Annotated in this window: 384 protein-coding genes, 4 tRNA genes, 9 pseudogenes and 1 riboswitch; of the genes and pseudogenes, 205 read left to right on the top strand and 192 right to left on the bottom strand. The window is 59.4% G+C overall.

Annotation, left to right across the window (positions count from 1 at the left end):
* Positions 1-553: 553 nt before the first annotated feature.
* Complete coding sequence (locus tag CKW20_RS11535) at positions 554-2,047, bottom strand: CoA-acylating methylmalonate-semialdehyde dehydrogenase (protein ID WP_095053013.1); 1,494 nt, start codon at positions 2,045-2,047, stop codon at positions 554-556.
* 63 nt (positions 2,048-2,110) lie between these two features.
* Positions 2,111-3,460 (bottom strand): aspartate aminotransferase family protein, encoded by a 1,350-nt coding sequence (locus tag CKW20_RS11530; RefSeq protein WP_095053012.1) that lies wholly within the window; start codon positions 3,458-3,460, stop codon positions 2,111-2,113.
* Between the two features lie 139 nt (positions 3,461-3,599).
* Between CKW20_RS11530 and CKW20_RS11525 the strand changes: the two genes are divergently transcribed.
* From CKW20_RS11525 to CKW20_RS11500, 6 genes are all read left to right on the top strand, one after another.
* Positions 3,600-4,520, top strand: a complete 921-nt coding sequence (locus CKW20_RS11525) for a LysR family transcriptional regulator (RefSeq protein WP_008006295.1) — start codon at positions 3,600-3,602, stop codon at positions 4,518-4,520.
* 106 nt (positions 4,521-4,626) lie between these two features.
* Positions 4,627-5,277 (top strand): TetR/AcrR family transcriptional regulator, encoded by a 651-nt coding sequence (locus CKW20_RS11520; protein WP_095053011.1) that lies wholly within the window; start codon positions 4,627-4,629, stop codon positions 5,275-5,277.
* Between the two features lie 7 nt (positions 5,278-5,284).
* Complete coding sequence (locus CKW20_RS11515) at positions 5,285-5,866, top strand: YigZ family protein (protein WP_095053010.1); 582 nt, start codon at positions 5,285-5,287, stop codon at positions 5,864-5,866.
* Positions 5,867-6,470: 604 nt separating this feature from the next.
* Complete coding sequence (locus CKW20_RS11510; RefSeq protein ID WP_095053009.1) at positions 6,471-8,036, top strand: ABC transporter ATP-binding protein; 1,566 nt, start codon at positions 6,471-6,473, stop codon at positions 8,034-8,036.
* A gap of 11 nt (positions 8,037-8,047) precedes the next feature.
* Positions 8,048-9,154 carry an ABC transporter permease gene (locus tag CKW20_RS11505; protein ID WP_095053008.1) on the top strand — a complete coding sequence of 369 codons (1,107 nt, stop codon included), beginning with the start codon at positions 8,048-8,050 and terminating at the stop codon, positions 9,152-9,154.
* On the top strand, positions 9,154-10,080 hold the full coding sequence (locus CKW20_RS11500) for an ABC transporter permease (protein ID WP_095053007.1): 927 nt from the start codon (positions 9,154-9,156) through the stop codon (positions 10,078-10,080). Before CKW20_RS11505 ends, CKW20_RS11500 begins: the two co-directional genes overlap by 1 nt.
* 41 nt (positions 10,081-10,121) lie before the next feature.
* Here CKW20_RS11500 and CKW20_RS11495 read toward each other — a convergent pair whose 3' ends face one another.
* Positions 10,122-10,586 (bottom strand): hypothetical protein, encoded by a 465-nt coding sequence (locus CKW20_RS11495; RefSeq protein WP_095053006.1) that lies wholly within the window; start codon positions 10,584-10,586, stop codon positions 10,122-10,124.
* 82 nt (positions 10,587-10,668) lie between these two features.
* Between CKW20_RS11495 and CKW20_RS11490 the strand changes: the two genes are divergently transcribed.
* The 6 genes from CKW20_RS11490 to CKW20_RS11465 all read left to right on the top strand — a co-directional run bounded on the left by CKW20_RS11490 (position 10,669) and on the right by CKW20_RS11465 (position 16,831).
* Positions 10,669-11,019, top strand: coding sequence for a MerR family transcriptional regulator (locus tag CKW20_RS11490; RefSeq protein WP_095053005.1), 351 nt, complete (start codon positions 10,669-10,671; stop codon positions 11,017-11,019).
* A gap of 25 nt (positions 11,020-11,044) precedes the next feature.
* Complete coding sequence (locus CKW20_RS11485) at positions 11,045-11,731, top strand: SDR family oxidoreductase (RefSeq protein WP_095053004.1); 687 nt, start codon at positions 11,045-11,047, stop codon at positions 11,729-11,731.
* Between the two features lie 250 nt (positions 11,732-11,981).
* Positions 11,982-13,340: an 8-oxoguanine deaminase gene (locus tag CKW20_RS11480; protein ID WP_095053003.1), complete on the top strand. Its 1,359-nt coding sequence runs from the start codon at positions 11,982-11,984 to the stop codon at positions 13,338-13,340.
* A gap of 277 nt (positions 13,341-13,617) precedes the next feature.
* A complete protein-coding gene (locus CKW20_RS11475) occupies positions 13,618-14,700 on the top strand; it encodes a BMP family ABC transporter substrate-binding protein (protein WP_095053002.1) in 1,083 nt (360 codons plus the stop codon).
* Between the two features lie 130 nt (positions 14,701-14,830).
* Positions 14,831-15,799 carry a 2-oxoglutarate and iron-dependent oxygenase domain-containing protein gene (locus CKW20_RS11470; RefSeq protein ID WP_095053001.1) on the top strand — a complete coding sequence of 323 codons (969 nt, stop codon included), beginning with the start codon at positions 14,831-14,833 and terminating at the stop codon, positions 15,797-15,799.
* Positions 15,800-15,877: 78 nt separating this feature from the next.
* A complete protein-coding gene (locus CKW20_RS11465; protein ID WP_007907140.1) occupies positions 15,878-16,831 on the top strand; it encodes an adenosine deaminase in 954 nt (317 codons plus the stop codon).
* A 90-nt stretch (positions 16,832-16,921) separates the two neighbouring features.
* Here CKW20_RS11465 and CKW20_RS11460 read toward each other — a convergent pair whose 3' ends face one another.
* The 3 genes from CKW20_RS11460 to CKW20_RS11450 form a co-directional block, all read right to left on the bottom strand.
* Positions 16,922-18,304 carry an MFS transporter gene (locus CKW20_RS11460; protein WP_095053000.1) on the bottom strand — a complete coding sequence of 461 codons (1,383 nt, stop codon included), beginning with the start codon at positions 18,302-18,304 and terminating at the stop codon, positions 16,922-16,924.
* A 135-nt stretch (positions 18,305-18,439) separates the two neighbouring features.
* On the bottom strand, positions 18,440-19,174 hold the full coding sequence (locus CKW20_RS11455) for a helix-turn-helix transcriptional regulator (protein WP_095052999.1): 735 nt from the start codon (positions 19,172-19,174) through the stop codon (positions 18,440-18,442).
* A gap of 305 nt (positions 19,175-19,479) precedes the next feature.
* A complete protein-coding gene (locus CKW20_RS11450) occupies positions 19,480-20,409 on the bottom strand; it encodes a LysR family transcriptional regulator (protein WP_095052998.1) in 930 nt (309 codons plus the stop codon).
* A gap of 118 nt (positions 20,410-20,527) precedes the next feature.
* Here CKW20_RS11450 and CKW20_RS11445 point away from each other — a divergent pair, with 118 nt between their 5' ends.
* Entirely contained in the window at positions 20,528-21,541 is a 1,014-nt protein-coding gene (locus CKW20_RS11445) for a zinc-binding alcohol dehydrogenase family protein (protein ID WP_095052997.1), read from the top strand.
* A gap of 187 nt (positions 21,542-21,728) precedes the next feature.
* Positions 21,729-21,899, top strand: a complete 171-nt coding sequence (locus tag CKW20_RS29555; RefSeq protein WP_176466883.1) for a hypothetical protein — start codon at positions 21,729-21,731, stop codon at positions 21,897-21,899.
* Positions 21,900-21,907: 8 nt separating this feature from the next.
* Here the strand turns inward: CKW20_RS29555 and CKW20_RS11440 are convergent, their stop codons facing one another.
* Positions 21,908-23,104, bottom strand: coding sequence for a multidrug effflux MFS transporter (locus CKW20_RS11440; protein ID WP_095052996.1), 1,197 nt, complete (start codon positions 23,102-23,104; stop codon positions 21,908-21,910).
* A gap of 108 nt (positions 23,105-23,212) precedes the next feature.
* Positions 23,213-23,410, bottom strand: coding sequence for a heavy-metal-associated domain-containing protein (locus tag CKW20_RS11435; protein ID WP_095052995.1), 198 nt, complete (start codon positions 23,408-23,410; stop codon positions 23,213-23,215).
* Between the two features lie 159 nt (positions 23,411-23,569).
* Between CKW20_RS11435 and CKW20_RS11430 the strand changes: the two genes are divergently transcribed.
* From CKW20_RS11430 to cueR, 3 genes are all read left to right on the top strand, one after another.
* Complete coding sequence (locus CKW20_RS11430; RefSeq protein WP_095052994.1) at positions 23,570-23,953, top strand: hypothetical protein; 384 nt, start codon at positions 23,570-23,572, stop codon at positions 23,951-23,953.
* 230 nt (positions 23,954-24,183) lie between these two features.
* On the top strand, positions 24,184-26,577 hold the full coding sequence (locus tag CKW20_RS11425; RefSeq protein ID WP_095052993.1) for a heavy metal translocating P-type ATPase: 2,394 nt from the start codon (positions 24,184-24,186) through the stop codon (positions 26,575-26,577).
* The gene (cueR, locus tag CKW20_RS11420) at positions 26,574-26,987 is read left to right on the top strand and encodes a Cu(I)-responsive transcriptional regulator (RefSeq protein ID WP_095052992.1); all 414 of its coding nucleotides are present in this window, start codon (positions 26,574-26,576) and stop codon (positions 26,985-26,987) included. Before CKW20_RS11425 ends, cueR begins: the two co-directional genes overlap by 4 nt.
* A gap of 88 nt (positions 26,988-27,075) precedes the next feature.
* Here the strand turns inward: cueR and CKW20_RS11415 are convergent, their stop codons facing one another.
* Complete coding sequence (locus tag CKW20_RS11415) at positions 27,076-27,969, bottom strand: PA4780 family RIO1-like protein kinase (protein ID WP_019651901.1); 894 nt, start codon at positions 27,967-27,969, stop codon at positions 27,076-27,078.
* A 228-nt stretch (positions 27,970-28,197) separates the two neighbouring features.
* On the opposite strand from CKW20_RS11415, the pseudogene CKW20_RS30160 reads away from it, so the two are divergent.
* Positions 28,198-29,460 (top strand): annotated as a pseudogene (locus tag CKW20_RS30160) (cache domain-containing protein); the annotation flags it as partial.
* Positions 29,461-29,550: 90 nt separating this feature from the next.
* A complete protein-coding gene (locus tag CKW20_RS30155) occupies positions 29,551-30,318 on the top strand; it encodes a methyl-accepting chemotaxis protein (RefSeq protein ID WP_371857425.1) in 768 nt (255 codons plus the stop codon).
* Positions 30,319-30,449: 131 nt separating this feature from the next.
* Here the strand turns inward: CKW20_RS30155 and CKW20_RS11400 are convergent, their stop codons facing one another.
* Entirely contained in the window at positions 30,450-31,727 is a 1,278-nt protein-coding gene (locus tag CKW20_RS11400; protein ID WP_095052990.1) for an acetyl-CoA C-acetyltransferase, read from the bottom strand.
* Positions 31,728-32,009: 282 nt separating this feature from the next.
* Between CKW20_RS11400 and CKW20_RS11395 the strand changes: the two genes are divergently transcribed.
* Both CKW20_RS11395 and CKW20_RS11390 read left to right on the top strand, forming a co-directional pair.
* Positions 32,010-33,362, top strand: coding sequence for a 3-oxoacyl-ACP reductase (locus CKW20_RS11395; protein WP_095052989.1), 1,353 nt, complete (start codon positions 32,010-32,012; stop codon positions 33,360-33,362).
* A 2-nt stretch (positions 33,363-33,364) separates the two neighbouring features.
* A complete protein-coding gene (locus CKW20_RS11390; protein WP_095052988.1) occupies positions 33,365-34,219 on the top strand; it encodes a MaoC/PaaZ C-terminal domain-containing protein in 855 nt (284 codons plus the stop codon).
* 157 nt (positions 34,220-34,376) lie between these two features.
* Here the strand turns inward: CKW20_RS11390 and CKW20_RS11385 are convergent, their stop codons facing one another.
* Together CKW20_RS11385 and CKW20_RS11380 are read right to left on the bottom strand one after the other, a co-directional pair.
* Complete coding sequence (locus tag CKW20_RS11385; protein ID WP_095052987.1) at positions 34,377-34,787, bottom strand: response regulator; 411 nt, start codon at positions 34,785-34,787, stop codon at positions 34,377-34,379.
* A gap of 69 nt (positions 34,788-34,856) precedes the next feature.
* The gene (locus CKW20_RS11380; protein WP_095052986.1) at positions 34,857-35,075 is read right to left on the bottom strand and encodes a Flp family type IVb pilin; all 219 of its coding nucleotides are present in this window, start codon (positions 35,073-35,075) and stop codon (positions 34,857-34,859) included.
* Positions 35,076-35,399: 324 nt separating this feature from the next.
* Here CKW20_RS11380 and cpaB point away from each other — a divergent pair, with 324 nt between their 5' ends.
* From cpaB to CKW20_RS11355, 5 genes are all read left to right on the top strand, one after another.
* A complete protein-coding gene (gene cpaB, locus CKW20_RS11375) occupies positions 35,400-36,329 on the top strand; it encodes a Flp pilus assembly protein CpaB (RefSeq protein ID WP_095052985.1) in 930 nt (309 codons plus the stop codon).
* 89 nt (positions 36,330-36,418) lie between these two features.
* Positions 36,419-37,624, top strand: coding sequence for a pilus assembly protein (locus tag CKW20_RS11370; RefSeq protein WP_095052984.1), 1,206 nt, complete (start codon positions 36,419-36,421; stop codon positions 37,622-37,624).
* Positions 37,621-38,901, top strand: coding sequence for a CpaF family protein (locus CKW20_RS11365; RefSeq protein WP_095052983.1), 1,281 nt, complete (start codon positions 37,621-37,623; stop codon positions 38,899-38,901). Before CKW20_RS11370 ends, CKW20_RS11365 begins: the two co-directional genes overlap by 4 nt.
* A gap of 11 nt (positions 38,902-38,912) precedes the next feature.
* Positions 38,913-39,797, top strand: a complete 885-nt coding sequence (locus tag CKW20_RS11360; RefSeq protein ID WP_095052982.1) for a type II secretion system F family protein — start codon at positions 38,913-38,915, stop codon at positions 39,795-39,797.
* Entirely contained in the window at positions 39,794-40,684 is an 891-nt protein-coding gene (locus tag CKW20_RS11355; protein ID WP_095052981.1) for a type II secretion system F family protein, read from the top strand. The genes CKW20_RS11360 and CKW20_RS11355 overlap by 4 nt, the downstream gene beginning before the upstream one ends.
* Before the next feature lie 188 nt (positions 40,685-40,872).
* Here CKW20_RS11355 and CKW20_RS11350 read toward each other — a convergent pair whose 3' ends face one another.
* From CKW20_RS11350 to CKW20_RS11340, 3 genes are all read right to left on the bottom strand, one after another.
* A complete protein-coding gene (locus tag CKW20_RS11350; protein WP_095052980.1) occupies positions 40,873-41,247 on the bottom strand; it encodes a DUF6124 family protein in 375 nt (124 codons plus the stop codon).
* Between the two features lie 531 nt (positions 41,248-41,778).
* Positions 41,779-42,567, bottom strand: coding sequence for a response regulator transcription factor (locus CKW20_RS11345; RefSeq protein ID WP_095052979.1), 789 nt, complete (start codon positions 42,565-42,567; stop codon positions 41,779-41,781).
* Between the two features lie 124 nt (positions 42,568-42,691).
* Positions 42,692-43,162 carry a prepilin peptidase gene (locus CKW20_RS11340; protein WP_095052978.1) on the bottom strand — a complete coding sequence of 157 codons (471 nt, stop codon included), beginning with the start codon at positions 43,160-43,162 and terminating at the stop codon, positions 42,692-42,694.
* Positions 43,163-43,238: 76 nt separating this feature from the next.
* On the opposite strand from CKW20_RS11340, the gene CKW20_RS11335 reads away from it, so the two are divergent.
* A complete protein-coding gene (locus CKW20_RS11335; RefSeq protein WP_030128227.1) occupies positions 43,239-43,679 on the top strand; it encodes a TadE/TadG family type IV pilus assembly protein in 441 nt (146 codons plus the stop codon).
* Complete coding sequence (locus tag CKW20_RS11330; protein WP_095052977.1) at positions 43,676-46,444, top strand: ATP-binding protein; 2,769 nt, start codon at positions 43,676-43,678, stop codon at positions 46,442-46,444. The genes CKW20_RS11335 and CKW20_RS11330 overlap by 4 nt, the downstream gene beginning before the upstream one ends.
* Here the strand turns inward: CKW20_RS11330 and CKW20_RS11325 are convergent.
* From CKW20_RS11325 to CKW20_RS11305, 5 genes are all read right to left on the bottom strand, one after another.
* A complete protein-coding gene (locus tag CKW20_RS11325) occupies positions 46,414-48,396 on the bottom strand; it encodes a pilus assembly protein TadG-related protein (protein WP_095052976.1) in 1,983 nt (660 codons plus the stop codon). The two genes, CKW20_RS11330 and CKW20_RS11325, sit on opposite strands and share 31 nt — an antisense overlap.
* A gap of 277 nt (positions 48,397-48,673) precedes the next feature.
* On the bottom strand, positions 48,674-49,231 hold the full coding sequence (locus tag CKW20_RS11320) for a DUF4136 domain-containing protein (RefSeq protein WP_095052975.1): 558 nt from the start codon (positions 49,229-49,231) through the stop codon (positions 48,674-48,676).
* Positions 49,232-49,284: 53 nt separating this feature from the next.
* On the bottom strand, positions 49,285-49,911 hold the full coding sequence (locus tag CKW20_RS11315; RefSeq protein WP_095052974.1) for a DUF4136 domain-containing protein: 627 nt from the start codon (positions 49,909-49,911) through the stop codon (positions 49,285-49,287).
* Positions 49,912-49,923: 12 nt separating this feature from the next.
* The gene (locus CKW20_RS11310) at positions 49,924-50,673 is read right to left on the bottom strand and encodes a methyltransferase domain-containing protein (RefSeq protein WP_095052973.1); all 750 of its coding nucleotides are present in this window, start codon (positions 50,671-50,673) and stop codon (positions 49,924-49,926) included.
* Positions 50,673-50,975 (bottom strand): MazG-like family protein, encoded by a 303-nt coding sequence (locus CKW20_RS11305; protein WP_095052972.1) that lies wholly within the window; start codon positions 50,973-50,975, stop codon positions 50,673-50,675. Before CKW20_RS11305 ends, CKW20_RS11310 begins: the two co-directional genes overlap by 1 nt.
* A gap of 192 nt (positions 50,976-51,167) precedes the next feature.
* Here CKW20_RS11305 and CKW20_RS11300 point away from each other — a divergent pair, with 192 nt between their 5' ends.
* A complete protein-coding gene (locus CKW20_RS11300; protein WP_095052971.1) occupies positions 51,168-51,461 on the top strand; it encodes a hypothetical protein in 294 nt (97 codons plus the stop codon).
* A gap of 190 nt (positions 51,462-51,651) precedes the next feature.
* Positions 51,652-52,992: an MATE family efflux transporter gene (locus CKW20_RS11295; RefSeq protein ID WP_095052970.1), complete on the top strand. Its 1,341-nt coding sequence runs from the start codon at positions 51,652-51,654 to the stop codon at positions 52,990-52,992.
* Positions 52,993-53,004: 12 nt separating this feature from the next.
* On the opposite strand, the gene CKW20_RS11290 is transcribed toward CKW20_RS11295, so the two are convergent.
* The 10 genes from CKW20_RS11290 to CKW20_RS11245 form a co-directional block, all read right to left on the bottom strand.
* Positions 53,005-53,802 (bottom strand): DUF4123 domain-containing protein, encoded by a 798-nt coding sequence (locus tag CKW20_RS11290; RefSeq protein WP_095052969.1) that lies wholly within the window; start codon positions 53,800-53,802, stop codon positions 53,005-53,007.
* Entirely contained in the window at positions 53,799-55,115 is a 1,317-nt protein-coding gene (locus CKW20_RS11285; RefSeq protein WP_095052968.1) for a contractile injection system protein, VgrG/Pvc8 family, read from the bottom strand. Before CKW20_RS11285 ends, CKW20_RS11290 begins: the two co-directional genes overlap by 4 nt.
* Positions 55,116-55,347: 232 nt before the next feature.
* Positions 55,348-57,261 carry an arginine decarboxylase gene (speA, locus tag CKW20_RS11280; RefSeq protein ID WP_095052967.1) on the bottom strand — a complete coding sequence of 638 codons (1,914 nt, stop codon included), beginning with the start codon at positions 57,259-57,261 and terminating at the stop codon, positions 55,348-55,350.
* Between the two features lie 219 nt (positions 57,262-57,480).
* Entirely contained in the window at positions 57,481-57,852 is a 372-nt protein-coding gene (locus CKW20_RS11275) for a translation initiation factor Sui1 (protein ID WP_095052966.1), read from the bottom strand.
* A 274-nt stretch (positions 57,853-58,126) separates the two neighbouring features.
* Entirely contained in the window at positions 58,127-58,696 is a 570-nt protein-coding gene (locus CKW20_RS11270) for an NUDIX hydrolase (protein WP_095052965.1), read from the bottom strand.
* Between the two features lie 3 nt (positions 58,697-58,699).
* A complete protein-coding gene (locus CKW20_RS11265; RefSeq protein WP_095052964.1) occupies positions 58,700-59,767 on the bottom strand; it encodes a DUF2333 family protein in 1,068 nt (355 codons plus the stop codon).
* A gap of 153 nt (positions 59,768-59,920) precedes the next feature.
* The gene (locus tag CKW20_RS11260) at positions 59,921-60,397 is read right to left on the bottom strand and encodes a hypothetical protein (protein WP_095052963.1); all 477 of its coding nucleotides are present in this window, start codon (positions 60,395-60,397) and stop codon (positions 59,921-59,923) included.
* Positions 60,394-60,900 carry an Hcp family type VI secretion system effector gene (locus CKW20_RS11255; RefSeq protein ID WP_095052962.1) on the bottom strand — a complete coding sequence of 169 codons (507 nt, stop codon included), beginning with the start codon at positions 60,898-60,900 and terminating at the stop codon, positions 60,394-60,396. Before CKW20_RS11255 ends, CKW20_RS11260 begins: the two co-directional genes overlap by 4 nt.
* Positions 60,901-60,914: 14 nt before the next feature.
* On the bottom strand, positions 60,915-61,598 hold the full coding sequence (locus CKW20_RS11250) for a hypothetical protein (RefSeq protein ID WP_095052961.1): 684 nt from the start codon (positions 61,596-61,598) through the stop codon (positions 60,915-60,917).
* A complete protein-coding gene (locus CKW20_RS11245) occupies positions 61,595-62,746 on the bottom strand; it encodes a DUF2515 family protein (protein ID WP_095052960.1) in 1,152 nt (383 codons plus the stop codon). The genes CKW20_RS11250 and CKW20_RS11245 overlap by 4 nt, the downstream gene beginning before the upstream one ends.
* A 324-nt stretch (positions 62,747-63,070) precedes the next feature.
* Between CKW20_RS11245 and gcbA the strand changes: the two genes are divergently transcribed.
* From gcbA to CKW20_RS11175, 14 genes are all read left to right on the top strand, one after another.
* Positions 63,071-64,741 carry a diguanylate cyclase GcbA gene (gene gcbA, locus CKW20_RS11240; protein ID WP_095052959.1) on the top strand — a complete coding sequence of 557 codons (1,671 nt, stop codon included), beginning with the start codon at positions 63,071-63,073 and terminating at the stop codon, positions 64,739-64,741.
* A 48-nt stretch (positions 64,742-64,789) separates the two neighbouring features.
* On the top strand, positions 64,790-66,739 hold the full coding sequence (locus CKW20_RS11235) for a methyl-accepting chemotaxis protein (protein WP_371857417.1): 1,950 nt from the start codon (positions 64,790-64,792) through the stop codon (positions 66,737-66,739).
* A gap of 119 nt (positions 66,740-66,858) precedes the next feature.
* Positions 66,859-68,598 carry a protein-disulfide reductase DsbD gene (locus CKW20_RS11230; RefSeq protein ID WP_095052958.1) on the top strand — a complete coding sequence of 580 codons (1,740 nt, stop codon included), beginning with the start codon at positions 66,859-66,861 and terminating at the stop codon, positions 68,596-68,598.
* Positions 68,599-68,730: 132 nt separating this feature from the next.
* The gene (aroQ, locus tag CKW20_RS11225; protein ID WP_048396184.1) at positions 68,731-69,183 is read left to right on the top strand and encodes a type II 3-dehydroquinate dehydratase; all 453 of its coding nucleotides are present in this window, start codon (positions 68,731-68,733) and stop codon (positions 69,181-69,183) included.
* A 46-nt stretch (positions 69,184-69,229) separates the two neighbouring features.
* The gene (gene accB / locus CKW20_RS11220) at positions 69,230-69,694 is read left to right on the top strand and encodes an acetyl-CoA carboxylase biotin carboxyl carrier protein (protein WP_095052957.1); all 465 of its coding nucleotides are present in this window, start codon (positions 69,230-69,232) and stop codon (positions 69,692-69,694) included.
* Between the two features lie 17 nt (positions 69,695-69,711).
* Entirely contained in the window at positions 69,712-71,070 is a 1,359-nt protein-coding gene (gene accC / locus CKW20_RS11215) for an acetyl-CoA carboxylase biotin carboxylase subunit (protein ID WP_095052956.1), read from the top strand.
* A 323-nt stretch (positions 71,071-71,393) separates the two neighbouring features.
* Positions 71,394-72,272 (top strand): 50S ribosomal protein L11 methyltransferase, encoded by an 879-nt coding sequence (gene prmA / locus CKW20_RS11210; RefSeq protein ID WP_095052955.1) that lies wholly within the window; start codon positions 71,394-71,396, stop codon positions 72,270-72,272.
* Positions 72,273-72,302: 30 nt separating this feature from the next.
* Positions 72,303-73,523, top strand: a complete 1,221-nt coding sequence (locus tag CKW20_RS11205; protein WP_095052954.1) for a DUF3426 domain-containing protein — start codon at positions 72,303-72,305, stop codon at positions 73,521-73,523.
* A gap of 184 nt (positions 73,524-73,707) precedes the next feature.
* Positions 73,708-74,718, top strand: a complete 1,011-nt coding sequence (dusB, locus tag CKW20_RS11200; RefSeq protein ID WP_095052953.1) for a tRNA dihydrouridine synthase DusB — start codon at positions 73,708-73,710, stop codon at positions 74,716-74,718.
* On the top strand, positions 74,715-75,035 hold the full coding sequence (fis, locus tag CKW20_RS11195; protein WP_030128251.1) for a DNA-binding transcriptional regulator Fis: 321 nt from the start codon (positions 74,715-74,717) through the stop codon (positions 75,033-75,035). Before dusB ends, fis begins: the two co-directional genes overlap by 4 nt.
* Positions 75,036-75,116: 81 nt before the next feature.
* Complete coding sequence (gene purH / locus CKW20_RS11190) at positions 75,117-76,724, top strand: bifunctional phosphoribosylaminoimidazolecarboxamide formyltransferase/IMP cyclohydrolase (RefSeq protein WP_095052952.1); 1,608 nt, start codon at positions 75,117-75,119, stop codon at positions 76,722-76,724.
* A 152-nt stretch (positions 76,725-76,876) separates the two neighbouring features.
* A complete protein-coding gene (purD, locus tag CKW20_RS11185) occupies positions 76,877-78,172 on the top strand; it encodes a phosphoribosylamine--glycine ligase (RefSeq protein ID WP_095052951.1) in 1,296 nt (431 codons plus the stop codon).
* A 99-nt stretch (positions 78,173-78,271) separates the two neighbouring features.
* A complete protein-coding gene (locus CKW20_RS11180) occupies positions 78,272-81,049 on the top strand; it encodes a hybrid sensor histidine kinase/response regulator (RefSeq protein WP_095052950.1) in 2,778 nt (925 codons plus the stop codon).
* A 64-nt stretch (positions 81,050-81,113) separates the two neighbouring features.
* Positions 81,114-81,710, top strand: coding sequence for a MarC family protein (locus tag CKW20_RS11175; protein WP_019582263.1), 597 nt, complete (start codon positions 81,114-81,116; stop codon positions 81,708-81,710).
* Positions 81,711-81,784: 74 nt separating this feature from the next.
* On the opposite strand, the gene CKW20_RS11170 is transcribed toward CKW20_RS11175, so the two are convergent.
* Together CKW20_RS11170 and CKW20_RS11165 are read right to left on the bottom strand one after the other, a co-directional pair.
* Positions 81,785-82,435, bottom strand: a complete 651-nt coding sequence (locus CKW20_RS11170) for a hypothetical protein (protein WP_095052949.1) — start codon at positions 82,433-82,435, stop codon at positions 81,785-81,787.
* Positions 82,436-82,476: 41 nt separating this feature from the next.
* Complete coding sequence (locus CKW20_RS11165; RefSeq protein ID WP_256585019.1) at positions 82,477-83,319, bottom strand: hypothetical protein; 843 nt, start codon at positions 83,317-83,319, stop codon at positions 82,477-82,479.
* Positions 83,320-83,560: 241 nt separating this feature from the next.
* Between CKW20_RS11165 and CKW20_RS11160 the strand changes: the two genes are divergently transcribed.
* Positions 83,561-84,211, top strand: coding sequence for a hypothetical protein (locus tag CKW20_RS11160; protein WP_095052947.1), 651 nt, complete (start codon positions 83,561-83,563; stop codon positions 84,209-84,211).
* Between the two features lie 181 nt (positions 84,212-84,392).
* Here the strand turns inward: CKW20_RS11160 and cobJ are convergent, their stop codons facing one another.
* From cobJ to cobG, 4 genes are read right to left on the bottom strand one after another with little or no spacing between them, the layout of a single operon-like run.
* Positions 84,393-86,096, bottom strand: a complete 1,704-nt coding sequence (gene cobJ / locus CKW20_RS11155; RefSeq protein ID WP_095052946.1) for a precorrin-3B C(17)-methyltransferase — start codon at positions 86,094-86,096, stop codon at positions 84,393-84,395.
* A complete protein-coding gene (locus CKW20_RS11150) occupies positions 86,096-86,827 on the bottom strand; it encodes a precorrin-2 C(20)-methyltransferase (protein WP_095052945.1) in 732 nt (243 codons plus the stop codon). Before CKW20_RS11150 ends, cobJ begins: the two co-directional genes overlap by 1 nt.
* Positions 86,827-87,453: a precorrin-8X methylmutase gene (locus CKW20_RS11145; RefSeq protein ID WP_008069015.1), complete on the bottom strand. Its 627-nt coding sequence runs from the start codon at positions 87,451-87,453 to the stop codon at positions 86,827-86,829. The genes CKW20_RS11150 and CKW20_RS11145 overlap by 1 nt, the downstream gene beginning before the upstream one ends.
* Positions 87,446-88,768: a precorrin-3B synthase gene (gene cobG / locus CKW20_RS11140; protein WP_305883067.1), complete on the bottom strand. Its 1,323-nt coding sequence runs from the start codon at positions 88,766-88,768 to the stop codon at positions 87,446-87,448. The genes CKW20_RS11145 and cobG overlap by 8 nt, the downstream gene beginning before the upstream one ends.
* Positions 88,769-88,912: 144 nt before the next feature.
* Between cobG and cbiE the strand changes: the two genes are divergently transcribed.
* The 25 genes and pseudogenes from cbiE (at position 88,913) to ureC (ending at position 112,240) form a co-directional block, all read left to right on the top strand.
* Entirely contained in the window at positions 88,913-90,124 is a 1,212-nt protein-coding gene (gene cbiE, locus CKW20_RS11135) for a precorrin-6y C5,15-methyltransferase (decarboxylating) subunit CbiE (RefSeq protein WP_095052943.1), read from the top strand.
* Positions 90,117-91,214, top strand: coding sequence for a cobalt-precorrin-5B (C(1))-methyltransferase (locus CKW20_RS11130; protein ID WP_095052942.1), 1,098 nt, complete (start codon positions 90,117-90,119; stop codon positions 91,212-91,214). The genes cbiE and CKW20_RS11130 overlap by 8 nt, the downstream gene beginning before the upstream one ends.
* Positions 91,211-91,939 carry a cobalt-precorrin-6A reductase gene (locus CKW20_RS11125; RefSeq protein WP_095052941.1) on the top strand — a complete coding sequence of 243 codons (729 nt, stop codon included), beginning with the start codon at positions 91,211-91,213 and terminating at the stop codon, positions 91,937-91,939. The genes CKW20_RS11130 and CKW20_RS11125 overlap by 4 nt, the downstream gene beginning before the upstream one ends.
* Before the next feature lie 194 nt (positions 91,940-92,133).
* Positions 92,134-92,436 (top strand): type II toxin-antitoxin system RelE/ParE family toxin, encoded by a 303-nt coding sequence (locus tag CKW20_RS11120; RefSeq protein ID WP_095052940.1) that lies wholly within the window; start codon positions 92,134-92,136, stop codon positions 92,434-92,436.
* 3 nt (positions 92,437-92,439) lie between these two features.
* Entirely contained in the window at positions 92,440-92,730 is a 291-nt protein-coding gene (locus CKW20_RS11115) for an addiction module antidote protein (RefSeq protein WP_074873403.1), read from the top strand.
* A 99-nt stretch (positions 92,731-92,829) separates the two neighbouring features.
* Positions 92,830-93,228 carry a DUF2946 domain-containing protein gene (locus tag CKW20_RS11110; RefSeq protein WP_095052939.1) on the top strand — a complete coding sequence of 133 codons (399 nt, stop codon included), beginning with the start codon at positions 92,830-92,832 and terminating at the stop codon, positions 93,226-93,228.
* A gap of 48 nt (positions 93,229-93,276) precedes the next feature.
* On the top strand, positions 93,277-93,756 hold the full coding sequence (locus CKW20_RS11105) for a copper chaperone PCu(A)C (RefSeq protein WP_095052938.1): 480 nt from the start codon (positions 93,277-93,279) through the stop codon (positions 93,754-93,756).
* 21 nt (positions 93,757-93,777) lie between these two features.
* Positions 93,778-94,212: a DUF2946 domain-containing protein gene (locus tag CKW20_RS11100; protein ID WP_095052937.1), complete on the top strand. Its 435-nt coding sequence runs from the start codon at positions 93,778-93,780 to the stop codon at positions 94,210-94,212.
* A 206-nt stretch (positions 94,213-94,418) separates the two neighbouring features.
* Positions 94,419-96,416, top strand: a complete 1,998-nt coding sequence (locus CKW20_RS11095) for a TonB-dependent copper receptor (RefSeq protein WP_371857424.1) — start codon at positions 94,419-94,421, stop codon at positions 96,414-96,416.
* 153 nt (positions 96,417-96,569) lie between these two features.
* Entirely contained in the window at positions 96,570-97,949 is a 1,380-nt protein-coding gene (locus CKW20_RS11090) for a PepSY domain-containing protein (RefSeq protein ID WP_095052935.1), read from the top strand.
* 198 nt (positions 97,950-98,147) lie between these two features.
* Complete coding sequence (locus tag CKW20_RS11085) at positions 98,148-98,936, top strand: ABC transporter ATP-binding protein (RefSeq protein WP_095052934.1); 789 nt, start codon at positions 98,148-98,150, stop codon at positions 98,934-98,936.
* Entirely contained in the window at positions 98,933-99,880 is a 948-nt protein-coding gene (locus CKW20_RS11080; protein ID WP_095052933.1) for an ABC transporter substrate-binding protein, read from the top strand. Before CKW20_RS11085 ends, CKW20_RS11080 begins: the two co-directional genes overlap by 4 nt.
* Entirely contained in the window at positions 99,877-100,887 is a 1,011-nt protein-coding gene (locus CKW20_RS11075; RefSeq protein ID WP_095052932.1) for an iron ABC transporter permease, read from the top strand. Before CKW20_RS11080 ends, CKW20_RS11075 begins: the two co-directional genes overlap by 4 nt.
* Before the next feature lie 586 nt (positions 100,888-101,473).
* Positions 101,474-101,722, top strand: a pseudogene (locus tag CKW20_RS11070) (DUF6124 family protein); the annotation flags it as partial.
* A 356-nt stretch (positions 101,723-102,078) separates the two neighbouring features.
* The gene (urtA, locus tag CKW20_RS11065) at positions 102,079-103,344 is read left to right on the top strand and encodes an urea ABC transporter substrate-binding protein (protein WP_007907378.1); all 1,266 of its coding nucleotides are present in this window, start codon (positions 102,079-102,081) and stop codon (positions 103,342-103,344) included.
* A 140-nt stretch (positions 103,345-103,484) separates the two neighbouring features.
* On the top strand, positions 103,485-104,987 hold the full coding sequence (gene urtB / locus CKW20_RS11060; RefSeq protein WP_095052931.1) for an urea ABC transporter permease subunit UrtB: 1,503 nt from the start codon (positions 103,485-103,487) through the stop codon (positions 104,985-104,987).
* Complete coding sequence (urtC, locus tag CKW20_RS11055) at positions 104,987-106,066, top strand: urea ABC transporter permease subunit UrtC (protein ID WP_095052930.1); 1,080 nt, start codon at positions 104,987-104,989, stop codon at positions 106,064-106,066. The genes urtB and urtC overlap by 1 nt, the downstream gene beginning before the upstream one ends.
* Positions 106,063-106,932 (top strand): urea ABC transporter ATP-binding protein UrtD, encoded by an 870-nt coding sequence (gene urtD, locus CKW20_RS11050; RefSeq protein WP_095052929.1) that lies wholly within the window; start codon positions 106,063-106,065, stop codon positions 106,930-106,932. The genes urtC and urtD overlap by 4 nt, the downstream gene beginning before the upstream one ends.
* A gap of 61 nt (positions 106,933-106,993) precedes the next feature.
* Positions 106,994-107,692, top strand: a complete 699-nt coding sequence (gene urtE, locus CKW20_RS11045; RefSeq protein WP_007907370.1) for an urea ABC transporter ATP-binding subunit UrtE — start codon at positions 106,994-106,996, stop codon at positions 107,690-107,692.
* Between the two features lie 30 nt (positions 107,693-107,722).
* On the top strand, positions 107,723-108,562 hold the full coding sequence (locus tag CKW20_RS11040; protein WP_095052928.1) for an urease accessory protein UreD: 840 nt from the start codon (positions 107,723-107,725) through the stop codon (positions 108,560-108,562).
* Positions 108,563-108,707: 145 nt separating this feature from the next.
* On the top strand, positions 108,708-109,010 hold the full coding sequence (ureA, locus tag CKW20_RS11035; protein ID WP_007937143.1) for an urease subunit gamma: 303 nt from the start codon (positions 108,708-108,710) through the stop codon (positions 109,008-109,010).
* Positions 109,011-109,019: 9 nt separating this feature from the next.
* Entirely contained in the window at positions 109,020-109,565 is a 546-nt protein-coding gene (locus tag CKW20_RS11030) for a GNAT family N-acetyltransferase (RefSeq protein ID WP_095052927.1), read from the top strand.
* A 6-nt stretch (positions 109,566-109,571) separates the two neighbouring features.
* Entirely contained in the window at positions 109,572-110,105 is a 534-nt protein-coding gene (locus CKW20_RS11025; protein WP_050681631.1) for a GNAT family N-acetyltransferase, read from the top strand.
* Positions 110,105-110,413, top strand: coding sequence for an urease subunit beta (locus CKW20_RS11020; protein ID WP_008011171.1), 309 nt, complete (start codon positions 110,105-110,107; stop codon positions 110,411-110,413). Before CKW20_RS11025 ends, CKW20_RS11020 begins: the two co-directional genes overlap by 1 nt.
* Before the next feature lie 126 nt (positions 110,414-110,539).
* Complete coding sequence (ureC, locus tag CKW20_RS11015; protein ID WP_095052926.1) at positions 110,540-112,240, top strand: urease subunit alpha; 1,701 nt, start codon at positions 110,540-110,542, stop codon at positions 112,238-112,240.
* Positions 112,241-112,304: 64 nt separating this feature from the next.
* On the opposite strand, the gene CKW20_RS11010 is transcribed toward ureC, so the two are convergent.
* Positions 112,305-117,374, bottom strand: coding sequence for an NEL-type E3 ubiquitin ligase domain-containing protein (locus CKW20_RS11010; protein ID WP_095052925.1), 5,070 nt, complete (start codon positions 117,372-117,374; stop codon positions 112,305-112,307).
* 248 nt (positions 117,375-117,622) lie between these two features.
* Here CKW20_RS11010 and CKW20_RS11005 point away from each other — a divergent pair, with 248 nt between their 5' ends.
* On the top strand, positions 117,623-118,750 hold the full coding sequence (locus tag CKW20_RS11005) for a sensor histidine kinase KdpD (protein ID WP_095052924.1): 1,128 nt from the start codon (positions 117,623-117,625) through the stop codon (positions 118,748-118,750).
* A 124-nt stretch (positions 118,751-118,874) separates the two neighbouring features.
* A complete protein-coding gene (locus CKW20_RS11000) occupies positions 118,875-119,756 on the top strand; it encodes an RHS repeat-associated core domain-containing protein (protein WP_256585018.1) in 882 nt (293 codons plus the stop codon).
* Positions 119,757-119,846: 90 nt separating this feature from the next.
* Here the strand turns inward: CKW20_RS11000 and CKW20_RS10995 are convergent, their stop codons facing one another.
* Both CKW20_RS10995 and CKW20_RS10990 read right to left on the bottom strand, forming a co-directional pair.
* On the bottom strand, positions 119,847-120,152 hold the full coding sequence (locus tag CKW20_RS10995) for a chaperone modulator CbpM (RefSeq protein WP_095052922.1): 306 nt from the start codon (positions 120,150-120,152) through the stop codon (positions 119,847-119,849).
* Positions 120,153-120,176: 24 nt separating this feature from the next.
* Complete coding sequence (locus CKW20_RS10990) at positions 120,177-121,124, bottom strand: DnaJ C-terminal domain-containing protein (protein WP_095053018.1); 948 nt, start codon at positions 121,122-121,124, stop codon at positions 120,177-120,179.
* Between the two features lie 296 nt (positions 121,125-121,420).
* Between CKW20_RS10990 and CKW20_RS10985 the strand changes: the two genes are divergently transcribed.
* Positions 121,421-122,695, top strand: a complete 1,275-nt coding sequence (locus tag CKW20_RS10985) for an Hsp70 family protein (RefSeq protein ID WP_095052921.1) — start codon at positions 121,421-121,423, stop codon at positions 122,693-122,695.
* A gap of 137 nt (positions 122,696-122,832) precedes the next feature.
* Here CKW20_RS10985 and CKW20_RS10980 read toward each other — a convergent pair whose 3' ends face one another.
* The 5 genes from CKW20_RS10980 to CKW20_RS10960 all read right to left on the bottom strand — a co-directional run bounded on the left by CKW20_RS10980 (position 122,833) and on the right by CKW20_RS10960 (position 126,389).
* Positions 122,833-123,846: an AI-2E family transporter gene (locus CKW20_RS10980; protein WP_063341719.1), complete on the bottom strand. Its 1,014-nt coding sequence runs from the start codon at positions 123,844-123,846 to the stop codon at positions 122,833-122,835.
* 166 nt (positions 123,847-124,012) lie between these two features.
* Complete coding sequence (locus tag CKW20_RS10975) at positions 124,013-124,318, bottom strand: PsiF family protein (RefSeq protein ID WP_095052920.1); 306 nt, start codon at positions 124,316-124,318, stop codon at positions 124,013-124,015.
* Between the two features lie 128 nt (positions 124,319-124,446).
* On the bottom strand, positions 124,447-125,337 hold the full coding sequence (locus CKW20_RS10970; RefSeq protein ID WP_095052919.1) for a triacylglycerol lipase: 891 nt from the start codon (positions 125,335-125,337) through the stop codon (positions 124,447-124,449).
* Positions 125,338-125,444: 107 nt separating this feature from the next.
* Complete coding sequence (locus CKW20_RS10965; RefSeq protein WP_095052918.1) at positions 125,445-125,750, bottom strand: multidrug efflux SMR transporter; 306 nt, start codon at positions 125,748-125,750, stop codon at positions 125,445-125,447.
* On the bottom strand, positions 125,751-126,389 hold the full coding sequence (locus CKW20_RS10960; RefSeq protein ID WP_095052917.1) for an FMN-dependent NADH-azoreductase: 639 nt from the start codon (positions 126,387-126,389) through the stop codon (positions 125,751-125,753).
* Positions 126,390-126,514: 125 nt separating this feature from the next.
* On the opposite strand from CKW20_RS10960, the gene CKW20_RS10955 reads away from it, so the two are divergent.
* The 4 genes from CKW20_RS10955 to CKW20_RS10940 all read left to right on the top strand — a co-directional run bounded on the left by CKW20_RS10955 (position 126,515) and on the right by CKW20_RS10940 (position 129,816).
* Positions 126,515-127,426, top strand: a complete 912-nt coding sequence (locus CKW20_RS10955) for a LysR substrate-binding domain-containing protein (RefSeq protein ID WP_095052916.1) — start codon at positions 126,515-126,517, stop codon at positions 127,424-127,426.
* A 134-nt stretch (positions 127,427-127,560) separates the two neighbouring features.
* Complete coding sequence (locus CKW20_RS10950; protein ID WP_095052915.1) at positions 127,561-128,091, top strand: bacterioferritin; 531 nt, start codon at positions 127,561-127,563, stop codon at positions 128,089-128,091.
* 189 nt (positions 128,092-128,280) lie between these two features.
* Positions 128,281-129,045, top strand: a complete 765-nt coding sequence (locus CKW20_RS10945) for a hypothetical protein (protein ID WP_095052914.1) — start codon at positions 128,281-128,283, stop codon at positions 129,043-129,045.
* An 81-nt stretch (positions 129,046-129,126) separates the two neighbouring features.
* Entirely contained in the window at positions 129,127-129,816 is a 690-nt protein-coding gene (locus CKW20_RS10940) for a hypothetical protein (protein ID WP_095052913.1), read from the top strand.
* A 65-nt stretch (positions 129,817-129,881) separates the two neighbouring features.
* Here the strand turns inward: CKW20_RS10940 and CKW20_RS10935 are convergent, their stop codons facing one another.
* Positions 129,882-131,951, bottom strand: coding sequence for an AsmA family protein (locus CKW20_RS10935; protein WP_095052912.1), 2,070 nt, complete (start codon positions 131,949-131,951; stop codon positions 129,882-129,884).
* Between the two features lie 387 nt (positions 131,952-132,338).
* Here CKW20_RS10935 and CKW20_RS10930 point away from each other — a divergent pair, with 387 nt between their 5' ends.
* The 7 genes from CKW20_RS10930 (at position 132,339) to CKW20_RS10900 (ending at position 137,555) form a co-directional block, all read left to right on the top strand.
* The gene (locus CKW20_RS10930; RefSeq protein WP_095052911.1) at positions 132,339-132,767 is read left to right on the top strand and encodes a hypothetical protein; all 429 of its coding nucleotides are present in this window, start codon (positions 132,339-132,341) and stop codon (positions 132,765-132,767) included.
* Positions 132,768-132,922: 155 nt separating this feature from the next.
* The gene (locus CKW20_RS10925; protein ID WP_008009759.1) at positions 132,923-133,555 is read left to right on the top strand and encodes a TetR family transcriptional regulator; all 633 of its coding nucleotides are present in this window, start codon (positions 132,923-132,925) and stop codon (positions 133,553-133,555) included.
* 270 nt (positions 133,556-133,825) lie between these two features.
* Positions 133,826-134,326, top strand: a complete 501-nt coding sequence (gene ureE / locus CKW20_RS10920) for an urease accessory protein UreE (protein ID WP_095052910.1) — start codon at positions 133,826-133,828, stop codon at positions 134,324-134,326.
* On the top strand, positions 134,323-134,997 hold the full coding sequence (locus CKW20_RS10915) for an urease accessory protein UreF (protein WP_095052909.1): 675 nt from the start codon (positions 134,323-134,325) through the stop codon (positions 134,995-134,997). Before ureE ends, CKW20_RS10915 begins: the two co-directional genes overlap by 4 nt.
* Positions 134,998-135,020: 23 nt before the next feature.
* The gene (ureG, locus tag CKW20_RS10910; RefSeq protein ID WP_095052908.1) at positions 135,021-135,635 is read left to right on the top strand and encodes an urease accessory protein UreG; all 615 of its coding nucleotides are present in this window, start codon (positions 135,021-135,023) and stop codon (positions 135,633-135,635) included.
* 28 nt (positions 135,636-135,663) lie between these two features.
* Complete coding sequence (locus CKW20_RS10905) at positions 135,664-136,236, top strand: HupE/UreJ family protein (RefSeq protein WP_095052907.1); 573 nt, start codon at positions 135,664-135,666, stop codon at positions 136,234-136,236.
* A 191-nt stretch (positions 136,237-136,427) separates the two neighbouring features.
* Positions 136,428-137,555 carry an AGE family epimerase/isomerase gene (locus tag CKW20_RS10900; protein WP_095052906.1) on the top strand — a complete coding sequence of 376 codons (1,128 nt, stop codon included), beginning with the start codon at positions 136,428-136,430 and terminating at the stop codon, positions 137,553-137,555.
* A gap of 120 nt (positions 137,556-137,675) precedes the next feature.
* On the opposite strand, the gene CKW20_RS10895 is transcribed toward CKW20_RS10900, so the two are convergent.
* The 8 genes from CKW20_RS10895 to CKW20_RS10855 all read right to left on the bottom strand — a co-directional run bounded on the left by CKW20_RS10895 (position 137,676) and on the right by CKW20_RS10855 (position 147,615).
* Positions 137,676-138,443 (bottom strand): SDR family oxidoreductase, encoded by a 768-nt coding sequence (locus CKW20_RS10895; protein ID WP_095052905.1) that lies wholly within the window; start codon positions 138,441-138,443, stop codon positions 137,676-137,678.
* Positions 138,444-139,203: 760 nt separating this feature from the next.
* Positions 139,204-139,920 carry an ABC transporter ATP-binding protein gene (locus CKW20_RS10885; protein WP_052965916.1) on the bottom strand — a complete coding sequence of 239 codons (717 nt, stop codon included), beginning with the start codon at positions 139,918-139,920 and terminating at the stop codon, positions 139,204-139,206.
* Positions 139,917-140,792, bottom strand: a complete 876-nt coding sequence (locus tag CKW20_RS10880) for an ABC transporter ATP-binding protein (protein ID WP_095052904.1) — start codon at positions 140,790-140,792, stop codon at positions 139,917-139,919. Before CKW20_RS10880 ends, CKW20_RS10885 begins: the two co-directional genes overlap by 4 nt.
* A complete protein-coding gene (livM, locus tag CKW20_RS10875) occupies positions 140,789-142,072 on the bottom strand; it encodes a high-affinity branched-chain amino acid ABC transporter permease LivM (protein WP_095052903.1) in 1,284 nt (427 codons plus the stop codon). The genes CKW20_RS10880 and livM overlap by 4 nt, the downstream gene beginning before the upstream one ends.
* Before the next feature lie 3 nt (positions 142,073-142,075).
* Positions 142,076-142,990: a branched-chain amino acid ABC transporter permease LivH gene (locus tag CKW20_RS10870; protein WP_095052902.1), complete on the bottom strand. Its 915-nt coding sequence runs from the start codon at positions 142,988-142,990 to the stop codon at positions 142,076-142,078.
* A gap of 232 nt (positions 142,991-143,222) precedes the next feature.
* A complete protein-coding gene (locus CKW20_RS10865; RefSeq protein WP_095052901.1) occupies positions 143,223-144,356 on the bottom strand; it encodes a branched-chain amino acid ABC transporter substrate-binding protein in 1,134 nt (377 codons plus the stop codon).
* A gap of 364 nt (positions 144,357-144,720) precedes the next feature.
* Positions 144,721-146,004, bottom strand: coding sequence for an FAD-binding oxidoreductase (locus tag CKW20_RS10860; RefSeq protein WP_095052900.1), 1,284 nt, complete (start codon positions 146,002-146,004; stop codon positions 144,721-144,723).
* A 120-nt stretch (positions 146,005-146,124) separates the two neighbouring features.
* Positions 146,125-147,615, bottom strand: coding sequence for an aldehyde dehydrogenase family protein (locus CKW20_RS10855; RefSeq protein WP_095052899.1), 1,491 nt, complete (start codon positions 147,613-147,615; stop codon positions 146,125-146,127).
* A 184-nt stretch (positions 147,616-147,799) separates the two neighbouring features.
* On the opposite strand from CKW20_RS10855, the gene CKW20_RS10850 reads away from it, so the two are divergent.
* The 3 genes from CKW20_RS10850 (at position 147,800) to nadE (ending at position 150,994) form a co-directional block, all read left to right on the top strand.
* Positions 147,800-148,708 carry a LysR family transcriptional regulator gene (locus CKW20_RS10850; protein WP_095052898.1) on the top strand — a complete coding sequence of 303 codons (909 nt, stop codon included), beginning with the start codon at positions 147,800-147,802 and terminating at the stop codon, positions 148,706-148,708.
* Positions 148,709-148,935: 227 nt separating this feature from the next.
* Positions 148,936-150,162 (top strand): nicotinate phosphoribosyltransferase, encoded by a 1,227-nt coding sequence (gene pncB / locus CKW20_RS10845; protein ID WP_095052897.1) that lies wholly within the window; start codon positions 148,936-148,938, stop codon positions 150,160-150,162.
* Between the two features lie 4 nt (positions 150,163-150,166).
* Positions 150,167-150,994 (top strand): ammonia-dependent NAD(+) synthetase, encoded by an 828-nt coding sequence (nadE, locus tag CKW20_RS10840; RefSeq protein ID WP_095052896.1) that lies wholly within the window; start codon positions 150,167-150,169, stop codon positions 150,992-150,994.
* Positions 150,995-151,185: 191 nt separating this feature from the next.
* Here nadE and azu read toward each other — a convergent pair whose 3' ends face one another.
* The gene (gene azu / locus CKW20_RS10835) at positions 151,186-151,632 is read right to left on the bottom strand and encodes an azurin (RefSeq protein ID WP_095052895.1); all 447 of its coding nucleotides are present in this window, start codon (positions 151,630-151,632) and stop codon (positions 151,186-151,188) included.
* Between the two features lie 344 nt (positions 151,633-151,976).
* Here azu and CKW20_RS10830 point away from each other — a divergent pair, with 344 nt between their 5' ends.
* Together CKW20_RS10830 and CKW20_RS10825 are read left to right on the top strand one after the other, a co-directional pair.
* Positions 151,977-152,564 carry a TIGR00730 family Rossman fold protein gene (locus CKW20_RS10830; protein ID WP_007902708.1) on the top strand — a complete coding sequence of 196 codons (588 nt, stop codon included), beginning with the start codon at positions 151,977-151,979 and terminating at the stop codon, positions 152,562-152,564.
* A 68-nt stretch (positions 152,565-152,632) separates the two neighbouring features.
* Positions 152,633-152,821, top strand: a complete 189-nt coding sequence (locus CKW20_RS10825; protein ID WP_095052894.1) for a hypothetical protein — start codon at positions 152,633-152,635, stop codon at positions 152,819-152,821.
* A 163-nt stretch (positions 152,822-152,984) separates the two neighbouring features.
* On the opposite strand, the gene CKW20_RS10820 is transcribed toward CKW20_RS10825, so the two are convergent.
* From CKW20_RS10820 to rnr, 11 genes are all read right to left on the bottom strand, one after another.
* Positions 152,985-153,875 carry a transglutaminase family protein gene (locus tag CKW20_RS10820; protein ID WP_095052893.1) on the bottom strand — a complete coding sequence of 297 codons (891 nt, stop codon included), beginning with the start codon at positions 153,873-153,875 and terminating at the stop codon, positions 152,985-152,987.
* Positions 153,875-156,361 carry a circularly permuted type 2 ATP-grasp protein gene (locus CKW20_RS10815; protein ID WP_095052892.1) on the bottom strand — a complete coding sequence of 829 codons (2,487 nt, stop codon included), beginning with the start codon at positions 156,359-156,361 and terminating at the stop codon, positions 153,875-153,877. The genes CKW20_RS10820 and CKW20_RS10815 overlap by 1 nt, the downstream gene beginning before the upstream one ends.
* Positions 156,362-156,449: 88 nt before the next feature.
* Positions 156,450-159,725 carry a DUF2126 domain-containing protein gene (locus CKW20_RS10810; protein WP_095052891.1) on the bottom strand — a complete coding sequence of 1,092 codons (3,276 nt, stop codon included), beginning with the start codon at positions 159,723-159,725 and terminating at the stop codon, positions 156,450-156,452.
* Between the two features lie 307 nt (positions 159,726-160,032).
* On the bottom strand, positions 160,033-162,336 hold the full coding sequence (locus CKW20_RS10805; protein ID WP_030128321.1) for a YgiQ family radical SAM protein: 2,304 nt from the start codon (positions 162,334-162,336) through the stop codon (positions 160,033-160,035).
* Positions 162,337-162,527: 191 nt separating this feature from the next.
* The gene (gene dnaB / locus CKW20_RS10800; RefSeq protein WP_007902695.1) at positions 162,528-163,922 is read right to left on the bottom strand and encodes a replicative DNA helicase; all 1,395 of its coding nucleotides are present in this window, start codon (positions 163,920-163,922) and stop codon (positions 162,528-162,530) included.
* A gap of 122 nt (positions 163,923-164,044) precedes the next feature.
* The gene (rplI, locus tag CKW20_RS10795; RefSeq protein WP_008035347.1) at positions 164,045-164,491 is read right to left on the bottom strand and encodes a 50S ribosomal protein L9; all 447 of its coding nucleotides are present in this window, start codon (positions 164,489-164,491) and stop codon (positions 164,045-164,047) included.
* A gap of 19 nt (positions 164,492-164,510) precedes the next feature.
* Positions 164,511-165,404, bottom strand: a complete 894-nt coding sequence (locus CKW20_RS10790; RefSeq protein WP_008009810.1) for a hypothetical protein — start codon at positions 165,402-165,404, stop codon at positions 164,511-164,513.
* A gap of 36 nt (positions 165,405-165,440) precedes the next feature.
* The gene (rpsR, locus tag CKW20_RS10785) at positions 165,441-165,671 is read right to left on the bottom strand and encodes a 30S ribosomal protein S18 (RefSeq protein WP_002551829.1); all 231 of its coding nucleotides are present in this window, start codon (positions 165,669-165,671) and stop codon (positions 165,441-165,443) included.
* Between the two features lie 28 nt (positions 165,672-165,699).
* Positions 165,700-166,122, bottom strand: coding sequence for a 30S ribosomal protein S6 (gene rpsF, locus CKW20_RS10780; RefSeq protein ID WP_095052890.1), 423 nt, complete (start codon positions 166,120-166,122; stop codon positions 165,700-165,702).
* Between the two features lie 298 nt (positions 166,123-166,420).
* Positions 166,421-167,188 (bottom strand): 23S rRNA (guanosine(2251)-2'-O)-methyltransferase RlmB, encoded by a 768-nt coding sequence (gene rlmB, locus CKW20_RS10775; RefSeq protein WP_018928494.1) that lies wholly within the window; start codon positions 167,186-167,188, stop codon positions 166,421-166,423.
* Complete coding sequence (gene rnr / locus CKW20_RS10770) at positions 167,185-169,815, bottom strand: ribonuclease R (protein WP_095052889.1); 2,631 nt, start codon at positions 169,813-169,815, stop codon at positions 167,185-167,187. The genes rlmB and rnr overlap by 4 nt, the downstream gene beginning before the upstream one ends.
* 226 nt (positions 169,816-170,041) lie before the next feature.
* Here rnr and CKW20_RS10765 point away from each other — a divergent pair.
* Positions 170,042-170,128: transfer RNA gene (locus CKW20_RS10765), tRNA-Leu, on the top strand.
* Positions 170,129-170,293: 165 nt separating this feature from the next.
* Positions 170,294-170,380 (top strand) — tRNA-Leu (locus CKW20_RS10760).
* Positions 170,381-170,600: 220 nt separating this feature from the next.
* Here the strand turns inward: CKW20_RS10760 and CKW20_RS10755 are convergent.
* The 3 genes from CKW20_RS10755 to CKW20_RS10745 form a co-directional block, all read right to left on the bottom strand.
* Positions 170,601-172,535 carry a methyl-accepting chemotaxis protein gene (locus CKW20_RS10755; RefSeq protein WP_095052888.1) on the bottom strand — a complete coding sequence of 645 codons (1,935 nt, stop codon included), beginning with the start codon at positions 172,533-172,535 and terminating at the stop codon, positions 170,601-170,603.
* 138 nt (positions 172,536-172,673) lie between these two features.
* Positions 172,674-173,963, bottom strand: a complete 1,290-nt coding sequence (locus CKW20_RS10750; protein WP_095052887.1) for an adenylosuccinate synthase — start codon at positions 173,961-173,963, stop codon at positions 172,674-172,676.
* Positions 173,964-174,017: 54 nt separating this feature from the next.
* Positions 174,018-175,205 carry an ATP phosphoribosyltransferase regulatory subunit gene (locus CKW20_RS10745; RefSeq protein ID WP_038978713.1) on the bottom strand — a complete coding sequence of 396 codons (1,188 nt, stop codon included), beginning with the start codon at positions 175,203-175,205 and terminating at the stop codon, positions 174,018-174,020.
* 49 nt (positions 175,206-175,254) lie between these two features.
* Between CKW20_RS10745 and CKW20_RS29030 the strand changes: the two genes are divergently transcribed.
* Positions 175,255-175,509 carry a hypothetical protein gene (locus CKW20_RS29030; protein ID WP_141228934.1) on the top strand — a complete coding sequence of 85 codons (255 nt, stop codon included), beginning with the start codon at positions 175,255-175,257 and terminating at the stop codon, positions 175,507-175,509.
* A 7-nt stretch (positions 175,510-175,516) separates the two neighbouring features.
* On the opposite strand, the gene hflC is transcribed toward CKW20_RS29030, so the two are convergent.
* The 9 genes from hflC to CKW20_RS10700 all read right to left on the bottom strand — a co-directional run bounded on the left by hflC (position 175,517) and on the right by CKW20_RS10700 (position 185,592).
* Positions 175,517-176,386 (bottom strand): protease modulator HflC, encoded by an 870-nt coding sequence (gene hflC, locus CKW20_RS10740; RefSeq protein ID WP_095052886.1) that lies wholly within the window; start codon positions 176,384-176,386, stop codon positions 175,517-175,519.
* Positions 176,386-177,558: an FtsH protease activity modulator HflK gene (gene hflK / locus CKW20_RS10735; protein ID WP_038978711.1), complete on the bottom strand. Its 1,173-nt coding sequence runs from the start codon at positions 177,556-177,558 to the stop codon at positions 176,386-176,388. Before hflK ends, hflC begins: the two co-directional genes overlap by 1 nt.
* Positions 177,559-177,654: 96 nt before the next feature.
* Positions 177,655-178,956: a ribosome rescue GTPase HflX gene (gene hflX / locus CKW20_RS10730; protein ID WP_095052885.1), complete on the bottom strand. Its 1,302-nt coding sequence runs from the start codon at positions 178,954-178,956 to the stop codon at positions 177,655-177,657.
* A 12-nt stretch (positions 178,957-178,968) separates the two neighbouring features.
* Complete coding sequence (gene hfq, locus CKW20_RS10725) at positions 178,969-179,229, bottom strand: RNA chaperone Hfq (RefSeq protein WP_007902656.1); 261 nt, start codon at positions 179,227-179,229, stop codon at positions 178,969-178,971.
* A 96-nt stretch (positions 179,230-179,325) separates the two neighbouring features.
* Positions 179,326-180,297, bottom strand: a complete 972-nt coding sequence (gene miaA / locus CKW20_RS10720) for a tRNA (adenosine(37)-N6)-dimethylallyltransferase MiaA (RefSeq protein WP_095052884.1) — start codon at positions 180,295-180,297, stop codon at positions 179,326-179,328.
* The gene (gene mutL / locus CKW20_RS10715; protein ID WP_095052883.1) at positions 180,297-182,207 is read right to left on the bottom strand and encodes a DNA mismatch repair endonuclease MutL; all 1,911 of its coding nucleotides are present in this window, start codon (positions 182,205-182,207) and stop codon (positions 180,297-180,299) included. The genes miaA and mutL overlap by 1 nt, the downstream gene beginning before the upstream one ends.
* Positions 182,204-183,634, bottom strand: coding sequence for an N-acetylmuramoyl-L-alanine amidase (locus tag CKW20_RS10710; RefSeq protein WP_030128335.1), 1,431 nt, complete (start codon positions 183,632-183,634; stop codon positions 182,204-182,206). The genes mutL and CKW20_RS10710 overlap by 4 nt, the downstream gene beginning before the upstream one ends.
* Entirely contained in the window at positions 183,635-184,105 is a 471-nt protein-coding gene (gene tsaE / locus CKW20_RS10705) for a tRNA (adenosine(37)-N6)-threonylcarbamoyltransferase complex ATPase subunit type 1 TsaE (RefSeq protein ID WP_095052882.1), read from the bottom strand.
* Positions 184,093-185,592 carry an NAD(P)H-hydrate dehydratase gene (locus CKW20_RS10700; protein ID WP_095052881.1) on the bottom strand — a complete coding sequence of 500 codons (1,500 nt, stop codon included), beginning with the start codon at positions 185,590-185,592 and terminating at the stop codon, positions 184,093-184,095. Before CKW20_RS10700 ends, tsaE begins: the two co-directional genes overlap by 13 nt.
* A gap of 63 nt (positions 185,593-185,655) precedes the next feature.
* Between CKW20_RS10700 and queG the strand changes: the two genes are divergently transcribed.
* Positions 185,656-186,762, top strand: coding sequence for a tRNA epoxyqueuosine(34) reductase QueG (gene queG / locus CKW20_RS10695; protein WP_095052880.1), 1,107 nt, complete (start codon positions 185,656-185,658; stop codon positions 186,760-186,762).
* A gap of 135 nt (positions 186,763-186,897) precedes the next feature.
* Here the strand turns inward: queG and CKW20_RS10690 are convergent, their stop codons facing one another.
* Positions 186,898-187,509, bottom strand: coding sequence for a trimeric intracellular cation channel family protein (locus CKW20_RS10690; protein WP_030128339.1), 612 nt, complete (start codon positions 187,507-187,509; stop codon positions 186,898-186,900).
* Positions 187,510-187,705: 196 nt separating this feature from the next.
* Positions 187,706-188,248, bottom strand: coding sequence for an oligoribonuclease (gene orn, locus CKW20_RS10685; RefSeq protein ID WP_030130343.1), 543 nt, complete (start codon positions 188,246-188,248; stop codon positions 187,706-187,708).
* A gap of 107 nt (positions 188,249-188,355) precedes the next feature.
* On the opposite strand from orn, the gene rsgA reads away from it, so the two are divergent.
* Positions 188,356-189,387, top strand: a complete 1,032-nt coding sequence (gene rsgA, locus CKW20_RS10680) for a small ribosomal subunit biogenesis GTPase RsgA (protein WP_007902636.1) — start codon at positions 188,356-188,358, stop codon at positions 189,385-189,387.
* Positions 189,388-189,472: 85 nt separating this feature from the next.
* On the opposite strand, the gene motB is transcribed toward rsgA, so the two are convergent.
* Positions 189,473-190,501 carry a flagellar motor protein MotB gene (gene motB / locus CKW20_RS10675; protein ID WP_095052879.1) on the bottom strand — a complete coding sequence of 343 codons (1,029 nt, stop codon included), beginning with the start codon at positions 190,499-190,501 and terminating at the stop codon, positions 189,473-189,475.
* Between the two features lie 2 nt (positions 190,502-190,503).
* On the bottom strand, positions 190,504-191,355 hold the full coding sequence (motA, locus tag CKW20_RS10670) for a flagellar motor stator protein MotA (RefSeq protein WP_095052878.1): 852 nt from the start codon (positions 191,353-191,355) through the stop codon (positions 190,504-190,506).
* A 165-nt stretch (positions 191,356-191,520) separates the two neighbouring features.
* On the opposite strand from motA, the gene CKW20_RS10665 reads away from it, so the two are divergent.
* The 3 genes from CKW20_RS10665 (at position 191,521) to asd (ending at position 194,963) form a co-directional block, all read left to right on the top strand.
* A complete protein-coding gene (locus tag CKW20_RS10665) occupies positions 191,521-193,053 on the top strand; it encodes an HDOD domain-containing protein (RefSeq protein ID WP_095052877.1) in 1,533 nt (510 codons plus the stop codon).
* A 215-nt stretch (positions 193,054-193,268) separates the two neighbouring features.
* Positions 193,269-194,084: a rhodanese-like domain-containing protein gene (locus CKW20_RS29550; protein WP_176466882.1), complete on the top strand. Its 816-nt coding sequence runs from the start codon at positions 193,269-193,271 to the stop codon at positions 194,082-194,084.
* An 18-nt stretch (positions 194,085-194,102) separates the two neighbouring features.
* Positions 194,103-194,963 carry an archaetidylserine decarboxylase gene (gene asd, locus CKW20_RS29545; protein WP_176466881.1) on the top strand — a complete coding sequence of 287 codons (861 nt, stop codon included), beginning with the start codon at positions 194,103-194,105 and terminating at the stop codon, positions 194,961-194,963.
* Positions 194,964-195,020: 57 nt separating this feature from the next.
* Here the strand turns inward: asd and CKW20_RS10655 are convergent, their stop codons facing one another.
* Positions 195,021-195,422 (bottom strand): lectin OAA, encoded by a 402-nt coding sequence (locus CKW20_RS10655; protein ID WP_095053017.1) that lies wholly within the window; start codon positions 195,420-195,422, stop codon positions 195,021-195,023.
* Positions 195,423-195,618: 196 nt separating this feature from the next.
* On the opposite strand from CKW20_RS10655, the gene CKW20_RS10650 reads away from it, so the two are divergent.
* Positions 195,619-197,409 (top strand): molecular chaperone, encoded by a 1,791-nt coding sequence (locus CKW20_RS10650; protein WP_095052876.1) that lies wholly within the window; start codon positions 195,619-195,621, stop codon positions 197,407-197,409.
* A gap of 117 nt (positions 197,410-197,526) precedes the next feature.
* On the opposite strand, the gene serB is transcribed toward CKW20_RS10650, so the two are convergent.
* Positions 197,527-198,741 carry a phosphoserine phosphatase SerB gene (gene serB / locus CKW20_RS10645; protein ID WP_095052875.1) on the bottom strand — a complete coding sequence of 405 codons (1,215 nt, stop codon included), beginning with the start codon at positions 198,739-198,741 and terminating at the stop codon, positions 197,527-197,529.
* A 134-nt stretch (positions 198,742-198,875) separates the two neighbouring features.
* On the opposite strand from serB, the gene CKW20_RS10640 reads away from it, so the two are divergent.
* Entirely contained in the window at positions 198,876-200,411 is a 1,536-nt protein-coding gene (locus CKW20_RS10640; RefSeq protein ID WP_095052874.1) for an AhpA/YtjB family protein, read from the top strand.
* 270 nt (positions 200,412-200,681) lie between these two features.
* Here CKW20_RS10640 and CKW20_RS10635 read toward each other — a convergent pair whose 3' ends face one another.
* The 9 genes from CKW20_RS10635 to CKW20_RS10590 form a co-directional block, all read right to left on the bottom strand.
* On the bottom strand, positions 200,682-201,398 hold the full coding sequence (locus CKW20_RS10635; protein ID WP_095052873.1) for a membrane integrity-associated transporter subunit PqiC: 717 nt from the start codon (positions 201,396-201,398) through the stop codon (positions 200,682-200,684).
* 176 nt (positions 201,399-201,574) lie between these two features.
* Positions 201,575-203,842, bottom strand: coding sequence for a DNA topoisomerase IV subunit A (gene parC, locus CKW20_RS10630; RefSeq protein ID WP_095052872.1), 2,268 nt, complete (start codon positions 203,840-203,842; stop codon positions 201,575-201,577).
* 10 nt (positions 203,843-203,852) lie between these two features.
* Complete coding sequence (locus tag CKW20_RS10625) at positions 203,853-204,374, bottom strand: TIGR02281 family clan AA aspartic protease (RefSeq protein ID WP_095052871.1); 522 nt, start codon at positions 204,372-204,374, stop codon at positions 203,853-203,855.
* On the bottom strand, positions 204,371-205,360 hold the full coding sequence (locus tag CKW20_RS10620) for an esterase-like activity of phytase family protein (protein ID WP_095052870.1): 990 nt from the start codon (positions 205,358-205,360) through the stop codon (positions 204,371-204,373). The genes CKW20_RS10625 and CKW20_RS10620 overlap by 4 nt, the downstream gene beginning before the upstream one ends.
* Positions 205,360-207,264 (bottom strand): DNA topoisomerase IV subunit B, encoded by a 1,905-nt coding sequence (parE, locus tag CKW20_RS10615; RefSeq protein ID WP_007902595.1) that lies wholly within the window; start codon positions 207,262-207,264, stop codon positions 205,360-205,362. The genes CKW20_RS10620 and parE overlap by 1 nt, the downstream gene beginning before the upstream one ends.
* A 69-nt stretch (positions 207,265-207,333) precedes the next feature.
* A complete protein-coding gene (locus CKW20_RS10610) occupies positions 207,334-207,942 on the bottom strand; it encodes a YqiA/YcfP family alpha/beta fold hydrolase (protein WP_095052869.1) in 609 nt (202 codons plus the stop codon).
* 190 nt (positions 207,943-208,132) lie between these two features.
* Positions 208,133-208,948 carry a 3',5'-cyclic-AMP phosphodiesterase gene (cpdA, locus tag CKW20_RS10605; RefSeq protein WP_095052868.1) on the bottom strand — a complete coding sequence of 272 codons (816 nt, stop codon included), beginning with the start codon at positions 208,946-208,948 and terminating at the stop codon, positions 208,133-208,135.
* Between the two features lie 98 nt (positions 208,949-209,046).
* Complete coding sequence (locus tag CKW20_RS10595; RefSeq protein ID WP_008004854.1) at positions 209,047-209,499, bottom strand: DUF1249 domain-containing protein; 453 nt, start codon at positions 209,497-209,499, stop codon at positions 209,047-209,049.
* The gene (locus CKW20_RS10590) at positions 209,490-210,107 is read right to left on the bottom strand and encodes an NUDIX domain-containing protein (protein ID WP_052965984.1); all 618 of its coding nucleotides are present in this window, start codon (positions 210,105-210,107) and stop codon (positions 209,490-209,492) included. Before CKW20_RS10590 ends, CKW20_RS10595 begins: the two co-directional genes overlap by 10 nt.
* A 229-nt stretch (positions 210,108-210,336) precedes the next feature.
* Between CKW20_RS10590 and CKW20_RS10585 the strand changes: the two genes are divergently transcribed.
* A complete protein-coding gene (locus CKW20_RS10585; protein WP_095052866.1) occupies positions 210,337-211,083 on the top strand; it encodes an RsiV family protein in 747 nt (248 codons plus the stop codon).
* On the opposite strand, the pseudogene CKW20_RS10580 reads toward CKW20_RS10585, so the two are convergent.
* Both CKW20_RS10580 and thiC read right to left on the bottom strand, forming a co-directional pair.
* Positions 211,052-211,198: pseudogene (locus tag CKW20_RS10580) on the bottom strand (putative hydroxymethylpyrimidine transporter CytX); the annotation flags it as partial. The gene CKW20_RS10585 and the pseudogene CKW20_RS10580 overlap by 32 nt on opposite strands.
* 163 nt (positions 211,199-211,361) lie before the next feature.
* Entirely contained in the window at positions 211,362-213,251 is a 1,890-nt protein-coding gene (gene thiC / locus CKW20_RS10575) for a phosphomethylpyrimidine synthase ThiC (protein WP_095052865.1), read from the bottom strand.
* 165 nt (positions 213,252-213,416) lie between these two features.
* Positions 213,417-213,522, bottom strand: a riboswitch (TPP riboswitch).
* Between the two features lie 192 nt (positions 213,523-213,714).
* Between thiC and CKW20_RS10570 the strand changes: the two genes are divergently transcribed.
* On the top strand, positions 213,715-215,148 hold the full coding sequence (locus CKW20_RS10570) for a TolC family outer membrane protein (RefSeq protein ID WP_095052864.1): 1,434 nt from the start codon (positions 213,715-213,717) through the stop codon (positions 215,146-215,148).
* An 80-nt stretch (positions 215,149-215,228) separates the two neighbouring features.
* On the opposite strand, the gene waaA is transcribed toward CKW20_RS10570, so the two are convergent.
* Positions 215,229-216,506 carry a lipid IV(A) 3-deoxy-D-manno-octulosonic acid transferase gene (gene waaA / locus CKW20_RS10565; protein WP_095052863.1) on the bottom strand — a complete coding sequence of 426 codons (1,278 nt, stop codon included), beginning with the start codon at positions 216,504-216,506 and terminating at the stop codon, positions 215,229-215,231.
* Positions 216,507-216,528: 22 nt separating this feature from the next.
* Positions 216,529-217,419 carry a LysR family transcriptional regulator gene (locus CKW20_RS10560; RefSeq protein ID WP_095052862.1) on the bottom strand — a complete coding sequence of 297 codons (891 nt, stop codon included), beginning with the start codon at positions 217,417-217,419 and terminating at the stop codon, positions 216,529-216,531.
* Between the two features lie 103 nt (positions 217,420-217,522).
* Between CKW20_RS10560 and CKW20_RS10555 the strand changes: the two genes are divergently transcribed.
* The 4 genes from CKW20_RS10555 (at position 217,523) to CKW20_RS10540 (ending at position 220,975) form a co-directional block, all read left to right on the top strand.
* On the top strand, positions 217,523-217,855 hold the full coding sequence (locus CKW20_RS10555; protein ID WP_008004867.1) for a multidrug efflux SMR transporter: 333 nt from the start codon (positions 217,523-217,525) through the stop codon (positions 217,853-217,855).
* A 137-nt stretch (positions 217,856-217,992) separates the two neighbouring features.
* Complete coding sequence (locus tag CKW20_RS10550; RefSeq protein ID WP_095052861.1) at positions 217,993-219,168, top strand: FAD-binding oxidoreductase; 1,176 nt, start codon at positions 217,993-217,995, stop codon at positions 219,166-219,168.
* The gene (locus CKW20_RS10545; protein WP_095052860.1) at positions 219,165-219,977 is read left to right on the top strand and encodes an aldo/keto reductase; all 813 of its coding nucleotides are present in this window, start codon (positions 219,165-219,167) and stop codon (positions 219,975-219,977) included. The genes CKW20_RS10550 and CKW20_RS10545 overlap by 4 nt, the downstream gene beginning before the upstream one ends.
* A 32-nt stretch (positions 219,978-220,009) precedes the next feature.
* The gene (locus CKW20_RS10540) at positions 220,010-220,975 is read left to right on the top strand and encodes a metal ABC transporter ATPase (protein ID WP_095052859.1); all 966 of its coding nucleotides are present in this window, start codon (positions 220,010-220,012) and stop codon (positions 220,973-220,975) included.
* Positions 220,976-221,092: 117 nt separating this feature from the next.
* Here CKW20_RS10540 and hldE read toward each other — a convergent pair whose 3' ends face one another.
* From hldE to CKW20_RS10510, 6 genes are all read right to left on the bottom strand, one after another.
* A complete protein-coding gene (gene hldE, locus CKW20_RS10535) occupies positions 221,093-222,514 on the bottom strand; it encodes a bifunctional D-glycero-beta-D-manno-heptose-7-phosphate kinase/D-glycero-beta-D-manno-heptose 1-phosphate adenylyltransferase HldE (protein ID WP_030130457.1) in 1,422 nt (473 codons plus the stop codon).
* Between the two features lie 76 nt (positions 222,515-222,590).
* Positions 222,591-224,012, bottom strand: a complete 1,422-nt coding sequence (locus CKW20_RS10530) for a PIG-L deacetylase family protein (RefSeq protein WP_095052858.1) — start codon at positions 224,010-224,012, stop codon at positions 222,591-222,593.
* A 16-nt stretch (positions 224,013-224,028) separates the two neighbouring features.
* Entirely contained in the window at positions 224,029-224,925 is an 897-nt protein-coding gene (locus CKW20_RS10525) for a GNAT family N-acetyltransferase (protein WP_095053016.1), read from the bottom strand.
* Positions 224,925-226,715 (bottom strand): lipid A export permease/ATP-binding protein MsbA, encoded by a 1,791-nt coding sequence (gene msbA / locus CKW20_RS10520; protein ID WP_095052857.1) that lies wholly within the window; start codon positions 226,713-226,715, stop codon positions 224,925-224,927. Before msbA ends, CKW20_RS10525 begins: the two co-directional genes overlap by 1 nt.
* Positions 226,716-226,818: 103 nt before the next feature.
* Complete coding sequence (locus CKW20_RS10515) at positions 226,819-228,030, bottom strand: O-antigen ligase (RefSeq protein WP_176466880.1); 1,212 nt, start codon at positions 228,028-228,030, stop codon at positions 226,819-226,821.
* 5 nt (positions 228,031-228,035) lie between these two features.
* Positions 228,036-229,148: a capsular biosynthesis protein gene (locus tag CKW20_RS10510; RefSeq protein ID WP_095052855.1), complete on the bottom strand. Its 1,113-nt coding sequence runs from the start codon at positions 229,146-229,148 to the stop codon at positions 228,036-228,038.
* A gap of 282 nt (positions 229,149-229,430) precedes the next feature.
* Here CKW20_RS10510 and CKW20_RS10505 point away from each other — a divergent pair, with 282 nt between their 5' ends.
* Complete coding sequence (locus tag CKW20_RS10505) at positions 229,431-230,063, top strand: toluene tolerance protein (RefSeq protein WP_095052854.1); 633 nt, start codon at positions 229,431-229,433, stop codon at positions 230,061-230,063.
* Positions 230,064-230,081: 18 nt separating this feature from the next.
* Here CKW20_RS10505 and CKW20_RS10500 read toward each other — a convergent pair whose 3' ends face one another.
* The 13 genes and pseudogenes from CKW20_RS10500 to glnE form a co-directional block, all read right to left on the bottom strand.
* Positions 230,082-231,368: a capsule biosynthesis protein gene (locus CKW20_RS10500; RefSeq protein WP_256585017.1), complete on the bottom strand. Its 1,287-nt coding sequence runs from the start codon at positions 231,366-231,368 to the stop codon at positions 230,082-230,084.
* Positions 231,365-232,276, bottom strand: coding sequence for a glycosyltransferase family 2 protein (locus CKW20_RS10495; protein WP_176466879.1), 912 nt, complete (start codon positions 232,274-232,276; stop codon positions 231,365-231,367). Before CKW20_RS10495 ends, CKW20_RS10500 begins: the two co-directional genes overlap by 4 nt.
* Positions 232,263-234,017: a carbamoyltransferase gene (locus tag CKW20_RS10490; RefSeq protein WP_030130449.1), complete on the bottom strand. Its 1,755-nt coding sequence runs from the start codon at positions 234,015-234,017 to the stop codon at positions 232,263-232,265. Before CKW20_RS10490 ends, CKW20_RS10495 begins: the two co-directional genes overlap by 14 nt.
* A gap of 227 nt (positions 234,018-234,244) precedes the next feature.
* Positions 234,245-235,128: pseudogene (locus CKW20_RS10485) on the bottom strand (DUF3800 domain-containing protein).
* A gap of 71 nt (positions 235,129-235,199) precedes the next feature.
* Positions 235,200-235,535, bottom strand: a complete 336-nt coding sequence (locus CKW20_RS10480) for a YceK/YidQ family lipoprotein (RefSeq protein ID WP_095053015.1) — start codon at positions 235,533-235,535, stop codon at positions 235,200-235,202.
* Positions 235,536-235,692: 157 nt separating this feature from the next.
* Positions 235,693-237,144, bottom strand: a complete 1,452-nt coding sequence (locus CKW20_RS10475) for a lipopolysaccharide kinase InaA family protein (RefSeq protein WP_095052851.1) — start codon at positions 237,142-237,144, stop codon at positions 235,693-235,695.
* Positions 237,144-237,896, bottom strand: coding sequence for a lipopolysaccharide kinase InaA family protein (locus tag CKW20_RS10470; RefSeq protein WP_095052850.1), 753 nt, complete (start codon positions 237,894-237,896; stop codon positions 237,144-237,146). The genes CKW20_RS10475 and CKW20_RS10470 overlap by 1 nt, the downstream gene beginning before the upstream one ends.
* On the bottom strand, positions 237,893-238,627 hold the full coding sequence (locus CKW20_RS10465; RefSeq protein ID WP_095052849.1) for a lipopolysaccharide kinase InaA family protein: 735 nt from the start codon (positions 238,625-238,627) through the stop codon (positions 237,893-237,895). Before CKW20_RS10465 ends, CKW20_RS10470 begins: the two co-directional genes overlap by 4 nt.
* Complete coding sequence (gene rfaP / locus CKW20_RS10460; RefSeq protein WP_095052848.1) at positions 238,627-239,433, bottom strand: lipopolysaccharide core heptose(I) kinase RfaP; 807 nt, start codon at positions 239,431-239,433, stop codon at positions 238,627-238,629. The genes CKW20_RS10465 and rfaP overlap by 1 nt, the downstream gene beginning before the upstream one ends.
* On the bottom strand, positions 239,433-240,554 hold the full coding sequence (locus CKW20_RS10455; protein WP_095052847.1) for a glycosyltransferase family 4 protein: 1,122 nt from the start codon (positions 240,552-240,554) through the stop codon (positions 239,433-239,435). The genes rfaP and CKW20_RS10455 overlap by 1 nt, the downstream gene beginning before the upstream one ends.
* Positions 240,554-241,615, bottom strand: coding sequence for a lipopolysaccharide heptosyltransferase I (waaC, locus tag CKW20_RS10450; protein WP_095052846.1), 1,062 nt, complete (start codon positions 241,613-241,615; stop codon positions 240,554-240,556). The genes CKW20_RS10455 and waaC overlap by 1 nt, the downstream gene beginning before the upstream one ends.
* Before the next feature lies 1 nt (position 241,616).
* On the bottom strand, positions 241,617-242,651 hold the full coding sequence (gene waaF / locus CKW20_RS10445) for a lipopolysaccharide heptosyltransferase II (protein ID WP_095052845.1): 1,035 nt from the start codon (positions 242,649-242,651) through the stop codon (positions 241,617-241,619).
* 332 nt (positions 242,652-242,983) lie between these two features.
* Positions 242,984-245,923: a bifunctional [glutamate--ammonia ligase]-adenylyl-L-tyrosine phosphorylase/[glutamate--ammonia-ligase] adenylyltransferase gene (gene glnE / locus CKW20_RS10440; protein ID WP_095052844.1), complete on the bottom strand. Its 2,940-nt coding sequence runs from the start codon at positions 245,921-245,923 to the stop codon at positions 242,984-242,986.
* Between the two features lie 383 nt (positions 245,924-246,306).
* Here glnE and aceE point away from each other — a divergent pair, with 383 nt between their 5' ends.
* From aceE to msrA, 5 genes are all read left to right on the top strand, one after another.
* Complete coding sequence (aceE, locus tag CKW20_RS10435; protein ID WP_095052843.1) at positions 246,307-248,952, top strand: pyruvate dehydrogenase (acetyl-transferring), homodimeric type; 2,646 nt, start codon at positions 246,307-246,309, stop codon at positions 248,950-248,952.
* An 11-nt stretch (positions 248,953-248,963) separates the two neighbouring features.
* Entirely contained in the window at positions 248,964-250,919 is a 1,956-nt protein-coding gene (gene aceF / locus CKW20_RS10430; RefSeq protein ID WP_095052842.1) for a dihydrolipoyllysine-residue acetyltransferase, read from the top strand.
* Between the two features lie 329 nt (positions 250,920-251,248).
* Positions 251,249-252,643 (top strand): alkaline phosphatase D family protein, encoded by a 1,395-nt coding sequence (locus tag CKW20_RS10425; RefSeq protein WP_095052841.1) that lies wholly within the window; start codon positions 251,249-251,251, stop codon positions 252,641-252,643.
* 237 nt (positions 252,644-252,880) lie between these two features.
* Positions 252,881-255,574, top strand: a complete 2,694-nt coding sequence (locus CKW20_RS10420) for a bifunctional diguanylate cyclase/phosphodiesterase (RefSeq protein ID WP_095052840.1) — start codon at positions 252,881-252,883, stop codon at positions 255,572-255,574.
* Between the two features lie 126 nt (positions 255,575-255,700).
* Entirely contained in the window at positions 255,701-256,348 is a 648-nt protein-coding gene (msrA, locus tag CKW20_RS10415; RefSeq protein WP_095052839.1) for a peptide-methionine (S)-S-oxide reductase MsrA, read from the top strand.
* 110 nt (positions 256,349-256,458) lie between these two features.
* Here the strand turns inward: msrA and CKW20_RS10410 are convergent, their stop codons facing one another.
* The 8 genes from CKW20_RS10410 to putP form a co-directional block, all read right to left on the bottom strand.
* Positions 256,459-257,298 (bottom strand): 23S rRNA (adenine(2030)-N(6))-methyltransferase RlmJ, encoded by an 840-nt coding sequence (locus CKW20_RS10410; protein WP_008009107.1) that lies wholly within the window; start codon positions 257,296-257,298, stop codon positions 256,459-256,461.
* A 239-nt stretch (positions 257,299-257,537) separates the two neighbouring features.
* Entirely contained in the window at positions 257,538-257,861 is a 324-nt protein-coding gene (locus CKW20_RS10400; protein WP_095052837.1) for a hypothetical protein, read from the bottom strand.
* 368 nt (positions 257,862-258,229) lie between these two features.
* Entirely contained in the window at positions 258,230-258,868 is a 639-nt protein-coding gene (locus tag CKW20_RS10395) for a hypothetical protein (protein ID WP_256585016.1), read from the bottom strand.
* A 53-nt stretch (positions 258,869-258,921) separates the two neighbouring features.
* Positions 258,922-259,338, bottom strand: a complete 417-nt coding sequence (locus CKW20_RS10390) for a hypothetical protein (protein ID WP_095052836.1) — start codon at positions 259,336-259,338, stop codon at positions 258,922-258,924.
* Between the two features lies 1 nt (position 259,339).
* On the bottom strand, positions 259,340-264,133 hold the full coding sequence (locus CKW20_RS10385; protein ID WP_095052835.1) for an RHS repeat-associated core domain-containing protein: 4,794 nt from the start codon (positions 264,131-264,133) through the stop codon (positions 259,340-259,342).
* Positions 264,133-264,870: a DUF4123 domain-containing protein gene (locus CKW20_RS10380; RefSeq protein ID WP_095052834.1), complete on the bottom strand. Its 738-nt coding sequence runs from the start codon at positions 264,868-264,870 to the stop codon at positions 264,133-264,135. Before CKW20_RS10380 ends, CKW20_RS10385 begins: the two co-directional genes overlap by 1 nt.
* Positions 264,860-266,878 (bottom strand): type VI secretion system tip protein VgrG, encoded by a 2,019-nt coding sequence (locus CKW20_RS10375; RefSeq protein ID WP_095052833.1) that lies wholly within the window; start codon positions 266,876-266,878, stop codon positions 264,860-264,862. The genes CKW20_RS10380 and CKW20_RS10375 overlap by 11 nt, the downstream gene beginning before the upstream one ends.
* 281 nt (positions 266,879-267,159) lie before the next feature.
* Positions 267,160-268,644, bottom strand: a complete 1,485-nt coding sequence (gene putP / locus CKW20_RS10370) for a sodium/proline symporter PutP (protein ID WP_095052832.1) — start codon at positions 268,642-268,644, stop codon at positions 267,160-267,162.
* 461 nt (positions 268,645-269,105) lie between these two features.
* Here putP and putA point away from each other — a divergent pair, with 461 nt between their 5' ends.
* Positions 269,106-273,059, top strand: coding sequence for a trifunctional transcriptional regulator/proline dehydrogenase/L-glutamate gamma-semialdehyde dehydrogenase (gene putA, locus CKW20_RS10365; protein WP_095052831.1), 3,954 nt, complete (start codon positions 269,106-269,108; stop codon positions 273,057-273,059).
* Between the two features lie 226 nt (positions 273,060-273,285).
* Positions 273,286-275,088, top strand: a complete 1,803-nt coding sequence (locus CKW20_RS10360; protein WP_095052830.1) for an acyl-CoA dehydrogenase — start codon at positions 273,286-273,288, stop codon at positions 275,086-275,088.
* Positions 275,089-275,157: 69 nt separating this feature from the next.
* Here CKW20_RS10360 and CKW20_RS30150 read toward each other — a convergent pair whose 3' ends face one another.
* The 4 genes and pseudogenes from CKW20_RS30150 to CKW20_RS10345 form a co-directional block, all read right to left on the bottom strand.
* The gene (locus CKW20_RS30150; RefSeq protein ID WP_371857423.1) at positions 275,158-275,889 is read right to left on the bottom strand and encodes a methyl-accepting chemotaxis protein; all 732 of its coding nucleotides are present in this window, start codon (positions 275,887-275,889) and stop codon (positions 275,158-275,160) included.
* Positions 275,890-276,021: 132 nt separating this feature from the next.
* Positions 276,022-277,062: pseudogene (locus CKW20_RS30145) on the bottom strand (cache domain-containing protein); the annotation flags it as partial.
* Between the two features lie 145 nt (positions 277,063-277,207).
* Positions 277,208-277,510, bottom strand: coding sequence for a cell division protein ZapA (locus CKW20_RS10350; protein WP_007936757.1), 303 nt, complete (start codon positions 277,508-277,510; stop codon positions 277,208-277,210).
* The gene (locus tag CKW20_RS10345; protein WP_095052828.1) at positions 277,507-277,737 is read right to left on the bottom strand and encodes a hypothetical protein; all 231 of its coding nucleotides are present in this window, start codon (positions 277,735-277,737) and stop codon (positions 277,507-277,509) included. The genes CKW20_RS10350 and CKW20_RS10345 overlap by 4 nt, the downstream gene beginning before the upstream one ends.
* Positions 277,738-277,946: 209 nt before the next feature.
* Here CKW20_RS10345 and CKW20_RS30140 point away from each other — a divergent pair.
* The 5 genes and pseudogenes from CKW20_RS30140 to selO all read left to right on the top strand — a co-directional run.
* Positions 277,947-278,783: pseudogene (locus CKW20_RS30140) on the top strand (MCP four helix bundle domain-containing protein); the annotation flags it as partial.
* Positions 278,766-279,638, top strand: coding sequence for a methyl-accepting chemotaxis protein (locus CKW20_RS30135; RefSeq protein ID WP_371857422.1), 873 nt, complete (start codon positions 278,766-278,768; stop codon positions 279,636-279,638). The pseudogene CKW20_RS30140 and the gene CKW20_RS30135, both read left to right, overlap by 18 nt.
* Before the next feature lie 271 nt (positions 279,639-279,909).
* Complete coding sequence (locus tag CKW20_RS10335) at positions 279,910-281,652, top strand: potassium/proton antiporter (protein ID WP_095052826.1); 1,743 nt, start codon at positions 279,910-279,912, stop codon at positions 281,650-281,652.
* 34 nt (positions 281,653-281,686) lie between these two features.
* The gene (gene mscK / locus CKW20_RS10330; protein WP_095052825.1) at positions 281,687-285,043 is read left to right on the top strand and encodes a mechanosensitive channel MscK; all 3,357 of its coding nucleotides are present in this window, start codon (positions 281,687-281,689) and stop codon (positions 285,041-285,043) included.
* A gap of 48 nt (positions 285,044-285,091) precedes the next feature.
* Entirely contained in the window at positions 285,092-286,555 is a 1,464-nt protein-coding gene (selO, locus tag CKW20_RS10325; RefSeq protein WP_095052824.1) for a protein adenylyltransferase SelO, read from the top strand.
* A gap of 149 nt (positions 286,556-286,704) precedes the next feature.
* Here selO and CKW20_RS10320 read toward each other — a convergent pair whose 3' ends face one another.
* Positions 286,705-287,106 (bottom strand): type II toxin-antitoxin system HigA family antitoxin, encoded by a 402-nt coding sequence (locus CKW20_RS10320; RefSeq protein ID WP_095052823.1) that lies wholly within the window; start codon positions 287,104-287,106, stop codon positions 286,705-286,707.
* Entirely contained in the window at positions 287,103-287,399 is a 297-nt protein-coding gene (locus CKW20_RS10315) for a type II toxin-antitoxin system HigB family toxin (protein ID WP_095052822.1), read from the bottom strand. The genes CKW20_RS10320 and CKW20_RS10315 overlap by 4 nt, the downstream gene beginning before the upstream one ends.
* Positions 287,400-287,595: 196 nt before the next feature.
* Between CKW20_RS10315 and trxC the strand changes: the two genes are divergently transcribed.
* A complete protein-coding gene (trxC, locus tag CKW20_RS10310) occupies positions 287,596-288,030 on the top strand; it encodes a thioredoxin TrxC (RefSeq protein ID WP_095052821.1) in 435 nt (144 codons plus the stop codon).
* Positions 288,031-288,148: 118 nt separating this feature from the next.
* Here trxC and CKW20_RS10305 read toward each other — a convergent pair whose 3' ends face one another.
* Positions 288,149-288,919, bottom strand: a complete 771-nt coding sequence (locus CKW20_RS10305; RefSeq protein WP_095052820.1) for a ParA family protein — start codon at positions 288,917-288,919, stop codon at positions 288,149-288,151.
* A gap of 362 nt (positions 288,920-289,281) precedes the next feature.
* On the opposite strand from CKW20_RS10305, the gene CKW20_RS10300 reads away from it, so the two are divergent.
* The 23 genes from CKW20_RS10300 (at position 289,282) to CKW20_RS10190 (ending at position 309,432) form a co-directional block, all read left to right on the top strand.
* A complete protein-coding gene (locus CKW20_RS10300) occupies positions 289,282-290,007 on the top strand; it encodes a beta-ketoacyl synthase chain length factor (protein WP_095052819.1) in 726 nt (241 codons plus the stop codon).
* Positions 289,983-290,792 (top strand): 1-acyl-sn-glycerol-3-phosphate acyltransferase, encoded by an 810-nt coding sequence (locus CKW20_RS10295; protein WP_095052818.1) that lies wholly within the window; start codon positions 289,983-289,985, stop codon positions 290,790-290,792. The genes CKW20_RS10300 and CKW20_RS10295 overlap by 25 nt, the downstream gene beginning before the upstream one ends.
* Positions 290,773-291,048 carry a phosphopantetheine-binding protein gene (locus CKW20_RS10290; protein ID WP_095052817.1) on the top strand — a complete coding sequence of 92 codons (276 nt, stop codon included), beginning with the start codon at positions 290,773-290,775 and terminating at the stop codon, positions 291,046-291,048. The genes CKW20_RS10295 and CKW20_RS10290 overlap by 20 nt, the downstream gene beginning before the upstream one ends.
* 9 nt (positions 291,049-291,057) lie before the next feature.
* Positions 291,058-291,312 carry an acyl carrier protein gene (locus CKW20_RS10285; protein ID WP_007903178.1) on the top strand — a complete coding sequence of 85 codons (255 nt, stop codon included), beginning with the start codon at positions 291,058-291,060 and terminating at the stop codon, positions 291,310-291,312.
* Positions 291,309-291,854, top strand: a complete 546-nt coding sequence (locus tag CKW20_RS10280) for a hypothetical protein (RefSeq protein WP_095052816.1) — start codon at positions 291,309-291,311, stop codon at positions 291,852-291,854. The genes CKW20_RS10285 and CKW20_RS10280 overlap by 4 nt, the downstream gene beginning before the upstream one ends.
* Positions 291,851-293,530: an acyl-CoA synthetase family protein gene (locus CKW20_RS10275; RefSeq protein WP_095052815.1), complete on the top strand. Its 1,680-nt coding sequence runs from the start codon at positions 291,851-291,853 to the stop codon at positions 293,528-293,530. Before CKW20_RS10280 ends, CKW20_RS10275 begins: the two co-directional genes overlap by 4 nt.
* Before the next feature lie 164 nt (positions 293,531-293,694).
* Positions 293,695-294,429 carry a glycosyltransferase family 2 protein gene (locus tag CKW20_RS10270; RefSeq protein WP_095052814.1) on the top strand — a complete coding sequence of 245 codons (735 nt, stop codon included), beginning with the start codon at positions 293,695-293,697 and terminating at the stop codon, positions 294,427-294,429.
* On the top strand, positions 294,426-295,373 hold the full coding sequence (locus CKW20_RS10265; protein ID WP_095052813.1) for a glycosyl transferase: 948 nt from the start codon (positions 294,426-294,428) through the stop codon (positions 295,371-295,373). Before CKW20_RS10270 ends, CKW20_RS10265 begins: the two co-directional genes overlap by 4 nt.
* Positions 295,354-296,898: a histidine ammonia-lyase gene (hutH, locus tag CKW20_RS10260; RefSeq protein ID WP_095052812.1), complete on the top strand. Its 1,545-nt coding sequence runs from the start codon at positions 295,354-295,356 to the stop codon at positions 296,896-296,898. Before CKW20_RS10265 ends, hutH (CKW20_RS10260) begins: the two co-directional genes overlap by 20 nt.
* Positions 296,891-297,316, top strand: a complete 426-nt coding sequence (locus CKW20_RS10255) for a thioesterase family protein (protein WP_095052811.1) — start codon at positions 296,891-296,893, stop codon at positions 297,314-297,316. The genes hutH (CKW20_RS10260) and CKW20_RS10255 overlap by 8 nt, the downstream gene beginning before the upstream one ends.
* Positions 297,313-297,915 (top strand): outer membrane lipoprotein carrier protein LolA, encoded by a 603-nt coding sequence (locus CKW20_RS10250; protein ID WP_095052810.1) that lies wholly within the window; start codon positions 297,313-297,315, stop codon positions 297,913-297,915. Before CKW20_RS10255 ends, CKW20_RS10250 begins: the two co-directional genes overlap by 4 nt.
* Entirely contained in the window at positions 297,899-300,238 is a 2,340-nt protein-coding gene (locus tag CKW20_RS10245; protein WP_095052809.1) for an MMPL family transporter, read from the top strand. Before CKW20_RS10250 ends, CKW20_RS10245 begins: the two co-directional genes overlap by 17 nt.
* On the top strand, positions 300,235-301,395 hold the full coding sequence (locus CKW20_RS10240) for a sodium:proton antiporter (RefSeq protein WP_095052808.1): 1,161 nt from the start codon (positions 300,235-300,237) through the stop codon (positions 301,393-301,395). The genes CKW20_RS10245 and CKW20_RS10240 overlap by 4 nt, the downstream gene beginning before the upstream one ends.
* A complete protein-coding gene (locus CKW20_RS10235) occupies positions 301,382-302,629 on the top strand; it encodes an NAD(P)/FAD-dependent oxidoreductase (RefSeq protein ID WP_095052807.1) in 1,248 nt (415 codons plus the stop codon). Before CKW20_RS10240 ends, CKW20_RS10235 begins: the two co-directional genes overlap by 14 nt.
* On the top strand, positions 302,626-303,351 hold the full coding sequence (locus tag CKW20_RS10230; RefSeq protein WP_095052806.1) for a class I SAM-dependent methyltransferase: 726 nt from the start codon (positions 302,626-302,628) through the stop codon (positions 303,349-303,351). The genes CKW20_RS10235 and CKW20_RS10230 overlap by 4 nt, the downstream gene beginning before the upstream one ends.
* Positions 303,351-303,833, top strand: coding sequence for a DUF3261 domain-containing protein (locus CKW20_RS10225; RefSeq protein WP_095052805.1), 483 nt, complete (start codon positions 303,351-303,353; stop codon positions 303,831-303,833). Before CKW20_RS10230 ends, CKW20_RS10225 begins: the two co-directional genes overlap by 1 nt.
* The gene (locus tag CKW20_RS10220) at positions 303,830-305,026 is read left to right on the top strand and encodes a beta-ketoacyl-[acyl-carrier-protein] synthase family protein (protein WP_095052804.1); all 1,197 of its coding nucleotides are present in this window, start codon (positions 303,830-303,832) and stop codon (positions 305,024-305,026) included. The genes CKW20_RS10225 and CKW20_RS10220 overlap by 4 nt, the downstream gene beginning before the upstream one ends.
* The gene (locus CKW20_RS10215; protein WP_095052803.1) at positions 305,023-305,481 is read left to right on the top strand and encodes a hotdog family protein; all 459 of its coding nucleotides are present in this window, start codon (positions 305,023-305,025) and stop codon (positions 305,479-305,481) included. The genes CKW20_RS10220 and CKW20_RS10215 overlap by 4 nt, the downstream gene beginning before the upstream one ends.
* Entirely contained in the window at positions 305,481-306,209 is a 729-nt protein-coding gene (fabG, locus tag CKW20_RS10210; RefSeq protein WP_095052802.1) for a 3-oxoacyl-ACP reductase FabG, read from the top strand. The genes CKW20_RS10215 and fabG overlap by 1 nt, the downstream gene beginning before the upstream one ends.
* Positions 306,209-307,435 carry a beta-ketoacyl-ACP synthase gene (locus tag CKW20_RS10205; RefSeq protein WP_095052801.1) on the top strand — a complete coding sequence of 409 codons (1,227 nt, stop codon included), beginning with the start codon at positions 306,209-306,211 and terminating at the stop codon, positions 307,433-307,435. The genes fabG and CKW20_RS10205 overlap by 1 nt, the downstream gene beginning before the upstream one ends.
* Positions 307,436-307,465: 30 nt before the next feature.
* A complete protein-coding gene (locus tag CKW20_RS10200) occupies positions 307,466-307,912 on the top strand; it encodes an excinuclease (RefSeq protein ID WP_095052800.1) in 447 nt (148 codons plus the stop codon).
* A gap of 452 nt (positions 307,913-308,364) precedes the next feature.
* On the top strand, positions 308,365-308,889 hold the full coding sequence (locus tag CKW20_RS10195; RefSeq protein ID WP_095052799.1) for a DUF4822 domain-containing protein: 525 nt from the start codon (positions 308,365-308,367) through the stop codon (positions 308,887-308,889).
* A gap of 102 nt (positions 308,890-308,991) precedes the next feature.
* Positions 308,992-309,432 (top strand): hypothetical protein, encoded by a 441-nt coding sequence (locus tag CKW20_RS10190; protein ID WP_095052798.1) that lies wholly within the window; start codon positions 308,992-308,994, stop codon positions 309,430-309,432.
* A 135-nt stretch (positions 309,433-309,567) separates the two neighbouring features.
* Here the strand turns inward: CKW20_RS10190 and CKW20_RS10185 are convergent.
* Together CKW20_RS10185 and CKW20_RS10180 are read right to left on the bottom strand one after the other, a co-directional pair.
* A protein-coding gene (locus CKW20_RS10185; RefSeq protein ID WP_371857415.1) for an IS3 family transposase occupies positions 309,568-310,787 on the bottom strand; the annotation gives its coding sequence in 2 pieces (ribosomal slippage) (positions 309,568-310,442 and positions 310,442-310,787; 1,221 coding nt in all).
* Between the two features lie 118 nt (positions 310,788-310,905).
* A complete protein-coding gene (locus tag CKW20_RS10180; RefSeq protein ID WP_095052796.1) occupies positions 310,906-311,808 on the bottom strand; it encodes a LysR family transcriptional regulator in 903 nt (300 codons plus the stop codon).
* Between the two features lie 153 nt (positions 311,809-311,961).
* Between CKW20_RS10180 and CKW20_RS10175 the strand changes: the two genes are divergently transcribed.
* Positions 311,962-313,203 carry an MFS transporter gene (locus CKW20_RS10175; RefSeq protein ID WP_371857421.1) on the top strand — a complete coding sequence of 414 codons (1,242 nt, stop codon included), beginning with the start codon at positions 311,962-311,964 and terminating at the stop codon, positions 313,201-313,203.
* Between the two features lie 62 nt (positions 313,204-313,265).
* Here the strand turns inward: CKW20_RS10175 and hemE are convergent, their stop codons facing one another.
* The 11 genes from hemE to CKW20_RS10115 form a co-directional block, all read right to left on the bottom strand.
* Complete coding sequence (hemE, locus tag CKW20_RS10170) at positions 313,266-314,333, bottom strand: uroporphyrinogen decarboxylase (protein ID WP_052965076.1); 1,068 nt, start codon at positions 314,331-314,333, stop codon at positions 313,266-313,268.
* A gap of 153 nt (positions 314,334-314,486) precedes the next feature.
* Positions 314,487-315,905, bottom strand: a complete 1,419-nt coding sequence (locus CKW20_RS10165; protein ID WP_063341817.1) for an FAD-dependent oxidoreductase — start codon at positions 315,903-315,905, stop codon at positions 314,487-314,489.
* Between the two features lie 33 nt (positions 315,906-315,938).
* Positions 315,939-320,384 (bottom strand): glutamate synthase large subunit, encoded by a 4,446-nt coding sequence (gene gltB / locus CKW20_RS10160; RefSeq protein WP_095052794.1) that lies wholly within the window; start codon positions 320,382-320,384, stop codon positions 315,939-315,941.
* A gap of 349 nt (positions 320,385-320,733) precedes the next feature.
* Positions 320,734-322,344, bottom strand: coding sequence for an SPOR domain-containing protein (locus CKW20_RS10150; protein ID WP_095052793.1), 1,611 nt, complete (start codon positions 322,342-322,344; stop codon positions 320,734-320,736).
* 10 nt (positions 322,345-322,354) lie between these two features.
* Positions 322,355-323,455, bottom strand: a complete 1,101-nt coding sequence (gene aroB, locus CKW20_RS10145) for a 3-dehydroquinate synthase (RefSeq protein ID WP_095052792.1) — start codon at positions 323,453-323,455, stop codon at positions 322,355-322,357.
* Positions 323,456-323,606: 151 nt separating this feature from the next.
* Positions 323,607-324,125 carry a shikimate kinase AroK gene (aroK, locus tag CKW20_RS10140; RefSeq protein ID WP_033864863.1) on the bottom strand — a complete coding sequence of 173 codons (519 nt, stop codon included), beginning with the start codon at positions 324,123-324,125 and terminating at the stop codon, positions 323,607-323,609.
* Between the two features lie 4 nt (positions 324,126-324,129).
* Entirely contained in the window at positions 324,130-326,205 is a 2,076-nt protein-coding gene (gene pilQ / locus CKW20_RS10135; protein ID WP_095052791.1) for a type IV pilus secretin PilQ, read from the bottom strand.
* A 13-nt stretch (positions 326,206-326,218) separates the two neighbouring features.
* Positions 326,219-326,746 (bottom strand): pilus assembly protein PilP, encoded by a 528-nt coding sequence (locus tag CKW20_RS10130; RefSeq protein WP_095052790.1) that lies wholly within the window; start codon positions 326,744-326,746, stop codon positions 326,219-326,221.
* Positions 326,743-327,366, bottom strand: coding sequence for a type 4a pilus biogenesis protein PilO (pilO, locus tag CKW20_RS10125; protein WP_095052789.1), 624 nt, complete (start codon positions 327,364-327,366; stop codon positions 326,743-326,745). Before pilO ends, CKW20_RS10130 begins: the two co-directional genes overlap by 4 nt.
* Positions 327,363-327,929, bottom strand: a complete 567-nt coding sequence (locus CKW20_RS10120) for a PilN domain-containing protein (protein WP_095052788.1) — start codon at positions 327,927-327,929, stop codon at positions 327,363-327,365. Before CKW20_RS10120 ends, pilO begins: the two co-directional genes overlap by 4 nt.
* The gene (locus tag CKW20_RS10115) at positions 327,929-328,993 is read right to left on the bottom strand and encodes a pilus assembly protein PilM (protein ID WP_095052787.1); all 1,065 of its coding nucleotides are present in this window, start codon (positions 328,991-328,993) and stop codon (positions 327,929-327,931) included. The genes CKW20_RS10120 and CKW20_RS10115 overlap by 1 nt, the downstream gene beginning before the upstream one ends.
* 220 nt (positions 328,994-329,213) lie before the next feature.
* Between CKW20_RS10115 and CKW20_RS10110 the strand changes: the two genes are divergently transcribed.
* Complete coding sequence (locus CKW20_RS10110; protein ID WP_371857420.1) at positions 329,214-331,658, top strand: penicillin-binding protein 1A; 2,445 nt, start codon at positions 329,214-329,216, stop codon at positions 331,656-331,658.
* Positions 331,659-331,918: 260 nt separating this feature from the next.
* On the opposite strand, the gene CKW20_RS10105 is transcribed toward CKW20_RS10110, so the two are convergent.
* The 3 genes from CKW20_RS10105 to rpmE form a co-directional block, all read right to left on the bottom strand.
* Positions 331,919-333,187, bottom strand: a complete 1,269-nt coding sequence (locus CKW20_RS10105) for a malic enzyme-like NAD(P)-binding protein (RefSeq protein ID WP_007899225.1) — start codon at positions 333,185-333,187, stop codon at positions 331,919-331,921.
* A gap of 183 nt (positions 333,188-333,370) precedes the next feature.
* Entirely contained in the window at positions 333,371-334,171 is an 801-nt protein-coding gene (locus CKW20_RS10100; RefSeq protein WP_095052785.1) for a thermonuclease family protein, read from the bottom strand.
* A gap of 14 nt (positions 334,172-334,185) precedes the next feature.
* Positions 334,186-334,416 (bottom strand): 50S ribosomal protein L31, encoded by a 231-nt coding sequence (gene rpmE, locus CKW20_RS10095; protein WP_077747612.1) that lies wholly within the window; start codon positions 334,414-334,416, stop codon positions 334,186-334,188.
* A gap of 282 nt (positions 334,417-334,698) precedes the next feature.
* Between rpmE and CKW20_RS10090 the strand changes: the two genes are divergently transcribed.
* The 10 genes from CKW20_RS10090 (at position 334,699) to CKW20_RS10045 (ending at position 347,602) form a co-directional block, all read left to right on the top strand.
* Positions 334,699-336,918, top strand: a complete 2,220-nt coding sequence (locus tag CKW20_RS10090) for a primosomal protein N' (protein ID WP_095052784.1) — start codon at positions 334,699-334,701, stop codon at positions 336,916-336,918.
* A gap of 222 nt (positions 336,919-337,140) precedes the next feature.
* Positions 337,141-338,877: an arginine--tRNA ligase gene (gene argS, locus CKW20_RS10085; protein WP_095052783.1), complete on the top strand. Its 1,737-nt coding sequence runs from the start codon at positions 337,141-337,143 to the stop codon at positions 338,875-338,877.
* 1 nt (position 338,878) lies between these two features.
* Complete coding sequence (locus CKW20_RS10080; RefSeq protein ID WP_030129222.1) at positions 338,879-339,586, top strand: SPOR domain-containing protein; 708 nt, start codon at positions 338,879-338,881, stop codon at positions 339,584-339,586.
* A 245-nt stretch (positions 339,587-339,831) separates the two neighbouring features.
* On the top strand, positions 339,832-340,362 hold the full coding sequence (gene hslV / locus CKW20_RS10075; protein ID WP_007899242.1) for an ATP-dependent protease subunit HslV: 531 nt from the start codon (positions 339,832-339,834) through the stop codon (positions 340,360-340,362).
* Between the two features lie 54 nt (positions 340,363-340,416).
* Positions 340,417-341,757 (top strand): ATP-dependent protease ATPase subunit HslU, encoded by a 1,341-nt coding sequence (gene hslU / locus CKW20_RS10070; RefSeq protein WP_095052782.1) that lies wholly within the window; start codon positions 340,417-340,419, stop codon positions 341,755-341,757.
* Positions 341,758-341,822: 65 nt separating this feature from the next.
* Positions 341,823-342,200 carry a gamma-butyrobetaine hydroxylase-like domain-containing protein gene (locus CKW20_RS10065; protein ID WP_038978600.1) on the top strand — a complete coding sequence of 126 codons (378 nt, stop codon included), beginning with the start codon at positions 341,823-341,825 and terminating at the stop codon, positions 342,198-342,200.
* Positions 342,201-342,456: 256 nt separating this feature from the next.
* Positions 342,457-344,136 (top strand): class II poly(R)-hydroxyalkanoic acid synthase, encoded by a 1,680-nt coding sequence (gene phaC / locus CKW20_RS10060; protein WP_095052781.1) that lies wholly within the window; start codon positions 342,457-342,459, stop codon positions 344,134-344,136.
* A gap of 134 nt (positions 344,137-344,270) precedes the next feature.
* Positions 344,271-345,125 carry a poly(3-hydroxyalkanoate) depolymerase gene (phaZ, locus tag CKW20_RS10055; RefSeq protein WP_030129227.1) on the top strand — a complete coding sequence of 285 codons (855 nt, stop codon included), beginning with the start codon at positions 344,271-344,273 and terminating at the stop codon, positions 345,123-345,125.
* Positions 345,126-345,239: 114 nt separating this feature from the next.
* Positions 345,240-346,922: a class II poly(R)-hydroxyalkanoic acid synthase gene (gene phaC, locus CKW20_RS10050; RefSeq protein ID WP_095052780.1), complete on the top strand. Its 1,683-nt coding sequence runs from the start codon at positions 345,240-345,242 to the stop codon at positions 346,920-346,922.
* A 59-nt stretch (positions 346,923-346,981) separates the two neighbouring features.
* Positions 346,982-347,602: a TetR/AcrR family transcriptional regulator gene (locus CKW20_RS10045; RefSeq protein WP_095052779.1), complete on the top strand. Its 621-nt coding sequence runs from the start codon at positions 346,982-346,984 to the stop codon at positions 347,600-347,602.
* A gap of 182 nt (positions 347,603-347,784) precedes the next feature.
* On the opposite strand, the gene CKW20_RS10040 is transcribed toward CKW20_RS10045, so the two are convergent.
* From CKW20_RS10040 to CKW20_RS10030, 3 genes are all read right to left on the bottom strand, one after another.
* Positions 347,785-348,546: a phasin family protein gene (locus CKW20_RS10040; RefSeq protein ID WP_095052778.1), complete on the bottom strand. Its 762-nt coding sequence runs from the start codon at positions 348,544-348,546 to the stop codon at positions 347,785-347,787.
* Between the two features lie 10 nt (positions 348,547-348,556).
* Positions 348,557-348,979, bottom strand: coding sequence for a phasin family protein (locus tag CKW20_RS10035; protein WP_007899266.1), 423 nt, complete (start codon positions 348,977-348,979; stop codon positions 348,557-348,559).
* 261 nt (positions 348,980-349,240) lie between these two features.
* Positions 349,241-349,516, bottom strand: coding sequence for a polyhydroxyalkanoic acid system family protein (locus CKW20_RS10030; RefSeq protein WP_095052777.1), 276 nt, complete (start codon positions 349,514-349,516; stop codon positions 349,241-349,243).
* A 153-nt stretch (positions 349,517-349,669) separates the two neighbouring features.
* Between CKW20_RS10030 and ubiE the strand changes: the two genes are divergently transcribed.
* From ubiE to CKW20_RS30125, 11 genes and pseudogenes are all read left to right on the top strand, one after another.
* On the top strand, positions 349,670-350,440 hold the full coding sequence (gene ubiE, locus CKW20_RS10025; RefSeq protein ID WP_008005057.1) for a bifunctional demethylmenaquinone methyltransferase/2-methoxy-6-polyprenyl-1,4-benzoquinol methylase UbiE: 771 nt from the start codon (positions 349,670-349,672) through the stop codon (positions 350,438-350,440).
* Positions 350,440-351,063, top strand: coding sequence for an SCP2 domain-containing protein (locus tag CKW20_RS10020; RefSeq protein ID WP_095052776.1), 624 nt, complete (start codon positions 350,440-350,442; stop codon positions 351,061-351,063). Before ubiE ends, CKW20_RS10020 begins: the two co-directional genes overlap by 1 nt.
* Positions 351,060-352,664 carry a ubiquinone biosynthesis regulatory protein kinase UbiB gene (gene ubiB / locus CKW20_RS10015; protein WP_095052775.1) on the top strand — a complete coding sequence of 535 codons (1,605 nt, stop codon included), beginning with the start codon at positions 351,060-351,062 and terminating at the stop codon, positions 352,662-352,664. The genes CKW20_RS10020 and ubiB overlap by 4 nt, the downstream gene beginning before the upstream one ends.
* Before the next feature lie 79 nt (positions 352,665-352,743).
* A complete protein-coding gene (gene hisI, locus CKW20_RS10010; protein WP_095052774.1) occupies positions 352,744-353,145 on the top strand; it encodes a phosphoribosyl-AMP cyclohydrolase in 402 nt (133 codons plus the stop codon).
* Positions 353,138-353,470, top strand: a complete 333-nt coding sequence (locus tag CKW20_RS10005) for a phosphoribosyl-ATP diphosphatase (protein WP_007899279.1) — start codon at positions 353,138-353,140, stop codon at positions 353,468-353,470. The genes hisI and CKW20_RS10005 overlap by 8 nt, the downstream gene beginning before the upstream one ends.
* Positions 353,471-353,493: 23 nt before the next feature.
* A complete protein-coding gene (locus tag CKW20_RS10000; protein WP_038978593.1) occupies positions 353,494-353,772 on the top strand; it encodes a twin-arginine translocase TatA/TatE family subunit in 279 nt (92 codons plus the stop codon).
* Between the two features lie 10 nt (positions 353,773-353,782).
* A complete protein-coding gene (gene tatB / locus CKW20_RS09995) occupies positions 353,783-354,208 on the top strand; it encodes a Sec-independent protein translocase protein TatB (protein WP_095052773.1) in 426 nt (141 codons plus the stop codon).
* Positions 354,205-354,999, top strand: a complete 795-nt coding sequence (gene tatC, locus CKW20_RS09990) for a twin-arginine translocase subunit TatC (RefSeq protein WP_095052772.1) — start codon at positions 354,205-354,207, stop codon at positions 354,997-354,999. Before tatB ends, tatC begins: the two co-directional genes overlap by 4 nt.
* Positions 354,996-355,703, top strand: coding sequence for a 16S rRNA (uracil(1498)-N(3))-methyltransferase (locus tag CKW20_RS09985; RefSeq protein ID WP_095052771.1), 708 nt, complete (start codon positions 354,996-354,998; stop codon positions 355,701-355,703). Before tatC ends, CKW20_RS09985 begins: the two co-directional genes overlap by 4 nt.
* Positions 355,704-355,807: 104 nt before the next feature.
* Positions 355,808-356,869: pseudogene (locus CKW20_RS30130) on the top strand (methyl-accepting chemotaxis protein); the annotation flags it as partial.
* Positions 356,852-357,724: a methyl-accepting chemotaxis protein gene (locus tag CKW20_RS30125; protein WP_371857419.1), complete on the top strand. Its 873-nt coding sequence runs from the start codon at positions 356,852-356,854 to the stop codon at positions 357,722-357,724. The pseudogene CKW20_RS30130 and the gene CKW20_RS30125, both read left to right, overlap by 18 nt.
* A gap of 140 nt (positions 357,725-357,864) precedes the next feature.
* Here the strand turns inward: CKW20_RS30125 and mdoH are convergent, their stop codons facing one another.
* The 6 genes from mdoH to CKW20_RS09950 form a co-directional block, all read right to left on the bottom strand.
* Positions 357,865-360,435, bottom strand: coding sequence for a glucans biosynthesis glucosyltransferase MdoH (mdoH, locus tag CKW20_RS09975; RefSeq protein WP_095052769.1), 2,571 nt, complete (start codon positions 360,433-360,435; stop codon positions 357,865-357,867).
* Complete coding sequence (locus tag CKW20_RS09970) at positions 360,428-362,245, bottom strand: glucan biosynthesis protein G (RefSeq protein ID WP_095052768.1); 1,818 nt, start codon at positions 362,243-362,245, stop codon at positions 360,428-360,430. Before CKW20_RS09970 ends, mdoH begins: the two co-directional genes overlap by 8 nt.
* 321 nt (positions 362,246-362,566) lie before the next feature.
* Positions 362,567-363,004, bottom strand: coding sequence for a D-aminoacyl-tRNA deacylase (gene dtd / locus CKW20_RS09965; RefSeq protein WP_007899295.1), 438 nt, complete (start codon positions 363,002-363,004; stop codon positions 362,567-362,569).
* Positions 363,001-363,972: a prolyl aminopeptidase gene (gene pip, locus CKW20_RS09960; protein WP_095052767.1), complete on the bottom strand. Its 972-nt coding sequence runs from the start codon at positions 363,970-363,972 to the stop codon at positions 363,001-363,003. Before pip ends, dtd begins: the two co-directional genes overlap by 4 nt.
* Positions 363,973-364,086: 114 nt before the next feature.
* Positions 364,087-365,007 carry an alpha/beta hydrolase gene (locus tag CKW20_RS09955; protein ID WP_095052766.1) on the bottom strand — a complete coding sequence of 307 codons (921 nt, stop codon included), beginning with the start codon at positions 365,005-365,007 and terminating at the stop codon, positions 364,087-364,089.
* 207 nt (positions 365,008-365,214) lie between these two features.
* Positions 365,215-366,162, bottom strand: coding sequence for a choline ABC transporter substrate-binding protein (locus CKW20_RS09950; protein ID WP_095052765.1), 948 nt, complete (start codon positions 366,160-366,162; stop codon positions 365,215-365,217).
* A 441-nt stretch (positions 366,163-366,603) separates the two neighbouring features.
* On the opposite strand from CKW20_RS09950, the gene CKW20_RS09945 reads away from it, so the two are divergent.
* Positions 366,604-366,873 carry a hypothetical protein gene (locus tag CKW20_RS09945; RefSeq protein WP_095052764.1) on the top strand — a complete coding sequence of 90 codons (270 nt, stop codon included), beginning with the start codon at positions 366,604-366,606 and terminating at the stop codon, positions 366,871-366,873.
* 164 nt (positions 366,874-367,037) lie between these two features.
* Here the strand turns inward: CKW20_RS09945 and hutG are convergent, their stop codons facing one another.
* The 12 genes from hutG to hutC all read right to left on the bottom strand — a co-directional run bounded on the left by hutG (position 367,038) and on the right by hutC (position 381,677).
* Positions 367,038-367,841: an N-formylglutamate deformylase gene (hutG, locus tag CKW20_RS09940; RefSeq protein ID WP_095052763.1), complete on the bottom strand. Its 804-nt coding sequence runs from the start codon at positions 367,839-367,841 to the stop codon at positions 367,038-367,040.
* 10 nt (positions 367,842-367,851) lie between these two features.
* Positions 367,852-369,057 (bottom strand): imidazolonepropionase, encoded by a 1,206-nt coding sequence (hutI, locus tag CKW20_RS09935; RefSeq protein WP_095052762.1) that lies wholly within the window; start codon positions 369,055-369,057, stop codon positions 367,852-367,854.
* Positions 369,058-369,074: 17 nt separating this feature from the next.
* On the bottom strand, positions 369,075-370,484 hold the full coding sequence (locus CKW20_RS09930; RefSeq protein ID WP_095052761.1) for an amino acid permease: 1,410 nt from the start codon (positions 370,482-370,484) through the stop codon (positions 369,075-369,077).
* Between the two features lie 78 nt (positions 370,485-370,562).
* The gene (gene hutH / locus CKW20_RS09925) at positions 370,563-372,095 is read right to left on the bottom strand and encodes a histidine ammonia-lyase (protein ID WP_095052760.1); all 1,533 of its coding nucleotides are present in this window, start codon (positions 372,093-372,095) and stop codon (positions 370,563-370,565) included.
* A gap of 113 nt (positions 372,096-372,208) precedes the next feature.
* The gene (gene hutH, locus CKW20_RS09920) at positions 372,209-373,732 is read right to left on the bottom strand and encodes a histidine ammonia-lyase (protein ID WP_095052759.1); all 1,524 of its coding nucleotides are present in this window, start codon (positions 373,730-373,732) and stop codon (positions 372,209-372,211) included.
* A gap of 160 nt (positions 373,733-373,892) precedes the next feature.
* Entirely contained in the window at positions 373,893-374,723 is an 831-nt protein-coding gene (locus tag CKW20_RS09915) for a glycine betaine/L-proline ABC transporter ATP-binding protein (RefSeq protein WP_051414811.1), read from the bottom strand.
* Positions 374,720-375,571, bottom strand: a complete 852-nt coding sequence (locus tag CKW20_RS09910; protein ID WP_030129253.1) for a proline/glycine betaine ABC transporter permease — start codon at positions 375,569-375,571, stop codon at positions 374,720-374,722. Before CKW20_RS09910 ends, CKW20_RS09915 begins: the two co-directional genes overlap by 4 nt.
* Positions 375,572-375,641: 70 nt before the next feature.
* A complete protein-coding gene (locus tag CKW20_RS09905) occupies positions 375,642-376,610 on the bottom strand; it encodes an ABC transporter substrate-binding protein (protein ID WP_052966803.1) in 969 nt (322 codons plus the stop codon).
* 68 nt (positions 376,611-376,678) lie between these two features.
* Positions 376,679-378,151 carry a cytosine permease gene (locus CKW20_RS09900; RefSeq protein WP_095052758.1) on the bottom strand — a complete coding sequence of 491 codons (1,473 nt, stop codon included), beginning with the start codon at positions 378,149-378,151 and terminating at the stop codon, positions 376,679-376,681.
* 125 nt (positions 378,152-378,276) lie between these two features.
* Positions 378,277-379,959: a urocanate hydratase gene (gene hutU / locus CKW20_RS09895; RefSeq protein WP_095052757.1), complete on the bottom strand. Its 1,683-nt coding sequence runs from the start codon at positions 379,957-379,959 to the stop codon at positions 378,277-378,279.
* A gap of 469 nt (positions 379,960-380,428) precedes the next feature.
* Complete coding sequence (locus CKW20_RS09890; RefSeq protein WP_095052756.1) at positions 380,429-380,998, bottom strand: HutD family protein; 570 nt, start codon at positions 380,996-380,998, stop codon at positions 380,429-380,431.
* Between the two features lie 10 nt (positions 380,999-381,008).
* Complete coding sequence (hutC, locus tag CKW20_RS09885) at positions 381,009-381,677, bottom strand: histidine utilization repressor (RefSeq protein ID WP_244858324.1); 669 nt, start codon at positions 381,675-381,677, stop codon at positions 381,009-381,011.
* Positions 381,678-381,877: 200 nt separating this feature from the next.
* On the opposite strand from hutC, the gene CKW20_RS09880 reads away from it, so the two are divergent.
* Positions 381,878-383,242, top strand: coding sequence for a formimidoylglutamate deiminase (locus CKW20_RS09880; protein WP_095052754.1), 1,365 nt, complete (start codon positions 381,878-381,880; stop codon positions 383,240-383,242).
* A gap of 54 nt (positions 383,243-383,296) precedes the next feature.
* On the opposite strand, the gene CKW20_RS09875 is transcribed toward CKW20_RS09880, so the two are convergent.
* On the bottom strand, positions 383,297-383,866 hold the full coding sequence (locus tag CKW20_RS09875; RefSeq protein WP_095052753.1) for a lipocalin family protein: 570 nt from the start codon (positions 383,864-383,866) through the stop codon (positions 383,297-383,299).
* A 33-nt stretch (positions 383,867-383,899) separates the two neighbouring features.
* Positions 383,900-384,154 carry a hypothetical protein gene (locus CKW20_RS09870; protein WP_008068804.1) on the bottom strand — a complete coding sequence of 85 codons (255 nt, stop codon included), beginning with the start codon at positions 384,152-384,154 and terminating at the stop codon, positions 383,900-383,902.
* 280 nt (positions 384,155-384,434) lie between these two features.
* On the opposite strand from CKW20_RS09870, the pseudogene CKW20_RS30120 reads away from it, so the two are divergent.
* From CKW20_RS30120 to CKW20_RS09855, 4 genes and pseudogenes are all read left to right on the top strand, one after another.
* Positions 384,435-385,469 (top strand): annotated as a pseudogene (locus CKW20_RS30120) (cache and HAMP domain-containing protein); the annotation flags it as partial.
* Between the two features lie 93 nt (positions 385,470-385,562).
* Positions 385,563-386,327: a methyl-accepting chemotaxis protein gene (locus tag CKW20_RS30115; RefSeq protein WP_370694726.1), complete on the top strand. Its 765-nt coding sequence runs from the start codon at positions 385,563-385,565 to the stop codon at positions 386,325-386,327.
* Between the two features lie 155 nt (positions 386,328-386,482).
* Positions 386,483-386,755: a type II toxin-antitoxin system Phd/YefM family antitoxin gene (locus CKW20_RS09860; RefSeq protein ID WP_030129260.1), complete on the top strand. Its 273-nt coding sequence runs from the start codon at positions 386,483-386,485 to the stop codon at positions 386,753-386,755.
* A complete protein-coding gene (locus tag CKW20_RS09855) occupies positions 386,752-387,084 on the top strand; it encodes a type II toxin-antitoxin system RelE/ParE family toxin (protein ID WP_095052751.1) in 333 nt (110 codons plus the stop codon). The genes CKW20_RS09860 and CKW20_RS09855 overlap by 4 nt, the downstream gene beginning before the upstream one ends.
* Before the next feature lie 7 nt (positions 387,085-387,091).
* Here CKW20_RS09855 and CKW20_RS09850 read toward each other — a convergent pair whose 3' ends face one another.
* The 5 genes from CKW20_RS09850 to CKW20_RS09830 all read right to left on the bottom strand — a co-directional run bounded on the left by CKW20_RS09850 (position 387,092) and on the right by CKW20_RS09830 (position 396,569).
* The gene (locus CKW20_RS09850; RefSeq protein WP_095052750.1) at positions 387,092-387,694 is read right to left on the bottom strand and encodes a DUF924 family protein; all 603 of its coding nucleotides are present in this window, start codon (positions 387,692-387,694) and stop codon (positions 387,092-387,094) included.
* 3 nt (positions 387,695-387,697) lie between these two features.
* Positions 387,698-388,708: a class 1 fructose-bisphosphatase gene (locus tag CKW20_RS09845; RefSeq protein WP_038978569.1), complete on the bottom strand. Its 1,011-nt coding sequence runs from the start codon at positions 388,706-388,708 to the stop codon at positions 387,698-387,700.
* Between the two features lie 240 nt (positions 388,709-388,948).
* Positions 388,949-390,316 carry a DUF3999 domain-containing protein gene (locus CKW20_RS09840; protein ID WP_095052749.1) on the bottom strand — a complete coding sequence of 456 codons (1,368 nt, stop codon included), beginning with the start codon at positions 390,314-390,316 and terminating at the stop codon, positions 388,949-388,951.
* The gene (locus tag CKW20_RS09835; protein ID WP_095052748.1) at positions 390,313-393,900 is read right to left on the bottom strand and encodes a DUF2339 domain-containing protein; all 3,588 of its coding nucleotides are present in this window, start codon (positions 393,898-393,900) and stop codon (positions 390,313-390,315) included. Before CKW20_RS09835 ends, CKW20_RS09840 begins: the two co-directional genes overlap by 4 nt.
* Before the next feature lie 218 nt (positions 393,901-394,118).
* Entirely contained in the window at positions 394,119-396,569 is a 2,451-nt protein-coding gene (locus CKW20_RS09830; RefSeq protein WP_095052747.1) for a glycogen/starch/alpha-glucan phosphorylase, read from the bottom strand.
* Positions 396,570-396,823: 254 nt separating this feature from the next.
* Between CKW20_RS09830 and CKW20_RS09825 the strand changes: the two genes are divergently transcribed.
* On the top strand, positions 396,824-397,261 hold the full coding sequence (locus CKW20_RS09825; RefSeq protein ID WP_030129267.1) for a YkgJ family cysteine cluster protein: 438 nt from the start codon (positions 396,824-396,826) through the stop codon (positions 397,259-397,261).
* Between the two features lie 200 nt (positions 397,262-397,461).
* On the opposite strand, the gene typA is transcribed toward CKW20_RS09825, so the two are convergent.
* Entirely contained in the window at positions 397,462-399,282 is a 1,821-nt protein-coding gene (gene typA / locus CKW20_RS09820) for a translational GTPase TypA (RefSeq protein ID WP_095052746.1), read from the bottom strand.
* A gap of 137 nt (positions 399,283-399,419) precedes the next feature.
* Positions 399,420-400,874, bottom strand: coding sequence for a tRNA uracil 4-sulfurtransferase ThiI (gene thiI, locus CKW20_RS09815; RefSeq protein ID WP_095052745.1), 1,455 nt, complete (start codon positions 400,872-400,874; stop codon positions 399,420-399,422).
* Positions 400,875-401,202: 328 nt separating this feature from the next.
* On the opposite strand from thiI, the gene glnA reads away from it, so the two are divergent.
* The 6 genes from glnA (at position 401,203) to ntrC (ending at position 407,366) form a co-directional block, all read left to right on the top strand.
* On the top strand, positions 401,203-402,609 hold the full coding sequence (glnA, locus tag CKW20_RS09805; protein WP_007907861.1) for a glutamate--ammonia ligase: 1,407 nt from the start codon (positions 401,203-401,205) through the stop codon (positions 402,607-402,609).
* A 133-nt stretch (positions 402,610-402,742) separates the two neighbouring features.
* Positions 402,743-403,291, top strand: coding sequence for a chorismate mutase (locus CKW20_RS09800; protein WP_095052744.1), 549 nt, complete (start codon positions 402,743-402,745; stop codon positions 403,289-403,291).
* A 101-nt stretch (positions 403,292-403,392) separates the two neighbouring features.
* The gene (locus CKW20_RS09795) at positions 403,393-403,908 is read left to right on the top strand and encodes a DUF4124 domain-containing protein (protein ID WP_095052743.1); all 516 of its coding nucleotides are present in this window, start codon (positions 403,393-403,395) and stop codon (positions 403,906-403,908) included.
* On the top strand, positions 403,905-404,507 hold the full coding sequence (locus CKW20_RS09790) for a DUF4124 domain-containing protein (protein ID WP_095052742.1): 603 nt from the start codon (positions 403,905-403,907) through the stop codon (positions 404,505-404,507). The genes CKW20_RS09795 and CKW20_RS09790 overlap by 4 nt, the downstream gene beginning before the upstream one ends.
* A gap of 340 nt (positions 404,508-404,847) precedes the next feature.
* A complete protein-coding gene (gene glnL, locus CKW20_RS09785) occupies positions 404,848-405,933 on the top strand; it encodes a nitrogen regulation protein NR(II) (RefSeq protein ID WP_038978561.1) in 1,086 nt (361 codons plus the stop codon).
* A complete protein-coding gene (gene ntrC / locus CKW20_RS09780; RefSeq protein ID WP_095052741.1) occupies positions 405,930-407,366 on the top strand; it encodes a nitrogen regulation protein NR(I) in 1,437 nt (478 codons plus the stop codon). Before glnL ends, ntrC begins: the two co-directional genes overlap by 4 nt.
* Before the next feature lie 544 nt (positions 407,367-407,910).
* Here ntrC and CKW20_RS09775 read toward each other — a convergent pair.
* The gene (locus CKW20_RS09775) at positions 407,911-408,351 is read right to left on the bottom strand and encodes a hypothetical protein (protein WP_095052740.1); all 441 of its coding nucleotides are present in this window, start codon (positions 408,349-408,351) and stop codon (positions 407,911-407,913) included.
* On the opposite strand from CKW20_RS09775, the gene CKW20_RS09770 reads away from it, so the two are divergent.
* The gene (locus CKW20_RS09770) at positions 408,350-408,805 is read left to right on the top strand and encodes a tRNA (cytidine(34)-2'-O)-methyltransferase (RefSeq protein ID WP_095052739.1); all 456 of its coding nucleotides are present in this window, start codon (positions 408,350-408,352) and stop codon (positions 408,803-408,805) included. The genes CKW20_RS09775 and CKW20_RS09770 overlap by 2 nt on opposite strands.
* Positions 408,806-408,969: 164 nt before the next feature.
* On the opposite strand, the gene secB is transcribed toward CKW20_RS09770, so the two are convergent.
* From secB to CKW20_RS09755, 3 genes are read right to left on the bottom strand one after another with little or no spacing between them, the layout of a single operon-like run.
* A complete protein-coding gene (gene secB, locus CKW20_RS09765) occupies positions 408,970-409,455 on the bottom strand; it encodes a protein-export chaperone SecB (RefSeq protein WP_007897410.1) in 486 nt (161 codons plus the stop codon).
* Positions 409,456-409,503: 48 nt separating this feature from the next.
* Positions 409,504-409,764, bottom strand: coding sequence for a glutaredoxin 3 (gene grxC / locus CKW20_RS09760; RefSeq protein WP_095052738.1), 261 nt, complete (start codon positions 409,762-409,764; stop codon positions 409,504-409,506).
* Position 409,765: 1 nt separating this feature from the next.
* The gene (locus CKW20_RS09755) at positions 409,766-410,179 is read right to left on the bottom strand and encodes a rhodanese-like domain-containing protein (protein WP_030129277.1); all 414 of its coding nucleotides are present in this window, start codon (positions 410,177-410,179) and stop codon (positions 409,766-409,768) included.
* 152 nt (positions 410,180-410,331) lie between these two features.
* Here CKW20_RS09755 and gpmI point away from each other — a divergent pair, with 152 nt between their 5' ends.
* The 5 genes from gpmI to CKW20_RS09730 all read left to right on the top strand — a co-directional run bounded on the left by gpmI (position 410,332) and on the right by CKW20_RS09730 (position 416,851).
* A complete protein-coding gene (gene gpmI / locus CKW20_RS09750; protein WP_095052737.1) occupies positions 410,332-411,861 on the top strand; it encodes a 2,3-bisphosphoglycerate-independent phosphoglycerate mutase in 1,530 nt (509 codons plus the stop codon).
* A 230-nt stretch (positions 411,862-412,091) separates the two neighbouring features.
* The gene (locus CKW20_RS09745) at positions 412,092-413,384 is read left to right on the top strand and encodes a murein hydrolase activator EnvC (RefSeq protein ID WP_095052736.1); all 1,293 of its coding nucleotides are present in this window, start codon (positions 412,092-412,094) and stop codon (positions 413,382-413,384) included.
* 31 nt (positions 413,385-413,415) lie between these two features.
* On the top strand, positions 413,416-414,741 hold the full coding sequence (locus CKW20_RS09740) for a S41 family peptidase (RefSeq protein ID WP_095052735.1): 1,326 nt from the start codon (positions 413,416-413,418) through the stop codon (positions 414,739-414,741).
* A 1-nt stretch (position 414,742) separates the two neighbouring features.
* Positions 414,743-415,531: a divergent polysaccharide deacetylase family protein gene (locus CKW20_RS09735; RefSeq protein ID WP_095052734.1), complete on the top strand. Its 789-nt coding sequence runs from the start codon at positions 414,743-414,745 to the stop codon at positions 415,529-415,531.
* Between the two features lie 93 nt (positions 415,532-415,624).
* Complete coding sequence (locus CKW20_RS09730; protein WP_095052733.1) at positions 415,625-416,851, top strand: serine protease; 1,227 nt, start codon at positions 415,625-415,627, stop codon at positions 416,849-416,851.
* Positions 416,852-416,857: 6 nt separating this feature from the next.
* Here CKW20_RS09730 and CKW20_RS09725 read toward each other — a convergent pair whose 3' ends face one another.
* From CKW20_RS09725 to CKW20_RS09695, 7 genes are all read right to left on the bottom strand, one after another.
* Positions 416,858-417,613 carry an ABC transporter substrate-binding protein gene (locus CKW20_RS09725; protein WP_095052732.1) on the bottom strand — a complete coding sequence of 252 codons (756 nt, stop codon included), beginning with the start codon at positions 417,611-417,613 and terminating at the stop codon, positions 416,858-416,860.
* A 73-nt stretch (positions 417,614-417,686) separates the two neighbouring features.
* Positions 417,687-418,457 carry an imidazole glycerol phosphate synthase subunit HisF gene (gene hisF / locus CKW20_RS09720; protein WP_007897430.1) on the bottom strand — a complete coding sequence of 257 codons (771 nt, stop codon included), beginning with the start codon at positions 418,455-418,457 and terminating at the stop codon, positions 417,687-417,689.
* Positions 418,458-418,466: 9 nt separating this feature from the next.
* Positions 418,467-419,204: a 1-(5-phosphoribosyl)-5-[(5-phosphoribosylamino)methylideneamino]imidazole-4-carboxamide isomerase gene (gene hisA / locus CKW20_RS09715; RefSeq protein WP_019581800.1), complete on the bottom strand. Its 738-nt coding sequence runs from the start codon at positions 419,202-419,204 to the stop codon at positions 418,467-418,469.
* A gap of 42 nt (positions 419,205-419,246) precedes the next feature.
* Positions 419,247-419,504: a DUF2164 domain-containing protein gene (locus CKW20_RS09710; RefSeq protein ID WP_046045558.1), complete on the bottom strand. Its 258-nt coding sequence runs from the start codon at positions 419,502-419,504 to the stop codon at positions 419,247-419,249.
* On the bottom strand, positions 419,505-420,143 hold the full coding sequence (gene hisH / locus CKW20_RS09705; RefSeq protein WP_095052731.1) for an imidazole glycerol phosphate synthase subunit HisH: 639 nt from the start codon (positions 420,141-420,143) through the stop codon (positions 419,505-419,507).
* Entirely contained in the window at positions 420,143-420,736 is a 594-nt protein-coding gene (hisB, locus tag CKW20_RS09700) for an imidazoleglycerol-phosphate dehydratase HisB (protein ID WP_007939452.1), read from the bottom strand. Before hisB ends, hisH begins: the two co-directional genes overlap by 1 nt.
* 270 nt (positions 420,737-421,006) lie before the next feature.
* Positions 421,007-422,668, bottom strand: coding sequence for an OFA family MFS transporter (locus tag CKW20_RS09695; RefSeq protein WP_052962820.1), 1,662 nt, complete (start codon positions 422,666-422,668; stop codon positions 421,007-421,009).
* Positions 422,669-423,009: 341 nt separating this feature from the next.
* Between CKW20_RS09695 and CKW20_RS09690 the strand changes: the two genes are divergently transcribed.
* The 5 genes from CKW20_RS09690 to CKW20_RS09670 all read left to right on the top strand — a co-directional run bounded on the left by CKW20_RS09690 (position 423,010) and on the right by CKW20_RS09670 (position 427,237).
* A complete protein-coding gene (locus tag CKW20_RS09690) occupies positions 423,010-423,414 on the top strand; it encodes an acetyl-CoA sensor PanZ family protein (RefSeq protein WP_095052730.1) in 405 nt (134 codons plus the stop codon).
* Between the two features lie 76 nt (positions 423,415-423,490).
* On the top strand, positions 423,491-425,725 hold the full coding sequence (locus CKW20_RS09685) for an AsmA family protein (RefSeq protein ID WP_095052729.1): 2,235 nt from the start codon (positions 423,491-423,493) through the stop codon (positions 425,723-425,725).
* Entirely contained in the window at positions 425,722-426,789 is a 1,068-nt protein-coding gene (gene mutY / locus CKW20_RS09680; protein WP_095052728.1) for an A/G-specific adenine glycosylase, read from the top strand. The genes CKW20_RS09685 and mutY overlap by 4 nt, the downstream gene beginning before the upstream one ends.
* Positions 426,786-427,058: an oxidative damage protection protein gene (locus CKW20_RS09675; RefSeq protein ID WP_047272894.1), complete on the top strand. Its 273-nt coding sequence runs from the start codon at positions 426,786-426,788 to the stop codon at positions 427,056-427,058. Before mutY ends, CKW20_RS09675 begins: the two co-directional genes overlap by 4 nt.
* Positions 427,059-427,161: 103 nt before the next feature.
* Positions 427,162-427,237, top strand: a tRNA-Phe gene (locus CKW20_RS09670).
* 84 nt (positions 427,238-427,321) lie between these two features.
* Here CKW20_RS09670 and CKW20_RS09665 read toward each other — a convergent pair.
* Complete coding sequence (locus CKW20_RS09665; RefSeq protein ID WP_095052727.1) at positions 427,322-427,771, bottom strand: hypothetical protein; 450 nt, start codon at positions 427,769-427,771, stop codon at positions 427,322-427,324.
* A 262-nt stretch (positions 427,772-428,033) separates the two neighbouring features.
* On the opposite strand from CKW20_RS09665, the gene CKW20_RS09660 reads away from it, so the two are divergent.
* The 4 genes and pseudogenes from CKW20_RS09660 to CKW20_RS09645 all read left to right on the top strand — a co-directional run bounded on the left by CKW20_RS09660 (position 428,034) and on the right by CKW20_RS09645 (position 430,199).
* On the top strand, positions 428,034-429,089 hold the full coding sequence (locus CKW20_RS09660) for a YhcG family protein (RefSeq protein WP_095052726.1): 1,056 nt from the start codon (positions 428,034-428,036) through the stop codon (positions 429,087-429,089).
* 54 nt (positions 429,090-429,143) lie between these two features.
* Positions 429,144-429,287 (top strand): annotated as a pseudogene (locus tag CKW20_RS29825) (alpha/beta hydrolase); the annotation flags it as partial.
* Positions 429,288-429,323: 36 nt separating this feature from the next.
* On the top strand, positions 429,324-429,740 hold the full coding sequence (locus CKW20_RS09650) for a hypothetical protein (protein ID WP_095052725.1): 417 nt from the start codon (positions 429,324-429,326) through the stop codon (positions 429,738-429,740).
* A 6-nt stretch (positions 429,741-429,746) separates the two neighbouring features.
* Positions 429,747-430,199 carry a hypothetical protein gene (locus tag CKW20_RS09645; protein ID WP_095052724.1) on the top strand — a complete coding sequence of 151 codons (453 nt, stop codon included), beginning with the start codon at positions 429,747-429,749 and terminating at the stop codon, positions 430,197-430,199.
* Between the two features lie 69 nt (positions 430,200-430,268).
* Here CKW20_RS09645 and gabP read toward each other — a convergent pair whose 3' ends face one another.
* Positions 430,269-431,663, bottom strand: coding sequence for a GABA permease (gabP, locus tag CKW20_RS09640; RefSeq protein WP_095052723.1), 1,395 nt, complete (start codon positions 431,661-431,663; stop codon positions 430,269-430,271).
* A gap of 141 nt (positions 431,664-431,804) precedes the next feature.
* Between gabP and CKW20_RS29005 the strand changes: the two genes are divergently transcribed.
* From CKW20_RS29005 to CKW20_RS09595, 10 genes are all read left to right on the top strand, one after another.
* Positions 431,805-432,068 (top strand): hypothetical protein, encoded by a 264-nt coding sequence (locus CKW20_RS29005; protein ID WP_141228931.1) that lies wholly within the window; start codon positions 431,805-431,807, stop codon positions 432,066-432,068.
* Positions 432,069-432,226: 158 nt separating this feature from the next.
* On the top strand, positions 432,227-433,000 hold the full coding sequence (locus CKW20_RS09635; protein WP_007897462.1) for an ABC transporter ATP-binding protein: 774 nt from the start codon (positions 432,227-432,229) through the stop codon (positions 432,998-433,000).
* 13 nt (positions 433,001-433,013) lie between these two features.
* On the top strand, positions 433,014-433,760 hold the full coding sequence (locus tag CKW20_RS09630) for an ABC transporter substrate-binding protein (RefSeq protein ID WP_095052722.1): 747 nt from the start codon (positions 433,014-433,016) through the stop codon (positions 433,758-433,760).
* Between the two features lie 78 nt (positions 433,761-433,838).
* Complete coding sequence (locus CKW20_RS09625) at positions 433,839-434,534, top strand: ABC transporter permease (protein ID WP_095052721.1); 696 nt, start codon at positions 433,839-433,841, stop codon at positions 434,532-434,534.
* Complete coding sequence (locus tag CKW20_RS09620) at positions 434,531-435,220, top strand: ABC transporter permease (protein WP_095052720.1); 690 nt, start codon at positions 434,531-434,533, stop codon at positions 435,218-435,220. Before CKW20_RS09625 ends, CKW20_RS09620 begins: the two co-directional genes overlap by 4 nt.
* A complete protein-coding gene (locus CKW20_RS09615) occupies positions 435,201-436,430 on the top strand; it encodes a methyltransferase (protein WP_095052719.1) in 1,230 nt (409 codons plus the stop codon). Before CKW20_RS09620 ends, CKW20_RS09615 begins: the two co-directional genes overlap by 20 nt.
* A 343-nt stretch (positions 436,431-436,773) precedes the next feature.
* Positions 436,774-437,598 (top strand): FkbM family methyltransferase, encoded by an 825-nt coding sequence (locus CKW20_RS09610; RefSeq protein WP_095052718.1) that lies wholly within the window; start codon positions 436,774-436,776, stop codon positions 437,596-437,598.
* Between the two features lie 77 nt (positions 437,599-437,675).
* Positions 437,676-437,751: transfer RNA gene (locus CKW20_RS09605), tRNA-Thr, on the top strand.
* Between the two features lie 115 nt (positions 437,752-437,866).
* Positions 437,867-438,736 (top strand): hypothetical protein, encoded by an 870-nt coding sequence (locus CKW20_RS09600; protein ID WP_095052717.1) that lies wholly within the window; start codon positions 437,867-437,869, stop codon positions 438,734-438,736.
* 527 nt (positions 438,737-439,263) lie between these two features.
* Positions 439,264-439,635, top strand: a complete 372-nt coding sequence (locus tag CKW20_RS09595; protein WP_095052716.1) for a hypothetical protein — start codon at positions 439,264-439,266, stop codon at positions 439,633-439,635.
* Between the two features lie 517 nt (positions 439,636-440,152).
* Here the strand turns inward: CKW20_RS09595 and CKW20_RS09585 are convergent.
* Positions 440,153-440,902, bottom strand: coding sequence for a hydroxypyruvate isomerase family protein (locus CKW20_RS09585; protein ID WP_095052714.1), 750 nt, complete (start codon positions 440,900-440,902; stop codon positions 440,153-440,155).
* Between the two features lie 197 nt (positions 440,903-441,099).
* Here CKW20_RS09585 and CKW20_RS09575 point away from each other — a divergent pair, with 197 nt between their 5' ends.
* Positions 441,100-442,002 carry a GntR family transcriptional regulator gene (locus CKW20_RS09575; protein WP_095052713.1) on the top strand — a complete coding sequence of 301 codons (903 nt, stop codon included), beginning with the start codon at positions 441,100-441,102 and terminating at the stop codon, positions 442,000-442,002.
* A gap of 185 nt (positions 442,003-442,187) precedes the next feature.
* On the opposite strand, the gene CKW20_RS09570 is transcribed toward CKW20_RS09575, so the two are convergent.
* Both CKW20_RS09570 and CKW20_RS09565 read right to left on the bottom strand, forming a co-directional pair.
* The gene (locus CKW20_RS09570; RefSeq protein ID WP_095052712.1) at positions 442,188-442,898 is read right to left on the bottom strand and encodes an SDR family NAD(P)-dependent oxidoreductase; all 711 of its coding nucleotides are present in this window, start codon (positions 442,896-442,898) and stop codon (positions 442,188-442,190) included.
* A gap of 59 nt (positions 442,899-442,957) precedes the next feature.
* Positions 442,958-443,179, bottom strand: coding sequence for a 4-oxalocrotonate tautomerase family protein (locus CKW20_RS09565; RefSeq protein WP_007897514.1), 222 nt, complete (start codon positions 443,177-443,179; stop codon positions 442,958-442,960).
* A gap of 283 nt (positions 443,180-443,462) precedes the next feature.
* Between CKW20_RS09565 and CKW20_RS09560 the strand changes: the two genes are divergently transcribed.
* Positions 443,463-444,620 carry an AAA family ATPase gene (locus tag CKW20_RS09560; protein WP_095052711.1) on the top strand — a complete coding sequence of 386 codons (1,158 nt, stop codon included), beginning with the start codon at positions 443,463-443,465 and terminating at the stop codon, positions 444,618-444,620.
* Positions 444,621-445,029: the final 409 nt, after the last annotated feature.

Raw genomic sequence — 445,029 nt, 5'->3', positions numbered from 1 at the left:
AGTAACTTGTGATGCTGATAATCTTGTTGACTATCAGTCTGACTCCACAAGCACCCACACGAATTGCTTGATTCAGTTGTTAAAGAGCGGTTGGTTAAGATCTTTCGACTCAACCGAGGCGCGCATTCTACAGCAGCCTCTGTTGCTGTCAAGCGGTTATTTTCAGAAGCTCTCAAGGTTTTCCTTAACAACTTCAACCACTTGCGCTTCCGATCTCTCGTTAGCGGGAGGCGAATTCTACAGCGTTACTCGCTGCTGTCAACACCTCTTTTTCTCCGCTTTCGACCGAGATGATCGAACCGTCAATAAGGCGAAAACACACTGCCTTACCAACTCCTTCTGGCTTCGATGAACTGAAGCGTAACCGCTGCCGAAAACTGCGTAACTCATTGTTTACCAAGGAGTTTTCCATTTCGACTGCGCCGGAAGTGGGGCGAATTATAGACTTCCAGAATCTACCGTCAACACCAATTTTCACATTTCTGTCATATAAGTCCAAAAAGCCCGAAAACGTGAAGGCCGACCTCAAGAGGTCGGCCTTCTGCCCTTCTACTTACAAGCTAGGGAATGCGAACTGCGAAGCTTCATGGCTCGCCCGTTGTGGCCAGCGCTGGGTAATCGCCTTGCGACGAGTATAGAAACGCACGCCATCCGGACCATACGCATGCAGATCGCCGAACAGCGAACGCTTCCAGCCACCAAAGCTGTGATAAGCCACTGGCACCGGCAATGGCACGTTAACGCCGACCATGCCCACTTCAATTTCATCGCAGAACAACCGCGCCGCTTCCCCATCACGCGTGAAGATACAGGTGCCGTTGCCATACTCGTGATCGTTGATCAGTTGCATCGCCTCTTCCAGGCTGTTGACCCGGACGACGCACAGCACCGGCCCGAAGATCTCTTCTTTATAGATGCGCATCTCTGGCGTGACGTTATCGAACAGGCAACCGCCCAGGAAGAAACCTTCTTCATGACCGGCCACGCTCAGACCACGACCATCCACCACCAAGGTCGCACCCGCTGAAACGCCGTCTTCTATATAGCCGCTGACTTTGTCGCGAGCCTGACCGGAAACCAGCGGCCCCATATCCAGGCCGCAGGTCGTACCCGCACCGATTTTCAGCGCCTTGATCTGCGGCGTCAGTTTGGCCACCAATGCATCCGCCACCTGATCACCGACGCACACGGCTACCGAGATCGCCATGCAGCGCTCACCGCACGAACCGTACGCCGCGCCCATCAATGCGCTGACCGCGTTATCCAGATCCGCATCCGGCATCAGCACCGCATGGTTCTTCGCCCCGCCCAGCGCCTGGACGCGTTTGCCGCGCTTGGTACCTTCGGCGTAAATGTATTCGGCAATCGGTGTCGAACCGACGAAGCTCAGCGCTTTGACTTCCGGCGCTTCGATCAGAGCATCCACCGCAGCCTTGTCGCCGTGCACCACACTCAGCACACCTTTCGGAAGGCCGGCTTCCAACAACAGCTGCGCAATCAGCAGCGTCGAGCTTGGATCACGCTCGGACGGTTTCAGAATAAAGCAGTTGCCGCAAACGATCGCCAGCGGATACATCCACAGCGGCACCATGGCCGGGAAGTTGAACGGGGTAATACCGGCCACCACGCCCAACGGCTGGAAATCCGACCAGGCATCAATGTTCGGCCCAACGTTACGGCTGTATTCGCCCTTGAGAATTTCCGGTGCAGCACAGGCGAACTCGACATTCTCGATCCCGCGCTTCAATTCACCGGCCGCATCTTCCAGGGTCTTGCCATGTTCTTCGCTGATCAGTTGTGCAATGCGAGCTTCGTTCTGTTCCAGCAGTTGCTTGAAGCGGAACATCACCTGGGCACGCTTGGCCGGCGGAGTGTTACGCCAGGCCGGGAACGCAGCTTTGGCGGAGTCGATGGCTTTTTGAATGGTTTCACGGCTGGCCAATGGCAGCTTGTGGATCGCCTGACCGGTGGACGGGTTGAACACGTCGGCCGTACGACCGTCGTCGGTCACCAGTTCGCCATTGATCAAATGCGGGATAAGGCTCATGCGGGGCTCCTGAAAAGTTGTCCACAGACGCCCGCGAAAGGACGCCTATATAAGAGGGAAAAATCAGTCGATTTTGTTCAGCACTTCGCCGACCGCGTCGAACAGACGATCGAGGTCTTGTGGCTTGCTGTTGAAGGTTGGGCCGAATTGCAGGGTGTCGCCGCCGAAGCGCACGTAGAACCCGGCTTTCCACAAGGCCATGCCGGCTTCGAACGGACGCACGATGGCATCGCCGTCGCGAGGCGTAATCTGGATGGCACCGGCCAACCCGTAGTTACGAATGTCGATGACGTTTTTCGAGCCCTTCAGACCATGCAACGCATTTTCGAAATGCGGCGCCACTTCCGCCACGCTTTGCACCAGGTTTTCCTTCTGCAGCAGGTCGAGTGCTGCCAGGCCCGCAGCGCAAGCCACCGGGTGTGCGGAATAGGTGTAACCATGAGGGAATTCCACCGCGTATTCCGGCGTCGCCTGATTCATGAAGGTCTGGTAGATCTCGGAGCTGGCAATCACCGCGCCCATCGGGATTGCGCCGTTGGTGACTTGCTTGGCAATGCACATTAGGTCAGGAGTCACGCCGAAGCTGTCGGCACCGAACATCGAACCGGTACGGCCGAAACCGGTGATCACTTCGTCGAACACCAGCAGGATGTGGTGCTGATCGCAGATCTCGCGCAGACGCTTGAGGTACCCCTGCGGTGGAACCAGTACACCAGCGGAACCGGCCAAGGGCTCGACAAACACCGCAGCGATGTTTGATGCATCGTGTAGCTCGATCAACTTGAGCAATTCATCCGCCAGCGCGATACCACCCTGCTCCGGCATGCCACGGGAATAAGCATTACTTGCAAGCAATGTATGCGGCAGGTGATCGACGTCCATCATCGCCTGGCCGAACAGTTTGCGGTTGCCGTTCACGCCGCCGAGGCTGGTGCCGGCGATGTTCACGCCGTGATAACCACGAGCACGACCGATCATTTTGGTTTTGGTGGCCTGGCCTTTCAGGCGCCAGTAAGCACGCACCATTTTCACCGCCGTGTCGGCACACTCGGAACCCGAGTCGGTGAAGAACACGTGATTCAGATTGCCCGGCGTCAGGTCGGTGATTTTCTCGGCCAACTGGAACGACAGCGGGTGACCGTACTGGAAGCCCGGCGAGTAATCGAGGGTGCCCAATTGCTTGGCCACCGCTTCCTGGATTTCCTTGCGGGTGTGTCCGGCACCGCAGGTCCACAGACCCGAGAGCGAATCGTAGACTTTGCGGCCCTTGTCGTCTGTCAGCCAACTGCCCTCGGCAGCCACGATCAGTCGCGGGTCGCGCTGGAAATTACGGTTCGCGGTGTAGGGCATCCAGTGAGCATCGAGCTTGAGCTGGCTGGCTAGGGAAGTCGGGGCGTTTTCAGGCACGTTCATGGGCAAAACCTCGCAGGGCAATAAGCGGCGTGGAGATGAAAAGCGTTCTTGCAGCTAAATTGCCACGAGGATAAAGTCGGTGAAATCCAACTTTTCTAACCTTCAGTCAGCCCGCTACTAAACTTTGAGTAAACAAAGCATGAGCAGCCGTCGCCCCGATCCGCTGGCACAAGTCAGTGACTTTGATATTCGCCTGTTGCGGATTTTTCGCAGCGTCGTGGAATGCGGCGGCTTCTCCGCAGCGGAATCTGTGCTGGGCATCGGTCGCTCAGCCATCAGCCAACAGATGAGCGATCTGGAGCAACGCCTCGGCCTGCGTCTGTGCCAACGCGGTCGCGCCGGTTTTTCCCTGACTGAAGAAGGTCGCGAGGTCTACCAATCAGCGCTGCAGCTGTTAAGTGCGCTGGAAAGTTTCCGCACCGAGGTCAACGGCCTCCACCAACACTTGCGCGGCGAGTTGACCATCGGTCTGACCGACAACCTGGTCACCCTGCCCCACATGCGCATTACCCACGCCTTGGCGCAGTTGAAGGAGCGTGGCCCGGACGTGCAGATCCAGATCCGCATGATCGCGCCCAATGAAGTCGAACAAGGCGTGCTCGACGGTCGCTTGCATGTCGGCGTGGTGCCGCAAGCCAGTGCGCTATCGGGACTGGAATATCAGCCGCTCTACAGCGAACGCTCGCTGTTGTATTGCGCGGTCGGCCATCCGCTGTTTTATGTCGACGACAAACAACTGGACGATGAGCGTCTCAACAGCCAGGACGCCATCGCCCCGACTTTCCGTTTGCCCGCCGAGATTCAGGCCCATTACCAGGCGCTCAACTGTACCGCCAGTGCGTCGGATCGCGAAGGTATGGCATTTCTGATTCTGACCGGACGCTACATCGGTTACCTGCCGGATCACTACGCCAGCCTTTGGGTGCAGCAGGGCCGCTTGCGTGCACTGAAACCCAAGGCGCGTTTTTATGACCTGAGTCTGGCATCGGTCACCCGCAAGGGCCGTCGTCCCCATTTGGTGCTGGAGAGTTTTCTGGAGAGTCTGGCGGCGACGCGTTGAACAATAGAACCGGTGCGCAGGTTTTATCGCAACAGGACTTGTCTGAGACCTGCGGGTGCGCTATCAACGCATCTGGTTGCACCCATTTACCTGTTCGGAAGTGCCTATGACCTTTGAAGTCCCAGCCCACGGCGACAAACCCGCCAGCCGCATTCGTCAGAAGAACGAAGAGACCATCATCAAAGCCGCCGAAGACGAGTTCGCCCGTCACGGGTTCAAAGGCACCAGCATGAACACCATCGCGCAGAATGCCGGATTGCCCAAAGCCAATCTGCATTACTACTTCACCAACAAACTCGGTTTGTACGTGGCGGTGCTGAGTAACATCCTTGAATTGTGGGACAGCACCTTCAATACCCTGACCGTCGAGGATGATCCGGCAGAAGCATTGACCCGATACATCCGCGCAAAAATGGAATTCTCCCGGCGCCAGCCACAAGCTTCGCGGGTCTTCGCCATGGAGGTCATCAGCGGCGGCGAATGCCTGAGCGCGCATTTCAACCAGGACTATCGCATCTGGTTTCAGGGCCGGGCCGCAGTGTTTCAGGCGTGGATCGACGCTGGCAAAATGGACCCGGTCGACCCGGTGCACCTGATCTTCCTGCTGTGGGGCAGCACCCAGCATTACGCCGATTTTGCCACGCAGATCTGTCGTGTCACCGGGCGCACCAAGTTGACCAAGCAAGACATGGAAGACGCCGGCAACAACCTGATCCGCATCATTCTCAAAGGCTGCGGCCTGACGCCTGCTATCTAAGACACTTATGCCTTTTACCCTCAGCGGTTTTTGCGAGTACCGCGAAGAGATTCGCAAAAGCCGCTTCATCGCCCTCGCTGCACCGATCACCAGCGCAACTGATGCCCAAGCGTTCATCGAGCAGCACAGTGATTTGAACGCCTCGCACAATTGCTGGGCCTGGAAACTCGGCGATCAATATCGCAGCAACGATGATGGCGAACCCGGCGGCACCGCTGGCCGGCCGATTCTGGCAGCGATCGAAGCGCAGGATTGCGATCAGGTCGCGGTGCTGGTGATCCGCTGGTATGGCGGCATTCAACTGGGCACCGGCGGCCTCGCCCGTGCCTATGGCGGCGGTGCCAACAAATGCCTGCAAGGGGCGCCGAAGGTCGAGCTGATCAGCCGGGTGCCGGTCAGTTGCGCCTGTGCCTTTGGCGAGTTGTCGCTGGTGAAGCTTCGGGTGGCGGAGTCAGGGGGGTTGGTTGTGGAAGAAGTCTTCACGGCCAATGGCGTGGAGCTGCAATTGGCGATCGGCGAGGGGCAGATAGATACCTTGCAGATGCAGCTGGCGGATTTGAGTCGCGGGCGCATTTTGTTGCGGCGTTAGAAGATCAAAAGATCGTCCGAACGCGGCCCGAGCCTTCGGTAGCTCCTACGCACCTGTGGGCGCTGCCAAAGGCTGCGATCTTTTGGGGCGCCCCCATTTATCCTACATTCGATACTTGCCCACATCTGCTGTGTACCCGGCTGTGGATAACCTGAGCACATTCCCCTGTAACCCTTCTGTCATGCGGCTTTGCGAGCTTTGCTCATTTTTCATCCAAATCCCCAACAACAACATTTATTCCATATAAAAACAATCAGTTAGAGCGGTTTATCACCTTTAGAAGAAAGCCCCACAGTACTTATGCCCGTGCGCTCGGCTTGCGCACAGATCCTGTGGAACAACCTGTGGATAACCCGTTCATGGCTGGCGCAGCCCCCTGTCTGACATAGCTTGCAGGCTACTGCTCGTTTTTTGATCAATTCACCGCGCGCAAAACCGGAGCCTGATCAAAAAGCGTGCCCTTAAGTGGTGCCTGATTCGGAATTGGAAATATGACGGGTACCGTCCACAACGCCTATGCCAACAGGGCTTTATCTATTTCCTGACTCAATGGCCAGGAAATTGCTTTGTCCACAGGCATAACTTCTGTCGACCCGAGCCTGTCATGTCCAACCCTGTACCGATCCCCGATCAAACACCCCGTCTGCAATTGCACAGAATCAGCAAACGTTACCCCGGTTGCCTGGCCAACGATGCCATCGACTTGAGCATTGCGCCCGGTGAAATCCACGCCCTGCTCGGCGAAAACGGTGCGGGCAAAAGTACCCTGATGAAGATCATCTACGGCGTCACTCACGCCGACTCAGGAGAAATGATCTGGCAGGGCCAGCGCCTGACCATGCGCAACCCGGCCCAGGCTCGCAGCCTCGGAATCGGCATGGTGTTCCAGCATTTCTCGCTGTTCGAAACCCTGAGCGTGGCGCAGAACATCGCGTTGGCAATGGGCGCGGCGGCGGGTACGCCGAAGCAGCTTGAGCCAAAAATTCGTGAAGTGTCCCAACGCTACGGCATGGCCCTGGAACCGGAACGACTTGTCCACAGCCTGTCCATCGGTGAACGTCAGCGGGTGGAAATCATTCGTTGCCTGATGCAAGACATTCGCTTGCTGATCCTCGATGAGCCGACGTCGGTACTGACTCCGCAAGAAGCCGATGAATTGTTCATTACTTTGCGCCGACTGGCTGCCGAGGGCTGCAGCATTCTGTTTATCAGCCACAAGCTCGGTGAAGTGCGCGCGTTGTGCCACAGCGCCACGGTGTTGCGCGGCGGGCGAGTGGCCGGGCATTGCGTGCCGGCCGAGTGTTCGGACCGGCAACTGGCGCAGTTGATGGTCGGTGAAGCCGCCGAGCTGATCACCGACTATCCAAAGGTCATGGGTGCTGATGCGTTTTTGAACGTGACGCGATTGTCCTGGCACAACCCGGACCCGTTCGGCTGCTCGCTGAAGGACATTGACCTGGAGGTGCGCAGCGGCGAAATCGTGGGGGTCGCCGGAGTGGCTGGCAATGGTCAGGATGAGTTGCTGGCCTTGCTCAGCGGTGAGGAACGGCTACCGAGAAATGACGGCTCGACGATCAGTTTCGGCGGCCAACCGGTCGCGCATCTGTGGCCGGATGCACGACGCAAACTTGGCCTGGCGTTCGTCCCCGCCGAGCGCCTGGGTCATGGCGCGGTCCCGGAGCTGAGCCTGGCAGATAACGCTTTGCTCACCGCATTTCAACAGGGCCTGGTCAGCAACGGGCTGATCCAGCGCGGCAAGGTCGAAGTGCTGGCCCAAGAAATCATTCACCGCTTCGGGGTCAAGACACCCGACACTCAAGCGCCGGCCCGCAGCCTGTCCGGCGGCAACTTACAGAAATTCATCCTCGGCCGGGAAATCCTTCAACAACCGAAACTGTTGGTGGCCGCACACCCGACCTGGGGCGTGGACGTCGGTGCGGCCGCGACCATACACCGGGCGTTGATTGCCTTGCGCGATGCTGGCGCGGCGATTCTGGTGATCTCTGAAGACCTCGACGAATTGTTCCAGATCAGCGACCGCCTCGGCGCCTTATGCGGCGGTCGGCTGTCGCCCTTGCAGGCCACCGTCGACATCCATCTGAGTGACGTCGGCGCCTGGATGGCCGGCCAGTTCGACGCCCCTCAATCACCTGCCCCCGTAACGCTTTAACGGAGTTTCACATGCTGCTTTCTCTCGAACCCCGTGGTCAGCAATCGCGCCTGATGTTGTGGTGCTCGCCTTTGCTGGCGGCCGTGTTGACGCTGGGCTGTGGCTCATTGCTATTTATCGCGCTGGGCCACGATCCGTTGCTGACCTTGCACACTTTGCTGATTGCACCGATCAGCGACATGTATGGCGTCTCCGAACTGTTGGTCAAAGCGCTGCCGATTCTGCTTTGCGCATTGGGCCTGGCGGTGGCGTATCAGGCGCGGATCTGGAACATCGGCGCCGAAGGTCAGTTGCTGCTCGGCGCCCTGGCCGGCAGCGCGTTGGCGGTGAACATCATTGGCTTGCAAAGTCGCTGGGCTCTGGTGTTGATCCTGCTCACCGGCACTTTGGCCGGTGCTGCATGGGCCGGGCTGACGGCGTGGTTGCGCACACGCTTCAACGCCAATGAAATCCTCACCAGCATCATGCTCAATTACATCGCCCTGAACTTGCTGCTGTTCTGCGTCCACGGGCCTTTGAAGGACCCGGCCGGGTTCAACTTTCCAGAGTCGGCGATGTTCGGCGACGCCAGTCGTTTGCCGCTGTTGATGGAGGACGGTCGGGTGCACGCCGGGGTCTATTTCGCCTTGCTCGCGCTGGTGGTGGTGTGGGTGTTGCTGCAGAAAAGCTTTGTCGGCTTCCAGATCAAAGTGCTCGGGCTGGACAAGCGCGCCGCCGGTTTCGTCGGCTTTCGCGAGAAGCGGCTGATCTGGCTGGCGCTGTTGATCAGCGGTGGCCTGGCGGGGCTGGCCGGCGTGTGCGAAGTCACCGGGCCGATCGGTCAACTGGTGCCGCAAGTCTCGCCGGGTTACGGCTATGCGGCGATCACCGTAGCGTTTCTCGGGCGACTGAATCCCATCGGCATTCTGTTTTCCAGCCTGTTGATGGCGCTGCTGTACATCGGCGGCGAGAGCGCGCAGATGAGCATGAACCTGCCGCAAGCGATCACTCAACTTTTCCAAGGGATGATGCTGTTTTTCCTGTTGGCCAGTGACGTGCTGATTCTCTACCGACCGCGTTTGAACCTGCGCTGGGCACGGCGCACCTCAACCACCGCCGTACACGCAGGAGCCTTGTGATGGATATCGATCTGCTGAGCAATATTTTCTATGCCATGGTCCGCTGCGGTACGCCGTTGTTGCTGGTGGCGCTGGGCGAGCTGATTTGCGAGAAGAGTGGCGTCCTCAATCTGGGCCAGGAAGGCATGATGCTGTTTGGGGCGGTGATCGGTTTTATCGTCGCGCTGAATAGCGGCAACCTCTGGCTTGGCGTGTTATTGGCAATGCTCGCCGGGATGCTGTTGTCGTCGCTGTTTGCCCTGGTGGCGCTGGTGTTCAACGCCAATCAGGTGGCGACCGGGTTGGCGTTGACGATCTTCGGCGTGGGCCTGTCGACTTTTGTCGGCGCAGCGTGGGTTGGCAAACCGTTGGCGGGTTTTGAGCCAGTGGCGATTCCGTTGTTGAGTGAAATCCCACTGATCGGGCGGATGCTGTTTGCGCAGGACTTGCTGGTGTATCTATCGTTCGCGCTGTTCACGTTAGTGGCCTGGGTGATTCTGAAAAGTCGCATCGGGTTGATTATTCAGGCGGTCGGCGAAAACCCGGACGCGGCCAGTGCCATGGGCTTGCCGGTGCTTCGCGTGCGTACGCTGGCGGTGCTGTTTGGCGGGGCGATGGCGGGTTTGGCCGGGGCTTATTTATCCCTGGCCTACACGCCGATGTGGGCGGAAAACATGAGCGCCGGTCGTGGCTGGATTGCCCTGGCGCTGGTGGTGTTTGCCAGTTGGCGAGTGTGGCGATTGCTGCTCGGGGCGTATCTGTTCGGTCTCGCCAGCATCCTGCATTTGGTGGCGCAGGGATTGGGGCTGGCGATTCCGTCGAGCCTGCTGGCGATGCTACCGTATGTCGCGACCATTGTGGTGTTGGTGCTGCTGTCCCGGGATGCCGTGCGCACACGGTTGTATGCGCCGGTGTCGTTGGGGCAGCCGTGGCAGGCCGGGCATTAGGATTGGCCATCACAGGGCCTCTTCGCGGGCAAGCCTCGCTCCTACAGGATTTGTGCCTGTCGCGGGATCGGGTGCGGCGCAAAACCTGTAGGAGCGAGGCTTGCCCGCGAAGGCGCCCGAACAGGCATCACCTGAACAACGCCCCACGCCAATTCAAAGACCAAGAAAACAACCAGCAATGAACTCGCGCCGTGGAGCAAGGCATACAGCTGCCAAACCGAAAACAGTAACCTCCCCACCGCGTCATACCGCCCAAACACCTGCTGCGGATCACGAATCCGCAGCACCGCCCACACGCATACAACCGAACCCAACAAATTCGCCATCAGCATGTGCGTCGGCTCGAACGGCGGTAGCTCGCCAGGCAAATTGAAAGTCTGGCTCAGGCTCGACAAGACACCATGCAACGCCGCAAAACTCCACGGTGTCACAAAAGCAGCGGTCACGATCAGGTCGTACCACGCACTGCCCCGCACCACTTGACGATATTGCGTTGAAGTCCACATCCGTCTTGCTCCATCAATTCAGGGAGCAACAAGGCTAAAGCCTGGAGTATGCTCCAGGGTCAAGCCCTCTCGAGACATCAAGATGCGCATCGGTGAATTAGCCCAGGCCAGCGCCGTCAGCCGCGACACGTTGCGCTTTTACGAGCAGCGCGGGTTGATCGCCGCGCAACGCAGCGCCAATGGTTATCGCGACTATCCGGCGGAGATGGTGCAACTGGTGCTGTACATCAAGACCGCTCAGCGACTGGGCTTTACCCTCGGCGAGATCGGCAGCAGCGTCGCCGCGCTGTGGCAGGCGCCCGACCCGGCCAATGCCGTTACCCAGCTGCTACAAGACAAATTGAACCTGATCGAGACTCGTATAGCCGAACTCGATGTCTTGCGTCAGGAACTGCAACATCGGCTCAGCCAGCGTTGTCCTTTAAATCCGTGATTCTCATCCATCAAGGAAGCCATTCATGTCTACGGCAAAAACTGCACTCATCATCGGTGCCTCCCGAGGCTTGGGCCTCGGCCTGGTGAAAACCCTGCTGGCCGACGGTTGGCAAGTCACTGCCACCGTGCGCAACCCGCAGGGCGCCGAAGCGTTGCAAGCATTGGGCAAGGTGCGGATCGAAAAACTCGACATGGACGATCAGCAAGCGGTCATCGCCCTTAGCCAACAACTCAAGGATGAAGTCTTCGACTTGTTGTTCGTGAATGCCGGGGTCAAAGGCCCGGAGGTTCAGACGCCGGGCGGCGCAACTCTGGCCGAGGTGGGTCAGCTGTTCTTCACCAACGCCGTGGCGCCGATCAATCTGGCCCAGCGTTTCGTCGGGCAGATTCGTGAAGACAGCGGCGTGCTGGCCTTCATGAGTTCGGTGCTGGGCAGCGTGACCATGCCCGACGCGCCGGAGCTGGCGCTGTACAAGGCCAGCAAAGCGGCGCTGAACTCCATGACCAACAGCTTCGTCACGCAATTGGGCGAACAGAAACTCACCGTGCTGTCGCTGCATCCAGGTTGGGTGAAGACTGATATGGGCGGTGAAGGTGCGGACATCGATGTGGAAACCAGTACGCGGGGGTTGATCGATCAGGTGAATGCGTATGCCGGCAAGGGCGGGCATCATTTTGTGAACTACAGGGGCGAGACCATTCCCTGGTAATCCCCCATCTGTAGGAACGAGCTTGCTCGCGAAGATGGCGGCACAGTCAACATTGATGTCACCTGACATACCGCTTTCGCGAGCAAGCTCGCTCCTACAGGGGTTTTGCATTGTCTGGTCGGGGGAGGCTTGCCCGCGAAGCTTTTTTGTTCGAAACTCCGCACCTCGCCCCCGCGGCGACCCTGGATCAGCAGACAGGGCAACACTGAGCTGGCAACCCTGAACCCAACTTTCAGAGGAGCCGGCCACCATGCCTGCGACCCGTACCTGGTTACAAAATCCCCTCGCCATTTTCACGGCCAACGCGCTCGATGCCCGTGGCGGTCTGGTGCTGCAAGACGGTTTGATCGTCGAAGTGCTCAGCGCCGGCCAGCAACCCTCCGCGCCTTGTGACCACGTTTTCGATGCGCGCGAACACGTGATCCTGCCAGGGCTGATCAACACCCATCACCACTTCTATCAAACCCTGACCCGTGCCTGGGCACCCGTGGTTAATCAGCCGTTGTTCCCATGGCTGAAAACCCTCTATCCGGTCTGGGCTCGCCTCACCCCTGAAAAACTTGCCCTCGCCACCAAAGTCGCGTTGGCCGAATTGCTGCTGTCCGGTTGCACCACCGCCGCCGACCACCATTACCTGTTTCCGGATGGCCTGGAAAACGCCATCGACGTGCAGGTCGAGAGCGTTCGCGAACTGGGCATGCGTGCCATGCTCACTCGCGGCTCGATGAGCCTCGGTGAAAAAGACGGAGGGCTGCCGCCGCAGCAGACCGTGCAGCAGGGCGAGGTGATTCTCGAGGATAGCCAACGCTTGATTGCCGCATACCACGAGCGCGGCGATGGTGCGCAAATCCAGATCGCCCTGGCACCGTGCTCACCGTTCTCGGTGACCCCGCAAATCATGTCCGCCAGCGCCGAGCTGGCGAACACCCTCGACGTGCGCCTGCACACGCACCTGGCGGAAACCCTCGACGAAGAAGATTTCTGCCTTCAACGTTTCGGCCTGCGCACCGTGGATTATCTGGACAGCGTCGGCTGGCTCGGCCCGCGCACCTGGCTGGCCCACGGCATTCATTTCAACCCCGACGAAATCGCCCGCCTCGGCGCGGCCGGCACGGGTATTTGCCATTGCCCGAGTTCGAACATGCGCCTGGCTTCCGGCATTTGCCCGACGCTGGACCTGACCGCTGCGGGTGCACTGCTGGGTCTGGGCGTAGACGGTTCGGCGTCCAACGATGCGTCGAACATGATCCTCGAAACCCGTCAGGCGCTGTACATCCAGCGGCTGCGTTATGGCGCGGAAAAAATTACGCCGGAATTGGTACTGGGCTGGGCGACCAAGGGCTCGGCGAGTTTGCTCGGGCGCTCCGATATCGGTGAACTGGCGGTAGGCAAGCAAGCGGATCTGGCGCTGTTCAAACTGGATGAGCTGCGCTTCTCCGGCAGCCATGATCCGGTGTCAGCGCTGCTGCTGTGCGGCGCGGATCGGGCGGACCGGGTGATGGTCGGCGGAAAGTGGCGAGTGATCGATGGGCAGGTTGAAGGGCTGGATCTGCACGGGTTGATTGCCGATCACAGTCAGGCGGCACGGCAGTTGATCGCCGGCATCTGACACAACATCAATCCAACGGGGGAGGCGCCCGCACCAGTGGATGGCGTGGATTGGTGAGGGCGCACCGGGATGGTTCTGCGGTGGTCGTCAGGGCCTCTTCGCGGGCAAGCCTCGCTCCTACGGGATTTGTGCCTGTCGCGGGATGGATGCGGCGCAAAACCTGTAGGAGCGAGGCTTGCCCGCGAAGGCCGTTACGCGGTTCCTGTATTTTGTTGTCCTGTTGGTCAGCAATTTGCATTGCTCTCCTCCATCTCACAACAAAATGGAGTTCCCGTTCATGCATAAACGTCCGTTGAAGCAGCTACTTTGCGCTGTCGCCGCAGCCATCGGTCTGAGCGCCAGCCTGACCGCCAGTGCTGCCGACCCGCTGAAAGTCGGCTTCGTCTATATTGGCCCGATCGGAGACCACGGCTGGACGTATCAGCATGAACAGGGACGCAAGGCGCTGGCTGAGAAGTTCGGCGAGCAGATCACCACCAACTATGTGGAGAACGTCCCCGAAGGCGCCGATGCCGAGCGGGTCATCCGCAACATGGCCAAGGACAAGTACGACCTGATCTTCACCACGTCTTTCGGCTACATGAATCCAACCCTGAAAGTCGCCAAGCAATTTCCCAAAGTGACCTTCGAACACGCCACCGGCTACAAGCAGGACAAGAACCTCGGCACTTATCTGGCGCGCACTTACGAGGGCCGCTACGTCGGTGGTTTCCTTGCGGCGAAGATGACCAAGACCAAAAAAATCGGCTACGTCGCTTCCTTCCCGATTCCAGAAGTGATCCGCGACATCAACGCCATCCAACTGGCCCTGAACAAGTACAACCCGGGCACCGAGATCAAAGTGGTGTGGGTCAATTCCTGGTTCGATCCGGGCAAGGAAGCCGACGCCGCCAATGCGCTGATCGACCAGGGCGTGGACGTGGTGTTCCAGCACACCGACAGCCCGGCACCGATCCAGGCGGCCGAACGGCGTGGCGTGTATGCGGTCGGTTATGCATCGGACATGGCGCACTTCGGGCCGAAAGCGGTGCTGACGTCTATCGTCAACGACTGGGGGCCGCATTACATTCAGGCGACCCAAAGCGTGCTCGACCACACGTGGAAATCCCAGGATTACTGGGGTGGTCTGAAGGAAGGCACGGTTGAGCTGCCGATCAGCGACCTGGTGCCAGCTGCGGTGAAAACCGAAGCGCAGCAGATCATTGCTGACATCAAGAGCGGTGCATTGCATCCGTTCACCGGGCCGATCAAAGACCAGGCCGGCGTCGAGAAAATCCCGACGGGCGCGATTGCAACCAATGCACAACTGGCGTCGATGAACTACTACGTCGAAGGCATGAAGGCCGAGATACCGAAGTGACCTCACATCCCCCCTGTAGGAGCTGGCTTGCCAGCGAAGAGGCCATCACCTTCAACATCGGTGTCGGAAATGAAACCGCCTTCGCTGGCAAGCCAGCTCCTACAAAAGCTCATTTCGCAGGATCGCAAATATGAACAGCCTTCCCATCATCGACATCAGCCCGCTCTACAGCGCTGATCAAAACGCCTGGCAATCGATCGCCACACAAATCGACCACGCCTGCCGCGAATGGGGCTTTTTCTATATCAAGGGCCACCCGATCGCCCCGGCGCGTATCGACGCCGTGCTCGAGCATGCCCAACGTTTCTTCGCCTTGCCCACTGCCGAAAAACTCAAGATCGACATCACCCAAACCCGCCACCACCGCGGCTATGGCGCCATCGCCACCGAGCAACTCGACCCGAGCAAACCCAGCGATCTGAAAGAAACCTTCGACATGGGCCTGCACCTGCCAGCCGATCATCCCGAGGTTGTAGCGGAAAAACCTTTGCGCGGTCCCAACCGTCATCCGTCGATGCCCGGTTGGGAATCGCTGATGGAGCAACACTATCTCGACATGCAGGCGCTCGCTCAAACCCTATTGCGGGCCATGACCCTGGCGTTGGGCATCGAGCGCGATTTCTTCGATAGCCGTTTCAAGGAACCGGTCAGCGTGCTGCGGATGATTCATTACCCGCCGCGCCACACCGCCAGCACCGAAGATCAGCAAGGTGCCGGCGCTCATACCGATTACGGCTGCATCACCCTGCTCTACCAGGATGCCGCCGGCGGTCTGCAAGTGCGCAACGTGTGGGGCGAATGGATTGATGCACCGCCCATCGAGGGCACGTTCGTGGTCAATCTCGGCGACATGATGGCGCGTTGGAGCAACGACCGTTACCTGTCGACACCGCATCGGGTAATCAGCCCGCTGGGGGTGGATCGGTACTCGATGCCGTTCTTTGCCGAACCGCATCCCGACACCGCCATTGAATGCCTGCCCGGCTGCCAGGACGAACGGCATCCGGCAAAGTATCCGGCCACCACCTGTGCCGAGTTCCTGCTATCGCGCTTTGCCGATACCTATGCCTATCGACGGGAACAGGACGCCGTGGAATGAACCGGCTGGTCAGGTTTTGCTCATTGTTTCTGCGGGCATCTGTAGAATGCCCTCATTGCACCTGATGAGATTTCAAAAATGTACGACTGGCTGAACGCTCTGCCCAAGGCAGAATTGCACTTGCACCTGGAAGGTTCGCTGGAGCCTGAGCTGCTGTTCGCCCTGGCCGAACGCAACAAGATCGCTCTGCCGTGGAGCGACGTCGAAACCCTGCGCAAGGCTTATGCTTTCAATAACCTCCAAGAGTTTCTCGACCTGTATTACCAGGGCGCCGATGTATTGCGCACGTCTCAGGATTTCTACGACCTGACCTGGGCCTACCTGTTGCGCTGCAAGGCGCAGAACGTGATTCACACCGAACCGTTCTTCGACCCGCAAACCCACACCGACCGTGGCATTCCGTTCGAAGTAGTGCTCAACGGCATCGCCGCCGCACTGAAGGATGGCGAGCAGCAACTGGGCATCACCAGCGGTTTGATCCTCAGTTTCCTGCGCCACCTGAGCGAAGACGAAGCGCAGAAAACCCTCGACCAGGCGCTGCCGTTCCGCGATGCGTTTGTCGCCGTGGGCCTGGACAGTTCGGAGATGGGCCATCCGCCGAGCAAGTTCCAGCGGGTGTTCGATCGTGCACGCAGCGAAGGCTTCCTGACCGTGGCCCACGCCGGTGAAGAAGGCCCGCCCGAGTACATCTGGGAAGCCCTCGACCTGCTGAAAATCCAGCGCATCGACCATGGCGTGCGCGCCATCGAAGACGAGCGCTTGATGCAGCGGATCATCGACGAGCAGATCCCGCTGACCGTGTGCCCGTTGTCGAACACCAAACTCTGCGTGTTCGATCACATGTCCCAGCACAACATCCTCGACATGCTCGAGCGCGGTGTGAAGGTTACGGTGAACTCCGATGACCCGGCCTACTTCGGCGGGTATGTCACCGAGAACTTCCACGCGCTGTACACCGATCTTGGCATGACCCAGGATCAGGCCAAGCGTCTGGCGCAGAACAGCCTGGATGCGCGGTTGGTGAAACCGTAAGACCGCCTTCGCGGGCAAGCCTCGCTCCTGCAAGGCCCATGGAAAACCTGTAGGAGCGAGGCTTGCCCGCGAAGAACGATAACGCGGTGATTAATTGATGATCACCGGCTCACTCAACTCTTCCAACGTCTTGCCCCGGGTCTCCATCCCGAACATCCACACCACCCCCGCCGCAATTGCAAAGCACATCGCCCCCAGCGCAAACACTCCGCCCTGCCCGGTCATCGGGAACACCAACCCGGTCACCAACGGCCCGAGCAACGACCCCACGCGACCGATGGCCGAAGCGAACCCCGAGCCCGTGGCGCGTGCCGACGTCGGGTACAACTCAGGGGTGTAGGTGTAGAGCACCGCCCACATGCCGAACAGAAAAAACTGCATCAGCAGCCCAGACGCGATCAATAGGCTGACGTTGCCGCCGAACACCGCACTCTGGCCATAAAGAAACGCCATGACCCCGCCGCCTAGCAACGTCACGACGCACACCGGCTTACGACCCCAACGCTCCACCAGCCAGGCAGCCATGAGGAAACCGGGAATCCCGCCGAGGGAAATCAGCACCGTGTAATACACCGATTGAGTCACGGCGAAACCCGATTGTTGCAACAGCGCACTGAGCCAGGACGTCAGGCCATAGAAACCCAGCAAGGCGAAGAACCACACGCTCCAGATCATCATCGTGCGCTGGCGATACTGCGGCGACCAGATCTCCCGTAGCGCAGAGAAGAAAGTGCCCGGTTGACTCGCCACCCGGGGCAGACGAATGGGCTCAGGCAAATCCGCACGACCCAGTGAAGCCCGAACCCGAGCTTCGATGCCGCGCAAGACCTTATCCGCCGCGTCATGATGCCCGGCCTGCTCCAGCCAGCGCGGTGACTCGGGGATGAAAAAACGAATCGCCAGGACGAACACCGCCGGCACCGCCAACACCAGAAAAATGTCGCGCCAGCCAATCACCGGCAACAGGAAGTACGACAGCACCCCGGCCGCGACGAAACCGAGCGGCCAAAAACCATCCATTAACGCGATGTAACGCCCACGCCGTTTGGCCGGAATCAACTCCGACAGCATCGACTGGGCAATCGGAAACTCCATGCCCATGCCGATCCCCAACAAGATTCGGAACAGCGTCAGCGTTTCGACGTTCTGCGCCGTGGAACACAGATAGCTGGCGATGCCCCACAACACAATGCTCCACTGGAACACCGGTTTGCGCCCGAAGCGGTCGGCCAGCATGCCGGACAGCGATGCGCCCACGACCATGCCGAAGAAACTCGAACTGGCCAGTAACCCGGCCTGCGCCGTGCTCAGGCCGAACTCGGTTTTGATCGAGCCTAGCAGGAAGGTCATCATCGCCAGGTCCATGGAGTCGAAGAAAAACGCCAAGGCAATGATGATGAAAATGATGCGGTGATAACCGCTGACGGGCAGCCGTTCCAGTCGTTCTGCCGCGCTGAAGCTTCGTGTTTCCATGCCACATTCCCCCAATCCGAAAATCCCCGGATCGAGTGTGCGCGATAGTGGCTGGGGGTTATTGCTGGATGCGACCTGCCCACAGCTCTGAACGACGCCTGAAACAAAGATCCCGGACGTCGCACCTCAAGGGCTCTAAAGCGCCATCTCCAGTTCGGTTTCTTTGGCAAAACGATGGATTTCCCGTTGCCCCGCGGCGGTGATCTGCAACGCTCGCGAATCGTTGGGCAGGCTCAACCAGCCGGATTGCATGAACAGCTGCAACAACGCCGCGCCCAATGAACCGCCCATGTGCGGGCGTCTTTCGCTCCAGTCCGGGCAAGCGCAGGCGACTCTGCTGTTGCGATGAGCCAGCGCCTGGATGAACACACCGCGCGTTGCCAATTGTGTGGCGCCTTTGTGAGTGATCATGACCCGCTGATCGAATTGCTCGATCCAGCCCGCATCCAGCAGACGCTGGTAGAGGTCGGCGGCCAGGGTACCGCCCAGATGGTCGTCGCAGAGCCTGGCCCGCAGCAATGACGAAGGTGCCGCCTGAGGTTTGGCGACAGGGCTCATGCGTTTGAAAACCTCTGGAATGTCCCGAGGCGTGCTGGCCAGGGTCGCGCTGGCCAGGGCCTCTATCGCAGCGCCGACTTCGGGTGCTGCAAGGCGGAAAAACCGTTTGCGCCCACGGGTTTCGACTTTCAACAGACCTCCGGCGGACAAACGCCCTAAATGCGCACTGGCCGAAGACGGCGACAGGCCGGCCAGCAATGCCAGCTCTTCGGTTTGCCGCGCCGAGCCGTCCATCAAGGCCCACATCATTGCGCTGCGCTTTGGGTCAGCCAGCAATGTGGCGATCTGGCTGATGCAAGGTGCATGTTCCATGTATTCACTCCCTGTTGAATCGTTTCGTCTTACTGCTCAGAGACATCTTGACCAGTAATGTGTCATCGGCCAAGACGCGAAAGCCGCCATAAACCGGCCAAAGCCCGGCCATTGCTTCGCGGGTGCAAAGAAGGTCCGGTGATGACCATCGGGTCTGACCGAATCGAACCTGACCTCGCCATTGCGAGGTCGACGGTGCGTACATGAGGCGGGCGCTAGTATAAGCGGGTTAACCGCCGGTTCCTGCCCTCGGGGATCCATTGATGGTGATAGTTCCTGACAGAAATTTCGCTATTTGCCTGCGACTAATGATCGACATCCGATTTCGTCGGAAATTGACTGCTTATGCGAGCGCATCGGCTGGCAAGCATTTCCCGCAAAAGGTTCACCGGCTTACTCAATTGTGCGCGATGGGCGCACAACAAATTCAGCGGTGCGCTCTCGCACAGCAGCTCCGGCATCAGCACCCTCAAACGACCGGCCAGCACATCGGCGGCGACATCGAGCCAGGACTTATACGCAATTCCCGCGCCCGCTATGGCCCACAGACGCACAACGTCGGCGTCGTCACTGAAGCGATCGCCACTGACCGTCAGGCTCACTTCGCGTTTGCCATCGTGGAAACTCCAGTGATCGTGAACCCGGCCGCCGAGCATGAACAACAGGCAATTGTGCTGAGCCAGTTGCTCCAGATGCCGAGGTTCGCCATGCCGTGCCAGGTAACTCGGCGCCGCACAGAGCACGCGACGGTTTTGCGGGGCGATGGGCAACGCCACCAGGCTCGAGTCTTCCGGCTCGCCATAACGCAGGGCAATGTCCACCGGTTGACGGAACAGGTCGGCGATGCGGTCGCCCAGCAGCAACCGTACCGTGAGTTTCGGATGCTCACGCTGAAACTCGTCGAGCCACGGCAACAGCAGGTTGCGACCGAAATCCGAAGGCGCCGACAGCTGCAAAATCCCGCTGACCTGATCCTGCCCGCTGGCCAGCAAGCGGCGACCCTCATCGAGATTGCTCAAGGCGGCCCGGGCGTATTCCAGAAAGCCCTCGCCTTCAGCGGTCAGGCGCAGGCTGCGGGTAGAACGGGCGAGCAAGCGTGCTCCGAGTTGCTGTTCGATGCGCTTCAACGCCGCACTGGCCACCGCCGCCGACATATCCATGCCCCGCGCCGCCGCCGACAGACTGCCCAGGTCCGCGGCCCGAACGAACAACTGCAAGTCATCGAAACGCAACATCGTCAGCCCCGATTATCAAAAAAATATTGAAAGAGACTGCTCTTTTAGCGGGTTTTATCTTGTCGTGAAATAACCAATCATCTGTCCCATCGAAATCATTTCCGCTCAGGAACCCAACATGAAAGCCATTGCCTACTACGCCTCCCTGCCCATCAGCGACGAAAAGTCCCTGCAAGACATCGAACTGCCAGAACCGGTCGCCGGGCCGCGCGACCTGTTGGTGGAGGTCAAAGCCATCTCGGTCAACCCGGTAGATACCAAGGTTCGCCAGAACGTCCAGCCTGAAAATGGCGCGGCAAAGGTGCTGGGCTGGGACGTGGCCGGTGTGGTCAAGGCCGTCGGCAGCGAAGTGACCTTGTTCAAGGCTGGCGATAAAGTGTTCTACGCCGGCTCCATCGCTCGTGCCGGCGGCAATAGCGAGTTGCATGTGGTGGATGAGCGAATTGTCGGTCATATGCCGAAAACCCTCGGTTTCGCCGAAGCTGCCGCCCTGCCGCTGACCGCGATTACAGCGTGGGAATTGCTGTTCGAACGCCTGCAAGTGCGCGAAGGCAAAATCGATGAGAACCAGAGCTTGCTGATCGTCGGTGCCGCTGGCGGTGTGGGTTCGATCCTCACGCAATTGGCCAGCCAGCTCACCGGGCTGAATGTCATCGGCACCGCTTCCCGGCCTCAAACCCAGAGCTGGGTGCGTGACCTGGGCGCTGACCTAGTGATCGACCACAACAAGCCGCTGAGTGAAGAACTCAAACGTGCCGGGATCGAGCAGGTGACCCATGTCGCCAGCCTGACCCAGACCGATCAACACCTGGATCAATTGGTGGAGGCGTTGACGCCGCAAGGCAAACTGGCGCTGATCGATGATCCGAAGTCGCTGGACGTGACCAAACTCAAGCGCAAGAGCCTGTCGCTGCACTGGGAGTTCATGTACACCCGCTCGCTGTTCGAAACTGCAGACATGATTGAGCAGCACAAACTGCTCAACCGCGTTGCCGGGCTGATCGATGCGGGCACGCTGAAAACCACGGTCGGCGAGCACTTCGGGATCATCAACGCGGCCAACCTGCGTCGTGCCCATGAGCTGTTGGAGAGCGGCAAGTCCAAGGGCAAGATTGTGCTTGAAGGGTTCTGAGCTGAAGATCAAAAGATCGCTGCCTTTGTAGGAGCCGGCGATCTTTTGCCGTCAGTCAGAGAATTGACCGTTGTCACAATTGCGATCGTATTCAGGTCTACAATCGAAAACTCTGCGAACATTCTTTTACGTGATGGCTTTTATGAGACGTCTTTTGCGAGACGTCTTTTACGAAAGGAGCTCAGCAATGAAGATCCAGATAAAAGAAGTGGCAACATCCCGCTGGCAGGTCCGCCTGGATCAACACGCTGTGACGTTCCGTAGTGAGGCCGAAGCCCTGGCCTTCACTAAAACGCTTGAAGCGCGCTTGCACGCGCCCCATCAGATTCCCGACCGTCAGCATCGCGCTGCTGGCTGAGACCTTCGTCAGACCTGGGCTTGCGTCAGCGCCCGTGCATTTTGCAAACGTCGGGTGAGCGTCGCCGCGCTCACCACCAGAATCCCGCACAGGCTGATGACCATGGCCATCGGCATGGCGCTGCCATCATGCAAAACACCCACCAATGCTGCGGCCCCGGCGGCGACGCTGAACTGCAGGCAACCAAGCATCGCCGAGGCACTGCCCGCCCGCGCACCTTGCCCGTTCATGGCGCAGGCCGAGGCGTTGGGCACAATGCAACCCAGGCTGGCGATGCAGAGGAAAAGCGGAATCAGCAACGGCCACAACTGCGCGGTATGCAACGCGCTGACCGCCAACAGAGCCAAACCGCCCGCCAGATAGAGCCAGACGGTACGCGCCAGTAAAAAGGCCGGGCCGCGCTTGGCCAGCATCCGGGCATTCACCTGGGCCACCAGAATGAAACCCGCCGCGTTAATACCGAACAGCCAGCCGAAATGCTCGGCCGGCACGCCATAGAGTTTGATGAAAACGAACGGTGAACCGGCGATGTAGGCAAACATCCCGGCGATGGCGACACCGCCGGTCAGGGCATGGCCGAGGAAGAGCGGGTCCGCCAGTAACCGACCGTACTGACGCAACGCGCCCGACAACGGTTGGCGCGGTACATGGGCCGGCAGACTTTCCGGCAGCCCGAGAGCTACGGCCAACCCTGCCAGTGCACTGAAACCGGTCAGCACGAGAAAGATCGATTGCCAGCCAGTCGTGTTGACCAGCAACCCGCCCAGCATCGGCGCAAGAATCGGTGCCAGGCCCATCACCAGCATCAGTTGCGAAAAGACTTTCGCCGAACCCACCGCATCGCATTTATCGCTGACCACCGCCCGCGCGATCACCATGCCTGCGCAACCGCCCAGCGCCTGGACGAAACGTGCACCGATCAGCCACTCCAGACTCGGCACGTAAGCACAGGCCAATGACGCAGCAGTGAACAATCCGACGCCGGTCAGCAAGGGGATCCGTCGCCCAAAGCGATCCGCCACCGGGCCATACGCCAGTTGACCAATGGACAGACCGAGGAAATAGGCCGCCAGGGTCAGTTGAACGTGTTTTTCGTCGGTGCCGAAAGCGAGCGCCATCGCCGGGAATGCCGGCAGATAGAAATCGATCGCCAGCGGACCGAAAGCGCTCAAGGCGCCGAGAATCAGGATTGTGCGGAAGTTCATCAGGCGTCCAGGTTAGGCATGCAGGTTGGCCATGGATCGGCAGGCCAACAGTCTAGCCGGGCGTGGACGCCTTGAACATTCCGTTAGGTCGCTAACTATTAAAAAGTTTTAGACCTGTTTTACGCCGTAGCCCTCTTCGCTGATGGCGGCGATCACCTGATCGGCCGTCAGCGCACTTTCAACCCCGACTTCTTTGGCGGCCAGATCGATACGCACGCTGGCCGCGGGATCCTTGGCTTGCAGCGCCTGAGTGATGGCCTTGACGCAATGACCGCAGGACATGCCTTCAACGTTGAACACTTGCATGGGACGTCTCCTTAATGGGGCCCTTCAATAGGGTTGAGGGCAGTCTCGAGCTTGCCACCATGGCAAGGTCAAGTTCTCAGGCAAGCTGCCGGGCTGGCAATCGGCGCGGTGCTCGGCCAAGCTGCGTCCATCTATGACTCGACATCAGGAGATTCAGCCATGCGCTGGTCAGCTTTCAGCCTGTTTGGCTTCCTCAGCCTATTTGCCGCGACACCTTCGGTTCAAGCCGCCGGGGAGGACTACGGCGTGCTGATCATTTCCCGCGAGCGCCTGGAAGTGTCGACTTCCTGCGAGATCGGTGTGTACATCCAGGATCAGCTATCGGCGCGACTGTTCCAGGAACAGAGCACCTCGTTCAACCTGCCGCCGGGCAATGTGTCCCTGCGCCTCAAACTGCTGCCGAGCCAGGCGCCGGGGTGCAACCCGGGCATGCTCGCGCCAGGTTCGCAGAACATCACGCTCAAGGCCGGGGATGTGTTGAAGTTCCGGATTGCGATGACGCAGGAAGGGATGTACCTCAAGCCTGCCGCTCTCGAATATTGATCACCACCTAACCCGTAGAAGTGAGGCTTGCCCGCGAAGAGGCTATAACAGTCAGCATCGATGTTGAATGTGATGGACCCTTCGCGGGCAAGTCGGATCGCCGCACCGCTCGCTCCTACAAAGTGCAGAGTCGCGTTCTGCATGGACCGCGACGATTTGCAGAGTGGCGCTTGACCTTGCCCGCATGGCAAGGTTGATCCTGTAGGCAATTTCTACAGGGAGCGTGACCGATGTCCGAATCCACCACCTTCGATCTGCCGATTGCCGGCATGACCTGCGCCAGTTGCGCGGGGCGTGTCGAACGTGCCTTGAGCAAAGTCCTCGGCGCCACGGCCGTCAGCGTCAACCTGGCCACCGAACAGGCCCGGGTTCAAGCGCCCAGCGACAGCCTGCCGGCCTTGATGGAAGCGGTGCAGCAGGCCGGTTACAGCGTGCCGCAGCAGAGCCTGGAATTGAGCATCGACGGCATGACCTGCGCGTCCTGTGTCGGCCGTGTCGAACGGGCGCTGACCAAGGTGCCGGGGGTCAAAAGCGTCAGCGTCAACCTGGCCAACGAACGGGCGCACCTCGAACTGCTCGGCCAAATCGATCCGCAAATCTTGATCAGCGCCGTGACCAAGGCCGGTTACTCCGCCAGCGTCTGGGAAGTTGAACACCCGCAAACCGACAATCAACAACAACGACTACACCGCGAACGCTGGGCTTTGCTGGCGGCCATCGCCCTCGCCTTGCCGCTGGTGCTGCCGATGGTGCTGCAACCTTTCGGCGTGCACTGGATGCTCCCGGCATGGGTGCAGTTTGCGCTGGCCACACCGGTGCAGTTCATCTTCGGTGCACGCTTCTATGTCGCTGCGTGGAAAGCCGTGCGCGCCGGTGCCGGCAACATGGATTTGCTGGTAGCCCTGGGCACCAGTGCCGGCTATGGCTTGAGCGTTTACGAGTGGGCCACCGCCGCCGGCCGCCTGCCGCACCTGTATTTCGAAGCCTCGGCGGTGGTGATCGCCTTGGTATTGCTGGGCAAATACCTGGAAAGTCGCGCCAAACGCCAGACCGCTAGCGCCATCCGCGCCCTCGAAGCCTTGCGTCCGGAACGAGCCATTCAGGTGATCGACGGTCGCGAACAGGACGTTGCGATCAGCGCTTTGCGCCTCAACGATCTGGTCATGGTCAAACCCGGCGAACGCTTCCCGGTGGATGGCGAAGTAGTGGAAGGCCAGAGCCACGCCGATGAAGCCTTGATCAGCGGCGAAAGCCTGCCGGTACCAAAACAGCCGGGCGACAAGGTCACCGGCGGCGCCATCAATGGCGAAGGTCGGTTGCTGGTACGGACCTTGGCGCTCGGCGCAGAAACCGTACTGGCGCGGATCATCCGCCTGGTCGAAGACGCGCAGGCGGCGAAAGCGCCGATCCAGAAGCTGGTGGATAAAGTCAGCCAGGTGTTCGTGCCGGCGGTGCTGCTGATCGCGCTGGTGACCCTGGTCGGTTGGTGGCTGTACGGTGCGCCACTGGAAACCGCGTTGATCAACGCCGTCGCAGTGTTGGTGATCGCCTGCCCTTGCGCACTCGGGCTGGCTACACCGACGGCAATCATGGCCGGCACCGGTGTGGCGGCGCACTACGGGATTCTGATCAAGGATGCCGAAGCTTTGGAGCGTGCTCATGAAGTCAGCGCCGTGGTGTTCGACAAGACCGGCACGCTGACTTCAGGTACGCCGCGCATCGCGCATTTGAGTGCCGTAGAGGGTGATGAAGCTGCCTTGCTGCAAATGGCCGGTGCGCTACAACGCGGTAGCGAGCACCCGCTGGCCAAGGCTGTACTGGATGCCTGCGCCGAGCGCGGCGTGACCGTGGCCGATGTCAGCGACAGTCAATCGCTGACCGGGCGCGGCATTGCCGGCAATCTCGATGGCCGGCGATTGGCTTTGGGCAATCGACGTCTGCTGGAAGAAAGCGACTTGAGCGCCGGGTCATTGGCCGACTCCGCAACCGCTTGGGAAACCGAGGGCCGGACCCTGTCCTGGCTGATCGAACAAAGCCCCGAACCTCGGGTACTCGGCCTATTCGCCTTCGGTGACACGCTCAAACCCGGTGCCTTGCAAGCAGTGCAACAGCTGAGCGCACGGAATATCAGCAGCCACTTGCTGACTGGCGATAACCGCGGCAGCGCCAAAGTAGTTGCCGAAACGCTGGGCATCAGTGACGTCCACGCCGAAGTATTGCCGGCGGACAAAGCCGCCACTGTCGCCGCACTGAAAAAAACCGGCGTGGTGGCGATGGTCGGCGACGGCATCAACGACGCGCCAGCACTTGCCGCGGCAGATATCGGCATCGCCATGGGCGGCGGCACCGACGTCGCCATGCACGCCGCCGGGATCACCCTGATGCGCGGCGATCCACGGCTGGTGCCGGCGGCGCTGGAGATCAGCCGCAAGACCTACGCGAAGATTCGCCAAAACCTGTTCTGGGCCTTCGTCTATAACCTGATCGGCCTGCCACTGGCGGCGTTCGGCTTCCTCAACCCGGTGCTGGCCGGTGCGGCCATGGCGCTGTCGAGCGTCAGCGTGGTGAGCAATGCGTTACTGTTGAAAACCTGGAAACCCAAAGACCTGGAGGACAACCGATGAACATTGGCCAAGCGGCCCGCCACAGTGGTTTAAGCGCGAAGATGATTCGTTACTACGAATCCATCGGCCTGCTCAAGGCGGCCCATCGCACTGACAGTGGCTACCGGGTCTATGGCGACGATGATCTGCATACTCTGGCGTTCATCAAGCGCTCCCGGGATCTGGGCTTTTCACTGGAAGAGGTCGGCAAACTGTTGACCCTCTGGCAGGACCGCCAGCGAGCCAGTGCCGATGTGAAGGCGCTGGCCCGTCAGCACATCGACGAGCTGAACCAGAAGATTCGCGAACTCGCGCAACTGCGCGACACCCTGCAAGACCTGGTAGAACATTGCCATGGCGATCACCGCCCGGATTGCCCGATCCTCAAGGAGCTGGCGTCGGGCTGCTGTGCGGAACCGGCTCGGGCCTGACACATTGTGTGTTGGATGTTCCGCCGCTGAACTGACTGAATCCATAACCCACAAAAAACCCGGCCGAAGCCGGGTTTTGGTCAACCGATCACTGCATCCACGGCGGAGGCGGTTCTTCGGTCTTGCTCGGTGGCGCATCATCCGCCGCCCGAACTGCTTGACGACGCTCTTCATCGAGACGGGCCGCCTCGATCTCGCGCATGATCCCGCCGACGTCCGCCAGCTCTTCCGGCTCGTCGAACTCGCCGGTCAACACACTGGCCGGGTGCAAAGTACCAGCTTCGTACAATGCCCACATTTCCTTGGCGTACTTGGTGCGTTTCAACTCCGGTGCAAAGCGACCGAAGTACGACGCCATGTTGCCCACGTCCCGCTCCAGCATGCTGAACGCATGGTTGTTGCCCGCCGCATCCACCGCTTGCGGCAGGTCGATGATGACCGGGCCGGTCGGCGTCAGCAGTACGTTGAACTCGGACAGGTCACCATGCACCAGACCGGTACACAGCATCAGCACGATTTGCGAAATCAGATACGCGTGATATTCGCGCGCCTGGTCCGGCTCCAGCACCACATCGTTCAGACGCGGCGCGGCATCGCCGTACTCGTCGGCCACCAGCTCCATCAGCAGCACGCCTTCGAGGAAGTCATACGGCTTGGGTACGCGCACACCGGCACTGGCCAGACGGAACAGCGCCGCCACTTCGGCGTTTTGCCAGGCGTCTTCGGTTTCCTTGCGGCCAAACTTGGAGCCCTTGGCCATCGCTCGAGCCTGCCGGCTGTTGCGCACCTTACGGCCTTCCTGATACTCGGCCGCCTGACGAAAACTGCGTTTATTCGCCTCCTTGTAGACCTTGGCACAACGCAGCTCGTTGCCGCAGCGCACCACATAAACAGCTGCTTCTTTACCACTCATGAGTGGGCGCAGCACCTCGTCGACCAGACCGTCCTCGATCAGGGGTTCAATGCGTTTTGGAGTCTTCATCAGCTTTTATTGTGGGTCCTTTATTACCAAACACGCGAAAGTCATTCGTTATACGGCAATCCTCTCATTCGCGGGAGGGGTTACCGACCTATGAACGCTCCCATGAACATCAAGAAGCACACAATGTGCCGGATTAATCAGGCACGACTCATCGACCGCTCAAGATCATAGCTGAGCCTGCATCACTTGTTGACGAAGGGCTACAAGGGCATTGCGACAGAATCTGACATGTCGCTCTCTACCTTTCGCCGGATTTTTCCCAGCAGACCTAAATTTCCCTGTCCATCAGCCGAAAGTATTAGAGAGCAAAGGATTTGTCCGACAATCGAAAACATTTACAGCTACCAAATAATCCGCGAGTCATCTGCACTGCGTGGGTCTACAAGAAGAACTGGAGCGCGGATGAACATCAAACAGAAGTTGACCTGGGCGTTTGCAATCATTGCCTGCCTGCCCGTGGTGCTGGTCGCCACCCTCGTGGTGCTGAACTTGCGCAGCGACGCCAAGGAAAATTTTGTCGACGGTAGTGGCCGCGAGATTAGCCAGGTCAGCAATGCCATGCAGGTGTTTTTCGACGGCATCAGCCAGAACGTCGACTACATGGCCAGCCAGCCGTTGGTCAAAGCGGGCGATGCCAGCGTAAAAAGCCGGGTCAGTGCCGATGCCGCGCAACTTCCCGAAAGCGAGATGGACACAAAGCTGCTGGATTTATTCACTGGGCTGGCCGTCAGTCACCCGGCTTATTCCTATGTGTACTACGGCTTGTCCAGCGGTGGTTATGCCGTATGGCCAGCTGATCCGAAGCTGACTGGCTACGACCCACGTGTTCGCCCCTGGTACAAGACGGCCATGGCCGCCCCTGGCAAGACACTGCGCACTTCGGCCTATTACTGGGCCGGTGATGACTCCGTGCAGGTCAGTACGGTGCGCGCCGTGGCCAATCAGTTGGGGGCCCAGGGCGGTGTGGTCGCCATCGATGTGTCCCTCAAGCAGCTCACCGAAATCGTCAAACAGATCAAACTCGGCGAAACCGGTTACCTGATGCTGGTGGAAAATACCGGCACGGTGCTGGTCGATCCGAAGCAACCGGAACACAACTTCAAAGCCCTCAACAGCCTCGGCGAGGGCTATGCGCAACTGGCCAAGGCCGGCAAAGGGCTGGTGGAAGTCGAGCTCAATGGCGAACGCTACATGGCTAACGTCTGGCCGTCGGAGCAACTGGGCTGGTCCTTTATCGGCCTGATCAAGCAGACGGACGTGATGAGCTCGGCCACTCAACTGACCTGGCTGATCGCGATCATCGCGGCGGTACTGGCAGTGTTCTTCGCTATCGTTGGCGCCAGTTTCGCCAGCCTGATCGTGCGGCCGATCCGCAGCGTAGCCAGCGGTCTGGAAGGCATCGCCCAGGGTGAAGGCGACCTGACCAAAAACCTGCACATCCGTGGCAGCGATGAAACCGCGCAACTGGCCAACTGGTTCAACCAGTTTCTGGCGGCGATTCGCAACCTGATTCAAAGCATCGGCGGTGCCGCGAGCAAGATCCTCGCCACCTCCCAGAGCTCGACCAAGGTGTCCAGTGACATGGCCGAGGCCGCCGGACGTCAGCGTGAAGCGGTGGATATGGTGTCCACGGCGTTCCATGAAATGGTCGCCACCGCCAACGAAGTCGCACGCTCCTGCAGCCAGGCCGCCGAATCGGCCGACAGCGGTCAGCGCCAGGCGCGCGAAGGTCAGCAACAGATTGATGCAGCCGTCACCAGCGTTGATCGCTTGAGCCAGGAAATCGAACAATCGGCGCAGTCGATGCAACAGCTTGAACGCGATAGCAACGACATTCAGTCGATCCTCGGGACCATTCGTTCCATCGCCGAACAAACCAACCTGCTGGCGCTGAACGCCGCCATCGAAGCGGCCCGTGCCGGTGAACAGGGTCGTGGTTTTGCGGTGGTAGCGGATGAAGTTCGCGCCCTGGCCAAACGCACTGCCGACTCCACGGCGGAAATCGACGGTCTGTTGGGCAACCTGGCCAAGCGCACCAGCCAGGTGACGCAGCAGATGCATGCGAGCCTGGAAGTGTCCCAGCAATCGGTGACCCGTATCGGCGAAGCGCGCAGCAGCTTCGGGCAGATTCGTGAATCGGTGGATGTGATTCGCGACATGAACACGCAGATTGCCACGGCAGCTGAAGAACAGCATCAAGTGGCGGAAGACATCAATCGCCACATCAGCCAGATTCATGGCGATGCGCAGTTGGTGGCGGAACTGGCGAACTCGGCGCGCCTGGATTCTCAGAGCCTGGCGGGGTTGTCGAATGAGCTGGATGGGTTGGTTCGGCGGTTCAGAACCTGACCGGATACCGGTGGCCGCTACGCGGCCAATCGCGGGCAAGCCCGCTCCTACAGGATTTGCGTTGTCCTTGTGGGAGCGAGCCTGCTCGCGATGGGGGCGTCACTGCCTGAACAAATCAGAACAACCAATAATCAACGCTCGATAATTGCCGTCACGCCCTGACCGCCGGCGGCGCAGATCGAGATCAACCCTCGGCCCTTGCCCGCCGCGTTCAGCAGCTTCGCCAGATTGGCGACGATGCGCGCACCGGTAGCGGCAAACGGGTGCCCGGCGGCCAGTGAGCTGCCCTTGACGTTGAGGCGGCTGCGGTCGATGGAGCCCAACGGTGCGTCGAGGCCGAGACGGTTTTTGCAGAACTCCGGATCCTCCCAAGCCTTCAATGTGCACAATACTTGCGCGGCGAACGCTTCATGGATTTCGTAGTAATCGAAGTCCTGCAAGGTCAGGCCATTACGCGCCAGTAAACGCGGCACGGCATAAGCCGGCGCCATCAGCAGCCCTTCGGCTCCGTTGACGAAATCCACCGCCGCCGCTTCGCCGTCACGCCAATAGGCGAGGATCGGCAAGCCGCGCTCTTTCGCCCATTCCTCACTGCCCAGCAGCACCACCGACGCGCCATCGGTGAGTGGCGTGGAATTGCCCGCGGTCAGGGTGCCCTTGGCGCTTTTCTCGAAGGCCGGTTTCAGTGAGGCGAGTTTTTCCAGGGTCAGATCCGGGCGCAGGTTGTTGTCCCGGGTCAGGCCGAGGAACGGCGTCATCAGATCGTTGTGCCAGCCTTCGGCGTAGGACGCGGCCAGTTTCTGATGGCTTTCCTGGGTCAGTTGATCCTGCTCGTCACGCGGGATGCTCCAGGTCTGGGCCATCAATTCACAGTGTTCGCCCATCGACCGGCCGGTGCGCGGCTCACCGATGCTTGGAAAGTCGGGCATCAAGTGGCGGGGACGCAGTTGCAGGAAGGTTTTCAGTTTGTCGGCGGTACTTCGGGCGCGGTTGGCCTGCAAGAGGATCTTGCGCAGGCTTTCGTTGACACCGATCGGTACGTCCGAGGCGGTGTCGACGCCACCGGCAATGCCACATTCGATTTGCCCCAAGGCGATTTTGTTCGCCACCAACAACGTCGCCTCCAGCCCCGTGCCGCAGGCTTGCTGGATGTCGTAGGCCGGCGTCATTGGCGACAACCGCGAGCCGAGCACGCATTCGCGGGTCAGGCCGTAGTCTCGCAAATACTTGAGCAGCGCCCCTGCTGCCACTTCGCCCATGCGCACACCGTGCAGGTTATAGCGTTCGATCAGGCCTTCCAGCGCTGCGGTGAACATCGCCTGGTTACTGGCAGTGGCGTACGGCCCGTTGGACCGGGCAAAGGGGATACGGTTACCACCGATAATCGCGACGCGGCGCAGCTGAGTCATGAAAAAGCTCTCCTTCCTGATATTCAATTGTGACCACAAGCCCCCTGTAGGAGCGGCGGTGCGGCGATCCGGCTTGCCCGCGAAAGCGGTGTGTCAGTTAACAGCGATGTTAAATGTGCCGGCCCCTTCGCGAGCAAGCTCGCTTCTACAGGTTCTGTGCTCCCTGAAAGTCCGGTTACAAACTAACCTGCAATGATCAAGCGTAGGCCGTATCTCGTGGGTCGAACGACTAATTGCCGTTCATGGTCCACACTTTTAATCCCAGCTGCTGGAGCGTGATCCATGTCTGACCGTTATATCGACTTCGCCAATTCGTCCATCGGCCATCGTGTGGTCGGTGCCCTGGGTCTGCCGTCGCCGGTACGACTGGAACGCTGGCAAGCAGGCCGATTGCGGCCTATCGAGGGCGCGTTGCTGATTGGCGGTGGCCCGCTGACGGAAAAAGTCAGCGCTCTCGCCAACCGCCTGACCGACACGATTTACAGCTACGGCACCGATCCGACCTTGGCCACCGCGTGGATTCCCGGCCACGGCCAGAAACTCAAAGCCGTGGTGTACGACGCCAGTGATCTGGTGCAGGTCGATCAGTTGAAACAGCTGCGCGAGTTTTTCCAGCCGCTGATGAAAAACCTCGATCACCATGCGCACCTGGTGATTCTTGGTCGGGCGCCGGAGACTTTGAGCGACCCGTTCGCGGCCAGCACCCAACGTGCCCTGGAAGGTTTCAGCCGGTCGCTGGCCAAGGAACTGCGCAGCGGCGGTACGTTGCAGCTGATCTATGTCGGTGAAGGTGCCGAAGATCAACTGGAAGGCCCATTGCGGTTTTTCCTCTCGCCCAAAAGCGCGTTCATTTCCGGACAAGTCATACGCTTGAAGGCGTGTGAAGCGCAGGTGATGGACTGGACTCGCCCCTTGTCGGGGCGTAAAGCACTGGTGACGGGCGCGGCTCGCGGCATCGGCGCCTCGATCGCCGAAACCCTGGCCCGCGACGGCGCCGAGGTGATCCTGCTCGACGTACCACCGGCCAAAAACGATCTCGAGGCTCTGGCCGCACGCCTTGGCGGGCGCGGCATCACGCTGGACATCTGCGCCGAAGACGCCGCCACACAACTGATCGAACTTCTGCCCGACGGCATCGACATCGTCGTCCACAACGCAGGCATCACGCGGGACAAAACCCTGGCCAACATGACCCCGGAATTCTGGGACGCAGTGCTGGCGGTCAACCTCAACGCGCCGCAAGTGCTGACCAAGGCTCTGCTCGACAGCAGCACCTTGCGCGACAACGGCCGAGTGATCTTGCTGGCATCCATCAGCGGCATCGCCGGCAATCGCGGGCAAACCAACTATGCCGCGAGCAAGGCCGGGTTGATCGGCCTGGCTCAGGCCTGGGCGCCGCTGTTGAGTGAGCGCGGCATCAGCATCAATGCGGTGGCGCCAGGGTTCATCGAAACCCAAATGACCGCGCACCTGCCCTTCGGCGTGCGCGAAGCCGGGCGACGCTTGAGTTCGTTGGGCCAGGGTGGCCTGCCACAAGACGTCGCCGAAGCCGTGGCCTGGCTGGCACAACCGGGCACCGGAGCGTTTACCGGGCAAGCGTTGCGCATTTGCGGGCAAAGCGTTTTGGGAGCCTGACCATGACCACCGACTGGCACACACTCAATAGCGAACCGGGCCTGCAAACGCTGTATGTGAAGGCGGTAACACGCCGCAAAATCACCGGCAGTGCCTTGCCCGACCTGGGTTATCACTGCTGGGTCAATGTCGATCCGAAACGCCTTGAGGCTTATCGCAAAGTCTGTGGTTTCGCCGACAACGGGCTGCTGCCACCGACGTATCCGCACATCCTGGCGTTTGCCTTGCAGATGCAATTGCTCACGGCCAAAGCGTTTCCGTTCCCGCTGCTGGGGTTGATTCACTTGAGCAATCGCATCCGCATCTTGCGCCCCATGGGCGGCGTACACCGGGTGCGGGTCAGCGTGAAAGTGCAGAACCTGAAACCCCATGCCAAGGGTGCGACGTTCGATTTGGTGACGACACTCGACGATCAGTTGGGGCCGCTATGGGAAGCGGAAAGCCAGATGCTCTGCCGTGGCGTCAAACTGGAAGGAGAGCCCGTCGAGGAAGCGTTTGCATCAACGTTGTTGTTGACCGAAGTGGCCCACTGGAAAGTGCCGGCGGACATTGGCCGGCGGTACGCCAAGGTGTCCGGGGACTACAACCCGATTCACCTGAGTGCGATCAGCGCGAAACTCTTCGGTTTTCCCAAAGCCATCGCCCACGGTCTATGGAACAAGGCACGTACGCTGGCAGCCCTGACCGATCATTTGCCGACGGCAAACGTCGAGATTGCGGTGCAGTTCAGGAAACCGGTGCGCCTTCCCAGTGAAGTGACGCTGATGGCCAGTGTGGCGGGGTCCAGTGGAGACTTTCAGTTGATGGGGGCGGGGGATCTGGAGCACATGGTTGGGCAGTGGCGGCCAGTTGCCTGATTGTTCGGTCTGATCGTTCCCACGCTCTGCGTGGGAATGCAGCCCGGGACGCTCCGCGTCCCAAGAGCCGAACGCAGAGCGTCCGTAGAGGCGTTCCCACGCAGAGCCTGGGAACGATCAAAACCGTAGGGCGATGCCCCGGAACCTACACCGCAGATCAGGAACTAACCACCACCCGAGGCTGCGGAAACAAATTATTCAACGTCTCCAACAACCGCACGTGATAAATCGGCTTGCGGAACAAATCCAGTACCTGCAACCGCAACATATCACTCACATCATCCATATCCGCATGCCCCGACGTCACAATCACCGGCAAATGCTGACGAGCCGTATGCTCACGCAACCGCTTGATCAATGACATGCCACTCTCCTCCGGCATCCGCAAATCAGTAATCACCAGCGCGATATCAGGATGACAAGTCAAATGATGAAGGGCGAGTTTCACCGAGGTTGCCGTAAAACAAGTAAAGCCCTCGCCCTCCAGCAACTCCGCCAGTTCCAGCAACGCATCTTCCTCATCATCGACCAGAAGCAGCTGTTGGCGTGGGAGCGCGGGAGCATTCATGAGTAAACACCTGCAATGGACTAAGCGTTGACGTTAGAACCACCCTGGCAGGTTAGCAAGCGGTCGACATCAAGGAGTAGAAGGAGTAGGCACTAGCGATTCCTTGAGCACGGTAAAAATATCGGTTACCGCACCCGAGATAGGCGTCATGAACACCACCAATGCAACCGCGGCCATGCCCGCAATGATCGCGTATTCGATACCCGAAGCACCCTCGGTATCTTTGGCTAGGTATTTGAACAAAATGATTTCGGTTTTGATCTTCTGGACAACTTTAGTAAAGGACATGATGTGTCTCCTATGACAGCGGATGTTGCACAGCTGCAACATGATTCCCCTATGCCAGCATCAGCATTGTCGGCAAACCCGAGACCAACAACTGTAAGAACCAATTAATGCTTAAGTAGTAACCGGTTCATTGACGTCACAAAACAGTGCTTTTGGCTTCTGTCCGTTACTTTTGTCAGATATTTACCGCCCTGTAATGGCTTTTTGCTTTACCTGCGCTACCGTCAAATAGCGAAATAGTTCTATGTTCATAGCTGCCTGATTGCGAAGTCATCTCATTAGAACTCCTTGGGGGCGTTACGCAGCAGGAAAGGGAGAGCCTTCATGAACAGTCGCGTCACCATGGGCCTGGCCGGGCTGTTTCTGGTAGGCGCCATCATTGCCGGTTATTGGGGGCTGGCGCTGAGTCGCCAACCGGCACCCGAATCCGTCGCGCAACCCGGCACGTCATCAACTTCAATACTCGCGTCGGTGGACGACCCAACCCGCCAGCCGGTGGTTGTGTTGCTGCGAGACATAGCGCCATTCGAGCCAATCACCGCCGCCGACGTGACCCTGGAAAAACTCCGCATCGCCCCGGCCGGCAGCCTGTCCCGTCTCGATCAAGCCATTGGCCGTATGCCTTGGCGCACACTGACTGCCGGCAGTTGGCTCAATGATGAAAGTTTCGAAACCGGCGGGGCGCTGGCGCGAATGATCCGCCCCGATGAGCGCGCCCTGGCCGTGGCGGCGGATGACGTGATCAATGTCGGCGGTCAACTGAGCCCCGGCGACTATGTCGACGTCCTGCTGTTTCTGCGCATGGACACCAACAATCTCCAGCAATCGGCCCAGGTCGTGGTCCCGGCGTTGCGCGTACTCGGTGTCGGCGATCAGTTGGGGTTGATGAACGATGGCCAGCCGGCCAACCCGGCACGCAGCCACGAAGAAAGACTCAAGCAGGAACAACTGCGCGCCAATGCCCGCACCGTTTTGCTCGCCGTTCCCGAACCCCTCTTGAGCCGTCTGATGCTCGCGGCTCAGGTCGGGGTTTTGCGCCTGGCCGTGCGCAGCGCCGAAGAAAAAAGTCTGAGTTATTACTGGGCCGGTAACCGCGCTTCACAGGCGAGCCTGGCCAGTGCCAACCGCGAATTGGTGCAGTTCAGTCAACTGGCCCTGGCCGGCACACCCAAACCCGCCACCGGCGGCGCAGTACCGCGCAAGACGAGCGTGGAAGTCATCCGCGGCAATGAAGTCACCCAACAAACGCCCTGAATCGAGCGAGGACGCTTCTCCATGCGCAGACGTTTCACGCAGTACTTGCTCGACAACGGCTGCTTCGAAAAATGCAGCGGGTTATCGCAATGAGTCAGCCCCAGAACCTGAGTCAGACGTTCCTCGCGATCACGCGCAACAGCACCGACTTCGAGTGGCTGCAAGGTGCGCTGGCCCCTTTGGGCCGAGTGATCAGCGCCGGGGGCGGCAACCTCGATGAACTCTTGACGCTGGTGGACGTGACTTTCGCCAGCCTGGTGTTCGTGGGTCTGGACCGTGAACATGTGGTGGCCCAGAGCGCGTTGATCGAGGGAGCCCTGGAAGCCAAACCGATGCTGGCGATCGTTGCCTTGGGCGACGGCATGGACAACCAGCTCGTGCTCAACGCCATGCGTGCCGGCGCGCGGGATTTCGTCTCTTACGGCTCGCGCTCCAGTGAAGTTGCCGGCTTGGTGCGACGCTTGAGCAAACGCCTGCCGACCGTGGCGCCGAACCTGCAACAGAGTCAACAGGGTGACCTGACCGTGCTTTATGGTGCGCAGAGCAATGCCGATGGAGCGTTGCTCGCCAACCACCTGGCGCACGTGGTGCAAAAGAGCGGTCAGCAGACGCTGTTGCTGGATCTCGGACTGCCGCGTGGCGACAGCCTTGCATTGCTGGGGCTGGAGAGTTCGTTTCATTTCGGCGATGCGTTGCGACACCTGAGGCGCCTCGACGCGACGCTGATCGACAGCGCCTTCACCACCTGTGATGCCGGGCTGCGGATTCTCGCCTACGCCAGCCATGACGAACCGCTGGAACAGACCAGTGCCGCCGAGCTGTACATGCTGCTCAGCGCCTTGCGTCAACATTTCCAGCACATCGTGGTGAACCTTACCGGCCAGTCGGACAGCGAAGCGTTGCGCACCTTCGTCAGCCATTGCGACAAATTGCTGTGGTACACCGATCAGAATGTGCTCGATTGCCGACGCAACCTTGAAGTGCTCGGCCGCTGGCGTGAAAAAGGTCTGAAGCTCGACCACGCCCGGTTGCTGGTAGACCGCTATCTGCGCAATGTCGCGCCAGACTCCGACACCTTGAGCAAAAGCTTCGGCATGGAGGTTATCGCAGTCTTGGCCTACAGCCCGGAAGTGCGGCTCAACGCCAAGAATCAGGGGGTGAGTCTGTTCGAACTGGCCCCGCGCGAAAACCTGACCCAAAGCTTGCGCACCCTCGGCGAACGGCTGGCCAAACGCTCCGAAGACCTGGACAAACCCAAGGCTGGCTGGTTTGACCGATTGAGGGGCGCGCAATGAGTGGGGAAAAACTATTCGGTACGCCCTCCCACGGGCCGGCGGGCAATACCGACCACGAAGGCCTGAAACTGGTGCTGCACCGCTACATCATCGACGCCATCGAAGAGTCCGGGAAAAATCTGCTGGAAGGTTCGCGGCCAATGCTGTCGCAGTTCGTCATCGACAAAGTCGCCGAGTACATCGCACGCCTGCACCTGGCGATTTCCCGGTACGAGATGGAGCGGCTGGCTGAAGAAATCGTCGATGAACTCACCGGTTTCGGTCCGCTGGAGGTGTTGCTGCGTGACTCGACGGTGACCGAAATTCTGGTCAACGGCCCGCACCGGGTGTTCGTCGAACGCGAGGGTGTATTGCACCTGAGCGACCTGCGATTCATCGACGACCATCACGTCGAGCGGGTGATGCAGCGAATTCTCGCACCCCTGGGCCGACGGCTCGACGAGTCTTCACCGATGGTCGATGCACGCCTGCCCGACGGCAGCCGGGTCAACGCGATCATCCCGCCGATCGCCCTTGATGGCCCATGCCTATCGATTCGAAAGTTCCGCAAGGACATGCTCAAAAGCTCCGACCTGATGGCGATGCAAACCATCGATCAGGCGATATTCGAGTTCATTCAGGAGGCTGTGGGCAAGCGCTGCAACATCCTTGTCAGCGGCGGTACCGGCACCGGCAAGACCACACTGTTGAACATTCTCAGCCAGCTGATCGCCCCGCACGAACGCCTGGTCACCATCGAAGACGTCGCCGAATTGCAACTGGGCCATCCTCACGTGGTGCGCCTGGAAACCCGACCGCCGAATGCCGAAGGCCACGGCGAAGTGAAGGCCAGCGATCTGATTCGCAACGCGCTGCGGATGCGCCCGGACCGGATCATCCTCGGCGAAATTCGCGGCGTCGAAGTGGTCGACGTGCTCACCGCGATGAACACCGGGCACGACGGTTCCATGAGCACCGTGCACGCCAACAATGCCCAGGATGCGCTGTTGCGCCTGGAGACTCTGGTGGGACTGACTGGGCGCACCATCGCCGAACGCACCTTGCGGCAGATGATTTGCGCGGCGCTGGACGTGGTGATCCAACTGACGCGCCTGCCCGATGGCCGCCGCTGCGTCAGCGAAGTGGTGGAAGTCGTCGGTATTCGTGACGACGTCTATGTGACCAATACGCTGTTCCGCTTCGACCGACGCACCGGTTTCGGTTTCCTGCGCGAGGCGGTCAACCCCGCCGGCGACAAACTGCGGCGCGAATCGGCGCTCTCTCCCTTATCGCACTGAAGGATCACGGCATGCTCAAACCGGCGCTGCTCATCCTGATTTGCCTGACGTTGCTGGGCCTGTCGATCCGTTTGTTCTACAACGGTCTGCGCCAGACCGGCATCGATCGAACCCTCGGTCGCCTGACGCAGGGGCAACCACAACTGACGGTGAAGAAATCATCCTGGGCAGGCCTGGAGCGGGCCTTTCTACGCGCCGGCCTCGGTCGTCCTACCGAGCGTCTGGGGTTGTGGTTGCTGCTCTGGGCCTTGGGCGTCTTGCTGGGGGCTGTCCTCGCGGGCTGGATCGGTTTGCTGGTATTGCTGCTGATGCCGCCCCTGGCTCTGCGGCTGTACATCAGTTGGTGCTATCAGCGCCGGCTCAAGCGCATGATCGAACAACTGCCGTCGTTGCTCGATCACACGGTGCGCAGCCTGAAGTCCGGACGCACCTTGGCCGATGCAGTGCGGGTCGCCATCGACGCCGCCGAAGACCCACTGAAAAACGCCATGGGCCGGGTTCAGCGCAATGTGAATCTGGGCGTCAGCCTGCCTGACGCTGTTACGGACTTCGCCGAACTGTACGAGAAAGACGAGTTTCGCTTGTTTGCGCTGGGCCTGAAGGTCAATCACCGCTACGGCGGTAATGCCAGTGAGCTGTTTGAGAACCTGATCAAGATGATCCGTGAACGAGACCAGGCTGCGCGCCAACTGCGCGCCATGACGGGCGAAACCCGCATCACAGCGGTGGTGCTGGCCCTGATGCCCGTGGGGCTCGCCGGCTACTTCTTGCTGTCCAATCCGAAATACCTGTTCGCCATGTGGAACAGCAGCTCGGGACAAATGATGCTCGCGACTGCCTTCGGCCTGCAGGTCGTGGGTTGCCTGGCGCTGTGGCGCATGTTGCGTAGCGTATGAAAATAGCCCTGCTGATCAGCGCACTGTTATTTCTCGGGGCCACGCTGTTGCTGCTCAGTGGCCTGCTGGACCAACATCGGCGTGCTCGCCAGGTTGCTCAACGACTGGACGGCAAACCGCTGAGCGACCATCGCGTCCGTCACTGGTTGCAAGTGCTGGGCGATAGCCGCATCGGTCAGCGCTCGGTCAAACTGGACAACGAAACCCAGACGCTGCTCAATCGCCTCGGCTGGCGTAGCGCCCGGCAACGCTCGCTGTTCGCTGCCTGCCAGATCGGCATACCGGTGCTTGCGTTGGCCCTGAGTCTATTGATCCAGAGCGTGTTCTTCTCGCAGGTGAACAACCACTGGATCACCCCGGCTTTCGCCACCGCCCTCGGTTATTTGCTGCCAAAACGCTTGCTGGCCGCCGCTGCATACCATCGGCAAAAACAACTGGCAATCGAGATTTCGACCTTCATTCCACTGCTGCGCATCCTGTTCGAATCCGGCATGGCGGTGGAGCAGTCGCTGCGAGTGTTGAGCATCGAAGGCAAACAATTACTGCCAGCCCTGACCCATGAACTGCGCCTGATACTGACCCGGGTCGATTCCGGCCTGGAGCTTGGCGAAGAACTGAACAAGGCCACCCAATTACTGGCGGTGGACGAGTTCACCGACACCTGCGTGATTCTTCAGCAGTTGATCCACCAGGGCGGCGGCGCCATGAAATCACTGCTGGGGCTCAAGCTACTGCTCGATGACCGGCGCCTGACACGCTTGCAGGAATACATCTCCAAGATGTCCGCGAAAATGTCCGTCGTGATGATGCTGTTTCTCTTCCCGGCATTGCTGATCGTACTGGCCGGCCCCAGCTTCAGCGCCCTGGCCCGGGCCTTTGGTCGTTGAAAGGCACAGCAGCGATCCCGTAGGAGCGAGGCTTGCCCGCGAAGGCGGCCTGATAGCCAACCAATTTCCAGCAGATGTACCCAGCTCAACTGTAGGAGCTGAGCTTGCTCGCGAAAGCGGTGTGTCAGACGACTTGGATGTTGAATGTTAGAAAGCCTTCGCGGGCAAGCCTCGCTCCTACAAGGGGATTAGCTGTGTGGCGCAGGTTTTGGTACGTCGACGTTATCCAGAACCCGATTCACCGCCAGCTCGGCCAGCATGATGACCTGCTGAATCGCCAGGATCGTATGCCGCTGCGGGGCTTCGACATAGGCGGCAATGTCGCTGGTCATGACGCTCGCTGAAGCCAACGACTCGCAGACATGGGCTAGCAGGCTTTCGTTGTCCATGTCCGGGGCGACCAGAAACATCCTGCTTGGCTTGCGGCCTTCGGTTTTGTTTGGGGTGGGATTGAGGTAGTGGTCGAGCGCGCGGTTAGCGGCGTCGTGGAATTTTTTTGAATCAGCAGATTCGTAAGGGGAAACGTTGTCGGCTTCTGGCGGATTAGGGGTTGCTTTGAACATGATTTACACCTCTGGGATGAAATGGAGCCACTTCCAAATTGCCGCGATGCAATTTGGGGTGGCAGCTGTACGCGGGTTCGCGGACCGATCCCCGAGGCAGCTCGGCATACCCGAAGGTATCCCGCGCACAGTCGCCATGACACGAAACGACAGACACCCAAAAGTGTTGTTGTTCGGTGGAGCGATTATGCCTCAAGAATCGAGCCGCGACGCCCGGACGCTGAATTGTCAGCGACGGACAAAGGCTAGAGACGCAGCGTCCGACGGGCAACCTGAAAAACATGTGGGAAGGTTCTGATGTTTTTACCGTTCGATAAACATCATTGTCTGTAAGGCCGCCATCGCGAGCAGGCTCGCTCCCACAGTGGGTTGGCGTATGTCTGGGGGAGATTGATTGGCTGTCAGGGCGCCTTCGCGGGCAAGCCTCGCTCCTACAGTTGAATCGTGTACATCTGCGAGGTATCGGTCGGCTGTCAGGCCGTCTTCGCGGGCAAGCCTCGCGCCTACAGTGGAGCTGCGTACACAAGATATTCAGTGCGCAGAAACTCGCCGCGCAGCGGCATTACCGGGCGACAACGCCAACGCCACCTGCGTGCGATTATGCATATGCGTCAACCGCAACACCTGCGACACATAAAGCTTCACCGTGTTCTCGGTAATCCCCAACTCACAGGCAATCTGATAGTTGGTCTGCCCCTTGCCCACCAACCGCGCCACCTCCAACTGCCGCGGTGACAGCTGATTGAACACCGCCGGCATCTGCACCCGCTCCGCCTCACTGAATGCACCGTCAGCCGAATCAGACAAAGACGCCGAGGACGGCCCCCGACGAACCTTGTCCAGATCCTGATAAAGCTCATCGATCGATTCACACAGGTACTGCAGCTTCTGACTCAAATGCCCCAACTGCAGGTTTTTCTGCCGCTCCTGCAAGACCACTTCCTGACGCTGCAAACCTTCGAGCAACTCAGCCAGATCAATTGGTTTCTGATAGTAGTCAGCGAACCCGGCGCGCAAGGCCTTGATCACATCCTGCTTGTCTGCGCGCCCGGTGAGCATGATCGCCTCGAACGCCCGGTGCTTGCCGGATAACCGTTGCAGTGCCTGGATGAGCTCAATGCCATCCATGTCAGGCATCTGCAAATCACACAGCACCAGGCCGATATCCTCATATTCGTTGAAACGCTCGATCGCCTGCTTGCCGGACTGAGAAGGAACACAGCGATAACCATTGCGCTCGATGAACTCGCAAAGTTCTTCGACAATCAATGGTTCGTCATCGACCACAAGGACTTTTATTGCCGAGATAAGCTTGTTCACGTGTCACTCCATGCCAAGTATGGCTTGACCGTTCCTGTACCCTCTACCCATAGGCTGTACAACAACTGTTTTGAAAGTAGACGCACTTTCCAACGATGTACATAGAACGAGTGGCGCCCGGCAACTAATGCATCCAGACCAGCGTGAGCAACATGCCCACCAATACGAACGGCGCAAAGGGTTGCTTTTTTGACGTTCCTGGTCCCAGGTAACGAAGGCGATCCCTAAGCCCCTGCCCCATATACAGCCAGAGTCTTGGCGCCAGCAGCAGCCAGAATGCACTGGCCAATCCGGCGCCGATGAAGCCGCCGAGCAGGTGCATACCGTCCGTCGCAAGGCCCAGTGTTGCCATCAGTTTCACGTCGCCCGCCCCCAGGCGTCTCAAGGCGTAACCGGGCAAGGTGAAGGCCAGTGCCAACAAAAAAGCCCACCCGCCTTGCACCGCCTCGGCCCCCAACCATGTGGTGCCCGTCCACCACAGATAGCTTAGCGCCAACACACCTGCACCAAGGGTCAGGCCATTGGCGATGTGCCGCTCTCGGACATCCTGTGCTGCGCAAAGCGTCAGCCAGACCAGTAGGAAAAAGCTCTGCATCCGGTTAAAAAACGTCCGTTTTAGTTGAATGATTCTATGCTGATACTACGTCGTGATGGTCAGGGTAGACGCACTCATGAAAACAGGCCTCCCCCGCAAACAAAAAGGTGCCGTGGCGATTGAATTCGCCTTGGTGTTCGTCATCTTCTTCGCCGTGTTTTATGGGCTGGTCAGTTACAGCCTGCCGCTGTTGCTGATGCAATCGTTCAATCAATCGACGGCCGAAGCGGTGCGCCGCAGTGTGGCGCTGGACCCAAGCACCGCCAATTACGACACCGCCGTCAGAAACATAGCGACCACCGAACTGACCCGGCAACTGGCCTGGATTCCTGCCGCGCTGAACTTCAATGTGGCCACTGACGCCAGCGCCACCTACACCGGTGGCGTACTGACGGTCACCATCAACTACCCCACCAGTAAACTGAATCAAGTGCTGCCGTTCCTGGTGCTGCCGGGGATCGGTTCGGTGCCCAATCTGCCGGCGACCCTTACCGCCCGATCGAGCCTGCAATTTTGAGTTCCGGGGATAAGCTCTTCGGGCGTCTGCTCAACCGCCAACCGCCACAGCCCTCGAACAGTGCGGACACTGCGAGCGTGCAACGTGTCGGTTTGCAATTGCATCTGAATAACGAGGGCCGAGTGATTCACCAGACCGGCCCACTGCGGCATTTGCTGGCGCAACAAATGCCCGGCAAACAGGCTCCGCATCTGCTCGATTACCTCATGCCCCATAGCGGCCTGTCGGTCGAAGGCGCGCCTGCCGAGTGGCAGGGGCAGAGCCTGGACCTGGATTTTTTCAGCCTCGGCGAACAACCGCTGCATCTGCGTGGCTGGGTGCAGCCGTTGGGCGAAAACTGGTTGTTGCAGTTGATCGACATCGGCGACTTGTTGCTCGAACGCCGACAAGCGCGCAGCCGTGAACAATGCCAGTTGCTCGCGGCGCAGGTCAGCGAACAGTTGCGCCTGTGCAGCCTGACGCGCCTGCCCGAGGTGTTGGCGGAGCAACTGCAAGGCTTGGCCCAGCGTCTTCAGATCCCGTGCATGGCGATGGCCTTGCTCGACGAACAGGCCGAGGGTTGGCTGATCCACCAGCATTACGCGGCCTTCGATGCACCCCGGTTGTGGGACATCGATCAACGCCTGGGCACCGGACTCGACAGTTTGAATGGCTCCACCCCCCAGAAACTGACCCCCAGTGAACATCCGCGCCTGCAAAGCATCTTCGGCAATGCCGAAGGGTTCGCGGTGCCTTACCACAATGCCCAGGGGGTGGTCGCCTGGTTGCTCTGTGGTTTCTATTCTGTGCAACAGCGTGCCCCCGACCTGAGCGAGCGCGACTGGTTGCAACTCGCCGCCGCCCTGGCCGGGCCGCTGCTTGAGCGCTTGCGCGAGCATCAGCACCATCTGCAACTGGAGCGGCTAGAGTCTCTGCAAGCCTTGCTCGGCACCGGCTGGTGGGAGATCTTCAGCGACCAGGCCGAGGTGCAATTGGCGCCGTCGCTCGCCAATACGCTAAACCTTGCGAGCGCTCGTTTGCCGCTGCACGACTGGCTCGAGCAGATCCACCCCGCCGACCGTGAAGAGCTGACGATTCGCCTGCAAACCTTGCAGGACGAGGGCGCGCCATTGCTGCTGTGCGTGCGCCTGCATCGCCCCGATGTGGCGCAAACGCCGATCTGGTATCGACTGCAAGGCCAGGCCCTGGGCGTAGGCAGAAACCGGCGGCTGGTGGGTTTCATGCTCGACATCAGTGACATCAAGAATCAGCAGCAGAACGCCGCGGCCGCCCATGCCCGGCTGGACAACCTGATCGCCAGTTCACCGGCGGTGATCTACGTGCAGCGCTATGTCGAAGGTGCGCTGCAACCGACATTTTTCAGCGACAGCCTGTTGCCGCTGCTCGGTTGGTCACTCGCCGATTGTGCCGCCGGCACGCTGGTGGAATGGGTACATCCTGAGGACCGCGACGGCTATTTCGAACGCACCCGGCAACTGCTGCGCGAAGGTTCAGTGCGTGCGCGTTATCGGCTGCGCGACAGTCATGGCGATTACCACTGGCTGCTCGATGAGGCCAAATTGCTGCGCGACGATCTCGGGCTGCCGGTGGAAGCCGTGGGGCTGTGGCTGGATGTCACCGAAGCGACCCTGGCCGCCGAGAAAGTAAAACAGAGTGAAGAGCGCTATCGGATCCTGGTGGAAGATTCCCCGGCGATGATCTGCCGCTACCTTCCAGACCTGACGCTGACCTTCGGCAACCGCCCGCTGGCGACCTACCTGGAATGCCAGCCCGAGCAATTGCCGGGGGTGAACCTGGGCACCTGGATGTCGCCCGTACAGCGCGAAGCGTTCCTCCAGCGGCTCAGTCACCTGAGCCCGGAGTTCCCGGTCAGCACCGCGGAAATCAACCTGCAACTGCCGGGCCGGGAACACGCCTGGTGGGTCTGGTCGGATCGCGGGGTGTTCGACGAGCAGGGTCGCTTGCTGGAGATTCAAGCCGTGGGCCGTGACAACACCGAAGTCCGGCGCGCCCAGCAACAGCTCACCCAAAGCGCAAAAATGGCCACCCTCGGCGAAATGGCCACCGGGCTGGCCCATGAAATCAATCAGCCGTTGAACGTGATGCGCATGGCCATCGTCAATGTGCTCAAGCGCTTGAGCAATGGCGATGCGCAAATCGATTACCTGACAGACAAGCTCAACCGCATCGACGCGCAAGTCCAGCGCGCGGCGCGGGTGGTTGATCACATGCGGGTGTTCGGCCGGCGTTCGGAGATCGAGCAGCACCCGTTCAATCCGGCTCAAGCCATCGAGGGCACGCTGTCGCTGCTGTCCGAAGGCATGCGCGGCAAAGGGATCGAGCTGCGGGTCAGCGAGACCGGTTTTGAGGTGCAGGTGCGCGGTTACGTCGATCAATTGGAACAGGTGCTGATCAATCTGATGGTCAATGCGCGGGATGCGCTGCTGAGCAAACGCGAGGCCGACCGGGAGTTCAAACCGTGGATTTCTGTGTATGCCGAACGTGATGAATACTCGGTGCGACTGTGGGTCGAGGACAACGGCGGTGGTATCGATCCGAGGCTGCTGGAGCGGATTTTCGAACCCTTCTTCACCACCAAACCGGTGGGCGTCGGCACCGGCCTCGGGTTGTCGGTGAGTTACGGCATCGTCGCAAACATGGGCGGTCAGTTGAGTGTCAGAAACTCGACCGAGGGCGCGCGGTTTTGTATCGAGTTGCCGATTGTCGCGGGCGATCAGATCACCAGCGTCGCGCGCCCTGAGTGACAGCTAAGATTGGCGCCGACGTCGACCTTGTTCAAATCGATCCCAAGGCTTAACAGCAAGGTGTTGATCAAGCTGTCGAGCAATGGGCTGAGCACGCTGTTGATCGCGCTGATCAGCAAGGTGGTGACGCTGCTCAGGATCGTCCCCAGACCGCTGACGAGACTGCCCGACGGGCCATACATGTCCACGTGAATGTTAAGCGGGGTGTTGAGCAGATTGCTGACAATGCTGCTGGTGGTGAACGAGTAGTAGAACGGTGGCTGGTTGATTTCCGGCAGGCTGGTGGCGGGTGGTGCGGAGTAGACGTGGGAAATGTTGGCGTTCGCCGCCACGCTGGTGTCGGCAACGATATCGATGCCGCCACCGACGCCGGGCACACGCGGATCGCAGGTAATGGGCAACAACAGAAGCCGGCGACAGGTTTTGATCCCGATATCGATGACCTTCAACGGCTGCACCGTGACCGTCGGCGGCGTGGTGTTGCTGCCGAACATGCTGGCCGAGTCGATCCGGCCGATTTTCAGGTTCACCAGCGATGTGCTGGTGCTGGTGGTCAGGGTTTTGTTGGTGTTGCTGAGGCAACTGTAGGCCGTGACGTAACTGCTGGCGCTGGCGACGTCCAGCGCCACGTCGAGCCGTATCGGCCCCGGCAACACGATGATGTCGGGTGTCTGGCAGGGCACGCCCAAGGCACAGGTCAGTGAATTGAGCACCGCCACCAGGTTGAGATTGAGCAACGCGTTTAGGGTGTTGGTCAGCGGTCCTGCGAGATCGGTCACCGCATTGACCAGCGCCACAATGGCGTCGAGCGCCGGCAAGTCGATCGACAGCAAGGTGCGAACCTGCGCGGTTCTCACATAGATCCGGTTGGGTCCCAGCGGATCCAGCGCCGCGTTTTTCGGGTTGCCGATTGCCGAGAGTTGCGGCGGCTCCAGGACCTGCACCCGGGCCGTGATTTGCGCCAGCCCCGCCAGATTGATCGGCAGCGTTGCCACCAGACCGTTTTTCTTGTTGGCCAGTTGCACGATGCCTTCGATCAGGTTGAACACGCTCACGTTAGTCGCCAACGCCGACATGTTGCTGCCGTTCTCGACGTGCAGCATATTGCCCAGCACCACGGTCGTTGAGCCCGCGGCAACCTTGAGTGCTTGCAGCCCGACGATGGTCGCCGTCGCGCCAAGGGTGCCGCCGGGGTCCAGCACATTGACGGCGGTCTGGATCAGCTGGCTGACGGCCACCGAAGTGCCCAATACCTGGTCATACCCGGCGGCGCTGAGACCGAGGTCGACCTTCAGTCGATCGAGGTAACCGAGCAGGCTGATATTGGTGTTCATCAACCCCTGCCAGCCCGCCACAGAGAGATTCAGATTGCCGCCCAGCAACCCGCCGAACAGTGCATTGAGGGTTGCCGACTTACTGGTATCGATAGTCAACACCGTACTGCGGATGGTCAACGAGGCCAGCGGTGGCGGCAACGCTGCGACGGCGGTCGCGGTCAGGTTAAGGGTCGCCCCGGCTGGAGCGCCGTCGAACAGGGCGCCAATGCCACCGGCGAAACTCTGCGGGATCGAATGGCTGGCGAGTACCCGAATGGCTTCGCTGCTGCTCGGATCAGCCGTAAAAACCCGAAGATTGTTGGCGTCCAGAGCCAAGGTGCCACAGGCCACCGTCAGGCTGCGCGTGGGGTCAGGAAGGGTGAAATTGTTGCGGTTTGCGCTGGCGGTGGCATAGGCGGTCGCGGTGGCACCCACGGCGCAATCGCCGTTGCGCGTGGCAGCCTCCAGCGCGGCCATGTCCGCCACTCGTTGCAAGCTGCGTTTTTCCAGATACAGGCGGCCGCTGTCGATCACGACCAGCAGAAACACCAAGGCCATGCCCAGGGTCACCACGGCCATCAAACCGATCGCTCCCCGTTGCCGGGCCGGGCTACGAAACTGCAAGCAGGGAGACATGACGCACTCCTTTGCCGGCGCACTGCCGAGGGCTACCTCCATTGGTGAGAAGCAGTGTAGACAAGGGTTCGCCAGATTGCTGGCAACATGCCATCCAAGACAACAAAAACCCAATGTGGGAATGGACTTATTTTGGGCTTGTATGACGACGAAGATCCTGTAGGAGCGAGGCTTCCCCGCGAAGAAAATACCGCGGTTTTTCAGGCATTACGCGTTATCGTTCTTCGCGGGGAAGCCTCGCTCCTACAGGGGGCTGTGGTGTTGGATCGCTCAGCGTTTAGTGCGGTGGATAGTTAGCCAATATCCGTCCGACCGTCTCGTGGATTTTATTGCTGCGATCCTGCGGGTTCGGTGTGCGGCTGAGCGTCTGCTCGTCGCTGCCGCGCCATACCAGTTTGCCGTCCTTGCCATCGAGCAGGTCGATCTGGATGGTCGCTACCTTATAGCTGACGTTGCGGGTTTCGGTGTACATCGGCCCGCCCCAGTAGCCGTACCATGGGCCACCATAACCGCCGCCATAGTTAGTGCTCACCTGTTGCTGGCGGTCTTCGACGATCAGGTAGGCCTGCACTTTCAGATCCGAACTGGCACCGGCGGCGGCCGGACGCAAGCCACGCTGATCCAGCTGATCGGCAACGGATTGGCGGATACGTTGTTCGGTCAGATCACTCTTGATCCGTGGGTCATTGGGACGGTATTGCACGGCGGGCTCTTTCCAGCTCCAGCTACGGTAGGCAGCAAAGTCGCGGCTGGCATCGAAGTCATGATTGACCTGGTTGGCGGCGCAGGCAGTGAGCAGCGCGGCCATGGCCAGTAAAGCGAGGCGGCGGAACATGATTTTTCTCCGATAGAAGACATGCACCTGCGGGAGGCTTCTTGTACGGGAAGCTAATTAGGAGGATACGCCGACATGGCCTTTTCGACAGCTTCGCGTATGGCATCGGCACGCTCGCTCTGGCTGCCCTGATTGCTGGTTTCGGCACTGGCACTCCACACTGGCTGACCGGTGCCCGCGTCGAACAGATCGACCTGCACCACCACGACTTGTACCTGATAAGTACGGATGACCGGCACGGTGTTGTACATCCCGTAACCGCTGCCGTAGCGGTTGTAACCGCCATAACCACCGCCGTAGTAACCGCCACCGTAACCATAGTCGTCCTGAACCTGACGCAAGCGGGTTTCCAGGCGCAAATCGGCACTGACCAACAGGTCCGCCGGACGGTTGTCGTGCAGCGGGCGCAAGCCGCGTTGATCGAGGGCATTGCTAACCGCTTCGGCCACCTGCGCCGAATCGGCCCAGGCAGTGCCCGGTGGCAGGCGCCCGTTGAGCCAGGTCCAGCTGCGATAGCGCCCGTAATCCCGTGGCGGCGCCGGGTAGGCGCTGCGGTCGAAGGTGGTGGCGGCCTGGGGCGGTGCCGGTGGCAGGGGATTGGATGTCGCGACATAAGGGTTGCTGCCCTGACAGGCCGCCAACCCGAGACAGATCACCAGTAACCCTGAACGACTTTTCATTACGAGCTCCGGTCAGATCGGCCGACAGATCCAGTGCAAATAGCGCCCAAGCCCGGCGAAGCTTGGGTGGCGGCGGTGAGCCAGTTCCATTTCCAGCAAGTCCGGCAGTTCGACGCGGGCCTGGAATTCCACCGGCATGTAGTCGTAAAAAACCCGCACCCCACTCTGGGTTTCGACCTGCCACATGCTCTCAAGTTGCGCCGCCAGTTCCCGTGGATCCAGCGGCTGCTGCGGGGTCAGGCTCTGCTTCTCACCGGCCATGTCATTCTTGCGCATCTTGCGGAAATGACCCTTGAGCAGGTTGCGGTAGATCAACGCATCGCGGTTGTAGAACGCCAGGGACAACCAGCCATCCGGCTTCGTCAACTGATGCAGCACCGGCAAAATCGCATGGGGTTCGGCCAGCCATTCCAGCACGGCGTGGCACAGCACCAGGTCGTAGGGTTCGGTGAGCTGACCGAGCAGATCCTGCCATGGCGCCTGAATGAACGTCGCCGTCTGCCCCGCTTCGGCGAAGCGCTGACGGGCGCCTTCAAGCATCGGTTCGGCGGGCTCGGCGAGGGTCACCTGATGACCGCGCTCGGCCAGCCACAACGACATGTGGCCCAGACCGGCGCCGATGTCCAGTACGCGCAACGGGCGGTCCGGCAGGGCTTCAGCCAGGTCGGCCTGCAGCACCGCGAGACGGATTGCACCTTTGGCGCCACCGTAGATTTTTTCGGCGAAACGAGTCGCCAGCTGATCGAAATGACGGTCGCTCATCAGCTGAACCGCCGTTCGCTGTCCGCGAGTTTGCTGCGCACCACTTCATTCATGTCCAACCCCAACTCGCTGCACAGCAGCAATAGATACAGCACGATGTCGCCGATTTCCTGCCCGGCATGGGCGAGCTTGTCCGCCGGTAACTGGCGCGACTGGTCTTCGCTCAGCCACTGGAAAATCTCCACCAGCTCGGACATTTCCACGCTCGCGGCCATGGCCAGGTTTTTCGGGCTGTGAAATTGCCGCCAGTCATTGCGGTCGCGAATGGCGTGCAGGCGTTCGGTCAGTTCAACAAGGTTCATCGGGCTCTCCTGAAGGCGTATAGCTTCCGGGGGATGGCGGGTGAAGGCAAGTGGAAGCGTTGTGCCTGCGCACTTTGCGCCATACTCCAAAAGATCGCAGCCTTCGGCAGCTCCTACGGGAACTCGACAGCACGATTAATAGCCCAAGGCTCGGATCCGGCAACCACGCCACCACTCCATCAGGACGTACACATGCAGGTAGAAAGCTTTTTCGAATGGCTCGGCCAGATAATCGGTTCGGCTATCCGGTTCATCATCGACGCCCTCAGTGGTCTGTTCAACCTGTTGAGCAACGCCGGCAGCAATTTTGTCGAAGGGTTGGCCCAGGCACTGGGCATGGACACTTCGATCGTCAGCATCATCACGCTGATCATTGGGCTGATACTGTTGTGGGCAGCGATCCGCGCCTTCATGAACGCGTCGATCATCATGGGGATTATCTGGTTGTTGCTGGGGTTGTGGTTGCTGAGCTGGATTATTCATTAAGGTAACCCACCATCAATGTGGGAGCGGGCTTGCTCGCGAAAGCGGTGTGTCAGTCGACTGACATGTTGAATGTAAGAAAGCCTTCGCGAGCAAGCCCGCTCCCACATTAGATCTCTGATGTTTTGTAGATTGCGTTCGCTTAGCTGAACACAATCTGCCGCTACAATGCAGGCGCCCCCAAGGAGCCTGCATGTCCAACCTGATTGCCGACTGGCGCGACCGTCCGACCCATCGTCGAGTCTGGGCGCTCGCCGCCCCGATGATTCTCTCGAACATTTCCGTACCGCTGGTAGCGCTGGTCGACAGTACCGTCGTCGGCCATCTGCCCCATGCTCATCAACTCGGCGCTGTCGCGGTGGGCGCCAGTCTGTACACCTTTCTCGCCTGGGCCATGAGTTTTCTGCGCATGGGTTCCACCGGGTTCGCCGCCCAGGCTGCCGGGCGCGGGGATGGCGCAGCGTTGCGGCAGATTTTGCTCCAGGGTTTATTGTTGGCCATGGGCCTGGCCCTGCTGTTGGGGGCGCTGGGCGTGCCGTTGAGCGGGGTCGCGTTGCACTTCATGCAACCGTCGGCGGAGCTGGATCAGCTCACCCGCGAGTTCTTCCACACGCGGCTGTTCGGGTTGCCGGCGGCGCTGGCCAGCTACGCACTGGTGGGCTGGTTCCTCGGCACTCAGAATGCTCGGGCGCCGCTGGCGATTCTGCTGAGCACCAACTTGATCAACATCGCGCTGAACCTCTGGTTCGTGCTCGGTCTGGAGTGGGGCGTGGTCGGCGCGGCCCGGGCCTCGGTGATCGCCGAGTGGACCGGCGCGCTGGTCGGCCTGTTCATGACCCGCAAGGCTCTGCGCGCTTATCCCGGCCATATCGCCTGGGCCGCGCTGGCGTTGTGGCAGAGCTGGCGCCCATTGCTGGCGGTCAATCGCGACATTTTCATCCGCAGCCTGGCGTTGCAGTCGGTATTTTTCCTGATCACCGTGCAGGGCGCGCGGCTGGGCGATGCCACCGTCGCCGCCAATGCATTGCTGCTTAACGGTCTGCTGCTGACCGCCCACGCTCTGGACGGTCTGGCTCATGCCGTAGAAGCCCTGTGCGGACACGCCATCGGTGCTCGCGACCGAGAGGCCCTGCGCCACTCATTGGTGGTGGCGTGCGGTTGGTCATTGCTGGCGAGTGTGGGATTTGCCTTGCTGTTTCTGTTCGCCGGGCACCTGTTCATCGAGATGCAGACCGACATCCAGAGCGTGCGCGACACCGCCTTCCTTTACCTGCCTTACCTCGCGGTACTGCCGCTGATTGCCGTCTGGAGTTACCTGCTCGACGGTCTGTTCATCGGCGCCACCCGCGCCTGGGAAATGCGCAACGGCATGCTACTGACGGTGATCCTGCTGCTGCCCTTCGCCTGGGCGCTGCAAGGCTTGGGCAACCATGGACTGTGGATAACCTTCCTGTTGTTCATGTTGATGCGCAGTCTGATCCTTGGCGCGTTCGCCTGGTACTTGCGCAAGCACGACAGCTGGCTCAACGGATGACGAGGGTCAGCTTCAGGCTTGATCGTTCTGCCATAGATTACGCAGGCTATCGAGACGCTCCTGCTGGGTGGCTCCCGACAACGGCTGCCCGGCCACTGCGTCGGGATGCTGCAAGCGCAACCATAACCAGCCATCGAGCACCGGACGTTCGCTGAAACCCAGCGCCAGCCCTTCCTGCAGGTAAGCCCACAAGGTGTAGTAGTCGGTGCCGGTGGATCGGCTCCAGTGCCAGGCGTGTTGTTCCAGCAGGCAGGTTTGCAAGGTATCTCGCTGACGCGGGGTAAGGTTTTCTTCGATGGCCAGTGGCCGGACGGCAAGCTGCGGGTTCAACAACTGCTGCCAGCCTTGACAGCCAATGGCCCGGTCGGCCCAGGTGCCGCCGAACCAGCGCAACTGCTCGATCGGACCTAGCCAGCGACTCAGCTCCTGCGCATCGCAGGCATCGAAAAAATAACTCGCCGTGTGTGGATTGTAGTAACTCAACAAAGCCCGGTGATGCAGACCCAAGGTGACCACGAGCATGCGTCGCAAATGCTCCAGCAGCTGCGATGGCGATGCTTCACTGACCAGCAGTAACCCGCTCCAGGCATGGGGTGCACTTTGGCACAGTTCGGCCAGTGCCGGGCACTCGCGAAGGTCGACCAGCACCGGCCCGAGTTCACGCAACGGGTGAAATTCGGTGCCTTCGAACAGGCGGAACCATCGAGCATGAGCAAACTGTTGCCGTAAACTCGCACCGGCCTGAGGCATGCCTGGCACATCGAGCAACAGCCATTGCGGGGCCGAGTCGGTCGCCTGAGCGGCGATCATGCCGCACCACTCTGGCCAAGCTGCATCGCCGCCCGGCAGGTACAAAAGGACTGCGCGCAATGACTGAAACTGCCGCCGCCGGGCAGCAGGCACAGGAGCACCAAGGGTTCGCTGGCTTGCAGCAAGCCCTGCAAGCCCTCGATCGCCGGGCTAACATCGGTCGTCAAAGAGGGTTGCAGGTCGGGCATGACTGGCTCTGCGCTCGACGCTGCGCCGGGAAGAAATCCGCTGATCACGGGTTGGTCCGGGTCGCCTTCGATAAAGCTCACCAGCACCTGCGCGCCTTCACTCAACGGCAAGGTGCCCGCGCCGTCCAGCTCGGGAGCCAACGGCAACCAGCAGTGGCTGGGCGCTGCGCCCTCACCCTGATAAAGCCAGTCAAACTGCACCGCTACCGGTCTGGACAGATCCGGTTGAGACTCATCGACCTCGACCACCCACGCCCGCTGCAGGCTGTGCATCCTGGGTTTCACGACCGAATCAGCCGCCACGAAAGGCATTTCCTGCACAACGGCGCGCAGTTGGTTGCTATAAGGAAGCCCCGGTTCCTGCCCTCCCAGATGTTCGACACGGGTCAGTAGCCAGAGACGATTCCAGTCCACGCTCGGATGGCCGGACAGCGGCATCAGTTGACCACTGCGCAATGTCGCCAGATTCGTCTGGCCTTCGGCGATCTGCCCGCAACCGTGAAGCTTGAACTGATGCACTCCTGGCCGCTCGCCCTCCCCCTCGAAGTTGCCTTCTTCGCCACAGCGAAACTGCCCATCACCGAACACCAGACAGTGTCCGCGTGCGCAGTGTTCGAAGGAGTAATGAAGCCGCGCCTGGGCGCACAGACGCTGGAGAAATTGCAGGTCCGATTCCCGGTACTGCGTGCAGAAATCACGGGGCGGGTAATCGCCACTCAGGTCGAAGCGCTGATCCTGGCCGGTAATGCCGTGCTCCTTGAGCACCTGAGCGAGAATCTCCGGCACCGAACGATGGCTGAAGATTCGTTGATTGAAGCGCTGGGCCAGACATGCCAGCCTGGGACCCAGACGGACACGACAGAGCCTGGGCTCACCGCCATGGCCGAGCTGAACGAGGCCAAGCAACTGCCCGTGAATACCCTGCCCCTCAGGCCCGAAGTGCAAAAAGGCCGAGCGGTACAGCAGGCTTGCGAGGTCCAGCGTCGGGTCACTGTTCAGCAGATCCACGTCGAACATAAAAGGCTCGCTGATGGCTTCGCTACCGGTAAAGGCCAAGACCTCAAAGGGGTCGGGAAGACCCGCTATATCCAGACGAAATGATGGCTCGTTGGCTGGATCGAACATCGGCGATTCTCTACAGGAGGGGCGGCCGGGGATTCTCGCTGAGAGACATGGCCGAGTAGAGTGCCGAAGTACAACTTAGGAAATGACCTACGCGAAAAGAAGACCACATCGCTGGATAGCCCGGTCTGTGGGTCATTTCGCTTGAAAAGAGAGAAGTGTCGCACCAGGTCATCTGAAATTTCCCCAACGTATGGAGAATTTTCAGACAACCCGATGAGAACGGAACCTTACCTCAAGAAGACAGGTAAGACGAACGGGTCAGGCCCAGACGTAAGGCATCGAGGAACTGGGTGCGCTCGGCGGCGCTGATGCGGGCGCTGGCGCACTTGTCGCGGTAGTGGGTCATCAGCTCTTCCGGCGACAAGTGTACGTAACGCAGCATGTCTTCGATGGTGTCGTGGGTTTCGATACCGGCGTGGTACACGCTACCGTCGGCGTTCTGGTAGATGTTCACCGAGTCGGTGTCACCGAACAGGTTGTGCATGTCGCCGAGAATTTCCTGGTAGGCACCAACGAGGAAAATCCCCAGCAGATAGTCTTCACCTTCGTTCAAACCGTGTACCGGCAGGCTGGTTTCGATGCTCTGCTCATCGACGTATTGCTTGATCTTGCCGTCGGAGTCGCAGGTCAGGTCTTGCAGCACCGCACGGCGCAGCGGCTCTTCGTCGAGACGGTGCAGCGGCAGGATCGGCAGGACCTGGCCGATGGCCCAGGTGTCCGGCAGGCTCTGGAATACCGAGAAATTGCAGATGTACTTGTCGGCCAGCTTGTCGTTGAGTTCGTCGAGCACCTGACGGTGGGAACGCTGACGGGCCTTCAACGAGTTATGCAGGCGGCGGCAAACGGCGAAGTAGCATTGCTCGGCCAGGGCTTTTTGCGCCAGGGTCAGCTTGCCATCGGCGTATTGAGTGGCCACGTCGCTCATGTAGTGCGTGGCGCGCCAGTAGGTCTCGGTGACCATTTCGATGTCGGTCGGGCCGAGCAGGTCAACCAGCCACTGCACGGTTTCCGGCAGCTCTTCCTTGTTATCGATCTTCGGCACGTCGTCGTTGTGTTTCTCGACGTCGGTCACCTGCACCACCAGCATGGCGTGGTGAGCGGTCAGGGAGCGGCCACTTTCAGAGAAGATGTTCGGGTGCGGCAGGCTCTGCGCGTCGCAGAACTCCTTGAGCATCCCGACCACGACACCGGCGTAATCGTCCATGTCGTAGTTGATCGAACTGGCATTACGCGAGTGAGTGCCATCGTAGTCGACACCCAGACCGCCGCCGACGTCGATGTGATCCACCGGCAGACCAAGGTTGCGCAGCTCGCCGTAGTAACGGATCGCTTCCTTGAAGCCGTGCTGGTAGTCCGCCAGGTTGGCAATCTGCGAGCCCATGTGGAAGTGCAGCAGGCGAATGCCCTGATCCAGGCCGGCAGCGCGGAAACGCTCGACCACCGACAGCAGTTGCGCCGCCGACAGGCCGAACTTGGATTTTTCGCCACCGGTGTCTGCCCACTTGCTCGACGCCAGGGACGACAGGCGCACGCGCAGGCCGACCTGCGGCTTGACCTTGAGCGACGCCGCTTCTTCGATCACCAGGCCGACTTCGGATTCTTTCTCGATCACGATGAATACGTTGTGACCGAGCTTCTGGCCCATCAGCGCCAGACGGATGAACTCGCGGTCCTTGTAACCGTTGCAGACGATGGTGCCGCCCTTCGGCGCCAGCGCCAGCACCGCCAGCAGTTCCGGCTTGGAGCCGGCTTCCAGACCGATCGATACGTTCTGGGTGGCAATGATGTTTTCGATCACCGCTTCCTGCTGGTTAACCTTGATCGGGTACAGCGCGGTGTACTTGCTCTGGTATTCCAGGCGTTCGATGTTGGCGTCGAACGCGCCGGTCAGTTGACGCACGCGGTCTTGCAGGATGTCGGGGAAACGCACCAGCAACGGCAAGGACAAACCGCTTTTGCGCAGTTGGTCGACTTGCTCGAACAGGTCGATAGATGAACTGGTCGGGCCGTTCGGACGAACTTCGACGCGACCGGCGTCATTGATCGCGAAATACCCGGCCCCCCAATGGCGAATCCCGTAAACACTGCGGCTGTCCGCAACTGTCCATTGGCTGCCATCGTCTTTGCGTGTGCGTCGTACGGACATCGAAGTCCCCTATAAAGAAGTCATAGAGCGTCGCCTGGGTTCAGGCCGGCGCAGTCTAAAGAATGAAAATGACGATTCGTCAACGAGGGGGTAGACCTCGCTGACCGCAGTGAGTTTAGAAACCGGTCATGAACAGGCTCTGTGAAAACCATGGAGACGACGCCAGCCCGCAATGAAGTCGGGACTGGATCAAGCCGCGGGTGGTTTTCACAGAGGCTGCTAGCCGCCGGACTTCTTCGCCTTGAAACCGTGTTTGATCAGCTCGGCCAAGAGTAGCTCGACATGATCGCCCTGGATTTCGATGATTCCGTCTTTCAACGCCCCACCGGTTCCGCAACGTTTTTTCAACGTGGTGGCCAGTTCCTTGAGCGCGTCTTCGGCCAACGGCACGCCGGTGATGGTGGTCACCGTTTTGCCGCCACGGCCCTTGCTTTCGCGACGCACGCGAGCGATGCCGTCGCCGGCCGGAATAACGGTTTGTTTGCAGATGCAGGCATCCACCGGTTGACTGCAATCCGGGCAATGACGACCTGCGTCGGTGGAAAATACCAGGCCACCAAGGGCGGCGAAGGATGCGGCTTTTTTGGCCACCGGCAATCCTCTTGGGAGGACAAAGACTGGTCGTGGCAGATGCCATCGACCGCGAAGCCCCACTCAGGCAGGGGCAGCGCTACTGAAACGGAAAACCCGGTGTAGGAGCTGACGAGTGCAACGAGGCTGCGATCTTTTGATTTTGACTCAAAAGCTAAAGTCAAAAGATCGCAGCCTACGGCAGCTCCTACAACAAGCATTACCGGTTCAGCTTGAAAAGGTCGCGCAGTGTAACGGCAAAAAGGCCGATTGCTAAGAGCCAATCGGCGCCAATTTATAGCTCTTTTGCGACGTTATTCCCTTGGGCACGAAGATAGCGCTGCAAGGCGGCCAGAGAGTCCGGGCAATAAGGCTTCTGCGTGATTTCCAGCAGGACCTGATCGATCGGGATGAAGCGCGCTTCAAGCACTTCTTCCGGCTGCAGGATCAACGGGCCGTCCCACACCGCCGAAAACGCCGAACACCAGAGTCGGTTGCCGGTGTCCTCGAAGAAAAAGTGATCATGGGCAGTCAGTTCCACACCGCTCACGCCCAGCTCTTCTTCCAGCTCACGGGCCGCCGATTCGGCGTAAGTTTCGGTGGCCAGCACCATGCCGCCGGCCGCCACGTCCCAGTAACCGGGGTAAATCGCTTTGCTCAGGGTACGCCGGTGCACGCACAGCTCACCGGCAGAATTGAACAGCATGATGTAGGTGCCGCGCCCGATCAGCTCGCGTTCGCGCAGGTCGGAGCGGACCAGAGCGCCGAGCAGGTTGTCCTGTTCGTCGACCCAGGCGATCTGTTCGGCATCGGAGGCCGCGCGGTGGGCGGCCTCACGCATGCTATCGATGGAACTATCAACCATGACTCAACCCTGATTGAGCAATTGACGCAAATCGATCACCGCAGCGTTGGCCCGGGAGATGTAATTGGCCATGACCAGCGAGTGGTTAGCCAGCACACCGAAGCCGCTGCCGTTGAGGATCATCGGGCTCCAGACCGGCTCTTGCGAAGCCTCCAGCTCACGAATGATCTGACGCACGCTGACCGTGGCGTTTTTCTTCGCCAGCACATCGGCGAAGTCGACTTCGATGGCGCGCAGCAAGTGGGACAAGGCCCAGGCCTGACCGCGGGCTTCGTAGAACACGTTATCGATCTGCAGCCACGGAGTTTCGACGACTTCTTCGTCAACCTGCGGCACCTGACCGAGCGCCGGGACTTCGGTTTTCAATGCGGTGTTGAGCTTGACCCGGCCGACACTGGCCGACAGCCGTTGCGACAGCGAACCCAAACGGGTTCCCACATCACCCAGCCAGTTGTTCAGGTTGTCGGCGCGGGCATAGAACAGTGCACTTTTCTGGTCAGGACCCGACAGACGAGCCTGATAGCGACTCAGGGAATTGATGCCTTCCTGATACTCGGACTCACTGGATGGCAGCACCCAGCTTTTGTTGTCGAAGTTGAAACGCGGCTCGGCCTTGGCCAGGTCGGCGTCTTCGGCGGATTGTGACTGGGAACGGGCGAAGTCTTTACGCAGCGCACGGCTCAGGTCGCGGACCTGGACCAGCACGCCATATTCCCAGCTCGACATGTTGTCCATCCATAGGCCTGGCGGGAAACGGTCGTTGGAAATATAGCCGCCCGGTTTGGTCAGCAAAGTACCGGCGACGGTCTTGAGGGTTTCCACCGTGGTGTACCCGACCACCATCTGCTTGCCTTCTTTCTCGGCCGCTACTTGGGCATTCTGCTGAACCGGGAACAGCGCCGGTTCCTGGCTCCAGTACCAGCCCAACCCGATCGCTACCAGCAGGTAAAGAACGATTAGCGTAGCCAGCGCCCGGCTGAACAATAGGCCGCCAAGATAACTGCGGGTGGCCGATTTTGGTTCAGCGGCACGCTCAGGCGCGCTGCCTGTGCGGTTCTTCCAGTCCAGCATGGCGATATCCTTTCAATCACTTGAGTTCATCGGTTCGACCACAACCATACAACAACGTGCCTTTGACCGGCACCTGCCGTTGGGCTTATCCCGAAAATTACCGCACGAATCTGCGGCAACCGTTGCCAATGAACTCAAGCATCCATGCCCGCGCTATACGCCAATGACCTTCATTGAAATCTCCCTCACCTGCGCCGAAGCAAAAAGATGGGCGATGCCCTCACCGTCGGTTCGGCGCTGGGCAGCCTGCCCGTCCACAGTCGCGATATACGGCTGCCGCGTCAGCGGCTCGCCCGTTACGCTGTCAACCAGACGGAAGATTCTTGGCCGTCGCGAGGGCTGAACCGGCGGATTTTTCATCAACTCGATGACCGCCTGATCGAATGTGCGCGCTGGCACCACCCAGTCGCCAAAGTCGGCCTCAGCCCGGATCAGCCACCACTCGCCACGCTCGACCTGCTCCAGCACCTCGCTGTCGATATTGATCAGCAGGCCGGCACGCAACTCGTCCAGGCCTTCGATGGGTTGCCGATCGAGCAACGCCTGGCGCACGTAATCCAGTGCTTGCTCACTGGAACAAGCATGTTGGCGCTCCCACGCGGATAGATGAAACTCCTTGACGAGCCTCATCCCTGCTCCTCGGCGCTCCATTCGTCAGAGCCCATGGTTCGGCTGACCTCATGCCGCCAATAGATCCGCCGGTAACTGAAGTGGACCTTCTCCAGCTGAGTGAGGTAAGCAGTGGCGGGATCCTGGCAATGCGGCATGAGCACTTCGGCGCCGATGATCACCGCGTCTTCCAGCTCCATCGTGTAGAAATGCTCCTGAGTGCCATGGGCCGAGGTGCGATACCACTCGACACGGCACTTGCTGAGCAATTCCCCGGAACACAAAGCGATGTTGATCAGCGGCGAAGCCTTGTCGATTGTCTTGGTGATGATCAAGGGCTTGTGCATCCGGCGTCCCGCTCCCGACCCTCTGGGCACGAAAATGCCATGGCTCAGGGCCTGGATCATAATCTGGTCCTCGCGCCCCAATTGGTAGACGTTGCCCACCGATGCCTCGGTGAAGGCCCCGGCGCTGATCAAGCCTTGTCGTTTGCCGTGGAGGGTCATGAAGGCGGGGGTTGGCATGGTGGGGCTCCTTTTTAGTTGGGTTGCGGGGCGGGGAAGTGACTGGGTTCGTCGTACATGTCTTCGATTTCGTCGAAGGGCGTCCAGGGTTTGGCAACTGAGAGGTCAATGAGGTAACGCTCTTCGGTGGGTTTTCTAGAATCCTTGAAGCGGCCGAGTACCAGCACGGCCTGATACTTATCGCCGGCCAGCCAATAAGATCGCCCGGCCAGAATTCCCTGCCGAAGCCACGCCCGCCATTCGGGGGTATCGGCAATCGTGGGATTGTTTCGCAGCAACCTTGGTACCCAACCTTTTTCGCGCCACTGGCCTTGCAGGTCGAGAACAACTTTAAGAGCGTCGTCTATCAGGAGCGGCTCGACCTGTGGGGACATGCGGAGGCTGTAAATGACATTGTCGTTATAACCGACCGTAAAAAAACGCGCCGCAGGCGTGGTGAACCCGAACTGCGGATCGACGAATCGCAACCTTGCATCGGCCTTGGGAATGCCGTAGGTGATGTGCCCGCGTATTGGCGATGTAACAGTGACAGAAGAGTTTCTGCTCAGGTCTTCATACGTCCCTCCCAGCTCAACAACGACTTCAGGCTCGTCCCACAGAGGCTGCGTCAGCTGATGTTTAGCGGCCAGCGCCAGGACCGCCAGAACCAGCAGCCATGCGCCACAATGCCTACCGAACAGCCATGGCCGCAGCTTCATGAGCTTGCACCACGCGATGCTATCTCGCTGATCGACTGCTCCAGGGCACTACGCTGGTGGTCGTTGAGCAGTTGATCAAAGCGTCTCGCGGCCTGGAGCACGAAGGCCATTCGTTGCTTGAGGTCCGACAAATCCGCCAGCGGGTTATTGCCAAAACCGATGGTGCGCCCGTCCTCCACGCGCTGGCATTGGCTGGTGAGCGTCAACTCGATCGCCTGGGCCACACCGGAAGGAAAGCCTGTGACGTAGGCAGCATGATTGCCACGCAGCAACGCCACCAGTTGGCGGTCTTCATAGATGACCGACTGCAGGATGTTTTTCTGCTCATGCCACGCCAGATACTCCACGCTACCGGCTATATCCCCAGCGTCTATAGCTTCGAACGCTAGCAAAATCTCGGGCTGATTCAGCCCAAACTGTAGCTTCTCTCGCTCCACCGGCCACAGCACAGGATATGCCGGATGATCAAAAATTCCTCCTCGAGCGTCCAGGCACTGCTTCAACTCCTCCAACCCACGCTTCGCATAAAACTCATGCAACGGAAAGACATCCAGAAACAACGTGGTATTGCCCAGCGCCATCATGTCGTGCACATGCCGGAACTGCTGTTGAACTAGCGACAAGTCCTCCCCTTGTGAACGGAAATCCACAGAGGGCACCGGATTACGCGAGTCGGCTTCTTTATAGTCATGCAATTCATCTGCCTGCTTGGACATTCTGTCCCGAGTCAATAACCCTGACTCACGCCGGCTTTCCCGCAAACGCTGCAGCGCCTCTCGCTCCTCGCGAATGAGTTCAATACTGTCCGTCGCATGGAGTAATCCACAACCGACCTGCTTTGAGGCAAACGCCGCCAGCCCAGCCCACTGAAACCTTGAGTCATGCAGCCACAATCGGGCGTACGCAGCATTGATCACGCGGTTGCGCTCTACCGGGTCGCCAATCAATACACCATCAGGTGCGACGATTTCTTCCGCCTCTCGCTGGTAGCGACGCCACAGGCATGAGCACGTAAGAATCGGCACGTCGGTAACGAGGGTCTTGCTGCCATAAAGCCGCACCTCATTGCATTCACAGTCAGCAACGGGCGTGCTGTTGTAGTTCAGGCGCTGCTCATCGCAGGGTTGTTCTTTGAAACACTGGGTCATGATTTGTGGGTGGCATCTAAGGGAATCCCTGAACCCTACCAGCCGAAAACCCGTCCGAATCAAGTCCGCAAAAAATCAGAAATCCCTGACAGACAAAACTCGCTGGTCGTAAGGACGTTACGTAAAACCCAAGAGGAAAAATCCTGAAGGACCCAATGCACGGGCATATTCAGATTTCAGACAAGTCCATTCAGACCATCTGGTCAGAATCTGAATGAAGTCGCTTTGCAGATTATTGACATACGACACTCATGCGATCGAAAAGAGGTGCTAGCATAGAGCCACCAGTCGATCTCAGCATGCACCCTAACTAGTAGTCAGGATATGACCGAGCCAGAAGACCCCAGCCGTGAGCGCCTCAAGCACCACTTTGCCCAGCGGGTAATTCATCAGGCACGTCAGATTCTTGAGATATGGCAACGCCTGCAACGTAACGAATGGTCAACCACCGACCTGTCGGAGCTGAGTGAGGCCAATCTGCGCCTGCTGCGCTTTGCCGAACGTTTCGAACAACCGGAACACACCCAACTGGCGCGCCACATCGGCCAATCGCTGGAAGCGGTCGATGCCAATCGCGGACGCCTGAGCAGCGGACTGATCACCGACCTCAATCGCCTGATGCAGCGTCTGTCCCGCACCGGCCTGCGTCATGGTGATCAGCTCGAGCAAACCTTTCTGCCGCCGCTGCGCAAGCCGATCTACGTGATGCTACAGGATCACGACCGGGCCGAGCGGCTGGCCAAACAACTTGAATTCTTCGGGCTCAGCGCTCAATCCCTCGACAGTGTCGCCGCGTTCCACGCCGCGATGGTCGAGCGCTTGCCGGCGGCGATTGTCATGGACGTCGACTTCAGTGGCGCCGGTATCGGCCTGAAACTGGCGGCCGAAGCCCAGGAAGGCCTCGATCAGCCCTTGCCGCTATTGTTTTTCAGCCTGCATGAAACCGATACCCCGACGCGCCTCGCCGCTGTGCGCGCTGGTGGCCAGGAATTTCTCACCGGCACTCTCGAAGCTTCAAGCCTGTTGGAAAAGATCGAAGTCCTGACCTGCGTCGCCCAGTACGAACCTTATAAAGTGCTAATCATCGACGACTCCCGCGCTCAGGCCTTGCACACTGAACGCCTGCTCAACAGCGCCGGGATCATCACGCGGACCTTGATCGAACCGATCCAGGCCATGGCCGAACTGGCGGACTTCCAGCCGGACCTGATCATCCTCGACATGTACATGCCGGCCTGCACCGGTACTGAACTGGCCAAGGTGATCCGGCATAACGACCGCTATGTCAGCGTGCCGATCATTTATCTGTCAGCCGAAGACGACCTGGACAAGCAGCTCGACGCCATGAGCGAGGGCGGCGACGACTTCCTGACCAAGCCGATCAAGCCGCGACACCTCATCACTACCGTGCGCAACCGCGCGGCACGGGCACGCAATCTGAAGGCGCGGATGGTGCGTGACAGCCTGACCGGTTTGTACAACCACACCCACATTCTGCAATTGCTCGAAGACTGTTCATTCCGCGCCCGTCGTGAAAACAAGCCGCTGAGCTTTGCGATGCTCGATATCGATCACTTCAAACGGGTCAACGACAGCCATGGCCATCCCATGGGCGACCGGGTGATCAAGAGCCTGGCGCTGTTCCTCAAGCAACGGTTGCGCAAGACCGACTTCATTGGCCGCTACGGCGGTGAAGAGTTCGCTATCGTCATGCCGGACACTGATATCGAATCAGCCTACAAGGTGCTCGATGAAATCCGTCAGCGCTTTGCCGAAATTCACTACCCGGCCCAGCCGCAGGACCTCTGGTGCACTTTCAGCGCCGGCGTCGTCGAATTGCGCGAAGACTCTGACAGCCTGCTGATGGCCAGCCAGGCTGACGAAGCGCTGTACCGTGCGAAGAACGCCGGACGTAACCGCGTACACGCCGCGCGGGAGTCAAAGCAAAGTGCCACTTTTTCATCGGAATCGACCCATTCGGTCATAACTCTGTAACAGGAACGCAATAACTTCAGGCACTTACCATTCTGCCGTTGGTAGACCATGATGCGCCTGAAGCTGTTGACCAATCTCAATACCCTCCTTTTGGTCGCCGTGTGCGTGGCCCTTGGCGCCACGCTCTGGTGGTCGCAAAAAGCTCTGGAGCGCCCCTATCTATTGATGGAGCGTTATCTGGGACTGTCTCAGCAATTTCAAAATGAAGTGGCACGCAATGTCGAGGATTACCTGGCCAGCGGCGATGCCCTGCGCCTGAGCAGCGCCAGCCAGGCCATCGACGCCTTGCAAAAGGAACTGGGTGAGTTGCCACCGGCATTGGCCGACACCTTGCGCCCGAGCCTGACGAATCTGAATGAATTCAGCAAAACCGACCTGTTGGCTGCCGGCAAACTCGCCGGTGACCCGCAAGCGCTATTGCTGCAAGCCGAACGCGAACTCGGCGCCAGCCTCGATCAGCTCAGCCAATACGCCAGCGGTAATGCGGTGTACCTGACCCCCTTGCTCACTGCGTCCCAACACTTGGGCAAACTGTCTCTGGCTCGGGGAAAACTGGTCAGCAGTGGTCGTAGCGAACTGGCCGCCGATGTCGAGCGCGAAGTCAGCAATATCCGCACACAGGCCGAACAACTGAACGCCTTGCCGCTACTCGGCGTGACCAGCAGCAGTGAATCGAACACCGATGACTTCGCCGCAATGATGGGGCTGGAGAACACCGAGAAAACCGTCGCCGAAGATGCCGGTGTCGGCCTCAAGCGTGAACTCAACAGCCTGCTCACCCGCTACCCTTCGGAACTGGCGCGCACTCGCGAACAGATCCAGAAACGCGCCGACCTCAGCGCCGCGACGCACCTGAAAATCACCGCCGTGCAGCAGGCGATTGCCGGACTGGAACCGGTGGTGCGCGCCCAGCACGGGCAAATCCAGAGCGAAGTGCGGCTGATGCAGGGGGTGATGATCGGGCTGATCCTGTTGATCGCATTGCTCATCGATACCTTGCAGCGACGCCTGGCCCGAACCCTGACCAACCTCGCCCCGGCGTTGTCGACTTGGGCCGAAGGTGACTTCAGTCGCGACATTCAACTGGGCGCGACCAACCGCGAACTGCATGACATTCAAGCCTCGCTCAATCGCTTGCGCGCCTATCTGGTCGACCTGGTAGGCACCATTCGCCTCAACGCCGAACAAGTCGCCGGCAGCAGCCGGACGCTGGCCGAGTTGAGCAATGACCTGCACAGCGGCGCCGAGCATCAGGCCGGCGACACTGCGTTGATCCGCGACTCTCTTGGCGAACTCGAAGCGACGATTCAACAAGTCGCCGGTGACGCCAGCCAGGCCGCCGACGCCAGCCGCCATGCCGGACTGGCGGTTGAGCACGGTCAGAAAGTGATCGGCCTGAGCCTCACCGGGCTGCATGCGCTGGTGGGTGAAGTGCAAGGCAACGCACAGATGATCGAACATCTGGCCGAAGAGTCGGCGACCATCGGCGGTGTGCTGACGGTGATTCGCTCGATTGCCGACCAGACCAACCTGCTGGCCCTGAATGCCGCCATCGAAGCGGCCCGCGCCGGAGAAATGGGCCGAGGGTTTGCGGTAGTGGCCGAAGAGGTTCGCTCACTGGCGCAACGCACTGCCGGAGCGACAGCAGAGATTCAGACGTTGATTGCCGGCCTGCAAACCGCCGCCCGGCAATCGGTCGAAGGCATGCGTGCTCAGGTCGAACATGCCGAAGCCACGGCCAATCAGGCCCAGGCTGCCGATGGCGCGCTGGATAAAATCGTTGGGGCGATCCAAACCATCTCCGACACCGCCGTGCGCATCGCCGATGTCACTGCCCAGCAGAGCGGCGCTGTCAGCGAAATTCGCGATCACAGTGAGCGGATTCATCGATTGGGTGGGGATAACTTGCTGCGCATCGGCGAGGGGCGGGAGCAAGGGGAGAATTTGTTGGTGTTGGGTGGACGGTTGCATACAGCCGTTCAGGCTTTCCGCGTCTGATAATCCGCCATCGCGGGCAAGCCCGCGATGGCGTCAGAACAACCACCGCAAGATGCCCCACCCTGCACACCCCGCCACTGTCCGCTATCATGCCCACACTTTCGATACGCGAGATTGTCATGCGCCGTTTGCTCTGCCTGCTGTTTTTAGTGCTCGCCCTGCCGGCCTCTGCCGCCGGGTTGCTGGACAGTCGGCCCAGTTCCAGCCTGGGTTCGATCAACAACAGCGCGGACTTCCTGCCGGTGCGCGAAGCCTTTCAGTTGAGCCTGGTAGAAAGCACGCCGCAATCGATCAAGCTGCGTTTCGTCGCTACCGAGGGTTACTACCTCTATCGTCATCGCTTCCAGTTTCGCGCCGAACCGGCTGACATTAGCCTCGGTACAGCGCAACTGCCCAAGGGCGAACAGAAGCACGATGAGTACTTCGGCGACGTCGAGGTGTACCACGGGATTCTCGATGTAGAACTGCCGCGCACCGACTCGCGCGCCTTTACGCTGGCCGTGACCTATCAAGGCTGCGCCGACAAAGGCCTGTGCTATCCACCCGAGACCGAGCGCCTGAGTATTGATGGCAGCGGCGCCGCGACCACCGCCTGGAGCTGGCGCGAACTGGCGCTGTTTTTCCTCGCAGGTGTTGGCCTGACCTTCACCCCCTGCGTGCTGCCGATGCTGCCGATCCTCTCCGGGGTGGTCCTGCGTGGGCAGGTCGGTGGTTTACGCGGCTTCAATCTGTCGCTGGCTTATGTGCTACCGATGGCCCTCTGTTTCGCCCTGCTCGGTGCCTTGATGGGAATGTTTGGCGCGCAGCTGAATCTTCAGGCGCGCTTGCAGTCGGCCTGGGTGCTGGTGCCGTTCGCGATGTTTTTCGCGGTGTTTGCCCTGGCCATGTTTGGCGTATTCGAACTGAAACTTCCCCACGTCATCAGCAGCCGCCTGGACCGAATTGCCGGGCGTACCGAAGGCGGCTCACTGTGGGGCGCGGCGGTGCTGGGCGTGGTGTCGAGCCTGCTGGTTTCGCCATGTGTCTCGGCACCACTGGCTGGCGCGCTGCTGTACATCAGCGCTAGCGGCGATGCTCTGGGCGGCGGATTGAAATTGTTCATGCTTGGCCTGGGCATGGGTGCGCCGCTGTTACTGGTGGCGACCGGCGGCGCGGCCTGGCTGCCGAAAAGCGGTCCGTGGCTGATCTACGTGAAAAACGCGATTGGTGTGCTGCTACTGGGGCTGGCGATCGCTTTGCTCAGCCGGGTATTGCCAGGCCAGATCACGTTGCTGTTGATCGGCTTGCTCGCCGGTGGCGTCGGGTTGTTTATGGGCGCGCTGGAATTCGTCTATAAACCGCCGAGACAACGTCTGGGGCAATTGCTCGGGATGCTCCTGTTGTTTTATGCCCTGGCCTGTTGGTACGGCGCATTCAGCGGCCAGACCGATCCGCTCAACCCCATTGGCCAACCGCGTATCGTCGTGGACAACGGTCAACCGCAAATCGTCGGCAACTGGCAAACCATCACCACCCCAGCCGAACTGGACCGCGTACTCGCCGAAGCCAAATCCTCCGGCACGCCACTGCTGCTCGACTGGTACGCCGACTGGTGCATCAGTTGCAAAGTCATCGAACACGAAGTCCTCAACGATGCCAAGGTCGTCGAACGCCTCAAAGGCTATCGACTGATCCGTTTCGACATCACCGCCAGCAACGCCGAACAACGCGCCCTGCTCGACCGCTACAAGCTATTCGGCCCTCCGGCGCTGATGTTTTTCGGCAAGGATGGCGTCGAACGTACCGATGCGCGGGTGATCGGCGAGATCAGTGCGAAAAACTTCGCCGAACGCGTTGCACAAGTAAATGACCGGATTTAATCACCCGGTCACATATTTCGCGCAAACATCGGCCATCGTGCTGGCTATTGCATAGAACTGGACAGTCACAAAGGCTTTGCGGCATAGTCGCGGGGTTCTGACAATTGCACACAGATCACAAAGGAGCAGCAGATGGCGACCCTATTGGTTTTACACGGCCCCAACCTGAACCTGCTCGGCACCCGGGAACCGGGCGTCTACGGTGCAACCACTCTGGCGCAGATCAACCAGGACCTGGAACAGCGGGCACGCAATGCCGGCCACCATTTGCTCTACCTGCAAAGCAACGCCGAATACGAATTGATCGACCGCATCCACGCCGCTCGCGACGAAGGTGTGGACTTCATTCTGATCAATCCAGCAGCTTTTACGCATACAAGTGTCGCATTACGTGACGCGCTGCTGGCAGTGAGCATCCCATTCATCGAAGTGCATTTGTCCAACGTGCATAAACGCGAACCTTTCCGCCATCACTCTTACTTCTCCGACGTTGCGGTGGGAGTGATCTGCGGCCTTGGCGCCAGCGGTTATCGACTGGCTCTGGAGGCTGCACTAGAGCAGCTTGAAAGACAGGCAACGGCTTGAACAACCAGCTACACGCCCCTGACCGACCCTTGGGAGTTGATGATTCATGGATATCCGTAAAGTTAAGAAACTGATCGAATTGCTGGAAGAATCCGGTATCGACGAGCTCGAGATCAAAGAAGGCGAAGAGTCCGTACGCATCAGCCGTCACAGCAAGACGCCGGCTCAGCAGTACTACGCTCCGGCTCCGATGCATGCTCCGGCGCCTGCGCCTGTTGCTGCAGCTCCGGTTGCCGCTGCTGCAGCCCCTGCAGCTCCGGCTGCGCCAACGCTGAACGGCAACGTTTCCCGTTCGCCGATGGTCGGCACTTTCTATCGCAAGTCTTCACCGTCCTCGCCGTCCTTCGTTGAAGTCGGCCAGACCGTGAAGAAAGGCGACACCCTGTGCATCGTCGAAGCCATGAAGATGATGAACCACATCGAAGCCGATTTCAGCGGTGTGATCGAATCCATCCTCGTCGAAGACGGCCAGCCGGTTGAGTACGACCAACCGCTGTTCACCATCGTTTGAATCGTGGAGAGCCTTTGATGACTGCGAAGTTGGAAAAAGTTCTGATCGCCAACCGCGGTGAGATCGCCCTGCGGATTCTGCGCGCTTGCAAAGAGATGGGCATCAAGACTGTCGCCGTTTACTCCAAGGCCGACAAAGAGCTGATGCACCTGGGCCTGGCAGATGAATCCGTCTGCATCGGTCCGGCCTCGGCCGCGCACTCTTACCTGCACATTCCGGCCATCATCGCCGCCGCCGAAGTGACCGGCGCGACCGCCATTCACCCAGGCTACGGTTTCCTTGCGGAAAACGCCGATTTCGCCGAACAGGTGGAAAAATCCGGGTTTGCCTTCATTGGCCCGAAAGCCGAGACCATTCGCCTGATGGGCGACAAGGTATCGGCCAAGCACGCCATGATCGCCGCAGGCGTTCCAACCGTTCCGGGTTCCGACGGCCCACTGCCTGAAGACGAAGAAACCGCGCTGCGTATCGGTCGCGAAGTTGGTTATCCGGTGATCATCAAAGCCGCTGGCGGTGGTGGTGGTCGCGGCATGCGCGTCGTGCACAAGGAAGAAGACCTGATTTCCTCGGCGAAACTGACCCGCTCCGAAGCGGGCGCAGCGTTCGGCAACCCGATGGTCTATCTGGAAAAATTCCTGACCAACCCACGTCACGTGGAAGTTCAGGTACTTTCCGACGGCCAGGGCCACGCGATCCATCTGGGCGACCGCGATTGCTCGCTGCAACGTCGTCACCAGAAGGTTCTCGAAGAAGCGCCGGCACCGGGCATCGACGAGAACGCGCGCGAGGAAGTCCTCGCACGCTGCGTCAGGGCTTGCATCGACATCGGCTACCGTGGCGCCGGCACCTTCGAGTTCCTGTACGAGAACGGCCACTTCTACTTCATCGAGATGAACACTCGTGTCCAGGTAGAGCACCCGGTTTCGGAAATGGTCACCGGCATCGACATCGTCAAGGAGATGCTCAGCATCGCCGCTGGCAACAAACTGTCGTACACCCAGAATGACGTGGTCATCCGCGGTCACGCGCTGGAATGCCGGATCAACGCCGAAGACCCGAAAACGTTCATGCCGAGCCCAGGCACCGTCAAGCATTTCCACGCGCCAGGCGGCAACGGCGTTCGCGTCGATTCGCACCTGTACAGTGGTTATGCCGTTCCGCCGAACTACGATTCGTTGATCGGCAAGCTGATCACCTACGGCGCAACCCGTGACGAAGCCATGGCGCGCATGCGCAATGCGCTGGACGAAATCGTAGTCGACGGGATCAAGACCAACATCCCGCTGCACCGCGATCTGGTCCGTGATGAAGGCTTCTGCAAAGGCGGTGTGAACATTCACTACCTCGAGCACAAGCTGGCTGGCGAAAAGCACTAAAGCTTTAGCCTGATCAACAAGGCCGCCTTCGGGCGGCTTTGTTGTATCTGGAGATTGAATGCTTCACCCTTGTGGCGAGGGAGCTTGCTCCCGCTCGGTTGCGCAGCAACCGCAAGACCATTCAACAGGGTTGTGCCAGACAGATCCGTATCTGCCATTTTGGGACCGCTTCGCGCTCCAGCGGGAGCAAGCTCCCTCGCCACAGATATTGGATGACTCCCGATGCGCGGCTACACGGTCGTCTTCTGCCTCGCGCTCGCGTAAACTTGCGCGCTTCTCGCAGCCCGCTAGGCTGCAATCTATATTTTTCAAAGGTGCCCGCCATGCCTTGGCTGCAAGTCCGTCTCGCCATCAGCCCAGAACAAGCCGAAACCTACGAAGACGCTTTTCTTGAAGTGGGCGCCGTGTCGGTGACCTTCATGGACGCCGAAGATCAGCCGATTTTCGAGCCGGAACTCAATACCACCCCGCTGTGGTCGCACACGCACCTGCTGGCCTTGTTCGAAGGCGGCACCGAAGCTGCCAGCGTACTGGCCCACCTCGAGTTGCTGACCGGCAGCCCGCTGCCCGAGCATCACAGCGAAGTCATCGAAGACCAGGACTGGGAACGCAGCTGGATGGACGGTTTCCAGCCGATGCGTTTCGGTCAGCGCCTGTGGATCGTCCCGAGCTGGCACGCCGCGCCTGAGCCTGACGCAGTGAACTTGCTGCTGGACCCGGGCCTGGCGTTTGGCACCGGCACTCACCCGACCACCGCGCTGTGCCTGGAATGGCTCGACGGTCAAGACCTGAAAGATTGCCACGTGCTCGACTTCGGCTGCGGCTCGGGGATTCTGGCGATTGCCGCCCTGTTGCTGGGCGCCAAGGAAGCCGTCGGCACCGACATCGACGTGCAGGCGCTGGAAGCTTCTCGCGACAATGCCGGGCGCAATAACATTGCTGACGAACGCTTCCCGCTGTATCTGCCGCAAGACCTGCCACAGGTTCAGGCCGACGTGCTGGTGGCCAACATTCTTGCCGGCCCGCTGGTTTCGCTGGCGCCGCAACTGTCCAGCCTGGTCAAGCCGGGCGGTCGTTTGGCGCTGTCGGGCATCCTCGCCGAACAAGGTGAAGAGGTCGCCGCCGCCTACGCCCAGGACTTCGATCTGGACCCGATTGCCAATCGCGACGGCTGGGTACGCATTACTGGCCGTCGGCGCTAGAATGAGCGCCTGCATAAACCGGATGGCCGCATGACCGATAGCTTCGTCACCCAGTGCCCGCATTGCCAAACCAGCTTCCGCGTCAGCCATGCTCAGTTGAGCGCGGCCCGTGGAGTGGTTCGTTGCGGCTCGTGCTTGCAGGTGTTCAACGCCGCCAAGCAGTTACTCGAGCAGCGGGCCGGCAAGGAGACGGTCAAACCGGTTGCACCGGCGCCCGTCGAACCGACCGTGCAGCGAGCCATCAGCCAAAAGCAATGGACCGCTGCAGAAATGGATCTGGACAGCCTGGATCTGGACGAAGAGCTCGCCCGGCTTGAACAGCGGGAAATCCAGCCAACAATGGAATTCACTCGGCCCCGCGAAGACAGCCTTAGCGCCCGCCGCGATACCACCGAGCACGACGAAGCCCCTTGGTCCGACAGCCTCTTCAGTGAATCGGCCGCCGATCGCGCACAAACCGTCGACGCGCCTGTACCAGAACCGACGATCGAACCGAGCAAACACTCGCGCACCGAGCCTTCGCTATCCCTGGAGCCCGTGGAGCCGGACGACGAACCGCAGATACAACAGCTGCGCCTGCACGACCCGCTCGACGCCCCGATTCCATTCGCAGGCCTGTCGGCGACTCCCGATGAGATCGACGATGACCTGCCCTCTGTCGAGCCTTTGCGCAAGCGCCGCGAACGCAACGAACCCTCCATGCGCGCGCAAGCGCTGGAGGACCTGAGCGATGACCCGTTGCAACTGGATTGGCAAAAACGTCGCTCCCCTTGGGGCCGGCGCTTTTTCTGGCTGCTGCTGATCCTGCTCGGCGCCGCCGGTCTCGCCGGTCAATACGTCGCCTACCACTTCGACGAACTGGCACGCCAGGACCAGTACCGTCCGTGGTTTCAGCAACTGTGCCCGCACATCGGCTGCACCGTGCCGTCCAAAGTCGACATCGCGAAAGTCAAAAGCAGCAACCTGGTGGTCCGCAGCCACCCGGACTTCAACGGTGCCCTGGTGGTCGATGCCATCATCTACAACCGTGCGCCCTTCTCCCAGCCCTTCCCGCTGCTGGAGTTGCGCTTTGCCGACCTCAACGGCCACCTGATCGCCAGCCGTCGCTTCAAGCCTGGCGAGTACCTCAACGGCGACCTCGAAGGCCTGGCGGAAATGCCACCACAAACGCCGATCCACATCGCGCTGGACATTCTCGATCCAGGCTCCAAAGCGGTGAACTACAGCCTGAGCTTTCATTCCCCCGAGTGAAACGCTCAAGCGTTACGGGCTTGACGGCAGTTTTCTGACTTTGACGGTTCAACCAAACCGCTGGCGATAACAGAATAACTGTTCAGATTTTGTTCAATTCAGCCTTTATCCAGTCATCGAGAGCGGGTATCATGCCAACCCTTTTTCGAACTCTCATGATCCGGCCCCACAACAGGGAAGTCCTATGTCGGCGGTACGCATCGGTCCATATACATTGCACAACGGCTTGATTCTCGCCCCCATGGCGGGCGTCACCGATCAGCCCTTTCGTCAGCTGTGCAAGCGACTGGGCGCGGGCCTTGTAGTCTCGGAAATGGTCACCAGCGACATGAGCTTGTGGAACACCCGCAAATCGCGGATGCGCATGATCCACGAAGGTGATCCCGAGCCCCGCTCGGTGCAGATCGCCGGTGGGGATGCGCAGATGCTGGCGGATGCAGCCCGGGCCAACGTTGAACTGGGCGCACAGATTATTGACATCAACATGGGCTGTCCGGCGAAGAAGGTCTGCAACAAGGCCGCCGGTTCCGCCCTGTTGAAGGATGAAGCATTGGTGACCGAGATCCTGCAGGCCGTGGTGGCCGCAGTCGATGTGCCGGTCACCCTGAAGATCCGCACCGGCTGGGACCGGGCGAACAAGAACGGTCTGACCGTGGCGAAGATCGCCGAACAGGCTGGCATTACGGCATTGGCGGTACATGGCCGCACCCGTGCCGATTTGTACACAGGAGTTGCCGAATACGACACCATTGCCGCGATCAAGCAGGCGGTGTCGATTCCGGTCTTCGCCAATGGCGATATCGATTCGCCCGAGAAAGCCCGGTACGTGCTCGACGCGACCGGTGCCGATGGCCTGTTGGTGGGTCGGGCTGCCCAGGGGCAGCCATGGATTTTTCGTGAGATCGATCATTATCTGCGTACCGGTGAAAAGCTCCCGGCACCGGAACTGATCGAGGTGGAACGTATTCTGCTTGAGCATCTGGCCGCGCTGCATGCCTTCTATGGCGACGTCATGGGCGTGCGCATAGCTCGCAAGCATGTGGGCTGGTATCTCGCAACCTTGCCGGGCGCCAGGGAGTTCCGCGCCCACTTCAATCGTTTGGAAGATACGGAAGCACAATGCGCCTACGTTCGGGCCTTCTTCGCCGAACGCTACAAGAGCCTGACAGGGGACGGAGAAGGGGTGGCTGCATGACGATGATGACCGAGACTTTAGTGAGTGGAACAACACCCGTGAGCGACAACGTGAATTTGAAACAGCACCTCAATACGCCGAGCGAAGAAGGTCAGACCCTTCGCGGGAATGTCGAGAAGGCGCTGCACAATTATTTCGCCCACCTTGAGGGCGCTGCCGTCACGGATGTGTACAACCTGGTGCTCTCCGAAGTCGAGGCTCCCCTGCTCGAATGCGTGATGAACTACGTCAAGGGCAACCAGACCAAGGCCAGTGAGCTGCTCGGGCTGAACCGGGGCACCCTGCGCAAGAAACTCAAGCAGTACGATTTGCTGTAAGCATTCAATCAAACCAGAAAGGCGCCCGCGTGAAACCGGTCGCCTTTTTTGCTGACTCCTTAGCTTTTGATGGACATTGAAATGACCGACCAGACTACCCGCCTGCCGATCCGTCGCGCCTTGATCAGCGTTTCCGACAAGACCGGGATCCTTGAATTCGCCAAAGAGCTCGAAGCCCTGGGCGTCGAAATCCTCTCCACCGGCGGGACGTTCAAGCTGCTGCGCGACAACGGTGTTGCCGCAGTGGAAGTCGCGGACTACACCGGTTTCGCAGAAATGATGGACGGTCGGGTGAAAACCCTGCACCCGAAAATCCACGGCGGGATCCTCGGTCGTCGCGGTATCGACGACGCCATCATGAACGAGCACGGCATCAAGCCGATCGATCTGGTTGCGGTCAACCTGTACCCGTTCGAAGCCACCATCAACAAGCCTGGCTGCGACCTGCCGACTGCCATCGAGAACATCGACATCGGCGGCCCGACCATGGTCCGTTCGGCAGCCAAGAACCACAAAGACGTGGCCATCGTGGTGAATGCCAGCGATTACGCCAACGTCCTGGAAAGCCTCAAGGCCGGCGGCCTGACCTACGCTCAGCGTTTCGACCTGATGCTCAAGGCCTTCGAACACACCGCCGCCTATGACGGCATGATCGCCAACTACATGGGCACCGTGAACCAGGCGGCTGAAACCCTCAGCACCGAAGGTCGCAGCGAATTCCCGCGCACCTTCAACAGCCAGTTCATCAAGGCTCAGGAAATGCGCTACGGCGAGAACCCGCACCAGAGCGCGGCGTTCTACGTGGAGGCCAAGCCTGCCGAAGTCGGCATCGCCACCGCGACCCAACTGCAAGGCAAAGAGCTGTCATTCAACAACGTGGCCGACACCGACGCCGCGCTGGAATGCGTGAAGAGCTTCGTCAAGCCGGCCTGCGTGATCGTCAAGCACGCCAACCCGTGCGGCGTGGCCGTGAGCCCGGACGCTGAAGGCGGCATCCGTCAGGCCTACGAACTGGCTTACGCCACCGACACCGAGTCAGCGTTCGGCGGCATCATCGCCTTCAACCGCGAACTGGATGCTGAAACCGCCAAAGCCATCGTCGAGCGTCAGTTCGTCGAAGTGATCATCGCCCCAAGCGTCAGCGAAGAAGCTCGCGCCATCGTTGCAGCCAAAGCCAACGTGCGCCTGCTGGCCTGTGGCGAGTGGTCGGCTGATCGCGTTCCGGCCTGGGACTACAAACGCGTTAACGGCGGTTTGCTGGTGCAAAGCCGTGACATTGGCATGATCGGCAGCGAAGACCTGAAAGTCGTGACCAAGCGCGCGCCGAGCGAGCAGGAAATCAACGACCTGATCTTCGCCTGGAAAGTCGCCAAGTACGTGAAGTCCAACGCTATCGTCTACGCCAAGAACCGTCAGACCATCGGTGTCGGCGCTGGCCAGATGAGTCGCGTGAACTCCGCGCGTATCGCCGCGATCAAGGCTGAACACGCAGGCTTGCAGGTGCAGGGCGCGGTCATGGCATCGGACGCGTTCTTCCCGTTCCGTGACGGCATCGATAACGCGGCCAAGGTCGGTATCACTGCGGTGATCCAGCCAGGTGGCTCGATGCGTGATAACGAAGTGATTGCTGCTGCCGACGAGGCAGGCATCGCCATGGTGTTCACCGGCATGCGCCACTTCCGTCACTGATTTCTTTGTTTGATCGTACCCACGCTCTGCGTGGGCACGCAGCCCGGGACGCTCCGCGTCCCTCGGACGCGGAGCGTCCGTAGAGGCATTCCCACGCAGAGCATGGGAACGATCAGTCCCCACAGAATTAGCGTCATCCGAGGTTTTTTGAAATGAATGTTTTGATCATTGGCAGCGGTGGCCGTGAACACGCCCTGGCCTGGAAAGTGGCTCAGGATCCGCGCGTGCAGAAGGTTTTCGTTGCCCCGGGCAACGCCGGCACCGCCATTGAAGCCAAGTGCGAGAACGTCGCCATCGACGTGCTGGCCCTCGAGCAGCTTGCAGATTTCGCGGAGAAAAACGTTTCCCTGACCATCGTCGGCCCGGAAGTACCGCTGGTCGCCGGTGTTGTCGATCTGTTCCGCTCCCGTGGCCTGGATTGCTTCGGCCCGACTGCGGGTGCTGCGCAACTGGAAGGTTCGAAAGCCTTCACCAAAGACTTCCTGGCGCGCCACAAGATCCCGACCGCCGATTATCAGAACTTCACCGAGATCGAGCCGGCCCTGGCTTATCTGCGTGAAAAAGGCGCACCGATCGTGATCAAGGCCGATGGCCTGGCCGCCGGTAAAGGCGTGATCGTTGCCATGACCCTGGCCGAAGCCGAAGACGCCGTGCGCGACATGCTCGCAGGCAATGCTTTCGGTGATGCCGGTTCGCGCGTAGTGATCGAAGAGTTCCTGGACGGCGAAGAAGCCAGCTTCATCGTCATGGTCGACGGCAAGAACGTGTTGCCGATGGCCACCAGCCAGGATCATAAACGCGTCGGCGACGGCGACACCGGTCCGAACACTGGCGGCATGGGCGCCTACTCCCCGGCCCCGGTCGTCACGGCCGAAGTCCATCAGCGGGTCATGGACCTGGTGATCTGGCCGACCGTGCGAGGCATGGCCGAGGAAGGGAACATTTATACCGGTTTCCTCTATGCCGGCCTGATGATCGACAAGGCTGGTAACCCAAAAGTTATCGAGTTCAACTGCCGTTTCGGCGATCCTGAGACCCAACCGGTGATGCTGCGTTTGCAGTCGAGCCTGGTGCTGCTGGTCGAAGCGGCCCTGGCGCAAGCGCTGGACAAGGTCGAAGCGCAATGGGATCCACGTCCGAGTGTCGGCATTGTATTGGCCGCTGGCGGATACCCGGGTGATTACGCCAAAGGCGTTGCCATCAACGGCCTGGATGCAGCCGCCACACTGGAAGGCAAAGTCTTCCATGCCGGCACTGCACTCAAGGACGGTCAGGTAGTAACCGCCGGTGGTCGGGTGCTGTGTGCCACCGCCATGGGCACCAGCGTTGATGCAGCCCAGCAGCAGGCTTACAAACTGGCGGCTAAAATCGACTGGGAAGGCTGCTTCTATCGCAAGGACATTGGCTACCGCGCCATTGCCCGCGAGCGTGGCGAAAATCAGGAATAAGCCATCCATTCGGCCAGGCAAGGGCTTGCGGCCCTTGCCTGACTATTCCGGCGCCGCGCATAGTTATACTCTGGCATCAACCTACGAAGGGATTTCGCCGTGCGCTGGCTCAGGATTGCCATAGGCTTCACCGTCACTCTGCTGACCTTGCTCTGCATGCTCCCGGCCCAGGCCGCGCAAGGCAGTGGCTGGGCGGTATTGCTTGACGAACAGGGCGATCTGCAGCTGAGCGACATCCGCTCCAGCCGCTACACCAATCAATTCAGCCCTATCGAACTCGACCGCCTCACCGCTGCCGCGCCCGAGGGTGCACTCTGGCTGCGTTTCAGACTCGCACCAGGCAAACACGAGCAGTTGCTGCGAGTGTTCGCACCGGACCTGTCACACCTCAACCTGTATGTGCTCGACGGCGATCAGTTGATCGATCAATCGAATACCGGTACCGGGCAGCCCCAGTCCGAACGCCCCTTGCCCAGCAGCGACTTCATGTTGCCGCTGCCACAAAGCGACAAAACCCTCGACGTCTATTTGCGGTTGGTCTCCGAACACCAGCTACGGCCTTACATCACCTTGCAATCGGCGGTCATGACCGCCGCCACCCAGAACCAGACGCTGATCTACGGCCTGCTTTTTGGCTGCCTCGGGATGCTGATCCTGCATAACCTCACCCGTTATACCTACACCCGCTCGCGCAGCAGCCTCTGGCTGGCGGCGTGCGAAGGGTTGTTGCTGCTCAGTCTGGTGTTGCTGCTGAATATGGCCGGAGCATGGTTGCCGAACTCGCCCGTCGTGCAAACACCCGGTGCCTATCTCGCCTTGCTGATGACCGCGCCTTGCGGCCTGATGTTCGCTTACCGTTTCTTCGCCCCGCTCGGCCCCCACCCGCTGAACAAGCTGCTGCTGGGGGACATCCTGTTCATCATGGTCTGTGGCCTGCTGTTGCTGTTCGTCAACACACTGCCGCTGAACCTGATCACGTATGGGCTGGTTGCCCTGGCCGGCCTGAGCATGTTGTTCGTCAGCGCCCATCACTGGCAAAAAGGTTATCGCCCGGCGCGCCTGTTCGTGGCAGGCATGGTGGTCTTCAACCTCGGCACATTGATTATTTTGCCGGCGCTGCAGGGGCTGACCCTTGTCGCTCCGCAAGGCCTGATCATCATTCTGCTGGTGTTTATCTGTATCAGTGGCCTGTTGATGAGTATTGCCCTGGGCGAGCGACAGCGCAGCATCACCGAAGACCGTTTCAGCATCAGTCGTGACCTGGCCGCCAGCAACGCCGAGATCAACGCCAAGGCCGAATTTCTGGCGAAGATCAGCCACGAAATCCGCACCCCGATGAATGGCGTGCTGGGCATGACCGAACTGCTGCTGGGCACACCGCTGTCGGTCAAGCAACGCGACTATGTGCAGACCATCCATAGCGCTGGCAACGAACTGCTGACACTGATCAACGAAATTCTCGACATCTCCAAACTCGAGTCCGGGCAGATCGAACTGGACGACGTGCAATTCGACCTCAACGCCCTGATCGAAGACTGCCTGAGCATCTTCCGCGCCAAGGCCGAACAGCAGAACGTCGAGCTGATCAGCTTTATCCAGCCGCAGGTACCCCGCGTCATCAGCGGAGATCCGACGCGCCTGCGCCAGACCCTGCTGAGCCTGCTGGAAAACGCCCTGAAGAAAACCGATGAAGGCGAGATCCTGATCGTCGTCGCTCTGGATGAACGCAGCGCCAAACCGCGGCTACGCATCGCCGTACAGGACAGTGGCCAGCCAATGGAGGCGGAAGAACGCGACGCGCTGATGCATGCCGAACTGCACAGCAAGCACTTCCTCTCGGCCACCAGCCTGGGGGGCAATCTTGGGCTGGTCATCGCCCGTCAGCTGATCCGTTTGATGCAAGGCGAGTTCGGCATCAAGAGCGGCGCCAACCAGGGCAGCACATTGTGGCTGACCCTGCCATTGGACCCGGACCGTCTGGAACATCCGACCTCGGACCTGGACGGTCCGCTGCAAGGCGCACGCGTACTGGTCGTGGACGACAATGACACCTGTCGCAAAGTGCTGGTGCAGCAGTGCAGCGCCTGGGGCCTGAATGTCAGCGCCGTGCCGTCCGGCAAGGAGGCCTTGGCACTGCTGCGCACCAAAGCCCACTTGCGCGATTACTTCGACGTGGTCCTGCTGGACCAGAACATGCCCGGCATGACCGGCATGCAACTGGCCGCCAAGATCAAGGAAGACCCGAGCCTGAACCATGACATTCTGCTGATCATGCTCACCGGCATCAGCAACGCTCCGAGCAAGATCATCGCGCGCAACTGCGGGATCAAACGCATTCTTGCCAAACCGGTGGCCGGCTACACACTCAAGACCACGCTGGCGGACGAGCTGAACCAGCGCAACAAAGGCTTGCCTGTCTCACAACACCTGCCCACCGGTCCGACCCTACCGGTCAAGGTGCCCAGCGATTTCCGTATCCTGGTGGCCGAAGACAACAGCATCTCGACCAAGGTCATACGCGGCATGCTGGGCAAGCTCAACTTGCAACCGGACACCGCCAGCAATGGCGAAGAAGCCCTGATGGCGATGAAGGCCCAGCGCTACGATCTGGTGCTGATGGACTGTGAAATGCCGATACTCGACGGTTTCTCCGCCACCCAGCAACTGCGTGCCTGGGAAGTCGGCAACCAGCGGATTCGCACCCCCGTGGTGGCGTTGACCGCACATATCCTTGCCGAGCACAAAGAGCGCGCGCGTCAGGCCGGCATGGACGGGCACATGGCCAAGCCGGTCGAGCTGTCGCAGTTGCGCGACCTGGTCGAGCATTGGGTTGCCCAGCGTGATCAGCAGAACCGGGCAGCGGTTCAGACCTCCTGAGCCGACAACCCCCACAGCGCCTGATAGACTCCCCTTCGACTTCCCTCGCCAGTGAGCTTGTACCATGCTCCACGTGTTGTTCAGCGTTTACCTGAAGATGCTGGTGCTCTACAGCCCGTTCTTCGTGTTGTCCTGCTTCATCAGTCTGACCCGCGGTTATTCGCGCAAGGAACAACGTCGCCTGGCCTGGAAAGTGGCGATTGCCACACTGGTTTCCAGCGTCTTGCTGTACCTGTTCGGGCGGGTGATCTTTGACGTGTTCGGCATTACCGTCGATGCATTCCGTATCGGTGCCGGCAGTGTGCTGTTCATCTCGGCGCTGGGCATGGCCCAGGGCAAGTCAGTGGTGCAGACCGACAATGTGCAGCAAGACGTGACCATCGTCCCGCTGACCATTCCGCTGACAGTCGGCCCCGGTACTATCGGCGCCTTGCTGGTGATGGGCGTGAGCCAGCCGCACTGGGACGACAAACTTACGGCCATTCTCAGTATAGCGCTGGCGAGTTTCACAGTCGGGGTGGTGTTATATCTGTCAAACCGTATCGAGCGGATTCTGGGTGATCAGGGATTGCAGATTGTCAGTCGGTTGATGGGGCTGTTCGTGTGCGCGTTGGCCGCGCAGATTATTTTCACCGGGGTCAAAGGGTATCTGGTGCCCTGAGTCACCTGCTTGCCTGCTCCAAACGATCCAGGGGAGGTAAAAGACGACCCCATATGAGGTCGTCATCCTTACAGCTAATCAATGCGCCCGGAGTGGGATTGCCGTTGCGAACCCAGCCACTGCACAATGTTCTCTGCATTCTCCTCATAACTCTTGATGTTCAATCGAGCATTAATAAAACCAGTTTTCATATGCCCTTGCACTCGGGCCGGATCGAAAACATGATCAATGAGGTTCGGCCCCACATCCTCAACGGTCTTGAAAAGCACCGTAGCTATTGTAAGAAGCCCTTCTTCGTCAACGATGCCTAATTGCATCTTGATATGAGCTTGCTCTTTCATCACCGCATGATCACGGAAAATTCCGGCAAGTGGTGTACTTTCCGGCAACGCAGAAAGCTTCTTGGAAGCGATATCCAGGCAATCATTCTGCGCACCTGAAAGGTGCTTTCCAAAAATGCACAGCAATCTATTTATGAGGTTGAATCGCACGCTGTCAGCAGGTAATGACATTTCTTGCTGTTCGTGCAAACTCCAGCCACAAGATCCCAAAGACTCCTTGAAGACATCCTGCCATTCCACAGTCGCCGGGCTTTCGCAAAAATCTTCGTCTGCGCAAAGCTGGGAAAATAGAATCGAATCCTGCACGCTCTGCTTTAAAGGCTCCGACAATGATCGGGACAGCAACAAAATACTGCACGTGCTTATATAAATTGAATATCCCATTCAACTCTCCAACAAGAAACCAGCACTTTCCGCTTCAAAATTTATGCAGTCCTACGACGGCTAAACCTTTGCTTAAGCACTTCCTTCCGATGCGCACCCAGATACTCTTCAATGTCACTTCTGTATTCCTCGTATCGAGCAGGATTAAAAGTGATGAACGACTTCCCTCGAAAAATTTCCAGCGCCGAAGACTGCCAGTTTACAAAGAGAACGCCGCCGTTGTGCGAAGACCCTGTTTGCTTTACTGATGCAGACGAGGCCACTAGAATACCGTTCTCCAATTCTTCGCATGGAATGACCGACAGTCGCGCACCTTCAGGTATTTTTACCTCGCCATTGAAAAGATTTAAGGTTTTCGCATCATCCTTCAAACCACCCACTGTGGTATCAATTACTGCGCCGAGCACTGAGGCAGCCGGCAAACTGGCCTTCACACCGTCCAGTATTCCTTTAACGATATCTTTAATTACATAGTCCATGTCGACGCGCAGAGAACTACTGGAGTACTGAGTGTAACCATCATCGGCGATGAAACATCCAAGATCCCTTAAACATCCAACAAACTCGCTATACCATGGCTGAGTATTCTTGCCGTTGGGAACCTTGTAATTAGCCTCCATAATGGCCATTGTCATCACGTTCTCTATAATCGCCATATTGTTGAGTGACATACCCTTGCCATAACCCACCAGCGCATCGCCCAGCATCACCGCATCCAGTTCCTTTGTCGGGTTGTCATCTAGCTGCACGGCAAGCGTACGTGGACGTAGCTCAGCGGGCGCCAGCGCCTTACGCTTGCTAACACGGGCCTTTACCAACTCAACGCTTTGCGCAACGCTTACTAAACTTTCAAAAGTGCTCATACTTAATCCTTTTTTATCCAATTGACCGCTCCTGCGGACTAACACCAACCTAATTCATCACAACCTCATGCAACAACCCCAACCGGTTACTGAATGTGTGCGCGCAAAACAACCTCTAATATACTCAACTAACAATCGGACACACACCCCAAGAACAAACGACTTTTAAACTTCCGGAAAGCCTTGTATTCATGCAACCCAAACAACGCGACCCCGTACAAACACAAAGCAAACCCGACTTAACGCTGACGAGACTTTATATATGAACGAGCTACTCTCCGGACTGGTAACCGGCCCGACCTTGACTTCCTACGTCGAAACAATGTCCTTGCGCGACCACGATGACTTGGCAGACATCCAAAATATTGCAACCAAGTATGCCGACGAGTCGAAATACCGTTATGCCGACTCAGATGACTGGTTTACGGACTACCTACAAGCAATGGACAACTTTGGCTGGATCACGAATGGATATTTTAACGAACTTACACTTAACGACGTAACCATGTCTTTAGCAGACTACGTTGTATGGATGATCAAGGATCCCGTAGAAAAAAACGCCATGATCGATACGTTCGACTCCTTGAAGCTCAACAACCCAGCACTCCTATCACTGGGTGAAGAGTCCGGGGAAGGTCAAAGCTTACAAGTTATCCCCGCCAAATATGATTCACGAGGCAACCTTTCTATAATGATCATTCAAGTGCAGTTGTTTTCCGAAACAAAAAATGGCAATTTTTTATTCTGGAACTGGGAAAATCGATCAGCAAAAATCGTTCGCCGGACTGCACATCTCGTATTAGATCGAGAAAAACTCGAACATTGGAGACCGCGGCTCAACGAGCTGATCAATAAGTTCCGTATGTCGCGATTTGCCTTGAGGAAAAGGAACTCAGTCATTGAGTCCCTTTGAAATTCCAGCGTCAACACTCATGCGACAGGTTTCTCGCCATACCGTCGCGGCGTAAGCCCCCACTTGCCGCCTTCGGCAGTTGAAACAGATGACGCTTCAATCGTCGAAAAAATCGAAGTTAAAGGGCAGGCAGCCAAAGGGTGACTTTAATGACAAGCGGCCCCGACAGGGCCGCTGTGGCTCAGGAGGCAGGCTTGGTGCCATACCAGCGCGGTGTGTAGACCCATTCACCACCTTCGGCGCGGGGGAACACGCAGGTGGTGGACGAGCCGATCAGCACCATGGTGCGCATGTCCACTTGCTCCGGTGTGAGCGCACCGAGTGTGGTGACCCGCAGCGTCTGGCCGGGCCGACCGATATCACGGCCCAGAACCACCGGGGTTTCAGGCGTACGGTGCTGTGCGACGATTTCCAGAGCTCGGCCCAACTGCCACGGCCGAGAACGGGATATCGGGTTATAGAAAGCCAGCGCCAGATCGGCTTCGGCGGCCAGGTCCAGGCGCTTCTCAATGATCGACCACGGCTTGAGGTTGTCCGACAGTGACATCACGCAGAAGTCATGCCCCAAGGGAGCACCGGCCTGAGCGGCCGTCGCCAGCGAAGCAGAAACACCCGGCAGAATCTCCAGATCAACGCTGTGCCAGGCCGGGTCACTCGACTCGTGCAACGCTTCGAGCACCGCGGCGGCCATGGCGAACACGCCGGGGTCACCGGATGAGACCACAATCACCGAACGCCCTTGGGCCGCCAATTCGAAGGCGTGACGGGCACGCTGCATCTCCTCGCGGTTGTCGGTGCAATGCAGCACTTGATCCGGCCGAAACGGGCCGGCCATGCGTACATAAGTTTCGTAACCGAGCACATCGGTGGCTCTGGCCAGTTCGGCCTTCACCGCAGGCACCATCAATTCAGCAGCACCCGGACCCAGACCGATCACGGCCAGTCGACCACGAGGGCGGCCGATCTGTGCGATGTCAAACGGTTGTTCAGCGATTGCCAGCGCCAGGTTCGCATCGATCGGGATAATCGTGGCGCCGGGAACGGCCCCGCGAGCCAACTCGCTGACATCGCTGGCAGCCGATGCAAAACGTAGCGGCACACCCAACTCAAGCGCCGCTTCGCGCAACGTCGGGTTGGCCATCTCCGTGACCGGCGCCAGCAGGCACGCCAGCGATTGCCCGGCGACCTGAGCCTGACTCAGCGCCGCGCGAATCGCCTGGGGCAAATCCACCACACTGGCGCCGACCGCCAGCAAGACACTGCGCGGGTAGATCAACAGTTCATTGGCGACCGGCGTCCGTTCGGAGCTGCCGACATGGATCGACAAATGAGCCTGAGGATCTTGCGGCAATTGTGCTTGCGTCAACCACGGCGCAGCGCCTTCGATGCGCACGTGTTCGCCGGCCAGCAAGTCCGAGACGAAGCGCTTGCCCAGCTCCAGATCGCCCAAGGCATAGCCGCTGGGTGGATTGAGCAGGCAGGTGCCGAAACGCAACTCACCGCTGGTGGTGATCGCCGCCGCGACGTCGAGGCCAGCGGCAATCTCCCGTGCCATGACATTCACTCCGCCGAGACCGCCGAGCAGCGGCACCACGGCGCTGCCGTCTTCGGCCACGGCCAGCACCGGTGGCTCGGCACCTTTTTCCAGCAGCAATGGCGCGAGGGTTCGGATCACAATCCCGGCGGCGCACAGCGCGATGATCGGCGTGTCCTGTTGATACAGTTCGCGCAGGGTCGCGCCGAACTCGTGATAAACACGGTCCGCGCCTTCGACCCGTTCGGCCAATCCATGGATCAGTGCGCCCGGGTACACCTGCTGAATCTTGCGGGCGGTCGCGAGGCTGCCATTGCCGAGAATGACAATCGCCGGAGCGGAATGGGCCATCAGCCTTGCCACCTTTCACCGGGAACGATGATCAGCGAGAAATACGGCGAGGACATCGGCTCGACCTGATCCAGCGGCACGATTTTCTGATTGGCCATGGTCGCGCGCTCGACATACAGCGCACGCTCCGCCAGACCGAGTTCTTCGAGCACCAGACGGACCTTGGGAAAGTTGCGCCCCAGTTTCATGATCACCGCCGCATCGGCATCAGCCAGTCGCCGCTTGAGGTCTTCGTGCGGCAGCACGCCCGACAACACCGACAGGCTCTGATTGCGATACACCAGCGGCGCTCCGAGTACCGACGCACCGCCGAGCATCGAGCAGACGCCCGGCACGACTTCGGCTTCATAGCGTTCGGCCAGACGATCGTGCAGGTACATGTAAGAGCCGTAGAAGAACGGATCGCCTTCGCAGATCACCGCCACGTCACGGCCAGCGTCCAGATGCGCGGCGAGTTGTTCGCCAGCGGCATCGTAGAAATCGCTGATCACTTGTTCGTATGACAACGGCGCCGGCAGTGCTTCGGTGGTCACCGGGTAAACCAGCGGCAGCAGGGTTTGTGCGTCCTGCAGATGCGCTTCGATGATGCCGAAGGCGTTGCCCTTCTTGCCCTTGGCCACGAAGTACGCCACCACCGGCGATTCGCGCAACAGGCGCAAGGCTTTGACGGTAATCAGTTCTGGATCACCGGGGCCGACGCCCAGGCCAATCAAACGTCCAGGTTGCTGCATCATTCGATCTCCGTGGCGAGGGCGTTGACGGCGGCGGCGGCCATGGCACTACCGCCCAACCGGCCTTGCATGATGACGAAAGGCACGCCACGGCTGTCCGCCGCGAGCATCGCCTTGGATTCGGCGGCGCCGACGAAACCCACCGGAAAGCCGAGGATCAGCGCCGGTTTCGGCGCGCCGGCGTCGAGCATTTCCAGCAAATAAAACAGCGCGGTCGGCGCATTGCCGATCACCACCACACTGCCTTCCAGGTGCGGGCGCCACAGCTCCAGCGCGGCGGCGGAACGGGTGTTGCCCAACTCGCGGGCAAGCTCCGGGACGCTGTCATCGCGCAGTGTGCAGATCACTTGGTTATTGGCCGGCAAACGCGCGCGGGTCACGCCTTCGCTGACCATCCGCGCGTCGCACAGAATCGGCGCACCAGCCGCCAGCGCATCGCGCCCGGCCTTGCCGGCGCCTTCGGAAAATTGCAGCCCGTCGATGGCCTCGACCATGCCGCAGGCGTGGATCACCCGCACCGCGAGTTTCTCCAGATCGGCCGGAATGCGCGCGAGGTTGGCCTCGGCACGAATGATCGCGAAGGAGTTGCGATAGATCTCCTGACCGTCGCGGATGTAATCAAGCATCAAGGGGGCTCCGTGAGCGGGCGTCGAGCAAGGTCGCGACCGCTTCAATAGTAAGATTGCGTGCGTGCAGCGCGCCGAAACCCGGCTGCGCTGCGTCGCGAAAATAGAGGTCGTAGTGACCGGGTGAGACTGCCAGCAAAGTCACTGGCGTGATGTGCGCCGCCGCGCAGGAACGCGCGCAGCCAGACAGATGCACATTCAGGATTTGGCCGTGACGTTGCAGCAACGCCGCCAGTTGTAGCGCATCGCCCTTTGTGTCGGACTGGCCTTTGCCGCAACCCGCCGAACCGGTGCAGGCGATCAGATGCGCCAAGGCGTCGTCTGCTGAACAGCGCAGGCGCAAATTTTCCAGGCTGTGGATAACTTCAGCGGCATCGCGTTCGTGGATAGCGGGCAACAGCAGGCTTTGCCAAGGTGTGAAACGCAGGCTGCCGTCACCTCGTTCGCGGGCCAGTTGTGCCGCGCCCCGAAGCATGGCGGGATCGAGTCGGCCCAGAGGCGGTGTCGCGCCGACATAGACACGGCCGGATTCACGCTGAGGATGAGCGCCAATGTGCAGAACACGAGAGTGCAGAACGCTCGAGTTCGTATCACGCGACCCGCTCACGATGGACAGTAGCGGCACACGTTCGGCCACTTGAGCGACAAACCCGGCAACCGGGTATTCGGCCAGCAGATGACGCATGCGCGTCTGGTCGGGACGTGCCAGATCGAGGAATAACTCAAGCACCGCGATCACCAACGAATGCCCGTCCTCCAGTCGCACCGCACCCGACGGAGTCTGAGTCGGGCAACCCGCCAGACCGAAGGCCAGCACACACTCGCCCTCTTGCTCAACGGCGCTCAACCACAGGTCGTGAGGATGTTCGAGCATCGCCAGGATTTCGCCGCCATCGAGTTGCACGGCAAATTTGGCGCTCAACTGGTGAAAACGCTCATGGCTTTGCAGGGTGGTGAGGATCTGTTCGGCCAGCGGGCGCGTATCGAGCAACATCTGCCGGTCGATCCCGGCGCTCGGGCTGAGCATCAGATTGCGCACATCGTCGCCCGCCGCGGTACGCGGGCCCAATCCTGCGGCGAGCAGGCTGTCGATCAAGGCCGTCTGCTCACTGCCAATCCCGCGAATCTGCAGATTGGCGCGGTTGGTTGCTTCGATCACGCCCCCGGCAAACCGCTCGGCCGCACTGGCCACCGCTTCAGCCTGGGCGGCGCTGATTGAGCCACCGTTCAATTTGATCCGACAGATGCCGCCATCCAGCGCCGGGACAATACGCAGCAACCCCGGGCAGGCCGAGGGGCGTAAGGCGGTGGACATCGGGCGTTCGTTCAAAGGGGCGACCGGCTGTGTGGGAAAGGCGCTTCGCGGGCGAAGGCGCGGTATTATGCCTGCTTTGTCCGACGGCATGAAAAGCCTGCCCGTCGGAACAGTCCGTTTGAGGACTTTTTTTGAGGACGGCAGATGTCACCCTGGCTGACAGTAGTAGGTATCGGTGAAGACGGCTTCAAGGGCCTGGGCAAGAATGCCCGTCGCGCCCTGCTGGGCGCCTCGCGGATCTTCGGCGGCCAGCGGCAACTGGATTTGTTGCCCGTGTGCATTCGCGGCGAGCGGCAATTGTGGCCAAGTCCGTTTTCCCTTGAACCATTGCTGGCACTGCGTGGCGAGCCGGTTTGTGTGCTGGCCAGCGGCGACCCTATGTTCTTTGGTGTCGGTGCCAGCCTTGCGCGGCAAGTGCCCGCCGAGCAGATGCTAATTCTGCCGGCGCCCTCTTCTTGCTCCCTCGCGGCAGCGCGAATGGTCTGGCCGTTGCAGGACGTGGTGACGCTTTCAGTAGTCGCCCGCCCCCTCGCCGCGCTCAACGCTCATTTGGTCAGTGGTGTGCGCTTGCTGGTGTTGAGCAACGACGGCCAGAGCCCGTCGGCCATCGCAGCGTTGCTGCGTGAGCGCGGTTTCGGGCCGAGTCGCCTCACCGTGCTGGAACATCTGGGCGGCGAAGCCGAACGACGTATCGAGGGTGTCGCCAATGACTGGAGCGAGCCGCTGATCGCCGACCTGAACCTGATCGCCATCGAATGCATCGCTGAACCGAACACGCCGCGCCTGTCACGCCTCGCCGGGTTGCCAGACTCTGCCTTCAAGCACGACGGCCAACTGACCAAGCGCGATGTGCGCGCCATCACCCTTGCACGCCTCGCCCCGGTTCCCGGCGAACTGCTGTGGGACGTCGGCGCCGGCAGCGGTTCGATCGGCATTGAATGGATGCGCGCTCACCCGAGCTGCCGGGCGCTGGCCATCGAAGCGGATGAAGGACGGCAGTTATTGATTGAACACAACCGCGATGCCTTGGGCGTCCCCGGTCTGCAATTGATTCGCGGCAGCGCGCCGCAAGCCTTGGATGGGCTAGAACGTCCGGACGCAATTTTCATCGGTGGCGGCGTCACCCGCGAAGGCGTGCTCGATACATGCTGGGCGCAACTCAAACCCGGCGGCAGACTGATCGCCAACGCCGTCACACTGCAAAGCGAAGTGACCCTGATGGCCTGGCGCGAACGGCATGGCGGTGAACTGACCCGAATTCATGTCGCTCAGGCGCAACCGCTGGGCGAGTTCGACACCTGGCGTCAGGCGCTGCCGATTACCTTGCTGGACGTGACGAAACCCCTCGATGCGTGACGAAACCGCCGAACAACCCGCACCGCTGCGCAGCGGCCTGACCACTGGCAGCTGCGCCACCGCCACCAGCCTCGCGGCGGCACGCCTGCTGCTCAGTGGCGTGGAAGCAGACGCCGTCGAGATCATTCTGCCCAAAGGCAAACGAGTGCAGATGCGCCTGGAATTCTGTCGGTTGATGAACGACGGCGCCGAAGCCGGAACGATCAAGGACGCCGGCGACGACCCGGACGTGACCCACGGCGCCCTGCTCTTTTCCCAGGTGCGCCTGCACAGCGAGCCGGGCATTCGCTTCAGCGCCGGCCGTGGCGTGGGCACCGTCACCCGACCCGGGCTGGTGCTGAACGTCGGCGAGCCGGCAATCAACCCGGTGCCGCGCAAAATGATCAGCGAGCACCTGACGCTGCTGGCCGAGGAGCTGGATTACCCGGGCGGCTTCGAGGTCACGGTGAACGTCGAGGACGGCGAAGCCCTGGCGCTGAAAACCATGAACCCGCGACTGGGGATTCTCGGCGGCTTGTCGATCCTCGGCACCAGCGGCATCGTCCGGCCATTCTCCTGCGCGGCCTACATCGCCTCGATCCATCAAGGCATCGACGTCGCCAAAACCAACGGTTACCTGCACATCGCCGCGTGCACCGGCAACGCCAGCGAAGACACCATGCGCCGAGTCTACGACTTGCCGGAAATCGCCCTGATCGAAATGGGCGACTTCGTCGGCGCGGTGCTCAAACATTTGCGCAAAGTGCCTGTGGATAAACTCAGCCTGTGCGGCGGCTTTGGCAAGATCAGCAAACTGGCGGCCGGGCACATGGATTTGCACAGTCGGCATTCAAGCATCGACCTGCCGCAATTGGCCGAATGGGCCGCGGCGGTCGGCGCCGATGAGGCGTTGCAACAGGCGATCCGCGAAGCCAATACCAGTCAGCAGGCGTTGGCGATGGCCAGCGCTGCCGGGATCGCTCTCGGCGACGCGGTGTGTCAGCACGCTCTGGACTTTGCCCGCAGTGTGGTGCCGGCGCAGGTTCAGGTCGAAGTGTTCGCCATCGATCGCCAGGGCGGGATTGTCGGTCATGCAGGAGTTTTTCAATGAAGCGCGTGTTGTTGCTCGGCGGCGTCACTGAAGCATTGGCCATCGCCCGAACCCTGGGACCGGAACACATCTACAGCCTGGCCGGTGTCGGTCGCGTACCGACGGATCTGAACTGCCAGATTCGGGTTGGCGGCTATGGCGGCGCTGAAGGTCTGGCGCAATTCATCCGGGAGGAAGGCATTGACCTGCTGCTGGATGCGACCCATCCCTACGCAGCGCAAATCAGCCAGAACGCCGCTACCGCCGCGAAGTTGAGCGGCATTGCGTGCTGGGCGTTGCGGCGTCCGGCCTGGCAACCACAAGCCGGAGATGACTGGCGAGAAGTCAGCGACTGGGCCGAACTGATCGAAGCCCTCAAACCCTTCCGGCGACCGCTGTTCACCCTCGGCCGCGAACCGCTGCAGCACCTGCACGAAATCCCGCCGGAGCAATTCTGGACGTTGCGTGCGCTGGACGTTTATCCCGGGAATGAGCGTTGCGAAGTGATCGGCGCGCGTGGGCCGTTTCTGATCGAGGGTGAACGCGAGTTGTTCGAGCGTCGGCAGATTGACGTGCTGATCAGCAAGAACAGCGGCAGCACCGCCACCGAACCGAAACTGGAAGTGGCACGGGAGCGTGGAGTGCCGGTGCTGGTGTTGAAGCGGCCGGTGTTGCCGGGGGTTGAGCGGGAGTTTGGGGCGGTGGATGAAGTCCTGCTAGCTTTGTCAGCGTCAGACATTTCCTGAACCTGCCCGACCTTGCGACTTTGCCGACAACTTTCCAGGAGAGGGCCGACTGTTCCCGGCAAGCGCTTCAACTCTATATTCGATTCCCCTGATCCTAGCTAGCAACACCACCCATGCCACCCATGGGTAAGGCCCCCCATTGGGCCGAGAAAAGTGTGGCTTGCCAAGTTGTATCCCAAGGAATACGATCCGACATGATCGACTTCGAACGATCTCGTGCGTTTGCCGATTGGCTCGACTCACTGAGAGACATCATCGGTAAAGCTCGCATTATCGCCAGGCTCCGAGCTGCCGAACACGGTAATTTCGGTGATTGCGAACCCGTAGGCGAGGCTGTTTATGAAATGCGTGTTCATTACGGCCCCGGCTACAGGATGTATTTCACTCGTCGAGGGGCAGTGGTCTATCTGCTGCTGGTGGGCGGTGACAAGTCGACTCAAAAGCGAGATATCAAACGCGCTCTTCAAATGGCGCAAAACATCGGTAATGAGGAGTAAGTCATGGCCGAACAATTCACCCGATTCGACGCCGCCGAATTTCTCAAAACACCAGAAGAAATGGCGGCTTACCTGGACGCCTGCTTTGAAGAAGATGCAGGTGACGGAGTTCTCATACGTGCCGCACTCAACGACATAGCTCGTGCAAAAGGCATGACACAGATTGCCCGTGATGCCGGGCTGGGTCGCGAGAGTCTCTACAAAGCATTGGGCAGCACTGGCAACCCGGAATTCGCGACTATCATGAAAGTGATGAAAGCATTAGGCCTGCGGCTGCATGCCAGCGCTCTCTGATTGCACTGCGACACCACACCGCACGCGGCCTTTTTACTTATCGCCCCTGATCAGGCTAAATAGCCGCGCCTGATTGCCCATTCAACCGGATCTGCCCTCATGTCCCGACAACGGCTCGCATTTGCCTGGATCGCCTGCTTTGCAGTGCTGTTCAACATGCTCGCCATGCCGATGTCCGGAGCGATGGCGCAGACGGCGAAATCGCCTGCAGAGCAATTGTTGTGGGGCAGTTTCTGCTCTTCCAACGGCACCAAGCTGGTGGCGATTTCCCTGGGCGACATTGGGCAGAAAGCTCCGCAGAGCGACGATCATTCCAACATGCAGCATTGCTGGTGTTGCTCGGGTTCTGCGCCGTTAGTGGCGTTGCCGGGGCATGCTCCGCAATTGTATTTCGCGCGTTTCGAGGCCAATCGAAGCCTGCCGTCTGCCACCCTCGACACACCGACACCGCGCCAGCAATGGCCGAGTCTCAACCCCCGCGCGTCCCCTCTGGTTTGATTCCTTCTCGCAATTGACCTGCGTTTTGAATCGTTCTGGAGAACTGCCATGTTGAACAAACTCATCGTTCTGGCTGTATTGCTGCTGCCTGCCTGTTTTGCCAATGCCCACGAATACAACGCTGGCGAGCTTGAGATCGCCCATCCGTGGTCGCAAGAGTTACCGCCCAACGCGCCGACCGTCGCGGCGTATTTCGTGATTCACAACAGCGGCAAAACCGCCGACCGACTGCTGAGCGTCGACTCGCCAATTTCAGGAAAGGCCGAGTTGCACGAGCACGTGAAGCAAAACGATTTGATGAAAATGCAGCAAGTGCCCAGCGTCGAGATTCCGGCGGGCGGCGAAGCCACGTTTGCACCGATGGCGTATCACGTGATGCTGCTGGAGCTCAAAGACCGCAGCCTGTTGAGTGACGGCAAGCGCTTCCCGCTGACAATGCATTTCGAGAAGGCCGGCGATGTGACGGTCGACGTCGCGGTGCAGAAAAAGGCGCCGGACGGCATGCAAGAGCACATGCACGCCCATTAATCGCCCACGTTGAAAACGCCCATGCGTAGGCCGTCCGTGTCCCGCCGTCAGTCATTGAGCCTGACGCGCGGCAGCTGGATCAGCCTGTTCGCCATGCTGATGATTTTTATCGGTCCGCTGATTTCTCAGTCGATGCCGATGGATTCGCGCGCGGCTATGTCTGCGAGCATGTCGATGAACATGGGCACGGACATGTCGACGATGGGGCACGCCGACCACGGCGCGCAACCCGTCGCCGAGCACTGCCCACCCAAAGCCGACCATCACGCACTCTGGGAAAAATGCGGCTATTGCAGCCTGCTGTTCAATTGCCCGGCGCTCACTGGCGGTCAGTCCTTCGTCGCCTTCGACAGCCCACAGACAACCACTTTCAGCACTCCCGCTACCCGCCTGGGCCACGCCCGGCAAACCTTCTTCCCCGGTGCCCGCACCCGCGCTCCGCCCATCGTCGCGTAAACACCCCCACCTCCGATCTCACACGGTTTAGAAGACAGCCGCAGGCTGCCGGCCGTGTCGTTTACGACTGTTCGATGGAAATTGTCATGTCCAGGTTTTCTGCTGACACACGTTTGGGCGCTGCCCAGGCTTCTTTTGCCCTGAACGAACCCCGCGTTCGTTTCAGGCACGCCACCGCCGTTCTTTGCGGCTTGCTGCTGACACCGATGGTGCTGGCCGATGAACACGCCGACCACACCGAAGAACTGAGCCCGACGGTGATCACCGCCATTGCGCCGAGCTCGCCACTGACCATCGTCACCAACCCCAAGGACCCGCGCCAACCGGTGCCGGCCAGCGACGGTGGCGATTATCTGAAGACCATCCCCGGTTTCGCGCTGGTGCGCAACGGCGGCACCAACGGCGATCCGGTGCTGCGCGGCATGTTCGGCTCGCGACTGAATATCCTCACCAACGGCAGCATGATGCTCGGCGCCTGCCCCGGCCGCATGGACGCACCGACCTCGTACATTTCACCGGAAACCTACGACAAACTCACCGTCATCAAAGGCCCGCAAACCGTGCTTTGGGGCCCCGGCGCATCGGCCGGCACCGTCCTGTTCGACCGGGAACCGGAAAGCTTCGGCGAACTCGGCACCCGGGTGGACGCCAGCGTACTGGCTGGTTCCAACGGCCGTTTCGACAAAGTGGTGGACGCCGCTGCTGGTGGGCCACGGGGTTACGTGCGAGTGATCGGCAACACCGCGCATTCCGACGACTACAAGGACGGCAACAACGACACCGTGCCCTCGCGCTATGACAAGTGGAACGGCGACGTCGCTGTCGGCTGGACCCCGAGCGCCGACACGCTGCTGGAACTGACCGCCGGCAAGGGTGACGGCGAAGCCCGTTACGCCGGGCGTAGCATGGACGGTTCGCAGTTCTTGCGCGAAAGCCTTGGCCTGCGTTTCGAGCAGTCGAACATCGGTGAGGTGCTGGATAAGGTCGAAGCGCAGGTCTACTACAACTACGCCGACCACGTGATGGACAACTACACCCTGCGCACACCGTCAGGCACCGGCATGATGGCCGGCCCCATGGCCTCCAACGTCGATCGCCGAACCCTCGGCGCACGAATCAAAGCCACCTGGCGCTGGGCCGATGTGCAGTTGATCAGTGGCCTGGATGCACAGACCAACGAACACCGCCAACGCAGCGCCATGGGCGTCGATGCTTACAAGGATGTGCCACGTAACAAGGACGCCGACTTCCATAACTATGGCGTGTTCAGCGAACTGACCTGGTACGTCGCCGACCGTGATCGGTTGATCACCGGTGCACGCCTGGACCGTGCGTCGGCCAAGGATTATCGGCAAACCCTCGGCTCCGGGATGATGGCCCGCCCGAACCCGACGGCCGACGACACCCGCGCCGACACCTTGCCCAGCGGTTTCGTCCGTTACGAGCATGACCTGGCCGACAGCCCGACCACGCTGTATGCGGGCCTCGGTCACGCCCAGCGTTTCCCGGATTACTGGGAGCTGTTCTCGCCCAAGTCCGGCCCCGCCGGTTCGGTGAATGCCTTCGACTCGATCAAGCCGGAGAAAACCACCCAGCTCGACTTTGGCCTGCAATACAAGACTGAAGACCTCGAAGCCTGGGCCTCGGGTTACGTCGGACAGGTGCGTGACTACATCCTGTTCAACTACACGCCGGGGATGATGGGCATGACCTCGCAAGCCGAGAACATCGACGCGCGAATCATGGGCGGCGAACTCGGTGCGGCCTACAAGCTGACGGCAAACTGGAAAGCCGACGCGACCCTGGCCTACGCCTGGGGCAAGAACAGCAGCGACGACAGCGCGCTGCCGCAGATGCCACCGCTGGATGCGCGTTTCGGCCTGACCTACAGCGAAGACAACTGGAGTGCCGGCGCCTTGTGGCGGGTGGTTGCGGCGCAAAACCGCATCGACCAGAACAAGGGCAACGTGGTCGGCAAAGACTTCGATACGAGCTCGGGCTTTGGCGTGTTCTCACTCAACGGCGCGTATCGGATCAACAAGAACTGGAAGGTCAGCAGCGGCGTCGACAATTTGTTCGGCAAGGCTTACGCCGAACACTTGAACCTGGCGGGCAACGCCGGTTTCGGCTTCCCGGCCAATGATCCGCAAGCCATCAACGAACCGGGGCGCACGCTCTGGACCAAGGTGGATATGAGCTTTTAAGAGCTTCGCGGGCAAGCCTCGCTCCTACAGGTTTTGTGTCGTACGCAATATTTGTGATCGACATAAATCCCGTAGGAGCGAGGCTTGCCCGCGAACGACTGCGCAGCAGTCACCAGACAACAACAAAAGACCCAAGCCTAGCGGAGCACACAAATGAAACACCCCAAACCGAATTTCTACAACCTGGCCTGGCGCTGGCATTTCTATGCCGGCCTGTTCGTCGCGCCATTCATGGTGATGCTGGCCCTGACCGGCATCATCTACCTGTTCAAACCGCAACTCGATCCATTGATGTACGGCAGCCTGCTGAACGTCCCTGCTGGTCATCACAAAGTTTCCGCCGATGACCTGCTCAAGCGGGTAAAAGAGGCGTACCCCCAAGGCCAGATCAAACAGTACCTGCCGCCGGCCAATGCCGAACGCAGTGCGCAATTTGTCGTCATCAATGAAGGTCATGAACTGAACGTGTTCATCGATCCGTATCACGGCGACATCCTTGGCGAGCAAGACGCGAAGAAGAATCTGCAAGCGATTTCGCGCTCGATTCACGGCGAGTTGATGATCGGCACCGTCGGTGATCGACTGGTGGAACTGGCCGCTGGTTGGGGCGTCGTGCTGGTGGTCTCAGGGGTATTTTTATGGTGGCCGCGCAGCCAGTCCGCCGGGATTCTCTGGCCACGCTTGAACAGTCGTGGCCGAGTGCTCTGGCGTGACCTGCACGCGGTGACCGGGTTCTGGGGCGCGGCATTGCTGCTGGTGATGCTGCTCAGCGGCATGACCTGGACCGGGTTCTGGGGCAAGCAATACGCCGACCTCTGGAACCGCTTCCCGGTAGCCATGTGGAACGACGTGCCGAAGTCCGACGTCGAGGCCCGCAGCCTCAACAGCGCCACGCGCCAGACCGTGCCGTGGGCCATGGAAAACACGCCGATGCCGATGTCCGGCGACCACGCCGAACACATGGCTCACGCCAGCACGCAAGCGGGTCCGGCAGCGCCAACCATCAGCCTGCAAGACGTGCAAAACATCGCCGTGCAGCGCAAGGTCGAGCCCGGCTACAGCATCACCGTCCCCACCACAGCCACCGGCGTGTTCACCATCGCCGTGTTCGCCGACGACCCGCGCAACGACGCCACCTTGCATGTCGACCAGTACACCGGCGACGTCCTCGCCGACGTGCGCTGGCAGCATTACAGCAACGTCGCCCGGGCCACGGAAGTCGGCGTGATGCTGCACGAAGGCAAGATGTTCGGCCCGTTCAATCAGATCATCGTACTGCTGATCTGCCTGATGATTTTGCTCAGCGCCGTCAGCGGCGTAGTGATCTGGTGGAAGCGCCGGCCACAGGGCAAGTTCGGTGTACCGCCGTTGCGTCACGACCTGCCGAAATGGAAAACCGCGATGGTCATCATGTTCGGGCTGGCGGTGATGTTTCCGTTGGTGGGGGCTTCGCTGGTGGTGGTGTGGGTATTGGATCGGGTGCTGCTGTCGCGCTTGAGCCGGCAAACTGAATCCACTTCAGCTTCATCATGAAGCAGGTGAGATGCGTGTTTTAGAGGGATCTATAGACTTCTGGCGATTATCTCTGAAGCATAGGGCCTCTTCGCGGGCAAGCCTCGCTCCTACAAGGTTTATGTCGATCACGAATATTGCGTACGACACAAACCCTGTAGGAGCGAGGCTTGCCCGCGAAGGCGTCATCAGCAACACCAAAAACCCCAAGAGAACTGCATGACCTCGCTGAACCTCACGAACCTCGCCTGGACACCCCTGGGCCACGGCCATTGCCATCACCAGTTCCAGCTGCGTGACGCATCCTTGCACGTGGCCGCCGGTGAGTTCGTCGGTTTGATCGGTCCCAACGGCAGCGGCAAAACCAGCCTGTTGCGTTGCGCCTATCGTTTCAGCAAACCGGAAAGCGGTGAGGTCAAACTCGACCACCACAACGTCTGGAAGCAATCCTCACGCTGGTGCGCGCAACGCATCGCGGTGGTGTTGCAGGAGTTCCCCGACGCCTTCGGCCTGACCGTCGAGGAAGTGGTCGCCATGGGACGCACGCCGCACAAAGGCCTGTTTGATGGCGACACCCTTGAAGACCGAAAACTCGCGACCCACGCCCTCGAATCGGTCGGCCTCAAGGGGTTCGAAGACCACGCCTTCGCCACCCTTTCCGGCGGTGAAAAGCAGCGCGTAATCCTCGCCCGCGCCTTGGCTCAGCAGCCACAATTGCTGATCCTCGACGAGCCGACCAATCACCTCGACCCGCGCTATCAGCTGGAGCTGTTGCAACTGGTCAAGCGTCTGCAGATCGGCACACTGGCGAGTATCCACGACCTCAATCTGGCGGCAGCTTTCTGCGATCGGCTGTACGTGATCAATCACGGGCGCATCGTGGCCAGCGGCCCACCCAAAGAAGTCCTGACCACACAACTGCTGCACAACGTGTTCGGCGTCGACGCCCTGATCGATGACCACCCCTTGCACGGCTACCCACGAATCACCTGGATAACCCAACCATGACTTTGCGTTCCCTGCTTTGCCTCGCGCTGTTGCTGGGCAGTGCCCAAGCATTGGCCGAGGCCACCCATTACCCGCTGACAGTCCAGAGCTGCAACCGCGAAGTGACTTTCAAGCAAGCACCGAAACACGCGGTCAGCCACGACATCAACATGACCCAGATGATGCTCGCCCTCGGCCTCAAACCAAGGATGGCGGGGTATAGCGGCGTGACGGGCTGGAAGTCGGTGACGCCCGAGATGCAGGCCATCCTAGACGGCTTGCCGGAGCTGGCGGCCAAGTACCCGTCGGTGGAAACCCTGCTCAACGCCAACGTCGATTTCTTCTTCGCCGGTTGGGATTACGGTATGCGCGTTGGCGGTGATCTCACGCCGCAAACCCTGCAACCGCTGGGCATCAACGTCTACGAACTCACCGAGTCCTGCGCCTTCGTCATGAAGCGCCCGCCCGCCAGTCTGGAAGACACTTACAACGACCTGCGCAACCTCGGGAAAATCTTCGACGTGCAGGACCGCGCCAACACCGTGATCGCCGAGATGCAGGCGCAAGTCGCCGACATCCGCAAGGCTCTGCCGACGGACAAACCTCGGGTGTTTCTCTACGACAGCGGTGAGGACCGGGCCATGACTTCCGGTCGTCTCGGCATGCCTCAGGCGCTGATCGACGCTGCCGGTGGGCGCAACATTCTCGACGACGTCGAGGCGAGCTGGACGCGGGTAAATTGGGAGAACGTGGTTGAGCGTAATCCGCAGGTGATCGTGATCGTCGATTACGGCGAAGTCACCGCTGAGCAGAAGGAGCAATTCCTGCTGAACAACCAGGCCCTGCAGTCGGTGGACGCGATCAAGAACCAGCGCTTCATCGTCATTCCTTATGTGCAGGCCACGCCCGGGATCGACAACGTGCTGGCGGTCGAAACCCTGGCCAAGGGTTTCCACGGCGAATGATCGATCGTCGCTATGCCTTGTTGCTGATCACCCTCGGCGCGCTGTTGCTGATGTCGTTTGTGGTGTCGCTGGGCTTCGGTCCGGCGCGGGTGCCAGTGGAGGTGGTGTGGCGAATATTGCTTTACAAGATTTTTGGGTTCGGTGTTCCGGACTGGACTGCCGGCCAGGAACACATCGTCTGGCTGATCCGCGTGCCGCGCATGTTGCTCGGCGCGCTGGTAGGCGCCGGTCTGGCGTTGATTGGCGCGGTGCTGCAAGCGGTGACGCGCAATCCGTTGGCTGATCCGCACCTGTTGGGCGTGACCTCCGGCGCGACCCTCGGCGCGGTGATTGTGGTGCTGCATGTCGGTGAGATTGTCGGGTTGCTGACCTTGCCAATTGCGGCATTTATTGGCGCGTTGTTGAGCATGTTGATCGTGCTGATGATCGCCAATCGTCATGGGCGACTGGACAGTGATCGGCTGCTGTTGTGCGGCGTGGCGGTGTCGTTCGTGATGATGGCGATCGCCAATTTGCTGCTGTTTCTTGGCGATCACCGCGCCAGTTCTGCGGTGATGTTCTGGATGCTCGGCGGGCTCGGGTTGGCGCGTTGGGAATTGCTCACGGTGCCTGCGGCCAGTGTGTTACTCGGGTTGGTGTTGTTGCTGGGGATGGCTCGGCCGTTGAATGCGTTGATGGCGGGTGAGCAGACTGCCGTGACTCTCGGGCTGAATGCTCGCACCGTGCGGCTGCGGGTGTTTTTGATTGCATCATTGATGACAGGGGTGTTGGTGTCGATCAGCGGGTCTATCGGTTTTGTCGGTTTGATGGTGCCGCACATTGCGCGGCGGTTGGTCGGGGCTGAACACCGGCGACTGCTGCCGGTGTGCGTCTTGTTGGGCAGCCTGTTTCTCGTCTGGGTCGACGTGGCCGCACGCACCCTGATCGCCCCGGAAGACTTACCCATCGGCGTCGCCACTGCGGCGATTGGCGGATTGTTCTTCATCGGCCTGATGCGCCGCCGCTGACCTCTTTTCTCCGGATGCACACAGGCCCCTGTAGGACTGTGGACTGTAGGAGCTGTCGAGTGAAACGAGGCTGCGATCTTTTGATCTTAAAAAATCAAGATCAAAAGATCGCAGCCTCGTTTCACTCGACAGCTCCTACGGTAATCCGTGTCAGACGGAATTCGGTGTCAGACGCGGGATTGATCGTTCCCACGCTCCCGCGTGGGAATGCCGCCCGGGACGCTCCGCGTTGCGCTTTTGAATGTTTAACGGATGTGTCAAAACACGGAACTTTCCCACGCCTTTTTCAGGTTGTTCGTCGGACGCGAGCCCTCTAGTCTTGGGCTGTCGCTGAACACTCAGCGATCGGGTGTGAGAACCCGGTAACAGAGATGTATGAATCTACCGCCAGTATCACCATAATTGCCGCCAGCTATTCGCTGCCTGCAATGCTCTATGGCGGCTGTGTGCGGGCGGACTTCGGTCCGGCCGGTTCTCTGTTCCCGGTTTTCTCACCCTGCACATAGCTGCCACCACTTTCCGTGTGAGAAACGGCAAGTGAGGGCCCCTGCATGGACAGAGAACTTAAATGAAGAAATCAGTACCCGATCCCCCGCCGCAATACACCGAAAAAACCCGCCGCCCCAGCACCATGTTCATCGTCGCCCCGGGTGCCGACACCGAAAGCCTCCTGGCCCACGCCTACGAATCGTTGGCCTCAGCGAGTGTTCTGGCCAGCGATTTCGCCAACAACCTGATCGGCCCGCAGCGCCACACGGCATTGGCGATCCAACAGGTCATCATGCTGGCAGAGCTGGCGGTGAATCGGGCGCTGGATACCGTCGATCCGGCGTAGACACACCGCAAACAATGTGGGAGCGGGCTTGCTCGCGAAGGCGGCGGCACATCCACCATCACGGTGACTGACCCACCGCTTTCGCGGGCAAGCCTCGCTCCTACAGGTGCTTTGTGTCGTACACCGAATATGTGAACGACGATGAACCCGAGACAATATCTGCGCCCCAATGTGGCGCACCTCTTCGCACCAACACGCCAATCGCGTTCCCTCATGGTGCGCTGCCCACACCGCGCAACCGCTCTAATACGACATTTCCTTGCCCTTCCCCGACCGGGCACAGCCCTTGCTAAAGACCCTTCAGTCGTCCGCATCTGCCAACCATAAAAAACTTTAACGTTCATGGAGATCGCACAATGAAGCGTCGCAGTTTGATCAAGGCTTTCACACTATCGGCAAGCATTGCCGCGATGGGCATGGCCTGGACGGTCCAGGCCGCCGAGACTATCAAGGTCGGTATTCTGCATTCGTTGTCCGGCACCATGGCGATCTCCGAAACCTCGCTCAAAGACATGGCGTTGATGACCATCGACGAAATCAATGCCAAGGGTGGCGTGAACGGCAAGATGCTGGAGCCGGTGGTGGTTGACCCAGCGTCGAACTGGCCGTTGTTCGCCGAAAAGGGCCGGCAGTTGCTGACTCAGGACAAGGTGGCGGTGGTGTTCGGTTGCTGGACGTCGGTGTCGCGTAAATCGGTGCTGCCGGTGTTCGAAGAACTCAACGGCCTCCTGTTCTACCCTGTGCAATACGAAGGCGAAGAGATGTCGCCGAACGTGTTCTACACCGGCGCGGCGCCTAACCAGCAGGCGATTCCGGCGGTGGAATACCTGATGAGCGAAGAAGGCGGCAGCGCCAAGCGCTACTTCCTGCTGGGCACCGACTACGTTTACCCGCGCACCACCAACAAGATTCTGCGTTCGTTCCTGCATTCCAAAGGTGTGGCCGACAAGGACATCGAAGAGGTCTACACCCCGTTCGGCCACAGCGACTATCAAACCATCGTGGCCAACATCAAAAAATTCTCCGCCGGTGGCAAGACTGCGGTCATCTCCACGGTCAACGGCGACTCCAACGTGCCGTTCTATAAAGAGCTGGCTAACCAGGGCCTGAAAGCCACCGACGTTCCGGTCGTGGCGTTCTCCGTGGGTGAAGAAGAACTGCGTGGCATCGACACCAAACCGCTGGTGGGCAACCTCGCGGCGTGGAACTACTTCGAGTCGGTCGAGAACCCGCAGAACAAGAAATTCGTCGCCGACTGGAAAGCCTACGCCAAGAAACACAACCTGCCGGGCGCCGACAAAGCGGTGACCAACGACCCGATGGAAGCCACCTACGTCGGCATCCACATGTGGGCGCAAGCAGCCGAGAAAGCCAAGTCCACCGATGTCAACAAAGTCCGCGAAGCCCTGGCTGGCCAGACTTTTGCCGCGCCGTCCGGCTACACCTTGACCATGGACAAGACCAACCACCACCTGCACAAACCAGTGATGATCGGCGAGATCCAGGCCGACGGTCAGTTCAACGTGGTGTGGCAGACCGAAGGGCCGATCCGCGCCCAGCCGTGGAGCCCGTTCATTCAGGGTAACGACAAGAAGCCGGACTATGCGGTGAAGAGCAACTGATTCACCCCGCTTAGCCTGATCGTTCCCACGCTCCGCGTGGGAATGCCTCAACGGACGCTCTGCGTCCGCTTTGGGACGCGGAGCGTCCCGGGCTGCATTCCCACGCGGAGCGTGGGAACGATCAATACAGGACACTCGCTATGCCCACCGCCCTTTACCGCTTGATCCTCGCCATCGCGCTGCTGTTACCGATGGCCTCCCACGCCGGCGACGCCGAAGACTTCGTCGCCGCCAATCCCGTGCAACAAGCAAAACTTCTCGAAGCCTGGGCCGCGCAGCCCGATCCGGTCCGTATAGAACTGATCAACGCCCTGCAACAAGGCGAGTTGACCATCGATGGCCAACCGAAAACCCTGCGCCTGAACAACCGTCTCCGAGGTCTGATCGACACCGCTTTGGCCAGCCACCAATTGCTCGCCGCCGACGCCAAAATCCGTCTGGCAGCTGCGCAGCAATTGCAGAAAAGCGCCAAACCCGCGCAGCTGAAATTCCTCGACCAGCAATTGGCTGGCGAAAAAGACGAAACCGTTCACGCCGCCCTGAGCCTGGCGCTGGCCAATCTGCAACTGGTCGATACCGACCCGGCCGTGCGCCTTGCAGCCGTGCGTTTGCTCGGTGAAACCGGCGACCCATTGGCCCGCACTCGCCTCGAAGGTTTGCTTGAACCCGGCGTCGAAGCCGATGCCACTGTGCGCACCGCCGCCGAAACCAGTCTGGCTCAGGTCAAACGCAAACTGCTGATCGGCGAGATGCTCGGCCAAGCCTTCAGCGGCATGTCCCTCGGTTCGATTCTGTTACTGGCGGCCCTCGGATTGGCGATCACCTTCGGCCTGCTCGGCGTGATCAACATGGCCCACGGCGAGATGCTGATGCTCGGCGCTTACTCGACGTACGTGGTGCAGTTGATGTTCCAGCGCTTCGCCCCGCAAGCTATTGAGTTCTATCCGTTGATCGCCTTACCTGTAGCGTTTTTTGTCACCGCCGGGATCGGCATGGCGCTGGAGCGCACGGTGATTCGTCACCTCTACGGTCGCCCATTGGAAACCCTGCTCGCCACCTGGGGCATCAGCCTGATGCTGATTCAATTGGTGCGGCTGGTGTTCGGCGCGCAGAACGTTGAAGTGGCCAACCCGACGTGGTTGTCGGGCGGGATTCAGGTGCTGCCGAACCTGGTGCTGCCGTACAACCGAATCGTGATCATCGCGTTCGCCTTGTTTGTGGTGGTGCTGACCTGGCTGCTGCTGAACAAGACTCGCCTCGGTTTGAACGTGCGCGCCGTCACCCAGAATCGCAACATGGCCGCCTGCTGCGGCGTACCGACCGGGCGCGTCGACATGCTCGCCTTCGGCCTCGGCTCCGGCATTGCAGGCCTCGGCGGAGTAGCCCTCAGCCAGATCGGCAACGTTGGCCCGGACCTCGGTCAGAGCTACATCATTGATTCGTTCCTGGTGGTGGTGCTCGGCGGTGTCGGTCAGCTAGCCGGTAGCGTGCTGGCCGCCTTCGGTCTGGGCATCGCCAACAAAATTCTCGAACCGCAGATCGGTGCGGTGCTGGGCAAAATCCTGATCCTCGCGCTGATCATTCTGTTCATCCAGAAACGTCCGCAAGGCCTCTTCGCACTGAAAGGACGGGTGATCGACTGATGAACCAGCCTCTACTCGTTAGCGCAACACAAAAAGCCGGCCCCAAAGTCACGATTGCCGTTGGCGCGGTGATCCTCGTTCTGCTGCTGGCATTACCGCTACTGTCGCTGTTGCCGGCGGACAGCACGTTTCACGTCTCGGCTTATACGCTGACGCTGATGGGCAAAATCCTTTGCTACGCCATCGTCGCCCTGGCCCTTGATCTGGTCTGGGGGTATGCCGGCTTGCTGTCACTGGGTCACGGTCTGTTCTTCGCCCTGGGCGGTTATGCGATGGGCATGTACTTGATGCGCCAGGCTTCAGGCGACGGCTTGCCGGCGTTCATGACCTTTCTGTCGTGGACCGAGCTGCCGTGGTACTGGACCGGCACCAGCAGCTTCCTCTGGGCCATGTGCCTGGTGGTATTGGCGCCGGGGCTGCTCGCACTGGTGTTCGGTTTTTTCGCCTTCCGTTCGCGGATCAAGGGCGTGTATTTCTCGATCATGACCCAGGCCCTGACCTTCGCCGGGATGCTGCTGTTTTTCCGCAACGAAACCGGGTTTGGTGGCAACAACGGCTTCACCAACTTCCGCACCATTCTCGGGTTTGGCATCACTGAACCGGGGACTCGCGTGGTGTTGTTTTTCGCCACAGTGCTGTTGCTGGTGGCGAGCCTGTTCATCGGTTGGCGGCTGGCGCAAAGCAAGTTCGGTCGAGTGCTGACCGCGTTGCGCGATGCGGAAAACCGTCTGATGTTCTGTGGCTACGACCCGCGCGGTTTCAAGTTGTTTGTCTGGGTATTGAGCGCGGTGTTGTGTGGCCTGGCTGGGGCGCTGTATGTGCCGCAAGTCGGAATCATCAACCCGAGTGAAATGTCGCCGACCAACTCCATCGAAGCCGCCGTTTGGGTGGCGCTGGGTGGTCGCGGCACGCTGATCGGTCCACTGCTCGGCGCGGGCGTGGTCAATGGGATGAAGAGCTGGTTCACCGTGGCGTTTCCGGAGTACTGGCTGTTTTTCCTCGGCGCATTGTTCATCGTCGTGACCTTGTATCTGCCCAAAGGCGTGATAGGGCTGCTGAAGAAAAAGGGTGAATCATGAGAATCACAGCAACGGCGGAATTCATGCTCGAACCGGCCTTTTTTCCAGTAGAGCCCAACAAGGATGCCGGCAGCAGCCGCGACGCCATCGGCCTCGGCCAGCGCGCCGGCCCCGGCCTGAACACGCGCCACGGCACCATCCTGACCCTGGAAGACATCAGCGTCAGCTTCGATGGCTTCAAGGCGCTGAACGATCTGAACCTGTACATCGGCGTCGGCGAATTGCGCTGCATCATTGGTCCCAACGGCGCGGGCAAGACCACGCTGATGGACGTGATTACCGGCAAGACCCGCCCGAGTCACGGCAAGGCCTGGTTCGGTGAAACCCTCGATCTGACGCAGATGAGTGAAGTGCAGATTGCTCAGGCCGGTATCGGTCGCAAGTTCCAGAAGCCGACGGTGTTCGAAGCCTTGAGCGTGTTCGAAAACCTGGAGCTGGCGCAGAAAACCGACAAGTCGGTATGGGCCAGCCTGCGGGCTCGTCTCAGTGGCGAGCAGAAAGATCGCATCAGCGAAGTGCTGGACACCATTCGCCTGACCGCCTCGGTCAATCGCCCGGCGGGGTTGTTGTCCCACGGTCAGAAGCAGTTTCTGGAAATCGGCATGCTGCTGATGCAAGACCCGCAACTGCTGCTGCTCGATGAACCAGTGGCGGGCATGACCGATGCCGAAACCGAATTCACCGCCGAGCTGTTCAAAAGCCTGGCCGGTAAGCACTCGCTGATGGTGGTGGAACACGACATGGGCTTCGTCGGCTCGATCGCCGACCACGTCACCGTGTTGCATCAGGGCAGCGTGCTGGCCGAAGGGTCGCTGGAACAGGTGCAGGACAATGAGCGGGTGATCGAGGTGTACCTCGGCCGCTGAATCCTATGTGCATGATCGTTCCCACGCTCTGCGTGGGAACGATCATTGGAGAGATTTTAAGATGCTGCAAGTCGACAAGCTGCACCAGTACTACGGCGGTAGCCACATCCTGCGAGGCCTGACGTTTGAGGTGAAGGTCGGCGAAGTCACCTGCCTTCTCGGGCGCAATGGCGTGGGCAAGACCACCCTGCTCAAATGCCTGATGGGGCTGCTGCCGGCCAAGGAAGGCGCGGTGAACTGGGAGGGCAAACCGATCACCACGTTCAAGCCGCACCAACGGGTGCATGCCGGCATCGCTTACGTGCCTCAGGGCCGGGAAATCTTCGGCCGCCTGACCGTGGAAGAAAATCTGCTGATGGGCCTGTCGCGGTTTCCCGGTTCTGAAGCGAAGGAAGTCCCGGCGTTCATCTACGAGCTGTTCCCGGTGCTGCTGCAAATGAAGCAACGGCGTGGCGGTGACTTGTCCGGGGGTCAGCAACAGCAGTTGGCGATTGGCAGAGCACTGGCCAGCCGTCCACGGTTGCTGATTCTCGACGAACCCACCGAAGGCATTCAGCCGTCGGTGATCAAGGAAATCGGCGCGGTGATCAAGCAGCTTGCGGCGCGTGGCGACATGGCGATTTTGCTGGTGGAGCAGTTCTACGATTTCGCCGCCGAACTGGCCGATCAGTACCTGGTGATGTCCCGGGGCGAGATCGTGCAGCAGGGTCGCGGCGAAAATATGGAAGCCGAAGGTGTCCGTGGACTGGTTACGATCTAACCTGCAGCCTCCTGACGATAATTAGAGATTATGAATTTACCTGCCCCCATCACGCTGTTCACCCCCAGCTGGCATGCCGAACTGGAACTGGGCTACGCCCGCTTCGGCGACAGCACACGCCCGGTGCAGCGCCGCCACAAAGGCCCGCTGCGAGTGCAGAAGCATTTGTATGCCGAAGGCCCCGAGGTGTGTCAGCACATCATCGTCCACCCGCCGGGCGGGATTGCCGGGGGTGATCGGCTGGACATCTCGGCCAGCGTCGGCACGGATGCCTGGGCGCAAATCACCAGCCCCGGCGCCGCCAAGTGGTATCGCGCGGCCGGGCCGGCTTATCAGAAACTCGACCTGCGCGTGGCCGCCGGTGCTACGTTGGAGTGGTTGCCGCAAGAGACGATTATCTTCAGCGACGCTCAGGCGGAACTCAGCACCAGCATCGACCTTGAGGGCGGTGCGCGGCTGTTCTACTGGGACGTGGTGGCGCTGGGTCGCCCGGCCAGCGGCGAGCGCTTCGATCTCGGGCATTTTCAGGCGCACCTGGATATCCGCCGCGACGGCCAGTTGCTCTGGCACGAGCGCCAGCGCATTGTCGGGGATGATGGTTTGCTGGATTCGCCGATAGGGCTGGATGGCCAACCGGTGTTTGCGACGTTGCTGGTGACGGGTGAAATTGATAGCGAATTGCTGGAGAAATGCCGCTCGCTGCCCAATGACGTGCGCGGAGATCTGACGCAATTGCCGGGGCTTTTAGTCGCCCGATGCCTGGCCAGTGAAGCGCTGTTGGCACGTGGTTGGCTGATCGATTTGTGGCGATTGCTCAGGCCGGCATTACTTGGCCGAGAAGCCACCCCGCCACGAATATGGAGCACCTGAACACAATCCACCCTGTAGGAGCGAGGCTTGCCCGCGAAGAACGATAACGCGGCCTTCCCGTTGAACCGAGGCGCTCCCTTCGCGGGCAAGCCTCGCTCCTACAAGTTGAGTGAACTTTTTAACTGCCGACTATGGATTCCAAACGATGGACCTGACCCCACGCGAAAAAGACAAGCTGCTGATCTTCACCGCCGGCCTCGTGGCCGAGCGGCGTTTGGCTCGCGGCGTGAAGCTCAATTACCCGGAGGCCATGGCCTATATTTCCGCGGCGCTGCTCGAAGGCGCGCGTGACGGCCAGACCGTGGCCGAGCTGATGCATTACGGCACCACCCTGCTCAGCCGCGAACAAGTGATGGAAGGCATCCCGGAAATGATCCCGGAGATCCAGGTCGAGGCGACGTTTCCCGACGGCACAAAACTGGTCACCGTTCACCAACCGATCGCCTGAGGCCGCGCCATGACTTACCACATCCGCGATGCACTGCTCGCCGATCTGCCGGCGATCCGCGATATCTACAACGACGCGGTGCTCAATACCACGGCAATCTGGAACGAACAGACCGTGGACCTGGACAACCGCCAGGCCTGGTTCAGCGCCCGGCAGGCCCAGGGTTATCCGGTGCTGGTGATCGGCGACGGCGACGGCGACGGCGACAACAGCGTACTCGGCTACGCTTCATTCGGTGACTGGCGCCCGTTCGACGGGTACCGCCACACGGTCGAGCACTCGGTGTACGTGCGCAACGACCAACGCGGCAATGGCCTCGGGCCGCAACTGATGGAAGCGCTGATCGAACGCGCCAAAGGCTGTAACAAACACGTGATGGTCGCCGCCATCGAAAGCGGTAACGGCGCCTCGATCCGGCTGCACGACCGGGCCGGTTTCGTCGTCACCGGCCAAATGCCGCAGGTGGGTACCAAGTTCGGCCGCTGGCTGGACCTGACCTTCATGCAACTGATTCTTGACCCCGGCGTCATGCCGCCCGGTTCCCACAAGGAGTGATACCCCATGAACGCCGCCCAACTGCGCCGCGTCAATGTTGAAAGCTTTGCGCACTATCGTCAGGGTTTGATTGATTTGCTGCTCGACGCCGTCGGCTATGGCGCCAGCGTCGGGTTCATGGCGGATCTGGATGCCACTCAGGCCCGAGCCTATTTCGATGAAGTCCAGGAGAACCTGAACAAAGGCAACGTGCTGCTGTGGGTGGTGGTCAAGGACGAACAGGTGCAGGCCAGCGTGCAATTGACGTTGTGCCAGAAAGCCAATGGGCTGAACCGCGCCGAAGTGCAGAAACTGCTGGTGCGTGAACACGCCCGTCGTCGCGGCCTGGGCCAACAGATGATGCATGCCGTTGAGCTCGCTGCCCGCCAGCACAAACGCGGCATGCTCTACCTCGACACCGAAGCCGGCTCCCCCGCCGAAGACTTCTACAAGGCGATGGGCTACACCCGCGCCGGCGAAATCCCCGACTACGCCTGCGACCCCAACGGTCGCTACAAACCGACTGCCCTTTACTACAAGATTCTCCAAGGAGCCCATTGATGATTCCCGGTGAATACCAGATCCAGCCCGGCGACATCGAACTCAACGTCGGCCGCCGCACCCTCAGCCTGAAGGTGGCCAACAGCGGCGACCGGCCGATCCAGGTCGGCTCGCATTATCACTTCTTCGAAACCAACGACGCCCTGACCTTCGACCGCGCCGCCAGCCGCGGCATGCGCCTGAACATCCCCGCCGGCACCGCCGTGCGCTTCGAACCGGGGCAGAGCCGCGAGGTTGAGCTGGTGGACCTGGCCGGGCATCGCCGGGTGTTCGGCTTTGCCGGACGGATCATGGGCGACCTCGACTGACTGATCGTTCCCACGCTCTGCGTGGGAATGCATCCCGTGACGCTCCGCGTCACATAACGGCGGACGCAGAGCGTCCATGGCGGCATTCCCACGCAGAGCGTGGGAACGATCAATGAAGGAACTGCAATGAAGATTTCCCGTCAAGCCTACGCCGACATGTTCGGCCCCACCGTCGGTGACAAGGTCCGCCTGGCCGACACCGAGCTGTGGATCGAAGTGGAACAGGACTTCACCACCTACGGCGAAGAAGTGAAATTCGGCGGCGGCAAAGTCATCCGCGATGGCCAGGGCCAGAGCCAGTTACTGGCCGCGGAAGTGGTCGACACGCTGATCACCAACGCGCTGATCATCGACCACTGGGGCATCGTCAAGGCGGACGTCGGCCTCAAGGACGGGCGCATCGCCGCGATCGGCAAGGCCGGCAACCCGGACATCCAGCCCAACGTGACCATCGCCGTCGGCGCCAGCACTGAAGTGATCGCCGGTGAGGGCATGATCCTCACCGCCGGCGGCATCGACACCCATATCCACTTCATCTGCCCGCAACAGATCGAAGAAGCGCTGATGAGCGGCGTCACCACCATGATCGGCGGCGGCACCGGGCCGGCTACCGGCACCAATGCCACCACCTGCACCTCCGGGCCATGGCATCTGGCGCGCATGCTCCAGGCCGCCGATGCCTTCCCGATGAACATCGGCTTCACCGGCAAGGGCAACGCCAGCCTGCCGGAGCCGTTGATCGAACAGGTCAAGGCCGGCGCCATCGGCCTCAAGTTGCATGAGGACTGGGGCACCACGCCAGCGAGCATCGACAACTGCCTGAACGTCGCCGACCAGTACGACGTGCAGGTGGCGATCCATACCGACACCCTCAACGAGTCGGGCTTCGTCGAAACCACCCTCGCCGCCTTCAAGGGCCGCACCATCCACACCTACCACACCGAAGGTGCCGGTGGCGGCCACGCCCCGGACATCATCAAGGCCTGTGGTTTTGCCAACGTGCTGCCGAGTTCCACCAATCCGACCCGGCCGTTCACCCGCAACACCATCGACGAACACCTCGACATGCTGATGGTCTGCCACCACCTGGACCCGAGCATTGCCGAAGACGTGGCCTTCGCTGAAAGCCGTATCCGCCGCGAGACGATTGCCGCCGAAGACATCCTCCACGACCTCGGCGCGTTCTCGATGATCAGCTCCGACAGTCAGGCCATGGGCCGCGTCGGCGAAGTCATCACGCGCACCTGGCAGACCGCCGACAAAATGAAAAAGCAGCGTGGCCCGCTGCCCGCTGACGGCGAAGGCAACGACAACTTCCGCGCCAAACGCTACATTGCCAAATACACCATCAATCCGGCGATCACCCACGGCATCAGCCATGAAGTGGGCTCGGTCGAAGTGGGTAAATGGGCCGATCTGGTGCTCTGGCGCCCGGCGTTTTTCGGTGTCAAACCGACGTTGATTCTCAAGGGCGGCGCCATTGCGGCCAGCCTGATGGGCGACGCCAATGCTTCGATCCCGACGCCGCAACCGGTGCACTACCGCCCGATGTTCGCCAGTTACGGCGGCTCGCTGCACGCCACCAGTCTGACGTTTATCAGCCAGGCGGCGCAGGAGGAGGGACTTCCCGAAGCGTTGGGCCTGAAGAAAAAAATCGCCGTCGTCAAAGGCTGTCGCGAGGTGCAGAAAACCGACCTGATCCACAACGATTACCTGCCGAACATCGACGTCGATCCGCAGACTTATCAGGTCAAGGCCGACGGCGTGTTGCTGTGGTGCGAGCCGGCGGACGTGTTGCCGATGGCCCAGCGCTACTTTCTGTTCTGAACGAAAAAAGCCCCGAACGTCAAACGTCCGGGGCTCGATCAACATCAGCCGTCCCGTTTCGGACTCAGGTATTCACCTTGTCCAGTTTTACCCGGTCCAGCGCCTGGTGAGTCAGGGTTTTTTCGAGGTCTTTGATGGCCGTGAACACCGCTTCGTCATCGGCGTCCTGAAATCGTAGCTTGAGGGCATCGAATTCCTGACGATGGGTATTTTCCAGATAGGTCATCCAGATCGGTTGCTCAAGGATCCGCTCGGTGAGCAACTCGCCTTCTTCCAACGCCAGTACACGCTGCCTGGCTGCTTCGATCATGTCCTTGCTCACGCCTGAAAGGGCACGGAACTGCATGCCCCGGGCTTGCCATGGCAAGTCCAGGCGTTCGGCGAGATCGGTCATGTAGGCGAGGTGGACTTCGACTTCGTCGATCGTTCCAGCCGGTGTGTCCGGGCGATAGAACTGCTCCCCGGCGCGCAGCCGCTCGGCGACTCGCTCCCGGGCGATCCGCCCCAGCTCATCCAGACGCGACTTGCCCCTGGCCAGCTCCAGCAGCTCGGCTTCCACCAACCCCGGATTCGCCAGGGCATAGGCCTCATGCACCAACACCTCGATGCCCATGGCATTGAACAGTTGAGTGCCGCCATCGACACAGTTGGTCGTGCTGGTCGCCTCGGCAAATATCTTCTCGCGCAATTCGGTGTTCTCGGCCATGGCTTCCATCATCCGCCAGACCTTGGCGGTGAGCGCAGCGCGATAACTCCGGTCCTCAGCCTTGAAGTCGAAGGATTCGGTCAGTCGCCTGATCTCATTGAAAAAGGGCACGGAACCGTGTTCGTCCTCGACACAATCCCAGGCCTGCGTTTTTTCATACCAGGCTTCGTCGGTCAGCCCTTCGCCCCATTCGGAACTGTCGAGCACACCACGCGCCGGATAGGGTCGGTCGGGATCAAGCCCGAGGGATTCGATGTACCTCTTCATGCGTTCAAGATTCTGCGGCGAGATCCACTCCGGTGACTGAGTGAAAAAGGTTCGCGCCAGCAATTCCGCTCGAAAGGAGCCCGGCGCCACTTGCGGTATTTCGGTGAGCACATTGAATTCAAGGTTCAGGTAAATACTGCGCGGACGCGGCTGACCAAAAAAACCGGTCGGCCAGGTATTCAGGTGGGTACGGTCAAGGGTCAATGCCTGCAACCTGGGCATGCGACTGATATCTGGCGGCAGCCGCAAAGGGTTGTTGCTCAAGCGCAGCAGGTGCAAGCGCGTCAAATCCCTGAGGCGTGCCACGCCCGTCTCAGTCAAACGGATGTGATTGTCGTTGAGCATCAGAGTGGTGAGCATCCGCAGGTTGCCAATCTCTGCTGGAAACTCGGTCAGGTAATTTCCGGCCATGTTCAACTGGCGCAGTTGCCGGAAGGGCCGCAGGAAACCCAGATGTTCACTGCGCATTCGGACATCGGCCAGACTGAGTTCGGTAACGTGATCAAAATTGGCCGTTAGTTCAGGCATTGTCTGTAAGAACCCGTCCATGGCAAGCCCGTCAAAATTCAGAGCCTGCGGTCGCACAATCCCGGGAGCGTCGACCCCCTTGGGGCCGGTGCGCTGCCAGCAGTGGCGGATTTTTTTATAGATGGCGTTTCTGACGTTCCACTCCGTCACACCTTCCGGGGTCAAACGCCAAGCATGAGTGGGTTCGTTGACCCAGCGGCGCAAGGCATCGTTGAGCTGGTCGAATTCGGCTTCCAGTCCAAGCAATCGTTGCCCGGCGGCGTCACCAAACCCATCCAGCATCGCCTGGACCTCGACATCACCGAATGCGGGATACAGCGACTGGAGGCGAACCCGCAGCAAATCCTCGTCCGTCAGGCGCTGACGATAGCCATGCATCCCTCCGCGCAGCTTCATCATCTGCGGATCGTAGGCAGGCTTGCGCACGGGGTTTTCCAGCAAGATCGGGGACAGTTGGTCGTGCGACAACGGCACCTTCTGGATCGCTTGTCGAAGTTGTGCGCCCTGATGGGTTTCGTAGCCCAGCGCTTTTCGCTCGGCATCCGGCAAGGCATGCAATAGCGCCGAGTACAGATCGTCCGCGCCATGCAGGTGCAGGCCCTCGGCGTCATAGGTTTCGTAGCGTCCATCCTCGCGCAGCACCACCACTTTGCGGATTGAGGCGTCTTCTGGCCCCACGCTGTCCAGCAAGGAGCCGGAAGACGAAAACTGACGCATCTCGATGCGCATATCCTTTGGCCATTGCGGCCAGCTTTCCAGGGTGTGCAGCACCAGTCGGTCGCTGTCGAGACTGTTCAGTTCGTCGAGATAAAGCCCCTCGTAAGCGCGACTCAGCCGGATGCCATGCGCCGACTGAGTCGCCAGCTCACGCAGACGCAATGGGAGTCTACCCTCGGACAGCTTCGCCAACTCTGCGGCACTGGCATCGTCCAGCAATGCGCGTGCGACACTGGTCGACAGAGCCGGGAGGTCGCGCTGAAGCAGGTTGATGCGCGAATCACTGGAAGCTTCCCGTGACGTGTACAACGAATCGAACACGGACTTTTTCCTGTCCTGTGCCTGACTGGCGATACGTCTTTGCAGTTCTGCAACACGCGCCGGCCTGTCTCTGGGCGTTTCACTCCCAAGGAAATCCTGCAGCTGCGATTCGCTGAGGGCTTCGACTATCCGTGTCGGCAGCCTGCCCCCGCGGATGTCTGCCCGTGTCAGATGAAGGGTTTCGTCAGCCGTGGTCTCTGCATTGCCGAAACTGATGGTCGGGCGGCCTACGGCTACATCAGCTTCCAGCACCAGGGCTTTGGAATCCGGCCAGCCGCGCAACCCGGTCACGAACCCCGTCACGTCCTCCGCCAGCTCCCCAGGAACCCGTCCGGCGAGGATTTGCGCGCTCAGCTTGTCGGCGTCAGCATAGGCCTTGAAGCGCTTCAGGGTATCCATGAGCAAGGGCGCCGGCGCTTCATTTTCCACATGCATGCGGCGCAGCACGCCTTCTTCGACACCGCTGACAAGGCGGGCTTGCTCCAGCACCTCGTCGCTGAGCCCGTCCACTGTCGGGCCGAGGCGCCGCAATAGCTTGCCAGTGTCCCATTCCATGGGTGCTTCGAACTCGGTGTGCCAGGCGCCGGCACCGTTGTGTTCGATGCGCAACTGATAGGCGTCCGGGCGCTGGGGATGTTGCAGGTGAGACTGTCCGGTGAGTGGATCCTCCCCAAGCACATAATGTTTGCCCTCGAGCGGCAGCACCTTGCGCCCCGCGTGTTCGATCACGCCGAAGTGATCGGGCGCTGCGGTTTCAGGTAACGTCAGGCGGTGCGCGTAAGGCGCAGGATCGGGCTTGATCAAGCGTGTTTTCCCGCTGGACAGTTCGACCGGTTCAAGGCTGTCGATAAGCGCTGACGGTTTGACCGGTGCTGGGCCTTTTGGCAACACGCCGCCAATGGACATCAGGGCCAGTTGCGCACCGTTGATCAGCACACTGTTGATGTGCGCCGCGCCCTCTTCGACGTCACCCTTGCCCCAATCCTCAATGCCCTCGACCAACTCCGACAGTAATTGTGCGGCCATCAGGCCCAACATGGCCGAATTCAACCCCGGCACCAGCATCGCGCCAAAAATAAACACATTCCAGGCAATGTTCAGATAGCCGCTCAGTCGCCTCCAGCGTGCGCTGGCGTCTTCATCATCGGTCGGCACCGCGATCAATCGGGCATCGGCAATGGCTTTGTCGCGTCGCTCAAGAAACAGGCGATCCCACAGATTGTCACTGATCAGGTGAGTGATGGGCTCCGCATCCGGATTCTCGACCGGCGTTTCACGCCACCAAGGGCCCATGTCGAGCGGTTCGCGCTGCTGCCAGGTGATGGTCTTGAGTCGTTCGTTGACCCGATTGAAAAAAATCGCCTTATCTTTTTGTGCGACAAAATGGCTGAAAAACGCCTGATAGTCGTTATCGCGCAACTGACCGATGAGCGCCTTCATGAAATCGGTGAACGAGTCGTACTCCTTGAGCGGATGATCCGGGTCATCCGGCACATAGGCGATCAAGTTTCCGACCAGTCGATTCTGGGTGTAGATTTCGTCCTTGCGCAGCATCTCTTCGGCCACACCCTTCGGGCCGTTGGCGAAAAAGGCCTTGAGCAAGCGAAAGGTCTCAAAGCCGCGAGGGACCGAGGACGTTACCCGTGCGGAGAAATCAAGCCATTGCTTGAGCGCATCGGGGGTCAGGCCATCGATGGAGTTCTTTATTGCTGTTGGTTCGGCCACGGCGCTGAACAACACAATGCCAGTCATCCGACAGCCCATCAGCGACAAGTGATGACTTTGCAACGGGCGGTCGTACCATTGGATATCGGTCTTGCCGTCGATCACCTCGCCGAGCTTTTCAAAACCGTACACACCGATATCGCCCTTGAGGTACGCCGTCATCGATGCCAGTTTGAGCGCCGCCTTGTCACTGGCGATCGAGCGTTCCTTGAGCAAGCGGCGGGCATTGGCGTCTACGGGGGCGAGCACTGACTTGATGTGGGTCTGATATTGCTTGCCGATGTCGAGCCGACGGCACAGCGCAGCAATTTTTTGCGGGGTGATGACTTTGATCTCGTGCAGGGTGCCACGAACGTCCTTGCGCAAGATGGCGGATCCGCTGCGAAACGCGTTATCGCGGGTTTCATCCTCCTCGAAGTTATGCAGGGCCGCTTCGAGCAGTGTGGAATGACGGATGGTACTGGCCTGGGTATCGATCACACCCAGGATATTGCTCGGTACATACAGGCGCAGTTGTAATTCGTTCGGATCGCCATGTTCATTGAAATTGGAGTACAGGAGGGTTTTGAGCAACGGTTCGGCAAAGGCCTTGATGTCGTGCTGCAAATCGCTGAGCAGTTCATCCAGTTGCCCTTGCAGGCGCCAACGCTCGTCGCTGAGCTCTTTTAGATAGTCACGATCCTGCGGCCGGGCCTTGAGATACCACTCAGGGAACGCCGGCTGCACCTCCAGCGCAGACAGGAGCCTGGCCCGTGGTGCCTCGGTGATCGCCTTGGGGATCAACGGCTTTATTCGCGGGTAGTGGACCCCTTTGTCGTCCCTTTTTGCCGGACTTGATGCGTTTGGATTGCTTCCTTGCAATTCAGGCATGTCTTGAACACCTTCAAACCAATGATTGGAGCCCTATGGTCATGCGCTGGCCCGGTGAACAAAAGCGCAAAAAGTTGTTGATTTGCGACGCAAAAAAGACTCCACGCAGTGAAAATCCAGAAGCTGAAAGTAACTATCTACCGCACCACACAATCCAGAATCTGCGTGCGTCATGAAGTGGTGTTCCATCCCAAAGGAGCTACTATGCCTAACGCTGTTTTGCATTTATCGCGCAGGAAAAACGGGTAATGGGTCTTTCGGATTTTATCGTGGCAAACGTTGGCCACGTGGTCGACGAGTGGGAGTCTTTCGCCCGAACCATTGCTCCGGAACCGGTTGCCATGGATAGAACGCTACTGCGCGACCATGCCAGGGCGATTCTGCTGGCCGCCGCCCGCGACATGACACTGCCCCAGACCGGCCGGGAGCAGGCCGCCAAGGCCAAGGGCGATGGTCCGGACAACAACCCGGCGCTGGATCAGGCCAGCGCCAGCCATGGTGAATTGCGCCACAATACCGGCTTCGATCTGGTGCAGATGACCGCCGAATTCCGCCATTTGCGTGCCTGTGTGATTCGTTTGTGGGTCAACAGCCTGACGACACCGGATCTGGCCCAGTTGCAGGAAATGATCCGTTTTAACGAAGCCATCGACGAAGCGCTGGCCGAATCCACGGCGGCCTATGCCGAACAGGTCAATCGCTCGCGGGACATCTTTCTCGCGATCCTCGGCCATGACCTGCGAGCACCGCTGCAAGCGGTGAGCATGTCCACCGAAATGCTGATGCGCAAAGCCACCCTTGAGGGTGACGCATTGACCTGTGCGCTCCACATCAAGCGTGGCACCCGCCACATGGCGGTAATGATTGGCGATTTGCTGGAGCTGGTCCGCAGTCGCCTGGGCAAGAGCCTGCCGATCGAACCAACGCCCATGGACCTGGCCGATGCGGCGCGTGAAGCGATTGCCCACGCCTGCGCCGCTCATCCGCTATGCGATCCGACATTGAGCGTCGAAGGCGATACCCAAGGTATGTGGGATGGCCGAAGGCTCGATCAGATGCTGCAGAACCTGATCGGCAATGCATTGCAACACGGCTCGAACAACAGCGCGGTCGAACTGACTCTCAAGGGCGAAGCTGACAGTGTTCGGCTCACGGTGCACAACGACGGTGCGCCGATTCCAGCCGAGGCGATCGGCACGATCTTCGATCCACTGGTACGCAGTGCCGACGAAGAGCTTGGCGGGCCGACCACCAGCCTTGGCCTGGGACTGTTCATCGTCAAGGAAGTGGTCAAGGCCCATCAAGGGACGATCGAAGTCAGTTCCAATGAGACGGATGGCACGTTGTTTACTGTGGTCCTTCCGCGTAAAGCCTGACGTCGCCGCCCTGCAGGAACGCCGCCTCCCTATCAGATGTGCTAGTACCCAGCGCCGAATACTGCGTGTAAAAGATGAATGGCCTGTTGAACGTCAGCCTGCGACGACCACGGAGGGCCACCTCATGACCCGCTTAAATATTGATGACTGCGACACCTTGCGCCAACAACGCGTCGTCTTGTTAGCTACCGACCATCAACATTCGGTAGTCGCCGAACTCGTTGCAGTACAAGCACATCCCATTGCTTATTCCGCCTATGGGTGTCAGTCCTCACAACAGGAGATTGCGACGCATCTGGGGTTTAACGGAGAACTACGCGAAACACCCGTTGGCTGGTATCTGCTGGGTAATGGGTACCGCGCTTACAACCCAATGTTGATGCGCTTTCATAGCCCGGACAGTTCAAGTCCATTTGGGGGAGGTGGGTTGAATGCGTATGCGTACTGCGAAGGAGAGCCGATAAATCATTCGGATCCGACGGGGCATGTCAGGCTCCCCAAATTTCTTACAGGATTGTCGGGCAGGTCTATAACCGGCGCACCCAGTACGTCTGACCTGAGACCCCTCATCCCTTCTACCGCCTCAGTTCCCGGCTCCAAGCCCATATCTGCGCGCGCCATCGAAACTCATAAGAGTGGAACGCCAAAGACTTTCATCAAAACAACTCGCGACTTTATCGATTACGGACCTCATAGAGACACGCCGCCACCAATTCCCTCCAAAAAACCAATACCCCCCCGTTTTAATGACACAGGTGGTCAGGTAGGCATCCTCAGCCCCAAACAGACCTTGGGTCAGAAAGCTCGGTACCGAGAGGTCTGGACAAGTGAACCGTTTCAATTTCCGCTCGATCCGGCTCCTGTTCCACCGACAAGAACGCTACCAGGTGGCGCCACACGTCACTACTTTGTCAGATACGATGCTCAGGGCAATCCCAGTCAGAGCAGTGTTGAAAAAATCACTGTGTCCGCACGAAGGGAGGCAATCAGAAATGCAGAGCCATAGGCGCTGTAGATCGGACGGATGGCAGTCGAACATCTACCCTCGCGAAGCACCGCTCCCAGTGGTGGGCGCGCTGATAGGGTGAGCAGGAACCTACTCCACCACCAGTCGCCCCAACCGCTGCTTGAGCATGCGGTTCTCGGCCCGCAGTTGCTGGACCTCTTCCAGCAGGTCCAGCGCCAGGGCGACGCCTTCCCATTCCAGCTCCAGATCGCGCCGCAGCTTGGCGGCGCGCTTGGCCAGTACCAGTTCATAATCGGTGAAGCGCCAATCCTTGGGCAGTGCTCCCTGAGGTTCGAGGATGCCGTGTTCGACGATCTCGATCACGTGCACGTCCGACAATTCGGTCGCCTCGCAGAATTCTGCCAGGTCCAGTAGAACGATCACGGGGTCGCTCATGATTGGCTACTCCTTATCTCGGAATCAAAAATTCTCTCGCGGATCGAAAGCGGCTTTTTTCGCCAGCTCCTCCCACAATTCTTTGACGTCATGGTCGAGTTTTTTCGGCATCACTGCCTTGAGCTGCACGAACAGGTAGCCACGGTGACCGGCCTTGTGCAGCAGGCCGTGGCCCTTGGCGCGCATGCGTTGGCCATTCTGGCTGCCGGCCGGAACCTTGAGGTTGATCTTGCCGGTCAGGGTCGGCACCGCGACTTCGGTCCCCAGCGCCAGCTCCCACGGGGCCAGCGGCAAGGTGATGATCAGGTTCTCGCCTTCGACGTCGAATTTGGGGTGCGGCGCAAAACGAATGGTCAGGTACAGGTCGCCATTGGCCCCGCCACCGATGCCCGGCGCTCCCTGACCCTTGAGGCGGATGCGCTCGCCGTCGGTCACGCCGGCGGGGATTTTCACGTTCAGGCTTTTGCTGGTGTTGCTGACATGTTGGCCGGCAGCATTGTAGTGCGGCACCTGGAAGCTGACCTTTTTCGATTCGGTCGAGAGGGTTTCTTCCAGAAAAACCGGTAATTCCATTTCCACGTCTTGCCCTCGACGCCCGGCGCTTCGGCCCGACCGCCCACCACCATCGAAACCCGGACCACGGTTGCCGAAAATCGAACTGAAGAAGTCCGAGAAATCGCCCGTGTCCTGACCACCGCCACCGAAACCACCGCGGCTCTGCCAACCCGGCGGGCCCTGAAAGGGCTGACCGTGGTGGCCGTATTTGCGCAAGTCGTCGTATTCGGCGCGCTTGTCGGCGCTTTTCAGCGCTTCATAGGCTTCCGAAGCGTCCTTGAATTTGGCCTCGGCGTCCTTTTCCTTGCTGACATCGGGGTGGTATTTGCGCGCCAGCTTTCGATAGGCGGCCTTGATCGCCTTATCGTCCGCGGTCGGCTCCACACCGAGAATCTTGTAATAGTCTTTGAAGTCCATCGAGGGAATCACCATCCATTATCGAAATCGCGCCGCTCGGCCCAGCATGCTCTTGTTTACAGCATCTGGATTGACCGATCTCAAAGTTGTGACCGGGCAGCGCATCAGAAGTTTATCGGCAGCAGGGCGCGGTTCTTGCAGTCGCCCCAGGGTACCAAAGCCTGTGCAGGGAAGTTTGGGGGTGATTGACCATCTTTCAAGCGCTAACCTCTGCGATTTAACGGATAGTCGGCCTTCGAATCTTCGCCGCGCTGACATACACTGCGCGGCCGTTTTTTAACCGGAACTTGAAAGACATGAAAAACGCATCTCCAGCCCGTGCCTGTGGTATCGACTTCGGCACGTCCAACTCCACCGTCGGCTGGCTGCGCCCCGGCATGGAAACGCTGATCGCGCTGGAGGACGACAAGATCACCCTGCCCTCGGTGGTCTTCTTCAATATGGAAGAACGCCGCCCGGTGTACGGCCGGCTGGCGCTGCACGAATACCTGGAAGGCTACGAAGGCAGGCTGATGCGCTCGCTCAAGAGCCTGCTGGGTTCCAAACTGATCAAGCACGACACCAGCGTTCTTGGTACGGCGATGCCGTTCAAGGACCTGCTCGGGCTGTTCATCAGCCAGCTCAAGAGCCGTGCCGAAGCTGCCGCCGGTCGAGAATTCGAAGAAGTGGTGCTGGGCCGTCCGGTGTTCTTTGTCGACGATGATCCGATGGCCGACAAGGAAGCAGAAGATACTTTGGCGGATGTGGCCCGCAAGATCGGTTTCAAGGAAGTCTCGTTCCAGTTCGAACCGATTGCCGCAGCGTTCGACTACGAGTCGACCATCGAAACGGAAGAGCTTGTCCTGATTGTGGACATCGGCGGTGGTACGTCTGACTTCTCTCTGGTGCGCCTGTCGCCTGAGCGCCGCAACCATGACAACCGTCACGACGACATCCTCGCCACCGGCGGCGTGCACATCGGCGGGACCGATTTCGACAAACAGCTTAGCCTGCAAGGCCTGATGCCGCTGTTCGGTTACGGCAGCCGGATGAAAAGTGGCGCCTACATGCCCACCAGCCATCACATGAACCTGGCGACCTGGCACACCATCAACTCGGTGTACTCACAGAAGTCGAGCCTGGCCTTGGGCAGCATGCGTTACGACATCGAAGACACCGGCGGCATCGATCGCCTGTTCAAGCTGATCGAGCAGCGCGCCGGGCACTGGTTGGCCATGGAAGTGGAAGAAACCAAGATTCAGCTGACCCACACCGACAGCCGCCATGTGCCGCTGGATCGTATCGAGCCGGGGTTGAGCGTGGAACTGAGCCGGGCACTGTTCGAGTCGGCCATCGACAACTTGCTGGAGCGGGTGCGCAATAGCGTGACCCAGTTGCTGAACGACGCCAACGTGCGGGTCGATCAGGTGAACACAGTATTCTTCACCGGTGGTTCGAGCGGGATTCCGGCGCTGCGCAACAGCGTCTCGGCCATGTTGCCGAATGCGCGGCACGTGGAAGGGAACATCTTCGGCAGCATCGGTAGCGGGCTGGCGATCGAGGCGGCGAAGCGTTACGGCACGATGGATTGACCTGAAACCCTGTAATGATCGTTCCCACGCTCTGCGTGGGAATGCCGCCATGGACGCTCTGCGTCCACTGTTGAGGCTGTGACGCGGAGCGTCACTGGATGCATTCCCACGCATAGCGTGGGAACGATCGGGCGGGGTTACACCATCCCCACCTGCTTCAACTCACTCTTCAGATACGCGTAATAAATCGGCCCCGCCACCACCCCCGGCAGGCCGAACGCGGCTTCGAACACCAGCATTGCCAGCAGCAACTCCCACGACTTGGCACTGATCTGCCCGCCGACGATGCGCGCGTTGAGGAAGTATTCGAGCTTGTGGATAACAATCAGGTAACCCAGCGCCGCCACCGCCACCCAGATCGACAGTGATAAACCGACGATGGTGATCAAGGTGTTCGAGATCAGGTTGCCGATCACCGGCAACAAGCCGAGCAGGAAGGTCAGCACGATCAGGGTTTTGGTCAGCGGCAGCTTGATCCCGAACATCGGCAGGACCACCGCGAGGAAAATCCCGGTGAAGAAGGTGTTGAGCAGGGAAATCTTGATCTGGGCAAAAACGATGTTGCGAAATGCCTGGACCAACAGGTGCAAACGATCGAACAGCGCCGCGGCCAAGGGCTTGCGTTTGGTCACGTCCGGCGCTCGCTGCAAGGCGATGATCGCTCCCAGCACCATGCCGATCAGCAGCGTCACGAACATGTGCGCCGCGTCCTTGCCCACCAGTTGCAAGTCACTGAGGTGCTTGCTCATCCACTGGCCGATGGCCACGCGAAACTCGGCGGCACTGGCCGGCAAATAAGCGTCGATGAACGGCGGCAACTGCCCGCGTGCGCGATCGACCACAACCATGAATTTATCGAGGGAAGCGCCGGGGTTTTCCGCCTCGTGCAGCAGAAAGCTGATCGCACCGGCAAAGATTAGAGCCAGCACGCTGACCACCAATGTCCCCAGCAACGCCACCGCCAGCCAGCGCGCACGGCGGCCTTCGATCAGCCGCTGCAATTGCGGCGTGAGCATGTTGACCAGTTCAAACACCAACAACCCGGCCAGCAGGCTGGGCAGCAATCGCAGAGGGAGCACCAGCAGCAAACCACCAAAAATGATGACCCAGCTGATAAGCAACAAGACCTGACGCTGAGAAAACGCTGACATACAGCCTCAAAACGAACGACGTAAAAGGATTGGCAGTCTGCCAGCGTTCTGGCGCCGAAGCGAGCAAACACGAACCTGTGGGAGCGAGCCTGCTCGCGATAGCGTCACCGCGGTCCTCCGTGATACTGAGTCGCCTGCATCGCGAGCAGGCTCGCTCCCGCAATGCTTATTTTTTCTTCAGGCATTCGCTCATGAAGGTTTTGCGCGCATCACCCGTGAGGGCCTGGGTGGTGGCGGTGGCGTTGCAGGTTTTCATCTTTTCTTGTTGAGGGGTCATGGGCTTGGCGGCATCGGCGGCCGGCGCGGCTTTGAGGCAGGTGCTCATGAAGGCTTTGCGCTCGTCGCCCTTGAGGCTTTTTGCGGTAGCGTCGGCATTGCAGGTGGTCATCTTGTTCTGTTGGGCAGTGGCGGCGAAACCTTGGGAGCAGAGCAGCAAACCGACCATCAACAACGGGGCACGCAACATCTTCATGGAGTGTTCTCCTTGTTGCCGCCCCGATGGGTGCGGCCTCGCTCTGGAGTGTAGATAAAGCCTGTTACACCTTCATCTGCTATTAAGGTGGCTGCTCGCGATGAACGATAACGCGGTCCAACTGCCGTTCAAACACCGGCCGCCTTCAACCGCGCTGCATGCTCGACAAACAACCGCACCGGCTCTGCGCCCTTGCCCACCAACCCCAGTGACTGGTTGACGATATCGAAGTGATCCATCGGGTATTCATCGCCGATCACCGTCCCCAAATGCGAGCTGTAACGCCCGACCATCCCGTCGCAATGCCCCGCTTCGCGCACGAACGTCCTGGCAAACAACCGGCAACTGCGATTGGTCCCGTCGAACAGGTTGCAGCCGCGATCGGTCTTGCCCGGCTGCAAGGTTCCGGACCATGAGTAATAGCGCACGCCATTGACCACTTCCGGGCCGTGGCCGCCCCAGGTGTCAGGCAGGCCCTGTGGATAACGCTGATTGAACAGCGCCACGCCCGCCGTGGTCAGGGATTGGTGCGAAGCCGGGATATCCACCGGCAGCCTCGGCCCGCGATAGCCGGTTTCCAGCAGGCACATCAGCGCGCTGATCAGCCACAGTAAAAAGCTCAGTAGCCGGCCCTTGGCGCTGTCAGCGGGATAATGAGTATGCAGATAGTCCGCCAGCTCCGAGCCGTGATTGGGCCCGGCCACCGAAGTCACTGAAGCCACCCGGTCCGGGCGTTTTGCCGCAGCGTAACGGGCAGTCAGCGAGCCTTGGCTGTGGCCGATCAAGTTGACCTTCTCGGCCCCGGTGTTGCGCAAAATTTCCTCGATCCGCGCCAGCAATTGCTCGCCGCGTACCTCGGTGGAATTGAGCGGCGAGACCTGCACCGCAATCACGGTCGCCCCATCCCGGCGCAACGTCGAAATGATTCCGTACCAATAGGGATAGAGCAGCAGACGGATAAACCCGAGCATTCCCGGGACCAGCACCAACGGATAACGCGTGGCAGAGCCTTGCGACATGGATGAACAATCCTTGTGATCGGTGAGATGAAGCAAGTTTGGATGCAAGGCGTCAGCCAAGCATCGCCACCCAAAATGACAACTCAACGACCAGTCTATGACATCGCTTATTTCAACCCCACCACGCCCGCCACAATCAGCCCGACCGATACCAGCTTGAGCGCGGTCAGGCTTTCACCGAGCAGCGCAAAGCCGAGAAACACCGTACCCAGTGAACCGATAGCCGTCCAGATCGGATAGGCGATGCTCACCGGCAATTCGCGCAGGGCCAGGGTCAGGAAGTAGATCCCGCCCACGGCCGCCACCCCTGTAATCACTGACGGCCAGAGCCGGGTGAAGCCTTCGGCGTACTTCATGCCCATGGCGAAGGTGACCTCGAACCCGGCGGCGATCAGCAAGAACAGCCAGGCCATCTAGAACTCCCTGGCCAGCGCCAGTAAACGCTGCTCGGCCTCGGCCACGGAAACCTGGAAGGTGCGCTCGGCGGATTCTTCGCCTTCGGCGGCGACCACCGTGACGTCGGTGATGCCGATGAACCCCAGCGCCGTGCGCAGCAATGGATCGGCATGGTTCATTGCTTCCAGTTCGCCACCGGGGCCGAAGCCGAACCCGCCGCGACTGGTGACGATCAACGCCTTCTTGCCCCGCAATAGCGGTTCGTACTGCGCGATGCCGTTGTCCAGTGAGTGGTTGAATGTCAGCCCGAGACGCACAATCTGGTCAATCCAGGCCTTGAGACCGCTGGGCACGCTGAAGTTGTACATCGGGGTAGAGATCACTAACAGATCGTGGCCGAGCAACTCCCCCACCAACTCATCGCTGAGGGCCAGATCGGCCTGCATTGACAGCGATCGTGCTTCAGGCTCCGGATGAAAAGCGGCGGCCACAAAGGCTTCGTTGACCGCTGGAATCGACGTCCGACCGACTTCACGTCGGGTCAGTGCCGACTGCGGGTTGCGGACCTGCCAGGCGGAAAGAAACACCTCGGCCAAACGCCGCGAATGTGAACGTTCACCGCGGGGACTGGCATGTATGGCAAGAATTTTACTCATCTCTATCTCCTGAAGACTAAACTCAAACTGCGTGTGACTTGCAGCTTGAAGCTTGTAGCTGCTGTTCCTCAAATGAACAAAAATCAGTCTGGATGAATCCATTTCATCCGTGGAGTTTAAGAAAAATGTTTGCCTCGTTGCCGCTGACCGCCCTGCGCGCCTTCGAATCCGCCTCGCGCCTGTTGAGTTTCAAGGCCGCCGCCGAAGAGCTCTCTGTGACGCCGACGGCGGTCTCGCACCAGATCCGCTCCCTGGAAAACTGGCTCGGCGTGCCGTTGTTCGAACGACTGCCACGGCAGGTGCGCCTTACCGAGTGCGGCGAACGGCTGTTCCGCAGCCTGCACGGTGCCCTGCTGGAAGTGGCGCAGAGCGTCGATACCTTGCGCCCGCAACGCAGTGGCACGAGCTTGACGATTTCCACCACCGCCGCCTTCGCCGCCCTCTGGCTGGTGCCGCGGCTGGGACGGTTTTACGCCCGCCATCCAAACATCAGCCTGCGCCTGGATACCCACTGCGAAGTCATCGATTTGCATCAGGACGCCAGCGTCGATCTGGTGGTGCGTTACAGCCTCGACGATTACCCGAACCTGTATGGTTTGTGCCTGTTCGATGAATCCTTTGGGGTCTATGGCTCGCCTGAACAAGTGGCCTTGGCGCCCAATCGGGTACCGACGCTGATCAGCTTGCGTTGGCACAACTCCAAGCTGTACGCCCATGGCTGGGAGGCCTGGTGCGCGCAGGCCAGCGAAACCTGGCTCGCCGGGCAACCGGCGGTGCGCGAATACGACGAAGAGCATTACGCCCTGCAAGCCGCCATCGCCGGGCAAGGCCTGGTGCTGGCGAGCAATATTCTGGTGTCGGAAAGTGTGGCCAGCGGCTTGCTGCTGCCTTATCGGGGGGACATTCAGGTCGACGGGGCCGGATACAGCGCGCTGTGCGTACCGGGCCGTGAACGGCATCCGCCGGTGCGGGCGTTTTTTGCGTGGTTGCAAGAGGAGGCGCTGCTGTCCGGGCATGCCCTGGTACCAGTCAGTTAGGGCTTGATCGCCTCAAGCCATGTCGGCGATTGGCAAATTACATAAAACTTTTCAGCGCGCTCATCACTCACAACCTGGTAGCGATCACTTCTACAGAGAGTGACGCAAACCGGATCAGCCTCCAGGAGACCGAGATGAGTGACATGCATTTGTCTGATGTAACCACCCTTCGCGAACGGGCTCGCCACAACGTCGAGAACGGCGCCGTGACCGAGGGCTACGGCGCCGACCGCGAAGAAGTGCTGCGCCTGCTCAACGAATCGCTGGCTACCGAGCTAGTCTGCGTATTGCGCTACAAGCGTCACTACTTCATGGCCAACGGCCTGAAAGCCCAGGTCGCCGCCGCCGAGTTCCTCCAACACGCGACCGAAGAAGCCCAACACGCCGACCGACTGGCCGAGCGCATTGTGCAATTGGGCGGCGAGCCAGAGTTCAACCCTGACCTGCTGTCGAAGATGTCCCACGCCCAATACGTGGCCGGTAATACGCTCAAAGAGATGGTCTTCGAAGACCTGGTTGCCGAACGCATCGCCATCGACAGCTACCGCGAGATCATCCAGTACATCGGTGAAAAAGACTCGACCACCCGGCGCATCTTCGAAGACATCCTGGCCCAGGAAGAAGAGCATGCCGATGATATGGCTGACCTTCTGAAAGACCTGTAACAATACCTGGCCTTATTGCACTAACACTGCAACAAGGCCACCTTCCATTACCAACCAACAATAAACACCACTTCAACAAAAGTTCAAAATGCGCACTTAGTTACAATCACTCGCTAGACGCCACACGTCAGTTCTTTATATTTAGCCCTCAGACAGAAAGTCTGATCCAACCAATAAAGGACTGTAGTTATGCATATCGAAGAACGCCTTGAGTTCGTGGACTCTTTACCCGCCCTTCCAGCAGTAATAAAACCCCGAGCGTTTTCTCTGAACACCCCCGACACTCCAATTGACCCAAACAAAGAAAGCGGCACTGTCGGCCCGGAAATGATGAACATTTACATGCCGGGCGTTTCGGAGCAAAACCGGGAAGATGTCGACAATTGCAAGTTACTGGTACAGAACGCCGCCAGCCAACTGTACGACCCGATCAAAGAGCTTCACCAATGGTACACCTACTATGTCAACAGCCTGGCAAAACTCGGATGGGTAACTCAAGCCTTTCAGGTCAAAAACCAGACGATAAGGAACAGCGGGCTGACAATGGATGTATTGGCCGTTCATGTGCTGCAAGGGTTGGTGGGCGCCAACGCTCCAAAACTTGCAGCGTTGGCTGTCAAGGCTGTAGAAGGTGTCAAAAGCGATCAAGGCCTGATTAATATCTACAACCGCAAGTCTAACGTCGGATCCGATGCCAAGTTTGATATGTCCCCGGTATGGCAGACACCGCAGGGCTCACCGATGATGGTCCTCAACTGCAATACGTTGAATGTCAGTGAGAGTACTCGAGGTATTCTTTTCTGGAAATCGACATCTCAATCGACAACTATCAGAACGGCAGCACAGACTTCCTACTTGAATCTGGCTGTCTATGACCGAGTTCGTTATTCGGTTCTGGATAAGCTCGGCCAGGCGGCCGAAGATTACCTTGACGGCATTCCAGGCTTCCAGTAATCCAAAAATCCTTTAACTACTAAGGGTTCGTGATACCTCACGAGCCCTTTAAAAACAAAATCAAAACACGTGAGAACACTGATGCTTTACAGCACACCGGATACTTATATCGTTGATGGAACCATCACCATTTTTCTCGGCTCGCACTCGGAAACTTTCAAACAGGACATCCTGTACTCCAGCTTGCTGGGGCACTTGACCTCGAATTCCCACAGCATTGCTTCCAACACTTGGATGAGTACATACAAGAAAACCTTGGGCACTCTATTCTGGGTGACTAAAAGCACAGCAACACAACTAATTAAAAAACAATCAGCGAGCATTCTAAAATTCGCCGAGCCTACGTTATCCGCTCATCTATCGACTGCGGAACTCAAAGAACTGACCGTCGCCCTTGGCATTATAAAAAACTTTCCAAAAAACTCCGACGCTATCGCCGCCCTATTGAACAGAATTCAACTCGACAATGACAGTCAGCCATCCATCACCACGGTATGCCCCTTACTGACTGTCATCAGTGCAAACAAGACAGTGATTTCATTTCGCCTGGTGTTCGATACGAGCCACCCGGTTGACCTTGCCATTCTTGACGAAGAACTCTCTCAAAAAGTAGTGCTCAATGGGCCTCAGACCACCCAATGGTTAACGTATCTGGCAGAAGACAAATACGCTTCCATGCGCAATAAAATAATCGAAAAGCTGGGAAGCAAAATCCAAACCAATCTGTATCACCTTACGCCTCCCGAAGATGCAGACATTCGGAATGTATGACCTTTGATGGCACATTATCGGGCCTTTGCCGGCCGATAGCGTGCTCACTAAAAAGGTTGCATCCGTCAATCTTTGACCGTCCTTGGCGCCTTGCCCGCCTTCATCTGCTCCAGCAGCGGCGCACACTGATTCGGCTCCCCACCGCTGGGCGCTATCAGCGCCAGCAAGCCCGCCGCTGGCGCGGCAATCACCCCCAGCGCAACCATCCCGGCCCCCCGCATCATCAGCGGCACCGGTTTGACCCCCGCATCCGGCTTGATGAACTTGCCCCGCACATACAGCGGCGAACGCAGTGAAATCAAGCGCCAGCCCTTGGATTCCGGGGAGATGGTCAGGTCCAGTTGCTCAGTCGCCATGTTTGCCGTGCCGTCGACGTAGACGATCGCGGTCTCGGTATCGAAGACGAACAGCCGCGTGGTCGCCAGGCCGGCCTTGATGTCGAAGTCGGCCGCCGCGCAGTTGATCTTCACCTCCCTGTCGCCAAAAATCTTGCCGACCACGTAGTTGCCGACGTTGAGCCCCGCCAGCTCCATCAACTCACGACTGATAGCGCCGTCATTGATCAGCATCTTCAAATTGCCGTCGGCAGTGCCCAGCAGTTTGGCCACCGAGTTGCCTCGGCCGGTCAGTTCGGCGTCGCCATTAAGCTCACCGAAACTGGTTTTCATCCGCTCCAAGGTGGGGAACAGCTGCTTGAGTTTGAACTTGCGCGCCGTCAGTTTGGCCTGGCCTTCCAAAGGCTCGGTGCGCCCGTTCAGACGAATCTGCGCATCCAGATTGCCGCCCGCCACGCCGAAACGCAGGGGCTCGAGGCTGAGCACGCCATCGGTCAGCACCACATGGGTGTAGAGATCGTTGAACGGCAGTTTTGCGCTGTGGACGATGCGTTTACCGGTGAATTCCACATCAGCGTCCATGTCGCGCCAGCGTTCAGTCCTGAACTCCTCGACCGGTAGCAGCTTGTCCGTCGGCTGCTTGCTTTCACCGCCACGGGCCTTTTGCTTGGCATTGGAGTCGGCGCCGATCAGCGGAGCCAGGTCGGTAAACAACAGTTGATTGGACTCCAGCGCCCCGCTGAGCTTGGGCCTCGGCTGGCTCGCTACGTAGGTCAGGTTGCCATGGATGTCACTCTCGCCGATCGTGCCGTTGAAGTTCTCATAGCGGTACACCGCTCCACCCGGTTCCTGCAACTTGGCGATCAAGTGCCCGTCGGTGGCATACGGCGGGGTATCCGGCAGGGTCACGCCGATCAGCGGATAGAGATTGCCCAGGCTGGCACCGGCCAGTTTCAGGCGCAAATCCAGAGCGCCGAGATTCAACGGATCGGTGAGCGTACCGGCCAGCTCGACGCTGGTGTCGGCGATCTTCATTTGCGCCTGAAGCGGGAACGGCCTGGTGGCGTCCTGTAATGCCAGCAGGCCACCCACCTTGCCTTGGCCGGCGAGATTCTGGCCGTGGTATTGGCCTTTGACCTTCAACGCAAACGAGTAATCCTGTGGCGAACCACCCTTTTCAACTGCGGTTTTCGCCGCTTTGTCGCCGACGATGTCGCTGAATGGAATCGGCTTGCCCAACGGATCGATGAGCAGATCAAGCTGAGTCTTCAGCTTCTGGTCGTCGAGCGTGACATGGCCCTTGTCGAAGCCGATGGCACCGATGTCCAGCACCCAGTTCGAAGGCTCGGCGTCCGGGTCTTTGGGGTCGAACTTGAACGTCCAGTTGGCACGGCCGTCGGCCAGGCGCTGCAGCTCGGCATTGGGTTCGCTCAAGTCGATACGCGGGATCACCACCCGCTGCGCCAGTAGAGCCAACGGCGAAATACGCAGTTCGACGCGTTTAAGGGTGGCCATCTTCGGTTGCTTCGACCAGTCCGGGTTACCCAGGCTGAGATCCTCAGCCACCACATGCGGCCACGGCACCCAGGCCCGCCAGCCACCCTCTTCGGGCTCGCGCTGCCAGATCACAGCAAGGTTGCCATTGATGGCGAACGGACGGTGCAGTTCTTCGGATACTTTGGCGTTCAGGGGCGGTTTGATCCGGTTCCAATCGAAGAACGCGATGATCAGCACCAGGACGGCCAGCAGGACAACGAGGCTGGCGAAGGTCCAGGCAAGAATTTTACGAGTGCGCATCATTGCACAGGACTCCTGAATACGACTGAGCGCCCTGACCGCGACGCACTGATGAAACGTTAGGCCAGAACCGGCCTGCCATGAAATCTAGGACTGGGAAATGGCATGCAGGTTTAACCGAATAGCCGTTTAACACTCAAATAATCGGTCGTGGCCACACTGCTCCCTCATCCGGCGTTACTGGCTCCGCACTTTCGTGCGGCATGAGTGGGGCGAAAATACCCACCTCAGTGCAAAAACGGTCGCTGGAAATGCCCGTTCTAGAGCGTCTCGGCGAAACAATCAATTCCGTTGATTATTACCATTGCGTTTATGAACTTTTATATCGACTTCTCGAGAGTAGCATTGCCCTCGTACCCACTTTATCGCCCTCCCAAGGAGCAACCCATCATGAAACGCGAATTACTGCTTAGCCTGACCCTCTCGATGTTAGCCAGCACCGCTTTTGCTTTGCCGGCCGCTGATCAGGCCACTCCACAAGTCAAAGACAGCCACTCGGTGTTCAGCCAGACCGTTGCCGCTGATGGTTCCGACCGCACTCCACAAGGTCAGACCCTCGCCGAAGGGGGCAATGATCGCCTGAAAGAAAAAGGCCTGATCACTCAAGATGGCTCGGATCGCACGCCACAAGGTCAAACTCTTGCCGCTGACGGTTCCGCCCGTACTCCACAGGGCCAAACCCTGGCCGCTGACGGTACCGATCGCACTCCACAAGGCCAGACCCTGGCTGCCGACGGTTCCGATCGCACTCCACAAGGCCAAACCCTGGCTGAAGGTGGTGGTGACCGTGTGATCGAACGCAACAGCGCGGTGAGCTAAGCCTATGGCGGCCCCGAAAAAAAGCCCAATCCCCGTATTGGGCTTTTGACTTTATAGAAGCCAATTTCCCCGCATGATCCTCGATACTCGTTCGACGTCAGCGAAGCCGATTTGTTAGAGTGCGCCGCTGTCCCTGTCCAGAAAACACCCTTGCGATGCTGCCCCGCGCCGAACAGAAACAACAGACCCGCAACGCCCTGATGGACGCTGCCCGCCACCTGATGGAAAGCGGCCGAGGATTCGGCAGCCTGAGCCTGCGCGAAGTGACCAGAACCGCTGGGATCGTACCCACCGGTTTCTACCGGCATTTCGCCGACATGGATGAACTGGGCCTGGTACTGGTCAGCGAAGTCGGTCAGACCTTCCGTGAAACCATCCGGCTGGTGCGCCATAACGAGTTCGTCATGGGCGGCATCATTGACGCCTCGGTGCGGATCTTTCTCGATGTGGTCACCGCCAATCGCTCGCAATTCCTGTTTCTTGCCCGCGAGCAGTATGGCGGTTCGCTGCCGGTGCGCCAGGCCATTGGCCGCTTGCGCGAAGACATCAGCTCGGACCTGGCGGCGGACTTGTCACTGATGCCGAAACTGCAACACCTGGATATCGCAGGGTTGAGCGTCATGGCTGATCTGATCGTCAAAAGCGTGTTCGCAACATTACCGGACATCATCGATCCGCCGGCTGAAGCGTTGCCGGAGCATCTGACGCCACAGGCGAAAATCACGCAACAGTTGCGCTTCATCTTCATAGGCCTAAAACACTGGCAAGGCCTCGGCAGCACCGAATAACGCCCTTTGTAGGAACGAGCTTGCTCGCGAAGGCGGCGACATCTTCGACATTCATTTGACAGACAAACCGCTTTCGCGAGCAAGCTCGCGCCTACAATGATGCACACAGCATCATCTTGGTGCGCACCGCAAAGTAGCGCACCAACTTCATCCAAAATATTCACGCCAAAGCAACCCGCCCTACGCTCCGACAGGCATTTCCTACACCTCCCCTGATTGGCAAGCCCCTTGCTCTATCCTTGAGCATTGCCCATTGCTGGAAGCCTTCCGATGCTGGTGATTCATCGCAGAATCGACCCTCAACCCGTCTGGGCCGCCGAGTTGCACCTGACTTTCGAAGCCCGGAGCAAAAGCCGCTTGCGCTGTTTCAGTGCCGAGGGTGAAGACGTCGGGTTGTTTTTGGAGCGCGGTCAGCCGCCGCTGTATGACGGCGAATGCCTGCAAGCCGAAGACGGGCGCATCGTTCGTATCTGCGCTCGCCCGGAACAATTGCTGCACGTCACCTGCGCCAACGCCTTCGAACTGACCCGCGCCGCCTATCACCTGGGCAACCGCCATGTAGCTCTGCAGGTCGGCGATGGCTGGCTGCGCCTGCTCGACGATTACGTGCTCAAGGCCATGCTCGAACAGCTTGATGCCAAGGTCGAGAACATCGAAGCGCCGTTCCAGCCGGAACACGGTGCTTACGGCGGCGGCCATCACCATTCACGGCACGGTGATGAAGATTTCAACTACCCGCCGAAACTGCACCAGTTCGGCGTGCGCTTATGAACCCAGCCTGGGCGCTGCTGCGTCTGGCCAGTCCACAGCTGCCGATTGGCGGCTACAGCTATTCCCAGGGTTTGGAGATGGCGGTGGATAACGGCCGCGTGAACGATTCCGATAGCGCCCGGCGCTGGATCAGCGATCAGTTGCTGCTCAATCTCGCCCGTTTCGAAGCACCGCTGCTGCTCGCCCATTGCATCGCCGCGGCCGAAGAAAACTGGGCCGAACTGCTGCAACGCTGCGAAGAGCATCGCGCCAGCCGCGAAACCCGCGAGCTGCATCAGGAAAGTCGGCAGATGGGTTATTCGCTGAAGCAACTGCTCAACGGTTTACCCGAACTGGATGCGCCAGCCCGAGCCTTTCTCGACCAATGCCCTGAACCACACCTGGCCCTTGGCTGGGCGCTGGCGGCACGCGCCTGGCAGATAAGCCCGCAAGATGCGCTGGCCGCCTGGCTCTGGAGCTGGCTGGAAAACCAATTGGCAGTGCTGATGAAAACCCTGCCTCTGGGCCAGCAAGCCGCCCAACGCCTGACCAGCGAGCTGTTGCCATTGCTGCAACAGGCGCAGCAAGCCGCCACCCGAATCAATCCCGAACATTCCGGCAGCGCCGCATTCGGCCTGTCCCTGGCGTGCATGGCCCATGAGCGCCAGTACAGCCGCCTGTTCCGTTCCTAGGGCCTTTTACTTTGGAGAATCACATGAACGCACAACCTCTGCGCGTCGGCATCGGCGGCCCGGTCGGCTCCGGCAAAACCGCCCTGACCCTGGCCCTGTGCCTGGCCCTGCGTGACCGCTATAACCTCGCCGTCGTGACCAACGACATCTATACCCGCGAAGATGCTGACTTTTTGGTGCGTAACGAAGCCCTGGCACCCGAGCGGATCATCGGCGTGGAAACCGGCGGCTGCCCGCACACGGCGATCCGCGAAGACGCCTCGATCAATCTGGAAGCCGTGGATCAACTGAACCGGCGTTTCCCGGGGCTGGACCTGATTCTGGTGGAGTCCGGTGGCGACAATCTCTCGGCGACCTTCAGCCCGGAACTGTCGGACCTGACTATCTACGTGATCGACGTTTCGGCCGGCGACAAACTGCCGCGCAAAGGCGGGCCGGGGATCTGCAAATCCGATTTGCTGGTGATCAACAAAATCGATCTGGCGCCGCTGGTAGGCGCCTCTCTGGAGATGATGGACCGCGACACCCAGCGCATGCGCAACGGCAAACCATTCGTCTTCAGCAATCAGAAAACCGGTCAGGGCCTGGAAGCCATCATCGCCTTCATCGAGCGCCAGGGCTTGCTGACGGCGGCCTGATCACACTTATCAACAAGGAAGCTTATCCATGACACTGAAACGCATTCTGGGCGCCATGGCCCTGCTGTTGACCCCGACCATCGCCTTCGCGCATCCGGGTCATGGCGACAATGGCTTGATGGCCGGCATCAGCCACCCGATCGGTGGCCTCGATCACTTGCTGGCGATGATTGCCGTGGGGTTATGGGCTGCGCAGCAGAAAGGTGCCGCACGCTGGGCGCTGCCATGCACATTCGTCGGCACTATGCTGATCGGCGGGCTGCTGGGTCTTGAAGGATTGAACCTGCCAGCGCTGGAAAGCGGGATTGCGGCATCGGTATTGGCGTTGGGCCTGGCGGTAGCTTTGGCGGTGCGTCCGCCGTTGAGTCTGGCAGTGGCTGCGACCGCGTTGTTTGCGCTGTTTCATGGCGTGGCGCATGGTCTGGAATTGCCCGAGATGTCGAGCCCTTGGGCGTATGCGGCGGGGTTTGTGGTGGCGACGGCTGCGTTGCATGGGTTGGGTTATGCGGTGGTTCGAGTGTTGCCTCAGGCGGCTGCGCCATTGGTTCGGCTGGCGGGTGCGGCTTCGGCGGCGACTGGGATCTGGTTGCTGGCGAGTTGATTCTCTAGTGTCTGAACGAGCCTCTTCGCGGGCAAGCCTCGCTCCTACAGGAGTTGTGTTGGATCGCGCTGTGCGGACAACGAATAACCTGTAGGAGCGAGGCTTGCCCGCGAAGGCGGCCTGACAGACACCGCGTCTCTCAGGCCTGCTAACATGTCGCGCAATTAACCCTGCCGTGACGACGCCAGCCAATGCCGCCTGTTTCCCGCTCTGCTTCCCAGCCTGAATTGACCGCCCTGTTCGCTTCGGTGCAACAACACTTCCAGGACGTAATCGTGCCGCTCTGGCAAGGCCCCGGCTGGAACGCCGACATGGCATTGCCTTACGAAGCGCTGGACGCCGAGCATCAGCCGCTGCCACCGCAGCGCTACCGGGCCATGGCTTGCGCGCGCCAGCTGTACCTGTTTTCCAGCCTGATCGGCCAAGTGCCTCTGGCCGAAGAACGTGCGGGGGCGCTGTTCCGTTCCTTGCAACGGCATTTTCACGATGCCGAGCATGGCGGCTGGTTCTACAGCATCGACCCGCAAGGTGCGCCGCTGGATCAACGCAAAGACCTCTACACCCACGCCTTCATCCTGTTCGCCTGCGCCCATTACTGGGACAAGGTTCGCGAACCGCTGGTGGAGTCGGTGCTCAACGCCACGCTGGAAGTATTGGCCCAGCGCTTCGCCACAGGCGACGGCCTGTATGACGCCAGCCTGGACCGTGATTGGTCTTCGCTCGACTCCGGGCCGCTGCAGAATCCATTGATGCATTTGGCCGAAGCCTTCCTCGCCATCCTTTCGGTGCGCGAGGACGTCGCTGTGCAGAGCGCGCTTATCGAGTTATGCACAGCCATGCAGAAGCGCTTCATCGACCCGCAACACGCGGTATTGATGGAAAAGCCGCTGGGCACTGTGGATAACTGGTTCGAGCCAGGCCATCAGTTCGAATGGTATTTCCTGCTGGAATCCTCACCGTTGCTGCGCGGCTCGCAACTGCATGCTTCGCTGGACCGTGCCTTTACGTTTACCGAGCAACTGGGCGTGGATCAGCAGACCGGGGCTGTGCGCGCAATGCTGGAACTGGACGACCATCTTCGTGATGCGACCCAACGCATCTGGGCCCAGGCCGAATACTTGCGAGCCCTGACTTTGCGCCCGAGTAGCGAAGCGTCCGTGCAGCGCCAATTACAGGCATTGCAACAGCGCTTTTTGCATGCGGGCGGCTGGTTTGAATGTCGCGATGAGCATGGCGAAGTGAGTCGCAAGGACATGCCTTCGACCACGCCTTATCACTTGGCGACCTGTTATCGCGGGTTGGTCGAGTATTTGCGCTGACTGGGCGATTGCTTTCGCGGGCAAGCCTCGCTCCTACAGGTTTTATGTTGAATCGCGATTCTGCGAACGACACATGACTTGTAGGAGCGAGGCTTGCCCGCGAATAGCCGTTACGCGGTCTTACGCCTTGGCATTACGCTCAATGGCAAACCCGCTCCAGGTCTGGCTCACCGGCATCAGCTCGAGGCTGTTGATGTTGATGTGGGCCGGTGCGTTGAGTACCCAGAAAATGGTCTCGGCGATGTCTTGCGGCTGGATCGGCTCGGCGCCTGCGTAGGTGGCGTTGTAACGTTCCTGGTCACCGGCGAAACGCACCAGCGAGAATTCGCTCTCGCACAGGCCCGGCTCGATGTTGCTGACCCGCACGCCCGTACCTTGCAGGTCGCAACGCAGGTTCAGAGAGAACTGTTTGACGAACGCCTTGCTCGCGCCATACACGTGGCTGCCCGGGTACGGGTAGTTGCCGGCGATGGAGCCGAGGTTGACGATGCTGGCGCCACGACCGTGGGCGATCAAACGCGGTAACAACAGGCGAGTGCTGTACATCAGGCCTTTGATGTTGGTATCGACCATGGTGTCCCAATCATCAAGATCGCACTTGGGGGCCGGGTCCACGCCCAAGGCCAGGCCGGCGTTGTTGATCAGCCCGCGCAGCTTGGCGAAGGACGGCGGCAGGTTGGCAATCGCCTCCTCCATGGCCTTGCGATCCCGTACGTCGAGCACCAGCCCATGGACCTCGGTCTGCTTCGACAATTCGGCGCACAGGGCATTGAGGCGTTCTTCACGACGACCTGTCAGCACCAGTTTCCAGCCGGCTTCGGCAAAACGACGGGCACAGGCTTCACCAAAACCGGAAGTTGCGCCGGTAATAAACAGGGTGTTGGACATCGTGTTCTCCTTGCTTCGGCTGATGACAGCCCTTGGAATAGAAAATCAGTTGCCAGCATGCCCGGCCTTGTCCACAGCGGCAACCATCGCAAAAAGCGTACAAAAAACGATCAACACCAGCAACGCCATATGCGCTGTGGCTTGCAGCCATGTACACGCACCTTATCCACAGGCCGGTCCACAGTTTCCGGGGGCAAGTGCAAAAGCTGCAAGCCGCTATCCACAAGGCTTTGCGGGCAGATTAGAAAGTTTTTTGCTTGACCCTTGGGTATCTGCTGTGTAGCCCCGGGCAATTTGCACGACCGGGCGGTTAAACCGACGATGGCGCCAAGCCAGTAACTACGGCCCTCAGCCGACTCTTTCCAGAGTTTAATCACAGACTTATCCACAGGCTTGTCCACCTCCATCTATACCGGGTTCACCCCGAACAAAAAGGTTGACAACGCCGGCTTGAGGTCCAGGAAAAACGCCTGATCAAAAAACAACCTCCCCTCTGCAAGCCACGGATTCAAAGGCTTGTAGCCAGCTACTCCCACGTTATTCACAGCCAGCTCCACAGCAAACGGGGACAAGTCAAAACCGTGACAAAACAGCAGTTTGCAGCGGCTTTATGTCGCGCTTTGAGAGGTCATGAATATTGTTTTCCACAATTTCCAAAAAGCACACGCCGCCCGCTCCCACACGGAATTGTTGGCGTTTTAGAGATGCAAAAAAGCCCCGGCGATTGCTCGTCGGGGCTTTGTTGTTTGCAGTGGATAACTCAGTGGCCGCCGAGGTAGGCGTTACGCACCTCATCGTTCACCAGTAGCTCCTTGCCGGTGCCGCTGAGGCGGATCTCGCCGTTGACCATCACGTACGCCCGGTCCGACAGCTTGAGGGCGTGGTTGGCGTTCTGCTCCACCAGGAAGATGGTCATGCCGGTGCTGGCCAATTCCCGCAGGGTCGCGAAGATCTGTTTCACCACAATCGGCGCCAGCCCCAGGCTCGGCTCATCGAGCAGTAAGAGCTTTGGCCGGCTCATGAGCGCCCGGGCGATGGCGAGCATTTGTTGCTCGCCGCCAGACATGGTCATGGCGCGTTGGGTACGCCGCTCTTCGAGCCGTGGAAACAACTCGAACATGCGTTGCATGTCTTCCTTGGCGTACTTGTCACCGATTGGAATCGTACCCATCAACAGGTTTTCCTCGACGGTCATGTCAGGGAACACCCGCCGGCCTTCCGGCGATTGAGCGATACCGTTGGATGCGATGTAGTGGGACGATTTGTGAGTGATATCCACACCCTGATAGATGATTTGCCCGTCAGCGGCCCGCGGCTGGCCGAAGATCGACATCAGCAGGGTCGATTTGCCGGCACCGTTGGAGCCGATCAGGCTGACGGTTTCACCTTCATTGATGTGCAACGAGACTTTCTTCAGGGCCTGAATCGGCCCATAGAATACGTCCAGATTCTTGAGTTCGAGGATGGGTGCACTCATACCACTTCCTCTTCTTCGGCGCCCAGGTAGGCGGCAATCACTTTCGGATCGTGTCGAATCGCTTCAGGCCCGCCCTCGGCGATGACAACGCCGTGGTCCAGCACCACGATGTGGTCGGAAATACTCATTACCATGCCCATGTCGTGTTCGATCAGCACCACGGTCAGATCATGCTCGTCGCGCAGCAGCCGGATCATCGCGCTCAGCGCTTCGGTTTCCTGAGGGTTGAGGCCGGCGGCCGGCTCGTCGAGGCAGATGATCTGCGGCCGGGTACACATGGCCCGAGCGATTTCCAGACGGCGTTGTTGACCGTAGGACAGCTCACCGGCCAGGCGGTTGGCGCAATCCACCAGATCGACCACTTCCAGCCAATAAAACGCGTGGTCCAGCGCATCGCTTTCGGCCTTACGGTACCCCTTGGTGTTGAGGATGCCCGAAAGCAGATTGCGGTTGACCCACATGTGTTGGGCCACCAGCAGGTTTTCCAGCACCGACATTTCCCTGAACAGGCGAATGTTCTGGAAAGTCCGCGCCAGACCGGCACGGTTGATCAGGTGCGTGCCGCCGAACATCTTGTAGTGGAGCCGGCCGAGGAAACTTTTCGGCGAAATGAAATCGATGGCCTTAAACGGTTCCCCGAGCATTTTGATTACGTCGGTTTTCACGCCACGGGCGTTGAGTTCAATGTGCCCGCCGGACGCTTTATAAAACCCGGTCAGACAGTTGAACACTGTGGTCTTGCCTGCGCCGTTGGGGCCAATCAACGCGAAGATCGAGTTGCGTTTGACTTGCAGGCTGACGTTATTCAGGGCCTTGATGCCGCCGAAGTGCATCATCAGATTTTCGACCGAGAGAACGATTTCTTCGCTCATGGCGCCACTCCTTTACGTGGGGTCACACCGGTACGGCTGATCCGGATCAGGCCGCGCGGTCGCCAAATCATCATCAACACCATCAGGATGCCGAACAGCAGCACGCGATATTCAGCGAAGCCGCGCAGCAGTTCCGGGGCGACGGTCAGCACGAACGCCGCAATCACCACGCCGATGGTCGAGCCCATGCCGCCGAGTACCACGATGGCGAGGATCAGTGCCGATTCAAAGAAGGTGAACGAGGTCGGGTTGACGAAACCCTGATAGGTGGCGAAGAACACACCGGCCAGACCCGCCGTCGATGCACCAATGGTGAATGCCGACAGCTTGACCAGTACGTGATTCAGGCCCATGGAACGGCAGGCGATTTCGTCTTCACGCAAGGCTTCCCACGCGCGACCGACCGGCATGCGGGTCAAGCGATGCTTGATGTACAGCACGGCCAGAACCACCAGGAACAACACCGCGTAGATGAAGTAGTACTTCACGTCCGGGTTATAGGCGATGCCGAAGAACTCATGGAACGGGACGCCCCCCTCCTTCGCTCTTTTGCCGAACTCGAGGCCGAAGAAGGTCGGCAATGGAGCCGCCATACCGTTCGGGCCGCCGGTCAGGGACAGCCAGTTATTGAGGATCAACCGGATGATTTCACCAAAACCCAGGGTCACGATCGCCAGGTAGTCCCCGTGCAGACGCAGCACCGGGAAACCCAGGATGCAACCGGCCAACCCGGCCGTGATTGCCGCCAGTGGCAGCACCGTCCAGAAACCCAGCCCCAGGTATTGATAACCGAGCGCCAGCCCGTAGGCACCAATGGCGTAGAACGCCACGTAACCCAGGTCGAGCAGGCCGGCCAGGCCGACCACGATGTTCAGCCCCAGCCCCAACAGTACATAGATCAGCCCCAGGATGACCACGCCCAGCAGGTAAGAGTTGGAGAAAAACGGGAACACCACGGCGATGACAATCATCAGCGGGATGATCCAGCGCAAGCGGGATTTGTAATCGGGCGGCAATACATGAACCCCGGAACCGGTACTTTCAAAGCCCTCCAGAATGCTCAGGCCCTTGGGGGTTTGCAGGAACAGGCTCAAGGCAAAGCGGCCGGCCATGACAATGGCGACAATCCATGCCACCCGGGTCGCTTCCAGGTTGAAGCCGTAGCCGTCGAGGACTACGCCGACAATCGGGCCGAACACAATCAGGGCCACCAGGCCGGCAAGAATCGCGTCAACCAGGCTTCTTTTGAGATCAATGGTTTTTTTAGTGGTTGAAGACATCGCTTACACCTTCGACACAAGAGGACGGCCGAGCAGGCCTTGGGGCCGAAAGACCAGAACGAGAACGAGCAGCGAGAAGCTGAAGACGTCTTTGTAGTCCGAGTTGACCAATCCGGAGAACAGCGACTCGGAGATCCCGAGAATGATCCCGCCGAGCATCGCCCCGGGCAGCGAACCAATCCCACCGAGCACCGCGGCGGTGAACGCCTTGATGCCAATGATGAAGCCCGCATAGAAATCAAATGTGCCGTAGTTCATGGTGATCAGCACACCGGCCAGGGCCGCCATTGCGGCACCGATGATGAAGACGTAGGAAATGACCCGATCGGTGTTGATCCCCAGGATCGAAGCCATCTTGCGGTCTTGCTGGGTGGCGCGGCACATACGGCCGAGCTTGGTGTACTTGATGACGTAAGTCAGCAGGGCCATTCCGACAAACGCTGCGATCAGAATGAAGATCTTGGTGTAGGTAAGCTGGACGAAGCCGGTCCCGACTTCAACTCGCCATGCACCGGTCAGCAGTGTCGGTACGCCCTGTTGACGGGCGCCTTGGGAAATCTGTGCATAGTTTTGCAGGATCAGCGAAATACCGATGGCGCTGATCAGCGGTGCCAATCGGGTGGAGTTGCGCAGCGGTTTGTAGGCGACGCGCTCGATGACCCAGCCGTACACCGCCGTAATGATGATGGTGAAGACCAGTGTGCCAAGCATCAGCAGGGGGAAGGATTCAATACCGAAGTATGCCAGCAGAGCCAGACTGATTGCCGCGAGATAAGCGGAAATCATGTAAACCTCGCCGTGGGCGAAGTTGATCATGCCGATGATGCCATAGACCATTGTGTAGCCGATGGCGATCAGGCCATAGACCGACCCGAGGGTCAGGCCGTTGACCAGTTGCTGCAGGAAAATACCATCCATAACGCAATCTCACGCAATGAGAACCTGCACGCCTGTGGGTGTGCGGTTCTTCTAGGGAAAATACAGATTTACGTCGGAGCAATGTCAGGCGCGATCAGCCCAGATACCACCGTCCCCTGTGGAAGCGGGCTTGCCAGCGATAGCGGTTGAACATTCAACATTCATGTCGCCAGATAAACCGCTTTCGCGAGCAAGCTCGCTCCTACAGGGGATCAGGCGATCGCGTCAGCCCTTACTTCTGTTTTTCCAGCTGGTGGTATTTGCCGTCCTTGTCCCACTGGTAAACCACGTAGTCGGAGACTTTCAGATCGCCCTTGGCGTCCCAGGATTTCTCGCCCATCACGGTTTTGACCGAATTTTTCTTCAGCCACTCGGCAGCTTTTTCGCCATTGTTGGATTTGGCGCCATTGAAGCCTGCCGCCAGGGTCTGGACCGAAGCATAGGCGTACAGGGTGTAGCCTTCAGGTTCCGTGCCTTTCTTGCGGAACTCGTCCACTACGGTCTTGCTGTCTGGCAGCATGCGGGGGTCGGCACCAAAGGTCATCAGCACACCGTCGACGAATTGCGGACCACCAGCGGTGGTGACCAGTTCGTCGGTTACGATGCCATCGTCGGACATGAACTTGACGTCTTTGAGACCTTGCTCACGCAACTGACGAACCAGAGGACCGGCCTCCGGGTGCAGACCACCGAAGTAAACGACGTCGGCACCCGCGCCGCGGATTTTGGTGACGATGGTGCTGAAATCTTTTTCGCCACGGGTCAGGCCTTCATACAACACCGGTTTCACGCCGCGTTTTTCCAGCTGGGCCTTGGTGGCATCCGCCAGGCCTTGGCCGTAGGTGTCTTTGTCGTGCAGGACCACCACTTTCTTGCCCTTGAGCACGTCGACGATGTAGTCGCCGGCCACGATGCCTTGCTGGTCGTCACGCCCGCACATACGGAACATTGCACTCAGGCCGCGCTCGGTAACGGCCGGGTTGGTAGACCCCGGGGTGATCGCGATGATGCCCGCTTCGTCATAGATCTCGGAGGCCGGGATGGTCGACGAGGAACAGAAGTGGCCGACTACGCCAGCGACTTTCTGGTTGGTCAGGTCCTTGGCGACCGTCACAGCCTGCTTCGGTTCGCAGGCGTCATCGCCTTTGACCAGTACGATTTTTTCCCCGTTTACACCACCAGCGGCGTTGACCGCATCAGCGGCTGCCTGCGCACCTTTCATGTACTGCTCGCCAAATGCGGCGTTGGCGCCGGTCATCGGACCCGCCACACCGATTTTCACATCAGCCTGTGCAAACGCAGATACACCCAACGCAGCTGCCACTGCGAGGGCCAGAAAGCCTTTCTTGTAAAACGTCTGGGACATGAGGTGGTGCTCCAAGGTTTTTTTTAGTTGGCACTGCGACTTCTCTGAATGCTCAGAGCAAGGGCCGTGCCATCGGTTTTTTATTCTGAAAAAAGTCGCTGCCTTGTTGTTATTTCGACTGTTTCGGGCCCATTTTCATTGGGCGTGCAACCGTCTAAACCGCGGGAGGTGAAACCATTTATTTTTTAAGGCGCAACCCGCACGCGCCATCATTGCAACCGCTGCGCCAAACGATGTGCAACCAGCCTGTAACAGCCCGCGTCACCGAACTGCACACTGCTGGTGCGGGCACTGCTACAACCCGCACCATTACAGGCTAGCCGCTTCGCTGAAAAGCGCCGCTTCCAGCAACATTTTTCAACAATCAGATCACGATCCGCAGGCACTGGCCCGCGTGATACAGCGAGAATCCAGCCTCATACAGACAGCTTCGCAGCCCCACACCCGCCAATGGCTGCATGGGCGCGAAGGGAATCGGCAGGGCTTGAGGATTTCCGTTACACAAATAATCGGCAAAGGCTTTGCCGACCACTGTACCGGTGGTCACGCCTCGACCGTTGTAACCGGTAACCGCCACCAGACCCGGCGCCGGCTCGAACAGGCGCATCAAATGATCGGGTGTGAAGGCAATGCAACCGGTCCAGGTGCACTCCCACTCCACCGGCTTCAGGTACGGAAAGTAATGCTGCTGAACCCGGTCGGCCCAGGCTTTCAGGAACCAGGTCGGTTTCTGGTTGCCATTACCCAGACTGCCGAGCAACAAGCGCCCTTCGGCATCGCGACGAATGCTGCTTAGCACCTGCCGGGTGTCCCAGGAACCCTGGCCACCGGGCAGAATCTGCTGCGCGGCGTCTTCGGTCAGCGGCACCGAAGCCACTTGATAGTAATAACCGGGGAAAAAGTTGCGACGCAGCTCCGTCCAGTCGCCTTCGGTATAAGCATTGGAGGCGATGACCACCTGCTCGGCCAACACCGAACCCTGGGCGGTCTGCACCGACCAGCGCTGGCCCTGACGCTCGAGTCGGGTCACCGGGGAATGATCGAACAGCTGACCGCCGAGGCTGATGGCCGCGTTGGCCAGCCCCGTGGTATAGGCCATCGGGTTGATCGTGCCAGCACGCCGATCGAGCAACGCGGCGGCAATCTTTTTGGTGCCCGTGGCTTGTTCGCAGGCTTGACCGGTCAACAACTCGACCGGTGCCCCACGACGCTTCCACTGTTCTTCACGACTGCGCAGATCCGCCTCGCCACGCGCGTTGTGCGCCATGTGCAGCGTGCCTTCGCGGCGTAATTGGCAATCGATGTTGTATTTGTCGACCAGGCTGAACACCAGCGACGGCGCCGCACCCAGCATGCGATTGAGCTGACTGCCGACTGCCTCGCCAAACCCGGCTTCGATTTCATCCGGTGGAATCCACATCCCGGCGTTGACCAGCCCGACGTTACGCCCCGAACCGCCATGCCCGGCGCGATGCGCTTCCAGCACGCAGACACTTTTGCCTTGTTCCAGCAGATGCACCGCCGCCGACAGACCGGTGAAACCGGCACCGATGACGCAGACATCCACTGTCACCTCGCCCTTGAGCGCCGTATTGTCAGGCCTTTGCGGCGTCAATTTTTCCCACAGACACTCTTCGCGTAACGGCATTGCCAGACTCCAATCCGAAACCTAACAAACAAAAAAGCTTCGCTGGCAAGCCAGCTCCTACACGGGTCATGTGCCGCAACACAAATCCTGTAGGAGCTGGCTTGCCAGCGATGGGGTCCATCAGTCGAACGTAATGCCCTGAGCCAACGGCAACTCCAGCGAATAGTTCACGGTGTTGGTCTGACGGCGCATGTACCCACGCCATGCATCCGAACCGGATTCACGACCACCGCCCGTCTCTTTCTCGCCGCCAAACGCGCCACCAATTTCCGCGCCGCTCGGGCCGATGTTGACGTTGGCGATGCCGCAGTCGCTGCCCACGGCCGACATGAACCGCTCGGCTTCACGCACGTCGGTGGTAAAGATGCACGATGACAGTCCTTGTGGCACGGCGTTATTCAGGCGCAGCGCTTCTTCGAAATCGTTGTAACCGATCACGTACAGAATCGGCGCGAAGGTTTCGTCGCGCACCACATCGCTCTGCTCCGGCATTTCGACGATGGCTGGCGAGACGTAGTACGCATTGGGGAATTTGTCTTCCAGCTGACGCTTGCCGCCGAACACCCGGCCGCCTTCGCTCAAGGCCTGCTCCAGCGCGTCCTGCATGTTGTCGAAGCTGTGCTTGTCGATCAGCGGCCCAACCAGATTGCCTTCCAGCGGATGGCCGATGCGTACCTTGGAGTACGCGGCTTTCAGGCGAGTGACGATTTCTTCCTTCACCGACTCATGGGCGATCAGGCGACGCAAAGTGGTGCAACGCTGACCGGCGGTGCCGACGGCGCTGAACAGAATCGCCCGTACGGCCATGTCCAGATCGGCGCTTGGGCCGAGGATCATCGCGTTGTTGCCGCCCAGCTCCAGAATGCTGCGAGCGAAACGCGCGGCGATTTTCGGCGCCACTTCGCGGCCCATGCGGGTGCTGCCGGTGGCGCTGACCAGCGCGACACGCGGGTCATCGACCAGGGCTTCGCCGGCATCGCGACCACCGATGATCACTTGACTCAGGTGCGGCGGGGCGTCGCTGAAATTCTTCAGGACGCGGTCGAACAGCGCCTGGCAGGCCAACGCGGTCAGCGGAGTTTTCTCCGACGGTTTCCAGATCACCGGGTTACCGCAGACCAGCGCCAGCGTCGCGTTCCAGGCCCAAACGGCGACCGGGAAGTTGAACGCACTGATCACGCCAACGATACCCAGCGGGTGCCAGGTTTCGCGCATGTGGTGGCCCGGACGCTCGGAGGCAATCGTCAAACCGTACAACTGACGGGACAGACCGACGGCGAAGTCGCAGATGTCGATCATTTCCTGAACTTCACCCAAACCTTCCTGAGTGATCTTGCCGGCTTCCCAGGAAACCAGCTCACCGAGATCGGCCTTGTACTCGCGCAAAATGTCGCCCAATTGGCGCACCAACTCGCCACGGCGCGGTGCCGGCACCTTGCGCCACAGTTCGAATGCATGATCTGCGCGACTGATGTGCTGCTCGACTTCAGCGGCGCCTTCCCAGTTCACGGCAGCGATACGGCTACCATCGATCGGCGAATGTACCGGCACTTTGCCGTTCTGGTACAGGGCCGGGTTCACACCAAGACGATCAAGCAATGCGGCAACCATGGGTCACTCCTCAAGCAAAAAACAGAAAACGTACAGCCGGATTGATTCGGCTGATCAGACCTGTAGTTTTAGCGCCCCCGAGGTTCTCCAACAAACGACGATTAAGCGAGATATCATTCCGTTTATTCATGCTGCGAATCTGCCGGTAAAAAAGAGCATAGAGAAACAAGAAGAAGGACCACCCATGCTGAATAAACGCTACTTGCCGTCGATCACCGCGTTGCAGTGCTTCGAAGCCGTGACCCGGCATTTGAGCTTCACCCGTGCCGCTGAAGAGCTGAACCTGACGCAGAGCGCCGTGAGCAAACAGGTCGCGCAACTCGAAGAATTGCTGCAACACCTGTTGTTCCGCCGGGTGCGCCGACGCCTGCAAATGACCCCGGCAGGTGATTTGTACCTGGTAGAAGTGCGAAAAATCCTCACCCAAGTCGAAATGTCGACCCATTACCTGCGCTCCTACGGCGGAGACACCGAAGTCTTGCGAGTCTCGACACCGCCGACCTTCGGCGCACGCTGGCTGGTGCCACGCTTGAAAGGCTGGCGCCTGCGTCATCCGTCGATCCATCTGGACCTGTGCAGCGAACAGGAAGCCGACGATCTGCTGCAAGGTCGCAGCGACCTGGCGTTCTACTTTGGCCAGGGCTCACGGCCCGGCACCGAAAGCCTGAAGCTGTTTGGCGAGGAACTGGTGCCAGTCTGCGCACCCGACAGCCTGCCGAAGACGCCGTTCACCGATCCGACGCAACTCACCGACCTGGTCCTGCTGCAAAACGCTTCCCGGCCTCAGGCCTGGCACGACTGGTTCGACAGCCAGGGCTACCACACCGAACACAGCTACCACGGCCCGCGTTTCGAAACCTTCTACATGTGCATTCGCGCCGCCCAGGTCGGCTGCGGCGTGGCGCTGCTGCCACGGTTTCTGGTGGAGGAGGAATTGGCTGACGGCAAACTGGTCATTCCCTGGAAGCATGCGATGCCAAGTACCGACGCCTATTACCTGGCGTATCCAGAGCATTCGGCGGAAGTGCCCAAGGTGCGGGATTTTGTGAAGTGGATGTTGGAGCAAATAAATCATCCCACCTCTAACGACTAATCCCTGTAGGAGCTGTCGAGTGAAACGAGGCTGCGATCTTTTGATCTGGCTGTTTAAAAGCAAAATCAAAAGATCGCAGCCTCGTTTCACTCGACAGCTCCTACACAGTGACTCGCCGATACAAAAATCACTGGCAATCCCCACCACTGATATGCGCCACTAGCCCCATTCATTGAGACAGCTGCAACGTCGCTGCCACGGGCCGCGCCAGCATGGAGAGACCCCTTATGAGCGAGAGTGTGTTTGCCGATCGCATCGTGCAGAACCTGCTCGACACCGACTTCTACAAACTGACGATGATGCAGGCGGTGCTGCACAACTATCCGAACGTGGAAGTCGAATGGGAGTTTCGTTGCCGTAACAATGAGGATCTGCGCCCGTACCTGGCGGAGATCCGGTTCCAGATCGAGCGCCTGGCCGAGTTGAGCCTGAGCGCCGATCAGTTGAGTTTCCTGGAGCGCATCAGCTTTCTGAAACCGGATTTCCTGCGCTTTCTCGGGCTGTTCCGCTTCAATCTGCGCTACATCCACACCGGCATTGAAAACGGCGAGCTGTTCATCCGTCTGCGCGGGCCGTGGCTGCACGTGATTCTGTTCGAAGTGCCGTTGCTGGCCTTGATCAGCGAAGTACGCAACCGCTATCGCTACCGGGAAATCATTCTGGAACAGGCCCGCGAGCAGCTCTATCGCAAGTTCGACTGGCTGACCGCCAATGCCAGCGCGGACGAATTGTCCGAGTCGCAAGTAGCCGATTTCGGCACCCGCCGTCGCTTCTCGTACCGTGTACAGGAAGAAGTGGTGAACGTGCTCAAGCATGACTTCCCCGGGCGCTTCGTCGGTACCAGCAACGTGCACCTGTCCCGGGAGCTGGACATGAAGCCGCTGGGCACCATGGCTCATGAATGGATCATGGCCCACCAGCAACTCGGTCCGCGGCTGATCGACAGCCAGATTGCCGCCCTCGACTGCTGGGTCCGCGAATACCGGGGTTTGCTGGGGATCGCCCTGACCGACTGCATCACCTCCGATGCCTTCCTCAACGATTTCGACCTGTTCTTTGCCAAGCTCTTCGACGGCTTGCGCCATGATTCCGGTGACCCGGTGCAGTGGGCGGAAAAAGCCATCGCCCACTACCACAAACTTGGCATCGATCCGATGAGTAAGACCCTGGTGTTTTCCGACAGCCTGACGTTGCCCAAGTCCCTGGAGATTTTTCGGGCATTGCGCGGCCGGATCAATGTCAGCTTCGGTATCGGCACTAACCTGACGTGCGATATTCCGGGTGTCGAACCGATGAGCATCGTGCTTAAAATGACGGCCTGCAACGGCCAGCCGGTGGCCAAGATTTCTGATGAGCCTGGCAAGACTCACTGCAAAGACCCAAATTTCGTCGCCTATTTACGACATGTTTTCCAAGTACCTGCCGCCATTTCCAGCCCATCTAGCAAGGAGTGAATTCATGCAAGCCGTACAGCGTGAGATTGCTGAACAGCTCAAGGTCCAACCGCCGTTCGCGGATCAACTCGCCCTCGAGGCTGAAGTTGCCCGGCGGATTACCTTCATTCAGGACTGCCTGGTCAATGCCAGGCTCAAGACGCTGGTGCTGGGCATCAGCGGCGGCGTCGACTCTCTGACCGCGGGCCTGCTGGCCCAACGCGCCATGCGTGAACTGCGCGAGCGCACTGGTGATGCCAGCTACAAGTTCATCGCCGTGCGCCTGCCTTATGGCGTCCAGTTCGACGAACATGATGCCCAGGCCTCAGTGGACTTCATTGCCCCCGATGAGCGCCACACCGTGAACATCGGCCCGGCGGTCAAATCCCTGGCCAGCGAAGTGGCGGCCTTCGAAGGTAAAGAAGCGGTGCAGAAGGATTTCGTGCTGGGCAACACCAAAGCGCGGATGCGCATGGTCGCGCAATACACTATCGCTGGCGCGGCTCATGGCCTGGTGATCGGCACCGACCACGCGGCAGAAGCGGTGATGGGTTTCTTCACCAAATTCGGTGACGGCGCCTGCGACCTCGCACCGCTGAGCGGCCTGGTGAAGAATCAGGTCCGGGCGATCGCCCGCAGCTTCGGCGCGCCGGAGTCGCTGGTGGAAAAAATCCCGACCGCCGACCTCGAAGACTTGTCGCCGGGCAAACCGGACGAAGCGTCTCATGGCGTGACCTATACCGAGATCGACGCGTTCTTGCACGGCGAGCCGGTGCGTGAGGAAGCGTTCAAGATCATCTGCGACACGTATAAGAAGACCCATCACAAGCGTGTGATGCCGTTCGCGCCTTGAGGCCGTGGGTGCCTGTACTGACGCCTTCGCGGGCAAGCCACGCTCCCACAGATTTTGTGTCGGACGCCGGTAATGGGCACGACACAAATCCTGTAGGAGCGAGGCTTGCCCGCGAAGAACGATGACGCGGTCAATCGTCAGGCACAAAAAAAGCGTCCCTAGCGGACGCTTTTTTTATGCGCTTGATTCGATTACTTCAGAGTAACCGTACCTTTCATCATCGAGATGTGGCCCGGGAACGAGCAGAAGAAACCGTATTTTTCGGCAGCATTGAGCTTCGACACGTCGAAAGTTACCGAGTCGGTTTCCTTCGCGCCGATGACTTTGGTGTGAGCGATGATGCGGGCATCACCTTCTTTCAGGTAGTTCTTGTCGATACCTGCCGCCAGGCCGTCGGTGGCGATCGGCTGCATGTCGGCTTCTTTGCTCAGCACCCAGTTATGACCCATGACGTTTTTTGGCAGGCTGCCAGAATGTTTCAGTTCCACGGTGAACGTCTTGCAGCTCTTGTCGATGGTGATGTCCTTGGTATCAAAGGACATCTGGTCAGTGGAGTCGACAGTGACCTTGCATTCGGCAGCCATCAATTGGCTGCTGGCCAGTGTCAGCAGGGATACCGCAACAAGTTTGGCAAACATGGTGAATCTCCAAGGCAGGGTTAACAAAAGCGCTAATGGACAGAAGACTGCCTGAAATCTTCGCAAGTTCCTATGACCTGAATCAAAAATTGTATACAACTTTCGGGCTATGACACTCATCGAAACAATCTACCAGCCAGACGTCTGGCACGGCCCTATCATCAGGGCTGTCATCTCTCATCCGGAGCGTCTGTCATGTCTTTCAACAGTTTATTGAGCAGTTTGCTCGCCGCTTATGCCTGTGGCGCCAGCGGTACCTACGAAACACCTGAACACGAGGTTTAACCCTTGGAACAAGGCAAGCCTGCCTTTACTCTGTGGCCCTGATGACCATGGAGTAAGGCATGTCTTTAGCGTCCGTTTGTGTATTTTGCGGTGCCAGCACTGGCACTAACCCGGCTTATCGTGAAGCGGCTGTCGCCTTGGGGCGAGCATTGGCCGAGCGCAAGCTGACTCTGGTCTATGGCGGCGGCGCCGTCGGGCTGATGGGGATTGTGGCCGATGCCGCACTGGCGGCCGGCGGTGAAGTGATCGGCATCATCCCGCAGAGCCTCAAAGACAAGGAAATCGGCCACAGCGGCCTGACCCGCCTGGAAGTGGTCGACGGCATGCATGCGCGCAAGGCGCGAATGGCCGAGCTCAGCGATGCCTTCATCGCTCTGCCTGGCGGCCTTGGCACGCTGGAAGAGTTGTTCGAAGTCTGGACCTGGGGCCAGCTCGGCTATCACGGCAAACCTTTGGGTTTGCTGGAAGTGAACGGTTTCTACAGCAAGTTGACGTCTTTTCTCGATCATATCGTCGGCGAAGGCTTCGTTCGCGAAGCGCACCGTGACATGCTGCAAATGAGCGAATCGCCGCAAACCCTGCTCGACGCACTGGACGCCTGGCAACCCTCGGTACCGCCAAAATGGACCGAGCAAAAACCCAGCTAACGGCTCGGCATCGATACAGGGCAGAATATGCGCCGCTCAACCTCACCTTCGACCCCAGAGGATCGCCCATGGCCAAACCTAATTATTCCTTCGCCAAACGTCAGAGAGACTTGGCCAAGGAGCAGAAGAAAGAGGAAAAGCTTCAGCGCAAGAAAGCTACAGCTGAAGAAGATGCAGCAGCACTGAACCCGGATACCGAAGGCGAAGTGGCTACAGACGAAACTGAAGCACCGAAAGATCAGGCGCCCGACGCTTGAGACCCTCAGGGCCCGATGATCTGATCAGGCCCACCGGATCTGTGTCCAGGGTCAGCAACGATGTTGCTGACCCTCACAGTCCAGTCTGAAACAAACCAATTCCCGACAGAAAATACAGTTCCCTGTAGGAGCGGGCTTGCCCGCTCCTACATTTTGATCTTCATTATTCCAACGGCATCACTGTCACCTGAACCTCCGGGTCATGACTGCCGCCCCCCAGAATCACTCCACGCAGCGGCGACACATCGGAGAAGTCCCGGCCCCAGGCCAGGGTGATGTGCTCCAGCGCCGGTTGCACATTGTTGGTCGGGTCGAAATCCACCCAGCCCAACACCGGGCAAAACACCGACACCCAGGCATGAGACGCATCGGCGCCGATTAGCCGTGGCTGGCCCGGTGGCGGTTGGGTCAACAAGTAGCCGCTGATATAACGCGCCGCTAATCCACGGGAACGGACACAAGCGAGCATCAAGTGCGCAAAGTCCTGACAAACCCCGCGCCGCCGCTCCAGCACTTCCACCAGCGGCGTTGCCACTTGGGTCGCTTCGGCGTCGAAGGTGAATTCGCTGAAGATCTTCTCCATTAACGCCTGAACCCCCAGCAGCAATGGCCGGCCAGGAGGAAAACAACTTTCGGAGAACTCGACGAAATTGCGCTTCAAATGCACGTAGGGTGATTCGAACCGGTAACGACACGCTTCGAGTATCTCGGGTGACAGCGGCTGACTGCTGTAGGTCAGCGCGTTGCAGGTCTCTTCCCAGGCCGGCGATTGATTGAAGTCCAACGATGGCCGGGCCAGCACTTCGACGGTGAGCCGGGCATTGACCAGCAATTCATCATGCGGTCGCTCGAACGCCAGCCGGGTCAGCGGGTTACCGAACACATCCAGCTCATCCCGGCGTGAAGTCGGTTCGGGACTGATCTGCAACTGCTGCTCGGTGCAGCGCTGCCAGGTACAGGCCCGCGGCCACAGATGCGCCAGTTGCTGAGCCAGGGATACCGGGCTGTCATAGTGATAATGGGTGTCGTGGAAAATCTGGTAATGGGCATTCATCAGACGGACACCGTGCGTTGGCTGACATCATCGACATGGGCGAAATGGCGCAAGGCCAGGCGATCCGATACTTGTCCGCTGGCATCGGCGATCTCCTGCAACAGATCGGCCAGCCCTTCGATGGCGGCGCGAACACTGGCCTCGCCAAACAATGAGTTTTCCAGGCAACCCAGATCGAAGCGCGCCAGCCGCTCCACCAACTGCGGCAGACCTGTTTCGCGCGGCGCACCAAAGTCATCGTTCAGACGCTTCAAGGTGCGGGTCACCAGTTTCAACTGGAACAGCACCGCGTGAGGGTTCTGCTCGTCGAGCAACAACAGGTCCAGCACCGGAATCAATTGCGCCACCGCCAAGTAGCGCGATCGGTAAGTAATGCTGCTGTTGCCCAGTTCCAGCAGCCATTCCAGCCCTGCCTGGTCGAAAGCCCCCGCACCGCGCAAAAACGCCGCCAAGCTGCCGCTGAGAAATTGCAGCCGCTCGATCCGTCGACCGATCATCAGGAAACGCCAGCCTTCGTCCCGGGTCATGTCGTCGAGGGCAAAACCGGACAGCGCTGCCAGCGACATTACCAATCGGTTGAGAAAATCCAGCAACTCGCCGAAGTCCGGCTCTTCGGTTTCCAGCGCCGTGGCCTCACGCTGCAACTCCACCAGTGCCTGCCAGTTTTCTCGCGAGAGTTTGCCGCGTACTTGCGAGGCCGCCCACTGCAAGCGTTGCAGGTTGGAGCGAAGGCTGAACGGCCAATCATCGCCGAGCAGTGTCGCCAATAATCGCTCTGGCAATTCGCCCTCCTCCGGCAACAGATTCAGACGCTCGCCGAGATCGACCGCGGCCTCGAGGGCTTGCGGGTCATCACCATCAACATAGCGCGCCAACATAATCCGCAGCAGCCGCGCGCTGTCATCGCAGCGCTCGCAGTAACGGCCGAACCAGAACAGGTTCTCGACCACCCGCGATGGCAGATACGGATCGCGTCGCACCAGATCGTGAACGCCAATGTTGCGCTGGGCTTTCCATTGTTCACCGCTGGGCGGGCGATCGCCCAACACCCAAGTGTCCTTGCTTGCGCCGCCGCGCTGCATTGATACCACTTCAGCGTCGGCCTCGGCGGCAACCCGGGTTAGCCCGCCGGGAAGTACTCGATAACCGTCCCGACTGGCCACCGCATACACCCGCATGCCAATGGCACGCGGTTGCAACTGACCACCTTCGGCCTGCCAGACTGGCGCCTGGGACAGCTGCGCCAATTCTTGCGCAACATAGGCGTAAGGCCGTGCCTGCATGCGCTCGGCCAGGGCCTGGCGCTGTTTTTCACTCAAGTCACGACCAAATACCGGGGCGAAGCTCTGCGACGGAAACGCCGGTTTGATCAATAGATCCGGCAGTTTTTCCAGGGCCTGGGCCAGTACCGGCGTTTCACCGCACCACCAGGTCGCGATGGACGGCAGGATCAGCTCTTCACCGAACAGAAACTGATTGATCTTCGGCAGGAAGCCCAGCAACCCCGGCGATTCCAGCACCCCGCTGCCGAGTGCGTTGGCCACCAGCACCCGGCCTTGGCGCACAGCCTCGAGCAACCCCGGCACGCCAAGGGCCGAGTCGGTGCGCAGCTCCAGCGGATCGCAGAAATCATCGTCGAGCCGACGCATGATCGCGTGAACCCGACGCAGGCCGCTCAAGGTTTTCAGGTAGACCGTGGCATCCCGGACGGTCAGATCGCCGCCCTCCACCAATGGATATCCGAGCTGGCGAGCCAGGTACAGGTGTTCGAAATAGCTTTCGTTGAAACGCCCCGGCGTCAGCAGCACCACCAATGGCGCTTCGTTATCGCTCGGCGCCTGACGGGCGAGCGTTTCCTGAAGCGTGCGGAAAAATCCGGCCAGGTGCTGCACCTTCAAATCGCGGTACAACTCGGGGAAGGCTCGGGACACGATGGTGCGGTTTTCCAGCGCGTAACCGGCACCGGATGGCGCTTGAGTCCGGTCCGCCGTCACCCACCAGCGACCGTCAGGCGTACGCGCCAGATCCACGGCGTATAGATGCAGAAAGGCCCCGTCGGGCGGCGCAATGCCCTGACAGGGCCAAAGGAAGTTGTTGTGACCGAACACCAACTCAGCCGGCAGCAGGCCTTCGGCGATCAAACGCTGAGGGCCGTACAAGTCCGCCAGCACAGCATTGAGTAAGCGCGCCCGCTGAGCGATCCCGGCCGATAACTGCTCCCACTCATCAGCGGCAATCACATGGGGCAGCAGGTCCAGCTCCCACGGCCGATCGGCGCCCTTGGGATCGGCGTAGACATTGTAGGTCACACCGTTTTCCTGGATCTGCCGGGTCAGCAGCGCCTGACGCTGCGCCAGTTGCGTTGGCGTGCTGCGTTGCAATTGATCGAACAATCGCCGCCAGTGCGGGCGTACGGCGCCGCTGTCGTCGAGCAGTTCGTGGTAAGTGCCCGCAGTCAGCAGGTAACGGTCAAGCAGCTCAGGCATGGAAAGCTCGGCAGACAGCAAAGAACGGTCAGACTAACGCAGGCACATGACGCTCGGATATACGAAAAATCCGAGCGTCGCGTATGGTTTAGAAACGTCGCAAATCGAGAGTCATCGGCAGCTCGTCGTTAATTTCCAGATTCGGTATAGGAAGTTTCCCCGGCGTGTGTCCGATGCGGAAAAAACGCGCCATCCGTCGGCTCTCGGCTTCATTGGCGTTCACCGGCAGGCTGTCGTAGTTGCGCCCGCCCGGATGGGCGACGTGGTACTGACAGCCGCCCAGAGAACGCCCCATCCAGGTGTCGAGCACGTCGAACACCAGCGGCGCGTGCACAGGGATGGTCGGTTGCAGGCAGTTGAACGGTTGCCAGGCACGGAAACGTACACCGGCGACGAACTCACCGACCCGTCCCGTGGGTTGCAACGGCACAGGGATGCCGTTGCACGTCAGCAGATAACGCTGGGGCGGCAGGCCGCTGAGCTTGACCTGCAAACGCTCCAGCGACGAATCCACGTAACGCACCGTGCCACCCGCCGCGCCCTCTTCGCCCAGTACATGCCAAGGCTCCAGTGCCTGACGCAATTCCAGTTGGATGCCGCTGACGGCGTAATCGCCGACCTTGGGAAAACGGAATTCCAGATGCGCCGCGAACCACTCGGCCCGCACGGGATAACCGGCGGCATTGAGATCGACGATCACATCAGCGAAATCCTGCTCGATAAAGTGCGGTAACAGGAACCGGTCGTGCAGCTCTGTACCCCAGCGCGCCAGTTTCGACGGTGCATAAGGCTCGCGCCAGAACCGCGCCACCAGCGCCCGCAGCAACAACTGCTGAGCCAGGCTCATGCGCGCATGGGGCGGCATTTCAAAGGCCCGCAGTTCCAGCAACCCGAGACGCCCGGTGGCGCCGTCCGGCGAATAGAGTTTGTCGATGCAGAACTCGGCGCGGTGGGTGTTGCCAGTCACGTCGATCAGCAAATTGCGCAGCAAGCGATCCACCAACCAGGGCGGGCATTCTTCGCCCGGCTTCGGTATCTGTGCGAAGGCGATTTCCAGTTCATACAGCGAATCGTTGCGCGCCTCATCCACCCTCGGTGCTTGAGACGTCGGGCCGATGAACAATCCGGAAAACAGGTAGGACAAGGACGGATGGTTATGCCAGTAACTGATCAGGCTGCGCAACAGATCGGGACGGCGCAGAAACGGTGAGTCAGCCGGGGTCGCGCCACCCAATACGAAATGGTTGCCGCCGCCGGTGCCGGTGTGCCGGCCGTCGATCATGAATTTCTCGGTGGTGAGTCGAGTCTGGCGCGCCTCTTCGTAAAGAAACTCGGTGCGCTCCACCAACTCATCCCAGGTAGCGGACGGCTGGACATTAACCTCAATCACTCCCGGATCCGGAGTAATGCGGAAGTTGCTCAGGCGCGGATCACTCGGCGGTTCATAGCCTTCCAGCAACACCGGGCAATGCAGTTCCTCGGCGGTGGCTTCGATGGCGGCGACCAGTTCCAGATAGTCTTCGACCCGCTCCAGCGGCGGCATGAACAGGTACAACCGGCCTTCTCGCGCTTCGGCGCAGAATGCGGTGCGGGTCAGCCAGTCGGCGGACTCGTCAATCTTTGGCGCACGCTCGTCGACGGTTTTCGGTTGAGCGTGATTCTTTAGCTGGTCGGTGCCCGGCAGATCAGGGAAATCCTGATTCGGGTCGACAGGATGAATGAATGGATACTCCGCTGCTTTCACCCAAGGCTGCGAGCCGAGCGGCAAGCGATACCCCAGCGGCGAATCCCCCGGCACCAATCGGCAGTGTTCTTCGCGCAGATACCAGCGACCGCTCTGCCATTGATCGCCTTTGGCGGTGCGCGCCAGGGGCAAAACCTGGCCGATAACCTTGTCCAGCCCCTGGCTGAAGACTTTGCGCAAGCGCGCCCGCTCCAAAGGTTCTTCCAGCCGTGAGTCTTCGGCGCTGACGTTCTGCGGCAAAGCGCCTTCACGCCAAAGGTAATAGAAATTGTCTTCGTAGGCCGGGAACACAAAGCGTGTCGGAATTTTCAGGCGCTCGGCGACACTCGCCAGAAAACGTCCGGCCAGTTCGCCATCAGCGCCGTAGTCTTCCTGCTCATCGGCGATCAGCGCACTGTTGTGCCAGATCGGCACACCGTCGCGGCGCCAGTAGCAGTTCAGCGACCAGCGCGGCAGTTGCTCGCCGGGGTACCACTTGCCCTGACCGAAATGCACCAGGCCTTTGGGCGCGTAATGCTTGCGCATGCGCTGGAACAGTTCGGCGGACAGGCGACGCTTGTCCGGACCCAGCGCGGCGGTATTCCACTCGGCGCCGTCCGGGTCATCGATGGAAACGAACGTCGGCTCGCCGCCCATGGTCAGGCGCACATCGCCTTCGAGCAGATCAGCATCGATCTGCCGACCCAAGGTCTGAATCGCCAGCCATTGGTCTTCGGTGTAGGGTTTTGTTACGCGCGGCGCTTCCCAAATACGCTCGACTGACATCTCGTGGGTAAATTCGCACTCACACGGTTCCACCAAGCCACTGATCGGTGCCGCAGAAGACGGATCGGGACTACAGGCCAACGGAATGTGTCCTTCACCGGCAAACAGCCCTGAGGTCGCGTCCAGGCCAATCCAGCCGGCACCGGGTAAATAGACCTCGCACCAGGCGTGCAGGTCAGTGAAGTCCACTTCAGTGCCTGAGGGGCCGTCGAGGCTTTTGACGTCGGCGGTCAACTGAATCAGGTAACCGGACACGAAACGCGCCGCCAGGCCAAGGTTGCGCAGCAATTGCACCAGCAACCACGCCGAGTCACGGCAGGAACCCGACGCATGCTCGAGGGTGTGTTCCGGGGTCTGTACGCCTGGCTCCATGCGGATCAGGTAGCCGATGTCTTCGCTGAGGCGCTGGTTGAGTGCGACCAGGAAATCCACGCTCGGTAGCGGCGTGCGGTCGATGCCCTCCAGATAGGCCTTGAATTTGGGCGTCAGGGGCAAGGTTTCCAGGTACGGCGCCAGCTCTTTGCGCTCATCCGCGGTGTAGGTGAAAGGGATCTTTTCGGCGTAAGGCTCGAGGAAGAAGTCGAACGGATTGAACACCGCCATCTCGGCCAACAAGTCGACCTCGATCCGCAGCTCATCGGTTTTCTCCGGAAACACCAACCGCGCCAGGTAATTGCCCTGAGGGTCCTGCTGCCAGTTGATGAAATGCTGCTCGGGCGAAACTTTCAGCGCATAGGACAGTATCCGCGTGCGGCTGTGGGCAGCCGGGCGCAGGCGAACGATCTGCGGACCGAGCTCAACGGCGCGGTCGTAGCGGTAATGCGTGACGTGATGCAATGCGACATGAATCGACACGGCGTGCCTCCTGCGAGCCTGGACGTTATTGAAAGCGGCGCAAGACTTATGCCATCCAGCAGAGCTGGCGCTTTCACAGATTTGCTCAGGGCAGTACAGCACCAAAATCGGGCGATGCGGGAATTGGTTTGTGGGGATTGCACAGAAATGTGGCGAAGGGAGGGTTGGGGCTTGATCGTTCCCACGCTCTGCGTGGGAATGCAGCCCGTGACGCTCCGCGTCACTGGACGCGGAGCGTCCCTTGAGGCATTCCCACGCGGAGCGTGGGAACGATCAGGTTGGCGTTCTGTTCAGCTCGAGCGAGGGCTTAGCGCGGTACTACCGGCTTACGCGCAGGTTTCGGCCCCTTGCCTTTGGCCGCGTCCTTGCGCTCCTTGGCCGCCTGCTGGTTGCGCGCGAATGCCGCCGCCTTGGCCTGTTCACGCTTGTCCCACGGGTTACCGCCATCGCTGGCACGCGGGGGAAGCCCGGTGTGCTGGGTCAGAATCTTGGTGGTCTTTTCCCCTGCCACTTTGTGGCTGCCGGCCGGTGTCGAGTTCTTGCGACGGGCGCTCTGGTAACTGTCGGTCGCCGGCTGATGCAGCGGGATCAACTGGTTCTTGCCTGGCCCGATCAGGTCGGCGCGGCCCATGCGGGTCAGTGCTTCACGCAGCATCGGCCAGCCTTTCGGGTCGTGATAACGCAAGAACGCCTTGTGCAGACGACGCTGCTCTTCGCTCTTGACGATGGTCACGCCGTCACTCTTGTAAGTGACCTTGCGCAGCGGGTTCTTGCCCGAGTGGTACATCGCGGTGGCGGTGGCCATCGGCGACGGATAGAACGCCTGCACCTGGTCGGCACGGAAGCCGTTGCCCTTGAGCCACAGGGCCAGGTTCATCATGTCTTCGTCGGTGGTGCCCGGGTGAGCTGCGATGAAGTACGGAATCAGGTACTGCTCTTTCCCGGCTTCCTTGGTGTACTTCTCGAACATGCGCTTGAACTTGTCATAGCTGCCGATGCCCGGTTTCATCATCTGGTTGAGCGGACCTTCCTCGGTGTGTTCCGGGGCGATCTTCAGGTAACCACCGACGTGGTGGGTCACCAACTCTTTGACGTATTCCGGCGACTCGACCGCGAGGTCGTAACGCAAGCCGGACGCGATCAGGATCTTCTTCACACCCGGCAAGGCCCGGGCGCTGCGATAGAGCTGGATCAGCGACGAGTGGTCGGTGTTCAGGTTCGGGCAAATGCCGGGGAAAACGCACGAAGGCTTGCGGCACGCGGATTCGATTTCCGGCGTCTTGCAGGCGATGCGGTACATGTTCGCGGTCGGTCCGCCGAGGTCGGAGATCACCCCGGTGAAGCCTGGGACTTTATCGCGGATCTCTTCGATTTCGCGAATGATCGACTCTTCGGAACGGTTCTGGATGATCCGGCCTTCGTGCTCGGTGATCGAGCAGAACGTACAGCCGCCGAAGCAGCCGCGCATGATGTTCACCGAGAAGCGGATCATGTCGTAGGCCGGAATCTTTTCCTTGCCGTACGCCGGGTGCGGAACCCGCGCGTAAGGCATGCCGAACACGTAGTCCATTTCTTCGGTGGTCATCGGAATCGGAGGCGGGTTGAACCAGACGTCCACTTCGCCATGCTTCTGCACCAGCGCGCGAGCATTGCCCGGGTTGGTTTCCAGGTGCAGCACGCGGTTGGCGTGAGCATAAAGAACCGCGTCGCCACGAACTTTTTCAACCGATGGCAGACGAATCACGGTCTTGTCGCGCGTCATCTTGGGGCTGGCCAAGATCTGCACGACCTTTGCTTCGCTCGGGTCTTCAACCGGACCTTTTTCCTGCTCGATGGCGCAGGCCTGGGTGTCCTGAGTGTTGACGTACGGGTTGATGATCTTGTCGACCTTGCCCGGACGGTCGATGCGCGTGGAATCGACTTCGTACCAGTCTTTCGGCGTATCACGACGAATGAACGCGGTGCCGCGCACGTCGGTGATGTCTTCGATCTTGTGACCGTAGGACAGGCGCTGGGCGACTTCAACGATCGCGCGCTCGGCGTTGCCGTAGAGCAAGATGTCGGCGCAGGCGTCGATCAGGATCGAGTTACGCACCCGGTCCTGCCAGTAATCGTAGTGAGCGATGCGGCGCAGAGAGGCTTCAATGCCACCGAGCACGATCGGCACGTTTTTGTAAGCTTCCTTGCAGCGCTGGCTGTAAACCAGGCTCGCACGATCCGGACGTTTGCCCGCCAGGCCACCGGGGGTATAGGCGTCGTCGGAACGGATTTTCTTGTCGGCGGTGTAGCGGTTGATCATCGAGTCCATGTTGCCGGCCGCGACGCCGAAGAACAGGTTCGGCTCGCCGAGCTTCATGAAGTCGTCTTTGGACTGCCAGTTCGGCTGCGCAATGATCCCGACGCGGAAGCCTTGGGCCTCCAGCAGTCGGCCGATGATCGCCATGCCGAACGACGGGTGGTCGACATAGGCATCACCGGTGACGATGATGATGTCGCAGGAATCCCAGCCAAGCTGATCCATCTCCTCCCTGCTCATCGGCAGGAATGGCGCTGGCCCGAAACATTCGGCCCAGTACTTGGGATAGTCAAATAACGGCTTGGCTGCTTGCATGTCGATAACCGGTGTTGGCTTTCATTGAATTTCGCGGGCGCGGAATATAGCACAAAAATTGACCAATTCCGACTGCTATGGTCGGAAATTGGTGTCGCCCCATTCGCGGGCAAGCCTCGCTCCTACAGGTTCTGCGCAACCCGTAGGAGCGAGGCTTGCCCGCGAAGAGGCCCGACCAGACAACGAATAACTTACTCGTCGTCGAAGTTGTAGCTGCCCGGCGCCAGATTTTCGAAGCGGGTGTACTTACCGATGAACGCCAGTCGTGACGTGCCGATCGGGCCGTTCCGCTGTTTGCCGATGATGATCTCGGCGATGCCTTTATGCTCGGTTTCCGGGTGGTACACCTCATCCCGGTACACGAACATGATCACGTCAGCATCCTGCTCGATCGCTCCGGATTCCCGCAAGTCGGAGTTGATCGGGCGTTTGTTCGGTCGTTGCTCCAGGGAGCGGTTGAGCTGGGACAGCGCCACTACCGGGCAGTTGAATTCCTTGGCGAGGGCTTTCAAGGAACGGGAGATCTCGGAAATCTCGTTGGTCCGGTTGTCGCCGCCGGAACCTGGAATCTGCATCAACTGCAGGTAGTCGATCATGATCAGGGCGATGTCACCGTGTTCACGCACCAGACGCCGGGTCCGCGCGCGCATCTCCGACGGGCTGATACCGGCCGTGTCGTCGATGAACAGCTTGCGATCGTTCAGCAGGTTGACCGCCGAGGTCAGACGTGGCCAATCGTCGTCGTCCAGGCGACCGGCCCGGACCTTGGTCTGGTCGATACGCCCAAGGGACGAAAGCATACGCATGATCAGCGATTCGCCTGGCATCTCCAGCGAGTAAACCAGTACGCACTTGTCGCTGCGCAACACGGCGTTTTCCACCAGGTTCATCGCGAAGGTGGTTTTACCCATGGACGGACGGCCGGCGACGATGATCAGGTCGGAAGGCTGCAAGCCGCTGGTCTTCTCGTCGAGGTCGGTGTAACCGGTGGACAAGCCGGTGATGGCGTTGTCGGTGTTGAACAAGGTATCGATGCGGTCGATAGCCTTGGTCAGCAGGTCATTCACGCTCACCGGGCCGCCGGTTTTTGGCCGGGCCTCGGCGATCTGGAAGATTTGCCGCTCAGCTTCGTCGAGAATTTCTTCCGCCGTGCGGCCTTCCGGGTTGAAGGCGCTGTCGGCAATTTCGGTGGCGATGCCAATCAACTGCCGCAACGTCGCCCGTGCACGAACGATTTGCGCATAGGCCTTGATGTTGGCGACGGATGGCGTGTTTTTCGCCAGTTCGCCGAGGTAACCGAGGCCACCGACTTGCGAGGTCTGACCTTCCTTGTCCAATTGCTCGGCAAGGGTCACGACGTCGATCGGGGAGTTCTGGTCCGCCAGCTTGGCGATGGCCCGGAAGATCAGGCGGTGGTCATGCCGATAGAAATCGCCGTCGGAGACTTGATCGAGCACGCGTTCCCAGGCGTTGTTGTCCAGCATCAGACCACCGAGCACGGCCTGTTCGGCCTCGATGGAATGCGGCGGCACCTTCAGGGCAGCGGTTTGCAGATCGTATTGCTCGGGAGCGGAGATATCGTTCATGGCCACTTGGAGTTAGTTGTAGAAAATCAGGAACTGCAGAAAGACAAAGGGCACGACCTGTAAACAGGATCGTGCCCGATGTTACCGGCAAGCACCCGAGGGTGCCAGCCGACAAGTGCTGCTTAAGCTGCTACCACGACAACGCGTACGGTGGCTTCAACTTCGGCGTGCAGGTGCACGGCTACGTCGAATTCGCCTACGTTGCGGATGGTGCCGTTCGGCAGACGAACTTCGCTTTTTGCAACTTCAACGCCAGAGGCGGTCAGTGCATCAGCGATGTCGTGGGTGCCGATCGAACCGAACAGCTTGCCTTCGTCACCAGCGGTGGCAGTGATAGTCACTTCCAGCTCAGCCAGTTGGGCGGCACGGCTTTCAGCCGAAGTTTTACGGTCTGCTGCGGCTTTTTCCAGCTCAGCGCGACGCTCTTCGAACGCAGCCAAGTTGGCTGGGGTCGCAGCGGTAGCTTTGCCGTAAGGCAGCAGGTAGTTACGACCGTAACCAGCCTTAACGTTCACTTTGTCACCCAGGTTGCCCAGGTTGGTGACTTTTTCCAGAAGGATCAGTTGCATGTGAAAATCCTCTTAACTTTTAACCTTCACCGTTCGCGTTATCGGCATCTTTCGGTGCCGAACGACCGCGAAAATCAATCAGGCTGTCGACGATGGCCAGGACCACCAGCAACGGATAGATCAGCTGCATGAACAGCAACAGCGTGACGTACAACCCCACCAGCCAGAACTTGGCCAGTCGCTTTTGCGCCACCAGCCCGTGAATCAGGGCCAGCCCGGCGAACACCAGCGGTACGCTGCACAACGGTGTCAACATGGCCATCTGCGAGCCTAAGTTAGGCCCCAGAAGCATCAACACCAGCAGCAACATCGCCGGTAAAAGCGGGATTCGGATGGCGCGAAACTCGCGACCAAAACCACCCGGGTTGTACAACAACGCCTGCCAGTAGCGCCCGACAATCAGGCTCAGCACACTGACGATTTGCAACAAAGCCGCAATCAGGCCGGTCAGGACCGGTGCAATCAGGGACGCGAAACGCGCTTGCTCGTCTACCGACAATTGCTGGTAGACATCACCGAGTAGCGACGGCATGACTTTTATCAAAGCCTGCGCCAGCATCTCGATCTGGGGCGCAAAAGCCACCCCCAGCACCACTGAAAACACCAATCCCATCGCTATGCTGACCAGCAGCACGCGGTTCCAGGACTCACTTGCGCGCAAAACCAACGCAAGGCTCGAAGAACCCAACAGCACCAGAAGTGCCCGTGGGTCGTCGGAGTAAAGCCACCAGATCAATGCCGGCAGCAATCCCAGAGCAAGAACGCCCAAGGCGTCCTTCAATCCGCGCCGCAGGAGCACAAGGCATCCGGCGGCAGCACCCAACCAATACAACAACGGCAATGTTGCGCATCCGGCCACTACCAGAGTGGCCTGCATACGGCCGCGCATGATGAACTCAGCTAAGGCGCGCATGCATTCAATCCTTTGCTACGTGTCGACTGCCCGGTCTCAGCGGCCGTGGCTGTCGGTGTAGGCCAGCAGGGCCAGGAAGCGGGCGCGCTTGATAGCGGTGGCCAGCTGACGCTGATAACGAGCTTTGGTACCGGTGATGCGGCTTGGAACGATTTTGCCGGTCTCGGATACATAAGCTTTCAGAGTGTTGAGATCTTTGTAATCGATCTCTTTCACGTCTTCAGCGGTGAAGCGGCAGAATTTACGACGACGGAAGAAACGTGCCATTTGATAGGCTCCTTAAAAGGTCCGTGGATTACTCGTCAGCGTTATCGCTGGCGTCGCTGTCATCACCATCAACGCTATCGGCGTCGGAGTGCTCAGGACGGTCGCGACGCTCACGGCGCTCACTGCGGTTTTCTTCAGCCTTGAGCATCTCGGATTGGCCGGTAACGGCTTCTTCGCGACGGATGACCAGGTTACGGATCACTGCATCGTTGTAGCGGAAGTTGTCTTCCAGCTCGGCCAGAGCCTTGCCAGTGCACTCAACGTTCAGCATCACGTAGTGAGCCTTGTGAACATTGTTGATTGCGTAGGCCAGTTGACGACGGCCCCAATCTTCCAGACGGTGGATTTTGCCGCCGTCTTCTTCGATCAGCTTGGTGTAACGCTCAACCATGCCACCGACTTGCTCGCTTTGATCCGGGTGGACCAAAAAGATGATTTCGTAATGACGCATGAATGCTCCTTACGGGTTGTAGCCTGCCGCTCAAAAGCGGTCAGACAAGGAGTGAATGACACTTATGGACTTGCTTGCGATAGACACATGCGTGCCTGCCGTCACAGCAAGGGGCGCAATTGTAAAGAAGGGACAGGAGAGGTGCAAGGCAATTGGTGATTATTTGAACAACCACCACATCATCCCTGTAGGAGCGAGGCTTGCCCGCGATCGGAGCTCCGCGATCTTTCAGGAATACCGCGTTATCGTTCTTCGCGGGCGAGCCTCGCTCCTACAGAAGCAAGGCTGCTGCGATGGATCAAGACTTTTTGGCGGTCCCGGCAGCTTTGACACCGCGCTGACGCAGGGCTTCGAACAAGCAAACACCGGTTGCCACGGAAACGTTGAGGCTGCTGACACTGCCCGCCATTGGCAGACGCACCAGGTAGTCGCAAAGATCGCGGGTCAGGCGACGCATTCCGCTGCCTTCCGCGCCCATGATCAGGATGGTCGGGCCGGTCAGGTCTTGCTGATACAGATCCTGCTCAGCCTCGCCCGCCGTACCGACGACCCACAAGCCACGCTGCTTGAGTTTTTCCAGGGTGCGCGCCAGATTGGTCACCGCCACCAACGGAATCACTTCCGCCGCGCCGCAGGCGACCTTACGCACCGTCGGGGTCAGCGTGGCTGACTTGTCTTTTGGCACGATCACCGCCAGCGCGCCGGCCGCATCGGCCGAACGCAGGCAAGCGCCGAGGTTGTGCGGATCGGTCACGCCGTCGAGCACCAGCAACAGCGGTGCGCCTTCAGTACGATCGAGCAATTCGTCGAGCATCGCTTCGCCCCAGACCTGACTCGGACTAACGTCCGCGACCACGCCCTGGTGCACGCCTTCTACCCACGCATCGAGCTCACGACGCTCAGCCTGACCGACCGCTACGCGATTTTCGGCAGCGAGTTCGATCAGCGTCTGCACCCGCGGATCACTGCGGCCTTCAGCCAGCCAGATCTGCTTGACGCGTTTTGGGTGGTGACGCAGCAATGCTTCCACAGCATGCACGCCGTAGATCTTTTCCAACTGACTCATGACTTGGCCTTAGGTTTACGCGCCCCGCCGCTTCTGGCAGCTGGAGCGGAACCCGCTTTTGGCGGGCCTTTACGATGTTTGCTCGGTTTTGCTGGCTTGCCGCCGGAGGCCTTGTCAGGCGCCGACCGCCCGGTCTTTCCCCCAGACACCGCTTTACCGCCGCTTTTCGCTTCAGACAGCAACGCCTGCTTCAGTTCACGACTTTTGCGCAACTCGGCATTTTTTGCCGCCGCATCGCTCGGACGATAGGCTTCGACAGCCTTTTCCTTGGCAGGACGGCGACCGGTTTTCGCCGGTGCCGGTTCTGCGGCGGTTTTAGCCGCTGGAGCGGCTGTTTCGGTTCCGCGCTTCTTGCGCCCGATCGGCGCGCTGATGGTTTTCTCAGCCATCTCGAAGTCAATCTTGCGCTCGTCAAGGTCGACGCGCATGACGCGAACTTCAACGGTGTCACCAAGGCGGAAGCTGCGACCGGTACGCTCACCGGCGAGGCGGTGGTGTACAGGATCGAAGTGATAGTAATCGCCCGGCAGAGCGGTGACGTGCACCAGACCTTCGACGTAGATGTCGGTCAGTTCGACGAACAGGCCGAAACCGGTCACGGCAGTGATCACACCCGGGAACGATTCGCCCACGCGATCTTTCATGAACTCACACTTGAGCCAGTTCACCACGTCGCGGGTCGCTTCGTCGGCACGGCGCTCGCTCATCGAGCACTGCTCGCCGAGCTGCTCCAGAGTCGGTTCGTCGTACGGGTAGATGCGCGCTTTCGGAATGATCATCGCGCCGGCACGGCGAACGTGCGGGGTGTCCATTTTCGAATGGATGACGCTGCGAATCGCCCGGTGCGTGAGCAAGTCCGGGTAGCGGCGAATCGGCGAAGTGAAGTGGGTATAGGCTTCGTAATTCAGGCCGAAGTGGCCCTGGTTATCAGCGCTGTACACCGCCTGGCTCAACGAACGCAGCATGACGGTCTGGATCAGGTGGAAATCCGGACGGTCCTTGATGCCTGCCAGCAAAGCCTGGTAATCCTTCGGCGACGGACCATCCTTGCCTTTGTGCAGGGACAGGCCGAGCTCGCCAAGGAAGGCGCGCAGTTTTTCCAGACGCTCCGGTGGTGGACCATCGTGAACGCGGTACAGCGCAGGAATTTCGTGCTTTTTCAGGAATTCGGCGGTGGCCACGTTGGCCGCCAGCATGCATTCCTCGATCAGCTTGTGGGCATCGTTGCGCACGGTCGGACGGATTTCGGCAATCTTGCGCTCGGAACCGAAGATGATCCGGGTTTCCTGCGTTTCGAAATCGATTGCGCCGCGAACGTGACGGGCCGCCAGCAGAACCTTGTACAGCGAATACAGCTGCTTCAGATGCGGTACGACATCGGTGTACTCGCCACGCAGCTTGCGCCCCTCGGTGGCTTTCGGCGTTTCGAGCATCGCGCTGACCTTGTTGTAGGTCAGGCGAGCGTGGGAGTGAATCACCGCTTCGTAGAAGCAATAGTCAGTCATCTCGCCGGATTTGGAGATGGTCATCTCGCAGACCATGGCCAGGCGATCGACGTGCGGGTTCAGCGAGCACAGGCCGTTGGACAACTGCTCAGGCAGCATCGGCACGACGCGCTCGGGGAAGTACACCGAGTTGCCACGAACCTGCGATTCGTTATCCAGTGCCGAACCGATTTTCACGTAGCTGGAAACGTCGGCGATCGCCACGTACAACTTCCAGCCACCGGAGAACAGGCGCAGCTTGCCCGGCTTGGCTTCGCAGTAGACCGCGTCATCGAAGTCGCGCGCATCTTCGCCGTCGATGGTCACGAACGGCAGATGGCGCAGGTCGATGCGCTTCTCTTTGTCCTTCTCTTCGACTTCAGGCTTGAGTTTGGCAGCTTCCTTGAGCACCGCTTCAGGCCAGACGTGAGGAATATCGTAGGTGCGCAGGGCGACATCGATTTCCATGCCCGGCGCCATGTAGTTACCCACGACTTCGACCACATCGCCTTGCGGCTGGAAGCGTGGCGTCGGCCAGTGAGTGATCTTCACTTCGACGAACTGGCCGAGCTGGGCGTTGGCGTTGCGGCCCGGCGTCACCAGCACTTCTTGCTGGATCTTCGGATTGTCCGCGACGACGAAACCGATACCGCCCTCTTCGAAATAGCGACCGACAATGGTCTCGTGGGCACGGGACACCACTTCGACGATCATGCCTTCGCGGCGACCGCGACGGTCGAGGCCGGAAACACGCGCCAAGGCACGGTCGCCATCGAACACCAAACGCATTTGCGCCGGGCTCATGAACAGGTCGTCACTGCCGTCGTCCGGGACCAGGAAGCCGAAGCCGTCACGGTGACCGCTGATGCGGCCCAGGATCAGGTCGAGCTTGTCCACCGGCGCATAAGTGCCGCGACGGGTATAGATGAGTTGAGCGTCGCGCTCCATGGCGCGCAGGCGGCGGCGCAGGGCTTCGATCTGGTCTTCTGTGGTCAGACCAAACTCTTCGACCAGCTGCTCGCGGTTAGCAGGCGAACCTCGATCAGCAAGGTGCTGAAGGATCAGTTCACGGCTAGGAATAGGGTTTTCATATTTTTCCGCTTCACGAGCGGCCTCGGGATCGAGGGACTGCCAATCGGCCATTAGAGAGTTTTCACCTTGTCTATATGCGGGTTAGTTTGGCATAGGCGTAATGAAACGGGAAATTTCAGGCTATGACAGCCCATCTAAAGCCTTTTATCGACATCGAAAAGCCGATTTGAATACCACTGGAGAAATTTTCCAGGTTTTTTCGATGTCGGGGGTTTACAGTTAAAAAGACGCTCCGTATAGTGCGCGCCATCGACGACGCAGACGCGCTGCCGATACTGCCCAGATGGTGAAATTGGTAGACACGCCAGCTTCAGGTGCTGGTGACCGCAAGGTCGTGGAAGTTCGAGTCTTCTTCTGGGCACCAATTTCGAGCTTGAGATTAGATCAATTTCAAGGCTCACACAAAAACCCGCGAAAGCGGGTTTTTGCATTTCAGGCTTCCGGTTTATTAAAATTAAATCAGGGGTTTACAGATCAAATTGCTCTCCGTATAGTGCGCCACATCAACAGCGGCAACGCTGAAGATTATGCCCAGATGGTGAAATTGGTAGACACGCCAGCTTCAGGTGCTGGTGACCGCAAGGTCGTGGAAGTTCGAGTCTTCTTCTGGGCACCAATTCAAATTCAAGGTCACGATCTTGAATTTCACAGAAACCCGCGAAAGCGGGTTTTTGCGTTTCTGGCTTTCATAAACATCAAGCTATCTCGCTCGCTGAAAAGCTTCGCGGGCAAGCCTCGCTCCTACAGGGCTAGTGTCGGTCGCGAAATTGCGCACGACACAAGCCCTGTAGGAGCGAGGCTTGCCCGCGAAGGCGCCAGACCTGCAAACGAAAAACTTAAGCCCTGAACTGCCCCAGGCTCGCCTTCAACTGCGCCGCCAAGCCATCCAGCACCTTACCGCTGGCCGTGGTCTCCACCACCGCCTGAGCAGCCTTTTCAGCTTGAGCATGAATGGTCTCAACCCGCCCACGCACAGCCTGCGCACCTTGCGCCTGATGCGCTGCGGCCTGGGTCGCCAGACCGATTGCCGCATGCACCTGCTCGACCGACGCCTGCACTGATTGCTGCAACCGCGCACTGTCGCGCAACACCAACAAACCTTCGCTGGCCTGACGCCCGGCCTGGCCGATTGCCGCGACGGCCTCCCGCGCGCCCTGCTGCAATGCAACGATATGGGCCTGGATGTCGCCGGTTGAGCTCTGAGTCTTGCTCGCCAGTGCCCGCACCTCATCCGCCACCACGGCAAACCCGCGACCGGTCTCGCCGGCACGCGCCGCCTCAATGGCCGCGTTCAACGCCAGCAAGTTGGTTTGCTCGGCAATCCCGTGAATCACCGTCAACACCACTTCAATCTGCTCACTCTGCTGTGCCAGGCGCTCGATGACTTTCGCGCCGGTGTCGACCTGTCCGGCCAACGCCTCGATCAGGCTGCCGACTTTCGCCGAGGTCCGAGTGTTTTCATCCGTGGCCTGACGAATGCCCACCACCTGCTGCAAGGCGGCCTGCATGGCGTGGCTTTCAGACTGAGCTTCGTCAGCCATTTGCGACAACGCACGCAAGCTTTCGGCCACTTCATCGCGCTGCATGCCCGCCGCGGCATCGGCACCGGCATTGCGCAGGGTCATGGCGCCGATCTCCACACCGGTACGCTGGGCCACATCGCCCGCCTCACGCACGATCGGTTGCAACTTATCCACAAAGCGATTGACCGCCGAGGCCATGTCGCCGATCTCATCCTGGCTGTTGATCTGCACACGCTTGGTCAGATCGCCCTCACCTGCCGCCAAGTCATCCATGGCGGCGATCAGCAGCTTCAAGCGATTGACCACTCGACGACCCAGCACCACCGCCAGCAACAGCAGCACACCAAAACCCACCACCGCCAGACCCATGCCGATGCGCCAGCGCAAAGTCCCGGCAGCCTCCTGAACGGCAGTGGTGGTATTGGCTTTCATTTCAGTGGCGGTGGACTGCGCCGATTGCAGACGCCCGCGCATCGCCGCTGCGCTATCAGCTGCCGCGCCTTTGAGGCTGTCGCCCACCAATTGATCGCTGCTGGCGATCAGCGCCGAGAAGCGCTTGTCCAGTGCCGCCAGATCGGTTTCCACCGAGGCGGTTGAGACGCCCATCAAAACTTTGCCGATCTCCACCCCATTGGGGTTGATCGAGGCTTCAAGGTAGTAGACCGACGGATCGCTCTTCGCCGCATCCAGCACCTTGTCCAACGCCCGCTCGCCCTGGCCTTTTTCCAGAAGCGCCTTGTTGATCGGGTTCTCCCGGTTGAGGTAGCGCGTCAGGTGCTGGCCCGTGGCGTCGTCATAGACCACGAACAACACATTGGGATTACGCTGGGCACGGCGAGCGAATTCGGACAGGGTGGGAATGTCGCTGTCCCACATGGCGCGGGGTGCGACCGAGGCCAGAAGCTGCGCCATGTCGTTGGCCGAATCCTTCAGGTCCTTTTCCAGTGTCGTACGCAGTTGTGCCTGCTCGTCCTTCAGACGCGAAGACAGCCCGGCCGTCAGGCGCTGACGGGTACTGGTAGATAGATTATCCAGGCTCGACGTGACTTCACGCCCCGCCTGCTCAAGCTCACCAGAGAGCTTTTGGCTGTCGGCGTCCAGCCGCATACCCAAATCAGCCTCCAGCGCAGTCACTGTGCTCCGGGTCAGAGCGACAGCCACCAGCACCTGCACCAAAAGGGCGATACCAAGGGTAACGAATACGGGCCGTAAGAGACGGCTTTGTAACAGTGAGAGAACGGCCGACACTGAAAATCCCTCTGCTTAAACGCCATTAAATTGATGGCACTCTGAAGGAGATATTCACAGCAAAGGTCATGCCGTCCAACAGGCATAAACGACAAAGGCCCCAATTAAGGGGCCTTTGTGTTTTACATCAACGACTTATTAAGCGAACGGATGACGCAGAACGATGGTTTCGTTGCGGTCCGGGCCCGTCGAAATAATGTCGATCGGCGCACCGATCAGCTCTTCAACACGCTTGATGTAAGCACGGGCGTTAGCTGGCAGCTCTTCCAGGGCTTTGGCACCCACGGTCGACTCTGTCCAGCCCAGCACTTCTTCGTACACCGGCTGCAGGCCTATGTAGCTGTCAGCGTCAGTCGGGGCAACGTCCTTACCTTCTGCATCTTTGTAGCCGACGCAGATGTTGATCGTTTCCAGACCGTCGAGTACATCCAGCTTGGTCAGGCAGATACCCGAGATGCTGTTCACATCGATAGCGCGACGCAGGATAACGGCGTCAAACCAGCCACAACGACGAGCACGACCAGTAGTCGCGCCGAACTCGTGACCTTGTTTAGCCAGGTGCGCACCGACTTCGTCGAACAACTCAGTCGGGAATGGACCCGAACCTACACGTGTGGTGTAAGCCTTGGTGATACCCAGGATGTAGTCCAGAAACATAGGACCAACGCCCGAACCGGTAGCAACGCCGCCAGCGGTGGTGTTAGAGCTGGTCACGTACGGGTAGGTGCCGTGGTCGATGTCCAGCAACGAACCTTGGGCGCCTTCGAACATGATGTCTTTGCCAGCACGACGCAGCTCGTGCAGCTCGGCAGTCACGTCCAGCATCAGCGGCTTGAGCAGTTCAGCGTATTCTTTGCACTCGGCCAGGGTCTTGTCGAAGTCGATGGCTGGCTCTTTGTAGAAACCGACCAACATGAAGTTGTGGTATTCCACCAGTTCACGCAGCTTGGCTTCAAAGCGTGGCATGTTGAGCAGATCGCCTACGCGCAGACCGCGACGGGCAACCTTGTCTTCGTAAGCCGGGCCGATGCCGCGACCGGTGGTGCCGATCTTCAGCTCGCCACGGGCCTTTTCACGGGCCTGGTCCAGCGCTACGTGGTAGGACAGGATCAACGGGCAGGACGGACTGATACGCAGGCGCTCGCGCACCGGTACACCTTTCTCTTCCAGCTTGATGATTTCCCGCAGCAGGGCGTCGGGTGCAACCACCACACCGTTGCCGATCAGGCACTGCACGCCTTCGCGCAGCACGCCCGACGGGATCAGGTGCAAGACGGTTTTTTCGCCGTTGATCACCAGGGTGTGACCAGCATTGTGGCCACCTTGGTAGCGCACTACGGCGGCAGCATGTTCGGTCAGCAGATCAACGATCTTGCCTTTGCCCTCATCACCCCATTGGGTGCCCAGGACTACGACATTCTTACCCATAACACTTGTCCTCATTCGCGCAAACTTGGTGCCGGCGGCGGCCGGCAGGAAAACTCAAGAAGCCAGCGGCAATACTTGCCAAAGCCCGTTCTGCTGAATCAATTGCCGGTCGCAGTCCGCTTCACGGGCGGCGGCCAAAAGCTGCCCAGGCAATGCCTGAACGACACGCTGACCCTCACTGCGCAACTGGCAAACCTGCTGCCAGAGTGCTGCATCCGTACTGTCAGGCATCCAGATACCGCCAGACGGTAGCTCGACTTCAGCACGCCCCAGGGTCACCAGGGTTTTCAAATCGGTAGAGAAACCAGTTGCCGGACGGGCACGACCGAAATCGGCGCCGATGTCGTCGTAACGACCGCCCTGTGCAATGGACTGGCCAACACCCGGGACGAACACGGCGAACACTACACCTGTGTGATAGTGGTAGCCGCGCAACTCGCCCAGGTCGAAATACAGCGGTAATTCCGGGAAACGCGTGGACAGACGCTCGGCAATCGCCAGCAAATCGTCCAGGGCCGCCAGCACGGGCGCCGGCGCATTGGCCAGACGCTCACGCGCTGCGCTCAACACTTCACGGCCGCCACACAGGTCGACCAGCGCTCGCAGCATGCCCGACAGATCGGCAGGCAGGCCTTCGGTCAAGGTAATGACCTCGTCGATGGCTTTACGTTGCAACGCATCGAACAACTGTTGCTCGACTTCGCCGGACAAACCGGCGGCGCGGGCCAGGCCGCGGTAGATGCCGACATGGCCGAGGTCCATGTGTACATCCGGCACATCGGCCAGCTGCAGCATGGCCAGCATCAAGCTGATGACCTCCACGTCGCTGCTCGGGCTGGCATCGCCGTACAACTCGGCACCCAGTTGAATCGGGCTGCGTGAGGACGACAAGGCACGCGGCTGAGCATGCAACACGCTACCGGCATAGCACAGACGACTTGGACCTTCGCGACGCAGGGTATGCGCATCGATGCGCGCCACTTGCGGCGTGATGTCGGCACGGAAACCCATCTGCCGGCCCGACTGCGGGTCGATGACCTTGAAGGTACGCAGATCGAGGTCCGAACCTGCGCCGGTCAGCAGGGATTCCAGGTACTCGATATGGGGAGTCACGACAAACTCGTAACCCCAGCTCTGGAACAGATCCAACACCTGGCGACGCGCTACTTCGATGCGCGCAGCTTCTGGTGGCAGTACTTCTTCGATGCCATCTGGCAGCAGCCAGCGGTCTACCGTTGCCATTACGCCATTCCCCTATGATCCGGGCGACAAGCCTTTGGGCGAGCCTTGAGTGAAGCAGAAAATGATCGGTCCATGTGCAAACCACGCGCATGAACAACGGAGCGAAAAGCCTGAATCGGCTTCGCCAACCACTTTCCTCGAAAAACCTGTCGAGTCATTCAACTCGGGCGCCTGCATAAAACAGCAATCGAACGTGCAGACGCAAAAAAGCCGGGAATTTCCCGGCTGCCGCATCATACACACGTTTTCCCAAAGGATCACCCCGCCGGAGATTTTAGCCGCCCGGCGGGATGGTTCAGGTTAACGTCGCATCAAGGCTTGGCTTTTTCCAGGTAACGGAAGAAGTCGCTGCCCGGGTCCAGGACCATGACGTCGGATTTGTTCGCGAAGCTTTCACGGTAGGCACGCAGGCTACGGTAGAACGCGTAGAACTCCTGATCCTGACCGTATGCCTTGGAGTAGATCGCAGCAGCCTGGGCATCACCGTCACCGCGAACCTCTTCGGATTCACGATAGGCTTCAGCCAGCAGCACGCGGCGTTGACGGTCGGCGTCGGCACGGATGCCTTCGGCCAGCTCGTTACCCTTGGCGCGGTGCTCGCGAGCTTCACGCTCACGCTCGGTGCTCATACGCTCGAACACGCTGCGGTTCACTTCCTTCGGCAGGTCGATGGTTTTGACCCGAACATCGACAACTTCGATGCCCAGCTCTTTTTCCGCCATCTTGTTCAGCGAAGCGGTAATGTCTGCCATCAGCGCATCACGCTCACCGGACACCACTTCGTGCAAGGTGCGCTTACCGAACTGGTCACGCAGGCCCGATTCCAGACGACGGGAAAGACGCTCGTCGGCAATCTGCTTGAGGCCGGAAGTTGCGGTATAGAAGCGTTCGGCATCTTTCACGCGCCACTTGGCGTAGGCATCGACCATCACGGCTTTCTTTTCCAGCGTCAGAAAGCGTTGTGTCGGTGCATCCAGTGTCATCAGGCGCGCGTCGAATTTGCGCACCTTGTTCACGTAAGGCACTTTCATGTGCAGGCCCGGCTGAACATCGGTCTGGACCACGCGACCGAACTGCAGCATCACCGCGCGCTCGGTCTGAGCCACGATGTAGAAGCAGTTCCAGGCAACGATCGCCACGACGACGCCGATAATAAGGGCGATCAGCGATTTATTGCTCATCAGCGACTCTCCCTGGTACGTGCTTGCTGTTGCTGCAGATCAGCTGCCGCACGCGCATTCACTTCATTGCTGCTGGCTGCTGCGCCGGTCACCGGAGCGCCGGGGCTACGACCACTGTCGATCATCTTGTCCAGCGGCAAGTACAGCAGATTGTTCTGGCCATCCTTGTTGCCGGTCACGAGAACCTTGCTGGTGTTGCTGAAGATTTCCTGCATGGTGTCCAGATACAGACGCTGGCGGGTGACTTCAGGGGCCTTGCGGTATTCGGCCACCAGCTTGGTGAAGCGATCTGCCTCACCCTTGGCGCGGGAGACGGTCTCGTCGCGGTAACCATTGGCATCCTCGAGGATGCGCTGGGCCTGACCACGGGCTTCCGGCACGACGCCGTTGGCGTAGGTTTCAGCCTGGTTGCGCGAACGCTGCTCGTCTTCACGGGCGCGGATCACGTCGTCGAAGGCTTCCTGAACTTCACGCGGTGCAGCTGCGCTCTGTACGTTGACCTGGGTGACGGTGATACCGGTGCGATAGGTATCGAGGAAGCGTTGCAGACGTTCCTTGATTTCGCTGGCCATCAATTCACGACCTTCGGTCAGCACCTGATCCATGGCGGTAGAACCCACCACGTGACGCAAGGCACTGTCGGTCGCATGCTGCAGGCTGATTTCCGGCTGATCGACGTTCAGCACGAAGTCCTGCAGGTTGCTGATCTTGTACTGCACGGTCAGCGGCACTTCGACGATGTTTTCGTCTTCAGTCAGCATTTGACCCTGCTTGGTATAGGCACGCTCACGCGTGACGTTTTCCATGTACTTGCGATCGATCGGCGGGAAATAGATGTTCAGGCCCGGGCCGACGGTTTCATAGTATTTGCCGAAGCGCAGCACTACGGCTTGCTCCTGCTCGTCGACCACGTAGACAGCGCTGTACAGCCACACAGCCGCCAGCACGACCAGGCCGATGCCGAGCAGGCCGCCGAAGCCGCCACTCTTGCCCGAACCGCCGCCCTCGTCACCGCGTTTTTTACCACCACCGAACAACCCGTTCAGGCTTTCCTGCAGCTTTCGGAAGGCCTCGTCGAGATCCGGTGGTCCCTTGCGGTCGCCGTTATTGCGGCGCTTGCCACCCCAAGGATCCTGATTATTCGAGTTGCCACCCGGCTCATTCCAAGCCATAGCGCTCTCCATCTGATAAAGCAAAGACGCACCCACGGCGCGCCGACCAATGCTACAGAATGCCTGTCACCACGGCACAACCGCTTTCTCAGGCTTTTATTGCAAAGTGTGTTGCTCGATGAATTCCATCGGTTGCAGACCTTCGCGGCTCACGAGTCGATTCAGTTCGATCCGTGGCAAGCGAACGGCCAGCAAGCTGATGCCTTCTTCGTCGTGTTCTTCTTTTTGCACCGCACCGAGTTCGAAAAACTGCGCACGCAGTCGAGCAAAACGTTGCGGCAAGCGCAAGGTGCCAACAAACAAATCACTGCCTAACAGTTCGGCCACAGCCTGCTTGAGCAGGTCCAGGCCGCTACCGTCCTTGGCCGACAACCAGACCCGTTGCGGTTTGCCATCGGCATCGCGCTGGATCTGCGGCTCAACACCCTCGAGCAAATCGAGTTTGTTGTATACCTCAAGGATCGGCAAGTCTTGTGCCCCGATCTCCCCCAGCACCACCATGACCTGTTCAATCTGGGCCATGCGCTCAGGCTCATGCGCATCGATCACGTGCAGCAGCAGGTCGGAGTTGCTCGACTCTTCGAGCGTAGCCCGAAATGCCTCGACCAGTTTGTGCGGCAAATGGCGAATGAAGCCCACGGTGTCGGCCAGCACGATCGGCCCGAGGTCGTCGAGTTCGAGTCGGCGCAAGGTCGGGTCGAGGGTAGCGAATAACTGGTCGGCGGCGAAGACGTCGGAATCAGTGACCGAGTTGAACAGCGTCGATTTGCCGGCGTTGGTATAACCCACCAGTGAAACCGTCGGGATGTCAGCACGTTTGCGCCCGCGACGAGATTGCTCGCGCTGGCTGCGGACCTTTTCCAGGCGCCCCTTGATCTGCCGCAGGCGAACCCGCAACAGGCGCCGGTCGGTTTCCAGCTGGGTTTCACCCGGGCCGCGCAGACCGATACCGCCCTTCTGCCGCTCAAGGTGAGTCCAGCCACGAACCAGCCGCGTACTCATGTGTTCAAGCTGGGCCAGTTCAACCTGGAGCTTGCCTTCATGGGTGCGGGCGCGTTGGGCGAAGATATCGAGAATCAACCCCGTGCGGTCAATCACGCGACACTCGAAAATACGTTCGAGGTTACGTTCCTGACTGGGCGTGAGGATGTGATTGAAAATCACCAGATCGACCTGTTCGGCGCTGACCAGGTCGCGTAACTCTTCGACCTTGCCACTGCTAATCAGGGTTTTGGCGGTTGGCCGATGACGCGGCACGTTAAAAAACGCGACGGTCTCGGCGCCAGCCGACATTGCCAACTCCTGAAACTCCTGCGGATCTTCGCGCGCCTCAGGGTCCTGACCATCCAAGTGAACGAGAATGGCTCGTTCACCACCACCGTGGCGCTCAAAGAACAAAGGAGACTCCTATCAGGCGTTACCTGGCTCAGCGTCACCGGCTTCGGATTCGGTTGCGCTAGGCAGACGAATTGGACGAACCGGCACCACTGTAGAGATAGCGTGTTTGTAAACCATTTGGCTAACGGTGTTTTTCAGCAGAATGACGAACTGGTCGAAAGACTCGATCGTGCCTTGCAGTTTGATCCCGTTGACCAGGTAGATGGAAACCCCCACTTTCTCTTTACGTAAAGTATTCAAGTAAGGGTCTTGTAGCGAATGCCCTTTTGACATGTGCCGCACTCCTTTAAGGATTCAATATAAAAAAATAGGTAAAAACAGATGGCTTGGGCCGTCACACCCCCAAGGATAGACGGCAATTGCAAGGACTCAGCTCAATATGGAGATGGTCCCGAGGTATTTCAAGGCGCGCGGCAGATTGTCGCAATCGAGGCTGTCCAGCCAGTGTAAATCAGCCCAACTGCGTAGCCAGGTGAACTGGCGCTTTGCCAATTGGCGCGTGGCAATGATTCCACGCTCCTGCATCTCGGCTTGCGTCAGCTTGCCATCCAGGTAATCCCAGACTTGTCGATAGCCTACAGCACGTATAGACGGCATCCCCGAATGCAGGTCACCTCTATCTCGCAGGGCTACGACCTCGTCGATGAATCCCTGTTCCAACATATTTGTGAATCTTTGTTTAATACGCTCGTGCAGTACCTGGCGATTTGCCGGGGCGATAGCCAAGTTCGCGACAGTATAGGGCAATTGTTGCAGTCCCGAAGCGGCTGCTTCAGTACTTTGCGCAGATTGTCGCAAGCGTAGCTCAGTCATGCTCTGACCACTGACGCGATAAACTTCCAGCGCTCGACTGAGGCGCTGTGGATCGTTCGGATGAATTCGCGCTGCGGATTGCGGATCGATGACCGCCAATTGATCGTGCAGGGCTTGCCAGCCGAGGCGTGCAGCCTCTTCTTCGATTTGCGCGCGCACGCCCGGATCGGCCGCCGGCATGTCGGCCAGACCTTCGAGCAAAGCCTTGTAGTAGAGCATTGTGCCGCCTACCAGCAGCGGAATTTTGCCCCGTGCGGTGATCTCGGCCATGGCCTCAAGCGCATCACGACGAAAATCCGCAGCCGAATAACTTTCGGCCGGGTCGAGAATATCGATCAAGCGATGCGGAAATTCCGCCAACAACTCTTTGGAAGGCTTGGCGGTGCCAATGTCCATGCCACGGTAAACCAGCGCCGAATCGACGCTGATCAGCTCGCAGGGCAGGACCTTGGTGAGTTCGATGGCCAGGTCGGTCTTGCCGGCAGCTGTCGGCCCCATCAGGAAAATCGCAGGAGGGAACTGGCTCATCAACGACCGCGCAAAAACAGTTTGTCCAGATCGTCCAGGCCCAATTGGGTCCAGGTCGGCCGGCCATGGTTGCATTGACCGCTGCGTTCGGTGTTTTCCATGTCCCGCAGCAGACCGTTCATTTCCGGCAGCGCCAGACGCCGATTCGCGCGAATCGCGCCATGGCAGGCCATAGTGCCGAGCAGTTCGTTCAGGTGTGCCTGAATCCGGTCGCTGGTGCCGTATTCCATCAAATCCGCCAGAACGTCGCTGACCAGTCGATTGGCTTCAGCCTGTTTCAGCAACGCGGGGATTTGCCGGATCGCCAGAGATTCCGGGCCAAGGCGCTGTAATTCAAAGCCCAATCGCTGGAACCAGGCGACATGCTCTTCAGCGCAATCGGCTTCGCGCTGACTGACCGCCAAGGACTCTGGCACCAACAGCGGTTGACCACTCAAGCCTTCGCTGGCCATGGCAATTTTCAGGCGTTCGTACATGATCCGCTCGTGGGCGGCGTGCATGTCCACCAGCACCAGGCCCTGGGCGTTTTCCGAAAGAATATAGATGCCCTTGAGCTGCGCCAGTGCGTAGCCCAGCGGCGGAATATCGTCCTGCCCGGCCGGCAGCGCGACCGCGTTGGCCTCGGGCAGTGGCGCGAAAAACTCGCGGTAGGCCGCCTGGGCTTCGGCGACGGGTACACCGGACTGAGGCCGCGGCGTGTATTGATACTGATAACCGGCACCCGCGCCCGAGCCCGCCGAGGTGTTAAAGGACGGTTGGGCCTGAGGCTGCTCCAGCAACGCATTGGCCGCCAGCCGCATTTCGCCCTGCGGACCGAACTCACCGGCGTCTAGCCCGGTTGGCCGGACAATGGCCGTCGCGACAGGCGCGGCCAATTGATCCTCCGGCCGCACATCGCCGAGGGCACGGTGCAAGGTGCCATAGAGGAAGTCATGAACCATGCGCCCGTCACGGAAGCGCACTTCGTGCTTGGTCGGGTGCACGTTGACGTCAACGCCCGCCGGATCGACTTCGAAAAACAGTACGAACGTCGGGTGCCGACCGTTGAACAGCACGTCGCGATAAGCCTGGCGCACCGCGTGGGCTACCAGTTTGTCGCGCACGGCGCGGCCATTCACAAAGAAGTATTGCAAGTCTGCCTGGCTGCGGTTGAAGGTCGGCAACCCGACCCAGCCCCACAAGTGCAAACCATTGCGCTCGATTTCGATCGGCAGCGCTTGCTCCAGAAAACCCGCCCCGCAGATCGCCGCCACACGCCGGGCGCGGGCCGCATCATCATGGGCTTCGTGCAGGCTGAGGATGGTTTTGCCGTTGTGGCGCAGATGGAACGCCACATCGAACCGCGCCAGCGCCAGACGCTTGATCACTTCTTGCAGGTGATCGAATTCGGTTTTTTCGGTCTTGAGAAACTTGCGGCGCGCCGGGGTATTGAAAAACAAATCTCGCACTTCCACCGAAGTCCCCACCGGATGGGCCGCCGGTTGCACGCGCGGCGCCATGTCCCGGCCTTCGGTTTCCACTTGCCAGGCCTGATCGGCATCGCGAGTGCGGGACGTGAGAGTCAGGCGGGCGACAGAGCTGATGGACGCCAGCGCCTCACCGCGAAACCCCAGGCTCATCACCTGTTCAAGATCTTCCAGGTTGCGAATCTTGCTGGTGGCGTGACGGGCCAGGGCCAGGGGCAGGTCATCGGCAGAAATGCCGCTGCCATCGTCGCGCACCCGCAGCAGCTTGACACCGCCCTGCTCCACATCGACATCGATGCGTCTGGCGCCGGAGTCGAGGCTGTTTTCCAGCAACTCCTTGATCACCGAGGCCGGGCGTTCAACCACCTCACCGGCGGCAATCTGGTTCGCCAGCCGCGGGCTGAGCAGCTCGATGCGCGCCGTGTTGGTCAGCACCTGGTTCATTCTTTGGCCGCCAGTTCAGTGCCGGGAATGGTCAGATGTTGACCGACTTTGAGCTCATCATTTGCCAGGTTGTTGGCGCTGCGCAAGGTGGCCGGCGACACCTGATAGCGCACGGCGATCATCGCCAGGGTTTCGCCGGGGTTCACGCGATGGTCACGCGGGCCTTGGGCGATCTTGCCGGAATCGCGCAGCCAGGCAATGTAGGTGCCCGGCGGTGGATTCTGCTGGAAGAACTGCCGCACGCCGCTGCTGATGGAGCGCGCCAGCGCTTGCTGGTGGCTCGATGCCGCGAGTTTCGAGGCTTCGTTGGCGTTGGAGATAAACCCGGTTTCCACCAGGATCGACGGGATATCCGGCGACTTCAACACCATGAATCCGGCTTGCTCCACGCGCTGTTTGTGCAGCGGCGTGACGCGACCGATGTTGCTCAAGACCTTCTGGCCGACGTTCAGGCTGGAGGTCAGGGAAGCGGTCATCGACAGATCGAGCAGCACACCGGCCAGCATGCGGTCTTTGTCGTCGAGGCTGACGTTGCCGGCACCACCGATCAAGTCAGAACGGTTTTCGCTGTCGGCCAGCCAACGGGCGGTCTCCGACGTAGCGCCGCGGTCGGACAGAGCGAACACCGACGCACCGAACGCAGCAGCCGAAGGCGCGGCGTCGGCGTGGATCGAAACGAACAGGTCGGCGCCCTTTTTGCGGGCGATTTCGGTACGGCCGCGCAACGGAATGAAGTAGTCGCCGGTACGCGTCAGTTCGGCGCGGAAGCCTTTCATGCCATTGACCTGACGCTGTAGTTCACGGGCGATGGCCAGCACCACGTCTTTCTCACGCTGCCCGCGAGAGCCTGAGGCGCCCGGGTCTTCGCCGCCGTGACCGGCATCGATTACCACGATGATGTCGCGCTTGCCAGCCGGAGCGGGTGGCAGCTTGATCGCCGGTTCGACAGGCGTGACCGGCACCGCCGGAACCGTTGCGACCGAAGGCGTCGGCGCCGGAGGAGGCGCTGCGTCAGCCGGGTTATCGAACAGATCGACCACCAGGCGGTTACCGTACTGGGCGTTGGGGGCCAGGGAGAAGCTTTTCGGCGTCACGGCCTTTTTCAGGTCGATAACCACCCGCAGGTCGGTCGGCGTGCGCTGAGCCGAGCGCATGGCGGTGATCGGGGTGTTCGAGGTGTTGACGTTCAGCGGCGCACCGAGGGTCGCGCCATTAATGTCGATCACCAGCCGATCCGGGGCGGTCAGGGTAAAGACGCTGTGCTGGACAGCCCCTGTCAGGTCAAACACCAGTCGCGTGTTATCCGGCGCCCGCCACAGGCGAACACTGTTGACCTTCGTCTCGGCCACAGCGTCGACGGTCACCGCCAAAAACAACAATCCTACGGCAGCAACCAACGCGCGAAAGCGCATACCTAACCCCATCATTTAATTGGATTCCAATGCCAAAGCGGCACACCACGACTCGCCACGCGAGCCTTGGGGCAAAATTTTCAGCGAACGCCCGCTGTCTTGCGGGCTAATGGTAATGGTCAGGTCGGGCTTTGGCAAAAAGCCTGCACCATTGCGGGGCCATTCGATCAGGCACAATGCGTCGTCTTCGAAATAGTCGCGGATGCCGAGGTACTCCAGCTCCTCCGGATCGACCAGACGATAGAGGTCGAAATGGAAGGCACGGATGTCGCCGATCTCGTAAGGCTCGACCAGGGTGAAGGTCGGACTTTTTACCGCTCCGGTGTGCCCCAAGCCTCGGATGATGCCCCGGGACAGCGTGGTTTTCCCCGCCCCCAGATCCCCCTCAAGAAAAATCAGACCGTGCCCTTCAGTGGTTTGTGCGATGCGCGCACCAAACGCGGTCATCGCCTCTTCATCAGCCAGGTACAGGGTTACTTCAGACACGGTGCTTGCTCCTCCAACAACTGACGAATGGCTGAAATCAGATCACTGGCCGCCAGCCCGCGGCCGAATTTACCTTGTTGCGCACCGGCATTGGCGTGCAGCCAGACCGCCAGGCATGCCGCGTCATACGCATCCATGCCCTGAGCGAGTAAGGCACCGACCAGACCGGCCAGCACGTCGCCCAAACCGGCGGATGCCATGGCCGGATGGCCCTGATGACACAGCGCCAGGCGCCCGTCGGGGCTGGCGATCAAACTGCCGGCGCCCTTGAGAACCACCACTGCTGTATATCTTTTGCTCAATGCATGGGCAGTGGCCGGACGGTCGGCCTGAACGTCGGCTGTCGAAATCCCCAGTAATCGCGCCGCTTCCCCAGGATGCGGCGTGATGACACAACCCAAGGGCAAGTTCACATGACCTTCGGTCAACAGGTTCAACGCATCGGCGTCCCAGACTTGCGGCAGCGGCGCATTGGCCGCAGCCGACAACAGACTGCGCCCCCAGGCGGCCTGGCCCAGCCCCGGACCGACGACCAGCACCGTAGCCTTCTCAAGCAAGCCCATTAATTGATTGGCCGACGAAACGCCGAGCACCATGGCTTCCGGCAATCGCGCCAGGGCGGCTGGAACATGCTCGTTACGAGTGGCCACGGACACCATGCCGGCACCGCTGCGCAGGGCACTTTGTGCACCGAGCAGAATGGCGCCGCCAAAACCGCGATCACCACCAATCAGCAATACTTGGCCAAATTTTCCTTTGTGGGAAGTTGGAGCGCGACCGGTCAGACGCGGCACATTGCCGGCTGTCAGGCGACGCGCACTGACCGTGGCCCCGATAAATGTCTCGGGGGCGGCTTGCAGATCATTGAATACCAAATCGCCAACCACATCCGCAGCGTCACCGGTGAACAGACCCAGTTTCAAACCGATGAATGTCACTGTCAGGTCAGCCCGGACCGCAACGCCGAGTATGCGACCTCTATCGGCACACAGCCCCGAGGGGATATCCACCGCCGCAACCGGTAGCCCTCTGGCGTTGATCGCGGCGATGACACTGGCGTATGGCTCGCGCACTTCACCGCTCAGGCCAGTGCCGAGCAAGGCATCCAGCACAATGCCACGCAATTCTGCTTGTGCGCTCCAGCCTTGAATGGCAACGCCTTCGGCTACCGCCTCGGCATGGGCTGACGCGGCATCGCCCTGCAAATGACCGGGATCACCGGCGGCCAGCACCCGAACATGCCAGCCCGCCCGTCGGGCTAACACAGCCACCAGGTAACCGTCGCCGGCATTATTGCCATGGCCGGCCACCACGCTCAATTCGCGCGCTGTCGGCCAATGACGGACCAGCGCACGCCAGGTCGCCCGTGCCGCACGCTGCATCAATTCGAAGCCCGGTGTGCCGGCCGCGATCAGGCCCGCATCAAGTCCTCGGACCTGCGCGGCGCTATACAGCGCGTCGGGTAATTCATCTTTAGTGTGCGGCATGCGTCTACAGGCTCCGATGTCTGGCAGAATTATACGCACCTCAGCTCCGGTTTCTCTCGTCTCATGCCTGCTATTACTACAGACCTGCCCGCCCTCGCCCAATCCATCAAGGACTGGGGCCGCGAGCTGGGCTTTCAGCAAGTCGGCATCAGCGGCCTCGACCTGGCCGAGCATGAGCAGCACCTGGAGCGCTGGCTCGAAGCCGGCTACCACGGCGAAATGGACTACATGGGCGCCCACGGCAGCAAACGCTCGCACCCGGAAGAGCTGGTGCCGGGCACGCTTCGCGTCGTTTCCCTGCGCATGGACTACCTGCCGGGCGACACCGAAATGGCCAAACGCCTGGCCGAACCGGAAAAAGCCTACGTCTCACGTTATGCCTTGGGCCGCGATTACCACAAATTGATCCGTAAACGCGTGCAGCAACTGGCGGAAAAAATTCAGGCGGTCATCGGCCCTTTCGGCTACCGCGCCTTTGTCGACAGCGCCCCGGTGCTGGAAAAAGCCATCGCCGAACAGGCTGGCCTGGGCTGGATCGGCAAAAATACGCTGGTCCTGAATCGCAAGGCCGGCAGTTACTTCTTCCTCAGCGAACTGTTTGTCGACCTGCCGCTGCCGGTCGACCCGCCGCACACCACGGAACACTGCGGCCGCTGCACCGCCTGTCTGGACATTTGCCCGACCAATGCCTTTGTCGGCCCGTATGTGCTGGACGCCCGACGCTGCATTTCGTATCTGACCATCGAACTGAAAAGTGCTATCCCCGAAGATTTGCGGCCATTGATCGGCAATCGGGTATTCGGTTGCGATGACTGCCAGATCGTCTGCCCGTGGAACCGCTTCGCCCGGCCTTCCGGCGAAAGCGATTTCAAACCGCGGCACAACCTCGACAATGCCGAACTGGCCGAACTGTTCATGTGGGACGAAGAAAAATTCCTCAGCAGTACCGAGGGCTCACCGCTCAGACGCGCGGGTTACGAGCGCTGGTTGCGCAATCTGGCGGTCGGCCTGGGTAATGCGCCGTCGAGTATTCCGGTGCTGGAAGCGTTGAAGGCACGGCGCGAATACCCGTCAGAACTGGTCCGAGAACACGTGGAATGGGCCCTCAAACAACACGGCCTCGCCGGAAAGCCGGCTCCTACGGGTTCGCGTCGTTCACGGCATACGTAGGAGCTGGCTTGCCAGCGAAGGCGGCTTCAAGTCATGCCGCGCCCATGAAAACGCCTTCGCCGGCAAGCCGGCTCCTACGGTGGGCCGGTGTCGTTCACGGTATCTACGCGATTGCGTACGGCATCTGAAGATGGGTCAAGCCTCATCGTTATAAACGAATTTCGGCATTTCCCAGTGGAAACGGATTGCCAACAAGCGCAGCAGGAAACCGCCGAACAGAGTGATCAGGATCGCCTGTTCACCGGGTAATTGCAGGTAAATGCAGAGCAGATAGCACCACGCCGCAGCAAACGAGACACTGGCATAGAGCTCGCGGCGGAAGATTAGCGGGATGTCGTTGCAGAAGATGTCCCGCAAAATACCGCCAAACACTCCGGTGATCACACCGCTGACCGAGGCCACCAGCATGCCATGGCCCATTTCCAGGGCAGTCATGCAGCCAATCAGGGTGAACGCCACCAGGCCCACGGCATCGAGCACCAGAAACAGCGAGCGCAGATGGCGCATCCAGCGGGCGATGAAGATCGTCAACATCGCCGCGACGGAGGTCAGCACCAGGTATTCCGGGTGTTTGACCCAGGTCAGCGGGTAGTGGCCAAGCAATACGTCACGCACCGAGCCGCCGCCCAACGCCGTGACGCACGCAATCAGCACCACGCCAAACCAATCCATGCCGCGACGGCCCGCAGACAGGGCGCCAGTCATGGCTTCGGCAGTAATGGCGATCAGGTAGAGCATCAGCAACATGGTGGCGGTCCTTACAAGAAGGCGCGCAGTCTACTCAGATCGTCAGGGCACCAAAAGGGGGCATTCACTCTGATAGACCGCGTCGCCTTCTTCGCGGGCAAGTCGGATCGCCGCACCGCTCGCTCCTACAAGAGCATCGCGGACCACCGTAGGAGCGAGGCTTGCCCGCGAAGGCGTCAGATCAGGCACCACCCCATCAGAACTTGATGAAATTCTTGCGGTAGTGCTGCAGCTCGGCGATCGATTCGCGGATGTCGTCCAGGGCCAGGTGGGTACTGCCCTTTTTGAAGCTGTCGCGTACGTCCGGCGCCCAGCGAGCGGCCAGTTCTTTAAGGGTCGACACGTCGAGGTTGCGATAGTGGAAGTAGCTTTCCAGCGCCTTCATATGGGTATAAAGGAAGCGACGGTCCTGGCAAATGCTGTTGCCACAGATCGGCGACTTGCCCTTCGGCACCCATTTCTCCAGAAAGGCGATGGTCTCGGCTTCGGCTTCAGCCATGCTGATGCGGCTGTCGCGAACCCGTTGAGTCAGCCCGGAGCCGCCGTGCTGACGAGTATTCCACTCGTCCATGCCGGCGAGGATCTCGTCGCTGTGGTGGATGGCGATCACCGGACCTTCGGCCAAGGTGTTCAAATTACTGTCGGTGACGATGGTGGCCATCTCGATGATGACGTCGGTATCTGGGTTCAGACCGGTCATTTCCAGGTCGATCCAGATCAGATTCTGCGGGTTTTGCATGAGTCGGCTCCTCGGAGTAGGTGCGCAGTTTAGCCTAGGCTGGTGGCCGGGCGTGCTAAACTCGCGGCCGTTTTACCTAATCGCTGCATTCTCGATACGGAACACCCATGGCCAAACGCCAACTCAATCGTCGTCAAAACTGGCGCATCGAAAAGATTCAGGGCGAGCGCGCTGCCCGCGCCGCCAAACGCGAGTCCTCGGCTGTCGAGGCACTCGAAGGCGGCGACCTGGGCCCGGAACAGACGGGCCTGGTGATCGCGCACTTCGGTGTGCAGGTCGAAGTCGAAGCCCTCGATGGCGAATTGGCCGGCCAGGTATTCCGCTGCCACTTGCGTGCCAACCTGCCAGCGCTGGTGACCGGCGATCAGGTTGTCTGGCGTGCCGGTAATCAGGGCATCGGCGTGATCGTCGCGCAACTGCCGCGTAAAACCGAGCTCTGCCGTCCGGACAGCCGTGGCCAGCTCAAGCCGGTGGCGGCCAACGTCGACTTGATCGTTATCGTCTTCGCGCCGCTGCCCGAGCCTCACGCCAACCTGATCGACCGTTATCTGGTCGCCGCGGAACACGCGGGTATTCGGCCATTGCTGCTACTGAACAAATTCGACCTGATCGACGAGCAGAACGCCCCGGCACTGAATGCCTTGCTGGCGGTTTACCGCACGCTGGGTTACCCGGTGCTGGAAGTGTCAGCCCACCACGGCAACGGCATGGAACAGCTGCAGAAACAGCTGGACGGGCACATCAGCGTATTCGTCGGCCAATCCGGTGTCGGCAAGTCGTCGCTGGTCAACAGCCTGCTGCCGGAAGTCGACACCCGCGTCGGCCCACTGTCCGAGCTGTCGGGCCAGGGCACCCACACCACCACCACCGCGCGGTTGTTCCACTTCCCCGGTGGCGGTGAGTTGATCGACTCCCCGGGCATCCGGGAATTCGGTCTGGGTCACGTCAGCCGTGCCGACGTCGAAGCCGGTTTCATCGAGTTCAACGACCTGATCGGCACCTGCCGCTTCCGCGACTGCAAGCACGACCGCGAGCCGGGTTGCGCCCTGCTCAAGGCCCTGGAAGAGGGCCGCGTGCAGCAGCAACGGATGAACAGCTACCGCTCGATCATCGCCAGTTTGCCGGAAAGCAGCTACTAAGCAGTCTTGATCATTTTCGTGACGCAACGAAAATGATCAACAGCCGGCACAAAAAAGCCGACATCGCTGTCGGCTTTTTCATGGATCACTGCCTGGGCGGCTCACCCGCTTTCGGTGCAGGATCATCAAACAGATTCAAACGTTCGCGAAGCTCATGAGCCGGCAGCGGTTCCTTATCCGCCGGCAAGGCATTCGGATCGACTGGCGGCGTGGGCACTTCGCCCGGACCACCCTGCCCTTGCGTCGGCGCTGGCGCCGGTTCCGCACCTTGCGAACCTTCGATGGCACGCTGGGCTTTCTTGGTCAGCACGACGATGTCAATCCGGCGGTTGACCGGGTTGAACGGTTTCTCGCGGTCGAACAGCGCCGACGAGGCATAACCCACGACTCGTGCTACCTGAGCGTCCGGATAGCTGCCGGCAACCAACGCACGACGAGCCGCATTGGCGCGGTTGGCCGAGAGTTCCCAGTTACCGAAGTCGCCGGTGCCCGAGTATGGCTTGGCATCGGTGTGGCCGCTGATGCTGATCTTGTTCGGCACCGCTTTGATGGTGTCGGCCATGGCCAGCAGGATGTCTTCGAAATACGGCTTCAGACGCGCACTGCCGGAGTCGAACATCGGTCGATTTTCAGCGTCCATGATCTGGATGCGCAAACCGTCCTGGGTGATCTCGAAAAGGATCTGATCCTTGAACTTTTGCAGCTGTGGATTCTCATCAACCTTGTTCTGCAACTCTTGCAGCAACAGTTCCAGGCGCTCTTTCTCGACCTGCTCGGCCATGCCTTCGACCTGTTCGGAGTCGATCGTCACCTTGTCTGGCTGAGGCTGGGATTTCACCTCGGGGTTAAGGGTGCTCTCCGGCGCCAGGGTCGGCGAGCCGCCCAGATCGATGATGTAGGGCGTACCGCTTTCGGAAAAACCGACCGGGTCCTTGAAGTAACCGGCAATGGCGATCTTCTGTTCCGGCGTTGCCGTGGACAACAGCCACAACACCAGGAAGAACGCCATCATCGCCGTCGCAAAGTCAGCGAAAGCGATTTTCCAGGAGCCCCCGTGATGCCCGCCCGCGTATTTCTTTACGCGCTTGATGATTATCGGCTGGTTATTTTCCATGACTAGCGACCGCGAACCGCTTGTTCCAGCTCAGCGAAGCTAGGACGGTGCGCCGGGTACAGAACCTTACGACCGAATTCCACCGCCAGTGATGGTGGCATGCCGGAAGCTGAAGCGACCAACGAGGCCTTGATGGCTTCGTAGACGTTCAGTTCTTCCTTGGCATCGTGGCCCAGGGCGTGGGCCAACGGGCCAAAGAAACCGTAGGCCGCGAGAATACCGAAGAAGGTACCTACCAGAGCCGCACCCACGTGCAGGCCAATCATTTTCTGGTCGCTCTCACCCAGGGAGGCCATCGTCACCACGATACCCAATACCGCCGCGACGATACCGAAACCCGGCATGGCATCGGCGATGCCGTTGACGGCGTGGGAGGGGTGATCCAGGTCTTCCTTGAGGCTGGTCAGTTCCATGTCAAACAAGCCTTCAAGCTCATGGGGAGCCATGTTGCCGGAGGACATGATGCGCAGGTAATCGCAGATGTACGCAGTCATGCGTTCATCTTTCAGCACCGACGGGTACTTGGCGAAGATCGGGCTCGCAGCGGCATCTTCGATGTCGCCTTCGATCGCCATCATGCCTTCGCGGCGGCTCTTGTTGAGGATCTCGTAAATCAGCCCCAGCACTTCCAGATAGAACGTGTGGTTGAAACGCGAACTGAACATGCTCAAAGCCTTCTTGAACACATGCATTGTCATATGACCGGGGTTGGCCTGCAGGAATGCACCAAGGGCTGCGCCACCGATAATCATCACCTCGAAAGGCTGGATGAGGGCGGCAATCTTGCCGTGGGAAAGCACGTATCCGCCGAGCACGCTCGCGAATACGACGATGATGCCGATAATTTTAGCCATAGGTAGGAGAGCACTTACTGAGTCGGGTTCAAGGTCATATTCGGAAGTTAAAAAATCTCTTCTTCTCCTTATCGGCAAAACTGCGCGAGACTGTAGGCCGTTAAGGCGAAAAGCCAATTTGGCCTACGCAGGGATAGGTAAAGCAGACGATGATCGCGTCCAGACATGGCTAACGAAACGAACGTCCCCACGCCGAAACCGGCCACGCTCGAAGGCTGGGTCAAACTGCTCGATAGTGTGCGCCTGCCGGTTCCGCAAGCCAGTCACGACCGCGTCTGCAAAGCCATCCGCGATAGCCGCAGTTCGCTGCGAGACATCGCCGAACTGATGCAGGACAGCCCGGCCCTGGCCTTGAGCGTGATTCGCGAAGCCAACCGCCACACCCATGGCAGCATGACCGAGCCCGCTGAAAATCTTGAAGTGGCGATCAATCGCCTCGGTTTGAAGCGCACCGAAGAATTGCTCGAGCGCCTGCCCGCCGAACCCCAATCGCAGATCCCTGTCGCGCTGCGCCAGCTTCAGTTGATCAGCCAGCACGCCACCCAACAGGCCAATGGTTTTTTTGCCGGTCGCCTGGCGCGGTTGTGGCAGGACATCCACTGGGGCAGCCTGCTGTTTCTTTCGCCACTGTGGCCCATGGCGTTGACTCATCCGCAGTTGCTTGAAGAGTGGGAGCTGCGGGTCATCCATAAAGGTGAGTCGGCGCGCAAAGTCGAAAAGCAATTGTTCGGTGTACGCCTGCTGGAAATCTGTCTGGCGCTGGTGGACACCTGGCGTCTGCCGATCTGGGTACAGCAGGGTTATCGGCTGCTGCTCAATGAACAACGTGAGTTGGTGAAAGTCTTGCGCATCGCGCGTGACAGCGAGCATCCACTGCGCCAACAGAACCGCCTCGATGACAATCCGACGCTGCGCCGCTGGCTCAATCAGCCAGCCAATACCGTGCTGCTGGCCAATGGGCTGGCGTTGTCGGCACAACAGGCGTGGGGCAGTCCTCACTGTGAACGCTGGCAATACCTCACCAGCCTTTACCTGCAAATGCCAATGGATGAGGTGCAGCAACAATTGCACCAACAGGCCACCAACAGCGCCCGCCAACACGCCATGCCGGACCTCTGGCACCCGGCCGAAGCGCTGATCTGGCCGACGGGTATGAACCGTGTTCACGCCGGTTTGCTGCCTGCCCCGGCGCCGACCGCAGAAGACCTGGCGAAATGGCGTAAACAATGCGCCGAGTTGCTGGTGGAGCCGAGCCGTTTTACCAATGCCATGCACTTGACCACCTCGGCCCGAGACGCCCTGGTGGCGTGCGGCATGCGGCGGGTGATGATCCTGATGGCCGACCGCACGCACGCTAATTTACGCGTACACCAGACCGCAGGGCTGCCCAAAGAAGTGGCCGGTCTGAACCTGGTGGTCAGCCAGAGTACCGTGCTGCAGCGCCTGCTCGCGCAGCAGGCCCAGGTGCGTCTGACGCCAGCCAACAACGCACAATTCTCGGCCCTGTTGCCGGCTAGTCTGCGTTCGCAATTCAGCGGCGAACACCTGCTGTTGCGTTCCTTGGTCAACAACGGTCGGGTGATCATGATCGTGGTGGCGGATCAGGGCGGCGGGCCGTTCTCGGAAATTACCGTGCAAGCGTTCGGCAAAACCGCGCAGTGCATCGAAAAAGCCCTGCACAACTTTAGCCACCGATAATGTAGGAGCGAGCTTGCTCGCGAAGACGGCAGCACAGTCAACATTGATGTCGCCTGATATACCGCTTTCGCGAGCAAGCTCGCTCCTACAGGAATTTCGCTTAATCGACAGGCGTTAGGGCCTGTTTTCAGTTATTTCCTGTGCCGAAATAACTGATAACCGACCCTCATGACGCTGCGTTACAATCCCTCCCCTTTGTGCTCTGGAGACCTCACATGTCTGACTTCTCTGGCTTGGCGCTGGTGATCGAGCCGAGCGACCTGCTCCCGCGTCTCGACTCCCGCGAACTGATTCTGGTGGACCTGACCAGCAGCGCCCGCTATGCCGCAGGGCATATCCCCGGGGCACGCTTTGTCGATCCAAAACGTACTCAACTGGGTCAGGCGCCTGCGCCAGGCCTGCTGCCGACCCAAGCCGCGCTTGAAGCATTGTTTGGCGAACTGGGGCACAACCCCGATGCGGTCTATGTCGTCTATGACGATGAAGGCGGCGGTTGGGCCGGGCGCTTTATCTGGCTGCTGGATGTCATCGGTCACAGCAAGTATCACTACATCGACGGCGGCTTGACGGCCTGGCTGGCAGAAGGCTTGCCCATGTCGATCCAGATCCCGCCAGCGGTCGGTGGCCCGGTTGCCCTGACGCTGCATGACGAACCCATCGCCACTCGCGAATACCTGCAAAGCCGTCTCGGTGCCGCTGACCTGGCAATCTGGGATGCACGCGGGCCGCTGGAGTACTCCGGCGAGAAAGTGCTGGCGGCCAAGGGCGGGCATATTCCCGGCGCGGTCAATTTCGAGTGGACAGCCGGCATGGATCAGGCGCGTAACCTGCGCATCCGCACCGACATGCCGAAAATCCTGGAACAACTCGGTATCACCAAAGACAAAGAAGTCATTACCCACTGCCAGACTCACCATCGTTCTGGCTTCACGTATCTTGTGGCCAAGTCGCTCGGTTATCCGCGAGTCAAAGGCTACGCCGGCTCCTGGGGCGAATGGGGCAATCATCCCGACACGCCCGTAGAGATTTAAGGTTTTTAAGGACAGTTAATGAATAAGCGTTTGTTTATCCTCAGCCAATACCTGCTACCCCACCACTTGCTCTCGCGACTGGCCGGCTGCATTGCCGAATGCCGCGTGCGCTGGTTCAAGAACGCCTTAACCGCCTGGTTCGCCAAGCGTTATCAAGTGGACATGTCCCAGGCGCTGGTCGAAGACCTGACGGCTTACGAGCACTTCAATGCGTTCTTCACTCGCGCCTTGAAAGACGGCGCTCGTCCGTTGGATCAAACCCCTGGCGCGATTCTCAGCCCGGCCGACGGTGCCGTCAGCCAACTCGGCCCGATCGAACACGGTCGGGTTTTCCAGGCCAAGGGCCACAGCTTCAGCGTGCTGGAACTGCTGGGTGGTGACGCAGCCAACGCCGCGCCATTCATGGGCGGTGACTTCGCCACCATTTACCTGTCGCCTAAAGATTACCACCGCGTGCACATGCCGCTGGCCGGCACCCTGCGCGAGATGGTCTACATCCCCGGCCGCATCTTCTCGGTCAACCAGACCACCGCCGAAAACGTACCGGAACTGTTCGCCCGCAACGAGCGTGTAGCGTGCATTTTCGACACCGAACGTGGCCCGATGGCCGTGGTGCTGGTGGGCGCGATGATTGTGGCGTCGATCGAAACTGTCTGGGCCGGGTTGATCACGCCGCCAAAACGCGAGCTGAAAACCTTCCGTTACGACGAAGCCGCCCGTGCACCGATCCATCTGGAAAAAGGCGCGGAACTGGGTCGTTTCAAACTCGGCTCCACGGCTGTCGTGCTGTTCGGGCCGGATCAAGTGAAATGGGCTGAAGGGCTCGGCGCTCTTTCGCCAGTGCAAATGGGCCAGGGCATCGGCCTGCCAAACGCCTGATCCCCTGATCCGACCCCTGCGAACGTCTTCGCGGGGTCGGACATTTCGGTGGTGCCGTTACTCTATCTGTCCACGGAAGCCGATCGGCCCTTCGTCGGCATAGGTATTGGTGCCACTGAGGTTTTTCCCTCCATCGCTGGAGGTCACGCTCAACGCCACAACGTTCTGATTATCCCGACCTCCGATGACCCATTTGCCACCCGGATGCCACGGGGCATCGTTGCCGCCCCACTGATTTTCAACGTTGTATTGGTTCTGGCCCGTGCGCTGAGCCTTGAAGCCAATGGGACCTTCACCCGCATACGTCATGGTGCCGGTGAAACTCTTCCCGCCATCGCCCGATTTGATCTCGATCGCGACAACGTTCTGGTTGTCCCGCGCGCCTAGCGTCCAGTCTCCGCCCGGATGCCAGGGTGCCGAACTACCGCCCCATTGATTTGCCACTACATATCTAGACATAAACTTCATCTCCTTGAAGTTACAAAGAGACCTGCCCTGCGTAGGCAGCAGGCCATACGACTGTGTGTCCGGTCGCACGAGTGACAGATTAGTAGTACGCCCGGTTGGCACTCGACTGACAGACAAACGGTAAAACCCATAGCTGCTACAGTCAGATCATTCACTGCCCATTTAACGGTTGGAGTTTGTCCACGGCATGAATGAGACCAGTCCCCACCTCCTGCTACGCGCACCGATCCCGACGCAGTCGCGTCTGTCTTTCTGCGAAGCCACGCCTCGCGATCTCAAGCGCTGGATCGCCAATCTGCCCAAAGCCAACATCGGCGAAACCGCTCGCCAGTTGTATCAAGGCTTGAGCGAACTCAATCAACTGCTCACACCCAGCGACAATCGTCTGCAATTGCTCGAACTGTTGCGGCCCGAGGTGTATTACGTCTGCAAGCACCTGGAGCGGCATTTCCTGCATCAGGCCATTGTGCTCGACGAACGCTCGCGCAAGATTGCCAACCTTTGCCAGGCGCTGCAGAGCCACTTGGCGATCGGCTACAAACAAATCGTCATCCGCATCGCACCGCGCTTCAGCAAGGACCGTGCGCCGCTGCTGACCCAGGCTTTGCAACGGGCAATCCATTGCCTGAACGGCGCGTTGATCCGCGCCACTGAACTCTATTGTCCGGTGCCCGAAAATCTGTGGCTGGAATTACATCAGCTGTACCGGATTGGCTGTCAGTTCCAACTGCAAAATTTGAGCGTGCGCGATGAACTGGCCAGTCAGACGCAAAGCCTGAGCATCGCGCAAACCTACGTCGTCGCCCTCCTGCTGGGGGCTTCACGCTGCAATCAACTGCGCCAGAACCAGATCGCACGGCTCGCCGAGGTGCTCGAACCCTGGAGCCAGTGGATCAAGCTGCAACCGGCCAAAGCGGACAACGGGCTGTTTGCCATCGCCCCGGATCTCGACATCGGGCCGCGTTATCGCTCCAAATTCCTCGCTGAACAACAGGAGAGCTTGCTCGGGATCGACCCGCAACCTCTGGTCGCGGCCATCGAAACCCATCTGCAACAATCGGCCGACAAGGCATCGCCGTTGCCGGTTCCGACAGGGCTGAATCTGGATACGCTGCAACACCTGCATGCCGCCTGGGGGCAGACCGCCGAGCGCAGTTTCCAGCGCACCGTCGGCCACGGTACGTTGACCCTGTGCGTGGGCATGAGCGCTCTGCACTTTTATCTCGGCGACAAACGCTCGTTCAACGACATTTTGAAGAAACCTGGCTCCCGGCCCGCGCAGTTCTCGGCTACCGATCCGACAGGTCGCGCCAAAGATCAATGGAGACAAGCCTTCGACGCCGCCCCCCATGGCACCGCAGATACGCTGCTGCCCTACGAAGAAATCGAATACCCGCGCTTTCAAAACGATGACAGTCACGAGGCATCCGACCGCCAGCAGCATTTCCCGACCTATGTACTACCGGTGATCAATCACAGCCCTGGCGGCTATTGCCTGGCCTGGCCCGGCGCGGTGCCCACCGAGCTACAGGCTGGCGAAATGGTCGGTATCGAAGACACTGCCGGTCAAGGCTGGAGCATTGCAGTGGTGCGCTGGATCCGTCAGGTGCGGGGCGGCGGCACGCAGATGGGTATCGAGCAAGTCGCGCCTTGCGCCGAACCCTGCGGCGTGCAATTGATGCGTTCTCACGACGAGCACAGCCAGTACTTACGCGGGCTGTTGCTGCCGGCCATCAGCGCCATCGACCTGCCGGCCACCCTGCTCACGCCGCGCCTGCCGTTCCAGGAAGGCAACAAGGTGTTGATCAATACCAACGGCGAGGAACGTCGGGCCGGGCTGGAGCGTCGGGTGGCGAGCACCAACAGTTTTAATCAGTTTGCCTATCGTTTGCTTGAGACGGCCAGAAGCGAAAACGCCGCGAAGAGCGGCGTTGTCGTGGTAGCGGAAGAGTTTGATTCGTTGTGGAAGTCGCTTTGAGCGTCAGGCATTTGATCGGCGGTGAAGTCTTCGCGGGCAGCCTCGCTCCGACAGGATTTACGCGGCCCCGTAGGAGCGGGCTTGCCCGCGAAGAGGCCCGCCCAGACAACCTGAAACTCAGAGCTGCCCGTCGCGATCCCGGAAGCCCAGCAGATACAGCACGCCATCCAGCCCGAGGGTGGAAATCGCCTGCTTCGCCGATTGCTTGACCAGCGGCTTGGCGCGGAATGCCACGCCCAACCCGGCAATCGCCAGCATCGGCAGGTCATTCGCACCGTCACCGACGGCAATCGTCTGCTCCAAACGCAAACCTTCCTTATGCGCCAGCTCACGCAGCAGATCCGCCTTGCGTTGCGCATCGACAATCGGCTCGACCGCCACGCCGGTAACTTTGCCATCGACCACAGCCAGTTCATTGGCGAACACGTAGTCGATGCCCAGCTTGGCCTGCAATTGCTTGGCGAAATAGGTGAAGCCGCCCGACAGAATCGCCGTCTTGTAACCCAGACGCTTAAGTTCGGTGAACAGGGTTTCGGCACCCTCGGTCAGGCGCAGGGAAGCGCCGATGGAGTCCAGCACGCTGACATCCAGACCTTGCAGCAAGGCCAGGCGTTCCTTGAAGCTGGCGCGGAAGTCCAGTTCGCCAGCCATCGCCCGTTCAGTGATCGCGGACACCTGGTCGCCCACACCGGCGGCCTTGGCCAATTCGTCGATGACTTCGGCTTCGATCAGCGTCGAGTCCATGTCGAACACCGCCAGACGGCGGTTACGACGGAACAGCGAATCTTCCTGGAAGGCGATGTCGACGTTCAGCTCGTGAGCGACACTGAGAAATTCAGCTCGCAGCGCTTGCGGGTCGGCCGCCTCGCCGCGCACGGAAAACTCGATGCAGCCCTTGCCCTTGTCGGCCGGGGTGTCCAGCGGCATGCGCCCGGACAGACGATCGATATGATCGATGTTCAGACCATATTTGGCGGTGATCGAACTCACGCGCTGCAATTGCTCGGCGGTCACTTTACGAGTCAGCAGGGTGACAATATGGCGTTTCTTGCCCTGATTGCCGACCCACAACTGGTAATCCTCTTCGGACACCGGCGTGAAACGCACCTGCTGCTCCAGCTTATAGGCCGTGAACAGGATGTCCTTGAGCACCGAGTTACCTTGTTCGGTATCGGGAATTTCAACCAGGATGCCAAACGACAAAGTGTCGTGGATCACCGCCTGACCGATGTCGAGAATGTTCACACCACCCTGGGCCAGAACGCCGGTAATGGCCGCAGTCAGACCCGGACGGTCGACTCCCGTGATGTTTATCAGGACGATTTCGCGCAAGGCGCACCCCCGCAGGTGGAAAAAAACCGCATTCTACCCATTTTCAGTGACCATCGGGCACCGCGAGCGCTTTGACGGCCTATGGCCTGTCGCTATACTGCGCGTCAACTTCACGGACAAAGAGCCGAGCTCAAGTGAACCGGCCCACGCCAGTAAAAACCGATAACTTCTTTCTGCTGATCTTCCGGGCACTGCGTCATCGCCGTGTGCCGATCGCATTGCGCATTGCCAGCCATAACGTGATCCTGGTCGCTCTGGCCCTGGTGATCTACGCCTGCGTAATGGGTTTGCAGTTCAAACAGGCCATGCACGAGCAGGCGGACGCCCTGGGCGAAAGCCTGACCACCCAGACCGCGACCTCGGCCACGGAGCTGCTGGTGTCCAATGACATCCTCAGCCTGAACGTGCTGCTCAACAACCTGACCAAGAACAAACTGGTGGCCCACGCGGCCATCTACAGCATGGACAACCGCATCCTTGCCGAGTCCGGACAGCGGCCCAAGCACAGCCTGCTGGGCGAAGCCGAGGGTATTTACCAAAGCAAGATCACCTTCCAGGACGTGACCGCCGGGCAACTGCGCATCAGCCTGGACATGGATCAGTTCCAGCAACCGATGACCATCAGCCTGCAAAGCATGGGTATTTTGAGCGCTATTCTGCTGGCGCTTTCCCTGGCCTTGAGCCTGCGCCTGGGTCGGCATATTTCTACGCCGCTGCTGCAATTGCGGGTGTGGCTGCGCAATATCGACGAATACACCCCGGCCACCGAGCGTCAGGATGAGATCGGCGACCTCGCTCGTCAGCTGCATGCCAACTTCGCGCCAGAGCCAGCCGAACCCGAGCCTGCGCCGGAGCCCGAATATGACGACAGCGATTACGAAGACGCCGACGATAACGAACCGACCTTCGAAGTGCGCAACCTGCGTGATCCGAGTTTCGACGAAACCAAGCCTGTAGCCGGGCTCAAGCCTGCGCCACGGCGCATTGTCAGCACCGTCGAAGATGATGAGGATGACGAAGATCCGTTTGCCGATCTGCGTGACGACTCAACGGACAGCACGCCGAAACCAGTCGTAAAGCCGCAGGTATCGAACCTGCCGCAGCACAGCGCGGTACTGGCGGTGCAACTGGGCGCGCAAGATCAGTTGCGCCGCCTGCCCCGCGCACGCCTGGAAGAGCTGCTGAAACGCTACCGCGATTGCCTCGATCAGGCCGCGTCGCTTTACCAGAGCGAACTGCACACCCTGAACGATGGCAGCACGCTGATGCTGTTCCACACCGAAGACAGCGGCGATGACTACCTGACCAATGCCATCTGCTGCGGTGAGTTGCTGCGAGCCCTGGGTCATCAGTTGCAGATCGAAGTCGCCGACAGCGGCATCACCCTGCAATTGCAGCTGGGCCTGACGCTGGGTGACGAACTGTTCGGCCTGAGCCAGATCGACCTGCTGCTGACTGAAACCGCTCAGGATGCACTGGCCCTGTCGCAACACAGCCGCAACCTGCTGCTGGTGGAGCGCAAGATCAGTGACGACGCGCTGATTCGTCAGCGTGCCCGAATCCGGCCGATTGCAAGCCCTGAAGGAGCCTGCTGCGTAGAGCGCTTGATGGAGCCCTATCCGTCAATGCTGGAGCGGCAGTTGGCGCGGATGCACGAACGCCGGGCATAAACCTTGGCCCTGCTGTAAAGAAGCCCGCAGATGAGTGATTGTCTGCGGGCTGATCGTTCCCACGCTCCGCGTGGGAATGCCTCCAGGGACGCTCTGCGTTCCAGCCCCACCTCATACACAGAACCTGGCACTGATGTGACGCAGAGCGTCACGGGCTGCATTCCCACGCAGAGCGTGGGAACGATCAGTATTGGCAGCACCGGATATCTCCAACCTGCAGAAACAACAAAGCCCGCATCATGGCGGGCTTTGCTTTGGAACCATCCAGGCTTAGAACCTGAACACTTCCATATCCGTACGAATAGGCGAAGCCATCGGAATCTTCTGTTGTTTCTCCTCGGCTGCCGGTGCCACAGGCTTGTTGCTAGCCGGCTTGCGTGGCGGCGCTTCGGCAATCGGCGGCTGGTTGGCCAGCGGCTTGAGCGCCGTGGACAGCTGCTCGGCCAGACGCTGCAGCAACACACCCTGAGCCTGAACCTGAGCCGCTGTTCCGCCAGCGTGCTGCTCCTGCAGATGAATGATGCGGTTATCGCGCACCTGACCACGACGGTCGATCAGGCGCCATTGCGCATCAAGGATTGCCGGTTGCGACGCACCAGAGTCCAGACGCGTGATCGTCAGCAGAACTTGAACATCCGGCGTGAAGCCCAGTGTTGCCGGTGCCAGGACAACGCGTTGGCTGTCCAGATGACCGGCAACCTGACGCAACAACAGCTGATCGATGTCAGACGACAGGCTACCCGCCCAACGACCATCAACCGAAGCTTGCAGGCTGCCATCGGGCTGACGCTGCAACAAGGTTTCGCGTTGCAGGTAGTCGGCAACCGTTACCGGGCCCAGCAATACCGCCATGCCGGCGCTTTGCGCAGGCTGAGCCGGACTTCCGCTGTCCAGCTGATACAGCGACACCGGCTGGTGAACGCTGCAACCCGCCAGGCCAAGAACGCCAGCGAGCATCAAAATAAAAGGAAGGCGCAGAGCAGTCATCGTCCCATCCAGGTGGCCGCCATAAGGCTAACCACAGTGAAAATACTCAAAAAATATGAAGAACGCTCGGCTACGCCGGCGCTTGAAAGGCCATATCATCCGTGAATATGCGTTCCGACTCCAGCGGCAAAGCGTCGATCTACGCGTTAAATCGTAGATCGAGCGCTCTAGGACGCTTAATTGAGGTTTTCGACGAACAGCGCATCCACCCTCTGAAAGCCACGTGGCAGTTTGTTTCCGCGACGCCCACGCTCACCTTTGTAGTGTTCGAGGTCATCCGCCTTCAGCGACAAGGTACGTTTTCCGGCTTGTAGCACCAAAGTGGCACCCTCCGGCAAAACGGCAATGTCCGTGACATATTCTTCGCGACTGGCAACACGTTCACCGGAAATCCCGATGATCTTATTACCTTTACCTTTACCTAATTGTGGCAGATCGCTGATTTTGAAAATCAGCAGGCGACCTTCGGTGGTTACCGAGGCCAGCCAGTTGTGCTCACGATCGGCCACCGGGCGCGGCAGAATCACTTTGGCGTTGTTCGGCAAACTCAACAGGGCCTTGCCCGCCTTGTTCTTGGCTTGCAGGTCTTCACCCTTGACCACAAAACCGTAACCGGCGTCGGACGCGATCACATACAGCGAATCGTCTTCAGGCATCAGCACGCATTCGAAGCTCGCCCCTGGCGGCGGCGTCAGGCGACCGGTCAGCGGTTCGCCCTGGCCACGGGCCGATGGCAGCGTATGCGCGGCCACCGAATAGCTGCGACCGGTGGAGTCGATAAGCACCGCAAACTGGTTGGAACGACCGGCCGCCAAGGCCTTGAAACCATCCCCGGCCTTGTAGGAAAGCCCTGTGGCGTCGATCTCGTGGCCTTTGGCGGAGCGAATCCAGCCTTTTTCCGACAGCACAACGGTCACTTTTTCGTTTGGCAGCAGATCATGCTCGGTCAAAGCCTTGGCTTCGGCGCGCTCGACGATTGGCGAGCGACGGTCGTCGCCATAGGTTTCGGCGTCCTTGATCAGCTCGCTGCGCACCAGCTTCTTCAACTTGGCTTCACTGCCCAGCAGGGCTTGCAGCTTGGCTTGTTCCTTGAGCAGTTCATCCTGCTCGGCACGCAGCTTCATTTCTTCCAGTCGCGCCAACTGACGCAGACGGGTGTCGAGGATGTAATCGGCCTGGATTTCGCTCAGTGCGAAGCGCTCGATCAGTGCGGCTTTCGGATGCTCCTCGGTACGGATGATGTGGATCACTTCATCCAGGTTGAGGTAGGCAATCAACAAACCGTCCAACAGGTGCAGACGACGCTCGACCTTATCGAGTCGGAATTGCAGGCGTCGACGCACAGTCTGGACCCGGAATTCCAGCCACTCGACCAGCAATGCGCGCAGGTTTTTCAGTTGCGGCTTGCCGTCCAGACCGATGATGTTGACGTTGACCCGGTAGCTCGACTCCAGCTCGGTGCTGGCGAACAGGTGTTGCATCAGGGCATCGTGGTCAAAGTTTTTGCGGGCACCCGGAATGATCACGATCCGGCATGGGTTTTCGTGGTCGGATTCGTCTCGCAGGTCAGCGATCTGCGGGGCTTTGGACGGTTTGGCCTGCATCATGGCCGCGATCTGTTCCAATACCTTGGCACCCGAAACCTGGTGCGGCAGCGCGGTGACGATGATGTCGCCGTCTTCGATGTGGTACACGGCGCGCATACGCACCGAACCGCGACCGGTTTCGTAGATTTTCAGCAGGTCGGCGCGCGGCGTGATGATTTCCGCTTCGGTCGGGTAATCCGGGCCCTGAATGTGCTCGCAGAGCTGTTCGACCGTGGCTTTCGGCTCATCCAGCAAGCGCACGCAAGCGGTCGCCACTTCACGCAAGTTATGCGGCGGCACGTCGGTGGCCATGCCCACGGCGATACCGGTGGTGCCGTTGAGCAGAATGTTCGGCAAACGGGCCGGCAACACCAAAGGCTCTTCCAGAGTACCGTCGAAGTTCGGCCCCCAATCCGCGGTGCCCTGGCCCAGTTCGCTGAGCAGCACTTCGGAATAACGCGACAGCCGCGCTTCGGTGTAACGCATGGCCGCGAAAGACTTCGGATCGTCCGGCGCACCCCAGTTACCCTGGCCATCGACCAGCGTGTAGCGGTAGCTGAACGGCTGGGCCATCAGGACCATGGCTTCGTAGCACGCCGAGTCGCCGTGCGGGTGGAACTTACCGAGCACGTCACCGACGGTACGCGCCGACTTCTTGTGCTTGGAATCAGCGTCCAGCCCCAACTCGCTCATCGCATAGATGATGCGTCGCTGTACCGGTTTCAGGCCGTCGCCGATATGCGGCAAGGCACGGTCCATGATCACGTACATGGAGTAGTTGAGGTAGGCATTTTCGGTGAAGTCAGCCAGTGACCGGCGCTCTACACCGTCCAGGCTGAGATCAAGGGAGTCGCTCATGCGGGCCTCATTATTTCGTGGTCTGGCGCAGCAGCATGGTGCCACCGCGCTGGGTAAATTCAAGTTTGTTCAGTGCGCTCATGCCGAGCAGCACCTGATTGCCTTCCAGGCCTGGCGCAACCAGCGCGCGAACATCACGCAGCACGATGTCGCCCAGTTGCAGCCGGTCGATGCGGGTTCGATAACCCTGGCTCAAGCCATTGGCCGTGCTCAGGGTCACCCCGAAACCTTTTTCCAGTTTCAGCCGCTCGGCCAGACTGGCCGGGATCGAAACGTCGGTGGCCCCAGTATCGAGCATGAAATCTACTGGCTGGCCGTTGATCTGGCCACTGGCAACAAAATGCCCCTGACTGTTGCCGATCAGTTTTACTTCGATAAAACCTTCGCCCTGCTCAGAGCTGACCACCCCATTCGGGTTTTGCTGGCGCTCTTCCCATTGCCCGAAAAACCGCGTTGCCAGAAACAATGCGGCGCACCAGGCCAGGATCATCAGCACCCGACCGGCGCGCTTGCCCGGCGGCTGTTGACTCATGGCTTGGCACTCCAGCCACCTTCAGGCGCGGCAAAGCGCCAGACAATCGGGCGTTTCTCGCCGTCGGCGCGCGCACCATTATTGTTGTCGATGCCGATCCAGGCGCCGTCGACGTCCACGATCAACGCTTCCGCCAGACCAAAGGGTTGTGAATAACGACGGTTTTCCTGCAACGCCTCGTCGGCAAACGACCAGCAGCGCTCGACCTTGGCCGTCACTGCGTCACGGCGGCAGACCTGAAATACATTGCGCTCAAGGGTAAACAGCTTGCCGTCGAACAATGATAGATCGGCAAAATCCCGGGAGCGCGCTCTGGCCTTGGAAAATTGCGCTGGTTGCATTTCCACCCCCGCTTCACTCAGCAGCACACAGCCACCGTCGCAGTCCCACACCGTTTGTTTGCGCTTGATCAGCAGCAAACCACGGCGCTCACGCTCAGCGGCCAGCCACAGCGTGTCAACGGCCGGATTGATCGTCAGGCCTTCGAACAACGCATTGAAGTGCAACAGCATGCCACTGGCCCGCGCTTCGCGAACCAGCATCGGTGAGATTTTCAGCCAGGACGCAGGCCCGATTGGCGGAACTTGCAGCACCGCGGCGTGCGCTTCGCTGACGATGTAACGATTGCCCGCGCTGTCGCAGGTGATGCCTTCGAAATCCAGGCTCCCGCCGCGCACGAACGAGGCCGCCCAAGCCCGCGAACGCAAACCCCAGGGCAAACCGCTGTCGGGCGCCAGGGGTGCGTCGATGCGCACGGTTTCGGCTTGCCAGGTAGTGTTGCGGGTGTCGAGGCGATAGATTTGATCATCATCACGATCCGAAACGGTCCACAGATCCTTGCCGCACTGGGCCAGCCCCGACAGATTGCCGCCACGCATGCCGTCGACGGCATGCTCGGACAACAGGCGCAGCTCGGGTGCAGGCTGCGCGGAAACCGTCACCGAAGTCAGTAGCAACGCACACGCCAGGGCCCAGCCAAATCGCATCAGCCCAGAACCTCGGCCAGGTTGCCCTTGGACTCCAGCCAGGACTTGCGATCGCCAGCGCGTTTTTTCGCCAGCAGCATGTCCATCATTTCCGAGGTCGCGTCGAAATCTTCCAGCGTCAACTGCACCAGACGCCGTGTGTTCGGGTCCATGGTAGTTTCTCGCAGCTGCGGCGGGTTCATTTCACCCAGACCTTTGAATCGGGTGACCTGTGGTTTGCCGCGTTTCTTCTCGGCGACCAGACGATCGAGAATGCCATCGCGCTCGGCTTCGTCCAGGGCATAGTAAATCTCCTTGCCCAAGTCGATGCGGTACAGCGGCGGCATGGCGACGTAGACGTGACCGGCATCCACCAACGGGCGGAAATGCTGGACGAACAAGGCACAGAGCAACGTGGCGATGTGCAGACCGTCGGAGTCGGCGTCGGCGAGGATGCAGATCTTGCCGTAACGCAGCTGGGCGATGTCCGCCGAGCCCGGATCGACTCCGATGGCCACGGCGATGTTGTGCACTTCCTGGCTGGCCAGCACTTCGCTGCCGTCGACTTCCCAGGTGTTCAGAATCTTGCCGCGCAATGGCAGGATCGCCTGAAATTCTTTGTCCCTCGCTTGCTTGGCCGAACCGCCAGCGGAATCACCTTCCACCAGAAACAGCTCGGAACGCATCGGGTCCTGCCCGGCACAGTCGGCCAGTTTGCCCGGCAGCGCCGGACCTTGGGTAATGCGTTTGCGCTCGACCTTCTTGCTGGCCTTGAGGCGACGGCCGGCGTTGTTGATCGCCAATTCCGCCAGCAGCATGCCGGTCTCAGGGTGAGCGTTGAGCCACAGGCTGAAGGCGTCCTTGACCACACCGGAAACGAAAGCGGCCGCTTCACGGGATGACAGGCGTTCCTTGGTCTGACCGGAGAATTGCGGCTCCTGCATCTTCATCGACAGGACGAACGCGATGCGCTCCCAGACATCTTCCGGCGCCAGCTTCACACCACGCGGCAACAGGCTGCGGAACTCACAAAACTCACGCATGGCGTCGAGCAAACCCTGACGCAGACCGTTGACGTGAGTACCGCCCTGGGCCGTCGGGATCAGGTTGACGTAGCTTTCCTGAACGCTATCACCGCCCTCGGGCAACCACAGCAACGCCCAATCGACCGCTTCTTTGTTACCGGCCAGGCTGCCGCAGAACGGTTCGTCCGGCAGGCGTTCGAATTCACTGACCGCGTCCACCAGATAGGAGCGCAGGCCGTCTTCGTAATGCCATTCGACTTTCTCGCCGGTGGCCTTGTCTTCAAAACTGACCAGCAGCCCCGGGCACAGAACGGCCTTGGCCTTGAGCACGTGCTTGAGGCGGCTGATGGAGAATTTCGGCGAATCGAAATACTTCGGGTCCGGCGCGAAAAACACGCTGGTGCCAGTGTTGCGCTTGCCGACAGTGCCAATCACTTCCAGCTCGGTTTTCTTGTAACCGTCAGCGAAAGTCATCTGGTATTCGTTGCCGTCACGTTTTACACGCACCCGGACTTCGGTCGACAAGGCGTTGACCACGGAAATACCCACGCCGTGCAAACCGCCGGAGAACTGGTAGTTCTTGTTGGAAAACTTGCCGCCCGCATGAAGCTTGGTGAGGATCAGCTCGACACCCGACACACCCTCTTCCGGGTGAATGTCCACTGGCATGCCACGGCCGTCATCGCTGACTTCCAGAGAGTGATCGGCGTGCAGGATGACCTGCACCGATGTAGCATGCCCGGCCAAGGCTTCGTCGACGCTGTTGTCGATGACTTCCTGGGCGAGGTGGTTCGGCCGACTGGTGTCGGTGTACATGCCGGGGCGTTTGCGCACCGGGTCGAGGCCCGAGAGGACTTCGATGGCGTCTGCGTTATAAGAGCTAGCGCTGGGAGTGGCCATGGGGTCTCGTCGTCCGCCTGTAAAAAGTGTTCTGTGAAAAAGAGAGTTCAATGAAAAAGAGGCGACAAATCACAGTGCTGTGAAATCAATCGCCTGATACAAATCTGCGCCGATGCCGGCGAAACTCAGCATTGCCGGCAATCGCTCGGCAAAACCCTGGAAACTATGGTCGCCGCCCGCCTGGATGCGCAAGGCACAGGCCCGGTAATACTGCTGGGCGAGGCGATAATCCAGCGTTTCGTCGCCGGTCTGCAACCACACTTGAAACCGCTGCGGATCCTGGGGCGCCGGCACTTCCAGCTCGGCCAGGGCCGTCACGTGGTCGTGGGTCATTTCCCAAGTCTCATTGGTATACAGGTTTTTCTGCGTCCCAAGATACCCGTCGAACATCCGGTGCGGGCTGACGGCTGGGTTGATCAACAGGGCTTTCAAGCCATGGCGCTCGGCCAAGTGAGTCGCATAGTAGCCGCCGAGTGAGCTGCCGACCAGCAATGGCCGCCCAAGCTCCACAATCGCCTGCTCCAGTTGACCGATGGCCTCGCGAGGATGGTGATGCAAGGCTGGCACACGCAACTGATCACTCAAGCCCAGCCGTTCCATCACATTGATCAACTGACAGGCCTTTTTCGACGCCGGCGCGCTGTTGAAACCGTGGATATAAAGGATCGAACCAGGCATTTGAGCTCCCTGTGCGTCAGGTAAAGAGCCGCAGTTTACAGGGAGTCGAGGGAGGTTGGGTGCCATCACGCACGGAAATGCACACGGTCCCTGTAGGAGCTGGCTTGCCAGCGAAAGCGAACTGTCTAACAACATCACTGTTGAATGTGACGGCCTCTTCGCTGGCAAGCCAGCTCCTACAGAGGGTGCGTCAGTAGCCGTTGGAACCGTAATCGACCTGGAAATCGAAACCGGTGATGCGCTCAACACCTGTTTCCAGCTGACCATCCGGCAACAGCCGCAACCACCGATACCCCGGCGCCTGCTCGTTCACCTTGAAATCGTCACTGCCCGGCTCGAACTGAATGCAGGTCGAGGGCGATGCGATCAGACGTACACCGTTGCGCACCTGGTCAACTTCCTGATGCACATGCCCCCACAACACCGCACGCACTTGTGGAAAGCGATCCAGCACCGCGAACAATGCCTCTGGATTGCGCAACCCGATCGGCTCCATCCACGCACAGCCGATCGACACCGGATGATGATGGAAACACACCAGATGATGCCGCTGCGGCGCCTCGCTCAACGAGCGGGCCAGCAATTGCAATTGCTCATCCTGCAAATACCCCGGCACCGAACCTGGCACCGCAGAATCGAGCAACGTAATTCGCCAGTTAGCAATATCCACCACTGGTTCCAGCAATGCACTCTGCACTGCCGCCTTGGCCATGATCTGCGGCTCGTCATGATTACCGGGAATCCAGCGTGCCGGCGCATCGATCTGCCGCGTCAGGTCGCGAAACAGCTGATACGACTCCAGCGTCCCGTCCTGTGAAAGATCGCCACTGGCAATCATCAGATCGATCTGCGGCTGCTGCTTCAATACCAGCTCAATGACTTGTTGCAGGCTGTCGCGGGTATTCATGCCCAGCAACGTCCCGTCCGCCTCGGCAAACAGATGGCTGTCAGAGAGTTGCACCAGCAACGCCGGATCGGCGGTGGTCAATGTGGATACGCTCGGCAAGGCGTTCTCCCAGGGCGTGATCACGGGATGGTTAAGGGCCGCAATTATGCTGGGGGACGATCAAAAGAGGAAACCTGTGAACCGGACGCAGTTCACAACTACCGAACGACTGCGTACTCGTGCCCACATGCCAGACAGTGACTCAGCCATTCCCCCAGGAACAGATTGAGCTGAGCCTTTTCATCCGGCTGATGCATCGCGGCGTTCGGGTAAGGATAGATGCCCCGGAAGCGTCTTGCATGTTCGGCGCTGACCACTTCGGCCATGCACGCGTCGTGATAGACCTGAACTTCAAGTTGAGGAACCGGCAGCCACGGCAGGCTGTGTTCCTGGCGTACTTGCAGCGTCGTGGTATACGGACAGACCTGCAGCACTTCGAGGGCCAGCACACCAAGCATCTGGTCGCCGTGGGTCACGGCAATGCGCCGTGCCTGTGGCTCGTTGCGCATATCCGGTAGCAGTCGCATCAGGCGCGCGTAGTTGGCCTCGCAGGAGGCTTGCAGCCCTACGAGGTCGATCCGGTAGCGATCGCGCAGCTTGTTTACGACCATAGCCCCCTCACTTCAACGCGGTTCAAAGCCAGCCATTGCAAGGCAATGATGCTTGGCGCGTTGGCAATACGTCCGTCGCGTACGGCTTGCAGGGCATCTTCGAAGGCCCAGACCGTGACGCGGATATCTTCTGCCTCTTCCTCCAGCCCATGCAGGCCGCCAACCCCGGTACTGTCGCAACGCCCCAGATACAAATGCACAAATTCGTTACTGCCACCCGGCGATGGAAAATATTTGGTGATCGGCCAGAGTGCCCCGAATACAAGCCCAGCTTCCTCCTGCGCTTCGCGGTGAGCAACTTCTTCCGGTACTTCATCCTTGTCGATCAGACCGGCGACCAGTTCGATCAGCCACGGGTTGTCGGTCTTGCCCATGGCGCCGACGCGAAACTGCTCGATCAGCACCACTTCGTCGCGCTGTGGATCGTAAGGCAGCACGCACACCGCATCATGGCGCACGAACAGTTCACGATTGATCTCGCGACTCATGCCACCGGCGAACAATTCGTGGCGCAAGTGCACGCGGTCGAGCTTGTAGAAACCCTCGTAGCACTTTTCGCGCCGAACGATATCAACGGCGGTCGGAATGGCGTTGGCAAAATCAGTCATGACAATCCTCGTTTACTGCAAATCCGTTACGAGGTTCCTTTTTGTTACTTGCAACCTCGACTTCGCGCCATCCTAACGCGCCCGCGATGTTTGATGCAGCCCCTTTCCAGTCAGCGGGATAGACGGTGAGGGCGAAACCAACTCTAATTAGCTTAGTGGCGAACTGACTGCTTCGTTAAGAGTCGAAGCGGGTAACTTTTCGCCTTTCCCTGTTTTATGAAGGACGCCCATGTCGCTTTTTAAAATCGCCTCCGTGGCCGCCATCGCCCTGATCCTGGGCGCTTGCCAGAGTTTGTTTCAGCCCAATTACCGGGCGCCGCTGGAAACCACCCGCGACGCCTCCGAACAGCTGAAACCAGGCTGTGCCAATCCTGATTGCCCGCTGGTAAACATCGATACGCTGCGTTTCCCGGACGAGCCTGCGCTGGATGGCATCATCGAAAAACGCCTGCTGCAAATGACCCGCACCTCGCCCGACGCCCCTGTAGCGCCGACGCTGGCGGCGTATCGCGAGCAATTTTTGAGCAGTGCCGGCCCGCGTTACAGCAGCTATCTGCAAGCCAAGGTACGTGAGCAGCATGACGGCTTGGTGATCGTTGAATTATCCAGCTACCTGGACACCGGCGGTGCCCATGGCACGCCGGGCCGCGGTTTCATCAACTATTCACGTCAACAGCATAAAGTGCTGACCCTCTCGGACATGTTGATCCCGGGCCAGGAAGAGGCGTTCTGGAAAGCCGCCCAAGTAGCGCACAACAGCTGGCTGATCAGCACCAAGCTCGATCAGGAACCGGAGTTCGTGAAGAGCTGGCCCTTTGTGAAAACCCAGAATGTGGCGCTGACCTACGGCGGGGTGATCCTCAAGTACGAAGTGAGCACTATCGCGCCTTATGCATTGGGCCACGTCGAACTGAAGATCCCCTACCCGCGCCTGAACGGTATTCTCAAGCCCGAGCTGTTTCCCGGCCGTAGCTGAAGGCTCGACCGAGCAACAGTTGCAGCAGCCCTGCCAGTAGCAACGACTGCAGGGTTGCGCCGATGTCCGGATAGAGATTGGCCAGCACATGATAGGTGCTCACCCCGCCCAACCAGAATGCTCAAGGGTGTTATCTCAGAGGGGCATTTGATGTTTTTTTGATCGCTATCGCGAGCAGGCTCGCTCCCACAGGGGATTTGTGAACGACACAGATCCAATGTGGGAGCGAGCCTGCTCGCGATGGGGCCCTTTCAGGCCCCACCCTTTTTCAGGTCAGATCAAACTTTCTTGTACAACTGACTGCCTTCCTGTTTGAACCGCTCGGCCTGTTCCGCCAATCCCTGGGCGACTTCGGCATCGACAGTTTCAATCCGCTGGTTGGCCGCGTATTCACGGACTTCCTGGGTGATTTTCATCGAGCAGAATTTCGGCCCGCACATGGAGCAGAAGTGCGCGACCTTGGCCGAATCCTTCGGCAGGGTTTCATCGTGGTACGAGCGCGCGGTGTCCGGGTCCAGGCCCAGGTTGAACTGGTCTTCCCAACGGAATTCGAAACGCGCCTTGCTCAAGGCATTGTCGCGAATTTGCGCGCCTGGATGCCCCTTGGCAAGGTCGGCAGCGTGAGCCGCGATCTTGTAGGTGATGATCCCGGTCTTCACGTCATCCTTGTTCGGCAGGCCCAAGTGTTCCTTCGGCGTCACGTAGCACAGCATGGCGCAACCGAACCAGCCGATCATCGCCGCACCGATACCGGAGGTGATGTGGTCGTAGCCTGGGGCGATGTCGGTGGTCAGCGGGCCGAGGGTGTAGAACGGCGCCTCGTCGCAGCACTCGAGTTGCTTGTCCATGTTCTCTTTGATCAACTGCATCGGCACGTGGCCCGGGCCTTCGATCATGCATTGCACATCGTGCTTCCAGGCGATCTTGGTCAGCTCGCCGAGGGTTTCCAGCTCACCGAATTGTGCGGCGTCGTTGGCGTCGGCAATCGAGCCCGGACGCAGGCCATCGCCCAGCGAGAAGCTGACGTCGTAGGCCTTCATGATTTCGCAGATGCCTTCGAAATGGGTGTAGAGGAAGTTTTCCTTGTGGTGCGCCAGGCACCACTTGGCCATGATCGAACCGCCACGGGAAACAATACCGGTCACGCGTTTGGCGGTCAGCGGCACGTAGCGCAGCAGCACGCCAGCATGGATGGTGAAGTAGTCGACGCCCTGCTCGGCCTGCTCGATCAGCGTGTCGCGGAACAGTTCCCAGGTCAGGTCTTCAGCGGCGCCGCCGACTTTTTCCAGGGCCTGGTAGATCGGCACGGTACCGATCGGCACCGGCGAGTTGCGGATGATCCATTCGCGGGTTTCGTGAATGTGCTTGCCGGTGGACAAGTCCATGACCGTGTCCGAACCCCAGCGAATGCCCCAGGTCAGTTTCGCCACTTCTTCTTCGATGGACGAACCCAAAGCGCTGTTGCCGATGTTGCCGTTGATCTTCACCAGGAAGTTACGGCCGATGATCATCGGTTCCAGTTCGGTGTGGTTGATGTTGGCCGGAATGATCGCGCGACCGCGGGCGATCTCTTCACGGACAAATTCCGGCGTGATGATTTTCGGCACGCTAGCGCCGAAGCTGTAGCCGGCGTGTTGCTGATCCAGCAAGCCAGCGGCACGGGCCACTTCGAGCTTCATGTTTTCGCGGATGGCGACGTATTCCATCTCGGCGGTGATGATGCCTTTGCGGGCGTAGTGCATCTGGCTGACGTTGGCCCCGGTCTTGGCGCGGCGCGGGTTGTTCACGTGAGCAAAACGCAGCTTGGTCAGCTCCGCATCGGCCAGGCGTTCCTGACCGAAATTGGAGCTCAGACCCGGCAGACGCTCGGTGTCGCCACGGGATTCGATCCACGGTGAACGCACATCGGCGAGGCCTTTGCGCACGTCGATGATGACGCTGGGGTCTGTGTACGGGCCCGAGGTGTCATACACCACCACCGGCGCGTTGATTTCACCGCCGAAGTCGGTCGGGGTCACGTCCAGGCTGATTTCGCGCATCGGCACGAGGATGTCCGGGCGTGTGCCCTGGACATAGATTTTTTGCGAGCGGGTAAACGGCTGAACCGATTGCTGATCGACCTTGGCCGAGTCACTCAGATTGGTTTCGATTTTTGATTTTGTAGTCATCACGGGCTCTCCAGACACACATCCAGGCAGTGGATTTTTTGTCGGAGCGAACCTGTCAACGAATGGACGCACGGGTGCTGGAAAACCAGCTGTGCTGTGCTCGATGCTCGAGGGGTGTTCGATTGTCGAACAACATCCCGGACGAAGCACAAGAGGACTCGCCGGGTGACGAGAAATCTTGTTCCCTACGCAGGCGCTAACCTGATCAGGTTCAACGGGATCCGAAATTATTCGATCTCAGCCTCATAGCAAGGCACCCCGACAAGAACCCGGCCAGTCTAGACACAACCGGCAAAGAACGCCAACTCCGCAGCAAACACCATGATGAATGGCGCAATTACAGGATTGTTGTCGTACGAGCGTGCAACTACACTCGCTACGCCGTGCTGCGCCTTGACGCTGCAGGGCGCCGCGCCGTAGCCTTGGCGCTCAAATTATCAGCGTAATTTTTAGGGATGGCCTCATGCTGCGCAAACTCTCACTGGCCCTTGCCGTGTCTTGTGCGTCCAATGGAATGGCCTGGGCAGCAGAAGCGCCCTTATCGACCAATACCGACCTGGTCAGCGTCTATCAGGAAGCAGTGGACAACAACGCCGACATCGCTGCCGCCCGCGCCCAATATGGCGCCCAGAAGGAAGTCGTGCCCCAGGCCCGCGCCGGGCTGTTGCCCAACCTGTCCGCCGGTGCCGACCTGAACAACACCCGCACCGAGCTCGATCAGCCATCGCTGACCTCAACCCGCAGTGGCACGGTGTACCAGGCAACCCTCGCGCAGCCGATTTTCCGCGCCGATCGCTGGTTCCAGTTGCAGGCCGCCAAGGATGTCAACGAACAGGCAGCCTTGCAACTCTCGGCCACCGAACAGAACCTGATTCTGCAAAGTGCCGAAAGCTACTTCAATGTACTGCGCAGCCAGGACACCCTGGCCTCGACCAAGGCCGAAGAAGCGGCGTTCAAGCGTCAACTCGACCAGTCCAACGAGCGCTTCGATGTCGGCCTGTCGGACAAGACCGACGTGCTGCAATCCCAAGCCAGTTACGACACCGCGCGGGCCAACCGGATTCTCGCTCAGCGTCAGGTAGATGACGCGTTCGAAGCGCTGATCACCCTGACCAACCGTCAGTACAACTCGATTCAGGGCATCGTGCATACCTTGCCGATCCTGCCGCCGGCACCGAACGACGCCAAAGCCTGGGTCGATACCGCCGCCAAACAAAACCTGAATTTGCTGGCCAGCAACTACGCAGTGAGCGCCGCCGAGGAGACTCTCAAGCAGCGCAAGGCCGGACATGCGCCCACCCTGGATGCGGTCGCGCAATACCAGAAAGGTGACAACGACGCCCTCGGCTTTACCAACCCGAACCCGAACGGCGTGCGTTACGGCGGTGATGTCGAGCAGCGCACTGTCGGCCTGCAATTGAGCATCCCGATCTACAGCGGCGGGTTGACCAGCTCCCAGGTACGCGAGTCTTACTCACGGCTGGATCAGACTGAACAACAACGCGAAGCGCTGCGTCGTCAGGTGGTGGAAAACACCCGCAATCTGCACCGTGCCGTGAACACCGACGTCGAACAAGTGCAGGCACGCCGACAGTCGATCATCTCCAATCAGAGCGCGGTGGAAGCGACCGAAATCGGTTATCAGGTGGGGACGCGCAACATCGTCGACGTGCTCGATGCCCAGCGTCAGCTGTACACTTCGGTGCGCAACTACAACAACACCCGCTACGACTACATCCTCGACAACCTGCGCTTGAAGCAGGCCGCCGGCACCTTGAACCCGGGGGATTTGCAGGACCTGACGCGTTATCTCAAAGCCGACTACAACCCGGACAAGGATTTCCTGCCACCGGATCTGGCCAAGGCTGCGGCTGAACAACTCAAAGCTCGGCCTTGACACAAGACCTGTAGGAGCCAGGCTTGCCGGCGAAAGCGATTTTAAAGACGCCTTCGCCGGCAAGCCTGGCTCCTACAAGGTCAGGGCTTAATCAACTTGCCCAACCCATCCAGCAAGCGCTGCAACGCGCCCTGGTTGGTGCGCATCACTTTCAGCCCCGCCTCTGCCATCCGCTGCGCATCGCTCGGCAATTCGAACAGCCGCTGCACCGCCAGCGCCAGACCTTCGGCGTCATCGACCTCGGCCAACGCCCCGGCACTGCGCAACTGCGCGGCGATTTCGAGGAAGTTGAACAGGTGCGGGCCGCTGAGCACCGGTTTGGCCAGGGCCGCCGGCTCCAGCAGGTTATGACCGCCATTGGGCACCAGGCTGCCGCCGACGAAAGCGCTGTCGGCCAAGGCATAGAGAAACAGCAACTCGCCCATGGTGTCGCCCAGCAGCACCGAAGTGCTTGCGGTAACCGGCTCGCCCGACGAACGCCGTACCGTGGCGAAACCCTGCTGCCGGCACAACTCGAACACCGGGTTGAAACGCTCCGGATGACGTGGCACCAAAATCAGCAAGGCATCGGGATGATTGGCCAGCAGCCGACGATGGGCAGCCAGCACCACATCGTCTTCACCTTCATGCGTGCTCGCGGCGATCCACACCGGGCGATCCTGCGCCTGCCACTGCGTACGCAATTCGCCGGCACGCTGCAGCAGTTGCGGGTCGATGGTCAAATCGAACTTGATCGAACCGGTCACTTCGACGGTTTCCGGGCGTGCGCCCAAATCCCGGAAGCGCTGCGCCTCGGCTTCGGTCTGCACCGCGAACAGGCTCATCTCGGCGAGCATCGGCCGGGTCAGTTTATGGAAGCGGCCATAGCCTTTGGCCGAGCGTTCAGACAGTCGCGCATTGGCCAGCGCCACGGGAATCCCACGTTTGGCACATTGGTGGATATGGTTGGGCCAGAGCTCGGTTTCCATGATTACCGCCAGTTTCGGCCGGGCCCGATCAAGGAATCGCGCCGCGGCGCAGGGCAAGTCATAAGGCAAATAGCAGTGCTGGATGCGCGGCTCGTTGGCGAACAATGCCTGGATGCGCTCGGACCCGGTCGGGGTCATGCAGGTGACGGTGATCGGCAGCGTCGGATACCGTTGCAGCAAGGCACGAATCATCGGCGCCGCGGCGATGCTTTCGCCCACCGACACCGCGTGCACCCAGATACCGTCTGGCTTCATGGTCGGCAACGCCAGGGAGAAACGTTCGCCAATGCGTTTGGCGTATGCCGGCGCCTTGCGCGCCCGCAGCCAAAGCCGAATCGCTACCAATGGCAGCCCCAGGTAAAACAGCGCGGTATAGAGAGTTCTATTCATGGCGGCGGAGTTTATCGGTTTTTTAGCCGATCGCCTGCAAGTGCACGGCAAAACGTTCAGCCAGCCAACGAGCCGCCGGGCCGAGGGGCTCGTCGCGGCGCCAGACCAGTTCGACAATCAATGCCGGCGGAGTCCATTCGCTGATCAACTCGACCATCTGATTCTGATACGCCGGATACTGCACCACATGTCGCGGCAGCCAGGCCCAGCCAAGACCGCGCATCACCCATTCAGCCATCACGTAGAAACTGTCGGCGCGCCAGACCTGCGGGCTGGCCGGCTCGTTGCCGGGATAGACGCTGGACTGCGTGGACATCAGCAACTGTCGATGCTGCGCCATTTGCTGGCAATCGATCTGCGCCTGCATTGCCAATGGATGCCCCACGCCGCACACCGTGACCATTTCGACACTGCCCAGCACCCGCCGCTCAAGGGCTTCGGGAATCTGTTCGTGATAGAACAACAAGCCCAGATCGGCCCGACGCTCCACCAGTTTGCGCGCCACATCGCCCTGGGCGGCGCTGGTCAGTTGCACCTCGAGACTGGGAAACTTTTCCGCCAGGGCCTCGAAGCTTTCAACCACCGCTTGATAGGGCATAGCCTCGTCCTGAGCCACCCGCAGACTCGCTTCCTGGCCACGCATCATCGCCAAAGCGCGGCCGTTGAGGCGCTCGCATTGGCGCAGCACTTCCCGTGCCTCTTCAAGCAGGGCGGTGCCGGCTTCGGTGAGTTTCGGCTGACGACCACTGCTGCGATCGAACAGGCTGACGCCCAAGTCCTCTTCCAGCAGCGCGATCGAACTGCTGACCGCCGATTGCGCCTTGCGCTGATCCCGCGCTACCGCGGAAAACGAACGCTGTTCCGCGACGCTGACAAACAAGCGCAGCTGTTCCAGATTCCATTGCATGTTCATGGCTCAACCCATCTTTAGAACAGATAGGTAATGACTTTACCGCATCTGGCGAATCTCTAGAATGCCGACCTCAGAGAGCAACACTTCACACGAGGATTGACCCATGACCGCTTACTACTACCTGGCCATTGCTATCTGCGCCGAAGTGATCGCCACAGTTTCGATGAAAGCGGTCAAGGGTTTCAGCACGCCATTGCCGCTGCTGCTGGTCATCGTCGGTTACGGCATTGCGTTCTGGATGCTGACCCTGGTGGTACGCAGCGTTCCGGTGGGCGTGGCCTACGCGGTGTGGGCCGGCATGGGGATCGTGATGGTCAGCGTCGCGGCGCTGTTTATCTACGGGCAGAAGCTGGATGTGCCGGCGATGCTGGGGATGGCGCTGATTGTGCTGGGGGTTGTGGTTATTCAGCTGTTCTCGAAAACTGCGGGGCACTGACGACCTGTAGGAGCTGTCTTGCCAGCGAAATGGCCATATCTGGCACACCGCTTTCGCTGGCAAGCCAGCTCCTACAAACATCAAACCCGCCTCCCTTGTATATACTGCGCCCTCGTCTTGAACACTGAGGTCGCTGCATGCCATCCGTTATTTCCACCGACGTACTGATTGTCGGCGCTGGTGTCGCCGGCCTCTGGCTGAATGCGCGCCTGCGCCGCCAGGGTTTTTCGACCGTGTTGGTGGAAAGCGCCAGCCTCGGTGGCGGGCAAAGCCTGAAGTCCCAGGGCATCATCCACGGCGGCGCCAAGTACGCGTTGCACGGCGCCCTGACCGGTGCCTCGGAAGCCATTGCCGACATGCCGCGCCGCTGGCGTGAAGCGCTGGCCGGCGACGGCGAGCTGGACCTGTCGGGCGTACGCGTGTTGTCTGATGCTCACTACCTATGGTCCCCCGGAACCCTCGCCGGCAACCTCACCAGTTTCTTCGCCAGCAAAGCCGTGCGCGGGCGGGTCGATCAGGTCAAGGGCGAGCAACTGCCGCCAGCCCTGCAAGACAAGCGTTTCAAGGGCAAGGTCTATCGTCTGGCGGAACTGGTGGTCGACGTGCCGAGCGTGATCCAGCGCCTGGCCGATCTGGCCGGTGACGGTCTACTGGCCGGTCAGCACATCGAACCGCTGCTGGAAAACGGCGAACTGGTCGGATTGAAAGTCGACGAACGCGAGATCCGCGCCCAGCGCATCGTCCTCAGCGCCGGTGCCGGCACCGCCGACCTGCTCACTGCGCTCGGCCTGAGCCAACCAGCCATGCAGCGCCGCCCCGTGCACATGATCATGGTCAAAGGCCCGGGCCTCAAACCGCTGTATGCCCATTGCCTGGGCGGCGGGCCAAAGCCACGCATGACCGTGACCACTCACCCGGCTGCCGATGGCCAATGGGTCTGGTACCTGGGTGGCGACATCGCCGAAGCCGAAGGCGTGGCTCGCGATCCGGCGGCGCAAATCGCCACCGCGCAAAAAGAACTTAGCCAACTGCTGCCGTGGATCGACCTGAGCAACGCGCAATGGGCGACCTTGCGGGTCGACCGCGCCGAGCCGCTGCAATCGGGGCTGACCCGTCCGGACAACGCGTTCCTCGCCGAGCAGAATCGTCTGCTGGTGGGTTGGCCGACCAAACTGGCGCTGGCGCCGGACTTCGCTGACCGCGTCATCGCCTCATTGCAACGTGACGGCATCCAGCCGAGTCACCCGACACCGCTGCCGGAGCTGCCGAAACCATCGATGGGCGTCCCTGCCTGGGAGCAACTGCTGCCATGAGCCAGCCGACCCTGCACGATTTGCATCGCCCTTTGGGCAGCACCGGCCTGCTGGTTTCGCCCCTGGGCCTGGGCACGGTGAAACTTGGCCGTGATCAAGGGGTGAAATACCCCAACGGCTTCCAGATCCCCGGCGATGATGAAGCGCGCATGCTGCTCAAACTCGCACGGGATCTGGGCATCAATCTGATCGATACCGCGCCGGCCTATGGCCGCAGCGAAGAGCGTCTTGGCCCGTTGCTGCGTGGTCAGCGTCAGGACTGGGTGATCGTCAGCAAGGTTGGCGAAGAGTTTGTCGACGGCCAGTCGCACCACGATTTCAGCGCCGCCCATACTCGCCTGTCGGTGGAGCGCAGCCTGCAACGGCTGGAAACGGATGTTATCGACCTGGTGTTGGTGCACTCCGATGGCAACGATCTGGAAATCCTCAATGACAGCGAGGTCTATGCGACCCTTGCCGAGCTCAAGCGTGAAGGCAAGATTCGCGGTTTCGGCTTTTCCGGAAAAACCGTCGAGGGCGGCTTGAAGGCTCTGGAACAAGGTGATTGCGCGATGGTCACCTACAATCTGAACGAACAGAACGAGAAGCCAGTCATTGACTATGCTGCTGCTCACGGCAAAGCGATCCTGGTCAAAAAAGCCTTGGCCAGCGGCCATGTGTGCCTGAGCCCGGGCGTGGACCCGGTACGCGCCAGCTTCGAATTGTTGTTTGAACACCCGGGCGTGGCCAGTGCTATTGTCGGGACCATCAATCCGCTGCACCTCGCCCACAACGTCGCGACCGTTGCCCAAGTCCTTCGTAGCAACTGATGCCGCCCACGCGGCCTTAAGCAGGAGCCGACATGCCGCGTACGCTGATCAGAAAGAACCCGAGCAACTTCAAGACCCTGCCGTTATTCGTCGAAGCAACCCCCGAAGGCCTGAGTTATCAGAGCGTCGGAATGCCGCTGAATTTCTCCCAGACCCTGCAACGTCGCCGCCCGGTGACGGTGCCCGACAGCGAGCGGTTTGCTCTGGAGCTGGCGAACCTCGGGGTTTCGGTGCGTCTGACCCTGCATTGGCAGAATCGCGATTACTGGGTGTTGGTGCGTCAGCGTCGGCAGGACCGCGGCGATGTGGTGCTCAAGCTGATCTCGGGTTACGTGCCGGCCCATGAACTGAACCTGCCGTTGCACACGGCGACTCAGGAAATTGCCGAAGAGTGCCTGCTGGAAACGCCGGAAGGCTGGCTCAGCGGGCGTTTCAACGACACCTGGCTGCCAGCGCCCTACTCATCCGCTTTGCATTACCGCGAAGCCCTGCCGTTTCGCCTGACGCCGTTGTCCGGCTCGGCGCGGCCGGTGCGCTGCGCCCATATGCCGTTGATCGAACGCCCACAGGCCTACGTGCATTTGCCGACAGCGTCGCTGCAATTGATCTACGACTTGCGCCTGGACGTGCCCAAGGAAGCCAAATCCCTGAGCCTGTTTCATGTCGACGAACGGCTGGAGGGCGATCAACTGGTGGCCCGGCTCGACCGCAAACGTCCTGACTTGTATCTGATGCCATTGCAGGACGGTCTGCCCACAGCCGAACTGTATACCTTGAAAAAGGATCAGCTGTACCCGGCGAGTACCCGCGGGTTGTATCTGGCTGAGAGTTTTGCCCGACAGGAAGGGTGGCTGGTGAAGGATGAGCGGATTCGCTGGAAGGACTGGGTGCGGCAACAGGGTTTGAGCCCGCCGGGGAAGGATTCCGGTTTAGCCCGCTTGCACGGAAAAGCAAAGCAACTGCTGAAAAGAATCGTGCCGCGCAAGGCTGCACGATAGAACAATGCTGTAGGAGCGGGCTTGCCCGCGAAGGCGGCGGTACAGTCAACATTGATGTCGCCTGACATACCGATTTCGCGAGCAAGCTCGCTCCTACAAGGATTGCACTCGCCACAATCAGTGATTGCGGATCTTCTCGACAATCGCCGTGGTCGAGCTGTTTTCCACCAGCCCCAGCACTTTCACCGTCCCGCCGTATGCAGTGACGATGTCTGCGCCGACCACTTGATCGATCCCGTAATCGCCGCCCTTGACCAACACATCTGGCTTGACCTCGCGCAGAAGGTTTTCCGGGGTACCTTCAGCGAAGCTGATTACCCAGTCCACGGCGCCCAGACCTGCCAGTACCGCCATACGACGGTCGACGCTGTTGATCGGCCGACCCGGCCCTTTCAAGCGGCTCACCGACGCATCGTCGTTGACCGCCACGATCAGACGATCACCCTGGGCACGTGCCTGTTCAAGATAGGTCACGTGGCCGGCGTGCAGGATGTCGAAGCAGCCATTGGTGAACACAATCTTCTCGTTGTGCGCGCGTGCGTCGTCGACTGCCAGCAGCAGCTGCTCCAGCCCCAACACACCACGTTCGGAACCTTCTTCACGCTGGATAGCACGACGCAGTTCCGGCGCGCTGATAGCCGCCGTACCGAGCTTGCCGACCACGATGCCCGCCGCCAGGTTGGCCAGGGCCACCGCATGCGGCAGCTCTTCGCCAGCGGCAATTGCCGCCGCCAGGGTAGAAATCACTGTGTCACCGGCGCCGGTCACGTCGAACACTTCACGGGCACGGGCCGGCAGGTGCAACGCCGGATGATCCGGGCGCAGCAAGGTCATGCCGTGTTCGCCACGGGTCACCAGCAAGGCGCCGAGATCCAGGTCGTGCATCAACTGCGCGCCTTTGCTCACCAGTTCGTGTTCGTCGGCGCAACCACCGACAATGGTTTCGAACTCGCTGAGGTTCGGGGTGATCAGGCTCGCGCCGCGGTAAATCGAGAAATCTTTGCCCTTGGGATCGGCCAACACCGGAATGCCACGGGCACGGGCGGCCTGGATCAGCACCTGATGGTTCTTCAGCGCGCCTTTGCCGTAGTCGGACAGCACCAGCACCTTGATGCCTTCGAGCAATTCGTCGACTTGCTCGCCCAGCGCCAGCGCGTCGGTAGAGAAAGGTTCTTCGAAGTCGATACGCAGCAATTGCTGGTGGCGGCTCATCACCCGCAGCTTGACGATGGTCGGCTGATGCGCGATGCGCTGGAACAATGCCCGTACGCCAGCACCCTTGAGGCTATTGACCAGACTGTCGGCAGCCTCGTCGTCGCCAGTCACGCCGACCAGCGAGGCCGGCGCACCCAGCGCGGCAATGTTCAGGGCAACGTTGGCGGCACCGCCCGGGCGGTCCTCGATTTGCTCGACTTTGACTACCGGTACCGGTGCCTCAGGGGAAATCCGTGAGGTACCACCATGCCAGTAACGGTCGAGCATGACATCACCGACCACCAGGACAGGGGCCTGATCGAATCGTGGCATGGATAACTTCATGGAAACTCCAGGGGCAATAAAAGCGTCGCGGATAATAACATAGCGAAAGAGTACGGCCGCACGCGAGCAAAGAGGCTCAACGGCGATCATCCTGTGGAGGGCCATCCAGCGGACGCACCCAGAAAAGTTCGTGTCGGCGCACTGCTTTGCGGAAAAACTCGTCTTCACCGGTGCGGGGCCAGCGACGCCCGGCCAACAACCGCTGAATCACCCGGCGCAGACGTCTTTTGAGCGGTGGGCGGCCCTGCAAGTCGTGCTGCATGCCCAAGGCCATGGCTTTGTCCATGCGGGTTGGCGCATCCAGCAACGGGCTCCATAGCCCATCGGCCGGCAACGGCTCGATGGTCGGCGGCAGGGCAATGCCATAACCCGCCGGGCCCATCGGCCAGCGGTCGTTGTCGTGCAGGTGATTGGCATAGAGCAGCAGGGTACGCGGGCGCCAGGCACTGAGTTCGATCGCCTCCATCAAGGCGCGAGTGCTGGCGACATGATCGCTGTGGGGATCCAGTTCAGGGTGGGGTGTCAGCACCGCGTCGGGCCGGTGATGCTCAAGCAGACGCGCCAGATCGGCGACCAGGTTGCGCCAATGGGGCTGACCATCGACGTCACCCGGCAGGCTCAGGGCATTGTGCCGACGCACCTCGCGTATATCGCTCTCCCCCGACTCCCGGGAACCGAAGCTTTGCTCCGGCTGCTGCGCCATCGCATTCAGTTGCAAGCAGTAGTAGCCCAATTGCACACACTGTTGTTGTGGCACCCCACCCCACAGCGGCACTGCCAGACTGTCCCAACTGCGCAGACGCCCCTTGAGTCGGGCAGCCTGAGCGTTGTCGAGGCCCAGATCGCGGTAGTTTTCGGCCTCGATCTCACCTTGGGTCAACGTGACGATAGCCACCTCGGACGCCCGGTTATAGAGACCGAAAGCCGCCAGTTCGGCATCATCGGCATGGGGGGCGATGATCAGCAGACGCTGCTGGCCAAAATCCGGATGACTCAGGGCATGCAAAGTCGCCTGTGGCGCCAGGCTGCAAAAGCGTCCACGTAACGTCAGGGTTCCGGCTGCCAGCGCCGAACCTTGCCCGGACAGATTGAGAAAACGCTCCCCCGCAACTCCGCGCTCCAGATCCTGACGGTCGTCACCGATCCACACCTGGGGATCAAGAAAGCGACCCAGCCAGTGGCTCTTGACTCGCACCTGCAAAACCAGGGTTTGCGCCATGCCAACGTCACCCGTCACCCGCAAGACACCATTGACCAGGGTGGCGGGAAACTGCGGCGTACCCGCCGGGAATTCATAGCGATAATCGTCGCCCGGGGCATAGAACAGATGATCGGCGAACCAGGCTTCATGGGCGATCCAGCCCAGCAGCAGGAACAGCGGCAGCGGCCACCATGCGACAAAAATGCCAAATAGTAATGCCGCCAACAATGCACCGATCAGCACCACACGTTTGCGTTGGCGATGGCGTTTCAGCAATTGTTGCTTGCGTGCGCTCATGACTGCCTGTCCTCGCTCAAACCTGATAGACCGGAACCCGGTGACACCAGCGATCCTTGTATTCGCGATCGGCGCGACCGAACGAGTAACGCAGCGGCTTGCCTACGGCTCGGGCTTGCTCCCACGCGGCTTGGGTGTTGACATAACTGAGTACACTGCCGGGGCTGAACTCGCGATTCTGCGGGTCGACACCGCCGTTAATGTATTCCAGGCTGACCCACTTGGGCGCCTCGACCCGGTACAGAATCTGGATCGCCACCGGCTCGTCGTTCAGGTAGATCAAGGACCCGGTCATGAACTCACGCAACAGGCTGAACACTTCAGAAAGACGCGCCTTGCCCGGTGCTTCAAAGTTCCAGCGGCGCTGGAACAGGTCAGCATAGATGGTCGCCTGTTCGCTGGCGCTCAGCTCCAGCATCGGTCGGATGATGCCACCCGCCTCTTCCAGCAAACGCTGATCACGACGCTGGTTGTAGCGAAACTTTTTGCTGTAGTCCTCGGGTTCACGAGCCAGCGCCAGGCCTTCGGGCTGCTCAGCGAGGCCGGTGATGTTTGGGGCATTGAGTTCGGACACATAACGCGCGCGATGCCGCACACGAACCTGGGTATCTTCGGCAACCGGCAGGATGACCTCGGCATTGCCGAGATCGAGCAAGCCACGTTTACCTTCACGCTTGAGCACTTCCTTGGACAAGGCCACATGACGGCCCCAGGTCGGCATCGCGGCGCATAACTCACCATCGACGAACCAGCCCAGATAACGCACCGGAATGCCTACCAGCCCTGCCAGACGTTCAACGACTTCGGGGTGAGTCGCTACGCTGCCGCCAAACTGTTGCCAGGCCTGGGCATAAGCCGTGGCATCAATGGGAGTCCAACCGCTTTCTCGCCAGGTTCGCCAGTAACTCAAAATCAAACGTGGGACTCCGTCATCGCCTCGTCGGTGCTTTCGACGAAATCCTTCTCGTGCAGGCGCGCGTAGAGACCGTTCAACGCCAACAACTCGGCGTGGGAGCCGCGTTCGACGATGCGGCCCTGGTCCATCAACAGGATCAGGTCAGCCTTCTCGATGGTCGACAAGCGGTGAGCGATCACCAGCGTGGTACGGCCCTTCATGACTTGTTCCAGAGCCCCTTGAATGTGGCGCTCGGATTCGGTGTCGAGGGCCGAGGTGGCCTCATCGAGGATCAGCAATGGCGCATTCTTGAGCAGTGCCCGGGCAATCGCCAGACGCTGGCGCTGACCGCCGGAAAGCAGCACGCCATTTTCGCCCACCAGGGTGTCATAGCCTTGAGGCATTTGCTCGATGAACTCGGCGGCGTAGGCATCTTCGGCAGCCTTGCGCACGTCTTCGAACGGTGCGCCGGCGAGGTCGCCGTAGGCGATGTTATTCGAGACGCTGTCGTTGAACAGGGTGACCTGTTGGGTCACCAGGGCAATGTGTCGACGCAGGTTGGTCAGCTTGTATTCCTCGACATCCAGACCGTCGAGCAGGATCTGGCCCTTGTCGTGGTGATAGAAACGCGGAATCAGGTTGGCCAAGGTCGACTTGCCGCTGCCTGAACGCCCCACCAGAGCCACCATCTGGCCCTCTTCGGCGGTAAAGGAAATATCATTGAGCACGACTTTCTCGGTGCCCGGGTACTGGAAGCTCAGGTTACGCACTTCCAGGCGACCGCTGACGCGCACCATCTCCTTGGTGCCAGTATCGACTTCCGGAGCTTCGTCGAGCTGCTCGAAGATGCTCTCCGCACCGGCCAGCCCTTTCTGGATCGTGGCGCTGACTTCCGACAACTGACGAATCGGCTTGGGTAACAAACCAGCGGCGGTGATGTAGGCAACCAGTTCGCCAGCAGAGGCATCGCCGCGAAGGTAAAGCACCAGATACATCAACACAGCCATGCCGACGTAAATCACCAGTTGCAGCATCGGGGTGTAGATCGACTGGGTGCGGGTCATGCCCAGGCTGCGGTTCATGTTGTCGGCGCTGGCCTTGTGGAACCGATCGATTTCGTAGGTCTCACCGCCAAAGCTGCGAACCACGCGATAGCCCTGGATCGTCTCCGAAGCCACATGGGTCACATCACCCATCGCCACCTGAATTTTCTTGCTTTGCTTGCGAAATTTCTTGCTGGCGCTACTCACCAGAATCGCGATGACCGGCAGGATCGCCAGCAATACCAGGGTCATTTTCCAGTTGCTATAGAGCAGGTAACCGAACAGGAACACCACTGTCAGGCCTTCGCGGATCACCACCTTGATCGCATCGGTGGCGGCACCGGTGACCATGGTCACGTTATAGGTAATACGGGAAATCAGGTGACCGGAATTGTGGTTGTCGAAGTAGCGGTTAGGCAGGGTCAACAGGTTGTCGAACAAGGCGCAACGCAAGTCATGAACCACGCCACGGGCAACCTTGGCCAGGTAATAATTGCCCAGAAATGAGCCGATACCCTGGTAGACGGCAATCAGCACAATCAATAACGGTACGCCGAGTACCAGCGAGACACCCATAAACTTGGTGTCATTGGGTTTTTGCAAGGCGTCGAGAAAATGCTTGAGCATGTCCGCCAGCATCGGCTGGCTAGATGCAAATAGCACGAAACCGACAATACTGACGGCGAAAGCACCCCAGTACGGAAGCACGTATTTCAGCAACCGCAGGTAAATCTTCATGCTTGATTGCTGGTCGGAATTGGCCATTCGGCACGCCTCGTACGTTTGAAAAGACAGACAAGCTGTGGATTGTAACAGCGAACGAATTACAACATCGGTTCAGCCGGGATGAGGTGCCGAAAACGCAGCGTTAGCACTTCGCTTCCGGGCCAGCAGCATCAGGGGTTGAAACACTCCAGACGGAACCTTTGGTTTCATTGCTTCCACGAGTGGCCAACACGATACTCAAGGCAATCGGTAACCAGGTGATCAACCAGTCCGCATTGGGCTTGAGCCAGAGACCAATGCCATCGGTCATCAAGGACGCCCCGGAAAACACCCAGAGTGCGAGCAACACTTGCCCCAATGGCTGCGCGCGCGAAATCCAGCCACGCCAGCCGGCCGTCAGCCACAGCCAGCCGAACAGCAGCAGGCCAGGTACTCCCAGACGCACACCGATATCCAGGAACAGGTTATGGGGATGTTTGAATGACTGTCCGATTTCAGGAACAGGAATCAGGTACTCATGAAATCCCAATCCCATCCCCCAATGATCCAGCATCAATTGAATGCCGCCGTTCCATAGCTCGGGACGGAACGAAACGCCACGCTGCAAGAGGATTTCCGGCTTGAATATAGCAATGGACGCCAACCCCAGGACCACCAGAATGATCAGCCCGCTCCCCAGGCGCGACGGTCGTGCCACTCCCATCACGAACAGACAGGCCAGCAAGCCGATCCACACACCGCGGGTTTGGCTGAAGCCAAGGAATAGCGCATATCCCAGTGCAGGAATCAGCAGCAACACCATCATCCAGGGATTGAAGCGCCTGGTCTGCAACGTGAAGACGCCAAGAATCAGCAAGGCCCCCACCGCATGCGCGGCCATGATCGCAGTGTCCCACAAGCCAATAGCAATCAGCCTGCCGCTTAAAGGTTGAGCGGACACGTCATAAAAGTAGACCCAGGAAGCCGCAGCAAAAAAACCGCCCATAATCGATGCATACAACAACATGGACTCGAACCGCCACTTGCGGTTCTGCGCAGCCAGTAGCACGCCTGACAAGGTAAGGGCCACATAGAGCGTCACCTTGCTTTTGCCAAAAATGTTATTGCCGCCCTCAACCATCAGCACCAATAACGTCCAGGCCGCGAAGATCGCAAAGAGGATGCACTCCGGCTGCTTGAGCATCACGCGAAAATCCCTATGGAACAGTGCCAACAAGGCAGGCAGCCACAGCAGGAAAATCATCATTTGGTGATAAAGCTTGTTGTCCGGCAGTACCCACGCCCCACACAGCAGCACGAGAAAACCGATAGACGCCCACATCGCCAAGGCATCCTTACCGATAATTTTCTTCATTCCTGTCAGCATTCAGCTTTACCCAGCATTCGATTGGCGACCCGCTGCAACTGGGCCTTGTCGGCGTTCTTCCAGCCACCCTTGATACAGTAGTGTTCAGAGAGGTAATGGAGAAAGTTACGCCTCAACCGCTCATTGAGTGGCCATTGCGGGAATGCGCGCGCCAGTTCCACCACCTGCTCGGCGTTATCGGCATGCATTACCAGCCCTTCGATATTGAAAAACGCCTGGCCCAAGGTTAGTACGGGCTTACCCAAGAGGAGGCTTTCCAGGCCAACCGTCGAGTTCAGCGTGACCACAAACTGACTGGACTCGATCAACTGCTGAGTGGCGTTGCCGTTGGCGAACAGCAGGCGCTCGTGAGTACGCTCATGCAACTCGGGATACGTTTCGCGACTGGATGGATGCTCCTTGAACACCACTGTCAGACCCGTCTCATTGGCCAAGCGCTCGCCCAAGGCAAACATCTCGCGCATGTTCTTGATCCAGGGAGAAAACAGCCGAACCTGACTATCGCGGTCATCCTGGAACGGAATAAAGATGAACTGCTCCGGCAGCACGATCGGTGCCGGACCACTGGTACGAGGCTGGCGTGGAATCAGCACAGGCACTGCCTGACTTTCAGGCACGGGATAAGGATAGTTGAGGTAAAAACCGGCTTCGCGTGGAACGGCGTTCAGGTAGTTCACGCCCTGCGGATCAACGGTTGTGGTATCGGGCAACAGACCGTTCTCGAAGAAGAAAGTCTTACAACCCGGCGGCGCCAAAGCCGTCAGCAATCGGCAGTATCGATGGGAACCATTCCAGAACACCAGCGCATCGGGGCGCTCGCGATCAAGCAGGGCCTGGGCACGCAGTGCCATCCAAATCAGCTCAAGACGTAACAACAGACGATACAAGTGACCATCGTTTTTGTTCTTGACGCGCCGCTCCTCGCATTTTTCTTCGATCAGGCTCGGCCAGTCGATTCGCGAAAGCACTCTGGAAGTCTGCAGCAACCTTGGCCAGGGCATCTGTGGTGGGGTAACGACTTTACCTTGTAACTCGGTCTCATTGAGTAACCGATTGAAATAGAGGCCTTGATGTTTGGCCAAGGAAATGAACAGCATCGTCGTCATAGGGTGTCCAAAAAATAGGCCGCATCCACCCGCCAAAGTGCAATATAACCACGTGCGACACGTCCGCAGACATCAACACCCTGTTATTCGCCCGTCCGCGTTTGGAAGTATAAAGCCAAGAATCAGAAGCCAGCACTCGGTGGTATTGCGCCAGGCAACCCGGTGAGCGGGCAACTGCCTCTTAAAAAGCGAGGCGATTGTACCACAGCGGTTTTTTGCAGCATGCGCACTGCGGTAACATAGCCGGCTGACCCTTCCATCAGGCCAAGCCCTGGAGCCTTGATGCAAACGCTCGACCATACCGCTTATCTCACCATGCGCGAGGGCGCCGACGTTCTCGAGGCCGATGGTAAAGGGGATAAAGTTTTGTGCCTGGCCGATGGCTCGATGCTCAAGCTGTTTCGCCGTAAACGACTGCTGACATCTGCACTTTGGGCGCCTTATGCTCGGCGCTTCGCCGACAACTGCCGAGCATTGCGCGAACGCAACATCGAATGCCCAACGGTTCGCCAGATTTATCGCATCCCCAGCATCGAGCGCGATGCCGTGCATTATGATCCCCTGCCCGGTCGCACCCTGCGTCAATTGCTGGGCACCGACAACAACGAATTTCTTCGGGCACAACTGGGTGAGTTCATTGCACGCCTGCATGAGGACGGCATCTACTTTCGCTCCGCGCACCTGGGCAATGTGGTATTGACGCCTGAAAATACGCTAGGGCTGATCGACATCGCCGACCTGCGCGCCTATCACAAGCCGCTGCGCAAAGGCCTGCGCCTGCGCAATTTCAAGCATATGTTGCGCTATCGTCAGGATCGCGAGTGGCTACTCAAAGACAACCAGTTCCTTGAGCATTACCTGAACCATCAACGCGTGTGTAATGAACGGGAACTGAGCCTGGCGCTCAGCCCTTAAGCCCTTAAACCGCCAGTGTCAGCCGGCGGCAGACAACTTGAAGGTCTCGAAGTCACGCGCAGGGTCTGTGCCTCGCAGCAAGTTATCAACCAGCTGAATGGTCTTCGCCAAACCCTGAGAACCGTATACCAGGTGGTAATCGGCAAAACGCCGGGCTTGGGCCACATGCCCCGGATAATCCTGCTCAAGCGTTTGCAACTGGCGGGAAAACTCATGCTCATCGCGCACTTGAGGCCCAAAAAACAGCGAGTGAGAGAAGATATCCACATCGCTGCCCGCATTCACATGGATCACCGGCCGACCCGCCAGCCCTGCCTCAATACCGGCATTGGACATGATATTGACGACAACGCTGGCCTGCGCCAGAGCGTCCGCCAGTGAACACGTGCTATCCAGCAAATCGATGCTGGCTAACTGCGCAGCGGCATCGCTCCAGAATTGCGCCTTGCTGCGCGGATGACGCTTGAACAGCACGCGATAGTGCGGATGCTGCTCGGCCCAGTTGCGCAGTAACTGATAGGTGCGCTGGTAGCCCGGTTCTTTTTCCCGATCAGGGCCAACCCCCAGAATCAACAACGTCCGCAGAGCGGGATCGGCAACGGGCAGATCATAGGTTTCATCGGCGAGGTAAGAACCGATCAGCACCACCGTCGACTCACCGAACCGCAAGGTTCTTTCTTGCAAGGCAACCAGCGAACTATGGCCAAAGACGCCGTAATAATCGTAGTCATTCATCCCCAATCGCCGTGAAGACTCCAGCGTCGTCGCATGGGCCAGTTGCAGCAGGCGGGCACCACGCGCAGCCAATGCCAAGCGCAGGAACGGTGCATGAAGACTACCGTTGCGTTCGTTGATCAGCACCTTGGGCGAATACGTCATCACCAGCCACTGGGCATGGGCGGCGTACACCAGATAACGCAGCGGCACAGACTGCGGCGGCGCCAGGAGCATGCGCTGGGCGCAGGCGTCCGACGGAGAACGTAACGCTGCCTCTGTCAGATGCCGCCCGCGCTTGCGCAGGCCCTCGATCAAAATATTCTTGCGCTGCAACGCCATGGACTTGGGTGCCGAATGCAGCAACAGCACCTCACAGGGTGCAGCGACGATCGAATCACTCAGGCACGCCTTGGCGCGTATCCCGACCGCCACGTCCACCAACACATCACGAACCAGGCGCAAAAAGCTGCCACAGCGACCATGACGCTCGCGCAGCAGCTTCCAGCGATAACGGTCCAGCTCACGCGCTTTTTGTGCCCAGCATCCCTGCGCCTGGAACACACTTGTGTCAGACGGCGGCGTGTTCACTTGAACAACAACCGGATGGCCTTGCGGGTGTAGGACCAGCGTGTGAGCGAGCGCAGATCGGCGCGCACGGCGCGGGCGTAAAAAGCCTTGGCGTTGACATAATCGCCGGCACTGTAGCAATCGCGGAACAACGACAGGCAGCGCTGAGCCAGGAAAGCCTGGCGCAGGTCCTGCAGTTCTTGAGGCATGCGTACCGAGGAAAATACCTCGTCAACCATCCCCACGCCCGCCGCCAGACTTTGCTTGAGGTCATGCCGCATGCTGTCGCCATGCTTGTAGATCAACGCCAGCGGCTGATCGAGCACAGTGCACGGGAAACGCGCCAGCACCTGAGCAAACACCGGAATATCTTCAACGTTGCGCAAGTGCTCAGGATAGTTGCCCGGCGCAAACACTTCGCGATGCATTGCGCAGGCGCCGTTAGACAGCGATACCGTCTTGTCCAGCAAGTAGCCCCGCACACGCTGGCGCGGGGTGGCTGGCAAGGGTTTTACGGCATGCTGGACGCGACGACCGTCGTCGAACACCGACCAGTAACCGCCAATGATCAAACGGCTGTCCGGATTGCTGGAGATATGCCGGGTCAATGCAGCCAGCGCACCAGGCGCCATCTCATCATCGGCATCGAGGAAGATCAGGTATTGCCCCCGAGCCTCCTCGATCCCGCGATTACGCACTGAAGACAAACCGCCATTGGGTTTGCGCAGAGCTCTAAAGCATCCGGCATGTTCAGTCAGGAGCTGCTCCAGAACTTGCGGCGTCGCGTCAGTGGAACCGTCATCGATCACCAGCAACTCAGCCTGGGCATCACCCAACTGCGCCAGCACCGATTTCACCGCACGCGGCAAGGTTTTGGCGTAGTTATAAGCAGGAATAACGACACTGATCAGCATGTCAGTCAACTGCATACCCGTCCGCGCCTTCTTTGACCACCAGAATGTCTTCCATAATCAGGTATTGCAGGTCGGAACCGAAGAACATGTTCAAGGCATCGGTCGGCGAGCAGATCATCGGCTCGCCACGACGGTTGAGCGAAGTGTTCAGCGACACGCCGTTGCCGGTCAGTACTTCCAGCGCTTTCATCATGTCGTAGTAGCGCGGGTTGTATTCGCGCTTGAGCACCTGGGCCCGGGAAGTGCCGTCTTCGTGGACAACTTCCGGCACGCGGGTTTTCCACTCTTCAGCCACTTCGAAGGTGAAGGTCATGAACGGCGCCGGGTGATCGATCTTGATCATCTGCGGCGCAACGGTGTCGAGCATCGACGGGCAGAAAGGCCTCCAGCGCTCGCGGAACTTGATCTGGTGGTTGATCCGGTCAGCCACGCCGGTCGCGCTCGGGCAACCGATGATCGAACGACCGCCCAAGGCGCGCGGGCCGAATTCCATACGGCCCTGGAACCAGGCTACCGGGTTGCCGTCGACCATGATTTTGGCGATTTTTTCCGGCATGTTGTCGAGTTTGCGCCAAGCTGGCGCACTCGGGTGACGGGCACAGGCGGCGATCACGTCTTCGTTGCTGTAGGACGGGCCGAGGTAAACGTGTTCCATCTTCTCGACCGGTACACCACGGGCGTGGGACACGTAGGCCGCAGCGCCGACCGCGGTACCGGCATCGCCGGACGCAGGCTGAACGAACAGCTCTTTGATGTCGTCGCGGGCAATGATTTTCTGGTTCAGCTTGACGTTCAACGCACAGCCGCCGGCAAAGGCCAGCTTGCCGGTTTCCTTGAGCACATCGCCCAGGTAGTGGTCGATCATCTGCAATGCCAGCTTCTCGAACAGCGCTTGCATGCTCGCGGCATAATGAATGTACGGCTCGTCGGCGATGTCGCCTTCGCGCTTGGGCCCCAGCCATTCGATCAGCTTCGGCGAGAAGTAGAAACCCTTGCCCTTCTCTTTATAGCGACGCAGGCCGATGACATTGGCGTAGTCGGTGTTGATCACCAGCTCGCCGTTCTCGAACGAGGCCAGACGCGAGAAATCGTATTTGCTGGCATCCCCATACGGCGCCATGCCCATGACTTTGAACTCACCGTCGAGCATCTCGAAACCGAGGAACTCGGTGATCGCGCCGTACAGGCCGCCGAGGGAGTCCGGATCGAAGAATTCCTTGATCTTGTGGATCTTGCCGTTTTCGCCGTAACCGAAGAAGGTCGTGGCGTACTCGCCCTTGCCGTCGATCCCGAGAATCGCGGTTTTCTCTTTGAAACCGGAACAGTGGTAGGCACTGGAGGCGTGGGCCAGGTGGTGCTCGACCGGCTCGATCTTGATTTTCTTCGGGTCGAAGCCCAGTTGCTCGAGGCACCAGACAATCTTGTTGCGATAGCGCTTGTAGCGACGATTGCCCATCAGGATTGCGTCGAGGGCGCGGTCCGGGGCGTACCAGTAACGCTTGGCGTAGTGCCAGCGAGCCTTGCCGAACAGACTGATCGGCGCGAACGGAATCGCCACCACATCAACGTCGGACGGCTTGATGCCCGCCTGCTCGAGGCAGAACTTCGCCGATTCGTAAGGCATGCGGTTCTTTGCATGTTTATCGCGCACGAAACGCTCTTCTTCAGCCGCCGCGACCAGCTTGCCGTCGATATACAAGGCTGCGGAAGGATCATGGCTAAGGGCGCCGGACAGGCCAAGAATCGTCAATGCCACAGGGGTCTAGCCTCTTTAGTCTGCATGCAGGCGCAATGCGCCTCAAAAATTAATGTGCCCTCGCAAGGGGCGAGAGACAGCTAAAGGGCGAGATTATAGCTTAAAAGCAGCGGCAAACCTCTAGCGGGAAGTGGCAAGCTGGCGCGTTGACAGATGAAGGACCTCGACATAGACTCCTGCGCAAATGGACTGGGGGATCCCGGTCGGCGTTGTGGCCTCGGTGAGTTTCACCGGGGCTTTTCGCTTTCTGAGAGAGGGAAAATCTTTAAACCCCAGTTCTCGAAACTCTCCCCCACATTGTTACGCCCACCACTGCAGTAGAACTTGCGCTTGAGGACGTCAAAGGCACGATTTTCTTGCCCTGACGCAAAACACTCATACCAATGGGTCTTGCAACAAGATCCGCTAGCTGTAACCCCGTAGAATTCACTTGCTTGGTTGCAAAGACGATATCGAGCGGCAACTGAATGCCCAATCGGTTCGCGCCATCGCACATGCGACGAAACTCCAGTTCAAGTTCGTTATCCTCCCGCTTCCCTCGACGTTCGAAAATCACATGAGTTAACACGCTCTGTTGATTCTTTTCCTGTAAATACTCATAAAGCGTTTCCAGACAGAAGCCGAGTGCGACGTGATAAGGATTGTGGACAGGACCTTGTTTTTCGCGAAGGGCAGCTTTGTCGATAACACAGCTGATCAGGACAAAATTGCTGGCCTCAATGATGCCCGTCAACTCATCGAGAAAAGCATGTTTGTGTTGCCTCGACGTGAACAGACTAGAGAATGCTCCCTTTTCTTTTCGAATTTCCAATTCATGCAGACCGATCAGATCGTGCCCCATATGATTAAATTTAAATTTCTGAAGGACAGGAATAACCTTCTCGCAATAATGCCTTTTATGAAACACACAAAATGCCAGCACAAACATTGGATAGTTTGGATCTAATGTTTGCATCCCATGATCGCCGCTCTCATCCACATAGATTATGAAATCGCTGTACCTCCCAAATGGAGGTAAAAGCTTTTTCGCCTCAACATTAGTTTCAGCTTCGCTTTCATTTTCGCTTTCAAAAAGAAGAAACTGTTGAGAGGGCAAAATCGGGGTCGACACGAGCAATTCACCCTTTGTTTTTCGAGCCAGGTGCGCCAGGTGTAGCACTCACACGCCGGAATACAACAGAGTTACCCGCGGCCCGGCCGCCAGTAAATCCTGAGATTGCCGTCGGTTGCCTGTCGGTAAATCGTGTACGGCAAGGCAACGGTGTCCAGTGCACCCGACAAGGTCAAATCCAGCAATACGAACGGCACCAGAATACCGGTGGGATCAGGCGGCGCATGCAGGAGGCAAAAGTCGTGGGCCAAACCGCTATAGATGCGAGGGATGGACTGGCAGTAGGTTTTTTGCTTTCTGAGGCTACGGGCGGCCTGTTCGTCATCCTGCAACACCGTGACAGCGGTTCCGCAACCGGATAGCGCCAGTGAGAAAGTGCTCAGCAACACAGCCATTTTTATCGTCAAAATCTGCCCTCCGAGAACGTCAGGCAAACTAGCATCGTGGCTATCCAGGGCACAGTTCATGGGGTCTGTAGATCATGTAGGACGGTTCATAAGAACCTGTCCTCTAGATCTCGGAAGACCGATCTGGCGCTATCGCGGGCAAACCCGCGATAGGGATTCAGGCAGCGCTGGAAATATCTTTGGGAAGACGCTGGTCAATCACCCGATACAGCGCACTGCTCTCGGGCCAATTGCGCATGAACCGCGCCCGATCCCTCGCGTACGCCGGGGCAAAGCTGCTGACCGAACCATGCTGGCGCATCGAATCCAGATCGATCAGCGCCCAGCGATCCTGCTGCCAGAACAGGTTATGACCCTTGAAATCGCCATGGCTGATCCGCTCGCGAATCAGCTCGGCGAACAGGTGATCCAACGCCTGCAACTCGGCTTGCGGCGCTTCGCCGCTGTCCACGTACGGCGCGAAGCGCTCGATGATGTCCGGCCCCGGCAAATACTCGGTCACCAGGTACGCCCGGCTGCGCAGCCAGAGAAAACGCTTCTCCAGCAAGGCCAATGGCTTGGGGGTGGCGATGCCCAGGAATGCCAGGCGATTGCCTTCACGCCATGAGTGCCAGGCGCGGCTCGGGCGCCAGAAACGTTTGAGCCAGTGGGCAAAGCCCTTGATGTTGTAGCGCTTGACCAGCAATGTGCGACCAGCCACATCGACCTTGCCGACGCTCGCCGCGCCGCCGGTCTTGTACAGATGGCCCTGATCGAGCAAGGCATCGGCCTGTTCCAGCACTGGCAGCATCGCCGCCTCTTCCTCGCGACGAATCGCCCGCAAGCCGAACGCTCCGCGCTGGACACTGAACAACGTGCATTCGCGGCCGACCTTGATCAGAAAATCCTTCAAACGCCAGCGACGAACCTTGTCGATCTGCTTCTGCAACGCTTCCATGGGCAAGGCATGCTCACCATTCCCCAGCAGGTAATAGACCAGCAATTCTTCGGTGAAGGGTTCCAGCGATTTGGGCAACTGAGCGAAAAACACTCCGAGGTTTTCCAGGACTTTCTGCTGTGACAGCGGCTTGCCAGCCGTCTCGGCACAGATCCCGGCGCCATCGATCAAATACAACTGACCGCCATGGCGCAGCAGGTTGTCCAGGTGCAGATCCTCCTGCCACAGGCCTTTGCTATGCAGCTGCCCAATGGCGCCCAACGCCTCGGCCAACACCGCGGATTGTTCATCCGCCAACACGGGCAAGTGCTCGACCTGTTTCCAGGCGTCCCCCAGGCTCTCGGCGCCTTCAAGGAAATCGAACAACAACCAGCCACCCTCGCCGTCCTTCAAGCCATCAGCTAATAGCAAGGGCGTGGTCAGCCCCTGAGCGGCGAGCAAACGCACGCCATCCAGCTCCCGCTGAAAATGCCGCGCGGCTTTGCCACCGACCAGCAACTTCGCCAACACCGGCCGGCCGCGCCAGACTCCGGCACCCACGTAACGCTGCCCTGGCAATACCCGCAGCAGACTTAGCAGCTGCAACTCGGCAGGCCCCGCGGCATCGGCCAGTGGAATGCTCAGCGGCAGGCTCGGGCTGCGGCCGGCGTTTTTCAGTTCGGACAAACGCATCAACGCGTCTCCTTGTGACTGCGCCGCGCACTCAGGCGCGATACCCAACTGTCCACCAGCGAACTGTCCAATGGCTGATCCAGATAAACCGCCAACAACTCGCGCAGCTGACTTTCGCTCCATTCCCGCGCCCGACGCAGCAACGGATCCAGGTCCTTGATCCGATCACGCTGACCAAAAAACAGCGGGCGGGTTTTTTCCAGATCGATCAACCGAGCCTGATAACCGTCATCGGTGGCCTGGAGAAAAATGTGCTTGGGGTAAAAGCAACCGTGGAGTTGATGCACCTCGTGCAGGCGTCGCGCCAGCTGCCCACAGGCTTTCAGAATCGCCGAATGCTGCGCCGCGCTCAGGTCGGACCAGCGCTGCAACAGCGAATCCAGGTCATCCCAACCGTCCAGCGCGCGGGTCAGCAGAATCGCCCGGACTTCACCGTCGACTTTACGCTCGCCGAAAAAAGCCGCTTGCAGCGCCGGTATCCCCAGTTTCTGGTAACGACTGATGTTGCGAAACTCACGGGCAAAACTCGGCTCGCCAAAGGGCGAATGCAATGTGCGTGTCAGGTAGTTGCTTTGGCGTTTGAGGTAATAGCCATGACCTTCCAGTTCCAGCCGAAACACACTGCTCCAGCCACCCCGACCAGTGTTGGGTTCGTCCACGGCTTCGAGCTGTTTGGCCCAGAGCGCATCGAAGGTGCCGAGGCCATGACGCTCAAGCAGCGCACGATCTTCAGCAGCCAGAAAATCAGTCATTCGCGTCCCTCGAAAAATCTCACCACGTGCCGAATCCGTTTCTTGTCGGCGGCATCGAGCCGGGTGCATTGGCGGTATTGCAGGTAAAAGCGCAGACGCTGGGTGGCCGACAGGTGATATTTGGCAACTTTGTCCAGACAAGCCAGGTCTTTGGTGATCCGGTATTTGAGCCAGAAGCCGCGCCAGAAATCACCGTTGGGGCAGTCGATCAGAAACAGCCGGGACTCATCGTCGATCAGCAGGTTGCGCCACTTCAAATCGTTATGGGTAAAGCGGTGATCGTGCATGGTCCGGGTATAGCCGGCCAGCTGTCGACTGATGTTGTCGACCCAGGCGCGGTCCGCCAGTTTCGGATCATGCCGACCCGCCAAAGCCGACAAGTCTTCGGTATTGGGCAGCTCGCGAGTGATCATCGCCCCACGATCGTATGCTGCGCCGCGCCGCTCCAACCCCCAGGCCACTACTTCGGCGGTGGGAATGCCCCACTTGGCGAAACGCTTGAGGTTCTGCCATTCGGCTTTCACCCGCGGCTTGCCCAGGTAACGGCGCAGGCCTTTGCCGGCGCCGACGTAGCGCTTGACGTAATAGTTGACGCCATTGCGCTGGACGCGAATGACCTCGGACAGTGGATCGCGGGTCAGTCGCTCGCCCTTGAGCGCGAACACCGCGTCAAGACTGCCGAAGTCTTCTGCCAGATCGCTGTAAGCAGGTTCCAGTGTCCAACCCGACATCAGAGCGCGTCCCCGTATCGCTGCTTACGCTCGTAGAGCTTGTTGGCCTTGCCTTCGAGCCATGCCAACAGCCCCGCTTCTTCAGCCAGAATCTGGCGCAGGGGCTGTTGGAAGTACCCCTTGAGGAAACGCAATTTGTCGCGACGGGTCAGGCCAATGTCGAGCGCCGAAAAATACAGCGCCGCCAGGTCCTTGTTGCGCCAGCGTTGGGTAATCGTCGGACGGGTCTGAGCACGGTGCAGATCGATCACCGACAGCTTGAAGTCGTCGGCTGTCACCGGTTTGTCGGTGTGCAGCAGGAAGTGGCAGATGTAGCAGTCGCGATGGTTGACCCCGGCGCGGTGCATCATGCCGGTCATGCGCGCGACTTCGGCGATCAAGGCGCGCTTGAGTTTTGGCTCGGGCGGCTGCTTGACCCAGTCGATGCTGAAATCTTCGAGGCTGACGGTGGGCGCCAGCTCTTCAGTGACGATGAACGAATGCTGATCCGCCGGGTTGCTGCCCTTTTCGCCGTAAGCGACGGCGGTCATGGTCGGCACGCCCACTTCTTGCAGGCGCTGAATGGCCTTCCACTCCTGGCCAGCACCAAGCACTGGCAGCTTGGCGGTCAGCAGATTCTTGAAGATCTCGCCCCAGCCGATGCCACGGTGGATTTTCACGAAGAACCCGTGGCCGTCCACTTCGGTACGCAGTGTCCGGCGCGCTTCAAGCTCGCGGTACACCTCGCCCTCGAGGCCCTCGACTTCGGCGAACGGGTCGCGTCCGGCCCAGAGGCTCTTGAACGGTTCAGCCAGCATCAACTTCATTAAGCGTGCTCCGCCAGAATCACATCGGCCGCGTGCTGCGGCATGCTGTAGAGGTCGGCGTTCTCGGCGAAGGCCAGACCGTTGCGGCTCCAGGCCGCCCGTGCATTTGCGTCGTTCAACATGCCGGTCAGGTACTGTGTCAGTTGCTCCTGATCGAAGGGTTCGTCCAACACCAGACCGGCGTCGGCCTCGGCGATGTAATGGGCATAGCCGCACACCGCGCTCACCAGAACCGGCAAGCCGGCCACCACGGCTTCAAGCAGCACCGTCCCGGTATTTTCGTTGTACGCCGGGTGGATCAACAAATCGGCACCGAGCAGGAAACGCGGGATATCGCTGCGGCCCTTGAGGAACTGCACGTTGTCGCCGAGCCCCAATGTGGCGCTCTGCAACTGGAATACTTTGGGGTCGTCCTGGCCAATTACAAACAGCCGGGTGCGTTTTTTCAGTTCAGCGGGCAAGGCGGCCAGCGCCTTGAGGCTGCGGTCCACGCCTTTGGTCTTGAACCCGGAGCCGATCTGCACCAGCAGCAAATCGTCATCCTTGAGGTTGAACTCTTGACGGAATTCGGCCCGAATCTCGGCCGCATTCGCGGGTGCACGACGGTCCTGAGCGATACCCGGCGGCAGTAAATGGAAGCGCGCAAGCGGTGTGTCGTAATGCTTGATGAACAGCGGCTGCTGGACTTCGGAAATCATCAATACTTCGGTCTTGGCATCCTTGGCGAACACCGCGCGTTCGTACTCGGCGAAGTGGCGGTAGCGGCCCCAACGACGGTACAGCGAGTTGCGCAGGTTCTGCGCCTTGTCTTCGAAGCAGCCGTCGGCGGCGTAATAAACGTCCAGACCCGGCATCTTGTTAAAACCGATCAGGCGGTCCACCGGACGCTTGGCCAGATCGGCCTCCATCCACTCGGTGAGTTTTTCGTTGCGTCGATGATTGAAGAACGCCTTGACCGGTGCCACCAGCACTTCGAAACCCGGTGGAACGTCACCTTCCCAGATCAGTGTGTAGACGCGAATCTGATGGCCGCGCTGCTGACACTCCAGGGCGATGCGCATGAAATCGCGCTGCAAGCCACCAAACGGAAAATACTTGTACAGGACAAATGCCAATTGCATCAGCGCAGCTCCTCAGCCAGTAACAACGTGCTCAGTCGGCTCGCGACACGCTCGGGATTCAGACGCGTGAAGCACAGGGGCCACTCGCGTTTCAGGTCGAACCGACGGGCATCGTCGGCCGTCGGTTGATAGGTGCATTTCTTTTGCAGGCACGGCGCGCAGGGGAAGTCGCTGGCCATGTGAATCTGCGACTTGCCGTACGCGCCGGTCAGGCCCGGGTTGGTCGGGCCGAACAGCGACAGGGTCGGCACGTCCAGCGCCGCAGCGAGGTGACCGAGACCGGTGTCCACCGCCACGCAGGCTTGCGCCCCGGCCAGGACTTTGCCGACACCCGCCAGGTTCAGTTTGGGCAGCACTTCGACGTGCTTCATGTCTTTGGCGATGCGCTCGGCGCGGGCCTTTTCGACCGGGTTGCCCCACGGCAGCTTCACCGCCACGCCGAGGTAACCCACCCGCTCGGCCAGCTCGCGCCAGTAGGCTTCGGGCCAGTGTTTGGTGTCCCAGGTGGTGCCATGGAGAAACACCACGTACGGATTCTTGCGCGGCAACTCCACCAGTCGCTCGATGTTCAGGCCGTAGTCACCCAGGCCTTTGGGCAGGTCGTAACCCAGTGCCAGCGCGAACAACTGACGCACTCGCTCTACCGCGTGCTGCCCACGGGCCACGGCCAGACGCCGGGAATAGAAGCGCGAGGCAATGGGTTCGCGGGCCGAGTTCTTGTCCAGCCCGGCCACCGGGGCTTTGGCGTAGCGAGTCAACAAGGCGCTTTTCAGCAGGCCCTGTGCATCGATCACCAAGTCATATTTGGTCGCGCGAATGCTTTGTTTGAAGCGCTTCCACTCGCCACTCTTGATGGTCTGCCAGATGTTCTTGCGCCAGCGACGGATCGCCACCGGAATCACCTTACCCACGGCCGGGTGCCAGGTCGGAATCTCGGCGAAGCCTTCTTCCACCACCCAGTCGAACGTGATGCCGGGGATCGCCCGCGCCGCGTCGGTCAACGCTGGCAACGCGTGAATCACGTCGCCCAGCGAAGAAGTCTTGATCAACAGTACCCGCAAACTATTTGACCTCGACCACAGAGCCCAGCAACCGCTGCAAGGCTTCGTTCACCGCTTTTGGCATAAGCTGGCGCAAGCAATTGTAATGACCGAAACGGCAGGTGCGATCGAAGCACGGACTGCATTCGATGCCCAGGCGCACGATTTCGACATGCTCGGCCAACGGTGGTGTGAAACCCGGCGATGTCGAACCGTATACCGCCACCAATGGGCGGTTCAGCGCGGCCGCCACGTGCATCAGGCCGGAGTCGTTGGAGACCACCGCATCGGCGCAAGACAGCAGATCGATGGCCTCGGCCAGGGATGTATCACCACTGAGGTTCACCGACTCTTCACGCAGACCGGGTATCAGCCGCGCACGAATGTCTTCGCCCACCGCGTGATCGTTTTTTGAGCCGAACAGCCAGACCTGCCAGCCTTCACGGATCTTCGCTTCGGCGACCTTGGCATAGTGCTCGGACGGCCAGCGCTTGGACTCGCCGAACTCGGCGCCAGGGCACAACGCCAACACCGGACGGTCAAGGGCCAGACCGAATTTAGCCAGTGCGCCGTCGCGGGTCACTGGGTCGATCTGCAGGCTCGGCCGTGGGTACGGCTTCGGCAAGTCGGCACCGGGCTCAAAGGCCAGGGCCATGAAACGCTCGATCATTAGCGGATAACGTTCTTTGTCGAGCGTGCGTACGTCATTGAGCAGGCCGTAGCGGAACTCGCCGCGCCAGCCGGTGCGTTTCGCAATGCCGGCAAAAAACGGCACCAGTGCCGACTTCAGGGAATTGGGCAGCAGGATGGCCTGGTCGTACTGACCGGCCAGGGATTTACCGATGCGCCGACGCGTCGCCAGCTCCAGCACGCCGTGGCCGAGCGGAAAGCTCAAGGCCTGGCGCACTTCGGGCATGCGCTCGAGAATCGGCCGGCTCCACTCGGGGGCCAGCACGTCGATTTCGCACTGCGGGTGGCGCTGCTTGAGACACTGAAAAAGTGTCTGCGCCATCACCATGTCACCGACCCAACTGGGCCCAACGATCAGAATTTTCATGTGGTTTCCAAAAACGAGCCGGGGAGGCATACGCCTCCCCGCCTCGAGAATCACTGTGGAAGTCTGTTTGCCCGCGAAGGGATCGTCGCCTTCAACATAACTGTCGACCGTCTCTGCGCTATCGCGAGCAGGCTCGCTCCCACATTGGGTATTGGTGCACATCCAGTGCGGTGCAGTTTAGCTGCCTCAATCTCCAAATACCGCAGATCCACTGTGGGAGCGAGCCTGCTCGCGAAAGGGCCGGCACATCCAGAATCAATGCCGACTGACACTCCGCCTTCGCGAGCAAGCTCGCTCCTACATTGGGTATCAGATGTTACAAATATCCCTTGTCAGCTTAATCCCAGCTCGCGCCAGATCCGCATGACCTGCCGTCGTTCATCCACGAACTGGTCGCCCGGTATCACCCCGGCGTCCTTCTGCAAGGCCTCCCGGTGAGCGGCGGAGCGGTAGGCCTTATAGGCTTCACGCAACAAGCTGGCGTCTTCGGCGGGCATTAGCCCGACCTCCTCCAACCCTTCCAGAATGCGGATATTGTCGGTATAGCGCAGCAATGACGGATGCGCTTCAGACCATGCCAGAGCCGCGTATTGCACCATAAATTCAATATCGACGATACCTCCGGCATCCTGCTTGAGGTCGAACGGCGCCGTGGCCTCGAAGGCATTTGCCGCCGTGCCCGCCGCAGTGCTCTTGCTGCCGAGATTATCGCGCATCTTGGCACGCATCTCGCTGACCTCCTGGCGCAACGTCGACAGGTTCCGCGACTTGCCCAATACCGTCGCACGAACTTTCTCGAATGCCTCGCCGACATCCTGACTGCCCACCAGCACCCGCGCTCGCACCAGCGCCTGATGTTCCCAGGTCCAGGCTTCGTTTTCCTGATACCGGGCAAACGCCCCCAGGGAACTCACCAGCAAACCGGACGCACCGGACGGACGCAGGCGCATGTCCACCTCATACAGCTGGCCGGAGTTGGTCTGCGCCGTCAGCAAATGAATGATGCGTTGCCCGAGCCGGGTAAAAAACTGTGCGCCGTCAATAGGCTTCGGCCCGTCGGTTTCCGCCTGCGGATCGCCGTCGTGGATAAACACCAGATCCAGGTCCGAACTATGCCCCAGCTCCAGACCGCCGACTTTCCCATAACCGACAATGATGAAACCAGGGTCGCACAAGCTGCCGTCGGTGCGTTGCGGCGTACCGTACTTGGCCACGGTCTGACGCCACGCCAGGGCCAGCACCTGTTCGAGAATCGCTTCGGCGAGCCAGGTCAGGTAATCACTGACCTTCATTAATGGCAGGCTCCCGGCGATTTCCGAGGCGGCGACGCGCAAGCGGTGCGCCAGTTTGAAATGCCGCAGGGCTTCCATTTGTTGTTCGAGGTCGTCTTCGGGAATCCGCGTCAAACGCTCACGCAATTCGGCAGCCAATTCCGGCGCCAGCGGTGGCTTGAACAGCCGGCCTTCGTTGAGCAACTCGTCGAGCAGCAACGGGAAGCGCGTGATCTGTTCGGCAATCCATGGGCTCGCGGCGCACAGCGTCAGCAAACGACGCAGGGCGCCGGGATTCTCGGTCAACAACACCAGATAGGCGGAACGACGCGCCACGGCTTCCACCAACGGCAGTACCCGCTCCAACACCAGATCGGGATTGGCGTGCTCCACAGCCTGAGCCAGCAAGCGCGGAATAAAAGCATCGAGGCGTTCACGCCCCAGGCGCTGCATGGCGCGCAATTGCGGACTGCCGCGCAAACTGGCCAGGGCTTTCAGCGCCTTGGAAGCATCGGCGAAACCACCCTCTTCCAGCTGACGGCACGCGGCCTCTTCGTCCTGCGCCTCTTCCCACAGCGGCAGCCATTCCCCGCCGACCACCACTTCGCTCTCGGCGCCGTCCTCTTCGTCGGGATCGGCGATCACCTGAGCAAAGTGCCAGGCCACCCGGCCACGCCAGTACATCAGCTGTTCGTGGAACGCCGTCCAGTTGGCGAACCCGAGCATAAAGGCAATGCGCGCCTGATCCTGCGGGCTATCTGGCAGCATCTGGGTCTGGCGGTCGGCAATCGCCTGGATCGCGTGTTCGGTGTAACGCAGAAATTCGTAGGCTTCTCGCAGTTCACTGACCACCGCCGCCGGCAGGTAACCCTGACCTTCCAATGTGCTCAGTACTTTTAATAAAGGACGCTGCTGCAGGCTCAGGTCGCGACCGCCGTGAATCAGCTGGAAGGCCTGGGCGATAAATTCGACTTCACGAATGCCGCCGGAACCGAGTTTGATGTTGTCGGCCATGCCCTTGCGCCGGACTTCCTGCTGGATCAGCTGCTTCATGGTGCGCAGCGCTTCGATGGCCGAGAAGTCCAGGTAACGCCGGTAAACGAACGGCCGCAGCATGTCGAGTAATTGGGCGCCGGCCACTTGATCGCCGGCCACCACGCGCGCCTTGATCATCGCGTAGCGTTCCCAGTCGCGACCCTGATCCTGATAATACTGCTCCAGCGCATTGAAGCTCAGCACCAAGGCACCGGACGAACCGTAGGGCCGCAAGCGCATGTCGACGCGGAACACGAAACCGTCGACGGTCATCGGGTCCAGGGCCTTGATCAGCCGCTGCCCCAGACGAATGAAAAACTCCTGATTATCCAGCGAGCGCTTCACGCCGACGGTTTCACCGCCCTCGGGGTAGGCGAAGATCAGGTCGATGTCCGATGACAGGTTCAGCTCCACGGCGCCGAGTTTGCCCATGCCGAGGATGACCATCTGTTGCGGTTCGCCACTGCGCCGCCCGGTGGGCGTGCCGAACTGTTGGCAATGGCGCTGATACAACCACTGATAGGCCTGATCGATGCTGGCATCGGCCATGTCCGAGAGGTCGCGACAGGTCTGGATCAGATCGGCCTGACGAGTCAGATCGCGCCAGATGATCCGCACTTGCTGACGGGCGCGCTGGCGACGCAGGGCGCGGCCAAGTTGGTCGTCGGTTTCGGCGGCGCTCACCGCCGTCGCAATCTGCGCGCACAACTCACCCGGCGCAAAGGCGCGGTCCAGTTCGCCGGACTGCGCCAACTCCAGCAACATCAAAGGGTCACGCAGGCTCTGTTCAATGACAAAGTCGCTGGCAGCGCAGACACGGGTAAATTGCGCCCAGCGCTCAGGCGTCCAGGCAGACAGGCCATGATCGTCGGGAAGAACCCCGACAGTCGTACGGAACGACTGCTCGGCACGGGTGACAAACGGCAGGAGTACGCCGGGCAGTTCGGCAAGCGAAGGGAGGCTCATGGTCTATCCTTGATCGGCGTGCGAAAGGCTGCATGTAGTGATTTTTGAAAACACACTACGTGATTGACTGTCGAACAAAGGTTAGAAATAGCTGTAATTTGTTTATTTTTGGCAGCAATCATCAAGCCTTCACCTTTTCTGGTTGGCAAAAGACCAACCTTAACGATTATTCTCACAACGCAGCCGGAGGCCACAAGCCAATCATCTGTAGTTTTACTACTCGTCTATACATTCGAAAGGCTGAAATGCCCGATGATTTGTAGTAAAACTACACGCCGCCGGAACAACCTATCGGCAATCCAAGAATTTATATCGTCTGCCCACAAGGCCAGTCGCAAACTCAGGCAACCGATTCTGGAAGCCTTTCCGCCCTGGAGCAAGCCATGCAAGACCTCGATCCCGTCGAAACCCAGGAATGGCTGGACGCCCTGGAATCGGTTCTCGACAAAGAAGGCGAAGACCGTGCTCACTATCTGATGACCCGTATGGGTGAACTCGCGACCCGTAGCGGCTCGCAGCTCCCTTACGCCATCACTACGCCGTACCGCAACACGATCCCCGTTACCCACGAAGCACGCATGCCTGGCGACCTGTTCATGGAACGCCGCATTCGCTCGTTGGTACGCTGGAACGCGATGGCCATGGTAATGCGTACGAACCTGAAAGATTCTGACCTCGGCGGTCACATCTCCAGCTTCGCTTCCAGTGCGACCCTGTATGACATCGGCTTCAACTACTTCTTCCAGGCCCCGAGCGACGAACACGGCGGCGACCTGATCTACTTCCAGGGCCACACCTCGCCAGGCGTTTACGCCCGTGCATTCATGGAAGGCCGCATCACCGAAGATCAGATGAACAACTTCCGTCAGGAAGTCGATGGCCAGGGCTTGTCGTCCTATCCGCACCCGTGGCTGATGCCTGACTTCTGGCAGTTCCCGACCGTATCCATGGGTCTGGGCCCGATCCAGGCGATCTACCAGGCACGCTTCATGAAGTACCTGGAACACCGTGGCTTCATCCAGCCAGGCAAACAGAAAGTCTGGTGCTTCCTGGGCGATGGCGAGTGCGACGAGCCGGAATCCCTGGGCGCGATCTCCCTGGCCGGCCGCGAGAAGCTGGACAACCTGATCTTCGTCATCAACTGCAACCTGCAGCGCCTCGACGGCCCGGTTCGCGGCAACGGCAAGATCATCCAGGAACTCGAAGGCGTGTTCCGCGGCGCTCAATGGAACGTGACCAAGGTCATCTGGGGCCGTTTCTGGGACCCACTGCTGGCCAAGGATGTCGACGGTATCCTGCAACGCCGCATGGACGAAGTCATCGACGGCGAGTACCAGAACTACAAAGCCAAAGACGGCGCGTTCGTGCGTGAACACTTCTTCAACACGCCTGAACTCAAGGCGATGGTTGCAGACCTGTCTGACGACGAGATCTGGAAACTCAACCGTGGTGGCCACGACCCGTACAAGGTCTACGCGGCGTACCACGAAGCGGTCAACCACAAAGAACAACCGACTGTCATCCTGGCCAAGACCATCAAGGGTTATGGCACCGGTGCCGGCGAAGCGAAAAACACTGCGCACAACACCAAGAAAGTCGATGTCGACAGCCTGAAGTTGTTCCGTGATCGTTTCGACATTCCGGTCAAGGACGAAGAACTGGAAAACCTGCCGTTCTTCAAGCCGGAGCCGAACAGCGCCGAAGCCCGTTACCTGGCAGAGCGCCGTACCGCGCTGGGCGGTTTCGTGCCACAGCGTCGCGCCAAGAGCTTCAACATCCCGACCCCGCCACTGGACACTCTCAAGGCGATCCTGGACGGCTCGGGCGACCGTGAAATCTCCACCACCATGGCCTTCGTGCGGATCCTCGCGCAATTGGTCAAGGACAAGGAAATCGGCCCACGCATCGTTCCGATCATCCCGGACGAAGCCCGTACCTTCGGTATGGAAGGCATGTTCCGTCAGTTGGGCATCTACTCCTCCGTCGGCCAGCTCTACGAGCCAGTCGATAAAGACCAGGTGATGTTCTACAAGGAAGACCAGAAGGGCCAGATTCTCGAAGAAGGCATCAACGAAGCGGGCGCCATGAGCTCCTTCATCGCTGCCGGTACTTCGTACTCCAGCCACAACCAGCCAATGCTGCCGTTCTACATCTTCTACTCGATGTTCGGCTTCCAGCGTATCGGCGACCTGGCCTGGGCCGCTGGCGACAGCCGTACCCGTGGTTTCCTGATCGGCGGCACCGCCGGCCGTACCACCCTGAACGGTGAAGGTCTGCAGCACGAAGATGGTCACAGCCACCTGCTGGCTTCCACCATTCCGAACTGCCGCACCTATGATCCGACCTACGGCTACGAGCTGGCGGTGATCATTCAGGACGGCATGAAGAAGATGACCGAAGAGCAGCAGGACGTCTTCTACTACATCACTGTGATGAACGAGTCCTACCAGCAGCCAGCCATGCCGGCCGGTGCCGAAGAAGGCATCAAGAAAGGCATGTACCTGCTCGAGGAAGATACCCGCGAAGCGGCGCACCACGTTCAGCTGATGGGCTCCGGCACCATCCTGCGTGAAGTCCGTGAAGCGGCGAAGATCCTGCGTGAAGAGTTCAACGTCGGTGCTGACGTATGGAGCGTTACCAGCTTCAACGAACTGCGTCGCGACGGCCTCGCTGTTGAGCGCACCAATCGTCTGCACCCTGGCCAGAAGCCTAAACTGAGCTACGTCGAAGAGTGCCTGAACGGCCGTAAAGGTCCGGTCATCGCGTCTACCGACTACATGAAGCTGTTCGCTGAGCAAATTCGTCAGTGGGTCCCGTCCAAGGAATTCAAAGTCCTGGGCACCGATGGTTTCGGCCGTAGTGACAGCCGCAAGAAGCTGCGTCACTTCTTCGAAGTCGATCGTCATTTCGTGGTGTTGGCAGCCCTGGAAGCCTTGGCTGACCGTGGTGACATCGAACCTAAGGTTGTGGCTGAAGCCATCGCCAAGTTCGGTATCAACCCGGAAAAACGCAACCCACTGGACTGCTGAGGAGACACTCTGTGAGCGAACTCATTCGCGTACCTGACATCGGCAGCGGTGAAGGTGAAGTAATTGAACTGTTTGTGAAGGTCGGCGACCGTATCGAAGCCGATCAGAGCATCCTGACGCTGGAATCGGACAAGGCGAGCATGGAAGTGCCTGCGCCGAAGGCCGGTATCATCAAGAGCCTGAAAGTGAAGCTGGGCGATCGCCTGAAAGAAGGCGACGAACTGCTGGAGCTGGAAGTCGAAGGTGCTGCTGCACCTGCCCCTGCGGCTGCCGCTGCGCCGGCTGCCAAGGCTGCACCTGCACCTGCCGCCGCGAAAGCGCCGGCCGCTCCTGCTGCTGCGCCGGCTGTGGCCAGCGTTCAACAAGTGCACGTGCCGGACATCGGTTCGTCGGGCAAGGCCCAGATCATCGAGATCCAGGTCAAGGTCGGCGACACCGTCGAGGCTGATCAGTCGCTGATCACCCTGGAATCCGACAAGGCGAGCATGGAAATTCCATCGCCCGCCGCTGGCGTGGTCAAGGCCATCAGCGTCAAGCTCAACGACGAAGTCGGCACTGGCGATCTGATTCTGGATCTGGAAGTGGCAGGTGCTGCTGCACCGGCCGCGGCCGCGCCAGCTCAGGCTGCTGCGCCTGCTGCCGCTGCCCCGGCGCCAGCCGCTGCGGCTCCAGCGGCTCCGGTTGCCGACACTGTTCAGGATATTCATGTTCCGGACATCGGTTCGTCGGGCAAGGCCAAGATCATCGAAGTCCTGGTCAAGGCTGGCGATACCGTCACCGCCGACCAGTCGCTGATCACTCTGGAATCCGACAAGGCGAGCATGGAAATTCCATCGCCTGCCGCAGGCGTGGTGGAAAGCGTTTCCATCAAGCTGGATGACGAAGTCGGTACCGGCGACCTGATCCTGAAGCTGAAAGTCAAAGGCGCGGCGCCTGCTGCGGCTCCAGCTCCAGCCGCTGCGCCTGCTCCAGCCGCCGCTGCACCTGCTGCTCCGGCACCTGCCGCACCTGCTGCTGCGCCGGCCGCTGCTCCAGCCAAGCCGGGCGCCAAGGTTCACGCCGGCCCTGCCGTGCGTCAACTGGCCCGCGAATTCGGCGTCGAGCTGAGCGCAGTCAGCCCAAGCGGCCCGCACGGTCGTGTGCTGAAAGAAGACGTGCAGGTTTACGTCAAAGCCATGATGCAGAAAGCCAAGGAAGCACCGGCCGCTGCGGCTGGCGCAACCGGCGGCGCGGGCATCCCGCCGATTCCGGTCGTGGACTTCAGCCGCTTCGGTGAAACCGAAGAAGTGCCGATGACTCGCCTGATGCAAATCGGCGCGTCGAGCCTGCACCGCAGCTGGTTGAACATTCCTCACGTGACTCAGTTCGATTCGGCTGATATCACCGACCTGGAGGCGTTCCGCAACGCTCAGAAAGCCGTTGCAGAGAAGGCTGGCGTCAAGCTGACCATCCTGCCGCTGCTGCTCAAATCGTGCGCACACCTGCTCAAGGAACTGCCGGACTTCAACAGTTCGCTGGCGCCAAGCGGCAAAGCGATCATCCGCAAGAAGTACGTGAACATCGGCTTCGCCGTCGACACCCCTGAAGGCCTGTTGGTACCGGTCATCAAGAACGTCGACCAGAAGAGCCTGTTGCAATTGGCAGCCGAAGCCGCTGCGCTGGCCGCCAAAGCCCGCGACAAAAAGCTCACCGCTGACGACATGCAAGGCGCCTGCTTCACCATTTCCAGCCTCGGCCACATTGGCGGCACCGGCTTCACGCCGATCGTCAACGCGCCGGAAGTGGCGATCCTCGGTGTTTCCAAGGCAACCATCCAGCCAGTCTGGGACGGCAAAGCCTTCCAGCCGAAACTGATGCTGCCGCTGTCGCTGTCCTACGATCACCGTGTGATCAACGGCGCCGCTGCTGCACGCTTCACCAAGCGTCTGAGCGACCTGCTGGCGGACATTCGCACTATCCTGCTGTAACACCGGCCGGCCCTCCTTCACCGGAGGGCCAGTCGCGTCCATGTTTTCCGAGCGCCACGCTCGTACCTCAACCCCGTCAATTTGGCGGGGCTTTTTTTGCCCTGAAGAAAAACCTCCCGCTAATGCCCGAAGGCTGCGTTCGCCCGTAGCAGCTGGGCTCTTCCTTCGTACCTTATTCCTACATTCATGGCTTACGCCGCCTACAACTCGAGTCCACTTCCGGCTGATATTTTTAGCGGGTCAATAACTAGGATTAGTTTGGAGACTCTCCAATAGAAACCTCGACAACTTAATCTGCTTAGCTAGCATTACTTCGAATGGATTCGAACATGTTCAAACCGACTGTCGGGCCAATTATTGGCCACACCACAACTAACCATGCCCGCATTTTCTTGCGCGGTGAATTACAGAATGATGCCTTGGTGTTTGCAGGTATTCGTTATCGACGCACGGGGGATGAGCATTGGTCCAAAGGACTCTTTGCAAAACTGAACGTCTTGCGTGACATGTCCGATGTCATTGCCCTCAACAATCTCTCCACCGATACAGACTATGAATACCAGGCGGGTTGGTTCAGCCCCATGAGCCCGGTGCATACCGTGGAGACGGTTCAGGAATTGCCACTGCAATGGCCGCGGGAGATCTACCGTTTTCGCACGCAATCCAGCAAAACCAAGACACCACGGGCCTATATCGTAGGCTCATGCCGTTACCTGCGAATGACCGCCGGCATTGCCTGGGCCCCGCATTTGGGCGACCGGATCTTTGCCTCGATCACAAGCCTGGCGGAACGCGCCGAGCCGCCCATCAGTGCCATGCTGATGACGGGCGACCAAATCTACGTCGATGACCTGAACCTCGTGGCCCCCGACCGGGAATACAAGGACATTCTCAGAAAATACCGCACGGCTTTTTCGCAGCCCCATGTCTCGACGTTAATGTCGGGCGTGCCGACTTACATGATCCTCGACGACCATGAAATTGAAGACAACTGGCCATCCAATAAGAGTAAGTCCGATGCTTACTTATACAAAAATGCCATGGCGGCCTATGAGTTATATCAAGCCAGCCACAGCCCTGCCCATGAATTACTTGCCAACGGACAAGTAAACAGGAAACTTCAACAGTATTGGTATCAATTCTCCGATGGCGATATCGAATGGTTTATCACCGATAGCCGAACCCGACGCAATCTGTCGGCCAGCGACCGGCGCATCCTTGATGAAGAGCAGGAACAGGCGCTGCTCAAATGGCTGATCAACAGCCCGGCCCGGGTCAAATTCGTGGTCACCAGCGTCATGTTCTACCCAGACCGCAAATTTCACGGCGATGACGCCTGGAAAGCCTACCCGGAACAACGATTACGGCTGCTGGAGACGATTCGTACGCAGGGCATCAAGAACGTCTTCTTCATTTCCGGCGATGTTCACGGCTCACTGACCAGTCGCCTGACCCACAGCGGGGTCCCGGATTTCGAAGTTCACACCATCGTGTCTTCACCGCTGTGCAACAGCAAACTGCTGCCGTATGCCAAGGCATCCACGTTCATTCTCGACCAAGCGCTGGCTTGGACAGCCGCGGGAGATTATCGGCATGAGCTGACCAGTGAGGTGATCAGCCAGGATAATTTCGCGCATCTGATCGTCGATACTGAACAGGTTCGCGTCAATTATCATGATCGGGATGGCAAGCGACTGCAGTCGATAAGCATCAAATTGCGTTGATTCCGGAAAAGATCGCAGCCTTGCAGGGGCTGCCGAAGGCTGCGATCTTTTGACTCACAACATTACTTTTCGGCGCCTCGCTGGAGAAATCTTCACGCCTGCCGACATATTCTTATAGCACTTGGCCTTCATGTCTCTTGTCAGTCGGTGTCGCAATGATGCAACCTTGCCGCAGACAACAGAAAAGAGGGCGAGAGCCCGGCGCGATCAGCATATTCGAAGCGAGTTTCCCTCCATATGAAGAGCCAACCCGATGCCGCCAGCCGTATGGTGGCCGAGGTAGTGACACAGTTGCCTGTGCCCTCGCGGCTCGGCATGCTGCGTTTCGAACGGCTGAATGAACCGAGCTGGGCGCTGTTGTTTCTCGACCCCAATTGCGAACGACAGTTTGGCCTGCCGGCAGTGGAGCTCTGTGCTCTGGTCGGCTCGCCCTATGCCAGCCTGATGGAGCCCGAGGCGCGCTATCAACTGCACGACACGATCCAGCAGCAACTCACTGACAGCCCGCATTACCTGATCCGCTACACCCTGCACACCGCCGCAGGCGTACTGAGCCTGCTGGAACTGGGCGAAGCTTACAAACAACACAATCGACACCTGCTGCGCGGCTACCTGATGGTGGTGGACGGTCTGTTCGACGGCGAACCGCTGCTGCCGGCGCTGGACCTGGAAACCCAGAACTCACGTCTGCAAATCGCCCTGGAACTCAATCAGCGCGCCCAGCAGGAACAACTGCTGCACCTGGACCGGGTGCGCGCCCAGCAAGACCTGATTCTGCTGCTGACCCGCCAGCGCTACAGCACCAACAATTCCCTGCAAGAAGCTGCCGAACTGATCACTCGCAGCGCCTGCGACATTTACGAAGTCGACTGCGCCAGCCTGTGGCACCTCGACGGCTCGCTGCTGACGCCGATCTCGGCCTATCACCGTGCCACCCGGGATCGCCAACTGCCGGAACCGATAGACGCCAGTAGTTTCCCCGATTACCTCGACGCCTTGCACGCCGGCCGAGCCATCGACGCCCACAATGCCATGCGCGATCCGCGCACTCGGGAAATGGCAGAACACCTGCGCCCGCGCGACGTCAATGCCATGCTTGACGCCAGCATCCGCGTTGATGGCCAGGTAGTCGGCGTGCTCTGCCTGGAGCAGATCGGTGCGACCCGCGCCTGGCAGTCGGATGAAATCGCCTTTGCCGGCGAGCTGGCGGATCAGTTTGCCCAGGTGATCAACAACCATAACCGTCGCACCGCCACCAGCGCCCTGCACTTGTTCCAGCGTGCGGTGGAGCAAAGCGCCAACGCCTTTCTGCTGGTCAATTGCGACGGCGTGGTGGAGTACGTCAACCCAAGCTTTACCGCGATCACCCAGTACACCACCGAGGAAGTCCACGGCCAACGGCTGTCGGAATTGCCGGCGCTGGAAAACCTCAGCGAACTGCTGTTCGATGCGCCGTCGGCGCTGGCCAAAAGCAATAGCTGGCAGGGCGAGTTCAAGAGCCGGCGTAAAAACCTCGAACCCTACTGGGGCCAGTTGTCGATTTCCAAGGTCTATGGCGACAACCGCGAACTGACGCACTACATCGGCATCTACGAAGACATTACCCAGACCAAGCTCGCCCAGCAGCGCATCGAGCGCCTGGCCTATACCGACAACCTGACCAACCTCGGCAATCGCCCGGCGTTCATCCGCAACCTCGATGAACGCTTCGCCCGAGACAGCGATACACCGATCAGCCTGCTGCTGGTGGACATCGACAACTTCAAACGCATCAACGACAGTCTCGGCCACCAGACTGGCGACAAATTATTGATCAGTCTGGCGCGACGCTTGCGCAACAGCCTGAGCCCGAGCGGTAGCCTGGCGCGTTTCGCCAGTAACGAATTCGCAGTGCTGCTGGACGACACTGACCTTTCGGCTGGTCAGCAGGTCGCCAACCAATTGCTGGCAACCCTCGACAAGCCGATGTTTGTCGACAACCAGTTGATCAGCGTCACCGGCTCCGTGGGCTTGGCCTGCGCCCCGCTGCATGGTCGCGACCCACAGACGCTGATGCGCAACGCCGGCCTGGCGCTGCACAAAGCCAAGGCCAACGGCAAACACCAAGTACAGGTGTTCACCGAAACACTGAACGCCGAGGCCAGCTACAAACTGTTCGTCGAGAACAACCTGCGCCGCGCCCTGACCCAAAACGAGCTGGACGTGTTCTACCAACCCAAGCTGTGCCTGCGCAGCGGTCGCTTGCTGGGCATGGAAGCGCTGCTGCGCTGGAATCATCCGGAAAAGGGCATGATCCGCCCGGACCAGTTCATCAGCGTCGCCGAAGAAACCGGGCTAATCATCCCGATCGGCAAATGGATCGCCCGCCAGGCCTGCCGCATGAGCAAAGACCTGACCGCCGCCGGCCTCGGTAATCTGCAAGTGGCGATCAATCTGTCGCCCAAGCAGTTCTCCGACCCGGACCTGGTGGCGTCCATCGCCAACATCCTCAAGGAAGAAGCGCTGCCGGCCAATCTGCTGGAGCTTGAATTAACGGAGGGGCTGCTGCTGGAAGCCACCGAAGACACGCACTTGCAACTCGACCAACTCAAGCGTCTGGGCCTGACCCTGGCGATGGACGACTTTGGCACCGGTTACTCGTCACTCAGTTACTTGAAAAAATTCCCGATCGACATCATCAAGATCGATCGAAGCTTCATCCACGAAATCCCGGACAACCAGGACGACATGGAAATCACCTCCGCGGTAATCGCCATGGCCCACAACCTGAAACTCAAGGTCGTGGCTGAAGGCATCGAGACGGCCGAGCAGCTTGCGTTTTTGAGGCGTCACCGCTGCGACGTCGGCCAGGGCTACCTGTTCGACCGACCGATCCCCGGCACAGAGCTGATCGAAAAGCTCAAACGCTACCCGCGCGGCCCGATCGTCTGAGCACACCGCAATCTCTGTGGGAGCGAGCCTGCTCGCTCCCTCTTTTTGGGTAGTGATTAACTTGGCATCATTCGGCACACTGGCGGTCTGTGTATTTACATCTCAACCAAACTGAGAGGACTGATCATGGTTCTGCGCTCGGAAATTCTGGTGAACAAAAACGTGCTCCCGACTAAAGAACAAGCTCTGCCTGGCCGCGAAACCCCAATGACCGTGCCGGAAAAACACTTCGTCCACGATGCCCCGCTGCTGGGCCCGTTTGCGATGGACGTGGATTTCGCGATCTTCGGCCTGGGTTGCTTCTGGGGCGCGGAGCGCAAGTTCTGGCAGCGCGAAGGCGTGGTCAGTACGGCGGTGGGTTATGCCGGCGGCTTTACGCCGAACCCGACGTATGAAGAAGTCTGCTCGGGCCTGACCGGCCATAGCGAAGTCGTGCTCGTGGTCTACGAGCCGGCAAAAGTCAGCTACGAAGAGCTGCTGAAGATGTTCTGGGAACTGCACAACCCGACCCAGGGCATGCGCCAGGGCAACGACATCGGCACTCAGTACCGCTCGGTGATCTATGCCACCAACCCGACTCAACTGGCTGCGGCCAAGCACAGCGAGCAAGTGTTCCAAGCCGAGTTGACCAAGGCTGGCAAAGGCACCATCACCACCGAAATCGAAGAAGCCCCGACGTTCTACTTCGCCGAGGCGTATCACCAGCAGTACCTGGCCAAAAACCCTGAAGGCTATTGCGGGATTGGCGGTACAGGCGTGACTTGCCCGATCTGATTTTCTGGCCCTAAAAGCATCGCGGGCAAGCATCGCGCCTACACCTGTAGGAGCGAGGCTTGCCCGCGAAGGCGTCCTCTCAAACGCCATCAATGCATCTGATCAGACGATCAACTCTCGGCAATCAACCAATCCATCTGCCACCCACCTTGGGTCTGCCCAAGCTTCTTGGACAACCACGGCAGCAACTCACGCAATTCCTCTTCCAGCCCCCACGGCGGATTCGCAATCGCCAACCCCGAGCCATTCAGACTGTTAGGCGTATCCAACGGATGCACCAGCAACTCCACCCGCAACAACTTCGGTGCGCCCGTGCCGGCCAAATCCTGATAGAACCGTCGCAACATGCGCTGATCCTTCACCGGGTACCAGATCGCCGCCACCGTCTGCCGCATCCGGCCAATCGCCTCTTTCAAAGACGCCGCACAACGCTGCATCTCATCAAGCTGCTCGAACGGCGGATCAATCAACATCACCGCCCGCTTCTCCTGCACCGGCAACATTGCCCGCGGCACATGCCAGCCTTCGCCCAAGTGCACCTTCACCCGACGATCACCGGCCATGTTGTCCTTGAGCAGCAAGCCGTCTTCAGGGTGCTTCTCGTTGAGCATCAACCGATCCTGCGGCCGCGTCAGCCGCCGAGCCAACTCCGGCGACCCCGGGTAATAGCGCAACTGGCCATCCGGGTTCATGTCGTGCAGCACCTTCATGTAATCGGCGGTCAACGCCGGCAAATCCGGCTGATCCCACAACCGCGCGATCCCTTCCAGGTACTCACCGGTACGACTGGCCTGATCGCCCTGCAGGTCATACAGACCAATGCCGGCGTGAGTGTCGAGATAGGCAAACGGCTGCTCCTTGCGCGACATCAGGGCGATGAGGCGGGTCAAAGTCAGGTGTTTGAACACATCGGCGTGATTGCCGGCATGGAAGGCGTGACGATAATTCATGATTGCTCCTGCGAAGGCCGGGAAGTTTACCTTGTACGGCGCAGAACGTCAGGGGTTGGTGGCTGAGCGGGCAATCCTGATGCTCTACACGGTGATCGTTCCCACGCTCCGCGTGGGAATGCCTCAAGGGACGCTCCGCGTTCCAGCCACACCACCGCTGTGGAGCCAGACACCGATGTGACGCAGTGCGTCACGGGCTGCATTCCCACGCAGAGCGTGGGAACGATCTTTCAGCAGTCTTACTCCGAAGGCCGAGCCCGCAACCGCCGCCCAATCACATCCAGCACATCACACCCATCGCGCAATGGAATGGCGCAGAGCAAGGCAAAGTCACTGAGAATGAAGGACTCACACTCGACTGAACCGCGCATCGACATGTTCTCAAGCACCTGGGTGACGGCGCGAATTCGATAGCTGGCGGCATCGTATAAAACATCGAGCGGCGCGTGGGTATCGACGAACAGCGTGGGCATGTCGGTGCAGTTGCCGGTTAGGGCCATGAAGCGGTTGTCGGGATGGGGGATTGGTTTTTCGTAGGGTGGATCGGGGTGAAGACTTTTCATTTTTTATACTCGTGAGCAGTAAATATGAACTGCCAACAGTCCTCCTACAGACTTGGGTGGCAGCCGTACGCGGGAGTAGGAAACCGAGTGCTCACGAACCTCAGCCACGCCGAAGCGTGTCCCGCGCACAGCCGCCGCGAACGATCTTACGGACACATATTAAGTGCCGCAATCAAACGACAGCGCTGATGCGCGGTGAGCAATCAGGGTTCCTACACCCTGCCACTGCATTTGCAGCGACAGCCAAAGACTATCCATGGATCTCACTTCGCACCAGTTCATGGAAACCGCTACGATTTGAAGGAAACTTCCGACGACCTTGCCCAGAAATTTCCGCTGTCATCAGGAGAAATCGAAACAATGCCTAATCAGTCCGTAGTACTGGCGATCAATGCACTTAGAGTTCGACGCTTGGGATTCCAGATCGTAAGACACCAGACACCCCACCATTCCAATCCCATATCAAAGTAATCACTCCATGGTTCTACACTTGAAGTGGAGGCCTCATCAACATGCAGCCCCGAACTAAGCTCCTTTACCCAATTCAATACTGAAACATCATCCTGCTCATTTAACCCTAGAATTTCGCACCATTCGTGAAAGACCTCCTTGGCCTCCTGTTCCCCCCTTTTAAATTGAGCACGATACGGGGGGTTTATAAAACAAGCGTAAAGCACTAACTCTTCAAAAATATCGGTATTATCGGTCAACGTCAGGCTCTGCACCTCCTTCCGACTTAGTGGAGTAGCTGTGGCACTCTCTAAATCCCAACTAATCAGCGGCTCAGGAAGTTCTTTATACTTTGGATCCTTGATGAGATTTCCGTGCCACTCCAGAACCTCCTTCATCAGCACTCCGTGAAGTGCAATCAAGGCCTGTCGATGAGTGCCTTCGTCAACTAGAGCAGTTGGCTCAGACCCAAGGACCAAGAATCTGAAAACACATCCCGCGCCATCCATTCGCTCACGCAATGCTTTACTCTTTTCTTCTTCAATCACTTTCAACACAGACAAAACCACCCTCTAAACAAAGAAAAAAGTCAAACCACCTCCAACCCCCTTCACCAAGTTGCTTGATCCTCAAGGCCGGCCTTATCGATATCTTCTTTCCACGCCTCGCTTGCCAATCGATATATATCTTCAAAAAAACCACGAGGATTGTCTATTTCTGTTTCATCCCAAGCGAGTGCGCTGTACTCATCATAATCGCTTTCAAACTGTGCAGAAAAATCAAAATTTGGTTGCTGTAAAACCCCCTCAAGCATTTTAAAAATTACGAATCTGTGCCGATAGGTTAAATAGTCAAAATCCGGAATTATGAATTTTTTTATTATCTCTTCTCGCTCATCTTGCTTGTTAGGGTTGTAAACCCACAAAGCCTCGCCGAGCGTTTCTTCTCGGTCATAGATTGATATCCCGGCAAGAATATAGGAGAGCTGTGGCTCATATGGAATATCTACAAACGGATGCGTCAACATTTTATTTAACCTCTCGAGGAAATGCTGTGAACGGACGCTTTACATTTTTCCTATCAAACTTTATTTCTGCACCATCAAGGGTTTCTACATATCGAGGATTATCTAGATCTTTATTGTTAGGTTTGTATCCACGCCCTGCGCCCGGCAATTTCATTCTGACAAAGGGATTCTGCTCACTGTCATAACCAGTCGGCTCAGGCACATCACGGTGCATTTTGGACAAGGCATAGCTTATTGCACGATATTGCATCGTCCAGCTACTGAATTGAGAGCTTGGCCTGATAGGTCCTCTCACACCTTTTTTCGTCGGATGAGAACCATCAATCGACCGCTGCTTCAAAGCTTTATCGTCAATCTCTGGACCATGCTTTTCAACTGAATGCATTTTGTATTCTCTGTTCCACTTTAATACCTGACGCTTGGCTTCCTCCTCAGTTTTAGGCTCAGTGTGATTCGCCTTAGGAAGCTTTGGAGAACCTTTATTTACGGCGGGTTTACTAGAGTCAACAGATAACGGACAGCCTTCCTTTTTCTTATTGTTCGGCGGTGGGCAGTTCGTCGAGCTCAACCCCAACGGATCAACCCACCCCGTCGGATTCGGCGTGTACTGGTACTGGTTCAGCCCACCCGCCAACTTGATCGGATCCGGCGTCAGGTACCGACCAATATCCGGATCATAGTACCGATGCCGGTTGTAATGCAGGCCGCTCTCAACGTCGAAATACTGCCCCTGAAACCGCAGCGGCTGATCGAGTTGCTCGCCCCCACCGAACGCCAGATGCGTGACCTTGCCGTAGGCGTTGTACTTCGCCGACCAGACAATCTCGCCGCCGTAATCCGTCAGCTCCTGCGGTGTGCCGAGGTGATCCAGTTGGTAATAGAACGGGCAGGCTTTTTTCGGGCCTTTGCCGTCGAGCATGGCCAGCGGGCGGAAGCTGCCGGGGTCGTAGACGTAGCTGCGGTAGTGCTCGCGGCTGCTTTCGGCGATGAGGTTGTCACCCTGCCAGAAGAACTCGGTGGTTTTGCCATCGACGGTTTTCTTGATGCGACGGCCGAAGGCGTCGTAGCGGTAACTGGAACAACGACCGTCCGGGGTGGTGACGCCGATCAGCCGGTGCTGGCAGTCGTAGCGGTATTCGGTGACGAGTTTTTGCGCGGTGCCGCGATGTTCGCGGATGAGGTTGCCGAAGGCGTCGTAGTCGTAGTGGCGGTCGCCTTGCATCAGAAGACGATTACCCAGCACCTTCGTGGCACCGGGCCGGTCCTGCATCAGCAGGTTGCCGGCCGGGTCGTGGGCGAAGGACTCAGGTGGGTCGTCGCGGGTGTGACGCAAGCGGGTCAGGCGGTCGAGCGGGTCGTACTGGTAGTTGCGCTGGCCGTGGCGGGTGTCGGCGATGTGGTCGAGATTGCCGTTGAGGCCGTAGGCATAGTCGCGGCGGTAGAGGTTTTTTTGCTGTTGGCTGACGGCGTGGGCCTTCAAACGGCCTTGGTCGTCGTAGGCATATTCACTGAGCAACAGGCCCTGCTGACGGTTTTGTTCGCGTCCGAAGGCAAATTGGTGAGTGGTGAGCCGCGCGCCATTGAGGTCGATGGCCGTCAGCGCGCCGCCCTTGGCGTGGTGGTAATCGAGTTTGCTGGTGTCTGGCAGGCGCAGGCGGTTGAGCTGGCCGCAGGCGTCGTAGCGGTAACGCAAGGTGCCCCAGCCCTGATGTTCGGTGATCAGGCGATCCTGCTGGTCGTACTCGAATTCCAGCGGATGGTCGTGGCCGTCATCGACGCTGGTCAGTCGGCCCAACGAGTCGTAGCGGTAGTCGATCTGGAGGCCATCGGGCAGGGTCTTGGTCAGCAAACGCCCAACTGAGTCCCGCTCATAAGCCGTGATCAGTTCTGAGCCGTCATCGCCGAATTCGGTTTTTTCCAGCAGGTGGCCGTTGAGGTCATAGACGTACGCGGTGCGGCGACCGTCGAAGCCGGTTTCCTGTCGGATCAATCCGCTGGGCGTGTAGTCCAGCTGATAGGTCTCGCCGGATTCGTTTTCGATTTCCGTCAGCAGCAGCTGTGCGTTGTCGTAGCGATAACGCAGTTGCGTGCCATCAGGATTGATCCGGCGGCTGACCAGGTGCAAATCGTCGGCGTATTCATAGCGAGTGACGCGGCCCAGTTCATCGCGTTCGGCGGTGATCTTGCCGTAGGCGTTGTAGCTGAAGGCGCGAGTGGCACCGGTAGGCAAAATCGTCTGAGTCAGTCGGCCAACGGCGTCCCATTGGTAACGGATGACGGCATCGTGTTCGTCCTGACGGGTAATCTGCCGCCCCAGCGCATCGTAGGAAAAGCGTCGCTGCCCGCCATCCGGCAAGGTCTCTTCGAGCAGTTGCCCCAAGGCATTCCAGACGAAGACATGGCGGCTGGTGTCCGGGTAGCGGATCGACAGCAAGCGCCCCTGAGGGTCGTAGTGGTAATGGGTGACGTGGCCGTCGGGATCGGTGGCCTCGGTCACATCGCCCTGCGCATTGCGCTGGTATTTCCATACGGCTTTACCGCGATAGCGCGCATGCAGGAAACCGTTGCGATACTCGTAGGCCGTTGGCTCGTCTTCTGGCGGAATCAGCGCCACCAACCGTCCGACTTCGTCATAACGGTATTCGGTAACGGCGCCGAGCGGATCCTGCTCGGCCACCAACCGGCCCTGCTCGTCGTAGGCCTTGAGCTGTTCACCACCGTCCAGCCCGACCTTGCGCACCAGCCGCGCCCGATCGTCGTGGACGTAAACCTCTTGGCTGCCGTCGACGTTGTGGACGGTAACGCTGCCCTGGTCATCCCAGACATAGCACGCATCCATCTGCGCAAACGACGCCCAGTGCCGGACGCAGCGCGCCGCCTTGCCGGAGCGTTCCCACGCCCAGAAGAAACTCGCGCCACCGGCCAGTTGCCGCTGCAGGATCACGTGCCGGTCGTCGTAGTCGTAACGCTCGCTTTCCCCGGCGGCGTTGCTCGCTTCGATCAGTTGATCGCGCTCGTCGTAGCGGTAACTGACCAGCGTTTGTTCGGTTTGCCAGGCTTCGTCGAGGGTCTGCGCCGGGACAAACACCTGGTAGTCGACGGCGATCAGGTGGGCGCGGTCGTAACGCAACCGCAAGGCGCGGCCCGCGCCGTTGTCGAGGCGTTGGATACGCTCCTGACGGTCGCGGGTGATGCGCAGGCGGTTGTCGTAGGCGTCGCTGATCGCCGTCAGCCGACCGTTATGAAAGTGGTAGAAACGTGTGTCGTCGCCAGCCTGGGCGAGGATCAGTTCTTCGGGGGCATCACCGAGATAAATCGCCGCACGAGAGAGGCTGTTGTGGATCGCCGGGCGTTCAGCGGACGGGATAGGGAACGTGGTGCGACGGTTTTCGTGGTCGATCCAGACGACATGTTTATCGTCCAGCTCCAACCGCTGCGCCAATGAATGGCTCCAGCCCCAGCCCAGCCCGCAATCGATCTCCACTGCGCTGGTGCGGTACAACCGGGTGAAGGCAAACGGCAGCAGCCCATCCAGCGAACCGTCGGTCAGGGTCAGCAGCTCTTCGCCGGTAACCATCGACACCGGGCATTTATTGGTCGCGGTTTTATCGGCGGAATCGGCGGAGTCGCCGTTGGGGTTGGTGGCCTGCTTCGAGACGTTGTCGTGGTGTTCGTCTTTTTTCAGCGTGGTGTTGCGCCGGGCATCCCAACGCAGTTGCATCCGGCCTTTTTTCAGTCCCGCTGCAACACCGCGCGCGGCGACTTTTTTATAGCGGTCGACGTACTCAATGAAGTTGTTGATGATCGCGACCATCGACTTCACGAAGCCCATTGCGGCCTGAAAAATCTGCGCGCTGTACTTGGCCAGACGCACTGTCAGCCAGGCAATGCCTACCCCAACGACACTCAGCACCAAGCCAATTAACAAGTCGATGACCAAGCCGACCACGACCTTTGAAATGGCTTCAGCTGAGGACCCGGCAAGTTGCGAAGGTGGCAATGCTTCGAGCCATAGCACTGCGGTGCGTACCAGCAAACACAGTGCTGCCTCGTCGCTGGCCAGCAACATGGCTTTTTCCATTTTGTCTGGGGCAGTGACGGCCAGATTGGCGAGTTGACCGGCACTTTCACCGAGCTTTTTGGCAAAGGCGTTGGGGTCTTTCAGGATGTCGGTGAGTTCACCAATGCCATCCCAAACAGCCTGAATCGCAGCCCAACCTCCCGCGAGCACTCCATTACCCACTGCTGCCAACGAAGCTGATGTCGATTGCTGCGACCACTGCGGCTTGAAACCCTCCCACTCCTTGCGTAGCCAGCCCTCCAGCTCTGTGGTCAGGCCGTCGTATGAGGAGAACAGATCATCGATTTGGTCCGGGGTAACTTCACTTTGAACATGAACGCGATAGAACTTGCCGGGTAAGCCTTCGAACTGTCCTTTACCGTTTTCATCGAGCGTCACAGGCGTCGACTTACCGCCATCCATGGCAATCACATCGACCTGAATATTCCCCAACGGAATGTCATAAACCGATTCAAATTTGCTCTCGATTTCCAGAATCCCGCCGTCCGGACACTGCGCAACGCTGGAGAAAAAATCGTCATCGCGACTACTGACTGACTTGCTGGTACTACCCAGCTTGATCTTCCGATCCATGTCCATCAGCGACGGCATATCCAGCGCCCGGCTGACCCTGTCTGCATTCCGGCTCAAGAAGCTGCCAAGTTGCTGGCGATACAAACTCAAGGTGTCTTTGAAACCGTCGAGCTCCTGCTCGATGCGTTCGATCTGATCCATCAGTCCAGCTCCGATATCAGGTAATCCACCAAGGCTGATTTCGGTGCTTGAGGCAGGTCCGGCGCTTGCAAAAAGATCGCAACTTTGTGCCGCAATACACGCTCTGAGAACGCCTCATATAAATCAGGCCGGTCCTCGCTCAACCACTTCATCAAGTTGTTGATGCGGGTTGTGACGGACTCAGTGGCGAGGTGTTTGAGGAGCGATTCAGAAACTTCCCACCACGGGGAAACCCTGGAGGTTTTCAATGCACTGCCACCGATATCGAGCGGTTGCTCATTGATCAAACAACGGTCGATGACGGGCATTAACTGCGTAGCGTTAAAGTCGGCAGACTGCAGAATCGGCAGCACATAGCGCCCATCCCAGAACCGAAAAAACACCTTGTCGCCGTTGGGCAGCAGCGCTTGCGTGAGAGAACAAAAATGCTCGACCAGAACCTCTGAAGCGGCTGAAGAAACCGCTAGCCAACCCCAGTCACGAGACTCAGTAGCAGCAACCCACTCCAGAAACTCACTGCCAGCAGCGACGATTCCGACATAGGGCATCACCGCTTCCCACTCGGCATACGCGGTGTCGGCCCAGATCGGGCTCGGCGCTTGAGCGGTGATTGAGCGTTGCCAGGCTTTGAACGGCTCAGCAGCACTGGCACTACTGAAAATCGCGAACAGTTGCTCCGCCGGTTGCAGCGGCTGGCGCTCCAGCCAGGCGTGAGGTGACAAGGCATCAGGCGGCACAAACACCGTCCTTGCAGCGCTCGCATTCTTCGCAGAATGGCGCGTCGCTTTGCAGGCTGAGTATTTGTGCGGCACTGAGCAGCGCCGCCGGGGCGGCTGCGAGTTTCAACGGCACATCCGGCAGGCTCGGCGCAGCAGCCATGGCCGCCATCGGTGCGCCGCCGACCTGAATCGGCACGCTGCTGAAAATCCCGCCGGGGCCGATATTGATCCACTGCCCGCCCGCTTGAATGGTGGCACTGGCGCCGCCGTCGATGAGCACTTGCTGGCCGGCGCTGACGTGGAATTGCTGACTGGCATTGAGCGCCTGACTGGTCACGCGAATGTGCCGGTCGCCGACCACTACCAAGTGATCGTCCAGCCGCACTTCGGTCTGGCGCTGACCGTGGGTGATGCGTTTTTCGTCAGCCTTCAACTCATGGCGGGCGGTGCCGGTGACGACGATGCTGCGCTGGTTGTCGACCTGCACTTGTTGATCGTTCAGTACATGCTGAGTCCAGTTTCGCTGGGCGCGCAGGTAGATTTCCTCGGCGCCTTTGCGATCCTCGATGCGCAATTCGTTGTAACCGCCGCCACCGGGACTACTTTGACTGCGGAAAATGCTGCGGGTCTTGTCCGCCGGCAGATCGAGTGGCACCGGGGTGGCCGCGTTGGGCAGGCAACCCATGACCAGCGGCTTGTCGGCATCTGCGTCGACGAATCCCACCAGCACTTCCATGCCGACGCGCGGAATCATCACGCTGCCGTAACGGTCGTGCGCCCAGCCAGTGGCAACGCGCAACCAGCAACTGGAATGCTCGTTGAGCTGACCGTCACGGTCCCAGGCGAACTGAACCTTGACTCGACCGTACGCGTCGCAATGGATTTCGCTGTCAGTCGGGCCGGTGACCACGGCCGGCTGATAGCCAAGCATGCGCGGTTTTTCTGGCCCCAGCGGCGGGCGAAAAAAAACATCCCACGGCGTCGCCAGAAAGGTATTGCGATAGCCCTGAAAATCATCCGGGCTGTCGCTGGTGGCCGACTCTTCCAGCACTTGCGGCTGGCGGCCATGGTGTTCAATTTCAGTGATCAACCACAGGTCATTCCACGTCTGACGCGGGTGTTCGGCGAGGCGTAGGAAATGCCCACTGACTAAAGCAGATTCATCGCCGCAACCTTCGGCCTGGCGATAATCTGCCACGTGGCGCTCCAAGGCCCGTTGAGCCAGATGCTTGCCGTGCTCGCGATCGCTGAATTGGCCGGGGAAGTGATAGTCCTCAAGCACCGGGCGCTGCTCGCTGTCGAGGCGGCTTTCGAGTTGCAAACGCGGTTTATGGAAGTCGTAGTCCCGGCGCGTGACTGCCGTAGTCCGTGTTTCCAATCGCACGCTGAAACGCTTGATCGCTGGCGTATCTGCCGCCATTCCACTGCCCGGCAGATACAGCGTCGGCTCGGGCAGCCGGGGGAAAACCGTCTGATCATCGCCGAACACCAACAGATGCCCGTCGGGGCTGTGCTGGAAGTGGTAATGAATGCCGACTTCTGCACATAACCGCTGGATGAACGCCAGATCGCTTTCGGCGTACTGCACGCAATACTCGCGATCGGAGTAGTCGCTGCCGAGTCTGAACTCAAAGGCATCCCGCTGGATGCCATGGTCTTTGAGAACCTCCTCGACGATGGTCGGCACGTTTTTGCGCTGGAAGATTCGCTGATTGATACGCCGAGCAAGGTACGCCAGACGCGGTACGAGACTGATTTGGTACCCCGTCAGACGTTGGCCGGAATCGCTCTGGCCAACCCGATAAATCTGACCATGAATACCGGAACCTTGTGCATCGAAACTCAGAAACGCCTGACGATGCAGCAGGCTTTCGAGATCAATGTCGGGCCGTTCGCTGACCAGTTCCAGGTCAAAGCGGTAGGGCTGGCTGATGGCTTCCTTGCCCGTGAACTCAAGTACCTTGAGCTCATTCTGGACGCCGTCGAGGGTCAACGTGAAACGCGGTTGATTGGCAGGCGCGAACATCCGATGTGTCTCTGCAGAATGAAGGCGGGCGATTCTGCATGAGCGACAAGAGGTGTTGACGGAGGGACAAGGAAATCAGATTTGTCCTGTTTTTTTAGGGATCTTTCCTTCAAAAATCGGGATGTTGGGCTACAGACATTCCCCGCAGAAGTAGTGTGTTGCTGCGAAGAGGCCAGCACTGACACCAAACCTTTCCCCCAAAACAAAAAAACGGCCCGCCTCCAAAAGGAAGCGGGCCGTTTTCATATTCAGCGAAAGATCAGAGCATCAGCTCATCCCCATCACTGGTTCAGGCGGAAATCCTTCTCGGCCGCGGCAAAGCGCTGAAGCATACCAGCGGTCGGGGTGCCCATTTTGCTGACGAAGTAGATCGCCAGGCTGGCGAAGATGAAACCAGGGATGATTTCGTACAGGCCCAGCAGTTCGAAGTGTTTCCAGACGATCACGGTGATCGCGCCGACCAGGATACCGGCCAGTGCGCCGTTGCGGGTCATGTCTTTCCAGATCACGGAGATCAGGACAACTGGACCGAACGCAGCACCGAAACCAGCCCAGGCGTAGCTGACCAGACCCAGGACACGGTTTTCCGGATTTGCCGCCATAGCAATGGCGATCAGGGCAACCAACAGCACCATGGCGCGGCCGACCCAGACCAGCTCAACCTGGGAAGCGCTTTTACGCAGGAAGGTTTTGTAGAAGTCTTCAGTCAGGGCGCTCGAGCACACCAGCAGTTGGCAGCTCAAGGTGCTCATCACCGCCGCCAGAATGGCCGACAGCAAGATACCGGCAACCCATGGGTTAAACAGGATTTTCGCCAGTTCGATAAACACACGCTCGTGGTTTTCGCTCACGGGCATGGCCACGGCAGGGTTTGCCGAGAAGTAAGCGATGCCGAAGAAACCTACAGCGACGGTGCCGCCCAGGCACAGAATCATCCAGGTCATGGAGATGCGACGAGCGTTGGCGATCGACTTGACCGAATCCGCCGCCATGAAGCGCGCCAGGATGTGCGGCTGGCCGAAGTAGCCCAAGCCCCAGCCCATCAGCGAGATGATGCCGATGAAAGTGGTGTTTTTCAGCATGTCGAAGTTGCTTGGATCTTGTGCTTCGATCGCCAGGAAGGTGGTGTCGATGCCGCCAGTCGCCAGCAGCACGATGATCGGCGTTAGCAACAAGGCGAAGATCATCAGCGTGGCTTGTACGGTGTCAGTCCAGCTCACTGCCAGGAAACCACCGACGAAGGTGTAGGCAATCGTCGCCGCAGCACCGGCCCACAGCGCTGTCTCGTAGGACATGCCGAAGGTGCTTTCGAACAGACGGGCGCCGGCCACGATGCCGGAAGCGCAATAGATGGTGAAGAACACCAGGATCACGACCGCAGAGATGATCCGCAGCAGGCCGCTTTTGTCTTCGAAACGGCTGGCGAAATAGTCCGGGAGGGTCAGCGCATCGCCGTTGTGCTCGGTCTGCACGCGCAGACGGCCGGCGACGAACAGCCAGTTCAGGTAAGCACCGATGATCAGGCCGATGGCGATCCAGCTTTCGGAAAGACCGGACATGTAGATAGCGCCCGGCAGGCCCATCAGCAACCAGCCGCTCATGTCGGAAGCACCGGCAGAAAGCGCGGTCACGACGCTGCCCAGGCTACGACCACCCAGAATGTAGTCAGAAAGGTTGTTGGTGGAGCGATAGGCCATCAAGCCGATCAGCACCATTGCTGCGATGTAGATCACGAACGTGATCAGGGTTGGATTGCTTACGCTCATTGAGTTACGCCCTGGCATTGTTTTTATGTAACGGCGGCTAGTGAACTGCTCGCAAACGACGACGTTTGACAGACGATTCCGGATCCCGCGCATTTATGACTGATGTTTCCCCAGGAAAGCCATCAGCCGGCACACCGATCTTTTTGACTGGTTGCACCTTGGCCGCGAATGCTATTCAACAAAGCAAATAAGGTGCAACCAGTTTCGCGCGAATAAGTTGCACCTAGTCGGATTTTCTTGCAAAGGGTCGGTTTTTGCTCCTTTTTGGGGCGTTTTTCGGGTTGCGCTAGAAGTAAAAGCACCAAGCAGGCACGGGCCCGATGTACCAGAATTGATTTCCTGACGAGCTGCTGGTTGTTCCGAGAAAAAAAGGGTTGCACCCGGTTGCACCTCGATCGACGCACAGCTAATCTTGCCGGCAGCTGATGCCACGCGGTCGTGGCAAACATGAGGATAAAAATATGGCTACCACCACTCTTGGGGTCAAACTTGACGACCCGACCCGCGAACGCCTCAAGGCCGCCGCGACCTCGATTGATCGCACGCCGCACTGGCTGATCAAGCAGGCAATTTTCAATTACCTGGAAAAACTCGAGGGTGGTGCAACCCTGTCCGAGCTGAACGGTTTGAACGGTAAGGAAGTTGACGAAGCGGGCGAGCTCCACGTCGATCACGCGCATCAATGCTTCCTGGAGTTCGCTGAAAGCATCCTGCCGCAATCGGTGCTGCGCGCTTCTATCACTGCCGCCTACCGTCGCCCGGAACCTGAAGTGGTGCCGATGCTGATCGAGCAGGCGCGCCTGCCAGCCACGATGGCCGAAGCCACTAACAAGCTCGCCGCCTCGATTGCCGAGAAACTGCGCAATCAGAAGAGCGCCGGCGGCCGTGCCGGGATTGTTCAGGGCCTGTTGCAGGAATTTTCCCTGTCATCCCAGGAAGGCGTGGCACTGATGTGCCTGGCCGAAGCGCTGCTGCGCATACCGGATAAGGGCACCCGTGACGCCCTGATTCGCGACAAAATCAGCACCGGCAACTGGCAGCCGCACTTGGGCAACAGCCCGTCATTGTTCGTCAACGCCGCCACTTGGGGCTTGCTGCTGACCGGCAAACTGGTTTCCACGCACAACGAGGCTGGTTTGACTTCGTCGCTGAGCCGCATCATCGGCAAGAGCGGTGAGCCGATGATCCGCAAGGGCGTCGACATGGCCATGCGCCTGATGGGCGAGCAGTTCGTGACCGGCGAAACCATCGCCGAAGCCCTGGCCAACGCCAGCAAGTTCGAAGCCAAGGGCTTCCGCTATTCCTACGACATGCTGGGTGAAGCTGCACTCACCGAACACGATGCGCAGAAGTACCTGGCCTCGTACGAACAAGCCATCCACTCGATAGGCAAAGCCTCTCACGGTCGTGGGATTTATGAAGGTCCAGGCATTTCGATCAAGCTGTCCGCCTTGCACCCGCGTTACAGCCGCGCCCAGTACGAGCGCGTGATGGACGAGCTGTACCCGCGCCTGCTGTCGCTGACTCTATTGGCCAAGCAATACGATATAGGCCTGAACATCGACGCCGAAGAAGCCGACCGCCTTGAGCTGTCGCTGGATCTGCTGGAGCGCCTGTGCTTCGAGCCGCAACTGACCGGCTGGAACGGTATCGGTTTCGTGATCCAGGCTTACCAGAAGCGTTGCCCGTACGTGATCGACTACGTGATCGACCTGGCTCGCCGCAGCCGTCATCGCCTGATGATTCGTTTGGTGAAAGGCGCGTACTGGGACAGCGAAATCAAGCGCGCCCAGGTCGAAGGTCTGGAAGGTTATCCGGTCTACACCCGCAAGGTGTACACCGACGTTTCCTACATCGCGTGTGCTAGAAAACTGCTGTCGGTGCCGGAAGTCATTTATCCGCAGTTCGCCACGCACAATGCCCACACGCTGTCGGCCATCTACCACATCGCCGGTCAGAACTATTACCCGGGCCAGTACGAGTTCCAATGCCTGCACGGCATGGGTGAACCGTTGTACGAACAGGTTGTAGGCAAAGTCTCCGAAGGCAAGCTGAACCGTCCGTGCCGCGTGTATGCACCGGTCGGCACCCACGAAACATTGCTGGCGTACCTGGTGCGTCGTCTGCTGGAAAACGGCGCGAACACCTCGTTCGTCAACCGTATCGCCGACCAGTCTATTTCGATTCAGGAGCTGGTGGCCGATCCAGTGGCCAGCATCGAGCAGATGGCGACGCTGGAAGGCGGCTTCGGCCTGCCGCACCCGCGTATCCCGCTGCCGCGTGATCTTTATGGGGCCGAGCGCGCCAACTCCAGCGGCATCGACATGGCCAACGAACATCGTCTGGCTTCGCTGTCGTGTGCTTTGCTGGCCACCGCTCATAACAACTGGAAAGCGGCGCCGATGCTCGGTTGCGCATCCAGCAGCGAAACCCCTGCACCGGTGCTGAACCCGTCCGATCTGCGCGATGTGGTCGGCCATGTGCAGGAAGCCACCGTCGAAGACGTCGACAACGCGATCCAGTGCGCCCTGAAAGCCGCGCCGATCTGGCAGGCGACCCCGCCGGCAGAACGCGCCGCGATTCTGGAACGTGCCGCCGATTTGATGGAAGGCGAGATCCAGCCGCTGATGGGCCTGTTGGCTCGCGAAGCCGGCAAGACCTTCGCCAACGCCATTGCCGAAGTGCGTGAAGCCGTGGACTTCCTGCGTTACTACGCGGTGCAGGCGCGCAACGATTTCACCAACGATGCCCACCGCCCGTTGGGTCCGGTGGTCTGCATCAGCCCGTGGAACTTCCCGCTGGCCATTTTCAGTGGTCAAGTGGCTGCTGCGCTGGCCGCTGGTAATCCGGTATTGGCCAAACCTGCGGAACAAACCCCGCTGGTGGCTGCTCAAGCCGTGCGTTTGCTGATCGAAGCCGGGATTCCGGAGGGCGTGGTGCAATTGCTGCCGGGCCGAGGCGAAACCGTCGGCGCTCGCTTGGTCGGTGACGATCGGGTCAAAGGCGTGATGTTCACCGGTTCCACCGAAGTCGCTCGCTTGCTGCAACGCAACGTCGCCGGTCGTCTGGATGCTCAGGGTCGTCCGATTCCACTGATCGCTGAAACTGGCGGTCAGAACGCGATGATCGTCGACTCCTCGGCACTGACCGAACAGGTGGTGATCGACGTGGTGTCATCGGCCTTCGACAGTGCTGGTCAACGTTGCTCGGCGCTGCGGGTACTGTGCCTGCAGGAAGATTCCGCCGACCGCGTCATCGAAATGCTCAAGGGCGCCATGGCTGAATGCCGTCTCGGCAACCCTGAGCGTCTGTCCGTGGACATCGGCCCGGTGATCGACGCCGAAGCCAAGGCCGGCATCGAGAAGCACATCCAGGCCATGCGCGACAAAGGTCGCAACGTGTATCAGGTGGCCATCGCCAACAGCGAAGAAGTCAAACGCGGCACCTTCGTGATGCCGACCCTGATCGAGCTGGAAAGCTTTGACGAACTGCAGCGGGAGATCTTCGGCCCGGTGCTGCACGTGGTTCGCTACAAGCGCAAAGACATCGATCAACTGATCGGCCAGATCAACGCTTCCGGCTACGGCCTGACCCTGGGCGTACACACTCGTATCGACGAGACCATCGCCAAGGTGATCGACAACGTCAACGCCGGTAACGTCTACGTGAACCGCAACATTGTTGGCGCTGTGGTCGGCGTGCAACCGTTTGGCGGCGAAGGTTTGTCAGGTACTGGCCCGAAAGCCGGTGGTCCGCTGTACCTGTACCGCTTGCTGTCGACACGCCCTACCGATGCGATCGAACAATCCTTCGCCCGCGGCGACGCTATCGCTGCACCGGACGTGCGCCTGCGTGATGCCATGAGCAAACCGCTGACCGCGCTGAAAGCCTGGGCCGACAGCAACAAGTTCGCCGACTTGAGCACCCTGTGTGCACAGTTCGCAGCGCAATCGCAGAGCGGCATCACCCGTGTACTGGCTGGCCCGACTGGCGAGCGCAATAGCTACGCCATCCTGCCGCGCGAACACGTGCTGTGCCTGGCGGAAGTCGAAGGCGATTTGCTGACCCAACTGGCGGCGGTATTGGCCGTGGGCGGCTCGGCGGTATGGCCGGACGCTGAACCGGGCAAGGCACTGTTCGCACGCCTGCCGAAAGAAATCCAGGCGCGGATCAAGCGGGTTGCCGATTGGACCAAGGACGAAGTGGTGATTGATGCGGTTCTGCATCATGGTCACTCCGACCAGTTGCGTGCGGTCTGCCAGCAAGTGGCCAAGCGTGCCGGCGCAATTGTTGGGGTTCATGGTTTGTCGCAGGGTGAGACCAACATTGCGTTGGAGCGCCTTGTGATCGAGCGGGCATTGAGCGTCAACACTGCGGCGGCGGGTGGTAATGCCAGCCTGATGACTATCGGCTGACACTCCACTGATCGTTCCCACGCTCCCGCGTGGGAATGCCTCCTGTGACGCTCTCTGCGTCACGTCGTTTGGGGACGCGGAGCGTCCCGGGCTGCATTCCCACGCGGAGCGTGGGAACGATCATGCCCTACCCTCGTTTTGCCCCTCCATCACGCTCATCAATCATCCTGTTCAGCCTTTATACCCACGCCTAGACTCGGTCCATTCCAAATAGAGGTAGGCCGCCATGTCCGAGACGTTGCTCAGTTCCCGCAATCTGGCTTTCGAGCTGTATGAAGTCCTTGATGCCGAGGGCCTGACCCAGCGTGAGCGGTTCGCCGAGCACAACCGCGAGACCTTCGATGCGGCCATCGGCACCGCCCGCAGCATCGCCGAGAAGTTCTTCGCCCCGCACAACCGCAAGGGCGATGAGAACGAACCGCGCTATGAGGACGGTCAGGCGATTCTGATTCCAGAAGTGAAACCGGCGGTGGATGCCTTCCTTGAAGCCGGTTTCCTCAATGCCGCGCGCAGTTTCGATGCCGGCGGCATGCAACTTCCTACGCTGCTGTCCCAGGCCTGCTTTGCGCACTTTCAGTCGGCCAACGCGGCGTCGACCTCTTACCCGTTCCTGACCATGGGCGCGGCGAACCTGATCGAAAGCTTCGGCTCCGATGAACAAAAGCAGCGCTTCCTGCAACCGATGATCGACGGCCGCTTCTTCGGCACCATGGCCCTCACCGAACCGCATGCCGGCTCATCGCTGTCGGATATTCGTACACGCGCCGAGCCTGCGTCCGACGGCACGTATCGCCTGAAGGGCAACAAGATTTTCATCTCCGGCGGCGATCACCCGTTGTCGGAAAACATCGTGCACATGGTGTTGGCCAAGCTGCCGGATGCACCGGCCGGGGTGAAGGGTATTTCGCTGTTTATCGTGCCCAAGTTTCTGGTCAACGATGACGGCAGCCTCGGCCAGCGCAATGACGTGTTGCTGGCCGGGTTGTTCCACAAGATGGGCTGGCGCGGCACTACGTCCACCGCGCTGAACTTCGGCGACAACGGCGAATGTGTCGGCTATCTGGTGGGCAAGCCGCACCATGGTTTGAGCTACATGTTCCAGATGATGAACGAGGCGCGGATTGGCGTCGGCATGGGTGCGGTGATGCTGGGTTATGCCGGTTATCTGTATTCCCTGGAGTACGCCCGCGAACGTCCGCAAGGTCGGGTGCCGGACAGTAAAGACCCCACTACCGCGCCGGTGGCGATCATTCAGCACGCCGATGTCAGACGCATGCTGCTGACGCAAAAATCCTACGTCGAAGGGGCCTTTGACCTCGGGTTGTACGCAGCGCGGCTGTTTGACGACACCACGACGCTTGAGAGCGAAGCCGAGCGCAAACAGGCTCATGAGCTGCTGGATCTGCTGACGCCGATCGTTAAATCCTGGCCGTCGGAGTTTTGCCTGAAGGCCAACGAACTGGCGATCCAGATTCTCGGTGGCCACGGTTATACCCGTGAGTACCCGGTGGAGCAGTACTACCGCGACAACCGCCTGAACCCGATTCACGAAGGGACTCACGGCATTCAGTCACTGGATTTGCTGGGGCGCAAGTTGGCGCAGAACGGGGGCGCGGGGCTCAAGCAACTGATCCGCCTGATCGCCGACACCGCCGAGCGAGCGCAAGCGTATGAATCGCTGACGCCGCTGCGCGAACCGTTGGAGAAACTGGTCGCACGCCTGCAAACCGTGACCATCGGCCTGCTGACCGATCTGGCTCAAGGCAAGGTCAATAGCAGCCTGGCGAACTCGGCGCTGTACCTCAAAGTGTTCGGGCACACGGTGATCGGCTGGCGCTGGCTGGAACAGGCGATTCGCGCCGAGGAAGGGTTAGCCAAAGGGAACGCGGCGGATGTGAGCTTCTATAAAGGCAAGCTGCAGGCGGCGCGGTATTTCCTGACGTGGGAAGTGCCGGGTTGCCACCATGAGCTGGCGATTCTTGAGGCGCGGGATGATGTGTGTTTAACGATGCAGGATGAATGGTTCTGACAACCTTTCACTGATCGTGTCGCAGAGCGTCACAGGAGGCATTCCCACGCGGAGCGTGGGAACGATCGGTCAGGTGAGTTTGAAACTGCTCATCTGCCGAGCCAAATCATCCGCCAACCGCTGCAACGTCTGACAGTCTTCCCGACAAGCCCTGACTTCCCCCGCCGTCGCTCGAGCCAAATCAGAAATCCCCTGCACGTTGCGGTTGATCTCTTCCGTCACCGCCGACTGCTCTTCCGTCGCCGTGGCCACCTGATGGTTCATGTCGCTGATGCGCTCGACCTGCCCGGTAATCGCGGTCAACGACGCCCCGGTGCGCTGACTCGACTCAACACCCGTGCCGGTCGCCGCTTGCCCGGCGTGCATGGAAGACACCGCATTCTCTGCGCCCTGTTTGAGGCTGCCGATCATCTGCTGGATCTCATCGGTGGACGATTGAGTCCGCCGCGCCAATGTCCGCACTTCATCGGCCACCACCGCAAACCCGCGCCCCATGTCCCCGGCTCGCGCAGCTTCAATGGCAGCGTTGAGCGCCAGCAAATTGGTCTGCTCGGAAATCCCGCGAATCACCGCCAACACCTGATCGATGGAGGCCACTTGATGGGCCAACTCACCCACCGCACCGGCGGCGATGCCAATCTCATCGGACATGCTTTCGATATGTCGAATCGACCCGCCCACCACCTCCCGCGCTTGCAGCGCTTCATCCCGCGCGGTTTGCGACGCGACGGCCGCGTTGCCGGCGTTATGAGCGATTTCCTGCACAGTCAGGCCCATCTCGTGGACGGCGGTGGCGACCATGTCGGTCATTTCCTGCTGACGGCCCGAACGTTCGGCCGTGTTGTCCACCACCCGCGCCACCTGGCCGACTGCCGTACGCAAGCGTTCGCTGGTAGCCAGCACTTCGCCGATCATCTCGCGCTGACTTTCCAGGAACCGATTGAACCCGCGAGCCAGATCGCCCAGCTCATCGGCGCGGCTGGAATCTAACCTGTGGGTCAAATCTCCACCACCGCTACCGATGGCTACCAGCGCCGCTGTTACCTGACGAATCGGTCGCACCAATCCACGGGCTAGCAACACCACCAGCAACAGGCAAACCAGCGCCACCGCCAGGCCAATTCCGCTGCTCATCCACATCGCGCGCCGGGCTTCGGCATAGATCTGCGACTGTGGCACTTCGGCCACCAGGGTCCAGCCCAGATCACGCAGCGGCAGGCTCAAGGTCAGAAAATCTTCACCATCGCGGACAAAACTGCTGGTGGCGGACGCGGTGGAGGTAGAGAGCGGCCCCGTGACCGCTTGCGCCGCCGAAGCGCCAATCTGCTCCGCCAGCGCGCGTTTGCCACTGAACTGCGCCTCGGGGTGAACCTGGATCAAACCGTCCGAACGCACGAGATAGACCTTGCCGCGCTCACCGAAGTTGAAATTGTGGATCAACTCCGACAGCTCTTTCATGCTCAGCCCGAGGCCAGCGACGCCCACGACTTTGCCGGCCTGCTCGACTTTGAAATCGATGAACAGCGCCAATTCGCCGGTGGCGGTGTCATTGTCGATATTGAGGGTGCGCGGCTGGTTGCTGTCGAGGAAAGCATAGAACCAGGCGTCTTTTGGATTGGAGCGACTGAGGGTCCGGTCCAAGCCTTTTTCAGTGAAGTAATGGTTAGACGCAGTGCCAATAATAATCGCGGTAAAGGCTTTGTGCTCGGCGCGGATGCCTTCCAGGTAGTTGACGAAGCCAGCGGTCTGGGCACTGTTTTCACCTGCGGCCAACCAGTCGCGCACCATGCTGTTACTGGCGATGTCCTTGGCGGCAGTGAGGGGTTGAACGAGGATTCGTTCGATGTCGTTGCGCATCGCTTCGATGCTCGACGGCAGCGCCTGCTCGACCAGATAGCGCTGGGCGAGACGGTTGACCACGAGGGTATAAACGCCAACCACGATCAGAATACTGACCAGCAGGGCGGTGCCCATGCTCAGGATCAACTGCCATTGAATACTGCGTCGCCAGAACTGCATGGAGCACCCCCAAAGAATAAGAGGCTGAAATACTGCAACAGCCGTGCCGATTGTATACAACTAATCCGACAATTTATTCTTTGGTTGTGCGCAAAGCTGATCAGGCCTGATTGATTGTTTTGGCGATCACTTCAACCGTGGCGCTGACTTGCTCTTGGTAACGGTCGAGTTCTTGCTGGTGACGCTTTTGCATTTCGATCTGCTGTGAGCACAGATTCATTGCCGCCAGCACCAGCAAGCGGTCACCGATCAGCGCCGGGTATTTCTTTTTGGTCTCGGCCAGGGCGGCTTTCAACATTAATGCAGCGTCCAGCAGGGTCTGCTCTTCCCCGGCCGGTGCCTTGATCGAATAGTCCTCGCCCAGAATCGAGACAACTTTTACCCCTGCGGCGCCGTAACTCATGCGCTGACAGGGCCGGCGCTGACACGCTCAACCAAGGCCTGAATTCGGGCGGCGGTGGCGCCTTGTTTCTCTTCCTGTTCCATCAGGCTCAGTTGCAGGCTTTCGTTTTCATCCTTGACCTGGGCCAGTTCGGCACTCAGGGATTGATGGGTGGCCAGCAGGGTCTGGTTCTGCTGCACCAGGTCGCTGACCAGTTGTTCCAATTGGCTTAGGGATGCTTCCAACATTTTGATTTTCCGGGCATTTTCAAAGGGCGCGTACGATAAAGAAAAGTCACCACAGATGCCAGGGTTATGCGGGCGCAAAGCCTTGATTTTCCTGGCGGACGACCTTCCTCGCGAGCTTTAGAGACTGTGAATGGCGGATCTGGTTCCTGCACTTCGTCGCCACGACCCTTCTGCGACAAAACCACCTAGCGCCTCAAGACTTTGGTCATATGACCGATAAGCCATCAATACAGCAGTCTCAGCCCCGCACGGATGCGCTTTTTTCGGTGAACACCATGTCTTTACGAAATATGAATATCGCACCGCGGGCGTTCCTCGGTTTTGCCTTGATTGGCAGCTTGATGCTGGTTCTGGGGGTGTTTGCGCTGAACCAGATGAGCAAGATTCGCGGCGCCGCCGAGGAAATCACCTCGAACAGCGTACCGAGCATTAAAAGCCTCGACGAGTTCACTCAGCTAACCCTGCGCCTGCGCGTCCTGTCTTACCGTCTGTTGGTGAACCGCGAGCCGGACGTCCAGCAGAAAACCATGGACCTGCTGGAAACCCGTAACCAACAAATCCGAGCGGCTCAGGCGGTCTACGAAAAACTGATCGCCAGCCCGCAGGAACGTGCAGCCTATGATCAGTATGTGCAGTTGCTGGGTCAGTACCGCCAGATCGAAGACCGGATGAAGAGCCTGTCGCGCAACAATCAGGTCGACGAACTGCGCACGCTGCTCAATACCGATTTGCTGACCAACTCCGAAGCAATCAACACCGTGCTCAACCGTTTGCTGGAGATCAACACTCAGCAGACTGCCGATACCAACCAACGAGCCACCGATCAGTACTCTTCGGCCTTCAATCTGGTGATCACCCTGCTGGCGATCGCCACCGGCCTGACTGTTCTGTTCGCCTGGCTGCTGACCAACAGCATCACCAAGCCGATCGCCAACGCCCTGAATGCCGCCGAAGAAATCGCCGAAGGCAACCTGACACGCCCGATCACGGTCGATGGTGCCGACGAAGCCGGTCGTCTGCTGGCCGCCATGGCGAAGATGCAGGAAAAACTGCGCGATACCCTGCAACGGATTTCCGGTTCGGCCACGCAATTGGCGTCCGCCGCGGAAGAGCTCAACAGCGTCACCGACGAAAGCGCCCGTGGCCTGACCCAGCAGAACAACGAAATCGAACAGGCCGCCACTGCCGTCAATGAGATGACCAGCGCCGTGGAAGAAGTCGCACGCAATGCCGTGAGCACCTCCGAAGCCTCGAAGAACGCCACAACGTCCGCTGGCGACGGTCGTGACCTGGTGCAGGAAACCGTCAGCGCCATCGAGCGCATGAGCACCGACGTACAGAGCACCGCCACCCTGATCGGTGATCTGGCCAACGAGTCGCGAGACATCGGCAAAGTGCTGGATGTGATTCGCGGCTTGGCGGACCAGACTAACCTGTTGGCGTTGAACGCCGCCATCGAAGCCGCCCGTGCCGGTGAAGCCGGTCGTGGTTTTGCCGTGGTCGCCGACGAAGTGCGTGCCCTGGCTCATCGCACCCAGCAGTCGACCAGCGAAATCGAACGCATGATCGGCAGCATCCAGAGCGGCACCGAACACGCCGTGGATTCGATGCGCAATAGCACCGAACGCGCCGAGTCGACCTTGAATATCGCTCGCGGTGCAGGTATGTCGCTGGACACTATTAATAGCGCCATCGTCGAAATCAACGAGCGCAATCTGGTGATCGCCAGCGCTGCCGAAGAGCAGGCACAGGTGGCCCGTGAAGTGGACCGCAATCTGGTGAATATTCGTGATCTGTCGGTGCAATCGGCCACCGGTGCCAACCAGACCAGCGCTGCCAGCAATGAACTGTCGCGCCTGGCGCTGGACCTGAACAACATGGTTGGGCGGTTTAGCCTGTAACCGAGTGATGCCGAAAAGATCGCAGCCTTCGTAGGAGCGAGCGGTGCGGCGATCCGACTTGCCCCGCGAAGGCGGTGTATCAGTAGATATAAATTGAGACTGACACACCGCCTTCGCGGGCAAGCCTCGCTCCTACAGGGGATCCCGCTGGTTGCGATCTTTTGATCTGCAAAAGCTTTTTGACAGCATCACATTTCAACAGGTTAGAATCGCTGGCACGCAGACTGCATGGTCAGTTTGTGCCCGCCTTTAGCTTTCTGGAGTACTGCCTTTGAATGCGACGACCATCAACAGCCTGTTCTTGATCGGCGCGTTGCTGGTAGGTGCGAGCATTCTGGTGAGCTCACTTTCATCGCGCCTCGGTATCCCGATTCTGGTGATCATCCTCGCGGTGGGCATGGCGGCCGGTGTCGACGGCGCCGGCATTATTTTCGATAACTATCCAACGGCTTATCTGGTCGGCAACCTCGCCCTGGCAGTGATCCTGCTCGACGGCGGCTTGCGCACCCGGGTGGCAAGTTTTCGCGTGGCGTTATGGCCGGCGCTGTCGCTGGCCACGGTGGGTGTATTGATCACCACCGGCCTGACCGGAATGGCGGCAGCATGGTTGTTCGACCTGAATCTGATGCAAGGCCTGCTGATCGGTGCCATCGTCGGCTCTACCGACGCCGCAGCCGTGTTCTCGCTGCTGGGCGGCAAGGGCCTGAACGAACGGGTGAGCGCGAGCCTGGAGATCGAGTCCGGCAGCAACGACCCGATGGCGGTGTTCCTCACCGTAACGCTGATCGACATGCTCGCCAGCGGCGAGACCGGCCTGCACTGGAATCTGCTCGTGCATTTGGTGCGCGAGTTCGGCATCGGCGGTGTGATCGGTCTCGGTGGGGGTTGGCTACTGCTGCAACTGGTCAACCGTATCAACCTGGCCACCGGCCTTTATCCGATTCTGATGATTGCCGGCGGTCTGGTGGTATTTGCCTTGACCAACGCCCTGCACGGCAGCGGCTTTTTGGCGGTCTACCTGTGCGGTCTGGTGATCGGCAACCGCCCGGTCCGTAGTCGCCATGGCATTCTGCATATGCTCGACGGCATGGCCTGGTTGGCCCAGATCGGCATGTTCCTGGTGCTGGGGCTGTTGGTCACGCCCCATGACCTGTTGCCGATTGCCTTGCCGGCGCTGGGTCTGGCGCTGTGGATGATTCTGTTTGCCCGGCCGCTGTCGGTACTGGTCGGCCTGTTGCCGTTCAAGGCGTTCCATGGCCGCGAAAAGGCCTTCATTTCCTGGGTTGGCTTGCGCGGCGCTGTACCGATCATTCTGGCGGTGTTCCCCCTGATGGCGGGGCTGCCCAACGCTCAGCTCTATTTCAATCTGGCGTTCTTTATCGTACTTGTGTCGCTGCTGGTGCAAGGCACGAGCCTGCCCTGGGTTGCCAAACTTTTGAAAGTGACCGTCCCGCCGGAGCCTTTGCCGATTTCCCGATCGGCGCTGGAAGTGCATGTCACCAGCGAGTGGGAACTGTTCGTGTATCGCCTCGGTGCCGAGAAATGGTGCATTGGATCCCCCCTTCGCGAGCTGAAAATGCCCGAAGGCACCCGTATCGCAGCCCTGTTTCGTGGCCAGCAACTGCTCCATCCGTCGGGTAGTACGGTGCTCGAAGTCGATGATTTGCTCTGTGTGATCGGCCATGAACACAACCTTCCGGCCCTCGGAAAACTCTTCAGCCAGGCACCGCAACGGGGTCTGGATTTGCGCTTCTTCGGCGACTTCGTACTCGAAGGAGACGCCCAGCTGGGCGCGGTTGCTGCCCTGTACGGGTTGAAAGTCGAAGGCATCGATCCGAACATGTCCCTGGGCCACTTCATTGCCCAGAAAGTGGGCGGTGCCCCAGTAGTCGGCGACCAGGTCGAATGGAACAACACCCTGTGGACCGTCGCTGTCATGGAAGGGAACAAGATTGGTAAGGTGGGCGTCAGATTCCCCGAAGGAAGTCGCCCCGGACCGGGACTCTTCCTCTAAACTCCACTCTTCGCCTCGTTTTCGATCGGTTTCTATGTCAACTCTGCGCACTTTTTTCATCATGGCCCTGCTGGGCTTGAGCCTTTCCATCAGCACGCTGCAAGCCGCCGAACCGCCGTCCAGCGAAGCCGTGCAGGCGAGCCTGAACAAGATCGCCGACCGCAAACTGCCTGAAGCCGATCAGAAAGCCCTGCAAGCTGTCCTGCAGAGCACGCTCACCCAGCTCAATAACCAGCGTGATTACGATCAGAAACTGATCGATCTCAAGCAGCAGTTGACCAACGCGCCGAAGCAGAACATCGAGAACCAGCGTGAGTTGGCCCGCCTCAAGGCCAGTAAAGTGGTGCCGGTGGCGCAACGCTATACCAAAGAGAGTATTCAGCAGCTTGAGCAATTGCTGACTGAGCGCGCCACCCAGCAAAACGATCTGCAGAAAGCCCTGGCCGAAGCGAACAGCCTGATCATCACCGCCCAGACCCGCCCCGAACGCGCCCAGGCCGAAATATCCGCCAGCCAGACGCGCATCCAGCAGATCAACAACACCCTTAAGCTCGGCAAGGACAGCGGCAAGCCCTTGACCCCGGAGCAACGCGATCAGCTCAACGCCGAACTCGCGGCACTGAACGCCTTGATCCCGTTGCGTCGCCAGGAACTGGCTGGCAACAGCCTGTTGCAGGATCTGGGCAACAGCCAGCATGACTTGCTGTCGGAAAAATCCGACCGTATGGATCAGGAAATCCAGGAGCTGCAAACCCTGATCAACCAGAAGCGCCTGGCCCAGTCGCAAGAAACGGTAACCCAGCAATCCATCGAAGCACAGAAAGCCGGCGGCAGCAGCCTGCTGGCCACCGAAAGCGCGGCCAACCTGAAGCTCTCCGATTACCTGCTCAAAAGCACCGACCGCCTCAACGAAGTCACGCAACAGAACCTGCAGACCAAACAGCAACTGGACAGCGTGACCCAGAGCGATTCGGCACTGGAAGAACAGATCAATGTGCTCAAGGGCAGCCTGCTGCTCTCCAAGATTCTCTACAAACAGAAACAGGCCCTGCCGAACCTCAAGCTCAACCGTGATCGCGACTTGGCCGACCAGATCGCCGACATTCGCCTGTATCAGTTCGAAGTCAGCCAGCAACGGGAATTGCTCAGCAATCCGACCACCTATGTCGACAACCTGCTGGCGGCTCAACCACCCGAGCAAGTCACCCCGCAATTGCGCAAAAGCCTGCTGGAACTGGCCACCACCCGCGCAGACCTGCTGGAGCGTTTGAACCGTGAACTGAGCGCGGTGCTCAACGAATCCATCACGCTGCAACTCAACCAGAAGCAACTGCTCAGCACCGCACAAAGCCTGAGGGCTACGCTGGACGAACAAATGTTCTGGATCCCCAGTAACAAGCCGCTGGATCTTGAGTGGATGCGCGCCGTGCCGGAGCGCCTGGAACGTCAGGTCACCACCCTGCCTTGGGCCTCAAGCCTGAGCGAACTGACTGATGGCCTGACGCAGCGGCCACTGTTGTTTCTGCCGCTGGCCTTTCTGATCGGAGCGCTGCTGTGGCGCCGCAAAAATCTTTATGCCCGCCTGAATAAAGTTCACCTGGACATCGGCCACTTCAAACGCGACAGCCAGTGGCACACACCGCAAGCGATTCTGATCAACATCCTGTTGGCGATGCCGGTCTCCCTGGGTCTGGCCTTATGCGGCCTGGCCTTGCAGATCGATGCACGCGGGCAGAACGCCAATATGGGTGCGGCGCTGCTGCAAATGGCCCAGGCCTGGCTGGTGTTCTACACCGCCTACCGCATTCTCGCGCCGGGCGGCGTCGCCGAATTGCATTTCCGCTGGGAAAAACCCCAGGTCGAATTCCTGCAGGGCTGGATACGCCGACTCGGCCTGGTGGTGATGGCTCTGGTAACCGTGGTGGCTGTCGCCGAACTGCAACCGGCAGCGCTGGCCGACGACGTGCTCGGCATGCCGGTGGTGCTGACCTGCTACGCCTTGATGGCCTGGTTACTCAGCCGCCTGTTGATCAGCAGCCCGACCCACGAAAACACATCGCTGTTCCGCAAGGCCTTGGCAGTCCTTTTTACCGCTCTGCCGATCGCGTTGTTCATCGCCGTGTGCTTTGGCTACTACTACACCGCGCTGAAACTCAGCGACCGGTTGATCAACACACTTTACCTGCTGATGTTCTGGCTGGTGATCGAAGCGACCTTCGTGCGCGGCCTCAGCGTTGCGGCGCGGCGCCTGGCCTATCAGCGAGCGCTTGCCAAACGCCAGGCTGCCAAAGAAGCGGGCGACGGCGAAGCGGTGATCGAAGAGCCGACCCTGGACATCGAGAAGGTCAACGAACAGTCACTGCGACTGATTCGCCTGGCGCTGCTCGGCGGTTTCATCGCGGCGCTGTACTGGGTCTGGTCCGATCTGATCTCGGTATTTTCGTACCTGGACAACATCACCCTTTACGAATACACCAGCGGCACCGGCGCCAATATGAGCATGGTGCCGATCAGCATCGGTGACATGATCGGCGCATTGATCATCATTGGCATCACCCTGGCGCTTGCTCGCAACCTGCCAGGTTTGCTGGAAGTGTTTGTGTTGTCGAAACTGAACCTGGCTCAGGGCAGTGCCTACGCCACGACGACGCTGTTGTCCTATGTGATCGCCGGCATCGGTTTCGTCTCGACCCTGTCCACGCTCGGCGTGAGCTGGGATAAGTTGCAATGGCTGGTGGCAGCGCTGTCGGTCGGCCTCGGTTTCGGGATGCAGGAGATCTTCGCCAACTTCATCTCCGGCATCATGATCCTGTTCGAACGCCCGGTGCGGATCGGCGACACCATCACCATTGGCAACCTGTCCGGCACGGTGAGCAAGATCCGCATCCGCGCCACGACCATCACCGACTTCGACCGCAAGGACATCATCGTCCCGAACAAGACGTTCATCACCGGGCAACTGATCAACTGGTCCCTGACCGACACCATCACCCGGGTGACTCTCAAGCTCGGCGTCGACTACGGTTCGGACCTGGATCTGGTGAAAGAGCTGCTGCTCAAGGCAGCCCGCGACAACCCGCGCGTGCTGAAGGACCCGGAACCCCACGTGTACTTCCTGAACTTCGGCGAAAGCACCCTCGATCACGAGTTGCGCATGCATGTACGCGATCTTGGCGACCGCAACCCGGTACTTGATGAGGTCAACCGCTTTATCAATCGCGAGTTCAAGAAGCAGAAGATCAACATCTCGTTCCGGCAAATGGAGGTCTATCTCAAGAACCTTCACGGCCAGGAGTACAAGATGGTGCCGGTCGAGCCGGAAACCAAAACCATCGTGCCGCTGCCCGATGGCAATCCGCGGCGGGAGCCGCCGCCTGTCGAACTCGACTAACCACTCTATCCCTAGCAGAATGCTCGGACATTCTGCTGGAGATGGCCGTTGAAAGCCCTCGACGAACTGACCTTCGACAATCGCTTCGCCCGCCTGGGCGACGCGTTCTCAACCCATGTACTGCCCGAGCCCATCGCCGCTCCGCGACTGGTGGTCGCCAGCCCCGCCGCCATGGCGCTGCTCGACCTGGACCCGGCGGAGGCCGAGACACCGGTGTTCGCCGAGCTATTTGGCGGTCACAAGCTCTGGGCCGAAGCCGAGCCGCGGGCGATGGTCTATTCCGGGCATCAGTTCGGGTCCTATAACCCGCAGTTGGGCGACGGTCGCGGCCTGTTGCTGGGCGAGGTCTATAACGACGCCGGCGAGCATTGGGACCTGCACCTCAAGGGCGCCGGTCAAACGCCTTACTCACGCATGGGCGATGGACGGGCGGTGCTGCGTTCGTCGATTCGCGAATTTCTCGCCTCCGAAGCCCTGCATGCCCTGAACATTCCCACCACTCGCGCACTGTGCGTGATCGGCTCCGATACGCCGGTCTGGCGCGAGAAACAGGAACGTGCGGCCATGGTCTTGCGCCTGTCGCCGAGTCATGTGCGCTTCGGGCATTTCGAATTCTTTTATTACACCAAGCGCCCAGAGCAGCAAAAAGAACTCGGCGACCATGTGCTGGCCATGCATTTCCCGCACTGCTTGGAACAGCCGGAACCGTATCTGGCGATGTTCCGCGAAATCGTCGAACGCAACGCCGAGCTGATCGCCAAATGGCAGGCTTATGGGTTCTGCCATGGCGTGATGAACACCGACAACATGTCGATCCTCGGCATCACCTTCGACTTCGGCCCGTTCGCCTTCCTCGATGACTTCGACGCTCACTTCGTCTGCAACCACTCCGATGATCAGGGCCGCTACTCCTTCAGCAACCAGGTACCGATCGGCCAGTGGAACCTCAGCGCCCTCGCCCAGGCCCTGACGCCATTCATCAGCGTCGAAGCCCTGCGCGAAACCCTCGGCCTGTACCTGCCACTGTTCCAGGCCCACTACCTGGACCTGATGCGCCGTCGCCTAGGCTTCACCACTGCCGAAGACGGCGACCAAAAACTGCTGGAGCATCTGCTGCAACTGATGCAGAACAGCGGCGTCGACTACAGCCTGTTCTTCCGCCGCCTGGGGGATGAGTCACCCGAACTGGCCGTCGCCCGTTTGCGCGATGACTTCGTCGACATCAAGGGCTTCGATGCGTGGGGCGCGCTCTATGTTGCCCGGGTTGCTCGTGAAGGCGTGGTTGATCAGGAACAGCGCCGCAAACGAATGCATGCGGTCAATCCGCTGTACATCTTGCGCAACTACCTGGCGCAGAAAGCCATCGATGCGGCAGAAAGCGGCGACTATTCAGAGGTTCGCCGTTTGCACACGGTACTGAGCAATCCGTTCGAGGAACAGCCTGGAATGGAGAGCTATGCCGAGCGACCGCCGGAGTGGGGTAAGCATTTGGAGATTAGTTGCTCGTCATAATCCATTACTCGATAACCAAAACAAGCGCTCGTTCGCTCGCTCTTTGTGCATCACAAAGACCGCTTATCCTGCCTCTTAACCCTGGCGCCATCAGCACCGCCGGAATGATCTAGTGCAAGGGCCAGGTCTTGAACAAACCATGCTCCCGGTCAGATAAAAGTCTCTACCGACACACCAAAGCGCTCAGCCAGCCAGCGTATCTGCCGCAGGTTGAGCTGGCGCTTGCCGCTTAAAACCTCTGAAACCACCGATTGTGTACCTACGCCGGGCAGCTCGCTTTGGCTCAGACCATGTTCTCGCATCATGTAGCGGAGTACGTCAACGCCACTGGCCGCTGGCATCGGTCGATGCTTTCGGTCCCAGTCCTCGATCCAGTCACCGATGATATCCACCAGACTCATCAGAGGATGCGACTCATCTTCGCCAGTCATCTCGAGCAATTCATCGAGTGCCTGGACCAACATGTCGTAATCATTTTCGCTTTTTGGTTTTCGCAGCAATGGCGATACGAACTCCCAGTGCTCAGCAGCTTTTTTGATCAAAGCACTCATTCTTTGCCCTCCTTCCATTTGCCCCGATCATATTCACGGTGATCCAGCACGTGTTTGATGTACAGCTTCTGAGGTTGATACCTCACAAAAGCAATCAGCCGCAGCTTGTTTCCCCCGATGTCGAACACGTGAAATTCGCCTACCTTATCGATCGCAGGAAATAGCGATTTCATTGCGGCGAAGTCACGAGGGTTGTTTCGCTTGACCAATCGATACCATTGATCGAGCGCACTCGCAGCCGTTGGCCACTTCTCCTTGGACTCCCAAATTCGTTTTTCCGAGAACACATGCATGCAATCTCCTTATCGCATTTTGCTATGGGTGAGTTAAACATAGATCTTCGATATCGCAAGCTGCGATATCCGCGAACAGACCAGCGGTGCAACCGGCGCTTCCTCAGCCTAGGCAGACCAGAGGTTACTGCACGATTGAAAATGTGAGCAGACGTCTCCAATTAAGAACTATCTGCCTCTCTACCGGACCTCCTTCATGCCTGCCCCACTGCTAATCCCCTGCCCCCACTGCAACGGCCTGAATCGCATCCCCGCCGAGCGCCTCAATGACCATCCAAAATGCGGTCGTTGCAAGGCCGAAGTGCTGCTGAACAAGCCGTTCGAATTGAAACAGGGTGATTACGTCAGCCAGATCAAGGGCGACCTGCCGTTGCTGGTGGATGTGTGGGCGGACTGGTGCGGCCCGTGCAAGTCGTTTGCGCCGGTGTTTGAGCAGGCGGCGGGGCAGTTGATGGGCAAGTGTCGGTTGGCCAAGCTGGACAGCGAGGCGAATCAGCAATTGTCGGCTCAGTTGGGGATTCGCTCGATCCCGAGCCTGATTCTGTTCAAGAACGGCCGGGAAGTGGCTCGCCAGAGCGGAGCCTTCCCGTTGCCGCAGTTGATGAGCTGGTTGCGCAGCCAGGGGATCTGAACCCACCGCCCATCATGTAGGAGCGAGGCTTGCCCGCGAAGGCGTCGTGTCAGGCAACGATGATTTCGAATGTGCCGGCCTCTTCGCGGGCAAGCCTCGCTCCTACATGAGGGGCGATTCAGGCATTTTCCAGCAAATTGTGCAGATCGACGAACTGCTGGGTCAATTTATGCCGCGGGTCGAGGTGGATTAGCGGCGTATTAGCTTGGTGGGATTCGCGCATGCGTACCGAACTGGCCAGGTACACCGGCAACACCGGTAGCCCTTCGGCGATCAGTTCGTCGAGGATTTTCTGGGGCAAACTGGCGCGGGCCTGGAACTGATTGACAACAATGCCTTCAACTTCCAGCCCTTCGTTGTGGTCCTCCTTCAACTCTTCGATTTCCGCCAACAGGCCATACAACGCCTGACGCGAGAAACTGTCGCAGTCGAAGGGAATCAGCACACGATCAGCGGCGATCAACGCCGAGACGGCATAGAAATTCAGCGCTGGCGGCGTATCGAGGTAGATTCGGTCGTAATCGCCGTCCAGCTCCTCGAGCAATTTGCGCAGCTTGTTGATCTTGTGCTTGGCCTCAAGCTTGGGCTGCAAGTCGGCCAGCTCGGCGGTGGCGGTGACGACGTGAAGGTTGTCGAATGGGGTTTCGTAGATGTCTACCTGGTTTTTCTTCGAGAACGGTCCGGAGGACAAAGTCTGCTTGAAGAAATCAGCGATCCCCATCGGGATATCATCACCGGTGAGTCCCGTCAGGTATTGAGTGGAGTTGGCCTGAGCATCGAGATCCACCAACAGCGTCCGGTAGCCTTCGCTGGCACTGACTGCCGCCAGATTACAGGCAATGCTTGATTTGCCCACGCCACCTTTCTGATTGAACACCACGCGCCGCATGTCAAAACCTCCGTGTATCAAAGAATGACCGAGTGTAGTAGTCCACGGCGCTGCTTAGCTACCTCGCTGGCATCGGGACCACACAGTCATTGGTAAATATCCGACGGAAAAAGCCGCCAACACGTCCATCGACAGCCGATCGAGCCGACAGACATGTCCGACGCAATGTGGACAATGGTCAAACGACAGCTTTTTTTCGCGAACGAGACGGTACATTTCGTTGCGCAAAATGTAACCAGCATTTGCTAACACACCCGTCGCACCGGGATAATGCGCACCATTCGGCGTTAAGCGCCACGTAAGGTCAGCTGCGTTTCTTTGCGACTCACCGCGTCAAAGGAAGCCCGCAGGGGCGGGATGAAATGTCTGTGATCAACTTCAACATCGCCCAATGGCGCGCGTGGGCCCCTGGGCTTGAAAGCGTGGATGATTGGCAAGCCTGGAGCCGACAACCGGTCGTGCCCGAGCGCAGCGATGCCGCCCCCGATGTGTCGTTTCTGCCGGCCATGCAGCGTCGGCGACTCAGCCGTCTGGCGCGGATGGCGTTCAGTGTCGGCTGGCCGTTGGCCGATGGTCGCCAGGACCTGCCGTTGGTCTTTATTTCCCGCCACGGCGAAACCCCGCGCACTTTCGAGATTCTCAGCGATCTGGCGACCGATCAACCATTGTCGCCGACCCAGTTCAGCCTGTCGGTGCACAATGCGGTCATTGGACTGTGGTCGATCATGCGCGGTGAAACCAGCGAAATGACCGCCCTCGCCGCGGCCGGCGATGGCCTTGAACACGGCATGCTGGAGGCGGCGGCGCTGCTTGCCGAGGGCGCACCCGCAGTACTGCTGGTAGTGACCGAAGAGCAACCGCCCGCTGCCTATTCGGCCTGGATCGACGATGTGCCATTCCCTTACGCGGTCGGCCTGTTGATCACGCCCGGTAATCAGTGGCAGCTGTCGCTGAACAGCACCTCGCAAGCGTTGTCCAAAGCCCACTGGCCGCATGCCCTGAACCTGTTGCGTACCCTGCTCGGCCAGCAGACAACCTGCCAACATGCCTGGAAAAATCGTGTATGGACCTGGCAACGCAACCCGTAACCGATAAAAACCGCGACGCCTATTACTGGCGCCTGCTGGCCACTGCCGCAAGCTTTACCCTGTTCGGGTTGGGCGGCCTATGCTTGCGACTGGTGGTGTTCCCGCTGTTGAACTGCCTGCCGGGAGACGCCCTGGCCCATCGTCAGCGGGCACGACAGACGGTCAGTCGCTGTTTCTGGTTTTTCATTCGGTTCATGGCTCGCACTGGCGTACTGACCTACGACATTCAGGGGGCAGACAAGCTCGGACGGCCAGGCCAGATGATCGTCGCCAACCACCCCTCGCTGATCGATGTGGTGTTCTTGATCGGCCTGGTGGGCCATGCCAACTGCGTGGTCAAGAAAAGCCTCTGGGAAAATCCGTTCACCCGCGCTCCGCTACGTCGTACCGACTACATTAGCAACGACGGAAGCATGGACATGCTCGACGCCGCTGCCGATGCGCTGAAAAGCGGTCAGACCCTGATCATTTTCCCCGAGGGCACCCGCACCCAACCCGGCCAACCGCCGGCCTTTCATCGGGGGGGCGCGGCAATCGCCCTGCGCGGTGCGAGAATCCTCACCCCGGTGATCATCAAGGTCAGCCCGACTACATTGACCAAGGCCGAACCCTGGTATCGGATCCCCAAACGCCGCGTGCACTTCAGTTTTCGCGTCGGGGCCGATATAGACCCACAGGCTTTCGCTACGCAAGGACCTGCGCCTCAGGCCTCCCGCAAGCTCAACGACTATTTGCACTCTTACTTTATCAAGGAGCTCGCCGAAGATGAGCGATCTGCAACCTAATAGCCTGATGCTGGAAATCAAAGAGTTGATCATCGAAGCCCTGGGCCTCGAAGACATCAGCGTCGACGACATTGGCGATGACCAGACACTGTTCGGCGAAGGCCTGGGCCTGGACTCGGTAGACGCTCTGGAGCTCGGCCTGGCGATCCAGAAAAAGTACGGCATTAAAATCGATGCCGACGCCAAGGACACCCGTAATCACTTCACCAACGTGGCGAGCCTTGCGGCGTTCGTCACTGCAAAACAGGCAGCTTGAGACCGGACCATGCAAACTCGTGACGATATTTTCAATACCCTGCGCGATGCTCTGGTCGAACTCTTCGAGCTGGAGCCCGAGCGCATCAGCCTGGGGTCCAACCTGTATCAGGATCTGGAAATCGACAGCATCGATGCGGTCGACCTGATCGATCACATTAAACGCCAGACCGGCAAGAAAATCGCCGCCGAAGAATTCAAATCGGTGCGTACCGTCAGCGACGTGGTCGAGGCGGTCTATCGTCTGGTTCAACCGGCCGCATGAGCCGACTGATCGGCCTCGGCCTGCTGCTGGCAGGCTTGCTGTACCCCTTTGCGGTGTATTTCGGCATGGAACATTTTGCCCCGTGGCAGTTCGGTCTGCTGCTGGGTAGCCTGTGGCTGGCGCGAGCGCTGACCGGCGAGCGGCGCCCCGGAAGCCTGTGGATGGCCACGGTCGCCATTGGGTTCTGCCTGCTGCTGGCGCTGTTCGACAGCCCGGTGCTGCTGCGCTGGTATCCGGTGCTGATCAGCACGTTCATGTTGGTGCTGTTCGGCCTGAGCCTGAAATACGGCCCACCGATGATCGAACGCCTGGCCCGTCTGCGAGAACCGGAATTACCGGCCAGGGCCATTCGCTACACCCGCCAGGTGACGATTGCCTGGAGTGTTTTTTTTCTCTGCAACGGCTTGTGCGCCGCAGCCCTGACCCTTTGGGCGCCGCTGAGTTGGTGGATGTTGTACACCGGCCTGATCTCCTATGGATTGATCGGCCTGATGTTTGCCATCGAATGGCTCATACGACAACGGGTAAGAGGCCGCCCATGAATTGGATAACACTTGAGCAACTATTGCTCAAGGCTCGGCCGGACCGCACCGTGACGGTGGAACCGGCGTTGAATCACGCACAATTGTGCGAACAGGCTCTGAGCCTGGCGGCCGGCCTGCAAGCTCAGGGGGTACAGCGCATCGCCGTGCACCTTGAGGACGCCGCCGACCTGGCCATTGCCCTGCTCGGCGCTTGGCGTGCCGGGGTCGGCGTGCTGCTGCCCGCCGACCTGCAAGCGCAGACTCGCCAGCGCTGGTCGACCGAAGTCGATCTGTGGCTGACCGATCAGGCCGACGATGCGCACCTGAGCGATTATCGCCATTCACCGCTGCCAGCCAGCCCTCTGGATCTGGATCGCTGTCAGCTGAGCCTGTGCACCTCCGGCTCCAGTGGCGAACCCAAGCGCATCGACAAAACCCTGCGCCAACTGGCCAATGAAGTCCAGGCGCTGGAGCATCTGTGGGGCGCAGATCTGGGCGAGGCCTGCATCATCGGCAGCGTCGCCACGCAGCACATCTACGGCTTGCTGTTTCGGGTGCTATGGCCGTTGTGCGCCGGGCGCTCGTTCGTGCGTAAACAACTGGCCTTCCCGGAAGACTTGCAACGCGCCAGCCGCGAACACCCGGCCTTCGCCTGGGTCGCCAGCCCGGCGCTGCTCAAACGCATGGGCGACAATCTCGACTGGCCAGCGCTGAGCGCGGTGCGCCGAGTGTTTTCTTCCGGTGGTGCATTGCCCGCCGAAGCCTCGCAAAGCTTGTACGAACGCCTGCAACAATGGCCGACCGAAATCTTCGGCAGCTCGGAAACCGGCGGCATCGCCTGGCGTCAGGGCCAGAATCTCTGGCAGACCTTCGCCGATGTTGCGCTGAGCCAGGACAGCGATGGCGCCCTGCTTATCGCCTCACCGTACTTGCCAGCCGGCCATATCGAGCACACCGCCGATGCCGCGCGCATTGCCGCCGACGGTCGTTTTGAGCTGTTGGGGCGACTGGACCGAATCGTCAAACTGGAAGAAAAACGTATCTCGCTGCCGATGCTCGAACAGGCGCTGATGGCTCACGCCTGGGTCGCCGAAGCACGCCTCGGTGTGGTTCAGGAAAATCGCGCTTCATTAGGGGCGCTGCTGGTACTCAGCGAGCGAGGCCTGCGTGCCTTGCGCAATCAGGGTCGACGCAGCTTCACTCAAGCCTTGCGTCAGCATCTGAGTCAGCATTGTGAAACACTGGCCCTGCCACGCCGCTGGCGTTTGTTGCGGCAGCTGCCGCTGAACGCGCAAGGCAAACTACCCCAGGCCGAGGTCGAAGCCTTACTGCTGGCGCCTCGGCCAAAGGCGCCGCAAGTGCTGGAACAGGTCGAAGTCGATGGCGAATGGAGCCTGCAACTGGCCGTCCCGCCAGACCTGGCCTACTTCAGCGGCCATTTCCCCCGGGCGCCGGTATTACCCGGTGTGGTGCAGGTGGATTGGGCATTGAGCCTGGGCCAGCAATTGATGGATCTGCCGGCAAAATTCGCCGGCATGGAAGTGCTGAAATTTCAGCAACTGGTGCGTCCCGGTGATGAAATCCAGTTGCACCTGCGCTTCGACTCGGCGCGCAGTAAATTGTATTTCGCCTATCGCAATGAAACCGCCACCTGCTCCAGCGGGCGGATTTTGCTGGGGGCCGACTGTGGATAAGTTGAGATCTCCTGTAGCAGCTGCCGAAGGCTGCGTCCGAGCGCGAAGCGCTCGCATCCGGACCACCACGTTTACCCTGAAAGACCTCGAATACCGGTTTACGATCGCTTCACGGCCGGACGCAGGCTTCGCCAGCTGCTACAAGGACAGGGGTGTGAACCAACATGCATAACCCCTGCGCCGTAATCCCGGTCTATAACCACGAAACCGCAATCACCGCCGTGCTCGATGCGCTGCTTGCCAGTGGCCTGCCATGCATTCTGGTGGACGATGCCAGCAGCCCGGCCTGTGCCAAGGTGCTTGACCAACTGGCAATGCGCGACAGGGTTTACCTGATCAGGCTCACCGTCAATCAGGGCAAGGGTGGCGCAGTAATGACCGGTCTGCGGGAAGCCGCGCGCCTGGGCTTCAGCCACGCCTTGCAGGTGGACGCCGACGGCCAGCATGACCTGCAAGACGTCAAAATCTTCATCGAGCATTCGCGCACTCATCCTGAGGCGGTAATCTGCGGTTATCCGCAATACGACGACAGCGTACCGAAGGGCCGTTTGTACGCCCGCTACCTGACGCACGTGATGGTCTGGATCAACACCCTGTCGCTGCAGATTCGCGACTCGATGTGCGGCTTTCGCGTCTATCCATTGCCGCCGACCCTGGCACTGATCGACTCGGCCAGGATTGGCAAGCGCATGGACTTCGACTCCGACATCCTGGTACGCCTGGCCTGGCGCAACATGCCAATGCAGTGGCTGAAAACCAAGGTCCATTACCCCTTGGATGGCGTCTCGCATTTCCGCCTGTTCCACGACAATGTACTGATTTCGAGCATGCACACCCGGCTGTTCTTCGGCATGTTGCTGCGGGCACCGGTGATCCTCTGGCGACGGTGGCGAGCATGAGCGACAACGCAGACAAACAGCACTGGGCCGACCGTGAAGAGCGTGGCAGCTTCTGGCTGATGAAGTTCACCGCGCTCTGCGCAAAAGTCTTGGGCCGTCGGTTGTTGAGCCCGTTGCTGTACGGCATCGTGCTGTACTTCTTCCTGTTCGGGCGCAGCGCCCGCCAAAGCGCCTGGCAATACCAGCAGCGGCTCGCTGACTGGAGCGGTCGGCGCGAATTGCGCCCGACCCATTGGCGGGTGTTCGGCCAGTTCATGGCCTTCGCCGACTCCATGCTCGACAAGCTCGACGTGTGGAACGGCAAACTGAGCATCGAGCAGATCGAAATCATCGACCCGGCGTTGCTGCGCAATCAACTGCGCGGCACACGCGGACAAATGCTGGTGGGCGCACATCTGGGCAATCTCGAGGTCTGCCGGGCGCTGGCCGAGATCGGCGAGAAAGTCACCATGAACGTGCTGGTGCATACCAAGCACGCCGAACAATTCAACCGTCTGCTGGGCGAAGCCGGGGCGACCAATCTGCGGCTGATTCAGGTCAGCGAGCTGGACCCGGTGATCATGCTGCAACTGCATGAACGCCTGGAGCGCGGCGAATGGCTGGCGATTGCCGGCGACCGCGTGCCGTTGCATGGCGGGCGCAGCGTGACGGTGGATTTTCTCGGCCATCAGGCAGCGTTCCCGCAAGGCCCTTGGTTGCTGGCCGGTCTGCTGAAATGCCCGATCAACCTGATGCTGTGCCTGAAGAAACCCACGGGCGACTATCGACTGACCCTCGAACCGTTCGCCGACGCCATCGTGTGGAAACGCAGCGACCGCGAACAGGTCATTCATCAGTGGGCCTCCCGCTACGCCGAACGCCTGAGTCACTATTGCCTCGAAGCGCCCCAACAATGGTTCAACTTTTACCCTTTCTGGAAGACCGATGACGACGCCAACGCTTGAGCCGGTAACCTTCGGCGAACTCCCTTTGCGCATCGAAGACGTGCTGGCCCTGGCCAACCGTCAGGTGCCGACGCAGTTGCAGGGCGACCCCGAGTTTCGCCAGCGCATCGCCAAGGGTCCGCAATTCCTTGATTCCCTGTTGGACAAGGAAGGCGTGATCTATGGCGTGACCACCGGTTATGGCGACTCCTGCGTGGTGGCGGTGCCGCTGCACCACGTCGAAGCCCTGCCCCGTCATCTGTATACCTTCCACGGCTGCGGCCTGGGCAAACTGCTCGACGCCCAAGCCACCCGCGCGGTGCTGGCGGCGCGTTTGCAATCGCTTTGCTACGGCGTTTCCGGGGTACGCGTGGAACTGCTGGAGCGTCTGCAAGCCTTCCTCGAACACGACATTCTGCCGCTGATTCCGGAAGAAGGTTCGGTGGGCGCCAGTGGTGATCTGACGCCGCTGTCCTACGTCGCCGCAACCTTGTCCGGCGAGCGCGAAGTGATGTTCCGTGGTGAGCGTCGACAAGCCGTCGATGTGCACAGCGAACTGGGTTGGGAACCGCTGGTATTGCGTCCGAAAGAAGCGCTGGCGCTGATGAACGGCACTGCCGTAATGACCGGCCTCGCCTGCCTGGCTTACGCCCGCGCTGATTACCTGCTGCAACTGGCCACGCGCATCACCGCGCTGAACGTGGTCGCTTTGCAGGGCAACCCGGAGCACTTCGACGAGCGCCTGTTCGCGGCCAAACCCCATCCAGGGCAGATGCAAGTCGCCGCGTGGCTGCGCAAGGATTTGGCGATCGATGCGCCGACCGCGCCGCTGCATCGCCTGCAAGACCGCTATTCCCTGCGTTGTGCGCCGCACGTGCTCGGTGTGCTGGCAGACAGCCTGAACTGGCTGCGCTCGTTCATCGAGATCGAACTCAACAGCGCCAACGACAACCCGATCATCGACGCCGAAGCCGAACGCGTGCTGCACGGCGGGCACTTCTACGGCGGCCATATTGCGTTTGCCATGGACAGCCTGAAAAACCTGGTGGCCAACGTCGCCGATTTGCTCGACCGTCAGCTCGCGCTGCTGGTGGACGAGCGTTACAACCATGGCTTGCCGAGCAACCTGTCCGGCGCCACCGCCGACCGCGCGATGCTCAACCACGGCTTCAAGGCCGTGCAGATCGGCACCAGCGCCTGGACCGCCGAGGCGCTGAAAAACACCATGCCGGCCAGCGTCTTCTCGCGTTCCACCGAGTGCCACAACCAGGACAAAGTCAGCATGGGCACCATCGCCGCTCGCGACGCCATCCGCGTGCTGGAACTGACCGAACAGGTCGCCGCCGCCACGCTGCTCGCCGCCAACCAAGGCGTCTGGCTGCGCGGCCAGGCTGAAGACGCGCGCCCACTGCCACCGGCATTGGCCGCGATGCACGAAGAATTGGCCAAGGACTTCCCGCCGGTCATCGAAGACCGTGCCCTGGAAGGCGAATTGCGCCTGTGCCTGCAACGCATCGCCGAACAACACTGGAGGCTGCATGCGTAGCAAGGGAGTGCTTCACACCGACACGGAAATCCTCGTACCGTTCTTTGACGTCGACACCATGAACGTGGTCTGGCACGGACATTACGTCAAATACCTGGAAGTCGCCCGCTGTGCGCTGCTGGACAAGATCGGCCACAACTACGACGCCATGGTGGCGTCGGGTTACGCGTGGCCGGTGATCGACTTGCAGCTGCGCTATGTGCGCGGCGCGGTGTTCGGCCAGAAGCTGAATGTGCGCGCCAGCCTGGTGGAGTGGGAAAACCGCCTGAAAATCAATTACCTGATCAGCGATCTGGCCAGCGGCGAACGCCTGACCCGCGCCTGTTCCGTGCAAGTCGCCGTCGACATGAGCAGCCGCGAAATGCAGTTGGCTTCACCGAAGGTGTTCACCGACGCGGTTGAAAGGATGCTGCCATGAATTCGCTGTTCAAATGCCTCGGCGCTTTAGCGTTGCTCGGGATTTCATCATTGGCGCAGGCTTTCGATCTACAGCAACTCAGCGATCAACTGGCCAAACCCGATGTGATCCACGGCAGTTTCATCCAGGAAAAACACTTGCGCGCTCTGCCCCAGCCGCTGACCAGCAAGGGCACCTTCGTTTTGGCGAAGAATCACGGCCTGCTCTGGCTGCTGAAAACGCCACTGCAACAGGACTACCGCATCAGCGACAAGGGTATTGCCCGGCGTGATGCCAACGGTTGGGAAATGCTGCCGAACAAGAGTGCCGGCGCCGAACAGAACCGTTTGTTCCTCGCGGTGCTGCAAGGCGACAGCAGTGGCCTGCAACGGGATTTCGAACTGTCGCTGAGCGGCGATGCACAGAACTGGAAGCTGACCCTGACCCCGCGCTCGATGCTGCTCAAGCAGGTGTTCAATCAGATCAACATTGACGGCGGCGAACTGGTGCACAGCATCGAGCTGCTCGAAACCCAGGGTGACCGAACCCTGTTGCGCATGCAGGACAGTACCAGCGCACAACCTTTGAGCGATGCGGAGCAACATGACTTTGCCGAGTGAACGGATGCTGCCGCGGCTGTTTCTGATCCTGCTGCTGGCGGTGCTCGCGCTCGCCGGCTGGCAATGGCGTGACGACGCGCCGCTGTCGGCCAACCTGATGGAACTGGTGCCAGGCACCGCGCCGGACGCGCTGGAACTGCGCGCCGAACAACGCATGCAAGAACCGCTGAACCGGGAAATGCTGGTGCTGGTCGGCCATAAAGAGCGCCAGCAAGCCATCGCCATGGCGCAAAAACTCGGCGAGCAGTGGCAGGCCAGCGGCGTCTTCGAAAAGGTCCAGTGGAACCTGCAAGCCGACTTGCCGGCGCTACGCACACAATTGCTGCAAGGCCGATTGGCAATGCTGTCCGTGGCCGACCGGCAGCAACTCATCGAACACCCCGACGCCTTTATCCAGCAACGGGTACAAGCTCTGTTCGACCCGTTCACCGGCTTCAGCCTGGTGCCGAGCCAGGACGACTGGCTCGGCCTGACCGGACGCATCCAGAACAGCCAGCCGCAACACGGTTCGGTGCAACTGGACATCGGCAGCGGCGCGCTGGTTGCCGATGCCGACGGCAAGAGTTGGGTCATGCTGCGGGCGCGAACCGCCGGCAACGCGTTCGACATGAACCTGCCGCTGCAAGTGGCCGACCTGCTCCAGTACAGTCGCGAAGAAGCCGCCCGGTCGGATGTGCAACTGCTCGCCGCCAGCGGCCTGTTGTACGCCGCCAGCGGTCAACGGCAAGCCGCTCGCGAAATGACCTGGGTCGGCGGCGGCGCCACGGTCGGGATTTTGTTGCTGCTGTTGCTGGCCTTCCGGCGTTGGCGGGTGTTGTTGGCGTTCGTCCCGGTGCTGGTGGGCATGCTGTTCGGCGCAGTGGCCTGCGTGGCGCTGTTCGGTCACATGCATGTGATGACGCTGGTGCTGGGTTCAAGCCTGATCGGCGTGGCGGTGGATTACCCGCTGCATTACCTGTCCAAAAGCTGGAGCCTGAGACCCTGGCACAGCTGGCCGGCGTTGCGCCTGACCCTGCCGGGGCTGACGCTGAGCCTGATCACCAGTTGCATCGGCTACCTGGCCCTGGCCTGGACGCCGTTCCCGGCCCTGACCCAGATTGCCGTGTTTTCCGCCGCCGGCCTGCTGGGCGCCTATCTGTCGGCAGTGTGCCTGTTGCCGGCACTGCTCAAGGGTGTGGATCTGCGGCCGGCGCAATGGCCGATGCGTATCGCCGAGAAGTTGCTGGAGCTGCGTGAATCGCTGCTGAAATACTTGCGCACGCCGGTACTGCTGGCACTGCTGATCGCCTTTTGTGTCGGCGGTCTGTTGCAGCTGCAGAGCAAAAACGACATTCGCCAATGGGTCGGCACGCCGCAGCAACTGACTGACGAAGCCCAGACCATCGCACGCATCACCGGCTATCAACCCACCAGCCAGTTCTTCCTGGTGCGCGCGTCCAATCAGCAGGAGCTGCTCGAACGCCTGACGGCACTGAGCGAGCGTCTGGATCAGTTGGTCAATCTGGAAAAACTTCAGGGTTATCTGTCGCTCAATCAACTGGTCAGCCAGCCGAGCGAACAGCGCAAAGTGCGTGAAGCACTGAACAAGCTGCCGCAGTTCTGGCAACCGTTGCTCGCCCTCGGCGTGCCGGCCGCCGCGTTGCAGGCCGAGTTGGCAACGTTGCAGGCGCTGCCCATCGAAGACATCGACGCAGCGCTGGCTGGCCCATTGGCCGAGCCCTATCGCACGCTGTGGCTGGGGCCGACCGATGACGGCGTGGCTGCGATGGTCAGTCTGCAAGGCTTGAACAATCCTGCGCTGTTGCGGGTCCAGGCGCAGGACTTGCCGGGCGTGGAACTGGTGGACCGCCTCGGTGAACTGAACCAGGTTTTCGCCGCCACCCAAATCAGCGCCGCTGAATTGAAACTCGCCTCCTGCGTGCTGATCGTGCTGGTGCTGATCCTGCCATTCGGTTTCGGTGGCGCGCTGCGAATCGTCTCCCTGCCGTTGCTGGCGGCTCTGTGCAGTCTGGCAAGCCTCGGTTGGCTCGGTCAGCCGCTGACGCTGTTCAGCCTGTTCGGCCTGCTATTGGTGACGGCCATCAGCGTCGACTACGCGATCCTCATGCGCGAACAGATCGGCGGCGCCGCGGCGAGTCTGCTGGGCACCTTGCTGGCAGCGGTGACCACCTGGCTGTCGTTCGGCCTGCTGGCGGTGTCCAGCACGCCGGCGGTGAGCAACTTCGGCCTGTCGGTGAGCCTCGGCCTGGCATTCAGTTTCATTCTGGCGCCGTGGGCCGGACGCCAAGTCCACATCGCACCGATTACGGAGCCGGCAGCATGATGGTCGCGGTGTTCTGGGCGATGGCCCTGGTGTTGTTCGCCATGGCCACCCGTATCGGTCGTCATTTCGGTTTGATTCCGATCGTCAGCCAGTTGCTGCTGGCGACCTTCGGCCTGCCGTTGCTGATGTACTTCTGGATCGAACCGGGCTGGCACCTCAGCGGTGCCGACCTGATCTCGCCGAGCTGGCTGAAGAACCTCTACAGCCTGAGCTTTGCCTTGCTGCTGGGGCACATCCTCAGCGACGTGATCGACCTGCGGCTGGAACGCCAGAGCCTGAAAATCGCCCTGCCGAGTTTCTGCATTCCGTTTGCCTGCGGGCTGGCAACGGCGGTCTGGCTGTTGCCCCCGCAGCCGTGGATCAGCTCGCTGGCAGTCGGTCTGCTGTTCGCCATTACCGCGATTCCGGTGTTGTATCTGTACCTGCGACACATCAACTACCCGCCCGCCGCCACCCGGCGTCTGGTGCAAACCGCGATCCTGATCGACCTGACCTGCTGGACTCTGTTCGCATTCGCCCAAGGCAGCCTGCACCTGAGCAGCCTCTTGCTGCCGCTGGCCGGCGCCTGCCTGCCGTTGGTGCTGCGACTGCTCGGGTTGCGCCAACCGTTGCTGCACAGCGGCTGCTTCTTCGCGCTGTTGGTGGTCGCCGAACACTTCAAACTCAATGCGCTGATTTTCGGCATCGGCTATCTGCTGTGCATGGCCGCGCTCAAGGTGCCATTGGTGCTGCCATTACCGGCGGCGTGGATGAACCGTTTGCAGACCTGGATCGCCATCCCGCTGATCCTCACGTTCGGCATCGTGCAGATCAACGTGCACAGCGCCATCGACAGTCTCGGCGGCGTGCAACTGGCCGCGCTCCTGCTGCTGCCTATCGCCAGCAAACTGTTGGGCAACTGGCTGGGCCTCGGCTGGGCTGGCGCCTCGTTTGAAGGTGCCAGCCGCTGGCGGGAAAGCCTTTTACTGAATATTCGTGGCTTGAGCGAGATCGTCTTTCTCAACCTGCTGCTGCAACAACAACTCATCAGCCCGGCGCTGTATTTCGCGCTGATGTTGATGGGCCTGATCGCAACCCTGCTGCCGGCACTCGCCGGCATGCACCGAATCCCTTTGAACATCGCCGCCCCGGCAAGGAGCACCCGTGCCAACAGTTGAAATGGAACGTCGTCAGGTGATGGTGATCGGTGCCGGCCCCTCGGGCGCCATCGCCGCCGCGCTGCTCAAGCGCAAAGGTCATGATGTGCTGATGATCGAGCGCCAGCATTTCCCCCGGTTTTCCATCGGTGAAAGCCTGCTGTCCCACTGCCTGGATTTCGTCGAAGAAGCCGGCATGCTCGAGGCGGTGAACGCCGCCGGTTTCCAGCGCAAGAACGGTGCGGCGTTCGCTTGGGGCGATCAGTACAGCGCCTTCGATTTCGGCGACACATTCACCAACGGCAAGCCGACGACGTTCCAGGTTCAGCGCGCCGACTTCGACAAGCTGCTGGCCGATCAGGCTGAGCTGCAAGGTGTCGATGTCCGTTATGGCGAAGCCATTGTCAGCGCCGATTTCAGCCTGCCGAAACCGCAGCTCGATGTGCTCCGCGAAGATGGTAGCCAATACCGCGTCGAGGCCGATTTCGTGCTCGATGCCAGCGGCTACGGTCGCGTGCTGCCGCGTTTGCTGGACCTTGAAGCACCGTCGAACTTCCCGGTGCGCCAGGCCGTGTTTACCCACGTCGAAGACTGTATCGACAGCCCGGCTTTCGACCGGGAGAAAATCCTCATCACCACCCATCCGACCCAGCGTGACATCTGGTTCTGGACCATCCCATTCAGCAATGGCCGTTGCTCGGTGGGCGTGGTGGCGGCCGCCGAACACTTCGAAGGCCGCACCGAGAATCTGGACGACTGCCTGCGCGGCTTCATCGCCGAAACGCCAAGCCTGGCCGGTGTGCTGAACAATGCCGTGTGGGATACACCCGCGCGGACCATCGGCGGCTATTCGGCCAACGTCAAAACCCTGCATGGCCCAGGTTTCGCCTTGCTGGGCAACGCCGCGGAATTTCTCGACCCGGTGTTCTCCTCCGGTGTGACCATCGCCATGCGTTCGGCGAGCATGGCCGCCGGGGTGCTACACCGCCAATTGCAAGGTGAAAGCGTCGACTGGCAGACCGAGTTCGCCGAACCGCTCAAGCGCGGCGTCAACACCTTCCGTTGCTACGTCGAAGGCTGGTACGCGGGAACCTTTCAGGATGTGATTTTTTATCAGGGCGGCACAGCGGAAATCCGCCGCATGATCAGCTCGATCCTCGCGGGTTACGCCTGGGATGAGCGCAACCCGTTCGTCAGCGAACCCAAACGTCGACTGCGGATGATCTCGGACCTTTGCGCACAGGATCCGACATGAGTTATTTGAGCGACAACTACGTCGAAGAAACCCGTTTCGGTTTCTGGTTTCTGCGCAGCCACACCTGGCAGCACCATGTATTGCGAGTGGCGATCAATGATTTGCGTGGCCTGTTCTGCGCACCATTGCCCGAAAGCCCGGTGCTGTTGGATGCCGGTTGCGGCCAGGGCAAGTCGTTCCGTTACCTGCGCCAGACCTTCGCGCCTCGCCGCCTGATCGGTCTGGATGCCGACCCGCACAGTCTGAACCTGAGCGGCGAAGAAGCGGCCCGCCAGGGCATGGATGTAGAACTGATCGGTAGTGACTGCGCCAGCATCAAAATACCGGACGCCAGTGTCGATCTGCTGTTCTGTCATCAGACCTTCCATCACCTGGTCGAGCAGGATCAGGCCCTGGCCGAGTTCTATCGAGTACTCAAGCCCGGAGGCTATTTGCTGTTCGCCGAGTCCACCGAGGCTTACATTGATACGTGGGTGATTCGCTGGCTGTTCCGCCACCCGATGCACGTGCAGAAGAGCGCCGCCGGCTACCTGGACATGATTCGTCGGCAGGGTTTTGAATTCGGCCCGCAGAACGTGTCTTACCCTTACTTGTGGTGGAGTCGCGCCAAGGATTTCGGCCTGCTCGAACGCTTCGGCCTGCGCCGGCCCAAAACCTTTGGCCAACGGGAAGAAACCCTGGTCAATGTAGTCGCGCGCAAGCCCCTTGAAGGGTGTGCCTAATGATCCGTTTCCTGCTTCTGGGTTGTGTCCTGTTGCTGAGCGCTTGCGCCAGCCAGGCACCGTTGCCCGAGCGAACCCCGAACCTGGCGTTGCCGCTGCAACTGCACATCGAACGGCAGATGGCCGAGCAGCGTCAGGACTGGCTGCTGGTGATCCAGCGTGAAGGCCCGGGCATTCGCTGGTCGATGATGGACCCTTTGGGGATTCCTGTGGCACGGCAAAAACTGATCGATGGCCAATGGCAGGCCGACGGTCTGCTGCCGCCCAATCCGGAAGCCCGGGAGCTGTTCGCTGCCTTGTTGTTTGCCTTGACCCCTGAAGGTGAGTTGCACAGCAACTATCCCGCCGCCCGGGAGGATGGCGGGCAACGGTCCTTGTCACCACGCTGGAACATCCGCTATTCACAAACACTGAGCTTTGAATTGAACGTATCCCAAGGCCCGCACTATCGCGTCACTCCGTTAGGCGAGCAAACGCCATGACGGCTTATCTGAATGCCCTCGGGGTGATCTGCGCCCTCGGCCGCGACAAGCAGGAAGTCGCCCGCAACCTGTTTGCCGGCGATTGCTCGAGCATGCGCAGCGAGGCCGGCTGGGTGGTGGAACGCACGCTACCGGTCGCGGCGGTGCGCGGTGAGTTGGCGCCGATTCCGGCTGAGCTGGCGCATCAAAGCAGTCGCAACAATCAATTGCTGCTGGAGGCCGCGCTGCAAATTCGCGAAGACATCGAGCAAGCGATCCAGACCTACGGCCGCGACCGTATCGGCGTCATTCTGGGCACCAGCACCTCGGGCATTCACGAGGCCAGCAGCGGTCTGGCCCATTACATCCGAGAGCATCAGTTCCCTGCCGATTATGACTATCAGCAACAGGAACTCGGCGCGCCGGCGACGTTTCTCGCCGACTGGCTGCAATTGAGCGGCCCGGCCTATGTGATTTCCACCGCCTGCACCTCCAGCGCCCGCGCGCTGATGAGCGCCCAACGACTGCTTGATCTGGGCATATGCGACGCCGTGTTGTGCGGCGGTGTCGACAGCTTGTGCAAGCTGACCCTCAACGGTTTCTCGGCCCTGGAAGCGGTGTCCGAGCAGCGCTGCAACCCGTTTTCAGCCAACCGCAACGGCATCAATATCGGCGAAGCGGCGGTGCTGTTTCTGATGAGCAAAAACGCCGGCAACAGCCAACCGATTGCCCTGCTCGGCAGTGGCGCCAGCTCCGATGCACACCATATTTCCGCGCCGGAGCCGACCGGCCGTGGCGCCCTGCAAGCGATGCGCAAAGCCTTGAGCCGCGCAGGCCTGCAACCGCAGCAGATCGGTTATCTGAACCTGCACGGCACCGCCACCCAACACAACGACGCCATGGAAAGCCTGGCGGTGACGACGCTGTTCCCGCAAGGCGTGCCCTGCTCCTCAACCAAACCGATGACCGGCCATACCCTCGGCGCTGCCGGTGCCCTGGAAGCGGCGTTCTGCTGGTTGAGCCTGAGCGCGGACAACCGCGTGCATGCCCTGCCGCCCCACGTCTGGGACGGCCAGCCCGACCCCGAATTGCCGGCCCTGCATTGGGTGACCCCGACTGACCACCTGACGTCCATTGCACCTCGCTACCTGATGAGCAATTCCTTTGCCTTCGGTGGCAATAACGTCAGCCTGATTATCGGAGACGCCCCATGATTACCTGGCCGCTCGCCGAACTGCTGCCGCATGCTGGCGACATGATCCTCATCGAGCAAATCCTGTCGTTCGATGACGAGCAGATTCACACCCGACTCACCGTCAGACCCGACGGCCTGTTCAATCGCCCCGACGGCAGCCTGCCGGCCTGGGTCGGCATCGAGCTGATGGCCCAGAGCGTCGCCGCGTACGCCGGCTGCCATGCGCGCCAGAAAGGCAATGCGGTGGAGTTGGGTTTCCTGCTCGGCACCCGCAAATTCGAATGCAACGTGGAACACTTCCCCGCCGGCACCGAGTTGACCATCCATGGGATACGCTCGCTGGAAGACGACAACGGCATGGGTGTGTTCGAATGCCACCTCACTGCCCCCGGCATCCACGCCACCGCCCGGCTGAACGTGTTTCGCCCGCCTCAGGCCGCGCAATATCTTCATGAACCCCAAGGAGTCGAGTGATGACTGAATCCGTACTGGTCACCGGCTCCAGCCGTGGTATCGGCCGCGCCATTGCGTTGCGTCTGGCCCGGGCCGGGCATGACATCGTGCTGCACTGCCGCAGCGGTCTGTCGGACGCTATCGCGGTAAAGGCCGAAGTGGAAGCCTTGGGCCGCAACGTGCGCGTCCTGCAATTCGACGTATCCGACCGTGCCAGTTGCAAAGCTATTCTTGAAGCCGACGTCGAAACCCACGGCGCCTATTACGGCGTGGTGCTCAACGCCGGCCTGACCCGCGACGGTGCTTTTCCGGCCCTGAGCGAGGAGGATTGGGATCTGGTGATGCGCACCAATCTCGACGGTTTCTACAATGTGCTGCACCCGGTGATGATGCCGATGATCCGTCGTCGCGCCGCCGGGCGAATTGTCTGCATTACTTCGGTGTCCGGGTTGATCGGCAATCGCGGCCAGGTCAATTACAGCGCGTCCAAGGCCGGTTTGATCGGCGCAGCCAAGGCGCTGGCGATCGAACTGGGCAAGCGCAAAATCACGGTTAACTGTGTCGCACCCGGCCTGATCGACACGGCAATGCTCGATGAAAACGTGCCGGTGGAAGAACTGATGAAAATGATCCCCGCACAACGCATGGGCACCCCGGAAGAGGTGGCCGGTGCGGTGAATTTCCTGATGTCGGCGGAAGCGTCGTACATCACCCGGCAGGTTCTGGCCGTCAACGGAGGCCTGTGTTGATGAAGCGCGTCGTCGTCACCGGCATGGCCGGCATTACCTCACTGGGCAGCGATTGGGACACCATCGCCGGCAACTTCGCGGCCAACCGCAGCGGTATCCGCCGCATGGACGAGTGGGATCGTTTTACCGAACTCAACACCCGCCTGGCCGGGCCGATCGATGACTTCAAGGTGCCAAGCCACTGGACCCGCAAGCAACTGCGCAGCATGGGCCGCGTCTCGCGCCTGGCCGTGGGCGCGGCTGAACAGGCCCTGGCGGACGCCGGGCTGCTGGGCGACGAATCGATCAAGGACGGGCGCATGGGTGTTTCCTGCGGCTCGTCCACCGGCAGCACCGACGAGATCAAGGCGTTCGGCAACATGCTGCTCAACTCGGTGGCCGAAGGCCTGAACGCCAACTCCTACGTGCGGATGATGCCGCACACCACAGCGGCGAATATCAGCATCTTCTTCGGCCTCACTGGCCGACTGATTCCGACCTCCAGTGCCTGCACCAGCGGCAGCCAGGGCATCGGTTATGCCTATGAATCGATCAAGTTCGGCCGCCTGCCGCTGATGCTCGCCGGCGGCGCCGAAGAGCTGTGCCCGACCGAAGCCATGGTGTTCGATGCGCTCTACGCCACCAGCCTGAAAAACGATGCCCCGCAAACCAGCCCTCGCCCTTACGACACCGGACGCGATGGCCTGGTGATCGGTGAAGGCGGCGGCATGCTGGTGCTCGAAGAACTCGAACACGCCCTGGCACGCGGCGCGCACATCCACGCCGAGATCGTCGGTTTCGGCAGCAACGCCGATGGTCAGCACGCCACCCGCCCGGAGCAGCTCACCATGCGCCGAGCCATGGAGCTGGCGCTGGAAGATGCCGGACTGCAGCCTTCGGCCATCGGCTATGTAAATGGCCATGGCACCGCTACAGAACAGGGCGACATTGCCGAAACACTGGCCACCAGCGCGTTGTTCGGCGAACACATGCCGATCAGTTCACAGAAGAGTTTCCTCGGTCACACCCTGGGGGCCTGCGGCGCGCTGGAGTCCTGGTTCAGCATCGAAATGATGAACCGCGACCAATACGTACACACCTTCAACCTCGATGAGATCGATCCGCAGTGCGGCAAGCTCGATTACCTGCGCGGTGAATTCCGGCAGATGAGCAACCAGTACGTGATGAACAACAATTTCGCTTTTGGTGGGGTCAACACCTCGTTGATTTTCCGCCGCTGGTCGTAATCGGAATTACTCAGGGTCAAGGAGACCTCCATGCACTTCAAGAAACTCGCTGCCGTCACCACCCTGCTGATCTGCGCAATGCCGGGCATCAGCCAAGCCCGTGACACCGCGGTGTATCTGCCTTTTGACAAAGCAGTCGCCGAAGCAACCCGCGCCGGCAAAATCGATGGCAGCGTGAAATTCTACCTGGCAGGCAATACACCGACTGGCAACGTCACCGTAGTCAGCGCGGGTGCCGTGACCAACAAGAAAACCAACGCCTTCAACAAGTCTGACGAAGTGGCCTGCGAATGGGTCGCACAATCGGCAATCATAAGCCTGCACCAGGCAGCGAAGAACGCCGGCGCCAATGCCGTGACCAACATCGTCAGCTTCTACAAGAAAAATGAGCGCAAGGATGCCAAGACCTATGAGTGCCACGCCGGGGCGCTCATGGCGGGCGTTGCGTTGAAAGGGGATTTGGCGAAGGTTCAGTAACGCCTGACGCGGACTAGCCGCGACACACTCAGGTATTACCGAGGATCAAAAGATCGCAGCCTTCGGCAGCTCCTACATAGATCGGCGTAGGAGCCGCCGCAGGCTGCGATCTTTTAAACGCTTTACGCGTCAGCAACTCCACAAGCGCCCTGCCATCGGCGATTTCTGATCCTTGCGCTGAGTCCTCGGCAAATAAATGAAACATAGGAAAACGGAGTGTGCCACTTCGGAAACGTCCTACAGCCAGTCTTGTAATTCCGATATATAGGCAAACTCCGACAACCAACATATTTAAAAACAAGTACGACAAGGCATTACTTAAAATATCGCCAAACCATTACAATTCGTTACCCCGCTATTGACCCCCCTCACTCCCAGCCTATACTTTTCACGCATTGAATTTGGATAATCAATAGCGAGCAACCAACAAAAGCAGATAAGGAGTTATCCGCATGCAAAAGAACAACATTACTTCTACATGCCTACTTCTTGCGGCATTGCTCTGCCCTCTGGGTAGTTTTGCGCAACAAGCCCCCACCACTGCCGATACTCGGGCTCTGGCATCCTCTCCTCGATGGCTGACAACCAAGGTCTATATAGAGGGTGCACCACAAACGGACGTAAAAGCGAATTATCCTGGCGTGGTCGGAATATCGACATGGGATCCCGAACGCAATCGCTATGAATTCTTTTACACCGATACGGGAAAATCAAAGTACGACAATGGAGGTGGAGGTTACTTCTTTGTCACCGGCGATCAAAAAAGCCACATTTTAGTGCCCGATGTCGGGCCAACCAAAACCGTGGTCAGGCGATTGGAAAAGTTGAATCCTAATGAATTCACCTATTCTCGCGAAGTGCCTCGCGACATGCTAGCCAACAACCCTCTAGTTCGTATCTATGTAGTTCATGCCCCCTACACCGGAACAGTAGAAACAAAGTCCGCCATCAAGCCAGATACAAATATCACAAACTGAAACCAGTCACTCATAGCACACTAAATGACTCAAGCAGTTCCGCTGGAGTAGCGTTACCGCTTGAAATCAATCTTGCCTCCTAATAAAACATGGAGTTTCAACATGCAGAAATCACTCAAAACACTCCTTGCATCTACGCTATTGATAACCTCGGCCTTTTGCGGCGCTGTCAATGCACAGTCCACAACAAATTCCCCTGCAAAAAATGCCGTTGCCACGCCAGATAATGCCGTCATGCTGACCGTCTTTTTAAAGCACGATCAATCACGGCCATTGGGCGAATTAAAGGCTCAACTTGCCAAACAAGGATTCTATAAGGCATTTCCACCTGCGGGAGTAGAGATTGTCAGCTGGAACATAATGATGGGTATCGGACAAGTCGTCACAGTGCGCTTCCCCGCCTCCCGTCTTGCTGAAGTAAACCTTGCACTTGAAAATACAGCGTGGGGAAGTTACAAAACCGAGTTCTATCCGACCTATGATTTCAAAGCGATAGCACAGGCGGAACAAAACAAGGCGCAGCAAACGCAAACAACCCAGTGATGCTAGTTGGCGCGAGCGTTAGCGAATTCATTGCGCGATGGTTGCGACTTGATGGATGTCATCAGGTGACGATTGCAGGTGCAGGTTTCGGTGTAGTGTGGACTTGCCCCTACAAAACCGGACACCAACTCCCCATTAAATTGATGCCGCCGCCAAGCGCCTGAACTCCCTCGGTGAGCGATAGTTCAAAGCACTGTGCGGATGCTGCTCGTTGTAATGCTCGAAGGCAATGGCCAGGTTGCGCAGCGCCGTTTCTCGATCCGGCTTGGGCATGTGCGCCACGTAATCACGCTTGATCGTCTTCACAAAGCTCTCGGCCATGCCGTTGCTTTGCGGGCTGCGCGCTGGTGTGGTCACCGGCTGCAAACCGATCTGTCGAGCAAACAGGCGCGTCTGTTCGGCGGTGTACGCCGAGCCGTTGTCACTCAGCCATTGCACCGGCGTGGTGGGTAGTTGATCACCAAAACGCTTCTCCACGCTTTCCAGCATCAAGTCGCGGATATCATCACCGCTGTACCCAGTCGGGCTCGCGACCCAGCCGATGGCCTCGCGATCACAGCAGTCCAGGGCGAAGGTCACGCTCAGTTTGGCGCCGTCCTCGCAGCGGAACTCAAAGCCGTCCGAGCACCAACGCGTATCGCTGGTTTCCACCGCAATACGGCCTTCGTGCCGACGCGGCACGCCGGGTTGTTTGATCCGGCGCTCAAGCAGCAGGTTGTGATCACGCATCACCCGGTAAACCCGCTTCACATTGATCGCGGGCAGCAACTGGGTTTCACGGGCGCGGCGCAGTAATCCCCAGACACGACGGTAGCCATAGCTGGGTAACTCGCTGACCTGTTGCTGGATTTCAACTACCAGCTCAGCATCGTTCACAGGCCGGCTTCGCCGCACTTTGGACGATACCAACTGCTTGATTCGAACCGTTAATTGCGAGCGCGCCACACCGAGACATTCGCTGACCAGCTTCACTGGTCGTCCCCCGGCAACAAGGGTGAGTGCGCAATCCATTTTCGCGACCGGGCGATCTCCACGGCCTCTTTGAGGATTTCTGCTTCCATCGTTTTCTTGCCCAGCATCCGTTGCAGTTCACGGATCTGCTTGAGCGCATCGCTCAACTCGGAGGCAGGCACCACGGCTTCGCCGGCACTGACCGCCGACAGGCTGCCGTCCTGATAAAGCTTGCGCCACAGAAACAGCTGATTGGCATTGATGCCGTTGCGCCGAGCGACGACCGACACACTTTGTCCTGGTTCAAGGCTCTCGCGAACCATGGCCAGCTTTTGCTCTGGGCTCCAGCGGCGCCGCCGCTCCTGGCCCAAAAGCTCCCCACTCTTATCGTTGCTGTTAGTCATAAACATAACCGTTTGCCTATCCCTTATCGTAAGGGGGAAACGGTGTCCTGTCTTTCATGGGGCTCGTTCATAGTGTCTGGTAAAGAAAAACGGGTGACCCCACTGGGGTCACCCGTTGTTAAGACTTCAATGGTTCAACCTTACGCGTCAGCAATTCAACAAACGCCCTGGCCATCGGCGATTTCTGATCCTTGCGTTGTACCAGCCACACCGCCGACACCGCTTCCGGATCCAGCAACGGCCGATACACCACGCCATCGATACGCATCCGCTGATACGACGCCGGCAACACCGACACCCCCAAACCTGCCGCCACCAAGCCGATAATCGTCATCGCCTCGCCAGCCTCTTGCGCAAAGTGTGGGCTGAAACCGGCATCCCTCGCCAGGCTGAGCAGTTGGGCGTACAGACCACTGCCATAGCTGCGTGGGAAAAATACGAACGGTTCGAGGGCCAAGGCCGAGAGAAACAAGCCCTCTTCGCTGCCGTTCACCAGCGGATGCTTGGAGCTGAGCACCGCCACCAGTGGCTCGCGCATCAGTTCCACCACGCTGAGCGAATCCGGCAAGCCCAGCGGTCGCATGATGCCGACTTCAATCGACTCGTCCACCAGTGCATCGGCCACTTGGGTGCTGCTCATTTCCCGCAGGTTCAGATGCACCGCCGGGAAGCGCTGGCGAAACGAGAAAATCGCCTGGGGAATGGTCGAATTGAATGGTGCCGACGAAGTGAAGCCGATCTTCAACTCACCCAGTTCACCAAGTTGTGCCCGCCGTGCCACATCTGCCGCTTTGCCGACTTGAGCCAGCACCAACCGCGCCTCTTCCAGAAACAGCCGACCGGCCTCACTGAGTTCGACCCGACGATTGGTCCGCTCGAAAAGCCGCGCACCGACCTCCTGCTCCAGCGCCTGAATCTGCTGGCTCAGCGGCGGCTGAGAGATGCCCAGCACCTGAGCGGCGCGGCCGAAATGCAGTTCTTCGGCGACGGCGATGAAGTAGCGCAGGTGACGCAATTCCATGAAAACTCCATTAGGTCGTTCAACCTATCAAACAGGTCGAACAATATATTGGATTGAATCATTAGGCAGCTATATGATTTTTTCATTGCCTGACCGGCTAGCGCCCCTCCGAGGTCCGAAGTGAAAACTGCTGTCGCTCCACTCGCCCATGAAATTCCGCCCACGGCGCCGGACGGTGTCGTCGCTGAGCTCAGCGAGATCTATATCGAAAAAGGCACGCCGCTGTTCATGCGCACGGTGCTGGCGCTGTTCTCGGGCGGCTTCGCGACCTTTGCCCTGCTCTACTGCGTGCAGCCGATGATGCCGCTGCTGTCCCGCGAGTTTTCCATCAACGCAGCCCAGAGCAGCCTGATCCTGTCGGTTGCCACCGGCATGCTCGCCATCGGCTTGCTGATCACCGGTCCTATCTCTGATCGCATCGGGCGTAAACCGGTGATGGTCGCCGCCCTGTTTGCCGCAGCGCTGTGCACCATGGCCAGCGCGATGATCCCGAGCTGGCAAGGCGTGCTGGTGATGCGGGCGCTGGTGGGGCTGTCGTTGAGCGGTCTGGCGGCGGTCGCGATGACTTACCTGAGCGAAGAAATTCATCCGCAGCACCTCGGCCTGGCCATGGGCTTGTACATCGCTGGCAACGCCATCGGCGGCATGTGTGGACGGTTGATCGTCGGCGTGTTGATCGACTTCGTCAGCTGGCACACGGCGATGCTGGTCATCGGAGGCCTGGCGCTGATTGCTGCTGCGGTGTTCTGGAAAATCCTCCCGGAATCGCGCAACTTCCGCGCCCGCTCGTTGCATCCGCGCAGCTTGCTGGAAGGCTTCACCATGCACTTTCGCGATGCCGGTCTACCACTGCTGTTCCTCGAGGCGTTCGTGCTGATGGGCGCGTTCGTCACGCTGTTCAACTACATCGGTTATCACTTGCTGGCCGAGCCATACCACATGGATCAGGCCTTCGTCGGGCTGCTCTCGGTGGTGTACCTGTCGGGCATCTACAGCTCGGCGAAAATCGGCGCCCTGGCTGACCAACTTGGCCGACGCAAAGTGCTCTGGGCAACCATTGTGCTGATGATTGCCGGCCTCGCCCTGACCATGTTCACACCGTTGCCAGTGGTGCTCATTGGCATGCTGATCTTTACCTTCGGCTTCTTCGGGGCGCATTCGGTAGCCAGTAGCTGGATCGGCCGTCGTGCGATCAAGGCCAGAGGACAGGCGTCGTCGCTGTACCTGTTCAGCTATTACGCCGGGTCGAGTATTGCGGGTACGGCGGGCGGCGTGGCCTGGCACCTGGGAGGCTGGAACGGGATCGGGTTGTTTATTGGCGGGTTGTTGGTGATTGCGCTGTTGGTGGCGTTGAAGCTGGCGAAGTTGCCGCCGTTAAGTGGTGTGAAAGCTTAAAAGCAAAAGATCGTGAAACAAAAACGCCCGGTCTAAGCCGGGCGTTTTTTATTGGGTCACGATTACTCGTGATACTGCGCCGACAATTCATGCACCGCACGCAGGAATGCACCAGCGTGCTCCGGATCAACTTCCGGCGTAATGCCATGACCGAGGTTGAACACGTGGCCGCTGCCCTTGCCGTAGCTGGCGAGGATGCGGCCGACTTCGGTGCGAATGGCTTCTGGCTTGGCGTACAACACGGTCGGGTCCATGTTGCCTTGCAGGGCGACTTTGCTGCCGACGCGTTGGCGCGCTTCGCCAATGTCGCAAGTCCAGTCCAGGCCCAACGCATCAGCGCCAGCGTCGGCGATGCTTTCCAGCCACAGACCGCCGTTCTTGGTGAACAGGATGACCGGAACCTTACGGCCTTCGTGCTCGCGGATCAGGCCGCTGACGATTTTGCGCATGTAGGCCAGGGAGAATTCCTGATAGGCCGCTGCGGAGAGGTTACCGCCCCAAGTGTCGAAGATCTGCACCGCTTGCGCGCCAGCCATGATCTGGCCGTTGAGGTACGAAGTGACCGACTGCGCGAGCTTGTCCAGCAGCAGGTGCATGGCTTGCGGGTTGTCGTAGAGCATGGCCTTGGTCTTGCGGAAGTCTTTCGACGAACCGCCTTCGACCATGTAGGTAGCCAGGGTCCATGGGCTGCCGGAGAAGCCGATCAACGGCACGCGGCCGTTCAGTTCGCGACGGATGGTGCTGACCGCGTCCATGACGTAGCCGAGGTCTTTGTGCGGATCAGGAATCGGCAGGGCTTCGATGTCGGCCAGGGTGCTGATGACTTTCTTGAAGCGCGGACCTTCACCGGTCTCGAAGTACAGGCCTTGGCCCATGGCATCGGGGATGGTCAGGATGTCGGAGAAGAGGATCGCCGCGTCCAGTTGCGGATAGCGGTCGAGCGGCTGCATCGTGACTTCGCAAGCGAACGCCGGGTTCATGCACAGGCTCATGAAATCACCGGCCTTGGCACGGCTGGCGCGGTATTCAGGCAGGTAGCGACCGGCCTGACGCATCATCCACACAGGGGTGACGTCTACGGGTTGCTTGAGCAGGGCGCGAAGGAAACGGTCGTTCTTCAGGGCAGTCATGTCGGCATCCGGAAAAAAAGTGCGGGCATTTTCTCAGAGCGCGACGCAAAAGGCACGGCAAGAGCTGAGCCTTTTGTCTATCGGGTCAATTTGTCGCGGTTTCACTCGCCTGATCGTTCCCACGCTCTGCGTGGGAACGATCAGTGCGGGGGGTTAGACGCCCAGGTAATCCAGGATCCCTTCAGCGGCATTGCGCCCTTCGAAGATCGCCGTCACCACCAGGTCGGAACCGCGCACCATGTCGCCACCGGCGAAGATTTTCGGGTTGCTGGTCTGGTGCTTGTACTGACCTTGTTCCGGCGCCACGACGCGGCCCTGGCTGTCGGTCTGGATGCTGAACTGCTCGAACCACGACGCCGGGCTTGGACGGAAACCGAACGCGATGACCACGGCGTCGGCCGGGATGATCTCTTCGGAACCCGGGATCGGCTCGGGGCTACGACGGCCACGGGCGTCCGGTTCGCCGAGACGGGTCTCGACCACCTTCACGCCTTCGACACGGTCTTCACCCACGATGGCGATCGGCTGGCGGTTGTAGAGGAATTTCACGCCTTCTTCCTTGGCGTTCTTCACCTCTTTGCGCGAGCCCGGCATGTTCGCTTCGTCACGGCGATAGGCACAGGTCACCGCTTTGGCGCCCTGACGAATCGAAGTACGGTTGCAGTCCATCGCCGTGTCGCCGCCACCGAGTACCACGACCTTCTTGCCTTTCATGTCGACGAAATCTTCCGGCGACTTTTCAAAGCCCAGGTTGCGGTTGACGTTGGCGATCAGGAAGTCCAGCGCGTCATGCACGCCCGGCAGATCTTCACCAGCAAAACCGCCCTTCATGTAGGTGTAGGTGCCCATGCCCATGAACACGGCATCGTATTCTTCAAGCAGTTGCTCGATAGTCACGTCCTTGCCCACTTCGGTGTTCAGACGGAACTCGATACCCATGCCGGTGAAGACTTCGCGGCGATTGCTCAGCACGGTCTTTTCCAGCTTGAACTCGGGAATGCCGAAGGTCAGCAGGCCGCCGATTTCCGGGTTCTTGTCGAACACTACCGGGGTCACGCCGCCACGTACCAGCACGTCGGCACAGCCCAGGCCGGCAGGGCCCGCGCCGATGACTGCGACACGCTTGCCGGTCGGTTTGACCTTGGACATGTCCGGGCGCCAGCCCATGGCGAACGCGGTATCGGTGATGTACTTCTCGACCGAACCAATGGTCACCGCGCCGAAGCCGTCGTTGAGGGTGCAGGCACCCTCGCACAGACGGTCCTGCGGACACACCCGGCCGCAGACTTCCGGCAGGGTGTTGGTCTGGTGCGACAGCTCGGCGGCCTGGAGGATGTTGCCCTCGGCCACCAGCTTCAGCCAGTTCGGAATGAAGTTGTGCACCGGGCACTTCCATTCGCAATACGGGTTACCGCAACCCAGGCAGCGGTGGGCCTGGTCGGCCGACTGCTGGGGTTTGAAGGGTTCGTAGATTTCCACGAACTCTTTCTTGCGTTGACGCAACAGTTTCTTCTTCGGATCTTTGCGCCCGACATCGATGAACTGGAAGTCGTTATTCAGACGTTCAGCCATTGTTAAAACCTCATCAAACTCTTCAGGCGCATATCACTGCGGGTTGGCACGGGTGCTGGAAAGCAACGATTTCAGGTTGGCAGCCTTGGGTTTGACCAGCCAGAAACGACGCAGATAGTCATCGAGGTTTTCAGCGAGGTTACGACCCCACTCGCTGTCGGTTTCCTCGACGTATTCGTTCAGCACGCGTTGCAAGTGGCTGCGATAGGCTTCCATCGCCTCACCGCTGATCCGCTGGATTTCCACCAGTTCGTGGTTGACCCGGTCAACAAAGGAGTTGTCCTGGTCGAGCACGTAGGCGAAACCGCCGGTCATGCCTGAGCCGAAGTTGTAACCGGTCTTGCCCAACACGCAGACGAAACCACCGGTCATGTACTCGCAGCAGTGATCGCCAGTGCCTTCCACGACAGTGTGGGCACCAGAGTTACGCACGGCGAAACGCTCGCCCGCGGTACCGGCGGCGAACAGCTTGCCCCCGGTGGCGCCATACAGGCAGGTGTTGCCGATAATGGCGCTGTCCTGAGTCTTGTAGATGCTGCCCTTCGGCGGAACGATGACCAGCTTGCCGCCGGTCATGCCCTTGCCGACGTAGTCGTTGGCGTCGCCTTCCAGATACATATTCAGGCCACCGGCGTTCCATACGCCAAAGCTCTGACCGGCAGTGCCTTTGAAGCGGAAGGTGATCGGCGCGTTGGCCATGCCCTGGTTGCCGTGCTTGCGAGCGATTTCACCGGAGATCCGCGCGCCGATGGAACGGTCGCAGTTGCAGATATCCAGGGCAAAATCGGCGCCGCTCATGTCGTTGATGGCCGAGGTGGCCAGATCGACCATTTTCTCGGCCAGCAAACCTTTGTCGAACGGCGGGTTGCGGTCGACCTGGCAGAACTGAGGCTTGTCTGCCGGGATGTGATCGCTGCCCAACAACGGGGTCAGGTCCAGGTGATTCTGCTTGGCTGTCTGGCCTTCGAGGATTTCCAGCAGATCGGTACGGCCGATCAGCTCTTCGAGGGAGCGCACGCCCAGCTTGGCCAGCCACTCACGGGTTTCTTCGGCGACGTAGGTGAAGAAATTCACCACCATGTCGACGGTACCAATGTAGTGATCCTTGCGCAGCTTCTCGTTCTGGGTCGCGACGCCGGTGGCGCAGTTGTTCAGGTGGCAGATACGCAGGTACTTGCAGCCCAGGGCGATCATTGGCGCCGTGCCGAAGCCGAAGCTTTCAGCGCCGAGGATCGCTGCCTTGATCACGTCGAGGCCGGTTTTCAGGCCGCCGTCGGTCTGTACACGAACCTTGCCGCGCAGGTCGTTGCCGCGCAGGGTCTGGTGGGTTTCGGCCAGGCCGAGTTCCCACGGTGCGCCCGCGTATTTGATCGAGGTCAGTGGCGATGCCCCGGTGCCGCCGTCGTAGCCGGAAATGGTGATCAAGTCCGCGTAGGCCTTGGCCACACCGGCAGCGATGGTGCCGACGCCTGCTTCTGCCACCAGCTTCACTGAGACCAGCGCCTTCGGGTTGACTTGTTTCAGGTCGAAAATCAGCTGCGACAAATCTTCGATCGAATAGATGTCGTGGTGCGGTGGTGGCGAGATCAGGGTCACGCCCGGCACCGCGTAACGCAGCTTGGCGATCAGACCGTTGACCTTGCCGCCAGGCAGCTGACCACCTTCGCCGGGCTTGGCGCCCTGAGCGACTTTGATCTGCAACACTTCAGCGTTGACCAGGTACTCCGGGGTCACACCGAAACGGCCAGTCGCAACCTGTTTGATTTTCGAGCTCTTGATGGTGCCGTAACGCGCCGGGTCTTCGCCGCCTTCGCCGGAGTTGGAACGCGCACCGAGGCGGTTCATGGCTTCGGCCAGGGCTTCATGAGCTTCCGGCGACAAGGCGCCGAGGGAGATGCCCGCGGAGTCAAAGCGCTTGAGAACCGATTCCAGCGGTTCGACTTCGCTGATATCCAGCGGCTGCTCAAGGGTTTTGACCTTGAACATGTCACGGATCATCGACACCGGACGGTTGTCCACCAGCGCCGTGTATTCCTTGAACTTGCTGTAGTCGCCCTGCTGCACAGCGGCTTGCAGGGTGCTCACCACGTCCGGGTTGTAGGCGTGATATTCGCCGCCGTGAACGAACTTCAGCAGGCCGCCTTGCTGGATCGGCTTGCGCGGGCTCCAGGCTTCGGCCGCCAGGGCTTTCTGCTCGGCTTCGATGTCGACGAAACGCGCGCCCTTGATGCGGCTTGGCACGCCACGGAAGCTCAGTTCGCAGACCTCTTCGGACAGACCGATGGCTTCGAACAACTGCGCACCGCGGTACGAAGTGACGGTCGAGATGCCCATCTTCGAGAGGATCTTGAGCAGGCCTTTGGTGATGCCTTTGCGGTAGTTCTTGAACACCTCATAGAGGTCGCCCAGCACTTCGCCGGTGCGGATCAGGTCGCCCAGCACTTCATACGCCAGGAACGGATAGACCGCCGAAGCGCCGAAACCGATCAGTACGGCGAAGTGATGCGGGTCGCGAGCAGTGGCGGTTTCCACCAGGATATTGGAGTCGCAACGCAGGCCTTTTTCGGTCAGGCGGTGGTGTACCGCGCCGGTGGCGAGCGAAGCGTGGATCGGCAATTTTCCCGGGGCGATGTGACGGTCGCTCAGCACGATTTGGGTGCGACCGGCGCGAACGGCTTCTTCAGCCTGATCGGCAACGTTGCGGATCGCCGCTTCGAGGCCGACGCTTTCATCGTAGTTGAGGTCGATGATCTGGCGTTCGAAACCCGGACGATCGAGGTTCATCAGCGAGCGCCACTTGGCCGGGGAAATGACCGGCGAGCTGAGGATCACGCGCGAGGCGTGTTCCGGTGACTCCTGGAAGATGTTGCGCTCGGCTCCGAGGCAGACTTCCAGCGACATGACGATGGCTTCGCGCAGCGGGTCGATCGGCGGGTTGGTGACCTGCGCGAACTGCTGACGGAAATAGTCGTACGGCGTGCGCACGCGCTGGGACAGCACGGCCATCGGCGTATCGTCGCCCATCGAGCCAACGGCTTCGTAGCCTTGCTCGCCGAGCGGACGCAGCACCTGGTCGCGTTCTTCGAACGTGACCTGGTACATCTTCATGTATTGCTTGAGCTGGTCGACGTCGTAGAACGCCGAACCATGGTCGTTGTCTTCCATGGTCGCCTGGATGCGCAGGGCATTCTTGCGCAGCCATTGCTTGTACGGATGACGGGACTTCAAGCGGTTGTCGATGGCATCGGTGTCGAGGATCTGACCGGTTTCGGTGTCCACGGCAAAGATCTGGCCAGGTCCGACGCGGCCCTTGGCGATCACGTCTTCAGGCTGGTAGTTCCAGACACCGATTTCCGAGGCCAGGGTAATGAAGCCGTTCTTGGTGGTGACCCAACGCGCCGGACGCAGACCGTTACGGTCGAGCAGGCACACCGCGTAGCGACCGTCGGTCATGACCACGCCGGCCGGGCCGTCCCACGGTTCCATGTGCATCGAGTTGTATTCGTAGAACGCCCGCAGATCCGGATCCATGGTTTCGACGTTCTGCCACGCAGGCGGAATGATCATCCGCACGCCACGGAACAGGTCGATGCCACCGGTGACCATCAGCTCGAGCATGTTGTCCATGCTGGAGGAGTCAGAACCGACGCGGTTGACCAGTGGGCCGAGCTCTTCCAGATCCATCAGATCGTTGGCGAACTTGGTGCGACGGGCCACTGCCCAGTTACGGTTGCCGGTGATGGTGTTGATCTCGCCATTGTGGGCGAGGAAGCGGAACGGCTGCGCCAGCGGCCATTTCGGCAGAGTGTTGGTCGAAAAGCGCTGGTGGAACACGCAGATCGAGGTTTGCAGGCGCTGGTCGCTCAGGTCTGGATAGAAGGCGGTCAGGTCCGCCGGCATCATCAGGCCTTTATAAATGATGGTCTTGTGGGAAAAGCTGCAGATGTAGTGATCGACGTCGGCGGCGTTGGCCACAGACGAACGACGACGGGCGCTGAACAGCTTGATCGCCATGTCCTGATCGCTCAGGCCTTCACCACCGATGAACACTTGTTCGATCTGCGGCAGGCGCTCGAGGGCCAGACGGCCGAGGACACTGGTATCGATCGGCACTTTGCGCCAGCCGATAAGTTGCAAGCCTTCGGCCAGGATCTCGCGGTTCATGTTCTCGCGAGCGGCCTCGGCCTTGACCGGATCCTGGTTGAAGAAAACCATGCCCACGGCGTATTGCTTGGGCATTTCGACGCCGAAGGTTTCCTGGGCAATCGCACGCAGGAATACATCCGGCTTTTGAATCAGCAGACCGCAACCGTCACCGGTCTTGCCGTCGGCGTTGATCCCACCGCGGTGGGTCATGCAGGTCAGGGCCTCAATGGCCGTTTGCAAAAGGGTATGACTGGGCTCGCCCTGCATATGGGCTATCAGGCCGAAACCGCAGTTATCCTTGAATTCATCTGGTTGGTACAGACCTGCTTTCATAGACACTTTCTCACCAGGCTGCCTCTTGTCGAGGCAAATTTCTTTTCAATTCAACCAGTTACCATCCACACCGAACGTACGCCAGCTTTGCGGGGGCAAAAGGGAGGTCATTGTACACACCGACACAGAGGCTCACAAATTTGACGACGAAATGTCGCAAATCCATGTCGCATTTGTGAAAGGTTTAAAGCGATATGCTGTGCTAGTCAAAACTTTTTTAATTTTGACCGCAGCGACTCAAAGACTACTGTGACGCAGACACCACAAGGCACGCGCCCTTGCGGGCAGCGCGCACTTGCAGAAATTTTGAGGTGCTTGGAGAGGCGGCCTGGGTAAGGCCGCCGAATCTTCAGCGAGTTGTTGCCAGTTCCTGTTGGACGCTGGCGACAGTGCGAGGCCAAGGTTTACCAGCCTGAACCTTCGCTGGCAAGGCCTTGATGGCGGTAACGGCTGCATCGCGGTTGGCGAAGTTACCGTAGGTGATGACGTAAAGCGGTTTGCCGTTGAGTACTTTCTTGAAATAACGGTACTCGCCGCCCTGCTCCTTGACGAAGCTTTGCGCGGCCGATTCGGAGCTGGTGCCGAGGATTTGCACCACGTAGTTGCCCGGCGCCTGGCCTGCGTACCAGCTACCACCGGCGGATTTGGCCACGGTGACTGGCTTCTCGACAGGTTTGACGGCAGCGGCCGGCTTGGCGGGCGCTGGAGCCGGTTTGGCTACAGGTGCAGGCGCTGGCTTGGCTACAGGTGCAGGCACTGGCTTGGCCGTCGCGACCTGAGTCGGCGCTGGAACCGGTTTGGCGGCAGGCGTTGGCGCCGGGCCCGGCTGGATACCAGCAGGCGGCGCAATCGTGGTCACGGTTGGCGGTGTAGCGCTGGAACCTTCGACCGGCACGCCGTCGTCGCCTTCGGTGATACCACCGGCCGCTTCGGCCAACGGACCACGCATTACCGGCTGCGAGTTGCCGACCAACGGCAACGGCATCGGTTGCGAATTACCGGCGAATTCCACGGCGGGAGCACCACCGCTGTCAGGTTGTGGCGCGCCCTGGCCCAGCGGCAATTGCGCCTGTTCGTTGGCAGGCGCGCCGGTGGTCGGTGCTTTGCTGCGACCCGGCATCAACCAGGCGGCGGCTACCGCGACCACGACAACGGCGGAAATCGCCAATACGTGTTTCTTCGGCATGTTGAACCCCATACTTGGACGCTTCACCGCTGAGCGGCTGGCAATCATGGCTTCGATCATCGCATCGCGGGCAACCTGGTTGATGGTGCCAGGCCAGCCGTCGGAGCTTTCGTGAATATCAGAGATCTGATCCGCAGTAAAAAGTTCGATACCACGGCCGGCGCCTTCAAGACGCTGGTCCAGATATTCGCGGGTTTCTTCTTCGGTGTAGGGCTGCAATTCGATGACGTGAAAACGCTCTTCCTCGAGGCTCAGCGCGTCAAGCTGAGCAATCAGCGACGATTCGCCGAACAGGAACACGTGCGGGCGACCTTCGGGCGCACCAGCGGCCAAAGCCAGCAAGGCTTCCAGCGCGGATTCGTCGAGCTGCTCGGCATCATCCACCAGCAAGTAGACTTCCTGCCCGGTGAGGGCAAGTTGCACCACCTGGGCCAGGATCGCGCCGATTTCGGCTTGCTCGACGTTCAGCGCCTGAGCCACCTGACGCAGCATACCGGCTGCATCGCCGGCGCCACGGGCGGAAACCACCACGCTCTGCACTGACTGTTTGTTGGTGCTGGCTACCAGGGCCTGACGCAACAGGGTTTTGCCGCTGCCTTGAGGGCCAGTGACCACCAGCAACAACTGGCTGTAACGGGCCAGATGATGCAACTGCCCCAGCACCGGTTTGCGCTGGGCCGGAAAAAATTTGAAGCCAGGCACCCGTGGAGCGAAAGGGTCATGACTTAACTGGTAATGGCCGAGGAAAGCCTCGTCGGCATGCAAACTAGTCATCGGGATCTTATTAACCTTTAAGCTGAGCCAGGGCGCGGTAATCCGCTCCCAGCGTGGCCTGTAAAATCTCTTTCGGATAATCGTCGGTCACCACTGCTTCGCCCATGCGGCGCAGCAGCACCAGGCGCAAACGACCGTCGATCACTTTCTTGTCAATTGCCATGTGTTCGAGAAAATCGGCTTCGGTCATTTCTTCCGGCGGGATGACCGGCAGGCCGGCACGCTGGAACAGGCGAATACCGCGATCACGCTCCTGTTCGCTGATCCAGCCCAGGCGCGCGGACATTTCCAAAGCCATTACGGTGCCAGCAGCGACTGCTTCACCATGAAGCCAGACACCATAGCCCATGTGGGTTTCGATCGCGTGGCCGAAAGTGTGGCCCAGATTCAATGTGGCACGCACGCCCGTCTCTTTCTCGTCGGCACCGACCACCGCAGCCTTGGCCGCGCAGGATCGTTCGATGGCGTAAGTCAGGGCGGTCTGGTCCAGCGCTCGCAGGCGATCGACGTTTTCTTCGAGCCAGGTCAGGAACGGCTCGTCGCAGATCAGCCCGTATTTGATGACTTCCGCCAGCCCGGCGGACAGTTCGCGGGGCGGCAGGGTGTTGAGGGTGGCGGTATCGATCAGCACCACATTGGGCTGATAAAAGGCGCCGACCATGTTCTTGCCCAGCGGGTGATTGATCCCGGTCTTGCCGCCCACCGAGGAGTCGACTTGTGACAACAACGTGGTCGGCACCTGGATGAAATCGACGCCACGCTGGTAACAGGCGGCCGCAAAACCGGCCATGTCACCGATCACGCCGCCACCCAGGGCGATTACCGTGGTGCGGCGATCGTGCCGGGCAGTCAGCATGCCGTCAAAAATCAGTTGCAGGGTTTCCCAGGTCTTGAAGGCTTCGCCGTCGGGCAGCACCACGGAAATTACCGAGAACTGCGCAAGACTGCGGGTCAGACGCTCGAGGTAGAGCGGCGCGACGGTCTCGTTGGAGATGATCGCCACCTGCCGCCCGCGGATATGCGGGGCCAGCAGCTCAGGCTGATCCAACAAACCTTCGCCAATATGAATCGGGTAGCTGCGCTCGCCTAGATCGACCTTGAGTGTCTGCATGTGTCCCCACAGTGAAGATGGAATCAGGCATCCCTGCCTTGAGTTAACGAATTCCACGACGTCTGCTGGTGTGACGCCGTTCGGTAGCCAGCCGCCACAACCTTGAGCGGCTGCGACAGGACGCCGAGGATAGCGCATTTCACGCCGCGCATTAACGTGGAGGTAGCTGCTGCAAGCGTTCGAGGATGTCGAGCACCACCATCCGCGGCGGCCGCTCATCGGTTTCCACCACCAGGTCGGCGATTTCCCGGTACAGCGGATCACGGATCGCCAGCAAGTCCCGCAGGGTCTTGGCTGGATCGGCAGTGCGCAACAATGGCCGATTGCGGTCGCGAGCCGTTCGGCCGACCTGCTGCTCGACAGACGCATGCAGATACACCACCCGACCACCGGCGTGCAGCGCCCTCCGATTGGCTTCGCGCATGACTGCTCCGCCACCGGTCGCCAACACTACGCCGTCGAACGCGCACAGTTCGGCAATCATCGCCTCCTCGCGGTCACGAAAGCCCGGTTCGCCTTCTTTATCGAAGATCCACGGAATATTGGCACCCGTGCGCAATTCAATTTCCTTATCGGAATCTTTGAACGGCAGGCGCAGCTCTTTGGCCAGCAACCGGCCGATGGTGCTTTTTCCAGCCCCCATCGGTCCAACAAGAATCAAATTTCGCACAGAATCAATGACTCACAGCAATCGCCTGATTGTTCATGATACGCGGAGTGAGAAACACCAGCAGCTCGGATTTTTTCTCCGAGACCACGTCACGCCGGAAAAGGCGGCCAAGATACGGCACATCACCGAGAAATGGCACCTTATCTACAACCTTGCTCTGAGTATTTGAGAAAACACCCCCAATAACGATGGTCTCGCCATCGTTGACCAGGACCTTGGCGTTGACCTCGTTTTTCTTGATCGGCGGCACGTCCTGCACTTTGTTCAGGTAGTCCGGTTCGTCCTTGGTGACTTTGACTTCCATGATGATGCGGTTGTCCGGAGTGATCTGCGGCGTCACTTCAAGGGACAGCGAGGCCTCCTTGAACGACACCGAGGTCGCGCCGCTGGAGCTGGCTTCCTGATAGGGAATCTCGGTGCCCTTGAGGATTTTCGCGGTTTCCTTGTCGGACGTGACTACCTTGGGCTGCGAGACAATTTCCCCGTTGCCGGTTTTCTCCATGGCCGAAAGCTCAAGGTCCAGCAGCACATTGTCGGTAATGAAGGCGATGCCGATCCCCGAGGTATTGGCAGAGGTCCCCAAGTCGACAAACGGCGAGTTGGTACTGGTGCTGCCCGGCGTACCGATGGTGGTCGAAGAGCCGTTGACCCCGGACGTGTTCCAGTTACCCTTCTGCACCGAACCACCCCAACGTACGCCAAGGCTTTTGTCGTAATCGACGTTGGCCTCGACGATGCGCGCCTCGATCATTACCTGACGCACCGGAATATCCAATTGCGCAACGATGCGACGCAGTTCGTCGAGCCGATCCTGAGTCTGGTAAGCAATGATGTTGTTGGTTCGCTCGTCAACAGTGATTGACCCTCTCTCGTCGATTTTCGCCTCGGCACTGGTCACCGACTGGAACAGCTTGGCGATATCGGCGGCTTTGGCGTAGTTGACCTGTAACAGCTCGCGACGCAGAGGCGCCAGTTCAGCGATCTGCTTCTGCGACTCCAGTTCCTGGCGTTCTCGAGCAGCGATTTCATCGGCCGGCGCCACCAGTAGCACGTTACCGATTTTGCGTTTATCCAGGCCTTTTGTTTTCAACACCAGGTCCAGCGCCTGATCCCACGGCACATTCTGCAGCCGCAACGTGATGCCACCCTGCACTGTGTCACTGGCCACCAGATTGAGGTTGGTGAAATCGGCAATCAGTTGCAGCACCGAGCGCACATCGATGTCCTGAAAATTCAGCGAGAGTTTTTCGCCGGTGTAGGCAAAGCGTTCGGCGTTGCGCTTGTGCAAGTCATCGACAGTCATCGGACGGATGCTGACGGTCAGTTTGTTGTCGGTCTGATAGGTCGAATAATCGAAGGCACCGCTGGGCTCGATACTGATAACAACACGGTCGCCCGTGGCGCTGGCATTGACGAACTGCACCGGCGTGGCGAAATCCTTGACGTCGAGGCGCACACGCAACCGCTCAGGCAGTTGAGTCTTGGTGAAGCCGACGATGATTTTGCCATCGCGCTCCTGAATGTCCGGGGCGATGGACGGATCCGACAGATCGATGACCACATTGCCCTCACCCTGAGTGCCGCGCTGGAAATCCACGCCCCGGATGGCTTTGCCCACAGGCGCATTGACCCTGGCGGGCGCTGGCGTCGCAGTGGCTGCGCGCGGTGTGGGGGTGATCGGTTTGGATGCCTTGTTACCGGCCTCTTGCCCGACGACCACGAACAGAGTGTTGCCTTCGACGCGTGCGTTGTACGGGGTTAATTGAGTCAGGCTGATGATCAGCCGTGTGCGGTCCTTGGCCTCAACCACCGTGGCGCTGCGGGCATTGCCGCCGCCCAGGTCCCGATTCTTGTTCGTCAGTTGACTGGTGACCCCCGGCAGATCCAGCGCAATCCGCGCAGGCTGCTCAGTCGTGTAACCGTGGGGCTGCGGCGGCGGCCCATCGAACGACAACTTCAACTCGACACGGTCACCGGGCAGCGCGGCGACATCCAGCGCTTTGAGGTTGGCCGCCTGTACCATCGGCGACAGAAACGCTATCCATAGCGAAATACCGAAGGTTGAGAAAATCCTGTTCATTATTCGAGTTCCACTATGAGTGCTCTTTCAAAGGGATGGTTCGCGGCCGTTCCAGCCAGGCACCTTCGCCATCGGGAACGATTTCGACCACGTCAACTTGCGAACCGCTGATGGCGACGATCCGTCCATCGTTACGCCCCAGGTAATCGCCGACTTTCAGCCGGTGCACGCCGCCCGCCCCGCGCAGCAGCGCAAAGGAGCCATTCGAATTGGAGATCGTGCCGACCATTTCAAATTGCTCGATGTTGAAACCTTCGAGGTACTGCTTGACCCGGCTGGGGTCGGGTTTGACGTTACGCGAGCCGTGCTTCTGCCCGGCCAGATCGACTCTGACCTGCCGGGAGAACGGGCTACGCAGGTTGGCGGCGTTGTAGGTGAATGTCGGGTAAGACCGGAATGTCGGCGTTGGTTCAATCTTGCCGGGCGCACGCAGGCGCACTTCGTTCAAATAGGCATCCAGGTCGCTGAAGTCAGCGTCGCCGCCACAACCGGCCAGGATGACTAGACACATAACCATCGACAGGCAACGAATCGGGTTCATTTCTGCAACCCCTTGTCGTTGTAGCGATAGGTCTTGGCAAGGATGCTCATGCGCAACTTCGGACCGCCGTCGGGATTGGCCGGCGCCAGGTTGAAGTCATGCAGGGTGACGATCCGCGGCAGCCCGGCCACGCCGCTGACGAAAGTGGCCAGGTCGTGATAGGCGCCGGTGACGGTGATCTGGATAGGAAGCTCGATGTAGAACTGCTGGGTGACCTCCGGGAGCAGCTTGATTTCTTCGAACTCCAGGCCACTGCCCAGACCGGTGCGGGTGATGTCCTCCAGCAGGCCGGGCACTTCGGTGTCGCTGGGCAATTGCCGTAATAGCATGCCGAAGGAGTTCTCCATTTCCTTCATCTGCTGGGTATACAGCTCCAGATTCGCCGCCATATGGGCTTTGGTCGCGAATTGCTCCCTGAGCGTCGACTCTTCCTCGCGCCTGAGTTCCAGATGATTTTGCAGATCACTGATCAAGAAGCTGTAGCCCAGGGCCAGCACCAGAACCATCAGCAGGACACCCGCCAGGACCTTGATCGCTGGAGGCCAGGACCCCATGTTGTTGGTGTCCAGATCGTTGATGTCGATCTGGCGCAACCCTTCGAACCATTCGGACAGTCTCATTTAGCGACCCCCACAACGACGGGCTGAGTCTGACGAACGGTCAACTGAAAAACATTGGCCTGATCCAGTTGACCGGCGGTTGTCGCTTTGACTTCCGTGAGATTGGGCGCATCGAACCAGTCGGACGCATCAAGATTGCGCATCAGATCCGAAACACGATTGTTGGACTCCGCCGCGCCGGTGATGGACAACGTCTTGCCGACCATTTTCACTTCGGTGAAGTAAACGCCATCCGGCAAAGTACGCGCCAACTGATCGAAAATCCTCCCGCTGATCGGCCGGTTGCCCTGCAGGTCCTGAATAATGCGCATGCGTTCGACAAGTTGCTGCCGGCGGGCCTTCAGGTCGCTGATCTGTTTGATCCGCTCGTCGACCACCGCAATCTGCTTGCCGATGTAATCGTTACGGGCGACTTGCCGATTAATGGCGCCGTTAATAACCTGGTCCGCAATCAGCAGCGCCCCCACCGAACCCACTAGCACACCGACCAACGCCAGCAAAAAGCGTTTGCGACGCCCTTCGCGCAACTCTTCACGCCAGGGTAAAAGATTGATCCGCGCCATCAGTCGAAACTCCTGAGGGCCAGCCCGCAGGCGATCATCAATGCGGGGGCATCGCTCGCCAAGGCACCGGCGTTGACCTTGCTGCTCAGGGTCATGTCGGAGAATGGATTGGCGACCAAGGTCGGCGTACCCAGTCGCTGCTCGATCAATCGTTCCAGCCCTGGGACCGAGGCGGTGCCGCCGGCCAGGAGGATGTGATCGACCGAGTTGTATTGGCCGGAGGCAAAGAAAAACTGCAATGAGCGCGACACCTGTTGCACCAATGCATCACGAAACGGCTGCAAGACCTCGCTGACATAATCGTCCGGCAAACCGCCCTGCCTCTTCGCCAGCCCCGCCTGCTCGACGGTCAGGCCATAACGACGCTGGATTTCTTCCGTCAGTTGACGGCCGCCGAACAATTGTTCGCGGGTGTAGATGATCCGCCCGTTGTGCAGCACGCTCAGGGTGGTCATGGTGGCGCCGATATCGACCACCGCCACGGTCAGACGCTCCTGAGAAGCGGCCAACTGGGTTGCCAGCAGGCCGAATGATCGCTCCAGCGCATAGGCTTCGACATCGACCACACGCGCGGTCAACCCGGCCAGAGCCAGGGCCGCTTCACGGACCTCGACGTTTTCCTTGCGACAGGCCGCCAGCAGCACATTGACCCGCTCGGGGTTGCGCGCCGACACGCCTTGCACTTCGAAGTCGATCGCCACTTCATCCAGTGGATAAGGAATGTACTGATCGGCCTCGATCTTGAGCTGGTTTTCCATCTCGTCGTCGGAAAGACCGGCGTCCATCTCGATGGTCTTGGTGATCACCGCCGAACCGGCCACCGCCACGGCAACGTTCCTGAGGCTGGTTTTGGCCTTGGACAGCACGCGCGCAAGAGCCTGCCCCACGCCTTCGAGCTCGGCGATATTTTTCTCGACCACGGCACTGGCGGGCAGCGGTTCGACCGCATAGGCCTCAACCCGATAGCGGTCGCCCTGGCGACTTAGCTCCAATAGCTTCACCGACGTGGAGCTGATGTCGATCCCCAGAAGCGTATTGGCTTTTTTATTGAAGAGTCCTAGCACTACCAATTCCCTATGACTATCCGTGAGTTACGGACTCTGTAATATCCATTGCGTTCAATACCCCCCGTCTTGACAGAAGCGCAAATGACGCCCCCCGACGGAAAAATGCTTATAATGCCGAGCGTTTTTTCCGCTTTTCACTGCAAGCGCGGGTCATTTTCTGTATAGCCTGAACCCTGATGCCTAATTCATTCTTTGCCCTGGATATCCAAAAGCCTTGATTCGTCTGCTGAAATTTTTCGGTTGGTCCATCGTCGCCGTTTTCTGCGGACTGCTCCTGAGTCTGAGCGGCGCTTTTCTTTACCTTAGCCCTGGATTGCCATCCGTGGAGGCGCTGAGAAGTATTCAGTTGCAGATTCCTTTGCGGGTGTACAGCAGCGACAACAAGTTGATCGCAGAATTTGGCGAAATGCGCCGCACTCCGATCCGTTTCGCCGACATCCCCCCCAATTTCATCAATGCGTTACTAAGTGCTGAAGACGACAATTTCGCCAACCACTATGGCGTCGATCCCAGCAGCCTGATGCGTGCCGCCACCCAACTGGTAAAAAGCGGACACATTCAATCCGGCGGCAGCACCATCACCATGCAGGTGGCGAAGAACTTCTTCCTGACCAGCGAGCGCAGTTTCTCGCGCAAGACCACCGAAATCCTCTTGGCCCTGCAGATCGAACGGCAGTTGACCAAGGACGAGATTCTCGAGCTGTACGTCAACAAGATCTATCTGGGCAACCGCGCCTACGGCATCGAGGCAGCGGCGCAGGTCTATTACGGCAAGTCGATTCGCGATGTCAGCCTGGCGCAGATGGCGATGATCGCCGGCCTGCCAAAAGCCCCGTCGCGTTTCAACCCGCTAGCCAACCCGGCCCGCAGCAAAGAGCGTCGCGACTGGATCCTGGGGCGCATGTACAAGCTCGGCAAGATCACCGAAGCCGACTACACCACCGCGATCAATGAGCCGCTGAACGCCAGCTACCATGTACCGACCCCGGAAGTGAACGCACCGTACGTCGCCGAAATGGCCCGTGCCGAAATGGTCGGCCGCTATGGCAGCGATGCGTACACCGAAGGTTTCCGTGTCACCACCACGGTGCCGAGCGATTTGCAGGAGATGGCCAACACCGCAGTTCACGAAGGCTTGATGACCTACGATCAACGGCATGGTTATCGCGGCCCCGAGTCACGCCTGCCGGGTAAAACCCGAGAGGCCTGGACTCAGGAGCTGACCAAACAGCGAATCATCAGCGGTCTGGAACCGGCGATCGTGACCCAGGTCGACAAGAACGGTGTGCAGGTGTTGACCCGCACGGGTATCGGCGAAGAGCACGTCGCCTGGGACACCATGAAGTGGGCTCGTCCGTTCCTGAACACCAACAGCATGGGCGCCAATCCGAAGCAGCCGTCGGATGTCGCGCAGGTCGGTGATCTGATTCGCGTACAGCGTCAGCCAGACAATTCACTCAAATTCAGTCAGATTCCACAGGCCCAGGGCGCACTGGTTTCCCTCGACCCGCAGAACGGTGCCATTCGTTCACTGGTCGGCGGTTTCGCCTTCGAGCAGAGCAATTACAACCGCGCCATGCAGGCCAAGCGTCAGCCGGGTTCGAGCTTCAAGCCGTTCGTCTACAGCGCCGCCCTGGACAATGGCTATACCGCCGCCAGCCTGGTGAACGACGCACCGATCGTGTTCGTCGACGAGTATCTGGACAAGGTCTGGCGTCCGAAGAACGACACCAACACCTTCCTCGGCCCGATCCGCATGCGTGAAGCGCTCTACAAATCGCGCAACCTGGTATCGATCCGCCTGTTGCAAGCGCTGGGCGTCGATCGCACCATCGACTACATCAGCAAGTTCGGCTTCAACAAGCAGGACCTGCCGCGCAACCTGTCCCTGGCGCTGGGTACCGCGACGTTGACCCCCATGGAAATCGCCACTGGCTGGGCTACATTCGCTAACGGCGGCTACAAGATCACCCCGTACATCATCGACAAAATCGAAAGCCGTAACGGCGATACGCTATTCGTTGCCAATCCGCCGAGCGTTCCGAAAGGCGCCGTCGCCAGCGATGGCATCGCCGTGCCGGCCTCCAATACCTTCACGGTCAACGCCACTCCAGGCGAAGCACCGAGCACCCAGCCAGCGCCACAAACGCCAGCCGTGGCCGAACGTATCGTCGATGGGCGCACCACCTACATCCTCAACAGCATGCTTGAGGACGTGATCAAACTCGGCACCGGCCGCCGGGCGCTGGCCCTGGGCCGCAGCGACATCGCAGGCAAGACCGGCACTACCAACGAATCCAAGGACGCCTGGTTCTCCGGCTACAACGCCGATTACGTAACCACCGTCTGGACTGGCTTCGATCAACCGGAAAGCCTGGGCAAACGCGAGTTCGGTGGCACCGTCGCCCTGCCGATCTGGATGAACTACATGGCCGCTGCCCTCAAGGACAAGCCGCCGCATACCCAACCGGAGCCGGAAGGTATCCTCAGCCTGCGCGTCGACCCGGTCAGCGGCCGTGCAGCTACTCCAGGCACGCCAGGCGCCTATTTCGAGCTGTTCAAGGCCGAAGACACCCCTCCGTCGGTGAACGAGCTGGGCAACGGCAATGTGCCGGGCAGCCCGCTGCCGGCGGACGAGGCGGCGCCGATCGATTTGTTCTGATCGCCCAGCGACACCAAAAAGCCCCGCCCTCGAAAGAAGTGCGGGGTTTTTTATTGCCTGCTGACTTAGATGTTGACTGAGCCGGCCCCTTCGCGGGCAAGCCTCGCTCCTACGGGTTACGCGCCAATTTTGATATCGCGCACAACCTGTGGAGCGAGGCTTGCCCGCGAAGAGGCCCTCAAAGACACCACAAAAACCGCAGGTAATAAAAAACCCCGACTCGCGAAAGCCGGGGCTTTTGGTTGAAGCGCTACAACGACTTAGCCGTTGAACACATCATCCACGCTTTTCAGCGGGTAGTTCTTCGGATACGGAAGGGTCGCCACACCGGTCTCGATCGCAGCCTTGGCCACAGCATCGGAGATCAGGGTGATCAGACGGGCATCCATTGGTTTCGGAATGATGTACTCACGACCGAATTCCAGTTTGATGCCGCCGTAGGCGTCGCACACTTCCTGAGGCACTGGCAGCTTGGCCAGTTCACGCAGGGCGTTGGCGGCCGCCACTTTCATTTCTTCGTTGATGCGCTTGGCGCGAACGTCCAGGGCACCACGGAAGATGAACGGGAAGCCCAGTACGTTGTTGACCTGGTTCGGGTAGTCCGAACGGCCGGTAGCCATGATCACGTCGTTACGGGTGGCGTGAGCCAGTTCCGGGGAGATTTCCGGATCCGGGTTCGAGCACGCGAACACGATCGGGTTGGCCGCCATGGATTTCAGGCCTTCAGCGCTCAGCAGGTTCGGGCCGGACAGGCCAACGAACACGTCAGCGCCTTCCAGCGCGTCAGCCAGGGTGCGCTTCTCGGTCGCGTGAGCGAACACAGCCTTGTACTGGTTCAGATCGTCACGCCCGGAGTGGATCACGCCGGTACGGTCAACCATGTAGATGTTTTCGATGTTGGCGCCCATGCTCACCAGCAATTTCATGCAGGAGATGGCGGCAGCACCGGCACCCAGGCAAACAATCTTGGCGTCAGCCAGGGTTTTGCCAGCAATTTCCAGGGCGTTGATCATGCCGGCCGCAGTAACGATTGCGGTGCCGTGCTGGTCATCGTGGAATACCGGAATGTCGCACTGCTCGATCAGAGCGCGTTCGATCTCAAAGCACTCAGGTGCCTTGATGTCTTCCAGGTTGATGCCACCGAAGGTGATGGAGATACGCTTGACGGTGTCGATGAAGGCTTGCGGGCTTTCGGAGTCGACTTCGATGTCGAACACATCGATGCCGGCGAAGCGCTTGAACAGTACACCTTTGCCTTCCATAACCGGCTTGGAAGCCAATGGGCCGAGGTTACCCAGGCCGAGAATCGCGGTGCCATCGGAAATGACTGCAACCAGGTTGCCTTTGCCGGTGTATTTGTAGGCCAGTTCAGGATCGCGGGCGATTTCGCGTACTGGTTCGGCTACGCCGGGGCTGTAGGCCAGCGACAGGTCGCGGGCGGTAGCGGTGGCCTTGGTGAGCTCGACACTCAGCTTCCCTGGACGGGGATGGGCATGATATTCGAGAGCGGCAGTTTTCAGATCAGACATAGGGGCATTCCGCTTTTTACTGTTGGACAGACGGACCGCCGAGGATACTCGCCTCGCAAAGCCCCCACAAGACTGACCAGTCACCCCTGTCAAGCGCCCGCCCCTACGACTTTGGGCCAAGAGCCACGGAACACAAGGGATAGACTGTTCACAATCAACAGAATAAATGTCTACAATTTTTTCTTATGGCGCCGCCTGCAACATCGCCGGATCGGTCAGCGGCAGAAGCCAGCGCGCCTGCCCCGGTTTCAACCCACCGCGGCGCGAACGATCCACCACCCAGCCACGAGCCTCGATTTGCTTGCCTTTGAGCTTTTCAAGCGATGCAACATCGAACTGGCCCAGTAGATTGGGTGCAACTCGCAATACAACTAAATCCTGTAATTCGATCCAAATCCCGCCGCGATTGCGCTGAACCTTGCTCACACGACCACTGAGCACGGCGAAACCGGAAACGCTGATCTGCTCCGCTTTCAGTACAGGTGATTGGCGCCACAACCCGAGGCCAGCCTGACGGGCACTGCGTTCCGCCACTTGCTGGCAGCCGACCAAATCGACATTCGGTGCCACCGCCACCTGAAAACCGAGACCCTCGGCGAGCATCTGCGCTTCGAAGTTGGCACCATCAACGCCGTAGACATGCGCCAGGGTGCGACCGTAATGGTCCTTGCTTTCTTTACCCGGCAGCAAACCGACCTGCCCGTCGCTGGCAGCCACCAGCGCTTCAAGGCGCTTGCGCGCGGCCACGGCGAACGGCTCGTCGGAACGGCCCTGTTTGCCCAGTTCAGGCGTATTCAATCCGATCATGCGCACGCTGCGACCATCGCGCAGACGCAAGGTGTCACCATCCACTACCCGCTGCACCGCGACCGACGTCAGCCCGCTCGGCACCGGGCAGAAGGCCTGGGCAGCGGAAAGCCAAATCGCAGACATAAAAAAGGCGCCCGCGAGGGACGCCTTTTTCATCAGCAAGGAAAAGCCCATCGGGCTCTTCAACCTTACTCTGCAGCAGCTGGAGCTTTCTTGCCGAAAGCGCCGAAACGGTCTGCGAAGCGCTGTACACGACCGCCGGTATCCAGAGTCTTCTGCTTACCGGTGTAGAACGGGTGGCACTCGTTGCATACGTCGATCGGCAGTGCTTTGCCGAAAGTCGAACGAGTTTCAAACTTGTTGCCACAGCTGCAAGTAACAGCAATGACTGGGTAATCTGGATGGATATCGGCTTTCATGGTGTATTCCTCAGGCTAGCGTGCCGCCACCCAACACTATTGTTGAATACCGCACGTAATTAGGCCGCGGATTCTACCAGACAATCCCGATCACGCAAGCTGTCCCTTACACCGACCGTCTGCTAGGCTCCCAGCCCTAAGCGCACCACTGTAGGAGCGAGCTTGCTCGCGAAAGCGTCGTGTCAGCTGACGTAAATGCCGGCTGGCACAGCCTCTTCGCGAGCCAGCTCACTCCTACAGGTCACGCGCTCTCTTTACTTCCGCTTATCGAGATCCCCCCGCGTGCCCGACGCCATTCTGCGCCTCGCCCTGCCTTCGCCCCTGCGCCGCCTGTTCGACTACCGTGCGCCGGCCGGAGTCCTGCGCGCCCAGTTGCATCCGGGCATGCGCTTGCGGGTGCCATTCGGTCGACGGGAGATGATCGGGATTCTGGTGGAAATCACCGACCATAGTGAAGTCCCGACGGAAAAACTCAAACCGGCCCTGGCGCTGCTCGATGCCGTACCACCGCTACCGCCCGCGCTGTTCAAGCTGTGTCTGTGGACTTCCCAGTATTACCAGCACAGCCTCGGCGACACGTTGAGCTGGGCGCTGCCGGTATTATTGCGTCAGGGTGAACTGGCCGAAGCGCGCCAGGAGCGCTTCTGGTCCGCCGCGCCCGGCGCCAGCCTCGATGATCCGCGCATTGCCCGCGCACCGCGACAGCGTGAAGCCCTGGCGACCCTGGCCCAGCATCCCCACGGCGTCGCTCATCAACTGCTGAGCAAATTGATGCTGAGCAAGGACAGCCTCGATCTGTTGCTGGCCAAAGATCTGGTGCAGGTAGACATCCGCAAGCACGCGCCCGGAGTGCGCCACGAACACTGGCTGGCGCAACCGGAATTGCCGCTCAACCCGGAGCAGCGCGCCGCTTACGAGGCGATTCGCTCCGGGTTCGACCGTTATCACGCGTTCCTGCTGGCCGGCGTCACCGGCAGCGGCAAGACCGAGGTCTATTTACAACTGATCCGCGAAACGCTCGAGGCCGGCAAGCAAGCCCTGGTGCTGATCCCGGAGATCAACCTCGGCCCGCAAACCCTGGCGCGCTTCGAGCAGCGCTTCAATGCGCGCATCGCGCTGATTCACTCCGCAGTCAATGACCGCGAACGCCTGGAAGCCTGGCTGGCGGCACGGGATGGCGAGGCCGACATTATTATCGGTACCCGTTCGGCCCTGTTCACGCCGATGAAGAACCCCGGCCTGATCATCATCGATGAAGAGCACGACGGCTCCTATAAACAGCAGGAAGGCCTGCGTTACCACGCCCGCGACCTGGCACTGGTTCGCGCTCGGCAGGAAAACATTCCGATTGTCCTCGGATCCGCTACACCTTCGCTGGAAAGCCTGCAAAATGCCTACACCGGTCGTTACGGCCTCTTACGCCTGAATGAGCGGGCCGGTGGCGCCAAGCAACCGCGTTTCCTGCGTCTGGACGTGAAAAGTCGCCCGCTGGACAGCGGCATTTCCGGGCCGATGCAGCAAGCCATCGGTCAGACCCTGGCCGCCGGCCAGCAGGTGCTGGTGTTTCTCAATCGCCGAGGATTCGCCCCGACGCTGCTCTGCCACGACTGCGGCTGGATGTCCGAGTGCAAGCGCTGCGATGCGCGAATGACCGTGCACCAGCGATCAGGCGAACTGCGTTGTCACCATTGCGGCGAAGTCGAGCGGGTGCCCCGCCATTGCCCGAAATGCGGCAAAGTCGATTTGCGCCCCGTGGGTGCTGGTACCGAGCGTGCCGAAGAGCGGCTGGGCATCCTGTTTCCCGGTATTCCGGTATTGCGGGTCGACCGCGACAGCACTTCACGCAAAGATGCGATGAATCAACTGTTCGCCACCATTCAGAAAGGCCAGCCGTGCATTCTGGTCGGCACGCAGATGCTTGCCAAAGGACACCACTTTCCACGGGTGACCCTGGTGTCGATTCTCGATGCCGACGGTGGACTGTTCTCTGGCGATTTCCGCGCCAGCGAACGCATGGCGCAGTTGATTGTCCAGGTCGCCGGGCGCGCGGGCCGGGCCGAAGAGCCGGGCAAAGTGATCATCCAGACGCACCTGGCGGACCATCCACTGCTGGTGCAACTGACCGAACAGGGCTATTTCGCCTTTGCCGAACAGGCGTTGAGCGAACGCCGCTCCGCAGGGCTGCCGCCGTTTGCGCATCTCGCACTGCTGCGGGCCGAAGCGCATAAACCGGGGCAGGCCGAAGGCTTCCTCGATGAAGCCTGCAGCGAGGCCGAGCGTTTGCTGGCCGAGCAGCATCTGACCGGTATCGAGTTGCTGGGGCCAGTGCCGGCACCGATGGAGCGTCGGGCCGGGCGTTACCGCGCACAGTTGTTGCTGCAAGCCACGGCCCGGGCGCCGCTGCATCGATTGCTGAGCAGTTGGTTGCTGGTTTTGGAGCAGATGCCGAGTGGGCGGGCGGTGCGTTGGTCGCTGGATGTCGATCCGGTCGATTTGTATTGATTTAGAGATCGCCTCGCTCCTACAGGGGGCGGGTTGCACGCAACATCCGCGAACGACGTAAATCCGTAGGAGCGAGGCTTGCCCGCGAAGAGGCCCTATTTGTCACCACATATCCATAACCTGCCCGCTATAGTTGGCAAGCCCGTCTTCGCAACGGATAATGCCCAGTTTTTCCACCAGCGCATCGAAGCGCCGCCGCGCTTGCGGTCGACAGAGAACACCATGAAAGACACCATTCGCCAGCTGATCCAACAAGCCATCACCCAACTCGTCAACGAAGGTGTGTTGCCTGAAGGCCTGTCGCCGGCGATCCAGGTGGAAAACTCCCGTGACAAGAAAAACGGCGACTTCGCCAGCAACATCGCCATGATGCTGGCCAAGCCTGCGGGCATGAAACCCCGCGACCTGGCCGAGAAAATCATCGCCGCGCTGCCGGCTGACGAGAACGTCTCCAAAGCCGAAATCGCCGGCCCTGGCTTCCTGAACTTCTTCCAGAACACTCAAGCCCTGGCGACCCGCCTGGACGCGGCGCTGGCCGACGACCACATCGGCGTGCGCAAAGCCGGCCCGGTGCAGCGCACCGTGGTAGACCTGTCGGCACCGAACCTGGCCAAAGAGATGCACGTCGGCCACTTGCGTTCGACCATCATCGGTGATGGCGTGGCGCGGGTTCTGGAATTCCTCGGTGACGAAGTGATCCGCCAGAACCACGTTGGCGACTGGGGTACCCAGTTCGGCATGCTGATGGCTTATCTGCAGGAAAACCCGATCACCAGCGACGAGCTGTCGGACCTGGAAAATTTCTACCGCGCTGCCAAACAGCGCTTCGACGAATCCGCAGAGTTCGCTGATCGCGCCCGCGGCCTGGTGGTCAAGCTGCAAGCCGGCGACCCGGACTGCCTGGCGCTGTGGACCAAGTTCAAAGACATCTCGCTGTCGCACTGCCAGAAAATCTACGAACTACTGAACGTCAAACTGACCATGGCCGACGTAATGGGTGAAAGCGCCTATAACGACGACCTGATCAACGTGGTCAACGACCTCAAGGCCGCTGGCCTGCTGGTCGAAAGCAACGGCGCCCAGTGCGTGTTCCTTGATGAATTCAAGAACGCCGACGGCGACCCGCTGCCGGTGATCATCGTCAAGGCCGACGGCGGTTATCTCTACGCCACCACCGACCTCGCGGCCGTGCGCTACCGCAGCGGCGTGCTGAAGGCTGATCGCGCGTTGTACTTTGTCGACCAGCGCCAGGCCCTGCATTTCCAGCAAGTGTTCCAGGTCGCGCGCCTGGCCGGCTTCGTGACACACCCGATGGAAATGGAACACATGGGCTTCGGTACCATGAACGGCGCCGATGGCCGTCCGTTCAAGACCCGTGACGGCGGCACCGTGAAGCTGATCGACCTGCTGACCGAAGCCCAGGAACGCGCCTACACACTGGTGAAGGAGAAGAACCCGGAGCTCGCCGAAGACGAGTTGCGCAACATCGCCAAGGTCGTGGGCATCGGCGCCGTGAAATACGCCGACCTGTCCAAGCACCGCACCAGCGACTACAGCTTCAACTTCGACCTGATGCTGAACTTCGAAGGCAACACCGCGCCGTACCTGCTGTACGCCTACACTCGGGTTGCCGGTGTGTTCCGCAAGCTCGGCAAGGATTTCAGCGAAGTCGAAGGGCAGATCGTCCTCGAAGCCGCGCACGAACATGAGCTGGCGGCGAAACTGGCGCAGTTCGGCGAAATCCTCAATAACGTGTCCGACAAAGGCACGCCGCACATCCTCTGCACCTACCTGTACGATGTCGCCGGCCTGTTCTCCAGCTTCTACGAGAATTGCCCGATCCTCGGTGCCGACACCCCGGCGCAAATGCAGAGCCGCCTGCGCCTCGCCGCGCTGACCGGTCGCACTCTCAAGCAAGGCCTGGAACTCTTGGGTCTGGAAACTCTGGAGCGTATGTAAGTTGGCCGCCAAGAAAAAACCTGCACCCAAGCGTGGCGCCAGCCGTTACCAAGCCCCAGCAAAACAACCGATCCCGGGCTGGCTGTGGATGGCCATCGGCCTGACGGTCGGCGCGTTCATTGTGTTCCTGATGAAGCTGGAGCCGGGCAAGGGCAGCGATACCGTCAAGCGCGAGAAGATCGAGCAGCAGAAAGCCACCAAGATCGCCGAGGCCAACAAGACTCCGCCTAGCCCGACGCAACCGGTGAAGCCGAAGTACGACTTCTACACCTTGCTGCCGGAATCGGAAGTCATAGTGCCGCCGGACGCGGTGCCGGAGAAAACCCTGCCGACGCCACAAGTGCCGGCCATTCCGACCACGCCGGTAACGCCTGCGGAAGCAGCGAAAATTGACACGGCCCGAGCTCAAGCGGCATTGGCCGGCATCACCCCGCCGCCAGCACCGCCCGTGGCGAAAGCTGCGCCGGTGACCAAGTTCTTCCTGCAGGCCGGTTCATTCCGCAAAGAAGCCGATGCCGACAAGGTGCGTGCGCAGATCATCCTGCTGGGGCAGGCGGTGGCGGTTGAATCCGGCACTGTGAAGGACGAGACCTGGTATCGGGTTCTGGTCGGCCCGTTCAGCAACCGCGAACAGCTGACCACCGCCCAGAAACAACTGGCGGGCAGCGGCTTCAGCAACCTGTTGTTACAACAACGCCAGAGTCGCTGATCCCGTCAGGGACACCGCGCCTCATCATTCCCACGCTCTGCGTGGGAATGCAGCCCGGGACGCTCTGCGCCCCTTCCGGCGCTGGAACGCGGAGCGTCCCTTGAGGCATTCCCACGCAGAGCGTGGGAACGATCGTCTGTCAGGCACCGCTCGTCCCCTCTCCCGTCCTACAGTTGAAAAACGCTCCACCACCCCCATATGAGTTGGCAGAAGGCATTTTCGCCCCGCTGCGTGGAGACTCTCCCTTGACCACCATCGTTTCAGTTCGCCGCCACGGCAAAGTCGTCATGGGCGGCGACGGCCAGGTTTCGCTCGGCAATACCGTAATGAAAGGCAACGCGAAGAAAGTTCGCCGCCTGTACCACGGCCAGGTTATCGCCGGTTTTGCCGGAGCCACCGCTGACGCCTTCACCCTCTTCGAGCGTTTCGAAGGCCAGCTCGAGAAACATCAGGGTCACCTGGTTCGCGCCGCCGTCGAACTCGCCAAAGAATGGCGCACCGACCGCTCCCTGAGCCGCCTCGAAGCCATGCTCGCGGTCGCCAACAAAGATGCCTCCCTGATCATCACCGGCAACGGTGACGTGGTTGAGCCCGAAGAAGGCCTGATCGCCATGGGTTCCGGCGGCGGCTACGCCCAGGCCGCGGCCAGCGCGCTGCTGAAAAAAACCGACCTGTCGGCACGGGAAATCGTCGAAACCGCCCTCGGCATCGCCGGCGACATCTGCGTATTCACCAACCACACTTTCACCATTGAGGAGCAGGATCTCGCTGAGTAAGCCTGTTTCGGCCTAGCGCCACGGCTCACTTTTGCTTGAGGACCGCCAATTACTATGCCCATGACCCCCCGTGAAATCGTCCACGAACTCAATCGCCATATCATCGGCCAGGACGATGCCAAACGCGCCGTCGCCATCGCTTTGCGCAACCGCTGGCGCCGCATGCAGCTGCCCGAAGAGCTGCGTGTCGAAGTCACCCCCAAGAACATCCTGATGATCGGCCCGACCGGTGTCGGCAAAACCGAGATCGCCCGTCGCCTGGCCAAGCTCGCCAACGCCCCGTTCATCAAAGTCGAAGCGACCAAGTTCACCGAAGTGGGCTACGTCGGCCGTGACGTCGAATCGATCATTCGTGATCTGGCCGACGCCGCGATCAAGCTGCTGCGCGAACAGGAAATGACCAAGGTTCGTCACCGCGCCGAAGACGCCGCCGAAGAGCGCATCCTCGACGCTTTGCTGCCACCGGCACGCATGGGTTTCAGCAACGAGGACGCCGCACCGTCCCAGGATTCCAACACCCGTCAGCTGTTCCGCAAACGCCTGCGTGAAGGTCAGCTGGACGACAAGGAAATCGAAATCGAAGTGGCCGAAGTGTCTGGCGTCGATATCTCCGCGCCGCCGGGCATGGAAGAAATGACCAACCAACTGCAGAGCCTGTTCGCCAACATGGGCAAGGGCAAGCGCAAAAACCGCAAGCTCAAGGTCAAGGAAGCGCTGAAACTGGTTCGCGACGAAGAAGCCGGTCGCCTGGTCAACGAAGAAGAATTGAAGGCCAAGGCCCTGGAAGCCGTCGAGCAGCACGGTATCGTGTTCATCGACGAAATCGACAAGGTCGCCAAGCGTGGCAATTCCGGAGGCATCGACGTGTCCCGCGAAGGCGTACAGCGCGACTTGCTGCCCCTGATCGAAGGCTGCACCGTCAACACCAAACTGGGCATGGTCAAGACCGACCACATCCTGTTCATCGCTTCCGGTGCGTTCCACCTGAGCAAGCCGAGCGATCTGGTGCCCGAGCTGCAAGGTCGCCTGCCGATTCGAGTCGAGCTCAAGGCCCTGAGCCCGGAAGATTTCGAGCGCATCCTCAGCGAGCCGCATGCATCACTCACCGAGCAGTATTGTGCACTGCTGAAAACCGAAGGCCTGAACATCGAGTTCCAGCCGGACGGCATCAAGCGTCTCGCCGAGATCGCCTGGCAGGTCAACGAGAAAACCGAAAACATCGGTGCCCGTCGCCTGCACACCCTGCTCGAGCGTCTGCTCGAAGAGGTGTCGTTCAGCGCCGGTGATCTGGCCAGCACCCACGAGGACAAGCCGATCCTGATCGATGCCGATTACGTCAACAGCCACTTGGGCGAATTGGCGCAGAACGAAGACCTGTCCCGTTATATCCTGTAAGCAACACTTGTAGGAGCGAGCAAGCTCGCTCCTACAGGGGTTCCATCCATAACGGAACTCAGGCCATGACCCAACTCCCCACCGACATCAAACTCCACAAAGCCTCAAAAACCCTGACGCTTAAATACGCGTCCGGCGAGGAATATCACCTGCCCGCCGAGTTTCTTCGCGTGCACTCTCCTTCCGCCGAGGTCCAGGGCCACGGCAAACCTATCCTGCAATTTGGCAAGATCGGCGTAGGACTGACCAAGGTCGAACCGGCCGGTCAGTACGCACTGAAATTGACCTTCGACGACGGCCACGACAGCGGCCTGTTCACTTGGGAATATCTGTACCAGCTGGCAGTGCGCCAGGAAGATCTCTGGAACGATTATCTTGCGGAACTCAAAGCGGCCGGAAAGACCCGCGATCCGAATGAGTCGGTCGTCAAGCTGATGCTCTAACTCAGGCCTCTGGCTATTTAGAGGGCATTTTCTAATTCCATCTGTTTGAATGCTCCGCTGCGGTGTCAACGATTGGCCCGCTTGCGAAAAAAATTAAACTCGGGTAACCAATGGAGCTGGCAAGTTCCGTGCAGTGCTCTCTGAACTAAAAAGCAGCGATGCGCAATTAACAGTCACCCGAGCAGTAGTACCTGGCGTGCTGTGTGATTACACAGCTGGACTCAGGTACTCGCCTCAGGACAATGGAGCGTCGTAGATGAGTAACAAGCTTAACGATGACTTGAAATTTCAGGCTTCGGAAAATACCTTGGGGCTAAATCCAGTTGTTGGACTACGTAGAAAGGATCTCTTGGGCTCTGCCCGAATGGTGCTGAGCCAGGCCATCAGACAACCCATCCACAGTGCCAGGCATGTCGCCCATTTCGGCATCGAACTCAAGAACGTGCTGTTCGGAAAATCCGAACTTCAACCGCAAAGCGATGACCGTCGCTTTCTCGATCCGGCCTGGAGCCAGAACCCGCTCTACAAACGTTATTTGCAAACTTATCTGGCCTGGCGCAAGGAGCTTCACGCCTGGATCGATGACAGCAACCTCTCGCCCAAGGACGTCGCTCGCGGGCATTTCGTAATCAACCTCATGACCGAAGCCATGGCCCCGACCAACACAGCGGCCAACCCGGCGGCGGTCAAACGCTTCTTCGAAACCGGTGGCAAGAGCCTGCTCGACGGACTCTCCCATCTGGCCAAGGATCTGGTGCACAACGGCGGCATGCCGAGCCAGGTCAACATGGGCGCGTTCGAAGTTGGCAAGAGCCTGGGCGTAACCGAAGGCGCGGTGGTCTTTCGCAACGACGTGTTGGAGCTGATCCAATACCGACCGATCACCGAGCAGGTGCATGAACGCCCGCTGCTGGTGGTGCCGCCACAGATCAACAAGTTCTACGTTTTCGACCTGAGCCCGGACAAGAGCCTGGCGCGTTTCTGCCTGCGCAACAATGTGCAGACGTTCATCGTCAGCTGGCGCAACCCGACCAAGGAGCAGCGCGAGTGGGGCCTGTCGACCTACATCGAAGCGCTCAAGGAAGCGGTCGATGTCGTCACCGCAATCACCGGCAGTAAAGACGTGAACATGCTTGGTGCCTGCTCCGGCGGCATCACCTGCACCGCCCTGCTGGGTCACTACGCAGCGATCGGCGAGAAGAAGGTCAATGCCCTCACCCTGCTGGTCAGTGTGCTGGACACCACCCTGGACAGCGATGTGGCCCTGTTCGTCGACGAGCAGACCCTCGAAGCCGCCAAGCGCCATTCCTACCAGGCCGGTGTGCTGGAAGGCCGCGACATGGCGAAAGTCTTCGCCTGGATGCGCCCCAACGACCTGATCTGGAACTACTGGGTCAACAACTACCTGCTGGGTAATGAGCCGCCGGTTTTCGACATCCTGTTCTGGAACAACGACACCACGCGGTTGCCAGCGGCGTTCCACGGCGACCTGATCGAGATGTTCAAAAACAATCCATTGATCCGCTCCGATGCCCTGGAAGTGTGCGGCACGCCGATCGACCTCAAGCAGGTGACCGCCGACATCTTTTCCCTGGCCGGCACCAACGATCACATCACCCCGTGGAAGTCCTGCTACAAATCCGCACAGCTGTTCGGCGGCAAAGTCGAGTTCGTGCTGTCCAGCAGTGGGCATATCCAGAGCATTCTGAACCCTCCGGGCAATCCGAAAGCGCGCTACATGACCAGCACCGACATGCCGGTCAAAGCCGAAGAGTGGATGGAAAACTCCACCAAGCACACCGATTCCTGGTGGTTGCATTGGCAGGCGTGGCAAGCCGAGCGTTCGGGCAAACTGAAAAAATCCCCCGCCAACCTTGGCAACAAGGCCTACCCAGCGGGTGAGGCTTCGCCGGGCACTTACGTGCATGAACGTTGAGCTTCAAATAACTCGCAGTCCGCGGCACTGGGAGGTGCCGCGATTTCTACCCATCACTCTCGAGGCCAGCCTCGAACATTCTGCGACGGCCCGGGACGGCTCGATCCGCGTTTAAAACCTACAGGGCTCTGTGCATGCCGCAACCGTTCGTCTTTCGTACCGTCAACCTGGATGGCCAGACCCTCCGCACCGCGGTACGCCCCGGCAAGCCTCACTTGACGCCCTTGCTGATTTTCAACGGCATCGGCGCCAACCTGGAGCTGATATTCCCGTTTGTCCAGGCTCTGGATCCGGACCTGGAAGTCATCGCCTTCGACGTACCCGGCGTCGGCGGCTCATCGACGCCCAACCGCCCGTATCGCTTTTCGGGCCTGGCGAAACTCACGGCACGCATGCTCGACTATCTCGATTACGGGCAAGTCAACGTGATTGGCGTGTCGTGGGGTGGCGCTCTGGCGCAGCAGTTCGCCCATGACTATCCCGAGCGCTGCAAGAAGCTGGTGCTGGCGGCCACAGCGGCCGGTGCCGTGATGGTTCCGGGCAAGCCGAAAGTACTGTGGATGATGGCCAGCCCACGGCGCTACATCCAGCCATCCCATGTGATCCGCATCGCACCGATGATCTATGGCGGCTCGTTCCGTCGCGATCCGACCCTGGCCGCCAGTCACGCCGCCAGGGTCCGCTCGGCAGGCAAACTCGGTTATTACTGGCAGCTGTTCGCCGGCCTCGGCTGGACCAGCATTCACTGGCTACACAAGATCAATCAGCCAACGTTGGTGTTGGCAGGCGACGACGATCCACTGATCCCGCTGATCAACATGCGCATGCTGGCCTGGCGGATTCCCAATGCCCAATTGCACATCATCGACGATGGGCATCTGTTTTTGATTACCCGGGCCGAAGCGGTGGCACCGATCATCATGAAGTTTCTTGAGGAAGAACGTCAGCGCGCGGTGATGCATCCGCATCCAGCGCCATCGGGTGGCTAATCGGCCCAATGTCGGATGACAGGACGCCGGGCAGCGCAACAACCCGCAACAGCGTCTATGGTGTTTTGTTCGGGTGTGTTTGTTTTTGGCCTGATGACGAAGGAGTGTTAACTCATGCGCGACAAACCAGCGAAGGGCTCTTTGCCCACTCCCGCTGCATTCATCAATGCACAGAATGCGGTTACCGGTCTGCGCGGCCGGGACCTGCTTTCGACCTTGCGCAGCCTGGCCACCCACGGCCTGCGCAACCCGGTGTACACGGCCCGGCATGCCTTGAAGCTGGGTGGTCAGTTGGGCCGCATACTGCTGGGTGAAACCCTGCACCCGATCAACCCGCAAGACAGTCGCTTTGCCGATCCGACGTGGAGCCTCAATCCTTTTTATCGCCGCAGCTTGCAGGCTTATCTGAGTTGGCAGAAAGAGATCAAAAACTGGATCGACGAAAGCAACATGAGCCCGGACGATCGCGCCCGCGCCCACTTCGCCTTTGCCTTGATCAACGACGCCGTGGCGCCGTCCAATACTCTGCTCAATCCGTTGGCGATCAAGGAAATTTTCAACTCCGGTGGCAGCAGCCTGGTACGGGGTGTCGGCCATTTGCTCGACGACCTTATGCACAACGATGGCCTGCCCAGACAAGTCACCAAACAAGCGTTCGAGGTAGGCAAAACGGTCGCCACCACCACCGGCTCCGTGGTGTTTCGCAATGAGCTGCTGGAGCTGATCCAGTACAAGCCAATGAGCGAAAAGCAGTATTCCAAACCGTTGTTGATCGTGCCGCCACAGATCAACAAGTACTACATTTTCGACTTGAGCCCCGGCAACAGCTTCGTCCAGTTCGCCCTTAAAAACGGCTTGCAGACCTTCGTGATCAGTTGGCGCAATCCTGATGTGCGTCATCGCGAATGGGGGTTGTCCTCTTACGTAGAAGCCGCCGAAGAAGCGATGAATGTGTGCCGGGCAATCACTGGCGCTCGCGAGGTCAATCTGATGGGGGCCTGTGCCGGCGGGCTGACCATTGCCGCGCTGCAAGGGCACTTGCAAGCCAAACGACAGTTACGGCGGGTATCCAGCGCGACCTACCTGGTCAGTTTGCTCGACAGTCAGATAGACAGCCCGGCCACCCTCTTCGCCGACGAACAGACGCTGGAAGCGGCCAAGCGCCGCTCGTATCAGAAGGGTGTTCTGGAGGGTCGCGACATGGCCAGGGTGTTTGCCTGGATGCGTCCCAACGACTTGATCTGGAATTACTTCATCAATAATTACCTGCTGGGCAAGGAGCCGCCGGCGTTCGACATCCTCTACTGGAACAATGACAACACGCGCCTGCCGGCAGCATTTCATGGCGACCTGCTGGACTTCTTCAAACACAACCCACTGAGTCATCCGGGCGGACTGGAAGTGTGCGGCACACCGATCGACCTGCAGAAAGTCACCGTCGACAGTTTCAGCGTGGCAGGCATGAATGATCACATCACCCCATGGGATGCGGTGTATCGCTCGACATTGCTGCTGGGTGGCGAGCGGCGCTTCGTGCTGTCCAACAGCGGTCATGTGCAGAGCATTCTCAACCCGCCCAATAATCCGAAAGCCAACTACGTCGAGAATCCGAAACTGAGCAGCGATCCGCGAGCCTGGTATTACGACGCCAAACGCGTCGACGGCAGTTGGTGGACGCAATGGCTGGGCTGGATTCAGGAACGCTCCGGCGCACAACACGAAACCCAGATGGCCCTCGGCAACCAGAACTATCCACCGATGGAGGCGGCACCCGGTACTTACGTGCGCGTGCGCTGACGTTCAACGAACCACGGCCGCCAATGGCCGTGGCATGACTCGACCATTAAGAAGACTGGATGAAAACCCGCGACCGGATTCTCGAATGTGCCCTGCAGTTGTTCAATCAGAAGGGCGAACCGAATGTGTCCACCATGGAAGTGGCCAACGAAATGGGCATCAGCCCGGGCAACCTCTATTACCACTTCCACGGCAAGGAACCGCTGATCCTCGGTCTGTTCGAGCGTTTCCAGGCCGAGCTGACGCCCTTGCTCGATCCACCGTCCGATGTGGAATTGGCGCCCGATGATTATTGGCTGTTCCTGCACCTGATCGTCGAACGCCTGGCCCACTACCGGTTTCTGTTCCAGGACCTGTCGAACCTTGCCGGCCGCCTGCCGAAACTGGCCAAGGGGATACGCAACCTGCTCAATGCGTTGAAGCGCACACTGGCGTCATTGCTGGCGCAGTTGAAAGCTCAAGGTCAGTTGGTCAGTGACACCCAGGCGCTGGGGCAGCTGGTGGAACAAATCACCATGACGTTGCTGTTCTCGCTGGACTATCAGCGGATTCTCGACCGTGAAGGTGAAGTGAGGCTGGTGGTGTATCAGATCATGATGCTGGTTGCGCCGCATTTGCTGCCGCCGGTAAAAATCGCGACCGAGCGGTTGGCATTGCAGTACCTCGAAGAGCACGACTGACACAGTGGGTCTTCAGTGTTCTCCAGAATGCATGCACTAACAAAAACGCCCGACCTTCGCAGGCCGGGCGTGATCGTTCCCATGCTCCGCGTGGGAATGCAGCCGGTGACGTTCTGCGTCACCGCCGCAATGGACGCGGAGCGTCCGGTGAGGCATTCCCACGCGGAGCGTGGGAACGATCATCAGGACTGACTGGTTGGCGTCGACGGAGCCGGCGCGATAGTCGGGGTTACAGCAGGGGTCGGCGCAGTGGCGGAGTTCGCCGTGCTGACCGGGGTTGCCGGTTTGGCGGCAGCCGCTGCTGGTTTCGGGGCGGCCGCTTTCGGGGCTGCCGGTTTTTTCACTGCTGGCTTCTTCGCGGCAGCCGGTTTGGCCGCTGCGGTTTTAGCTGCAGGTTTAGCAGCCGCTTTGGCAGCAGGTTTCGCCGCTGCAGTTTTGGCTGCCGGTTTAGCGGTAGCCTTGGCCAATGGTTTGGCAGCGCTCTTGGCTGCTGGTTTGGCCGCCGCGGTTTTCGCCGCAACAGGCGCAACCTTGGCACCGGTGAGTTTTTCGATTTGCTTGGTCAGGGTATCGACCTTGCTGTGCAGCGCTTTTACCTCATTGCGGCTCGGTACACCCAGGCGCGAAATGGCGCTGTTCAGACGCTTGTCGAAAGCCCCTTCCAGCTCATCCCATTTGCCCAGTGCGCGATCTTTCACGCCGCTGATGCGCGACTTGGCCGACGAAGCGGAGTCCTTGGCGGCATCGACTTTTTTGCCGACAGCGCTCTTGGTGAGCTTCTCGGCTTTCTCGCCGTCCTTGACCAATGCATCGAAGAGTTTGCTGCCGTCAGTGTCAATCTTCGAGTACACGCCTAAACCAGCCAGCCAGATCTTGCGGGAGTAGTCTTCGACCTTCCCGATCCACGAGCTGCCTTCTTTTTCAGTAGTCTTTTTGCCAGCCATCCCGTTCTCCTTAAGATTTACGCGCGACACGTTCGAGCAATGCCGTCAGCTCATCGAGCTTAGCAGAGAGTGTCTCCACGTCATGTTTAGACGGAATGCCGATACGATTCAAGGCACTTGCGATACGTGTATCGAAAGCCCTTTCAACTTTGTCGAGTTGAAGTTCGACTTTGCCTTTGAAAGTGCTCACTTCACTCTTGGCTTCATCGATCTCGGCATTGGCCGCTTCAAGCTTTTCAGTTACTACTTTTTTTCCTTTCTTTTCAACAGCTTGACCAGCCTTGATCAGCTCTTGAACGTACTCGCTACCCTCTTGGCCGACCTTGGTGTAAGCACCCAGACCAGCGAGCCAGATCTTGCGGGCATACGATTTGACGTCGCCCAGAGCGTTAGTTTCAACGTCGACTTTTTTCTTCAAAATAACTTTGGCCATGGTGCACCTCACGCGCAGAAGGGTCGAGGAACTGCCCGCAGAGAGTCGGGCTCAGGCACAAAGTAGTGAGAATAATTAGAAACGGCACCCTAACAACTGACATAAACAAATGGCCATTCCACCGAACCTGGGGAGCGGCGGTGCGGCGATCCGACTTGCCCGCGAAGAGGCCAGTACATCCGCAAAATCTCCTGCGGCAGGAATATCGTCTTCGCGGGCAAGCCCGCTCCTACAGGGTTCTCATTCCACAGAAAGAATGGATCACGCCAACGCTTTATCCAGAGCCCTTTCGATTTCCGATTTGATGGTGCCGCTCATGGCGGACATCAACAGGCCCAGTTCGACATCGACCTTGATCGAATCCTCACCCACATGCACCGCCCCTTTTACACCCGAGCGTCGGAGGTTCAGGGTGTCGCCGGACCACTGCGGCTCCAGGCCATATTGTTCGGACAGTTTCTGCGCCAACTGGTCGGCCTTCTCGCGGGCCGCTTCCTTACCCAGGCCGTGGGCACGTTCAACACTAATACGGGCCATCGAATGACTCCTGCTTTATGAATACTTCCTGAGAATCTTGACCGTAGCTGCGTCAAAACGTCCCGGTGGTTGCCTATCTTACCTTCAGCCTTGCCAAGACAAAGCAGGCTACCGGGATTAGAATGTCCCGCATTCTCTTTTGGTGACAGCGATATGACTGATCAGCGCAAAGGCAGCGATGCCGAACCCACCACTCACTTCGGCTTCAAAAACGTTCCGGAAAGCCAGAAAGCGGAAAAAGTCGCTGAGGTTTTCCACTCGGTTGCCGCCAAGTACGACCTGATGAACGACCTCCTGTCGGGCGGTATGCACCGTCTGTGGAAGCGCTTCGCGATCGAGCTGTCAGGCGTGCGCACAGGTAACCGCGTGCTGGACATCGCCGGCGGCACTGGCGACCTGACCCGCAAGTTCTCGCATCTTGTGGGACCAACTGGTCAGGTAGTGTTGGCCGACATCAACGAATCCATGCTCAAGGTCGGTCGTGACCGCCTGCTGGATCTGGGTGTGTCCGGCAACGTCGAATTCGTCCAGGCCGATGCTGAAAAGCTGCCGTTCCCGGACAACCATTTCGATTGCGTGACCATTGCTTTCGGTCTGCGCAACGTGACGCATAAAGAAGATGCCCTGCGCTCGATGCTGCGCGTGCTGAAACCGGGCGGCCGTTTGCTGGTGCTGGAATTCTCCAAACCGACCAACGCGCTGATGTCCAAAGCCTACGACGCCTATTCGTTCGCCTTCATGCCGTTGATGGGCAAGCTGATCACCAATGATTCGGAAAGCTATCGCTACCTGGCCGAATCGATCCGCATGCACCCGAACCAGGAAACCCTGAAGTCGATGATGGTCGAGGCCGGTTTTGACCGCGTGACCTATCACAACATGACCGCAGGCATCGTCGCCTTGCACCGCGGCATCAAGCCCTGATGTTGCTGGCCGGCCTGCTTGCCAGCGTTGAGCTCGGCCTGAACCGGGTGCTGCGTCTCGACAGCACGGCGCTGCCGCGGCTGGCGCATTTGAGTGGCAAGGTGATTGCCGTTGACTGCCGCAGCCCGGCGCTGCAACTGTTCATACTGCCCAGCGATGAAGGCCTGATGCTCGCTTCCCAGTGGGAAACCGGTGCCGACTGCACCTTGCGCGCACCGGCCTCAAGCCTGCTGAAACTGGCGACGAGTAACGACAAGACTTCGGTTCTGCATGCCCCGGAAGTCGAACTCGACGGCGACAGTGGCGTACTGCTGGAATTGGCTGCGATTCTTCAGGACCTCGAACTGGACTGGGAGTACGAACTCTCGCGCTGGCTCGGACCTGTGGCCACGCAACTGGTCGGCGGTCACCTGCGCAGTCGCGCACGCTGGTACCAGCAAGGGTTCGCCAGCCTGAACCAGAACCTGGGCGAATACCTGGCCGAGGAATCGCGCACCCTCGTCGGTCTGCGCGAAGCTGAAGCCCGTTTCAATGAACTGGACCAGATCAAGCTCGATCTGGAACGTCTCGAGGCGCGTTTCGAGCGCCTTTCCCGATCCCTAGACCCAAGCGATAACGCATGAAGCTGCTTGCCGTCCGCCGTTTGTTACGCATCCAGCGCGTTGTGATTCGCTACCGCCTCGATGACTTGCTGTTCGCCCTGCCACTGCCCTGGTTTCTGCTGGCGCTGCGCTACGCCTTGCCGTGGCGCTGGTTTCCGCGCAAGACGCTGGACCTGAGCCGTGGCGCGCGACTGCGCCTGGCGTTGCAGGACCTGGGGCCGATTTTCATCAAGTTCGGCCAGATTCTTTCGACCCGCCGCGACCTGCTGCCCGAAGACATCGCCGATGAACTGATGAAGCTGCAGGACCGCGTGCCGCCGTTCGACTCGCAAGTATCGATCCGGCTGATCGAAGAGCAGCTCGGCAAAAAGATCAGTGAAGTCTTCAGCCGTTTCGACGTCGAACCGCTGGCCTCAGCCTCGGTGGCGCAAGTACATGCCGCGCAGCTGAAAACCGGTGAAGAAGTCGTCGTCAAAGTGATCCGCCCGGGCCTGAAACCGATCATTGCCCAAGACTTGGCGTGGCTGTTCATCCTCGCTCGCGCCGCGGAGAAACTCTCGGCCGACGCGCGCCTGCTGCACCCGGTGGACGTGGTCAGCGACTACGAAAAAACCATCTACGACGAACTTGACCTGTTGCGCGAGGCGGCCAATGCCAGCCAGTTGAAGCGCAACTTTGACGGTTCGCCATTGCTGTACGTGCCGCAAGTCTATTGGGACTGGTGCCGGCCGAAAGTGCTGGTGATGGAGCGCATCTACGGGATACAGGTCACCGACCTCGCGACCCTGGCCGACCAGCGCACCGACATGAAAATGCTCGCCGAGCGTGGCGTGGAGATCTTCTTCACCCAGGTGTTCCGCGACAGCTTCTTCCACGCCGACATGCACCCCGGCAACATCTTTGTCAGCACCGTGCAACCGTGGAGCCCGCAGTACATTGCGATCGACTGCGGCATCGTCGGCAGCCTGACCCCGGAAGACCAGGACTATCTGGCGCGCAACCTGTTCGCGTTCTTCAAGCGTGATTACCGACGTGTCGCGCAGCTGCACATCGATTCGGGCTGGGTGCCGGCGGAAACCAAACTCAACGAATTCGAAGCAGCGATCCGTACCGTGTGCGAGCCGATCTTCGAAAAACCGTTAAAAGATATTTCGTTCGGCCAGGTGCTGATGCGCCTGTTCCAGACCGCGCGACGCTTCAACATGGAAGTGCAGCCGCAGTTGGTCTTACTGCAAAAAACCCTGTTGAACATCGAAGGCCTGGGCCGTCAGCTGTACCCGGACCTCGATCTGTGGAACACCGCCCAGCCGTTCCTCGAACGCTGGATGCGCGAGCGCGTCAGCCCCAAAGCCTTATTAGGCAACGTGCAGAGCCAGTTCGAGCAGATCCCGCATCTGGCCAACATGGCCCGCGACCTGCTCGAGCGCATGTCCCAGCCCCACGCCAACGACCCGTCGCCCCCTTGGCACAAGCGCAAGGATGACTGGTTTTTGCGGTTGCTCGGCACTGCTCACCTGGCAGGTGGCACGATACTCGCCGCCGGTGGCCCGCTGAACGAACTGGGTCACTGGCCCGCCGGAATCATGGTGGCGGTCGGCTTGTATCTGGTCGTTCGCCGATAGCCAGTCGCGCCGCACGCTGGCACACTGTTTCAACGCCTGGGCTCAGCTATTGAAGTAGAGCCCGCTGTCGGAGTCGAAGATGAAAAACTGGCTGGACGAGATCAAGTGGGACGCCGATGGCCTGGTGCCGGCGATTGCCCAGGATCACAAGACCGGACGCGTGCTGATGATGGCCTGGATGAACCGCGAAGCGCTGGCACTGACCGCCGCCGAAAACCGTGCCATTTACTGGTCACGTTCCCGTGGCAAGCTGTGGCGCAAGGGCGAAGAGTCCGGCCACGTGCAAACCCTGCATGAGATGCGCCTGGACTGTGATGCCGACGTGATCATCCTGACGGTTGAGCAGATCGGCGACATCGCCTGCCATACCGGTCGTCAGAGCTGCTTCTATCGCGTCTTCGAAAACGGCGACTGGAAAACCGTCGACCCGGTTCTGAAAGACCCACACGCTATCTATTCCGCAGGACACACACATGAGTGACACTTTGACCCGTCTGGCTCAAGTGCTGGAAGAGCGCAAAGGCGCCGCTGCCGACAGCTCGTATGTCGCCAGTCTGTACCACAAGGGCTTGAACAAGATTCTGGAAAAAGTCGGCGAAGAGTCGGTCGAAACCATCATTGCCGCCAAGGATGCCGCCATCAGCGGTGACTGCAGCGATGTGATCTACGAGACCGCCGATTTGTGGTTCCACAGCATGGTCATGCTCGCCCAGCTGGGGCAGCATCCACAGGCTGTGCTCGATGAACTGGACCGTCGCTTCGGTCTGTCCGGACACGCCGAGAAAGCCTCTCGCCCGTCCGCCTGAACAATTATTGAGAGGAACGCAACATGGGCATTTTTGACTGGAAACACTGGGTCGTCATCCTGGTTGTCGTGGTGCTGGTGTTCGGCACCAAGAAACTGAAAAACCTCGGCACTGACGTGGGCGAGTCGATCAAGGGCTTTCGTAAAGCCATGAACGACGAAGACAAGCCGGTTGACCCGACTGTTACCCCGGCCCAACCGGTTCCACCTGTTCAGCCACAGACCACACAGTCCGTGAACCCGCCGCACACCATCGACGTGCAGGCGCAAAAAGTCGAAGAGCCGACCCGCAAAGACTCGTGAGCACTGACTAATGTTTGGTATCAGCTTCTCTGAACTGCTGCTCGTCGGCCTCGTTGCCTTGCTGGTGTTGGGCCCCGAGCGTCTGCCGGGCGCTGCGCGCACCGCCGGCCTGTGGGTCGGGCGGCTGAAGCGCAGCTTCAACGCGATCAAACAGGAAGTTGAACGTGAAATCGGTGCCGACGAGATCCGCCGGCAACTGCACAACGAGCACATTCTGTCCCTGGAGCAGGAGGCGCGGAAGATCTTCACGCCGACTCAGCAGGAGCCGACGCCGGTGGAACCTGTCGCGACGCAGACTATTCATGCGCCAGCGGCTGAGGCTATGCCGGTGGCTGCAGCCGCTGAACCTGCACCTTCAGTAGAAACTGTTGCTCCTGCCGCCGCGCCGACAACACCGGCGCCTCACGACACCACTTTGCCGCCGCGAGCCCCATGAGCGATCTCCCCGAAAACGACCAGCACATGCCGCTGGTTTCGCACCTCACCGAGTTGCGCACTCGCCTGCTGCGTTGTGTCGTGGCGGTGTTCATCATTTTTGCCGGGCTGTTCGCCTTCACCCAGCAGATCTACACCTTCGTCTCCACGCCGCTGCGCCAGTACCTGCCGGCCGGCGCGACGATGATCGCCACCGACGTGTCGTCGCCGTTCCTGACTCCGCTGAAACTGACCATGATGGTCTCGCTGTTCCTGGCGATCCCGGTGATCCTGCATCAGATCTGGGGCTTTATTGCGCCGGGCCTGTACAAGCATGAGAAGCGCATCGCGGTGCCGTTGCTGGTATCGAGCATCATGCTGTTCTACGCCGGCATGGCGTTCGCCTATTACCTGGTGTTCCCGCTGATCTTCAAGTTCTTCGCCGCCGCCACCCCGGCCGGCGTGGAGATGATGACCGACATCAGCAGCTACCTCGATTTCGTCATGACGCTGTTCTTCGCCTTCGGCGTGGCGTTCGAGATTCCGGTAGCCGTGGTGCTGCTGGTATGGATCGGCGTGGTCAACGTCGCCTACCTGAAGAAGATTCGTCCGTACGTGATCATCGGCTGCTTCGTGGTCGGCATGATCCTGACGCCGCCGGACATCTTCTCGCAAACGTTGTTGGCCGTTCCGATGTGGTTGCTGTTCGAAATCGGCATCCTGTTCGGCAGCCTGATCAGCAAGCGCGGCGAACACCCAGACGATCAGCCGGCTGACGATCACAACGACCAGCCGCCAGCGACTCAAGCGTGAACCTGCTGCTCCTCGAAGAGGCCGATTTCATTGCGGCCGACCGGGCGATCCTGCGCGATCGTCGGTTGACTCATATGCAGGAAGTCCACCGCTGCGAAGTCGGTGACAGCATGCGCGTCGGGCGTATTGGCGGACTGATGGGCACAGCCGAGGTGCTGCGTCTGGACGTCGATGAAGCCGAGTTACGCATCACCCTCGACCAGCCGCCACCGGCCAAGCTGCCACTGACGTTGGTGCTCGCCCTGCCGCGACCGAAAATGCTCCGTCGGGTGTTTCAGACCGTGGCCGCCATGGGTGTGCCGCGCATCGTGCTGGTGAACAGCTATCGCGTCGAGAAGAGCTTCTGGCAAACCCCGTTCCTGGAACCCGAGGCGATTCGCGAGCAATTGATCCTGGGTCTTGAACAAGCCCGGGACAGCGTGCTGCCGGAGATCGTCATCGAAAAGCGCTTCAAACCCTTTGTCGAAGACCGTCTGCCAGCCATTACCGAAGGCACCCTCGGCCTGGTCGGTCATCCGGGCAACTATCCGCCCTGCCCTCGTGGCCTGGACGAACCGGTGACTCTGGCCATCGGCCCTGAAGGCGGCTGGATTCCCTACGAAATCGATTTGCTGGGCAAGGCCGGCCTGCAACCGGTGCAACTCGGCGACCGCATCCTGCGGGTAGAAACCGCCGTCACTGCGCTGCTCTCGCGACTGTTTTAACGTCAAACACCCTCGCCACAAATAGTTACTCCCCTACAGATCCCCGCCAGCCGGCCGATACAGCCCCCATAAAACCAATTAATGGTTCCGAGGGGAGTTGCAGCATGTACCGTTGGCTAGCCGAGAAACTGGGAAACGTAAGCGTCAATCGCAAACTGGGTATCGGCTTCGGTCTGGTGCTGCTTCTGACCTTGTTGATCACCTTCACCGGCTGGACCGGTCTGAGCGGTGTGATCAGCCGTGGCGATACGCTTGGGTTTATTTCCAGCCTCAATGAGCTGACCAAAGACCTGCGCCTCGCCCGTGTGGGTTACGACATGCGCCGAGGCGAACAAGGCCCGGGCGCGGTCAACGAGCTGATCGGTCAACTCGATACTGGCCTGAAAACCGCCCGTACATTGCTCGAACAACCTGGCGACGTGGCAATGGTCGACCAGCAATTGGCCGCGGTCAGCGAGTACAAGCGCGCCTTCGCTGATATGACTCAGGCCACCGCCAACCGCGAGGATGCTCGCAGCAAACTGGGTGCCACCGCCGATAACGCCGTGGCCCGGGTTGCTGAAGTCGAAAAATCCCTGCTGCAAGGCGACAGCGTCGCTCAGTTCAATAGCGTGATCGACCTGAGCAAGCTGATCCAGCAAGCGCGCTTCCAGGTACGCGGCTACACCTACAGCGGCAAGCCGGAAGCCGAGCAGCCAGCGCTGGACGCCATCGGCAACGCCCTGAAAAACCTCGAGAGCCTGCCGTCTCAACTGCCGGAACAACACATCGCCAACCTGCAACAGGCGACCGATTCGCTCAAAGCTTACCGCGCGGCCGTCAGCCAGTTCCGCGACTCCCAGGTCGCCAGCGCGGCCGCCTTGAAACGCATGAGCGCGCAAGGCGATATTCTGTTGGACGTCAGCAAAAAGCTCACCGCCTCGCAAACCGTCGTGCGTGACAATGATGCAGCACACGCCAAGAATCTGCTGCTGATGGCCACCGTCCTGGCATCGGCCTTTGGTTTGTTCGCGGCTTGGGCCATCACCCGTCAAATCATCATTCCCCTGAGCCAGACCCTCAAAGTGGCCGAGCGTGTCGCCTCGGGCGACCTGACCCACAACCTGACCTCCGAACGCCAGGACGAACTGGGCCAGCTACAGCGCGCGATGCAGAGCATGACCCAGGGCCTGCGGGATTTGATCGGAGGCATCAGCGATGGCGTAACACAAATCGCCAGCGCCGCTGAAGAACTGTCTGCCGTCACCGAGCAGACCAGCGCCGGGGTCAACAGCCAGAAGGTCGAGACCGATCAGGTGGCTACCGCCATGCACGAAATGACCGCCACTGTGCAAGAAGTCGCGCGCAACGCCGAGGAAGCGTCCGAAGCCGCCGTCGCCGCCGACCAGCAGGCCCGCGAAGGTGACAGGGTGGTTGGCGAAGCTATCGCCCAGATCGAGCGCCTGGCCCTTGAGGTCGGCAACTCCACCGTCGCCATGGGCGATCTGAAGCGCGAAAGCGATAAGATCGGCAGCGTGCTCGACGTAATCAAGTCCGTGGCCCAGCAAACCAACCTGCTGGCGCTCAATGCCGCCATCGAAGCCGCTCGCGCCGGTGAAGCCGGTCGCGGTTTCGCGGTGGTCGCCGACGAGGTCCGCAGCCTGGCCCAGCGCACCCAGAAGTCCACCGAAGAAATCGAAGAGTTGATCGTCGGCCTGCAAACCGGCACTCAGCAAGTCGCGACCATCATGGACAACAGCCGCAGCCTGACCGACAGCAGCGTCGAACTGACCCGCCGCGCGGGCAGCTCGTTGGGCAGCATCACCCGCACCGTGTCAGCAATTCAGTCGATGAATCAGCAGATCGCCGCCGCTGCCGAACAGCAAAGCGCCGTGGCTGAGGAGATCAACCGCAGTGTGCTGAATGTGCGGGATGTGTCCGAGCAGACCTCGGCAGCCAGTGAAGAGACTGCGGCCTCCAGCATTGAGCTAGCGCGGTTGGGGACGCATTTGCAGATGCTGGTGGGGCGGTTCAAGGTTTGAGCTGATGCGGCTATCCCGGCTCGCTTGAAACCGGGGTGATGCCATCGCGGGCAAGCCCGCTCCCCAGCGTTCGCGCCGAACAAGAAAGTTGTGCTCAGTTAGATCATCACAAAAAAACCCCGCTTTCGCGGGGTTTTTCATTAGGCCAACTGAGGCTGCACGCTCACAGGCTTGAGCGGCAACAGCGGTGCATGGGGATCGGCATCCACCGATGTGCGCCAGGCTTGCAGCCACTCGGCGTGGCCTTCGTTCCAGACCTGTTCATGCAAACGACCCAGTGCCACCGGATCACTCAGCAGGGCAACGCGCTCGTTGTTGGTCAGCCCGGCAGGCCCGACCTTCATCGCATGGCGAACCCGCTCGATACGCAGCCATTCGATCGGCTCGGCCTGACGGTGACGGGAAGTCGCCAGCGCACACGCCAAAGCGTTCTGCTGAGGATCGACCACCGACCGGACGAAGCCGTCGTTCAGCGCATGCCAACGGTTTTCGTGGGTGTACTGATCGGTCGCCAGCAAGGCCTGTGGCGGATTGTATTCCTCAGGAATGAGGAACAGGCTCTCGTCACGGGACTTCAGACCCAGACCGACACGGCTGGAGATCACCGATACCGGGATCGACAGCATCAGCGAACCGACAATCGGCACCAGCCACCAGAGGAAGCTCGGGTTCAGCCAGATCACCAATAGAGCCCAGAAGAAGCCCAGCAAGGTTTGCGGACCGTGGCGTTTGACCGCTTCGCTCCACGGTGTGGAGTCGTCGTCACGTTGTGGCGAGTTCCAGGTCGCGGCCCAGCCGAGGAATGCGGCGAGTACGAAACGGGTGTGGAAGATCATCCGCACCGGCGCCAGCAGCATGGAGAACAACATCTCCAGCAACATCGACAGCGTCACCTTGAACTTGCCACCGAACTCTTTCGCGCCCTTGGTCCAGATCAGGATGATGCTCAACAGCTTCGGCAGGAACAGCAGCACAATGGTCGTCGAGAACAGCGCAATGGCCTTGTCCGGCTGCCATTGTGGCCATAGCGGATAAAGCTGACGCGGTTCCAGGAAGTATTGCGGCTCCATCAGCGTGTTGACCGCCAGCAAGGCCGTCGACAACACCAGGAACAAGAACCACAACGGCGCCGACAGGTACGACATCACGCCGGTCAGGAACACTGCACGGTGCACCGGGTGCATGCCCTTGACCAGGAACAGCCGGAAGTTCATCAGGTTGCCGTGGCACCAGCGACGGTCACGCTTGAGTTCGTCCAGCAGGTTCGGTGGCAGTTCTTCGTAGCTGCCCGGCAAGTCATAGGCAATCCATACGCCCCAGCCGGCACGACGCATCAGCGCAGCTTCGACGAAGTCGTGGGACAGAATCGCACCGGCAAACGCGCCTTTACCAGGCAACGGCGCCAGGGCGCAGTGCTCGATGAACGGCTTCATGCGGATAATCGCGTTGTGACCCCAGTAGTGGGATTCGCCCAACTGCCAGAAGTGCAGACCGGCAGTGAACAGCGGACCGTACACACGCGTGGCGAACTGCTGCATACGCGCATAAAGCGTGTCCATGCCCGACGCACGCGGCGCAGTCTGGATGATCCCCGCGTCCGGCGTGGCTTCCATCAAGCGCACCAGACTGCTCAGGCATTCGCCGCTCATCACGCTGTCGGCGTCGAGCACGACCATGTACTTGTAGTCACCGCCCCAACGACGACAGAAGTCGTCGAGGTTGCCGCTTTTACGTTTCACGCGGCGGCGACGGCGGCGATAGAAGATCTTGCCGAAGCCCTTGGCCTCACGGCAGACGTCCAGCCAGGCCTGTTGTTCGGCAACGCAGATATCGGCGTCGTTACTGTCGCTGAGTACGAAAAAGTCGAAGCGATCCAGGTTACCCGAGGCCGCAACCGATTCGAAGGTCGCCCGCAAACCGGCAAACACCCGCGGCACGTCTTCGTTGCAGATCGGCATCACCAGTGCGGTGCGTGCGTCCTTGGCGATCGGCTCGTTGCCGGCGCTGGCGCCGGAAATGCGGTACTTGTCACGGCCAGTGATCAACTCGAGGAAGCCCATCAGCGCGGTCCAGAAACCGGCCGAGACCCAGCAGAACAGAATCCCGAACATAATCAGAATGCTGGTTTGCAAGGCATAGGGCAGCACTTGCGTGGCGGTTTGGGTCAGAGGTTGATGCAGGACTTCTTCAAGATCGACGAACGACCAGCCCTGGTACGGCATGATGCCTTTCATGTACCAGCCGGCGACGATCGTCTGACCGAGCATCAGCACCAGCAAAATGTAGCGGCGGATCGAACCGACGGTGCGCCAGCGAGCCGCTGGCAGCACGTTCTCATCCTTCGGCGGAGCCGGCGGATTGGTGCGACCGGTAAGCCGACGCCAGCCACGCACCAGAATGTTGGTGCGCCACGGCTCGGGCACGACTTTGGTCCGACGGATCGGCGGGGTTGCCTTGAGGCAAACCCGACCACTGGCGTCGAGCACCAGCATTTCCGCATCCGCCAGTTCTTCGGCGGTGTTCAGGGTCAGGCGCCGGCCGACAGAGGCTTGAGCAGCCTCCATCGGCGCGTCGAACGTCGAGGACGACAGACGTTCGTGCAGTTCACTGAAAGACTTGCAGCCCGCGAGTTCCGCGCGCTGCTCGTCGCTCATCGGCAAATGCGCCAGATACTCGGCAAGCGATTGTGGCTGTACGTGTGAATTACTCATCGGCGGGCAACTGATAGCTCCAGGTCTCGGTCAGGACTTGTTCAGTCGGTGCCGATTCCGTTGTGGCTGGGGCCGCTTCGGCAGCGACAGGCTGCTTGGCGTCTTTGTTGTCCTTGTCCTTGGTGTCCTTGACTTGCTGGGCTTGGGCTTGGGCTTGTGCTTCAGCCTGCTTGGCTTCCTTGTCCTTCTTCTCCTGCTGTTTGGCGGCGATCTTGTCGGCCTTGGCAACGGAAGAACTGGACGCTGGTGCCGCGGTCTTGAGCGCCTCGGCAGGCGTGATGGTCTTGACCAGCGCTGCACGCATCTCGGTGGATTTGCTCGGATCCTTGATCTTCATCCGCAGGGTCAAGCGCCAGCCCTTGGTTTCAGGGTTGTAACGGACGCTGTTCTCGACCAGCTCTGCGTTGTCGCCAACGCTCACCTGGCTGCGTACTTCAGCATTTTCCGGCAGGACTTGCAGGGACGGACCTTCGAAATCCACCAGATAGGCCACGCTGCCGTCCGGCTGACGAATCAGGTTCGACTGCTTGACGTCACCCGTGGAACGCAGGGTCTGTTGAACCCAGGCGCTGTCCGGCGAATGCAGGGAGGCTTCGTCGATGGTCCAGTGCATGCGGTATGCAACGTCCAGGGACTGACCAGGCTCAGGCAGTTTTTCCGGGCTCCAGAAAGCGACGATATTGTCGTTGGTTTCGTCGGCGGTAGGAATCTCTACCAGATCGACGGAGCCTTTGCCCCAATCGCCTTTCGGTTCGATCCAGGCACTTGGGCGCTTGTCGTAGCGGTCATCGAGGTCTTCGTAGTGACTGAAGTCACGACCACGTTGCAGCAAGCCGAAACCGCGCGGGTTCTCGATCGAGAAGTTACTCACGGACAGGTGTTTCGGATTGTTCAGTGGACGCCAGATCCATTCGCCGTTGCCAGCATGAATCGACAGGCCACTGGAGTCGTGCAGTTCGCGACGGTAGTTCAGCACTTTCGACGGCTGGTTGGCACCGAACAGGAACATGCTGGTCAGCGGCGCAACGCCAAGCTTGGTGACCTTGTCACGCAGGAACATCCTGGCCTTGACGTCGACAACCGTGTCACTGCCCGGACGCAGGGTCAGGCGGTAGGCACCGGTGGCGCGTGGCGAATCCAGCAGGGCGAAGATGACCAGGTGCTTGTCACCCGGCTTCGGCTGTTGAATCCAGAACTCGGTGAAGCGCGGGAACTCTTCGCCGGACGGCAGTGCGGTATCGATGGCCATGCCGCGAGCGGACAAGCCATAGGTGTGACCTTTGCCGATAACGCGGAAATAACTCGCGCCAAGCATGGTCATGATTTCGTCTTGCTTATCGGCCTTGTTGATCGGGTACAACACACGGAAACCGGCATAACCCAGTTGTTCGGTGGCTTTAGGATCGAATTTCACGTCGCCGAAATCGAAACGACTTGGGTCGTATTTGATCTCTTCGACGGTGTTGGCCGTGATTTCGTTGATTTTCACCGGCGTATCGAAGTGCATGCCCTGGTGATAGAACGACAGCTTGAATGGGGTTTTCTGGTTCGCCCATTCGGCTTTTTCAGTGAGGAACCGAATTTTTTGATAATCCGCGAATTTCATCTCGCGAAATTCATTCGGCAGGTTACTGCGCGGGGCTTCGTATTTTTGCCCGGCCAGCTCTTTTGCCTTGACCGATACGTCATCCAGATTGAATGCCCAAAGCTGGCCGGCGCTGAACAGGCAGAGCAGTGCAGAGCCTGCTACCAGAGCGCTTCGAAACCGTTTGGCAGACAATTTTGGTGCATTACAGGGACTAACAATCACGAGCAACCCTCGCCGAAAACAGATCAAAAAACCAACGGCCAGTTAAAGTGCCAGCACGGTGTGCGGTGGAAAAAAACCGACCCTGCGAACGACTCTTGCCAAGTTGGCGAGCATTATTCCGACTCCTATGGGGCAAAATGATTCCCCAACAGGTCCCGGACAAGTCTCTACCTAAGTCAAAACGGACCAACGAACGCCGATCCCCGTAGCGCGCGATTATCTAGTAGGCCGCGTTACAACGCATCAGGGGGAACCAAGTATTTATCGGGAAAAGCTTCTGTTTACAGTCGAAATGCACTTAAAAAGATGTTTCAAGCGCTTTCACGTCTGTAACAGGAAGGTTACCGGGCCATCATTGACCAGATGCACCTGCATATCCGCGCCGAATCTACCTGATGCCACAGTGCCATGCACCTGTTTCGCTTTACCCAATAGATAGTCGAACAGCTCCTCGCCCAAAGCAGGAGGAGCCGCAGTCGAAAAACTGGGGCGCAACCCGTTTTTGGTGTCGGCGGCCAAGGTGAACTGCGAGACCAGCAGCAACCCGCCGCCTACGTCCGCCAAAGACAGGTTCATCTTGCCCTCGGCGTCACTGAATACTCGATAGTTAAGCAGTTTATGCAGAAGTTTGTCGGCGCTGGCCCGAGTATCGTCGGGCTCGACCGCTACCAGCACCAGTAACCCCTGATCTATTGCGCCAACCACCTCTCCCGCCACCTCGACTCGCGCGCCACGCACGCGTTGCAGCAGGCCCTTCATGCTTCGTCAGGCGACAAGTTGAGCATACGACGGGCCATCTGATCAGCGGCGCGCACCAAGGCATCGGTGATACCCGATTCGGACGCCGCATGGCCTGCGTCGCGAATCACCTGCAATTCGCTGTTCGGCCAGGCTTGATGCAGTTCCCAAGCGTTGTCCAGCGGACAGATCACATCGTAACGACCATGGACGATAACGCCGGGCAGGTGGGCGATCTTGCCCATGTCACGAATCAGTTGGTTCGGCTCGAGGAAAGCATTGTTGGTGAAGTAGTGGCACTCGATACGGGCGATGGACAACGCACGCTGAGGCTCGGAGAAGCGGTCGACCACCAGCGGATTCGGCCGCAGGGTGGCGGTGCGGCCTTCCCACATGGACCAGGCCTTGGCCGCGTGCATCTGGGCGATCTGATCGTTGCCGACCAGGCGTTTGTGGAACGCCGAGAGCAAGTCGTGGCGTTCGTCCTGCGGGATCGGCGCAATGTAGTCCTGCCAGTAATCGGGAAACAGGCGACTGGCGCCACACTGATAGAACCACTCGATTTCCTGGGGACGGCAGAGAAAAATTCCGCGCAGAATCAAACCGTGCACGCGCTCCGGATGGGTTTGCGCGTAGGCCAGGGCCAGGGTCGAACCCCAGGAGCCGCCGAACAGCACCCATTTGTCGATGCCCAGATGCTTGCGAATCCGCTCGAGGTCGGCGACCAGATCCCAGGTGGTGTTGTTTTCCAGGCTGGCGTGGGGCGTGGAGCGACCGCAACCACGCTGGTCGAAGGTGACAATGCGATACAGGTTCGGATCGAAATACCGGCGGCTCTGGGCATCACACCCGGCGCCGGGGCCGCCGTGGATGAACACCACCGGCAAACCTTCCGGCGAACCGCTTTCGTCGACATACAGCGTGTGGGTTTTATCGACGGCCAGATCGTGCCGGGCGTGGGGTTTGATCTGCGGGTACAAAGTCTGCATTGCGCGCTCCGTAAGGGGTCGAGGTCATCCCTGTAGGGACTTCTATTATTCTGCCGTCCGGCATCATAAACCCGAATTACTTCAATGAGCATGCCCCTGCAGCGTCAGAGTTTGTCAGCCCGTTTTTTCAGCCAAATAGCCGAACAGGATTTCATAGAGTCGGTCGACCTCGGCGACCTGCCCCCGCGCCCGCAAACAGCCGTGAACCAGCCCCTCTCCGTAATAAAGGATTGCGTCCACGCCTGCTGCGGTGAGTCGCTCAGCGTAAAGCATGCCGTCATCGCGCAACGGGTCGAACTGCGCCACGGCGATCCACGCCGGTGGCAGACCGCTGACGTCGCCGGCGAGCAAGGGCATCGCATAAGCACCCGGTTGTCGGGCACCGCTTAAATACAATGCGTGATAACAATCCAGATCGCTGCTGCTGAGCAATGGTGCGTCGGCGCATTCACGGCGCGACGGCAATCGGCGATCGCCGCCCAGCCCCGGATAGATCAGAACTTGCGCGCACGGCATTGGCTCGTCTGCATCGCGCAAAGCGAGACACAACGCAGCGGCGAGGTTGCCGCCAGCGCTGTCGCCCGCCACCAGCGTCCGCGTAGGGTCGAGCTGAAACGGTCCTGTGCGCAGTGCGCGCCAGACACTCAGGCAGTCATCGAACGCCGCCGGGAACGGGTGCTCCGGTGCCAACCGATAATCGATGGCGATCACCAGCATCCCGAGCACCGACGCCAATTCGGCGCAGATGAAGGCGTGGGAATCCAGATCGCCCACCACCCAACCACCGCCATGCAGATACACAATGCACGGCCAACCGTTGGTCGGTGGCGTGACCGGCGGTTGCCAGGAACGTACCGCGACGCCCGCCAATTCGAAATCGACCACCTCAAGCCTCGCAGGACGCGGCGGGGTGAACGCCCGGCACATCTCGCTGTAGGCCTGACGCAAACCGGTGAGGCTGCTGTCGGCGCTGTTGAAGCTGAGGGTTTTCTCGACGAAAGCCGTCATCTGTTCAGAGAGTGGATAAGGAGCCATGAGTCTGTAGCCAGTCAGTAAACGGTTGGGGATTGGAACTCAGTCTGTGGCGAGGGAGCTTGCTCCCGCTGGGCTGCGTAGCAGCCCCCAAACCACTCGACCGAGGTTTATCAGATACACCCGACCAGGTGGGTTTACGACGGCTTCGCCGCCGAGCGGGAGCAAGCTCCCTCGCCACAGACAGCGTACTTTGCGAAGAAATGGTGATCAGTTTTTCAAACTGGCCTGAACGGTTGCCACACCCTCCTTCCCATCAAAACTGCTGACACCCGCCAGCCAGCGCTGAAGATCTTCCGGATGATCACGCAGCCATTGCCTGGCGACATCCTGTGGCGTCTTGCGCGCCATGATCGGCACCATCAACTGGCTTTCCTGGGCAGCGGTAAAGGTCAGGTTTTCCAGCAGGCGGTTCACGTTCGGGCAGCGCTCGGCATAGTCCGGTGCAGTCACGGTGGAAACGGTCGCCGCGCCTTCGTTCGGCCCGTAGACGTCTTCGCTGCCGGTCAGGTAGGCGATGTTCATGTTGATGTTCATCGGATGCGGGGTCCAGCCGACGAACACCACGAACTCCTTGCGATTGACCGCCCGCTGCACGGCGGCGAGCATGCCGGCCTCACCGGACTCGATCAGCTTGAAGTCCTTCAGGCCAAAGTGATTGGTCTCGATCATGGTTTTGATCGTGGTGTTAGCACCGCTGCCCGGCTCGATGCCGTAGATCTTGCCGCCGAGCCGGTCCTTGAATCTGGCGATGTCAGCGAAGGTTTTCAGGCCGGCGGCAGCCACGTAGTCAGGCACGGCGAGCGTCGCTTGGGCGTCGGCCAGGCTCGGTTTGTCCATGACCTTCACTTGATTGGCGGCCACGAACGGCGCGATGTTTTTGTCCATCGCCGGTTTCCAGTAACCGAGGAAGATATCGAGGCGTTTGTCGCGGATGCCGGCAAAGATGATTTGCTGCACCGCGCTGGTTTGCTTGCTTTCGTAGCCAAGGCCGTTGAGCAACACGTCAGCCATGCCACTGGTGGCGATCACATCGGTCCAGTTGACCACGCCCATGCGTACGGTCTTGCAGGATGGGTCGTCACCGGCCAGAACGCTGGTGCTCAGAAGAGCCGTGCCGCAGAGGATTGAGAGACAGCGGGTGAACAGTCTTTTCATCGGGAGAGTCTCGTGCGGCAGATTATTGTGAGGGCCGGTGTCTTCATGCACCGTGCCCAGAACATTACGCAGCGTCGAGAGGGTAAAAGTGAACTGTGGCGACCGAGATTTGCACAGTGGCGACAGCCCGAAAAGATCGCAGCCTGCGGCAGCTCCTACAGGAGCGTATTCCAACGCAGGATATGCGCGCACCGAAAACCCCATGTAGGAGCTGCCGCAGGCTGCGATCTTTTGATCTCATGCTTTTGTAACGCTGTTGCCCCCGGGCGAGCTGCTGGTATTTATAACCGGCAGCCCAAATAATTAAAATCGCACAAGAAAAAGCCATCAACTGAAAACAACTATAAAAACCATTTAGACCTATCAGATATGACAGTTGACCCCCATCAACAAAAAGAGATAAATAGAACTTCAAACCGATACTTCTATAAGGATATAGCGATGAACTTCAATACCAAATCATTCAAACACTGCCTCGGGTCGCTGGCATTGATCTACCTCTGTGCACTGCCCGCTCACGCCTTTGCTGGAGATCAGACATATAGCTGTAGCTTTACAATGAGCCAAGAAACAGATCCCACCAAGTCGCAAAAAATCAAAATGGATATTCAAGCTTCCTCAGAAGACGACGCAAAAAGCAAACTAAAAGCCAAATATGCAACTTCGCGCGCCCCGGTCACGGAAGTATATTCCTGTGCATTAAAGGGCTAATAAGTCGAGACTTTATTGCCCCCCCAGACAAGAGCAGCTTCCAGTATATTGTTACCCGCCATGTTCAAAGGACTACCTATTTTAGGCAGCCCTTTGAACATTGAATCAGCTACATCGTGGCGCAACCGTGCGCAGAACAAACAAGCGACTGCACAGCTCCCTTGTCACTTCAAATACTGTCGCTGCCCCCACGCCAACAACCCTTGCAGCAATTCCCTGAGCACTACTTGCGTCGGCGCCGCCAGGTCCGGGCGATAGCGGAATGGCTCGAACTCTTCCATGTACGTGCACTGACCCAACTCCAGTTGCACGGCATGGATGTTCTCGGCCGGGTTGCCGTAATGCCGGGTGATGTGCCCGCCCTTGAAGCGACCGTTCAGCACATGGCTGTAATCGCCATGCCGTGCGCAGATGGCTTCCAGTTGGCTGGCCAATTGTGGATCGCAACTGGCGCCATTGAAGGTGCCGAGGTTGAAGTCAGGCAATTTGCCGTCAAACAGGTGCGGGATGATCGAGCGGATCGAGTGCGCATCGAATAGCAGCGCGTAGCCGAATTCGGCTTTCAGCCGTGCCAGTTCCTCCTGCAAGGTCCGGTGATAAGGCGTCCAGATCTGCTCCAGATAAGTCGCTCGTTCTGCCGCCGATGGTTCCAGCCCTTCGCGGAACAATGGAATACCGTCGAACAGTGTCGCCGGATACAGACCGGTGGTGGCGCCGACATATAAAGGCTTGTCGTCGGACGGTCGGTTCAAATCGATGACAAACCGCGAGTACTCGGCTGCCAGAGTGCTGGCGCCCAGCTCGGCGGCGAATTCGTAAAGCCTTGGGATGTGCCAATCGGTGTCCGGCAGGCTTTTCGCGTCGGGGATCAACCCGGCTTCGACCGCCGGAGTCAGGCGCAGGCCAGCGTGGGGCATGCTGATCAGCAGCGGCACGCGGCCTTGTTGGAAGTTCAGAACCTTATCCACAACTGCTCTCCTAAACGCTTGTTTCGACGCCGTGACGCACGACGCGTTTTTCCAGGTCGCCGCCCAGCCAATACGACAGGTCGGCCGGACGATCGATTTGCCAGGCGACGAAGTCTGCGATTTTGCCGGCTTCCAGCGAACCGTGAGTCTCGCCCATGCCCAGCGCGGTGGCGGCGTGAATCGTTGCGCCAGCCAATGCTTCTTCCGGGGTCATGCGAAAGCAGGTGCAGGCCATGTTCAGCATCAAGCGCAACGACAGCGCCGGTGAAGTACCGGGATTGAGGTCGCTGGCGATGGCGATTTTTACGCCGTGTTTGCGCAGGGCTTCCATCGGCGGCAATTGGGTTTCCCGCAGGAAGTAAAACGCGCCGGGCAACAACACCGCGACGGTGCCGGACTTGGCCATGGCGATGGCGTCGTCTTCGGTCATGAATTCCAGATGATCGGCGGACAGTGCGTGATAACGCGCCGCCAGGCTCGAACCGTGCAGCGACGACAATTGCTCGGCATGCAGCTTCACTGGCAAACCGAGGTTCTGCGCGACGACAAAAACCCGTTCGACCTGCTCCGGCGAAAACGCCAGGTATTCGCAGAAAGCGTCCACCGCATCCACCAGCCCTTCAGCCGCCAGGGCCGGGAGCATTTCGCTGCAGATGTGATCGATGTAAGCATCGGCTCGGTCCGCGTATTCCGGCGGCAAGGCGTGGGCCGCCAGGCAGGTGCTGCGCACGCTGACTGGCAGCTCGGCGCCGAGACGGCGGATCACTCGCAGGATTTTGCGCTCGCTGGCCAGATCCAGACCGTAACCGGACTTCATCTCGACCGTGGTCACGCCGTCGCGCATCAGGCTCTTCAGGCGCTTGGCGGCGCTGGCGAACAACTCGTCTTCGGATGATGCGCGAGTGGCGCGCACGGTGCTGGCAATGCCACCGCCGGCGGCGGCGATTTCCGCATAGCTGACGCCTTGCAGGCGTTGCTCGAATTCACCGCTGCGGTTGCCGCCGAACACCGTGTGGGTGTGGCAGTCGATCAGGCCCGGAGTCACCCAGGCCCCTTTAAGATCATTGACTGCCGGGTACTCGCCTGACGGCAGTTCGCCGCGCGGACCAATCCACTCAATGTGCGCACCTGACGTCACGATGGCCGCGTCCTCGATGATCGAGTAGACGCCTTGCGCCATGGTTGCGACGTGGCAATGTTGCCAGAGCGTTTTCATCCTTGGTCTCCGTTAGGTTATCGATGAGAAAAAACAGGATCGCGCGCTACCAAGGCTGCCTGACCTGCCGCCGGTTTCACCCATATCAGGTAGGCCAGCACCAGCAGCACGATCCAGACTATGCCGACGATCAGCGCCGCCTGGGTATTCGGGAAATAGCCCAGCACGCCGAAAATGAACAGCATGAAGGCAATCGCCGCCATCGGCGCGTAAGGCCAGAACGGCACCGGGAATTTCAGTTGGGCGACCTGCTCGGCATTCATGGAGCGACGCATGGCCACCTGGGTGAACAGAATCATCAGCCAGACCCACACCGTGGCAAACGTCGCGACGGAGGCGATCAACAGAAAGACGTTTTCCGGAATCAGGTAGTTCAGCAGCACGCCCAGCAGCAGCGCGGCACTCATCACCACCACGGTCATCCATGGCACGCCATTGCCCGACAGGCGAGCGAAGCCTTTGGGTGCATGTCCTTGCTGGGCCAGTCCGTACATCATCCGGCCAGCGCCGAAGATGTCACTGTTGATGGCCGACACCGCCGCCGAGATCACCACGATATTGAGAATGGTCGCCGCCGAACTGATCCCGAGGTTGTCGAAAATCTGCACGAACGGACTGCCCTGACTGCCAATCTGCTGCCATGGAAAAATCGACATCAGTACGAACATCGTCAACACGTAGAACAGCAGAATACGCAACGGTACGGCATTGATCGCCCGCGGCAGCACGCGCTGTGGGTCTTTGGCTTCACCAGCCGTTACGCCGATGATTTCAATGCCGCCAAAGGCAAACATCACCACCGCAAACGATGCAATCAGGCCACCCACGCCATTGGGCATGAAGCCGCCATGGCTCCAGAGATTGCTGATGTCGGTCGCCTGGGCGCCGGGCGCGGTGCTGATACCGAACAGCATGATGCCGAAGCCACCCAGGATCATCGCAACGATGGCCGCGACCTTGAGCAGCGACAACCAGAACTCCATTTCACCGAAGACTTTGACGTTGCACAGGTTCAAGCCACCGACCACCGAAACGATGCCCAACACCCAGATCCAGCGGTCGACTTCCGGAAACCAGAAGCCCATGTAAATACCGAACGCGGTGACGTCTGCCATGCCGACGATGACCATTTCGAAGGCGTAGGTCCAACCGAGGATGAAGCCCGCCATCGGCCCCAGGTAGGTACTGGCGTACTGGCCGAAAGAGCCGGCCACCGGGTTGTGCACCGCCATCTCACCGAGGGCGCGCATGACCATGAACACCGCCGCGCCACCGATCAGGTAAGCGAGCAGTACCGCCGGCCCGGCCATTTGAATGGCCGAGGCAGAACCGTAGAACAGCCCGGTGCCGATAGCCGACCCCAGCGCCATGAAGCGAATATGTCGGGCAGAGAGCCCGCGTTTCAAACCTTTTGCTGGCTGTTGCATTTCTCGTCCTTAATTATTTTTATTGGCGACTGATCGTTCCCACGCTCCGCGTGGGAACGATCATCAGAGAAGGAGCCGTTACAGGCTAGGCAGCAACTTCGCCGTAACCAGTTCATTCAGGCAACGCGTCGCCAACAACTCACTGGCCGCATTGATGTCCGGCGCAAAGAAACGGTCTTTCTCATAAAACGGCACTTCAGCCCGCAAAATCGCCCGGACCTTTTCCAGTTTGGTCGAGGTTTTCAGACCTTCACGCAGGTCCAGGCCCTGAGCCGCCGCCAGCCATTCCACCGCCAGAACTCCACGCGTGTTTTCCGCCATTTCCCACAGACGCTTGCCCGCTGCCGGAGCCATGGACACATGGTCCTCTTGGTTGGCCGACGTCGGCAAACTGTCCACCGAGTGCGGATGAGACAGCGCCTTGTTCTCGCTGGCCAGTGCCGCCGCGGTCACTTGGGCGATCATGAAGCCGGAGTTCACACCACCATTGGCCACCAGGAATGGCGGCAGTTGCGACATGTGCTTGTCCATCATCAACGAGATACGACGCTCGCTCAGCGAACCGATTTCGGCGATGGCCAGGGCCATGTTGTCGGCGGCCATGGCCACCGGTTCGGCGTGGAAGTTACCGCCGGAGATCACATCGCCTTCAGCGGCGAATACCAGCGGGTTGTCCGAAACGGCGTTGGCTTCGATGGCGAGCACTTCGGCGGCCTGACGGAACTGGGTCAGGCAGGCGCCCATAACTTGCGGCTGGCAGCGCAGGGAGTACGGATCCTGGACCTTTTCGCAATTCTGGTGCGAGTCGGACACTTCGCTGCGCTCGCCCAGCAGGTCGCGGTAAGCGGCAGCGGCATCGATCTGGCCTTTCTGGCCACGAGCGGCATGAATGCGTGCGTCGAACGGCGAGCGCGAGCCCAATACCGCTTCGACGGTCAGGGCGCCCAGCGCTACGGCACCGGCGAACAGATCTTCGCCTTCGAACAAGCCACGCAGAGCGTAAGCGGTGGAAACCTGAGTACCGTTGAGCAGCGCCAGACCTTCTTTCGCGGCCAGGGTCAGCGGAGTCAGACCGGCAACTTTCAGCGCTTCGGTCGCTGGCAGCCATTCGCCCTTGTAGCGCGCCTTGCCTTCGCCCAGCAGCACCAGCGACATGTGCGCCAATGGCGCCAAATCGCCTGACGCGCCGACCGAACCTTTCAATGGAATGTGCGGGTAAACCTCGGCATTGATCAGCGCGATCAGTGCGTCGATCACCTGGCGACGAATGCCAGAGAAACCACGGCTCAGGCTGTTGACCTTGAGCACCATGACCAGCCGCACCAAGGCATCGCTGATCGGCTCGCCGACACCGGCGGCATGGGACAGCACCAGCGAGCGCTGGAGGTTTTCCAAGTCTTCGCTGGCGATGCGGGTCGAAGCCAGCAGGCCGAAACCGGTATTGATGCCGTAAGCGGTGCGGTTCTCGGCGAGGATCTGTTCCACGCAGGCGACACTGGCTTCGATCTGGCTCGAAGCACTGTTGTCGAGGGTGATTTTGACCGGTTGCTGATAAACATCACGCAGTTGGGCAAGGCTCAGTTGGCCGGGAATCAGGTTAAGCGCAGTCATTTTGTGCTCCTTTTGAGAGTTTGTTATTAACTCACCAGACGCTCCGGAGATGTCCGTTGTCCGTCGCGTCTGCCTTTTGGGGAGCCGCGCCTTGGCACGCTGGTGTTGTGGAATCAATTGAGGTTTGGTAACGCCTTGTGCAGCAAATTTGAATCTTTCAAAACACTGGCAGCGGCGGCGATGTCCGGTGCCAGCCAGCGATCCTGGTCGTAGGCCGGGACTCGCTCGCGCAGCAGACGCCACGCGGTATCGGTGCCAGCGCCAAAGCGTTGCTCTTTGAGGAATTCAAACGCCTGGGATGCCAGCAAATATTCAATCGCGAGAATCTGCGTACAGTTTTCCAACGCTCGATGCAGCTTCAGCGCCGCATTGGTGCCCATGCTCAAGTGGTCTTCCTGCAAGCCCGAAGTGACGTAATTATCGAGCACCGCCGGTTGCGCCAACTGGCGGTTTTCCGCACACAGGGAAGCGGCAACGTATTGCACGATCATCATCCCGGAATTCACCCCGGGATTGGCCACCAGAAACGCCGGCAAACCGCTGACGTGCGGGTTGATCAAACGGTCCAGGCGACGCTCGGCGATGGAGCCGATTTCGGCCATGGCAATCGCCAGCAAATCCGCCGCCAATGCCACTGACTGACCGTGCGGGTTGGCCTGGGACACCACCCGGAAGTTGTCCGGCGTGCCCAGCAGCATCGGGTTGTCGGTGACAGAGTTGAGTTCGGTTTCGATCTGCTTTTTCGCGTGCTCAAGTTGATCGCGAGCGGCGCCGTGGACTTGCGGGATCGAACGGATGCTCAACGCATCCTGAGTGCGAATACCTTTGCTGCTGGCAATCACTTCACTGCCCTCGAGCAATGCCCGCAGATTGATACCAACCTGCTGCATGCCCGGGTGAGGCTTGAACGCGATGATCTCGGCGTCGAACGCGGCAATCTGGCCGCGCTGGGCTTCGAAGCTCATGGCACCAATCACGTCGGCCCACTGCACCAGACGCGTGGCATCGGCGAGTGCCAAACAGCTGAGGCCGGTCATGCACGGCGTGCCATTGACCAGGCACAAGCCATCTTTTGCGCCCAACTGAACCGGTTGCAGACCTTCTTCGGCCAAGGCTTGCTGCGCGGAAACGATCTGCCCGCGATAGCTGACATTGCCGACACCCAGCAGCGTGATTCCGATATGGGCCATGTGAGTCAGGTAGCCCACCGAACCCTGGGACGGCACTTGCGGGGTGATGCCGCGATTGAGTAGCGCCAGCAGGGCTTCGACCACCCGGCGATGAATGCCGGATTTGCCATGGCTATAGTTGCGAATAGCGGCGCAGATGATTGCGCGGGTCTGTTCATCGGCCAATGGCGCGCCGACGCCACAGGCGTGACTGAGCAAGGTGTTGCGCGACAGTTGGCTGAGTTGCTCGCCTTTGAGCGAGACGTTGCACAAGGCGCCCAAGCCGGTGTTGACGCCGTAGGCACGCTCGCCGCTGGCGACGATGCGCTGGACGATCGCCTGGGCATTCTCGATCCGCGCCCAGATCTGGGGCGACAGCTCGAGCTGTGCGCCGTGACGAGCGACTGCGACCACATCCTGCCAACGCAACGGGGCGTCGGCGATAACGATTTTTTCAGCCTGGGACATCTTTGACCTCTTACCTGAATATTGATGCAGCTTTGCCGGCCTCTTCGCGGGCAAGCCTCGCTCCTACAGGATTCAGGTTTGCCGTCCAATGTAGGAACGACACAAAACCTGTAGGAGCGAGGCTTGCCCGCGAAGGCGTCCGAACAGCCGCCGCAAACCTTTAAACCACCGCAGCCCGACGCTGTACGAACCGGTCCACATACTCATCCGCCGGTGAATGCAGGATCTCGCGTGGCGTGCCGACCTGAATCAGGCGGCCATCCTTGAGAATCGCAATGCGGTTGCCGATGCGCACGGCCTCGTCGAGGTCGTGGGTGATGAAGACGATGGTCTTGTGCAGGGTCTTTTGCAGTTCCAGCAACTGGTCCTGCATTTCGGCGCGGATCAGCGGGTCGAGGGCGCTGAAGGCTTCGTCCATCAGAATGATGTCGGTGTCCGCCGCCAGTGCGCGAGCCAGGCCCACACGCTGGCGCATACCGCCGGAAAGCTGATGCGGGTATTTGTTTTCGTAGCCCTTGAGGCCCACGGTGTTGATCCAGTGCAGCGCGCGCTCGGCGCACATTTGCTTGCTCTCGCCACGCACTTTCAGGCCATAGGCGACGTTATCCAGCACGGTCTTGTGCGGCAGCAGGCCGAAGCTCTGGAACACCATGCTGATCTTGTGCCGGCGAAATTCGCGCAGGGCTTCCATGTCGTATTGCAGGATGTCCACGCCGTCCACCAGGATCGCGCCGCTGGTGGGGTCGATCAGGCGATTGAAGTGGCGCACCAGGGTCGACTTGCCGGAACCCGACAGGCCCATGATCACGAAGATCTCGCCGGTGCCGATGCTCAACGACAGGTCGTTCACGCCGACCACGCAGCCGGTTTCGGCCAATACCTGGTCTTTGGTCTTGCCCTGGCCAATCATGCCCAGCGCATCTTTGGAACGGCTGCCGAAAATCTTGAAGACGTTTTTGACTTCGATCTTGCTAATGGCTTCGTTGCTCATTTGCTCACCTCATGCCGTGGCCGACCATACGCCTGAGTAATGCGGTCGATAACCACTGCCAGAATCACGATCGCCAGACCGGCCTCAAGCCCACGTCCGACGTTGAGGGTCTGAATCCCCACCAACACATCTTCACCCAAGCCACGGGCACCGATCATCGAGGCGATGACCACCATCGACAGGGCCATCATGGTGGTCTGGTTGATCCCGGCCATGATGCTCGGCAGGGCCAGCGGCAGTTGCACGCCAAACAGTTGTTGCCAGCGATTGGCGCCGAAGGCGTTGATCGCTTCCATCACTTCACCGTCGACCTGACGGATGCCCAGATCGGTCAGGCGGATCAGCGGCGGCGCGGCGTAGATCACCGTGGCGAAAATCGCCGGGACCTTGCCCAGGCCGAACAGCATCAGCACCGGGATCAGGTACACGAAACTCGGCATGGTCTGCATGATGTCCAGCAACGGCATCAGCACCGAACGCAGGCGATTGCTGCGCGCCGAAAGAATGCCCAGCGGAATGCCGATCAGTACCGAGATGACCGTCGCCACCATCATCAGCGCCAGGGTCTGCATCAGCTTGTCCCAGAGGCCGACCGCCCCTACCAGGAACAGCAGACCGACGATGACCGACGTGGTCACGACTTTTCGCGTCGCGTGCCAGGCAACGCCCGCCACGATCGCCAGCATCAGCCACCAGGGCGCCGCACGCAACAGCCCTTCGAGATTGACGATGGCCCACAACAGCGTGTCGGAGATGCTGCGGAACACATCGCCGTAGTTGGTGACCAGCGAATCGACCCAACTGTTGACCCAGTCGGCGATGGAAAAGGTAAAGCTTTCGGGAAACATAAGAGACTCTCAATCAAGGGGTTGCGATCAAGCATCCGACTGCCGTTGCCGACAGTCGGAGAAGCTCGACCTACAAGGCCGCGTCGATCTTCTTGGCTGCGTCTTCGCTCACCCACGCGTGCCAGACTTCAGGATGTTCCTTCAAGAAGATCTTCGCCAGTTTTGGCGACTCGATCCGCTCTTTGGCCATGCGCCCGAGGTTCTGATTCAGCAGGTCGATCGGCAGGTTGACCTTTTCCAGCACGGCCACCAGTTCCGGGGCTTGCTCGTGGAAGGTCTTGGACAGGCCGACCTTGATGGTCACTTCCTTGTTCACGCCTGGTTTCTCTTCGAGTTTAACCAGGTCAACCTGGCCCATCAGCGGGGTTGGCGACCAGTAGTAGAACAAGATCGGCTCGCCACGCTTGTAGCTCGACAACACCGCGGCATCCAGTGCCGGACCGGTGCCCGGACGGAAGTTGGTGTAGGTGCTTTCCAGACCGTAGCTTTTGAGCATTTCGCTGTTGTCCAGCTCACAGGTCCAGCCGGCCGGGCAGTTATAGAAACGGCCTTTGGATGGCTCTTCCTGATCCTTGAACACGGCAGCGTATTTACCCAGATCGGCAATCGCTTTCAGGTCCGGAGCTTTAGGCTCCAGCTTGCGCTTGGCGTCGCCTTCGATCACGTAACGCGGCACGTACCAACCTTCGACAGCACCCACGACAGGCGCGCCGACACCGACAACTTTGCCGGCCTTCTCGGCCTTGTTCCAGACTTCGCTGCGACCGACCCATTCTTCGGCAAACACTTGAATGTCGTTGCTGCTCAGGGCGTTCTCCATGGTGATGGAGTTGCCTGGCAGGCTGTCGGTCTTGCAGTCGTAACCTTTCTCCAACACGACTTGCATCACGTCGGTCAGCAGCATGGCGCTTTCCCAATTCAGGCCGGCGAATTTCACCGGTTTGCCCGATTCACACCAGCCAGCCGCCTGAGTGGCGCCAGCACTGGCCAGCAGGCCCATGGAAAGCAATGTGGTCAGCAGGGTCTTGTTCGATTTCATTGTTTGACGCTCCTAATCATGAGTTGGCTTACGGCAGTCAAGAGGCATCCAGCCCTGTCCACGTCCAATCAGGCCTGCGCAGCAGCGCGACCGGCCCCGCTTGTTTCAGGTTGTACATCGCTGTCCTGCTCGACCGGCAGGATCAGGTGATCAGGTACTGCGCTGTGCCATTTTTTCGCGCACACGTAATACAGGCCTGCGGGAAGCACCAGACCGATGATCCAGGAAATATCCACACCACCCAGAGCGTCCACCAGCGGACCGGTATAGAACTTGGTAGAGATGAACGGCAGTTGCACCAGCACACCGAAGACATAAACGCTGATACCGAGGGGGTTCCAACGGCCGTAGCGACCGTTCGGATCGGCCAGCGCCGGCACGTCATAGCGCTCGCGAGTGATGCAGTAGTAGTCCACCAGGTTGATCGCGCTCCATGGCGTGAAAAAAGCCAGCAAAAACAGGATGAAGGACTTGAACGCACCGAGGAACGAGTGCTGACCGAGCAACGCGATCAGGGTCGCAGTGCCGACGATGACCAGCACGAAAACCAGACGCTGCAAGCGCGTTACCCGTAGGTCACCACGGAAACCGCTGATGACCGTCGCAATGCACATGAAGCTGCCGTAGGAGTTCAGCGTGGAGATGGTGACCTTGCCGAATGCGATGCTGAAGTACAGCAGCGCAGCGGTGGCACCGCTGCCGCTCAAACCAACGATGTAGGCCACTTCATGGCCGGCAAATTGCCCGTTGGCCATGGCGGCGGCAAACACGCCGAGGATCATCGCCACCTGTGCACCGATAACCGAACCGGCGCCGGCGGCGAAAAAGGTTTTTACCGAAGACGTGCTGCTCGGCAGGTAGCGTGAGTAGTCCGCCACGTAGGGGCCGAAGGCGATCTGCCAGGACGCTGCGAGTGATACCGCGAGCAGGAAGCTGCTCCAGCTGAAGTGGCGGATTTGCAGGAGTGCGCCAACGTCAGTCTGGCTCATCAGGCGACTGAACAGGTAAACGAAGGCAATCACGCCAATGACGCTGGCGACACGGCCGATGAAATGAATCACCCGATAGCCGAGCACCGTGACCAGTACGATGACGCTGGCGAAGATGAGGATACCGACGCTGTCGCTGACGCCAAACAACTGGCCCAGCGCCTGGCCGGAAAGCACGGTGCCCGTTGCGGTGAAACCGAGGTACATCAGGCACACCAGCACGATCGGGATGGCCGCGCCATACACGCCGAACTGTACCCGGCTGGAGATCATCTGCGGCAGGCCAAGCTTGGGCCCTTGCGCCGCATGCAGCGCCATTACGCCACCGCCGAGCAGTTGACCGATCAACAGACCGATCAACGACCAGAACACGTCACCGCCCAACACCACGGCCAGGGCCCCGGTGACAATCGCGGTGATTTGCAGGTTGGCACCCATCCACAGGGTGAACTGGCTCAACAGACGACCGTGTCTTTCCGCTTCCGGGATGTAGTCGATCGAACGTTTTTCGATCAACGGTTTACTGCCTGCACGATCGTCATTAACAGCCATTGTTCAACCTCTGTGGATTGTTTGTCGGTGTTGGTGATCCCTGTAGGAGCGAGGCTTGCCCGCGAACCGCGGTGTGTCAGAAAAGACGCCTTCGCGGGCAAGCCTCGCTCCTACAGGGGCAAGCATTACTTGCCGGTAATCATCGGCAGGTTCAGACCCTGTTCCTTGGCGCAGTCGATCGCGATCTGATAACCCGCATCGGCGTGACGCATGACACCGGTAGCCGGGTCGTTGTGCAGCACGCGAGCGATACGCTCGGCCGCTTCGTCAGTACCGTCGCAGACAATCACCATGCCCGAGTGCTGGGAGAAGCCCATGCCGACGCCGCCGCCGTGATGCAAGGAAACCCAGGTCGCGCCGCTCGCGGTGTTGAGCAGAGCGTTGAGCAGCGGCCAGTCGGACACGGCATCGGAACCGTCTTGCATCGATTCGGTTTCGCGGTTCGGGCTGGCTACCGAACCGGAGTCCAGGTGGTCGCGACCGATCACGATTGGCGCGGACAACTCACCGCTGCGAACCATCTCGTTGAAGGCCAGACCGAGCTTGGCGCGCAGGCCCAGGCCAACCCAGCAGATACGTGCCGGCAGACCCTGGAAGCTGATGCGCTCACGGGCCATGTCCAGCCAGTTGTGCAGATGGGCGTCGTCCGGGATCAGTTCTTTAACCTTGGCGTCGGTCTTGTAGATGTCTTCAGCATTGCCCGACAGTGCAGCCCAACGGAACGGGCCGATGCCGCGGCAGAACAGCGGACGGATGTAAGCCGGTACGAAGCCAGGGAAGTCGAATGCGTTCTCGACGCCTTCTTCTTGGGCCATCTGACGGATGTTGTTGCCGTAGTCGAAGGTCGGAATACCCATTTTCTGGAAGTCGAGCATCGCTTTAACGTGCACGGCCATGGACTGCTTGGCGGCTTTGACCACGGCAGCAGGCTCGGTCTTGGCGCGAGCGCGGTACTCTTCCCAGGTCCAGCCGGCCGGCAGGTAGCCGTTGAGCGGGTCGTGGGCGCTGGTCTGGTCGGTGACCATGTCCGGGCGCACGCCGCGCTTGACCAGTTCAGGCAGAATTTCAGCCGCGTTACCCAGCAGGGCGATGGAAATCGCTTTGCCTTCTTTGGTGTATTTGGCAATGCGGGCCAGAGCGTCGTCGAGGTCGGTGGCTTGCTCATCGACATAGCGGCTGTTCAGGCGGAAATCGATGCTGACCTGCTGGCATTCGATATTCAGCGAGCAAGCGCCGGCCAGGGTTGCGGCCAATGGTTGAGCGCCGCCCATGCCGCCGAGGCCTGCGGTCAGGACCCAACGACCTTTCAGGTCATCGTTATAGTGTTGGCGACCGGCTTCGACGAAGGTTTCGTAGGTGCCCTGGACGATGCCCTGGCTGCCGATGTAGATCCAGCTGCCGGCGGTCATCTGGCCGTACATGGCCAGGCCTTTGGCGTCGAGTTCGTTGAAGTGTTCCCAACTCGCCCAGTGTGGCACCAGATTGGAGTTGGCGATCAGTACGCGCGGGGCGTTGTTGTGGGTCTTGAACACGCCGACCGGCTTGCCGGATTGCACCAGCAGGGTCTCGTCGTCGTTCAGGTTGGTCAGGCTTTCGACGATCTTGTCGTAGCATTCCCAGTTACGTGCCGCACGACCGATACCACCGTAAACCACCAGTTCTTTAGGGTTCTCGGCGACTTCCGGGTCGAGGTTGTTCATCAGCATGCGCAGCGGTGCTTCAGTCAGCCAGCTTTTGGCGGTCAGCTTATTACCGCGGGCAGCGCGGATTTCGACGTCACGGTATTTAGTGGGCTTATTGTCAGTCACGAAAAAGACTCCTCATCAATCAATCCAAACCAACCCTGGCGGTGGGTAAGCCAGCCTGTGCGCATCGTTGCGCCACAAGCGAATCAGTGGACGTTGCGAGGAGCCTCGAATCGACTCATACGCATACGTCTTTACTTGTACATACAAGCATATGCAATCAAGCGGCCAACTTGTTGGATGAGCATTCAAGAAAAGTTTTGAAAGGGCTGGAAAGCCTGTAGATCAAGGGTTCTAACGAAGATGAAATTTTTCGGGGGAATTTTGTGCGAGGACGATGGATGTTACTTGAGCGTGGTTTTGCGCCACGCTGGGGCGTTCGGTAACAAGTTGGTGCGCAATGGGAAACGGGTTTGAACGGTAGAAAGCTTCGCGGGCAAGCCTCGCTCCTACAGGTTTTTTGTCGTTCTCACGTTGGGATGGCAAACGTGAACCCTGTAGGAGCGAGGCTTGCCCGCGAAAAGATTTTGAATCAGCGTGCGATCAGCTCGATCACACAGCACTGACCCTTGATGGAGATATCCAGCAGACCAACGTTACCGCCCAGTTGCAGACAATCATGGCGTCCTAGCTGAGCGACGTTGTTACCCACCGTCACTTCAAGCTGTTCAGCGACGCTGAACACCAACACGGTGCCGGCCGAACTGAAAAACCGCTGTTCGCCCTCCAGCCACTGCAACCGCGCGCGGTAACGGTTCGGCGCATAAATCAGATTGAAATCGCGAATCGGGCCGCCGAGCAGTGTGCAGGACACATGACTCTCGCCACTGAAAGCAAACGGGTCCAGCGGTAACAACGGCCGCGTGTCTTGACCGTCGACGCGCAAGGTCATGCCCTCGCCTTGCAGCACGGTGATCACCCGCTCATAGCCGGCAAAGGTGGAAAACCCGCCCGACTCACCGATGTCGGCAATCGACAGGCGCCAGCCAAAACCATCAAGGCCCACACCGGTATCGCGGGTAATTTCTTCGGTACTGCCACCGCCGTTTTTCCACGGCATGCGCGGGTAATCTGCCGCGCGTAAAACTTTCAACTGGCTCATTCAGGGCTCTTTATTTATGGAACCGTCCTTCCAGACGATGACGGGAACCGGGGTGGATCAAACGGGCGGCGGTCACGGGCTGACGGCCAGACCAGGTGCGGCGACGAATCAGCAGGCAAGGTTCGCCCTTCTCAATCTGCAGCAACTTGCATTCGGACGGCTCGGCGAGAATCGCTTCGACCACATGCTCGCCTTCAGTCAATGGCGCAACCTGATTCAGATAGGCGTAAGGCGTTTGCAGGGTGAAGTCTTGCTTGAGGTAGTCCGGGGCTACCAGCGCGTTGACGAAACGGTCTTCGATTTGCACCGGAATATCGTTTTCGAAATGCACGATCAGCGAGTGGAACACCTTCTGGCCTTCGCGCATGTCCAGGGCCAGGGCCCGCTCGGAACCGGCGGCCTCTTCTTCGAGAGTGATCACCTTGCAGGTGTGACGATGGCCACGGGAGGCGATCTCATCGGCAATGTTGTGCACTTCAAACAAGGCAGACTGGCTTTTCGGCTCGGCGACGAACGTACCGACGCCCTGCATGCGCACCAGCAAGCCGTCGGCGGTCATCTCGCGCAGGGCGCGGTTGATGGTCATGCGGCTGAAACCCAGCTGGCTGACCAACTCGCTTTCCGACGGAACGCGGTAGTGCGGCGGCCAGTTTCCACTGTCGATTTGCTGGGTGATCATCTGTTTGACGCGGGCGTACAAGGGCGCCGGACTGTCGCCCAGATTGGCGCTCAGATTGGCATTCGGCGGCAATGTGGCAGAGGGAGTCGGCACGATTAATCCTTGTTCATCTATGAGAGGTTGCTAGCTTGCCGGAGTTTACCGAGCAGGCAAACGTCTGTATATGTATATACAAATAACACACGATGGGGTGCTGAACCATGTCCGCCTTCTTTGCCGAACGCGCGCTGCTGCCTAGTGGATGGGCCAATAATGTACGTCTTGAGGTCAGCGCCGATGGCGTGCTGACCCATATCCAGGCCGATTCTCACGCAGATGACGCCGAACGGCTGAGCGGTCCGCTGCTGCCGGGAATGCCGAATTTGCACTCCCACGCCTTCCAGCGGGCCATGGCCGGGCTGGCGGAAGTGGCGGGTAATCCAAACGACAGTTTCTGGACCTGGCGCGATTTGATGTACCGGCTCGTCGGAAAAATCAGCCCGGATCAACTCGGCATCATCGCCCGTCAGCTGTACATCGAAATGCTCAAGGCCGGTTACACTTCGGTCGCGGAATTTCATTACGTACACCACGACACGAGCGGCCAACCGTACGCAGACCCGGCCGAACTGGCGCTGCGCATCAGCCAGGCCGCCAGCTCCGCCGGTATCGGCTTGACCCTCTTGCCGGTGCTCTACAGCCACTCCGGTTTCGGCGGCCAGACCCCGAACGAAGGTCAGCGCCGCTTTATCAACAGCACCGAAAACTACCTGAAACTTCAGTCGCGCTTGCAGCCGATCCTGGCGCAGCAACCGGCGCAGGCCCTGGGTTTGTGTTTCCACTCGTTGCGCGCGGTCACACCGCAGCAGATCAGTGAAGTGCTGGCGGCCAGCGACAAGCAGTGCCCGGTACACATTCACATTGCCGAACAGCAGAAGGAAGTCGATGACTGCCTGAGCTGGAGCGGTCGCCGTCCGCTGCAGTGGCTGTACGAAAACACTGAGGTCGATCAGCGCTGGTGCCTGGTCCACGCGACTCACGCCAACCCGGAAGAAGTCACGCTCATGGCCAACAGCCGAGCCATCGCCGGCCTGTGCCTGACCACCGAAGCCAACCTCGGCGACGGGATTTTTCCGGCGGTGGACTTCCTGGCGCAGGGCGGGCGCATGGGCATCGGTTCCGATAGCCATGTGTCGTTAAGCGTGGTGGAGGAACTGCGCTGGCTGGAATACGGCCAGCGTCTGCGCGATCAGCGGCGTAATCGTTTGTATGGCGCGGATCAACCGATGGTTGGCCGCACACTGTACGACGCCGCGCTGGATGGCGGTGCCCAGGCATTGGGGCAGCCGATTGGCGCCCTGGAAGTCGGCAAGCGCGCGGATTGGTTGGTGCTGGATGGCAACGATCCGTATCTGGCGACGGCCAGTGGCGACGGGATTCTGAATCGTTGGTTGTTCGCCGGTGGTGATCGCCAGGTGCGGGATGTGCTGGTCAATGGCCAGTGGGTTGTGCGCGATGGGCGGCATGCGGGCGAAGAAGAAAGTAACCGCGCCTTCACCCAAGTCCTGCGCGATCTGCTGGGCTAACTCCCCCACTGATCATTCCCACGCTCTGCGTGGGAACGATCAGTAGCGGAGTAATCAGTTCGAAGTCTTGGCCATCTGCGTATCGGTCGTGCGCCAGATCAGTCGCGTCGTGTCATACCCCTGCTGACGCGCCTTGCTCAGCAGTTCTTCGCGCACTACACCATTGACCGTCGGGGTCCGTGACAGCAGCCAGAGGTGACGCCGGCCCGGGTCGCCGACAATCGCGGTCTTGTAATCATCGCTGACGTACAACACCCAGTACTCTCCCTTCGCCACACCGGGTATCAGTCTCGAGAACCAGGTATCGAACTCGACCCAGAGCTTGTCAGCCTTGCCGGGCACCTGTGGATAAGCCGTGCCTTTGGCCTCTTCCCATTGCCAGTCCGACGTCAGGCAGCGGTTCAGCACCGCCATGTCACCTTCAGGCTTGAGGCTGTAATGGGCTTCGGATTGCGCGCAGTTGCGCTGAAAGTACACCGGCAGACGCGCCAGTTCGTACCAGGTGCCCTGGTAGCGCTTGAGGTTGACCGTATTGACGGTCTTGGGTGCCAACGGATCTACGCCAGAAGTGGCGCAGCCGGCCAATACCAGGCCGGCAAAAAGAACGATCAGTAACCGCTTCATTATTTTTTTCTCCCGTGGGCGAATAGCCCCGGTTTACTTCAGGCCTTGGCCGGAAAACATCAGCACTTTGTCACCGGCGTACTGCACGCTGATAAAGCTGTTTTTGTCGCCCCAGGTGCAACTGGACATGCCAAGCGCGCCCGAGCAATCGGCAGGTTTGCCCAGCAAGGTTTCAACCTCGGCCTTGGGCATGCCGGTCGACAGCTTCGAATAATTTTCCTGATTGATCTTGCCGCACGCTGCCAACAACACGCAGAACGAGAGCAAGGCGATAGATCGCAGCGACATGGTGTAACTCCTGGGGCGTAGGGAATGGCATGGCTGCCAAGCTGAAGCTTAGAAGAGAAAACCCCTGTCTGGTTCCCTGAGCATCCGGCTATTTGTTCAGCCATCCGTCTGCCTTTTACGATAAATCAGCCACTTTTTCGCGCCGCTGAGTATTTCGTCGGTTTTCGCAGAAGCCGCCTAATCTTTGGCGCTGGCCAGTCGACATAGAAGCAGCGCAAAGCCTTCCACTGTGGCAAATTGACACCCCTTGTTGACCAGCCCCTTCGCGGTAGCTCATTTAATGACCAAAAACATGAAGTTCAGCCACAAAATCTTGTTGGCAGCCGCTCTCGTGGTGGCCGTTGCATTCGCCTGCTTCATCCTGTTCAACGATTACCGCCAGCGGCAGACCCTGCGCAGCAGTACCGAGTCCTCGATGCAGGAACTCGGCAGCCTGACCACCAGCAACATCCAGACCTGGCTGGAAAGCCGCATTCAATTGCTGCAATCGCTGTCCCAGCAGATCGCCGTGGACGGCAGCGCCCAAGCCAACCTCAAACGTGCCATCGACCTGCCGGCCTACACCAGCAACTTCCAGCTGAGCTACTTCGGCGGCACCGATGGCGTGATGTTCTCGGTCCCGGCCGGCAATCGCGCCGCCGACTACGACCCCCGCGCCCGTGGCTGGTACAAGGCGGCCAACAACGCGCAACAGACCATCGTCACCGAACCCTACATCGCGGCATCGTCGGGCAAACTGGTGATCACCGTTGCCACGCCGGTGAAGCATCAGAATCAAATGATCGGCGTCGCCGGCGCAGATATCGACCTGTCCAGCGTCAGCGCGATCATCAACTCGCTGAATTTCGGCGGTCATGGCCATGCGTTTATCGTCAGCGCCGACGGCAAGATCCTGATCCACCCGGACAGCAAACTGGTGCTCAAGAACCTGGCCGACGCCTACCCTAACGGTGCGCCGAAAATCAGTCAGGGCCTGAAGGAAGTCGAGCTGGACGGCAAAACCCAGTTCATCTCCTTCACTCACATCAACGGTGTGCCATCGGCGGATTGGTACGTAGCGCTGGTGCTGGATCAGGAAACCGCATTCTCGATGCTCAGCGAATTCCGCACCTCGGCGATCATCGCCATGATCATTGCCGTGGTGATCATCATCGCGCTGCTGAGCATGTTGATCCGCGTGCTGATGCAACCGCTGCTGACCATGGGCCGCGCCATGCATGACATCGCCGAGGGCGAAGGTGACCTGACCAAGCGTCTGACCATTCACGGCCAGGACGAATTCGGTGCGCTGGGCACCTCGTTCAACCGTTTTGTGGAACGTATTCATACCTCGATCCGCGAAGTGTCCTCGGCCACCGGTCAGGTCAACGAAGTCGCCTTGCGGGTCGTCGCCGCTTCTAATTCGTCGATGTTCAACTCCGATCAACAAGCCTCACGCACCAGCAGCGTGGCTGCGGCGATCAACGAACTCGGCGCCGCCGCTCAGGAAATCGCCCAGAACGCCGCCCTCGCCTCGCAACACTCGAGCGACGCCCGCGCCTTGGCTGAAGACGGTCAGCAAGTGGTGGATAAAACCATCGCCGCGATGCAGCAGCTGTCGGCGAAGATCAGCGATTCGTGCGGCAACATCGAAACCCTGAACAGCAACACGGTGAACATCGGCCAGATTCTGGAAGTGATCACCAGCATCTCGCAGCAAACCAACCTGCTGGCACTCAACGCGGCCATCGAAGCAGCCCGTGCCGGTGAAGCCGGTCGTGGTTTTGCCGTGGTCGCGGATGAGGTACGCAACCTCGCCCACCGCACTCAGGATTCGGCGCAGCAAGTGCAGAAGATGATCGAAGAACTACAAGTCGGCGCCCGGGAAGCGGTCAGCACCATGACCGACAGCCAGCGCCAGAGCGAAAGCAGCGTTGGCATCGCCAACCAGGCCGGCGAACGCTTGGGCAGCGTGACGCAGCGCATCGGTGAGATCGACGGGATGAACCAGTCCGTGGCGACCGCGACCGAAGAGCAGACTGCCGTGGTCGAGTCGATCAATGTCGACATCACCGAAATCAACACGCTGAACCAGGAAGGTGTGGAGAACTTGCAGTCGACCTTGCGTGCGTGTGCCGATCTTGAGCAGCAGGCAGCGCGGTTGAAGCAGTTGGTTGGCAGTTTCAGGATCTAGTGTTTTCAAGGGCCCCTTCGCGGGCAAGTCGGCATTGGCTGCAGCGAAAATCTAAAACCGAAACTCGCTCTACAGGAAACGTTGGTCGGTGCAGCCTGACGCAGGACTGAATTAAGACTAAACTCAGTCCTATTCAAACTGACGAGGCTCATCCCATGAAGCTTTCATCTCAAATCAAACCGATCAGTTACCTGAAAAGCCACACTGCGGAAATCGTTAAAACGCTCACCGAGAGCCGTGAACCCTTGGTGATTACCCAAAACGGTGAAGCGAAGCTCGTGGTCATGGATGTGAAAAGCTTTGAAGAGCAAGAAGACACAATGGCTCTTTTAAAGCTCTTGGCAATGGGTAATCGGGAGATTGAAGAGGGCAAGTTTCGGGATGCCGAAGACGTCTTCGCAGAAATGGACAAGGCCGACCATCAATGAGCTTAAAGGTCGTCATTCTTCAGTCCGCCGAAACAGACCTCAAAGAAATTCGTACCTATCTCACCAAACAATTTTCTACACAGACATGGCAAAACACCTACGCCAATCTGAAAGCAGCCATCCGTCATTTGGGAAGCCAGCCCTATGCCGGGTCAGTCCCGGAAGAGATTGAGAAGCTCAATCTTAGTCAATATCGACAAATTGTCTTAGGAATGAACCGGATCATTTATGAAGTGCGGGAGCAAACGGTTTACGTCCACATCATTGCCGATACACGGAAAAACCTGCCGACATTGCTGGTGAAGCGACTGTTACAAGGGAATCCGTGAGTGCCCATCAGAACCGCGACCCCGGCCCATTCAAAAACTCCAGCTCCTCAGCCGTAGATTCGCGCTCCAACACCGCATTGCGATGGGGAAACCGACCAAACCGCGCAATGATCTTCTGATGCCGTTCGGCATAATCCAGGTTGTCGGCAAACACCGCCCGATCCGCCTCCGGTTGCTGTTCAACCAGATCAAGAAACCGCGAAACCGCTTCGTTCTGCACCGCCAGATTTTCGCAGTGCTCGAACACCAGATAGATAAACACCCGCTGGATGGGTCGCAGTTGCCGATCGAAATCCGCAGCAATGCCTTGCGCTACCAGTGCTTGAGCCCTGAGATCGCCTGAAAAGGATTTGGGGGTGTCGCGAAAGATCATTCGCGGCAGTTGATCGAGCAGCAGCACCAAGGCTAGCCAACCTTCTGGGCATTGCACCCATTCGGTCAATCCGCCGGCCAGTGCCTGCTCGACCTGGTCCCCGAAACGCATCCGCGCTTCGAGGTCCTGGCTGTCGCGCTTGCCGAACCATAACTTGCCCTTGTCAGCCGCTATTTCGTTGGGTGATTCGAAAGATCCGAACCACCATTCGAGTAACGGCTGCCAGGGCGCGGTCATGGTTTATTCCTTGTGGTAAGCCGTAACGCGGGCAACTTCTTCTTTCGAACCGAGGAACACCGCAACACGCTGGTGCAGGCCTTCCGGCTGGATGTCGAGGATGCGCTGGTGGCCGTCGGTAGACGCGCCGCCCGCCTGTTCCACCAGGAACGACATCGGGTTGGCTTCGTACATCAGGCGCAGTTTGCCCGGTTTCGACGGCTCGCGGCTGTCGCGTGGGTACATGAACAGGCCACCACGGTTCAGGATGCGGTGCACGTCGGCGACCATTGCGGCAACCCAACGCATGTTGTAGTTCTTTTTCAGCGGGCCTTCATCACCTGCCAGCAATTCGCCGACGTAGCGCTGTACCGGTGCTTCCCAGTGACGCTGGTTGGACGCGTTGATGGCAAATTCCTGGGTGGTTTCAGGAATGGTGATGTTTTCGTGGGTCAGTACGAAACTGCCCATTTCACGGTCCAGGGTGAAGCCTTTCACGCCATCGCCCAGGGTCAGGATCAGCATGGTCTGCGGACCGTAGATCGCGTAGCCGGCGGCCACTTGCTGGGTACCTGGCTGCAGGAAGGCCTTTTCATTCAAGGGCTCGTTCTGGGTCAGGTATTCGTTCGGGCAACGCAGTACCGAGAAGATCGTGCCGACCGGCGCGTTGATGTCGATGTTCGACGAACCGTCCAGCGGGTCGAATACCAGCAGGTACGCGCCTTTCGGGTATTTGCCCGGGATCTGGTAGGCATTGTCCATTTCCTCGGACGCCATGCCGGCCAGGTGACCGCCCCATTCGTTGGCTTCGAGCAGGATCTCGTTGGAGATCACATCGAGCTTTTTCTGCACTTCGCCCTGGACGTTTTCAGTGCCCATGCTGCCCAGAACGCCACCCAGGGCGCCTTTGGACACGGCGTGGTTGATCTCCTTGCAGGCACGCGCCACCACTTCGATCAGGAAGCGCAGATCGGCAGGAGTGTTGTTGCTGCGGGTCTGCTCAATCAAATAGCGACTCAAGGTAACGCGGGACATGGAAGACTCCGGAATGGGGGGCTAAAAACCCGCGCAGTTTAACGCGAGTCGGGGCGCATTTCCTCCTATCAGACGTGATACGCCTAATAGAGTTCATGCGCGGGGTTGAGCGTAGTTCGAAATGGGGCCGTGATTGGCGGCAGTTTCAATATTTTTGGTGGCCGGAAGGACGCCTTCACACCCTGAGCCTTTCCGTCAACACGGTTTTGCTGTGCCCGCGATCTGGCGCGAAGCGCCAGCCTAGGATTTGACGGGTGGCTTGCGCAACAAGCTGAACGCCATGGCCCCCAGAAACAGCACACTGAGCAACAACACCCCCCACAACCCGAATTTCTTCCAGTTCGTGTCCACCACCGTTGGCGCTGTCGCCGCTGGTGTCACCACGACCCCACCCTCAACCGTCGCCTTGCCCAACGCCGCCAACTTCGCAGCGCTGTATTCCGGAATCAGTGTCGACAACGGTAAATTCGCCGCCTTCACCGTCGCACTCCCCAGCGCCAGCGTATAAGGCCCGGCCCCACGCGCCAGGAACACCAGTTGCGTGGAACGCACGGCAAACCGAACCGTCGGCGCTTCGGCGCCCAAGCCGCCGCCACGCTCATCCACTGTCAGCTTCAACTGCTGTACGGTCTGGCCCGGCAGCTGCAATTCGTTCTGCACTACGTCCTGGCCATTCTGGGTCAGGCGATAAAGCAAACCGCTGGTCAGCGGTTGCCATGGCAGGCTGGTTTCCCTGCGACCCGACAACGTCACCGGTGCCAGGCTGTTGGGCTGACTCAGTTCGATCTGCAAGCGCTGGACGTTCAACCCCATCGGCAATTGCCAGATGTACTCACCGGCCTTCACGCTGGTGCCAGGCAACGGTTGCGACCAGACCAACGGCAGCGGCAAGGTGCGGGGGTTGGCGCTTTCCAGTTGCGCCGAAGTCAGCACCGGTGCCGACTGCGGTGAACTCCACAGCAAGCGCAAATAGCGCGCCGATTGCCCCGGCAGGCCGACTTCATGTTGCTCGACCCGTTCGTCGGCAAACGTCAGACGCGCCACCTGCCCTTCACCCCACGACTGCCAATGCTGCAAATCGTCGCTGACTTCAATGCTGAAACGCTGGAAACCGTCGCGATCGCTGGTCCAATCGAGGATTAATTGCTGTAACGGCGCCTTGATGCTGCTGGCGTCGAGCAACCAGCCGCGCAGCTCTTCTTCGCCCGCCTCCAACTGGCTGGACGGCTGCACTTCGATCAACGTGCCGTTGGTGTTCGATTGCACGCGCACACTCGGCGCGCGTTCGGTGGCATCCGCCGAGTTGTACAACGGGAACCACTTCACGTCGTTCAGCGTGCGGTTTTCGCGGGTCTGCGCGGGTTCCCGGGCCAGCGCGTACGCCTGCGGCTCACCGACGGCGTTGAACACGCGAAGATCGCTGAGATCGGTTTGCCGCGCCTTCAGTTGCACGCCCAAGGGTAATTCCAGGCGATACCACGGGCCCTCGCCACTTACCGACAATGGCACCTGCGTGGCGAAGTCCGCCGGTTTTTCCTGCGCACCGGCCGACAGCGTCACACCCAACACCACAGCCCCCCACCAGCCCAGGTTCAGCTTCTGACTCAAGACGACACTCCTTCGGTTTCAGGGGCCGGTTTTTCAACATCCGGCACAGCCTCGGCACGCTTGGGCGGCAATGGAGCGAAATAGCCCACCACCAACAGCAACACGCCAACGCCGATAAACGACACGATCCGCGCCAGTCCGCCGCGGTTACTCAGTTCCACGAAGAACAGCTTGGCGACCACCAGCGCGATCAGCGCCGCGCCGATCAGCCAGACTTCGCGACGATGACGCAGATGCCCACCGATCATCAGACTCAGGGCCATCAGGGTCCAGACGATGGACAGACCCGCCTGCACCAGCATCGATTCAAGCAGCAGATCCAGCGCGAACGGCACGCCGCCCCAATGGTGAGCCGCGCGCATCACCAGCGCAGTGAAGAAGACGAACAACGAAACCCCGGCGATCACTTGCGTTGCGTTATCGGCGTACTCCTGGCGAATCGCCAATTGCGTGACCGCGCTGCGGGACCAGACATAAATGCCGAACAGGGCGAACAGCAGGCCCAGCTCCAGCGGGTTGATCAGCGGCACATACGGCAATGGCTCGGCGGCGCCATCACTGGCGATGTTCGCCAGCCAGAACCAGCCGAGCATCAACAAGGCCAACGGCGCAGCGGCATAGACCCGGTACTCGCGAGGATACTCCGACACCGGCCATCGCCATGCACGCGGTGCGGCGATCAGCACCAGATACAGGCTCGGTAGAATCGCCCAACCCAACCAGCGCCAGGCGTTGTACTGCTCCGACAAAAGCAGCAGACCGTAACGCAGCTCCAGAGCCAGCACTCCGATCAACAGCCAGCAGCCGAAAACATGGGCGGTACTCAGGGCGCTCGCGGGCAGCGTCGGCGCCAGACGCCGCAGCGAGACGAAATGCACGACGAACACCGCGGCCCAAACCAGCCAGCCGAAGTTACCTGCCGGGTGATAACGCGCATGCCAGGCCGCGAGTAACACCAGACCGGTGGCCGGAATCAACAAGGTGCAGAGCAGGCCCAGCGACGACCACTTCAGGCGCAGCGCCAATGCCGTCCACAGCGCGACACTCACGGCGGCGACGGCCAGCAACAACGTCGCCTGCAGATTCACAGGCGCAAAGCGCAGCACTTCGCTGACCCATGCCAGCGCCCACCAACCCGCGCCCCACACCAGCAACACTTCGGACAAGCGCTGCAGGCTCAACCCATCAAAGGCCGAAGCATGATTGCCGAGCTGCAAACGCCAGGCCCCGACGAACGCAGCCAGACCCAGCACCAGCGGCGTCCAGAAACCGCTATGCGCCAACGGTCGCAGCCCTTCGCTGAGCAGCGGGCCGAGCAGATCCGGCCCGGCGAACAGGAACGCAGCGCCGCCGATCACCTGCAACAACAGACCAAAGACAAAACTCACGCGCTGCTTCAGGTACAAGCTCAGCCAGATGATGAATAAACCACTGGCGGCCCACACCGCGCTCGCGGTTTGCCATGGCAACACGAACAGCACGGCGAGGTTGATCAGCACCAGACCGGCCAGCAACACCACTGACAAGCCGCGCAGCAAACGCACATCGCTGCGCACCATTTCGTCGCGGGCCGCCAGCAACATCCCGGCGATCAACGCCAGCCCGATCAGAGACGCGCTGAGCAAACCGCTCCAACCGGCACTGAATACCGCAGCCGACTCACCGCCCGCCCCTTGCAGCCGCAACAGGAACAACGCACCGCCGAGCAGCTGTACGGTGAACGCGGTGAACAGGAAGGTTCGCGATTGCAGGCGCAGACCGACGAACAGCGTCGCCAACCCTGCCAGCGCCCAACTGATCGCCGTGCCGTGAGTGAGGAAAAACAGCGGCGCCAGCAGATAGATATAGGTCAGGCCCAGGCAAGCCAACACCGGCAATCCTTTGCGCTCCCACTGCGACGCCTGTTCGGGCAATGCTTTGCGCAATTGGTAGAAGCTGAACAGCAGCGCCACGCCGAGCATCAACGCCCCCAACGGGGCGCCATCGAGCAGGCTGTTCTCGCCGCTGCGCAATTCACTGAGGAAGGCCAGTGCCGAGCCCAGTTGCAGCAGCAAGGCAAAGGCTCGCGCCAGCGGTCGTTGTTGGCGCAGGCCGAGCCAGAAAATCCCCGCGCCTTCCACCGCCCAGGCAGCCGCGGTCCAACGCGCGTCGAGCCCCAAGGGGATCGCCAGACTGGCGAAGATCACCCCCAGCGCCAGACAGGTTTCCGCCAATAACAGCGTTCGACCGCCCATCAGCAACCGGGCCAGGCCCATGTAAATCATGCCCAGCGCCAAGGCGCTGAAAGCAGCGGCAAATTCCAGGTGCTCCACCAACGCAAACTGCAAACCGAAGCCCACCAGCGGTGGCGCGAACAGCATCGTGCCGTCAACGTAATCGCCCTTGCGCGCCGACCAGTGCAGCAGTGCATCGCGGCTGTCGTCCTCGGGCGCATCGCTCATTTCCAGCAGCTTGCGCCGAGCAAACAACAACCCGATGGCCAGGTACATCAGGAAAAACAGAATCAGAAACGGCTCGGTGCTCCACAGCAATTCCGGTGTATAGGAACGCAGGCCCCAGGCCAATCCGATGCCGAAGGTGCCGACAAAACCGATCAGGTTGAGCAACCGCCAGGCCTTGAACCACGCGATGGCGAGGATGCCGGCATTGAGCAAGGCGAAGTAGCTGAACAACGCGACATGGTTGCCAGCGCCGGTGGAAGTCAGGATCGGTGCGGCGAAACCGCCCAGCGCGGCAGCGGCGGCCAGGCCCAGGGCGTTTTGGGTAATAGCGAGAACCGCCGAGAACACCGTCACTACCACCAGCAAGCCCAGCGCCGCCGTCGGGTCGAGCAGCGGGTGCAGGCGCATCGCGGCAAATACTGTCAGGTACAACACCGCGATCCCGGTGCCTTGCAGCATCAGTGCGTAATTGCTATTGCGCAGGCGCAACCACCAGCCCAGCGCGAGCAAGCCCAAGGCCGCCCCCGCGACACCGGCGTAACGCAACTCGACTGGCACCACCATGCCTTCGGTGGCGTAGCGCAACAGGAAGGCCAGGCCGAGAAACAACAGCACCACGCCGACCCGCAGCACGGTATTGCCGCCGAACAGCCAGTTGCGTGCGCCGCTGATGGCGCGTTCGATGAAGTTCGGGCCGCGAGGTGCTGCCGGTTGCTGTGGTTCGCGGGTGGCGGGCTCGGGTTTCCAGGCATCGACGGGCTGCGGACGACTGGTTTCTGTGGTGGCCGCTGTGATCGATTCGAGTTCGGGCGGCAGTTCCCAGACCAATTCCGCGGTGGCGACAGGGGCTTGCTCGATAATGATTTCAGGAGATGGAATGGGTTCGCTGGCCACCGATTCACTGGCTTCAGGCGTTTTGACGCCCGACACTTCCAGCAATGTCAATCGCTGCTCGACCGCATTCAGCGCAACCTGCGCCTGATCCAGCAAGCGTCGCTGCTCGGCGGTTTGAGTCGTCAAGCGGCCGATGCGAATGGCCTGGCCGATGCCCAGCCCGAGCAAAGCGCCCAACAGTGCATCGCTGAACGACTCGTCAAGCATCCAGCCGAGCAGCAGCCCAATCAGCATGAACATCCATTGCATGGTCGATATCCCTAAGCGGCCCATTGCCTTGTGGCGTTTGCACTGACGTCATCGCGGGCAAGCCACGCTCCTACAGCGATCAATGTCCTTTTGTAGGAGCGAGGCTTGCCCGCGAAGACGTTCGCGCAGCGGTCACTGAAACATCCGGCGAAACTGGTGCTTAGTATATCGGTCCGGCCCAACAACCGTCGGACCTGACTCGCAATTATTACTAAAAGTTACTCCAACGCCTTCCAGATATCCGTGGCGTACTCGCGAATGGTCCGGTCGGATGAGAACCAACCCATCCGCGCGCTGCTCAATACCGCCGAGCGCCACCATTCTTTGGAGTCGTGCCAATGCGCCTCGACTCGCATCTGTGCGTTCCAATAAGAGTCGAAGTCGGCGCAGACCAGGAAGCGGTCGTGATCCACTAGCGAATCGATCAGCGTGGTGTAACGGGATGGATCGTCCGGTGAGAACACCCCGCCGCGAATCGCTTGCAGCACGTCGTTGAGTCGATGGGAGGCGGCAATGTCCGGTGCCGCGCTGAATTCATGGTTGAGCTTGCGCGCTTCCACTTGCTCGGCGCTGAGGCCGAAGATGAACATGTGTTCGACACCAATGCGCTCGCTCATCTCCACGTTGGCCCCGTCCATGGTGCCAATGGTCAGCGCGCCGTTGAGGCCGAACTTCATGTTGCTGGTGCCCGAGGCTTCGAAGCCGGCGGTGGAAATCTGCTCCGACAAATCTGCCGCCGGAATGATGCTTTCAGCCAGGCTGACGTTGTAGTTGGGCAAGAACACCACTTTGAGCAGACCGCGCACGGTCGGGTCATTGTTGACCACCCGGGCGATGTCGTTGGTCAGCTTGATGATCAGCTTGGCCTGGTGATAACTGGCCGCTGCCTTGCCGGCGAAGATTTTCACCCGCGGCACCCAGTCGATTTCCGGTTCGGCACGAATTGCCTGATACAGCGCAACGGTGTGCAGCAGGTTGAGCAACTGACGTTTGTATTCGTGGATTCGCTTGACCTGCACATCGAACATCGCCGCCGGGTTGATCGCGACCCCCAGCCGCTCATGAATCAGGTACGCCAGGGCTTTCTTGCTGTGCAGCCGCTGTTCGGCGAACTGTTTGCGGAATTCAGCCTTCTCGGCAAACGGTTCCAGCCCTATCAGGCGCTCTTCGGGGTTATCCAGCAGATCCGGGCCGAGGGCATCGACCATCATCGAGGTCAACTCGGGGTTGGCCTGATAGAGCCAACGGCGGAAGGTAATGCCGTTGGTCTTGTTGTTGATCCGCTCCGGATAGAGTTTATGCAGTTCAGAGAACACCGTGCTGCGCATCAACTGCGTGTGCAGGCCGGACACACCGTTGACGCTGTGAGAACCAAGGAACGCGAGGTTGCCCATGCGCACCCGACGACCGTTGTCCTCCTCGATCAGCGATACCGCACGCAACACGTCGAAATCGTGTACGCCCTTGGCCCGCAATGAGTCGATGTGCTGGGCGTTGATCAAATAAATGATCTGCATGTGCCGCGGCAGCATCCGCTCCATCAAACCGACCGGCCAGGTTTCCAGCGCTTCCGGCAACAGCGTGTGGTTGGTGTACGACAGCGTGTCGACAGTGACCTGCCACGCCGCATCCCACGCCACGTCATAAACGTCGACCAACTGACGCATCAGCTCGGCCACGGCAATCGAAGGGTGCGTGTCGTTGAGTTGAATGGCCGCGTGATCGCCCAAGGTCAGCACCGAGGTGTGCATGTTGCGATGGCGGCGCAACAAATCCTGCAGAGAGGCGGCGACGAAGAAGTATTCCTGCCGCAGGCGCAGTTCCTGGCCGGCCTCGGTGCTGTCCGCGGGGTAGAGCACGCGGGAGATACTTTCGGCCCGGGCCACTTCTGCTACCGCGCCCAAGTGATCGCCAGCGTTGAAGCGCTCCAGGTGCAACTCTTCCATCGCCCGGGCACGCCACAGTCGCAGCGTATTGACACTCGCGCCTTGCCAACCGACCACCGGAGTGTCATAGGCAATGGCCCGCACGGTTTCCGCCGGGGACCAGACTTGCCTGGATTTACCGCTTTCATCGGTCACGGTTTCGACACTGCCGCCAAAGCCGATCGGGTAAGCGACCTCTGGCCGTTCGAACTCCCACGGGTTGCCGAAATCCAGCCAGTGCTCGGTCTGCTCTTGCTGCCAGCCGTCGACGATGGCTTGGCGGAACAAACCGTGCTCGTAACGAATGCCGTAACCATGGCCGGCGATGCCGAGGGTCGACATGCTTTCCATGAAGCATGCCGCCAAACGTCCAAGGCCTCCATTGCCCAGTGCCGCATCGGGCTCCAGCAGACGAATGCGTTCGATGTCGACGCCAAGCTCGGTCATGGCCTCACGGGCCACATCGAGCAGGCCGAGGTTGCTCAGGCTGTCGTAGAGCAAGCGGCCGATCAGGAATTCAAGGGAGAGGTAATAGACCCGCTTCTGACCTTTACGGTAGATCTGCCGGGTGTGGTCCATCCAGTGCTCGACCATATGATCGCGCGCCGCCAGGGCGATGGCTTCGAACCAGTCGTGGTCGAAGGCGTGATCCGGGTCTTTGCCCACCGCATAGGTAAGCTTGGTCAAGACGGCATCGCGGAATGCGGCCACCTCTGCTTCGCGAACAAGTGGTTCTTGAGTCATCGATAAGACCTCGAGCGAGCGTGAAGTTGTCTGAGCCTAGTCGGTCTGACAGACCATTGAGACTCTGGTTCGGCAGTTTTCCCTATTAGTGCGAGATATCGGCATCAGGTTATCGCGTGCCTGAAACAATGCAGGGGTCGTGCCGGACACAAGGACTATTTTGCGCCAAGCAAAAAAATCTGGCGAAAGGTTGTTCAAAAATCCACCAGTCCCGGTATCATCGCGCGCCCTGATGCACACGCTGGTAACAACCGATGATGAAGCCCAACCTGATCGCCGCCGCGGAGATCGATCGCCTCGATACCTGGGCCAAGTACTCTGCCCCAATGTGCGGTTCCTGCGTGTCCAGCTGCTGCACCTTGCCGGTCGAGGTCAAGATCAAGGATCTGATCCGTATCGGCATCGTCGACGAATTCGAGCGTGGCGACCCGCCGAAGAACATCGCCAAGCGTTTGCAAAAGGAAGGGATCGTCGAGCGCTATAACCAGAAGTCCGAGATCTTCACCCTTCAGCGCATGAGCAACAACGATTGCCTGTACCTGGATCGTAAGAGCCGTTTGTGCACTATTTATGATAAGCGCCCGGACACCTGCCGCAACCACCCGAAAATCGGACCGCGGCCGGGGTATTGCGCGTACAAGCCTAAAGAAGTGGTGCGTGAGAGCAATCCGCGGACGCTGGATAAGTTCTGATCCGGAATCCCGCTGTCTGACAGATTGCTTTCGCGGGCAAGCCTCGCTCCTACAGGGTTAGCGCGAACACCTCAAACCTTGTAGGAGCGAGGCTTGCCCGCGAAGAGACCCTCACAAACACCACATATAACCCCAGACAAAAAAAACGCCCCCGACCTTGCGGTCGGGGGCGTTTTTTTAAGCCTTAACTAAGTCGAAACTCAGTTGCCGCTTTTCTTGGCAGCGCGGGTACGCTCGCTTTCGCCCAGGATCTTCTTGCGAAGACGGATGGACTTAGGAGTGACTTCACACAGCTCGTCTTCCTGTACGAATTCCAGAGCTTGCTCCAGAGTGAACTTGACAGGTGGAACCAGAGCGATGGTTTCGTCTTTACCCGAAGCACGCATGTTGTCGAGCTTCTTGCCTTTAGTCGGGTTAACACCCAGGTCGTTGTCGCGGCTGTTCAGACCAACGATTTGACCTTCATAGATGTCCTGGCCGTGTTCTACGAACAGCTTGCCACGCGCCTGCAGGGTTTCCAGCGAGTAAGTCAGTGCCTTACCGGTCGCTACCGACACCAGTACACCGTTCTGACGGCCGGACATGTCGCCGGACTTCATCACGTCGTAACGGTCGAAGATCGAGGTCAGGATGCCGCCACCGGAAGTGAGGGTCAGGAACTCGTTACGGAAACCGATCAGGCCACGTGCCGGGATGTTGTACTCAAGACGCACACGGCCCTTGCCATCCGGAACCATGTTGGTCAGGTCGCCTTTACGCAGACCCATTTGCTCCATGATCGCGCCCTGGGATTCTTCCGGCAGGTCGATGGTCACGTTTTCGTACGGTTCGTGCTTGACGCCATCAACCATACGGATGATCACTTCCGGACGACCAACACCCATTTCGAAGCCTTCGCGACGCATGGTTTCGATCAGTACCGAGAGGTGCAGCTCACCACGGCCGGAAACTTTGAACTTGTCAGCCGAGTCGCCTTCTTCAACGCGCAGTGCAACGTTGTAGAGCAGTTCCTTGTCCAGACGTTCCTTGATGTTACGGCTGGTCACGAACTTGCCTTCTTTACCGCAGAAAGGCGAGTCGTTTACCTGGAAGGTCATGGAAACGGTTGGCTCGTCGACGGTCAACGGCTTCATCGCTTCAACAGCGGTTGGGTCGCACAGGGTGTCGGAGATGAACAGTTGTTCGAAGCCGCTGATGCAGACGATGTCGCCGGCAGCTGCTTCTTCAACGTCGATACGGTGCAGACCGTGGTGACCCATCAGCTTCAGGATACGGCCGTTGCGCTTCTTGCCGTCGGCGTCGATAGCGACAACCGGAGTGTTCGGCTTGATGCGACCACGAGCGATACGGCCAACGCCGATAACACCCAGGAAGCTGTTGTAGTCCAGAGCGGAGATTTGCATCTGGAACGGACCGTCACGGTCGACTTTCGGTGCTGGTACGTCGTCGATGATCGACTGGTACAGCGGGGTCATGTCTTCAGCCATTTCGGTGTGGTCAAGACCAGCAATACCGTTCAGGGCCGAGGCGTAGACGACTTTGAAGTCCAGCTGTTCTTCGGTAGCACCCAGGTTGTCGAACAGGTCGAAGATCTGGTCCAGAACCCAGTCCGGACGCGCGCCTGGACGGTCAACCTTGTTGATGACCACGATTGGACGCAGGCCGGCTTCGAAAGCCTTCTTGGTCACGAAACGGGTTTGCGGCATAGGGCCGTCTTGAGCGTCAACCAGCAGCAGAACGGAGTCAACCATCGACATTACGCGCTCAACTTCGCCGCCGAAGTCGGCGTGGCCCGGGGTGTCCACGATGTTGATGTGGTAGCCGTTCCAGTTGATGGCGGTGTTTTTCGCCAGAATGGTAATACCGCGTTCTTTCTCCTGGTCGTTGGAGTCCATCACGCGCTCGTCGTTGAGCTCGTTGCGCTCCAGGGTGCCGGATTGACGCAAGAGTTTGTCTACCAGGGTGGTTTTACCATGGTCAACGTGAGCAATGATGGCGATGTTGCGTAGATTTTCGATCACTTGTGTATCTCGATCAGAGGATTCGGTGTGCTGACAAGTCTTGGCAGCGATTAACGTTGCGTCCGTAAAGCCGTTACAGCTTGACGGCGGCGTCGGGGGGCCGGTGACGCAGGCCACAGGCAAACAGCCCCGGGCACTTAGCTCGGTCGATAAACGCGCACATTGGCATGCCCCTCACTGAGCAAATGGTGGGCATGCAGGCGACTCATCACGCCTTTGTCGCAATAGAGCAGGTACTGGCGAGTAGGGTCCAGTTCCTTGAAACGAGCGTTCAGTGCATAAAACGGCATCGTTTGTACCTCGACGCCAGAAAGCGTAAGCGGGTCGTCTTCAGCGGCATCAGGATGACGGATGTCGATGACGATTTGCCCCGCCAGCGCTTCGCTGACTTCTTCAATCTGCAAGTCCTGGCCCAATTCGTCGATCACGCGATCGATCGGTACCAGTTTGGCGTTCTCGAGCGCACGCTCGAGTACCGCCATATCGAATTCTTTCTCTTCATGCTCCACGCGATGGCGCTTGGCGTGAGTCTTGGGGTTCACCGAGATGACCCCGCAGTATTCCGGCATGTGCTTGGCGAAGTCGGCAGTACCGATTTCGTTGGCCAGGTCGATGATGTCCTGTTTGTGACTGGCGATCAGCGGACGCAAAACCAGCTTGTCGGTCACGCAGTCGATCACGGACAGGTTCGGCAACGTCTGGCTCGACACCTGGGAAATCGCTTCGCCGGTGACCAGCGCTTCGATGTCCAGCCGATCGGCAATACGGGAAGCAGCGCGCAACATCATACGCTTCAAAACTACACCCATATGACTGTTATCGACTTTACCGAGAATTTCTCCCAGTACTTCCTCGAACGGCACACTGACAAATAACACGCGTTGGGAGCTGCCGTACTTCTTCCAGATGAAGTGCGCGACTTCCATGACGCCCAGTTCGTGGGCACGTCCGCCCAGATTGAAGAAGCAGAAATGGCTCATTAGCCCGCGGCGCATGATCTGGTAGGCGGCGACAGTGGAGTCGAAGCCACCGGACATCAGTACAAGCGTCTGTTCCAGGGCACCCAGCGGATAACCGCCGATGCTGTTGTGCTGGCTGTGGATCACGAACAACCGTTTGTCGCGAATTTCGATGCGAACTTCAATTTCCGGCTCTTTGAGCGAGATTCCGGCGGCGCCGCACTGACGACGCAGTTGGCTGCCGACGTATTTCTCGACGTCCATGGAGCTGAATTCGTGCTTGCCGGCACGCTTGCAGCGCACCGAAAAAATCTTCCCGGCCAGAGCATCACCGAAATGCTGTTTGCACTTGGCGACGATGTCGTCGAAGTCACCCAGCGGGTATTCATCGACCTGCAGAAAATGCGCGATGCCCGGCATGCAGCTCAGGCGCTCGGTCATCTCCTTCAGGGCTTTCGGGTCGCTGACGCGGGTTTCCAGCTCGAGATTGTCCCACACACCGTTCACCACCACGGCCGGGTCCAGATCGCGGAGCACGGTACGGATGTTTTTGGCCAACTGGCGGATGAAACGCATCCGTACCGGGCGGCTCTTGATGGTGATCTCGGGGAAGACTTTTACGATTAGTTTCATGAAAACAGCGCGCGCTGGGCCAGCCGAAAAAGGGGGGCGCGGATTATAGCGGAAATTGCTCAAGGTTTAACCAGTTAATGTGCAGAAGGTTTTGTGCGCACCAAAACAGGTCATTTGTGGATTTCGACGCTACATTACAGGGCAAGGTTTTGCGCTTTTCGAGGCACTACACCTTTATAAGCGTGATATTGGGGCAAAAAACCCATGGTGGGGCACTGGCATGCAATTTGCTCCCTTGTGAGGCAGGTTGCCTTGGCAGAGTATTCGCGCCGGCATCACCCACATTTAAGGGCATCCACTACTAGCCCTAAGCCACCCGGAGGACACTATGTCGAAGTCGGTTCAACTCATCAAAGATCATGACGTCAAGTGGATTGATCTGCGCTTCACGGACACCAAAGGCACTCAGCACCACGTGACCATGCCGGCTCGCGATGGGCTGGATGAAGCTTTCTTCGAAGAAGGCAAAATGTTCGACGGTTCCTCCATCGCTGGCTGGAAAGGCATCGAAGCCTCCGACATGATCCTGATGCCGGACGACAGCACTGCCGTTCTCGACCCGTTCACCGAAGAGCCGACCCTGATCCTGGTTTGCGACGTGATCGAGCCTTCGACCATGCAAGGCTACGACCGTGACCCACGTGCGATCGCCAAGCGTGCCGAGGAATACCTGAAGTCGACCGGTATCGGCGACACCGTATTCGTGGGTCCAGAGCCTGAATTCTTCATCTTCGACGAAGTGAAGTTCAAGTCCGACATCTCCGGCTCCATGTTCAAAATCTTCTCCGAACAAGGTTCGTGGATGTCCGACCAGGACGTGGAAGGCGGCAACAAAGGCCACCGTCCAGGCGTCAAAGGCGGCTACTTCCCGGTTCCGCCATTCGACCACGACCACGAAATCCGTACCTCCATGTGCAACGCCATGGAAGAAATGGGCCTGGTCATCGAAGTTCACCACCACGAAGTGGCGACTGCCGGCCAGAACGAAATCGGCGTGAAGTTCAACACCCTGGTTGCCAAGGCTGACGAAGTTCAAACCCTGAAATACTGCGTACACAACGTTGCTGACGCCTACGGCCGCACCGCGACCTTCATGCCTAAGCCTCTGTACGGCGACAACGGTTCGGGTATGCACGTTCACCTGTCCATCGCCAAAGATGGCAAGAACACCTTCGCTGGCGAAGGCTATGCTGGCCTGTCCGATACCGCTCTGTACTTCATCGGCGGCATCATCAAGCACGGTAAGGCTCTGAACGGCTTCACCAACCCGTCGACCAACTCCTACAAGCGTCTGGTCCCAGGTTTCGAAGCGCCAGTGATGCTGGCTTACTCGGCTCGTAACCGTTCGGCTTCGATCCGTATTCCTTACGTGTCCAGCCCTCGTGCTCGCCGTATCGAAGCTCGCTTCCCGGATCCAGCAGCTAACCCGTACCTGGGCTTCGCTGCACTGTTGATGGCTGGCCTGGACGGCATCCAGAACAAGATCCACCCAGGCGACGCCGCTGACAAAAACCTGTACGACCTGCCGCCTGAAGAGGCGAAAGAGATCCCACAAGTTTGCGGCAGCCTGAAAGAAGCCCTGGAAGAGCTGGACAAAGGTCGTGCGTTCCTGACCAAAGGCGGCGTTTTCAGCGACGACTTCATCGACGCTTACATCGCTCTGAAAAGCGAAGAAGAAATCAAGGTTCGTACCTTCGTACACCCACTGGAATATGAGCTGTACTACAGCTGCTGATCCGGTAGCGCTGCGACACGCGGCGTGACAAAGAGAGGCCTCCTTCGGGAGGCCTTTTTTATGGGCGATCGTCTGTCATCGGGTGCCCGGTTGCGTGCATCATGGCCTTCATCCGATAAAGCCGAGATGCCCCATGCGCCTACGCCCATGCCTTGCCCTGCTCACCGCCCTGCTGACCAACAGCGCTTTTGCCAGCCCGGCACCTGCCGCCCTCGCCCCGCTGCTTGGCACCATCGAAGAACGCCTGGCGATTGCCGATCAGGTCGCGCTTAGCAAATGGGACAGTGGCAAACCGGTCGAAGACCGTCAGCGCGAGCGCGAAGTCATTGCCGGCGCCGTCGCCCTGGCACCTGCTTATAAATTGAGCAACGAAGCCGTCGAACAGTTCTTCTCGGCGCAGATCGAGGCCAACAAACTGGTGCAATACGCGCACCTGTCTGACTGGCATGCGCAAGGCAAGGCGCCCAATGATCCTCGCCCCGATCTCGTTGGGCAGATCCGCCCGCAACTCGATCAGTTACAAAAACGCCTGCTGCAACAATTGGCCGATTTCCGCCCTTATCGCAACGACCCGCAGTGTCCGTCCTGGCTGGCCAAGGCCAATAAAGCCGGCGCCCAAGCGCCATTGCGCGAGCTTGCCCAGGTACGCGCCACCGCTGAGTTGTGCAGCGCCAGCCACTGAGCCGATCTGCCGATGTGCGCTGAAGTGCTCTATGCTCAGCGCTTAGTCGCCATGAACGGAACAGGGCCGGACACTTGCCCAACGGCCAATGGAAGCCTGCAATGCGCTCATTGTTGTTATGCCTGCTTGTGCTGATCGCCCTGCCCGTCGCCGCGCAGATCTACAAATACACCGACGCCAACGGCAACACGGCGTACAGCAATCAACCACCCGATGGCGTAAAGGCTCAGCCCGTGGAGTTACCACCGCTCAACAGCATCGAGCTTCAACCACCGAGCGAACCAATAGCGCCTGCGCAATCCAGTCGCCGTGAACAGCCCAACAGCGCCTATCAGGTGCTGGAGCTGACCGGTTTGCCCACCGAAGAAGCCTTGCGCGCCAACAACGGCACGTTCACGGTTGGCGTATTGATCCAGCCGCGCCTGCAAGGCCCTCATCGATTGAGGCTGTTACTGGACGATCAAGCCTACGGCCAACCGAGCAACGTACCGATTCTGCAACTGGTGAACATCGACCGTGGCGAACACCGCCTCGCGGTTCAGGTGATCGATGGGCAAAATGTCGTGCAGCAGAGCCCCACCGTGACTTTCACCGTACAACGGGTGCATAAGCCTTGAGGTTCTGGCTGTTGGTCGCGTGCCTGATCAGCCTGCCGACAATGGCCGAGGTCTTCACCTATATCGACGCCCAGGGTAATCGGGTCTTCACCGATCAGCCGGGCACTCGTAACGCCAAGCGCGTGCCACTGGCGACCAGCAATCGAATGTCGGCCAACCCGAGTGGCGCCGCGCCAGTTGCGGCCACAAAAGCCAAACCACTGTTTCATTACGACATGCTTCGTGTGCTGGTGCCGGACCCGGATGCCACGATCCGTAGCACTGCCGGTGAATTGATCGTCAGCGTTACCAGTGAACCCGGCCTGCAACAGGGCCATAGGTATCGCCTGCTGCTGGATGGCCAGCCCACCGCCGAGCCCGGCCCGAGCCCGGTGTTCGCCCTGAGCAACATCGACCGCGGCAGCCATCACTTATCGGTGGAAATCCTCGACGAACAGGGCCGTACCGTCGAACGCACGGCCAATCAACCCTTCCATATGCAGCGCATTTCCCTCGCGCAGAAACGCCAGGTCAAACCCTGCGCCTTCACCGACTACGGCCAACGGCCGGAATGCCCCCTCAAAGATAAACCTGAAGAAGAAAAAAGCTTCTGGCGCTAATGCCAGTCAGTTAAGCGCAACCCTGTAGGAGCGAGCTTGCTCGCGAAAGCGGTATATCAGGCGACATCAATGTTGACTGTACCGCCGTCTTCGCGAGCAAGCTTCGCTCCTACAGTTCAGGTTTGCGCACTATATTGGTGCGATAGAGTGCACAGTACTCATATCCCAACCCATTTTGGTTCGAAAGTACCCGCAAAAGCTGGCAGAACGCCACGCAAATGAGCGTCAAACGCCTGTTTCAGGCTCTAAACGCTTCTTTTCGGAGCCTTGGTTTGGTTTTTGCATTTTCCCCGTATCGGCGCGTTATTCACGCGCATGCCCTGCTCCAAAAGAGGTCCTGATGACCATTAGCGACGCACTACACCGCTTGCTACTCGACAACCTGACCACCGCCACCATTCTGCTCGACGCCGAACTGCGCCTTGAGTACATGAACCCGGCGGCGGAGATGCTGCTGGCCATCAGTGGTCAGCGAAGCCATGGACAGTTCATCAGCGAATTGTTCACCGAGTCCACCGAAGCGCTGAATTCCCTGCGTCAGGCGGTCGAGCAGGCGCATCCGTTCACCAAACGTGAAGCGATGCTCACCGCCCTCACCGGCCAGACCCTGACCGTCGACTACGCCGTGACACCGATCCTGAGCAATGGCGCTACGCTGCTGCTGCTGGAGGTTCACCCGCGTGACCGCTTGCTGCGGATCACCAAGGAAGAGGCGCAACTGTCGAAACAGGAAACCAGCAAGATGCTGGTACGCGGCCTCGCCCACGAGATCAAAAACCCGCTGGGCGGGATTCGTGGCGCGGCTCAACTGCTCGCCCGTGAATTGCCGGAAGAAAGCCTGCGCGATTACACCAACGTCATCATTGAAGAAGCCGATCGCCTGCGCAATCTGGTGGATCGCATGCTCGGCTCCAACAAATTGCCGTCATTGGCCATGTGCAACGTCCATGAAGTGTTGGAACGCGTGGGTCAGTTGGTAGAGGCCGAAAGTCAGGGATGCATCACTTTGGTGCGCGACTACGACCCAAGCATTCCGGATGTCTTGATTGATCGCGAACAGATGATTCAAGCCGTGCTTAACATCGTACGCAACGCGATGCAGGCCATCAGCAGCCAGAACGAGCTGCGCCTTGGCCGCATCAGCTTGCGTACCCGCGCCATGCGCCAATTCACCATCGGCCACGTGCGCCATCGTCTGGTGACCAAGATCGAAATCATCGACAACGGCCCGGGCATTCCCGCCGAGTTGCAGGAAACCATCTTCTTCCCCATGGTCAGCGGCCGCCCGGACGGTACCGGGCTGGGCCTGGCCATTACCCAGAACATCATCAGCCAGCACCAGGGCCTGATCGAATGTGACAGCCATCCAGGCCACACCACGTTCTCGATCTTTCTGCCACTGGAACAAGGAGCCACATCGACATGAGCCGTAGTGAAACCGTGTGGATCGTCGATGACGACCGTTCTATCCGTTGGGTCTTGGAAAAAGCCTTGCAGCAGGAAGGCATGACTACGCAAAGCTTCGACAGTGCCGATGGAGTGATGAGCCGCCTGGCGCGTCAGCAGCCGGACGTGATCATCTCTGACATCCGCATGCCGGGTGCCAGCGGTCTGGACCTTCTGGCACGGATTCGCGAACAACACCCACGGCTGCCGGTGATCATCATGACCGCGCACTCCGACCTGGACAGCGCTGTCGCGTCTTATCAGGGCGGCGCGTTCGAATACCTGCCCAAGCCATTTGACGTCGACGAAGCGGTGTCGCTGGTCAAACGTGCCAACCAGCACGCTCAGGAACAGCAAGGCCTGGAAGTCGTCCCGACACTGACCCGCACCCCGGAAATCATCGGCGAAGCGCCGGCGATGCAGGAAGTGTTTCGCGCCATCGGGCGCTTGAGCCACTCCAACATCACCGTGCTGATCAATGGCGAATCCGGTACCGGTAAAGAACTGGTTGCCCACGCCCTGCACCGTCACAGCCCACGGGCGGCCTCGCCGTTCATTGCACTGAACATGGCGGCGATCCCGAAAGACCTGATGGAATCCGAACTGTTCGGCCATGAAAAAGGCGCATTCACCGGTGCGGCCAACTTGCGTCGCGGGCGTTTTGAGCAGGCTGATGGCGGCACGCTGTTCCTCGATGAAATCGGTGACATGCCGGCGGATACTCAGACTCGTTTGCTGCGGGTATTGGCAGACGGCGAGTTCTACCGTGTCGGCGGCCATGTGCCGGTGAAGGTCGATGTGCGAATCATCGCCGCGACGCACCAGAATCTGGAAACCCTGGTGCATGCCGGGAAATTCCGTGAGGACTTGTTTCACCGCCTCAACGTGATCCGCATCCACATTCCACGAATGTCGGACCGTCGCGAAGACATCCCGACCCTGGCCAAGCACTTCCTTGGCCGCGCCGCGCAAGAACTGGCGGTGGAACCAAAGCTGCTGAAAAGCGAAACCGAGGAATACCTGAAGAACCTGCCGTGGCCAGGCAACGTGCGTCAGCTGGAGAATACTTGTCGCTGGATTACGGTGATGGCTTCGGGTCGCGAAGTGCACATCAGCGATCTGCCGCCAGAGCTGCTGAGCCTGCCGCAGGATTCGGCGCCGGTGACCAACTGGGAGCAAGCGCTGCGTCAGTGGGCTGATCAGGCGCTGGCTCGCGGTCAATCGAGTCTGCTCGACAGCGCCGTGCCGAGTTTCGAGCGGATCATGATCGAAACCGCCCTCAAACACACCGCCGGCCGCCGCCGCGATGCCGCCGTGTTGCTGGGCTGGGGGCGTAATACCCTGACGCGCAAGATCAAGGAATTGGGGATGAAGGTTGATAGTGGGGATGATGATGAGGGGGATGAGGGCTAGTCCCTTCACCTGATCGTTCCCACGCTCTGCGTGGGAACGATCATCGCCCCGGTGTGCACCGCCGCAATGCACCGTGAACCGCAATCGCGCACGGCAACAGATCCGAAATCCCGCCTGCGTTCGCAATCGAACCTCTATCGAAAAAACCCAAAAGCCCCGAATTACGGGGCTTTCAGCGCTTCTCGACGGCTTTCTGTTGCAACGTGTTAAAAACTGGCACGCGCCCTGCAATAGTCCAATCAGTGATTCGATTCACTACCCAGTTTCGGGGACCTTGGTACAGGCAGGCCGGGGCTTCCCCTCTTTACACCGGGCTCATACCGCAACTGCGACGAGCCCTCCCGTTTTGGGGTCCTTGGTACAGGCAGGCCGGGGATTCCCTCTTTACACCGGGCTCATACCGCAACTGCGACGAGCCCCTCCCGTTTTGGGGTCCTTGGTACAGGCAGGCCGGGGATTCCCTCTTTACACCGGGTTCACGACGCAATGCGCGAGCCCTCCCGTTTTGGGAACCTTGGTACAGGCAGGCCGGGGATTCCCTCTTTTATTGCTCTCGGAGATGGATCTCCAGCCGCCAGCGGTCATCGACCTCGCTACCGGCCCACTCGCCCTGCAGCGGCCGGGCAGCCACCAGCGTCAGCAACAATCCGCCATCACTCAACCGCGTTCGCCAGTTCACGTCCTTGCCGTTGAGCTTGAGCTGACCTTTCTGCGCCTTGCCTTGCGCCTCGAACAACAGCGCCACGCTGCCGTCGACCAGCTCGCCGTGGGTTTTGGGTTCGTTGTTGAACCATACCACCAGCCCATCGTTCGTCACCTCGACCTGCTGTAAAACGCTGGGGTCGGGCGCTGTCAGGCGACCGATCATCAGGCCCACCATCACCCCGACAATCGCCAGCGAAGCCATCACCCGCGGGAATAGTTTCGAACGAGGATCCTTTGGCGGCGTAGAATGCCCGTCATCTTTATCTTCGGAGCCGTGCATGTTTCACGTCATCCTTTTCCAACCAGAAATTCCGCCGAATACCGGCAACGTTATCAGGCTGTGCGCCAACAGTGGCTGCCACCTGCATTTGATCGAACCGCTGGGCTTCGAGATGGACGACAAGCGTCTGCGCCGGGCCGGCCTCGATTACCATGAGTATGCCACCCTGCAACGCCATGCGGACCTCGCAAGCTGCCTGGAAAGCCTCGGCCATCCTCGGCTGTTCGCCTTTACCACCAAGGGCTCGCGGCCATTTCACGAGGCCAGTTTCGCCGAGGGCGATGCCTTCCTGTTCGGGCCGGAAAGCCGCGGCTTGCCGGCCGAAGTGCTCGATGCCCTGCCCAGTGAACAACGTCTGCGTTTGCCCATGCGCGAAGGCTGTCGCAGCCTGAACCTGTCCAACACCGTGGCCGTCGCGGTGTATGAAGGCTGGCGCCAGCTCGGGTTCAAGTAAGGGACACGCCCCCGTAGGAGCTGCCGAAGGCTGCGATCTTTTGATCTTAAAAATCAAAATCAAAAGATCGCAGCCTTCGGCAGCTCCTACTCGAAGGTTTCGTTTGCTCCACGAAAAAAGCGCCTTCAACGGCGCTTTTTTCATGGAGCAAACGAAGCTTCTTTTTACTGAACGGTTGGAGTCTCGCCCGCAGCCTGCATGCGTTGCAGCTCTTGTGCGTACAGCGCGTCGAAGTTCACCGGGGCCAGCATCAGGGCCGGGAACGAACCGCGGGTCACCAGGCTGTCCAGGGTTTCGCGAGCATAAGGGAACAGGATGTTCGGGCAGAACGCGCCGAGCGTGTGGCTCATCGAAGCATCGTCCAGGTTCTTGATCAGGAAGATCCCGGCCTGTTGCACTTCAGCAATGAACGCCACTTCTTCACCGTTTTTCACGGTGACCGACAGGGTCAGCACGACTTCGTGGAAGTCGCCTTCCAGAGCCTTCTGACGGGTGTTCAGATCCAAACCGACGCTCGGCTCCCACTGCTGACGAAAGATCGCCGGGCTTTTCGGGGCTTCGAAGGACAAGTCACGTACGTAGATGCGCTGCAAGGAGAATTGCGGTGCGGTTTCTTCTTCGCTAGCTGCAGTGTTCTGTTGGTCAGTCATCTCAGATCCTTTCTGATCTCGGGTCTTGTAGGGTTGGCTATTTTCAAGTCAGGCAGTCAGGCCCAGCATGGCGTCGAGCTTGCCGGCGCGATCCAGGGCAAACAAATCATCACAGCCGCCAACGTGGGTGCTGCCGATCCAGATCTGCGGCACGGACGTACGCCCGGCCTTCTGAGCCATCGCGGCACGCACCTGCGGCTTGCCATCGACCTTGATCTCTTCGAAGGCTACGCCTTTGTTCTCGAGCAGGTACTTGGCTCGCGAGCAATAAGGGCAGTAATCGCTGGAATAGACGACGACATTGTTCATATCACTTCACCAACGGCAGATTGTCGGCTTTCCAGCTGGAAATACCGCCGGACAGCTTGGCGGCGGTGAAGCCGGACTTCATCAGTTCGCGGGCGTGGGTGCCGGCAGTCTGGCCCATGGCGTCGACCAGGATAATGGTCTTGGCCTTGTGCTTTTCCAGTTCACCGACGCGAGCAGTCAGTTTGTCCTGAGGAATGTTCAGCGCACCAACGATGTGACCGGCGGCGAAATCCTTGGTCGGACGAATGTCGATCACCACGCCTGCGTCCTTGTTGACCAGCCCGGTCAGTTCACCGGTGCTCAGGCTGCGGCCGCCGCCCTGCATCTGATAAGCGATCAGCAACGCCAGCAGTACGACGAAGATACCGACGAGCAAATAGTGGTTAGTGGCAAATTCAATCAGGTGAGCAACCATCGAAGGAGGTTCCAGGGCGTTAAAATGTCGGCCAGTATACACAGCCGCTATGGTGGGCCAAACCCCGTCCGGCGGTGACGCGGTCGGAACTTCGCTTTAAACTGCCACTCCCTTTTCCATCGCCTTCTTTAACTCAGCCACGAGCGGAATCCATGACTACCACGCCTAAACCTTTGGTCCTGATCATTCTCGACGGCTTCGGTCACAGTGAGAGCCCTGAATCCAACGCCATCTTTGCGGCCAAAAAGCCTGTACTGGACCGCTTGTGGGCCACCGTGCCGAACGGCCTGATCTCGGGCAGCGGCATGGACGTCGGCTTGCCGGACGGCCAGATGGGTAACTCCGAAGTCGGCCACATGAACCTTGGCGCTGGCCGGGTGGTGTATCAGGACTTCACCCGCGTGACCAAAGCGATTCGCGATGGCGAGTTCTTCGAGAACCCGACCATCTGCGCCGCGGTGGATAAAGCCGTTGCTGCCGGCAAAGCCGTGCACTTCATGGGCCTGCTGTCCGATGGCGGTGTTCACAGCCATCAGGATCATCTGATCGCCATGGCTGAACTGGCCTACAAGCGCGGCGCCGAAAAAATCTATCTGCACGCCTTCCTCGACGGCCGCGACACGCCGCCGAAAAGTGCCCAGTCGTCGATCGAACTGCTGGACGCAACCTTCCAGGCCCTCGGCAAAGGCCGGATCGCCAGCATCATTGGCCGTTACTACGCCATGGACCGCGACAACCGTTGGGACCGCGTGTCTCAGGCGTACAACCTGATTGTCGATGGCATCAGCGAATTCAATGCCGCCACCGCTCAGGAAGGCCTGCAAGCCGCTTACGAGCGTGGCGAGAGCGACGAATTCGTCAAAGCCACGTCCATCGGCGAACCCGTGAAAGTCGAAGACGGCGACGCCGTAGTCTTCATGAACTTCCGCGCCGACCGCGCCCGCGAACTGACCCGCGTGTTCGTCGAAGACAACTTCAAGGAATTCGAACGCGCTCGCCAGCCAAAACTGGCCGGTTTCGTCATGCTGACCCAATACGCCGCCAGCATTCCTGCGCCGTCGGCCTTCGCCGCGAGCAGCCTGGACAACGTGCTGGGCGATTACCTGGCGAAAAACGGCAAGACGCAGTTGCGCATCGCCGAAACCGAGAAGTACGCCCACGTGACCTTCTTCTTCTCCGGCGGTCGCGAAGAACCGTTCCCGGGCGAAGAACGCATCCTGATCCCGTCGCCGAAAGTCGCCACCTATGATTTGCAGCCCGAGATGAGCGCCCCGGAAGTCACCGACCGCATCGTCGACGCCATTGAAAACCAGCGCTACGACGTAATCGTGGTCAACTACGCCAACGGCGACATGGTCGGTCACAGCGGTGTGTTCGAGGCGGCAGTCAAAGCGGTCGAGTGCCTGGACCTGTGCGTCGGCCGTATCGTCGATGCCCTGGAAAAAGTCGGCGGCGAAGCCCTGATTACTGCCGACCACGGCAATGTCGAGCAAATGTCCGACGAGACCACCGGTCAGGCGCACACTGCGCATACCACCGAGCCAGTGCCTTTCATCTATGTCGGCAAGCGTGACCTCAAGGTTCGCGACGGCGGCGTGCTGGCGGATGTGGCGCCGACCATGTTGATGTTGCTGGGGCTTGAAAAACCTGTGGAAATGACCGGGACTTCGATTCTGGTGTAATCCGGCAGTCAAACGCAGCCAAAAACCCTGTGGGAGCGAGCCTGCTCGCGATAGCAATCTGACAGCCAACATCTTTGTTGAATGTACTGATGCCATCGCGAGCGGGCTCACTCCCACATTGGTTTTCGGTGTTTTTCTGTCCAGTTATCACACAACCCCAAATGGGCATTTTTTTTGCTGCGCATGGCGGGCATACTAGGCCGTCCCTTTCCCTGGTGTCGCCCGCCTCTATGCTTCGCGTCCTGATAGCCCTTGCCCTGACTTGCCTGCTCCAACCGGCCTTCGCCGACGAACGCACGCAAACCCAACAACAGTTGGACGCCACGCGTCAGGACATTGCCGAGCTGAAAAAGCTGCTGGGTAAACTCCAGGAAGAAAAATCCGGAGTGCAGAAAGACCTCAAGGGCACTGAAACCGAGATGGGCAAGCTCGAGAAGCAGGTCGAAGCCCTGCAAAAAGAGCTGAAGAAAAGCGAATCCGAGCTACAGCGACTCGATGCGGAGAAAAAAAAACTCCAGAGCGCGCGCATTGAACAGCAACGACTGATCGCCATTCAGGCCCGCGCGGCCTATCAGAACGGCCGTCAGGAATACCTGAAGCTGCTGCTCAACCAGCAGAACCCGGAAAAATTCGCCCGCACCCTCACCTATTACGACTATCTCAGCCAGGCTCGCCTGGAGCAGCTGAAGAATTTCAACGAAACCCTGCGCCAACTGGCCAATGTCGAAAAAGACATCGCCATGCAGCAGGCACAATTGCTGGTGCAAAAAAGCAGCCTCGACAGCCAGCGCGACGAACTCGACAAGGTCCGCAAAGAACGCCAGCAAGCCCTGGCCAAGCTTAACGATGACGTGAAGGCTCGCGATCAGAAACTGGCGGCGCGCGAGCAGGATCAGGCGGACCTGTCTAAAGTTCTTAAAACCATTGAAGAAACCTTGGCCCGTCAGGCCCGAGAGGCAGAAGAAGCGCGGCAAAAAGCGCTGATCGCCCAGCAGGAAGCTGAAAAAAAGCGTTTACGTGAGGCCCAGGCTGAAGCAGATGCCACCGATGCCCCACGCAAAACCGTTAAATCGACACCCGGCGCACTGGTTTCAAGTTCAGGCGAAACCTTTGGCGGCGCCTTTGCTTCCACCCGTGGCAAACTTCCCTGGCCGGTTGATGGTCGATTGCTGGCGCGCTTCGGTGAAAGCCGTGGTGACGATGTCCGCACCAAATGGGACGGCGTAATGATCAGCGCCTCCGCCGGCAGCCAGGTGCATGCCGTACACGGCGGCCGCGTGGTGTTTGCCGATTGGCTGCGTGGCGCCGGGTTGTTGGTGATTCTCGACCACGGCAATGGCTTTTTGAGTCTTTACGGTCACAACCAGACGCTGCTCAAGTCTGCCGGTGACGTGGTAAAAGCCGGTGAGTCCATCTCCACTGTCGGTAGCAGTGGCGGGCAGGACACACCAGCGCTGTATTTCGCTATTCGTCAGCAGGGTCACCCGAGTGATCCGGCGCAATGGTGTCGTGCGCAAGGATAAGCACGCCATCTACTTCAGGAGTTCGTTCGACATGCTGTATTTGTCCCGCCTTACCTCGCTGGCCCTGACGATTGCCCTGGTGATCGGCGCACCGTTGGCGTTCGCCGCTGAGCCTGCCCCGGCGGTCGCACCTGCAGGCACTGCTGCGACCACCAAGGCGCCATTGCCGCTGGACGAGTTGCGCACCTTTGCCGAAGTCATGGACCGGATCAAGGCAGCCTATGTCGAACCGGTGGACGACAAGACCCTGCTGGAAAACGCCATCAAAGGCATGCTCAGCAACCTCGACCCGCACTCCGCGTACCTTGGCCCGGAAGACTTCGCTGAATTGCAGGAAAGCACCAGCGGCGAATTCGGAGGCCTGGGCATCGAAGTCGGCGCCGAAGACGGTTTCATCAAAGTGGTTTCACCCATCGATGACACCCCGGCCTCCAAGGCTGGCATTCAGGCCGGCGACTTCATCGTCAAGATCAACGGCCAGCCGACTCGCGGCCAGAGCATGACCGAAGCCATCGACAAGATGCGCGGCAAGATCGGCCAGAAGATCACCCTGACCCTGGTACGCGACGGTGGCGCGCCATTCGACGTGACCCTGGTCCGCGCCATCATTCAAGTGAAAAGCGTGAAGAGCCAGCTGCTGGAGTCCGGCTACGGTTACATCCGCATTACCCAGTTCCAGGTCAAGACCGGCGAAGAGGTCTCCAAAGCCCTGGCCAAGCTGCGCAAAGACAACGGCAAGAAGCTCAGCGGTATCGTCCTCGACCTGCGCAACAACCCGGGTGGCGTGCTGCAATCGGCGGTGGAAGTGGTCGACCACTTCATCACCAAAGGCCTGATCGTCTACACCAAGGGCCGCATCGCCAACTCCGAACTGCGCTTCTCCGCCACCGGTAAGGACGAAAGCGAAGCTGTGCCAATGGTCGTGCTGATCAACGGCGGCAGCGCCTCGGCCTCGGAAATTGTCGCCGGCGCCCTGCAGGATCAGAAACGCGCGGTGGTCATGGGCACCACCAGTTTCGGCAAAGGCTCGGTCCAGACCGTGTTGCCGCTGAACAACGAACGCGCACTGAAAATCACCACGGCGCTGTACTACACGCCGAATGGCCGCTCGATTCAGGCCCAAGGCATTGTCCCGGACATCGAAGTGCGCAGGGCCAAGATCACCAACGAGCAGGACGGCGAATACTTCAAGGAAGCCGATCTGCAAGGTCACCTGGGCAATGGCAACGGCGGCGCCGACAAACCGACCGGTTCCGGCGGCAAGGCCAAGGCCAAGGCCATGCCGCAGGATGACGATTACCAGTTGGCCCAGGCCCTGAGCCTGCTCAAAGGGCTGAGCATCACTTCCGGCCGCTGAGATGCGCCTGCGGTTGCTCCTCGGTCTGCTGTGCTGTCTGGTGGGTGTCGCTCACGCGGCGCCTGCCACGACGACGGCCACACCGGCGAAGGCTTATCTGAGCCTGATCATCGATGACCTGGGGCAGAACCTGCTCCAGGATCGCCGCGTACTGGCACTGCCCGGCCCGGTCACCGCGGCAATCATGCCCGACACACCCCACGCCACCGAGTTCGCCCGCGAAGCCCATCGCGCCGGCAAGATCGTCATTCTGCACATGCCCATGGCCCCGGCCACCGGGCCGTTTGCCTGGCATCCCGAGTTACCCATCGAAGAACTCGAGAAGCGCTTGAACGCGGCGTTCAAGGCTGTGCCGTATACCGCTGGCATCAACAACCACATGGGCAGCCGCATGACCGTTCAGCAACCGGCCATGGCCTGGCTGATGGCGGACTTGCAGCGTCGGCACAAGTTCTTCGTCGACAGCCGCACCAGTGCACAAACCGTGGCCGCCGCCGAGGCGCAGAAGATTGGTTTGGCGAGTATTTCGCGGGATGTGTTTCTGGATGATGAGCCCACCGAAGCGGCGATTTTCACTCAGCTACAGACGGCGATCAGCCTGGCACGCAAGCAGGGTTCGGCGGTGATGATCGGGCATCCGTATCCGCAGACACTGGCAGTGCTGGAGCGTGAGCTGCCCAAGCTCAAGGCGCAGGGCATTAACTGGATCGATATCAAGCAGATGATCAGCGTGCGCGGCAATCGCGCGACGGCGGCGCATGGCAAGGATGGCAACTACCGCAACCGCTGATAGAAACCGCTGACAATAACTATCTATACCTCAAGGCCATCAGGATCGTGCCAGGATAGGGTTCACTCTGAATTTCATCACCAAGGAATGGCCATGAAATACATAAAACATCTAACCCTTTGCTGTCTTCTGATCGCCAGCACATGCCTCCATGCGCGGGACCTGGGAGAAGGGGCCATCAACGGATCGACCTCCAAAGCCCTGCAAAACCAAGACAAGCGCTACTCGCTCTGGAGCGGTATCGGACGCCTGACCTTCAGTTCCGGCGCCTCATGCACCGCCTCCCTGCTCGACACACGAAACAGCCAGGGCAAAGCGGTGGGACCGGCGTATCTGATTACCAGCGGTCATTGCGTACTCTATGAATACGGGACTTCACGCACTGATATAGCCATCGATGCGAACATCACCTTCAACTATTTCCATGACGAGCCAGAGCGGCAAATTACTTACCCGGTACGCACTGCAGTCTGGAGCAGCACCGTTGGCACTGATCTGGCCGTCATCAGGATTGAAAGATCACTGGCAAGCCTCATCAAGGCAGGCATCAAACCACTCCCGCTTGCTGCACACCAAAACGATGAGCGTCGTGATGTGCTCAACATTGGAGCCCCCTCGGGGTTCACCGAGCAAGGCCTGCGCATGAGTGTTTGCTCGGAACAATCGGCCGGTAGCTTTATCGGGCATCCAGGGGTGTTTTCCCTGGCAACCAGAAATCGATGCGATGCAATCCGCGTCGGCAGCTCCGGAAGTCCAATGCTGGATCGGGGCAACGGCGATATCACCAGCATCGTGAGCAAGTACGCACTGCCTGCCGGTGAAACAGGCCGGTCGGAGTGCAGTTACAGTGGTTCGTGTGAGGCGAGTACTTATAACTACAGTTACTCTGCCAACTTTCTGCACCACTGTTTTATCAATGGCGTATTCGACGGCAACTCGCAGAACTGCTTATTACAGCCCGTGAACATTGCTGTCGAGGCGCCCTGGCGCATAAGAAGCCACGTATACATCGAGCGGGGTACTTTCCAGGAACGTATTTTGCCAACCTGGAACTACAGGTTTTCCATCAGCTCGCCGTTTTATCGATATAAAACCACGCGCGATGCAAGAAATTGCCATCGGCCGGCGGATTACAGTGCCGCCCTTGAGTCCACCGCACCATCAATCAACCAGGCCATCGGCCCTCAAACGGGCATTCACGTACTGTGCATCATTGGAGTTTCAAGCGCGGAGCAAAGTATCACCAAGTCGTTGCTGCGAACTGCGTTCACATGGGCGGTTTACCTGATTGATAGCACTACAACCGTCGAGACTCGTTGAGTCTCTTTAGAGATACCGCGCCATGATGTCGTCGACCACACCTTCCCTGCGCAGCTGATCCAGCGCTGCCTGAAGTTTGGCTACTACGTCATCCGGTACGTCCTTGTTCAGCGCCAGGTACAACTCGGCGCTGTTGAAGCGCAGTACCGTCTTGAGTCCGGTCACTCCATCCTGGCGAGCCAGATAACGGCCCGCCGGATCGCCCGTGGCCCATAGATCAATCTGACCGTTAACCAACTTCTTTGCGTTGTCCTGATCCCGCAACACAACAATCGGTTTCAAACCTTGCTTGGCCAGTGTCTCGGCAATCGCATCACCCTTGTAGGCACCAATCTTGTACTTGCGCGCCTGCTCCAGGTTTTCCAAGGTGATCTTGCTGTCAGCCTTGGCCAGCATGATCCAGTCGTCAGGACCGATAGGGCCGACCCACTTGAAGAGTTTCTCGCGATCCGGCAACCGTGCCATCACGAACACGCCATAACCGGGCTTTTCCAGGGCGAGTTTGTAGATTCGCTCCCAAGGGAAACGTAGCGTCAGGCTGTAGGTGATGTCGGCGCGTTTGAACATCTCGCGGACGATGTCCGCGGCAATGCCGTTGATGTTCTCGTCCTGAGCGAAATTTTTGCCATTCTTCGCCATGTTGTACGGCGGGAAGTTTTCCGTCAGCAACACCAGACCGGTACCGGGATTTTCTTCGGCGTGAGCTCCGTTGATGAGCAACAGAGAAGCGCTGGCGAGGACAAGAAGAAGACGTTTAAGCATGTCGGGCTACCGGAATCCATGGCGTGCTCAAGAGTGCCTTGAGCCCGCCACACTGTCCACTGGCCTGTACTGTTTAACGCATCACGATGCCGCGATGAGCCATGTAGGCCTTGGCTTCCTGCACGGTGTATTCGCCGAAGTGGAAAATACTCGCCGCCAGCACCGCGCTGGCGTGGCCTTCGAGAATGCCGTCGGCCAAATGCTGCAGGTTGCCGACACCGCCGGACGCGATCACCGGAATCCCCAGCGCATCACTGATGGCGCGAGTGACGCCCAGGTCGAAGCCGTTTTTCATGCCGTCCTGGTCCATGCTGGTCAGCAGGATTTCACCGGCACCGAGGCCTTCCATCTTCTTCGCCCACTCAACGGCGTCGAGGCCGGTTGGCTTGCGACCGCCATGGGTGAAGATTTCCCAGCGCGGGGTTTCGCCCGGACCGGAAACCTTCTTCGCATCGATGGCGACGACAATGCATTGCGAGCCGAAATGCTGAGCCGCTTCGCCGACGAATTCCGGATTGAACACCGCAGCGGTGTTGATCGAGACCTTGTCCGCACCGGCATTGAGCAAGTTGCGAATGTCCTGCACGGTACGCACGCCGCCACCCACGGTCAGCGGGATAAACACCTGGCTGGCCATGCGTTCGACGGTATGCAGCGTGGTGTCGCGACCGTCGACGCTGGCGGTGATGTCGAGAAAGGTAATCTCATCGGCACCTTGTTCGTCGTAACGACGGGCGATTTCCACCGGGTCGCCGGCGTCGCGAATGTTCTCGAACTTGACGCCCTTGACCACCCGGCCGTTATCCACGTCCAGGCAAGGGATGATGCGTTTGGCCAGCGCCATGGTGAGTCCTCAGCCTTTGTACGAATCGCAGAAAGCTTGCGCTTCAGCGACATCGAGGGTGCCTTCGTAAATCGCCCGGCCGGTGATGGCGCCGATGATGCCTGGCGCCTTGGCGTCGAGCAGCGACTTGATGTCACCCAGATTGTGGATACCGCCGGAAGCGATCACCGGAATCTTCGTCGCAGCGGCCAAAGCGGCGGTGTAAGAGACGTTGCAGCCCTGCATCATGCCGTCTTTGGCGATGTCGGTATAAACGATCGCAGATACGCCGTCGGCTTCGAATTGCTTGGCCAGGTCGATGACCTGCACGGTGCTGATTTCAGCCCAGCCGTCGGTGGCGACAAAACCGTCTTTGGCATCCAGACCGACGATCACTTTGCCCGGGAACGCGCGGCAGGCTTCAGCCACGAAAGCCGGATCTTTCACGGCCTTGGTGCCGATGATCACGTAGCTCACGCCTGCTTTGACGTAGTGTTCAATGGTTTCCAGCGAGCGGATACCGCCGCCGATCTGAATCGGCAGGTTCGGGTAGCGCTTGGCGATGGCGGTGACCACTTCGCCGTTGACCGGCTGGCCTTCGAAGGCACCGTTCAGGTCGACCAGATGCAGACGGCGGCAACCGCCTTCCACCCACTTGGCAGCCATGCTCACCGGGTCATCGGAGAACACCGTGGAATCTTCCATGCGGCCCTGGCGCAGACGAACACAGGCACCGTCTTTGAGATCGATAGCGGGAATAATCAGCATCTGGCAAACCTTCAAATTCGAGTATTCAGCTTCGCTCGGAAATCAGTTTTTCTCGAGCGCCCACAGGTCGCTTTCGATGCTTTCGAACCTCTCTTTGAGGTGCGTCTGCACATCGAAAATCGCCCTGTTGTAATAGTGCGGAGCAATTTCACGGGTAAACAGCTCAAGGATTTCAGCCGCTTCGAACGAACCCAGGTCCAGCTCGAAGCGATCCTCCATGAAGCGTTTGATCTTGTGATTGGCCTCGTTCTCCTGTTCGGGAGTGAGGGTCAGGATCGGCGGCTTCTTTTTGGCAGCCATTTACCAGCGACCATCCCACGCAGCGAAGTTCTGCAGCAATTGCAGGCCATGGGTATGGCTTTTCTCCGGGTGGAACTGCACGGCGAAACGCGAGCCATCGGCCAGCGCTGCGGCGAAATCGACCCCGTAGTGACCGCTACCGACCACCTGCCGCGCATTGCCGGCAGCGATGTAGTAGCTGTGCACGAAGTAAAAACGCGCCAGGTCGGGAATGTTGTGCCACAGCGGGTGTTCTACCGTCTGCTTCACTTCGTTCCAGCCCATGTGCGGGACTTTCAAGTGTTCGCCGTCTTCGTGCAAATCCTTGCCGAAGAACTTCACCTGGCCCGGGAACAGACCGATGCAGTCCACGCCGTCGTTCTCTTCGCTACGGTCGAGCAAGGCTTGCATGCCCACGCAAATGCCGAGGAACGGACGGTCCTGGCTGACTTCACGCACCAGCGAATCGAAGCCCAGACGACGGATCTCCGCCATGCAATCGCGAATCGCGCCGACGCCGGGAAAAACCACCCGGTCGGCTTCGCGAATCACATCGGCATCGCTGGTGATCAGGACCTTGCCGGCACCGACGTGCTCGAGGGCCTTGGCCACCGAGTGCAGGTTGCCCATGCCGTAATCGATAACCGCGACCGTCTGCATTACAGAACGCCTTTGGTCGACGGCATCTGACCGGCCATGCGGTCATCCAGCTCCACGGCCATGCGCAGGGCGCGGCCGAAAGCCTTGAACACGGTTTCGATCTGGTGGTGGGTGTTGTGCCCACGCAGATTGTCGATGTGCAAGGTAACGTTGGCGTGGTTGACGAAGCCCTGGAAAAATTCCTGGAACAGGTCAACGTCGAAACCGCCGACGGTCGCGCGGGTATAAGGAACATGCATCTGCAGGCCAGGACGGCCGGAGAAGTCGATCACCACACGCGACAGCGCTTCATCGAGCGGCACGTAGGCGTGGCCGTAGCGACGGATGCCTTTCTTGTCGCCGATGGCTTTGGTGAAGGCCTGACCCAACGTGATACCGACGTCTTCCACCGTGTGGTGGTCGTCGATATGCAGGTCACCCTTGCTGACAATATCCAGGTCGATCAGCCCGTGACGGGCGATCTGGTCCAGCATGTGCTCAAGAAAAGGTACACCGATATCAAATCGGGCCTTTCCGGTGCCATCCAGGTTGATCGAGGCTTTGATCTGGGTTTCCAGAGTGTCGCGCTCGACAGACGCCATACGTTCGGCCATCACCAGCTCCGCAAAAATCATTGGGGCGAAAAAGGCAGCCATTATAGGGTCGCGGACGCTAAACAGAAACACGAGAGGTGATATCACTGACGGAGTGAATCCCCTGCTGTCGGGGATAGACATGTCCATACAAGCACGCCAGGCCACAGATCGCTCCCACGCTCTGCGTGGGAGTGCAGCCTTGGACGCTCCGCGTCCACTCTGAATGTGACGCGGAGCGTCACGGGAGGCATTCCCACGCAGAGCGTGGGAACGATCAGTGTCAGGGGTTTAGTGGAAGAGTACTGCTGTTTTCTGCAGCGTCACCCAAACACCCCACGCCAACGGAATCCCCACCACCAGCCACGCAGCCACCGCCAACGGCTTGGTGCCCGCATCCGCTTTCCATTCCAGCACGGTGCTGGCGTCAGCACCCTTGTCGTGGCCCAGCGCCTGTTCGGCGGCCAGTTCAGCGTCGGTCATGAAGTACTTGTCAGCCACCGGGCGAACCATCAGGTTGCACAGGAAACCCAGCACCAACAGGCCCGCGAGGATGTACAGAGTGATGTCATACGCCGCGGCGCGCTCAACGCCAATGCTCAGCTGATATTCACGCAGGTAGTTCACCAATACCGGCCCCAACACACCCGCCGCCGCCCACGCCGTCAGCAGACGGCCATGGATCGCACCGACCATTTGCGTACCGAACAGGTCCGCCAGATAAGCCGGCACCGTCGCAAAACCACCGCCATACATCGACAGGATGATGCAGAACGCTGCCACGAACAGCGCAACGCTGCCCAGGTGACCGAGGTTCGGGATCAGCGCGTACAACGCGAAACCGAGGGCGAAGAATACGAAATAAGTGTTTTTGCGACCCAGGTAGTCCGAGAACGAAGCCCAGAAGAACCGGCCACCAATGTTGAACAGGCTCAACAACCCGGTGAAGCCGGCAGCAATCGCTGCGATCGAGGCCAGTTGCCCGGCATCCAGCTGACCAAATGTCTGGTCGGTGCCCAGCAATTTACCGGCAAAGACTTCCTGCAACAGTGGCGAAGCCATGCCGAGGATGCCGATACCCGCCGAAACGTTCAGGCACAGCACCAACCACACCAGACGGAATTGCGGAGTCTTCCACGCCACATTCACATGGACATGACGGTGAGTGATCATCGAGTTCGAAGCTTTTTTCGCCGGAGCAGTCCAGCCTTCAGGCTTCCAGCCGGTTGGCGGAACGCGGTAGGACAGCGCGCCACCGATCATGAACACGAAGTAGATCGCGGCCATCACCAGGAAACTCTGCCATACGCCTACGCTGGTTGGCGAAGCGAAGTGGCCCATCAGCGCTGCAGCCAGTGGAGCACCCACCATCGCGCCACCGCCGAAGCCCATGATCGCCATGCCGGTAGCCATGCCGCGCTTGTCCGGGAACCACTTGATCAGGGTCGAGACCGGCGAGATGTAACCCAGGCCCAGGCCGATACCGCCGATGACCCCGGAGCCGATCCACATCAGCCAGATCTGATGGGTATAGACCCCCAGCGCCGAAATCAGCAGACCGCCACACCAGCACAGCGCCGACACCACACCGGCTTTGCGCGGACCTGCGTGTTCCAGCCAGCCGCCCCAGATTGCCGCCGAGCAGCCAAGGAAGATGAAGAACAGGGTGTAGATCCAGCCGAGCATCGAGATCGGCCAGTCGCATTGAGACGAAAAGACCTGAGCGATGAAGCTCATGTCCGGCGCGCAAGTCACGGCCTTGGTGACGCCCAGGGCTTTGGACAACGGCAACCAGAACACCGAAAAGCCGTAGGCCATGCCGATGCACAGGTGAATGGCCAGAGCGGCCGGTGGTACCAGCCAACGGTTGAAACCGGGCTTGGCGATGATGCGTTCCTTGGACAGGAACGCGGGCTGATCGGCAAAGCCGTCCGCCGTGATGCTCGTGGTCATGGTGTTTCCCCCAATTATTAGTATTGTTCGCCAGCCGTACTTCACCCCCAGCCTTAATCCACGCAGGCATGACTGTTTTTTTAGGTGAAGCTCCATTTTGGTGCGACATCACGTCGCAGAAGGACGGACGAACGGGCAGAGGTTACCATTTGCACGTGACAGAGAAACCAAAGTGACATCACCTTTTGCAGGTCATCTGATCTCGTACCACTGGATGAATATACTTTCACGCTGTGAACAACACCGACCCGTAGGCCGCCTTCGCTGGCAAGCCAGCTCCTACAACCGGGAACACATCAAGACGGTATCTACGGACCGGATCAGCTTTCAAAGGAGACACCATGCCGATCATTGTCGAGCTGCTGAACCACGCCACTTATCAGGATCAGCAAGATCTTCAGAAAATCTATCGCGACGCCCCGGACTGGCTGTTTGCGCCATTTACAGGGGACCTGCAGCTGATTGAAGACTGCTTGCGGAACGGTTCGCTGATTGCCGGGCGCTTCAACGATCGCCTGTTGGGTGCGGCACGTTTGCAACGGCACCCCGATGTCTGGCACTTGTCCCATTTATGCGTACGAAAAATCACCCGTCGTCGTGGCGTTGCCGAGCGTCTAGTGAACGAAGCGCAGAAAATGGCGTCGCAATCGGGCGCGACATTGCGGTTGTTGGCACCTGCCGGGCACCTCGAAGCTCAAGCGCTAGCAGCTAAGCTGAAGGTGCCGCTGGATGTACTCCCGACGTGATCACTGACCGGCCGGCCACTTCGGAGCGCTATACTCCCCGGCTAAATTTCGATTCGACTAATACAAGGACTCGCCCATGAAAGCGTTCGGCAAAATCCTGGGTCTGGTACTTCTCGGGCTGTTGCTGATCATTGTGGCGCTGGGCTTTGCCCTGACCCACCTCTTCGATCCCAACGACTATAAAGACGAGATTCGCCAGATTGCCCGCGACAAGGCCCACATCGAGCTGACGCTCAATGGCGATATTGGTTGGAGCCTGTTTCCCTGGCTAGGCCTGGAGTTGCATGAAGCCAGTGTGGCGACCCTGGCCAAGCCTGCCGAACCATTCGCAGACTTGCAGATGCTCGGCCTGTCGGTCCGCGTGATTCCGCTGCTGCGCCGCGAAGTGCAGATGAGTGATGTGCGCGTCGAAGGTCTGAACCTGCGCCTGAATCGCGACAAGAACGGCCACGGCAATTGGGAAGACATCGGCAAAGCCCCGGCGCCTGCCACCCCGAGTACCTCGGCCACGCCACCCGCCGCTACCGGCGAACCTGCGCCAACGACTACCGCTCAGGCAGAAAAACCGGCCCAGCCGATCCGCCTGGACATCGACAGCCTGACCGTCAATAACGCCCGCATTGAATACAGCGACGAAAGAACCGGCAGGCAGTTCAGCGCCGAAAGCATCCAGCTGAGCACTGGCCCGGTGCATGATTCAACCAATATCCCGGTCAAACTCACCGCGTTCCTCGGTACCAACCAACCTGTTCTGCGGGTGCGAACCGAGCTGGCCGGCGAGTTGCGTTTCGAGCGTGCGCTGCAGCGTTACAAATTCGAAGATATGAAACTCTCCGGTGAAGTCGCTGGCGATCCACTGCAAGGCAAGACCATGACCTTCGCTGCTCAAGGTCAACTGTTGCTGGACAAGGCCGCCAACGTCGCCGAATGGACCGGGATCAAGATCTCCGCCAATCAGCTGCGCGCCTTGGGTGAACTGAAGGCCAACGACCTCGACAAGACCCCGCAGATCACCGGCGCGCTGTCGATCGCCCAGTTCGATCTGGCGAAATTCGTCGACAGCATCGGCCAGAAACTCCCGGCGATGGCCGAAGGTAGCCTGAGCAAAGTCGAACTGGTGAGCCAGGTTGCCGGCACGCCGACCAGTCTGTCCCTCGACAGTCTCAACCTGAAACTCGATGACAGCACTTTCAGCGGCCGCATCGCTGTCGAGGACTTCGCCAAGCAATCGCTGCGACTGAACCTCAAGGCTGACACCTTCAACGTCGACCGTTACCTGCCACCAAAATCCGCCGAAGCCAACAGTGCCAAGCAGGTGCGTCAGGCCGAAGTGGCCAACACCGAGAGCGAGGCCATGGCGGGTGCAGGCAGTTCACCGCTGCCGCCATCACCAACCAAAGGGCCATGGAGTACCGACCGTCTTTTCCCGGAAGAGCGCCTGAGCAAACTCGACGTGGACGCCGACCTGACCTTCGGCCAGCTGACCCTCGACAAACTGCCGATTCAGAATGCTGCACTCAAGGCCACCGGCCAAGGCGGCCTGCTGACGCTGGAGAACCTGCGCGGCGACCTGTACGACGGCAACTTCGAAGCGAAAGGTACCCTGGACGTGCGCCAGCAAGTGCCGGCGCTGAATATGCAGACGCGCATCAGCAAAGTGCCTGTAGAAAAAATCCTCGAAAGCCAGGGGAAAAATCCACCGGTCCAAGGCCTGGTTACGCTCGATAGCGCGCTGACCAGCAGCGGCAATAGCCAGAGCGTGCTGATCGATAACCTCAACGGCAATACCAGTTTCGTCATCAACAACGGCGTGCTGCTCAATGCCAACCTTGAGCAGCAACTGTGCAAAGGCATCGCCACCCTGAACCGCAAAACCCTCACCGGCGAGCCACGGGGCAAGGACACACCGTTCGAAGAGCTCAAGGGCAACCTGACCTTGCGCAACGGCGTGGCCAGTAACCCCGACCTGAAAGTGCGTATCCCGGGCATGACCGTCAACGGTAATGGCGACATCGACCTGCGAGTGCTGGGCATGGATTACCGCGTCGGCGTGATCGTCGAAGGCGACAAGAGCGACATGCCGGACCCGGCCTGCCAGGTCAGCGAGCGCTTCGTCGGCATCGAGTGGCCGCTGCGTTGCCGCGGCCCGCTGGAACTGGGCGCCAAGGCTTGCCGCATCGACAACGAACGCATGGGACAAGTCGCCAGCAAACTGGCCGGCGAGCGGATCAGCGAAAAAATCGACGAGAAGCTTGGCGATAAAGTCAGCCCGGAACTGAAAAACGCGCTCAAGGGGCTGTTCAAGCGATGAGAGCCGAGCAATTTTCAACGGCGGTGCTGGACTGGTACGACCGACACGGACGGCACGATTTGCCTTGGCAGCAGGGCATCACCCCTTACCGGGTGTGGGTCTCGGAAATCATGTTGCAGCAGACCCAGGTCAGCACCGTGCTGAATTACTTCGACCGTTTCATGGCCTCGCTGCCAACGGTCGAAGCCCTGGCCGCCGCGCCAGAAGACGAAGTGCTGCACCTGTGGACCGGCCTCGGTTACTACACCCGCGCGCGCAATCTGCAAAAGACCGCGAAGATTGTCGTCGCCGAATATGGCGGCGAGTTTCCCCGTGATGTGGAAAAGCTCACCGATCTGCCGGGTATCGGCCTGTCCACCGCCGGCGCGATTGCCAGCCTGAGCATGGGCCTGCGGGCGCCGATCCTCGATGGCAACGTCAAACGAGTGCTGGCGCGCTTTACCGCGCAAGAAGGTTATCCGGGCGAGCCCAAGGTTGCCAAACAGCTGTGGGCCAACGCTGAGCGCTTTACGCCGCATGATCGGGTCAACGCCTATACCCAGGCGATGATGGACCTGGGCGCCACGCTCTGCACCCGCAGCAAACCGAGCTGCCTGCTCTGCCCGCTGGAAAAGGGCTGCGAGGCGCACATGCTTGGCCTCGAAACCCGTTACCCGATCCCCAAGCCGCGCAAAGCCGTGCCACAGAAGCGTACGCTGATGCCAATGCTCGCCAACGGCAAAGGCGCGATTCTGCTTTACCGTCGCCCTTCCACGGGCCTGTGGGGCGGTCTCTGGAGCCTGCCGGAACTCGACGACCTCGACGACCTGCAACATCTGGCTTCGCAGCACTCGCTGGAACTGGGAAGCCAACAGGCACTGCCGAGCCTGGTTCACACCTTCAGCCACTTTCAGTTATCCATCGAACCCTGGCTGGTTCAGGTCCAGGAGGCCGGCCATCACGTGACCGAGGCCGACTGGCTCTGGTATAACCTCGCCACCCCGCCGCGCCTGGGCCTTGCCGCCCCGGTCAAAACCTTGCTCGAACGCGCGGCCGCCGTATTGAACGCAGGAGAGTCGTCATGACCCGCACCATCATGTGCCGCAAGTACAAAGAAGAATTACCCGCCCTGGAGCGCGCTCCATTTCCGGGTGCAAAAGGTCAGGACATTTTTGACCATGTCTCGGCCAAGGCCTGGGCCGACTGGCAGAAACACCAGACCCTGCTGATCAACGAAAAACGCCTGAACATGATGAACGCCGAAGATCGCAAATACCTTCAGGGCGAAATGGACAAGTTCTTTTCCGGCGAGGAATACGCCAAGGCCGAAGGCTACGTTCCGCCATCGGAGTAACCCTGCAAAATCGGGGGCCGGATCGTAAGCGACGGAATAAATTAAAATTTTTTTGAAAACTTTCTTGACGACCCCCTGAAAAACCAGTTTAATGCGCCCCGTTGCCCAGATAGCTCAGTCGGTAGAGCAGGGGATTGAAAATCCCCGTGTCGGCGGTTCGATTCCGTCTCTGGGCACCAAATACCGAAAACCCTGAATCGCAAGATTCAGGGTTTTTTTATGCCCTCGATTTGATCAGGCATCGTGCAAGCGTCTCTCTTGGGCTAGTTTTCAGTATTCCAGTGGAAGACAAGATTGCGAGCGGCACCACTTCCTACATCCGCCGTATCACGCCGTTCCTCACCATTGCGCGTCGCGACGACGGTGTACTTGCCAGGTGGCAGCTGTACGTAAACCAGCGGGCCGGCCTCACTCAGCGTCAGCACGGGTTGCCCCGGGTCTTTCTGAATGACCAGATTTACATCCGGCACATATTTGCCCTCCGCCCCGATGGAGAAAGTCATGTGCAGGTTGTAACCCTGCGTTTGTTGAATGGCTCGAGCCTCATCCTCTCCGATCCCCCCGGACAGGTAAGTAATCCCGTTTTGCTGTTGCTGCTGGACTTGCACGCCTGTGCTGTCGATCGGTTCAAGACTGGCGGCGTTAAGCACGACTGGAAACATCAGTACGCCGACAGCGGCGATGGGCAGCATGAATGAATGGACGTTCTTCATGATGTCGACTCCCGGGCTGCTTAGAACCCAATCGTTACTCTTTTTAGATTTGTTGCTGAATGTTCAAGTTTTAGATCGAATCGGACTTGGGCTCACTGCGAATAGGACTACACGGCCTACTCCTCAAATACGGACCGCAGTCGGTCCGGTCCTGCAAAACGAATCCGCCTTTCCTTCCGACTTTCCAGCAACGCCCGGCATCGCGAACTATCACTCTCTTGCCATCCTCTTGCGCCTGCTTCCTTCAGCCGCGGAAAATGTCATGACCTCCCTCAAACCCGGTAACACTCAAGATCCACAAGTCACTTCACTGCTCGGCAATCTTGGCGAACTGATCCGCGAAGCGCGTCAGAAGGTGTTGCGAGCGGTTGATACCGTTCAGGTGCAAACCTGTTGGCAGATTGGCCGGCATATTGTGGAGTTCGAGCAGGAAGGCGCTCGGCGGGCGGTGTATGGCAAGCAGCTGCTATCGACGCTGGCGAAAGTGCTGACGTCGGAGTTTGGGAAAGGCTTCGACGTTTCCAACCTTCGCTATATGCGCCTGTTCTATCAAGCATTCCCAATTCGTGACGCACTGCGTCACGAATTGAGCTGGACCCATTACCGCAGACTGCTACGAGTCAACAATGACCATGCTCGCCACTGGTACATGAACGAATCTGCTCTGCAGAACTGGTCAAGTCGCGCCCTCGAGCGCCAGATCAATACCCTCTATTACGAACGCCTGCTGGCGAGCCGCGACCGGTCCGCCGTCAAACAGGAAGCCGACACCAACATCCAGCAAATGAACGCTAGCCCTCGGGATTTCATCCGGGACCCGGTGCTACTGGAATTTCTCGGCCTACCCAATGCGGGCTTGATCCAGGAAAGCGAACTTGAACAAGCATTGATCAATCAACTCCAGGGCTTCCTGCTCGAACTGGGCAAAGGCTTCGCCTTCATCGCTCGCCAACAACGCATCAGTACCGAGAGCAAAGACTTCTACATCGACCTGGTGTTCTACAACTACCTGCTCAAGTGCTTCGTCATCTTCGACCTCAAGCGCGGCGTACTGACCCACCAGGATGTCGGCCAGATGGACATGTACGTGCGCATGTACGACGACCTCAAGCGCGGACCGGAGGATGGCCCCACCGTCGGCCTCATTCTTTGCGCGCAAAAAGATGAATCGGTGGTGCGCTATTCAGTGCTGCAAGGCAACGAACAACTGTTCGCCAGTACCTACAGACTGGTACTGCCGAGCGAGGAGGAACTTCGCACAGAACTGGATCGGGAATGGGCGTTGATTGAAGAGCGGTTACTCAGGCAGAGGTCCTGATAAACATGAAAGACTGTTCATGAACGGTGTGACCAGGGTGGCTGGTTAGCCGCAAAAGACATCAACGAAGAAGAAGTCGGACATTTCGCCTTTTTTCGCAGCGCATACCAAGCCACACTATGGCCCATTGCATTGTCCTGGCTGCAGACCGGCGAGCTGGCCCCCGATACATCCGGGCGGCGAGTGCCATGCAGTTGATTAATGCGCTCCTTCAATGAATTACGGAACGACACTATGGCCTCCGCCAACAAGCAGAACAAACGCGCCTCCCGCGCCAAGGCCAAGGCCAAGCAGAACCGCACCCAGCGGGCCGCCGCGCCGGTCGAGCTGGACCCGAACGACGATCGCATTGACTTCGAATCGGTGGACCTGACCGAACTGTTCAAAGAAATGATCGATGCGGCAAAGATCAGTCAACAGGCGATGTGCGCGGCCTTTCTTGAACACCCACTGCTCGCGCTAGTGCTGGAACAGGAAGGCGAAGAAACCGCGACAGACTTCATCATTGCTGCACTGATCGAATATCGCCAATGGTCCACCGAAGCCGACGAAGCCAGCGCCTTGGCGTGGATCGAATCCCCGGCCTTCCAGGCTGACTACGTGGCAGCGTCCGAAGTCATCGCAGCCCAAAACCAACAGAAACCGAACTGAGTTCCCATGGCCTCCCTGAACAAGCAACAGAAACGCGCCAAACGCGCCAAGATCAAAGCCAGGCAAATCAATATCCACGGCAGAAAACCCGCCGCGCTGGACGATGACCTGAGCGAACTCGGCGAGCCGATCCCGGAATACACCCTGGCGATGTTCAGCAAAATGCGCGACGCCGAGGCCACCAGCCGCAACGACATGCTGCAGACCCTGCTGTCGAACCTCGCCGGGATCATCAGCGACCATCCAGAACTGCTGGACATGGAAAACGCCGACAACGAAGCCATGGCCGCCACACACCTGGCCGCCGACATGCTGATCGATTACCGCATGTGGGCCGACGGCATGGATCGCGATGCCGCCCAGGCGTGGCTGACCGACCCGCAGTTCATCACCGATTTTGGCGATGCGCTGGACAGTTATCGTCAGGCGCTGGACCTGCCGGTGGAAAAGGCTGAGTAAGGCTACTCTGGAAGTAAAACGGCCGCTTGTCATCTCTGACAGCGGCCGTTTTGCATTACGCAGCGCGAATCAGTTCAACACCACCGCCCCACGCCGTTCCAGCTTGCGACGACGAGCCACGAACAACCCGGCGGCCACCACCAACAAGCTCAACAGACCAGTCGCGAGGATCTCCACGCGATGGGCGTCCTGGAACAGCATGATGGTCAGGGCAGCGACGATGAATACGATCACCGCGTAGGTCAGGCCCGGGAACAGCCACATGCTGAAGGCAATTTTTTCACCGCGAGCCATACGCTGCTTGCGCATACGCAGTTGCGAAATCGCGATCACCAGGTACACCAGCAACGCGATGGCGCCAGAACTGGCCAGCAAGAATTCGAATACAGCGGCCGGGGCCACGTAGTTGGCGAACACTGCAAGAAACGCAGCTGCGGTCGACAGCATCACGGCCCAGTAAGGGGTGCCGCTGCGGTTGGTGCGCTGGGAAACGGCCGGTGCATCACCGCGTTTGCCCAACGAGAACATCATGCGCGACGCGGTGTAGAGCGCCGAGTTCAGGCAGCTGGTCACCGCAACCAGAACCACGATATCAACGATCAGCTTGGCATTCGGGATACCCATGCGCTCCAGCACGGTCTGGTAGGAACCGACGCTGGCTAGAATCGGGTCGTTCCATGGCACCAAAGCCACAACGATGAAGATGGAGACGAGGTAGAACAAGCCAATCCGCCAGATGACCGAATTGGTAGCCTTGGAAATCTGCTGGCCAGGGTTCTTCGATTCTGCGGCCGCAATAGTCACGATCTCGGTGCCCATGAAGGAAAACATGGTGGTCAGGATGGCTCCCAGCACCGCGCCCATGCCATTTGGCAGGAAACCTTGAGTGTCAAACAGGTGCGACACGCCGCTGACCTGGCTGGTAGGCAGGAAACCGAAGATCGCCAGAATGCCAAGCCCGATAAAACCGATGATCGCTACGACTTTGACCAGCGCGAACCAGAACTCAAACTCTCCGTAGTTCTTCACACTGAACAGGTTGGTCACCGTCAGCAGCAACGTGATAACCAAAGTGAAGGCCCAGATCGCCACATTCGGGAACCAGGCATGCAGGATGGTCGCGGCAGCGTTAGCCTCCAGCGGGATGACCAAAACCCAGAACCACCAGTAGAGCCAGCCGATGGTGAAACCGGCCCAGTGACCGATTGCGCGGTCGGCGTATGTGGAGAAGGAGCCAGTGTCCGGTGAAGCGACGGCCATTTCGCCAAGCATGCGCATTACCAGCACCACCAGCATACCGGCGGCGGCGTAGGCCAACAGCACGGCCGGGCCTGCAGCGGCGATGGCATGGCCGGAGCCGACGAACAGGCCGGCGCCGATAACCCCGGCGATCGACAGCATGGTCACATGACGCGGTTTTAGCCCCTGTTCGAGGCCATTGGAGGAGCTGTGGCTACTACTCATTAAGACTACCTTTGCAAGGAAAGCGATGACGTCAGCCCGGTCTGGCATCTCTTCTCGTAAAAAGAATCCAACAGGGCGTTTCTTATTCTGCACGCAATAATTACGCCAAAATGTTTCATACGCCCGTTGCACGGGACCTGTGTGCTGATTGAGCAATCATCGCAAGCCCTTGAGATCAATGGCATTTCGCCAGAACGTTACCCTGCCACCCACTTCAAAGAACGAATCAGTGCACCGGAAACACAGCAAAAAATTCGTACTCGCACAATAAAAGTGCAGATCAGGAACGTTTGTCCGGTTAGCGCTTCCAACACCTCGCCAAAGCTGGCAACATCGCGCCTTTTTTTCGACAGCCGCCACGCTTTTCATTCAAAAGCAGTGTTCAAACGGCTGTTCGGTTGTTGATGGGGCGACAGTCTGCTGTGCCGATGCGACACCCTGCCACATGCCACCCGTTTACTGCCCGTAGCGCTGTTGGCTGCCATTCGAACGCTATGCTAGCTTGGCCGCCTCGCCAGGAAGGCCGCCAATAGCAGGAGCGCAAAACACTATGAGGAACGCACATGGCTGAGGCCACGCCCGCGCTTGAAATCCGCAACTTGCACAAACGTTACGGACAGCTTGAGGTGCTCAAAGGCATCTCGCTGACCGCCCGCGACGGCGACGTGATCTCGATCCTGGGTTCCTCCGGTTCCGGCAAGTCCACGTTCCTGCGTTGCATCAACCTGCTGGAAAACCCGCACCAGGGCCAAATCCTGGTGGCTGGCGAAGAACTCAAGCTCAAAGCCGCCAAGAATGGCGAACTGGTCGCTGCCGATGGCAAGCAGATCAATCGCCTGCGCAGCGAGATCGGTTTTGTATTTCAAAACTTTAATCTCTGGCCGCACATGAGCGTGCTCGACAACATCATCGAGGCCCCCCGCCGCGTGCTCGGCCAAAGCAAAGCCGAGGCCATCGAAGTCGCCGAAGCCTTGCTGGCCAAGGTCGGCATCGCTGACAAGCGTCACGCTTATCCGGCGCAACTCTCTGGCGGACAGCAACAACGCGCAGCCATCGCCCGTACCCTGGCGATGCAGCCCAAGGTGATCCTGTTCGACGAGCCCACCTCCGCCCTTGACCCGGAAATGGTCCAGGAAGTACTTAATGTCATCCGCGCATTGGCCGAAGAAGGCCGCACCATGCTGCTGGTGACCCATGAAATGGGCTTCGCCCGTCAGGTTTCCAGCGAAGTGGTATTCCTCCACCAAGGCTTGGTAGAAGAACAAGGATCGCCGCAGCAGGTGTTCGAAAACCCGCTTTCGGCGCGCTGCAAACAATTCATGTCCAGCAACCGCTAACGGAGCTACCCGCATGCAGAACTACAAAAAAATCTTCCTGGCCGCTGCTGTCACCCTGGCCTTCAGCGCCGGTGCCGCCGCCGAGACCTTGAAGATGGGCATCGAAGCGGCCTACCCGCCGTTCAACAACAAAGACGCCAGTGGCAATGTCGTCGGCTTCGACAAAGAAATCGGCGACGCCCTGTGCGCCAAGATGAAAGTCGAGTGCACCGTGGTCACATCCGACTGGGACGGCATCATCCCGGCCCTGAACGCCAAGAAGTTCGACTTCCTGATCTCCTCGATGTCGATCACCGACGAGCGCAAGCAAGCGGTGGACTTCACTGAACCGTACTATTCCAACAAGTTGCAGTTCATCGCACCGAAAAACGTCGACTTCAAGACCGACAAGGAGTCGTTGCAGGGCAAGGTAATCGGCGCCCAGCGCGCGACCCTGGCCGGCACCTGGCTGGAAGACAACATGGAAGGCGTTGAAGTCAAACTTTACGACACCCAGGAAAACGCTTATCTGGACCTGACCTCGGGTCGTCTGGACGCCATCCTCGCCGACAAGTACGTCAACTACGAGTGGCTGAAAAGCGACGCCGGCCGTGCGTACGACTTCAAGGGCGACCCGGTGGAAGAAAGCGACAAGATCGGTATCGCTGTTCGCAAGAACGACCCGATCCGCGAGAAGCTGAACATCGCACTGAAAGAAATCGTCGCTGACGGCACCTACAAGAAGATCAACGACAAGTACTTCCCGTTCAGCATCTATTGATTCTGACCTGCCTGACCGGCGCCGTTCGCTGACGGCGCCAGTCCCTGGCATTGCCTGCCGCGATTTGAAAAGAAATCCATGATTATCGACCTCTACGGATTCGGCCCGGCGCTCGCCGCCGGTGCGCTGATGACTGTGAAACTGGCACTCTCGGCCTTGTGCCTGGGGCTGGTGCTCGGTCTGCTCGGCGCCTTGGCCAAGACTTCCCCGTACAAGCCGCTGCAATGGCTTGGCGGTACTTATTCGACGCTGGTTCGCGGCATCCCGGAATTGCTCTGGGTGCTGCTGATCTACTTCGGCACGGTCAACCTGATGCGCGCCCTGGGCGAGTTCTTCGGCAACCCCGACCTCGAACTTAACGCCTTCGCCGCCGGCGTGATTGCGCTAGGGCTGTGCTTCGGCGCCTACGCCACGGAAGTGTTTCGCGGTGCGATTCTGGCGATCCCCAAAGGTCACCGTGAAGCCGGCGTAGCCTTGGGCCTGTCAAAATTTCGCATCTTCACCCGGCTGATCATGCCGCAGATGTGGCGCCTCGCCCTGCCGGGCCTGGGCAACCTGTTCATGATCCTGATGAAAGACACCGCACTGGTGTCCGTTATCGGCCTGGAAGAAATCATGCGTCACGCACAAATCGGCGTGACGGTGTCCAAGCAACCGTTCACCTTCTATATGGTGGCCGCGTTCATGTACCTGGGCCTGACCATTCTGGCCATGACCGGCATGCACTTTATGGAACGACGCGCCGCTCGCGGCTTCGCGAGGAGCACCCAATGAACTGGGAAGTCATCATCAAGTGGCTGCCGAAACTGGCTCAGGGCGCAACATTGACCCTGGAATTGGTGGCCATCGCCGTGATCGCCGGGTTGCTGCTGGCGATTCCGCTGGGCATCGCTCGTTCCTCACGACTCTGGTACGTGCGGGCATTCCCCTACGGCTACATCTTCTTTTTCCGTGGTACGCCGTTGCTGGTTCAGCTGTTCCTGGTCTACTACGGCCTGGCGCAGTTCGACGCGGTGCGTAACAGCGCGATGTGGCCGTATCTACGCAGTCCGTTCTGGTGCGCCACCGTGACCATGACCCTGCACACCGCGGCCTACATCGCCGAGATCCTGCGCGGTGCGATCCAGGCGATTCCGCCGGGCGAGATTGAAGCAGCACGGGCGCTGGGCATGTCCCGGGCCAAAGCGCTGTTCTACATCATGCTGCCGCGTGCTGCGCGCATCGGCTTGCCAGCCTACAGCAACGAAGTAATCCTGATGCTCAAGGCCAGTGCCCTGGCCAGCACCGTGACCTTGCTGGAACTGACCGGCATGGCCCGCACCATCATTGCCCGCACCTACCTGCCAGTGGAGATCTTCTTCGCCGCAGGCATGTTCTACCTGCTGATGGCTTACGTGCTGGTTCGTGGTTTCAAGCTGCTGGAGCGCTGGTTGCGCGTCGATGCCTGCCAAGGGCGTTGATTCCTGCGTGCTGACGGGCGAGGCCCTGCTCGCCCGCTTCACTGCGCTGGATGCTTTTCTGATCGAGCATCAGGTGCTGTGGAAGCCTCGGCCGTTTACCCATCTGCAACTACCTTGGGAAGTGTCCTACCCGGAATTGGCGTTTTGGCTACGCGGGCGCTCGCTGGAGGATGCGGAAAACAGTCATAACCAACCTTGCTTGCTCGATGCGCCGGAGCCGTTTGCTTCATTGGCGGCGATGTCTGCTGAACTGAGCACGGCGGGTGAATTGCCGCCTCATACGCTTGAAGCGGCGGGCCATCGATTGAATGTCGATGTGCCGGGTCGCAAATGGCAGCAGATTGAAGCGTTCGCCGGTTGCCTGCAATTTGCTCATACACCGACGCATTGGCTGGATTGGTGTTCAGGCAAGGGCCATCTGGGGCGACGCCTATTGCAAACGGGTCAACAACTGACCTGCCTGGAATACGATCCGGCGCTGGTCGCCAGTGGCCAGGCACTCAGCCAGCGTCATCAGTTACATGCGCTGCATGTCGAGCAGGATGTACTCGCGCCTGACGCCGCTTCTTTGTTGAATGCCGATCACACGCCGGTCGCGCTGCACGCCTGCGGTGATCTGCATGTACGGCTGATCCAGCTCGCCAGCGCTGCCGGTTGCAAACAACTGGCCATCGCACCGTGCTGCTACAACCGGATTAGTCTGAACACCTATCAGCCGCTTTCCTGCACGGCTGAGCGCTCCTCCCTACACCTTTCCCTCGATGATCTTGCGCTGCCGATGAGCGAAACTGTCACCGCCGGTGCTCGCGTCCGACGTCAGCGCGACACCTCCATGGCCCGGCGCCTGGCGTTCGACCTGCTGCAACGGCAACTGCGCGGCGTCGACGAATACCTGCCAACCCCTTCTCTGCCCAGCGCCTGGCTGGACAAACCTTTCGCCGATTACTGCCGCGATCTGGCCGCACTCAAAGACTTATCCACAGTCAGCACGCCAGATTGGTCCGCGCTGGAAGACGCCGGGTGGCGACGATTGGCCGAAGTGCGCAACCTGGAGCTGCTGCGAGGTCTTTTCCGACGGCCTCTGGAGCTGTGGCTGGTACTTGATCGGGCACTTTTCCTCATTCAGCAGGGTTACACCGTTCGCCTCGGCACCTTCTGCGAAACCCCACTCACCCCGCGCAATTTCCTGCTCCTGGCAGAACGCCCTTAAACAGCCTCAGCCTGTGGATAACTCTGTTGATGGAATTATCGTGGATCCAATATCTAGGCTGTTTTATGCCATAAACACTGCTGGTCATTTTTTGTTCACACAAATAAAAAACCCGCAAAACAGGCATTTGCGGATAAATGAGAACGAGTCTACAAAATCGCAATGAACAGACAATCGCTCCTAGTCCATTGTGCATAAGCATTTCATCAAAACGACATATACGCCGAATAGCGGACATCCACAGCGGAAAATTGCGCCTTGCAATACCTCTTGCTATACCAGCATGCAAGGGTGCCGACAGTGCGACCATGAACAAGAAAAATCTGACCGACAGGATGCGACCGTGACTTTCATTTCTTACGCACAGAATTTCGAAGACATCCGCCTGTGGCGCGCCCTCAAATACGTTGAAAACGGCTTTTACATCGATATCGGGGCCAACGACCCCACCCAAGACTCCGTTACCAAAGCCTTCTACGACCACGGCTGGAGCGGCATCAACGTCGAACCCATGTCGAACTACTACGACGCCCTGTGCCAACAACGCCCCAAAGACATCAACCTGCAATGCGTGGCCGGCGAAAGCGCCGATGACCTGATCTTCTACGGCATCGCCGGCACCGGCCTGTCGACCCTTGACCCGGCTCTGGCCCAGCAACACAAAGATGCCGGCATGGACGTGCGCAGCCAAACCGTCAAATCCCGCACCCTGGCCTCCATTTGCGAACAACACGCACGGAACCGCCCCATCCACTTCCTGAAAATAGACGTCGAAGGCCACGAAGAAACCGTCCTGCGCGGCATGGACTTCACCCAATGGCGACCGTGGATCATCCTCATCGAAACTCCATGGGAGCGCGACCAGACCTGGGAAACCCTCGTCACCGGCGCCGGCTACCAGTCCATCCTGTTCGACGGCATCAACACCTACTACCTCGCCGAAGAACACCTGGCCCTCAAACCAGCCTTCGAGATCCCGCCGTGCAACCTGGACGACTTCCAGTTCTGCAAAGGCCACAACTTCAGCCACCCCGTCACCGATCCCGAAAACCACCTCGCCGCCGCCCTGCAACGCGCCGAACACGCCGAAGCGCAACTGCGGGCGATGCAAAACAGCCGAGCCTGGAAAGCCATTCAGAAACTCAAGAAAGTGCTGGTTCGTGCCTGACCGAAAGCCTGTGTAAAAATAGTCTGAATTCAGGGGTTTACAGAACCAACCCAATCGCTATAATCGTCGCCCAACACGCCGGTATAGCTCAGTTGGTAGAGCAACTGACTTGTAATCAGTAGGTCCCGGGTTCGACTCCTGGTGCCGGCACCATACAAAACAAAGGCTCGCAGCAATGCGGGCCTTTTGTTTATCCGCAATACGTAACACCGCACGTAACAAGAGACTTGTCGAGGCGGTGCGCCAGGGATGGACGAGAGGAATTGCTATGAAATGGCGAGTTTTAGACTGGAAGTTTTTCCTCACTCTCACCGTGGCGATTCTGGGTATTGTCGTGCCATTGATTTGGCAGTCCGATCTGTCCTCTAAGAGTATGGAGCTTCGACTTAGCTCAAGTACTTCACTTGAACCCGCGTCGAAAATCTTGGACTTGCAGGTCGTTTTGGACGGGAAAAAGCTGGAAACCCCTTACTCATCGTCTCTAGAGCTGGTTAATACAGGGTCCAAAACTGTGTTGAGCTCCGATTTCGACAAGCCTATCGAAGTCCTCATCGGTGATGGCGCAAAGCTCGTCACCGCGCGAATCACAGACACCACTCCGAACGACATCCCCGCAGAGATATCCCTATTAGGGAATGCGATACGGATTGCACCGCACCTTTCTAATCCGAAGGACTCTATCTCCCTTAGCATTATCACCTCAGGTGAGAAGCCCGTTTACAGCGTTCGGGGGCGGATAGCGGGAATCCAACATATTCTTTTTACAGATCTGACTCTCCCCAAACCGATCTACGTTCGATACCTGAAGCCGGTCATAAGCGGAGTGGCCGGGTGGGGACTTTTGTGCATGGTCGTACTGTTTTCCTTCGTCCATTTCGATCGGCCAGAGTTCGGAGTACCCAAAGTGGTATCCCTTTTCATGGGCTTAGTTTCGTATTTGGGCGCAGTCCAACTGGCCAGCAGCGCTATAGACGGGTTGGACTTGGGGAATCATTGGGGAATTTTTATTGCAATCGCGGTTATTACAACCGTAACGGCGATAGCAGCCTGCCTGTTTTTCATTCGGCGCTGGAATCGCCAAGCTCGCAGAATTCCCATGACAGCTCCCAAAGTTGGCAGGCTCAAACCGACCGCCTGATGAACGATGATTTAGGCTCGTAGGTGAGGTTTGATTAGTGGCTTTAGTGGCAATAGCGCGGTGTGATAGGCCGAGTTTTTAGAGCCCGTTGCGATGTGTACGCGTATGACGAAACGCCCCTTATGCGAAGCGAAGAAAAATTAGGGCCGCCCCCTCAAAAGCCTGTCAGTTTTGTCAGATTTCTATTCTAACTGCTGTCTAACCCTTCTAAATCAAGCCTCTTAGCCGTTTTTATTAATGTCAGAACGGTGTCAGTGACCTGTCAAAACCTGACAAAACAGCAGTGTCAGATTCACAATTCTCAAACCTCTGTTTTATAAGGGTTTTTTATTTGAGGTGGCAAAACTGACACAAACATCCAACCCCAGTGTCAGATCGGAAACCCAGTAAATACGGGGCCTCCAGAGCATTTGCTGATAGATATCCATGGTCTGACAGGGATTTGGGGGTCAGGTTAAAAAACTTTCATGGGCAGCCCGTAGCTATCCTTCAAAATGCCCCGGCGCGCACTGATCGAGGAAATAAGCATGCGTAAGACAGCATCCCGAGCAGCAGTACCTCTCATCGAAATCATCAAGAACGGCGCGACTTGGGAGGTGCACTGGGATTACCAGGAAGCCCCCGAAAGTTCGATCCTGTTCCAGCGCCGTGAATACCTACGGGGTTACATCGACGGCACCATGGATGACCTGGGCATTCATCCCGACAATGTGCTGTGTGCCAGCGGACTGACCGGGACCGTAAAAAAGTTGAAGGAAGACCAGGTTGTGAAGCTGGGCGATGCTTTGAACCGCGTGCTAGTCCCGCTCGTGACCAAAGAATTCACGCGCCTGCAGAACATGAACATCCTGCCTCATCTTCGGATGGTTGGCCGAGAGCGGCGGACGTGTAGAGGATAGAGGAAGGGAAATTTTCTTTGGTTTTACGGGGGAGTTCTGCGAACAGCTCAAGGATGCTCGAGATCAATTCTTAGAAATCTGCAACCGAATGCAGGCAGCAAGCGGAGACGAACTCTCGTTTTATCGTCGGGTACTGACAAGATTTCATGCGAGAACGAAAAATGTGGAAGGCGCGGTTTCGGACGCTGACAAGCAAGCCATCCTTCAGCTGCAGAAAGAGATCCTAGAGCAAGCTGCCGGCACGAATTGCCCCAGCAATCCACCATCGTCCTCCGCCACGCAAGCGTAACAGCGCGAAAATTGCCCACGCTCTCAGGGACGTCGGTGTTGCTACGACGTAACAACAATCACCGTAACTTATTGATTTTATTGTTAAATTTAAATGACTTGTAATCAGTAGGTCCCGGGTTCGACTCCTGGTGCCGGCACCATACAAAACAAAGCCCTCGCAGAAATGCGAGGGCTTTGTTGTTTCTGGCGTACGTGAAATCCGAGTCCCGTTCACGCGTCGCAAGCACTAAGCACTTAGCTGCTTAATCCAGTCAAGGCTCGCAACGGTAGAACCGGAAGGATGGTATTCACAACCGATCCATCCTGGGTAGCCACGCTGCTCCAGCGTCGCGAACAAGGCAGCAAAGTCGAGGCTCCCCGTTCCCGGCTCGTGACGGCCCGGGCAGTCGGCAATTTGCACATGGACGGTTCTGTCATAAAACCGAGCCAGAACATCTGCTGCATCTGCGGTCAGAAGCTGGGCATGGTAAAGATCGAGAATCAGCCCAACACTCGGGAAGGTCTCCAGCACCTGTTGCGCCTTGCTGAAGTCAGACATGTAATAGCCCGGCATCGCCTCCGAGCTGATCACTTCGATAAGCGGCCGCAAACCCTGGTCTTCTAAGTATTTGACTGCATATTCCAGGTTGCCCCCGAAGATACGCTCGGCATCATCCTGCGTCGTAACGCCCGACATGATGTGGACATTCGGACACGCCAGCGCCTTTGCATAGCTGGCGGCCTGGAGCAACCCGTTGCGAAACTCTTCTTCCTTGCCCTGCAAGGCGGCGATGCCTTTGGTAACGCCAGCCGGTGCGGCGAATTGAATCAACGGCAAACTGTATTGGGCTAGATGGTCGGCCAGTAGACTTGCGTCGAATTCATAGGGCGACGGGAACTCCACCGCCCGAAAACCGGCTGCGGCGGCGGCTTCGATGCGTTGCAGAAAAGGCAATTCATTGAATTGGAAACCGAGATGAGCATTGAACTTGAGCATTGGGTAAACATCCATCCTGGGAAGAAACGAAAACATCAGCCTGGAGCATCCTTCGCAGCTCCAGCACTGCACTATCGGGAGTGGCGTTCTTAGTGCAGACATCCACTGCCTCTTCGTATGGTATTTTCCAACTCCAGTCCGATGGGGCATTTGCCCTAACGGGAACGGACTGAAGCCAACCATTCGAGATAGAACCTGTGATCAAGAAAGACCTCGCCTTGCAGTTGGCCCCGCGCGTCATCGACATGGTTCGCGCCCGGTCGATGAAAGCCGGTGAGCCGTTGCGCGAGCAGACGTTCGCCCAAGCGCTTGGTGTTTCGCGCTCGCCTATCCGGCGAGTGTTTGCCTTGCTCGCCGAGTGGGACCTGGCCATTCAGGAGCCCAATCGTGGCTACTTTCTGAAACAGGGTGCAGGACAGATTCAGGAAGCAACATTCCCTCTTGCCAGTGATCCTTTCGAAGACTTTTACCTTCGCGTGGTCGACGACATTCTTGGCGGTGAAATACCTGCCCACTTTTTCGAAGCGCAGCTGTTGCGTCGTTACGAAGTGCCCCGCGGACAATTGCTCAAGGTACTGAACAGGCTGGCCAGCGAAGCCATGGTGGAGCGCAAGCCGGGGCAAGGATGGGCCCTCAAAAATTTCGTGCATAACGCCCAGACATACATCCAAAGCTACCGCTTCCGGATGGCCATCGAGCCGGCAGCCCTGCTTGAGCCCGGTTATCAGATCGATCACGCCGCGTTTGCCAAAGCCAGGCAGCAACAGCAGGCCATGCTCGATGGGGATATCCACACCTTGTCTCGTGCCCAACTGTTCGAGGTGGGCGCCCAGTTTCACGAACTGATCGTGCAGGGCTCCGGAAATGTTTTTTTCATCGATGCCATACGCCAGCAAAATCAACTCAGGCGTTTCATGGGCTACAAAGCCAACGTCGATCGCACTCGTCTTATGGCGCAATGCCAGGAACACATCCATTTGCTCGACCTCATCGAGTCTGATCGGCGTGAAGAAGCCGCGCAATTTCTCTGGAGGCATCTGGACGAAGTGGGCCGACTCAAGACTTATCAAGGCGTCACGCCAGATGATGATGGAATATAGAGTGCACCACTAACCCCCCATTACTGATCGAAGCTTCGTCAGAACGCTCTCCAATAATTCGCCAATCAGCTTAGCACGATTGTTTCTCTTCAATACAAGATACAAAAATACAGATACCCGCACCCTACAAAACGAAACCCTCGCAGAAATGCGAGGGCTTGTTGTTTCTGGGGTTTGGAAAGGTCTCAGTGCCCCGCACTCTGCCCGCCATCAACATGCAGGATTTCACCAGTAACAAAACCAGCGCTGTCCAGATAAACAACAGCCTGAGCAATATCGCTGATCTCCCCCATGTGCCCTACCGGGTGCAAATTCCCCAGCGCTTCGTGAGTTTCCTCACCATGCATTGGCGTTTTGATGATGCCCGGGGAAACCGCATTCACCCGAATCCCGCGCTTGGCGTACTCGATGGCCAGAGACTTGGTTGCAGCGTTCAAGCCACCCTTGGTCAATGAGGCCAGTACCGACGGCACGCCGTCGATGGCATGGTCCACCAGGCTGGTGGTGATGTTGACGACGTGGCCGCTGCCCTGTTTTTCCATCTCGGTGATCGCGAGTTGGGTGATGTAGAAGAAACCATTCAGGTTGACTGACAGCACCGCGGCGTAGTCTTCGTGGGTGTAGTCGGTGAACGGCTTGGCGACGAAGATTCCGGCGTTGTTGACCAGGGTGTCGATACGGCCAAAACGTTCGATCGCTTCACGGATGACTCGCTGGGCGATCGCCGGGTCGCCGATGTCGCCGGCCACGGTGAGAATGTCCGGATCGGTGGACGGCTGGATCGAACGCGAAGTGGCAACTATCTGGTAATCGAGATCACGGAAGGCCTTGACCATGCCTGCGCCGAGACCTTGGGACGCGCCAGTAATAACGATGACTTTTTTCGAATTGCTCATGATGAACCTCTACGAATAAACGACACACCACATCGGAGACAAAATCGATGGTGACGGTGTTATGACTGCCCCTGCGCCTCAGCCAGTTGCTTTCGGTACTGGGTGGTGGTGATGCCGGCATAGCCCCAGTTATCGGTGTCGACTTCTTCGATCACGATGTGGGTCAGGTCCGGACGCTTGTTGAGGACGCGTTCCAGGGTTTCAGTGATTTCGGCGATCACCTGAGCTTTCTGCTCTGAGGTAACACCGTCGCGGGTGATGCGTACGCTTACGAAAGGCATGGGAAATCTCCAGTGACCTTCTCATCGGAATGATGGGGAGGCGTTGGAGATCAATGTATGTGGTTGGTCTGGGGGGATAAAGGTGGGGGCGGGAACATCATTAGTGACGTGGTGTAATGAGTTCAAAGAGTGTTGTGCCTGGCCCAACGTCAATATAAAAGCCTTTTCCGCCCTAAACGCTCAAATTAATGCTGATCTGAGCACCCTCAGGCCAGTTTCCAATCTTTATGTTAAATTATGGCTGGCCAATAATTATGGCGTACCCATAAAAAGAGGTAATTGCATGAGCAGCATTTTTCAGCGCCCTGAACTGGCTGAACAGATGGCAAATCAGCTTCTCAATCCGGGTGTTCTCGATGAGGGTCTGCGCTCAGGTCTGTTTCTTTCCGGCCTGCGCAGGACCGGTAAAACGACTTTCCTGAGAAATGACCTCATCCCTGCCTTGGAAGAAGCGGGTGCTCTGGTCATTTACGTCGACTTATGGAGCGATACGCTAGCCAACCCTGCAACACTCGTGCATGACGCTATCCGTCAACGTCTGGAAGAACTCCAGACACCCGGCTCCAGTCTGCTCGAAATGCTCAAGCGTGTTAGCGGTGCGGATGTCGGAGCAGCCGGCTTCAAGTTTGGTTTCAAGCTCGACAGCATTGGCAATACAGGTGGGCCAACGTTGGCACAGGCGCTGACTGAAGTGGTCGATCAAGCGAAAACAGATTTGGTGCTGATCATCGACGAAGTGCAGCATGCCATTTCCTCCGACGACGGCAATCAGCTACTCCTGGCACTCAAAGCCACCCGTGATGCGATCAACCCACGCCCGAATACACCGGGCTACTTTCTGTTCATCGGAACGGGATCGCACCGAGCGCAAGTCAGTGAACTGACTGCAAAGCGGAACCAGGCGTTTTCCGGTGCAACGTCGGCGGCGTATCCGGTGCTGAAAGGGGATTACGTTGAGTACCTGCTCAACCGCCTCGCCATGACGGTGAAGAAGGAAAAGTTACCGTCTCTTGAGATTGCCATTGAGGCGTTCAATACCTTGGGGAATCGGCCTGAGGAAATGCTCAAGGCGCTGCGACAGCTCATGCAACAAGAAGGTGATCCAGATCTTTTCTTGCCAGTTATCGCCAGCACATTGCGCTCGGCTGCGGCCGGTATTGAGCTTGAAAAAGTTGAGCAACTGGGGAGTCTGGCTCAGGCTGTTTTCAACAAAATCGCATCCACGGAAGGCGACGCTCGGGGAATTTTCTCCACTGATGCTGCGGCTGAGTATTCGAAGACTGTAGGTCGTGAAGTACGTGTGGAAGAGATTCAACCGGTGGTGATAGCGCTGGTTGCCGAGAACATCATCATGCGACGTGGGCATGGGATTTATGCGATTACGGATCAGTTTGTTCAAGAGATTTGGTTGGAAGAACGAGCATTGATTGATGCTAGTTAGAGATGTATCACTGACGGCGACATGTGCACATTTCGGCGGTTTTTTCGAAGCCCAGACAGACGCCGACACACGGTCAAATACACCCGTTGACACCCGCCTCGCACGGGCAGAAAATTTAATCGAGAGCGCGAAACCGACTGCCTTCAGGTGGCGATAGTCGACGCTAGGAACCCCGTTGATGACCTGAAAATCAGTGCTTGGGTAACCTCTCCTCCCCTGCTTGAGGGAGCACAATATCAAGCACCTTTTCATGAAAGCAGCCTGATCAGGCTGCTTTTTTTTGGTTCTTCACGGAATCCCGGGAAACACAGAAACAAGAACGCCGATTTGATTGATGATGTTCGTGCGAGCAAACACATCTAACAAACCGGCGTTCTTATGCGCGATATTAATACTTTCCTTCCTTTTT

Source organism: Pseudomonas sp. Irchel s3b2 (assembly GCF_900187445.1).
Lineage (GTDB): Bacteria > Pseudomonadota > Gammaproteobacteria > Pseudomonadales > Pseudomonadaceae > Aquipseudomonas.
The sequence above is the reverse complement of the archived record's forward strand: the minus strand, read 5'-3'. Positions and strand labels throughout refer to the sequence as shown.

Excerpts from the sequence above, each read along its gene's own strand:
- CKW20_RS11485 (WP_095053004.1), top strand. The coding sequence starts at position 11,045 with ATGTCTACGGCAAAAACTGCACTCATCATCGGTGCCTCCCGAGGCTTG.
- CKW20_RS11085 (WP_095052934.1), top strand. The coding sequence starts at position 98,148 with ATGACCTCGCTGAACCTCACGAACCTCGCCTGGACACCCCTGGGCCAC.
- CKW20_RS11025 (WP_050681631.1), top strand. The coding sequence starts at position 109,572 with ATGAACGCCGCCCAACTGCGCCGCGTCAATGTTGAAAGCTTTGCGCAC.
- CKW20_RS11310 (WP_095052973.1), bottom strand. The coding sequence starts at position 50,673 with ATGAGCGACCGTCATTTCGATCAGCTGGCGACTCGTTTCGCCGAAAAA.
- CKW20_RS10790 (WP_008009810.1), bottom strand. The coding sequence starts at position 165,404 with ATGCGCGCCTTAGCTGAGTTCATCATGCGCGGCCGTATGCAGGCCACT.
- cpaB (WP_095052985.1), top strand. The coding sequence starts at position 35,400 with ATGAACAGTCGCGTCACCATGGGCCTGGCCGGGCTGTTTCTGGTAGGC.
- CKW20_RS11335 (WP_030128227.1), top strand. The coding sequence starts at position 43,239 with ATGAAAACAGGCCTCCCCCGCAAACAAAAAGGTGCCGTGGCGATTGAA.
- CKW20_RS10965 (WP_095052918.1), bottom strand. The coding sequence starts at position 125,750 with ATGGCCTGGCTGTTCTTGCTGATCGCCGCCGGGTTCGAGGTCACCTTC.
- CKW20_RS10020 (WP_095052776.1), top strand. The coding sequence starts at position 350,440 with ATGTTGCTGGCCGGCCTGCTTGCCAGCGTTGAGCTCGGCCTGAACCGG.
- thiI (WP_095052745.1), bottom strand. The coding sequence starts at position 400,874 with ATGAAACTAATCGTAAAAGTCTTCCCCGAGATCACCATCAAGAGCCGC.
- cobG (WP_305883067.1), bottom strand. The coding sequence starts at position 88,768 with ATGTCCACCGCCTTACGCCCCTCGGCCTGCCCGGGGTTGCTGCGTATT.
- fabG (WP_095052802.1), top strand. The coding sequence starts at position 305,481 with ATGACTGAATCCGTACTGGTCACCGGCTCCAGCCGTGGTATCGGCCGC.
- CKW20_RS11305 (WP_095052972.1), bottom strand. The coding sequence starts at position 50,975 with ATGAACCTTGTTGAACTGACCGAACGCCTGCACGCCATTCGCGACCGC.
- CKW20_RS09860 (WP_030129260.1), top strand. The coding sequence starts at position 386,483 with ATGAAGCTTTCATCTCAAATCAAACCGATCAGTTACCTGAAAAGCCAC.
- motB (WP_095052879.1), bottom strand. The coding sequence starts at position 190,501 with ATGGAAAATAACCAGCCGATAATCATCAAGCGCGTAAAGAAATACGCG.
- CKW20_RS11390 (WP_095052988.1), top strand. The coding sequence starts at position 33,365 with ATGACCACCGACTGGCACACACTCAATAGCGAACCGGGCCTGCAAACG.
- CKW20_RS11110 (WP_095052939.1), top strand. The coding sequence starts at position 92,830 with ATGTCCCGACAACGGCTCGCATTTGCCTGGATCGCCTGCTTTGCAGTG.
- hfq (WP_007902656.1), bottom strand. The coding sequence starts at position 179,229 with ATGTCAAAAGGGCATTCGCTACAAGACCCTTACTTGAATACTTTACGT.
- CKW20_RS10250 (WP_095052810.1), top strand. The coding sequence starts at position 297,313 with ATGAATTCGCTGTTCAAATGCCTCGGCGCTTTAGCGTTGCTCGGGATT.
- pip (WP_095052767.1), bottom strand. The coding sequence starts at position 363,972 with ATGCAGACTTTGTACCCGCAGATCAAACCCCACGCCCGGCACGATCTG.
- CKW20_RS10150 (WP_095052793.1), bottom strand. The coding sequence starts at position 322,344 with ATGACTAGTTTGCATGCCGACGAGGCTTTCCTCGGCCATTACCAGTTA.
- CKW20_RS11120 (WP_095052940.1), top strand. The coding sequence starts at position 92,134 with ATGATCGACTTCGAACGATCTCGTGCGTTTGCCGATTGGCTCGACTCA.
- CKW20_RS09795 (WP_095052743.1), top strand. The coding sequence starts at position 403,393 with ATGCGCTCATTGTTGTTATGCCTGCTTGTGCTGATCGCCCTGCCCGTC.
- CKW20_RS10925 (WP_008009759.1), top strand. The coding sequence starts at position 132,923 with ATGCTGCCCCGCGCCGAACAGAAACAACAGACCCGCAACGCCCTGATG.
- azu (WP_095052895.1), bottom strand. The coding sequence starts at position 151,632 with ATGTTTGCCAAACTTGTTGCGGTATCCCTGCTGACACTGGCCAGCAGC.
- hflK (WP_038978711.1), bottom strand. The coding sequence starts at position 177,558 with ATGGCTTGGAATGAGCCGGGTGGCAACTCGAATAATCAGGATCCTTGG.
- phaC (WP_095052780.1), top strand. The coding sequence starts at position 345,240 with ATGCGCGACAAACCAGCGAAGGGCTCTTTGCCCACTCCCGCTGCATTC.
- asd (WP_176466881.1), top strand. The coding sequence starts at position 194,103 with ATGAATAAGCGTTTGTTTATCCTCAGCCAATACCTGCTACCCCACCAC.
- CKW20_RS10700 (WP_095052881.1), bottom strand. The coding sequence starts at position 185,592 with ATGCCGCACACTAAAGATGAATTACCCGACGCGCTGTATAGCGCCGCG.
- urtE (WP_007907370.1), top strand. The coding sequence starts at position 106,994 with ATGCTGCAAGTCGACAAGCTGCACCAGTACTACGGCGGTAGCCACATC.
- phaC (WP_095052781.1), top strand. The coding sequence starts at position 342,457 with ATGAGTAACAAGCTTAACGATGACTTGAAATTTCAGGCTTCGGAAAAT.
- CKW20_RS10040 (WP_095052778.1), bottom strand. The coding sequence starts at position 348,546 with ATGGCTGGCAAAAAGACTACTGAAAAAGAAGGCAGCTCGTGGATCGGG.
- pilQ (WP_095052791.1), bottom strand. The coding sequence starts at position 326,205 with ATGAACAGGATTTTCTCAACCTTCGGTATTTCGCTATGGATAGCGTTT.
- ureC (WP_095052926.1), top strand. The coding sequence starts at position 110,540 with ATGAAGATTTCCCGTCAAGCCTACGCCGACATGTTCGGCCCCACCGTC.
- CKW20_RS11320 (WP_095052975.1), bottom strand. The coding sequence starts at position 49,231 with ATGTTCCGCCGCCTCGCTTTACTGGCCATGGCCGCGCTGCTCACTGCC.
- CKW20_RS11260 (WP_095052963.1), bottom strand. The coding sequence starts at position 60,397 with ATGAGGCTCGTCAAGGAGTTTCATCTATCCGCGTGGGAGCGCCAACAT.
- CKW20_RS10545 (WP_095052860.1), top strand. The coding sequence starts at position 219,165 with ATGAGCCAGCCGACCCTGCACGATTTGCATCGCCCTTTGGGCAGCACC.
- CKW20_RS10635 (WP_095052873.1), bottom strand. The coding sequence starts at position 201,398 with ATGACTGCTCTGCGCCTTCCTTTTATTTTGATGCTCGCTGGCGTTCTT.
- rlmB (WP_018928494.1), bottom strand. The coding sequence starts at position 167,188 with ATGAGTCAGTTGGAAAAGATCTACGGCGTGCATGCTGTGGAAGCATTG.
- CKW20_RS10510 (WP_095052855.1), bottom strand. The coding sequence starts at position 229,148 with ATGACGACGATGCTGTTCATTTCCTTGGCCAAACATCAAGGCCTCTAT.
- CKW20_RS10690 (WP_030128339.1), bottom strand. The coding sequence starts at position 187,509 with ATGTTGCTGATGCTCTACCTGATCGCCATTACTGCCGAAGCCATGACT.
- CKW20_RS11455 (WP_095052999.1), bottom strand. The coding sequence starts at position 19,174 with ATGGAACATGCACCTTGCATCAGCCAGATCGCCACATTGCTGGCTGAC.
- CKW20_RS11400 (WP_095052990.1), bottom strand. The coding sequence starts at position 31,727 with ATGACTCAGCTGCGCCGCGTCGCGATTATCGGTGGTAACCGTATCCCC.
- CKW20_RS30155 (WP_371857425.1), top strand. The coding sequence starts at position 29,551 with ATGGCCGAGGCCGCCGGACGTCAGCGTGAAGCGGTGGATATGGTGTCC.
- CKW20_RS11425 (WP_095052993.1), top strand. The coding sequence starts at position 24,184 with ATGTCCGAATCCACCACCTTCGATCTGCCGATTGCCGGCATGACCTGC.
- urtA (WP_007907378.1), top strand. The coding sequence starts at position 102,079 with ATGAAGCGTCGCAGTTTGATCAAGGCTTTCACACTATCGGCAAGCATT.
- CKW20_RS10880 (WP_095052904.1), bottom strand. The coding sequence starts at position 140,792 with ATGAGCGAAGAAATCGTTCTCTCGGTCGAAAATCTGATGATGCACTTC.
- CKW20_RS10940 (WP_095052913.1), top strand. The coding sequence starts at position 129,127 with ATGCTTTACAGCACACCGGATACTTATATCGTTGATGGAACCATCACC.
- CKW20_RS10425 (WP_095052841.1), top strand. The coding sequence starts at position 251,249 with ATGTTCAAACCGACTGTCGGGCCAATTATTGGCCACACCACAACTAAC.
- CKW20_RS10985 (WP_095052921.1), top strand. The coding sequence starts at position 121,421 with ATGAAAAACGCATCTCCAGCCCGTGCCTGTGGTATCGACTTCGGCACG.
- CKW20_RS10410 (WP_008009107.1), bottom strand. The coding sequence starts at position 257,298 with ATGAATTATCGTCACGCCTTCCATGCCGGCAATCACGCCGATGTGTTC.
- CKW20_RS10240 (WP_095052808.1), top strand. The coding sequence starts at position 300,235 with ATGATGGTCGCGGTGTTCTGGGCGATGGCCCTGGTGTTGTTCGCCATG.
- CKW20_RS10215 (WP_095052803.1), top strand. The coding sequence starts at position 305,023 with ATGATTACCTGGCCGCTCGCCGAACTGCTGCCGCATGCTGGCGACATG.
- CKW20_RS11105 (WP_095052938.1), top strand. The coding sequence starts at position 93,277 with ATGTTGAACAAACTCATCGTTCTGGCTGTATTGCTGCTGCCTGCCTGT.
- CKW20_RS09570 (WP_095052712.1), bottom strand. The coding sequence starts at position 442,898 with ATGAGCAATTCGAAAAAAGTCATCGTTATTACTGGCGCGTCCCAAGGT.
- CKW20_RS11465 (WP_007907140.1), top strand. The coding sequence starts at position 15,878 with ATGTACGACTGGCTGAACGCTCTGCCCAAGGCAGAATTGCACTTGCAC.
- CKW20_RS10665 (WP_095052877.1), top strand. The coding sequence starts at position 191,521 with ATGGCTAACGAAACGAACGTCCCCACGCCGAAACCGGCCACGCTCGAA.
- CKW20_RS10980 (WP_063341719.1), bottom strand. The coding sequence starts at position 123,846 with ATGTCAGCGTTTTCTCAGCGTCAGGTCTTGTTGCTTATCAGCTGGGTC.
- CKW20_RS10035 (WP_007899266.1), bottom strand. The coding sequence starts at position 348,979 with ATGGCCAAAGTTATTTTGAAGAAAAAAGTCGACGTTGAAACTAACGCT.
- CKW20_RS11285 (WP_095052968.1), bottom strand. The coding sequence starts at position 55,115 with ATGTTCGATCCAGCCAACGAGCCATCATTTCGTCTGGATATAGCGGGT.
- glnE (WP_095052844.1), bottom strand. The coding sequence starts at position 245,923 with ATGAGCCTCCCTTCGCTTGCCGAACTGCCCGGCGTACTCCTGCCGTTT.
- hisH (WP_095052731.1), bottom strand. The coding sequence starts at position 420,143 with ATGCAGACGGTCGCGGTTATCGATTACGGCATGGGCAACCTGCACTCG.
- CKW20_RS10195 (WP_095052799.1), top strand. The coding sequence starts at position 308,365 with ATGCAAAAGAACAACATTACTTCTACATGCCTACTTCTTGCGGCATTG.
- CKW20_RS11145 (WP_008069015.1), bottom strand. The coding sequence starts at position 87,453 with ATGCTTGATTACATCCGCGACGGTCAGGAGATCTATCGCAACTCCTTC.
- CKW20_RS10550 (WP_095052861.1), top strand. The coding sequence starts at position 217,993 with ATGCCATCCGTTATTTCCACCGACGTACTGATTGTCGGCGCTGGTGTC.
- orn (WP_030130343.1), bottom strand. The coding sequence starts at position 188,248 with ATGCAAAACCCGCAGAATCTGATCTGGATCGACCTGGAAATGACCGGT.
- CKW20_RS11170 (WP_095052949.1), bottom strand. The coding sequence starts at position 82,435 with ATGGGATATTCAATTTATATAAGCACGTGCAGTATTTTGTTGCTGTCC.
- mutL (WP_095052883.1), bottom strand. The coding sequence starts at position 182,207 with ATGAACCAGGTGCTGACCAACACGGCGCGCATCGAGCTGCTCAGCCCG.
- CKW20_RS09875 (WP_095052753.1), bottom strand. The coding sequence starts at position 383,866 with ATGAAGCGGTTACTGATCGTTCTTTTTGCCGGCCTGGTATTGGCCGGC.
- hutI (WP_095052762.1), bottom strand. The coding sequence starts at position 369,057 with ATGAAAACGCTCTGGCAACATTGCCACGTCGCAACCATGGCGCAAGGC.
- CKW20_RS11315 (WP_095052974.1), bottom strand. The coding sequence starts at position 49,911 with ATGAAAAGTCGTTCAGGGTTACTGGTGATCTGTCTCGGGTTGGCGGCC.
- hutH (WP_095052812.1), top strand. The coding sequence starts at position 295,354 with ATGACGACGCCAACGCTTGAGCCGGTAACCTTCGGCGAACTCCCTTTG.
- CKW20_RS10130 (WP_095052790.1), bottom strand. The coding sequence starts at position 326,746 with ATGAACCCGATTCGTTGCCTGTCGATGGTTATGTGTCTAGTCATCCTG.
- CKW20_RS09910 (WP_030129253.1), bottom strand. The coding sequence starts at position 375,571 with ATGTTTCCCGAAAGCTTTACCTTTTCCATCGCCGACTGGGTCAACAGT.
- gabP (WP_095052723.1), bottom strand. The coding sequence starts at position 431,663 with ATGAGTAGTAGCCACAGCTCCTCCAATGGCCTCGAACAGGGGCTAAAA.
- CKW20_RS10360 (WP_095052830.1), top strand. The coding sequence starts at position 273,286 with ATGTCCGAGACGTTGCTCAGTTCCCGCAATCTGGCTTTCGAGCTGTAT.
- CKW20_RS11510 (WP_095053009.1), top strand. The coding sequence starts at position 6,471 with ATGTCCAACCCTGTACCGATCCCCGATCAAACACCCCGTCTGCAATTG.
- dusB (WP_095052953.1), top strand. The coding sequence starts at position 73,708 with ATGTCGGCGGTACGCATCGGTCCATATACATTGCACAACGGCTTGATT.
- CKW20_RS10995 (WP_095052922.1), bottom strand. The coding sequence starts at position 120,152 with ATGAGCGACCCCGTGATCGTTCTACTGGACCTGGCAGAATTCTGCGAG.
- hemE (WP_052965076.1), bottom strand. The coding sequence starts at position 314,333 with ATGACTGCCCTGAAGAACGACCGTTTCCTTCGCGCCCTGCTCAAGCAA.
- CKW20_RS10865 (WP_095052901.1), bottom strand. The coding sequence starts at position 144,356 with ATGTCCCAGACGTTTTACAAGAAAGGCTTTCTGGCCCTCGCAGTGGCA.
- CKW20_RS11000 (WP_256585018.1), top strand. The coding sequence starts at position 118,875 with ATGACCCGCTTAAATATTGATGACTGCGACACCTTGCGCCAACAACGC.
- CKW20_RS11365 (WP_095052983.1), top strand. The coding sequence starts at position 37,621 with ATGAGTGGGGAAAAACTATTCGGTACGCCCTCCCACGGGCCGGCGGGC.
- CKW20_RS09755 (WP_030129277.1), bottom strand. The coding sequence starts at position 410,179 with ATGGTTGCTCACCTGATTGAATTTGCCACTAACCACTATTTGCTCGTC.
- CKW20_RS09665 (WP_095052727.1), bottom strand. The coding sequence starts at position 427,771 with ATGAAGAACGTCCATTCATTCATGCTGCCCATCGCCGCTGTCGGCGTA.
- CKW20_RS10915 (WP_095052909.1), top strand. The coding sequence starts at position 134,323 with ATGAACCCAGCCTGGGCGCTGCTGCGTCTGGCCAGTCCACAGCTGCCG.
- CKW20_RS11075 (WP_095052932.1), top strand. The coding sequence starts at position 99,877 with ATGATCGATCGTCGCTATGCCTTGTTGCTGATCACCCTCGGCGCGCTG.
- aroB (WP_095052792.1), bottom strand. The coding sequence starts at position 323,455 with ATGCAGACACTCAAGGTCGATCTAGGCGAGCGCAGCTACCCGATTCAT.
- ubiB (WP_095052775.1), top strand. The coding sequence starts at position 351,060 with ATGAAGCTGCTTGCCGTCCGCCGTTTGTTACGCATCCAGCGCGTTGTG.
- CKW20_RS09825 (WP_030129267.1), top strand. The coding sequence starts at position 396,824 with ATGATGAAGCCCAACCTGATCGCCGCCGCGGAGATCGATCGCCTCGAT.
- CKW20_RS11370 (WP_095052984.1), top strand. The coding sequence starts at position 36,419 with ATGAGTCAGCCCCAGAACCTGAGTCAGACGTTCCTCGCGATCACGCGC.
- CKW20_RS11270 (WP_095052965.1), bottom strand. The coding sequence starts at position 58,696 with ATGGTTGATAGTTCCATCGATAGCATGCGTGAGGCCGCCCACCGCGCG.
- CKW20_RS11095 (WP_371857424.1), top strand. The coding sequence starts at position 94,419 with ATGGTGCTGGCCGATGAACACGCCGACCACACCGAAGAACTGAGCCCG.
- CKW20_RS11130 (WP_095052942.1), top strand. The coding sequence starts at position 90,117 with ATGCGTGACGAAACCGCCGAACAACCCGCACCGCTGCGCAGCGGCCTG.
- CKW20_RS10255 (WP_095052811.1), top strand. The coding sequence starts at position 296,891 with ATGCGTAGCAAGGGAGTGCTTCACACCGACACGGAAATCCTCGTACCG.
- CKW20_RS11430 (WP_095052994.1), top strand. The coding sequence starts at position 23,570 with ATGCGCTGGTCAGCTTTCAGCCTGTTTGGCTTCCTCAGCCTATTTGCC.
- rpmE (WP_077747612.1), bottom strand. The coding sequence starts at position 334,416 with ATGAAAGCCGATATCCATCCAGATTACCCAGTCATTGCTGTTACTTGC.
- CKW20_RS11125 (WP_095052941.1), top strand. The coding sequence starts at position 91,211 with ATGAAGCGCGTGTTGTTGCTCGGCGGCGTCACTGAAGCATTGGCCATC.
- CKW20_RS09915 (WP_051414811.1), bottom strand. The coding sequence starts at position 374,723 with ATGAGCAACGAAGCCATTAGCAAGATCGAAGTCAAAAACGTCTTCAAG.
- CKW20_RS10345 (WP_095052828.1), bottom strand. The coding sequence starts at position 277,737 with ATGTTGGAAGCATCCCTAAGCCAATTGGAACAACTGGTCAGCGACCTG.
- CKW20_RS10570 (WP_095052864.1), top strand. The coding sequence starts at position 213,715 with ATGCTGCGCAAACTCTCACTGGCCCTTGCCGTGTCTTGTGCGTCCAAT.
- rnr (WP_095052889.1), bottom strand. The coding sequence starts at position 169,815 with ATGGCCGATTGGCAGTCCCTCGATCCCGAGGCCGCTCGTGAAGCGGAA.
- CKW20_RS10585 (WP_095052866.1), top strand. The coding sequence starts at position 210,337 with ATGTCGCTTTTTAAAATCGCCTCCGTGGCCGCCATCGCCCTGATCCTG.
- hutC (WP_244858324.1), bottom strand. The coding sequence starts at position 381,677 with ATGATCACCCAGCAAATCGACAGTGGAAACTGGCCGCCGCACTACCGC.
- miaA (WP_095052884.1), bottom strand. The coding sequence starts at position 180,297 with ATGAGCCAGTTCCCTCCTGCGATTTTCCTGATGGGGCCGACAGCTGCC.
- CKW20_RS09850 (WP_095052750.1), bottom strand. The coding sequence starts at position 387,694 with ATGACCGCGCCCTGGCAGCCGTTACTCGAATGGTGGTTCGGATCTTTC.
- mdoH (WP_095052769.1), bottom strand. The coding sequence starts at position 360,435 with ATGAGTAATTCACACGTACAGCCACAATCGCTTGCCGAGTATCTGGCG.
- ureE (WP_095052910.1), top strand. The coding sequence starts at position 133,826 with ATGCTGGTGATTCATCGCAGAATCGACCCTCAACCCGTCTGGGCCGCC.
- waaF (WP_095052845.1), bottom strand. The coding sequence starts at position 242,651 with ATGAAAATTCTGATCGTTGGGCCCAGTTGGGTCGGTGACATGGTGATG.
- grxC (WP_095052738.1), bottom strand. The coding sequence starts at position 409,764 with ATGAACAATGTCGTCGTCTATTCCAGCGATTACTGCCCTTATTGCTCG.
- CKW20_RS10540 (WP_095052859.1), top strand. The coding sequence starts at position 220,010 with ATGCCGCGTACGCTGATCAGAAAGAACCCGAGCAACTTCAAGACCCTG.
- CKW20_RS09620 (WP_095052720.1), top strand. The coding sequence starts at position 434,531 with ATGAACTGGGAAGTCATCATCAAGTGGCTGCCGAAACTGGCTCAGGGC.
- CKW20_RS09745 (WP_095052736.1), top strand. The coding sequence starts at position 412,092 with ATGCTTCGCGTCCTGATAGCCCTTGCCCTGACTTGCCTGCTCCAACCG.
- CKW20_RS10315 (WP_095052822.1), bottom strand. The coding sequence starts at position 287,399 with ATGCATGTGTTCTCGGAAAAACGAATTTGGGAGTCCAAGGAGAAGTGG.
- CKW20_RS10180 (WP_095052796.1), bottom strand. The coding sequence starts at position 311,808 with ATGGAATTGCGTCACCTGCGCTACTTCATCGCCGTCGCCGAAGAACTG.
- gltB (WP_095052794.1), bottom strand. The coding sequence starts at position 320,384 with ATGAAAGCAGGTCTGTACCAACCAGATGAATTCAAGGATAACTGCGGT.
- CKW20_RS11245 (WP_095052960.1), bottom strand. The coding sequence starts at position 62,746 with ATGACCCAGTGTTTCAAAGAACAACCCTGCGATGAGCAGCGCCTGAAC.
- CKW20_RS09905 (WP_052966803.1), bottom strand. The coding sequence starts at position 376,610 with ATGAAATCGAACAAGACCCTGCTGACCACATTGCTTTCCATGGGCCTG.
- CKW20_RS11505 (WP_095053008.1), top strand. The coding sequence starts at position 8,048 with ATGCTGCTTTCTCTCGAACCCCGTGGTCAGCAATCGCGCCTGATGTTG.
- mutY (WP_095052728.1), top strand. The coding sequence starts at position 425,722 with ATGAGAGCCGAGCAATTTTCAACGGCGGTGCTGGACTGGTACGACCGA.
- CKW20_RS09770 (WP_095052739.1), top strand. The coding sequence starts at position 408,350 with ATGTTTCACGTCATCCTTTTCCAACCAGAAATTCCGCCGAATACCGGC.
- CKW20_RS11115 (WP_074873403.1), top strand. The coding sequence starts at position 92,440 with ATGGCCGAACAATTCACCCGATTCGACGCCGCCGAATTTCTCAAAACA.
- CKW20_RS10230 (WP_095052806.1), top strand. The coding sequence starts at position 302,626 with ATGAGTTATTTGAGCGACAACTACGTCGAAGAAACCCGTTTCGGTTTC.
- CKW20_RS10385 (WP_095052835.1), bottom strand. The coding sequence starts at position 264,133 with ATGGATCAGATCGAACGCATCGAGCAGGAGCTCGACGGTTTCAAAGAC.
- CKW20_RS09685 (WP_095052729.1), top strand. The coding sequence starts at position 423,491 with ATGAAAGCGTTCGGCAAAATCCTGGGTCTGGTACTTCTCGGGCTGTTG.
- cbiE (WP_095052943.1), top strand. The coding sequence starts at position 88,913 with ATGTCACCCTGGCTGACAGTAGTAGGTATCGGTGAAGACGGCTTCAAG.
- CKW20_RS10190 (WP_095052798.1), top strand. The coding sequence starts at position 308,992 with ATGCAGAAATCACTCAAAACACTCCTTGCATCTACGCTATTGATAACC.
- putP (WP_095052832.1), bottom strand. The coding sequence starts at position 268,644 with ATGAGCGTAAGCAATCCAACCCTGATCACGTTCGTGATCTACATCGCA.
- CKW20_RS11385 (WP_095052987.1), bottom strand. The coding sequence starts at position 34,787 with ATGAATGCTCCCGCGCTCCCACGCCAACAGCTGCTTCTGGTCGATGAT.
- CKW20_RS11350 (WP_095052980.1), bottom strand. The coding sequence starts at position 41,247 with ATGTTCAAAGCAACCCCTAATCCGCCAGAAGCCGACAACGTTTCCCCT.
- CKW20_RS10870 (WP_095052902.1), bottom strand. The coding sequence starts at position 142,990 with ATGGATGGTATTTTCCTGCAGCAACTGGTCAACGGCCTGACCCTCGGG.
- CKW20_RS10560 (WP_095052862.1), bottom strand. The coding sequence starts at position 217,419 with ATGAACATGCAATGGAATCTGGAACAGCTGCGCTTGTTTGTCAGCGTC.
- pilO (WP_095052789.1), bottom strand. The coding sequence starts at position 327,366 with ATGAGACTGTCCGAATGGTTCGAAGGGTTGCGCCAGATCGACATCAAC.
- msbA (WP_095052857.1), bottom strand. The coding sequence starts at position 226,715 with ATGGCCAATTCCGACCAGCAATCAAGCATGAAGATTTACCTGCGGTTG.
- secB (WP_007897410.1), bottom strand. The coding sequence starts at position 409,455 with ATGACTGACCAACAGAACACTGCAGCTAGCGAAGAAGAAACCGCACCG.
- CKW20_RS11500 (WP_095053007.1), top strand. The coding sequence starts at position 9,154 with ATGGATATCGATCTGCTGAGCAATATTTTCTATGCCATGGTCCGCTGC.
- CKW20_RS11030 (WP_095052927.1), top strand. The coding sequence starts at position 109,020 with ATGACTTACCACATCCGCGATGCACTGCTCGCCGATCTGCCGGCGATC.
- CKW20_RS10555 (WP_008004867.1), top strand. The coding sequence starts at position 217,523 with ATGACCGCTTACTACTACCTGGCCATTGCTATCTGCGCCGAAGTGATC.
- CKW20_RS09615 (WP_095052719.1), top strand. The coding sequence starts at position 435,201 with ATGCCTGCCAAGGGCGTTGATTCCTGCGTGCTGACGGGCGAGGCCCTG.
- CKW20_RS29550 (WP_176466882.1), top strand. The coding sequence starts at position 193,269 with ATGTCTGACTTCTCTGGCTTGGCGCTGGTGATCGAGCCGAGCGACCTG.
- waaA (WP_095052863.1), bottom strand. The coding sequence starts at position 216,506 with ATGAATAGAACTCTCTATACCGCGCTGTTTTACCTGGGGCTGCCATTG.
- CKW20_RS11005 (WP_095052924.1), top strand. The coding sequence starts at position 117,623 with ATGGGTCTTTCGGATTTTATCGTGGCAAACGTTGGCCACGTGGTCGAC.
- hisB (WP_007939452.1), bottom strand. The coding sequence starts at position 420,736 with ATGGCCGAACGTATGGCGTCTGTCGAGCGCGACACTCTGGAAACCCAG.
- aceE (WP_095052843.1), top strand. The coding sequence starts at position 246,307 with ATGCAAGACCTCGATCCCGTCGAAACCCAGGAATGGCTGGACGCCCTG.
- parC (WP_095052872.1), bottom strand. The coding sequence starts at position 203,842 with ATGAGCGACTCCCTTGATCTCAGCCTGGACGGTGTAGAGCGCCGGTCA.
- CKW20_RS10320 (WP_095052823.1), bottom strand. The coding sequence starts at position 287,106 with ATGAGTGCTTTGATCAAAAAAGCTGCTGAGCACTGGGAGTTCGTATCG.
- CKW20_RS10610 (WP_095052869.1), bottom strand. The coding sequence starts at position 207,942 with ATGCCTGGTTCGATCCTTTATATCCACGGTTTCAACAGCGCGCCGGCG.
- CKW20_RS10975 (WP_095052920.1), bottom strand. The coding sequence starts at position 124,318 with ATGAAGATGTTGCGTGCCCCGTTGTTGATGGTCGGTTTGCTGCTCTGC.
- CKW20_RS11380 (WP_095052986.1), bottom strand. The coding sequence starts at position 35,075 with ATGTCCTTTACTAAAGTTGTCCAGAAGATCAAAACCGAAATCATTTTG.
- parE (WP_007902595.1), bottom strand. The coding sequence starts at position 207,264 with ATGGCCACTCCCAGCGCTAGCTCTTATAACGCAGACGCCATCGAAGTC.
- CKW20_RS10065 (WP_038978600.1), top strand. The coding sequence starts at position 341,823 with ATGACCCAACTCCCCACCGACATCAAACTCCACAAAGCCTCAAAAACC.
- CKW20_RS09845 (WP_038978569.1), bottom strand. The coding sequence starts at position 388,708 with ATGTCCCGCGTTACCTTGAGTCGCTATTTGATTGAGCAGACCCGCAGC.
- CKW20_RS10855 (WP_095052899.1), bottom strand. The coding sequence starts at position 147,615 with ATGGTTGCCGCATTGCTTGATCGTCTTGGTGTGAACCCGGCCCTGTAC.
- CKW20_RS11525 (WP_008006295.1), top strand. The coding sequence starts at position 3,600 with ATGAGCAGCCGTCGCCCCGATCCGCTGGCACAAGTCAGTGACTTTGAT.
- fis (WP_030128251.1), top strand. The coding sequence starts at position 74,715 with ATGACGATGATGACCGAGACTTTAGTGAGTGGAACAACACCCGTGAGC.
- CKW20_RS10285 (WP_007903178.1), top strand. The coding sequence starts at position 291,058 with ATGCAAACTCGTGACGATATTTTCAATACCCTGCGCGATGCTCTGGTC.
- CKW20_RS10860 (WP_095052900.1), bottom strand. The coding sequence starts at position 146,004 with ATGCCGTTACGCGAAGAGTGTCTGTGGGAAAAATTGACGCCGCAAAGG.
- CKW20_RS30150 (WP_371857423.1), bottom strand. The coding sequence starts at position 275,889 with ATGGTCGCCACCGCCGTCCACGAGATGGGCCTGACTGTGCAGGAAATC.
- CKW20_RS09645 (WP_095052724.1), top strand. The coding sequence starts at position 429,747 with ATGGCCTCCCTGAACAAGCAACAGAAACGCGCCAAACGCGCCAAGATC.
- CKW20_RS11530 (WP_095053012.1), bottom strand. The coding sequence starts at position 3,460 with ATGAACGTGCCTGAAAACGCCCCGACTTCCCTAGCCAGCCAGCTCAAG.
- CKW20_RS09560 (WP_095052711.1), top strand. The coding sequence starts at position 443,463 with ATGAGCAGCATTTTTCAGCGCCCTGAACTGGCTGAACAGATGGCAAAT.
- purD (WP_095052951.1), top strand. The coding sequence starts at position 76,877 with ATGAATGTTTTGATCATTGGCAGCGGTGGCCGTGAACACGCCCTGGCC.
- CKW20_RS10245 (WP_095052809.1), top strand. The coding sequence starts at position 297,899 with ATGACTTTGCCGAGTGAACGGATGCTGCCGCGGCTGTTTCTGATCCTG.
- CKW20_RS10220 (WP_095052804.1), top strand. The coding sequence starts at position 303,830 with ATGACGGCTTATCTGAATGCCCTCGGGGTGATCTGCGCCCTCGGCCGC.
- CKW20_RS10505 (WP_095052854.1), top strand. The coding sequence starts at position 229,431 with ATGCAAACGCTCGACCATACCGCTTATCTCACCATGCGCGAGGGCGCC.
- CKW20_RS09855 (WP_095052751.1), top strand. The coding sequence starts at position 386,752 with ATGAGCTTAAAGGTCGTCATTCTTCAGTCCGCCGAAACAGACCTCAAA.
- CKW20_RS30115 (WP_370694726.1), top strand. The coding sequence starts at position 385,563 with ATGTTCAACTCCGATCAACAAGCCTCACGCACCAGCAGCGTGGCTGCG.
- CKW20_RS11150 (WP_095052945.1), bottom strand. The coding sequence starts at position 86,827 with ATGCAGCAACCTGGACGTTTGATTGGCCTGGGCGTCGGCCCCGGTGAT.
- CKW20_RS11205 (WP_095052954.1), top strand. The coding sequence starts at position 72,303 with ATGACCGATAGCTTCGTCACCCAGTGCCCGCATTGCCAAACCAGCTTC.
- nadE (WP_095052896.1), top strand. The coding sequence starts at position 150,167 with ATGCAAGCCGTACAGCGTGAGATTGCTGAACAGCTCAAGGTCCAACCG.
- CKW20_RS11520 (WP_095053011.1), top strand. The coding sequence starts at position 4,627 with ATGACCTTTGAAGTCCCAGCCCACGGCGACAAACCCGCCAGCCGCATT.
- CKW20_RS09695 (WP_052962820.1), bottom strand. The coding sequence starts at position 422,668 with ATGACCACGAGCATCACGGCGGACGGCTTTGCCGATCAGCCCGCGTTC.
- CKW20_RS11160 (WP_095052947.1), top strand. The coding sequence starts at position 83,561 with ATGAACGAGCTACTCTCCGGACTGGTAACCGGCCCGACCTTGACTTCC.
- CKW20_RS09955 (WP_095052766.1), bottom strand. The coding sequence starts at position 365,007 with ATGGCTCCTTATCCACTCTCTGAACAGATGACGGCTTTCGTCGAGAAA.
- CKW20_RS11090 (WP_095052935.1), top strand. The coding sequence starts at position 96,570 with ATGAAACACCCCAAACCGAATTTCTACAACCTGGCCTGGCGCTGGCAT.
- CKW20_RS10270 (WP_095052814.1), top strand. The coding sequence starts at position 293,695 with ATGCATAACCCCTGCGCCGTAATCCCGGTCTATAACCACGAAACCGCA.
- CKW20_RS11495 (WP_095053006.1), bottom strand. The coding sequence starts at position 10,586 with ATGTGGACTTCAACGCAATATCGTCAAGTGGTGCGGGGCAGTGCGTGG.
- cobJ (WP_095052946.1), bottom strand. The coding sequence starts at position 86,096 with ATGGCCCATTCCGCTCCGGCGATTGTCATTCTCGGCAATGGCAGCCTC.
- msrA (WP_095052839.1), top strand. The coding sequence starts at position 255,701 with ATGGTTCTGCGCTCGGAAATTCTGGTGAACAAAAACGTGCTCCCGACT.
- CKW20_RS10930 (WP_095052911.1), top strand. The coding sequence starts at position 132,339 with ATGAAACGCGAATTACTGCTTAGCCTGACCCTCTCGATGTTAGCCAGC.
- CKW20_RS10620 (WP_095052870.1), bottom strand. The coding sequence starts at position 205,360 with ATGCGATTTGGCTGGGCCCTGGCGTGTGCGTTGCTACTGACTTCGGTG.
- motA (WP_095052878.1), bottom strand. The coding sequence starts at position 191,355 with ATGGCTAAAATTATCGGCATCATCGTCGTATTCGCGAGCGTGCTCGGC.
- CKW20_RS10905 (WP_095052907.1), top strand. The coding sequence starts at position 135,664 with ATGACACTGAAACGCATTCTGGGCGCCATGGCCCTGCTGTTGACCCCG.
- putA (WP_095052831.1), top strand. The coding sequence starts at position 269,106 with ATGGCTACCACCACTCTTGGGGTCAAACTTGACGACCCGACCCGCGAA.
- CKW20_RS09945 (WP_095052764.1), top strand. The coding sequence starts at position 366,604 with ATGAACTTCAATACCAAATCATTCAAACACTGCCTCGGGTCGCTGGCA.
- CKW20_RS10955 (WP_095052916.1), top strand. The coding sequence starts at position 126,515 with ATGTTTGCCTCGTTGCCGCTGACCGCCCTGCGCGCCTTCGAATCCGCC.
- argS (WP_095052783.1), top strand. The coding sequence starts at position 337,141 with ATGAAAGACACCATTCGCCAGCTGATCCAACAAGCCATCACCCAACTC.
- urtB (WP_095052931.1), top strand. The coding sequence starts at position 103,485 with ATGCCCACCGCCCTTTACCGCTTGATCCTCGCCATCGCGCTGCTGTTA.
- CKW20_RS11480 (WP_095053003.1), top strand. The coding sequence starts at position 11,982 with ATGCCTGCGACCCGTACCTGGTTACAAAATCCCCTCGCCATTTTCACG.
- CKW20_RS10990 (WP_095053018.1), bottom strand. The coding sequence starts at position 121,124 with ATGGACTTCAAAGACTATTACAAGATTCTCGGTGTGGAGCCGACCGCG.
- CKW20_RS11395 (WP_095052989.1), top strand. The coding sequence starts at position 32,010 with ATGTCTGACCGTTATATCGACTTCGCCAATTCGTCCATCGGCCATCGT.
- CKW20_RS10420 (WP_095052840.1), top strand. The coding sequence starts at position 252,881 with ATGAAGAGCCAACCCGATGCCGCCAGCCGTATGGTGGCCGAGGTAGTG.
- CKW20_RS09730 (WP_095052733.1), top strand. The coding sequence starts at position 415,625 with ATGAAATACATAAAACATCTAACCCTTTGCTGTCTTCTGATCGCCAGC.
- tatB (WP_095052773.1), top strand. The coding sequence starts at position 353,783 with ATGTTTGGTATCAGCTTCTCTGAACTGCTGCTCGTCGGCCTCGTTGCC.
- CKW20_RS09660 (WP_095052726.1), top strand. The coding sequence starts at position 428,034 with ATGACCTCCCTCAAACCCGGTAACACTCAAGATCCACAAGTCACTTCA.
- CKW20_RS09625 (WP_095052721.1), top strand. The coding sequence starts at position 433,839 with ATGATTATCGACCTCTACGGATTCGGCCCGGCGCTCGCCGCCGGTGCG.
- CKW20_RS11080 (WP_095052933.1), top strand. The coding sequence starts at position 98,933 with ATGACTTTGCGTTCCCTGCTTTGCCTCGCGCTGTTGCTGGGCAGTGCC.
- CKW20_RS11250 (WP_095052961.1), bottom strand. The coding sequence starts at position 61,598 with ATGAAGCTGCGGCCATGGCTGTTCGGTAGGCATTGTGGCGCATGGCTG.
- CKW20_RS11475 (WP_095053002.1), top strand. The coding sequence starts at position 13,618 with ATGCATAAACGTCCGTTGAAGCAGCTACTTTGCGCTGTCGCCGCAGCC.
- CKW20_RS11100 (WP_095052937.1), top strand. The coding sequence starts at position 93,778 with ATGCGTAGGCCGTCCGTGTCCCGCCGTCAGTCATTGAGCCTGACGCGC.
- rfaP (WP_095052848.1), bottom strand. The coding sequence starts at position 239,433 with ATGAAGTTGATGCTGGCTGAACCGTTCAAGAGCCTCTGGGCCGGACGC.
- queG (WP_095052880.1), top strand. The coding sequence starts at position 185,656 with ATGCCTGCTATTACTACAGACCTGCCCGCCCTCGCCCAATCCATCAAG.
- CKW20_RS10375 (WP_095052833.1), bottom strand. The coding sequence starts at position 266,878 with ATGTTCGCGCCTGCCAATCAACCGCGTTTCACGTTGACCCTCGACGGC.
- CKW20_RS29555 (WP_176466883.1), top strand. The coding sequence starts at position 21,729 with ATGAAGATCCAGATAAAAGAAGTGGCAACATCCCGCTGGCAGGTCCGC.
- CKW20_RS10205 (WP_095052801.1), top strand. The coding sequence starts at position 306,209 with ATGAAGCGCGTCGTCGTCACCGGCATGGCCGGCATTACCTCACTGGGC.
- rpsR (WP_002551829.1), bottom strand. The coding sequence starts at position 165,671 with ATGGCACGTTTCTTCCGTCGTCGTAAATTCTGCCGCTTCACCGCTGAA.
- CKW20_RS10290 (WP_095052817.1), top strand. The coding sequence starts at position 290,773 with ATGAGCGATCTGCAACCTAATAGCCTGATGCTGGAAATCAAAGAGTTG.
- CKW20_RS11490 (WP_095053005.1), top strand. The coding sequence starts at position 10,669 with ATGCGCATCGGTGAATTAGCCCAGGCCAGCGCCGTCAGCCGCGACACG.
- hldE (WP_030130457.1), bottom strand. The coding sequence starts at position 222,514 with ATGAAGTTATCCATGCCACGATTCGATCAGGCCCCTGTCCTGGTGGTC.
- CKW20_RS10820 (WP_095052893.1), bottom strand. The coding sequence starts at position 153,875 with ATGAATGCCCATTACCAGATTTTCCACGACACCCATTATCACTATGAC.
- CKW20_RS11355 (WP_095052981.1), top strand. The coding sequence starts at position 39,794 with ATGAAAATAGCCCTGCTGATCAGCGCACTGTTATTTCTCGGGGCCACG.
- rsgA (WP_007902636.1), top strand. The coding sequence starts at position 188,356 with ATGGCCAAACGCCAACTCAATCGTCGTCAAAACTGGCGCATCGAAAAG.
- hisA (WP_019581800.1), bottom strand. The coding sequence starts at position 419,204 with ATGCTGATTATTCCCGCTATCGATCTCAAAGACGGTGCCTGTGTTCGT.
- hisF (WP_007897430.1), bottom strand. The coding sequence starts at position 418,457 with ATGGCGCTGGCCAAACGCATCATCCCTTGCCTGGACGTGGATAACGGC.
- CKW20_RS10935 (WP_095052912.1), bottom strand. The coding sequence starts at position 131,951 with ATGATGCGCACTCGTAAAATTCTTGCCTGGACCTTCGCCAGCCTCGTT.
- CKW20_RS10300 (WP_095052819.1), top strand. The coding sequence starts at position 289,282 with ATGTCTGTGATCAACTTCAACATCGCCCAATGGCGCGCGTGGGCCCCT.
- rplI (WP_008035347.1), bottom strand. The coding sequence starts at position 164,491 with ATGCAACTGATCCTTCTGGAAAAAGTCACCAACCTGGGCAACCTGGGT.
- CKW20_RS11255 (WP_095052962.1), bottom strand. The coding sequence starts at position 60,900 with ATGCCAACCCCCGCCTTCATGACCCTCCACGGCAAACGACAAGGCTTG.
- CKW20_RS11470 (WP_095053001.1), top strand. The coding sequence starts at position 14,831 with ATGAACAGCCTTCCCATCATCGACATCAGCCCGCTCTACAGCGCTGAT.
- trxC (WP_095052821.1), top strand. The coding sequence starts at position 287,596 with ATGCCTGCCCCACTGCTAATCCCCTGCCCCCACTGCAACGGCCTGAAT.
- CKW20_RS10825 (WP_095052894.1), top strand. The coding sequence starts at position 152,633 with ATGGCCAAACCTAATTATTCCTTCGCCAAACGTCAGAGAGACTTGGCC.
- CKW20_RS10710 (WP_030128335.1), bottom strand. The coding sequence starts at position 183,634 with ATGATGGGGTTAGGTATGCGCTTTCGCGCGTTGGTTGCTGCCGTAGGA.
- CKW20_RS10470 (WP_095052850.1), bottom strand. The coding sequence starts at position 237,896 with ATGACTGATTTTCTGGCTGCTGAAGATCGTGCGCTGCTTGAGCGTCAT.
- CKW20_RS11290 (WP_095052969.1), bottom strand. The coding sequence starts at position 53,802 with ATGATCGCCGCTCAGGCGACCGACTCGGCCCCGCAATGGCTGTTGCTC.
- urtC (WP_095052930.1), top strand. The coding sequence starts at position 104,987 with ATGAACCAGCCTCTACTCGTTAGCGCAACACAAAAAGCCGGCCCCAAA.
- CKW20_RS10650 (WP_095052876.1), top strand. The coding sequence starts at position 195,619 with ATGAATGAGACCAGTCCCCACCTCCTGCTACGCGCACCGATCCCGACG.
- CKW20_RS09585 (WP_095052714.1), bottom strand. The coding sequence starts at position 440,902 with ATGCTCAAGTTCAATGCTCATCTCGGTTTCCAATTCAATGAATTGCCT.
- CKW20_RS09735 (WP_095052734.1), top strand. The coding sequence starts at position 414,743 with ATGCGCCTGCGGTTGCTCCTCGGTCTGCTGTGCTGTCTGGTGGGTGTC.
- CKW20_RS11535 (WP_095053013.1), bottom strand. The coding sequence starts at position 2,047 with ATGAGCCTTATCCCGCATTTGATCAATGGCGAACTGGTGACCGACGAC.
- CKW20_RS10745 (WP_038978713.1), bottom strand. The coding sequence starts at position 175,205 with ATGGCAACGGTAGACCGCTGGCTGCTGCCAGATGGCATCGAAGAAGTA.
- thiC (WP_095052865.1), bottom strand. The coding sequence starts at position 213,251 with ATGACTACAAAATCAAAAATCGAAACCAATCTGAGTGACTCGGCCAAG.
- CKW20_RS09675 (WP_047272894.1), top strand. The coding sequence starts at position 426,786 with ATGACCCGCACCATCATGTGCCGCAAGTACAAAGAAGAATTACCCGCC.
- hutH (WP_095052760.1), bottom strand. The coding sequence starts at position 372,095 with ATGACTGCGCTTAACCTGATTCCCGGCCAACTGAGCCTTGCCCAACTG.
- CKW20_RS10945 (WP_095052914.1), top strand. The coding sequence starts at position 128,281 with ATGCATATCGAAGAACGCCTTGAGTTCGTGGACTCTTTACCCGCCCTT.
- CKW20_RS10100 (WP_095052785.1), bottom strand. The coding sequence starts at position 334,171 with ATGGGCTTTTCCTTGCTGATGAAAAAGGCGTCCCTCGCGGGCGCCTTT.
- CKW20_RS10200 (WP_095052800.1), top strand. The coding sequence starts at position 307,466 with ATGCACTTCAAGAAACTCGCTGCCGTCACCACCCTGCTGATCTGCGCA.
- CKW20_RS09890 (WP_095052756.1), bottom strand. The coding sequence starts at position 380,998 with ATGAGCCAGTTGAAAGTTTTACGCGCGGCAGATTACCCGCGCATGCCG.
- CKW20_RS09930 (WP_095052761.1), bottom strand. The coding sequence starts at position 370,484 with ATGCAACAGCCAGCAAAAGGTTTGAAACGCGGGCTCTCTGCCCGACAT.
- CKW20_RS10850 (WP_095052898.1), top strand. The coding sequence starts at position 147,800 with ATGCTGAATAAACGCTACTTGCCGTCGATCACCGCGTTGCAGTGCTTC.
- CKW20_RS11415 (WP_019651901.1), bottom strand. The coding sequence starts at position 27,969 with ATGAAGACTCCAAAACGCATTGAACCCCTGATCGAGGACGGTCTGGTC.
- rpsF (WP_095052890.1), bottom strand. The coding sequence starts at position 166,122 with ATGCGTCATTACGAAATCATCTTTTTGGTCCACCCGGATCAAAGCGAG.
- accB (WP_095052957.1), top strand. The coding sequence starts at position 69,230 with ATGGATATCCGTAAAGTTAAGAAACTGATCGAATTGCTGGAAGAATCC.
- phaZ (WP_030129227.1), top strand. The coding sequence starts at position 344,271 with ATGCCGCAACCGTTCGTCTTTCGTACCGTCAACCTGGATGGCCAGACC.
- CKW20_RS09710 (WP_046045558.1), bottom strand. The coding sequence starts at position 419,504 with ATGGCTGCCAAAAAGAAGCCGCCGATCCTGACCCTCACTCCCGAACAG.
- ntrC (WP_095052741.1), top strand. The coding sequence starts at position 405,930 with ATGAGCCGTAGTGAAACCGTGTGGATCGTCGATGACGACCGTTCTATC.
- CKW20_RS09950 (WP_095052765.1), bottom strand. The coding sequence starts at position 366,162 with ATGAAAAGACTGTTCACCCGCTGTCTCTCAATCCTCTGCGGCACGGCT.
- CKW20_RS09830 (WP_095052747.1), bottom strand. The coding sequence starts at position 396,569 with ATGACTCAAGAACCACTTGTTCGCGAAGCAGAGGTGGCCGCATTCCGC.
- CKW20_RS10280 (WP_095052816.1), top strand. The coding sequence starts at position 291,309 with ATGAGCCGACTGATCGGCCTCGGCCTGCTGCTGGCAGGCTTGCTGTAC.
- CKW20_RS10295 (WP_095052818.1), top strand. The coding sequence starts at position 289,983 with ATGGACCTGGCAACGCAACCCGTAACCGATAAAAACCGCGACGCCTAT.
- hisI (WP_095052774.1), top strand. The coding sequence starts at position 352,744 with ATGAAAAACTGGCTGGACGAGATCAAGTGGGACGCCGATGGCCTGGTG.
- CKW20_RS10400 (WP_095052837.1), bottom strand. The coding sequence starts at position 257,861 with ATGAAAAGTCTTCACCCCGATCCACCCTACGAAAAACCAATCCCCCAT.
- CKW20_RS10030 (WP_095052777.1), bottom strand. The coding sequence starts at position 349,516 with ATGGCCCGTATTAGTGTTGAACGTGCCCACGGCCTGGGTAAGGAAGCG.
- ubiE (WP_008005057.1), top strand. The coding sequence starts at position 349,670 with ATGACTGATCAGCGCAAAGGCAGCGATGCCGAACCCACCACTCACTTC.
- CKW20_RS10305 (WP_095052820.1), bottom strand. The coding sequence starts at position 288,919 with ATGCGGCGCGTGGTGTTCAATCAGAAAGGTGGCGTGGGCAAATCAAGC.
- CKW20_RS09740 (WP_095052735.1), top strand. The coding sequence starts at position 413,416 with ATGCTGTATTTGTCCCGCCTTACCTCGCTGGCCCTGACGATTGCCCTG.
- livM (WP_095052903.1), bottom strand. The coding sequence starts at position 142,072 with ATGTCTTCAACCACTAAAAAAACCATTGATCTCAAAAGAAGCCTGGTT.
- CKW20_RS10005 (WP_007899279.1), top strand. The coding sequence starts at position 353,138 with ATGAGTGACACTTTGACCCGTCTGGCTCAAGTGCTGGAAGAGCGCAAA.
- CKW20_RS11435 (WP_095052995.1), bottom strand. The coding sequence starts at position 23,410 with ATGCAAGTGTTCAACGTTGAAGGCATGTCCTGCGGTCATTGCGTCAAG.
- CKW20_RS11295 (WP_095052970.1), top strand. The coding sequence starts at position 51,652 with ATGTCCAACCTGATTGCCGACTGGCGCGACCGTCCGACCCATCGTCGA.
- ureG (WP_095052908.1), top strand. The coding sequence starts at position 135,021 with ATGAACGCACAACCTCTGCGCGTCGGCATCGGCGGCCCGGTCGGCTCC.
- CKW20_RS10805 (WP_030128321.1), bottom strand. The coding sequence starts at position 162,336 with ATGCAAGCAGCCAAGCCGTTATTTGACTATCCCAAGTACTGGGCCGAA.
- pncB (WP_095052897.1), top strand. The coding sequence starts at position 148,936 with ATGAGCGAGAGTGTGTTTGCCGATCGCATCGTGCAGAACCTGCTCGAC.
- CKW20_RS11300 (WP_095052971.1), top strand. The coding sequence starts at position 51,168 with ATGCAGGTAGAAAGCTTTTTCGAATGGCTCGGCCAGATAATCGGTTCG.
- CKW20_RS10495 (WP_176466879.1), bottom strand. The coding sequence starts at position 232,276 with ATGCAGTTGACTGACATGCTGATCAGTGTCGTTATTCCTGCTTATAAC.
- dtd (WP_007899295.1), bottom strand. The coding sequence starts at position 363,004 with ATGAAGGGCCTGCTGCAACGCGTGCGTGGCGCGCGAGTCGAGGTGGCG.
- gpmI (WP_095052737.1), top strand. The coding sequence starts at position 410,332 with ATGACTACCACGCCTAAACCTTTGGTCCTGATCATTCTCGACGGCTTC.
- CKW20_RS11235 (WP_371857417.1), top strand. The coding sequence starts at position 64,790 with ATGATGCGCCTGAAGCTGTTGACCAATCTCAATACCCTCCTTTTGGTC.
- CKW20_RS11360 (WP_095052982.1), top strand. The coding sequence starts at position 38,913 with ATGCTCAAACCGGCGCTGCTCATCCTGATTTGCCTGACGTTGCTGGGC.
- CKW20_RS30135 (WP_371857422.1), top strand. The coding sequence starts at position 278,766 with ATGGCGAAGATGCAGGAAAAACTGCGCGATACCCTGCAACGGATTTCC.
- CKW20_RS10350 (WP_007936757.1), bottom strand. The coding sequence starts at position 277,510 with ATGAGTTACGGCGCCGCAGGGGTAAAAGTTGTCTCGATTCTGGGCGAG.
- CKW20_RS10590 (WP_052965984.1), bottom strand. The coding sequence starts at position 210,107 with ATGACTGATTTTGCCAACGCCATTCCGACCGCCGTTGATATCGTTCGG.
- CKW20_RS10045 (WP_095052779.1), top strand. The coding sequence starts at position 346,982 with ATGAAAACCCGCGACCGGATTCTCGAATGTGCCCTGCAGTTGTTCAAT.
- purH (WP_095052952.1), top strand. The coding sequence starts at position 75,117 with ATGACCGACCAGACTACCCGCCTGCCGATCCGTCGCGCCTTGATCAGC.
- CKW20_RS10895 (WP_095052905.1), bottom strand. The coding sequence starts at position 138,443 with ATGTCCAACACCCTGTTTATTACCGGCGCAACTTCCGGTTTTGGTGAA.
- CKW20_RS10970 (WP_095052919.1), bottom strand. The coding sequence starts at position 125,337 with ATGTCGCAAGGCTCTGCCACGCGTTATCCGTTGGTGCTGGTCCCGGGA.
- CKW20_RS09595 (WP_095052716.1), top strand. The coding sequence starts at position 439,264 with ATGCGTAAGACAGCATCCCGAGCAGCAGTACCTCTCATCGAAATCATC.
- CKW20_RS09870 (WP_008068804.1), bottom strand. The coding sequence starts at position 384,154 with ATGTCGCTGCGATCTATCGCCTTGCTCTCGTTCTGCGTGTTGTTGGCA.
- CKW20_RS10750 (WP_095052887.1), bottom strand. The coding sequence starts at position 173,963 with ATGGGTAAGAATGTCGTAGTCCTGGGCACCCAATGGGGTGATGAGGGC.
- hflC (WP_095052886.1), bottom strand. The coding sequence starts at position 176,386 with ATGAGCAATAAATCGCTGATCGCCCTTATTATCGGCGTCGTCGTGGCG.
- CKW20_RS10515 (WP_176466880.1), bottom strand. The coding sequence starts at position 228,030 with ATGAAGAAAATTATCGGTAAGGATGCCTTGGCGATGTGGGCGTCTATC.
- CKW20_RS09775 (WP_095052740.1), bottom strand. The coding sequence starts at position 408,351 with ATGCACGGCTCCGAAGATAAAGATGACGGGCATTCTACGCCGCCAAAG.
- CKW20_RS09600 (WP_095052717.1), top strand. The coding sequence starts at position 437,867 with ATGAAATGGCGAGTTTTAGACTGGAAGTTTTTCCTCACTCTCACCGTG.
- CKW20_RS10815 (WP_095052892.1), bottom strand. The coding sequence starts at position 156,361 with ATGCCTGAGCTGCTTGACCGTTACCTGCTGACTGCGGGCACTTACCAC.
- CKW20_RS11010 (WP_095052925.1), bottom strand. The coding sequence starts at position 117,374 with ATGCCTGAATTGCAAGGAAGCAATCCAAACGCATCAAGTCCGGCAAAA.
- CKW20_RS09800 (WP_095052744.1), top strand. The coding sequence starts at position 402,743 with ATGCGCCTACGCCCATGCCTTGCCCTGCTCACCGCCCTGCTGACCAAC.
- CKW20_RS09880 (WP_095052754.1), top strand. The coding sequence starts at position 381,878 with ATGTCCGCCTTCTTTGCCGAACGCGCGCTGCTGCCTAGTGGATGGGCC.
- gcbA (WP_095052959.1), top strand. The coding sequence starts at position 63,071 with ATGACCGAGCCAGAAGACCCCAGCCGTGAGCGCCTCAAGCACCACTTT.
- CKW20_RS11230 (WP_095052958.1), top strand. The coding sequence starts at position 66,859 with ATGCGCCGTTTGCTCTGCCTGCTGTTTTTAGTGCTCGCCCTGCCGGCC.
- CKW20_RS10530 (WP_095052858.1), bottom strand. The coding sequence starts at position 224,012 with ATGAGCGCACGCAAGCAACAATTGCTGAAACGCCATCGCCAACGCAAA.
- CKW20_RS11040 (WP_095052928.1), top strand. The coding sequence starts at position 107,723 with ATGAATTTACCTGCCCCCATCACGCTGTTCACCCCCAGCTGGCATGCC.
- CKW20_RS09565 (WP_007897514.1), bottom strand. The coding sequence starts at position 443,179 with ATGCCTTTCGTAAGCGTACGCATCACCCGCGACGGTGTTACCTCAGAG.
- CKW20_RS10000 (WP_038978593.1), top strand. The coding sequence starts at position 353,494 with ATGGGCATTTTTGACTGGAAACACTGGGTCGTCATCCTGGTTGTCGTG.
- CKW20_RS10625 (WP_095052871.1), bottom strand. The coding sequence starts at position 204,374 with ATGAGTCAACAGCCGCCGGGCAAGCGCGCCGGTCGGGTGCTGATGATC.
- CKW20_RS09835 (WP_095052748.1), bottom strand. The coding sequence starts at position 393,900 with ATGCAATGGATGTTCATGCTGATTGGGCTGCTGCTCGGCTGGATGCTT.
- CKW20_RS09630 (WP_095052722.1), top strand. The coding sequence starts at position 433,014 with ATGCAGAACTACAAAAAAATCTTCCTGGCCGCTGCTGTCACCCTGGCC.
- CKW20_RS10455 (WP_095052847.1), bottom strand. The coding sequence starts at position 240,554 with ATGCAATTGGCATTTGTCCTGTACAAGTATTTTCCGTTTGGTGGCTTG.
- CKW20_RS11450 (WP_095052998.1), bottom strand. The coding sequence starts at position 20,409 with ATGTTGCGTTTCGATGACTTGCAGTTGTTCGTTCGGGCCGCGGACCTG.
- hslU (WP_095052782.1), top strand. The coding sequence starts at position 340,417 with ATGCCCATGACCCCCCGTGAAATCGTCCACGAACTCAATCGCCATATC.
- CKW20_RS09635 (WP_007897462.1), top strand. The coding sequence starts at position 432,227 with ATGGCTGAGGCCACGCCCGCGCTTGAAATCCGCAACTTGCACAAACGT.
- CKW20_RS10960 (WP_095052917.1), bottom strand. The coding sequence starts at position 126,389 with ATGAGTAAAATTCTTGCCATACATGCCAGTCCCCGCGGTGAACGTTCA.
- CKW20_RS10830 (WP_007902708.1), top strand. The coding sequence starts at position 151,977 with ATGTCTTTAGCGTCCGTTTGTGTATTTTGCGGTGCCAGCACTGGCACT.
- CKW20_RS11515 (WP_095053010.1), top strand. The coding sequence starts at position 5,285 with ATGCCTTTTACCCTCAGCGGTTTTTGCGAGTACCGCGAAGAGATTCGC.
- CKW20_RS11325 (WP_095052976.1), bottom strand. The coding sequence starts at position 48,396 with ATGTCTCCCTGCTTGCAGTTTCGTAGCCCGGCCCGGCAACGGGGAGCG.
- CKW20_RS30125 (WP_371857419.1), top strand. The coding sequence starts at position 356,852 with ATGCAGAGCATGACCCAGGGCCTGCGGGATTTGATCGGAGGCATCAGC.
- CKW20_RS10465 (WP_095052849.1), bottom strand. The coding sequence starts at position 238,627 with ATGTCGGGTTGGACACTGGAACCTGCTTACAGCGATCTGGCAGAAGAC.
- accC (WP_095052956.1), top strand. The coding sequence starts at position 69,712 with ATGACTGCGAAGTTGGAAAAAGTTCTGATCGCCAACCGCGGTGAGATC.
- CKW20_RS11445 (WP_095052997.1), top strand. The coding sequence starts at position 20,528 with ATGAAAGCCATTGCCTACTACGCCTCCCTGCCCATCAGCGACGAAAAG.
- glnL (WP_038978561.1), top strand. The coding sequence starts at position 404,848 with ATGACCATTAGCGACGCACTACACCGCTTGCTACTCGACAACCTGACC.
- CKW20_RS11265 (WP_095052964.1), bottom strand. The coding sequence starts at position 59,767 with ATGCTGGACTGGAAGAACCGCACAGGCAGCGCGCCTGAGCGTGCCGCT.
- CKW20_RS10655 (WP_095053017.1), bottom strand. The coding sequence starts at position 195,422 with ATGTCTAGATATGTAGTGGCAAATCAATGGGGCGGTAGTTCGGCACCC.
- CKW20_RS11440 (WP_095052996.1), bottom strand. The coding sequence starts at position 23,104 with ATGAACTTCCGCACAATCCTGATTCTCGGCGCCTTGAGCGCTTTCGGT.
- CKW20_RS10595 (WP_008004854.1), bottom strand. The coding sequence starts at position 209,499 with ATGGTCGTAAACAAGCTGCGCGATCGCTACCGGATCGACCTCGTAGGG.
- CKW20_RS10885 (WP_052965916.1), bottom strand. The coding sequence starts at position 139,920 with ATGAGTGCACCCATCCTCGAACTCAAGAATCTGGACGTATTCTATGGG.
- CKW20_RS10475 (WP_095052851.1), bottom strand. The coding sequence starts at position 237,144 with ATGCGTTTGTCCGAACTGAAAAACGCCGGCCGCAGCCCGAGCCTGCCG.
- CKW20_RS10165 (WP_063341817.1), bottom strand. The coding sequence starts at position 315,905 with ATGGCTGAACGTCTGAATAACGACTTCCAGTTCATCGATGTCGGGCGC.
- aroQ (WP_048396184.1), top strand. The coding sequence starts at position 68,731 with ATGGCGACCCTATTGGTTTTACACGGCCCCAACCTGAACCTGCTCGGC.
- CKW20_RS11020 (WP_008011171.1), top strand. The coding sequence starts at position 110,105 with ATGATTCCCGGTGAATACCAGATCCAGCCCGGCGACATCGAACTCAAC.
- tatC (WP_095052772.1), top strand. The coding sequence starts at position 354,205 with ATGAGCGATCTCCCCGAAAACGACCAGCACATGCCGCTGGTTTCGCAC.
- prmA (WP_095052955.1), top strand. The coding sequence starts at position 71,394 with ATGCCTTGGCTGCAAGTCCGTCTCGCCATCAGCCCAGAACAAGCCGAA.
- dnaB (WP_007902695.1), bottom strand. The coding sequence starts at position 163,922 with ATGAACGATATCTCCGCTCCCGAGCAATACGATCTGCAAACCGCTGCC.
- CKW20_RS10950 (WP_095052915.1), top strand. The coding sequence starts at position 127,561 with ATGAGTGACATGCATTTGTCTGATGTAACCACCCTTCGCGAACGGGCT.
- cueR (WP_095052992.1), top strand. The coding sequence starts at position 26,574 with ATGAACATTGGCCAAGCGGCCCGCCACAGTGGTTTAAGCGCGAAGATG.
- CKW20_RS10900 (WP_095052906.1), top strand. The coding sequence starts at position 136,428 with ATGCCGCCTGTTTCCCGCTCTGCTTCCCAGCCTGAATTGACCGCCCTG.
- CKW20_RS10225 (WP_095052805.1), top strand. The coding sequence starts at position 303,351 with ATGATCCGTTTCCTGCTTCTGGGTTGTGTCCTGTTGCTGAGCGCTTGC.
- CKW20_RS11175 (WP_019582263.1), top strand. The coding sequence starts at position 81,114 with ATGCTCCACGTGTTGTTCAGCGTTTACCTGAAGATGCTGGTGCTCTAC.
- CKW20_RS10120 (WP_095052788.1), bottom strand. The coding sequence starts at position 327,929 with ATGGCGCGGATCAATCTTTTACCCTGGCGTGAAGAGTTGCGCGAAGGG.
- mscK (WP_095052825.1), top strand. The coding sequence starts at position 281,687 with ATGTCAACTCTGCGCACTTTTTTCATCATGGCCCTGCTGGGCTTGAGC.
- CKW20_RS09725 (WP_095052732.1), bottom strand. The coding sequence starts at position 417,613 with ATGCTTAAACGTCTTCTTCTTGTCCTCGCCAGCGCTTCTCTGTTGCTC.
- CKW20_RS09690 (WP_095052730.1), top strand. The coding sequence starts at position 423,010 with ATGCCGATCATTGTCGAGCTGCTGAACCACGCCACTTATCAGGATCAG.
- CKW20_RS11340 (WP_095052978.1), bottom strand. The coding sequence starts at position 43,162 with ATGCAGAGCTTTTTCCTACTGGTCTGGCTGACGCTTTGCGCAGCACAG.
- CKW20_RS09900 (WP_095052758.1), bottom strand. The coding sequence starts at position 378,151 with ATGGCTGTTAATGACGATCGTGCAGGCAGTAAACCGTTGATCGAAAAA.
- CKW20_RS10105 (WP_007899225.1), bottom strand. The coding sequence starts at position 333,187 with ATGTCTGATCTGAAAACTGCCGCTCTCGAATATCATGCCCATCCCCGT.
- CKW20_RS10265 (WP_095052813.1), top strand. The coding sequence starts at position 294,426 with ATGAGCGACAACGCAGACAAACAGCACTGGGCCGACCGTGAAGAGCGT.
- CKW20_RS10390 (WP_095052836.1), bottom strand. The coding sequence starts at position 259,338 with ATGTTGACGCATCCGTTTGTAGATATTCCATATGAGCCACAGCTCTCC.
- ureA (WP_007937143.1), top strand. The coding sequence starts at position 108,708 with ATGGACCTGACCCCACGCGAAAAAGACAAGCTGCTGATCTTCACCGCC.
- speA (WP_095052967.1), bottom strand. The coding sequence starts at position 57,261 with ATGTCCGTACGACGCACACGCAAAGACGATGGCAGCCAATGGACAGTT.
- hutH (WP_095052759.1), bottom strand. The coding sequence starts at position 373,732 with ATGTCCCAGGCTGAAAAAATCGTTATCGCCGACGCCCCGTTGCGTTGG.
- CKW20_RS09650 (WP_095052725.1), top strand. The coding sequence starts at position 429,324 with ATGGCCTCCGCCAACAAGCAGAACAAACGCGCCTCCCGCGCCAAGGCC.
- urtD (WP_095052929.1), top strand. The coding sequence starts at position 106,063 with ATGAGAATCACAGCAACGGCGGAATTCATGCTCGAACCGGCCTTTTTT.
- CKW20_RS10275 (WP_095052815.1), top strand. The coding sequence starts at position 291,851 with ATGAATTGGATAACACTTGAGCAACTATTGCTCAAGGCTCGGCCGGAC.
- glnA (WP_007907861.1), top strand. The coding sequence starts at position 401,203 with ATGTCGAAGTCGGTTCAACTCATCAAAGATCATGACGTCAAGTGGATT.
- CKW20_RS11460 (WP_095053000.1), bottom strand. The coding sequence starts at position 18,304 with ATGGAAACACGAAGCTTCAGCGCGGCAGAACGACTGGAACGGCTGCCC.